Origin of the sequence: Paenibacillus sp. M2, assembly GCF_046713495.1 — a bacterium.
GTDB lineage: Bacteria > Bacillota > Bacilli > Paenibacillales > Paenibacillaceae > Paenibacillus > Paenibacillus amylolyticus_B.
Genome location: NZ_CP169648.1, coordinates 4,151,775 through 4,613,147 on the forward strand (window position 1 = coordinate 4,151,775; position 461,373 = coordinate 4,613,147).

General features: G+C 45.0%; 459 protein-coding genes, 3 pseudogenes and 3 other annotated features (2 of these 465 running past the window's edge). Of the genes and pseudogenes, 81 read left to right on the plus strand and 381 right to left on the minus strand.

Annotation, left to right across the window (positions count from 1 at the left end; genetic code table 11):
* Positions 1 to 27 carry the 3' portion of a hypothetical protein gene (locus tag ACETMN_RS18640; RefSeq protein WP_411734895.1) on the plus strand. Its footprint begins 705 nt before the window's first position, so the window shows 27 of its 732 coding nt (coding positions 706-732); its start codon lies off the left edge, out of view; the stop codon is at positions 25 to 27.
* Positions 28 to 94: 67 nt separating this feature from the next.
* Here ACETMN_RS18640 and ACETMN_RS18645 read toward each other — a convergent pair whose 3' ends face one another.
* The 16 genes from ACETMN_RS18645 to ACETMN_RS18720 form a co-directional block, all read right to left on the minus strand.
* Positions 95 to 922 (minus strand): phage minor head protein, encoded by an 828-nt coding sequence (locus ACETMN_RS18645; protein ID WP_411734896.1) that lies wholly within the window; start codon positions 920 to 922, stop codon positions 95 to 97.
* Entirely contained in the window at positions 915 to 2,396 is a 1,482-nt protein-coding gene (locus tag ACETMN_RS18650; RefSeq protein WP_411734897.1) for a phage portal protein, read from the minus strand. Before ACETMN_RS18650 ends, ACETMN_RS18645 begins: the two co-directional genes overlap by 8 nt.
* Positions 2,397 to 4,088: a DNA packaging protein gene (locus tag ACETMN_RS18655; protein WP_411734898.1), complete on the minus strand. Its 1,692-nt coding sequence runs from the start codon at positions 4,086 to 4,088 to the stop codon at positions 2,397 to 2,399.
* The gene (locus tag ACETMN_RS18660; protein ID WP_411734899.1) at positions 4,082 to 4,975 is read right to left on the minus strand and encodes a phage terminase small subunit-related protein; all 894 of its coding nucleotides are present in this window, start codon (positions 4,973 to 4,975) and stop codon (positions 4,082 to 4,084) included. The genes ACETMN_RS18655 and ACETMN_RS18660 overlap by 7 nt, the downstream gene beginning before the upstream one ends.
* Before the next feature lie 257 nt (positions 4,976 to 5,232).
* The gene (locus ACETMN_RS18665; protein ID WP_411734900.1) at positions 5,233 to 5,442 is read right to left on the minus strand and encodes a hypothetical protein; all 210 of its coding nucleotides are present in this window, start codon (positions 5,440 to 5,442) and stop codon (positions 5,233 to 5,235) included.
* 136 nt (positions 5,443 to 5,578) lie between these two features.
* A complete protein-coding gene (locus tag ACETMN_RS18670) occupies positions 5,579 to 6,883 on the minus strand; it encodes a site-specific DNA-methyltransferase (protein ID WP_411734901.1) in 1,305 nt (434 codons plus the stop codon).
* A gap of 32 nt (positions 6,884 to 6,915) precedes the next feature.
* On the minus strand, positions 6,916 to 7,758 hold the full coding sequence (locus tag ACETMN_RS18675) for a hypothetical protein (RefSeq protein WP_411734902.1): 843 nt from the start codon (positions 7,756 to 7,758) through the stop codon (positions 6,916 to 6,918).
* Between the two features lie 612 nt (positions 7,759 to 8,370).
* On the minus strand, positions 8,371 to 8,610 hold the full coding sequence (locus ACETMN_RS18680) for a hypothetical protein (protein ID WP_411734903.1): 240 nt from the start codon (positions 8,608 to 8,610) through the stop codon (positions 8,371 to 8,373).
* 456 nt (positions 8,611 to 9,066) lie between these two features.
* The gene (locus ACETMN_RS18685; RefSeq protein ID WP_411734904.1) at positions 9,067 to 9,213 is read right to left on the minus strand and encodes a hypothetical protein; all 147 of its coding nucleotides are present in this window, start codon (positions 9,211 to 9,213) and stop codon (positions 9,067 to 9,069) included.
* 237 nt (positions 9,214 to 9,450) lie between these two features.
* Positions 9,451 to 10,098: a hypothetical protein gene (locus ACETMN_RS18690; protein WP_411734905.1), complete on the minus strand. Its 648-nt coding sequence runs from the start codon at positions 10,096 to 10,098 to the stop codon at positions 9,451 to 9,453.
* A gap of 123 nt (positions 10,099 to 10,221) precedes the next feature.
* A complete protein-coding gene (locus ACETMN_RS18695) occupies positions 10,222 to 10,713 on the minus strand; it encodes a hypothetical protein (protein ID WP_411734906.1) in 492 nt (163 codons plus the stop codon).
* A 102-nt stretch (positions 10,714 to 10,815) separates the two neighbouring features.
* Complete coding sequence (locus ACETMN_RS18700; RefSeq protein WP_411734907.1) at positions 10,816 to 10,941, minus strand: hypothetical protein; 126 nt, start codon at positions 10,939 to 10,941, stop codon at positions 10,816 to 10,818.
* A 2-nt stretch (positions 10,942 to 10,943) separates the two neighbouring features.
* Positions 10,944 to 11,123, minus strand: a complete 180-nt coding sequence (locus tag ACETMN_RS18705; RefSeq protein ID WP_411734908.1) for a hypothetical protein — start codon at positions 11,121 to 11,123, stop codon at positions 10,944 to 10,946.
* The gene (locus tag ACETMN_RS18710) at positions 11,123 to 11,497 is read right to left on the minus strand and encodes a hypothetical protein (RefSeq protein WP_411734909.1); all 375 of its coding nucleotides are present in this window, start codon (positions 11,495 to 11,497) and stop codon (positions 11,123 to 11,125) included. Before ACETMN_RS18710 ends, ACETMN_RS18705 begins: the two co-directional genes overlap by 1 nt.
* On the minus strand, positions 11,439 to 11,759 hold the full coding sequence (locus ACETMN_RS18715; RefSeq protein WP_411734910.1) for a hypothetical protein: 321 nt from the start codon (positions 11,757 to 11,759) through the stop codon (positions 11,439 to 11,441). The genes ACETMN_RS18710 and ACETMN_RS18715 overlap by 59 nt, the downstream gene beginning before the upstream one ends.
* A 12-nt stretch (positions 11,760 to 11,771) precedes the next feature.
* The gene (locus ACETMN_RS18720) at positions 11,772 to 12,572 is read right to left on the minus strand and encodes a DNA adenine methylase (protein WP_411734911.1); all 801 of its coding nucleotides are present in this window, start codon (positions 12,570 to 12,572) and stop codon (positions 11,772 to 11,774) included.
* Positions 12,573 to 12,657: 85 nt separating this feature from the next.
* Between ACETMN_RS18720 and ACETMN_RS18725 the strand changes: the two genes are divergently transcribed.
* A complete protein-coding gene (locus tag ACETMN_RS18725; protein ID WP_411734912.1) occupies positions 12,658 to 13,557 on the plus strand; it encodes an HNH endonuclease in 900 nt (299 codons plus the stop codon).
* Positions 13,558 to 13,622: 65 nt separating this feature from the next.
* Here the strand turns inward: ACETMN_RS18725 and ACETMN_RS18730 are convergent, their stop codons facing one another.
* The 22 genes from ACETMN_RS18730 to ACETMN_RS18835 form a co-directional block, all read right to left on the minus strand.
* Complete coding sequence (locus tag ACETMN_RS18730) at positions 13,623 to 14,450, minus strand: hypothetical protein (protein ID WP_411734913.1); 828 nt, start codon at positions 14,448 to 14,450, stop codon at positions 13,623 to 13,625.
* A gap of 2 nt (positions 14,451 to 14,452) precedes the next feature.
* Positions 14,453 to 14,977, minus strand: coding sequence for a crossover junction endodeoxyribonuclease RuvC (locus ACETMN_RS18735; protein ID WP_411734914.1), 525 nt, complete (start codon positions 14,975 to 14,977; stop codon positions 14,453 to 14,455).
* A gap of 5 nt (positions 14,978 to 14,982) precedes the next feature.
* Positions 14,983 to 15,135, minus strand: coding sequence for a hypothetical protein (locus ACETMN_RS18740; protein ID WP_411734915.1), 153 nt, complete (start codon positions 15,133 to 15,135; stop codon positions 14,983 to 14,985).
* Positions 15,123 to 15,257: a hypothetical protein gene (locus tag ACETMN_RS18745; protein WP_411734916.1), complete on the minus strand. Its 135-nt coding sequence runs from the start codon at positions 15,255 to 15,257 to the stop codon at positions 15,123 to 15,125. The genes ACETMN_RS18740 and ACETMN_RS18745 overlap by 13 nt, the downstream gene beginning before the upstream one ends.
* Positions 15,258 to 15,310: 53 nt before the next feature.
* A complete protein-coding gene (locus tag ACETMN_RS18750) occupies positions 15,311 to 15,505 on the minus strand; it encodes a DUF6906 family protein (RefSeq protein ID WP_411734917.1) in 195 nt (64 codons plus the stop codon).
* Positions 15,506 to 15,517: 12 nt separating this feature from the next.
* Positions 15,518 to 16,888: a replicative DNA helicase gene (gene dnaB / locus ACETMN_RS18755; protein ID WP_411734918.1), complete on the minus strand. Its 1,371-nt coding sequence runs from the start codon at positions 16,886 to 16,888 to the stop codon at positions 15,518 to 15,520.
* Between the two features lie 13 nt (positions 16,889 to 16,901).
* Complete coding sequence (locus tag ACETMN_RS18760) at positions 16,902 to 17,240, minus strand: hypothetical protein (protein WP_411734919.1); 339 nt, start codon at positions 17,238 to 17,240, stop codon at positions 16,902 to 16,904.
* On the minus strand, positions 17,227 to 18,210 hold the full coding sequence (locus ACETMN_RS18765) for a DnaD domain protein (protein ID WP_411734920.1): 984 nt from the start codon (positions 18,208 to 18,210) through the stop codon (positions 17,227 to 17,229). Before ACETMN_RS18765 ends, ACETMN_RS18760 begins: the two co-directional genes overlap by 14 nt.
* 9 nt (positions 18,211 to 18,219) lie before the next feature.
* Entirely contained in the window at positions 18,220 to 18,450 is a 231-nt protein-coding gene (locus ACETMN_RS18770; protein ID WP_411734921.1) for a hypothetical protein, read from the minus strand.
* Positions 18,443 to 18,691 carry a hypothetical protein gene (locus tag ACETMN_RS18775; protein ID WP_411734922.1) on the minus strand — a complete coding sequence of 83 codons (249 nt, stop codon included), beginning with the start codon at positions 18,689 to 18,691 and terminating at the stop codon, positions 18,443 to 18,445. The genes ACETMN_RS18770 and ACETMN_RS18775 overlap by 8 nt, the downstream gene beginning before the upstream one ends.
* Positions 18,692 to 18,693: 2 nt before the next feature.
* Positions 18,694 to 18,882, minus strand: coding sequence for a hypothetical protein (locus ACETMN_RS18780; protein WP_411734923.1), 189 nt, complete (start codon positions 18,880 to 18,882; stop codon positions 18,694 to 18,696).
* Positions 18,883 to 18,887: 5 nt separating this feature from the next.
* Positions 18,888 to 19,595: an MBL fold metallo-hydrolase gene (locus ACETMN_RS18785; RefSeq protein ID WP_411734924.1), complete on the minus strand. Its 708-nt coding sequence runs from the start codon at positions 19,593 to 19,595 to the stop codon at positions 18,888 to 18,890.
* Positions 19,595 to 20,683, minus strand: a complete 1,089-nt coding sequence (locus ACETMN_RS18790; protein ID WP_411734925.1) for a hypothetical protein — start codon at positions 20,681 to 20,683, stop codon at positions 19,595 to 19,597. Before ACETMN_RS18790 ends, ACETMN_RS18785 begins: the two co-directional genes overlap by 1 nt.
* The gene (locus ACETMN_RS18795) at positions 20,684 to 22,762 is read right to left on the minus strand and encodes an AAA family ATPase (protein ID WP_411734926.1); all 2,079 of its coding nucleotides are present in this window, start codon (positions 22,760 to 22,762) and stop codon (positions 20,684 to 20,686) included.
* Positions 22,759 to 22,962 carry a hypothetical protein gene (locus tag ACETMN_RS18800; RefSeq protein WP_062319452.1) on the minus strand — a complete coding sequence of 68 codons (204 nt, stop codon included), beginning with the start codon at positions 22,960 to 22,962 and terminating at the stop codon, positions 22,759 to 22,761. The genes ACETMN_RS18795 and ACETMN_RS18800 overlap by 4 nt, the downstream gene beginning before the upstream one ends.
* 93 nt (positions 22,963 to 23,055) lie before the next feature.
* Entirely contained in the window at positions 23,056 to 23,298 is a 243-nt protein-coding gene (locus tag ACETMN_RS18805; RefSeq protein ID WP_411734927.1) for a hypothetical protein, read from the minus strand.
* 335 nt (positions 23,299 to 23,633) lie between these two features.
* On the minus strand, positions 23,634 to 23,870 hold the full coding sequence (locus tag ACETMN_RS18810; protein ID WP_411734928.1) for a hypothetical protein: 237 nt from the start codon (positions 23,868 to 23,870) through the stop codon (positions 23,634 to 23,636).
* Positions 23,867 to 24,139 carry a hypothetical protein gene (locus ACETMN_RS18815; RefSeq protein WP_411734929.1) on the minus strand — a complete coding sequence of 91 codons (273 nt, stop codon included), beginning with the start codon at positions 24,137 to 24,139 and terminating at the stop codon, positions 23,867 to 23,869. Before ACETMN_RS18815 ends, ACETMN_RS18810 begins: the two co-directional genes overlap by 4 nt.
* 10 nt (positions 24,140 to 24,149) lie before the next feature.
* On the minus strand, positions 24,150 to 24,665 hold the full coding sequence (locus ACETMN_RS18820; protein ID WP_411734930.1) for an XRE family transcriptional regulator: 516 nt from the start codon (positions 24,663 to 24,665) through the stop codon (positions 24,150 to 24,152).
* 91 nt (positions 24,666 to 24,756) lie between these two features.
* Positions 24,757 to 25,002 (minus strand): hypothetical protein, encoded by a 246-nt coding sequence (locus tag ACETMN_RS18825; protein ID WP_411734931.1) that lies wholly within the window; start codon positions 25,000 to 25,002, stop codon positions 24,757 to 24,759.
* On the minus strand, positions 25,002 to 25,319 hold the full coding sequence (locus ACETMN_RS18830) for a DNA-binding protein (protein WP_411734932.1): 318 nt from the start codon (positions 25,317 to 25,319) through the stop codon (positions 25,002 to 25,004). Before ACETMN_RS18830 ends, ACETMN_RS18825 begins: the two co-directional genes overlap by 1 nt.
* A 22-nt stretch (positions 25,320 to 25,341) precedes the next feature.
* Positions 25,342 to 25,569, minus strand: coding sequence for a helix-turn-helix domain-containing protein (locus ACETMN_RS18835; protein ID WP_411734933.1), 228 nt, complete (start codon positions 25,567 to 25,569; stop codon positions 25,342 to 25,344).
* Between the two features lie 170 nt (positions 25,570 to 25,739).
* Here ACETMN_RS18835 and ACETMN_RS18840 point away from each other — a divergent pair, with 170 nt between their 5' ends.
* The 4 genes from ACETMN_RS18840 to ACETMN_RS18855 all read left to right on the plus strand — a co-directional run bounded on the left by ACETMN_RS18840 (position 25,740) and on the right by ACETMN_RS18855 (position 28,749).
* On the plus strand, positions 25,740 to 26,078 hold the full coding sequence (locus tag ACETMN_RS18840) for a helix-turn-helix domain-containing protein (RefSeq protein ID WP_411734934.1): 339 nt from the start codon (positions 25,740 to 25,742) through the stop codon (positions 26,076 to 26,078).
* 34 nt (positions 26,079 to 26,112) lie between these two features.
* Complete coding sequence (locus ACETMN_RS18845) at positions 26,113 to 26,841, plus strand: hypothetical protein (protein ID WP_411734935.1); 729 nt, start codon at positions 26,113 to 26,115, stop codon at positions 26,839 to 26,841.
* Positions 26,842 to 26,919: 78 nt separating this feature from the next.
* Complete coding sequence (locus tag ACETMN_RS18850) at positions 26,920 to 27,534, plus strand: ImmA/IrrE family metallo-endopeptidase (protein WP_411734936.1); 615 nt, start codon at positions 26,920 to 26,922, stop codon at positions 27,532 to 27,534.
* 18 nt (positions 27,535 to 27,552) lie between these two features.
* Positions 27,553 to 28,749 carry a tyrosine-type recombinase/integrase gene (locus ACETMN_RS18855; RefSeq protein ID WP_339309768.1) on the plus strand — a complete coding sequence of 399 codons (1,197 nt, stop codon included), beginning with the start codon at positions 27,553 to 27,555 and terminating at the stop codon, positions 28,747 to 28,749.
* An 88-nt stretch (positions 28,750 to 28,837) separates the two neighbouring features.
* Here ACETMN_RS18855 and ACETMN_RS18860 read toward each other — a convergent pair whose 3' ends face one another.
* The 15 genes from ACETMN_RS18860 to metH form a co-directional block, all read right to left on the minus strand.
* A complete protein-coding gene (locus tag ACETMN_RS18860; protein WP_411734937.1) occupies positions 28,838 to 29,479 on the minus strand; it encodes a hypothetical protein in 642 nt (213 codons plus the stop codon).
* 7 nt (positions 29,480 to 29,486) lie between these two features.
* Positions 29,487 to 30,317, minus strand: a complete 831-nt coding sequence (locus ACETMN_RS18865; RefSeq protein WP_411734938.1) for a hypothetical protein — start codon at positions 30,315 to 30,317, stop codon at positions 29,487 to 29,489.
* Entirely contained in the window at positions 30,314 to 31,027 is a 714-nt protein-coding gene (locus ACETMN_RS18870; RefSeq protein WP_222215636.1) for a hypothetical protein, read from the minus strand. Before ACETMN_RS18870 ends, ACETMN_RS18865 begins: the two co-directional genes overlap by 4 nt.
* Positions 31,028 to 31,103: 76 nt before the next feature.
* Positions 31,104 to 32,123: an SAF domain-containing protein gene (locus tag ACETMN_RS18875; RefSeq protein WP_411734939.1), complete on the minus strand. Its 1,020-nt coding sequence runs from the start codon at positions 32,121 to 32,123 to the stop codon at positions 31,104 to 31,106.
* Between the two features lie 26 nt (positions 32,124 to 32,149).
* A complete protein-coding gene (locus ACETMN_RS18880) occupies positions 32,150 to 33,628 on the minus strand; it encodes a serine/threonine protein kinase (RefSeq protein ID WP_411734940.1) in 1,479 nt (492 codons plus the stop codon).
* A gap of 227 nt (positions 33,629 to 33,855) precedes the next feature.
* On the minus strand, positions 33,856 to 34,905 hold the full coding sequence (locus ACETMN_RS18885; protein WP_091020718.1) for an SAM-dependent methyltransferase: 1,050 nt from the start codon (positions 34,903 to 34,905) through the stop codon (positions 33,856 to 33,858).
* Positions 34,906 to 34,911: 6 nt separating this feature from the next.
* Positions 34,912 to 35,685: an ABC transporter ATP-binding protein gene (locus ACETMN_RS18890; protein ID WP_091020766.1), complete on the minus strand. Its 774-nt coding sequence runs from the start codon at positions 35,683 to 35,685 to the stop codon at positions 34,912 to 34,914.
* Between the two features lie 2 nt (positions 35,686 to 35,687).
* Positions 35,688 to 36,005 (minus strand): thioredoxin family protein, encoded by a 318-nt coding sequence (locus ACETMN_RS18895; RefSeq protein ID WP_091020717.1) that lies wholly within the window; start codon positions 36,003 to 36,005, stop codon positions 35,688 to 35,690.
* A complete protein-coding gene (locus tag ACETMN_RS18900; protein ID WP_017688046.1) occupies positions 36,005 to 36,343 on the minus strand; it encodes a cyclic-phosphate processing receiver domain-containing protein in 339 nt (112 codons plus the stop codon). Before ACETMN_RS18900 ends, ACETMN_RS18895 begins: the two co-directional genes overlap by 1 nt.
* 19 nt (positions 36,344 to 36,362) lie before the next feature.
* Positions 36,363 to 37,211 (minus strand): deoxyribonuclease IV, encoded by an 849-nt coding sequence (locus ACETMN_RS18905; protein WP_192131080.1) that lies wholly within the window; start codon positions 37,209 to 37,211, stop codon positions 36,363 to 36,365.
* Positions 37,201 to 38,022: an Fpg/Nei family DNA glycosylase gene (locus ACETMN_RS18910; RefSeq protein ID WP_091020715.1), complete on the minus strand. Its 822-nt coding sequence runs from the start codon at positions 38,020 to 38,022 to the stop codon at positions 37,201 to 37,203. Before ACETMN_RS18910 ends, ACETMN_RS18905 begins: the two co-directional genes overlap by 11 nt.
* A gap of 6 nt (positions 38,023 to 38,028) precedes the next feature.
* Entirely contained in the window at positions 38,029 to 38,838 is an 810-nt protein-coding gene (locus tag ACETMN_RS18915) for a TIGR01457 family HAD-type hydrolase (protein WP_091020714.1), read from the minus strand.
* 81 nt (positions 38,839 to 38,919) lie between these two features.
* Positions 38,920 to 39,066 carry a hypothetical protein gene (locus ACETMN_RS18920; protein WP_157116158.1) on the minus strand — a complete coding sequence of 49 codons (147 nt, stop codon included), beginning with the start codon at positions 39,064 to 39,066 and terminating at the stop codon, positions 38,920 to 38,922.
* A 128-nt stretch (positions 39,067 to 39,194) separates the two neighbouring features.
* Positions 39,195 to 40,133, minus strand: coding sequence for a ribonuclease Z (rnz, locus tag ACETMN_RS18925; protein ID WP_017688042.1), 939 nt, complete (start codon positions 40,131 to 40,133; stop codon positions 39,195 to 39,197).
* A gap of 77 nt (positions 40,134 to 40,210) precedes the next feature.
* A complete protein-coding gene (gene metH / locus ACETMN_RS18930) occupies positions 40,211 to 43,651 on the minus strand; it encodes a methionine synthase (protein WP_411734941.1) in 3,441 nt (1,146 codons plus the stop codon).
* A 179-nt stretch (positions 43,652 to 43,830) separates the two neighbouring features.
* On the opposite strand from metH, the gene ACETMN_RS18935 reads away from it, so the two are divergent.
* The gene (locus tag ACETMN_RS18935) at positions 43,831 to 44,376 is read left to right on the plus strand and encodes a cupin domain-containing protein (protein ID WP_047843398.1); all 546 of its coding nucleotides are present in this window, start codon (positions 43,831 to 43,833) and stop codon (positions 44,374 to 44,376) included.
* 96 nt (positions 44,377 to 44,472) lie between these two features.
* On the opposite strand, the gene ACETMN_RS18940 is transcribed toward ACETMN_RS18935, so the two are convergent.
* The 8 genes from ACETMN_RS18940 to ACETMN_RS18975 all read right to left on the minus strand — a co-directional run bounded on the left by ACETMN_RS18940 (position 44,473) and on the right by ACETMN_RS18975 (position 51,459).
* On the minus strand, positions 44,473 to 45,147 hold the full coding sequence (locus ACETMN_RS18940; RefSeq protein ID WP_091020712.1) for a GntR family transcriptional regulator: 675 nt from the start codon (positions 45,145 to 45,147) through the stop codon (positions 44,473 to 44,475).
* A gap of 102 nt (positions 45,148 to 45,249) precedes the next feature.
* Entirely contained in the window at positions 45,250 to 46,884 is a 1,635-nt protein-coding gene (locus ACETMN_RS18945) for an extracellular solute-binding protein (protein ID WP_091020711.1), read from the minus strand.
* A 35-nt stretch (positions 46,885 to 46,919) separates the two neighbouring features.
* A complete protein-coding gene (locus ACETMN_RS18950) occupies positions 46,920 to 47,792 on the minus strand; it encodes a carbohydrate ABC transporter permease (protein WP_091020710.1) in 873 nt (290 codons plus the stop codon).
* A gap of 12 nt (positions 47,793 to 47,804) precedes the next feature.
* A complete protein-coding gene (locus ACETMN_RS18955; RefSeq protein ID WP_411736425.1) occupies positions 47,805 to 48,734 on the minus strand; it encodes an ABC transporter permease in 930 nt (309 codons plus the stop codon).
* 587 nt (positions 48,735 to 49,321) lie between these two features.
* Positions 49,322 to 50,113 carry an HAD family hydrolase gene (locus ACETMN_RS18960; RefSeq protein WP_091020708.1) on the minus strand — a complete coding sequence of 264 codons (792 nt, stop codon included), beginning with the start codon at positions 50,111 to 50,113 and terminating at the stop codon, positions 49,322 to 49,324.
* 28 nt (positions 50,114 to 50,141) lie between these two features.
* A complete protein-coding gene (locus ACETMN_RS18965) occupies positions 50,142 to 50,651 on the minus strand; it encodes a hypothetical protein (protein WP_411734942.1) in 510 nt (169 codons plus the stop codon).
* Between the two features lie 125 nt (positions 50,652 to 50,776).
* Positions 50,777 to 50,986 (minus strand): DUF896 domain-containing protein, encoded by a 210-nt coding sequence (locus tag ACETMN_RS18970; RefSeq protein WP_017688036.1) that lies wholly within the window; start codon positions 50,984 to 50,986, stop codon positions 50,777 to 50,779.
* A 95-nt stretch (positions 50,987 to 51,081) separates the two neighbouring features.
* Complete coding sequence (locus ACETMN_RS18975; protein WP_091020706.1) at positions 51,082 to 51,459, minus strand: LysM peptidoglycan-binding domain-containing protein; 378 nt, start codon at positions 51,457 to 51,459, stop codon at positions 51,082 to 51,084.
* Between the two features lie 296 nt (positions 51,460 to 51,755).
* On the opposite strand from ACETMN_RS18975, the gene lexA reads away from it, so the two are divergent.
* The gene (gene lexA / locus ACETMN_RS18980) at positions 51,756 to 52,382 is read left to right on the plus strand and encodes a transcriptional repressor LexA (protein ID WP_017688034.1); all 627 of its coding nucleotides are present in this window, start codon (positions 51,756 to 51,758) and stop codon (positions 52,380 to 52,382) included.
* A 105-nt stretch (positions 52,383 to 52,487) separates the two neighbouring features.
* Here the strand turns inward: lexA and ACETMN_RS18985 are convergent, their stop codons facing one another.
* The 4 genes and pseudogenes from ACETMN_RS18985 to ACETMN_RS19000 form a co-directional block, all read right to left on the minus strand.
* The gene (locus tag ACETMN_RS18985) at positions 52,488 to 53,789 is read right to left on the minus strand and encodes an aldehyde dehydrogenase (protein WP_411734943.1); all 1,302 of its coding nucleotides are present in this window, start codon (positions 53,787 to 53,789) and stop codon (positions 52,488 to 52,490) included.
* A 48-nt stretch (positions 53,790 to 53,837) separates the two neighbouring features.
* Positions 53,838 to 53,978 (minus strand): annotated as a pseudogene (locus ACETMN_RS18990) (helix-turn-helix domain-containing protein); the annotation flags it as partial.
* Positions 53,979 to 54,197: 219 nt separating this feature from the next.
* Positions 54,198 to 54,344, minus strand: a pseudogene (locus ACETMN_RS18995) (peptidase G2 autoproteolytic cleavage domain-containing protein); the annotation flags it as partial.
* A gap of 782 nt (positions 54,345 to 55,126) precedes the next feature.
* Positions 55,127 to 56,146, minus strand: a complete 1,020-nt coding sequence (locus ACETMN_RS19000) for a phosphotransferase enzyme family protein (RefSeq protein WP_411734944.1) — start codon at positions 56,144 to 56,146, stop codon at positions 55,127 to 55,129.
* Positions 56,147 to 57,346: 1,200 nt separating this feature from the next.
* Here ACETMN_RS19000 and ACETMN_RS19005 point away from each other — a divergent pair.
* Both ACETMN_RS19005 and ACETMN_RS19010 read left to right on the plus strand, forming a co-directional pair.
* The gene (locus tag ACETMN_RS19005; RefSeq protein WP_411734945.1) at positions 57,347 to 57,655 is read left to right on the plus strand and encodes an Arm DNA-binding domain-containing protein; all 309 of its coding nucleotides are present in this window, start codon (positions 57,347 to 57,349) and stop codon (positions 57,653 to 57,655) included.
* A 239-nt stretch (positions 57,656 to 57,894) separates the two neighbouring features.
* Positions 57,895 to 58,452, plus strand: coding sequence for a site-specific integrase (locus ACETMN_RS19010; RefSeq protein ID WP_411734946.1), 558 nt, complete (start codon positions 57,895 to 57,897; stop codon positions 58,450 to 58,452).
* On the opposite strand, the gene ACETMN_RS19015 is transcribed toward ACETMN_RS19010, so the two are convergent.
* On the minus strand, positions 58,453 to 58,776 hold the full coding sequence (locus ACETMN_RS19015; RefSeq protein WP_411734947.1) for a YolD-like family protein: 324 nt from the start codon (positions 58,774 to 58,776) through the stop codon (positions 58,453 to 58,455).
* A gap of 709 nt (positions 58,777 to 59,485) precedes the next feature.
* Here ACETMN_RS19015 and ACETMN_RS19020 point away from each other — a divergent pair.
* Together ACETMN_RS19020 and ACETMN_RS19025 are read left to right on the plus strand one after the other, a co-directional pair.
* Entirely contained in the window at positions 59,486 to 59,800 is a 315-nt protein-coding gene (locus ACETMN_RS19020; RefSeq protein WP_091020702.1) for a hypothetical protein, read from the plus strand.
* Between the two features lie 865 nt (positions 59,801 to 60,665).
* Positions 60,666 to 61,133: a hypothetical protein gene (locus ACETMN_RS19025; RefSeq protein WP_091020699.1), complete on the plus strand. Its 468-nt coding sequence runs from the start codon at positions 60,666 to 60,668 to the stop codon at positions 61,131 to 61,133.
* Between the two features lie 261 nt (positions 61,134 to 61,394).
* Here the strand turns inward: ACETMN_RS19025 and ACETMN_RS19030 are convergent, their stop codons facing one another.
* Positions 61,395 to 62,153 carry a hypothetical protein gene (locus ACETMN_RS19030; RefSeq protein WP_411734948.1) on the minus strand — a complete coding sequence of 253 codons (759 nt, stop codon included), beginning with the start codon at positions 62,151 to 62,153 and terminating at the stop codon, positions 61,395 to 61,397.
* A gap of 206 nt (positions 62,154 to 62,359) precedes the next feature.
* Here ACETMN_RS19030 and ACETMN_RS19035 point away from each other — a divergent pair, with 206 nt between their 5' ends.
* Entirely contained in the window at positions 62,360 to 63,031 is a 672-nt protein-coding gene (locus ACETMN_RS19035; protein ID WP_411734949.1) for an SOS response-associated peptidase, read from the plus strand.
* Between the two features lie 166 nt (positions 63,032 to 63,197).
* On the opposite strand, the gene ACETMN_RS19040 is transcribed toward ACETMN_RS19035, so the two are convergent.
* From ACETMN_RS19040 to ACETMN_RS19055, 4 genes are all read right to left on the minus strand, one after another.
* Positions 63,198 to 63,539 (minus strand): hypothetical protein, encoded by a 342-nt coding sequence (locus tag ACETMN_RS19040; protein ID WP_091020693.1) that lies wholly within the window; start codon positions 63,537 to 63,539, stop codon positions 63,198 to 63,200.
* A 216-nt stretch (positions 63,540 to 63,755) separates the two neighbouring features.
* The gene (locus tag ACETMN_RS19045; RefSeq protein WP_411734950.1) at positions 63,756 to 64,160 is read right to left on the minus strand and encodes a hypothetical protein; all 405 of its coding nucleotides are present in this window, start codon (positions 64,158 to 64,160) and stop codon (positions 63,756 to 63,758) included.
* 409 nt (positions 64,161 to 64,569) lie between these two features.
* Positions 64,570 to 65,100, minus strand: coding sequence for a hypothetical protein (locus ACETMN_RS19050; protein WP_411734951.1), 531 nt, complete (start codon positions 65,098 to 65,100; stop codon positions 64,570 to 64,572).
* Between the two features lie 174 nt (positions 65,101 to 65,274).
* Positions 65,275 to 66,324, minus strand: coding sequence for a fibronectin type III domain-containing protein (locus ACETMN_RS19055; protein ID WP_411734952.1), 1,050 nt, complete (start codon positions 66,322 to 66,324; stop codon positions 65,275 to 65,277).
* A gap of 212 nt (positions 66,325 to 66,536) precedes the next feature.
* Here ACETMN_RS19055 and ACETMN_RS19060 point away from each other — a divergent pair, with 212 nt between their 5' ends.
* Positions 66,537 to 67,208, plus strand: coding sequence for an SOS response-associated peptidase (locus ACETMN_RS19060; protein ID WP_091011992.1), 672 nt, complete (start codon positions 66,537 to 66,539; stop codon positions 67,206 to 67,208).
* Positions 67,209 to 67,371: 163 nt separating this feature from the next.
* Here ACETMN_RS19060 and ACETMN_RS19065 read toward each other — a convergent pair whose 3' ends face one another.
* From ACETMN_RS19065 to ACETMN_RS19125, 13 genes and pseudogenes are all read right to left on the minus strand, one after another.
* Positions 67,372 to 68,121: a DUF5677 domain-containing protein gene (locus ACETMN_RS19065; RefSeq protein ID WP_411734953.1), complete on the minus strand. Its 750-nt coding sequence runs from the start codon at positions 68,119 to 68,121 to the stop codon at positions 67,372 to 67,374.
* Positions 68,122 to 68,184: 63 nt separating this feature from the next.
* A complete protein-coding gene (locus ACETMN_RS19070; protein ID WP_411734954.1) occupies positions 68,185 to 69,036 on the minus strand; it encodes an ImmA/IrrE family metallo-endopeptidase in 852 nt (283 codons plus the stop codon).
* A gap of 49 nt (positions 69,037 to 69,085) precedes the next feature.
* A pseudogene (locus ACETMN_RS19075) lies at positions 69,086 to 70,012 on the minus strand (DEAD/DEAH box helicase family protein); the annotation flags it as partial.
* A gap of 44 nt (positions 70,013 to 70,056) precedes the next feature.
* Positions 70,057 to 70,785 carry a phage terminase small subunit gene (terS, locus tag ACETMN_RS19080; RefSeq protein ID WP_411734955.1) on the minus strand — a complete coding sequence of 243 codons (729 nt, stop codon included), beginning with the start codon at positions 70,783 to 70,785 and terminating at the stop codon, positions 70,057 to 70,059.
* A gap of 262 nt (positions 70,786 to 71,047) precedes the next feature.
* Positions 71,048 to 71,398: a tyrosine-type recombinase/integrase gene (locus ACETMN_RS19085; protein ID WP_143786444.1), complete on the minus strand. Its 351-nt coding sequence runs from the start codon at positions 71,396 to 71,398 to the stop codon at positions 71,048 to 71,050.
* A gap of 816 nt (positions 71,399 to 72,214) precedes the next feature.
* Positions 72,215 to 72,589: a hypothetical protein gene (locus ACETMN_RS19090; RefSeq protein WP_091011983.1), complete on the minus strand. Its 375-nt coding sequence runs from the start codon at positions 72,587 to 72,589 to the stop codon at positions 72,215 to 72,217.
* A 470-nt stretch (positions 72,590 to 73,059) separates the two neighbouring features.
* A complete protein-coding gene (locus ACETMN_RS19095; protein WP_411734956.1) occupies positions 73,060 to 73,476 on the minus strand; it encodes a hypothetical protein in 417 nt (138 codons plus the stop codon).
* Positions 73,445 to 73,693 carry a hypothetical protein gene (locus ACETMN_RS19100; RefSeq protein ID WP_411734957.1) on the minus strand — a complete coding sequence of 83 codons (249 nt, stop codon included), beginning with the start codon at positions 73,691 to 73,693 and terminating at the stop codon, positions 73,445 to 73,447. Before ACETMN_RS19100 ends, ACETMN_RS19095 begins: the two co-directional genes overlap by 32 nt.
* 54 nt (positions 73,694 to 73,747) lie before the next feature.
* On the minus strand, positions 73,748 to 73,987 hold the full coding sequence (locus ACETMN_RS19105) for a hypothetical protein (protein WP_411734958.1): 240 nt from the start codon (positions 73,985 to 73,987) through the stop codon (positions 73,748 to 73,750).
* Positions 73,984 to 74,364: a YopX family protein gene (locus ACETMN_RS19110; protein WP_256974856.1), complete on the minus strand. Its 381-nt coding sequence runs from the start codon at positions 74,362 to 74,364 to the stop codon at positions 73,984 to 73,986. The genes ACETMN_RS19105 and ACETMN_RS19110 overlap by 4 nt, the downstream gene beginning before the upstream one ends.
* Positions 74,351 to 74,581: a hypothetical protein gene (locus ACETMN_RS19115; protein ID WP_143786442.1), complete on the minus strand. Its 231-nt coding sequence runs from the start codon at positions 74,579 to 74,581 to the stop codon at positions 74,351 to 74,353. The genes ACETMN_RS19110 and ACETMN_RS19115 overlap by 14 nt, the downstream gene beginning before the upstream one ends.
* Positions 74,582 to 74,592: 11 nt before the next feature.
* On the minus strand, positions 74,593 to 75,018 hold the full coding sequence (locus ACETMN_RS19120) for a YopX family protein (RefSeq protein ID WP_091011965.1): 426 nt from the start codon (positions 75,016 to 75,018) through the stop codon (positions 74,593 to 74,595).
* 88 nt (positions 75,019 to 75,106) lie between these two features.
* The gene (locus tag ACETMN_RS19125; RefSeq protein WP_091011963.1) at positions 75,107 to 75,337 is read right to left on the minus strand and encodes a hypothetical protein; all 231 of its coding nucleotides are present in this window, start codon (positions 75,335 to 75,337) and stop codon (positions 75,107 to 75,109) included.
* Between the two features lie 322 nt (positions 75,338 to 75,659).
* Between ACETMN_RS19125 and ACETMN_RS19130 the strand changes: the two genes are divergently transcribed.
* Complete coding sequence (locus ACETMN_RS19130; protein ID WP_411736426.1) at positions 75,660 to 76,796, plus strand: tyrosine-type recombinase/integrase; 1,137 nt, start codon at positions 75,660 to 75,662, stop codon at positions 76,794 to 76,796.
* A 100-nt stretch (positions 76,797 to 76,896) separates the two neighbouring features.
* Here the strand turns inward: ACETMN_RS19130 and glnA are convergent, their stop codons facing one another.
* The 19 genes from glnA to ACETMN_RS19225 form a co-directional block, all read right to left on the minus strand.
* On the minus strand, positions 76,897 to 78,225 hold the full coding sequence (glnA, locus tag ACETMN_RS19135) for a type I glutamate--ammonia ligase (protein ID WP_036613569.1): 1,329 nt from the start codon (positions 78,223 to 78,225) through the stop codon (positions 76,897 to 76,899).
* 129 nt (positions 78,226 to 78,354) lie between these two features.
* Positions 78,355 to 78,768, minus strand: a complete 414-nt coding sequence (locus ACETMN_RS19140) for a MerR family transcriptional regulator (RefSeq protein ID WP_017687924.1) — start codon at positions 78,766 to 78,768, stop codon at positions 78,355 to 78,357.
* Positions 78,769 to 78,850: 82 nt separating this feature from the next.
* Positions 78,851 to 80,104, minus strand: a complete 1,254-nt coding sequence (locus ACETMN_RS19145; RefSeq protein ID WP_091011960.1) for an aminotransferase class I/II-fold pyridoxal phosphate-dependent enzyme — start codon at positions 80,102 to 80,104, stop codon at positions 78,851 to 78,853.
* Positions 80,105 to 80,189: 85 nt separating this feature from the next.
* Entirely contained in the window at positions 80,190 to 81,476 is a 1,287-nt protein-coding gene (gene hflX / locus ACETMN_RS19150; protein ID WP_091011958.1) for a GTPase HflX, read from the minus strand.
* A gap of 119 nt (positions 81,477 to 81,595) precedes the next feature.
* Positions 81,596 to 82,567, minus strand: a complete 972-nt coding sequence (locus tag ACETMN_RS19155; RefSeq protein ID WP_062834999.1) for an AAA family ATPase — start codon at positions 82,565 to 82,567, stop codon at positions 81,596 to 81,598.
* Between the two features lie 110 nt (positions 82,568 to 82,677).
* Positions 82,678 to 83,241: a DUF402 domain-containing protein gene (locus ACETMN_RS19160; RefSeq protein ID WP_036672757.1), complete on the minus strand. Its 564-nt coding sequence runs from the start codon at positions 83,239 to 83,241 to the stop codon at positions 82,678 to 82,680.
* Between the two features lie 288 nt (positions 83,242 to 83,529).
* Entirely contained in the window at positions 83,530 to 86,202 is a 2,673-nt protein-coding gene (locus ACETMN_RS19165) for a PBP1A family penicillin-binding protein (protein WP_411734959.1), read from the minus strand.
* A 170-nt stretch (positions 86,203 to 86,372) separates the two neighbouring features.
* On the minus strand, positions 86,373 to 86,615 hold the full coding sequence (gene hfq, locus ACETMN_RS19170; protein WP_017687918.1) for an RNA chaperone Hfq: 243 nt from the start codon (positions 86,613 to 86,615) through the stop codon (positions 86,373 to 86,375).
* Between the two features lie 373 nt (positions 86,616 to 86,988).
* The gene (gene miaA / locus ACETMN_RS19175; protein ID WP_411734960.1) at positions 86,989 to 87,945 is read right to left on the minus strand and encodes a tRNA (adenosine(37)-N6)-dimethylallyltransferase MiaA; all 957 of its coding nucleotides are present in this window, start codon (positions 87,943 to 87,945) and stop codon (positions 86,989 to 86,991) included.
* Positions 87,926 to 88,711, minus strand: coding sequence for a class I SAM-dependent methyltransferase (locus ACETMN_RS19180; RefSeq protein ID WP_091011953.1), 786 nt, complete (start codon positions 88,709 to 88,711; stop codon positions 87,926 to 87,928). The genes miaA and ACETMN_RS19180 overlap by 20 nt, the downstream gene beginning before the upstream one ends.
* Positions 88,712 to 88,728: 17 nt before the next feature.
* Positions 88,729 to 90,957: a DNA mismatch repair endonuclease MutL gene (gene mutL / locus ACETMN_RS19185; protein WP_091011952.1), complete on the minus strand. Its 2,229-nt coding sequence runs from the start codon at positions 90,955 to 90,957 to the stop codon at positions 88,729 to 88,731.
* A 21-nt stretch (positions 90,958 to 90,978) separates the two neighbouring features.
* Complete coding sequence (gene mutS, locus ACETMN_RS19190; RefSeq protein WP_091011950.1) at positions 90,979 to 93,786, minus strand: DNA mismatch repair protein MutS; 2,808 nt, start codon at positions 93,784 to 93,786, stop codon at positions 90,979 to 90,981.
* 386 nt (positions 93,787 to 94,172) lie between these two features.
* The gene (locus ACETMN_RS19195) at positions 94,173 to 95,423 is read right to left on the minus strand and encodes a putative amidoligase domain-containing protein (protein WP_256974854.1); all 1,251 of its coding nucleotides are present in this window, start codon (positions 95,421 to 95,423) and stop codon (positions 94,173 to 94,175) included.
* A 202-nt stretch (positions 95,424 to 95,625) separates the two neighbouring features.
* Positions 95,626 to 96,186 (minus strand): outer spore coat protein CotE, encoded by a 561-nt coding sequence (locus tag ACETMN_RS19200; RefSeq protein ID WP_062835006.1) that lies wholly within the window; start codon positions 96,184 to 96,186, stop codon positions 95,626 to 95,628.
* Positions 96,187 to 96,261: 75 nt separating this feature from the next.
* Complete coding sequence (locus tag ACETMN_RS19205; RefSeq protein ID WP_091011949.1) at positions 96,262 to 97,239, minus strand: aromatic acid exporter family protein; 978 nt, start codon at positions 97,237 to 97,239, stop codon at positions 96,262 to 96,264.
* Between the two features lie 348 nt (positions 97,240 to 97,587).
* Positions 97,588 to 98,379, minus strand: coding sequence for an ABC transporter permease (locus tag ACETMN_RS19210; protein WP_373419790.1), 792 nt, complete (start codon positions 98,377 to 98,379; stop codon positions 97,588 to 97,590).
* A gap of 38 nt (positions 98,380 to 98,417) precedes the next feature.
* Positions 98,418 to 99,212: an ABC transporter ATP-binding protein gene (locus tag ACETMN_RS19215; protein ID WP_091011947.1), complete on the minus strand. Its 795-nt coding sequence runs from the start codon at positions 99,210 to 99,212 to the stop codon at positions 98,418 to 98,420.
* 28 nt (positions 99,213 to 99,240) lie between these two features.
* Positions 99,241 to 100,245 carry an ABC transporter substrate-binding protein gene (locus tag ACETMN_RS19220; RefSeq protein WP_091011946.1) on the minus strand — a complete coding sequence of 335 codons (1,005 nt, stop codon included), beginning with the start codon at positions 100,243 to 100,245 and terminating at the stop codon, positions 99,241 to 99,243.
* A 159-nt stretch (positions 100,246 to 100,404) separates the two neighbouring features.
* Positions 100,405 to 101,919 carry a carboxypeptidase M32 gene (locus ACETMN_RS19225; protein WP_091011944.1) on the minus strand — a complete coding sequence of 505 codons (1,515 nt, stop codon included), beginning with the start codon at positions 101,917 to 101,919 and terminating at the stop codon, positions 100,405 to 100,407.
* 349 nt (positions 101,920 to 102,268) lie between these two features.
* Here ACETMN_RS19225 and ACETMN_RS19230 point away from each other — a divergent pair, with 349 nt between their 5' ends.
* The 4 genes from ACETMN_RS19230 (at position 102,269) to ACETMN_RS19245 (ending at position 104,467) form a co-directional block, all read left to right on the plus strand.
* A complete protein-coding gene (locus ACETMN_RS19230) occupies positions 102,269 to 102,844 on the plus strand; it encodes a beta-class carbonic anhydrase (RefSeq protein ID WP_091011943.1) in 576 nt (191 codons plus the stop codon).
* Between the two features lie 173 nt (positions 102,845 to 103,017).
* A complete protein-coding gene (locus ACETMN_RS19235; protein ID WP_091011941.1) occupies positions 103,018 to 103,584 on the plus strand; it encodes a PadR family transcriptional regulator in 567 nt (188 codons plus the stop codon).
* Between the two features lie 98 nt (positions 103,585 to 103,682).
* Complete coding sequence (locus ACETMN_RS19240; RefSeq protein ID WP_091011940.1) at positions 103,683 to 104,183, plus strand: hypothetical protein; 501 nt, start codon at positions 103,683 to 103,685, stop codon at positions 104,181 to 104,183.
* Between the two features lie 5 nt (positions 104,184 to 104,188).
* Positions 104,189 to 104,467: a YxcD family protein gene (locus ACETMN_RS19245; RefSeq protein ID WP_017687903.1), complete on the plus strand. Its 279-nt coding sequence runs from the start codon at positions 104,189 to 104,191 to the stop codon at positions 104,465 to 104,467.
* A 156-nt stretch (positions 104,468 to 104,623) separates the two neighbouring features.
* Here ACETMN_RS19245 and tyrS read toward each other — a convergent pair whose 3' ends face one another.
* The 8 genes from tyrS to ACETMN_RS19285 all read right to left on the minus strand — a co-directional run bounded on the left by tyrS (position 104,624) and on the right by ACETMN_RS19285 (position 112,603).
* Positions 104,624 to 105,886: a tyrosine--tRNA ligase gene (tyrS, locus tag ACETMN_RS19250; protein WP_091011938.1), complete on the minus strand. Its 1,263-nt coding sequence runs from the start codon at positions 105,884 to 105,886 to the stop codon at positions 104,624 to 104,626.
* 116 nt (positions 105,887 to 106,002) lie between these two features.
* Positions 106,003 to 106,230 (minus strand) — a binding site (T-box leader).
* 99 nt (positions 106,231 to 106,329) lie between these two features.
* Positions 106,330 to 106,779, minus strand: a complete 450-nt coding sequence (locus ACETMN_RS19255) for a DUF4375 domain-containing protein (RefSeq protein ID WP_091011936.1) — start codon at positions 106,777 to 106,779, stop codon at positions 106,330 to 106,332.
* A gap of 20 nt (positions 106,780 to 106,799) precedes the next feature.
* On the minus strand, positions 106,800 to 107,243 hold the full coding sequence (locus tag ACETMN_RS19260; RefSeq protein WP_091011935.1) for an Imm63 family immunity protein: 444 nt from the start codon (positions 107,241 to 107,243) through the stop codon (positions 106,800 to 106,802).
* Positions 107,244 to 107,397: 154 nt separating this feature from the next.
* A complete protein-coding gene (locus ACETMN_RS19265; protein WP_091011933.1) occupies positions 107,398 to 108,867 on the minus strand; it encodes a protein adenylyltransferase SelO in 1,470 nt (489 codons plus the stop codon).
* A gap of 341 nt (positions 108,868 to 109,208) precedes the next feature.
* On the minus strand, positions 109,209 to 110,525 hold the full coding sequence (locus ACETMN_RS19270) for a nucleobase:cation symporter-2 family protein (RefSeq protein ID WP_091011932.1): 1,317 nt from the start codon (positions 110,523 to 110,525) through the stop codon (positions 109,209 to 109,211).
* Between the two features lie 324 nt (positions 110,526 to 110,849).
* Complete coding sequence (locus tag ACETMN_RS19275; RefSeq protein ID WP_091011930.1) at positions 110,850 to 111,620, minus strand: NRDE family protein; 771 nt, start codon at positions 111,618 to 111,620, stop codon at positions 110,850 to 110,852.
* A gap of 46 nt (positions 111,621 to 111,666) precedes the next feature.
* Complete coding sequence (locus ACETMN_RS19280) at positions 111,667 to 111,966, minus strand: Dabb family protein (protein WP_091011928.1); 300 nt, start codon at positions 111,964 to 111,966, stop codon at positions 111,667 to 111,669.
* Between the two features lie 55 nt (positions 111,967 to 112,021).
* Positions 112,022 to 112,603: a TetR/AcrR family transcriptional regulator gene (locus tag ACETMN_RS19285; protein WP_091011927.1), complete on the minus strand. Its 582-nt coding sequence runs from the start codon at positions 112,601 to 112,603 to the stop codon at positions 112,022 to 112,024.
* Positions 112,604 to 112,826: 223 nt separating this feature from the next.
* Between ACETMN_RS19285 and ACETMN_RS19290 the strand changes: the two genes are divergently transcribed.
* From ACETMN_RS19290 to ACETMN_RS19300, 3 genes are all read left to right on the plus strand, one after another.
* Complete coding sequence (locus ACETMN_RS19290) at positions 112,827 to 113,942, plus strand: NADH:flavin oxidoreductase (RefSeq protein ID WP_091011925.1); 1,116 nt, start codon at positions 112,827 to 112,829, stop codon at positions 113,940 to 113,942.
* Between the two features lie 226 nt (positions 113,943 to 114,168).
* Positions 114,169 to 115,020 (plus strand): AraC family ligand binding domain-containing protein, encoded by an 852-nt coding sequence (locus ACETMN_RS19295; RefSeq protein ID WP_091011924.1) that lies wholly within the window; start codon positions 114,169 to 114,171, stop codon positions 115,018 to 115,020.
* Complete coding sequence (locus tag ACETMN_RS19300; protein WP_091011922.1) at positions 115,017 to 115,946, plus strand: DMT family transporter; 930 nt, start codon at positions 115,017 to 115,019, stop codon at positions 115,944 to 115,946. Before ACETMN_RS19295 ends, ACETMN_RS19300 begins: the two co-directional genes overlap by 4 nt.
* Positions 115,947 to 116,011: 65 nt before the next feature.
* Here ACETMN_RS19300 and ACETMN_RS19305 read toward each other — a convergent pair whose 3' ends face one another.
* Positions 116,012 to 116,710: a pseudouridine synthase gene (locus tag ACETMN_RS19305; RefSeq protein ID WP_091011920.1), complete on the minus strand. Its 699-nt coding sequence runs from the start codon at positions 116,708 to 116,710 to the stop codon at positions 116,012 to 116,014.
* A gap of 204 nt (positions 116,711 to 116,914) precedes the next feature.
* On the opposite strand from ACETMN_RS19305, the gene ACETMN_RS19310 reads away from it, so the two are divergent.
* The 5 genes from ACETMN_RS19310 (at position 116,915) to ACETMN_RS19330 (ending at position 122,564) form a co-directional block, all read left to right on the plus strand.
* Positions 116,915 to 117,547: a DUF1963 domain-containing protein gene (locus ACETMN_RS19310; RefSeq protein ID WP_091011919.1), complete on the plus strand. Its 633-nt coding sequence runs from the start codon at positions 116,915 to 116,917 to the stop codon at positions 117,545 to 117,547.
* Between the two features lie 344 nt (positions 117,548 to 117,891).
* Positions 117,892 to 119,100 carry an MFS transporter gene (locus ACETMN_RS19315; RefSeq protein WP_091020557.1) on the plus strand — a complete coding sequence of 403 codons (1,209 nt, stop codon included), beginning with the start codon at positions 117,892 to 117,894 and terminating at the stop codon, positions 119,098 to 119,100.
* 90 nt (positions 119,101 to 119,190) lie between these two features.
* The gene (locus ACETMN_RS19320; protein ID WP_091020559.1) at positions 119,191 to 120,429 is read left to right on the plus strand and encodes an aspartate aminotransferase family protein; all 1,239 of its coding nucleotides are present in this window, start codon (positions 119,191 to 119,193) and stop codon (positions 120,427 to 120,429) included.
* A 278-nt stretch (positions 120,430 to 120,707) separates the two neighbouring features.
* Positions 120,708 to 121,757, plus strand: coding sequence for a zinc-dependent alcohol dehydrogenase (locus tag ACETMN_RS19325; RefSeq protein WP_091020561.1), 1,050 nt, complete (start codon positions 120,708 to 120,710; stop codon positions 121,755 to 121,757).
* A gap of 69 nt (positions 121,758 to 121,826) precedes the next feature.
* Positions 121,827 to 122,564 carry an HAD family hydrolase gene (locus ACETMN_RS19330; protein WP_091020563.1) on the plus strand — a complete coding sequence of 246 codons (738 nt, stop codon included), beginning with the start codon at positions 121,827 to 121,829 and terminating at the stop codon, positions 122,562 to 122,564.
* Positions 122,565 to 122,708: 144 nt separating this feature from the next.
* On the opposite strand, the gene ACETMN_RS19335 is transcribed toward ACETMN_RS19330, so the two are convergent.
* The 7 genes from ACETMN_RS19335 to ACETMN_RS19365 all read right to left on the minus strand — a co-directional run bounded on the left by ACETMN_RS19335 (position 122,709) and on the right by ACETMN_RS19365 (position 148,570).
* Entirely contained in the window at positions 122,709 to 122,891 is a 183-nt protein-coding gene (locus ACETMN_RS19335) for a YjfB family protein (RefSeq protein WP_091020566.1), read from the minus strand.
* A 193-nt stretch (positions 122,892 to 123,084) separates the two neighbouring features.
* On the minus strand, positions 123,085 to 132,906 hold the full coding sequence (locus ACETMN_RS19340; RefSeq protein WP_411734961.1) for an amino acid adenylation domain-containing protein: 9,822 nt from the start codon (positions 132,904 to 132,906) through the stop codon (positions 123,085 to 123,087).
* A 51-nt stretch (positions 132,907 to 132,957) separates the two neighbouring features.
* Positions 132,958 to 144,843, minus strand: a complete 11,886-nt coding sequence (locus ACETMN_RS19345; RefSeq protein ID WP_411734962.1) for an amino acid adenylation domain-containing protein — start codon at positions 144,841 to 144,843, stop codon at positions 132,958 to 132,960.
* Between the two features lie 271 nt (positions 144,844 to 145,114).
* A complete protein-coding gene (fabD, locus tag ACETMN_RS19350; RefSeq protein WP_091020571.1) occupies positions 145,115 to 146,320 on the minus strand; it encodes an ACP S-malonyltransferase in 1,206 nt (401 codons plus the stop codon).
* A 293-nt stretch (positions 146,321 to 146,613) separates the two neighbouring features.
* Positions 146,614 to 147,471, minus strand: a complete 858-nt coding sequence (locus ACETMN_RS19355) for a Cof-type HAD-IIB family hydrolase (protein ID WP_091020572.1) — start codon at positions 147,469 to 147,471, stop codon at positions 146,614 to 146,616.
* Positions 147,472 to 147,545: 74 nt separating this feature from the next.
* The gene (locus ACETMN_RS19360) at positions 147,546 to 148,004 is read right to left on the minus strand and encodes an SMI1/KNR4 family protein (RefSeq protein ID WP_091020573.1); all 459 of its coding nucleotides are present in this window, start codon (positions 148,002 to 148,004) and stop codon (positions 147,546 to 147,548) included.
* A 50-nt stretch (positions 148,005 to 148,054) separates the two neighbouring features.
* Entirely contained in the window at positions 148,055 to 148,570 is a 516-nt protein-coding gene (locus ACETMN_RS19365) for a GNAT family N-acetyltransferase (protein WP_091020617.1), read from the minus strand.
* 220 nt (positions 148,571 to 148,790) lie between these two features.
* Here ACETMN_RS19365 and ACETMN_RS19370 point away from each other — a divergent pair, with 220 nt between their 5' ends.
* Complete coding sequence (locus ACETMN_RS19370; RefSeq protein ID WP_091020575.1) at positions 148,791 to 149,951, plus strand: S8 family peptidase; 1,161 nt, start codon at positions 148,791 to 148,793, stop codon at positions 149,949 to 149,951.
* A gap of 121 nt (positions 149,952 to 150,072) precedes the next feature.
* Here the strand turns inward: ACETMN_RS19370 and ACETMN_RS19375 are convergent, their stop codons facing one another.
* The 11 genes from ACETMN_RS19375 to ACETMN_RS19425 form a co-directional block, all read right to left on the minus strand.
* Complete coding sequence (locus tag ACETMN_RS19375; RefSeq protein WP_091020576.1) at positions 150,073 to 150,471, minus strand: RidA family protein; 399 nt, start codon at positions 150,469 to 150,471, stop codon at positions 150,073 to 150,075.
* A 314-nt stretch (positions 150,472 to 150,785) separates the two neighbouring features.
* A complete protein-coding gene (locus ACETMN_RS19380) occupies positions 150,786 to 152,228 on the minus strand; it encodes a 6-phospho-beta-glucosidase (RefSeq protein ID WP_411734963.1) in 1,443 nt (480 codons plus the stop codon).
* Positions 152,229 to 152,262: 34 nt separating this feature from the next.
* Positions 152,263 to 154,176 (minus strand): beta-glucoside-specific PTS transporter subunit IIABC, encoded by a 1,914-nt coding sequence (locus ACETMN_RS19385; RefSeq protein WP_091020580.1) that lies wholly within the window; start codon positions 154,174 to 154,176, stop codon positions 152,263 to 152,265.
* Positions 154,177 to 154,621: 445 nt separating this feature from the next.
* On the minus strand, positions 154,622 to 156,559 hold the full coding sequence (locus tag ACETMN_RS19390; protein WP_091020581.1) for a beta-glucoside-specific PTS transporter subunit IIABC: 1,938 nt from the start codon (positions 156,557 to 156,559) through the stop codon (positions 154,622 to 154,624).
* 167 nt (positions 156,560 to 156,726) lie between these two features.
* Positions 156,727 to 157,569 carry a BglG family transcription antiterminator LicT gene (gene licT, locus ACETMN_RS19395; RefSeq protein WP_074095537.1) on the minus strand — a complete coding sequence of 281 codons (843 nt, stop codon included), beginning with the start codon at positions 157,567 to 157,569 and terminating at the stop codon, positions 156,727 to 156,729.
* Between the two features lie 224 nt (positions 157,570 to 157,793).
* Positions 157,794 to 158,099, minus strand: coding sequence for a hypothetical protein (locus tag ACETMN_RS19400; protein ID WP_091020583.1), 306 nt, complete (start codon positions 158,097 to 158,099; stop codon positions 157,794 to 157,796).
* Positions 158,100 to 158,157: 58 nt separating this feature from the next.
* Positions 158,158 to 158,718 carry an AAA family ATPase gene (locus ACETMN_RS19405; protein ID WP_091020584.1) on the minus strand — a complete coding sequence of 187 codons (561 nt, stop codon included), beginning with the start codon at positions 158,716 to 158,718 and terminating at the stop codon, positions 158,158 to 158,160.
* Between the two features lie 167 nt (positions 158,719 to 158,885).
* Entirely contained in the window at positions 158,886 to 160,043 is a 1,158-nt protein-coding gene (locus ACETMN_RS19410; RefSeq protein WP_411734964.1) for an acyltransferase, read from the minus strand.
* Positions 160,044 to 160,114: 71 nt separating this feature from the next.
* Positions 160,115 to 160,654, minus strand: coding sequence for a GNAT family N-acetyltransferase (locus ACETMN_RS19415; protein WP_091020587.1), 540 nt, complete (start codon positions 160,652 to 160,654; stop codon positions 160,115 to 160,117).
* Positions 160,629 to 161,102, minus strand: a complete 474-nt coding sequence (locus ACETMN_RS19420) for a putative immunity protein (RefSeq protein ID WP_091020589.1) — start codon at positions 161,100 to 161,102, stop codon at positions 160,629 to 160,631. The genes ACETMN_RS19415 and ACETMN_RS19420 overlap by 26 nt, the downstream gene beginning before the upstream one ends.
* Positions 161,103 to 161,256: 154 nt before the next feature.
* Positions 161,257 to 163,971, minus strand: a complete 2,715-nt coding sequence (locus tag ACETMN_RS19425; protein ID WP_411734965.1) for a family 78 glycoside hydrolase catalytic domain — start codon at positions 163,969 to 163,971, stop codon at positions 161,257 to 161,259.
* Positions 163,972 to 164,073: 102 nt separating this feature from the next.
* Here ACETMN_RS19425 and ACETMN_RS19430 point away from each other — a divergent pair, with 102 nt between their 5' ends.
* Complete coding sequence (locus ACETMN_RS19430) at positions 164,074 to 164,958, plus strand: AraC family transcriptional regulator (protein ID WP_091020592.1); 885 nt, start codon at positions 164,074 to 164,076, stop codon at positions 164,956 to 164,958.
* Between the two features lie 13 nt (positions 164,959 to 164,971).
* Here the strand turns inward: ACETMN_RS19430 and ACETMN_RS19435 are convergent, their stop codons facing one another.
* The 4 genes from ACETMN_RS19435 to licT (ACETMN_RS19450) form a co-directional block, all read right to left on the minus strand.
* Entirely contained in the window at positions 164,972 to 165,538 is a 567-nt protein-coding gene (locus tag ACETMN_RS19435; RefSeq protein WP_091020593.1) for a 5' nucleotidase, NT5C type, read from the minus strand.
* 168 nt (positions 165,539 to 165,706) lie between these two features.
* A complete protein-coding gene (locus ACETMN_RS19440) occupies positions 165,707 to 167,170 on the minus strand; it encodes a glycoside hydrolase family 1 protein (protein WP_091020595.1) in 1,464 nt (487 codons plus the stop codon).
* 49 nt (positions 167,171 to 167,219) lie between these two features.
* Positions 167,220 to 169,139 (minus strand): beta-glucoside-specific PTS transporter subunit IIABC, encoded by a 1,920-nt coding sequence (locus tag ACETMN_RS19445; RefSeq protein ID WP_091020596.1) that lies wholly within the window; start codon positions 169,137 to 169,139, stop codon positions 167,220 to 167,222.
* A 146-nt stretch (positions 169,140 to 169,285) separates the two neighbouring features.
* On the minus strand, positions 169,286 to 170,128 hold the full coding sequence (gene licT, locus ACETMN_RS19450; protein WP_091020598.1) for a BglG family transcription antiterminator LicT: 843 nt from the start codon (positions 170,126 to 170,128) through the stop codon (positions 169,286 to 169,288).
* A 356-nt stretch (positions 170,129 to 170,484) separates the two neighbouring features.
* Between licT (ACETMN_RS19450) and ACETMN_RS19455 the strand changes: the two genes are divergently transcribed.
* Complete coding sequence (locus tag ACETMN_RS19455; RefSeq protein WP_091020600.1) at positions 170,485 to 171,018, plus strand: stalk domain-containing protein; 534 nt, start codon at positions 170,485 to 170,487, stop codon at positions 171,016 to 171,018.
* A gap of 36 nt (positions 171,019 to 171,054) precedes the next feature.
* Here the strand turns inward: ACETMN_RS19455 and ACETMN_RS19460 are convergent, their stop codons facing one another.
* The 4 genes from ACETMN_RS19460 to zwf all read right to left on the minus strand — a co-directional run bounded on the left by ACETMN_RS19460 (position 171,055) and on the right by zwf (position 176,105).
* Positions 171,055 to 172,155, minus strand: coding sequence for a metallophosphoesterase (locus ACETMN_RS19460; protein WP_091020601.1), 1,101 nt, complete (start codon positions 172,153 to 172,155; stop codon positions 171,055 to 171,057).
* A 245-nt stretch (positions 172,156 to 172,400) separates the two neighbouring features.
* Positions 172,401 to 173,819 carry an NADP-dependent phosphogluconate dehydrogenase gene (gene gndA / locus ACETMN_RS19465; RefSeq protein WP_091020603.1) on the minus strand — a complete coding sequence of 473 codons (1,419 nt, stop codon included), beginning with the start codon at positions 173,817 to 173,819 and terminating at the stop codon, positions 172,401 to 172,403.
* A gap of 60 nt (positions 173,820 to 173,879) precedes the next feature.
* Complete coding sequence (gene fsa / locus ACETMN_RS19470; RefSeq protein ID WP_091020607.1) at positions 173,880 to 174,545, minus strand: fructose-6-phosphate aldolase; 666 nt, start codon at positions 174,543 to 174,545, stop codon at positions 173,880 to 173,882.
* Between the two features lie 36 nt (positions 174,546 to 174,581).
* Positions 174,582 to 176,105: a glucose-6-phosphate dehydrogenase gene (gene zwf, locus ACETMN_RS19475; RefSeq protein WP_411734966.1), complete on the minus strand. Its 1,524-nt coding sequence runs from the start codon at positions 176,103 to 176,105 to the stop codon at positions 174,582 to 174,584.
* A gap of 112 nt (positions 176,106 to 176,217) precedes the next feature.
* Here zwf and ACETMN_RS19480 point away from each other — a divergent pair, with 112 nt between their 5' ends.
* Positions 176,218 to 177,102 carry a LysR family transcriptional regulator gene (locus ACETMN_RS19480; protein WP_036672843.1) on the plus strand — a complete coding sequence of 295 codons (885 nt, stop codon included), beginning with the start codon at positions 176,218 to 176,220 and terminating at the stop codon, positions 177,100 to 177,102.
* Positions 177,103 to 177,199: 97 nt separating this feature from the next.
* Here ACETMN_RS19480 and ACETMN_RS19485 read toward each other — a convergent pair whose 3' ends face one another.
* From ACETMN_RS19485 to ACETMN_RS19515, 7 genes are all read right to left on the minus strand, one after another.
* The gene (locus ACETMN_RS19485) at positions 177,200 to 179,221 is read right to left on the minus strand and encodes a chemotaxis protein CheW (protein WP_411734967.1); all 2,022 of its coding nucleotides are present in this window, start codon (positions 179,219 to 179,221) and stop codon (positions 177,200 to 177,202) included.
* A gap of 14 nt (positions 179,222 to 179,235) precedes the next feature.
* Positions 179,236 to 179,661, minus strand: a complete 426-nt coding sequence (locus ACETMN_RS19490; protein ID WP_105599286.1) for a chemotaxis protein CheW — start codon at positions 179,659 to 179,661, stop codon at positions 179,236 to 179,238.
* Between the two features lie 24 nt (positions 179,662 to 179,685).
* Positions 179,686 to 181,275 carry a methyl-accepting chemotaxis protein gene (locus ACETMN_RS19495; protein ID WP_210108522.1) on the minus strand — a complete coding sequence of 530 codons (1,590 nt, stop codon included), beginning with the start codon at positions 181,273 to 181,275 and terminating at the stop codon, positions 179,686 to 179,688.
* A gap of 545 nt (positions 181,276 to 181,820) precedes the next feature.
* Entirely contained in the window at positions 181,821 to 182,501 is a 681-nt protein-coding gene (locus tag ACETMN_RS19500) for a hypothetical protein (RefSeq protein WP_105599288.1), read from the minus strand.
* A 207-nt stretch (positions 182,502 to 182,708) separates the two neighbouring features.
* Positions 182,709 to 183,305: a cupin domain-containing protein gene (locus ACETMN_RS19505; protein ID WP_091017791.1), complete on the minus strand. Its 597-nt coding sequence runs from the start codon at positions 183,303 to 183,305 to the stop codon at positions 182,709 to 182,711.
* 135 nt (positions 183,306 to 183,440) lie between these two features.
* Positions 183,441 to 184,397, minus strand: coding sequence for an aldo/keto reductase (locus ACETMN_RS19510; protein ID WP_411734968.1), 957 nt, complete (start codon positions 184,395 to 184,397; stop codon positions 183,441 to 183,443).
* Positions 184,398 to 184,537: 140 nt separating this feature from the next.
* Positions 184,538 to 185,353, minus strand: coding sequence for a helix-turn-helix transcriptional regulator (locus ACETMN_RS19515; RefSeq protein ID WP_411734969.1), 816 nt, complete (start codon positions 185,351 to 185,353; stop codon positions 184,538 to 184,540).
* Between the two features lie 153 nt (positions 185,354 to 185,506).
* On the opposite strand from ACETMN_RS19515, the gene ACETMN_RS19520 reads away from it, so the two are divergent.
* Positions 185,507 to 187,045, plus strand: coding sequence for a hypothetical protein (locus ACETMN_RS19520; RefSeq protein WP_411734970.1), 1,539 nt, complete (start codon positions 185,507 to 185,509; stop codon positions 187,043 to 187,045).
* 84 nt (positions 187,046 to 187,129) lie between these two features.
* On the opposite strand, the gene ACETMN_RS19525 is transcribed toward ACETMN_RS19520, so the two are convergent.
* The 5 genes from ACETMN_RS19525 to ACETMN_RS19545 are packed head-to-tail and all read right to left on the minus strand — an operon-like array spanning position 187,130 to position 191,757.
* Complete coding sequence (locus tag ACETMN_RS19525) at positions 187,130 to 187,852, minus strand: GntR family transcriptional regulator (RefSeq protein WP_105599293.1); 723 nt, start codon at positions 187,850 to 187,852, stop codon at positions 187,130 to 187,132.
* A 10-nt stretch (positions 187,853 to 187,862) separates the two neighbouring features.
* A complete protein-coding gene (locus tag ACETMN_RS19530) occupies positions 187,863 to 188,876 on the minus strand; it encodes a sugar kinase (RefSeq protein ID WP_411734971.1) in 1,014 nt (337 codons plus the stop codon).
* Positions 188,869 to 189,624, minus strand: coding sequence for a 2-dehydro-3-deoxy-phosphogluconate aldolase (gene dagF / locus ACETMN_RS19535; protein ID WP_411734972.1), 756 nt, complete (start codon positions 189,622 to 189,624; stop codon positions 188,869 to 188,871). The genes ACETMN_RS19530 and dagF overlap by 8 nt, the downstream gene beginning before the upstream one ends.
* Positions 189,621 to 190,730 (minus strand): DgaE family pyridoxal phosphate-dependent ammonia lyase, encoded by a 1,110-nt coding sequence (locus ACETMN_RS19540; protein ID WP_411734973.1) that lies wholly within the window; start codon positions 190,728 to 190,730, stop codon positions 189,621 to 189,623. Before ACETMN_RS19540 ends, dagF begins: the two co-directional genes overlap by 4 nt.
* Positions 190,708 to 191,757: an amidohydrolase/deacetylase family metallohydrolase gene (locus ACETMN_RS19545; RefSeq protein ID WP_411736427.1), complete on the minus strand. Its 1,050-nt coding sequence runs from the start codon at positions 191,755 to 191,757 to the stop codon at positions 190,708 to 190,710. Before ACETMN_RS19545 ends, ACETMN_RS19540 begins: the two co-directional genes overlap by 23 nt.
* A gap of 263 nt (positions 191,758 to 192,020) precedes the next feature.
* On the opposite strand from ACETMN_RS19545, the gene ACETMN_RS19550 reads away from it, so the two are divergent.
* Complete coding sequence (locus ACETMN_RS19550) at positions 192,021 to 194,351, plus strand: helix-turn-helix domain-containing protein (RefSeq protein ID WP_411734974.1); 2,331 nt, start codon at positions 192,021 to 192,023, stop codon at positions 194,349 to 194,351.
* 73 nt (positions 194,352 to 194,424) lie between these two features.
* On the opposite strand, the gene ACETMN_RS19555 is transcribed toward ACETMN_RS19550, so the two are convergent.
* The 4 genes from ACETMN_RS19555 to ACETMN_RS19570 all read right to left on the minus strand — a co-directional run bounded on the left by ACETMN_RS19555 (position 194,425) and on the right by ACETMN_RS19570 (position 199,093).
* Positions 194,425 to 195,441 carry a glycosidase gene (locus ACETMN_RS19555; protein ID WP_091017807.1) on the minus strand — a complete coding sequence of 339 codons (1,017 nt, stop codon included), beginning with the start codon at positions 195,439 to 195,441 and terminating at the stop codon, positions 194,425 to 194,427.
* A 97-nt stretch (positions 195,442 to 195,538) separates the two neighbouring features.
* Positions 195,539 to 197,149, minus strand: coding sequence for an extracellular solute-binding protein (locus ACETMN_RS19560; RefSeq protein ID WP_091017809.1), 1,611 nt, complete (start codon positions 197,147 to 197,149; stop codon positions 195,539 to 195,541).
* 38 nt (positions 197,150 to 197,187) lie between these two features.
* Positions 197,188 to 198,099 carry a carbohydrate ABC transporter permease gene (locus ACETMN_RS19565; protein WP_091017811.1) on the minus strand — a complete coding sequence of 304 codons (912 nt, stop codon included), beginning with the start codon at positions 198,097 to 198,099 and terminating at the stop codon, positions 197,188 to 197,190.
* Positions 198,100 to 198,115: 16 nt separating this feature from the next.
* Positions 198,116 to 199,093 (minus strand): ABC transporter permease, encoded by a 978-nt coding sequence (locus tag ACETMN_RS19570; RefSeq protein ID WP_091017812.1) that lies wholly within the window; start codon positions 199,091 to 199,093, stop codon positions 198,116 to 198,118.
* Between the two features lie 372 nt (positions 199,094 to 199,465).
* Between ACETMN_RS19570 and ACETMN_RS19575 the strand changes: the two genes are divergently transcribed.
* Both ACETMN_RS19575 and ACETMN_RS19580 read left to right on the plus strand, forming a co-directional pair.
* Positions 199,466 to 200,074 carry a CPBP family intramembrane glutamic endopeptidase gene (locus ACETMN_RS19575; RefSeq protein WP_091017814.1) on the plus strand — a complete coding sequence of 203 codons (609 nt, stop codon included), beginning with the start codon at positions 199,466 to 199,468 and terminating at the stop codon, positions 200,072 to 200,074.
* A 23-nt stretch (positions 200,075 to 200,097) separates the two neighbouring features.
* Positions 200,098 to 200,844 carry a MerR family transcriptional regulator gene (locus ACETMN_RS19580; protein ID WP_091017816.1) on the plus strand — a complete coding sequence of 249 codons (747 nt, stop codon included), beginning with the start codon at positions 200,098 to 200,100 and terminating at the stop codon, positions 200,842 to 200,844.
* 231 nt (positions 200,845 to 201,075) lie between these two features.
* On the opposite strand, the gene ACETMN_RS19585 is transcribed toward ACETMN_RS19580, so the two are convergent.
* From ACETMN_RS19585 to ACETMN_RS19615, 7 genes are all read right to left on the minus strand, one after another.
* Positions 201,076 to 202,428 carry a glucoamylase family protein gene (locus ACETMN_RS19585; RefSeq protein ID WP_091017818.1) on the minus strand — a complete coding sequence of 451 codons (1,353 nt, stop codon included), beginning with the start codon at positions 202,426 to 202,428 and terminating at the stop codon, positions 201,076 to 201,078.
* A 252-nt stretch (positions 202,429 to 202,680) separates the two neighbouring features.
* Positions 202,681 to 203,166, minus strand: coding sequence for a hypothetical protein (locus ACETMN_RS19590; protein ID WP_091017819.1), 486 nt, complete (start codon positions 203,164 to 203,166; stop codon positions 202,681 to 202,683).
* A gap of 91 nt (positions 203,167 to 203,257) precedes the next feature.
* On the minus strand, positions 203,258 to 203,629 hold the full coding sequence (locus ACETMN_RS19595) for a DUF3784 domain-containing protein (RefSeq protein ID WP_091017821.1): 372 nt from the start codon (positions 203,627 to 203,629) through the stop codon (positions 203,258 to 203,260).
* Between the two features lie 18 nt (positions 203,630 to 203,647).
* Positions 203,648 to 204,337: a hypothetical protein gene (locus ACETMN_RS19600; protein ID WP_143786542.1), complete on the minus strand. Its 690-nt coding sequence runs from the start codon at positions 204,335 to 204,337 to the stop codon at positions 203,648 to 203,650.
* Positions 204,338 to 204,390: 53 nt separating this feature from the next.
* Positions 204,391 to 205,698, minus strand: a complete 1,308-nt coding sequence (locus ACETMN_RS19605) for an SPFH domain-containing protein (RefSeq protein WP_091017825.1) — start codon at positions 205,696 to 205,698, stop codon at positions 204,391 to 204,393.
* Positions 205,699 to 205,981: 283 nt separating this feature from the next.
* Positions 205,982 to 207,049: an ankyrin repeat domain-containing protein gene (locus tag ACETMN_RS19610; protein WP_091017826.1), complete on the minus strand. Its 1,068-nt coding sequence runs from the start codon at positions 207,047 to 207,049 to the stop codon at positions 205,982 to 205,984.
* A 68-nt stretch (positions 207,050 to 207,117) separates the two neighbouring features.
* Positions 207,118 to 207,387: a DUF6809 family protein gene (locus ACETMN_RS19615; RefSeq protein ID WP_091017828.1), complete on the minus strand. Its 270-nt coding sequence runs from the start codon at positions 207,385 to 207,387 to the stop codon at positions 207,118 to 207,120.
* 253 nt (positions 207,388 to 207,640) lie between these two features.
* On the opposite strand from ACETMN_RS19615, the gene ACETMN_RS19620 reads away from it, so the two are divergent.
* Positions 207,641 to 208,621, plus strand: coding sequence for a serine hydrolase domain-containing protein (locus tag ACETMN_RS19620; protein ID WP_091017830.1), 981 nt, complete (start codon positions 207,641 to 207,643; stop codon positions 208,619 to 208,621).
* 96 nt (positions 208,622 to 208,717) lie between these two features.
* On the opposite strand, the gene ACETMN_RS19625 is transcribed toward ACETMN_RS19620, so the two are convergent.
* Both ACETMN_RS19625 and ACETMN_RS19630 read right to left on the minus strand, forming a co-directional pair.
* Positions 208,718 to 209,740, minus strand: a complete 1,023-nt coding sequence (locus ACETMN_RS19625; protein ID WP_091017831.1) for a serine hydrolase domain-containing protein — start codon at positions 209,738 to 209,740, stop codon at positions 208,718 to 208,720.
* A 143-nt stretch (positions 209,741 to 209,883) separates the two neighbouring features.
* Positions 209,884 to 210,477, minus strand: coding sequence for a TetR/AcrR family transcriptional regulator (locus tag ACETMN_RS19630; RefSeq protein ID WP_091017834.1), 594 nt, complete (start codon positions 210,475 to 210,477; stop codon positions 209,884 to 209,886).
* A 106-nt stretch (positions 210,478 to 210,583) separates the two neighbouring features.
* Here ACETMN_RS19630 and ACETMN_RS19635 point away from each other — a divergent pair, with 106 nt between their 5' ends.
* A complete protein-coding gene (locus ACETMN_RS19635) occupies positions 210,584 to 211,597 on the plus strand; it encodes an alpha/beta fold hydrolase (protein ID WP_179198570.1) in 1,014 nt (337 codons plus the stop codon).
* Positions 211,598 to 211,738: 141 nt separating this feature from the next.
* On the opposite strand, the gene ACETMN_RS19640 is transcribed toward ACETMN_RS19635, so the two are convergent.
* On the minus strand, positions 211,739 to 212,467 hold the full coding sequence (locus ACETMN_RS19640; RefSeq protein WP_091017836.1) for a DUF1361 domain-containing protein: 729 nt from the start codon (positions 212,465 to 212,467) through the stop codon (positions 211,739 to 211,741).
* A gap of 30 nt (positions 212,468 to 212,497) precedes the next feature.
* On the minus strand, positions 212,498 to 213,034 hold the full coding sequence (locus ACETMN_RS19645; RefSeq protein WP_091017837.1) for a hypothetical protein: 537 nt from the start codon (positions 213,032 to 213,034) through the stop codon (positions 212,498 to 212,500).
* Positions 213,035 to 213,173: 139 nt separating this feature from the next.
* Here ACETMN_RS19645 and ACETMN_RS19650 point away from each other — a divergent pair, with 139 nt between their 5' ends.
* Positions 213,174 to 213,815: a spore coat protein gene (locus tag ACETMN_RS19650; protein WP_373419867.1), complete on the plus strand. Its 642-nt coding sequence runs from the start codon at positions 213,174 to 213,176 to the stop codon at positions 213,813 to 213,815.
* 242 nt (positions 213,816 to 214,057) lie between these two features.
* Positions 214,058 to 215,011 (plus strand): hypothetical protein, encoded by a 954-nt coding sequence (locus ACETMN_RS19655; RefSeq protein ID WP_091017841.1) that lies wholly within the window; start codon positions 214,058 to 214,060, stop codon positions 215,009 to 215,011.
* 99 nt (positions 215,012 to 215,110) lie between these two features.
* On the opposite strand, the gene ACETMN_RS19660 is transcribed toward ACETMN_RS19655, so the two are convergent.
* Together ACETMN_RS19660 and ACETMN_RS19665 are read right to left on the minus strand one after the other, a co-directional pair.
* Positions 215,111 to 216,046 (minus strand): sigma-70 family RNA polymerase sigma factor, encoded by a 936-nt coding sequence (locus ACETMN_RS19660; protein WP_091017843.1) that lies wholly within the window; start codon positions 216,044 to 216,046, stop codon positions 215,111 to 215,113.
* Positions 216,047 to 216,079: 33 nt separating this feature from the next.
* Positions 216,080 to 216,526 carry a carboxymuconolactone decarboxylase family protein gene (locus ACETMN_RS19665; RefSeq protein ID WP_091017845.1) on the minus strand — a complete coding sequence of 149 codons (447 nt, stop codon included), beginning with the start codon at positions 216,524 to 216,526 and terminating at the stop codon, positions 216,080 to 216,082.
* Between the two features lie 405 nt (positions 216,527 to 216,931).
* Between ACETMN_RS19665 and ACETMN_RS19670 the strand changes: the two genes are divergently transcribed.
* Positions 216,932 to 217,975 carry an aromatic ring-hydroxylating oxygenase subunit alpha gene (locus ACETMN_RS19670; protein WP_091017847.1) on the plus strand — a complete coding sequence of 348 codons (1,044 nt, stop codon included), beginning with the start codon at positions 216,932 to 216,934 and terminating at the stop codon, positions 217,973 to 217,975.
* 411 nt (positions 217,976 to 218,386) lie between these two features.
* Here the strand turns inward: ACETMN_RS19670 and ACETMN_RS19675 are convergent, their stop codons facing one another.
* Together ACETMN_RS19675 and ACETMN_RS19680 are read right to left on the minus strand one after the other, a co-directional pair.
* Complete coding sequence (locus tag ACETMN_RS19675) at positions 218,387 to 219,208, minus strand: cupin domain-containing protein (protein ID WP_091017848.1); 822 nt, start codon at positions 219,206 to 219,208, stop codon at positions 218,387 to 218,389.
* Between the two features lie 152 nt (positions 219,209 to 219,360).
* Positions 219,361 to 220,410: a leucine-rich repeat domain-containing protein gene (locus tag ACETMN_RS19680; RefSeq protein ID WP_411734975.1), complete on the minus strand. Its 1,050-nt coding sequence runs from the start codon at positions 220,408 to 220,410 to the stop codon at positions 219,361 to 219,363.
* A gap of 108 nt (positions 220,411 to 220,518) precedes the next feature.
* Between ACETMN_RS19680 and ACETMN_RS19685 the strand changes: the two genes are divergently transcribed.
* Complete coding sequence (locus ACETMN_RS19685; protein ID WP_105599316.1) at positions 220,519 to 220,836, plus strand: hypothetical protein; 318 nt, start codon at positions 220,519 to 220,521, stop codon at positions 220,834 to 220,836.
* Between the two features lie 96 nt (positions 220,837 to 220,932).
* On the opposite strand, the gene ACETMN_RS19690 is transcribed toward ACETMN_RS19685, so the two are convergent.
* From ACETMN_RS19690 to ACETMN_RS19720, 7 genes are read right to left on the minus strand one after another with little or no spacing between them, the layout of a single operon-like run.
* Positions 220,933 to 221,544, minus strand: a complete 612-nt coding sequence (locus tag ACETMN_RS19690) for an SMI1/KNR4 family protein (RefSeq protein WP_411734976.1) — start codon at positions 221,542 to 221,544, stop codon at positions 220,933 to 220,935.
* Positions 221,544 to 221,987: a hypothetical protein gene (locus tag ACETMN_RS19695; protein ID WP_411734977.1), complete on the minus strand. Its 444-nt coding sequence runs from the start codon at positions 221,985 to 221,987 to the stop codon at positions 221,544 to 221,546. The genes ACETMN_RS19690 and ACETMN_RS19695 overlap by 1 nt, the downstream gene beginning before the upstream one ends.
* Before the next feature lie 32 nt (positions 221,988 to 222,019).
* Positions 222,020 to 223,321, minus strand: coding sequence for a hypothetical protein (locus ACETMN_RS19700; RefSeq protein ID WP_411734978.1), 1,302 nt, complete (start codon positions 223,319 to 223,321; stop codon positions 222,020 to 222,022).
* Positions 223,322 to 223,342: 21 nt separating this feature from the next.
* Entirely contained in the window at positions 223,343 to 224,077 is a 735-nt protein-coding gene (locus ACETMN_RS19705) for an SMI1/KNR4 family protein (RefSeq protein ID WP_091017860.1), read from the minus strand.
* Between the two features lie 43 nt (positions 224,078 to 224,120).
* Positions 224,121 to 224,678, minus strand: a complete 558-nt coding sequence (locus tag ACETMN_RS19710; protein ID WP_411734979.1) for a hypothetical protein — start codon at positions 224,676 to 224,678, stop codon at positions 224,121 to 224,123.
* A complete protein-coding gene (locus ACETMN_RS19715; protein ID WP_310336427.1) occupies positions 224,678 to 225,328 on the minus strand; it encodes a hypothetical protein in 651 nt (216 codons plus the stop codon). Before ACETMN_RS19715 ends, ACETMN_RS19710 begins: the two co-directional genes overlap by 1 nt.
* Before the next feature lie 47 nt (positions 225,329 to 225,375).
* Positions 225,376 to 225,984 (minus strand): hypothetical protein, encoded by a 609-nt coding sequence (locus tag ACETMN_RS19720; protein ID WP_411734980.1) that lies wholly within the window; start codon positions 225,982 to 225,984, stop codon positions 225,376 to 225,378.
* A 280-nt stretch (positions 225,985 to 226,264) separates the two neighbouring features.
* Between ACETMN_RS19720 and ACETMN_RS19725 the strand changes: the two genes are divergently transcribed.
* The 3 genes from ACETMN_RS19725 (at position 226,265) to ACETMN_RS19735 (ending at position 228,613) form a co-directional block, all read left to right on the plus strand.
* Entirely contained in the window at positions 226,265 to 227,254 is a 990-nt protein-coding gene (locus tag ACETMN_RS19725; RefSeq protein ID WP_105599321.1) for a multicopper oxidase domain-containing protein, read from the plus strand.
* Positions 227,255 to 227,310: 56 nt separating this feature from the next.
* A complete protein-coding gene (locus ACETMN_RS19730) occupies positions 227,311 to 227,997 on the plus strand; it encodes a Crp/Fnr family transcriptional regulator (protein WP_181155469.1) in 687 nt (228 codons plus the stop codon).
* Positions 227,998 to 228,187: 190 nt separating this feature from the next.
* Positions 228,188 to 228,613 carry a YlbF family regulator gene (locus tag ACETMN_RS19735; protein WP_091017871.1) on the plus strand — a complete coding sequence of 142 codons (426 nt, stop codon included), beginning with the start codon at positions 228,188 to 228,190 and terminating at the stop codon, positions 228,611 to 228,613.
* Between the two features lie 101 nt (positions 228,614 to 228,714).
* On the opposite strand, the gene ACETMN_RS19740 is transcribed toward ACETMN_RS19735, so the two are convergent.
* Together ACETMN_RS19740 and ACETMN_RS19745 are read right to left on the minus strand one after the other, a co-directional pair.
* Positions 228,715 to 229,437, minus strand: a complete 723-nt coding sequence (locus ACETMN_RS19740) for a ZIP family metal transporter (protein WP_091017873.1) — start codon at positions 229,435 to 229,437, stop codon at positions 228,715 to 228,717.
* A gap of 138 nt (positions 229,438 to 229,575) precedes the next feature.
* A complete protein-coding gene (locus ACETMN_RS19745; RefSeq protein ID WP_411734981.1) occupies positions 229,576 to 230,298 on the minus strand; it encodes a YwiC-like family protein in 723 nt (240 codons plus the stop codon).
* 71 nt (positions 230,299 to 230,369) lie between these two features.
* Between ACETMN_RS19745 and ACETMN_RS19750 the strand changes: the two genes are divergently transcribed.
* Entirely contained in the window at positions 230,370 to 231,071 is a 702-nt protein-coding gene (locus ACETMN_RS19750) for a Crp/Fnr family transcriptional regulator (RefSeq protein WP_091017875.1), read from the plus strand.
* 122 nt (positions 231,072 to 231,193) lie between these two features.
* On the opposite strand, the gene ACETMN_RS19755 is transcribed toward ACETMN_RS19750, so the two are convergent.
* The 6 genes from ACETMN_RS19755 to moaA are packed head-to-tail and all read right to left on the minus strand — an operon-like array spanning position 231,194 to position 240,376.
* A complete protein-coding gene (locus ACETMN_RS19755; RefSeq protein ID WP_105599323.1) occupies positions 231,194 to 232,705 on the minus strand; it encodes an MFS transporter in 1,512 nt (503 codons plus the stop codon).
* Positions 232,706 to 233,431, minus strand: coding sequence for a respiratory nitrate reductase subunit gamma (narI, locus tag ACETMN_RS19760; RefSeq protein WP_341073384.1), 726 nt, complete (start codon positions 233,429 to 233,431; stop codon positions 232,706 to 232,708).
* Complete coding sequence (narJ, locus tag ACETMN_RS19765; RefSeq protein WP_210108561.1) at positions 233,428 to 234,120, minus strand: nitrate reductase molybdenum cofactor assembly chaperone; 693 nt, start codon at positions 234,118 to 234,120, stop codon at positions 233,428 to 233,430. The genes narI and narJ overlap by 4 nt, the downstream gene beginning before the upstream one ends.
* A complete protein-coding gene (gene narH / locus ACETMN_RS19770) occupies positions 234,105 to 235,574 on the minus strand; it encodes a nitrate reductase subunit beta (RefSeq protein WP_411734982.1) in 1,470 nt (489 codons plus the stop codon). The genes narJ and narH overlap by 16 nt, the downstream gene beginning before the upstream one ends.
* Positions 235,564 to 239,316 (minus strand): nitrate reductase subunit alpha, encoded by a 3,753-nt coding sequence (locus ACETMN_RS19775; RefSeq protein ID WP_411734983.1) that lies wholly within the window; start codon positions 239,314 to 239,316, stop codon positions 235,564 to 235,566. The genes narH and ACETMN_RS19775 overlap by 11 nt, the downstream gene beginning before the upstream one ends.
* A gap of 58 nt (positions 239,317 to 239,374) precedes the next feature.
* Positions 239,375 to 240,376, minus strand: coding sequence for a GTP 3',8-cyclase MoaA (gene moaA, locus ACETMN_RS19780; RefSeq protein WP_411734984.1), 1,002 nt, complete (start codon positions 240,374 to 240,376; stop codon positions 239,375 to 239,377).
* A gap of 320 nt (positions 240,377 to 240,696) precedes the next feature.
* On the opposite strand from moaA, the gene ACETMN_RS19785 reads away from it, so the two are divergent.
* The 5 genes from ACETMN_RS19785 (at position 240,697) to ACETMN_RS19805 (ending at position 243,497) form a co-directional block, all read left to right on the plus strand.
* On the plus strand, positions 240,697 to 240,837 hold the full coding sequence (locus ACETMN_RS19785) for a DUF2249 domain-containing protein (RefSeq protein ID WP_411734985.1): 141 nt from the start codon (positions 240,697 to 240,699) through the stop codon (positions 240,835 to 240,837).
* Positions 240,838 to 240,947: 110 nt separating this feature from the next.
* Positions 240,948 to 241,322, plus strand: coding sequence for a hypothetical protein (locus ACETMN_RS19790; RefSeq protein WP_091017890.1), 375 nt, complete (start codon positions 240,948 to 240,950; stop codon positions 241,320 to 241,322).
* Positions 241,309 to 241,920, plus strand: a complete 612-nt coding sequence (locus tag ACETMN_RS19795; protein WP_091017892.1) for a DUF2249 domain-containing protein — start codon at positions 241,309 to 241,311, stop codon at positions 241,918 to 241,920. The genes ACETMN_RS19790 and ACETMN_RS19795 overlap by 14 nt, the downstream gene beginning before the upstream one ends.
* A 13-nt stretch (positions 241,921 to 241,933) precedes the next feature.
* Positions 241,934 to 243,166 (plus strand): hypothetical protein, encoded by a 1,233-nt coding sequence (locus ACETMN_RS19800; RefSeq protein ID WP_411734986.1) that lies wholly within the window; start codon positions 241,934 to 241,936, stop codon positions 243,164 to 243,166.
* 31 nt (positions 243,167 to 243,197) lie between these two features.
* Positions 243,198 to 243,497, plus strand: coding sequence for a metal-sulfur cluster assembly factor (locus ACETMN_RS19805; protein WP_036613395.1), 300 nt, complete (start codon positions 243,198 to 243,200; stop codon positions 243,495 to 243,497).
* A 261-nt stretch (positions 243,498 to 243,758) separates the two neighbouring features.
* On the opposite strand, the gene ACETMN_RS19810 is transcribed toward ACETMN_RS19805, so the two are convergent.
* From ACETMN_RS19810 to ACETMN_RS19850, 9 genes are all read right to left on the minus strand, one after another.
* The gene (locus ACETMN_RS19810; protein ID WP_091017896.1) at positions 243,759 to 244,100 is read right to left on the minus strand and encodes a cupin domain-containing protein; all 342 of its coding nucleotides are present in this window, start codon (positions 244,098 to 244,100) and stop codon (positions 243,759 to 243,761) included.
* A 143-nt stretch (positions 244,101 to 244,243) separates the two neighbouring features.
* Entirely contained in the window at positions 244,244 to 246,202 is a 1,959-nt protein-coding gene (locus ACETMN_RS19815) for an ABC transporter permease (protein ID WP_091017897.1), read from the minus strand.
* Positions 246,177 to 246,947, minus strand: coding sequence for an ABC transporter ATP-binding protein (locus ACETMN_RS19820; RefSeq protein WP_017687815.1), 771 nt, complete (start codon positions 246,945 to 246,947; stop codon positions 246,177 to 246,179). The genes ACETMN_RS19815 and ACETMN_RS19820 overlap by 26 nt, the downstream gene beginning before the upstream one ends.
* Before the next feature lie 192 nt (positions 246,948 to 247,139).
* Positions 247,140 to 248,111 (minus strand): sensor histidine kinase, encoded by a 972-nt coding sequence (locus ACETMN_RS19825; RefSeq protein WP_341073392.1) that lies wholly within the window; start codon positions 248,109 to 248,111, stop codon positions 247,140 to 247,142.
* 23 nt (positions 248,112 to 248,134) lie between these two features.
* Complete coding sequence (locus ACETMN_RS19830) at positions 248,135 to 248,848, minus strand: response regulator transcription factor (protein ID WP_411734987.1); 714 nt, start codon at positions 248,846 to 248,848, stop codon at positions 248,135 to 248,137.
* Between the two features lie 83 nt (positions 248,849 to 248,931).
* Complete coding sequence (locus ACETMN_RS19835) at positions 248,932 to 249,906, minus strand: sugar kinase (protein ID WP_411736428.1); 975 nt, start codon at positions 249,904 to 249,906, stop codon at positions 248,932 to 248,934.
* A 68-nt stretch (positions 249,907 to 249,974) separates the two neighbouring features.
* A complete protein-coding gene (locus ACETMN_RS19840) occupies positions 249,975 to 251,018 on the minus strand; it encodes an SPFH domain-containing protein (protein ID WP_091017902.1) in 1,044 nt (347 codons plus the stop codon).
* 198 nt (positions 251,019 to 251,216) lie between these two features.
* Positions 251,217 to 255,593 (minus strand): glycosyl hydrolase 53 family protein, encoded by a 4,377-nt coding sequence (locus ACETMN_RS19845; protein ID WP_411734988.1) that lies wholly within the window; start codon positions 255,591 to 255,593, stop codon positions 251,217 to 251,219.
* Positions 255,594 to 255,850: 257 nt separating this feature from the next.
* Positions 255,851 to 256,567 (minus strand): YceI family protein, encoded by a 717-nt coding sequence (locus ACETMN_RS19850; RefSeq protein ID WP_091017905.1) that lies wholly within the window; start codon positions 256,565 to 256,567, stop codon positions 255,851 to 255,853.
* Between the two features lie 192 nt (positions 256,568 to 256,759).
* On the opposite strand from ACETMN_RS19850, the gene ACETMN_RS19855 reads away from it, so the two are divergent.
* Both ACETMN_RS19855 and ACETMN_RS19860 read left to right on the plus strand, forming a co-directional pair.
* The gene (locus tag ACETMN_RS19855) at positions 256,760 to 257,446 is read left to right on the plus strand and encodes a response regulator transcription factor (protein WP_091017907.1); all 687 of its coding nucleotides are present in this window, start codon (positions 256,760 to 256,762) and stop codon (positions 257,444 to 257,446) included.
* On the plus strand, positions 257,431 to 258,897 hold the full coding sequence (locus tag ACETMN_RS19860) for a sensor histidine kinase (RefSeq protein ID WP_091017909.1): 1,467 nt from the start codon (positions 257,431 to 257,433) through the stop codon (positions 258,895 to 258,897). Before ACETMN_RS19855 ends, ACETMN_RS19860 begins: the two co-directional genes overlap by 16 nt.
* 66 nt (positions 258,898 to 258,963) lie before the next feature.
* Here the strand turns inward: ACETMN_RS19860 and ACETMN_RS19865 are convergent, their stop codons facing one another.
* On the minus strand, positions 258,964 to 259,776 hold the full coding sequence (locus ACETMN_RS19865) for an AAA family ATPase (protein ID WP_091017910.1): 813 nt from the start codon (positions 259,774 to 259,776) through the stop codon (positions 258,964 to 258,966).
* 561 nt (positions 259,777 to 260,337) lie between these two features.
* Here ACETMN_RS19865 and ACETMN_RS19870 point away from each other — a divergent pair.
* On the plus strand, positions 260,338 to 260,490 hold the full coding sequence (locus ACETMN_RS19870) for a DUF1540 domain-containing protein (RefSeq protein ID WP_074095586.1): 153 nt from the start codon (positions 260,338 to 260,340) through the stop codon (positions 260,488 to 260,490).
* A gap of 202 nt (positions 260,491 to 260,692) precedes the next feature.
* On the plus strand, positions 260,693 to 262,150 hold the full coding sequence (locus tag ACETMN_RS19875) for a 4-hydroxyphenylacetate 3-hydroxylase family protein (protein ID WP_091017912.1): 1,458 nt from the start codon (positions 260,693 to 260,695) through the stop codon (positions 262,148 to 262,150).
* A 20-nt stretch (positions 262,151 to 262,170) separates the two neighbouring features.
* On the opposite strand, the gene ACETMN_RS19880 is transcribed toward ACETMN_RS19875, so the two are convergent.
* From ACETMN_RS19880 to ACETMN_RS19890, 3 genes are read right to left on the minus strand one after another with little or no spacing between them, the layout of a single operon-like run.
* On the minus strand, positions 262,171 to 262,737 hold the full coding sequence (locus ACETMN_RS19880; protein ID WP_091017915.1) for a nitroreductase family protein: 567 nt from the start codon (positions 262,735 to 262,737) through the stop codon (positions 262,171 to 262,173).
* A 52-nt stretch (positions 262,738 to 262,789) separates the two neighbouring features.
* The gene (locus ACETMN_RS19885) at positions 262,790 to 263,596 is read right to left on the minus strand and encodes a hypothetical protein (RefSeq protein ID WP_091017917.1); all 807 of its coding nucleotides are present in this window, start codon (positions 263,594 to 263,596) and stop codon (positions 262,790 to 262,792) included.
* Positions 263,597 to 263,601: 5 nt separating this feature from the next.
* On the minus strand, positions 263,602 to 264,054 hold the full coding sequence (locus tag ACETMN_RS19890) for a flavodoxin (protein ID WP_091017919.1): 453 nt from the start codon (positions 264,052 to 264,054) through the stop codon (positions 263,602 to 263,604).
* Positions 264,055 to 264,349: 295 nt separating this feature from the next.
* Between ACETMN_RS19890 and ACETMN_RS19895 the strand changes: the two genes are divergently transcribed.
* The 3 genes from ACETMN_RS19895 (at position 264,350) to ACETMN_RS19905 (ending at position 266,485) form a co-directional block, all read left to right on the plus strand.
* Complete coding sequence (locus ACETMN_RS19895) at positions 264,350 to 265,213, plus strand: class I SAM-dependent methyltransferase (protein WP_017687801.1); 864 nt, start codon at positions 264,350 to 264,352, stop codon at positions 265,211 to 265,213.
* A gap of 2 nt (positions 265,214 to 265,215) precedes the next feature.
* A complete protein-coding gene (locus ACETMN_RS19900) occupies positions 265,216 to 265,947 on the plus strand; it encodes an RluA family pseudouridine synthase (RefSeq protein WP_091017921.1) in 732 nt (243 codons plus the stop codon).
* A 193-nt stretch (positions 265,948 to 266,140) separates the two neighbouring features.
* A complete protein-coding gene (locus tag ACETMN_RS19905; protein ID WP_091017922.1) occupies positions 266,141 to 266,485 on the plus strand; it encodes an MGMT family protein in 345 nt (114 codons plus the stop codon).
* 104 nt (positions 266,486 to 266,589) lie between these two features.
* Here the strand turns inward: ACETMN_RS19905 and ACETMN_RS19910 are convergent, their stop codons facing one another.
* From ACETMN_RS19910 to ACETMN_RS20020, 23 genes are all read right to left on the minus strand, one after another.
* Positions 266,590 to 268,101 carry a DHA2 family efflux MFS transporter permease subunit gene (locus ACETMN_RS19910; protein WP_091017924.1) on the minus strand — a complete coding sequence of 504 codons (1,512 nt, stop codon included), beginning with the start codon at positions 268,099 to 268,101 and terminating at the stop codon, positions 266,590 to 266,592.
* Positions 268,098 to 268,544 (minus strand): MarR family winged helix-turn-helix transcriptional regulator, encoded by a 447-nt coding sequence (locus ACETMN_RS19915; protein WP_036613308.1) that lies wholly within the window; start codon positions 268,542 to 268,544, stop codon positions 268,098 to 268,100. The genes ACETMN_RS19910 and ACETMN_RS19915 overlap by 4 nt, the downstream gene beginning before the upstream one ends.
* A gap of 276 nt (positions 268,545 to 268,820) precedes the next feature.
* Positions 268,821 to 269,261 (minus strand): MarR family winged helix-turn-helix transcriptional regulator, encoded by a 441-nt coding sequence (locus ACETMN_RS19920; RefSeq protein WP_036613306.1) that lies wholly within the window; start codon positions 269,259 to 269,261, stop codon positions 268,821 to 268,823.
* 228 nt (positions 269,262 to 269,489) lie between these two features.
* A complete protein-coding gene (gene gyrA, locus ACETMN_RS19925) occupies positions 269,490 to 271,952 on the minus strand; it encodes a DNA gyrase subunit A (RefSeq protein WP_411734989.1) in 2,463 nt (820 codons plus the stop codon).
* A gap of 12 nt (positions 271,953 to 271,964) precedes the next feature.
* Entirely contained in the window at positions 271,965 to 273,944 is a 1,980-nt protein-coding gene (parE, locus tag ACETMN_RS19930) for a DNA topoisomerase IV subunit B (protein WP_091017927.1), read from the minus strand.
* Between the two features lie 76 nt (positions 273,945 to 274,020).
* On the minus strand, positions 274,021 to 275,010 hold the full coding sequence (locus tag ACETMN_RS19935) for an ABC transporter permease (protein WP_036613298.1): 990 nt from the start codon (positions 275,008 to 275,010) through the stop codon (positions 274,021 to 274,023).
* On the minus strand, positions 275,003 to 275,968 hold the full coding sequence (locus ACETMN_RS19940) for an ABC transporter ATP-binding protein (protein ID WP_411734990.1): 966 nt from the start codon (positions 275,966 to 275,968) through the stop codon (positions 275,003 to 275,005). Before ACETMN_RS19940 ends, ACETMN_RS19935 begins: the two co-directional genes overlap by 8 nt.
* Positions 275,969 to 276,838 carry a GDSL-type esterase/lipase family protein gene (locus ACETMN_RS19945; RefSeq protein WP_192131026.1) on the minus strand — a complete coding sequence of 290 codons (870 nt, stop codon included), beginning with the start codon at positions 276,836 to 276,838 and terminating at the stop codon, positions 275,969 to 275,971.
* 293 nt (positions 276,839 to 277,131) lie between these two features.
* Positions 277,132 to 277,935: a CAP domain-containing protein gene (locus tag ACETMN_RS19950; protein ID WP_091017932.1), complete on the minus strand. Its 804-nt coding sequence runs from the start codon at positions 277,933 to 277,935 to the stop codon at positions 277,132 to 277,134.
* A gap of 259 nt (positions 277,936 to 278,194) precedes the next feature.
* Positions 278,195 to 278,653, minus strand: a complete 459-nt coding sequence (locus ACETMN_RS19955; RefSeq protein ID WP_017687788.1) for a GNAT family N-acetyltransferase — start codon at positions 278,651 to 278,653, stop codon at positions 278,195 to 278,197.
* Positions 278,643 to 279,830: a formate-dependent phosphoribosylglycinamide formyltransferase gene (gene purT, locus ACETMN_RS19960; RefSeq protein WP_091017934.1), complete on the minus strand. Its 1,188-nt coding sequence runs from the start codon at positions 279,828 to 279,830 to the stop codon at positions 278,643 to 278,645. The genes ACETMN_RS19955 and purT overlap by 11 nt, the downstream gene beginning before the upstream one ends.
* 252 nt (positions 279,831 to 280,082) lie before the next feature.
* Positions 280,083 to 281,105: an NAD(P)/FAD-dependent oxidoreductase gene (locus ACETMN_RS19965; protein WP_091017936.1), complete on the minus strand. Its 1,023-nt coding sequence runs from the start codon at positions 281,103 to 281,105 to the stop codon at positions 280,083 to 280,085.
* Between the two features lie 62 nt (positions 281,106 to 281,167).
* Positions 281,168 to 282,157 carry an ABC transporter substrate-binding protein gene (locus ACETMN_RS19970; protein ID WP_091017938.1) on the minus strand — a complete coding sequence of 330 codons (990 nt, stop codon included), beginning with the start codon at positions 282,155 to 282,157 and terminating at the stop codon, positions 281,168 to 281,170.
* A 131-nt stretch (positions 282,158 to 282,288) separates the two neighbouring features.
* A complete protein-coding gene (locus ACETMN_RS19975) occupies positions 282,289 to 283,929 on the minus strand; it encodes an AraC family transcriptional regulator (protein ID WP_091017939.1) in 1,641 nt (546 codons plus the stop codon).
* A 211-nt stretch (positions 283,930 to 284,140) separates the two neighbouring features.
* Entirely contained in the window at positions 284,141 to 285,991 is a 1,851-nt protein-coding gene (locus ACETMN_RS19980) for an ABC transporter ATP-binding protein (protein WP_091017941.1), read from the minus strand.
* Complete coding sequence (locus ACETMN_RS19985; RefSeq protein ID WP_091017943.1) at positions 285,988 to 287,760, minus strand: ABC transporter ATP-binding protein; 1,773 nt, start codon at positions 287,758 to 287,760, stop codon at positions 285,988 to 285,990. Before ACETMN_RS19985 ends, ACETMN_RS19980 begins: the two co-directional genes overlap by 4 nt.
* 324 nt (positions 287,761 to 288,084) lie before the next feature.
* Positions 288,085 to 291,771, minus strand: coding sequence for a dynamin family protein (locus ACETMN_RS19990; RefSeq protein ID WP_411734991.1), 3,687 nt, complete (start codon positions 291,769 to 291,771; stop codon positions 288,085 to 288,087).
* A 306-nt stretch (positions 291,772 to 292,077) separates the two neighbouring features.
* Positions 292,078 to 292,350: a hypothetical protein gene (locus ACETMN_RS19995; protein ID WP_017687779.1), complete on the minus strand. Its 273-nt coding sequence runs from the start codon at positions 292,348 to 292,350 to the stop codon at positions 292,078 to 292,080.
* Positions 292,351 to 292,373: 23 nt separating this feature from the next.
* The gene (gene nth / locus ACETMN_RS20000) at positions 292,374 to 293,069 is read right to left on the minus strand and encodes an endonuclease III (protein ID WP_036607558.1); all 696 of its coding nucleotides are present in this window, start codon (positions 293,067 to 293,069) and stop codon (positions 292,374 to 292,376) included.
* Between the two features lie 163 nt (positions 293,070 to 293,232).
* Positions 293,233 to 295,971 (minus strand): S-layer homology domain-containing protein, encoded by a 2,739-nt coding sequence (locus ACETMN_RS20005; RefSeq protein WP_091017946.1) that lies wholly within the window; start codon positions 295,969 to 295,971, stop codon positions 293,233 to 293,235.
* 72 nt (positions 295,972 to 296,043) lie between these two features.
* Positions 296,044 to 296,721, minus strand: coding sequence for a GerMN domain-containing protein (locus ACETMN_RS20010; RefSeq protein ID WP_091017948.1), 678 nt, complete (start codon positions 296,719 to 296,721; stop codon positions 296,044 to 296,046).
* 35 nt (positions 296,722 to 296,756) lie between these two features.
* Complete coding sequence (locus tag ACETMN_RS20015; RefSeq protein WP_091017949.1) at positions 296,757 to 298,166, minus strand: N-acetylmuramoyl-L-alanine amidase family protein; 1,410 nt, start codon at positions 298,164 to 298,166, stop codon at positions 296,757 to 296,759.
* A 258-nt stretch (positions 298,167 to 298,424) separates the two neighbouring features.
* Entirely contained in the window at positions 298,425 to 299,831 is a 1,407-nt protein-coding gene (locus ACETMN_RS20020; protein ID WP_091017951.1) for an N-acetylmuramoyl-L-alanine amidase family protein, read from the minus strand.
* Between the two features lie 275 nt (positions 299,832 to 300,106).
* Here ACETMN_RS20020 and ACETMN_RS20025 point away from each other — a divergent pair, with 275 nt between their 5' ends.
* From ACETMN_RS20025 to ACETMN_RS20035, 3 genes are read left to right on the plus strand one after another with little or no spacing between them, the layout of a single operon-like run.
* Positions 300,107 to 300,781 carry a response regulator transcription factor gene (locus tag ACETMN_RS20025; protein ID WP_091017953.1) on the plus strand — a complete coding sequence of 225 codons (675 nt, stop codon included), beginning with the start codon at positions 300,107 to 300,109 and terminating at the stop codon, positions 300,779 to 300,781.
* Complete coding sequence (locus ACETMN_RS20030) at positions 300,766 to 301,863, plus strand: ATP-binding protein (protein ID WP_091017954.1); 1,098 nt, start codon at positions 300,766 to 300,768, stop codon at positions 301,861 to 301,863. The genes ACETMN_RS20025 and ACETMN_RS20030 overlap by 16 nt, the downstream gene beginning before the upstream one ends.
* A 51-nt stretch (positions 301,864 to 301,914) precedes the next feature.
* Positions 301,915 to 303,387, plus strand: a complete 1,473-nt coding sequence (locus tag ACETMN_RS20035) for a serine hydrolase domain-containing protein (protein WP_091017956.1) — start codon at positions 301,915 to 301,917, stop codon at positions 303,385 to 303,387.
* Between the two features lie 200 nt (positions 303,388 to 303,587).
* On the opposite strand, the gene leuD is transcribed toward ACETMN_RS20035, so the two are convergent.
* The 4 genes from leuD to ACETMN_RS20055 all read right to left on the minus strand — a co-directional run bounded on the left by leuD (position 303,588) and on the right by ACETMN_RS20055 (position 307,167).
* A complete protein-coding gene (leuD, locus tag ACETMN_RS20040; protein WP_036607574.1) occupies positions 303,588 to 304,190 on the minus strand; it encodes a 3-isopropylmalate dehydratase small subunit in 603 nt (200 codons plus the stop codon).
* A 31-nt stretch (positions 304,191 to 304,221) separates the two neighbouring features.
* Positions 304,222 to 305,643: a 3-isopropylmalate dehydratase large subunit gene (gene leuC / locus ACETMN_RS20045; protein WP_036607575.1), complete on the minus strand. Its 1,422-nt coding sequence runs from the start codon at positions 305,641 to 305,643 to the stop codon at positions 304,222 to 304,224.
* 361 nt (positions 305,644 to 306,004) lie between these two features.
* Positions 306,005 to 306,742 carry a hypothetical protein gene (locus ACETMN_RS20050; RefSeq protein WP_411734992.1) on the minus strand — a complete coding sequence of 246 codons (738 nt, stop codon included), beginning with the start codon at positions 306,740 to 306,742 and terminating at the stop codon, positions 306,005 to 306,007.
* 71 nt (positions 306,743 to 306,813) lie between these two features.
* Positions 306,814 to 307,167: a helix-turn-helix domain-containing protein gene (locus ACETMN_RS20055; RefSeq protein WP_411734993.1), complete on the minus strand. Its 354-nt coding sequence runs from the start codon at positions 307,165 to 307,167 to the stop codon at positions 306,814 to 306,816.
* A 311-nt stretch (positions 307,168 to 307,478) separates the two neighbouring features.
* Here ACETMN_RS20055 and ACETMN_RS20060 point away from each other — a divergent pair, with 311 nt between their 5' ends.
* Genes ACETMN_RS20060 through ACETMN_RS20070 form a run of 3 tightly spaced genes read left to right on the plus strand, consistent with a single transcriptional unit; the run spans position 307,479 to position 308,461 of the window.
* Positions 307,479 to 307,982 (plus strand): Ltp family lipoprotein, encoded by a 504-nt coding sequence (locus ACETMN_RS20060; RefSeq protein ID WP_411734994.1) that lies wholly within the window; start codon positions 307,479 to 307,481, stop codon positions 307,980 to 307,982.
* A 12-nt stretch (positions 307,983 to 307,994) separates the two neighbouring features.
* Positions 307,995 to 308,198 (plus strand): hypothetical protein, encoded by a 204-nt coding sequence (locus tag ACETMN_RS20065; protein WP_411734995.1) that lies wholly within the window; start codon positions 307,995 to 307,997, stop codon positions 308,196 to 308,198.
* Positions 308,199 to 308,215: 17 nt separating this feature from the next.
* The gene (locus ACETMN_RS20070) at positions 308,216 to 308,461 is read left to right on the plus strand and encodes a hypothetical protein (RefSeq protein WP_411734996.1); all 246 of its coding nucleotides are present in this window, start codon (positions 308,216 to 308,218) and stop codon (positions 308,459 to 308,461) included.
* Between the two features lie 65 nt (positions 308,462 to 308,526).
* Here ACETMN_RS20070 and ACETMN_RS20075 read toward each other — a convergent pair whose 3' ends face one another.
* From ACETMN_RS20075 to ACETMN_RS20105, 7 genes are all read right to left on the minus strand, one after another.
* Positions 308,527 to 309,255, minus strand: coding sequence for an N-acetylmuramoyl-L-alanine amidase (locus ACETMN_RS20075; protein ID WP_411734997.1), 729 nt, complete (start codon positions 309,253 to 309,255; stop codon positions 308,527 to 308,529).
* A complete protein-coding gene (locus ACETMN_RS20080; RefSeq protein WP_411734998.1) occupies positions 309,248 to 309,520 on the minus strand; it encodes a phage holin family protein in 273 nt (90 codons plus the stop codon). The genes ACETMN_RS20075 and ACETMN_RS20080 overlap by 8 nt, the downstream gene beginning before the upstream one ends.
* A gap of 1 nt (position 309,521) precedes the next feature.
* A complete protein-coding gene (locus tag ACETMN_RS20085) occupies positions 309,522 to 309,917 on the minus strand; it encodes a hypothetical protein (protein ID WP_411734999.1) in 396 nt (131 codons plus the stop codon).
* Positions 309,918 to 310,008: 91 nt separating this feature from the next.
* Positions 310,009 to 310,140 (minus strand): hypothetical protein, encoded by a 132-nt coding sequence (locus ACETMN_RS20090; RefSeq protein ID WP_336759451.1) that lies wholly within the window; start codon positions 310,138 to 310,140, stop codon positions 310,009 to 310,011.
* A gap of 47 nt (positions 310,141 to 310,187) precedes the next feature.
* Positions 310,188 to 310,592, minus strand: a complete 405-nt coding sequence (locus tag ACETMN_RS20095; protein ID WP_411735000.1) for a hypothetical protein — start codon at positions 310,590 to 310,592, stop codon at positions 310,188 to 310,190.
* Between the two features lie 3 nt (positions 310,593 to 310,595).
* Positions 310,596 to 312,314: a pyocin knob domain-containing protein gene (locus tag ACETMN_RS20100; protein WP_411735001.1), complete on the minus strand. Its 1,719-nt coding sequence runs from the start codon at positions 312,312 to 312,314 to the stop codon at positions 310,596 to 310,598.
* Positions 312,268 to 312,486, minus strand: a complete 219-nt coding sequence (locus ACETMN_RS20105) for a hypothetical protein (RefSeq protein WP_411735002.1) — start codon at positions 312,484 to 312,486, stop codon at positions 312,268 to 312,270. The genes ACETMN_RS20100 and ACETMN_RS20105 overlap by 47 nt, the downstream gene beginning before the upstream one ends.
* An 87-nt stretch (positions 312,487 to 312,573) precedes the next feature.
* Here ACETMN_RS20105 and ACETMN_RS20110 point away from each other — a divergent pair, with 87 nt between their 5' ends.
* Complete coding sequence (locus ACETMN_RS20110; protein ID WP_411735003.1) at positions 312,574 to 312,738, plus strand: hypothetical protein; 165 nt, start codon at positions 312,574 to 312,576, stop codon at positions 312,736 to 312,738.
* On the opposite strand, the gene ACETMN_RS20115 is transcribed toward ACETMN_RS20110, so the two are convergent.
* From ACETMN_RS20115 to ACETMN_RS20215, 21 genes are all read right to left on the minus strand, one after another.
* Positions 312,716 to 312,979: a hypothetical protein gene (locus ACETMN_RS20115; RefSeq protein WP_411735004.1), complete on the minus strand. Its 264-nt coding sequence runs from the start codon at positions 312,977 to 312,979 to the stop codon at positions 312,716 to 312,718. The genes ACETMN_RS20110 and ACETMN_RS20115 overlap by 23 nt on opposite strands.
* Positions 312,980 to 313,007: 28 nt before the next feature.
* Positions 313,008 to 313,166, minus strand: coding sequence for a hypothetical protein (locus ACETMN_RS20120; RefSeq protein WP_411735005.1), 159 nt, complete (start codon positions 313,164 to 313,166; stop codon positions 313,008 to 313,010).
* 64 nt (positions 313,167 to 313,230) lie between these two features.
* On the minus strand, positions 313,231 to 313,794 hold the full coding sequence (locus ACETMN_RS20125) for a stalk domain-containing protein (RefSeq protein WP_411735006.1): 564 nt from the start codon (positions 313,792 to 313,794) through the stop codon (positions 313,231 to 313,233).
* A gap of 42 nt (positions 313,795 to 313,836) precedes the next feature.
* The gene (locus tag ACETMN_RS20130; protein ID WP_411735007.1) at positions 313,837 to 315,891 is read right to left on the minus strand and encodes a hypothetical protein; all 2,055 of its coding nucleotides are present in this window, start codon (positions 315,889 to 315,891) and stop codon (positions 313,837 to 313,839) included.
* Positions 315,892 to 315,895: 4 nt separating this feature from the next.
* A complete protein-coding gene (locus ACETMN_RS20135; protein ID WP_285074761.1) occupies positions 315,896 to 316,255 on the minus strand; it encodes a DUF6711 family protein in 360 nt (119 codons plus the stop codon).
* A 12-nt stretch (positions 316,256 to 316,267) separates the two neighbouring features.
* Complete coding sequence (locus ACETMN_RS20140) at positions 316,268 to 319,285, minus strand: hypothetical protein (protein ID WP_411735008.1); 3,018 nt, start codon at positions 319,283 to 319,285, stop codon at positions 316,268 to 316,270.
* Entirely contained in the window at positions 319,286 to 319,651 is a 366-nt protein-coding gene (locus ACETMN_RS20145; RefSeq protein ID WP_411735009.1) for a Gp15 family bacteriophage protein, read from the minus strand. It abuts the gene before it with no gap.
* Positions 319,620 to 319,931, minus strand: coding sequence for a hypothetical protein (locus tag ACETMN_RS20150; protein WP_105597973.1), 312 nt, complete (start codon positions 319,929 to 319,931; stop codon positions 319,620 to 319,622). Before ACETMN_RS20150 ends, ACETMN_RS20145 begins: the two co-directional genes overlap by 32 nt.
* A gap of 24 nt (positions 319,932 to 319,955) precedes the next feature.
* Positions 319,956 to 320,408 (minus strand): phage tail tube protein, encoded by a 453-nt coding sequence (locus tag ACETMN_RS20155; protein ID WP_105597972.1) that lies wholly within the window; start codon positions 320,406 to 320,408, stop codon positions 319,956 to 319,958.
* Between the two features lie 9 nt (positions 320,409 to 320,417).
* Positions 320,418 to 320,807 (minus strand): minor capsid protein, encoded by a 390-nt coding sequence (locus ACETMN_RS20160; RefSeq protein WP_340388492.1) that lies wholly within the window; start codon positions 320,805 to 320,807, stop codon positions 320,418 to 320,420.
* Positions 320,804 to 321,193 (minus strand): hypothetical protein, encoded by a 390-nt coding sequence (locus ACETMN_RS20165; protein ID WP_340388490.1) that lies wholly within the window; start codon positions 321,191 to 321,193, stop codon positions 320,804 to 320,806. The genes ACETMN_RS20160 and ACETMN_RS20165 overlap by 4 nt, the downstream gene beginning before the upstream one ends.
* A complete protein-coding gene (locus tag ACETMN_RS20170; protein ID WP_411735010.1) occupies positions 321,193 to 321,519 on the minus strand; it encodes a hypothetical protein in 327 nt (108 codons plus the stop codon). Before ACETMN_RS20170 ends, ACETMN_RS20165 begins: the two co-directional genes overlap by 1 nt.
* Positions 321,519 to 321,920 (minus strand): hypothetical protein, encoded by a 402-nt coding sequence (locus ACETMN_RS20175; protein ID WP_411735011.1) that lies wholly within the window; start codon positions 321,918 to 321,920, stop codon positions 321,519 to 321,521. The genes ACETMN_RS20170 and ACETMN_RS20175 overlap by 1 nt, the downstream gene beginning before the upstream one ends.
* Positions 321,889 to 322,203: a hypothetical protein gene (locus tag ACETMN_RS20180; protein WP_411735012.1), complete on the minus strand. Its 315-nt coding sequence runs from the start codon at positions 322,201 to 322,203 to the stop codon at positions 321,889 to 321,891. The genes ACETMN_RS20175 and ACETMN_RS20180 overlap by 32 nt, the downstream gene beginning before the upstream one ends.
* A gap of 12 nt (positions 322,204 to 322,215) precedes the next feature.
* On the minus strand, positions 322,216 to 323,169 hold the full coding sequence (locus ACETMN_RS20185; protein ID WP_124113862.1) for a major capsid protein: 954 nt from the start codon (positions 323,167 to 323,169) through the stop codon (positions 322,216 to 322,218).
* Positions 323,170 to 323,186: 17 nt separating this feature from the next.
* Positions 323,187 to 323,777: a phage scaffolding protein gene (locus ACETMN_RS20190; protein WP_411735013.1), complete on the minus strand. Its 591-nt coding sequence runs from the start codon at positions 323,775 to 323,777 to the stop codon at positions 323,187 to 323,189.
* A 106-nt stretch (positions 323,778 to 323,883) separates the two neighbouring features.
* Positions 323,884 to 324,999: a phage minor capsid protein gene (locus ACETMN_RS20195; RefSeq protein WP_411735014.1), complete on the minus strand. Its 1,116-nt coding sequence runs from the start codon at positions 324,997 to 324,999 to the stop codon at positions 323,884 to 323,886.
* The gene (locus tag ACETMN_RS20200) at positions 324,996 to 326,498 is read right to left on the minus strand and encodes a capsid protein (protein ID WP_411735015.1); all 1,503 of its coding nucleotides are present in this window, start codon (positions 326,496 to 326,498) and stop codon (positions 324,996 to 324,998) included. Before ACETMN_RS20200 ends, ACETMN_RS20195 begins: the two co-directional genes overlap by 4 nt.
* A 2-nt stretch (positions 326,499 to 326,500) precedes the next feature.
* Positions 326,501 to 327,835, minus strand: a complete 1,335-nt coding sequence (locus ACETMN_RS20205) for a terminase large subunit domain-containing protein (protein WP_411735016.1) — start codon at positions 327,833 to 327,835, stop codon at positions 326,501 to 326,503.
* Positions 327,828 to 328,625, minus strand: coding sequence for a phage terminase small subunit (gene terS, locus ACETMN_RS20210; protein ID WP_340388469.1), 798 nt, complete (start codon positions 328,623 to 328,625; stop codon positions 327,828 to 327,830). The genes ACETMN_RS20205 and terS (ACETMN_RS20210) overlap by 8 nt, the downstream gene beginning before the upstream one ends.
* Positions 328,626 to 329,114: 489 nt before the next feature.
* Positions 329,115 to 329,714, minus strand: a complete 600-nt coding sequence (locus ACETMN_RS20215) for a tyrosine-type recombinase/integrase (protein ID WP_091014800.1) — start codon at positions 329,712 to 329,714, stop codon at positions 329,115 to 329,117.
* 198 nt (positions 329,715 to 329,912) lie between these two features.
* Between ACETMN_RS20215 and ACETMN_RS20220 the strand changes: the two genes are divergently transcribed.
* Positions 329,913 to 330,476: a hypothetical protein gene (locus ACETMN_RS20220; protein WP_091014802.1), complete on the plus strand. Its 564-nt coding sequence runs from the start codon at positions 329,913 to 329,915 to the stop codon at positions 330,474 to 330,476.
* A 64-nt stretch (positions 330,477 to 330,540) separates the two neighbouring features.
* On the opposite strand, the gene ACETMN_RS20225 is transcribed toward ACETMN_RS20220, so the two are convergent.
* The 3 genes from ACETMN_RS20225 to ACETMN_RS20235 form a co-directional block, all read right to left on the minus strand.
* The gene (locus ACETMN_RS20225) at positions 330,541 to 330,831 is read right to left on the minus strand and encodes a hypothetical protein (protein WP_091014804.1); all 291 of its coding nucleotides are present in this window, start codon (positions 330,829 to 330,831) and stop codon (positions 330,541 to 330,543) included.
* Entirely contained in the window at positions 330,818 to 330,997 is a 180-nt protein-coding gene (locus tag ACETMN_RS20230; protein WP_091014805.1) for a DUF3797 domain-containing protein, read from the minus strand. The genes ACETMN_RS20225 and ACETMN_RS20230 overlap by 14 nt, the downstream gene beginning before the upstream one ends.
* A 69-nt stretch (positions 330,998 to 331,066) precedes the next feature.
* The gene (locus tag ACETMN_RS20235; RefSeq protein ID WP_091014807.1) at positions 331,067 to 331,288 is read right to left on the minus strand and encodes a hypothetical protein; all 222 of its coding nucleotides are present in this window, start codon (positions 331,286 to 331,288) and stop codon (positions 331,067 to 331,069) included.
* Positions 331,289 to 331,487: 199 nt separating this feature from the next.
* Between ACETMN_RS20235 and ACETMN_RS20240 the strand changes: the two genes are divergently transcribed.
* On the plus strand, positions 331,488 to 331,826 hold the full coding sequence (locus tag ACETMN_RS20240; RefSeq protein WP_091014809.1) for a hypothetical protein: 339 nt from the start codon (positions 331,488 to 331,490) through the stop codon (positions 331,824 to 331,826).
* 319 nt (positions 331,827 to 332,145) lie between these two features.
* Here the strand turns inward: ACETMN_RS20240 and ACETMN_RS20245 are convergent, their stop codons facing one another.
* The 17 genes from ACETMN_RS20245 to ACETMN_RS20325 form a co-directional block, all read right to left on the minus strand.
* Positions 332,146 to 332,526: a hypothetical protein gene (locus ACETMN_RS20245; RefSeq protein WP_411735017.1), complete on the minus strand. Its 381-nt coding sequence runs from the start codon at positions 332,524 to 332,526 to the stop codon at positions 332,146 to 332,148.
* A gap of 22 nt (positions 332,527 to 332,548) precedes the next feature.
* Positions 332,549 to 332,755 carry a hypothetical protein gene (locus tag ACETMN_RS20250; RefSeq protein WP_411735018.1) on the minus strand — a complete coding sequence of 69 codons (207 nt, stop codon included), beginning with the start codon at positions 332,753 to 332,755 and terminating at the stop codon, positions 332,549 to 332,551.
* Entirely contained in the window at positions 332,748 to 333,038 is a 291-nt protein-coding gene (locus tag ACETMN_RS20255; RefSeq protein WP_411735019.1) for a hypothetical protein, read from the minus strand. The genes ACETMN_RS20250 and ACETMN_RS20255 overlap by 8 nt, the downstream gene beginning before the upstream one ends.
* Positions 333,039 to 333,156: 118 nt before the next feature.
* Positions 333,157 to 333,573 (minus strand): hypothetical protein, encoded by a 417-nt coding sequence (locus ACETMN_RS20260; RefSeq protein ID WP_411735020.1) that lies wholly within the window; start codon positions 333,571 to 333,573, stop codon positions 333,157 to 333,159.
* Positions 333,563 to 333,943 (minus strand): hypothetical protein, encoded by a 381-nt coding sequence (locus ACETMN_RS20265; RefSeq protein WP_411735021.1) that lies wholly within the window; start codon positions 333,941 to 333,943, stop codon positions 333,563 to 333,565. The genes ACETMN_RS20260 and ACETMN_RS20265 overlap by 11 nt, the downstream gene beginning before the upstream one ends.
* Positions 333,944 to 333,962: 19 nt before the next feature.
* Positions 333,963 to 335,261: a replicative DNA helicase gene (gene dnaB, locus ACETMN_RS20270; protein WP_411735022.1), complete on the minus strand. Its 1,299-nt coding sequence runs from the start codon at positions 335,259 to 335,261 to the stop codon at positions 333,963 to 333,965.
* 10 nt (positions 335,262 to 335,271) lie between these two features.
* On the minus strand, positions 335,272 to 335,583 hold the full coding sequence (locus ACETMN_RS20275; protein WP_411735023.1) for a replicative helicase loader/inhibitor: 312 nt from the start codon (positions 335,581 to 335,583) through the stop codon (positions 335,272 to 335,274).
* The gene (locus ACETMN_RS20280) at positions 335,513 to 336,595 is read right to left on the minus strand and encodes a replication protein (protein ID WP_411735024.1); all 1,083 of its coding nucleotides are present in this window, start codon (positions 336,593 to 336,595) and stop codon (positions 335,513 to 335,515) included. The genes ACETMN_RS20275 and ACETMN_RS20280 overlap by 71 nt, the downstream gene beginning before the upstream one ends.
* The gene (locus tag ACETMN_RS20285) at positions 336,596 to 336,925 is read right to left on the minus strand and encodes a hypothetical protein (protein WP_411735025.1); all 330 of its coding nucleotides are present in this window, start codon (positions 336,923 to 336,925) and stop codon (positions 336,596 to 336,598) included.
* Complete coding sequence (locus ACETMN_RS20290; RefSeq protein ID WP_411735026.1) at positions 336,915 to 337,301, minus strand: hypothetical protein; 387 nt, start codon at positions 337,299 to 337,301, stop codon at positions 336,915 to 336,917. The genes ACETMN_RS20285 and ACETMN_RS20290 overlap by 11 nt, the downstream gene beginning before the upstream one ends.
* Positions 337,302 to 337,441: 140 nt before the next feature.
* Positions 337,442 to 337,657, minus strand: coding sequence for a hypothetical protein (locus ACETMN_RS20295; RefSeq protein ID WP_411735027.1), 216 nt, complete (start codon positions 337,655 to 337,657; stop codon positions 337,442 to 337,444).
* Positions 337,654 to 338,124, minus strand: a complete 471-nt coding sequence (locus tag ACETMN_RS20300; protein ID WP_411735028.1) for a helix-turn-helix domain-containing protein — start codon at positions 338,122 to 338,124, stop codon at positions 337,654 to 337,656. Before ACETMN_RS20300 ends, ACETMN_RS20295 begins: the two co-directional genes overlap by 4 nt.
* Positions 338,121 to 338,402, minus strand: a complete 282-nt coding sequence (locus ACETMN_RS20305) for a hypothetical protein (RefSeq protein ID WP_411735029.1) — start codon at positions 338,400 to 338,402, stop codon at positions 338,121 to 338,123. The genes ACETMN_RS20300 and ACETMN_RS20305 overlap by 4 nt, the downstream gene beginning before the upstream one ends.
* Positions 338,403 to 338,505: 103 nt before the next feature.
* Entirely contained in the window at positions 338,506 to 339,045 is a 540-nt protein-coding gene (locus ACETMN_RS20310; RefSeq protein WP_411735030.1) for a hypothetical protein, read from the minus strand.
* A gap of 55 nt (positions 339,046 to 339,100) precedes the next feature.
* Complete coding sequence (locus ACETMN_RS20315) at positions 339,101 to 339,871, minus strand: ORF6C domain-containing protein (protein WP_411735031.1); 771 nt, start codon at positions 339,869 to 339,871, stop codon at positions 339,101 to 339,103.
* Positions 339,868 to 340,101, minus strand: coding sequence for a helix-turn-helix domain-containing protein (locus ACETMN_RS20320; protein ID WP_411735032.1), 234 nt, complete (start codon positions 340,099 to 340,101; stop codon positions 339,868 to 339,870). The genes ACETMN_RS20315 and ACETMN_RS20320 overlap by 4 nt, the downstream gene beginning before the upstream one ends.
* Positions 340,102 to 340,141: 40 nt before the next feature.
* Positions 340,142 to 340,384: a helix-turn-helix domain-containing protein gene (locus ACETMN_RS20325; protein WP_411735033.1), complete on the minus strand. Its 243-nt coding sequence runs from the start codon at positions 340,382 to 340,384 to the stop codon at positions 340,142 to 340,144.
* 174 nt (positions 340,385 to 340,558) lie between these two features.
* On the opposite strand from ACETMN_RS20325, the gene ACETMN_RS20330 reads away from it, so the two are divergent.
* Genes ACETMN_RS20330 through xerC form a run of 3 tightly spaced genes read left to right on the plus strand, consistent with a single transcriptional unit; the run spans position 340,559 to position 343,321 of the window.
* Positions 340,559 to 340,960, plus strand: coding sequence for a helix-turn-helix domain-containing protein (locus ACETMN_RS20330; RefSeq protein ID WP_411735034.1), 402 nt, complete (start codon positions 340,559 to 340,561; stop codon positions 340,958 to 340,960).
* A complete protein-coding gene (locus ACETMN_RS20335) occupies positions 340,944 to 342,083 on the plus strand; it encodes an ImmA/IrrE family metallo-endopeptidase (RefSeq protein ID WP_411735035.1) in 1,140 nt (379 codons plus the stop codon). The genes ACETMN_RS20330 and ACETMN_RS20335 overlap by 17 nt, the downstream gene beginning before the upstream one ends.
* Before the next feature lie 35 nt (positions 342,084 to 342,118).
* Positions 342,119 to 343,321: a tyrosine recombinase XerC gene (gene xerC, locus ACETMN_RS20340; RefSeq protein WP_411735036.1), complete on the plus strand. Its 1,203-nt coding sequence runs from the start codon at positions 342,119 to 342,121 to the stop codon at positions 343,319 to 343,321.
* 322 nt (positions 343,322 to 343,643) lie between these two features.
* Here xerC and ACETMN_RS20345 read toward each other — a convergent pair whose 3' ends face one another.
* The 3 genes from ACETMN_RS20345 to ACETMN_RS20355 are packed head-to-tail and all read right to left on the minus strand — an operon-like array spanning position 343,644 to position 347,921.
* Positions 343,644 to 345,101 (minus strand): glycoside hydrolase family 1 protein, encoded by a 1,458-nt coding sequence (locus tag ACETMN_RS20345; protein WP_411735037.1) that lies wholly within the window; start codon positions 345,099 to 345,101, stop codon positions 343,644 to 343,646.
* A 45-nt stretch (positions 345,102 to 345,146) separates the two neighbouring features.
* Positions 345,147 to 346,007 carry a BglG family transcription antiterminator LicT gene (gene licT, locus ACETMN_RS20350; protein WP_411735038.1) on the minus strand — a complete coding sequence of 287 codons (861 nt, stop codon included), beginning with the start codon at positions 346,005 to 346,007 and terminating at the stop codon, positions 345,147 to 345,149.
* 15 nt (positions 346,008 to 346,022) lie between these two features.
* Entirely contained in the window at positions 346,023 to 347,921 is a 1,899-nt protein-coding gene (locus tag ACETMN_RS20355) for a beta-glucoside-specific PTS transporter subunit IIABC (protein ID WP_091017962.1), read from the minus strand.
* 361 nt (positions 347,922 to 348,282) lie between these two features.
* On the opposite strand from ACETMN_RS20355, the gene ACETMN_RS20360 reads away from it, so the two are divergent.
* A complete protein-coding gene (locus ACETMN_RS20360; protein WP_411735039.1) occupies positions 348,283 to 349,203 on the plus strand; it encodes a LysR family transcriptional regulator in 921 nt (306 codons plus the stop codon).
* Positions 349,204 to 349,449: 246 nt separating this feature from the next.
* On the opposite strand, the gene ACETMN_RS20365 is transcribed toward ACETMN_RS20360, so the two are convergent.
* From ACETMN_RS20365 to ACETMN_RS20380, 4 genes are all read right to left on the minus strand, one after another.
* Positions 349,450 to 349,635 carry a hypothetical protein gene (locus ACETMN_RS20365; protein ID WP_017687767.1) on the minus strand — a complete coding sequence of 62 codons (186 nt, stop codon included), beginning with the start codon at positions 349,633 to 349,635 and terminating at the stop codon, positions 349,450 to 349,452.
* A gap of 90 nt (positions 349,636 to 349,725) precedes the next feature.
* A complete protein-coding gene (locus tag ACETMN_RS20370; RefSeq protein WP_411735040.1) occupies positions 349,726 to 350,547 on the minus strand; it encodes a carbon-nitrogen family hydrolase in 822 nt (273 codons plus the stop codon).
* A gap of 73 nt (positions 350,548 to 350,620) precedes the next feature.
* On the minus strand, positions 350,621 to 352,243 hold the full coding sequence (locus tag ACETMN_RS20375; RefSeq protein WP_411735041.1) for an ABC transporter substrate-binding protein: 1,623 nt from the start codon (positions 352,241 to 352,243) through the stop codon (positions 350,621 to 350,623).
* Between the two features lie 201 nt (positions 352,244 to 352,444).
* Positions 352,445 to 353,440: an ABC transporter substrate-binding protein gene (locus ACETMN_RS20380; protein WP_411735042.1), complete on the minus strand. Its 996-nt coding sequence runs from the start codon at positions 353,438 to 353,440 to the stop codon at positions 352,445 to 352,447.
* A gap of 260 nt (positions 353,441 to 353,700) precedes the next feature.
* Between ACETMN_RS20380 and ACETMN_RS20385 the strand changes: the two genes are divergently transcribed.
* From ACETMN_RS20385 to ACETMN_RS20415, 7 genes are all read left to right on the plus strand, one after another.
* Positions 353,701 to 354,909: a pyridoxal phosphate-dependent aminotransferase gene (locus tag ACETMN_RS20385; RefSeq protein ID WP_411735043.1), complete on the plus strand. Its 1,209-nt coding sequence runs from the start codon at positions 353,701 to 353,703 to the stop codon at positions 354,907 to 354,909.
* Positions 354,910 to 354,973: 64 nt separating this feature from the next.
* Positions 354,974 to 355,188, plus strand: a binding site (T-box leader).
* An 81-nt stretch (positions 355,189 to 355,269) separates the two neighbouring features.
* Positions 355,270 to 356,373: a glutamate 5-kinase gene (gene proB, locus ACETMN_RS20390; RefSeq protein ID WP_091017971.1), complete on the plus strand. Its 1,104-nt coding sequence runs from the start codon at positions 355,270 to 355,272 to the stop codon at positions 356,371 to 356,373.
* A 58-nt stretch (positions 356,374 to 356,431) separates the two neighbouring features.
* The gene (locus tag ACETMN_RS20395; protein WP_091017973.1) at positions 356,432 to 357,679 is read left to right on the plus strand and encodes a glutamate-5-semialdehyde dehydrogenase; all 1,248 of its coding nucleotides are present in this window, start codon (positions 356,432 to 356,434) and stop codon (positions 357,677 to 357,679) included.
* Positions 357,680 to 357,715: 36 nt separating this feature from the next.
* On the plus strand, positions 357,716 to 358,576 hold the full coding sequence (gene proC / locus ACETMN_RS20400) for a pyrroline-5-carboxylate reductase (RefSeq protein WP_036671976.1): 861 nt from the start codon (positions 357,716 to 357,718) through the stop codon (positions 358,574 to 358,576).
* Positions 358,573 to 359,796: a 2,3-diketo-5-methylthiopentyl-1-phosphate enolase gene (locus ACETMN_RS20405; protein ID WP_411735044.1), complete on the plus strand. Its 1,224-nt coding sequence runs from the start codon at positions 358,573 to 358,575 to the stop codon at positions 359,794 to 359,796. The genes proC and ACETMN_RS20405 overlap by 4 nt, the downstream gene beginning before the upstream one ends.
* Positions 359,793 to 360,470 (plus strand): 2-hydroxy-3-keto-5-methylthiopentenyl-1-phosphate phosphatase, encoded by a 678-nt coding sequence (locus tag ACETMN_RS20410; RefSeq protein WP_105599371.1) that lies wholly within the window; start codon positions 359,793 to 359,795, stop codon positions 360,468 to 360,470. The genes ACETMN_RS20405 and ACETMN_RS20410 overlap by 4 nt, the downstream gene beginning before the upstream one ends.
* A 3-nt stretch (positions 360,471 to 360,473) precedes the next feature.
* Complete coding sequence (locus ACETMN_RS20415; RefSeq protein ID WP_091017978.1) at positions 360,474 to 361,127, plus strand: methylthioribulose 1-phosphate dehydratase; 654 nt, start codon at positions 360,474 to 360,476, stop codon at positions 361,125 to 361,127.
* Positions 361,128 to 361,288: 161 nt separating this feature from the next.
* On the opposite strand, the gene ACETMN_RS20420 is transcribed toward ACETMN_RS20415, so the two are convergent.
* From ACETMN_RS20420 to ACETMN_RS20540, 25 genes are all read right to left on the minus strand, one after another.
* Complete coding sequence (locus ACETMN_RS20420) at positions 361,289 to 362,587, minus strand: multi-tm2 domain protein (protein ID WP_411735045.1); 1,299 nt, start codon at positions 362,585 to 362,587, stop codon at positions 361,289 to 361,291.
* Between the two features lie 28 nt (positions 362,588 to 362,615).
* Positions 362,616 to 363,068 carry a hypothetical protein gene (locus ACETMN_RS20425; RefSeq protein ID WP_411735046.1) on the minus strand — a complete coding sequence of 151 codons (453 nt, stop codon included), beginning with the start codon at positions 363,066 to 363,068 and terminating at the stop codon, positions 362,616 to 362,618.
* Positions 363,061 to 363,678 carry an RNA polymerase sigma factor gene (locus ACETMN_RS20430; RefSeq protein ID WP_197997653.1) on the minus strand — a complete coding sequence of 206 codons (618 nt, stop codon included), beginning with the start codon at positions 363,676 to 363,678 and terminating at the stop codon, positions 363,061 to 363,063. The genes ACETMN_RS20425 and ACETMN_RS20430 overlap by 8 nt, the downstream gene beginning before the upstream one ends.
* Before the next feature lie 131 nt (positions 363,679 to 363,809).
* A complete protein-coding gene (locus ACETMN_RS20435) occupies positions 363,810 to 364,514 on the minus strand; it encodes a DnaD domain protein (RefSeq protein ID WP_411735047.1) in 705 nt (234 codons plus the stop codon).
* 20 nt (positions 364,515 to 364,534) lie between these two features.
* Entirely contained in the window at positions 364,535 to 365,830 is a 1,296-nt protein-coding gene (gene asnS, locus ACETMN_RS20440; RefSeq protein WP_091017987.1) for an asparagine--tRNA ligase, read from the minus strand.
* A gap of 101 nt (positions 365,831 to 365,931) precedes the next feature.
* Positions 365,932 to 367,137 carry an acetate/propionate family kinase gene (locus ACETMN_RS20445; protein ID WP_091017989.1) on the minus strand — a complete coding sequence of 402 codons (1,206 nt, stop codon included), beginning with the start codon at positions 367,135 to 367,137 and terminating at the stop codon, positions 365,932 to 365,934.
* On the minus strand, positions 367,134 to 368,006 hold the full coding sequence (locus tag ACETMN_RS20450; protein WP_017687750.1) for a 3-hydroxyacyl-CoA dehydrogenase family protein: 873 nt from the start codon (positions 368,004 to 368,006) through the stop codon (positions 367,134 to 367,136). The genes ACETMN_RS20445 and ACETMN_RS20450 overlap by 4 nt, the downstream gene beginning before the upstream one ends.
* 132 nt (positions 368,007 to 368,138) lie before the next feature.
* Complete coding sequence (locus tag ACETMN_RS20455; RefSeq protein WP_091017991.1) at positions 368,139 to 369,641, minus strand: AAA family ATPase; 1,503 nt, start codon at positions 369,639 to 369,641, stop codon at positions 368,139 to 368,141.
* Complete coding sequence (locus ACETMN_RS20460) at positions 369,634 to 370,161, minus strand: hypothetical protein (protein ID WP_091017992.1); 528 nt, start codon at positions 370,159 to 370,161, stop codon at positions 369,634 to 369,636. The genes ACETMN_RS20455 and ACETMN_RS20460 overlap by 8 nt, the downstream gene beginning before the upstream one ends.
* A gap of 422 nt (positions 370,162 to 370,583) precedes the next feature.
* A complete protein-coding gene (locus ACETMN_RS20465) occupies positions 370,584 to 371,114 on the minus strand; it encodes a DUF5590 domain-containing protein (protein ID WP_036607612.1) in 531 nt (176 codons plus the stop codon).
* Positions 371,115 to 371,153: 39 nt separating this feature from the next.
* The gene (locus ACETMN_RS20470; RefSeq protein WP_091017994.1) at positions 371,154 to 372,461 is read right to left on the minus strand and encodes an amidohydrolase; all 1,308 of its coding nucleotides are present in this window, start codon (positions 372,459 to 372,461) and stop codon (positions 371,154 to 371,156) included.
* Positions 372,448 to 373,101 (minus strand): redox-sensing transcriptional repressor Rex, encoded by a 654-nt coding sequence (locus ACETMN_RS20475; protein WP_411735048.1) that lies wholly within the window; start codon positions 373,099 to 373,101, stop codon positions 372,448 to 372,450. The genes ACETMN_RS20470 and ACETMN_RS20475 overlap by 14 nt, the downstream gene beginning before the upstream one ends.
* A gap of 218 nt (positions 373,102 to 373,319) precedes the next feature.
* Complete coding sequence (gene dinG / locus ACETMN_RS20480) at positions 373,320 to 376,181, minus strand: ATP-dependent DNA helicase DinG (RefSeq protein WP_411735049.1); 2,862 nt, start codon at positions 376,179 to 376,181, stop codon at positions 373,320 to 373,322.
* Positions 376,182 to 376,322: 141 nt separating this feature from the next.
* Complete coding sequence (locus ACETMN_RS20485; RefSeq protein ID WP_307534868.1) at positions 376,323 to 376,946, minus strand: tetratricopeptide repeat protein; 624 nt, start codon at positions 376,944 to 376,946, stop codon at positions 376,323 to 376,325.
* Between the two features lie 117 nt (positions 376,947 to 377,063).
* Positions 377,064 to 377,447, minus strand: coding sequence for an aspartate 1-decarboxylase (gene panD / locus ACETMN_RS20490; protein WP_017687742.1), 384 nt, complete (start codon positions 377,445 to 377,447; stop codon positions 377,064 to 377,066).
* Positions 377,440 to 378,336, minus strand: a complete 897-nt coding sequence (gene panC / locus ACETMN_RS20495; protein WP_091018001.1) for a pantoate--beta-alanine ligase — start codon at positions 378,334 to 378,336, stop codon at positions 377,440 to 377,442. Before panC ends, panD begins: the two co-directional genes overlap by 8 nt.
* Positions 378,333 to 379,211, minus strand: a complete 879-nt coding sequence (gene panB / locus ACETMN_RS20500; protein WP_105599385.1) for a 3-methyl-2-oxobutanoate hydroxymethyltransferase — start codon at positions 379,209 to 379,211, stop codon at positions 378,333 to 378,335. The genes panC and panB overlap by 4 nt, the downstream gene beginning before the upstream one ends.
* A gap of 344 nt (positions 379,212 to 379,555) precedes the next feature.
* Positions 379,556 to 380,533: a biotin--[acetyl-CoA-carboxylase] ligase gene (locus tag ACETMN_RS20505; protein WP_105599387.1), complete on the minus strand. Its 978-nt coding sequence runs from the start codon at positions 380,531 to 380,533 to the stop codon at positions 379,556 to 379,558.
* Positions 380,520 to 381,818 (minus strand): CCA tRNA nucleotidyltransferase, encoded by a 1,299-nt coding sequence (locus ACETMN_RS20510; protein ID WP_223199728.1) that lies wholly within the window; start codon positions 381,816 to 381,818, stop codon positions 380,520 to 380,522. The genes ACETMN_RS20505 and ACETMN_RS20510 overlap by 14 nt, the downstream gene beginning before the upstream one ends.
* A 62-nt stretch (positions 381,819 to 381,880) precedes the next feature.
* Entirely contained in the window at positions 381,881 to 383,041 is a 1,161-nt protein-coding gene (bshA, locus tag ACETMN_RS20515) for an N-acetyl-alpha-D-glucosaminyl L-malate synthase BshA (protein ID WP_091018005.1), read from the minus strand.
* A 99-nt stretch (positions 383,042 to 383,140) separates the two neighbouring features.
* The gene (gene bshB1, locus ACETMN_RS20520) at positions 383,141 to 383,839 is read right to left on the minus strand and encodes a bacillithiol biosynthesis deacetylase BshB1 (protein WP_105599388.1); all 699 of its coding nucleotides are present in this window, start codon (positions 383,837 to 383,839) and stop codon (positions 383,141 to 383,143) included.
* Positions 383,836 to 384,276 carry a methylglyoxal synthase gene (gene mgsA, locus ACETMN_RS20525; RefSeq protein WP_017687735.1) on the minus strand — a complete coding sequence of 147 codons (441 nt, stop codon included), beginning with the start codon at positions 384,274 to 384,276 and terminating at the stop codon, positions 383,836 to 383,838. The genes bshB1 and mgsA overlap by 4 nt, the downstream gene beginning before the upstream one ends.
* A gap of 11 nt (positions 384,277 to 384,287) precedes the next feature.
* Entirely contained in the window at positions 384,288 to 385,091 is an 804-nt protein-coding gene (dapB, locus tag ACETMN_RS20530; protein ID WP_036607633.1) for a 4-hydroxy-tetrahydrodipicolinate reductase, read from the minus strand.
* A gap of 80 nt (positions 385,092 to 385,171) precedes the next feature.
* The gene (locus tag ACETMN_RS20535; RefSeq protein WP_105599390.1) at positions 385,172 to 385,696 is read right to left on the minus strand and encodes a tetratricopeptide repeat protein; all 525 of its coding nucleotides are present in this window, start codon (positions 385,694 to 385,696) and stop codon (positions 385,172 to 385,174) included.
* Between the two features lie 50 nt (positions 385,697 to 385,746).
* The gene (locus ACETMN_RS20540; RefSeq protein WP_017687732.1) at positions 385,747 to 386,076 is read right to left on the minus strand and encodes a nucleotide pyrophosphohydrolase; all 330 of its coding nucleotides are present in this window, start codon (positions 386,074 to 386,076) and stop codon (positions 385,747 to 385,749) included.
* Positions 386,077 to 386,248: 172 nt separating this feature from the next.
* Here ACETMN_RS20540 and ACETMN_RS20545 point away from each other — a divergent pair, with 172 nt between their 5' ends.
* The gene (locus ACETMN_RS20545; protein WP_036607636.1) at positions 386,249 to 387,118 is read left to right on the plus strand and encodes a YitT family protein; all 870 of its coding nucleotides are present in this window, start codon (positions 386,249 to 386,251) and stop codon (positions 387,116 to 387,118) included.
* A gap of 120 nt (positions 387,119 to 387,238) precedes the next feature.
* Here ACETMN_RS20545 and ACETMN_RS20550 read toward each other — a convergent pair whose 3' ends face one another.
* The 32 genes from ACETMN_RS20550 to mtrB form a co-directional block, all read right to left on the minus strand.
* Entirely contained in the window at positions 387,239 to 388,108 is an 870-nt protein-coding gene (locus ACETMN_RS20550) for a sporulation protein YpjB (RefSeq protein WP_411735050.1), read from the minus strand.
* A gap of 66 nt (positions 388,109 to 388,174) precedes the next feature.
* The gene (locus ACETMN_RS20555) at positions 388,175 to 388,801 is read right to left on the minus strand and encodes a DUF1405 domain-containing protein (RefSeq protein WP_210108601.1); all 627 of its coding nucleotides are present in this window, start codon (positions 388,799 to 388,801) and stop codon (positions 388,175 to 388,177) included.
* 113 nt (positions 388,802 to 388,914) lie between these two features.
* Complete coding sequence (locus tag ACETMN_RS20560; RefSeq protein WP_091018012.1) at positions 388,915 to 389,799, minus strand: menaquinol-cytochrome c reductase cytochrome b/c subunit; 885 nt, start codon at positions 389,797 to 389,799, stop codon at positions 388,915 to 388,917.
* 21 nt (positions 389,800 to 389,820) lie between these two features.
* A complete protein-coding gene (qcrB, locus tag ACETMN_RS20565; RefSeq protein WP_017687726.1) occupies positions 389,821 to 390,492 on the minus strand; it encodes a menaquinol-cytochrome c reductase cytochrome b subunit in 672 nt (223 codons plus the stop codon).
* 15 nt (positions 390,493 to 390,507) lie between these two features.
* The gene (locus ACETMN_RS20570) at positions 390,508 to 391,047 is read right to left on the minus strand and encodes a ubiquinol-cytochrome c reductase iron-sulfur subunit (protein WP_036607648.1); all 540 of its coding nucleotides are present in this window, start codon (positions 391,045 to 391,047) and stop codon (positions 390,508 to 390,510) included.
* Positions 391,048 to 391,239: 192 nt separating this feature from the next.
* Positions 391,240 to 391,662 carry a DUF2487 family protein gene (locus ACETMN_RS20575; protein ID WP_411735051.1) on the minus strand — a complete coding sequence of 141 codons (423 nt, stop codon included), beginning with the start codon at positions 391,660 to 391,662 and terminating at the stop codon, positions 391,240 to 391,242.
* Positions 391,663 to 391,815: 153 nt separating this feature from the next.
* The gene (locus ACETMN_RS20580) at positions 391,816 to 391,995 is read right to left on the minus strand and encodes an IDEAL domain-containing protein (protein ID WP_017687723.1); all 180 of its coding nucleotides are present in this window, start codon (positions 391,993 to 391,995) and stop codon (positions 391,816 to 391,818) included.
* Between the two features lie 23 nt (positions 391,996 to 392,018).
* On the minus strand, positions 392,019 to 392,525 hold the full coding sequence (locus ACETMN_RS20585; protein WP_210108602.1) for a gamma carbonic anhydrase family protein: 507 nt from the start codon (positions 392,523 to 392,525) through the stop codon (positions 392,019 to 392,021).
* 44 nt (positions 392,526 to 392,569) lie between these two features.
* Positions 392,570 to 393,688 (minus strand): hypothetical protein, encoded by a 1,119-nt coding sequence (locus ACETMN_RS20590; protein WP_091018018.1) that lies wholly within the window; start codon positions 393,686 to 393,688, stop codon positions 392,570 to 392,572.
* Positions 393,689 to 393,921: 233 nt separating this feature from the next.
* Positions 393,922 to 394,521, minus strand: coding sequence for a histidine phosphatase family protein (locus ACETMN_RS20595; protein WP_105599398.1), 600 nt, complete (start codon positions 394,519 to 394,521; stop codon positions 393,922 to 393,924).
* A 43-nt stretch (positions 394,522 to 394,564) separates the two neighbouring features.
* Positions 394,565 to 395,200 (minus strand): anti-sigma factor family protein, encoded by a 636-nt coding sequence (locus ACETMN_RS20600; RefSeq protein WP_036607660.1) that lies wholly within the window; start codon positions 395,198 to 395,200, stop codon positions 394,565 to 394,567.
* Positions 395,197 to 395,790, minus strand: coding sequence for an RNA polymerase sigma factor (locus tag ACETMN_RS20605; protein WP_036607662.1), 594 nt, complete (start codon positions 395,788 to 395,790; stop codon positions 395,197 to 395,199). The genes ACETMN_RS20600 and ACETMN_RS20605 overlap by 4 nt, the downstream gene beginning before the upstream one ends.
* Before the next feature lie 726 nt (positions 395,791 to 396,516).
* Positions 396,517 to 397,611, minus strand: coding sequence for a prephenate dehydrogenase (locus ACETMN_RS20610; protein ID WP_074095636.1), 1,095 nt, complete (start codon positions 397,609 to 397,611; stop codon positions 396,517 to 396,519).
* Positions 397,612 to 397,637: 26 nt separating this feature from the next.
* Positions 397,638 to 398,738 (minus strand): histidinol-phosphate transaminase, encoded by a 1,101-nt coding sequence (gene hisC / locus ACETMN_RS20615; RefSeq protein ID WP_411735052.1) that lies wholly within the window; start codon positions 398,736 to 398,738, stop codon positions 397,638 to 397,640.
* Between the two features lie 86 nt (positions 398,739 to 398,824).
* Positions 398,825 to 399,631: a tryptophan synthase subunit alpha gene (trpA, locus tag ACETMN_RS20620; RefSeq protein ID WP_105599403.1), complete on the minus strand. Its 807-nt coding sequence runs from the start codon at positions 399,629 to 399,631 to the stop codon at positions 398,825 to 398,827.
* Positions 399,628 to 400,827 carry a tryptophan synthase subunit beta gene (gene trpB, locus ACETMN_RS20625; protein WP_091018026.1) on the minus strand — a complete coding sequence of 400 codons (1,200 nt, stop codon included), beginning with the start codon at positions 400,825 to 400,827 and terminating at the stop codon, positions 399,628 to 399,630. The genes trpA and trpB overlap by 4 nt, the downstream gene beginning before the upstream one ends.
* Positions 400,824 to 401,525 carry a phosphoribosylanthranilate isomerase gene (locus ACETMN_RS20630; RefSeq protein ID WP_411736429.1) on the minus strand — a complete coding sequence of 234 codons (702 nt, stop codon included), beginning with the start codon at positions 401,523 to 401,525 and terminating at the stop codon, positions 400,824 to 400,826. The genes trpB and ACETMN_RS20630 overlap by 4 nt, the downstream gene beginning before the upstream one ends.
* Before the next feature lie 35 nt (positions 401,526 to 401,560).
* The gene (gene trpC / locus ACETMN_RS20635) at positions 401,561 to 402,349 is read right to left on the minus strand and encodes an indole-3-glycerol phosphate synthase TrpC (RefSeq protein ID WP_124116213.1); all 789 of its coding nucleotides are present in this window, start codon (positions 402,347 to 402,349) and stop codon (positions 401,561 to 401,563) included.
* A complete protein-coding gene (gene trpD, locus ACETMN_RS20640; protein ID WP_091034830.1) occupies positions 402,339 to 403,379 on the minus strand; it encodes an anthranilate phosphoribosyltransferase in 1,041 nt (346 codons plus the stop codon). Before trpD ends, trpC begins: the two co-directional genes overlap by 11 nt.
* A 68-nt stretch (positions 403,380 to 403,447) precedes the next feature.
* Positions 403,448 to 405,016, minus strand: a complete 1,569-nt coding sequence (trpE, locus tag ACETMN_RS20645; protein ID WP_411735053.1) for an anthranilate synthase component I — start codon at positions 405,014 to 405,016, stop codon at positions 403,448 to 403,450.
* A gap of 728 nt (positions 405,017 to 405,744) precedes the next feature.
* Entirely contained in the window at positions 405,745 to 406,122 is a 378-nt protein-coding gene (gene aroH, locus ACETMN_RS20650; RefSeq protein ID WP_036607677.1) for a chorismate mutase, read from the minus strand.
* Between the two features lie 5 nt (positions 406,123 to 406,127).
* On the minus strand, positions 406,128 to 407,222 hold the full coding sequence (gene aroB, locus ACETMN_RS20655) for a 3-dehydroquinate synthase (protein ID WP_091018031.1): 1,095 nt from the start codon (positions 407,220 to 407,222) through the stop codon (positions 406,128 to 406,130).
* A 1-nt stretch (position 407,223) separates the two neighbouring features.
* Positions 407,224 to 408,393, minus strand: a complete 1,170-nt coding sequence (aroC, locus tag ACETMN_RS20660) for a chorismate synthase (RefSeq protein WP_091018033.1) — start codon at positions 408,391 to 408,393, stop codon at positions 407,224 to 407,226.
* A gap of 178 nt (positions 408,394 to 408,571) precedes the next feature.
* The gene (locus ACETMN_RS20665; RefSeq protein WP_091018035.1) at positions 408,572 to 409,366 is read right to left on the minus strand and encodes a CheR family methyltransferase; all 795 of its coding nucleotides are present in this window, start codon (positions 409,364 to 409,366) and stop codon (positions 408,572 to 408,574) included.
* A gap of 25 nt (positions 409,367 to 409,391) precedes the next feature.
* On the minus strand, positions 409,392 to 409,835 hold the full coding sequence (gene ndk / locus ACETMN_RS20670; protein WP_017687704.1) for a nucleoside-diphosphate kinase: 444 nt from the start codon (positions 409,833 to 409,835) through the stop codon (positions 409,392 to 409,394).
* A gap of 154 nt (positions 409,836 to 409,989) precedes the next feature.
* Complete coding sequence (locus ACETMN_RS20675) at positions 409,990 to 410,964, minus strand: polyprenyl synthetase family protein (RefSeq protein WP_091018036.1); 975 nt, start codon at positions 410,962 to 410,964, stop codon at positions 409,990 to 409,992.
* A 343-nt stretch (positions 410,965 to 411,307) separates the two neighbouring features.
* A complete protein-coding gene (locus ACETMN_RS20680; RefSeq protein WP_017687702.1) occupies positions 411,308 to 411,928 on the minus strand; it encodes a UbiX family flavin prenyltransferase in 621 nt (206 codons plus the stop codon).
* The gene (locus tag ACETMN_RS20685) at positions 411,929 to 412,795 is read right to left on the minus strand and encodes a UbiA-like polyprenyltransferase (protein WP_091018039.1); all 867 of its coding nucleotides are present in this window, start codon (positions 412,793 to 412,795) and stop codon (positions 411,929 to 411,931) included.
* Complete coding sequence (locus ACETMN_RS20690) at positions 412,788 to 413,516, minus strand: demethylmenaquinone methyltransferase (protein WP_036607690.1); 729 nt, start codon at positions 413,514 to 413,516, stop codon at positions 412,788 to 412,790. The genes ACETMN_RS20685 and ACETMN_RS20690 overlap by 8 nt, the downstream gene beginning before the upstream one ends.
* 15 nt (positions 413,517 to 413,531) lie before the next feature.
* A complete protein-coding gene (locus ACETMN_RS20695; RefSeq protein ID WP_091018040.1) occupies positions 413,532 to 414,395 on the minus strand; it encodes a heptaprenyl diphosphate synthase component 1 in 864 nt (287 codons plus the stop codon).
* 101 nt (positions 414,396 to 414,496) lie between these two features.
* Entirely contained in the window at positions 414,497 to 415,048 is a 552-nt protein-coding gene (locus ACETMN_RS20700; RefSeq protein ID WP_091018042.1) for a hypothetical protein, read from the minus strand.
* A gap of 120 nt (positions 415,049 to 415,168) precedes the next feature.
* Complete coding sequence (mtrB, locus tag ACETMN_RS20705; protein WP_017687697.1) at positions 415,169 to 415,390, minus strand: trp RNA-binding attenuation protein MtrB; 222 nt, start codon at positions 415,388 to 415,390, stop codon at positions 415,169 to 415,171.
* Between the two features lie 146 nt (positions 415,391 to 415,536).
* Here mtrB and ACETMN_RS20710 point away from each other — a divergent pair, with 146 nt between their 5' ends.
* Complete coding sequence (locus ACETMN_RS20710) at positions 415,537 to 415,698, plus strand: hypothetical protein (protein ID WP_179198574.1); 162 nt, start codon at positions 415,537 to 415,539, stop codon at positions 415,696 to 415,698.
* 66 nt (positions 415,699 to 415,764) lie between these two features.
* Here the strand turns inward: ACETMN_RS20710 and ACETMN_RS20715 are convergent, their stop codons facing one another.
* From ACETMN_RS20715 to ACETMN_RS20825, 23 genes are all read right to left on the minus strand, one after another.
* Positions 415,765 to 416,037: an HU family DNA-binding protein gene (locus ACETMN_RS20715; RefSeq protein WP_024630670.1), complete on the minus strand. Its 273-nt coding sequence runs from the start codon at positions 416,035 to 416,037 to the stop codon at positions 415,765 to 415,767.
* Between the two features lie 217 nt (positions 416,038 to 416,254).
* Entirely contained in the window at positions 416,255 to 417,241 is a 987-nt protein-coding gene (locus tag ACETMN_RS20720) for an ABC transporter permease (protein WP_017687695.1), read from the minus strand.
* Positions 417,238 to 418,755: a sugar ABC transporter ATP-binding protein gene (locus ACETMN_RS20725; protein ID WP_411735054.1), complete on the minus strand. Its 1,518-nt coding sequence runs from the start codon at positions 418,753 to 418,755 to the stop codon at positions 417,238 to 417,240. Before ACETMN_RS20725 ends, ACETMN_RS20720 begins: the two co-directional genes overlap by 4 nt.
* A 113-nt stretch (positions 418,756 to 418,868) precedes the next feature.
* Positions 418,869 to 419,966 (minus strand): sugar ABC transporter substrate-binding protein, encoded by a 1,098-nt coding sequence (locus ACETMN_RS20730; RefSeq protein ID WP_411735055.1) that lies wholly within the window; start codon positions 419,964 to 419,966, stop codon positions 418,869 to 418,871.
* 217 nt (positions 419,967 to 420,183) lie between these two features.
* Positions 420,184 to 421,662 carry a stage IV sporulation protein A gene (gene spoIVA / locus ACETMN_RS20735; protein ID WP_091018048.1) on the minus strand — a complete coding sequence of 493 codons (1,479 nt, stop codon included), beginning with the start codon at positions 421,660 to 421,662 and terminating at the stop codon, positions 420,184 to 420,186.
* 453 nt (positions 421,663 to 422,115) lie between these two features.
* Positions 422,116 to 422,895 (minus strand): hypothetical protein, encoded by a 780-nt coding sequence (locus ACETMN_RS20740; protein WP_091018049.1) that lies wholly within the window; start codon positions 422,893 to 422,895, stop codon positions 422,116 to 422,118.
* Between the two features lie 46 nt (positions 422,896 to 422,941).
* The gene (locus tag ACETMN_RS20745; protein WP_074095650.1) at positions 422,942 to 423,292 is read right to left on the minus strand and encodes a 2Fe-2S iron-sulfur cluster-binding protein; all 351 of its coding nucleotides are present in this window, start codon (positions 423,290 to 423,292) and stop codon (positions 422,942 to 422,944) included.
* A gap of 11 nt (positions 423,293 to 423,303) precedes the next feature.
* Positions 423,304 to 423,921: a hypothetical protein gene (locus tag ACETMN_RS20750; protein ID WP_091018051.1), complete on the minus strand. Its 618-nt coding sequence runs from the start codon at positions 423,919 to 423,921 to the stop codon at positions 423,304 to 423,306.
* Between the two features lie 83 nt (positions 423,922 to 424,004).
* The gene (locus ACETMN_RS20755; RefSeq protein ID WP_017687688.1) at positions 424,005 to 424,184 is read right to left on the minus strand and encodes a DUF2768 family protein; all 180 of its coding nucleotides are present in this window, start codon (positions 424,182 to 424,184) and stop codon (positions 424,005 to 424,007) included.
* A gap of 173 nt (positions 424,185 to 424,357) precedes the next feature.
* Positions 424,358 to 424,633, minus strand: a complete 276-nt coding sequence (locus ACETMN_RS20760) for a stage VI sporulation protein F (protein WP_017687687.1) — start codon at positions 424,631 to 424,633, stop codon at positions 424,358 to 424,360.
* Between the two features lie 103 nt (positions 424,634 to 424,736).
* Positions 424,737 to 425,777 carry an NAD(P)H-dependent glycerol-3-phosphate dehydrogenase gene (locus ACETMN_RS20765; RefSeq protein WP_091018053.1) on the minus strand — a complete coding sequence of 347 codons (1,041 nt, stop codon included), beginning with the start codon at positions 425,775 to 425,777 and terminating at the stop codon, positions 424,737 to 424,739.
* A complete protein-coding gene (plsY, locus tag ACETMN_RS20770) occupies positions 425,770 to 426,393 on the minus strand; it encodes a glycerol-3-phosphate 1-O-acyltransferase PlsY (RefSeq protein ID WP_091018054.1) in 624 nt (207 codons plus the stop codon). The genes ACETMN_RS20765 and plsY overlap by 8 nt, the downstream gene beginning before the upstream one ends.
* Positions 426,394 to 426,404: 11 nt before the next feature.
* Positions 426,405 to 427,727: a ribosome biogenesis GTPase Der gene (gene der / locus ACETMN_RS20775; protein ID WP_076209907.1), complete on the minus strand. Its 1,323-nt coding sequence runs from the start codon at positions 427,725 to 427,727 to the stop codon at positions 426,405 to 426,407.
* Positions 427,728 to 427,912: 185 nt separating this feature from the next.
* A complete protein-coding gene (gene rpsA, locus ACETMN_RS20780) occupies positions 427,913 to 429,127 on the minus strand; it encodes a 30S ribosomal protein S1 (protein ID WP_036607712.1) in 1,215 nt (404 codons plus the stop codon).
* A gap of 142 nt (positions 429,128 to 429,269) precedes the next feature.
* Positions 429,270 to 429,857 (minus strand): lysophospholipid acyltransferase family protein, encoded by a 588-nt coding sequence (locus ACETMN_RS20785; protein WP_091018056.1) that lies wholly within the window; start codon positions 429,855 to 429,857, stop codon positions 429,270 to 429,272.
* Entirely contained in the window at positions 429,854 to 430,558 is a 705-nt protein-coding gene (gene cmk / locus ACETMN_RS20790) for a (d)CMP kinase (RefSeq protein WP_076209905.1), read from the minus strand. Before cmk ends, ACETMN_RS20785 begins: the two co-directional genes overlap by 4 nt.
* 103 nt (positions 430,559 to 430,661) lie before the next feature.
* Positions 430,662 to 430,886 (minus strand): hypothetical protein, encoded by a 225-nt coding sequence (locus ACETMN_RS20795; protein ID WP_091018057.1) that lies wholly within the window; start codon positions 430,884 to 430,886, stop codon positions 430,662 to 430,664.
* Between the two features lie 62 nt (positions 430,887 to 430,948).
* Positions 430,949 to 431,602, minus strand: coding sequence for a flagellar brake protein (locus tag ACETMN_RS20800; protein ID WP_017687679.1), 654 nt, complete (start codon positions 431,600 to 431,602; stop codon positions 430,949 to 430,951).
* A gap of 147 nt (positions 431,603 to 431,749) precedes the next feature.
* On the minus strand, positions 431,750 to 433,096 hold the full coding sequence (gene ypeB / locus ACETMN_RS20805; protein ID WP_091018059.1) for a germination protein YpeB: 1,347 nt from the start codon (positions 433,094 to 433,096) through the stop codon (positions 431,750 to 431,752).
* A 121-nt stretch (positions 433,097 to 433,217) separates the two neighbouring features.
* Positions 433,218 to 433,388, minus strand: coding sequence for a hypothetical protein (locus ACETMN_RS20810; RefSeq protein WP_165980215.1), 171 nt, complete (start codon positions 433,386 to 433,388; stop codon positions 433,218 to 433,220).
* Positions 433,389 to 433,502: 114 nt separating this feature from the next.
* Complete coding sequence (gene prsW, locus ACETMN_RS20815) at positions 433,503 to 434,198, minus strand: glutamic-type intramembrane protease PrsW (protein ID WP_017687676.1); 696 nt, start codon at positions 434,196 to 434,198, stop codon at positions 433,503 to 433,505.
* A 43-nt stretch (positions 434,199 to 434,241) separates the two neighbouring features.
* Entirely contained in the window at positions 434,242 to 434,856 is a 615-nt protein-coding gene (locus ACETMN_RS20820) for a genetic competence negative regulator (protein ID WP_076209900.1), read from the minus strand.
* A 187-nt stretch (positions 434,857 to 435,043) separates the two neighbouring features.
* Positions 435,044 to 435,397, minus strand: coding sequence for a hypothetical protein (locus ACETMN_RS20825; RefSeq protein ID WP_047843572.1), 354 nt, complete (start codon positions 435,395 to 435,397; stop codon positions 435,044 to 435,046).
* 94 nt (positions 435,398 to 435,491) lie between these two features.
* On the opposite strand from ACETMN_RS20825, the gene ACETMN_RS20830 reads away from it, so the two are divergent.
* The gene (locus ACETMN_RS20830; protein ID WP_091018060.1) at positions 435,492 to 436,388 is read left to right on the plus strand and encodes a polysaccharide deacetylase family protein; all 897 of its coding nucleotides are present in this window, start codon (positions 435,492 to 435,494) and stop codon (positions 436,386 to 436,388) included.
* Between the two features lie 45 nt (positions 436,389 to 436,433).
* On the opposite strand, the gene ACETMN_RS20835 is transcribed toward ACETMN_RS20830, so the two are convergent.
* From ACETMN_RS20835 to ACETMN_RS20845, 3 genes are all read right to left on the minus strand, one after another.
* Positions 436,434 to 437,180, minus strand: coding sequence for a metallophosphoesterase (locus ACETMN_RS20835; protein ID WP_179198575.1), 747 nt, complete (start codon positions 437,178 to 437,180; stop codon positions 436,434 to 436,436).
* 80 nt (positions 437,181 to 437,260) lie between these two features.
* Positions 437,261 to 437,713, minus strand: coding sequence for a hypothetical protein (locus ACETMN_RS20840; protein WP_091018064.1), 453 nt, complete (start codon positions 437,711 to 437,713; stop codon positions 437,261 to 437,263).
* Complete coding sequence (locus tag ACETMN_RS20845; RefSeq protein ID WP_036607728.1) at positions 437,710 to 438,303, minus strand: CPBP family intramembrane glutamic endopeptidase; 594 nt, start codon at positions 438,301 to 438,303, stop codon at positions 437,710 to 437,712. The genes ACETMN_RS20840 and ACETMN_RS20845 overlap by 4 nt, the downstream gene beginning before the upstream one ends.
* Positions 438,304 to 438,638: 335 nt before the next feature.
* Positions 438,639 to 438,869 (plus strand) — a binding site (T-box leader).
* A 200-nt stretch (positions 438,870 to 439,069) separates the two neighbouring features.
* Between ACETMN_RS20845 and serA the strand changes: the two genes are divergently transcribed.
* Positions 439,070 to 440,665 carry a phosphoglycerate dehydrogenase gene (serA, locus tag ACETMN_RS20850; protein WP_017687669.1) on the plus strand — a complete coding sequence of 532 codons (1,596 nt, stop codon included), beginning with the start codon at positions 439,070 to 439,072 and terminating at the stop codon, positions 440,663 to 440,665.
* Positions 440,666 to 440,863: 198 nt separating this feature from the next.
* Here the strand turns inward: serA and ACETMN_RS20855 are convergent, their stop codons facing one another.
* The 19 genes from ACETMN_RS20855 to ribD all read right to left on the minus strand — a co-directional run.
* On the minus strand, positions 440,864 to 444,985 hold the full coding sequence (locus ACETMN_RS20855) for a BclA C-terminal domain-containing protein (protein ID WP_411735056.1): 4,122 nt from the start codon (positions 444,983 to 444,985) through the stop codon (positions 440,864 to 440,866).
* Between the two features lie 194 nt (positions 444,986 to 445,179).
* Positions 445,180 to 446,577 carry an ATP-binding protein gene (locus tag ACETMN_RS20860; RefSeq protein ID WP_411735057.1) on the minus strand — a complete coding sequence of 466 codons (1,398 nt, stop codon included), beginning with the start codon at positions 446,575 to 446,577 and terminating at the stop codon, positions 445,180 to 445,182.
* A gap of 55 nt (positions 446,578 to 446,632) precedes the next feature.
* A complete protein-coding gene (locus ACETMN_RS20865; protein ID WP_017687664.1) occupies positions 446,633 to 447,349 on the minus strand; it encodes a response regulator transcription factor in 717 nt (238 codons plus the stop codon).
* 139 nt (positions 447,350 to 447,488) lie between these two features.
* On the minus strand, positions 447,489 to 448,751 hold the full coding sequence (gene ccsA / locus ACETMN_RS20870; RefSeq protein ID WP_091018068.1) for a cytochrome c biogenesis protein CcsA: 1,263 nt from the start codon (positions 448,749 to 448,751) through the stop codon (positions 447,489 to 447,491).
* On the minus strand, positions 448,748 to 450,421 hold the full coding sequence (locus ACETMN_RS20875; RefSeq protein WP_091018070.1) for a cytochrome c biogenesis protein ResB: 1,674 nt from the start codon (positions 450,419 to 450,421) through the stop codon (positions 448,748 to 448,750). Before ACETMN_RS20875 ends, ccsA begins: the two co-directional genes overlap by 4 nt.
* 14 nt (positions 450,422 to 450,435) lie before the next feature.
* The gene (locus tag ACETMN_RS20880) at positions 450,436 to 450,963 is read right to left on the minus strand and encodes a redoxin family protein (protein ID WP_017687661.1); all 528 of its coding nucleotides are present in this window, start codon (positions 450,961 to 450,963) and stop codon (positions 450,436 to 450,438) included.
* A 134-nt stretch (positions 450,964 to 451,097) separates the two neighbouring features.
* On the minus strand, positions 451,098 to 451,847 hold the full coding sequence (locus tag ACETMN_RS20885; protein WP_036607741.1) for a pseudouridine synthase: 750 nt from the start codon (positions 451,845 to 451,847) through the stop codon (positions 451,098 to 451,100).
* Positions 451,848 to 452,043: 196 nt separating this feature from the next.
* Complete coding sequence (locus ACETMN_RS20890; RefSeq protein ID WP_091018072.1) at positions 452,044 to 452,862, minus strand: serine protease; 819 nt, start codon at positions 452,860 to 452,862, stop codon at positions 452,044 to 452,046.
* 63 nt (positions 452,863 to 452,925) lie between these two features.
* Positions 452,926 to 453,459 (minus strand): spore maturation protein, encoded by a 534-nt coding sequence (locus ACETMN_RS20895; RefSeq protein WP_091018074.1) that lies wholly within the window; start codon positions 453,457 to 453,459, stop codon positions 452,926 to 452,928.
* Positions 453,460 to 453,465: 6 nt separating this feature from the next.
* Positions 453,466 to 454,092 (minus strand): nucleoside recognition domain-containing protein, encoded by a 627-nt coding sequence (locus ACETMN_RS20900; RefSeq protein WP_062835225.1) that lies wholly within the window; start codon positions 454,090 to 454,092, stop codon positions 453,466 to 453,468.
* Between the two features lie 31 nt (positions 454,093 to 454,123).
* A complete protein-coding gene (locus ACETMN_RS20905) occupies positions 454,124 to 455,311 on the minus strand; it encodes a D-alanyl-D-alanine carboxypeptidase family protein (protein ID WP_091018076.1) in 1,188 nt (395 codons plus the stop codon).
* Positions 455,312 to 455,441: 130 nt separating this feature from the next.
* On the minus strand, positions 455,442 to 455,924 hold the full coding sequence (gene ytfJ, locus ACETMN_RS20910; RefSeq protein WP_091018077.1) for a GerW family sporulation protein: 483 nt from the start codon (positions 455,922 to 455,924) through the stop codon (positions 455,442 to 455,444).
* 145 nt (positions 455,925 to 456,069) lie between these two features.
* Positions 456,070 to 456,801 (minus strand): DUF2953 domain-containing protein, encoded by a 732-nt coding sequence (locus ACETMN_RS20915; protein ID WP_091018079.1) that lies wholly within the window; start codon positions 456,799 to 456,801, stop codon positions 456,070 to 456,072.
* A gap of 187 nt (positions 456,802 to 456,988) precedes the next feature.
* Entirely contained in the window at positions 456,989 to 457,645 is a 657-nt protein-coding gene (scpB, locus tag ACETMN_RS20920; RefSeq protein WP_036672307.1) for an SMC-Scp complex subunit ScpB, read from the minus strand.
* Positions 457,614 to 458,414 (minus strand): segregation and condensation protein A, encoded by an 801-nt coding sequence (locus ACETMN_RS20925; protein WP_076328266.1) that lies wholly within the window; start codon positions 458,412 to 458,414, stop codon positions 457,614 to 457,616. The genes scpB and ACETMN_RS20925 overlap by 32 nt, the downstream gene beginning before the upstream one ends.
* A gap of 104 nt (positions 458,415 to 458,518) precedes the next feature.
* The gene (gene ribE / locus ACETMN_RS20930) at positions 458,519 to 458,986 is read right to left on the minus strand and encodes a 6,7-dimethyl-8-ribityllumazine synthase (protein ID WP_017687651.1); all 468 of its coding nucleotides are present in this window, start codon (positions 458,984 to 458,986) and stop codon (positions 458,519 to 458,521) included.
* A 102-nt stretch (positions 458,987 to 459,088) separates the two neighbouring features.
* The gene (locus ACETMN_RS20935; RefSeq protein ID WP_076318983.1) at positions 459,089 to 460,321 is read right to left on the minus strand and encodes a bifunctional 3,4-dihydroxy-2-butanone-4-phosphate synthase/GTP cyclohydrolase II; all 1,233 of its coding nucleotides are present in this window, start codon (positions 460,319 to 460,321) and stop codon (positions 459,089 to 459,091) included.
* Positions 460,322 to 460,353: 32 nt separating this feature from the next.
* The gene (gene ribE / locus ACETMN_RS20940) at positions 460,354 to 461,022 is read right to left on the minus strand and encodes a riboflavin synthase (RefSeq protein WP_091018080.1); all 669 of its coding nucleotides are present in this window, start codon (positions 461,020 to 461,022) and stop codon (positions 460,354 to 460,356) included.
* Between the two features lie 22 nt (positions 461,023 to 461,044).
* Positions 461,045 to 461,373, minus strand: the 3' portion of a protein-coding gene (gene ribD, locus ACETMN_RS20945; RefSeq protein ID WP_167483687.1) for a bifunctional diaminohydroxyphosphoribosylaminopyrimidine deaminase/5-amino-6-(5-phosphoribosylamino)uracil reductase RibD. It continues 775 nt past the right edge of the window; the window shows 329 of its 1,104 coding nt (coding positions 776-1,104); its start codon lies off the right edge, out of view — the gene reads right to left on this strand; the stop codon is at positions 461,045 to 461,047.

The window sequence follows — 461,373 nt, forward strand, 5'->3', positions numbered from 1 at the left end:
CTTTCTGTTGAACCAGAGTATCTATAAGTATTAATTCTGTAGGGAAAATTTCTTTGAGTTCAAATAGTACATTCTTGTTCTTTAGTAGTTCTCATCAAATTATTAAATGCATCGTGCAGCGACAATTGACGATTTCTTTTGGCTCTCCTGCAGGATCACCCGGATACATAAGCTTGCTCGATCCCACCGTAAAGGGTTTGTCCAGTTCAACGATCTGGCCATTCGCTTTACGGTGGGTTTTTCGGGTTCTTGTACCGGCAGCCGAACGCCATTTCTTACCCTTGGCAATCTCGGACTGCCTCCAACCTTCAAGCTTACCGCCATTGACCGCGGCCGTACTCATCGTTCGTGATACTCGTTGCGCTCGCTCCATGCTGAAAGGTCCATCTTCACCCGTAGCAGCAAGAGCGCTGATCTCCTGAACAAGCAAAGCCCGCTCTGAAGGAGTGTTCCCTTCATCAATCGCCTTTTCGAAACTTCGCATGAGTGTATCCGTTGAAGACTGGTTCATATCGGGTACCAGGCTGCGGATCTCCTTAACGAATTTCTTGGCCGCCTTATTCTTAGTGCTCCACACCTTTTCATAATCAAGCTCAAGCAGTTCAGACTCTCCCGCCAGATTGAACAAAGGTTCGAATGCATCTTGTAAAGCCTGTTCAAACAGATCCCCGAAGACTTCGGATGTGTGTAAAGCAATCATGACCTTTCCCAACTCGCCGATATCACCAAGTGATTCCTCGCTCAGTTCAGCGATAGCATCCTGAAGGGCTTCTCCCTGAAGCTCAAGGATCTCCATGATCCGGTCTTCACCCTGCTTGTACAACTCTTCAAGCAACTTGCGCTCCACATATGTCAGCTCAAGACTATCAAGAAACTCATCGTCATCAGCTTTGACAATCAGTTCCCAGCAAGCTTCACACATGAGCACCCACCTCTGCTGATCCTTTTCGCAGTAAACGCTTAGCGATGATCGAAACACGCTCCTGCAGGTCGTCAGCATCACCGTTTCCTTCCGGATCAAGAATAGCCGGTTGGCTTCCTGCTAGTTGCGCAATCGGAGTATCGAGGTACTCCGGACTGAACTTACTTTCATCAATTGTCGTACCCAGAACATCCTCAGCAATCGGGATCAGGTCACGGACCAACATAATGCCGCGGTCAGCAATAAAGTCCAACATTGCCTTGCGATCTTCCGGATCAATGATGCTCGGTGCTCGAAGAACTGCCTTCACTCGAAAGATTCCCATGGCTGGGAACAACCGCTTGTTGAAAATCTCGTTCATGATCCACTTGCGGTAAGGTTCAAATACTTGTTCTTCAGCGAATGCCAACGCTGCCTGGGCTGTCGCCCGGTTATAGTCTGAACTTTGGCCAACAAGAATCGGCGGTAAGCGAAAGGATGACAAAATATCAGCTTTCTTTTCCTTTCCATAATCAAGGAAGAGCGCGTCTTGTTGCAGAAGGTCATTGAGCTTGTCCATTTGGATTGATACTTTCTCGACCTTCTCGTCCAGGGGGCCGCCTGTTTCCTGCCCTTTGGCTTCAAGGTAAAGAATACCCCCTTGGGATTGAGATCCTTTGACCTTACTCAATAGCTCCATGGATTGTTGAGTGAGTCGTCCATTCGTCACAGTCAGGATCATTGAAAGCATCCGACCATTCGAGAAATAAGATACGTTCAATTCCTCAGCTTCACGAGAGCCGACTACACCAGGCGCGTTCCCAAACCAGCGGGGTTCACCATAGGCGCCGTCATTGCCGACCTTCAACGGAATGACCTGGTTCTCGGTACCATCAGTACCGAACAATCGAAACCAAACTACCGATGTCCCACGCTTCATTGCATATCGACGTGCATAGATTTGTTGAGTGAACTCCTCAACCTCTTTGGTAGAGCTGATCCGTCGTTTGCGTTTAATTGTCGCAAGTTTGCTTTCCTTGGTGTATCGTACATACTTCGGGTCCATCCGGAAGATCGTCGGGAACTCGCTCCCGCTCGGCCAAGCAACTTCCATATTGGCCATCCCCGTGCTTTCCAAATCCTCAATAAGCTGGCCTATGATCTCTTCAGGATTATCTTCAAGGTTACAAGTCTCCAAAAAGCGTTCTGCACGGTTCCATTCTTCCTTGGCCGAGTTGTCATCTTCACCAGACACATATTCCAAAGCAATACCGTGGCCAGCAATGTTCCGCTTATATGCCTCGATGCACTGAGGAATGATATTGCTGTTTTTGACAAGCAACCTGCAGGAAGTAGGATCGTTGCCTGATTCAAATGGTAACAGCCCGTGATGATCGTATAAGCTGTCGAATACATCGGGTAGTTGGGCACTGGATGGAATGTGCTTACCTTCTTCTTTCGCAAATGGAACCCATGATGCATTGCCTTCACTCAATTAAATCCACCCCGCTCCCCCATTGTTTTCTTCATGCTTCGATTCCTCCCGTTGCTGTTGTTTTTTCTTAAACCATTCGAACCACTTATCGGCTACCTGACGCACCTGCAAGGCGATTGAATAAGCCATGATCCGGTCATCATGACAACCGCTGTCTGCTTCCGCTTTGCCTTTATTGTCGATGAAAGTCATACACTCACCGAACAGTTCTGGACAGTAAATATCGTACAGCTCATCACGAATGGCTTCTTTGAAATCACTGATCATCACTGGACGGGTTGCCTTATTGGTTTCCCATCCAAGCTTGCCCTTCTTATGAAGGAACAGCAGCGGGTAATGACACGTGTTGAACAACGTGTTAAGTACTGATTCTCCAGTGTTGTTGTTTTCCACTGCCAGCAAAGCTGTGTTGTAATACAGGCCCAAAGTGTTCAGCTTTTTCCCGAACAAGTCAGTGTCCCACTTGCCATGCAGAGCGGCGCACATTTCGCCTGTACGCGCATCAATCACATAAGCTGCGTCATAGTCGCCATCTTCGGTACCCTTTGCTGTATCTGCAGATAAAATATATCGCTTCTCTTGCTCTGGAAGGTGATAAATGACCAGTTCCCCCGCATGAGCCGGGATAACCTGTTCTTTAACAAAATCAATTTCATGAATAGCGCCTTTCAGTCTAATTGCTTCCTTCAGCCGCTTAATGAATTTGTTATCAAAGATACTTTCACCTGATAACAAGAACGCTTCGTCAGGTTCAGAAGGGTATTCCTGCTCAAACTGTCGTGAATCACCGCCGCAATCGTTCCGGATGGTGTACCGCCGCCATTGCAACTGTTCATCGTCCAACCCGTATTTTGCTTTCAGTTCCAGTTCATCTTCCGTCAGTTCAAAGCCTGGGGGAATGGACTTGCGGTAGTCTGGCATTTCGAACCATGCAAAAAAGAGCGGAGAAAAATCATTCTCGCCCTTCACGGCTGCATCCCATATTTGTTTGAACTCTTCCATGCCGTTCGCTGTGGATTCGATAATTCCAATGCTTCCTGGCTCTTTTGACAAAGCAGCAAGAAGGGAAAGCAAATGTCGCTTCTTCTTTTTCGCAGGCCAGAACGCCACTTCGGAAGCATGGAGATAATGAATCGTATCCGAACGGGCAAGTACCCGGCTTTCGGCTGTCTGAACGGTGATCTTCGACTTTAACCCCGGATTTCTTCGACGGTCTGCCGTCCGGATCGCGGGGTTCTCAAAAGTTAGCTTTTTGGCGTTATTCTTGCGAGTCATCGGCTGAATAACTGATGGCACGCGTTCATAATAAAGCTGGAACATATCGAACAAGTTACTTGAAGCATCGGAAGACTGAGCAACGATAAAGGCATTCTTTGCTTCCTGTAATGAGGTGAAATAGTAAATCAATGCTTCCGTCACCGTTGAAAAGCCCATTTGCCGAGCTTTTAGAATGATGATCCGAACGGGCTTCCCTGCTTCCAGATCCTCAAATACCTTTGCAGCATAACGCCGCTGGGCATCATTGAGGATCAACCTTACCATAGCACCTGACTTGTCCTTGATCTTGAGCATCCGGTAACAAAACTGTTCGAAGTCTAACAAGATCGCTTTTAACTCAGTGAGCTTGTCCGGTCGTTGTTGCAGCCTACCCTTGATTCGACGACGGTGTTCCTTAGCCAGTGCAATTACCAATCTAAATCATCCCCATCGTCATCTTCATCGTCTACATCATTTCCGCCCCCGCTTTCATCCCCATGGCCCAACGCCTTGTATTTATCCAGCTCAAGACGTTCACGGGCGATTCTTAATTTCTCTTCTTCTTGCTGCAAGCTGGCGATCAAATTGATGACCCGAAGCTTCTTATCCCGTGTTTTGACCAAGGCTTCCTCTTGTTTGAGGATCTTGTCCAGCTTGGACGTGACTACGGTCGTAATCTCGGTGACCTTCATCCCTTCAGTGGTAAGTGGTACCGTGATTGCCTTTCCCGTCTTAGGGCTCAACATAGAAACCTTGTCCTGACGTTTCATCAGTTCTTGTTTGGTTCTACGTTCCTCGTCCGTCAGACCGGCTTCAAGCAACTTGACCCGTTTCATGTGTCGCCGCTCCTGCAGGGATAACATGATTAACTGTTCATTGAGCTGAGCAAGGGGGTCCGTATCGATCTGATCAAACATATCCTGTTCGTCAGGTTCCAACGCATCAAGGAAGATCGTTTCATACATGCCTGTCTTCAATGCCTTTTTATTCCGGTATGGACCACCAGGGCCGCCGCTGTTCCCCACAGCATTTTTATTTCCAGGTGGAGCACCGCCACGATTGCCAGCAGCATTCTTGTTACCCTTGGGCGCTCCCCTTGATTTCGGAGCGTTCCCATTCGTTCCATATGGAACGCTCCCTTTGGATGATCCCTCAGCGCTCCCATTCAATTCGTCTTCCCAACGATCCATGGACTTCCATTTGCGTACCCTGGACTCAGGAATGGAAAGAGCGGCGGCGATGTCCTTTAACTTCATCAACCCGCCGCTCTCTATCCACAACAGCTTAGCCTTGTCCCGTTCAGGACTTCTCTCTCTGGCCATCTACATTCATCACCACCCCCAACAAAAAAAATAATTTGATTTTCGACATGATGAAATCGCAAAAAAAACGATATTACTTATTAAGCAAACAAAAAAGGAGATGTTAAGTATGATCATAAACATGTGTATTCACTGTCTTAAGGAAAGGAGTCTTGTAACCGAGTCTGTATATTGTTTTGAATCAAAGCCTGAAGATAAGCTGGTAAATTTCCGTTGTACGAATTGCCATAAACCTATATCAATTATTTTTTACAACATCACAACTCATCCTGCTGAAGTTTGATATCCAATTCAATGAGTCGTTCCAGATCCTGAACGGTCTGCATCTTTATATGTCCAGCCTGCAGATCTTTAACCCACTGGGCTATGGATGCCTTAACGATCTTCCTGTATTGCTCTTTACTCTCAAGGATACCTTCCATTACAGCGAGTTCATGTTGCAATAAATCTTCATCTGGTGTTCTCATGTGTACCCCTCGGCTTTCCTGTATTATGGAATGCGAGATAGCGGATGTTGTCGATAATGCCACGCGTGGCGGGCCGCTATCTCAGCCGGGGGATACCCTGGGTGATCAGGAGGACGTTACAGCGTTCTCCTTTTTGTTATGTCATGGAAACTACACGATGAATGAGTACAGGCTCAATGCCGGTGGATTCCTGGTACCGCTGCTTGATTACATCGCAGAACTTCGGATCAATCTCCATCGTTCTACAGATTCGGTCAAGCTGATCGCAGGTCATAAGCGTGGACCCGCTGCCTCCAAAGAGATCCACCACTGTATTTCCTGGTCGACTGCTGTTCTTAATTGGGATGGCCAATAGCTCCAGCGGCTTCTGTGTAGGATGAACGTATTTGCCAACATCCCCGCGGGATACTTCCCAAACTGTAGATGACTCTGGCTCATCTATCATCAACCCCGAACGCCAAACTGTGCTTTGCCGACGATCCCCATACCAAAAAGGAGACTTCTTCTTTAAGTGGGCGTAGAAAACAGGCTCGTGCTGCCAACGGTACTGTGACCAGCCGAATGATGCAGCGTTCTTAACCCACACGCACTGACTCCGAACAACAATGCCTGCAGCATTCATGGCGTCTTCAAATTCTCGTTGATATGAAGATGGGTGGAATACGTATATACCAGCTGTTGATGCCATTAAATCCGAATACCTTTCAAAAACCGCATGCAAAAAGCCCGCAAATTCCTCTGCGGGCATATCGTCGTTCTGTATGCTGCTTCGTCCATCTGCAGCCAGGCGGGCTGAGTCGCTTTCAATAGCAACGTTATAAGGTGGGTCCGTCACTACCAAGTCAGCCTGCTCCCCATCCATCAAGCAGCCGACATTCTCCTCACTGGTTGAATCCCCGCACATTAAAACGTGTGGACCCAGCTGCCAAATGTCGCCCCGCTGTGTTTCAGGAACCCGAATATTATCCAACGCACCTTGAACATCGAAATCATCCTCAACTACGGGTTCCTCGATCTCTGTATCAGAAACCTTGCCGAAATCAGCAATCAACTCATTAAGCTCCTCAGTGTCAAAACCGGACAATTCCAGATCTGCCCCTTCAGCCTGCAATTCGTCCAACAACCTGCCCAAAGCTTCATCATCCCAACGTCCCGAAACCTTATTCAAGGCGATGTTCAGAAGCCGTTCCTGCTGATCGTCCAGATCCACAACAGAAACCTGCAGCTCAGTGTGGTCCAGCTCGTTGACCATAATCTTATACCGCTGATGTCCGCCAACCATGTTCCCGGTGCGTGCGTTCCAGACAATTGGCTCAACATAGCCAAATTCCTCGATGCTGCGGCGAAGCTTTTCATATTCAACGTCGCCAGGCTGAAGGTCAACACGGGGGTTGTAGGCTGCTGCATTAATCTGATCGATTGGAACGATTCTGATGTTCATACTAACTCCTCCATAAGAAAAAGCTCAATCCTTTAAGAGGATGAGCTTTTCGCTTCACTTATTTTTTCGTGACGGGAAAAAAAATCTCCAGAATTATATAATTGCCCTAACCTATGTTGATTTTCTACCGCCTGATATATGAGTGTAAGCTCAATGTCTGTCGTGTTCATATTCAATAAGTTAAATAAAGTTTGCTTTTGATCATCTTGTAGATCATAACTTTGTATAAGATTAAGGATAAAAAAGAATGTGTTGAGATAACTTTGTAAGTATAATTCGTCTTCGTGTATTCTGAAGTGACCATAATACCCGTGATTATCAAGAAGTTTTGCAATTGGACCAGACCCTTTTATTTTTTCATTGGGTAGCGACTTCTCAATCTCTTCAAGCCTCTTATTTTTCACTTGAATCAAATCATTTACTACGCTCATTGCAGTTTGAAGGTTTAGCAAATTCTTCTGCCCTTCCAATTGATCCGCGGAACGAGCAGTCTCTTCTCTTTGCATCTTAATTTCTTCGGTCTGCATTTCAATAGCTTTTCTTTGGAGTCCCAGCTCTTCTGTTTGCATTTGTATAGCTTCTCTCTGAAGGGAGAGTTCCTCTGTCTGCATTTTGATGGCTGATACTTGTATTTTCATTTCATCTGTTTGCATATCTATGGACTTACTTTGTGTCTGCAGTTCTTGCCTTTGAACGGCAATGGTATATATTAATCCGGCAAATGCAAAACCTGAGAACAACGCATTGACCGCTCCAAACATATCCCCAAATGTTCCGCGGTCATCATGACCTACCCATTTATAAATTGCTACCGCTGAACCAGCCCATATCAAAAAAATCCCTAAAGCAATTAACGCAATATACTTCTTCTTCATCTAACCACTCCCAATCTATTTCTGACACAATATCTTCCAGTATCAGACAATAATTGACGGCGGTCAAGAGCTATAGTTCAGATTCGTCAATGTATAATAGCACAAAAAAAGCCACCTCGTTAGCGAGATGACCTAATGCTTTTGGATGCTGTCCCTAGGTTTTAGCTATAACCAAGCAACCATTCTCTCCCGCAAGCAACCAGGGACAGCGTTAATACGATATATCTCATCAGCAACATTCCTTTCACTTTCATGGAATTGAACCAGTCACACATTGCAGCACCTATTAAACCTGAAATCAAGCTTGCAAGGTACCAGTTTGATGTGAGATGAGTTAGAAGTACGGAGAGGCAAGGAATCGAACCTACGCTGGTGGCATACGCCTTTAGACCCTTATATTAACACATACTCACTTATAGTTTCCAATAGCGTTTGTGTTGAGTTGGTTTCAACGTTTGGGTGACCATCATAGGCATGCGTAGGATTACTCAGTTGCTGTTCTCCGCTCTTTAATGGACTAATCCCTGCAAACGGACGTTCTCATATTAACAAGCTTAGAATGGCTCACATTCTGTCATATGAAATCAAAAGAAAAAGCACCACGAAGGGTGCCTACTCGATCAATTGGAATGTTATTTCCCATTTAGGTTCAGCGTCAAACAGAGAGAAATGTTTCTCAATAAGTTTGGTTTTCACTGAAGTGGTATAACCATTACCGCCATCTTCCGGATAAGTTACGATATCGGAATTGAGTAATGCTGTTACCTGAGCCTCATTCAGATAAATTTTTTTACCGCTTGAGACTTTAATAATACCGTCTCTATCTTGCAATGTTGTTTCTACAGTAATCATGCTTTCTTCACCTCCCCTTATATCAAAATTCGACATTTAGGAAGATTTTCCCTTTCTTACGCAACAATCAGGAGGTTTAGGGCAAAACTGTTTCACTCCATCCCATATACCCCATATACAACCTTTGCATTTCTCAGGCTGCTTATTGGGGCGAGTGCGTATCTTCTTCCGTCTTCTGCTGATCACTTCAATTCCTCCAATGAAAATAAGCCGATCCATGAAGGAACGACTTAAATGTGATATGTATGAAGTTGGTGTTACGTCCTAAAAGAGCATGCGCCCGAAACGGTCGCCGCAAAAACGCTCCGCTCTTTGCTTTAAATGCATACGTACTATGTAACTATAGAGGAAGAACAAGACCATTTTACTGAGATTACATTATTGAGTCAAAAACACTTTGCTTAATTATAGTAGTATAGCTTTTCGTTAGCTCCTGATCTCGCCTATTTTCTCACTTTATTGATTAAGAATCCAAAACATGAATGTACCAAACACGCCAACAAGCGACACAGGATACAGTATCCATTTGCTTACCCGATCTTTATACGCGATAACCCAGCAGATGATACCAATCCACACAATTAATAGTTGCCAGAAATCCAATAATCGACACCTCCCCTATAACTAATTCGGTATCTGAATTGAATCACCTTCATAAGTTAACAGAAAAAGCGAGAAGAGGAACGCCCCGGTCATATGCCGCATTGTGCAGCCGTGCGTTTCATTCGCGCCTTTTTCTATGCTCCTAATGTATCACGGAAAAATGGTCATATGGGGTCCAACATTGTCTCAAAATAAGGTCAGGTTAGGTTCATGTTTGGGTCAAATATTTAAGTAACCTTATTCAGTGGGTAAGGCATCATTGAAACTTTCCACTTTGCTGGTAAAGTCATAAAACGCCAAGCGAGCTCTTATTTTCGAATCATTGCTCCTTAAAGTCTGAGTAATAATATTTGATCTGCTATTGTCTCCGTTCAATTCAATTGGTTCCGAAATATCCTCAATTATTGCAATGAGACATAAATTCAAATCCTCAGATGCACCATTAAGATATTGAAATGTATTTGAGTAAACTTCCGATTGACTCCATTCTTTAGACATCCCTGATAACTCTTTTTTTATCTGTTCCAACTCAGGAAGTAATGACTCAGCTTCGGAAACAGATATGTTTGAGGCATCTTCATTTATTCCCTCTGTTAAAGTGATTAGTTTCTCATATATGGGAACTGTAACTTCAATAAACCTCTTTTTTTCCGACTCATTATTTTCCCTCAGAAGCGCTTCTTCAGCCATTGTTTTTAAGGCCGCCGCATCTTTGCTATTAGGTTCTTCTATTAAAGCATTCTGTATGTACTCCAATGTTTCTTCATATTCGCCTTCCTTCATAGAATCTTTGGCTTTTCTCATGTACCCTTCGTATTCATTGAACATTGTACAAGCTGAACAAACAAGCACTATAACCATTAAAGACAATATATTCTTTCGCATCGCTGATCCCCTTTATTAACAATAGAATAAGTGCGGTATTCAAATTATTATACCATCTACCAAATTAACTAAAATAGGAAAATGACCGGACACAAAGTAAAAAAGGGCGAAACTATGTCGCCCCTAAAACTCTGCATCATCCTGTTCAAAAAATCCGATAAGCTTCAAGGTATTTGCGACACTCTCCAGTCCCTCATCGATTTTGCGCTTGATCGTGCTGTCACTGAGTGCGCGCCGGAAGAAGAGTATCGTTTCCTTGCGTGAATAACCTTGAATGTATTTGTAATCAACGGCTTTACGGGCTTCTTCGTCTTTGATTAGCCGTTGCGCCCTTTCCAACTGGTGTGTATAGAAGTTATATCGTTTGTACACCCAGCGTTGTTTCTCAATCAGAATCGTAGCGTTTGCCGTCTTGTCCGCATGCAGATCTGTCTGATCGATGCGGCGAGCTGCTTCGCCATCGATGCCTACTTGTTGCATATCCTGCTCGAATTGCTCAAAGTCTCTCATCAAGGAGACCATATCTGTATATTTATCGAGCAGGAACTTTGTCCGCTGGATTTCCTGTTTAGATGCTTTTGCAAAGAGTTCCCCTTGTCCCCATGCCATCGCCATTCCCCTCATTCTCCTTTATCCTGTGATATACTAATAAGAGGAATGAGGAAATAACATCCACTATATCCCCCGCCTGGCCGCCAAGCTCGCGGGGGATATTTATTATACTGGAATAACTTCGTTGCAGAACTCGTCCCACTCCGCTTCACACTCTTCAGCACTCCATCCACTTACCAAGTCTTCCGGATATCCGTATTCTAAAAGCAATGCTCTATGATCTCTTTGCAAACCTACCATTCACCTCCACGTTTGCAGTACCTACTGTTGCCGTTATGCTGTTGTGGAGCAGTAACCGCCTTTTGCAACTTGTCGGGCCGTTTAGGTGGATGCTCAGCCCCAATTGCCTTCAAGTGATTTGCTATCTGTTCCTTCGTCCACACTACTGTATTAACTTTGCCATAATCGACCATCAGCAGATCCTCCCCGATTGAATGCCTTCCTGCAGATCTGACAACAGCTTATAGACTTTGGCATCATGTGTTTTCTCAATGCCTTGATCTTGAATCCATCTCATGATACCCGCTTGAGTTACGACCTTTGGCCGTTTGCCCTTCTTGGTCAACGCCAAGGTGCGAACTCCTCCTGCTGTATGTGTAAGGTATCCCTTTCGAATGAGTGTGTTAATGTGTGAATGAATAGTAGAAGATGACGACAACATGAGCGCTTCAGCAGTCTCCCTGAACGTAGGAGCATAACCGTTGTCTTCAATGAATAGTCGAATATAGTCATAGACTTCCTTCTGCCGACGGCTGAGAATCTTCTCTAATGTTGCTTTCGTTGCCACTGTGCTTCCTCTCCTTGTCTTTTGAATTTCGTACCCATGTGAATCCTCGGTACCGTTCTTCGATAAGATATGACCTACCCTGTGGCACAAAATTACTCGGCTCTACCCGCAACTTGCCAAAACCCGTCTGGACTGATCCTTGTTCCACCAGTTCCGTACCTGCAGCACACACCATTTTGATTTGATCGATGCGGCAGCCGTTATCGATCAACGGGGCCAGCTTATGATCGATCAACTTAATTACCTTTGGTGAGATGGCCATGTCATCAGCTCCTTAGAATAATTGCATCTGTCCGACTTGTCCGGCAGCGACAGGATTGATCCAGAGGACTTCCTCCCTGATTGCCCCGCCCTCAGCCTTTGCACGGCGTGTCTCACGCTGCCAGTACTTTAAACGTTCGTCGTATAATGGATGAGCGTAACCACTGAGTAAAACCGGACCTGGATGATCGTCCAATACATCCAAAAGTTCTCCATGTTCTAGGTCTGTCATTTCGTACCGATAACTAGTTGTTGTCCGTGTGCTATGCATGTAAGGCGGATCAGCGTAAATCAATACGTCTGGACGTTGATATCTCAGTAGCAACTCTGCTGCAGGTTGGCACTCAATTTGCACCCCCTGTAGACGTTTAGCAATTGAGCTGATTTTGTTTGGGAACTCAATCCACTCTTTAGCTGGCATAGGACCATTCGGTTCAATCATGCTACGCCAGCCTGTCCGGTGTGCGGTTTTACCTCCCCTACCTTGCCAGAGTCTGACTACCAAACGGCGCGCACGTTCAAGGTCGTTTTCAGAGTCGTGATAACTCTCGTAATATTCCTGCCTCGAGTGTGGGGTCCATCGGATTGCATGTGCCAGGTCTTTCGGACGCTCTCGAATGATGCGGAACAAATTGACCACTTCACCGTCCAAATCATTCACCGTTTCTATTAAACTGCGATCCTTGCTGAACAAAACCGCACCAGAACCAAAGAATGGCTCCAAATATGTTGTATGCGGCGGCATTTGACTGATGATCCAATCTGCCATGCTCCACTTGCTGCCGGGATAGTGCAGGATGCGAGGTACCTTCATAGTTATCTCCTTTCAAATGCTCATTGCCTATAAGGCAAAACCATGTAAAAATATATTAATTAAACGAATAGTAGGTGTTAGTTACATGACAGAATCAATAAGTATAGAATTAGCTAGAAGAGATTCCATGTGGAATCGTTTATTAAGCGAGAACGACCCCAACAATGTAGAACCCAGAATACTTCGCCAGTTTCGCTTCTTCTCAGGACAAGCAGGCATATATAGGGATGCGACAACCACTCAGAGTTACACAGAAGATAAAGCGGGATTAGCAGTTTCAATATTACATACAGGTAGGCACTATCCTGATGAAGTCTCTGAAAACGAAATAATATATCATTATCCAGTAACAGATAGACATAGCTCGTTTGATAAGAATGAGATTCAATCTGCTAAAAATGCCGCTATCTCCAACCTACCAATTTTCGTAATTTCTGAAGTAGGAAAGATGAGAAAAGTACAGCTGGGTAAAGTAGTTTCTTGGGATGATCTAGCTAAAAATTTCCTTATAGAATTGGACCCTTTAGACTTTTCGACTCAACCAAATGAGATAGATCACCTAGACGATGTTCCTTTTATTCCAACTGTTCCTCGTGCACCTTCCAGGACCATTACAGTGAGTAACAGAACTGGTCAGCCAAGATTCAAATTTAATGTCATCAAACGTTATGGTCCATGTTGTGCGGTATGTGCTATGCAAGCATTGCCATTGCTTCAAGCCGCTCATATTATTCCAAAAAAATCAAATGGCTCTGATGATCCTCGTAACGGTCTTGTATTGTGTGGAAATCACCATTTGGCATATGATTCAGGAATGTTCTCTATCGACCCTGATACCACAATGATTCATATCTCAACTAAAACGACAATCCGGGACATACAAATTACTCATTCGGATTTGACTCATCTTCAGAAACTACCTCATGCTGAAGCTCTTCAATGGCACTGGAAGCAATGGCAAGCCGTACAAAAGAAGCTTGAATAAGATGAAAGATTAGTAGTTTCCCCCAGTCAACGATCGACCGGGGGATGCTGCTGTATGAATAATGCTTAGACTGCTACGCCATCCTGCATCATTTTAGTAACACGCTTTTTGTACAAGCCATATTTTGTACTGATCTGACCACTTGGGACATTGATCTCTTTGGAGATCTCCATCCACGTTTTGCCGGAGTTACGCTGTTGCAACAAGGCAGGGAAATCGGCAGGAGCGTCAGCAAGTTTGATATCATCAAATATTGGCCGTTGATTGAGAATGAACAGCTCAAGTTCTTCCTTGCCGATCTCAGCAGGCGGATTGGCTTTATCACCTGCAGGCGGATCTTCTTGTGTTACGTGTTGGGGATCTACTGCCGACTTCGGTTCACCCTCCCCGCCTTCAGAAGTAAAGTCCATTTCCTTCGATCCTGACTGATCTTCACTACCTTCGCTTAACCAATCAGGAGTGCCGTCACCGTCGCTGCCTGTCGGAGGAACAGTTGACTGACCGTTACCTTCAATCGTTTCCTTACCGTCTGCAATTGGATTTTCTTTATCAATCGGTGCTTCAACTGGACCAAATAACTGAGCTTGATTCTCGTCCTGCTCAGGTTCTGATCCCGGCTTCACGATCTGTGTTACCACACCGGATGAATCAGTTGTTACGCGGCGTCCACCGTTCCAAGTGTTGTACATTGGGTCACTCTCTTGGTCCTCAAAGTCGAAAGCAGCCTGCGGATCTCCCAGATGAACCATAACGTCTTGCCCTTGGCTGTTGCTCAAGAATTCCAGGAATGGAACAGCCGATTTTAAAGGAATAAGCAATTTCACCTCAACGTCAGAACCGATTTTAATACCCTTTGCTACCTCTGCTGTAAATTTCGCGAATTCAATTGTCATGATTATGCAACTCCTTTGATATGTTTTTGGTCGTACGCCCAGCACAAGGCTAAAGCGTCGGATGGATCGTACAAACGAGTTTGAAAGTCCCCAACTTTGTACTGCCCCTTTGGATCATTCTTCTTGTAGTAAACGGGTATAGCAATTTCGTCTAAATCAAGGTCGAATAACATTTGCATCTCAACCGCAACCGTTTCTTTATCTGCATTTCCTTTGCCTGTGAACATCTTCAGTTCGGAAGGACGTATCTCAGCAATTCGAACGCGATTATGGAGTGCAGCCAATGTAACCATTGAATATGCACCAACCAAAGCAATTACGCTATTCGCATTTTTGAAATGTACGGGACGTTCCAAAATTACGACATCAGGTTTGTGAGATTGAATCATGTCGTAGTTGTCCTGGTAAATGGCATTCAAGACCTTGGGCATCAGTATTTTAGAATAGTCCTTTAAACCGAAATCAATTGGTTTGCCCTTCGTCATCGTTGCCCATCCCGCATAATTGGTCCCGTGATCAATGCCCATAATCTTCATCGTGTGGCACGCTTCCTTTCCTTACGCCGCTGACTTGCAGGCAACATGTCTCGCTTAATGACAAACACCTCAGCCAGTTTACGCCCATCATCCCCGCGAACAACGTAACTGAGATGTGTCTGATGGTGCGGATCAATCAGCTTTCGCACACTGCACCTCCAGTTCCGACAATTGCATCAAACTCAGCGATCCCTTCGTGGAGCTCAGTTTGATCAATTCCCGCAAATTCCGTCTGCAGCTCGTCCCAATCAGGAACCTGTCCCGTGTTCATGAATCGATGTCTCATGTACTCTGACACCGCCCATCTGGTATAAGGACTGCCCATCAAGTACGTACCTTGTATGGCCGCAACATGCCATCGATCTTGTCCAGCAACCAGCGTCTCCCCGAATGCTTATTCAGCAGTACAACACCTTCAGACGTTTCCCTTTCAGACAACCAGTTTTCCAACGTTACGCCCGGTCTGGCCTTGAGCAGATCGATCTTTTGTTTCTTGGTAAGCCGTTTCCCTTGCTTCATGTGCGTTCCTCCTTACGCCCACTGGCGTTGTTCAATGTTTTGGGGCTGTTGTGGCGGTTTTGGTCCGAATGAATCGTTATGAGTGCGTTGGTAATTGACGAATTTATTGAACTGTTTCAGGAAGACCAGTTCAACCGTGCCTACCGGACCATTCCGCTGCTTACCGATGATGATCTCGATGATGTTCTTCTTCTCCGACTCCTGGTTGTAGTAGTCGTCCCGGTACAAGAACGCTACAATGTCGGCATCTTGCTCGATGGAGCCTGATTCTCTCAAGTCGGACATCATTGGGCGTTTGTCCTGGCGTTGTTCAACCGCTCGGCTGAGCTGGGAAAGTGCAACAACCGGAACATCCAATTCACGAGCCAATTGTTTCAAGGTCCTTGAAATCTCGGAAACCTCTTGCTGTCGATTCTCAGAACCTTTTCCCTGACGACCTGCGATGAGCTGAAGATAGTCGATGACGATCATCCCCAGTCCTTCTTGCTTTTTCAGGCGGCGACACTTCGCGCGGATCTCGTGAACAGTAATACCCGGCGAATCGTCAATACGGATATTTGTTGAACCCAGGATTCCAACTGCTTCAGCAAACTTTGTCCAATCGTCTGAAGCAAAATCGCCCATCCTCATGTTGCTCGCGTCGATGTTCCCTTCGGCACACACCATCCGCTGAACAAGCTGAGATGCTGACATTTCTAAACTGAATATGGCTACCGTTTCGGTATTTCGAATGGCCACGTTTTGGGCAATGTTTAGAGCGAAAGCCGTTTTACCTACTGATGGTCGAGCAGCAACAATAATCAAATCACTCTTTTGCAATCCGGCTGTGATACTATCCAAGTCTTTGAATCCGGTCTGAATACCTGTGACTGTGCCATTCTTAAAGTTGTCAGAACGAATCTCGGCAGATTCCACAACATCAATCAACACATTTTCAATTCGCTTAAAATCCTGTTTTGGTGCTGCTCGATCAGTTAACTTGTTCTGTGCTTGTTGAGCGCTGGCCATTAACTGCGATATTTCCGTTCCTGCAGCTGCTTGTTGTATCAGAAGCATATTCGTCCGAATCAGGTCCCTGCGAATTGCCATGTCCTGAAGCTGTTCGAAGTAGTAACCGGCATTCGCGGCAGTTGGTACTCCTCCCGCCAACTTAGCGAGGTAACTTACTCCACCGATGTCTTCTAGTTCACCTTTCTCCTTCAGGCCGCCCGTCACTGTTACAAGGTCGATCGGCTGTTGTCCTTCAGCCAATTCCGCAATCGTTTTGTAAATCAAGCCATGAGCCTTATCGTAAAAAGCATCAACTGTGAGCATTTCGGCGTTTTCCAATGCTTCATCTGGTTTTAGCAACAATGCACCCAATGCTGCCTGTTCAAACTCCATGCTGTATGGCAAGTTATTTTCTATGTCGAAGCCGTTCAATTAAACCATCCTTCCATCCAGGCGGCGGTAACGTAGCTTTAGCCCGGTTTGCTTCTCGTTGATTTAGGTAAGCCCTGGTTGCTTCCAGCTCACGTTCACGTGCTGATTGATCGGCCGCGAACCCCCGTATCTCAGAGATCTTGGGGTAAAAACTGCTTATCTTGATGTGACGCTCAACATTTTGGACAGCCGTTTCAAAAGGGAAATCTTTCAGCTCCTTGAGATGACGGTCTATGTTTTCGTCGCTGGTTATAAAATTTGGGTACTCATCGCTGATTAGCATGAACAACCGAAGAATATCAGCCCTTTCCACGCGTCTCCTCCTCTCTCAACATTTGTTGCAGTCGGATCTGATTCTGTTGTTGCCTAGACGGTTGTTGTCTCCGACCACTCGGTACCGAACCTGTTGTAACTGAAGAACCTTTCCTTGCTTCGAAAGCCTCGTCCAACGCTTTGGCTGCTTCAATCGTTTTGGCCCCAGACCTCAGATAGTCTCCAAGGATCTTGGTAATAAGGGTGAACCTGTACCCTGAAGCAGCCAATGCCGCACGTTCCATCGCTCGTATAACCACAGCCTCGTCCATGTTGTCCTCATCGATGTAAACGATAAGTTGCTGTGCTTGGAATGGATTGCACTCGAATCCAAACACTCGCTTGTGAGCAGAGTAAAATGATTCATACTCCGGATCAGGTTGTCGATCAATTTGATTCTCGTCTGCAGTAGCAGATGATGAAGCAGAAGAAGAATGAAGAAGATCTTTTAATACAGGGTCTAAAATTTGTTCCACTTTTCGTTCTACTTGCGGAAAGTGGTTTAATTTTTGTTCCACTTTCTCACCTCCCCCGTTAAAGTGGTCTATATTTTGTTCTACTTCCTGTCCTACTTCGCCAGAGTAGCTATCCAAGTGGTTCAAATTTTGTTCCACTCCGACACCCAACAAGTCGAATTCGACGCTGTAATCTCCTTTGGATTGTCCTCTTGGCGGTTGAATGTAAGCAATCAATCCTGCATCAACGAGCTTTTTTCGATGAGCATTTAGCGTACCTTTGTTCGTAATTCCTGTTTGAACCATGAGATCCTTATTGGTCATTTTCCACGCCTTACGCCACCCAAGCTTTGCACTGCGTCGCCATAAGGCAATCATTATTGCTATCCCTTCAGGACCAAATTCCTCCGGCCCGCCAATGGCTTCAAATTGTTCCAGAAGCCCGGAAAGGGTCGGTCTGGCTGTCTCGGTCACTTGCGTCTCCCCCTCCCGTAGCAGCCGTGATTTCAGTTCCATAAACCAATATTATTTCTGTTGAACAGCGTAAACAGCTACATCGAACTTGCTTTCATTGCCCGTTATCTCTTGAATAATGGTTTGAATTCCACGACCGAAATGAGTAACTAAATCATTAATCGCTTGTGGCATATGAGCAGGATCTGACGACGCTGCAGCCTGTGCCCCCAACGAGAAAGCAACGTCTCTTAAATGGGACTGGAGAACCTCCGGCCCTTCCATCGAAGCGTCTTCAAACATTTGTTGCAACTGGTTGAAGACTGCCTTTCTGCTCTGTTTGGTGTTGTTCACTTTGATTGCTCCTTCCTAATCCAATTCGGACTTGCTCTTGGACCTTCTCCCATGCGTCAGCGTAAACTGCTTTGTATTCATCGCCTTCATTCAAATCCATCACTACGCTTGCTTCCACCTTGAGACTTTGGTAATTGCCCAGGTTTTTCGTGTAAGTCGCACCAACAGATATTTGCTTAACACTTGCCATGTTTAATGCTCCCTTCTGTCTTTTAGGAATACATGCGGATACTTGGCCCGCTTTACTTCCCAATCAGGGTACCCGCGTTCAAAATACGCAATGGTTTCACGTTGAAAGGCTGCCTTGTCAGTATCGAACAACTTCCAAATCCGCTCCCCCATCATGCTCTTCAGGAGCGGTTTGCCTGACAGATCGTTCATATCGATCACCTACCCGCTACATATACCTGTTTGCCTGTGAGGGCTGCTATTTCTCGTTTGAACAACGCTTCATCGCTGTTGTTGTCTGACAAGTGGAGCAGGTGAATCTCTTGCACACGCCGCATGTCATTTGCTCTAATGAATTCCTTCACGTTCTCGAGTGAAAAGTGAGAACGCAACAATCTATGTTTCATAACCGCCGGCACATGGCCAGCGGCGATATTTTGATTAAGGATCTGGATGGAATAATTGCACTCGATCATGATGTGAGTAAGTGCGGTAAAACGATGCTTGATGTAATAGGTATCTGTTGCAAACAGAAGCTTGTCCCCTGCTGTATTAGCCAAGAGGAACCCCAAGGGCTCCGCTGCGTCATGCTGAACATCAAAGGGTCGAATTGACCAGGTACCAATGGTGAATGGCTCAAGTGCCGATACACGCCGCACACGATGACTGTCTATCCCTAAAGCATCAGCAGTGCCGGAACTGGTGTATATGTCCACTCCTGCCTTGATCAGATCTTTGACAGCGATGCTATGGTCTCCATGTTCATGAGTTACGAGACATCCGGACAATGATGACACCTGAAATGCAAGACCACGCTGAATATCCTTATAGCGCAGCCCTGCATCCAGCAGCAGGGACGTGTGGCCGTCCGTGATTCGGTAGGCGTTACCCGCGCTACTGGAGCCGAGGGAAGTAATCTCGACCATCAGAATCCAGGTCCATTACCATCAGGTGAACCTTCATCACCAAAATTCATTTCTCGTTGTTCATCGTGTTGTTCAGGCTCCTGTTGAAGATCGTTCTCTTCATTCGCTTGCCCTGGCGGTGGTGAAATATCAATCGGCTCTGTATTGGCATGTTCAGCGATTTCGCGTTGAACTTCGTTGTATGACTCATCCGTTGCTTCGGTGTACGACAGCTCTACAAGCGCATTACCAAAGTCCTTTGGAATCTTCTTCACTACGTTGTTCCGCATCTTACGGATTAGCATAGATTCCCTACTTTGTGGTTCGCTCCAGGCTGTACTGATGTATTGCTGAAGTTCGGAATCATCCAACGCTGCCATGCCTGCAGCCTTAGCTTTGTTGAGGATTTCAGATTTCTTAGCAGCTATTTGCTTACGTTGGTCGGCAGTAGCCTTGTATCGATCAGCGCAAATACCGAATGTTTCATTCATCATGTTGTTGTTCATATGTGCAAGGAGATTACGGATAACGTCATCCTTTTCAGCAATATGAAATTCAATGGTTCCGTCTTTTTTCATGATGGGGTACACAACTCTCACCACGTCACCTTTGCCCTTTGGTCGCCACGTCGGGGGAACAACGTCGAATCCGGTGTATTCCGGATAAGTGAAGTCATCACCCTCGCGTACAAGCCAGAACTGCCCGACCTTCTTCACATCACGTCCATAGCGAGCGAGGATGGCATCATTGCCATCACCTTCAATCCCCATTTCAATAGACTTCTTCCAAATGGTAACGTCCTTGCCATCAACCTTCTTTTTGACCGAAACGTTCCGAGTTTGAAAATAAACCTCCCGGGGACTAGCTGCGGCATTAAGTTTGAGAGAAGCGACCTGAAGCAAAATTTGAGTAATATTGCTCTTATCTAAATCACTGTCATTCCAGCTGATGCCCTTTGAATCCAACGCATTGTTAATTGCTGAAATTGCATTTAACACACATGACTTTGCATATTCGTCCATCTTCACGCCATTCCCGATGAGTTGACGCTCGATCATCGGGAAATAGTTGTCATTTACTTTTGAAAGTGTTGTTGAAAAGTCGCTCAATTAAATCGCCTCCTGGATGTCGTTATGCTCTAAGCGGAGTTTCTTGTTTCTGTCTTTCCAAGCAGCTTCAGCTTCTTCATAACTGCCATGTTGTTTGCTGAGTTCTTCCTGTACTTCTTCTGGCAAACTACTGAATGCCGGTGGAACAACCAAACGAATCATTTGGGCATCTGTATCGATGAGCTGCGTCACGGCTTCGGCATTGTCTACGAAGATAGGGGCCGAGAATCCGTAATATTGTCCCAACGTGTTGATGATGTCCAAGCCGACGTTGATCCGAGCTGCGTTATTCAGACCGCCCTCATACGGAACGCCGTTATACAGCGTCTTGCAAACATCCTTCAGACCACCATTGATCTGTTCCTCAAAGAGTCTGAACCGGGCATATCTGAATTTGCTATTGATCTTGGATTCAAGAAGCGACACTTTCGTTCGTGTGAACTCTTCTGTGAGGTAGAGCTCGTGTTCCAGCTTCTCAAACTCGCCTGCAAGCTTACGCTCCTGTTCAGCCAGCTCAGCGATGCGCTCCTCAGTTGCCTTTACTGTCGCCAGCTTCGCTTTGTCCGTTTCCAAGTCATCAACTTGCGATCGGATCAACCGGATCTCGGATTGCACTTTGCCAATGGCATCAGCTGAAGAAGAACGAAGTTGCTCGATCTCAGCACGGACTTGTTCTCCTTCGCGCTGTTTGGACTGGTACTTGGTATCGTCAGCCGGATCAGCAACATTCGTTTGCAAGCTCTGTAGGGTTGCTTCAGCCGCCGTAACTTCTGCCGCCTTCGATGCAATTTCCTCCTTCAGCTTGGCCAACTCGCCATCAAGTGTCTTCAATGCCTTTTCAAGGTCGTTCTTCTCTGCTGCTGCAAGTTTACCGTCAGCACTTATTGCTTCAAGACGTTTGGACTTGTCCAAGTTAAATGCTTCAAGTGCTTTGTCCTTTGCCGACTGGACTTGGTCATCCGGAAGTGCTTGTCCGCATGTAGGGCAGTTGGCATCATGTTCGTGTTCGTGCACCGGATACTGGAGACTGTCAAGTGACGTCCATTCTGCCCGTAGCCTTTTAACCTGACTATCTACACGAACTATCTGTCCTTTATAGCGTTCTTCCTCACGTTGCCCTGCAGTTAATCGGGACTGTAGTTCAGAAGCTTCACCACGTAATTGCGAAAGGATTGCTTGTTGTCCGCTTACTGCTTGTAAGCCGTCTGCCTGAATCACTTGCTTAATTTCAGACAATTCCGCGTTGATCTCACGCAAGCGGATCTCCTTGGCCGACAACTCACCACCGGATTGAATCCGCTGAAGCTCAGCGGTTTTGGCATCTACCCTGCCGCGCATCGTTTCGATGTCTTCTTGCAGAAGTTCAGCGTCCAAGTCGGAAACGTCCGGCATACTGCGACGAGCTTCATCGATGCGGACCGGAATCTTTTCAAGTTCCTTGTTGATCTCAGTCCGACGAGCTGCGATCACCTTGCGGTGATCCTCAAGGCTTCGATCTCCAAGAATGTCAGCCAATGGCGCGAGTTGCTTCCTGCTTGAAATGATTTCGGCATCCGTCATCTCACCGCATACGTCCAACAGAACTTTGCGGCGGGCATCCGGTTTAAGAATCTCGTTAAAGTAAGAAGGACTTGTCAGGAGTTTGAATATGTCCTCACTGATTAGCCCATCGACTTCGGCCTTGTACTGCCCTTGCTTAACTGGAATACCGTCCACATAATATTCTGTTGTATGACCACCAAATTCTGCTGCCGCTTGTCCCCGCTTACGCGTCCATTTCTCAGCAAACACTTTTTTGAAGGAGCGGCGGCGACGATCAACCATCAAGACTGCTTCAACCTCATGTTGTAAGCCGTGTTCAGCAACTTTCCCGGCTTCATCCAGACCTTTGATTTCAAAGTCAGTGCGATTTTGGCTGTCTTTACCGAACAGCGTCCATACGAACCCATCGAACAACGTTGTTTTGCCTGTGGCATTGTCACCGTAAGCAGAAACACTGCGACCGTCAGCTTCCAATACAAAATCCCGTAATCCTTTGAAATTGCGAAGGGTCAGGGAAGTCAAAGTAATTTGTCTCATGCGCTCTTCTCCTTTGATTTGAAGTGCTGGCTGATTGCATCCGCTACAGCCGCAAGTTGATCGTCATCGGCCATCAGTTCAACGGAACCAAATGTACCCGAGACGGAAAGTATTGCTGGCGTGTAGTGCATCGCTGGTTTAACAGCAGCGTCAATGGTTTGAGCCGATAAGTCGACAGTAATAGCAGTCGTTTTACTCATAACGTCCTCCTTGTTTGGAACGGTCACCCATGGTAAGATGACCGTGTATCCATATTTAATTTTCAATGTTCTGAGATAGCCCGTAGCCGCGGGCTATTTTTCGTTGTCAGCGATTTTCTGATCCTCGGTTTCCTTTAACCCGTTCAACTCAACTTCCATTTCCTCAACCTTGTCACGAACTCTTTCGAGGTTAGAAATTAAGTCACCAATTTCTCCATCCGTAAATTCAGATAATCTACGAAGGATGTAAGGCGTATTGTTTAAAGCGTCATTCGTGTCATCCTTCAAACTGTTCAAGAGATTCAGCATGTTATCAAACGATTCTTGAATGTCCATTTCCCTGTGCCCTCCTTTCATATGTACTTTCAAGATGGGCCGGGACTTGAACCCGGCATCGGTTTGCGTCGTAGTTTATGGTCGCCATGTTTCGGACGAACTTCACCGGAAAGCATGAGTGGGCATTTTTCTGTACAGTCATGCCGTACAAACTCCTATAAGCGCCGGAGACTTCCACTCCTATTTCGCTCTGTTTAAGGCGCTGCATGCTCGTTCTGCCACCACCTTGGATGCGTCAGCCGCATCTCACCGCCAACGGAACGGGAGTTGGTTATGAAACCCGTCCCGCAAGCAGTGAGACAAGGCCGACAATGGCCTGTCCATAACTTGTATTGTTAAATCTTTTCAATCTCCGCCACGGCCTGTGCCATGTATTCTGACGGCAGCTCACGCAAACTTAAAGCAGCGTTCTGCCAGCGGTGAAAGATCATTTCCCGTTCTTGCCAAATGGATTCGAAGTCCGTTCCTTGAACCGATCCATTGAATGCTGTAACAGCTGCCGTGTTCTGGCGGAGGGCCTTAGCACATTCCGTATAATTTATGATGATTTGGATGGCCATCTGATTGTTCATACAGACTCCCCCTTGCGCTTTTGCTCGGGAGACTGTACAATTTGCAGCAGAAGAGACTTTAACCGAGTTCTCAGACCAAGTGTCCGCCCTGCCAGGCGGGCATTTTTCATTTCTACTTCCGCGAACCGGATCATCTGATTAAGATACTGCTCCGCTTCATTCATCTTCCCAGGCAACAATTTCTCAGGCTGTTTTCGAATCAGTTCCAAGTTGTGCTTCGAGTTTCTTCCAGCCTGCAATGCTTCATATGCCAACTGTTCACGAGACATTCAATCAACCTCATTTCATATATTTTTTAGCCTTTAGCTCGGCCCGATGCTCTTTCCAGATCCCGAACCAAGAGAACGAATACTCTTTGCACAGCACGGCTGCAAAGTGCGTGAGCGCCGTTATCGCTTCGACCGTCTCCATCAGAAGCCGCTTCATTATCTGCCGATCAGCTTCGGTGAGCTGGTCGCCCGTCTTATTGATCGGCACCTCGGATGACAGGTCCAAAACTTCCTTCATTTCCTCGACCGTTTTAAAAAGCACCGATGCCCTATGTAAGTCCACATTGTCCAGCCAGGGAGCAAAAGCGCCGCCTGTGACTTCCCCAGCTGCAGCAATGTATAACTGACCATCATCGTAATGTTCAGCCGCACTACGCATTAGTTCTTTCGATGGATTACGCGTCCCTTTGATCACCTTTCCAATCTGCGAACCATCCATGTGAACTGCTTCTCCAGCCTTTGCCAGAGTATCACCGGTGCGTTTGATAACTTCACCCAATGCACCAGGAAAATGTCCAATTGTCATATCTACAAGATCTCCTTTGTCCGTTTTAGTCGGATGAATTTGGACAGAGGGTTGATGTAATATTGTGATGTAAGGTCTTCCCCTGATCCCTTCATCGTCCGCCGGCAGCCGGTACAGCTCCGGCGGATTTTCTTATTTGCTCAAGGTGAGCTTGGGTTGTTTCCTTCAATGAATTTAGTTCATCAAACGTAATCTCTTCCGGATTGTCAGTATGACGACCGTTATATAACGTTTGCTGGAGAGCTTCATCAGGCTCAATGCCTTGAAGTAAAACTCTTATGGTGGCTCCTGCGACGCATGCGGCTGGAGAGGATTCGCGATACCAGTGTAGTGGCATTAAGCAGTGCCTCCTCGCTGCTCCCAATAGCCTTTGGCATTGGATTTCACCCAATCTGTGTGTTCGTCAATCCAAACCATTAATGAATGAAAAGGTACTCTTGGGTGACCAAACTCTCTAATCACTGGGAAATCCTCTCTGTTCAAAAGCTCTGCCGCTTTCGTAGCGCCGATCTGTAGCAACTCCATTAATTGCTTCTTATCCATCAAGGTTGGATGTGCTTGTGAAGAAGCAAATGCTGATTGTTCAATTGCTTTGTGAACGGCCGACATGATCATTTGTTCCAGTTCACTGGGATTGACTTCGATTTTGAACATGTTAAGTCTCCTTTCAGAAGTATCACTTTGCTGTTTTAGCAAAGTTTTCAGCAAAAAAATTACTAAGCTTGCATTCAAGTTGTTTTGCCAAAACTGGCAAGTGTACTGCTTTAAAAGAATACTCACCATTTTCATATTTCATATAAGTCGAAGCATTCTTCATGTCTAGTGAATCAGCCATGTCTTGAAGTGTTTTACCTAATTTCTTGCGTCTTTCTTTTATAAAGTGAAGATTGAATTCCCTAAGCATTTCTCCACTCCCTCTCTTTGCTGATTTAGCAATCTTCTTGTTCCATATATTACATTGCTAAATTAGCAAAGTCAAACTAATTTTTGCCACTTTAGCAAAATTGTTTTTTCTAAAATAGAAAAATGATATCATTAAATTGCTGTTTTAGAAAGAAAGGGAGTGTTATTCCTTTGTCCGTAACAGGAAAACGTATTAAGAACTTGCGTGAGGAAAGAGGTTTAAGTCAGCTTGAATTTTCAGAACGTATCGGTATGAGTAATAGTGTTCTATCGAGAATTGAATCTGGAAAACGTCCAATAGAAGATAACGAAATCAATATCTTTGCTGATTTTTTTGAAGTATCAGGTGATTATATTTTAGGTCGCTCAATTTCAAAAACTCCTTCAGGTGGTAGTGCTTACTTGGATGGCGGAAAGAGTTGGACTGAAGAGGAAAAGCAGGTCGCAGATGCAGCAATTCAGGCTTGGAGAGAAATGAAGAAAAAGCAGCAGGAGCAGCAGGATAAATAAGTGCTAGATAGTAGGATAATCACGAGGTGAGATTTTGCAAGATGTATTCACAATACTATTCTTAATTGGTTTCTTTGCATTTTTCATATTTATTGTTCTTGCTGTCAAATCCGTAAAAAGACAAAACGGAAAAGCTAAAAGACATTGGGTTTTAACTGGGATATTTCTTACAATATGTTGTGTTGGTCTTTTTGGCATTCGGGCCCTGGCTGATAATTCTATCAACGCAGTGTCGGATCAGACTGAAGACACACCTAGTGCATCTACTGTTGTTGATAATCAAAAAGATCTTAACCAGAATGGTCTGTCACTTTTTAACATGACAACAGATGAATTCAAGAATGCGTTCAATTCAATCGTGGGTAAGTACCGCTTAAATGGTTTAGGTATAACCAAACTCGATTTAACTAAGTCTCAAGAAAGCGATACAAGAACTTTCCAATATACTTTCAATGATGACTTAAGTATGGTTGGTGCATTAAACTCCAATGAGGAAATACAGGAAGTTATGCTAATAGGAACTGATGGTTTCAGTGAACAAAACGGCGGAACGCTAATGACGGCCATCGCTACACTTATCATGACAACTAATAGTGAGTACACATACAACGATGCGCAAGATGTTATAAAAGATATAGGTTTACTTGATAGCGATGTAAACTTGAATGCTTTTGATGGAGCGACTGTCAGGAATGGTTTTAAATATCGATTCAAAATCCAAGACAATAACATCTCTACTTTTGGTATCACAGCAGCAAAGTAATTCGACCAAGCCCTTTTGGGCTTTTCTTTCAAACTAAAAACCGAACATATGTACTATTTTACAAGGGGAAATGGCATAATGCTTCCATATTATGAACCAACGGATACAGAACTGTTGATCTGCGATTTGTATCAAGTGTTTGGAATTAATCATCCGCATGAACTAGATATCGACCTAATTTCCTCCATATGGGGCGCAGACATCATTTACTACAATGGAAAACCGAAATCTCATTGGGAAGATTGGGGGAGTGTTATTTTTTTGAACAAAGACGCTTCTGTCATACAGCAAAGAGCTGACTTTTTCCATGAGCTTGCACACATTGTTCGGCACGAAGGGCACCAGGATGATATGCCAGAGCTCTTTGTAGATCTTCAAGAGATCCAGGCAACTAACTTTAGATTGATGGCTTCTATGCCCTACTATCTGCTTCCTACGCCGTTAGATATGACCTGGGGAGAATATATCGGACTTCTAGCGGAAGAGTTCAAAGTGCCTATTGAGCTGGCTGCAGATCGTGCTGAACAGATTGCTTCTAGATTACACGAAGAATACCACAGCTACCGTGAAGATGTTGAACTTATGAAAGGTAAAATTCAAATGGCAGTCACCCTATTTCGGTCAACAAAACCAAGACAGCCTTCAAGTGAATCAAGACGTCTTCTCCAACAATTAAAAAATCAAACTAGTTAATTTGAGGAGCTGATCATCATGGCATATTTCTACAAAGTGGCATCAAACAATAAACAAGGATATAAGTGGGTTTGTGTTGGGGATGCTCCGCCTGATCCTGCCACAGGAAAGAGAAAACAGATTTCTCGAAGAGGGGATACAAAGAAGGAAGCTGAAAAGCGAGTCAATAAGGTCATTTCTGATCTAAATTCATACGGGATTGACGCTCAGAAAAATAAGAAGCTCACTTTTGAGATGGTTGCATATGAGTGGCTAGCTACATATTCAAAAGGTAAAATAAAGCAACGCACAATTGATCAAAGATTAACTACTATAAGGTCAATTGGTAAGTACCTGGCACAAATGAAAATTGATAATATTACCCATCGACAGTATCAAAATGTGCTTAATAGTTACGATGAAAAAGGATATTCTACCAGTGCAATTATTACAATGAATAGTGTAGCTAATATGATCTTTAAGTATGCGATAAAAAATAAAATTAGGTACGATAATCCCTGTTTCGGAGCGGTTATTCCCAGAAAAACTCGAACTGTTGAAGAAATAGAGAATGATGTAATAGCTGAGAAGTATTTCGAAAAAAAAGAACTGATAGAATTTTTGGACTCAACAAGAGAATACGGACAATATCAAGATATCGAAATGTTCTATTTATTAATCTTCTCAGGTATGAGATCTGGTGAAATGTGTGCCCTTAAGTGGACAGATATAAATTTCGAAACAAATGAAATACGAATTACAAAAACTATATACAGCAAAAATGATAACCGTGGTGTTTATATATTAACTCCACCAAAAACAGAAGGTTCGATAAGAACTATTGACATTGACATTAGTATCATGAAATTATTAGAAGTGCATAAAGAAAATCAAAAAAAGGCGCCTCGAACTACAAATTATCAAGATATGAATTTTGTTTTTTGTAGAAAAAACGGATATCCTTTTTTCCCAAAGATTATATTAGGCCGTATGAAAAAGATTCTTGTGAATACAACTATTATAAAACCTGCAACTCCACATATTTTCCGACATACTCACATTAGTATGCTTGCAGAAGCTGGAGCAGACCTGAGATCAACAATGAGCAGAGTTGGGCATACTAATGCTAAGACAACTTTACAGGTATATACTCATGTTACTGATAAAATGAAAAAAGATACATCTAACAAGATAAAATTACATTACGCAGATATACTTGATTCACCACCAAAATAGCAAGAAAAGTGATTTTTCTGTGATTTTTCGAATTTATTAAACTAGTTAATCCCTTGTATCCCTTGCGATATAAGGGATTTCTATTTATTTAACCTTTATAATGTTGGTAGATACGTTGCACGATGATATCCGTCTTTTCTCTGAATCCAAGCTCTCGATATTCGCACTCGAACACATACTGAATATCCTCCTCAGAGATATAATAACTTCCTCCATCGTCTGTACCTTCCTCCATTCTCAGTCTGCCAAGATCGTAGGTATCAATCATTCGGGAGAGTGCATCCACACCGAATTGCTGTCGGTACAGATAAAACACAATTTCGAATCGGTCCTGGATCGTCAACAAATCTGGTTCTGCAAACAAAATAACTTCATCTACATTGGATTTGTTCAGCCCTATGCTTCGGGTCAGGAGATCCGCTATCAGATTTTTGACATACGTTTTGTCGCTGATACTGCCTGAGACACAGCCCTTCAGTGCTTTTCTCATCTCGGCACGTTGATTAATTCTTCGACGATATTCTTCTTCATGCAGACCCGCATCCGCGAGCTGACTATGACTAAGCTCATGAAGTGAGTTCTTCACCTTCTCAATCAACATGTCAATCGTGAAAGATTCCTGTTCAGGAACACGAGCATTCTTTTCACGAAGAAACGTTCTATACTTGAACCAGATATAAGTCAGGCACAGAATCAAAATCAAACTTATCCATATGGTATTCCAGAGCATCGGAGGTTCAGGCTCCCCTTTCCAGCCTCTTCAGAACTGTGCGCATACCTGCACCGTCCATAATCAGGCGAGCGAGTTCGCTCATGCTTGCAGCAAAACTCCCTTTACGAATATCCTTATCCTCAGTCAAACTTTCCAACTGCAAATATCTAGCAACATCTCGCCGATTCATTGCATCCAGGTATCCGGTTGTGTACGGTATCGCAGATATCGTGCCTTTGTATCTGAACTGGCGCCGAATATTGGAAAGCGTTGCACGGGAATGCAAATCGTATTTGTTAATTACAACATGTATATTCATATTGTTCATTCGTTCTGGCAGGATCTCTTCAAAGAACAACTCCAGATTTCGCATATTTTGATCGAGATTAATGACAACATAGTCCGCCTGTTGCAGCTTGAGCTGTGAATCGACACCAGCATGATGCGCATCCAGAAGAACCAGATCATAATACTCGTTAGCTACTTTCAGCAGCTTTTTCACAGTCTCATCATGTTCCTGCGGGGAACGTTCCATCTCATCAGTTCTTCCGGTTAGGAAATCAAGTCTTTCCTTCAGAAGTGGCTTGGTATAATCCCTGAGATTGTGCTTATTCAGACTTCCGCTCGAATGCAGCCGTTCAATCGCATCCCAGCCCCCCTCTTCGAAGGAGAACATAAAATCCGCTGAATCCGTATCTTTGGACGGTAGAGCAGCTTCTGTGCCAGTTCCGGCGAGGCCTGCATTAATAAGTAACACTCTTGTCCTGTAGTGAAGCGCCATCGCATAAGCACTAATTAATGTGCTCGAAGTGCAACCTGTTCCTGCAAAAGGGCTCCAAAAGGTAATGGTGCTCATGCTCTCATCCTCTCTGCTTCTTTCATCGCACGGCGACTGCGAACACTTTCCCAACCTGTTAACTGCTCGACCACACGACACAACGATTTTTTGTAATTTCGTGACAAAGGTCCAAGATGAACTCGACGATGATGCTCATTCTCAAGCTTAACCGCAGCTGTTAACTCATCCCACGGAAGCACTAAGGATTCTCCTGTCCATACAAACGGACTGCCCTCCAGATACGCCCACAGATAACGAGCTTCAAGCTTGCAGTCAACCCCGTTAATTAAGATCCGCTGAAATGACAGCTCACCAGGCAACGACTGTTCTTCAAGCAACCGCTTCAACCAGCCCTTGCCACGTTCCAGATTGTAACGCTCATAATCACTCACCCAGACTCTTACATCAGCATTCAGCCAGAGATTACGGGAAGCAAAGTGTGAGGTCTCCATGTCATATAACACATAGTCATAACTGTCTAATCGCTCTCCATTTACTTCAAGATGATTCTCTACAGCTGCTGAAGTGACAAAATGACAAGCGATATCAAATCCTTCAAATTCCGTAATTCGCAAAGACTGCTTACTGTCACCTACACCGTACCCATACTTCTGTTGTAAGGTTCCATCTACGAGCAAGACCTTGTTGCCTGTCGAAGCCAATATCTTGCATAGATATAACATCAGATCATTTTTCTCACATAAACCCGCAAAGATCCATGTATGCATAGATGTTACAACTCCTTTCTTATTCTAAAACTCCTTGTTATCTGAATTATTCTAAAGTAAACCTCACTTTTTCGCTCTATTCTCCACCCGTTAGCAAGCGCTGCTGTTCTGTTTGTAAAGCTTCAGCAGGATCATTTACGCTTCCAGAATTAGCTCCTGCTCCGTTTCCTGAACCATCATTCCACATCACTCCATCCGACGTTGCCGGATTATTTGATGATGGACGACTGTTATATGTAACTGAGGATTGTGCCACATCCTGTTCAACCCCTTTTGATGGTGCTGTCATGGAGGCGGCCAGTGAACTTTCAAGCGAACTTCGCACCTGTCTGGATAACTCCTGCTCGGCTCGTCGAACAATATTCGGATCACTCTCCAGCAGTTTTAATACTTCTGAATTGGCAGGATACGTCGCGATTGCAGGTGTCTGAAACTGTGGTTCTACATAGGTTAAGGCATAGATTGAAGCTTTATGTAAATAGGCATCTACAATTGCACTTGAGAGTGACAGAATCTCTTCCTCCGTCATCGTAATCCATAAGGTAGCTGCATTGAGTCGTTCCACTTTTTTCTTCGATAAGAGAACATAGTCCTGTCCGGTAGGGAATTGGATACGAACATCAATAATATCTCCCTTAACGAGTGAGGACGGCAGTAATACAACTTGCAGCTCTCGATTTCTTAAATCGGGCGGAGCCGGTGTACCCTCATACACCATCTCAGTGGTAATGGCTGTTCCTTTTTTCAACTCTATTTTGGCCACTTGGCCTTCCATCCGCTTGGTACTGGACCAGAGATTTCGCGGTGCTTGTGCATCCGGAACAGCAATGAGCTTCAGATCCTCCGGTAATATCGGTTCACCTGCTTCAATATCCCGAATCGTAATCCATCCTTGTGCTCCCGAATCCCATTGTTGCTTTAATTCAGCTTCCTTTTCCTCATATGCCGATAAATAACGGGCTTCTACGGCTGACTTGACATCACTCATCGTTTTGACATTGTAGATAACATATCCTCCGAACACCAACCCTACAGCTCCTGCTCCGATAAGTCCGGCATAGATCAGTTGACGGCTTTGTTTTCTTAATTTAGACAAAAGAGGCTCTCCTTTCGTAATCTCTTCTAATCATGTACTTTCCTTCGTGAAAAGAACGAACGTTTCTTGGGCTGCCGTGCCATCATATGCGTTAAAATATGAGAAAACACTTTATCCATCTGTGTGTCCTTGTCAAAAGGGTCAATCTGTAACGGCAGACCATATACACTTGCTGTATCCAGCGCTTTCCGAATGCGCTGGACAGCTTCATTTGCTGCCAGGGGCAGACAATATATCCATTTCTCTCGTGGATACCGATGATGTGTTCGAACAAAAGCGCCAATCTCCGCCTGTCTCCATTCGGCACCTGAGCCTATAACAATAGGTAGATCTGCACGAAGGAATTCTTCCAGCCGGTTCTGGTCCTGACCACTACCAAGATCCATCACGATGAATTGATAACTCCCCCCAAGCAAAGACAAAATATCCGCTCGCCCGGATTGTTTCCAATAATGCACACCATCCACTGCAAACTGTCTGCCTGCTGGCACCGGTTTACCCGCTTGAGCGATTTGTTGAATCCTTGCAAAGGATTGAGAGCGAGGTGACATTTCTATCACAGCTACTTTGAAGTTTTGCCTTTCGAGATAATGACTGATAGCTATAGCCGTGTGGGTAACCCCTACACCAGATGAAGCACCAGTCAGGGCAATAACTCTTGTTCCCCCATTCAATGTCATCGTTGCATCTCCACCGGGCATTGTTCCGCCGGGTATTCGGAGCAGTTCCTTCCTTACCTCATCGGCAGATTGGAATCGCTCCTCGGCATTATACCTTAACAGTCTTCTCGCCACAGGGATGTATGTCCTCGGAACATCACTCCGGATAGAGCTTTCTACACCCTGAATCCATTCCGTATACGCACCACTTGTCATAAGATACAGTAGCAATGCTCCGAGTCCATATAGATCTGAACGCGCATCGGTCTGACCCGAGCCATATTGTTCTGGAGCGGCAAAACCAGCTGTTCCCAACTTAACGGTATCTTCAGCATTGTGGGGTTTGTAACTTCTGGCGATGCCAAAATCAATTAATCTTACTTCATGTTCCGGGGTGATCATGATATTTGATGGTTTCAGATCCCTATAGATCACAGGTGGATTCAGATTATGCAAATAACTCAACACATCCAGCAATTGAAGTACAAGCTCAGTCAATTGCTCCATCGGGATCTTCCCACGACACTGCTTGAAATACTCACTGAGCGTTAACCCGTCGATGTATTCCATCACCAAGTATGTGTACCCGTCTTCATCCGGGACAAAAAAATCAACAATTTGCGGCAATCTTGGATGGCGAAGTGATGTCAGAAGAGCGGCTTCCGTCTCCATACTGCCTTCATATGGCATAATCGTTACGCTTTCTTTAATTGCCCATATCTTGCCCGGTAACTTCAGATCCTCCGCCTCGTATACATGGCTCATTCCGCCTGTTCCCAGAATGGATACGATACGATATCTACCTCCCAGCAGGCTTCCGCGTTCCAGCCTGGCCGGATGTCTCATACCAATTCCTCCTTCAATACACAACAAAAAAGGGAAAGCTTCACCGAAGAAGAACAGACCGGATATCCGGTTTCGTTCACTTCGGGATGCTTTCCCTCAGGTTTGTTATGGTTAATATTGGTATCATTATAGTACAGGCAGGAATAGATTGTAAAGCACAAAATTTAATGTGCTTTATCGAATCAATTTCATAATACCTTTAACTGCTTTAATCAAGGCTAGATCTCTTAATATTTGACCATATAAAGTGTTATCTCTTCCCGGTTATGGAACAACTGCTTGGAACGTTGAATCTGCATCCGCGAACGCTCAAACGTATCGATAACATCCTTAATGAGTGCGAGCGGTTTTTTATGCAATAACTTCACGGTAACAATCGCTGTTCCCCCAGGCTGAAGGCTATATAGAAGATCCGACACAAGTCGGCTCATCAGCTTCGGACTCCAACTCATATCACATACGAGCAGATCGAACTCTCCTTCGCGGAAGCGCACATCCCCTGCATTTTTCTTCAAAAAAGTTAGTTTTGGTGATGCCAGCAGCGTTGCGTCCATCTTCGCCGGATCTACCGCCGTTACTTCAAGCCCACGTTCAAGCAGGAAGGAGGTCCATCCACCTGGTGCTGCACCGATATCAAGTGCCTTATGAAATGAAGTAAAGTCAATGCCAAACGTTTGCTCGGCTTCAAGCAATTTGAACTTAGCACGCGAGATCTGCCCATCTTCTTTTTGAAAACGTACGGCTCCCCCGCTCCAGTCTGACAGGTTCTGTTCAGGTCTGGATATGCCAGCATACAACATATCATTCGCAGCAAATACAGAAATGACATATTCAGCATCACGTACAACCCACTCACAGCCTAGCTCATCCAGCTTTTCAGTTAGCAGTTGCTTCAATGAGGCTGCATTTTCTTGCCAAAAGGACCCTTCTGTCTTCCGCACCTGCAGCACGACAGGGGTACCGGTCAGTTCCTTATGATTCAACACAAATGCAATCAATTTCTCAATAGACTTCTCCGAATCTTCTGTATTCTCCTGAAACTGAACAGGTTGAATATGACGTAAAAACGTTGGATACTCTGCCCACAGCTTATCTGCAACTTCTTCCTCCGATACAGGCAGACCCGCAAGCAGTATTTCTCCTGGTACGAGTACCGTGCTCTTCACCGCTCCAAACGTACGGCGCAACTCTTCCTGAGCATAAGGGGCAAAGCCATGATTGGCCGTGCAGATAAAACGGGAGAAGTTGCCTTCTTCCCAAGACGATTGTGTACTCAAATTGTGTTACCCTCCAGAACGTACGCGTATCCACGGACGACCATTATCCCACTGGATATCGACCGGAACATCGTACGTATGCTTAATTGTATCTTGTGTCAAAACTTCATACTTGGGGCCAGCTGCCGCGATACGTCCATCGCGGATCAAGGCCACATGCGTAAATAAAGGTACGATCTCTTCAACATGATGTGTTACATACACAACTGTAATGTTACGCTGGCGCAGACGATCAATCTCAGCCAGCATTTTCTCACGTTCATATAAGTCTAGTCCGGCACAAGGCTCGTCCATAATCAGCAATTTGGGCTCAGCCATTAATGAACGAGCAAGCATGACTTTTTTGCGCTCCCCTTGGGATAACGTTCCAAGCGGGTTGTTGGCCAAGTTGGCAAAGCCCATGTCATCTAACAAACTCATTGCCTTTGCTTTTACTTCATCAGGAATGGTCTGATAAAAACGCAAAAAAGCATAAGCTCCTGTAGCGACGACTTCCCATACCGGATCTCTGGGTGTGAGTTTCTCAATCAACGTTTGGCTGATATAACCGATTTCCTTACGTACTTCCCTGACGTCACATTGCCCATACAGATTACCGAGTACTTCAATACGTCCCTGGCTTGGAAACATATATCCGTTCATCATCTCCAACAACGTTGTTTTGCCAGAACCATTCCGACCCAGAATAACCCAATGTTCGCCTTGTTCAATGTGCAAATGTACGTTATCCAAAATCTGATTCTCTTCTCGTCTAAGTGAGACATGTTCCATCGAGATTATACTCATTTCAGCACCACCTTCCGGATCTCCGAGAGCAAATGCTCCACAGAGCTCATCCGATAAACCATTTTTGGAACATCTTGTTGGCCATCAAAAAGCATCACTGCTGGAACGCTTGAAATTTGAAATTGTTGTACAAGTTCAGGAATATCATGAATGTTCATTTCAGATAAAATACCTTCTGGCAGCATGTGCTCAACGACCTCTAACATACGCCGTGCTGCCGCACATGTCCCACATAAAGGGGTATATATAAATACAGCCTGTGGCATGCCTTCCCATACACTACGCATTAACATTTTGGATGTAATTGGCTTCATTAACTTTCTTCTCCCGCAGCAACACGCAGCATGACCTCACCCGTCATTGGTCCATTATGAATGGTTACCGAATCCGGTTTATTGCTATATAACATCTCGTACATCTGGCGTTTCCCAAACATACTGGACGTATGCAAATAGATCTCGCGCGGAAATAAACCTTCTCGTACAATAGATGCTGCGACCTCACCGCCATTGGGCGAATCTGGACCAAGCTCATAATCCAGAGACAAAATGTCCACGTCACCTTCTCTTAGCAGCATCAGGCACTCTTCTGCATTCGTTGCCAGAACAAAACCTTTCGGACATGCCCGATAGTCATCCAAAAAAACATGCATACAATCGCTCCTCTCCCCATTATAGCCAGGAACGCATGAGCGCTATATCATCACGGTGCGTTCCATCTTCGCCCGTTTCTGTCTCGAGCACAACAACCGCATTTTGGAACTCAGGCGCCTTTAACAATGCTTTCATTGATTCATTTCCTATATATCCCTGTCCGATCCTTGCATGTCTATCCTTAGACAAACCAGATGCATATTTGGAATCATTAAAATGTATAGCAGCAACATTATCCCAGTATCCGAGCACCCTGCCTTGATCGAGCATCTCCGATTCGTTACCTGACGACCACATACCTGAAGCAAAAGCATGGCATGTGTCAAAACAAAATGCAATATGCTCCGGATATCGGCTTAATTGGCGAATCTGTATCATTTCTTCCATTGTCGTGCCCATCGGGCCATGATCACCTGCCTGATTCTCAAGCAGCACCTTCGAATGACCATTCCAATTCTCCAAGGCGGTATCCAGACAATGAATGAGGTTCTGATAACCCTCCAGCGGATCGTTTGTTTTGATATGTCCAAAATGGACCACCGTCCCAACAGAACCGCAAGCATTCGAAATTTCAAGATCATTGCGAATAGAAGCTATTGTGGCATGAAACCCCGCCTCTCCACGGGTCATGCCCAACGCCGGATTCGTAGGATAGGGTGAATGGGCAATCGAAGCAAGTCCCTGCTGTTCACACCAATCCCTGCACTGCTCAGCATCCTTGAGGTCCAGACTTTTCAGGCTGAGACTACGCGGGTTCTTCGGAAAATACTGAAACGCCGTAGCCCCCATCGCATGTGCTCTTTTGGCTGCCTGAAGAAATCCGCCTCTGGTGCTGACATGTGCCCCGATTCCGGTTTTAGGCTTCATGCTGGCATTTCGGACAGAAGAATGCCTTCTTGCCCGTAATTTCCACTCGTTCAATTGTTCCCCCGCAGCGCGGACAAGTCTCGCCTTCCCGATCGTATACGCGACATTGCTCGTCAAAACTTCCTGTCTTCGTATCCCCTTGCATCAGTGGCATTTCCATATAGCCACCCTCAGAAGCTGCTTCACGCAACACGGACTGCATCGAATGGAACAAGCGCTCCGTCAACTCTGGTGAAGTCGCGATGTTCTGCGTTTTGGAGCTTGGTCTCAGACCGGCAGCAAAAGCAATCTCATCCGAATAACAATTGCCGATCCCCGCAATAATATGTTGGTTTACCAATGTTGTCTTAAGTGTACCCCGACGACCTTTCAACAGAGAAGCAAAACGTTCCACGTTCATCCGTCGATCCAAAGGTTCAGGTCCAAGATCAGACATCGCCTCTTCGGTTTCTTTCGAAGTAAGCAGATGTAAATAACCCAAGCGCAGTCCAATAAAGAACAAAATGTGATCGCCAAACTGGATTTCCACTTGTGTGGAACGATCAGGGCGTTCCTCTTCCGTGCCCCAGAAAATCATACCGCCCAACATGAGATGCAGCACCAAACGTTTGCCATTAGCCAAGTGGAAAATCAGATGCTTCGCGCGGCGCTCAACAAATATGATGCGATTACCTGTAAGTTCATTGATAAACAGATCAGGCTCCGTATTTATCGTTTTATCGCGGTTAATTACAACACCTGTAATCAGTAGATCAAGTATTTCCTCGGACAGCAAGGTCCGGTAATTTTCCATTTCCGGCAGTTCCGGCATCGTACATTACCCCTTTTTGGAAGCTTGGTCTGCCTCTTGCGACAGCCACTCCATCAATTTATGCAAATCTTCAAACACATGATCAGGTCGAGCCTTCGCTGCTTGAATGTGTCCATCCATATTATCCCGGGTTGTCACACCGGTAAGTACCAACAGCGTCTCACACCCTGCTGCCACTCCAGCTGCAATATCGGTTCGCATATTATCTCCGATCACTGCCACTTCATGAGACGCCAGGTTTAGCCGGCTAATGGCCGACTTCATTATAACACTCGATGGCTTGCCTATGACTGTAGGATGAACTCCGGTCGCAGCTTCAATTGCTGCTCCAATAGTCCCCGCTCCAGGTGTCAGTCCATCATCGGAAGGAAGCTGCAGATCCGGGTTGGTCATGATGAATTTTGATCCCGCATTAATCCACCTTAGCGCCTTGGTCAGTTTATGATAGGAAAATTCACGATCAATCCCCTGTATCACGTAATCTGGTGCATCTTCCGTCAGCTGAAGTCCTGCTTCTTCTATGGCTTCCAGCAGTCCTGCTTCTCCAATACATGCCACTTTTGCACCCGGGGACTCTTCAGCAACATATTCAGCCGCCGCCACAGCAGAAGTACATACTTGAGACGCGTCGGCAGGTATGCCCATCCCGTTCAAATGATCTGCCACACCTTGTGGTGTACGGGAAGAATTATTTGTTACGAATAAATACGGCTTTCCTAGCTCTTGCAGTGTTCGAATAAGCTGATCGGCTCCTTCGATACGATGTCTGCCATGATAGAGCGTACCATCCAAGTCAATCAGATAGGCCTTAATCACACACAGCACTTCCTTTCTTCATTCCATTAACGTTTCATGTCCTTAATCATTTACCTCGAACTTGAACGCGAACCTATGTATTCAGGCAAAAAATAATGGCTTGCTGGCATATGCACGCAACAAGTCGAACCGGATCGAACACCGACGGTTTAACTCGCGCGTCTTCTGTACAAGCTTGTCATTTCCTGCGCTTTCCCGGAAAATAATTTGAATCATTTCCCTCTTCATATTGCCCATCCTACACGCTTTCTGGCCAGATTGCAAAAGGGACCGCGGGAGTTCCTCTCCCTCAGTCCCGTGCAATTACCCGGATCTTTATATGACATGTTTAACCGTGAACTGGTTCGCAATCAGGGTTAAGATTCTTGCTTGCGATGCACGACAGGAATAAGCTGGTGTTCGTTTGCAAGTCTGGTATTCGGGAATACGGACTGCGCCTCTTCCAAAAGTGGCTGAAGTTGATCCTCATCCTTATAGCGTGAACTGAAGTGAGTCATGATTAGTTGCCCTACATTTGCTGCTCTAGCCGCTTCTGCCGCTTGTTTAGATGTACTATGATAGTACTCATGCGCTGTATCAGCCAAGTCATGCATGAATGTAGCTTCATGCACAAGTACATCTGCATTGATGGAAAGTGGCTGTACGTTGTCACATGGACGTGTATCACCCAATATGGTGATAACCATGCCTCGTTTTGGCGCTCCCAATACATCTTCTGGACGAAGCGAATCACCGTTATCCAGCGTAATGGTTTCTCCACGTTTCAGCCGGCCGAACAATGGGCCTGGTTTCAAACCGTATTCCGCCAGTTTGGCTGGGTCCAGGCTTCCTGGACGATCTTTTTCCGTAATCCGGTATCCATAGCTGTCAATCCGATGCTCAAGCAAAGCAGCTTCCACGATAAAACTGTCATCCTCGAACAGGACGCCGCCCGTATGTTCCACGATATTCAAATCATAGTTAACCCGGGATTGGCTAAGCTCCATTGTTGTACTGATCATTCGTTCCGTACCTGGCGGACCATATACGGTTAATGGTGTGGTGCCACCTTGATAGGCTCTGCTTGAAAGCAGTCCTGGAAGTCCAAATACATGATCACCATGCAGGTGAGTAATGAATATTTTCTCCAATTTACTTAGTTTAAGCGGAGAACTTAATATCTGGTGCTGCGTTCCTTCCCCGCAGTCAAACAACCACAAAGCTCTGCGCTCATCCAACATGCGTAGCCCAATGGAAGTTACATTCCGTTGAAGCGTAGGTACACCAGCATTAGTTCCCAGGAAATATAGTTCCATTCTGGATCGCACCTCTTTCTGTTGCCAGCAAAAAACCTCCGACAATGCGGAGGGCTTTGCCTGACACTCTACTGAATTTATGCCTTCTCTACATTAAAATACTTAGCTTGCGGATGGCTGAATACCATCGCTGATACGGAAGCTTCAGGTTCCATCATGAAACCTTCCGTCAATTCCACACCGATATCCTCAGGCTGCAGCAACTTGAACAGCGGTCCTTGGTCTTCCAGATCCGGACAAGCTGGATATCCAAAAGATACCCTGATCCCTTGATAACGTGCACCGTGACGTTGCTTCATGGTCATCTGGGCAGAATCCGGGAATCCCCAGATATCTCTCATCATATGATGCACACGTTCAGCTAATCCCTCTGCTACTTCAAGCGCTACGGATTGCAGAGCATGCGAGCGAAGATAATCCCCTTGATCTTTCCACGCCGTGGATAGTTCACGTACACCGTGTCCGGCCGTAACAACCATGAAACCAACGTAATCCATCTGACCAGATTCAACAGGTTTCAGGAAGTCGGACAGGCACAGGAACGGCTCGACTTTTTGACGTGGGAACGTAAAAGTATGCAAAATATTGCTGGTGTCCTTTGGATCATAGATGATGACGCTATTACCACTGGACTGAGCCGGGAAGAAACGATACATGGCATGTGCCTGAATAATCCCGTCACGAACAGCCTCTTGCATGATATCATCCACGACTGCTTTCAGGTTAGTAGCCTTCTTATCACCTGAAGCAAGCAGTTGTTCTACTGAACCGCGCAACCCCAGATGATGTCCAAGCAACATCTGCATGTTCACATATGGCAAGATATGTGATAATGGGTAGTTACGCATCGTATGCCGCTCCAGATCAGGCGGGACAAGAACCGGGTTATCTACAGCGATATCCGAACGTTCCACTCGCGTAAGGGCTGGAAGAGTCTGAACAGCTACAGCACTTGAAGCATCAGCTTCTTTTTCTGCTTCCATCTCCAGTTGCATCGCTTCACGTGAAACGGGGTTCATCAATTTGTTCGCCAGATCCAGACCGTCCATCGCGTCTTTAGCGTATACAACCATTCCGTTATATTCAGGACGAATGCGATTTTTGGTGAATTTACGTGTTAGCGCCGCTCCACCAACCATAATAGGCACATCAATACCTGCTGTTCGCAAATCCTGAGCGGTAAGAATCATCTGTTGCGCTGATTTTACCAATAGCCCCGAGAGGCCGATAGCATCGACTTTTTCTTCTCGGTACGCCTCAATGATACGTTCTGGTGGTACTTTTATACCCAAATTAATGATCTGGTAACCGTTATTGGACAGGATGATCTCAACCAGGTTTTTACCGATGTCATGCACATCGCCCTTGACAGTGGCCAGAATGATCTTGCCTTTAACCGAAGTCTCGTTCTTCTCCATGAATTGCTCCAGATATGCTACAGAAGCCTTCATAACCTCCGCACTCTGCAACACCTCAGCTACAATTAACTCATTGTTGTTAAAGAGACGACCTACTTCCTCCATCCCCCGCATCAGTGGACCGTTAATCACTTGAAGTGCTGTGTATTTGGCAAGTGCTTGTTCGAGATCTGGCAACAATCCTTCTTTACTTCCTTCTACTACATATGAAGCGAGACGCTCTTCTAATGAAAGGTTCGAGATTTTTTCCTTCTTCTCAACCTTCTTGTTACGGAACGCCGCTACGAACGCCGCCAAAGTTTCATCATTTGTGTTATATAAAAGCTCTTCCGAGAGCCTGCGTTCTTCTTCTGGAATGGACGCATAACGCTCCAGTTTCTCTGTGTTCACGATGGCATAGTCGAGACCTGCTTTGGTACATTCATACAAGAATACAGAGTTCAGCACTTCACGACCTGCTTCAGGCAGTCCGAATGAAATGTTACTGATCCCGAGTATCGTATGACATTCAGGCATCGCTTCCTTAATCACTCTTATACCTTCAATAGTTTCTTTGGCTGAGCCGATGTACTGTTCATCTCCCGTACCTACCGGGAACACCAACGTATCAAAAATGAGGTCTTCTGGTTTGAGACCATATTTATTCACCAGCAAATCGTAAGAGCGCTTGGCTACGTCAAGCTTGTCTTCTCGACTAATCGCCTGACCCCGTTCGTCAATCGTTCCGACAACTACCGCACCACCATATTTATGAAGCAACGGCGTAATCAGCTCAAATTTCTCTTCGCCATCCTCAAGGTTAATGGAGTTAATTATCGCTTTACCTTGTGAGTACTGAAGGGCCAGATCAATTACTGAAGCATCTGTCGTATCAATCATGAGAGGAACCTTCACTTTTTTTACAACCAATTCAAGGAACTTCACCATGTCTTCAGACTCTTCGCGGTCCGGATCTTGTACACACACGTCAACAATGTGCGCTCCATTTTTCACTTGAGCACGTGCAATTTCCGAAGCTTCTTCATATTTACCTTCTACAATGAGTCGTTTGAATTTCCGTGATCCCAGCACGTTCGTACGCTCACCAACCATGTATGGACGATTGTCCTGTTCAATGTAGATTGGTTCTATACCAGACAATGCCGGTGGATGTGTTCCGTTCATTTCTCTTGGGGGGTACTGGGCAAGTGTATCGCGCATCGCCCGAATATGTGCAGGGGTTGTCCCGCAACATCCACCAGCAATATTCAACCAGCCCTGTTCGGCAAAAGCACCAATCTTCTGTGCAAGCGAGTCTGGTGACTCATGGTAATTACCGTTCTCATCCGGAAGACCCGCGTTCGGGTAACAACTAACGGCAACCGATGCCATTCCGGAAAGCGAGCGAATGTGATCACGCATGAACTCAGGACCCGTAGCACAGTTTAGTCCTACCGAAATTGGGTTAAGGTGTTCTAAGGATATATAAAAGGATTCGATGTTCTGACCCGCAAGAGTCGTTCCCATCGGTTCTATCGTTCCTGATATCATCAGGGGCAGTGTAACACCACTCTGTTTGAAGGCCTGCTGAATTCCAATGCTGCCTGCTTTTACATTGAGGGTATCCTGTGAGGTTTCGAGTAGTAGCGCATCAACGCCTCCCTCTATTAAAGCAAGCGCTTGCTCCAAATAACTGTCGATAAGTTCCTGGAAGGTTACTCCCCCAGTTACAGACAGTGTTTTGGTTGTTGGTCCCATCGCACCTACCACATAACGTGGAGATTCCGGTGTAGAGAAACGATCAACCGCAGCTTTCGCAATTCTGGCTGCTTCCAGGTTGATCTCACGTGCCCGATCCTGAATATCGTATTCAGCAAGCACAACGGATGTGGCACCAAATGTATTGGTTTCAATTAAGTCGGCGCCAGCCTCCAGATATTCTTCATGAATGCGCTGGATGAGCTCTGGACGAGTAAGCACCAACATTTCATTACATCCATCCAAATCATCGCCGCCAAAATCTTCGCCAGTCAGATCAACTTGTTGAATCATGGTCCCCATTGCACCGTCGAGGATTAATATTCGTTGTTTTAATGCATCGTGTAGACTAATCTTATCCAATATCTTCACCCCCGCAAAACGTTAAATCTTAGTTTAACAGAAACTAACTTAATGTGAAAGATCGGGTTTGGTCCCGAAAGATGGCGGGTTTGCACGAATATGAACGGAATTTGAGAATCGACAAAAACAAAGCAATCCGATATAATTCAATTAAACCAAGTGGAAAAGAGGGAAAGAACATGGCTGAAATTGTTATCCGAAATACGAACGAACGCATCACTGGTGACGAAAATGTTCGAAATTTCTTGAACAAATACGAAGTATTATATGAGAAGTGGGACGCATCCAAACTGAACACTGATCTGCAAAATAACTTTGGATTAACTGATGAACAGAAAACCGAGGTTTTGGAAACTTACGATTATGAAATCAGAGATTTGGCTGCACGTCGCGGATACCAGATATGGGATGTCATCACGCTGTCCGAACAAACACCAGATATCGAAGAAAAGCTGGCCAAGTTCGAAGAGATCCACACCCACGCTGAAGATGAGATCCGTGCAATTGTCGCTGGTAAAGGAATCTTTGTTATCAAAGCTACAGATGATGTGGGCTACTTTAATGTAGAACTGTCTCCTGGAGACGTTATCTCTGTACCTGAGAATACACCGCACTTCTTCACTTTAATGGAGAACAAACAAATAATTGCTGTACGTCTGTTCATCGAAAAAGATGGCTGGATTGCAGATCCATACCCTGATCCTACTTTTATCAAACAAGCCTAACACTCTCGTGTTACAACTTGCTTAACCAAAACCCCTGTTCAATTGAACAGGGGTTTTCGCTTATTCATATGGAGAGTAGTATACAACATCGGTGCATTATATAAAATAATGCGGGTATTTCGCCTTAATCGATTCCTGTTCAATAACAACTAGTCTAAGGTGAGCTTCCATCACCTGAACAGCTTGCTCGGTCTGACGTTCTGTGATAAGACGATAAATCTCTTTGTGCTGGGAGATAATGACCTCCAGGTTGGAGTCTTCCGCTAGACGTAATAAACGCAACCGATTAAACGGAATATTCAGTTGTTGCAACATTTTCCATGTTCTCAGCTTACCCGTGCCCTGGAACAAAATCTGATGAAACTCTTCATCCAGTTCAAAAAGCCGATAGAAATTGTTTTTCCCTATACAGACTTCCTGCATTGCAATGTTGGTTTCAAGTCGAAATCTGAACTCTTCAGGAAAAGAAACACAAGCCAAAGTCACGATTTCCTTCTCCATCTTCTCCCGCATAAACCTGCCTTCTTCCACATGCTCCAGATTAATATGAGAGACGATCGTCCCACTCTGGGGAATAATGTCCAGCAGTTCTTCTTCAGCAAGCTTCATAAATGCTTCTCTCACGGGTGTTCTGCTCACCTGCAGTTCATCTGCAATCTCTTTCTCCGAAATCTTCGTACCCGGCTTAAGTTCCAGATGAAGAATCCGTTCTTTTAACAGGTTATATGAATATGCCCGGGTCGAGCCTCTAATTTTTTGATTAAGTGACATGCCTAGACCTCTTTCTATCAGCCGTATTCATTCATCTTAGCACAAATTACCGTTCCACTTATATATCGGTGTGAAACGGTAATCTGGCCAGCATCAACTATATTATTGCTTGTTTTCTTTGTAGGCTTTGTACGTATCATTTGCCAGTTTCAGATAATTAGATAACCCTTGACTATCCAGCTCTTTGGCAAACATATCGAATTCAGACAAGTCCCGCTCACCCAAGATAAATTTAAGTGTATTTTGATCCGAATAATCTTTCAGTGGTGTACTCAGAAGCGTCACCCGTTCACGGTCCTCAGAAGAGTAAGGAATCGGTGGTTCTGCCGGGATCACTTCCTTGGTATCCTTCATGTCTTGTTGGAATTTCAACTCTTCTTCACTAAACATCGATTGCAGCAGATCTGTGGTACCACCATAGGCAAATACTCCACCAGAGAAACCAAAGTCAATACGCAGATCTTTCGTTCCTTTCGGATTCAAGCCATTGTAGTTCACGTCTTCTACCAATTTACGTGTTCCGCCCTCTTTGGTAAATGTTTCGCCTTCAACGCCCCATTTGGCGAACTCTTGACCCTCATCGCTGTAGTATAACCAATCAATAAATTGCATAATAGCTTTGAAGTTTTCGCTTTTTTGAATTTTTCCGGATATCATGACACCGTTTTCAAGTCTGGAGCCAGACATTAATTGCCCTTTTGGACCACCAGGTACTGTAATCTTTGCAACTGAGTATTTACCTTCTCCCAGCGTTTTGTTCATATCATTTCGGTGCAGCACCACCGTTTGGGAATTACCATTAATCATGAATGATTTGCCGGATACAAATTTCTGTACAGCCTGATCATCATCCTGTGTGAAACTTTCTTTGTCCAGCAATCCTTCGGATACCAACTTGTTAAAGTACGTTAGCATCTCTTTGTATTCTGGTGTTGTAGCCGTGTACACAAATTGATCCTGATCTTCCTTATACGTCAATCCGTTACCAAAACCCCATCCAGCCTTGGTACCAAAGCCGGTAGCTGCAATACCTAATGTGCTATTAAATTTGAAACGGTCCGAGAACGGAACGGAATCCGGGTACAGCTCTTTGAGTTTCTTTGCTGCGTCATACAGTTCATCCCATGTGGTTGGGATAGCAATGTTATTTTCTTCAAAAACATCTGTTCTTACGATTAATGTATAATCTGGCCATACTTCTTCATGCAGACCCGGGAGTACATAATACTTGCCATCTTCCTGTCGAAGTCCTTCGATTTCTTCTTCCAATCCCCATTTTTCCACTTTATCCTTGAAGTTGGGCATCAAATCAATATAATCACTAACGGGCAGAATCGCACCGGAGGATACAAAAGCAGATTCTTCACCAGGATAGGTCTTTGGAATAACCAGCGGTGCATCACCAGAACTGATTAGAAGAGATCTCTTCTGAGAATAGTCACTCATAGGAACAATCGTTGGCTCAAGTGTAACACCAGTCATTTCAGTCAACTTTTTGAAAAGCAACCAGTCTTTTTTGTACGGATAGGTAGGTTGATCACTATACAGTATCGATAGATTAAACGGCTCAGTCGCCTTGAATGTATCCCCTACATTGTACGTCTCCATCGCTGCCTTGGTTTGAACTTCTGTGACGTCACCTCCAGCTCCAGTACCGCTACTACATGCTGCCAGAACAACGGTCATCATTGATGCCAACACCATTTTACCAACAAACTTACGTGGTTTTTGATTCATTTAGGTTATCCCCCTGAATTTGGTTTAGGTTGACCTTACTGCTTAACAGACCCTAACATGATACCGGTTACAAAGTATCTTTGGACAAATGGATAGATGGTGAGTATCGGCAAGATGGTGAGTACCATCGTTACTGACTTAATATTGGCAGCAATCTGTGTCAGGTTATCGGCTGAGGTTGCACCGGCAGTCGCTCCGCTAGTCGCTCCTGCAATCATATTGCGCAAATAAATGGTGACCGGGAACAGTTCTTTTTTGTCCAAATACAGAAAGGCTGGGAACCATGAATTCCAATGACCTACTGCGTAGAACAGCACCATGGTTGCCATAACGGCTTTACTTAGCGGCAATATAATGCGTAGCAAGATCCCGTAGGTGTTCAAACCGTCAATGGAGGCAGCTTCCTCCAATTCTTCAGGCATATTTTCAAAAAATGACTTCATGATCAGCATGTTGTATATGCTAATTGCGCCAGGAACAACAAGTGCCCACATGGTGTTGTTGAACCCAAGGGAATTAATCAACACATAGTTTGGAATCAATCCACCACTGAAGAACATCGTGAACACGGCGAACATCGTCAAAAACTTGCGACCCATCAACCTCTTTTTGGACAGGGCATAGGCGAAAATAGTCGTCATGAACATGGAGATTAACGTACCTACTACAGTGTAGATAATTGTATTTTTATAATTAGTCCAGAACATGCTGTCACGCGAGATGGTCTTATACGTCTCCACATTGAATCCTCTTGGGAACAAACTAACCTTACCCGAATTAATATACGACTCACTACTGAAGGATTGTGCCACGACATTTAAGAATGGATAGAGCGTTATAAATACCACGAACAGCAGAAAGATGACATTGAATACTTTAAATACCTTATAAGATCTGGATTCCTGCATGATGCTCCTCCTTTACCATAAGCTTCTTTGTGTCAGTCTGCGTGAGATGGCATTTACGGAGAACACCAGAATCAGACCGATCAGCGATTCGAACAAGCCAATTGCGGTAGCATAACTGAAGTTACTGGATTCCAGTCCGACCCGATACAGGTAAGTGGAGATCACATCAGATGTCTCGTAGATCAGTGGGTTGTACAAGAGCAAGATTTTTTCAAATCCAACAGCCAGGAAATTACCCATGTTCAAAATCAATAACGTCACAATCGTTGGCAAGATCCCTGGTAACGTTACATGAATCGTCTGCTTCCACCGGTTGGCACCATCGATACGTGCAGCTTCATACAAAGAATCATCAATGGTTGTCAGTGCAGCCAGATACAGAATCGCTCCCCAACCCATACCCTGCCATACCTCAGAAGTGATATAGATTGTTCTGAACCACTCAGCCCGCTGCATAAAAGGAATATTGTCTCCGGTGAAGAAAGCCACCAGTCCATTAATGGAACCATTCACTGCTGTCAGCTGCAGGATCATACCTGCAACGATAACGATAGACAGAAAATGAGGCAGATAAGACGCGGTCTGTACAAACTTTTTAAATCGTTTACTCTTTACTTCGTTAAGCATCAAAGCAAAAATAATTGGAACCGGGAATGTAAAGAGTAACGCAAGTCCGCCTAACATCAGCGTATTACCGAATACTCTCCAGAAGGTAGGGTCCTCAATGAACATTCTGAAGTACCTTAATCCAACCCACGTTTCTCCAAATATACTTCCCCCGGGAACAAAACGTCTGAACGCAATCACATTACCAATCATCGGTCCATATTTGAAAATAAGGAGATAAATGATGGGAAGGATTAATAGTGAATACAGCTGCCAGTCTTTGCGGAACAAAGTTGCTGCCGTTCGTAATCTGCTCTCTTTACGTAAAGATGTCATGGTTAACGTTGTTTTAGCGGTTTCCGACTCCATGTGTTTTCACTCCGATCCAGGACTTGATAAGTAAGAGTAATTCATGTACATTTCCCATCGTTTCTCCTCTTGTAGAAGACAACAGCTCCTTTAACTTCACCCCCACTACGAAATAGATGTTCGCCAAATGTAAGCGATATCAATTTGATGTATTATGTAGAATCACACAATCCAAGGTGCTTCACATCATTCATTAGCACTTAATAAGTGGTGTGATCTCCAAATCGAAAGAAGCTATTCTAAAATATTAAGCGCTTACAATTAATCGAAAATAATAAGCAATAACTCCCTGCTTCCATTTAATGAAGTAGGTCAAAAAGAAATTGCTTAGGACAATCTAAATACTAGTCATACTAGTATGTTAGTTATATTTTAATCCAGCTCCCCCCTAATTTCAATAACTTTTAGCAAAATAAATGAAAATCTCATTTAACAAGGCAACTTAGTCGATAAAATCAAATTAAAAAACATTGGTAACTTCAAGAACGATATCATCGTTCATTGAAGCTTCCAATGTTTCAGGGTGCTGAGGTAAGATGTTATAGCTGATCTGCTCAGAACTTAGCAATAAGTTGATCTAATTCGGATAAATGCGTGATTTCATGGTCGGGCGCATACGTTTCATTGTTGGTCTTATGCTCACGGTTAATCCATACGGCTTGGATGCCTGCTGATAGAGCACCACGAATATCCGTCGTCAACTTGTCCCCAACCATCATGCTCTCTTCGGGTTTAACACCCAGTTTACTCAAAGCATGCTCAAATATGGACGGATCTGGTTTTCCTTTTCCAAAGTTACCCGAGATAATAATCTCATCAAAGAAAGGAGTCAATTCAGGTACACCATCCAACTTCTCTTGTTGCAAAGCAGGACAACCGTTCGTTAACAGCAACAGTTTGTATTTCCCTTGTAATTGACGCAAAGTATCCATCGTTTCTTCGTACACATGAGGTCTGGATCTACGTTCTACTCCAAACTGTGCGGCCAGTTGTTCAGCAAGATCTTCCCGATCTATACCCAACTTCAACAAGCCACGACGCCAGGATTCTTTACGGTAAACTGGAGCAAGTTGTTCCAACTGACGGAACTCAGCTTGATCCCCACCTGTAAAGTTGGCCCAAAGGCCTTCAAACGGATTGATTCCAATCATTTTGGTAAAAGGAAAGGTCTCATAAGATTCATACAGTGCACGTGCCTCGTTACGAACAGCTTCTTCAAGTTCCTCCGGTTTGACCCCAGTCTCTTGTGCTGCAATTAGACAAGTCTCATGAAAAGCTTCTCGAACACTACGCTCATCCCATAATAAAGTATCATCCAGGTCGAACAAAATCGCTTTTAACGCCATTCCGATCATCTACCCCTTTATGCAATAATTACTTTTTGACGGTTTCCACGGTGATCTGGTGTGCTTTTGCAAATTTCAGCAAACGTTCTGCAATCGCATCTGTATCGTAACGGTTCAATAACTTGGTGAACACCCATCTTTTCCCGCGACTGTTATGTTCGATAACAACTGTACCCGGTTCAATTCTGAATTTGACGATATCTTCAACCCCGATTGAACGTTCACGATTACCCTTCGTCGTTATAATCCGATTACTGCTAATCTTGATGTATGGACGGCGAAGCATGAAGATGACTGCCAAAAATACGTAAAGCAGCATGGTCACCCAGTCCCAAGTTGTCATTGGAGCTTGCACAAGGAATGTGCTCATAAACAGATACAAAAAGGCGAGACCGATCAAAAATATTGGGAACAACAAGCTGCGTCCCTTAAAGACTTCTTCACCTGGTGTACCAGTGATTGGTTGACCACTTTTTTTGCGCTGCTGATTTAACTGCTTGGAATTTTTCTTAACCGTTCTCTCGAACGAACGCGACATGTGAATCCCCCTTATGTGTCTTTGTATCGGCTTACATAATTGCAAACCAACATTTCCCCCTATAAATTGCACACTCAAAATAACAGGAAGAAACCTAAATATCATAATGATATCATTAGGTTTCGTTAGTGTTTGAGTTTGCCTTGGTGGCCTTTGTCATTCTCATCATCAACAATCTCAATGGTATCCAGTTGTTGTCTGAAATTGCTGCGAATATTGCTCAAATAAATCTCTCTTAGCTCGGCACGTTCAGCAAGTTCTTCCTCTGACAATCCCGTGGACTTTTGCTTACGAGCCAATTCGTTAATGCGTGCTACCAGACTATCTATATCCAAGCTTGTCCCCTCCAAAAATACAAAGTCATATTAACTTTGCCATTATAAAGGCTGCTTGTCAAGCTGACACGCGCTAACACTCATTGACGTGCATTTTATTCTGCAAATTGCGGTAGAGCTAGTACTTGTCCCACTTGGATGGAAGTTGTATGAAGTTGATTCACTTTCTTAATTGCTTCTATATAAATACGCGTATCCATATTCGTCGGTTTATGTTCCAAAGAAATACTCCATAATGTTTCCCCTTGTGAAACAGCTATCTTTCCTCCAGGCAGAACATCATTCTCATTGCCAGCAAATACAGTTAAAACAGTGCTGCATCCAATAAATATAATCAAAGAAGTAATGGCTACCTTTAACATCCATGAAGAAATCTTGAAACGCGCTAAAACCTTCTTGTAGTTCCCTATGTTAGACTTAACCAGTTCCGAATTCATTGGTTCATAAATGCTTTGATAAGTAGAATATCTCATTAAATACCCGCCCCCAAACGTTTGTTCCTATCTGTTGGAATCAATATAACACGAACACTTGTTTTGTTCAATAGATTTTTAGAACAATTGTTCGCTTCTTTTTTGAAGGAGAAATATCTTAATTCAAACCCTTCTGCAAAGCATTTGCAGTATTACGCTCTGACTTTTGGACAAATTCGGTTCTATAAGTTAAAACACACTGATTATATACCATTTTATTTAGAACTTATGTTTGTACGAACGGAGGTTCTATGTTATAATTTTCCCAAACGTTACTAAAATGGGGTTGATACGGTATGTCGAAGATATCCAGCAGGCAGCAGGCTATTCTGGAGTTTATACGAAATGAAGTCCGGTTGAAGGGGTATCCTCCTTCCGTACGGGAAATTGGTGAAGCGGTTGGACTGGCTTCCAGCTCAACAGTACATGGACATTTGGATCGTTTGGAGAAAAAAGGTTTGATCCGACGCGACCCTACCAAACCAAGAGCCATTGAGCTTCTGAGCCAGGAAGAATCTGAGCATTCTCATCAATTTGCTCATAGCGTTGCACGTATTCCTGTCGTTGGTAAGGTTACAGCCGGGGTTCCAATTACTGCAACCGAGAACATTGAAGACTACTTCCCTCTTCCTACACATTATGTAGGTGAACAGAAAGTGTTTATGCTTTCAGTAGTCGGGGATAGTATGGTGGAAGCAGGAATCGTTAACGGAGATTATGTAATTGTCCGTCAACAACAGACTGCTGATAACGGCGATATCGTCGTTGCAATGACTGAAGACGATGAAGCTACAGTGAAAACGTTCTATAAAGAGAAAGATCATATTCGCCTTCAACCGGAGAATGCGACCTTCGAACCTTTACGTTTGAAACATGTTAGTATTCTGGGTAAAGTCATTGGCCTTTTCCGAGATATTCATTAATATTTAACTTGAGTAACAAAACTAGATGTAATGAAATACGAAAGAGGTTGCCCTGATGAACAGGACAACCTCTTTTTTTCATGTTTATGTTATTTATGCGGCTAATTATTCACTGCGTTTCAGAACACTCTTGTGATGCGAGAACACATCAAAGCTCTGTTGTCCGTGATATGAGCCCATACCGCTCTCTCCGACACCACCAAACGGGAGATAGTGTGAAGTCATATGAGAAAGTGTGTCATTAATACATCCCCCACCGAAGGATACTTGATTCAGAACCTGATCCTGCAGTTGCTCATCCTGTGTGAAGAGATATAGCGCCAATGGTTTTGGCCGGCGAACAATCTCATCCAGCATAGGATTCAGGTCACTGTACGTAAACACAGGAAGAATCGGACCGAAGATCTCTTCTTGCATCACAGCTGATTCCCATTTCACATCTCCAAGTACAGTCGGCTCAATGAGCAACTGCTCACGTACAGAACGCCCACCAATTAGCGTTTTGCCATCTGTGAGGAATTTCGACAGCCGATTAAAGTTACGTTCGATGACAATATGCGGGAAATCAGCGTTTTGTAACACATCATCCCCAAATTTATCTTTGATCTCTGCGCCAATCAGATTGATCAATTCATCATGAACTTGTTCATGCACAAGCAAATAATCCGGAGCAACGCAAGTTTGGCCTGCATTCAGGAACTTACCACGAACAATTCGCTGGGCCACCAGCTTCAGATCTGCATCACTATACACAATAGCCGGACTCTTACCACCCAACTCAAGAGTTACAGGAGTCAAGTGCTCCGCAGCTGCCTTCATCACAATGCGACCAACACCTGTGCTGCCTGTGAAGAAAATATAATCAAACTTCTCTTTCAACAATGCTGTACTGGCCTCAACTTCTCCTTCCATAACCGCAATATACTCCTGAGGGAAGATCTCCTGAATCAGATCATACGTCAGACGAGATACGGCTGGTGTTAATTCAGAAGGCTTGATAACTGCACAGTTACCGGCCGCAATTGCTCCAATCAGTGGGCCAAAGGCCAGTTGGAACGGATAATTCCAAGGTGCAATAATAAGCGCCACTCCGTATGGTTCCGGGTAAATGATACTCACCCCATCCGGCATAGCCGAATTGGTTGGGACTTGTTTTGGTGCAGCCCATTCCTGCAGGTGTTCTAATGCAAAATCCAGTTCACCCAGAACAATGCGAATCTCGGAACCGTATGCTTCCGCCTCAGATTTGTTCAAATCTGCCCGAAGTGCATCTTGAATCCGTTGTTGATACTTTTCAATTCCCTTTCTAAGCTGTTGCAGCGCATTAATCCGATACTCGATATTTTTAGTTTGTCCTGTATAAAAAAATGTACGTTGTTCTGTCACTAGTTGTTTTGCCTGATCCATAATAACATCTCCAATTAATTATTTAAAATTTAATTGTTCAAAATTTAATTAAAGTATACCTCTTCTATATGAAACTTTCAACATACAAATGAAACATCCATGCTCCGCCTGATAGGATCCAGTTGAAGCTGCACGCTCTAATTCACGGCAAATGGTCGAAGGATGTCTGTCCAGTTCCTTTGCGATTGCTCGTCAGCTTTTGCCTTGCTGGTGTAGGATTTCTAGCTTGCTCCGTTCAATTATACTAAAATGTCTGTAGCTCATGGCTGGATTCTCCTTGTGTGAATGTGGTGTAGGAACCTTCATTCTACATGAATCCAGCCATAGGCCTTTTTTATTTATTTCCAGTAGGTGTCGCACTTCATATTACAATCCGTCTACACAAAAAAAGATATAACGTTCTATACACTACCCGTTCTCTCGACATGTGCCATCATCTCTTATCAGAAGTTTTCCCATCATTCCTACAGCTACCCATTCTGGACGCCCCAACCGAGAAACGTAAGTCTGTAAAGGATCATACTGAGGATTGATTAATGCTGTTTTCAACGTGTGTGATGGGACTGTAACCTCCCCGTTTCCATATTTTCATCGACGCTCTCCTCATTTCATTTAGTGTATCTGAGGTGGCTTCGAGTGACCAATTGGATTAGGAGGTTTTAAAGATATAAAAGGGGTTCTTAATAATTACATTAAGCTAATTCTGCAGAATATGAAGTTTAAAGCTTCACATAATCGATGGTTTGATGCATCTCTGCCTTCTCCATCTTCCAAGAACATTAAAATCTCTAAGGAACTCATCGAACTTATCCCTCAAATCGATGACCAAGGAGCACTTCGAAGCTCCCCCTCCAGCTTCGTTGTTAACTTTACCGCATACTACTCTCCGTATAGGACGGATGCTTTCCATATAAAAGCTCGATCTTCCATAATGCCTCAACCGTATTTGGCATCTCGCTGTCCTGAACATCCGGCGCAAACCATCAAGCCCCTAGAAAAGAAAAAAGACAACCCACCAAGTCGAGTCGCCTTCATTCCAATTCAATGCCAGTTTAAAAAATCACGAAACGACCCAAACAGCTCCGTCAAAATATACCCCAAAATGAAGGGGAACTAGAGAAGCTGAAGAACAACTGGATCGGACAACCTTCATGAATAAGCAGAAATCTTCATAATAAACAGAAAAGTTCCAGCGCTAAGTACACAAGTAGATCTTATATAAACTCGAAGTCATAGCTCACGTTTTTAAAACTTGAAATGAACAAACACTCTAAACAGCGACCTATTGTAAATCATCACCATAAGATATCATTATTTTAGCCCGGTATCGGTTAGTATTAATCCACATTTACAGGCTCGATCACTTCGAATAAAAATGGATTACCATTTAAATATTCTCTTATGTATGCTTGGGCATACTTTTGTTCATCGATTAAACTGGTTGTTTCTCTTGGATCAGAGGCGTGATGACAGCAGTTCTCGATCATGAACATGACAAAAAAACATTCCAGATCCCGAATATAGTCCGTTTCCAACTTCCTAATACTCTCATAACCTTGGATAAGCATCCATCGATGCTTTGGCCAAAGCTCCAATATGTTGCCTGCCATATCGTAGAGATAATATCCGTACCCACATCTTCCAAAATCAATCGCATAGGGTTGATTATCCTCAAAAACCATATTACCGGTATGTAAATCAGCATGAATGAGCCCATAGTTATGTTCACTTGGATGCATCGTGGTAAGTTGGGATACAACCTTCTCAGCTGCATCTTGATACAGCTTCCATCCCTCTTCGGATAAAAAACGCTCATAGTAACATTCCAACTTAGCCATTTCACGTTTAAAACTTTCTACTCCCCAAGTAGGTCTTACAAAATCAGAAGGTGGATTGAAATCCTTTGCTGCTGCATGGAGCCTGCTCATCAATACACCCATATTATATGCTTGACTATCTGTAAATTCACCTGCTGCTTTTTCACCCTCTATCCATCGCATCATCGTTATATAAGGGCGCCTATATCCTGTCTCTGTTTCGATGTCCAATACATAAATACCATCACAATTTGCCATCCCTTCTGGTACATTTAGGTCTTTCGATTTGTTCAGTGCTTGTAACAGTAGGAGTTCCGAACGAATTTCCTCTCTGCTTAATCGGTCCGAATGAATGCGAAGTAAATAATTGTTATCTGTACTGGTTTCAATTTTATACGTGATCGTATCGGATAGTTGAATAAACTGGATGTTATCCCATTCTAAATCATACTTTTGAATAGCAGATAAAGCGACTTTCCTTGCTCTGATTAATAACGCCCGCCGTTCTTCATCAGTATCAAATCTAAAAAAATCATTCATTTGTTATCCCCCTACAGTTTTTATGAAGTACATAACTACTTCTCTTATATGTTATTATAACGATAGTAAAAGCTTGAAAATATGTAGTAAACAATTTAAACTATACTATACACAAAAAAGTCACATTAGAATTTCTTCCAATGCGACTTTTGTTAAACTATTATTTTATATAAACGATCTCTTTAATAGTATCGTTTGATAAGGCAAAATCGATCTGAAAGTTTCTCGATAGTGTCACCATCGAGAAACGTAAACCAATCCAACGTTCATATACTTTTGTATTTCATTTAGAAATTCTTCTGGAAAGATGATGTCGACATTTACATATCTCATGATAGCCGCTCCTTAAAATAGTTGAATTTTAAGGTAGCAAAGTCTACACTATAATAATTATCACTATCCGGATTTAAGCGGTTACTTATATTATTAGCTCTATACAAACAACCGCCGTTGTTCATAAATAGACTTTGCATAGAACATATCTCGAACCTTTTCATAGTGTCTCTCCTTCCTAAATAACATTCAAACTACAATATGTCTTCATCGGAAATAGAATGCTATATCAATAGTTACATATTGCTCCAAGTGGGCGAAGTGTTAACACTATACAAATAAGTTGTTTGAGCGAAACTGTCACATCTCATCTATTCCTTACGGACTATCAATATAAGACACTCCACATGTATCGAGTACGTGAATACTTTAAGCTCCTTCCTGCAAACTCAGCGTTCCCGATGCAATATCCAGTTCAATTCTCTGCTTTATCACTAGCGATGATATGGTTCACCGCAGTTAATCTTAAACTAAACTGCCCACCAGCTTAATGAATTAGAGCAGTGACAAGTAGTTAAATACTTATTTAATCGGTAATCAGATCATTTCCTTGTCCTTTTCGGCAATCGGTACAAGTTCTGGTCTTGAACTTTTCCGCAAGAAACCTCTGCACTAATCCAAAAATAGTTATTGGAGCCAAATATGACTCCTGCACAAACGAGCCTTAGTTACCGAAGGCTCGTTTTTTGATGATTTTTTTAAAATATCTTTTCCGACTCTAATTCCAAGCTCTTTCTCCTTTTTCATCTTTAACCCAGAATATTTCACTACTCTGCTCAAAATTGATTAACTTACGCTTACACCGCTGTGAGGCGGTTTTACATACAAAAAAAAAAAAAAACTAACGCCCTAGTAGGAGGAATGAAATTGGCAAGTTTCAAGAAATTGAAAAGTGGCTGGAGGTATCGGTTAAAGTACACCGATCCGTTCACTCAACAACAAAAAGAGAAATCCAAGGCTGGTTTTCGAACTAAACCAGAGGCTGAACTAGATGCTGCTGAATTTTTAAGGCAGCTAAAGCAAGGGTTTGAACAGACAGACATTCCTTTGGTAGATTACATTCGTAATTGGATTGATAATTACAAAAAAGGTGTTGTCAGAAAGAACACCATCAAACTACATGATAACAATCTTAACACCCATATCAAACCTTATTTTAAGCGTCTGATGCTCTAGGATTTAAAACCAGATATGTATCAAGTCTTTTTGGACTCTCTATTTAAAAAGGGACTCAGTAAACGAACGGTCGAGATCATTAACTCAACAGTATACTCAGCCATAGAGCATGCATTGATTCAAGGGAAAATATCGCAATCCATGTAAAGGTTCAATTATTAAAGGAGAGCACAAAAAGAAGACGATCCAATTCATTGATTCAGAGGACATTCCCAAATTTCTTCATACTTCTCGAGGAGATGGGTACATTTATTGGATTTTCTTTAAAGTGCTACGAAAAGGGTGAGGCTGCCGCTCTAAAGTGGTCGGATATTAATTTCAAAGAAAAGATGATCCGCGTGGATGAAACACTCGATTTTCAAGCTGAAGATAAGAACGAACTTTTCGGAGATACAAAAACCGAAAATTCTACCCGCACCATTAGTGTAAGTAACGGAATTATAAATGATTTAAGGTATCATGCTTCATGGCAGAATCAAAATAAGATCAATTTAGGGGAGTCAATGTACAGACACTATTTAAACCTAGTCTTGTGCAAAAACGACGGTAGTCCGATGCCTAAATCTAGTCTCATTAATGCTTCGAAGAGGATTTTGAGAAAGGCTGGTTTGAGTGAGGAATTAACAATTCACTCCTTGAGACATACCTATGCCGTGGTCATGCTTGAAGCTGGGGCTGACATCAAATTTGTACAAGAGCAACTTGGACATGGCAGTGTGCAAATTACATCAGATGTGTATGCTTATACAGATATTATAAAGTATAAGCTCTCAATTCCAAAGCGACAATCTCATTAATTAACAGAGACAATTTCGGCTAAAGAAACCCAGGAACTCATCCTCTAACATCAACTTTATTTCACACCTTGCAGAGTTTAATCCCACAACTACTCCTGATATCGGCTCTTCGAAGAAAGGGCTAAATAATATCAAATCAACCGCACTACTTCTATTATAAGAGTCAACAAGTACTTCACTGATCCGTTGCATTTCCTGATCGTCCAGTTCCGGCTTACCGCGTCTTTTTTGTTGTTCACACTGAGCCAACCATGCCTCTCTGTGTTCAGGCATAATCATCCTGGATGTCTCATACAACCCGTTATCCTTCAGTCTGCTACGCACGACAAGCCCCCCTTAATATTGAGTCCAATAGTCAATGTTTCCAGACGGTGGCGCGTGGTCTACCTTAAGCCGTTCTCCCTCACGTTCCCAGCCTTCCAAGATCACTATGTTGGCCGTGTCAGACCTATCTTCCCAATGGATGTATTCCGCGAATATAAGAGCGTCCAAAGCAGCCATGACATCTGGCTTATTCTTCCCTGTTTTAATCGTTAGCTCGTGAATAGTGGGAAACCTACGCCGCCCACCTTTGTAGTTGTACAAGATCCGTAGGACCTTCCTTTGGAAATCCGTTAGCATGGTATCACCTCGTTTATATTATATGCGAACATACGTTCTTTTAAGAATAACAAAAATACCCAGTCCGTAGACTAGGCACATTTATAGTACCACTTATGGGAGAGAGTAATAATATCTTACACCATTTTATGTAATTTTATTCTTCTTCCATATATGTTTAGTTCCCCTAGTGTTGCTCCCAAGCGCTTGCATAGATTAAGCTGCAGAAGTAGTAGCTATTTTAAAGCTGTTTATTTTGGTCATGTGTCATTAGCCACAGTACTCGTATATTGCCACCGACATCCCACTAGTGAAACTTGTTCCTCCGCCATAAGAATACATTTTTCATTTTGTATAGAAAAATTTGACATATAAATAATGTAAATATATACTATTAAATAGAAATATATTCTAAATTAGAAGGGTGATACAAATGAAGAAAAAGCTTATGATTGGTCTTTTAACCGTCGTTACATGCTTTACTCTTGGCTCTACATCTTTTGCAGCTAGTGATATGACCAAAACTTCAAACAATACCACAACGGAAAATGTGAAAGTAGCCCCTTATGCTTCGAAGGATATTTATAGAGGAATATTCTACTCTAAACAGGATTACCCTGATGGTAACGACATACCAAATAAAATTTATTATTCTGAAGGAGCCTTATCTGGTTGGTTAACGCTAGTTGAGGCCAGAAGCGCTTCATTTAATTCTTGGATTGCCTATTATGAAGGAACCATTAATTAGTTGTAAAAATGAATTCTGGTTTGGAAAAAGAATATGATCTTCCAATGGATGATGTAAATGCATTCTTGAATGTTCGAGATACTCGCATCGGCCCATCAAAATTTGCAATTAAAAAATACAGCAACAACAAAGGTCCATTCAACAAGCGTAAAGATTACGTAATCTTTGATAAAAATTTTAACGTTTGAAGTAAGTGAATATACGACCAAATAAATAAAGAGCAGTGAGGTTATCCCTCCTGCTCTTTATTTATTGCTATTTTTTTAGGTGTTAGTTACAGGTAGTAACGAATTTTAAGTTTGGCTCCAACATAGACTTGACCAGCATTTCTATTCTCTTGAAAAACTTTATGTAATTCTTCCTCAATCAACGGCTTTAATTCTTTCACAAGAACATCTCACCTTTCAGCTCTAAACTCAAACGTATCACGAAAGTATCTCTTCCCCATGATCTTAATGGATACTGGGCTATACTCCACCACCGGGCCGCCATAGTCAATGATGTGCTCGAGATCGCCCAAAACATGCCAGACTGATACGCGGACCTGGGTTAAGGCTGCTGCGAGGAAGTCTATATCTGTGGATAATATCATACATGTATAATTCATCTCATCACCAAACTATCATTTCGACAAAAGGCATGTATTTCCTGAAAATAATGACTTATAAACAACAAATTCCATAATAATATATCCCCATCCAACATTTAACAACAATATCATTTACAAATATAACTTACATATGGTATATTTATCCATGGTTGGCCAACCTAATTATGTGAGATCTCTTCGATATCTTTAATTTCAAATAACAACTTAAAACAGAATCTTACTTTATTGGTTCTAGTATATTTGGGAGGTTTGAATATGAAAAGATTAAGAAAATTCTCTATTTCTGTTATGGCAGCGGCATGTTTGATGGCTTTCGGGTCAAGTTCTGCTTTTGCAGCAACGGGTTGGGCAGATACTCCTGAAACCGCGGAAGTAATGTATACAAGTATTAGTCCAAATTCTGGATTCAGCGCTACACAGTATTTAGACAGCATGAGTGATAATGATTATTATCTTGTAGACAATACAAATGGATCTTCTGTAATCACATTTGGCGTTATTGCTACCCCTCCACCTAATTTCGATATTGTTATGATTGTTTATAAAATGAATGCAAGCGGTGGAATAGAGTTCATTAAAACGGATAACTGGAATGGGCCTGGATACGCCGAGGCAATTGGTATGAGTGCTAAACCTGGGGAGAAGGTTTACTTTAGAATCATGGATAACGGCATTAACAACTACAACCAACCATATAATATTCAATTTACAGTATACAACTAATCAATATTATAGTCTAAATTCAAAGAAAAGGCTCTCCAGCTTCATGCAGGGAGTCTTTTTCATTTTAATCTTTTAAAATAATTCATCGCTTCATCATACCATGCATTTTTCATAGCAAAAACTACCTAGTCCTGATAGACTATTCATGTTGTTAATTATTACTATATCAGGATAAAGGAAAATGAAAAGGTATTTCAGTGTATTATAAAAGAACGAACAAAGGCTACCGCAATACAATCGCGGTAGCCTTGTAACAAATTATTAGTATTCGCTCACTTCAAACGTCATAACTCGATCAAATAGGATGTAGTCCTTACGGCTCTTGAACGGGCCTTTATTGTTATCATGCTTGTCGATTGCATAAGATGCTCTTCCACTTCCCGCTTGCTTCGCTTCATACCAGTCAATAAAACTGTTAACTTCTTGCATGCTCAAGTCAAATTCTTTTTCCAAGCCAGGTGTCATGGTTACAACAAGGATTGCGCGATTATCAGACGGGTCTGGGTTTGGTTCTTCTACTACCGGTGTTTCCGATTCTAACTTATCTCCTATAGTTATTTCATATATGCCAATCCATGACGTAGGAGACACAGCACTTATCCTTATTGCCTTATAGCTACCTTCAGTTATCACAATTGGTTCTAAAATTGTTGATTCTTTTACATCATGAGCTATCGGATTACTAATTACCTTCCACTCATCATTTTGCAATCCATAAATTGTATATGTAACATTTGATGCCGGAGTTGAAACAGCTGCTATTTGGACAAATTTCAAATAAATCGGTTCTGGAAAAGTCATATCAAGGCTTGCTGATTTTTTATCAGATGTCCACCCAGTAGATAAATCTTTGTCAATTACTAGTTCAGGAACTAAATTGTTATATGTATCTGTGCCCGTGACTGTTGTGGCTTGAGGCGGTGTGAAACCTTGCATTCTATCAACATCCGAAGCAAAAGTCATCTGCGCTGTTAGTAAAAAGAACATGCATGTCATCAAAAAAGTTTTTATTAATTTCATCAATTTCTTCCCCCTTAATTAGTTACTACTGTAATTTATCTCTTTTTAATTTAGTTGTCTAAACATAAACTTGCTGATCTATAAATTTCATCTAATTTATTGCATTTTTATTTTATATTGGATGTTTATCTCCACAAATTACCCGTTTCTATTTTTTAAGAATTGAGTAAGATTACATAGTATAGAGTCTCAAAGGAGGCATTATCATGTGCGGAAGATTTACAATTACTGATCCCATTGAGGCTATTATGGGCAGGTACTATGCATCTATAGCTGATGGCTTTGACTATAAGCCTAATTACAATACAGCGCCCATGCAGTACATTCCTACAATTATCGGCAGCAAAGAAGGTAATCGATTGGGTGCGCTCCGATGGGGACTGGTACCCGTTTGGTTTAAGGATGATAAGATTGGAAATAAAATGATTAATGCCCGGGCCGAGACACTGGCAGAGAAGCCAGCTTTTAAACGTCTGATCAGCTCCAAGCGCTGTATTATTCCGACAAACGGATTCTATGAATGGAAGAAAGAAGGAACTGCCAAGCAACCTATGCGGATTTTGATGAAAGACGACAGTATCTTTTCATTGGCAGGATTGTACGATACCTGGACAGATCCGGATGGAAACAAATTGAGCACGTGCACCATTATTACAACGGCACCAAATAGTCTCATGGAGGATATCCATAATCGTATGCCGGTCATCTTGCGATCTGAGGATGAGGCTGAGTGGCTTGGAAGAGATAATGAAGATCTTGAGTCATTGCTCAGTCTGCTCAAACCATATCAAGCATCAGAGATGAGAGCTTACGAGGTGCCGAAGGAAGTCGGTAATGTGAGGAATAATAATGTGGATTTGATTAAAGAAGTAAGTTGAAAAACAAAGAGCAGTGAGGTTATCCCTCCTGCTCTATTTTTGTACCCTGAACTCAAAACGTGCCACGAAAGTATTTCTTCACTTTTATTGTGATAGAAGCAAAACACCCTACTATGTTCAGCGGGGTGTTTCCTCAAAAGTTGCTATGTAAAGCGGTTATTTCATATTAGTATTGAATTTGTACTGTTACTTCTTCAATGAGATTACCAAATCTATCTATTACATATACATACCCTGCCACTCCAAAGCTAAGCGGAAAAGAAGTTGCTTTCAATAAGCCACTGGAGGACACTGCAATATCGGGAGTCCCATCCCAACTTGTACTTGTGATTACTTGGTATTTATATCCTGATCCGTACCCCAGTTGATAAGTTCCATTGGGCTGCAAAGTAACTGTGTATACCAATTCTTTGGCTTCAACTTTTGTAGCAAAATACGAATTGTCTGATACTGACAACCCAGTTGCAATGAGTACACCTAATGATAATGAGACAAGTAATTTCTTCATATTAGTAAACCTCCTTTTATTATGTATTAATACAATATAATCCTTAATAGATAATTTTGTCAATCAATTAAATATAAACACATATATGTAAGTATATTTTGGATGTATGTTTTATTTGATCACATTTAGTTGAACGTTCAAAAAATCAAGTGGTAATATCTATATCTAAAAAGAAAAGAACCCTGACTATTTGTCCAGAATTCTTTTTTTGTACTATTATTTATAGTGTGATGTAGGAAGTACAACAAGAGCAGTATCCTTGCTATAATTTTCAGCTTCCATGGACAACATAATACCTTTTCCACTTATATTGGTAACATTAACTTCTACTTGTTCTATTTTTCCCTCCTCTAAAAAGAGAGTTTGAACTTGGTTACCTGTTTCTAAATCTTTCAAAATGATCTTTCCTGATCCATCAAACAGTTTAAGATCAAGTATCATTGTTTGATATTTTCCCTCTGGAAAGTATTGGATATAACTTAAATTATTTATCAATGATACTTCTTTGTTCTTACCTTCGGTATATTTAGAATCCCTTGTTAGTGCAGCATAATTCCCAGTATGATATATCATTTTTTCCTTATTCAATGGTGTTTTCGCAAGCTTTTCTCCAAAACTCATTTTTCCCGATTTTGAATCGACAGTGATATTAGTCTTTGTCGCTTCTTTTGCTAGACTAACTGGTATGTACGTTTGTCCATTAATTACTACTGGTTGTGTTTTCGACTGAGGGGTCCAGTTGCTACCATTTAGAGCATACTTGAAATTACTAACTGTAGCTTGGATGGTTTACTCTTGGTAGCTGCATATGCCCCTGTTCCTCCAACCATTAGGAATGCCAATAATAGTAATCCAGTTTTCTTAAATCTCATTTTTTCCTCCTTAGTACTATTTTAGTTTCGTACTAAAACATTATCTCAAAAATTCCCTATATAGTAAATAAGTATTAGAGATAAATAGACCTATGAGTAAACTGCTTAAAAACTTAGACTTTGAAGAAAAAAAGGAGGAATGAAGAGTTTTTTACTCTTCATCCCTCTAGTTTATGCGTACTATCGAAATGCGGGAATATGCTTGCCACTGAAGCATCATTAATCTTCAGAATTTTTGTTAAGAATTCACTAATCATAGCAGTTCCTAACTCCTCATATTGTACCTTGTTCAACGGTTGTAAACTATAGTAAGTATTAAAAAGTTTCCTCATTGAATCAATAAATGCTTTCTCATCTTCATTATCACTTTCTAAATATCTTGATTCAGCATCAGATACATCTGCATGTGCTGCCCTAGTCGCAATGGCATAATTCAGGTGATAGAGTGATACGATAGGAGGAGAAATGCCTTCCCCCCTGGTTAACTGATTAGTAATATTCATTTTTGCTGTAGATACTTTTATCTGCACATGTGTATTATATGTATTAAATCGCTCCGAAATTCTCCTACATGCTGAGTATTCACCTAGTATTATCCACGCAAAATTTGTTATTTTATCTTCTCTAATTGATTTATATTCTTCGTTTCCATATTTCGAATGAATATCTATACTATCTTTGGCAGACAAATTAATTCCTCCTTTTGTAGATAATACGAATCACTTCTTAGTTAGTGCCACTCTAAATCAAACTTATCTCTAAAATATCTACAGGATAATGGAAAATGAAAAGTTATTTCAGTGTAATATAAGAATGAACAAAGGCTACCGTAATACAATCGCGGTAGCCTTTGTAACAAATTTTTAATATTCGCTTACTTCAAACGTCAAGACACGATCAAATAGGATGTAATCCTTGCGACTTTTGAATGGTCCCTTGTTATTATCGTGCTTGTTAATTGCATAAGATGCCTTTCCACTTCCCGATTGTTTTAATTCGTACCAGTCGATGAAGGCATTAACTTCTTTCATACTCAGATCGAACTCTTTTTCCAAGCCAGTTGTCATTGTTACAACTAAGATCGCGCGATTTCCCGCTGGTTCTTCTGGTTCAACTACCTTCGCTTGAGGAGTTGCTGAAGCTTCATTGGAATATTCAGACTCAACTCCATTTACAATAGAATTCACTACAAAATAGTATTTCGTCCCATTAATAAGTCCTGGTACGATAAAATTCCCATATACATCTTTTGTAGCTGTAACAGTTTCAGTGTATTTACCTGGGTCAGTGCCATATCTAATAGTGTATTTATCTGCACCTTCAACTTGCATCCATGATAGAGCAACCTGACTGTCCTCTGGAACAGCTTTCAGGTACAAAGGTTCATTCTCTCCTACTAATCTTCCGTTATCATCAATATCTATGGCATCAAGCGAAAATGTATTACTTGTACTCGTCGTAGTTAACTTCACTTCATGAATACCAAGGGGTAAATTTAGAGATTCAAAAACCAGAGCTTGATATAAATTTACTGAATTATTTGGATTGTATGTAGAAATCTTCCCATCTATTTCAATAGTTACGTTGTTCACTCTGTTGTTCCAGTAGACATCAATAATTCGCAACTTAGTTCCATAAAATTTAAACTTAATAGCGTTTGATGTTGCGCCAGATAATTTATTGAAATGACCTGATCCCGCGTAAGTATTTACATCATCGGTCACATGACTCCATCCAATACCTTCATATTTAATGAACGGGGCCATATCATCATATCTTTTCCAGCCTTCGTCTGGAGATGTTAAACTTTCACCAATTGATGCTGCATTCACATTAGGATTTAAAACTATACCAGTTATAAAAAATAAAACTGCAAACAAAAAACTTATCTTTTTCAAAAACGTTACCTTCATGAATATTCCCCCTGAAATAGTTATCTGAACAGATTAAAAGATACAACGCGCTTCTATATCATGTCTAAACATAAACTTGCTGATCTATAAATATCATCTAATTTATTGCATTTTTATTTTATATTGGATGTTTATCTCCACAAATTACCCGTTTCTATTTTTTAAAAATTGAGTAAGATTACATAGGATAGAGTCTCAAAGGAGGCATTATTATGTGCGGAAGATTTACAATAACTGATCCAATAGACGCGATTATGGATAGGTACTATGCTTCCATAGCTGATGGATTTGAGTACAAGCCTAATTACAATGCAGCGCCTATGCAACACATCCCAACGATCATCGGTAGCAAGGACGGAAATAGATTGGGTTCGCTCCGGTGGGGCCTCGTACCCGTTTGGGCAAAGGACGACAAGATCGGTAATAAGATGATCAATGCCCGGGCTGAGACATTGAATGAAAAGACATCTTTTAAACGGTTGATCAGCTCTAAGCGTTGCATCATTCCGACAAATGGATTTTACGAGTGGAAGAAAGAAGGATCTGCTAAGCAGCCGATGCGTATCTTGATGAAGGATGATAGCATTTTTTCTCTAGCAGGATTGTACGACACCTGGACAGATCCAGACGGGAATAAGCTAAGTGCATGCACTATCATTACAACTGAGCCCAATAGTCTAATGGAAGACATTCATAACCGTATGCCAGCGATCCTTCGCCCCGATGATGAAGCCGAATGGTTAAGCAGAGATAATGATGATGTTCAGTCCTTGCTCAGCCTGCTACAACCATATCAAGCATCTGAAATGAGAGCGTATGAGGTGCCGAAGGACGTTGGTAATGTAAGGAATAACAACGAAGAATTGATCAAAGAGGTAAGTTGAAGCAAAAAGAGCAGTGAGGTCGTCCCTACTGCTCTTTTCTTGTACCTTAACATGCATACTGAGATTTAAGGATAATGCGAAACGATTAAGTTGTATATATAATTTATCTAAACAATTTCAGTTGAATTTCATCTGATAGGGTTTTCCTTAGAGACCCCCTCTTTTAAGTTCCTTTTACTTTTTCCCATTCTTTCGCTAGAGTAATAAATTCTTTTTTTTCGAACTCGTCTAACTTAAATATATTTATTATTGACTGAATCAGCAGTAACATTATCATAATTAAATGTTTTCTAGTTGCTTTATCAAGATGTTCATCGTATGTCATTTTGTTGAACACGAATGATCCATTTAATGTGCTTCCATAATTGGATAGTGTAGTGGGATCATAGTGGATATAACTGCTTAGGACAGAATAAATTTCAATATAGAAGTCATATCTTCCAACAGCCTGGGCTAACTTATAAAATTTTAATAGGTTATCAGGAACCGCTGGTTTTTGCTTTCTTGAATAATGCTCTTGTACATAACGTTCATAGTCAGGATGCAAACCACCCAGTCTATCATCTCCCCATTTTTTAAGGTAGTATCCCATCTTCCACCTGTTTAATTTACCTAAGTTTTCATACTCATTATAGATTGATTCACTCTTTATATTTTTTTCTATGTATGCAATGTGTAGATAGGTCTCGCATAAAATCCGAATTAAAGGCATGGCTTCTAAATAGTTACATACCATTGGCGATTTTAATATAAAATGGAAAGTCATAAACAATCTTCTAGCCTTAGAGTATAGATGGAACACTAAACTATCCACTTTACCATTTTCGGGTTTCTTAAACTTTTCGTTTTCCTCTAATAAATCAAAAAGTAACGTCATTTTATTTTGAAATTCATCTAATTGTTCTTGTTTCATCGGATATCCCCTAACTACATTGAAAACAAGGTCAGCAGAGAGACCTTGTTTTCAATGTACAAATTATTTTATAAGCCTAATTCGTGGAGCTTCAACTGGATATAATTCTTCAAATTCAGATTGACTTAGGAAAGTAGCTGAACTCAGATCTTTTGGAGTATAGCGTAGATCATTCTGATGTACTTGAATAATCTCTTCCAGCATAGATGGCTTTTCGTAAGGCAAATCGAGTTCAGCAGGCTCTTTTACACGGTACCCTGATTTCCCCATTTGAGTCCATAAATAACGTGATTGTCTTTCCGTTATTTTATTTAAGTCAACCGCTCTTTTTAAAAGAGCGTTCATTGATACCTTCCAGTAGGGTTTAAGTGCAGCTAATTTTTGGATATTAACTCCGCTTAAATAATGCGATATTTCCTTTTTAGGCATAAGAAACTCCGAAGAAAAACGGTCAGCTTGTTCTTCGATATCTACATCTTCTGTAGGAGGTTTCCTGTGCATAATGATGTGACCTAATTCATGACAAAGAGTGAATCTAATCCTATCCATTGGACGATCGAAATTTGTGAAAATTAGAGGAGGAACGCCAGGATTAGATAAACAAATGGCATCTATATTGGCACCACCGTAATCAAAAGGAATTACCACAGCTCCTGCATCCTCTAAGATATCCACCACATTGTGAATAGGACCGTTCGGAACTTTTAAAGCCGCTCGAACCGTTTGTGCTATCATCTCAATATCACCGTCATATTTCTCAGGGTCCATATGAAAAAATGCCGGATCATCCGTATCCACCGATTTGAGCAGAGTTTGAATTTCCATTCTGCGTAATTCCAATTTTGCATAAATTGTACTTAAAACTTTTTGGGGAACAGCTTGTTTTTTTCTGTGAAAAAACTCACTCAATCCCACGCCATATACCTTTTCTTCTCTTTGAAAAAAGTTATTAGGATAGCTGTGGCAACAATTCTCTTATCAAATTCAACACCCAGCCAGCAGTAACCATCGTATCTTTTTTGAAATGATGATGCTGCCCAACTGTTACTGGCCCTATGCCTACATATATGGATGTTTCATCATCACCGAAACGGGCAACGTCACATCCGATAGTTAATATGTCACCAACAGGGGCAAGTTTAACTTCTTTTGCGGCGAATTCAGCTACTTCCAGTGCGATAAATGTTTCTGATTCTCCGCGCGGGAACTCACCTTCAACCCGAACACGCCATACATCAGATCCTTTTCCATACTTACGTTCAAGCATGGCTATATTTTCTTTGCTTGTTCGTGGACTGTTCAGACAGGAAACTTTGTGCGTGTTGTAATCTGCCCGGTCCCTGTTGTGAGAATCATAAAAGACACCGCTGGTCCGAGTCAGGTTCCCACACATGAGCAACTTGTTGAATTCGCCTGAGAGTGTACCCAAGATCGCTTCCATGATCCGATCCTCTACCCCGGAAGCTTCATCCACAATAAAGAGCATATAATCCTCGTGGAAACCCTGCATGTTCTCGGGCTTGGTAGCTGTCCGGGCGGAAGCAAACCACCGTTCCTCATAATTTCTCATGTAAATCTTAGTTTTGGTCCATTTGGGAATACGTTTGAGTAAGGGGCTTTTCTCTTGCCACTTACTAATCTCTGCCCAAAGGACATCATGAAGCTGCTGACGTGTCGGGGCTGTGCATATAACTTTCGGAAATGGGAAGCAAGAAAGGAACCATAGTGCTGTTGCTGCCTCCAAGCCTGTTTTACCAACTCCCTGACCTGATCGCACTGAGACACGAGGATTACCGGCAATGTCCATCAGAACTTCTGATTGCCATTCGTCAGGAGTGAATTTCAGCAACTCCACGCAAAAAAGAACCGGGTTTTTCCGGTACTCGGGAATACGTTTTTTGAATGCAGCGAATCTGCGTTTAGTTTGCGGAGACTCTACTCACCAGACTCCACCGCCTTTACCCAATCTTCAATCAGATCATCCTCTGTATCTCCATCACCGTTCTTCAATTTTTCAATATCAAGGCGGGTTTTCTCGACTTTGGCCTGCATCTGATCCAGTTTTAATCGGCGTTCATCTTCCTGCGGTGCAATATCAAGGAATTGTTTAATGGCTCCTCTGATCTCACGCATGACCGTAGCTTCTGCTTTGATGAAACTAGCATACTTATCCCAAGCAAACTGTATCTCCCATTCGTATTCATCTCCATACTCACCTGGTTTCTTCCTTTTCAACTCTTTGGTCATATCCTCTTTGTCTTTGATGAAGAAGATACGTTGCGCCCAAATGATTTTACGGAATCCCTGGGTGATGTTATGCCAGATCATGTCTATAGGTTCCATTTGCTGAACGATATCTATGAGTTCTAGATACTCAGGATCTTGCGGCTCGAACTTACGGAACAATCCATGTGTTACAGCTTTCTGATTGCCCAGCGGACCCCCTTTTCCACCTCGATTACCTTTAGCTTTCTGGTTGCCACCAGGAGCACCGGGCATAGCGCTCGCCATCTTCCCTTCCCATTGATCAAGTGACTTCCACTTCCGGACTGACTCAGATGTGATGCCCAACTTTTCCGCAATCTCTTTCGGCTTCATCGCTCCGCCGCTATCTTTCCATATTTTGAACGCTTTCTTGCGATTCGGATTCTGTTTCCTGCTCACAAAATTATCACCACTTTCATGTAATTGAGTTGGAATTCCTATTTAAGGCCAGTAATAGTCAAACGTTACGAATCAAAATAAGCCTCCGTCTGAATCGCAGGCTGTTGTTCTGTGCTCATATCCACTAAATAATGTAAGTTGACTGAAACATAAAGGTAATTCTGTTGCACTCATTTCAGGCATGAAAAAACATGTTTCTTCATCTAATGTCTTCCTAATTGATAAATGAGTGCAATATAAACCGTATTGTGTTGCACTAATTTCACCTTAAATTTAAGATTGCCTTGTCCATCATGTCCTGAGTCAGCCCGATATAGTCCAAAGTCTCCCTTGGATCGCTGTGTCCAAACAAGTCCATTAGTAACGCTAGGTTCTCAGGATTGTCCATGTAGAGCCTGTATGCCCATGTCTTCCGCAATGAATGGACCCCGATATCCTTTAACCTGAATTCCTGAGCTGCTTCGTGTAGAAAACGATAGGCTGTTGTCCGATCAATCGGTTTATTTCGCATTCGGCTGATCGTTTTAATCTGACGACTAGCAAACAGATAATCAGTTGGTCGCATGTCAGCAGTGAATTCGTCCAGATCCTCTCTTATACTCGGATGGATAATAAAAGTCTTCGCATGCTTATTTTTTGCTCAACCATACTGATATGGGTCCCTTTAGTTTGCCACGATCGAGCAAGTCAGATACTCGAAGTCCGCTGTATATGCCCATACAAAAAAATAAGTAATTCCGCATGCTTCGTATATAGAAGTATTCCTTCATCCCATCTATAACCCGTTCATCGCGGATCGGCTGTACCTTTCTCATTTAGTCACCTTCTCTTGACCATGATTCAACTTCCAGCAGCGCGGCATAATACACATCTGAACAACCCCTGTCCAGGTTCCCAATCAACAGCCCCGACATTTCTCTGGTTGCTTGTCCGAAACCCTTGGGATAGCCGGTTCATTTCTGCTGTAAAAATGACCATCCATACTCTTCCCTCCAATACAAAAAGGCCGCTCACATGAGCGACCTTCTTATTTACGTTATTATATGGATTTAAGATAACATGATATAGTTTCGTATTTGCTTCATATTTTCAAGATTTGTTAATTCCACTATTGCTCCAATCACAATTTATTCAACTGATAGCAGGAGTTCTTTCGTCTTTCTAAGTATGCGGAGTGCAGGACTTATAACCACATATTAACCCCCTTTTGGTTTGGTGAGCTGGCATACAGCCAGAATTACGCCAAATTCAATCACGGGATCTGCTATGGCTATAAAAGGTTATATCTATGTTTAGGCATCAAGGATTTCTCAACAGTGGTGAGCAAGGCGCAGGCCATTTCGACAATCACTATGGCAGCAGATACCGCGATCCATCAGTCCAAACAAAAAAGCACCCCGAAGGATGCCGTAGAAGTAATTTTGATGAATTAAGGGATATAGTTAGCGAGTTGTCCCATTCCATAACCTCTAGACTGCACGTTTATTGTATACTGTTTACCGCCTTCTAAGTAATAATGAGTGCTTACATGGCGATTATTAGGACTGGCAGTCAATTGATGTAAGGGTCTAAATGATCCATTGGGTAGTACTTCAAACAAGGTTACGGTAACTGTATTTCGCTCATTCTCTAAAATTCTTGCCTCTAGAAATCCATAGGCATGTTGCCCTGTTACCGAACCCACAGCCGGTCTAGTATCATTGTCTGCAATCATAAAAACATGATCATTTTGTGCAAACACTTGTGTTCCCAAAGTAAACATTAAAACAAAAATCATCAAAAAAGAAATCCCAGCTCTCTTCATTTCAAAAATCCCCTCTCTAGATATAATGATATTAATTATGTAAAACTAAATATAATATAGCATTTAATTCTATAATTTTACAATTAAATAATTTACATCTATTTTAAATAGAATATGAGATACTCTTATGTTCAACATCAAAAATAGATCCTCAACAGAGAACTTTCCATTAAGGATGATGTAGGTTGCTTGTAATTTCGAAGCAGGCGGTGGCACAGTGTTTTTTTTCAATCTCCCCCACTCAAGAAATCTTCATCCCTCCCACTGATAAGATGGACTTTTCCGTTTTAAAGCTTGGAGTATTTTATTTTCGTTATGCTATCCCTTGCCTTCCGGACAGTTCCTTCGAATCAGGAGCATCTGGACACTAAGACATCAACAGGAGACTTTAATTTACAATATATTGACTAATTCTTCACCGAAAGCAATAGCCCCATCAACATCAATTGCTGGCAGGGCTTTTCCCATCTTCATCCTGGGATAAGTAAACCTATTTCACCCTCGTCATTCCGTCCGCGTCCATAGTCAATTGTTACAAAATCTAATGTCCGATTGAATTTCAAACTGTTCGCAATGTTAGCTATGGCTCTCCGCCGCTTATCGGCAAATGTGGTTGCAGCTATACCAGGAACATCCTTGCGATATCCTTTTTCCATATACTCTTGGGCTTTCAAATACTTCTTCCCTTCCAAAAACAACAATCTTGCCGCTACCCCTTCGTTTGGATCTCTTAGATTATTTATTGCAAATCGGACATTGTTTGATATTGCTACGTAAAGTTTATAGTTGGCGTGCCGTTTATCCTTCATAATTACCGCGTTCGCTGTGACATCAGCAGTTAATTCATGCCCAGATTCACGTTTTGCAACCGATCCCTCCGCAGACAACAACTCGTATGCTGACATCCATCCCGTTCTCGATCTGCTGAAGCGAAAATTCGTAGTTTTTTATAATATCGATCATGTCTACGTATTTCCCTAGTAGCCACTTTGTCTTACGGATATCTAATTTATCCACGTCCGAAAAAAAATTGAGTTGGATGATCTTATTTGTATCTTCGATGTCTTCCTTACTGACTACTACCACAAATTCAGCTTCACTCATGCTGTACCTCCTCTGGTTTAGGAAAATTTTTCCTGAACGTATTTGCAACTTGAATCATTCCACTACCAATTTTCCTAATTCCCGAATCTCTGATTTGCTTCTAGCCTTTGTGAAGTTGTTCAGATATGCTATTTTCTTCATGGCACGCTTGGATTTAATTTTCACAACAATCTTTTCTGAGTTTGACATATGACTTCTGTTCGCATCGTAAAATTTACGTTGTAATTTAAGTCCTGTCGTCATGATTTTTTGAATATCTACTGCATCGTCATAAGTTAGTCCGAATTGTCTCATTCTGTATCCGCTCCTTCCCCACCCAAAAGTTCAGAGTTTTCGTAGATGTTTCCGATCACTTCTCCGTCTTCTATATATCCCAAGTGCAGTCCCATTAAAGGTTCATTGCCCCTGAATAACTGGAACATGCCTCCGTATAACCTCACAACCAGATTTTCAGGCAACTGACCACTGCTTTCAAAATTCAGCTTGTTCACTTTAACAATGTCGCCATCGTAGTAATCCTTACCTTTGCTGTCTTTCACCCCGGATTTAAGCATCAACACCACATACGGAGATAGAACGCATACCTTTAACCAACTACGGTCCAAGAAGTCGTATGACATCTCTTTGGTTTCTGTATCCCATGCTCTTGCTCCGAATTCATACAGCGTCACGCTTATCCGCTCCTTCCTCAACCAATTCGAAACAATCATCCAGTTCAAGTGTCCCGTTCATATCCAAGCATCCTACGTATACTTCTCTACCCTTACTGTCTGTCGAATAGTACTCTTCTGACTCTTCGTGTATCTCCGCAAGCAGTTCTTCACCGTCATAGACTGCACACAACATTTCACCTGCACACCACCGTTGGGATCTCTCCGTACATCTCACCTTTATATGTCTCATTGTTCCGCTCCTTCCTTGGGAGCCAGCAACTCAGGGTTGTCGTAAATGTTGCCCACAACGTCCCATAAATCCGTGTAGTCCGCATGCATGTCATCTGATCGGAACGCAATCCCTTTAAAGGCGAAACTTTCTTCTTCTTGATCCCATATCACAATGTTCAATGTGGGGTCATGTTTGCATGTTGCATATTCTCCGGGGTCGCAATCGCAATCAACTGCTACAATATCGCCTTGGTAAACTTTCCTGTCATCTCGATCCTGAAAACCGATGTACTGCCCAACTGTCTCTGGATCAACAGGAACCCATTTCGATTCGGTTGCATTTCCACAATTTATCCATGTTCCGTCATATTGAACAGACAAGTTACCAAACACCATCATGCCGTTGATTAAAGATTTGCCGCGAAACTTTATCTCACGCATCTTGTATATCCTCCTATTTGGGGAGACCAGACCTGATCCGGCCTCGCTTCGCTTAGTATTTCGGTCGATATCGATGGCCTATCGGCCGTTAACCAACATTCTCCGGCACTACAATTGGCATCCAATGTGTATGGTAATTCGGCCAATCTAAATCTAAAGGCGTGCCACAATAAGGTGGTGCTTCGGTCAATTGTTGCAACCTGTTCATTGAGTTAGCTTGTTGTTCAATGAGTATCACGCACGCTTCAAGCTCCTTGTGTAGCCGTTCGTTATTGATGATGTGTTTTCCATCATTGTTCGTATAAGTCCATTTACTCATGACTGTTCTTCCTCTCAAATGGTTTAGTCTTGAATCCACTCATACTCCATGAAAAACTGCTGTGATAGCATCCGTTCCAGCTCTCCACGCCCGTCTATGGGGTCTTTAATGCAGGAAAATACGAAAGACAGGCAAATCAGTTTGCAATTAAGTTACTGACAGCAACAATTGAACCAGAACTTGGGGAAAAGAAGGAACAGTTACTAAGACGCTGCTCTATTCCACCTGAACTACATAGCTTTATGTAATCTTGCGCTTCCACCGTTGCAAGACGGTTTAACATATACAAAAACAGAACATACGTTCTTTATGGGAGGTTTTTATTTGGCTAGTTATAAAAAAACATGGGACTGGATGGGAGTACCGACTAAGGTACAAGGACCCTTTCACACAGAAATTTCGAGAGAAGGCACAAAGAGGATTCAATTCAAAAAAAGAAGCGCAGTTGGCAGTTAGAGAATTTGAAAGAAAACTTGCTGCTGGCTATGAACAATCTGATTTATCATTACAAGATTATCTGGATTTTTGGATCAACGAATATAAGAAAGGAAGTGTTCGTAAGAATACACTATTACTTCATCAGAACAACATTAAAAATCATATTATCCCATTTTTTAAAAATATGCTTATACGAGACGTGAAGCCAATTATGTACCAAAATTTTATAAACCATATTAGTGAGAAAGGATACAGCCGACGTACGGTTGAATTGATTCATTCCACAATGCATAACGCCTTACAAAAAGCTGTTATAATCGGAAAATTAGAAAAAAATCCATGTCTAGGTGTCGAAATTAAAATTAAGCGCAAAAAGAAGGAAGTTCACTTTATTGATTCCGATGATATACCATTGTTTATGCAAAACTCTCGTCATTATGGTTATGTATACTGGATATTTTTCCGAGTGTTAATTGAAACTGGTATGCGAAAAGGCGAAGCAGCTGCTCTAAAATGGATCGATATTGATTTGGATAATCATTTCATTACAATTGATGAAACTCTAGATTTTATAGCAAAAAACAAAGAAGAATTATTCGGTGACACTAAGACAGATAAATCAGACAGAAAAATAAAAATTACTACAAATCTAGTAAATGACATTAAATTTCACAGAGAGTGGCAGGAGCATAACAAAGGGATACTTGGGGATAGATACCACCATGACCTTGATCTGGTTCTATGTAGGGAAGATGGAAACTTCATGCCTAAATCATCATTGTTCAATGCCTTTTCCCGCATCTTACAACGTTGTGATCTCCCATCCCTCCCCATTCACTCTCTCCGACATACCTGCGCGGTTCTTTTACTTGAGTCAGGGGCAGATATGAAATTCGTTCAAGAACAATTAGGTCACGGAAGCATTCAGATCACATCAGATGTATATGCCCACATCTCAGGCAAGATCCAGAAAAGCAATATAGATAGATTTGAGAAATTCACTGAAGAAATTTTCGAATAGAAAAATATTTTGTGGGCACTTTGATTTTTCTTTAAATATATAGGTACTTGCCCACAAAAAGAAAAACCCCTCAGCGCTAGAGCGCCAAGGGATTGAGCTATTAGTACAACGTGATATATTGATCGCGTTCCCATTGGTGGACTTGTGTACGGTACATATCCCACTCAATTTCTTTCAGCTCATAGAAGTGAGCCAAGGCGTGGTCGCCGAGAGCATCACAGATTACTTCGCTGCGGATCAATTCATTCAATGCTTCTTTCAGGTCAGCTGGCAAGCTTGGAATGCCTTCTTCCACACGCTCTTCTTCTGACATGATGTAGATGTTACGGTCAATCGGAGTTGGTAAGGAAAGCTCACGTTTGATTCCGTCCAGACCTGCTTTCAACAGAACAGACAAAGCCAGGTAAGGGTTAGCAGCCGGATCCGGGTTACGAACCTCAACACGTGTACTCAGACCACGGGAAGCTGGAATACGAATCATTGGGCTACGGTTACTAGCAGACCATGCTACATAACAAGGTGCTTCATAACCTGGTACAAGACGTTTGTATGAGTTCACAGTTGGGTTAGTAATTGCTGCAAACGCACGTGCGTGCTTCAGAGTTCCAGCCATGAAGTGACGAGCAGTTTTGCTCAGACCCAACTCGTCCGACTCATCAACGAATGCGTTCTCATTGCCTTTGAACAAGGATTGGTTACAGTGCATACCGGATCCGTTCATACCAAACAGTGGTTTCGGCATGAATGTAGCATGTAAACCATGCTGACGTGCAATCGTTTTAACAACGAGTTTGAACGTTTGGATCTGGTCAGCTGCTTTCAGAGCATCAGCATATTTGAAGTCGATCTCATGCTGACCTGGAGCTACCTCATGGTGGGAAGCTTCGATCTCAAAGCCCATTTCTTCAAGTGTGATAACGATGTCACGACGACAGTTTTCGCCAAGATCCGTAGGCGCAAGGTCGAAATAACCACCTTGGTCATTCAGTTCGTTAGTTGGATTTCCTTTTTCGTCTGTTTTGAACAAGAAGAACTCGGGTTCAGGACCAACGTTAAAGGAAGTGAATCCCATATCTTGGGCTTCCTTCAGGTTTCGTTTCAAGATGCCACGTGGATCTCCTGGGAACGGATTACCATCCGGAAGATATACGTCGCAAATCAGACGTGCAACACGGTTCTCTGCAACCCATGGGAAAATAAGCCAAGAATCTAGATCTGGATAGAGGTACATGTCGGACTCTTCAATACGTACATAACCTTCAATGGAAGATCCATCGAACATCATTTTGTTATCCAGAGCCTTAGTCAACTGACTCACAGGAATCTCAACGTTTTTGATAGCTCCAAGCAAATCAGTAAATTGCAATCGAATGAATCGTACGTTTTCTTCTTTCGAAATGCGGAGAATGTCTTCTTTTGTATAACTCACTATAACCTCTCCCTTTCTTATCTGCGTATTTGGCTTGCCTGTTATATTTGTACATTAGAAAGTTCCACGGGTCAAGGAGTCTCACACCAAAAGTGCATGTTTTCCCCTCACTCGCCAAGTTATGCGAATTTAATTTTTATTAAAGAATCGGGAAAGCTCTCCCTGAATGAGAGATACTTGTCCTGGTCTCTTACCTGATACAAGCTGCTGCTTCAGCAAGCGGTGCAACTGCGTATCGGACAGCTCTCTGCGTTTAACTTCAGTATCTGGCGTGATCACTGTAGCTTCCTCGGATTCTTTTGAAACAGGATTCATCACTTGTTTGATGCCCGCGATGTTAACTCCTTTTTCAATCAAAGCCTTGATCTCTAGCAATCTCTCTACGTCATTAAAAGAGAATAACCGTTGATTACCTGACGTTCTCGCAGGAACGATCAAGCTGTGCTGCTCATAGTAACGAATCTGACGTGCAGACAGATCCGTAAGTTTCATTACAATACCAATTGGGAATAAGGCCATATTTCTGCGGATTTCATCACCCATGTTCATCAACCTTCCAGTCATCTATTCTTCACCCTATTGTACATTTAGTTATTACCAAGTGTCAATGACGTGTTAGATAAACTCACAATAATTTACGATCTTTCATCGTCTGTAACGCCATTAAAACGCCATATTTGACATGAGAGTACGTTAATCCGCCTTGCATATACCCGATATACGGCTCCCGAATAGGCGCATCGGCTGATAATTCCAGACTTCCACCCTGAATGAACGTACCTGCCGCCATAATGACAGGGTGCTCATAGCCCGGCATATCCCACGGTTCAGGAACCACATGACTATCCACAGCTGCTGCACGCTGAATCCCCTGCACGAAGGCGATCAGATGCTCAGCAGAACTAAACTTAACAGCCTGGATCAGATCTGTGCGAGCTTCATTCCAGGCGGGTTTGGTTACAAATCCGGATTCAGCAAACATCGCAGCAGCAAACGTACTTCCTTTGATAGCTTGTCCTACAATTGTTGGTGCCATGTAAAGTCCTTGGTAGATGCCACGTGTTGTCCCCAGCATTGCTCCCACCTCTCCCCCAATTCCAGGGGCTGTCAGACGATAAGCTGCCAACTGTACGTATTGTTCCTTCCCACATATGTATCCACCAGTTTCCGCAATGCCTCCACCAGGGTTCTTGATCAGTGACCCGGCCATCAGATCAACTCCGACTTCTGTCGGTTCACGTTCCTCCGTGAATTCACCGTAACAATTATCTACGAATACGATAACATCTTCCTTCATCGCTTTAACACGCGTAACCATCTCAGCGATCTCAGCAACGCAGAAAGAGGAGCGCCAGTCATAACCCCGTGAACGTTGAATCCCAATGACTTTTGTAGCTGGTGTAATGCTTTTTTCAACTGCTGCCCAGTCCACTCCACCTTCATCAGTTAAGGCCGTCTCACGGTAACCGATGCCAAAATCGCATAATGAACCTGTGCCATCACCGGGTTTGCCAATAACTTTATGCAATGTGTCATAAGGCTTACCCGTGATGTACAATAATTCGTCACCTGGACGCAAAACGCCAAAGAGAGCTGTACTAATCGTATGAGTACCTGAAGCAAAATGAGGACGCACCAACGCGGCCTCCGCGCCGAAAACATCAGCATATACTTCATCAAGCACTTCACGCCCACGATCGTTATAGGCATAACCTGTTGAACCTGCAAAGTGAAAATCACTTACTTTTCGCTGTTGAAAAGCATTAATCACCTTCCATTGATTGTGATCTGTGATCCGATCAATCTGTTGCAGTTGTCCTTCAATCTGACGCTCCACTTGACGTTGAAGTTCAGATATTTCTGAATCAAAGCTTACCATCTTACTTCATTCCCCTTCATAGCACGAATCTGACGTTGAATTATCTATTATCGTGTCAACTTATCACACCAATATGTCATGAATATTACAATTCAATGAATTCTTCAAGCATATAACCAAATTTCTCATATTCACCTTTTTGCAATTCAACTTCATAAATGACATCATTCTCTTCAAAGCTGGTATCCACCACATCACCAATTTTGTAGAGTATGGACGTTAGATCACCACGTTCTGCTGGAATACGGAAGCGTTTCGTATCACCTGTCAGCTCTGTCTGAATTAATTCACGGATTTTAAGCAGATCCTCAGAGTCTAATGCGCTTACTTTAATATGGCCTTTATCCAATGGAAGCATCTCAAGCTGCTCTGGTGTACATGCATCTTTTTTGTTATACAGTACTAACTGCGGCTTGTCCCCTGAACCAAGTTCTTGCAAAATTGTGTTAACCGTCCGCATTTGATCTTCGCGCATAGCTGATGAGGCGTCCACAACATGCAGGATGAGATCAGCTTCATTCACTTCCTCCAGCGTTGCCCGGAAAGCTGCAATCAGATCATGTGGCAGATTTTGAATAAAACCAACCGTATCGGTAAGGACGATTTCTTTACCACTTGGAAGTTCCATGGTACGTGATGTTGGATCCAGAGTAGCGAATAGCTGATCTTGAATATACACATCTGCAGCCGTCAACTGCTTGAGCAAGGTCGATTTGCCAGCATTGGTATAACCAACAAGTGCCACCTGTACAATACCTGTTTTTTTGCGGCGTTCACGATGCAATTTACGATGACGAGTCAATTCTTCCAAATGACGCTTCAGATCATCGATACGACCACGAATGTGACGGCGGTCTGTCTCCAGCTTGCTTTCACCCGGGCCTCTTGTTCCAATTCCGCCCCCGAGTCTGGACAGGTTCTTGCCATGACCAGACAACCGTGGCAGCAAGTAACTATGTTGAGCCAATTCCACTTGAATAATACCTTCTCTAGTGTTGGCCCGTTGTGCAAAGATATCCAAAATCAGTTGGGTACGGTCAATAATTTTGAGATCAAGGGTTTCTTCCAGATTACGAACCTGCGCACCTGACAATTCCTGATCAAAAATAGCCGTAGTTGCTCCGAGTTCCTCCGCGATTGCACGGAGCTCTTCCACCTTACCTTTACCAATGAACCATTTGGTATCACGTTTTTCCCTGTTCTGAGAAAGTACACTTAGCACTTCCACTCCAGCTGTCTCGGCAAGTTTCACCAGTTCCTCTAAAGAGTACTCAGGGTTGATACCTGTACGTTTTACATCATCCGTAACAAGACTCACCAAGACGGCGCGATCTTTTTTGACCATATCTGTATCATGTGTGCCATTTGTCATGTATATGTTCACTCCCTCTAATTACTATTCCGTTGATATTCATTACCACGAATATGCCATGGCATGCCTTAAGCCGAACCGGTTGGCCCGGCCGGCTGGTGTAAAAACTATATTATCGCTTACTTTCGCTCAAAGTTCAAATCCTCTGTACGGATTGTCATCAGCTCCAGCTTTCCTGGACTGCCTTCAGAGTATTGTTCCAACAAACGAACCGCCTGATGCCTGATCGAACGCTCAATGGCATTACGAACGTATCTGGCGTTACTGAACGCATGCAGCGAATCATTTTTTTCCTGAAGCAAATGTTGCTTTAGCTTGAGTATGGTCTGAGGCATTAGAATATAATCACGCTCTTTGGCCATAATCTCAGAGATTTGAATCAACTGATCAATGCTATAGTCTGGAAACTCCACTTGAATGGGGAAACGGGAAGGTAATCCAGGGTTCGTCTGGAGAAAAAAATCAATTTCTTCCGAATACCCGGCAAGAATCAGTATAAACTGATTTTTGTTATCTTCCATGGACTTTACAAGCGTATCAATAGCTTCCTTGCCAAAATCCTTCTCTCCCCCGCGGGCCAAACTGTAAGCTTCATCAATGAACAATATCCCACCGAGTGCCTTCTTGACCAAATCTCTTGTTTTCTGCGCCGTGTGACCGATATATTCCCCAACCAGATCCGCACGCTCTACTTCAATAAGATGCCCTTTACTCAACACACCCATCTTCTGAAAGAGTTTGGCAACGATCCTCGCCACGGTGGTCTTACCGGTCCCCGGATTGCCTTTGAAGATCATATGATACACGTGCGCACCACTAAGTAAACCTGCTTCAGTACGCATCTGAGCAATCTGTAGAAAAGCATAGATCTCAAATACCAAGTCTTTGATATTTTCAAGTCCAACCAATTGCTCCAATTCACCCTGTATCTCCTGGAAGTGCGCATGTTTGGTTATACTCTTGGCTGCCTGTACTGCCGCTGCTTCATCTTTGACCAACATCTGAGGTTCCTGGTTACGCAACACAATATTAATTTGTCTGGATGGTCTGCCTCCTGGTTGCTCTCCTGCAGCCATGACCCGTCCGTTCATTCGCCATCACCTCTATTTTATCGGGCTGAACTCTCCTGATTATTAATGTATTCTATCAGGTGCTCCAATATTAGAAGGATCATGAAGAATTCTACGGATAAGTAGATGTCTCAAATCTGAATGTTTTTTCGAAACTCTCCGTTCTCAAACAAACTCGGCCTATGCTTCAGTGATAACTGAAAGTATGGGAATACATGTGCATCAATGGCATGCAGCAGTTCCTTAGCCGTCTTGTTCGCCAGGTCATAATCACCCGTAGTAATATGTTTCCGTGACAGTGCATCTTCAAGCTCATCTTCATCCAGCAAAAATACTTCTCCATCTTTCAGTACAACGACATCCAGATACAGGTCATCAAACCAAGGAACGCCCTGATCGGTTATCCCCTGACTACGACATGTATCAATGTACCACTCTACAATCCGTTCCTGATCGTCAAACATCGCCGTAACAACAAAGTGCTCTCCCTTCGGATAGTATTGCAGCCAGGAATAACCTTTATCTGCGATACAGAAGGTACTGCCTCCATAAGTTTTCCACAAAGGTTCTTTTAAATCCTGTATGGTGTACAACGTAATATAACCTGTGAAAATTTTGGATTGAACGAACCGGCATGTGAATTGTCGGTTCGTAATCCGGCGCCAGTTCGCGCGGTCCCCGAATTTCCGTTTCATACGAACCCCTCTTTGCCGACTACAGGTCCGTGACCTGCTCTGATGTTATTGGTGAACAATGTAATAACGTCCGCCTGATGGATTCCAGCGCTCTGGGCCCGCCCTTGCACAACGTATTACGAATAGTTACAGCTTACCATATTTAAGGTTTACACTCAAAATCAAGCTTTGTCCCACCTATTCATCAAATCAGCTTCCATTGAGAGTTGTTCCGTATAACAAAAAAACTGCTTCACCGGTTTTCCGGGAAGCAGTTTTTTCAATGTAGTTATTTAGTGATTTAATGGCTTAGCCGCCGGTACCAGCTTGAGAATCTACAGGTGCATCTGTTCCTCCAGTATCCCCACTTGTTCCGCTGTCCGGAGTTACAACCTCGCCCGGCGTTGTTACGCCCCCATCATCGGAGCCTTCATCGGTACCGCCTGGCTCTGTTGTGCCCTGACCAGGTGGGGTCGTGTTTCCTCCCCCAGGTTGACCGTTTCCTTGGCCGGGTCCACCGTTATTGCCACCGTTGCCATTGTTTCCGTTATTACCATTACCATTTCCGTTGTTGCCATTTTCATTTCCATTACTGTTATTACCGTTCGAGTTGCCATTATCCGGTGAACCATTGTCCGGATTCTCCGTACCTGGCTGCTCAGGATCTATCTCTGTTCCAGGGTCTATACCAGGATCAGGTTCCTCCGGCGGCATTTCCTGTGCTTCAATCATCAAGGAAATGGTGTTGGAAGGATCCGTCTCAAGTCCTGATGCCAGGTCGTAAGCTGTCACATAGTACTCATAGGTTAGACCAGGCAACGCACTTAAATCTTGTGCATTGGTCGCTCCAATTGAATCAATGAGATGAGTGAACTGGGCTTCCGATGTTTCTTTCCGATAAATCCGATATTGCGTACTCGCGTCACCCGTTCCAGTCCAACTCAGAGAGACGGTTTGTGCATTTGGATCGTATGATCCACTCAGCCCACTAACGGACAGAGCCGGCTTTTCTGGTTCTTCTACTGGCGGAGGTGCCTGCCCTCCAGCTGGTGCTTTGAATTGCTTCACTGGAACGCCTTTTAAAGCATCTCCCATGACTTTGGCAAAGAAAGCTGCCGACAGCTTACTGCTGTTCTTAAGCATATGATTGGCATCCGGATTGTCATAACCCATCCAGACTGCGGCAGTCCATTCCGGCGTGTATCCAACAAACCATACATCACGGTTGGCACTGTTGCCAGAGATGCCACTTTGAACAGTTCCTGTTTTACCCGCTACCGGACGATCCAGACGCGCTGAACGCCCTGTACCGTCATTAACAACGTTCTGCAGCATCTGTGTAAGCTGATACGCATTTTGCTCACTCATGACACGCGTTGTGTCCGAATTATCGTGTTTGTACGTGGTTTTGCCTGCGCTATCCTTAATTTCCTTAATCGAATAGGCTTGACGGTATTCTCCGAGGTTGGCAAATGCACTATAGGCTTGCGCCATTTCAAGTGTATTTGTACCTTTACTTAGACCACCGAGGGCAATCGCCAAGTTTTTGTCTTCATCTGTCAGCTGTATACCTACACTCTTGGCAAAATTAATGCCTGTGTTAACGCCTATTTTATCAAGCAGCCAGACCGCAGGAATATTTTCCGACTTCGTAATTGCTTCCGTCATACTGATCGTTGAAGAATATCCATGCAAGTTACCAGGACAGTAGTTACCAAAACATTGCTTCGCATTACTCAGCGAGGAGTTGGCACTGTAATTGCCTGATTCAAGCGCCGGTGCATAAGACACAATCGGTTTAAAAGCTGAACCTGGTTGTCTTCGACTCTGCGTTACACGGCTATAACCTTTAGTCTGATAATCCCGTCCACCCAAGAGGGCAACGAGGCTACCATTCTCATGGTTCATGATAACCATGGAGCCTTGGACCTGTTGATCGTCTTTACTTGCCTCGAACAGATTATCATCTGTAAAAGCAGTTTCCATGGCTGTTTGAGCCTGAGCATCCATAGTTGTATAGATTTTGTATCCGCCGATATTCAAATCATCTTCCGTTTTGCCTGTTACACGTTCAGCTTCACGGAGCACATAATCGATAAAGGCTTGATATTTCTGATCTTTTTCTGGTCGCTTGTAGTTATAATCTACTGCTTTAGCTTTATCCATCTCTTCCTTCGTGATGTAGCCTTGTTCATACATTAGCTGGAGTACAACACCACGCCGTGCCTTGGAATCGTTTGGATTGCTCACCGGATTGTAGGCAGAAGGCCCCTTGGGCATCGCGGCGAGTGTGGCAATTTCCCACAATTCAAGCTTATTCAAATCTTTTTCTCCAAAATAAAATTCAGATGCTGCTTTAATCCCGTAACGCTGATGACCGAAGAAAATCCGGTTCAGATACATCGTCAGGATTTCGTCTTTTGTGTACTTGCGCTCCAATGCCATGGCAATCGATACTTCCGTTGCTTTACGGAAGAACGTTTTGTCACGGGACAAGAACATGTTCTTGGCAAGCTGTTGGGTTAATGTACTACCACCTTCCACCATGGAACGAGCCATGACGTCCTTAACCGCCGCCCGCCCAATGGACCAGATATCCACGCCCTGATGATCGTAGAATCGCTTATCCTCTGTTGCAACAAAGGCTTGCTTCACCAGCTCAGGAATATCATCTTCTTTGACGGGGTCAAGCTTCTGAATGGATAGCTCCCCCATTAATTGGCCATTGCGATCATATACTTTTGAAGTTTCATTAATTGTAGTTTTGTCCTTGTTGGCTTTGAGCAGATTTTCACCACTCACCATAATAAATAAATATCCGCCTAGTGCACAGAATATGGCGATTGCCATTGTGAAAAACAGTGTCCATCCAACGCGTTTACCCGTAATTTTTTTCTTTTTAGAGGTCTTTGGCTTCGCTTTTTTGGGTGACTTGTTATTGTTGTTGCGATTGTTAGACCTCGACAACGGATCGTTTGGCATGTTACCTCCTGACTCCCTTTCGGTTGCATAATTTCTAATCGTCTGTAGGCTCAGGCATATATTAAACATATTTTGCCCGGAATGAAAAGAACAACCCTTTATTCAGGTTGCTCTGTTTCAATACCTATACTTGTAGACGAAATGGTTGGTGAAAAGGTTTCGTAATTTTTTTAAGCTTCGCCACTGTTATCTTGCTGCATCAGCGATACGCTGCGTTGCGGCGTGAACGTGGAGATGGCATGCTTGTAGACCATTTGCTGGCGTCCGTCGCTGTCAATGACGATCGTAAAATTGTCAAATGCCTTGATCGTCCCGCGGATTTGGAAGCCGTTGGTCAGATAGACCGTAGCAGGAATATTTTCTTTCCGCAGTTGGTTCAAGAACGTATCTTGGATGTTGATGGACTTGTTCATTAGCCGTACCCCCATTGGTTCATTTGAATTCGTGTTCAAGTAATATTCAATATCGCTGAGTAGCTTTCGTGCTATTATATCATGAACAGTTTCATATAATCCACAAAAACCCCTTGTCTGCTATTTTACACCCATTCTTGGCGAGGCGAACAAATAGAAGACTTATCCATTATACACCGCTTGCCAGTTTTGCAAAAGAGGGACAAACTCTTCATTTCAAAGCTCATTTATTCATTGTTTAGCGAATCCTTAATCTCAACAACCTATTCTAGTGATAAATAAAAACCTCTATCCTTTTGACAACCAAAAGGTAGAGGTTTACATATCTTGATCTATTCGATGCCTGTCAGAAGAATACTAATCATCGCTCAAATCAATCAAATTTCCGTGTAATCAATTCACTTATCTGCTTGTATTTTCCTTCAAAATCCTTGGTATCCGTCATGTCCACCCATTTAATATCCTTCATATGGCGGAACCAGGAAAGCTGCCGTTTGGCAAACCGGCGCGTATCCCTCTTCAACCACTCCACCGCAGCTTCCCAACTCACTTCCCCTTGCAGGAACGCTGCAATCTCCTTATATCCCAGTCCTTGCATGGAAATATGACCTCTGGCCACTCCTCGTTCCAACAAGGATTTCACCTCATCTACCAGACCTTGTTCGATCATCAGATCAATCCGTTCTTCTACCCGGGCATACAACTTCTGGCGATCCATTGTCAAACCAACAATAAGAAGGTCATAAGGTGACTCTTTCTTCTGTACTGCCAGCTGATCAGACCACTTCTCGCCTGTGAGGTGATGGATCTCAAGCGCACGTACAATTCGCCTTTGGTCATTCGGATGCAGACGATCTGCACTGACCGGATCAACTTCCCTCAATCGATCATGAAGGGCCTGAGCTCCATTTAGCTCAGCGTAGCTGAATTGTTCCTCCCTGAACGCTTCATCCGAACCACTATCGGAAAATTGGAAGCCGTAACATACCGATTCCACATACAGACCGGTGCCACCTACAATAAAAGGCATTTTACCACGTTCATGGATTTCACTAATTAATCGTGTGCAACTCTCCTGAAACTCGGCTACAGAATACGGGTACTCCGGTTCATGAATATCTATGAGATGATGAGGTACACCCTTCATTTCTTCAGAGGTAATCTTGGCTGTTCCGATATCCATTTCACGATATACCTGCATTGAATCCCCTGAGATAATTTCACAATTGAAAGCTTGGGCAAGCTCGATGCTCATTCTTGTTTTGCCTACTGCTGTTGGTCCAACCAACACAAGCAGTTTGGGTTTTGGTTTAACTTCCACGTTCAACATTAATCACTCCGTACAGGGTTTTTGCATTCGCCCGATCAAGTATTTCAAATCCGAGCCTGTCAAACTCCGCGCTGCCGCGCTTTTCTTTCATCACTACCCGTTTACGGGCAACCCGTTTCGCTTCCATAATGCTCTGTTCATCCAGCGCGTGAGCATTAGCATAATCTCGCAAGGGCTGTATAGCACTTGAATCCATCATCGGTTCACGGAACATGGGGTCAAAATATACGGTGTCACAGCTTCGATCCGGCATGGACCGGAGTAACTCAAGATGATCCACATGCCGCAGATCTATGCGCCGGAAAGCCTCATCCACCAAGGGCTGATTGCTCTTATAATGAGACATGCCCTCCAGCAACAGGGTATAGAGCGGTTGAGAACTTTCACAGGCGATGACTTGTCCACTCTTCCCAGCCGCAACCGAAAATACCAGCGCATCTGAACCGAGTCCAGCGGTACAATCAACAATGGTGTCTCCTTCGAGTACTGCACCAGCTTCCAGCATAGGATCGGCTTCACCTCTCAGAACACGTTTAGCGCGAACAAATCCCATACTGGGGTGAAACTCAAGCTCCGTCGCATCTTTGCGAAACAAACGCGCTCTGCCATTGAGCACGACCAGGATTTCGTTGATACCGTAATGTTCAATCAGTCTGGGTAAAGACGTTCTATTGCGCGGTACGTAGATACCTCCCGTCGTTTCGGCGAGCTTACGTGCACGCCCCACCTGAGAGGCTATCTCCTTGTCACCGGTTGTAATGTACATAATGTCCCCCTAAATAGCTACATCACTCGTTTAAATAATTTTTCCAGATCATACGTTGAAAATGAAACCACAATCGGCCGCCCATGCGGACAAGTGTACGGCTGCCGACAAGAACCCAGACGCTGAATCAGCACTTCTGCTTCCTGATCCGTCAGCTTCTGGTTGGCTTTGATAGACGCCTTGCAGGAACACATGATGGATGCAGCTTCTCGCATTTTGGCTACATCTATGCTGCGTTCGCTTAGAACCCATTCGGACATCTCTTCGATAATGTCTTTCTCATCCCCTTTGGGGAACCAAAACGGATGGGAGCGCACACGGAACGTCTGTCCACCAAAATGCTCCAAATATACACCCGCCTGTTCGAACCAAGCCAGTCTTGTTTTCAGCTTTTCCGTCTCCGAAGGTGTAAACTCCAACGTAATAGGCAGCAGTAACTCTTGTGAGGCCTGGGCAGGGTTACCGAATTTCTCGTAATAGTATTCATAATTCACACGTTCATGAGCGGCATGCTGATCAATCAAATATAAACCCTGGTCATTTTGCGCGATCAAATACGTACCATGATGCTGTCCAATGAGACTCAGCTCAGGAAATTCGGGCATGGATGCATCCGATTTAATGGCTGCAGCAAGTTTAGTGGCATCAGGTAGACCTGAGGTTTTCCACGTCCGTTCGCCTCTTGCAATCGAAGACGGGTTGTAGGTTGACCGAGCTTCCCTAACCGGTGAATTTACAGATTCGGAGCGATACGTAGCTGGTTTACCTTCAGCCAACGGTTTTTCTGTTGCTCCACGATCCCCACCATCTTGAGAAGAGAGGTCAGATTTGGGAACAGTTTCGGTAGAACTTGTACTTGAACTTGTACTTACATCCTTAGTACCTTCCTGCACTTTAGAGATTGTCTGCCCCCCATCATTACTCGCCCCCTTCTGCAAAATATCCTCGTTCCAACTTTCTAACTGCTCAGGGGGGTGTGTAACCTCAGGTGGAGCTTCGGGCAAAGGCACGGTTTGTTTCTGTTCAGATACCGGCTGTACTGCGGACACATCCGCCGGAGCATCCAAATCCAGATCATCATCTTCCGTAGTCAACTTTAACAATGCATTAGAAGGTTTCCCGAGTGGACCTTCTTGCCCATACCCTTCTGCATCAGACTGGTCTTTCAGCGGACCACGTGGAAAGAGAAATTGTTCCTGAATAAAGGAACTATCGTCTCCACGTCGAATCTGCTGTTTTTTGACCTGTGGAATTAATACCTCCTGCCGGAGTATACCCCGCAACGTCGTCTCTATAAATTCATACAGTTCTGGTTCCTTGCTGAAGCGAACCTCCAACTTGGCTGGATGCACGTTCACATCCACAAGAGAGGGGTGCATCTCCAACTGCACCACGACAAGTGGAAAGCGATTAATGGGCAGCAAGGTATGGTAGGCTTTGAGAATCGCCTGATTGAGACCGTAATTGCGAACAAATCGCCCATTAACAATCGTTGACATACCATTACGATTCGCTCGTGTCCATTCTGGCAGGCTGATCAGCCCGCTCACCCGGTAATCCAGACTTTCACCCCGGATGGGAAGCATCGCTTTGGCAGCACTTGTCCCATAGATCGCTGCAACCACTTGCAGCAGATCGCCATTACCCAATGTCTGAAGCAACACATTCTCATTATGGCGCAGTCGGAACGAAATGTTTGGGTGAGACATCGCCATTCGGTAAAGGACATCTGATATATGTCCCAGTTCCGTCTGGATCGTTTTCATATATTTGAGTCTGGCAGGTGTATTGTAAAATAGTTCTCTCACTGCAAAATCTGTACCTTGGGGTGAGGTTGCATCTTCATGAGAGACAAGGTTCCCGCCTTCAATCACGATGCGGCGTCCTCGCCCGTCATTGTCACTTGCCGACAATACCTCTACCTTGGATACTGCCGCGATACTCGCCAAGGCTTCTCCACGGAATCCAAGACTTGTGATCTGGAACAGATCTCGGCCATGAGCTATTTTGCTGGTCGCGTGACGATAAAAGGCGGTTTCCATATCCTCTGGCTCGATACCTGAACCATTGTCTTTGACACGAATACTGAGGAGTCCGCCCTCTTCCACCGTCACTTCAATCTTGGTGGCGCCTGCATCCACCGAGTTTTCGAGCAACTCTTTGACAACTGAAGCAGGCCGTTCGACCACTTCACCCGCCGCGATCTGGTTGGCAATATGTTCATCAAGCACATGTATTTTCGCCACAGGTTTTCCCCTCCCTTATACTCAGGATAATTGCTGTGCCTTCAATTTGAGTTCATTCAATATCTGCATCGCCTGAAGAGGCGTCATATTCATGACATCGATATCTTTCATCGTACGGATGAATTCTCGCGCTGGTTTATCCACCGCAACTACATCCGGTTTCGTTGCCACATTCGGCTCATCATCCCCAAAGATGGACAGTTGAACCACATCCGAATGGTTTGCGCTGGACTGTGCTTTGCTGTTTGATTTCTTGGCATGCTGCTTCCCAGCCCCGGTCGAATCTTCAATAGGAGATGTGTAATCTGCACTTTCCGCAGTATCATGCTCCCGGAGCATAGACGCTGAATCCGTGTGTTGGAGCTCTCCATCTTTTAATTTCAAGCCTTCTTCCTGCTTCTCGTTTCCGATATATTCACTGCTCACCGCAACCTGAGCTGCCGCATGTTCAAACCCATGCAAAAGTCCATTCGCCCGCTCAATAATACTATCAGGCAGACCTGCAAGGCGCGCACAATAGATACCATAACTGCTGCTGGCTGCCCCGGCAATCAATTTGCGTAGGAAATTAACTTTGTCACCACTCTCCTGTACCGCCATGGAGTAGTTGGCCAGCTTGTCCAGACTCTCCTCCAGATGAGCAAGTTCATGGAAATGAGTTGATACAAGGGCTTTACAGCCGATGATATCATGTACATATTCAATAACAGACTGAGCAATAGCCATGCCTTCGCTGGTTGACGTTCCCCGTCCCAATTCATCGATTATAATCAGACTGCGTGGTGTGGCTTTGTCCGTCATGACCTGAATGTCGGCCATCTCCACCATGAATGTGCTTTGTCCACCAATGAGATCATCCGCGGCACCGATCCGTGTGAAAATACGATCCATGATCGGCACTTCCGCCTGAGCTGCAGGTACAAAACAACCCACTTGTGCCAAAATGGAGATTAAAGCGACCTGTCGCATATACGTACTCTTACCAGCCATATTTGGTCCAGTAATCAGCAGAATACGTGCCTCTTCCTTGGTCATTGCCGTGTGATTGGCAATAAATGCACCATCTCGCATGACCGCCTCAACGACCGGATGGCGTCCTTCTTCCACAACCAGATCATAACCGTCGGTCAACGTGGGCCGTACAAAGTTGCGCTCAGCACTGATCACCGCAAAAGATTGATACACATCAATTTCCGCTACCTGTTCAGCCAGCTTCTGCAATCTTGCAATCTCTTTGTTCAGCCGCTCGCGCAGCTCTGCGAATAGTCCATACTCAATATCAACCATTTTGTCCTGAGCTTCGAGAATCAGCGTCTCTTTTTCCTTCAACTCCGGCGTAATATATCGTTCTGCATTGGCAAGTGTCTGTTTACGTTCATAACGTCCCTCTGGCAGCGCGGACAGATTGGACTTGGTGATCTCGATATAATAACCAAACACTTTGTTATATCCAATCTTCAGCGATCGAATGCCCGTCGCCTCACGCTCTCGCGCTTCCAGCTCTGCAATCCACTGTTTCCCGTTGACCGAAGCCTCACGCAATTCATCCAGACGTTCATGATACCCTTCACGAATCAGGCCTCCGTCCCTTACCGATACAGGCGGCTCGTCCACAATGGCTTGCCCGATCGCTTCACGCAGATCATTGCAATCATCCATCGTTTCGGCAATATGCTGCAGTGTTGCGGAAGATGATCCTGCGCAATGCTGACGGAGTCCTGGAATTTTCTCCAGCGATGATTTGAGCGCATTCAGGTCACGACCATTGGCATTACCAAACGCAATTCGGCCTACCAAGCGCTCCAAATCATAGATGTCTTTGAGTTCTGCACGCAGGTCCTCACGCAATATAAACTGGTTGTACAACGTATCCACTGCTTCAAGACGCTCATTAATCTTCCCTTTTTGCAATAATGGCTTATCGACCCAGCGACGCAGCATTCTTGCACCCATGGACGTCTCGGTCCGATCAAGCAACCAGAGCAATGAACCTTTTTTGGAGCGTTCACGCACGGTTTCAACCAATTCCAGGTTCCGGCGGGTAAACGGGTCCAAGATCATATAATGATCCGGCTCATACGTTGAGATTTGGGTTAATTGTCCCAGAGAACGTTTCTGTGTCTCACTCAGATAGGAGAAAAGACGTGCAATGCACGCTTGACGTTCAGGCTCTAATCTTGCCCATACAGCCTCACCAAACTGCTGACGGACCAGTTCTTCCTTGTTCTTTGTCCACGCCGTGTAGACCACAGGGCGACCGATTGGAGATGCCTCGGCTTCTACCGTTTCGAGCAGCGCTGCATCCCCCACCAGCTCCGATGGTTCATAGATGCCGATTTCATCCTTAAGCCATTCCTTGGAATAGGGTACCGAAGTCACATACAACTCACCCGTTGACAGATCACAGGCCGCGAGCGCCAGCGTATTTTGATTACCTGTAAGACACACCATGTAGTTATTGGACTTGTCCCCTAGTGTTTTGCCTTCCATTACCGTTCCGGGTGTAACCACACGAACAATTTCACGTCGTACCATGCCTTTGGTTACACTGGCATCTTCCATCTGTTCACATATCGCAACTTTATATCCTTTTTCAATCAGACGCTGTATGTAATTGTCAGCCGAATGATAAGGTACACCGCACATCGGGATTTTGTCATCCGTGCCCCCGTTACGTGCAGTCAGCGTGATCTCAAGTTCACGAGCAGCATTAATCGCATCCTCGAAGAACATTTCATAGAAGTCACCCAGTCTAAAAAATAAAAAAGCATCTTGTGCTTCGGCCTTCACTTGCAAATATTGTTGAATCATTGGCGTATACTGAGCCATGATGAATATCCTCCATCCCGTTCCTATAATGTCAGGAAGAAACGCGTCCTGGAAGGACAATAAGACGGTCAGGCACTGTGTTTGCGCCTCCGCCTTATGTGTTGGCTAATCGCCACTTCCTTCAAAGGTTGCTGCTCCATATCTTCCGTAGCTCTCACTTATAAAGGTTGTTCAAAAAGTCCGCTTTTGATTACGAAGGATCCCTAGTGGCATCATCAGCGTCGAATATGGCATTCAGCCCAAATGTCCGTTGCTCACGTAGTTTTCCTACGCTCCGCTACTCCATCTCTAGCTTCATCCCATCTTCTCGGTACTAAAAACCGTTCTTTTTGAACTCGCACTTATAAAAGACTTGTTTCTTATTATATCAAAAAAACGTCCATACTTCATGAACCTGCCCGAATATTCCAGAGTTTGCGAATATCGCGGCTCTCATCCCAAGTTCTTCCCAGTTTTAATTGAAGGAGTAACGGAGACGCATACCGTTCATAACGTGCATATCCATCCAATCTCTTCAGATCATCTACCAGAGTTGGAATGTGTTCCTGAATCACTTCGCGCTTTCCCTCATAAAAAGCGGCATGAACCTCAGCTTTCGCCAACGGACGCTGCCGTAATTGAGTATACCCGCTCGCGATCAGACCTGCCAAGGCCACAACACCTTTCGCAACAAGGGGCGACACAAGAAAGCTGGGTAACGTACGGTACTCAAACCCACCATAGGATTTCAGGCGAAAATCACCAAGCGCTCCATAACGGGGTCGTCTTCCCGATCCACGTGGATCTTGCAGAAATGCCAGTGGCAATGCCAGATAATTGTCCAGTGCACGAAGCAGTTCCCCGGTAAGATTCACCCCGCTAAAATGAATATGACCACCCAGAGGTAACCCCCGTTGTGGCATCCCTCCTGCCTGCCAGATGAGCGAGTGATCACTGATGCTGCGGGAAGCGGCTGCGAATGCCCTCATCAGATGAGCCAGCAGTTCTCGTGGTTCGGAGCTGGGAGCAGGCCGCAATTCGGCAACCGGATATATGCGCCGTCCACCAATCGTCACGGAATCACAGCCTGCCATTCCTGTACGTTCAAGAAATCTGGAGGCGGGGACGATTTTGGATTCCGGCATCTGCACCAGAAGAAACTCTGGGTCCATGCCGAGTATCGGAGTGGGTCTGTGACTCTGCTCCTCATCCAGCAGTTCCTGATGCTGCTTCCAGCTTTCCCTATAGGTAGCAGCAAGGTTGGTCACCCCTTTCCAGGGACACGGGTCAATCGAAATCACTGCACAGCCGCCATTCCCTGAGGATTCCATTCGAACAGCTCCATGATCCAGTCCTAACGTATACAACGTTTTGATCGCAAGTCGTTCTACGCGCTTGAACAAGGTTGAACTCGCTTCACGCTCCAACAGAGTTTCCTGTGCCCCTCCCATGCCACTCGTATCCTTGCGTTTGATCCGGATCGCCTGCAGACAACTTATCTCTACGTCATAGCGTACACGCAAGCCTGGTTCACGTTTGCGCCGATCGTGCAGTGACAATACTTCAATGCCTGCCTGTTTCAACCGTTCTGCACGTTCTCCAGATGTCATCCTTTCATATCGTCGCAGCGCTTCCTCCGCTTGTTCCATCACATTCATTACGTCCCCCCTCCCGGATCATGCAACCAAAAATAAAAATAACCCCGCAATGCGGAGCCTTCCCGTGAAAGGTATTCCAGGCACATTGCGAGGCTCGTTACCACCCATTTTTCAATATTTAAGAAGAAAGAGGGCTTACGCCCTCTTCACCGCGCCTTCTGGCGCATATGATACCTTAGGTTATCCATTACAGGCGTCAAACTCACAGTTCATCGTCGAGCAGATCGGGATCGAGATCGTCATAATCTCCATCGCCACTGCCAAAGTCATAGTCCTTGTCTTCGTAATCACCGCAACCATCTGTGCAGACCTTCACACAAACTTTGGTTTCGGCAACGAGTTCCACAGCGAATTCCCGTTCAACCCGGATAATTACACTGCTTCCACCTGCTGATACTGTGGCTTCCACACAGCTGGGTTCCTGCGTTGCATCCGCAGATACCTCCACTGTGGAAGTCCGGTGTTTCGGGTCCAGATAGGACAAAGGCACATGTTCTACATACGAGACCGTTTCTTTGGCTACATCCGTCTGCGAATTCTTGTCGTAGGAATACCAAATGTTGATATCGTAAGTACCAATAACTTCAATTCCGTCACCCGCTGATACGGCTTCATATTGGTGGTTGATAATCCAAGCCCCCAAAATACTTGTCGGACCATTTGGCGGAGTCACGGTATGTGTTACGGTAGAGAACTTACGACCTTTGCCGCAGATCGCCTTCGTGATAATCTCTCTACATTGATGTTTATGACTCAATGACATCTTTAAACCTCCTCCATACAATCATTCACTACAAGTGTATGCAGGGCATTCGTCTAGGGTGACAACTATTTTCTATTATTCGTTTGTAGATTGGGACCGGTCCGAGATTGGGGACGGTGCTTTGTCCTTCTTCGCGACTTTCAGATACAGCGCGAGTTCACGGCACAACTGGAGAATTGCGGAACGAATCTCGAATTCTTCCCTTGTATCCGGCAGCTCCATACGTTTGAATTCTTCTTGCACATTCGCAAGAAGTTTTTCAGTTCGTCCGGTGTAGGATTCAGTAAGTACATCCTGACTAAGCTGATCGAACAGTTCCGATACCATTTCCGCATGTGGCATCTTCTGATAGATCTGGGACACCAGATGCATCATGTGCTGGATGGAGTCCAGCTGCGTTTTGCGCATATAGAAGTAGACACTCCATTCCTCATTCGGATGAATCACCTGATTCTCCAGAGAACGCTTGGCAGCATCAATACCGCCAAGGATCGCTTGATCTGCTTCAATCAGCTCTCTCCCCGCCCATGCTTCATTGGGATTACGCAGCGTGGCCGCAAATTCCTTGAAAATCTTCGAGAAGAGTTCATCGATTCGTTTGCGAATGCGTAGCATCTGTGGATCCGCTGCCGGCATATAGGCTAGGTTAACCACCATTGCGGAACCAAGACCAATTAACAACAAAGCAATTTGTACGAGGACGACATGCACGTCCATCTCCCCGCCGCCGAACACCCGAAACACAACAACAGAACCTGTAACAATACCTTCTTTGAAGCCTACCCGGACAATAGCCGGGAATGCGATCAATATGTATACCGCCAGCACCCAATAATGGAAGCCTAGAAAGTGAAAAAGTACACTTGCAAATAAAAGTCCAACTACGGAAGCAAAGAACCGCGCCGATATGGTGCGAATACTTCGTTTTCTCGTTACATCCACGCCAAGAATGGCAAGCAATCCCGCTGATGTTGGTCCCGGCAAGCGACACCAGTCTGCAATCAATACAGCCATTAATGCGGCGATTGCAGTTTTAATTACCCTAAAACCCATTTAACATTCCATCTCCTCTAAGCTGCAAAAAAATTCTTAGCCAGCTCGTCGCCTCATTCATTTATGATGACTAGTATGTCTCATCCAAATGTAAACTAGACGACATCAACCGACATGCGCATGCATGCCGGTCACAGCAACACGCCCCGAATGAGGGACGCTGGCAAGTTAGATCGTTGCGACAGAACCTCAAGGCCCTCTTCTCCAATCATCGCATTCATTCCGGATCTGCGCGGAATAATCATACTAAATATGGTACTTGATTTTACAGTATCGGGCAACGTGACACCCCTTGTGAAATTGTATACATACCATACCCGGTCACATTACGAGTAAAACATTTCCGAATCACCTGCGGCCAGCCAGCATTTTGCGTTCTGCATAGACAACAAGTTGGTACATGGCTGTTGCAACTGCAGCAATAATTAACAGACTCGATAATACAAGTGTGAAGTTGAATACCTGAAATCCGTAGATAATGAGATAACCGAGCCCTTGTTTGGCGACCAGAAACTCACCCACAATTACACCCACCCAAGCCATGCCAACATTCACTTTCAAGGTGGATACAATCGCCGGAAAAGAAGCAGGTAATACAACTTTTGTAAAAATCTCGGAACGGTCCCCACCAAACGTACGAATGACTTTAATATAATTGGGATCGACTTCATTGAAGCTGTTATACACCACCAGTGTCGTGATAATGACCGTGATGGACAATGTGGTCATGACAATCGCTGTAAAACCCGCGCCGAACATCACAATAAAGATCGGGCCAAGTGCTACCTTTGGCATACTGTTGAACACAACCATATAGGGGTCCAACACTTTGGACAAAAAAGGAGACCACCAAATTAAAACCGCAAGCAAGGTTCCAACGAGTGTTCCCAATAAAAAACCAACTGCCGTTTCCCCTACGGTTACCCCAACATGTGCCCACAACTCGCCACTAGCGATGTCCTTGCCAATCTGGACAAAAACTTTACTCGGATAACTGAACAACAACACATCAATCCAGCGAAGTCTGCCTGCCACTTCCCATAGCAAAAACATACATACTAGCATAGATAACTGTACGGCAAGCACTTGATGTCGCCATCTGGCCACCTGCTGAATATGATTCCGATGCAGCTGTCCCATCCATTCGTCACGCTTTTCCTGCTTCGGATTCATTGGATTCACGCGTCTTCTTCACCTCCCCCGGACTGATCCAGTTCACTCCACAATGCCTGAAACAACGCATTGAATCCTTCTTGCTCCCTGGCATGAAACGGCTGAGATTTACGAATTCCATCGGGAATGATAAATTCACGACGGATGCGGCCCGGATTGCGATCCAGTACAATGACGCGGTCACTGACCGCAATGGCTTCAGACAAATCATGGGTGACGAGAACAGAAGTTTTGCCAAACTGTTTTAACGTGTCCGAGACCAGATCCTCCAATTGCAGCTTGGTTTGATAATCAAGTGCCGAGAATGGTTCATCCAACAATAAAATTCCCGGATCGGTTGCCAGCGTGCGCACCAGAGCCACTCGCTGTCTCATGCCTCCTGAAAGCTCTGAAGGGTACTGATTCTCTGTTCCGGCCAAGCCCATACTTATCAGCAGTTCCCGTACACGTTCACGACTCCGTTCATCCAATCTGCCTGTCAGTTCAAGACCGATCAATGCGTTATCGAGAATGGTCCGCCATGGAAACAGATAGTCCTGTTGAAGCATATAACCAATCTGTGATGAGGGACCGCCAACGAGTTTCCCTTTAACCTTAACCTCTCCTCGGGTGGGTGTGAGCAGCCCGGCGATGATCGACAACAATGTCGTTTTACCGCATCCACTCGGTCCAACCAGACTGACGAACTCTCCTTTTTGGATCTCCAGACTCAAGTCCTCAATCACCAAGGAAGCTTCCCGCTCACTGACGTATACTTGAGAGATCCCCTCCAGTCGGATCACACTTTCGGATTCAGGCATTCTGCTCACTTCCTTTCCTGAATACCCATTACTTTGATTTCGTGGCTTCTTCCGCATAGGCATTATCCACAATGGCATTCAAATCCACGCGTTCTTTCAACTCTCCCGCAGCACTCATGACATCCAGCAGATTGTTCCACTCTTCCTCATCAATGATCGGGTCCGTTGCATAGCTGCCCTGTTCCTTATAACGGTTTACACTACTGATCAAAATGGCTGAATCGATGTCTTTGAAAAAAGGAGAAATGACCTCCGCAATCTCTTCAGCACTGTGGGAATCTACCCATGCCTGCGCTTTGTGCAGACCATTCGTAAATTTCTGTACGATATCCTTATTGTCATTCAGATAACTCTGTTTCGTCATGAAGACGGTATAAGGCAGACGACCACTTTCTGTTCCAAACGATGCAACAACCTTGCCCCGATCTTCTTGTTCAAAGATGGATGCCTGGGGCTCAAACAGTTGAACATAATCTCCCGTACCTGAGGCGAAAGCAGACGCAATGTTGGCAAAGTCCACATTTTGAATCAGCTCTAGATCACTTTGCGGATCAATGCCATGTTTGTTCAGTGCGAACTCCCCTGCCATTTGCGGCATACCGCCTTTGCGCTGACCGAGAAATGTCGAATCCCTCAGTTGCTCCCAATCGAAGCTACCTTCTGTGTTACGAGCGAACAGAAATGTACCATCCGTCTGGGTGAGCTGGGCAAAGTTAATGACCGGATCTTCCGCTCCCTGCTGATAGACATATATGGACGTCTCCGCTCCTACCAGTGCGATATCCACTGAACCTGCGAGTAATGCCGCCATCGTTTTGTCACCGCCAGCAGTCGTCTGAATATCCACCTCAAGTCCCTGCTCTTCAAAAAAACCTTGAGCCACAGCCACATATTCCGGTGCGTAAAATACCGAACGAGTCACTTCGCCAATCGTAATCTTGGCTTCATTCTCTTCCTTATTACAGCTGGTGAGCGCCACAATGATAATCAGCAGAATAACGATGCCCCGGACGAACCATGGCGTGTATTTCATGTTGTTTCCCTCCTTCACTGGTTTCAGCAGTTTCTCTCTATTATGGATATGCCGATGCCCAACAAAAGGTTAAGAACTTAAATGCAAAAAAGAGCCGGGCAATGATGCCCGACTCTTCAGCTCTTCGAAATGTTATTCAATATGTTATATATGGGTTACCTACAGCTTGTAAATCTCGGCGTATTTGGCTTCCAGATAATCGGCCAGATAATCCGGGTTCAACTCTTCACCCGTTACGGCAACAATCAATTCGGAAGGTGTGCGACTTTTGCCATACCGATAGATCTTGTCTGTAAGCCATTCCTTAATTGGAATCAGATTACCTTCGGCAATAAGAGTATCAAACTCCGGCATTTCCTTGCGCAATGTATGTAGAATTTGAGCTGCATACATATTACCCAGAGAATACGAAGCAAAGTAACCAAAGTCACCACCAGACCAGTGAACATCCTGAAGAACGCCGTCTCCATCATTCGTTGGCATAATACCGAGGTATTCCTTGTATTTTGCATTCCAGGTCTCCGGGAGGTCTTTCACTTCCAGACCATCGTTGAATAACATTTTCTCGATCTCATACCGGATAATAATATGCAGGTTATAGGTCAGTTCATCCGCTTCAATCCGAATGAGTGAACTCTCCACCCGATTGATTGCACGATAGAAATCTTCCAGTTCAACCTCGCTCAGTTGCGGGAAATGCTGCTGCAAATCTTTATAATAACGTGTCCAGAATGGCAGGCTGCGACCAATCATGTTTTCCCAAAGACGGGACTGTGACTCATGAATCCCCATGGACGTTCCTTCGGCAAGAAGGGTACCCGCCAGACTGTCATCAATATTTTGCTCGTACAGGGCATGTCCGCCCTCATGCAGTGAACTGAAGACTGCGCTTGCTACATCATCTTGCAGATAATGTGTTGTGATCCGCACATCACCCGGGTTAAGACCCGTTGCAAAAGGATGAACACTCTCGTCCAATCGTCCAGCTTCAAAGTCATAGCCCATTTGTTCCAAGATGAACAGACTGAATTTTTCCTGCTGTTCGGTGTCAAACAACTGATTCAGGAACTCTGTATTTGGCTTGTTTTCTGAAGCATTGATCTTCTCTTGCAAAGGTACCAAACGTGCTTTGAGGCGAGCGAACACAGCGTCCACTTTCTCAACCGTCAGATCTGGTTCATACATATCAAGCAACGTATCATAACGTGTATCCTTCACACCCCAATAATCAATAAACTCCTGTTTGAGCTTAACGATATCTGTCAGATATGGGGAGAACCCGGCAAAATCACTGTTATGCTTGGCATCTTCCCATGCCGTTTCTGACTTGGCCGTGAGCACGGTATATGCTTGCACTTTCTCAGGTGGTACAGACTGACTGCGATCATATTCTTTCTTGCAATCTTCAACCTGACGACGATCTATATCTTCGAGCTGTTCCAATACCGCTGGAGTCGTTAATGCATCCAGGTAAGTCTTCATGTCAGCCGAGGTTTGCAGCTTGAATGCTTCGGTGGACAACATACCCAGCGTCTCCGAACGTGTCGGAACGCCTTTTTTCGGCGCACCTGTGCGCAGATCCCAGTGAAGCAAACCAATGGCTTCATGATAGCTCTTAATTTTACGAGCCAGATTACGGAAGGATTCCAAATGTTCCTGTGTTTGTTTATCCATTGTTATCGTTCACCTCTTCAAAAAAAATGTTATACCCTATTGATGATACTTTTTGCATTGCGTATAATCAACTTTTAACAGATGAAAATTGCATTGTTCTCCTAAAGATACGTGTTCCAAAAGTCTGGTTTTCATTACCGAGAAGATAGTAATTGAATTTAACTTCGATGCTGATGATGCCCTTAGGCATGATTTGTAATCAAAAGTGGACTTTTTGAACAACCTCTAAAGGGTTCGAGTAATGCCATCTGCTGACCGTGAAATACTATTAAAGCAAAGGCGCGTAGGACAAGCTGCATCATATGCAAGTGGCCGTGCTCGTCGTATTGGATAACAGGAGGCAATGGACATGAACAACATTCAAGAGATTTTGGCTTACAACAAATCATTTGTCGAGACCAAAGAATACGAAAAGTATACGGCTGGCAAGTTTCCAACCAAAAAGATGGTTATCATCACTTGTATGGATACACGTCTGGTGGAATTGCTGCCCAAGGCTATGAACCTGAAAAACGGTGATGTGAAAATCATCAAAAACGCAGGCGCAATTATCTCTCAGCCTTTCGGGAGTGTAATGCGTAGTGTACTTGTCGCCATCTATGAACTGGGTGCAGATGAAGTCCTGGTAGTGGGGCATACGGAATGTGGTATGGCTTCCCTTCACGCAGAAACCATGATTGGACATATGGTAGAGCGTGGTGTATCGGAAGAAGTCATGACTACTCTGGAGAATTCGGGCATTCGTTTGCAAAAATGGTTGCGCGGGTTTGACAGCGTCGAAGAAGGGGTAAAGCATACTGTGGAAGTGATCAAGAAGCATCCTTTACTTCCTCCCAATGTACCCGTCCACGGCATGGTTATCGATTCTGCCACAGGTGAGCTTGATCTTGTCGCTGAGGGGTATGGACAACAGGCATCTCTCTAAATGGTTTGGAGTGCGGACCTTATGGTTCGCACTTTTTTTGTCTAAATTAAGGCAGTTGTTCTGTCAGGTTGTCAAACCATACAGTTTCAGTGTACACTTTTTATGAAAGCGGTCAAAGAAAGTAAAAACGATTGTTCTCTCTGACCTAGCCCTAATATTAAGGAGACATGTGCATGAACATACTTTCCTACGGATTACTCGGGCTGCTTACCCGCGAGGAGTCATCGGGCTATGATCTGATGCTGAAAATCCAGCCTCATTGGCAGGCGAAACACAGCCAGATCTATCCCCTCCTGTCCAAGATGGAAAACGATGAGTTATTGGCCTCCCGCTGGGTACAACAGTCTGACAAACCGGACAAGAAAATGTACGCAGTTACGGAAAAAGGCATTGAAAAGCTCTTGGAATGGATGATTACTCCTGTTACCGCACCGGTTACACGCGATGAATTTAATTTGCGTATTTTGTGTGTTGGCATAGCGGAAGACGGAAGCATGAGACGCATTCTGAATGAGCGTAAAAGCTGGTTCATGGAACGCATACGTTATTTCGAGGATCTGAAGTCACGTATACCTCAGGATAATCTTCGTGTAGGCAACCGAGATTTTGGAAGCTACATCCTGGTACAAAAAGGGTTAATGCACGCACAAACAGGCCTGGAATGGTGTCATTGGGTTACCCAATTGCTTGATGGCCAAGCTGCAATTCAAGACCCAAGTCCAAGCGTTTCGGAAGTTTAATAAAATTTGAAACGTTCCTGCAAGTTGACCGTATTACATGAGTAAGGCCCATTTTTGGGCGATTCAAACAAATTAATCGGGGGGTTACGATCTTTACAATGAAGAAAAAATTTGGATTTAAACATCTAATGATGGTATTTATGGCCTTTACATTATTGTTCGCAACAGTGGGAGTAACGAATCCGGATTCTGCGGATGCAAGACGTGGTGGCGGATTCAAATCCGGTACAAAAAGTTATAGCAATACACCTAAGAAATCCGACTCCAACAGTAACGTGAATAAATCCAATTCCGGTAATAATTCCGGTACTGGTGCAGCTGCAACTCGTGGTGGATTCTTCGGCGGTGGCGGAGGATTCATGAAAGGCATGATGCTTGGTGGTCTTGCTGGTATGATGTTCGGCGGATTGTTCGGTGGCATGGGCGCTCTGGGTAACATCCTTGGATTGCTCGTGAACGTTGCAGCAATTATGTTGATTGTTATGCTGGCTATGGCACTCTTCAGAGCCATCTCCAATCGTCGCAAACCTGCAGCGGATGGTCGTTATGACCGTCGCAATGATCGTGATGACGACCGTAACAGAAACGGACGGTACTAATCTCTATGGTTCTGAGCATGGATGAAATTGTGAATGCAATCTGTATTCATATGGCAGAACGTAAGGGTGTACGTCCAACCGATGTGAATGTAGAACTGAGCTGGGAAGAAGATACAGGTTATTCCGCTGAAGTTTGGATCCAAGGCCGTAGTCAATATCTGGTGGAGTCCAATATGATTGAAGCAATTCTTCGTTACCTGCACAGTGAATACAACATCCGGGCGTACCGTGAGAACGTACGACTTGATCTGGATGAAGAGATCACAGCGATTGTTAATCAATAAGATAGGTCAGTCACTGGCCTGATATACGAAAGACCGCCTCCCCTCTGTCGCCTGACAGAGATGGAAGGCGGTCTTTTTGTTTCTTTATTTGTAGCTTTATTTGTATCTCTATTGCAGTCTCTATAAGTGTCTGTGTTACATTCTACTTCTTGGAAACTACGATTGAAGTTTAACCAGGCTGTAGTTCTTCTTACCTTTGCGGATAATGATGAATTTACCGCCAATGGCATGCTCTGCAGACACCGTGAATTCAAGCTCCGTGATTTTCTCACCATTCATGGAAATTGCACCTTTGGTGACATCCTCCCGCGCCTGGCGCTTGGATGGCTCCAGCCCCAGATCTACAAGCCAGTCGACGATATTTTTCGCTTCGCCGTCCGTTTCGAATGTTGGCATTTCCTTGAAGCCCTGCTCGATTTCGTCTGCCGTCAGAGAACGGATATCACCACTGAACAGCGCCGCTGTAATACGCTTAGCCTGTTCGAGCATTTCTTCGCCGTGTACGAATTTTGTCATTTCTTCCGCAAGTGCTTTCTGTGCTTCACGTCTGTGCGGCTCTGTCTCTACCTTTTCAGCCAAAGCTTCAATTTCTTCTTTGCTCAGGAAGGTAAAGTATTTCAAGTATTTGATCACATCACGGTCATCTGTGTTCGCCCAGAACTGGTAGAATTCAAATGGTGTCGTTTTGTTCGGATCAAGCCAGATTGCGCCGCCAGCTGTTTTACCGAATTTGGTTCCATCGGATTTAAGCATAAGTGGAATGGTCAGACCGTACGCCTTCGCTTCAGATCCTTCTTTTTTACGAATCAGATCAAGACCACTCGTGATATTCCCCCATTGATCGGAACCGCCAATTTGAAGCTGTACATCTTCGTTCTGGAACAGGTGCAGGTAGTCGAGTGATTGAAGAATCTGGTAGGAGAACTCAGTAAACGAGATTCCGCCTTCCAGTCTGCTCGCAACTACATCCTTAGCAAGCATTGTGTTGAGGTTAAAGTTTTTGCCGTAGTCACGCAAGAATTCAATGACATTGATTTTGTGTGTCCAATCGTAGTTGTTCACCATGCGTACCTGATTATCCCCGTCTGTTACAAACAACTTCTTCATCTGCGCGGTCAGTGCATCCACGTTCTCCTGCACTTGCTCCATCGTTTGCAAAGAACGCTCTGCCTGACGACCACTTGGATCACCAATCGTGCCTGTAGCTCCACCAATCAAAATAACCGGACGGTGTCCTGCCAGTTGAAAACGTTTCAGCATCATGAAGGGAATTAAATGTCCGATATGCATGCTATCCCCCGTAGGGTCAACACCGCAGTACAAAGAAACGGACTTCGTTTCAGTCAACTCACGTAATCCCTCTGCATCCGTTTGCTGGTTAATGGCGTCACGCCACTGTAGTTCATCAATAATATTCATTTGTATAACCCCTTTTCTATCCTCAAGATTCAGTCATGATCAACGTTAATTTACGAAAAAACACACTGGAACGGCTTTTTTGGACACAAAAAAATCGCCTCCTTGTCTTCATTAGACACAGGGACGATTATCATAACCGTGGTACCACCCAAATTGCATGGATAACACATAACCTTAACACGCTATCCATACCACTTTTGGCAATATATCGTTTGCCCATCCGCTTGGCATTACCCAAGTACTCCAGAGTGTAATTCGCAGCCCTTGTATGTATCAGGTTCCATCAACCCCTGACTTTCTGTAACAGGGACAAAGCCGCTACTGCGCTCTATCAACGTGATTCATGTATTCAATTTATAGCAAGTATAGCCGAACGTTTCAGTCATTGCAAGACCAAGTATGCAATCCTTAAACAGAACAACGGATGCTTAGTTGAAACCAGATTATATAATCATCATGTTCAATTTTCCGTGATAATAACCATAGGCTTTCTCCGCGATCTGATCCTCATTATTCCAAAACTGCTGATCCAGCGCATCTAACTGCTGCTCTTGTTCCTCTGTCAAGAATTTAGGAATATCCCACAGATCAGTAAGCCTCTCATCCTCTGTCAGATGCTCAATGCATCCGTATGCTGACGTTATAATCTCCACGACTTGAGTCGCACCAATGATATGTAATGCCCGCAACGCGTAACGGTATGCCTCTTCCCCCCAGTTACAGAAAAACTGTATAAAACCACCATTAAAGACATCCGCCTCTAACAGCCATAAAGCAGCAACGTCCTGCTCGTTCGAAGTTAACGATGCCCAGCCCTGTTCAGATTCATTCTTTTTTTCGACAAATAACACAGCATAGTCATACCATTCATCATTAATATCTTGCTCACTCACGTTACACACCTCACTTTTCTTTATGCCATGCTCTCTAACTCCTGACGTTTACCCGTCTGATGCCAATGTAAATACGGATTACCGATCTGTTGGAAGGCTTCCAGAACACCCCTGTTCAGGTCCTTCATCACATCATTTGTATAGTTCAAATGCGTCTCTTTATTATCCACGCCATGTCGTTCCAACAATCCTACATGCGTCGCGGTGAAAATAATATCTTCCAGCAGCCAATAGATGACTTCCTCTGGCTGTTTTACTCGTTTCTCTAACGAGACGAGACCACGTTCGTATATTCGAACAATATACGTATCTTTTCCACACTCTACATAGGGTACACCATCCCATTTAAAGGTCTCAAACAAGCGGTTAACATAGTTCTGCATCTGTTCTCTAGGGAAAGTTGTAAGCTTTAAAAGCTGTATAAGGATGTCTGCCAATTGTTGTTTGCTTAACATGTTGGACATGAATGCACCTGCCTCTATAAAAGTAAATCTCTATTTCTCTAATTATTGCATGATAATCTCCGAATTCAATTCCCATGATGGATTTTAACATCGATGACAGAATGAAAAAATGAAAAGACTGCCCAAGGCAGCCTCCTCATTCCATACTGTTCAATCAGGTCCCACAAAAAGTCTGATACGAAGTATTGCATTGTGCAGGTAGTTCGGCATATTCAGCCTGCTCAGGTGAGTGTGCGAACGGGTCTGAAAGAACCGCCAAAAGCTTCTGCATCACGCTAAGATCTCCGTGGTTCTCCGCTCGCTCAAGGGCTTCCTCGACCCGATGATTGCGGGGAATGACGGCTGGATTGCTTGTTCTCATCAACTGCCGATAGGCTTCCTTCCCCTCATGCTGTGTTTCCAATCTTGCTTGCCAACGTTTATGCCATTCCGAAAATTCTGTCGATGCATACATTGTTATCCCTTCCAATGTGTCAAAGGTCAACGCCAGGAACGTATTGGTGTAATCCGCACTATGCTTCTCCATGAGTTCGAGGAGATCCTTGATCAGCGCTTCATCTTCGGCTTCTTCATCCAACAAGCCTAGTTTGGCACGCATCCCCTTAAGCCAGTGCTGATGGTACAATTCAGAAAATTGTGCGATAACATCCTGCGCAAGTTGCACTGCCTGCTCTTCATCTTCATGCAACAACGGCAGAAGTGTCTCGGCAAATCGAGCCAAATTCCACCCGGCAATATAAGGTTGATTGCCATATGCATAGCGACCTTGTCTGTCAATGGAGCTAAATACGGTCCCAGGATTGTAAGCATCCATAAAGGCACATGGACCGTAATCAATGGTCTCACCACTAATGGCCATGTTATCCGTGTTCATCACACCATGAATGAAACCAATACGCTGCCATTGGGCAATGAGAGCCGCCTGCCGTTTAATCACTTCCTGAAGGAGCAAAAGATAACGATTTTCGGCTTGAGCAACCTCGGGGAAATGTCGATGCAACGTGTAATCAGCCAACGCCCGAAGATCTTCAATAGACCCCCATCTTGCTGCGTACTGAAAGGTTGCCACCCGGATGTGACTAGAAGCAACACGGGTCAAGATAGCCCCTGGCCGCTCTGTTTCGCGGATAATGTTTTCACCTGTTGATACCACAGCCAGACTGCGTGTCGTTGGGATCCCCAGTGCATACATCGCTTCACTAATAATATACTCTCGCAACATGGGCCCTACAGCAGCACGTCCATCTCCTCCACGAGAGTACGGTGTTCTGCCTGAACCTTTCAGCTGGATATCCACTCGCTCGCCCTGTGGCGTTATCTGTTCACCCAGCAGCAAAGCACGACCATCTCCAAGCATGTTAAAATTGCCAAATTGATGTCCTGCATAGGCCTGAGCCAAAGGCTCGGCTCCTTCCGGAATCGAATTACCTGCAAAAATTTGCGCCCCTTCATCACTGTCAAGAGACTCCACATCCAGTCCCAAGCCGGATGCAAGCAGTCTATTGAAAATGATCAGCTTTGGTGATTCAACAGGCACCGCGCCCTGACTTGTAAAAAAGGGTTGCGGTAACTGCGCATAACTATTCTCCAAGTTCCACCCTTTGTTCAACGTTTCTTGTTGCATGTGATCACAACTCCTTTTCTGTACCAGAGATATCCCTTGGTTATATTGTAGCCTTGTGAACCAATGCTCATTTATGTAGTCGCATGGAAATTCAATTCAAGAGGATGTTGACTTAAACGAACATCTAAAATGTTCTTGATGAAACTTTAGCATATTTGCATTCCTTTTGCATTCCTCATGAATAGTCACTTTGATAAGGGAACCACCACATTGTTGGTTTCGCGCAAAAAAATCCAAGAAGTTTTTTGGCCAAGTGGAGTCATTTCCTTTCATTCCACTTCCCAGAGAAACCTTCTTGGATCTGTTCCGTTTACCCGATGACATGTATGTTATTACAAGAATTACGTATGTGCTTCCTGAACCTGTACGGGATGTACAGGCAAGCTTTCTTTTTTGAAACCGAGGTTAAAGAAGACATTAAGCAGGATTGCTGACAGGCTTCCCGTAATAATACCATCGCTAACAATAATCCGAATACTTTGAGGAAGCTGGGCAAACAGGTCGGGTACAGCAGTAACACCGAGCCCAAGTGAAACGGAGCAAGCCACGATCAACAGATTGGATTGTTTGCCAAAGTCGACGTTTTGCAGCATTTTGACCCCGGACGAAACAACCATTCCGAACAGGACAACAGTCGCTCCTCCGAGGACAGCACTTGGAATAATGGTTGCAAAAGCAGCTACCTTCGGAATGAGCCCCAGAAAGACCAGAATACCTCCAGCTGCAACAACAACATTGGTCGTTTTCACTTTGGAGAGCTGAACCAAACCAACATTCTGTGCAAATGTATTGTATGGAAAAGCATTGAATATGCCGCCAAGGACAAACGCGAGACCTTCTGCACGATATCCCCGTGCCAGATCGTTTTCGTTGATCGGTTGATCACAGATTTTGCTCAAAGCCATAAATACACCTGTTGATTCGATGATAACCACCGTACCTACAATAATCATTGTAATGATTGGGCCGATTTCGAAGGTAGGCCATCCAAAGTAAAAGGGTTGAGGTAAATGGAACCAGGAGGCTTCCTGTACAGAGGCAAAATTCACTTTTCCCATGATGGCTGCGATGAGGGTTCCCACGATAATTCCAAGGAGAACAGCCAGGGATTTAACAAACCCGCGAGCATATCGATTCAGGATTAGAATAAAAAGTAATACACCAAATGAAAGCGCCAAATTATCCAAACTTCCGAAATTCTCACTGTTTGCTCCACCCGCCATGTTTTTAATGCCGGTTGGGATTAGCGCAAGACCGATAATGGTTACCACTGTACCGATCACGACTGGCGGAAACAATTTGACGATTTTGCTAAAAAATACGGCAAAGATGACGATAAATAACCCCGCTGCGATGATCGACCCATATATGGTAGGAATTCCGTATTGCGATCCAATCGCAATCATCGGTGTCACCGCTACAAAAGAACTTCCGAGCACCGCTGGCAAACCAATCCCCAAGTACTTCCCTTTTCGTGCCTGAAGCCATGTGGCAATTCCACACGTTAACAGGTCAATGGATACCAGATACGCCAACTGCTCTGCAGTCAGATTTAGTGCTCTGCCCACAAGCAAAGGCACCAGAATCGCTCCCGCATACATCGCGAGTACGTGCTGAATCCCCAGTGAAAAAACTCTCATCTTTTTGGTTTCTTTCATCCCACGTTGCCCCCCTGAAATTAGAATCAACAGAACCACTGCAAAATCATGTTATGTTGATTCACATTATATAAATTATTCAGGGAAGTTCCATGATTCATAACATAGAATTGTGATCAGAGATAAAGAGCCCAACTAAAATTGGGCGTGTTATACAAAAGGTACTCTCATACCGATTATTTCAGGTTATATTAGTTGACACATAAGGTTGGATAGCCCTCTTTGACTCTCCGAAGAAAAGAAACATGAACGTGAGATTTAACTTCAGTACTTCAATGTTTAATACATATTTCTGAACATCACTTGTTTCATCTTCTCAGCTTGTCAGTTGAGAAGATTGATGTTAAATCGTTGCTCCATTACTTCTCCGTTCTGGTGAACCATCTCCGTAAAAAACACTTCTTCTCTATTCATCAGAACAACGGATGAAGCTCTGGTCCCATAGTCGAATTTTTCACTTTTAACGAAGATGGGAGAAAGCAAACGCTCCCATTCCATTGGAACACCTGTATGGGGGAGAAGCTCATCCACTGAAGGGTCAGCCATTTGCAGCAAAACTAATATTTGTTCTGTCAGGGTAGCTTCGTCCTCCCCTTGGATGATTTTCTCCAGCCCTTCTTTTCCACGTTTTACCTTGGGCCAATCTGTATTGATCAAGTGATTACTAATCCCGTATATTCCCGGTTTCAACTTCATCACAACATTGCCCACATTAGAATAATAATAGAGGTCGTCAGGATCACCCACTAACAAATTGTAGCCAGGAAAATCATTGCGACTTTGCTCCGCACGGTGCATATATTGCTCAGGTGTGGACGTTCCCTTCAAAAAATCAGCAACCAGATCTCCTCTTGAGCCCTTGGCATGTACCTCTTCATTCGGATCACGATAATTCGTAACAGCAGCCAGACGCCCACCTTTGGTTACGCCCATCCAGGTTCCCATTTTCGACAAATCCCGGCCAGCCAATATATGAGGATGGTCTTCCCAATAGTGTGCTTGAGCCGTAGGTCTGTTATAGAATTCATCCCTATTTGATCCCAGTATAAGCGGATACGTTCGATGCATGTTGTAAGCAAATAAAATTAAACACATAGAAATCTTCAACTCCTATATTGGTTAAACCTCTATAATTTCCACTTTATATCGCATAATCAACGACAATTACATCTTCCACCCAGCCATCTAGGGAAGCCACAAATGCCTGATGAGCAGGATGCGGGCCATAAGCGCGCAATGCCTCCTGATCTTCAAACGTCACTCGCAAGCCAATTGTGTAACCTTGAATACGGTCCGTTTCTTCCGTGACATTGATCCCTGCGGTCAGCCCGACAATCCCCGGGATTTGTTCCTGTAACGCGAGTAATTGATCCACCAATTCCTGCTGTTTGGCTAATGTGGTTTTATCGTTAAATTTAAAAACAACCAAATGTTCAAACATCTTGTTATTCCTCCTATGTCCATTCGAATAGTAAATGTAATTTCGTTAAATGAAGTCAATTCAACAATTCCAATCCGCCCATCATATAGGGGACCACTCTGTTGGCTAATTCAACCGGAGATTCCTGCCCGCCTTCAATATTCCATCGATACGTCATTCCATAGATCGACCAGCTTAGCATCGTTGCAGTAATTTTCAGCGTTTTGTGATCTACATCCCCCGCTACTTTACTCATTAATTCAAGAAGGAATTGCTCCAGCTGTGTCTTGATGTTTTCTTCAATAATTGGTGCAACTGTCTCATATTTTTTGATGCATCCATTACTTGAGACGTGATAATCACATAATGAAAATATAAGCTGCTCTATGGTTTCGGCTGATAACCGGGCATCCGGGTCCACCCTTTTGGTTACATATTCCATAAAAGCATCCGATAACAAGGCTTCAAGCAGTGCATATTTATCCTGAAAATGGGCGTAAAATGTAGCCCTGTTAATTGTGGCTTGTTCTGTAATGTTTTGAATCGTAATGCTGTTGAAATTTTTAAGATTCAATTGGTTTAAAAACGCATCCAGAATTAATTGACGCGTGCGAATTACACGCGGATCATTCGAGTTTGGAGACAATACACCAGACATGTCCCAATCCTCCTTTGTACACAAAATATTTGATTAGACTCCTTCATTATAGATAAGTGTTATTTGTTCAACAAGTGAAAGTGGGTGCACAGACATCATACAATAATCAGTGTCTTTCGCTTAAGCAACAAAATGCTCCGATTGTTGGTTGAGCACGCCTATACACCTTGTTAAGATTGCACTCGTACCCGCTTGAAGGTGCATAATAATGGAGGTGCTTAGTTTGAGTAATCAACAACATAACGTTATTTCTACGGAGTTTCTGTTCCAACCATACACTGTTCAAAAATTAACCCTGTCCTCACGCATCGTCATGTCCCCCATGGCTCGTGCCTTCTCCCCGGATGGTGTCCCTGGCCCCGATGTAGCCGCATATTATCGTCGGCGTGCCAAGCATGGTGTTGGACTCATTATTACCGAAGGTGCGACCATTGAGCATCCATCAGCATCAAGTGAGCCTAGAATCCCTCATATGTATGGAGAAGCAGCTCTTCAAGGCTGGGCTGAAGTGGTCGAACAAGTCCATGAAGCCGGCGGCAAGATTTTTCCGCAGATTTTACACATGGGAATCGTTCGTCCTTCAGGATCTAACCCACACCCGGAAGCTGCATCACTGAGTCCATCGGGAGTTGATATGGAAGGTACGCAAGTAGGTGCGCCTATGACGGAGACAGAGATCGCAACGGTGATTCAAGCTTATGCTGATGCAGCAGTTAATGCGCAACGCATCGGTTTTGACGGAATTGAGCTTCACGGTGCACACGGGTTTCTGATCGATCAGTTTTTCTGGAAAACAACGAATAGGAGAACGGACCGCTATGGCGGTGACCTTCAAAAACGAACTCAATTCGCGGTTGAACTTGTCATGGCAGTTCGTGCTGCGGTAGGTCCTGATTTCCCTATTGCGATGCGGATTTCCCAATGGAAGATGAATGATTATCAAGCCAGACTGTTCGAAACCCCCGAACAATTGGAACAATTCCTTCGTTTGTTGGTTGACGCAGGTGTAGATATCTTTCACTGCTCGACACGACGCTTCTGGGAGCCCGAGTTTGAAGGATCTGATCTTGGATTTGCAGGTTGGGTAAGAAAACTGAGTGGCCGAACCACAATTACCGTTGGTTCTGTGGGTATGCCAGATGAGCCTGAAGCAGGAGCAGATAAAACAACACATCCAGGTATGGGCGAACTCATGAAGCGATATGAGCAGCAGGAATTTGATCTGGTAGCTGTGGGACGTGCACTTCTTGGCGATCCGGCATGGGCTGCCAAAATACGTGAAGGACGCGTATCCGAGATACAGGCTTTTACACCTGAAGGACTCGCTACGTTACACTAAGAACAATTACTTATTGTTCCATAGATTATTATCTCTCCCATAATATAGGCTTGAACTCATGAATCAACTATACTAAGCAAAGGGCTCGCTTTCCTCCGGGATTGCGGGTATTTTGTTTTTAGAGATATCTGTCCGTTTAAACACTTCGAGCAATAGCAATATCGTTCAAGAAAATTCCTTCTTTGCAACCTATAATGACCTTAACATACCAGAAAGAAGGTGCATCATGACTCGGGAAGTCCGGACTGTCGTTTTTGATACCGACTTACAGCTAGAAGCTTATCAATTTGAAGGCATTATGCAGAAATTTCCCAATCATTTTCATGACTATTATGTCATTGGATTCATTGAACAAGGCAAGCGACACCTCGTCTGCAACAACAAAGAATATATTCTGAATAGCGGAGATATGATTGTTTTTAATCCACATGATCCACATGCCTGCGAACAGGTCGATGGCAGAACCCTCGATTATCGCTGTATCAACGTCCAGCCTGAGGTTATGCGAGAGTATGCGAGAGAGATTACTGGACAAGCTTACTTGCCACGGTTTACATCCCCCGTTCTCTACCAAAGTGAACTTGTGGGTTCCTTGCACGAGCTGCATCAGATGATTCTGGAAGAGCAATCGGATTTCTGCAAAGAAGAATTATTACTCTTACTACTGGATCAATTGCTGCGAGATTATTCGGATGCTGAACCACCTGTTTCCACACAGGATGTTACCTTGGAGATCAGACGCATATGTGATTACATAGAAGATCATTACATGGAGAGCATCTCGCTGAACGAGTTAGCCGATTTGACGGAGATGAGCAAGTACCACCTGCTGCGTTTATTCACTGGCCAGAAAGGGATATCACCTTACCGCTACCTGGAAACGATTCGCATTAATCAAGCCAAACGTCTGCTGGAACAAGGTCTGCTTCCAATTGAAGTGGCCGCACAGACAGGATTCAGTGACCAGAGCCATTTCACGAATTTTTTCAAAAAACTGATCGGCCTGACACCCAAGCAATATAGACGTATCTTCAATCATGATACCGAGCCGAAACGAAACACCGATCACATCATATGACGAGTCATCATAATACCAAGGTATCTACCGGACATTTGCTCGCTTTGTTTACCATCTTAGTCTGGGGGACTACGTTTGTCTCGACGAAGGTTCTGCTGATTGACTTTAAACCAGTGGAGATTTTATTTTTCCGTTTCCTGATCGGGTATTTGGTACTGTTATTGATCTATCCACGTTCACTGCGGATCGCCTCATTCAGAGAAGAATGGTTATTTATTGGAGCAGGACTATGTGGGGTGACGTTATATTTTCTTATTGAAAATATTGCTCTGGTGTACACAACAGCTTCCAACGTGGGGGTTATTGTCTCCAATGCCCCGTTCTTCACTGCCGTGCTCGCACATTTCTTCTTAGATGGTGAGAAGTTAACTCGCCGCTTCATTATCGGATTCGGGATTGCCTTGAGCGGCATCCTACTTATCGCACTGAACGGCAGTTTCATTCTGCAATTGAATCCGATAGGTGATCTGCTTGCTTTCATCGCACCTGCGGTATGGGCGATCTACTCTGTGCTAATGCGGAAAATTGGCGAGCTTTGTTATCACACCATTGGTGCGACTCGCAAAGTGTTCTTCTATGGCCTGATCTTCATGCTGCCAGCTCTATTCCTGTTTGAATTCCATTGGGAACTCGGACGCTTCACGAACATGACCAATCTCTCCAATATTCTCTACCTCGGTCTGGGTGCCTCCGCGTTGTGTTTCGTGACCTGGAACCGGGCCGTGAATCTTCTCGGAGCTATCAAAACGAGCGTATATATCTATCTGGTGCCTGTCATTACTGTTGTGTCATCTGCACTGATTCTTCAAGAGCAGATAACCTGGGTGATTGTGCTCGGAGCTTTCTTAACCCTATTTGGCTCTTACATTTCAGAACAAAAAGGACAAAAACTTAACAACAAAAACACTAATCCGCATAGGAATTAGTGTTTGCTTCATTTTTCACTGATATATCGTGGTTGACCACCGTTGACATGCGCAGAATTCATTCATTATATCTCATGTAATTGAGACAGCAGAATCTCCAGTTCTTCTTGCTCCAGATGACGCCATTGCCCCCGCTCCAGTTGATCCAGCGTAATATTCATAATTCGCACGCGCTCCAGCTTCAGGACTCGGTACCCCAAGGCTTTGCACATTCTGCGGATCTGCAGATTGAGACCCTGTGTCAGAATAATACGAAATACATTGTCACTTTGCCTATACACTTCGCAGGGCTTGGTCACCACGTCCAGAATTTCAATGCCTTCAGACATGGACTTTACAAATTCGTCAGTTACGGGTTTGTCTACAGTCACTACATATTCTTTATCATGATTATGCTCCGAACGCATCATCTTGTTCACAATGCCTCCGTCATTCGTAAGCAAAATCAACCCCTCAGATGCCTTATCCAGCCTGCCTATCGCAAATATGCGAGAAGGATAATTCATATATTGAATGATGTTCCCCTTCACATGTTCTGCTGCTGTGCAGACAATACCGATGGGTTTATTCAGAGCAATGTAGACAGGTTCGCTGTCATTACGAGGAATCTGCTTGCCATCAATGAGTACCACATCGTTAGGTTCAACTTCCGCCCCTTTTTCACATACCCTGCCATTGATCGTTATGCGTCCGGCTGCAATTAAACGGTTCGTTTCCCTGCGGGAGCAGAATCCCGTTTCACTTATATATTTGTTAATTAACATGTGTCACCACTTCTCATCTATAGTATTGCCACTGGTGCTTAGAGTGCTGGTACGTTCATTCGCTTCGTGCAATGAGTTAGTACCTTGTACTGATTTTCATTCCACATCATCTCATTTATACTGAAACGAAGCAATGAATGGTTATATAAAAACACATACAACGTTACCTAGGAAAGCCAAAATACACACTGGAAGGAGTTTCTCATGTACAAAGTTACTCGATTTATAGTTGACCCCGATGATCCAATCCAAAACTCTGGCATGTGGATTGGTGGAGAAATGGCATACGTTGCAGACTGGCCTCTCAACCCTGAGGGGCAGCCTTTATTACATCTGTTCTCCATCAATTGCAATACACTTTCACAGCAGGTCCATATCCCTTCTTTACCACAAGATAAATATATCTCGGTCTTCTCAACCTACTCCGCCTCCGAATACTTTCTGGATCAGGTAACCTATACGGGAGATGAGCTGGAATGGAACGAGAATATTCTCGCCGGATGCACTTATGTCTCGGTAACTTCGCATCCACTCACTTCCGTATGTCCCGTTCCACCCATTCCGTTAAGCCGCGTACGTTTGATTGAAATGGAGTTAGACGATCAGGAATTCCCTGCATTCTCATTTTTCTCTCCCAATTTACCAAACGGTGTGAAAGGAATTGACCATCTGCTAGAGGAACATCAACTGGTGTGTCAAATATATTCCGGAGATTTTCCTGAGCCTTATCGGGATATATTGGGTCTTCCCGATGCAAACGGTTATTTATTTTTGCGAAGTGGTCCGGCGTCTGTTCACGCACCATTCGATGGAATTTTCTTTGTACAGACTGCTTAATAGCGATATGTGGAAGTCAGGTATCATCATATAAAACGGCTAATCAGAACGTTTCCCGTCTACTCAGACAGGGAACGTTTTTTTATATATGCACGTTTTACTATTCTCGATCAATACAGATGCCAAACCCTGTTAAAAGGTCATATGGATTGGATCATATGTATCCTTTCGACACGAAATCGTTTTAGAAAAAAATATACCACAAAAAATATTTCCAACCTTTAAAACTTAACATTATTTTACAATAAAAAGCATGTACATTTGGGCATTTATGGTATAAGTTATATATGAAATAAACATTAATTACATAATATAAAATTTTTATCCATCTAGGAGGTAGGCTTTTGAAAAGAATATTCGCTCTAAGTTGCGGTTTTTATCTGTTAATCGGCATAACCAGCGTTGTGCTCGGTGCACTTCTCCCTGTTTTATTGTCACATTATGAACGCGGTTACAGTGATGGCGGATTTTTGTTGTTCCTGCAGTTTCTTGGATTTCTTGTCGGTGTAATTGTAGCTCCTGCCCTGACAGCCCGTATCGGAAGGAAAGCTATGCTGACCCTTGCCCTGATCTGTATTGTAGCCGCTTATACATTACTCGGTTTTTTACCATCCTGGTCTGTAGTTCTTCTTCTCACGATTATTGTAGGTTTCGGTTCAGGTATCATCGAACCCTCTGTAGGTGCATTCACAATCGAATTCACTGAGAATCAAAAGGCGGTCGCCATGTCCAAGCTGGATGTCTTCTTTGCTCTTGGAGCACTTCTCATCCCGGCTGTTGCTGCTTTATTCATCTGGATGGATCTGTGGCATCTTACTTTTTATACGGTGGCCGTGTTGTCACTGGTTCTCATGCTGCTGTGGATCACCATGCCCCGGCCAGCCGCACTTTATCTGGAACAGGCTGGCGAGAATACAGTGACACATGCAGCAGGTAAAGCCCAATATTCAAGAAAACATCTGGGTCTGCTGACGATCTTTGTCATCTTCTTTTTCATCTACATGGGATTGGAATTGGGATTGATGAACTTCCTGCCCTCCATACTCGTAGAACGACTGCAACTTCAGGAATCTGTCGCATCGCTAAGTGTCTCCATCCTGTGGATTGCGATGATCATCGGTCGTCTTTTCTCCGGAAAAATAGCCGAATCGGTCAACTATATGCCTTTCCTGATCTGGAGTACGGTTGGCACGCTTTTGTTTACGGTCGCTATGGTATTTGTAACTGGACAGTGGGCAACGTATGTGCTCATCTTCGGAACCGGTCTGTTCATGTCAGGGCTGTTCTGTATCGCACTGGTCTACGCAAATGTTCTGATTCCCGGTATGACCGAGCGGACAACCAGTATCCTGATCGCATCGGGTGGTATTGGAGGTGCCATCTTGCAGTATGTGACTGGATGGAGTATGAGTACAGGACCTGTCGTGAATACAATCTGGATTTTGGCCGGATTCTGTCTGATCCTGCTGCTCACATTGATGGTCTCTCATCTATGGACTGTAAAAAATAATGCAGTACGTGCTGCTCTCGCACAACATAGCAAGGAAATGTAAACATCCTTTCTTAAGGGAGGTGATGCCCGCATCATCCGGGATTGTTGAGCTTCGTTCGAGCTAGTACACCATTATATTGGAGGAAATCGTATGCAAACTTTAACCAACAACCGCTTCATAGCCGGAAAAGGGATTAAGTTGATTGACGATTCAGGTGTTGAATACCTGGATGGCGTGTCGGGCACGTTCAATCTGTCACTGGGCTATAATCACCCACATGTTGTCAGCAAAATTCAGGAACAAGTCGGCAATCTGACGCATATGTCTTCCTCCTTCACCGAACCGTACGTAAATGAAGTACTTGATCACTTAATCGAATATGCTCCAAACGACATTAATGCCGGATGGATGCGGGATATCACTGGTTCAACTGCCAACGAATGTGCAACCAAAATTGCACAGAAGTATACCGAATCGACAGACATCATCAGCCTGTATCTGTCCCATCATGGGCAGACCCAATTTGCCACCGGGATTTCGGGGAATGCCTTCCGGCGGAAACGCTTCCCCAATTCGGCTGTGGCTAACGCTGTCCATGTACCTGCCCCATACTGTTATCGTTGCCCATTCAAATCCTCAAATGGAGACTGCGGCTATCAATGTGTTGAAGCTATATCTGATGCGATAGAATATGCAAGTTCCGGCTCAGTCGCCTGTATGATTATTGAACCCATTCTCGGGAATGGCGGCAATATCATCCCTCCCGCCGGATATTTCAAACGACTGCGTAAACTGTGTGATGAGTACAATATTATTCTCATTGCTGACGAAGTACAGACAGGAATCGGTCGTACCGGAACCATGTTTGCCAGCGAACTGTTTGATATCCAGCCTGATATGATTACCCTTGCCAAAGGTCTTGGCGGAATTGGCGTACCTGTTGCTGCTGTATTAATGCAATCCCGATTGAATGTGCTCGAAAAGCATGAACACTCCTTCACCTCAGGAAGCAATCTGATCTCTGTAACCGCTGCCAAATCTACCCTGGAGGTGGTATCTGAACCTGGATTTCTGGATGCCGTGAAACGCAAAGGTGAAATTCTGGGTGAATTGCTGCATGAATTGGCTATGAAATACCCAAGTATCGGGGAAGCTCGTGGTGTCGGGTTAATGTGGGGGTTGGAGATTGTAGGTGACGGTAATGAGCCGGATATGCTAAAAACCAATGCCATTGTTGACCGCGCTTTTACAGATGAGCATCTAATCTTGAGAAGTTCAAGATATGGATTTGGCAACGTTGTTAAGGTCCGGCCTTCCCTTACCACAACCGAAGACGAACTGGTTGAGATTGTGGAGCGGCTGGATTCTGTGCTTGCCAGCGTGCATTAAAACATTTCAATCCAACTGTTCGAAGTGGCGCGTTCCGGTTACGAATCGTTCTGATGATCGCTGTTATCCATGGATTTTCTTGAATTCCCTTTTACGAGGGAAAAATCCTTTGATAGCGTATGCTTCCGAAGCAGCTTTCTTTCAGAAAGCTTTGAGGCGAACGCTCTGCTTCTTCAGAATCGATTTCGTCCCCTTCACTACTTTCGTATCTTGTCAGAAACAGTTTTAAGATGAATCGCTATATTTATATTTTTATATAATTATAAGGAGGTTATATCATGCTTGCTTTGGTATACAAATCGGCTTGGGATGTGGCGCTTGAGGAACGGCCTGTTCCGGAAATCACGAGAGATAACCAGGTGTTGGTTCGTATTCGGGCGACAGGTGTATGTGGTACCGATCTCGGTATTGTCAGCGGCAAATATCATGCGGTCCCTTCCGTCATTCTCGGTCATGAGTCTGCCGGGGAAGTCATTGATGTTGGCTCTGCGGTAACGACATTACAACCGGGTGACCGTGTTGTGATCGATCCTACCTACTATTGCGGACAATGTGACATGTGCAGAACAGGTAGACAAAATCATTGCACACACAAGTCTGTTACCGAGACAGGTGTGAGTGCTGACGGAACATTTACAGATTATTATGTGACCGAGGATCGCTTTTTGTACAAATTGAAGGATCATGTGAGCTATGAGGAAGCGACTTTGACGGAACCACTCAGCTGTATGCTGACGGGGATTAATCAGATACATTTACTGCCGAATTTCAGAACGATCATCCTCGGCGCAGGCCCGATTGGCATTCTGTACAGCTACGCGCTCGCTTCCAAAGGGGTCACTGGCTGTCTGGTCGACATCTCCGAAGAACGCTTAGCCATTGCCGGTTCTATTGCACCTGATCGTTGGGAAGTTCATTCATCCTTCGAAAATGCAATAGAATCACTGTCACCCGCAACCCATCAGGTCGATATGATCGTGGATACAACAGGTGTTGTGGGCACACAAGTGCTTTCCCAGCTCGCCAGTGGCGGTTATCTGATGCTGGTTGGACTGAGAGATGGAAACACATCTTTCAATCCCAAGGAAGTTGTGGACCGCAGTCTGAAAATTATTGGTTCCATCGACTCTCTGGGGACATTCGCTACCGCACATTATATGATTGAACAAGGGATTATTCCGGCAAAAAAAATCATCACCCACTCCTTCCCGTTGGAGGATTACGAAGAGGCATTCCGCACACTTGGCTGCGATATTCAGGGACGCACACTTCAAGCTTCTTCACATGCCATTAAAGTTGTACTGCAATCCAGCGGTTCCAGTTTCTAAAGTGGAAGGTTAACCATGAATGGATTACATTAGACATATGTTTACACAATCCTGGAGGAGGAATACAACATGGCAGCAAACAAAGAATCTAACGGACTGGGAGCGCCCAATGATGACATCATTCAAGCGGTCATTTTTGACATGGATGGTGTACTGATTGACAGTGAACCGATTTATTTCGAGATTGAGCGCAGCTCTTTTGCCCATTTTGGAGCAAGGGTGACTGATGAAGAACATCATACCTATGTTGGAGTTACGCTGGAATCCATGTGGCAGCAAGTATTGGACAAACATCAGCTGACAGCTACGCTGGAAGAAATATTTGCTTATCATCAGCATAATGTGATGCAAACCATGCTTGCCCACCCGAATCTGACGGCCATGCCTTCCGTGGAACGCTGGTTAAGCTGGCTGCATGATCAACACGTATCAATAGCCGTTGCTTCTTCCTCTCCACGTGCACTGATTGATCTGATCATGGACAAAACCGGACTTGGACAATACTTTGAGGTGCGAATGACAGGTGAGGAAGTTACGAATGGCAAGCCGGCACCAGATATTTTCCTGACCACAGCTGAAATGATTGGTGCATCCCCTTCGAATTGTCTGGTGATCGAGGACTCACGCAATGGTGTTCAGGCCGCCAAAAGTGCAGGCATGCGCTGTATCGGATATCGCAATCCGGGATCAGGCAACCAGGACTTGTCCAAAGCCGATCTTCAGATTTCCAGTTACGATGAGTTATGGACCTTGAAGGACACACTACCCTTTGAAGGCAGATTGCCAAGTTTGTCAAAGTTTCGCTGAGAAGATCGTAATACAAAGATCGTAATTTCGGAATGAGTATTTAAAATAAAACAACCCAAACGGCTTCAATTCATTTGAATTGGAGCTGTTTGGGTTTTGCTTGCTGCAATGGGTGTTACATAAGAACACATGCTGTAATTTCAACTAAACCGAAAGATCGAGACTTCTACCCAGATTGGGATGAGGAGCAGGCACAGACTTCAACATTTCCGTCATCTGCTGGCCTTGCTGCTGTGCCATGTCTTTCGTAATCGACATCACTTGCAAGCTTGCCGACTGTACGACCGAAGCTTGGCTCATTGCCATTGATAATGCTGCAATATCCATGTTTTTCACTCCTTTCACTTTCTGATTACATAGATGTACTTATTATATATCGGTTAGAAGGGAGGAATTGTTAAAAGGTCGATCAAAATGTATACGGAAATCCATTCCATTCAATCACACCACCCCAGGTCTGTGGTGTAACGAATCACAGAGACGTTATTTTGTCGATTGGATCGTTTTTTTTACTTGTGCATTAATAAGTGTTCGACGTAATCAATCCAAGTTCGTTTATTTTAACTTCCGGGTTCCTTACCACCTGTTGAATCATGGAAATAAAGTGTTTTTGAATCTGTTCAACGGTAGAAAGGTCATACACATTGGCATTGTACATCAAAATGATCTTCATATTTTCATGGGGTTTGACAATCAAGGTAAAATCAAAACTATTGTGTTCTGTACCCCCAACATTCATAATCTCAAGCGGTATTTCACCTTTCTGACCCAGACTCTCCATTCGGTTCTCTACCGGGAAGTTCTGATACACAACAACATGGTTAATCAGAGATTGTTTTTGCTTGGTCAGATTTTGAATATCGTATAACGAATACGTATCATACGCATGTGAATCCACAGCTTGTGCCTGATTCCTTTTCATCAAAGATATAAATGACTCATCGGCCTGAGCATGGATCCGAACAGGAATCGCATTAATAAATAATCCAATCATACTTTCGATCCCCGGAATGACAGGTGGTCTGCCCGATACAACACTTCCGAATACAACATCATTGCTTTCATTGTATTGCTGCAACAATATACCCCAAGCAGTCTGCACTAACGTATGGAGCGTTACATGCTGCTGTTCCACAATCTGTTTCATTTGCTCGATTAGTACATCATCCAAATAACAGTTCAGTGTTCTGGAATCCTGTCTTTCATGTTTCGGTTTGATTTTTTCTCCAGGCAGTTTCGTTTGCCCCTCATAACCATCCAAGTAATGACTCCAATAGGTTATTGCACCTTGATGATTTTGCTGTTCCAACCATTCTATGAATTGACTATAAGGTGTTAATAGAGTCACTTGAGGCTTTCTATTCTCCCGAATCGCAAAGTAATTCTCAAATATTTCTTTGCTTACGAGAGACATACACCAACCGTCCATCAAAATATGGTGAAAACTCCATATGACGCGGTATTCCTCATGCTTTGTTCGTAAAACAGACATACGTATTAGCGAATCTCGTTGTAAGTCAAATCCTCTGGCCTTGTCCTGCTCGATATACTCGTCAACATACGTTTTACGTTGCAGCTCACTTGTGCCAGCTACATCTTCATAGTGAAATTCAAATTTCTTCTCTTGATACACGATTTGAAGAGGGATATCCACGAAATCACTGTAAAAATTAGTTCTTAATATCGCATGCCTTTGCATTAATTGATCCAAACTTTGCGCAAAAGAGGTAACATCCAAATCTCCACGCATGTCAAACATGATTTGTACAAAGTAAGCGCCCGAAATTGGATTCCGTTCACTTTCGTACAACATTTCCTTCTGTAATGGTGTAAGTGGGTACACATTTTCGATTCGACCGATGTGCCCAGTTTGTTCCACGATTTGATCCAATTGATCAATGGTTAATGACTTGCATGAAATATCACTTGGCGTAAGCTCGGTTTGTTCCTTCGTTACACAATGTTCAACAACTCTATTAAGACCTTCCTTATAGAGACAAGCCAATTGCTCCATCGTTTCCCGGCGATATTGTTTTGAACTATAATTAATGGACAGCGACAACCGACCCTCTGTAACGATGCCATTGATATTAAGCACAAATGGTCTCTTGTTGTTTTCACTTACGGATGGCCCGCTGGAATAAGGCGAGAATTTAATACCATCCTGGCCCGAATCCTGATTCACCTGTCCCATATAGTTGAAACTAATTTCGGGATTTTTCTCTAACTCGAATCCTTCATTTCCATGTGACAAATACCTCGAAATTCCGTAACCAATGCCTTTGGTTGGGATCTGGCGCAGTCCTTCCTTGACGGTCTTAATCTTCCTTGATAAGTCAGCCCCGGACTCCATCCTAATCATAACGGGGTACATACTCGTAAACCATCCCACTGTACGCGTAATATCCAGCTCTGACAGGATGTCTTCTCTACCATGCCCTTCCAGATTTACGAGGATTTCTCCCATACCTATCCAATCATGAACAGCCATTCCCAATGCCGTTAGCAATATATCATTAATTTCCGTATGGTACGCATGATGTGTCTGCTTTAATAATTGCTCGGTTTCCGCTGCGGTCCAATGAATGGTGATCGTTTCACTATCCTTGCCAGTCGTCTCATCACAATCCATATCTTTAGGCAGCGGGCTTAGCTGGGCCTGCTCCACACGACTCCAGTATGGATTCTCTTGCTTCATCGCCGGGCTGTCTGCAAACGTAGACAATTGTTCTGCCCATTGTTTAAACGAGGTCGTTTTTTGAGGAAGCCGGATTTCTTCACCTCTTAAGAACTGGTCTTGCCCTGTCTGAATATCTTCATATAAAATACGCCATGAAACCCCGTCTACCAACAAATGATGAATGGCTATAAGCAGGTGATCCCCTTCAGTACATTGGAACAACCCAAGTTTGATCAAAGGTCCGTGAGACAGATCCATACCACTCTGAATTTCTTTTGCTTTATTTTCAATGAACGATGCAGGATCAACCTCATTCTTCAGGTCAATGATCTCCAGACTGTATAATCCTTCTTCGTCTGCCCCTCGATTCCACGCTTCATATCCGACTTCAGGCGATTGACGATAAAGGATGCGGAGAGCATCATGCTGTTTTACGATCTGATTCATGATGCTGTGAATAAAACGGACATCAAACCCTTTTTCACGAAAGAACATCATTTCCTGATTGTAATGATGGGCGTCCACCATATTTTGATCAAAGAACCAGCGCTGAACCGGTGTCAGCATCACTTGTCCCGTAACTTCCCCTTGGTCAGAGATAGTGCTCACGGATGTAACATGTTCACTCAACTCTGCTACTGTCGGATAGGTGAAGAAATGCTTCATTTCCACTTTATACCCTGCTTGAAGCAGTCGTGAGGAAACTTGAATACATTTAATCGAATCACCCCCGAGTTCAAAGAAATGATCTGAAGTGCTAACCTTTTGAATACCAAGCACAGCTTCCCAGGCAGCGACGATCGCTTGTTCTACAGCGTTTTGTGGCGCCATATACTCGGTACCTTTTTGCATACGTTCCTGTGGAGATGGCAATGACTTTCGGTCAACCTTTCCATTGGAAGTTAACAGTATATGCTCTAAGTGAATAAAATAAGATGGGATCATATAATCCGGAATTTCATGAGATAATGCCATTCTGATTTTCTTCGCTGTCAGTGAGCTGTCGCCTTTCCAATATGCACACAACTGCTTCGAACCATCCTCATGCTCACGGGCAATAACGACCGCTTCCTGAATGGAATCTATTTGCAAAAGTGCAGTCTCCACTTCGCCAAGCTCAATTCGGTAACCGCGAATTTTCACTTGATGATCGATTCGTCCCAGATATTCAATATTTCCATCCGGCAGCCATCTTGCGGCATCTCCAGTGCGATACATTTTCCCTTCTGTAATCCAGGGATGATCAACAAATTTCTCTGCGGTTAAATCAGGTCGGTTCAGATATCCTCTGGCAAGCCCTTCACCTGCTACAACTAATTCTCCCTGAACACCGATCGGTTGAATCCGTTGATGTTGATCCAAAATATAGGTTTGCAACGTCGGGATTGGTTTTCCAATATTGCTCTTTCCAGCATGTATTTCAATGTCGGTTATTTCCTTATACGTTACATGAACCGTTGTTTCGGTTATCCCATACATATTAATTAACTGGATAAATGGATATTTCAGCTTCCAGTCCTTCAATAACATTGGATTGAGGGCTTCTCCTCCAAAAATCACTTTTCTTAATTTCAGATCTGCTGTATGACTTGCCAGTTCTTCCTGAAGAAGATGATAGAAGTACGTTGGCGTTTGATTCAAGATCGTCACTTGCTCGTCTTTTAACAATTGTAGAAATTGTTCCGGACTTTTTGCCGTCATTTGAGGTACGATAACCAGTTTTCCGCCATAGAGCAATGCCCCATACATTTCCCATACCGAAAAATCAAAACAAAAAGAATGGAATAATGTCCATGTATCTGATGCGTTAAAATCAAATAAATTCTTACTATTGAACAACAATCGCACCACATTTTTATGTTCAATACATGTCCCTTTTGGTTTACCTGTCGTTCCTGAAGTATAGATCACGTAGGCCAAGCCTGTTGGTGTAGCAGTAACTCCCAAGTTCGAATGATCTTCATGATAGGACTTAGGTTGATCCAGGTAAACGACCTCTCCTGCAAAAGAGATGCGTTCTTGCAAATGACTTTGCATTAATAATACATGTACACCCGAATCCTCAAGCATGTAGTTTATACGATCCTCCGGATATTCGGGATCAATCGGCACGTATGCGCCACCCGCTTTCAAAATAGCAAGGATTCCTACAACCATGTCTAGCGAACGATCAGCGATGATCCCGATTAACTGATCATTTTGAATGCCTTTAGCCTTCAACGTTCTTGCCAATTGGTTGGCTTTCTCGTTCAGCCCTTGATAGGTCAAATGTTGATCCTCGAAAACAACCGCAACGTGTTCAGGAGTTCTTGCAGCTTGTTCCTCAAACAGTCCATGAATTGTCTTGTCCATTGGGTATTCAGCCATAGAATCATTAAACTGCTCCAAAATTTGTTTTTTCTCCTGTGTTGTAGTCAAGTCAATGTCATGGATAGGGATAAGCGGATTGTTGACCACTTGCTCCAACATCTGAATCAAGTGACCTTGAATGCGTTCTACGCTTGCCCGATCATAGACGTTAGCATTGTAATAGAACATGAATTTCATGGATTGGCCTGGTTTAATAATCAGGTTAAAATCATAGTTCGTTTGTTCATCTGCTTCTACATTCGTAATCCGAAGAGCTGTCTCTTCCTGATCCCCAAACTGTTCCATAATGCCCTGTACAGGATAATTCTCAAATATCAGGATATGATCAATCAAATTTTGCTTTTGCGATGTTTCCGCTTGAATCTCGTATAGCGGATACGTGTCATGTGGATGCGAAGCGACAGCATGTTCCTGATTCCGCTTCATAATCGCTGCAAATGTCTCGTTACCTTGAGTCTGAATACGTACAGGAATGGTATTGATGAATAAACCAATGATTCGCTCCACTCCAACAATCGCCGCAGGTCTGCCCGACACCACGCTTCCGAATACAACATCCTCACTGCCGTTATATATCTGTAGTAACATTCCCCAGGCTGTCTGCATGAACGTATTCAGCGTCACCTGATTCTGACTGGCCACTTGTGCGATCTGTCCGGTTAATTCCTGACTAAGTGTACAAATCATATGCTCTGAATGATATTCATCACTCTTCGTAATTGAATGTTCTTTTGGCAAAGTGGTCTGCTCATCATAACCTTGCAAATAGTCACGCCAGTATTTCAGGGACTCTTCATGATCTTGATTGTCCAGCCATTCAATATAGTGTTTGTATGGAATCGTACTCTTTGCCTCCAGTTTTCGTTGTTCCTGAATAGCAAAGTATCCATCAAACAACTCCTGGATTACAAGAGACAGGCACCAGCCATCCATCAAAATATGATGATAATTCCAAATGAAACGATAGGTTTGGTCCTGCGTTTGCAAGATCGAAATACGCATTAACACATCCTGAGACAGGTCGAATCCTTTTATTTTATCTGCTCTTGTATATTCTGCCACGTATGCTTTACGATCTTCTTCATTCATCTCACGCAAATCTTCGTATACTAGCCCATTCCGTTTATGACGGTATACCACTTGCAGGGGGCCATTCTTCCATTTGCTATGAAAATTTGTTCTGAGAATCGAATTACGCTGCATCAACTGATCCAGACTCTTCGTAAAAGCCTCCACGTCTAACGAGCCATGAAGATCGAGCGTCGTTTGAAGGAAATACGCTTCAGATTTTGAATGAAGCAAATGATGAAAGAACATCCCATTTTGCATCGGTGACAAAGCATATATATCTTCGATTTCACCAATATGTTCAGATTCTTGAACAAATCCTTCTAATTCTTCAATCGTAATTCCTTTTAACGTTAGATCACTTGGTGTACATTCCGGCCTCTCTTTTGTCACACAATGTTTCACGATTTCTTGCAGATGATCTCTAAAATATGTTGCCACTCGCTCCATCGTTTCTTTTTGATATTGTGTGCGACTATACCGAAGGGACAACGTCAATTTGCCTTCCACAATTAAAGCATTCATATCGATAAGAACATTTCTTCTGTGATTGTCGCTTGCTGTTATTCCGCCTGGATAGGGAGAGATTTGCATCCCACTGTTCTGAAGATCCTGATCAAATTGTCCCAGATAGTTAAAACTAATTTCAGGATTCAAGGTATATGGAGTTTCTTGCTGATGTGCACTTAAATATCGTAAAATACCATAACCTATCCCTTTTTTAGGGATTTGACGAATCATTTCTTTGTTTGTTTTGATGAGAAAAGACATATTAGAACTTGCTTCCATATCAAGTACAACCGGATACTGGCTCGTAAACCATCCAATCGTTCGTGTAATATCGAGATCCGGTAAAATTTGCTCTCTTCCATGTCCCTCCAGATTGACCAGCACTTTATCCATGCCCGTCCATTGGTGAATAGACATGCCTAATGCATGGAGCAGCAAATCGCTAATCTCCGTTTTATAAGCACGATTCGCTTGTTTTAATAATTGTTCCGTTTCTGCCGCTGACCATTCCATCGTGATCTCTTCACTGTCTTTTTCCAGTGCATGATCCGCTTCGAAATCTGTAGGTAACGGCTTATAGGTTGATTTTTCAATTTCGTTCCAATATGCAATTTCTTGCGTTATCGCATCACTGTTCGCATACAACTGGAGCTGTTCTGCCCATAATTGGAATGAAGCCGTTTTTTGCGGTAGTTGAATGGGTTGTCCATCACTTAATTGTTCATAGCCCCTCGATAGGTCTTCGATCAAAATTCTCCATGAAACCCCGTCGATGACTAGATGGTGAATAACGATGAGTAAATGGTCTCCGTCTGCACATTGAAATACGCCCAGCTTCATCAAAGGTCCACGTTCCAAAGTGAACATGCTTTGCATTTCATTTGCCTTCTTCTCGATTTCTTGAGACGGATCTTCCAATGACTGGAAGTCCATCACTTCAAGTGTATATAAGGGGTCCTTTTCCTGCCCTTCATTCCACGCCTCATAACCCTGTTCTGTAAGGCGATATGCCGTACGAAGTGCATCATGATGCTCACTCAGTTTATCGAATACACGGCGAAGTGTGGCTTCGTGAAAACCTTCTTTCCGATACAGCATCACGGACTGATTATAATGATGGGCGTCCACCTTGTATTGCTCAAAAAACCAATGCTGGATTGGAGTCAGCATTACTTTACCAGTGATGATTCCCTGTTCTGACAGGGTACTTATGGGTTGAACATAGGGAATCAAGCTTGCTATGGTTGGATTTTTAAACAGATGATCCATCTGCACCTGGTAACCTGCTTGATATAATCTTGAAGAAACCTGAATGGATTTAATCGAATCTCCTCCAAGCTCGAAGAAATTATCCAAAATCCCAATGTTCTCTACCCCAAGCACCTCTTTCCAGATCGATACAAGTTGTTGTTCCACCATCGTTCGGGGTGCTTCGTACTCCATGCCCTTCAACATATGTTCTTTGGGAGCAGGCAAAGCTTTGCGATCGATTTTCCCGTTAGACGTGAGCGGCATCTGATTCAGCTGTACAAAATAGGACGGAATCATGTAGTTTGGCAGCTGCTGGGACAGCGCCTCCCGCAGTTCCCCGATCGTGATTGCATCCTCTCCTACCAGGTACGCACATAATTGTTTGGTTCCCGTTTCATCTTCTCTGGCTATGACGATGGCCTCTTTTATCTGGGTACTATTTAGAAGAGCCGTCTCAACTTCACCAAGTTCAATCCGGTGTCCACGAATTTTCTCTTGATGATCAACCCTCCCTATATACTCTAAGTTCCCATCGGGCAGCCATCTTGCGAAGTCACCTGTCTTGTACATTTTCGCTCCCGCAACAAATGGATCATCCACGAATTTCTCCGCAGTCAGATCTGGACGGTTCAAGTAACCTCTGGAGAGCCCTGCTCCTGCTACACATAACTCTCCCTGAACTCCAATAGGCTGCAATTCATTCCGTTCTCCTAAAATGTAGACTCTATTGTTCGCAATAGGCTTCCCTATTGAGATATTTTGATCTGCCGACTTGATCGACAGAACTGTGGATACAACACTATTTTCAGTTGGACCGTATTCATTACACACTTCGATGCGTGGATTGATGCGCTGCAATTTGTGTATTAAGGCAGGAACAATCTTCTCTCCCGCAGCCACCACATTTTTCATGGATGTCCACTCTTCCGCGCTTACTTGTTCCAACAGTGTCATCAAGAAACTGGGTGGACTTTGGATATGCGTGATTTGCTGTTTTTTGATCATCGTATTGATGGCTATAGCATCTTTACACTGTTGCTGGTTTAACAAATACACGGTCGAGCCAGATATCATCGGACCAAAGAAATGAGTAATAAATGAATCAAAAACGAAAGGATTCAGCATTAATACCCGATCATCTCCGGTAAAATGATAAAAATCCGATTTCCATTGCAGGGAGTTCACAATGCTGGCATGTTCAATCATCACGCCTTTGGGATGACCTGTTGTTCCAGACGTGTAGATCATGTATGCCAAATCACTGGAGATCGCTCCATCTACCAAATTTAAATGATGATCATGGTGATTTATTTCAGAATCCAGAATGACACATGTCCCTGCAAAATGTTCAGGTTTCTGTATATGACTTTGATGCAGCAACCAAGCCACTTTTGAATCCTCAAGGATATAGTGAATACGATCTGCCGGATATTCCGGATCGATTGGGACATATGCCCCGCCAGCTTTTAGAATACCGAATAAACCTATGATCATCTCAAGTGAGCGCTCTGCCATAATGCCAACGAACTGACCCGCCTGCACCCCCTTAGCTTGAAGCAATCGGGCCAATTGGTTGGATTTTTGATTTAACTCTCTGTACGTTAACTGTCTATTCTCAAATACGACTGCCGGATGGTCCGGTGTTCGTTCCACCTGTTCTTCAAATAATTGATGAATTGTCTTGTTCTGTGGATACTCAACCCTTGTATCGTTAAAGTCATATAACAGCTTGTTTCGATGAAACTCTGATAACATATCAACTTGACATAGCTCCAGATCAGGTTGGTTTAGAACTACGGAAAATAATTGGTCAAGATGTTCAACAATTTGTACCATATAATCCCGATCATAACGATCATTATCATAAACTAATCTTAACTGAATGGAGTCGTTCTCCAGATCAAAGTGGAACATTGTCGTCGCTTTTACGTGATTTTGATCAAGGGCAGGATGAATTTCATTCAACGAAACCAAGGTATGAATTAGAGGTACATGGTTCGAATCATACTGAACATTTAAACGTTCAACCATTTTTCTGAAAGGGATTCGTTGATGCTGAATGGCTTCGGTTAAACTGATCTTCACTTGATTAAATAAGGATTTGAATGACATTACATGATTGATATTATTTTTTAAGACAAGAACCTTATTCGAGAGCGATAGATCATTGTTCTTTTCTTCCATCGTTGGTATGCCAATAATCATCTTGGTTTTATTCGTGTATTTATATAACAGACACTGAACTCCCGTTAATAAGATCGTATATATCGCCATAGGAGCATTTCGCGACATGGACTTGATTTTATGTGAAACATCGGCTGACAAAGACTTATATATATCATTCTGGTGCTGCGTATCGTCTGGATGTTTGGAGGTTGTCTTGCAATAAGGCAAATGAACAAGATGATCCTCATCTTCAAATCGGCTTGCCCAATACGATTCCTGTTTCTTAAAAATAGACATACGGCACCCCGATCACATTTATATTTTTAGGTTATATCCGTGCACTATAGTTTAGAAATCTACTTCAATTAGATCAGCCAGCGTATCCTCATCTATTAATTCTTCAACCAATTGAATCTTCTTGATTTCAATATGAGGGTCGTTGGCAATGGTTGTTAATATGACCAACAGATTTTGTGACATCGCTTCAATCGTTGTTTTCTCAAATAAAATCGTACTGTATTCAAAGGCCACTTCTAACTTGTGTTGCAATTCGGTAACATACAACGTTAAATCGAATTTGGATACTCTCGTATTAGGAGCATAAGGCTTACAGGTTACCCCATCCATCTGAATCTCTGAAGCATCTGTATTCTGCAATACAAACATGGTGTCAAACAACGGATTCCGCCGAGCATCTTTGGTTACATTCACTTTCTCAATCAATTCTTCAAACGGATAATCCTGATTCTCATATGCGTTCAACATATTTTCTTTGACTTCCAGCAGATACTCCGTAAAAGTTTTATCCGCGGCAGGATAATTTCGAATAGCCAGTGTATTCACAAACATGCCCATGACCGGCTCCAGCTCAGCATGTGTCCTGCCTGCAATCGGCGTACCCACGATGATATCTTCTTGCCCGCTGTATTTAGATAATAGAATGGTATAGGCGGCTAATAGAATCATATATAACGTTGTTCCTGTCCGTGCTTCCACGTTCCTTAAGCCTGGAAGGATGTCTTCTTGCAAAACAATGTCCAATACATCTCCCGCATAACTTAGGGTTTCAGGTCTTTCATAGTCTGTTGGCAGATCCAATAGCGGGATACTCTCATCAAACACAGTAAGCCAATACTTCTCCTGCTTTTTCATCCGCTCACTATGAAGCTGTATTTGCTGCCATTCAGCATAGTCCTTATATTGAATTCGAAGAGGAGATAGCTCCTCTCCCTTATAGAACTGGCTAAGTTCAGTCATCAGAAGATGCACGGATAGTCCGTCTGCAATGATATGGTGGAGATCTACCAGCAATACATGACGCTCCTGCTGAAGTTCAATAAGTCCCACCCTCAGAAGAGGTGCTTGCCCGAGATCAAATGTGTGAACAAACTGTTCAATGCGATCTTCGATCTCTTCTTCCGTTGACTCGATCAATTCAATTCCAAAGTTCACTTTAGGGTATACGATCTGTTTCGGTTCTCCGTGTATGACTTTGAATGCGGTCCGAAGCGATTCATGACGATGAATCAATTGTTGGAATGCTTCTTCCAATCGGATCCGATCAAGCGATCCTTCCAGCATAAACATACCTGACATGTTGTACATGAGTTCCTTGCCAGCTTTGATGCTCATAATGTACATTCTCATTTGGGCCGAAGAAATAGGATAATACTCTTTTTCCTCTACTTGAGGAATGGACACTACTACATCCTGTTCCATTTGTTCAATAGATTGAGCCATCTGTTCAATGGTCTGCCATTCAAAGACGTTTCTAACCGATATACGGATATTCAGCTTTTGATTGATTTTGGCGGCCAGCTTGGTCGCACGTAAAGAGTTGCCTCCTACATCAAAAAAACTGTCTTTTACACTGATTTTTTTCACGGCAAGCACAGCCTGCCAAATAGGCAGCAACTGTTTTTCCACCCCAGTTTGGGGTTCTATATATTCACTTCCCGTTTGTATGTTTTCTTCTGGACTCGGAAGCGATTTGCGATCGATTTTCCCGTTCGATGTCAGAGGCATGTGATCCAAGTGTATAAAGTAGGCTGGAACCATGTAATTCGGCAACACCTTAGAGAGGCTTTGTTTTAGCTCTCCCACCGTCAGCGTGGAATCCGCTGTAAAGTATGCACATAACGATTTGTCCCCGTGATCATCCTCATGTGCAATGACGATAACTTCTTTCACACACTCTAGATCTAACAGCGCCGCTTCGACTTCTCCTACTTCGATCCGGTATCCGCGAATCTTAATTTGGTGATCCATTCTTCCCAAATACTCGATATGGCCACCGGGAAGCCATCTCACCAAATCTCCCGTTTTGTACATTGTCGCTCCCTGGACAAACGGATCACGTACAAATTTTTCTGCTGTCAGCTCAGGTAAATTCAAGTATCCTCTCCCCACCCCATCGCCAGAGATACATAATTCCCCTATGACGCCTACAGGCTGAACTTTGCCATGTTTGTTCAATACATACAGGCGATTATTTCCTAATGTTCGACCAATCGGTAGGTGAGCTCGTTGATTCGCTGTATCCAGGTGTTCTGGAAGTACACGGTATGTCGCAACATCCACACAACATTCTGTTGGACCGTACACATTAATTATGGTTGGAGGCGTTTTATGATTGAGAGCAAATAAGGATGTGATTTCATTTACATTTTGCTGAGAAAGAGCTTCACCGCCAATGAGCATATATTTTAGCGATATGCCTTGAACGTTTTTTGCCTTCGAAAGTAATTTCAGGTGCGCAGGCGTACCGTCTGTCAAATCAATTTGGTGGTGCTGATAATAATTCATTAAATCTTGTCCATCCAGTACTGTGTCCTTGTCTACAATAAACAAGGCATGTCCTGACAGCAGTGCGCCAAAAATCTGCTTCACAGATGCATCGAAATAATAAGGCGCAAGTAAAGCGACATGCAAACCACTATGCTGATCATCTATAACTTGACTGTACAACGCTTTAACCAAGTGATGAACCTGACGATGTTCGATCATCACACCTTTTGGCATGCCTGTTGTGCCTGAAGTATAGATCACATAAGCCAACTGCTCGGAATTCCCCGCTGGTTCCAGATTCGACAGATTAGCTGCATAGGTTTCTTTATCGTCCAAATCAATCATTTTTCCATTAAACGATACCAACTGCTTCAAATGCTTTTGCGTGACTAACAACGTGGCCCCCGAATCATGCAGGATATAGCGGATACGCTCGTCAGGAGAATCCGGATCAATCGGTACATACGCCCCGCCTGCTTTTAGAATGCCAAAGATGCCAACGATCATATCAATCGAACGATCTGTCAGAATACCTACAAATTGATCCTGCTGCACTCCCTCAACTCTAAGCGTATATGCCAATTGATTCGCCCGTTCGTTCAGTTGACGATACGTCCATTGCTCATCTCCAAAAGCAACGGCTAATTGATCGGGTGTCCGCTCCACCTGTGCTTCAAATAATTCCTGGATGGTCTGATCACGGGAATATTCTATGTTGGGTTCATTAAAGTCATATAAAAGAACGTTCTGCTCATGTTCAGACAGCATTTGAATATCGGACAAGACAATATCCGGTTCGATCACAATGTCTCTGAGGATGTTGAACAGATGTGTCTTCATTCTGTCGATGGTATCCCGTTCAAACAGCTCCGTCTTGTAATTAAAGTGCATTTCCAGACACTCGTTATCATCCTCAACGATGAACATCAGGTCATATAACGATACACCGACATTTAATTCTCTAACTTTAAAGCTGCAATCCTGTTCTTGCCGTTGATTCAACGCGGTATTTAAGAAGATATACATCGTATTGAAAAGTGCTGTCCCGGTTGTATCCCGATGTGTGTTTAAATTCTCTACAAGGTTGTCAAAAAGATAGTCCTGGTTATCCAATGCATCCAGGGATTGTTTTTTTATTTCCTCGAGATAGGATCGAAACGACTTATTCCCCACCGGCTGTGATCGAATCGCTACCGTCTGGATAAAGACACCTATCATATTCTCGACATCCGGATGGTTCCTTCCTGATGTTGGCGTGCCTACAATCATGTCTTCTTGTGCTGTGTATTGATGAAGCAGCACATTATACGCTGCCAATAACACCATAAACATCGTAGTTCCCGTTTGTTTCGCAAGCTTCTCCAGCGACTGCTTCAAGTGTGCGTCCAACACAAATGACAATCTTGAACCTGCCGAAGTTAAATGAGCTGTCCGAACAAAATCAGTAGGCAGATTAAGGTTCGGGAGTTCTCCTTTGAATTGATCCAGCCAATATTTTTCTTGTTGCTTATAAGACTCTCCTGCCAGAAATTCTTTCTGCCAAGCTGCAAAGTCTTTGTATTCAACCTCAATGTCCGACATGTTTCTTCCGTCATACACATCAATCAGTTCATTCGCAAGAATGCCAACGGAATATCCGTCCGATATAATATGATGCATCTCAATGAGGATCTCTGCATGATCATCGTCTATACGAATGAATTCGGCACGTATTAACGGCGCTTTGGAGCAATCAAATGGTTTGGCAAACGTCATAACATGTTGTTCGAATGAAGCAGAGCTTTCCTGAGATCGTTGTACTTCAAAATCAATCGTTGGAGCAATACGCTGGTAAAGCTCTCCATCCATCAGATGGAAACTGGTGCGAAAAGCTTCGTGACGGTGCACGATTTGTTCCAATGACGAAATTAGTTTAGCTTCATCGATATTTCCTGTGACCGTGATATGGCCGCACATGTTCTGAAACACACTATTTGGCTCAAATTGATCCAAAAAGTAGATCCGTTGTTGTGCAGATGACGTCTCATAGAATTCCTTGACGTCCAATGCCTTAATCGGAATGAATGTTTCCTTATTCTCGCCTGTAATCAGACTCGCTAGCTCCTTCAGACGTTGATTATTGAAAAATTGAACGATTGAAATTTTATGATTAAGCTGCTCATGTACCTTGGAAAGCATTACTGTTGCCTTGAGCGAGTTTCCTCCGAGATCAAAAAAGTGATCATGTCTCCCCACTTGATCAAGCGATAATACGTCCTCCCAGATTAATGCCAGCTTATTCTCCACGTCATTGACTGGAGGCTCGAATATGGCTGCATGATTAACGTGAGGAAGACGCTCCGTAACAAACCGATTATACATTCCCTGTAATTGGTCCTGTTGCTCGGATGAAAACAACATCAAAGACGAAATTTCAGCCTCTGGATGACTCACCATATGTTGCAGCAAACCTTTAAATCCTTCAGACCAGAGTTTCATCATCTCAGGTCCAATGAGATCGGTATTGTAATCAAAATCCAGGTACAATTCATGGCTAACATCCGTAATATTAAGAAATAAATCGTAAGAAATATGTTTGATCGGATACGACATGAATTCAGTCTTGATATTTTCAAATTGAAGATGATGAATCGTTCTGTCCATATTGAATAAAATCCGGGTATCCGGTGCAGTCATAGGAGCAAGCTGTTCGGATACGAGGGTCAATGGAACATGCTGATGCTTCATGACAAGAGCCAGCGTTTCCTTGAGCTGAAGAACATGGTCTACAATGGACTGCTTCGTTAACAAGGCATGATGAACAGGTACAATGTTGACACAGTTGCCAATCAGCGCATTTTTTTGCATATGAGACTGACCCGCTGTAGGCACCCCGATGACAAGGTGTGATTGCCCTGTTAGTTGATGCAAATATAAATGAAACGCTGCAAACATCGTTACAAACAAACTGCTCTTATTATTGATACTTAACGCTCGCAAAGACTCTGTTAATTGATTATCCAACTTGATGGAATATCGTTCACCGGCAAATCCCTTGGGCACATCATCAGACGGTGCCGATGGAAGTGTAAAATTGGGATAGGATAAGGAAAATTGCTCCCTCCAGAACTGAATTCCTTGGGTAAATGCCCCTTTTTCATGCTCAAGTCGTTGCCACGTTAGGTATTCACGAAATGGAGTCGTTTCAGGCAATCGAACGGGAACCCCTCGGACCAGAGCAGAATAGGTATGTTCCAACTCTTGAATAAATAAAGCAATCGACCAGCCATCAGCAATAATATGATGAAATGTCAGTACCATAAAATGTTGATTTGCTGCCAGCTTAAGCAAAGTGATTCTAAAAAGCGGTTCCCCAGACTGTAAATCGAAGGCTTCATTTGCATCGGCAGATAACCAATTGGAAATTTCATGTTCTTGGTCCTCACCATCGTGTGCTGAGAAATCCAGCCATGTGCACTGAAACTCCATTACAGGCTGAATTTGTTGTGTTTCACGATCGGCATGAATGACTGTTCTCAGAGCTTCATGACGCTGTGTAATCTGATTTACGGCCTTATCCAACGCAGAAGGTTTCAGTTCGCCTGTCATTTTTAAAATAACACTTTGATTTAATGCAGCATTTGCATCTTCCCCATGTAATGAAGTTAATAACAATTGTTTTTGCTCTAAAGAGAGAGAGTATTCCGAAATAGGCGTGCTACCAGGGATAAATTCCCACTCACGGAGTTCATGGATCGTCTCTTTTACGATCTTGATGATGGTATCCATGTCTTCCATTGAATGCGCAGTCGATATAAAACAGTTACGGCCTTCCCAAATATATAAACCTTTATACATTAAATGGTAGAAGAATAATTCCATATCTCCAAATGATATAAATCGAAATAATGATCCATAGTTCACCATTTGCATCGGTACATTCGCTGTTTTGAAAAACGCATTTAATTCTTTAACAAGATAATCTGTTTTTTCATTTAGTTTCTTATATAAAGTTCCTGCTTCGGATTGAAGATACTGTAGTACCTTTAACATCACTCTCATCGTAAGAGGGTGTGTACAGAAGGTTCCACCGACAAACGTTTTCTTATCTGCATCGGAAGGGTATGAATCATCACCAAAGTTCCAGGTTCCACCGTCTACCGGATTCATAAATTCAGCCTTACCGGCGACTATACCAATAGGCAGCCCGCCACCAACCACTTTCCCATACGTAACCAAATCTGCTTGAACGCCAAACCAATCCTGCGCTCCACCCAGACCAATTCTAAATCCAGTGATGACCTCATCGAAAATAAGTGCAATCCCAAATTGATTTGTTATTTCTCTAAGTTCCCGTAAGAATTGTGTTGGCTGCATATCAGGTCTTCGACTTTGCACCGGCTCTACAAGCACAGCAGCCAATTCATCACCCAGGTTCTGAATTATATCCAGGGACTGCGGATGGTTATAATTAAGAATAATCAAATCTTCCATAGCGCTATTTACAATCCCAGGAGCCATAGGCAGCGCAGACGATAAAGCATCCCCAGGATTCGCTACACCCAACACCCCATCATGTGTACCATGATATGATCCGGAAAATAATACAACTTTGGAACGCTCTGTTGCCGCCCGCGCTAAACGAAGTGCAACCATGACAGCTTCTGTTCCTGAATTATAAAATGCGACACGCTCTACACCTGTCAACTCGGAAATTTTAGCTGCGACATCTCCTGCCAAGTCTGACATAGGGCCCAATGGAGGCAATTGTTCCTGGAGGCTGTCTGCTATTACATTTTGAATAAACGCTGGATTATGGCCAAATAGATTTACACCAAATCCCATCGTCAGATCCAAATACTCATTCCCATCCATATCCCATAACTTAGATCCCTCTGCACGTGTTGAAATAATGGGATACACCATTTCCTTCCAATACGAGCGAAATCCAGACACATTGCGATTATTCGCATGAACCAAACGTGTTTGGCCTGTTTTTAATTTTGAGCCTTTGGTTCTTGCGGTATACTTGGCTATAAATTGTTCAACATACTGGTTCTGAAGCGGTGATAATCCGCTCTCTTCATGAATCTTCAACGATTGATACGGTATAAAAGGTTTGGCTTCCTTCGATTCCGAATTGGGTTGGATTTCTTTGGTTGGTTTGGTCTCATGATGTTTCATTTCCAAAAGAGGCGATTGAACAGCATTCACTTGCTCGCCTAACAACACATTCAAACTTTTTAATTGGGACTCCATAAGCTGAATGGCAGACATCACAATTTGTTCCGACACATTCCCTGATGATTTTGCCGTGTTTATATTGTTCACAGATGCCAGATTTCGTTGTTCAGTATGCTCCTGAACTGTTTGATTGTTTATATTTTCAGATACATCATGATACTTTATATTCTCTGACACATATTTAACTAAGGAATTAATATTTGTAAGGGTTTCAAAAAACATTTCCATCGGGATATCCAAACGGAACAGCTCTGAGATCTCCTTCTGAATTTGCACAAGAATAATGGAATCCAATCCCATTTGGAGAAAATGAGCTTGATGATCCAGCTCTTCCAACTTCAAACCAGATGCACGACTGATACTTGTTTTAATCTTTAATTCAATATCGTTTGTATTCATCTCCATTTGAACCTCATTCCTCTCTGACCTATGTCCCGCTGGTATCTGATGTTTGACTTCAATCCAACACCGCTTCTGTTCAAAGGGGTATAAAGGTAATGGAATTTTCCGAATGACTTCATGATTATAAAACCTTTCCCAATCAATCACTGCCCCCAGTGTAAATAACTGGCCGAGTTCATTTAAAGATTCTACCTTGCCCTGAGCATACAGATGATCGGTAACAAGCGTCTTGTCTTTTTTGGCATAACCAAAATAAACATTGGGCAGTTTACCCTCTCCGTTTGCAATTCGTTGCAATTTTTCATGTAATTCTTGTGTACTCGTGACTACGATGGCAAGCCGATAATCCAGATTAGCCCTTCCCGTACTGGCTGTATAACAGATTTGTTGAATGGAAACATCCGTGTGATCGGTTAGATATTCTTGATACGTTCTGACCAGTTCATCCAGCGCCCGTTCGGTGGCAGCAGACAGAACAAATAGATTAGGCTCTTGGGACATGCTTTTATCTACTGTTTTGGAAGGAACATATTCTTCGAGAACAACATGTGCATTCGTACCACTGAAACCAAAAGAACTAATCCCGCATCGTAATGGACCCTCTTCTTCACCAATAGCCATTAATTCCTGATTCACATAAAAAGGGGAGGCTTCAAACTTAAGCAACGGATTAGGCTTGTCAAAGTGAACCAATGGTGGAATCTTTCTCTGTTGAAACATAAGAATAGATTTAATTAATCCAGTGATCCCCGCCGCTTCAAAGCCATGTCCAATATTAGCTTTGGCAGATCCGATTGCACAAAATTGTTTCCGATCCGTATATTTCTCAAAAGCTTTACGCAAAGCATTGAACTCAACCGGATCACCTAATTTTGTCCCTGTTCCATGTGCTTCAATAAAGTTAAGCGTATCAGGAGAAATGCCGGCTTCTTTCCATGCCTTTTCGATCACATGGGTCTGTGACTCCGGGCTAGGTGCTGTGATTCCTACCGTCTTGCCATCCTGATTAATCGCACTTCCCTTAATCACACCATAGATATGATCTCCGTCCTTAATCGCTTGCTGCATTGGCTTCAACATGATCGATCCAACACCTTCGCCAAATCCCGTGCCGTTGGCATCTTCGCTAAATGTTCTGGTCAATGCATCTGGAGATTCCATATCCAGTCCGATACTTATTGGTAATAATGCCGTTCGAATGCCTCCTGCGATTGCCATTTCACAATCTCCAGCGAGCAATCCTTTACATGCCATGTGGACAGCAACAAGTGAGGAGGAGCAAGCGGTATCAATCGTTAAGGCCGGGCCCTTTAAATTCAAGAAATATGCAATCCTGCTCGCCAGTACAGATGGTAAATTTCCAATGATATAATTTTTGAGTTCTGCGGGGTAACTCGCCGTCACCAGCCGTTCGTAATCATATCCAACTTTGGAATACCCCACGTACACGCCCACATTTCTTCCATTGATTCCTTCCCCTGCATACCCGGCGTCTTCAATCGTATGCCATGCCGTTTGCAAGAACATCCTTTGATTCGGGTCCATAAATTGAGCGGTTTTTGGGGTTATGCCAAAGAAAGAGTAGTCGAATTGATCAATTTGATCCAAGTAACCACCCTTGATCCATTGAATTTCGCTCATTTCACTTCGCATGGATTGTATATAATCCGCTGCGTATATTATCCTACTTTCAGGGTAGTCCCGAATGTTATGTGTTCCATTTTCCAAAACACGCCAAAACTCGCTTGCATTTGATGCACCAGGGAGATTCAAAGACATACCGATAATAGCAATATCTTTGGATGACGTATGATCCTCTTGAGTTTGGTTGACTTTCACGGTCTCGCTGTAGCCTCTGGACAGATATGCTGCCAATTCAGTTATCGAGGGATAGGTAAAGAGGTCCGTAACAGCAAGTTCTTCTCCGTATTTTTGTTCTATACGTTCAGCGATTTGGGCCAGCTGTAATGAAGTTGCACCCATATCAAAATAGCTATCCTCAAGGTCAACCTTTTTCCCAACCAGCACTTCAGAAAATAGTGAAGTTAATTCACGTTCTATGACTCGAACCGAAACAGCAGCCTTTCCTTTTGCCTTGTCATTGTCATTCTTGATCCAGTCATGGATGAAAGCAGATTCTGTTGAGAATTTGCCTGCTTCATACTGCTTGGCTAACTGATACCGCTGGATTTTCCCACTTGTTGTTTTGGGTAATTTTTTGATGGGCAGTACCTCTTTGACACTCCATCCCCCATGTTTGTATAGGTGTCTTTTGATTTCTTTAATATGAGGCAGGAAGTGTTCGATCTTTTTTTTGTACACGACAAACAAAACAATTTCTTCACTTTGACTATTCGAATCATACACACCACAAGCAGCAACTCTTCCGAGTTCAATATCATCTAATTGGATAGCGACACGTTCAATGTCATGGGGATATACATTTTTACCATTGATAAAGATAATGTCTTTTTCCCGCCCTGTTACAACCAGTTTTCCGTTCATGATGAAACCCAGATCTCCTGTATTCACCCATCCGTCGTGCGTTAATAACTTCTCCGTTGCTAGTGAATTATTATAATAACCTTGGGTGACGTTATCCCCCTTGATTTGAATTTTTCCAATAACCAAATCGGGAACACTGTTCATTTCCTCATCGCAAATTCTAAGATGGCAATAATCAATTGCTTCGCCAACGGCAACAAATGATGCCACATGTTGAGCATGTTTCTCGACTTCGATGACACGCTCCCCTAAGTTCAGATGATCCCGGTGAACGTACACCGCAGTAAATTCTTCTTCTACCTTGGGAAAGGAGACGGCAACAGAGGCCTCTGCTAATCCATATACGGTAAACATGGCTGTTTTCTTTAAGTGATATGCTGACAATACATTTAGGAATTCATCACACACTTCGGGTAATATAGGTTCCGCCCCATTATAGATGACTCTGACAGATGACAGATCCCATCCCTCCGCTTTGTCTTCGCGAAAGAAATTCAGGAAGTATTTATAACCAAAGTTAGGGGAAGACAGTATGGTTGCTTTGTGTTCATTTACTTTTTTCATCCATAGAATCGGTTTGCGAATAAATAATTCCGTTGGGAGCAAGTACTGATGAATTCCTGCCACGAGGGGTACGAGATGAAATCCAATCAAACCCATATCATGGGTAAGGGGCATCCAGGAGAGAAAACTATCGTTTGAACTAATTTGTGTGCCATTAATAGCAGCACAAGTATTATAAATCAGGTTTCTATGGGTGAGCATAACGCCTTTCGGATCCCCGGTTGATCCAGAAGAGAATTGAATAAATGCCAAGTCATCAGACTGAGGTTCAACTATATTATTAATAGATTCATAATGATATATGGTGTCTTGGATCAGATCCGTTCTGACTTCTAATTGATGATGGAAATCAAACATGTCATGTTCCAAAACAAATCTCTTCATTTTATCCAGCACCTTCTCAGATGCAATCATGAAAGGGTTATTTAGCAAATTCCAAATACGGCATACTTTCAAGTTTTGTTCTTCATCTTCACCAATACTTACAGGGATAGGGATCATTCCACCGAGTATACAAGCCCAGAATGCGACTAAAAACCGTTTGTTTTCTTGAATCTGAAAAATAATCTCTTGTTTAGGTTTAATTCCGATGGCTTGTAGATAACCTAAATACCCTTGTGCCTCAGTAAATAATTGATGATAAGATATAAAAGTTTCACGTTTGTCCGCATCGATAAAACGAATACCTCGGTCCGTTATTTTACCTCTGTCGCGGATAATATCCACTAATGTTTGAAACTGATTAGTATACATATCTCTCCTCCAAATGAATCATCTCTAACATGCTTATCTAATTATTTACACATATTTCAAGCAAAATTTTACCATAGAAATATATGTAAAATCAATCAATTTATTGTTACTATATGGTAAAAAATAGAGATTGATTTTTGGGTTATTGACATATTTATTACCAATATCTGAAGCTTCAACAAGTTCAGATGCATTAAAAGACAAAAAGACTACCTTATAAAAAGGCAGTCTGTCGCTGTAATATAGAACTTGCAAAAGAACAGAACGAGTACTAGATTGCATCAATCAACGCGGTTCCATCCAATGGAATTTTTTTTGCTATAATAATGGAATGACATACCTGTAGAGCATCATTTATCTCTTCTTCACTAAGTTCATATTCATTGTTGTTTACTTGTTCCTTTGCCCGTTGTAATTGGTGAAATAATGGCTCAACCGTTTGGGTGTATGATATGGAATCTGGGTTATAATTCCGTGAAATCAGTGCGGTTACTATTAGTTCTGATAACAACTTTTTACGAATCGTTATTCGTTTATTTTTCCTTTCTTGTGTATTGGTAAGCATTAGTAAATCGGAAGGCTGGCTTAGCGAGTAAGGTACAATACGCTTCGTTATTTTGCTCATAAGACTAACTAACACATGTTTAGAACCCAACTCTATAACTTCAGTAACCCCATTTGCAACCAGATAGAGCATAGACTCTGACCATCTTACAGGCATCGTCATCTGCATGTTTAAATAATCAACGACAGATCGATCAGACTCATAGGGTGCTGCTGTAACATTGGAAATAATCGGGTATATTGCATGGGCATATTGATATTGATCCAATTCAACTTTGAATTGTTCTGCTGCGGTTTGCATCATGGGAGAATGATAGGGACCACTTACATTGATATAAGAATGTTTCGCTCTCAAAACTTCTGTCCTTTTAATAATTTCTTGTATAGAGTGCCGATGTCCCGAAATGACAAACTGCTGGCCAGCGTTCATACAAGCCACACAAGCAGGACGCTCGATCGTGGAAACTTGTTCGCATATGTTTTGAAGTGTATCTAAATGAATACCTGAAATGGCGGCCATGGTACCTTTCTGATCCGAGTCTGCATTGTGCATAATACTCCCTCGTTGTCTTACCAGTTTAATGGCGTCACGAAAAGATAGAACACCAGCGCATACCAAAGCCGAATATTCTCCCAAACTATGCCCAGCCAAATAAGCGGGTTCCATCCCTATTTCTTGCATATAAACTTGATAAGCAATGACACTAACAGTCAAAAGTGCAGGCTGAGCATTCATTGTCATTGTCAAATCAGCCATGCTACCTTCAAAACATAACTTTCTCAAATCGAAAGAAATGGCATCACTGGCTTCTTCAAATAACTTCTTAGCCACATCGAAGTTATTCCAAAAGTCTCTACCCATCCCAACCATCTGAGAACCTTGTCCAGGAAACAACAGAGCTACATTACTCATCCAGCATCCTCCATGTATCAACTTTATATTTCATGCACTTCGCCAATCGAAAACCAATAAATTCCTTGTTTTCAAAATTTATAATAAACTTTCATTAGGATTTATGCAATAATAAAGTCAAAAGGAGGGTCATCTATTTCTATGAACGGAAACTCACGATTCTCCTTACCTGGAATCCTATACTGCAACGGACGTGAAAAAAAGACCCTGCAATAATATATGCAGGATCTAAAATAAGTTTTGGGACAAAGGGTGTACGTATTACCCGTTTTCCAGATTGTCTCATTACTTTATCAAGTGATCAATCCATACTTCACAAAACTATGATACAATCCATCTTCCTCTACTGTTCCAGTAATATCATCTGCAATGGCTTTCAGACCTGGCTTCGCATTTCCCATGGCAATGCCGATGTTACAAAATTCCAACATCTCGGCATCATTCATGCCATCACCGATGGCAAATGTATCTTCTTGGGACATACCCAGATGCTTCAGCAGATCAGCGATCGCAATGGCTTTGTGAATGCCAGGAATCATCAGTTCACCACTTCCTTCACCAAAGATTGGCACGGTGCACTGAATGACTTCGAATTTCCCTTCAAACTCTTGCTTGATCCGCTCAAACGGGATGACTGAGCTCTCCAAGAAACATACTTTGTTCACATCATCCTTGTACAGGTCGGCCTCTCCATACGTTAATCCGGCAATAAACGGATGCGGCTTCAGCTCTTTCTTCTCTCTGGCTACAGGGTCATTCTCCACATCACCATAGATACGGCGTTCCAGGTGAGGTTGAAGATTGCTACTCGCATACAATGCCGAATTGGATTCAAGGTAGAAGTCAATGCCGTTTTCATTGAAAAAATCGACCATATGTCGAACATCTTCCGCTGTTACCCTTTTGTGATATAACACGTCCTTGCCAAACTCCACATAACCCCCACCTGCACCAATCAGACCATCGAATCCGACATCCCAGATGGAATCATAAATTTCTGCTTTGGATCGGCCTGTACATAAATAGAGCAGATGTCCGTTCTCTCTGGCCTGTTTACAAGCCTTCTGTGCTGACAACGGAATGTTTCCATCATCGTCGACCAATGTGCCATCAATATCAATAAAAACAATTTTTCGCTTCGTTTTGTTCATCTGCCTAGCCCCCATCATGTATGTTGTTTATGTCTAACCGTGCGAGTGCCGACAGGCATTTTCCTTTTACAAAATTACCTATTCCGTGGTGTTCGCTGATCGATCAACTTCTCCAAAAATTCGGCAAAAGAATCCGCGTATACTTCAGGTTCCCCATTAAAATAATCCAAACGCATCACTTTGTACTCTCCAAGGTGATCTGCCGTCCGCGTATCAAAATAGTAATATTCATCTTCGTCCGGTACAAACAGTTCCAGCTTCCCTTCCTTCTTCGTGTCTTCGTCGGCAAGTCGGTATCTATACAAAATATCAGTGTCCGCATACTCTCGGTGTTCTGGAGGCGATATGGTCAGAATTCCGGTTCCACTTAACATCGCTATGCCATAATTCAGAAGCCACCAGCGATAGGACGGAGGTAACGGAAAGCCCAACTCCTGTTCAATTTCGGTAATCCAGCTCTCTTGAACTTGATGATTCGGGAACCAGCGTATAACCTCGGTATGCTCCAGTTTCTCAATCAGACTTGAATACATGGATAGATCTCCTCCAATACCATTGTAATGTCATTTGGTTATGATTACCTTCATCCCAACTTGTCCATATGTACAGTTTGCCAGTCATCATTTTCCTCAGCAATAACCGTATACCCTTGACGTTTCCAGAAATCTACGGCTCCTGGCAAGAAGCGATGTGTATGCAAGTAGAGTGTCGTATAGTGCATATCCTTCACCACATTCTCCAGTTCTTTTACCAGCAGGGAACCAATGCCGTATCTGCGATACGCAGGATCTACATAACATTTCACAATTTCGGCTGCGGACTGGGCTGCATATCGGCCGTCCACGGCCTGAATACGTCCATCATATGGTAATATCCCAATCGTTCCGACGATGCCCGCATCCCCTGTCATTGCAACAAGAAAAATCGATTCATTGGATTCCAGATAATGTTCTGTGAACTGCTCGAAATCCACAGGTAACCTCGTGTGATCCATCATGGGAAACACTTCTCTGCGTACACGCATGGCAAAATCAATGGCATCATGAATCTGGTGTGCCTGAACTGGTGTGACTGTCGGTATACTCTGAAGTTGTGTCAATAAATCCACATTCCTTATCCTCTGTATTAGGAGGTACCTCTCGGCCCTGCCTTAAATCTCGTTCATGCCAAAGCGGCTCACTTCATATCATCTTACCGAATTTATCCCTTCCTATCAATCTATCTACACTACTAACCAAATTAAAAACATGCCCTCACAGTCTGATAGAGTTCGCATACGATAAGGCGTGTCACAATCCATGTTGGAGGGAGAAACGCAAATGTGGTTATGGTTAGGTGTTTTTGGTTTCATTTCGCTAGCAATAATCGTGTTCGTGTATCGTTTTCTGGACCAACGTGCCGAGAGCAAGTTTCACCCACATGCCCCCAAGCAGCTCTTAGTCAAATTCAAGGAAGGTACAACACCAGATGAGATGCACACCCTTCACAAAAAAGGGAGATGTAAAGTCGCGGAAACATACGAGGATTTGGGTTGGTACCGTGTGGAATCCCGCAAAAAAATGCACCGGATCCTGAAACATTACAAAGATCATGAGTTGATTGAACATGCAGAGCCAAATTACCTTGTTGAGGCTTCCTTCACCCCTAACGACCCTTTCTTCCCTTACCAGTATAACCTGTCCAAAATCAATGCACCTGCTGCATGGGATATCACTCAAAGTAACAGCTCTGTTAAAATCGCCATTATCGACACTGGTGTACAGCTAAACCACCCAGAATTGGCTTCCAAGCTCATCCCCGGTTACGATTATGTTGATTATGATAATATCCCTGAAGACGGGAACGGACATGGTACACATGTAGCAGGGATCGCTGCTTCTGTTACCAACAATGGTGTGGGCATCGCAGGCGCTGCACCACTTGCATCCATCGTTCCGCTCCGGGTCCTGGATAACAACGGGCAAGGAACGGTCGGTAATGTGGGTAACGGTCTTGTCTATGCTGCCAATAACGGTGTACAGGTGGTTAACCTGAGCCTTGGTGGTCCGATGGGAGACGCATTCCTCCAAGCTGCTGTGCAGTATGCCTGGGATCGTGGAGCCGTAATTATTGCTGCAGCCGGCAACGACAACACTACATTCCCGATCGTACCCGCATCGTATCCCAACGTCATAGCTGTCGCTTCAACCAATCCTTCCGATCTCAAATCCAATTTCTCCAACTATGGTTCGTGGGTCGATATGGCTGCACCAGGAGATACCATCCTATCCACCTATCTGGGTGGTTCCTATGCCTACCTAAGTGGAACATCCATGGCAGCACCACATGTGGCTGGAGTAGCTGCACTTCTCGCTGCACAAGGTAAAACCAATGCCCAGATTCGGGATGCACTATGCTTTGCTTCTGATCCAGTATCCGGCTCCGGAGTCTACTGGACGTATGGACGATTGAATGCCTATCGGAGCTTACAGGTGCCATAATACACCTACTATCGCTCATGATTGCACACAGAGCATATCCTTTCCATTTTTACACAAATTAAAAAACGAAGGGGCATCTGTAAGTAAGATGCTCCTTCGTTTGGTTAAAAAGTATTCGATGTTAAACTTTTGCTGCCCAAAGCTCTATTTCAATTTTAATCTCTGGTAAACCTAACGCCGTAATATATCCAATCGTCATTGCAGGATAATCCGTACTAAATAATTGTCCCCACTCGGCATATAAGAAATCCCAATCGATTTCCTCGGTTGCCCATACGTTCACTTTGATAATATGTTCAGCATCTAAACGCTCAGATTCGAGCACTGTTTTAATATTATTAAATGTATTAGTGACTTGCTCATTCAGACTCTCTGGAAAAAGTCCATTATGATCTGCTCCAATTTGACCCGAAGTCACAAATAACTCTGCATTCCTCGGGATTCTTGTAATATGCGTGTACTGCCCTACAGGAGCTGGCATTTTTTCTGGATTTGTTCTAGTAATTTTGTCCATATTCATCTGGATTACCTCATCATTCTTAAGATTTTTCTGCGTTATTTCCTAGTTCCCTTCCGATTTTGGGCAGACTTCACCCCTGGAATAGATTCTAGAAAAAGACAGCAGTGGAGTATCCATATCCCGAAGATATAAACGCAAGTGATGTTTTCTTCATGAGTGGATGCTCCTCCCTTCTTAAGTGACAAGATTCTCTTCATTTCTTTATTATATCGGAAAGCCACATCAAGGGTCAAATTCATCCCCTCATAAACAAAGAGCAATCCCGTTATAACGAGACTGCTCTTTGTTTATTCTATAGCATCGAACACCTTGTATCAGAAATATTGTGCGCCATTACTTGCAATGACATCTTTGTACCAGTGAAAACTCTTCTTTTTCACTCTGCGAAGTGTGCCCGTACCATCATTATTTCGGTCTACATAGATATAGCCATAACGTTTCTTCATCTCTCCGGTACCCGCACTGACCAGGTCAATCGGTCCCCAGCTTGTGTAACCTATCAGCTCGACACCATCTTGAATCGCTTCAGCCATCTCGGCAAAATGACTATTCAAATATTCGATGCGATAGTCATCTTCAACGGAGTCATTGTCTAACAACACATCGGTTGCGCCAAGTCCATTTTCTACGATAAACAACGGTTTGCCATAGCGGTCATGAAGCTGATTACATGTAATACGGAGTCCTTTGGGATCAATAGTCCATCCCCACTCGGAAGCTTGCAGATAAGGGTTCTTCACCGAACCAAATACATTGCCTTCTGTCGAATCTTTCAAAATCTCAGGGTCTGTACTGGTACAACGGCTTGCATAGTAGCTAAAACCAATATAATCGACTGTATTCTGCATCAAGATATCTTGGTCTTCTGGTTGCATCTCAATCTGAATATCATTTTCTCTGAAAAATCTTTTGGTATAACCCGGATATGCTCCCTTCGACTGCACGTCAATGAAGAAGAACGATTCACGGTCTTTCTCCATGGCCTTCCACACGTCATCCGGATTAGAGCTGTACGGATAGACCATGCCAGCGGCTAACATACACCCGATCTGTGCACCAGGAATGATCTCATGGCAAGCCTTAACAGCAAGTGCACTCGCTACCAATTCATGATGTGCTGCCTGATACAGAACCTGATCTTTGTTTTCACCATCCTGCAGAACAATACCCGCTCCAATGTACGGAAGATGCAACAACATGTTGATCTCATTAAACGTCATCCAGTATTTCACTTTATTCTTGTATCGATTGAATAGCGTCGTCGCATATTTCTCAAAGAAACCGATCATATTACGATTCTTCCAACCGCCGTAAGTCTCGACCAGATGCACAGGTACATCGAAATGACAGATCGTCACAACAGGTTCAATGTTGTATTTCAATAACTCATCAAAGACATCATCATAAAATTGTAAGCCTGCTTCATTTGGTTCCGCTTCATTCCCATTAGGGAAAATCCGTGCCCAGGCTATTGAAAGCCTGAGGCACTTGAATCCCATTTCTGCAAATAACGCAATATCTTCCTTATATCGATGATAGAAGTCAATGGCTTCATGTGAAGGATAGAATTCCCCTGTTTTTGGCTCATATGAATCCAGATTACCCAGAGCAATATTCCATCGATTGGCACCAATCGGAATCAGATCTACAGTTGTTAAACCTTTGCCACCTTCCAGATAGGCACCTTCCAATTGATTCGCTGCGGTTGCTCCTCCCCAGAGAAAATTCTCCGGGAAGGCTGTAAATTTTTCATTCATTGAGGAGTACCTCCTAAACCATCTGTAATTTCAATTAGCTTAATACCGTGATCAATTTATCTTTCTCATGAACAGATGCATTTTTCGTTCCTACAACGTCCAGATAATTGGAAGTATTCGTGACAATGATCGGTGTAACCGTCTCATATCCTGCATCCTTAATCGCTTGCAGGTCAAACTCAACAATCAAATCACCTGCGTTAACACGGTCTCCGTCCTTCACATGGGTTGTAAAATGTTCACCTTTCAGCTTCACCGTATCCTGACCAATATGGATCAGCATCTCTACACCATCATCGCTTACAAGACCAATGGCATGTTTCGTGCGATATACCGTTTGAACAATACCCGTAATTGGAGATACCACTCTACCGCTGGTTGGACGAATTGCAATCCCTTTACCCATGTGCTCTCCTGCAAACGTTACGTCATTAATATCTTTCAGTGCAACGACTTCACCAGCCATTGGACTTACAATTTCGTATCTGCTGTTCGGATTTGGATCAAGTACAGGTACTGGAGCTGGTTTAGCTTCTACTTTGTCTTGGAATCCAACCACATACGTCAGAATAAAACCAAGGATGAATGCAATGCCACATGCCACCAGAGCCATATAGAATCCGGAATCAACACCTGTAGCTTTATTAATGAAGCTTGGGAACCCGAATACTCCCAGTCCACCAAAGATGTATAATTTCGAACCAGCTAATCCCAAAATACCGCCACCGATACCACCTGCAATACAGCTCATGATAAACGGTTTTTTCAGTGGAAGTGTCAGACCGTAGATGGCTGGCTCAGTTACACCGAAGATACCCGATATGAATGCAGGAATACCTAAAGATTTTAATTTCGTATTCTTTGTTTTGAACATCACTGCAAGCACAGCACCAATCTGTGCAAAGGAAGCTGCGAATGACATTGCAATTATTGGGTCAGCACCAGATGTACTCAAGTTAAGAAGCATGACAGGAACAAGTCCCCAGTGAAGACCAAACAATACAAACACTTGCCACAATCCACCAATAACCAAACCAGTAATAACTGGGCTTAATTCGTAGATACCTGTTGCTCCCGCCCCAATCAACTGACCCGCCCATGTGGATACTGGACCAATAAGAATGAACGTTGCTGGAACGATAACGAGTAAAGTAAAGAATGGAACAAGGAACGTGCTTACGACTTTAGGAATGATATTTTTGAAGAATCTTTCAATTTTAACAGCGAAGAAAGTAGCAATAATGATTGGAATAACCGATGTTGAATAACTCATCAGAATGACCGGAATCCCCAGGAACGTGATGTGAATCGGTGATTCAAACAATGAACCTGCAAACAGAGTGTACAATGGATCCCCGGCAGTCAACCCAGACAACGTAGGATAAACTAACGAGGCGCCTATCGCCATACCCAGGAACGGTGAACCGCCAAACTTCTTGATTGCCGTGTAACCAAGGAAGATCGGGAAGAAGTAGAACAGACAGTCACCCGTTGCATTCAACAGTTGATACGTTCCGGAAGTATCCGTAAGCCATCCGAATGATAAAAACATCGCTGTAAAACCTTTAATCATACCTGTTGCAGCCAGCAAACCGAGTAATGGTGTGAACACACCGGAGATCATGTCGATAAATCGACTGAACAATCCAACTTTCTTGCCTGAGTTGTCTGCTTCCTCTTCAAACTGACCTTCGGTTGGGAAATTCCCCGCCTTAACAACTGCTTTATATACATCCGGCACTTCGTTGCCGATAACGACCTGATATTGTCCACCACTTTGCATGACAGTAATAACACCTGGCAGATTTTTAAGTTCTTCCGTTTTGGCTACGCTTTCATTTTTCAGTTTAAACCGCAGTCTTGTTACACAATGGAATACGCTGTTCACATTCTCGCGACCACCTACACCTGACAGAATGTCCTTAGCTAATTGATCGTAGTTGCTCATTGTAATTCTCCCTCTCTAAGTAGACTCCCCATGACTTTTGAAACAAATAAAACCTGAACCACTGAACATACACAACATACCGGATCGTCCGGAAATCAGTCGTGTTATTCAGCAATTCAGGTTTTGCCCTTAACGGTTGCAACCCTGTAAGGCTGTACACATTGGTATTTAATTATTTGGATAACGAAAGTAAGTTACATTCCATACCCTATGAACTAAGGATGGTCGGCATTGCCTGATTGAACAGTTACAATCCGATTGTTGTATGCGCTTACTTCTTGAACTCATCATAGTACATCTGAACTACGTTTGCAACACTTATTTTTATTAATTCCACAAATACATTGGAGTGACCAAAAATGAAAAAAGAGACCCCTTCGAAAGTATCGAAATGGTCCCTTTTTTTTCATGATGTTCACATTTATAAATACGCACTAAAGCAGAATTAACCAATAACCGTAACCAATTTATCCTTTTCTTGCACTTCACGATTTGTTGTAGCAACCACGTCCAAATAATCAGCCGTATTAGTTACAATAATCGGTGTTACGGTCTCATAACCCGCCTCAATAATGGCTTGCAGATCGAATTCAACGATCAGATCGCCAACACTCACACGATCTCCATCTTTCACATGGGCAGTGAAAAGTTGACCTTTGAGCTGTACCGTATCCTGACCAATATGGATCAGAATCTCTACACCTTGATCATCTACAAGTCCAATCGCATGTTTGGTACGGTAAATCGTCTGTACCACACCATTAATCGGAGATACAACTCTCCCACTGGTTGGACGAATAGCAATCCCTTTACCCATATGTTCACCAGCAAATGTAGCATCGTTAATTTCTTGCAAAGGAACCACCTCACCCGTCATTGGGCTGGCAATTTCGTAACGATTGTTCGGATTAGGCTCAAGTGCTGCCTTCTCTTCTTTTACTGGCTCTGGAGCCTGTTTGGCAGCCTCTGGATTAGCAGGATCTTTGAATCCTACAAAATAAACGAGAACAAAACCTAGTACAAAAGCAATGATAGTGGCAATCATGGCCATCCAGAATTCATAGTTGATCCCTTCTATGGGACTAATCAGCGCTGGAACACCAAAGACTCCTGAAGCAAATACAAACATTTTGGAACCTGCAAAGCCAATAATACCACCAGCGGTTGCAGAAGCAATACAACTCATAATAAATGGTTTTTTCAGTGGCAAAGTAAGACCATAGATAGCAGGCTCAGTTACACCAAAAATCCCGGACACAAAGGCAGGAACACCCAGTGATTTGAGTTTGGTATTTTTCGTTTTAAGCATAACCCCAAGAACGGCACCAATCTGAGCAAAAGAAGCAGCAAACATCATCGCCAGAATCGGATCTGCTTTCAGAGTGGACAGATTGAGCAACATGATTGGTACGATACCCCAGTGTAACCCGAAGATAACCAATACTTGCCACAATCCACCAACAACAATACCAGTTACCAACGGACTCAAGTCATAGATGCCCGATACCCCGGCACCAATCAGCTGACTTGCCCATGTTGCGATTGGACCAATCAAGAGGAATGTTACAGGTACAACAATCAGAATGGTAAAAAATGGCGTGAGGAACGTTCTCACAACAGATGGAATGACCTTTTTGAAGAATGCTTCTACCTTTGCTCCAAAATAAGCAGCAATAATAATCGGGATTACGGATGAGGAATAACTCATCAAGATAACGGGAATACCCAGGAACGTGATATGAATCGGTGATTCAAACAATGTGCCTGCAAACAGCGTATAGAGCGGTTCCCCACCACTAAGACCGGATAAGGTCGGATATACAAGTGATGCTCCGATGGCCATCCCGAGGAATGGAGATCCACCGAATTTTTTCATAGCTGTGTAACCCAGGAAGATTGGGAAGAAGTAGAATAGACAGTCTCCTGCAGCGTTCAACAATTGATATGTTCCTGAAGCCGGGTCCAGCCATTCGAGAGAAGTAAACATGGACAGGAAACCTTTGATCATCCCAGTTGCAGCAAGCAATCCGAGAATTGGTGTAAATACACCCGAGATCAAGTCGATAAACTGACCCAAGAGACTCTCTTTTTTACCGGAAGATTCTGACTCATCAGTTGAGACCGGTTCATCCGCATTCATATTACCCACATGTAACAAGGCTTTATACACATCAGACACTTCGTTACCCACAACTACCTGGTATTGCCCCCCGCTTTGCATTACCGTTATGACTCCAGGTAGATTTTTGAGTTCGTCTGTTTTGGCATTATTGTCATTTTTTAATTTGAAACGAAGTCTGGTAGCGCAGTGCACTACGCTGTTAATGTTCTGTTTACCACCAACGCCAGACAGAATGTCCTTGGCTAATTGCTCGTGTTTCATGAAGTCTTTTCTTCCTTTCTGGCTAGACACGGATTCGAAGCATATTGGAGAGAATAAAAAAACCTGAACATCTGAATGTATGGAACATCCGGTTAACGGTATGTTCTGTCATTCAAGCGTTCAGGTTTTGCCCTAGTGGTTGCAACCCTGCAAGCTGATCTATGGGATTATTCAGAAGTTGCATTCACAACTCTCTCAATATGGATCGTTAAGTACATCAATTCTTCGTCAGTTAGTTGATACGTGTAGTTGCTTTCAATGAATTTCTTGATTTTCTCCGAGCACTTGTGCGCTGCCGGATACTTTTTCTGAATCATCAGGAACAGTTCATCATCGTTGTTGCTCTTGTAATGTTTTCCCTTCACCAAACGTTGGGCGAAAAACTTCAAATGCGTCACAAAGCGATAAAATGTCAGTGAGTTCTCATCAAAATCAATCTTGAAATGATACTTGATGATTGTCAAGATTTCTTGCATGACCTGGGTCATACTCTTGATGTTGGGCATTTCCTCATTCAACGCTGCATTGACAAAGTGAAGTGCCATAAAACCGGCTTCGTCCTCGGGCAAGATCACACCAAACTGATCACAGATCATATTGAGCGCTTCCATTCCGACTTCATATTCCTCTTTGTATAACTGCTTTGTCTCCCAGATCAAACCGTTGCGTATGGGCAGATTCTTACGATACCGCTCAATGGCAAAGTGAATATGGTCTGTGAGATGTAAGTAGATGCTCTCATTTAATTTCTTGCCAAGTTTTAGCTTGGCGTAAGCGATGATTTCCTCGGATACTTTCATGTATTCCAAAGGAATGCTTGAGATTAATGCCTTGAAGTTTTCCTGAATATCTTCATTCTGTAAAGTAAATATCTTATCGATATGCTGCTCGGAAACCATATCACCCGCCCGCTTCTGATAAGCAATCCCCCGGCCAATGATAATAACTTCCTGTTGTTCGTCATTCATCGCAACTACAGCATTATTGTTCAGCACCTTCTCGATTTTCACTTTATCACTCCAATATACAGAAAAAGACAAACCAATCCCTTTTCTCAAGGTATACGGCTTTGCCTGATTCAACAGTTACAACCCGATATGTTGTACGCGCTTCCCTCATAATATTACAAATTTCTACACAGTGCAACATAAAGTTAATATCGTATTAGCATGACTCCCGATCTAGGTATATATACTCACAGGAGTGAGCAAATCAAGAATTATTTTACAGGGATTCACGGTTTATTGTTTTTGCTTTCTTTCTCCAGATCCGCTTCAATTCTTCGATTAATCATGTCCATCTGTTCTGAATCCAAACGATCAACTTGCGTGTATTCTTTATCCAACTCGTACTCTTGCGCTTCGCCTTTGTTCATTAGTCCCAGATGATTCTTGATGTCTCGGATATCTTCACGCATATGCATCGTCTGGCGGTATTGGTCCACAACGAGTGCAAAAATAATACCCCCAGCCAAAATCGGACCGAATGGGATCAGATAACATAAAACAAGTCCTATGAGCAAAAATAAAACAAAGTACATGATGTAATGCCCCTCTCATATAACATATCTACCCTGCTAAGATAAACGTTTCATCAGGTTATAAATTAAATCGTTCCTGAATTAACTTTGACACCTCATCCGGGCTCTTGTGTGTGTTATCAATCCGTATGTAGTGCTCATGCTTGATTTCTCCCGGTTCCGAGTTCAGTCGATATAGCTTCATCGTATCAAGTAAATCTCGCTCAGACCAAGCTATGTCACGTTTTGTTGGCTTGTGTAGCAGGCGATGCGGACTTTTATTGCGCTCTAGTCTTTCCGATGCGTCGGCCTCCAATTCCACATAACAGACCTGACCCCCTTGGGATGTAAACAACTCACTGATCTTACGGATGTATTCACCATCTGACTCCGCGTCCAAAGCCCACACAAATGTGAAAATCAAACCCGGCAGGTCACTCTTCGCCACTTCCTCGAAAATCTCCTGACGGAACAGACTCACCAGTCTTTTGCCTTGTGGTGTACCATAGCTGAAGAAAGGAGACACCATTTCAATCGTCATGTGGTTATGAAACAATTTTAGCTTTGTTATTTTCTCCAGCTCTTGCCCCACCGTCATCTTGCCCACAGCCTGTGGGCCAAAAATAATCACTAATTTCATTTTCGATCACTCCTGACAAGGTAGCGTTCATTCCATTAATTCAATTTTATGGACATTAAACTCTATGATACCTCCTTTAGTGCAAATAAAAAAGAGGTTTCAAGTGAATCCCTCAATGCGTGAGGGCTTGAAATCTCTTATCTTAAATTACATATGTTTACTTATACTTACCGTCCGATCAGGACCCATCCCCACTTCATCCGGCGCAATCCCATTGCGCAGATCCATGAGATCAGGAGAGCACCAACATAAGATAGGATGATACCCACGCTGAAGTGTCGAGCCAGGTCATCTGTAAATTCACGTCTCCAGAAGAGCAGTACGAGGGGATGCATTAAAAACACACCAAACGCAACTGTACCCAAGGAATCCAGAACATGCGTAGCTTTACGAACTTCCGTATGTTTTCCTGCGCCCAATCGTTCACTAAAGATCAGCAGGAGCAAGCAGGCTGACAACGTAAACAGATTTCGGAACAGGAACAGCACGGTATAGGTTACCACCGGATATGCAGCAAAAGCGGTTTTGATATAAGCATTACCATATATAAAAATGGCACCTCCGCTCAATAACGCAGCTATAAGTACATAACGGTGAGTATACAGTTTCTTTAATGCCCACTCAAAGTTCAGCCCAACCCATGCGCCAAATCCAATCACGATCAGATAACTGGGTAACAAACTTCCTGTCCGTTCGAAGTGAAACTGCAAATGTAGTGCATAAAAGATCGCTTGACCCGCAATAAAGAATAATGGCAAATAACGATTAAACAAACGATGGCGTGTAAGGGACAGAAGCCACGGAAAAACGATATAGAATTGAAGAATAATCAGAAAAAAGTACAAGTGCGTATGAGCGGTTCCCATCACTAATTGTTTGGCAAATTGAACACCATGGGTCAAAGGTTCTTTGCCCGCAAGCAACTGTTTAATGGCAAAATAGATAAGGGACCACACCACATAGGGTACAAATACATAGAATAAACGCTTTTTATAAAAAGCGAGCATCCACCCCTTCTCATTCACCTTGGAGCTGTAGTTGTAGAACAAGACCAGGGATGACAGGAACAGGAACGCTGGAACGGCAAATTGCAAAAACGTGTTCCAGAAATAATACACATCATGATCTAATGTATTCTTGGGGTAATGCGCAACTGCTGTTGAAGTCGCATGGATCGCTACCACTGCCATAATGGCAAAAGCACGATAGAGATCCAGATACTCAATTCGCCGGGGCCGATTAACCGGTTGATTCATAAAGATAACCTCACTTGTGCCTGATATGGGATGATAGTTTCCGGCCGCAATCCAGATTCTATGCTTCATTTTAATCAGCACACGAGGGTAATACAATCATAATCCATATTATTTTCGTTATATTACACCATTATTCTGCATTATTCGACATTTTCTATCCAGAATCGTTCAACAACGTTGCCATTGGATTCTATATAGTCTACATCCTTGATGCCACCATTTCGAAGGATAACCCTTCTGGATGGCTCATTAACCGCATCGCATACAACCAATACTTTGGAGATTCCTAGCTCTCTCGTTTTCTCCAAAGACAGCCTGAGAATTTCGAAACCATAGCCACTTTGCCGCTCTCCAGGACGAATACCATATCCAACATGCCCTCCACTGTTGAACAATTTGTCGTTAAGCTCATGCCTTATATTGACGGCACCCACAATTTGTTGACTCTCCGTGATCAGCCAGTATGTACTGTCTTTGACCCAGCCTTCCGGGATGTCGATCCCTTGTTCATTGCGCTGCAAAAACGCCAACATCTCATCAAACGCAGAAGGATCTTTGGAAATGACCCACGGTACCATCAACTCTCCACTTCTGACCCAGTCTTCATAAAATGCCAAATATGCTTCCTTATAAGCTCGTGATGGTTTAATTAATCTAACTTGTTCTTTCCCCATGATCATTACATCCTCCCAACAGATATTGATATTGCCACGTTCTCTCTTCCAGGACACGACGTTCTTGCTCTTCCATCAAACAGTCATAAAAGATAGCTTTCACTGCATACGTTGCGGCATGCACCGCATGGTCTTTCACATGGGCCGTTGCAGCTGCATGCCCCGCCGCACGAGATGCAGAAGAGGCAGCGACATTATCCAATTCTCGTGCAGCAGCATGAGCTGCAAAAGCCGCCTTTCGAGCATCAACCATGGCAATTTCTCCACGGATCCAACCTCTTCCTGCATCAATGGCATCACGGGCGCGGAGATCCTCCGTCTTTTTCTCAAATATATACAAAGCACGTGCCGCACACTCCGCAGCCCAATAGGCCAATGTATGGTGATCCTGTTTCTTAGCCAAATCCTCTATTTCACTACGTAAAGGCGCATCTTTGAATGCAGGTTTTGCCATGGTCATGCTCCTTTCATTGTTCAAAAACTACAAATTCACTCTCAGACAAGTTCGAAAAAGGACCTGCGTGTGTGCAGATCCTCTTCAACTGTACAGCTTACCACTTATTCTATCATTATACGGACTCTGTCAATGCAGACTGTTGAATATCTCGTTACTTTTTCGCATCCGTGACTTTGTACGTGAATCGGTAACTCCCAGATCCAAGTGTGACTTCAACATCGTCTCCAATGTTTTGAATATCCTGAACTCCACTCATCTGATCCAACGGTTTCCCTTGCTCCAAAACGATCTGTGCACCTGCTCCAGGAAGACGAACAGTACCTCTCGTATTGGCGGGAATATGCACCCGAATCTCCATTTCACCCTCCGCCAGCCGGTGCCAGCTTGAAGCAACTTGACCATACATCGTCTCCAGACTCGCTTCCACCCAATCCAGTCCAGGTCCGGGTTGCGGCTCGATATGCACCATTCGGAATCCTGGCTGATGTTCATCGGACCGGATGCCAGCAACATAACGATACAACCATTCTCCAATCGCACCGTACGCATAGTGGTTAAATGAGTTCATATCAGCACTCCAGAGACTTCCATCCTCTTTGATCCCATCCCAATGTTCCCAGACCGTCGTTGCGCCTTGAGTCACCTGATATAACCAGGACGGATAATCCTCTTGAAAAAGTAATGTATAAGCCAGGTCGTGAAGACCCGCATCACTCAATACCGGATTCAGATAAGGTGTACCCACAAAGCCTGTAGTAAGATGATTGCCCGCCTCTTTCACGAGTTTTGCCAATTGTTCGCCAGCACGAGTTCGGGCAGTGGTGTCCAACAGATCAAATTGGAGGGCAAGAACATGTGCTGTTTGCGTGGGAACAGCAATTTTGCCGGCTGGAGTGACGAATTCATTATTAAACGCAAGAACAATGTTTGTATGCAACTTTTTGTAATATTCAGCATCATCTGTCTTTCCAAGTACCTCAGCCGCTTTTTGAGTTAACGAAACCGAATAGGCATAGAATGCAGTTGCCACATAGTCCTTGTCCGTTGCGCCAACATAACTATCAGGCTTGGAATCCAGTGCCAGCCAATCGCCAAAGTGGAACCCCGTGTTCCACAGATATGGGTTGTCACCCTGCACCTGAATGTACCCGATCCACCGCTTCATACTCTCATATTGTTCAGCCAGTAATCTCGTATCCCCATACATCTCATAGATAGTCCAAGGACAGATGACTGCTGCATCACCCCAAGCGGCGGAGGAATGACTGGTGTCACCCCATCCTTCCGACGTGGAACTTCTCAGATCCGGAACGAAGAATGGAATACCTCCATCTTCTCCCTGATCCGCTTCCAGATCCCGCAACCACTTGGTGAAGAAAGGCGCCGTATTCATGAGGTAGGAGGACGTGCGGACAAACATCTGTGCATCACCAGTCCACCCGAGCCGTTCATCCCTCTGTGGGCAGTCTGTCGGCACATCAAGGAAATTCCCCTTTTGCCCCCACAATATATTGTGATGCAGTTGGTTCACCAGGGGACTGGAGCATGAGAACTGACCTGTTTGCTCCATATTCGAGTGCAGCACTATTCCGGTGAATTCATCCAGACTAACGTGTTCCGGGAAGCCAACCAGTTTAACATAACGGAATCCTTGGAACGTAAAATGCGGCTCAAATGTTTCCACTTCATCCCCCTTGCAAGTGTAGCGAATACACTGCTTGGCGGCGCGAAGATTATCGGTGTAGAAGTTGCCTTCATGATCCAATATCTCAGCATGGTGCAACTCAACCGTCTGACCAACCTCACCTTGAATGCTAAATCTAACCCATCCCACCATATTCTGTCCCATGTCTATTACACGATCTCCCTGTGGGGTTGTTAACAAAGCGATTGGCTGTAGCTGTTCTACTTGGGTGACGGGTACGTTCTCCTGCGCAACGATGATATCTTTGGGATGATCCAGAACGTTCACAGGTGCCCAATTCGTCTGAGATGAATCCGACCAATCAGACTCCATTCGTGCATCATACGTCTCACCCATATAGATGTCCGACATACGAATGGCACTTGAAGCAGCCGTCCACTCCCCATTGGAGAGAATACATTCCTCTGATCCATCTGCGTATTTCATATGCAGTTCCAGCAGCAATGCGGACGTTGAACCAAATATCTCCCGTTCTTTGTTCCAGCCAAGATATCCTCGGTACCAGCCATCACCTAGATAAGCGCCTAATATGTTCTGCCCATCCTGAAGTAGATGAGTTACATCATAGGTTTGATATTGTAATCGCTTACGATAAGAGGTCCAGCCAGGTGTGAAATAATCTTCTCCTACTCTTGTGTTGTTCATATGCAACTCGTATAATCCAAGTGCTGTTACGTATATTCTGGCAGACGTAACAGGTTGTTTTACATTAAACTGCTTGCGCATACGTGGGCATGACGTTCCCGTATCGTCCGTTGGTTGAGCTGTAATCCATTCCGCTTGCCAGCGGTTGTTGCTGTCCATATGTCCCATCTCGAAATAAGCCGTTTCGGACCAACCCGAATCATTTCCTGCATCATCCCATGCCCGAATCCGGTAATAGTATCGCGTTCGCGGAGAAGGCTGAAACGGGTTTAATTCCACATGTATGGATTGATCCGTAGTTATCTCGCCAGAATCCCATGCAATTCCATCAAAATCTTCCGTCAATGACAGCTGAATCTGGTATGCGGATTGCATGCAGTTCCGACGATCGGATTGCAGCTGCCAGCTTAAACGCGGTGATTTGACATCAAGGCCTATCGGATTGTTCCTATACTCACAGCGAAGGTGACTCACGTTGAACATTAGCAGATCGTCCTTTCCATCTTGGCTTCCCATTCGGGGTTACGATATAATTATATCGATCCTGTTGCCTTAAATACCCGGTTATCAGGACTATTTCATCCGGTAATTCAGCCATCTGTGCGAGGAGGTTGCATTGTGAATTCATCTGTACAACTCATGAAAAGCGAATACTTTCTACATAATCATCTGCAACTTTTTGTCAATCGTTGCTCTGAAGATTTTGTGCTTCCTTTTCACGCACATGAATTTATTGAGTATAGCTATGTTGCCGAAGGAAAGGGCTTTCATCATATCGGTGAAGATATCATTCCCGTGACAAAAGGCATGCTGTTTGTCATTCCTGTTGGCGTTCCTCATGTCTTTCGTCCTGTAAGCACAAACGTAACCGAGCATCCATTAATTATATATAATTGTCTGTTTAATGCTGATTTGATCAACACGCTGACAGCCATCATTCAGGAAAAAGAAATCATTCAACATCTGATGAATCTGGGACAAAATCAAGTTCCTTATATATCCGTTGTGGATCACAACGACCGGATTGAAGAACTAATGGTGAAGCTGTACCGTGAATCCTCCGTTCCGGGAATCGGTTCCTCTACCATGTTATACACCCTGGTGAGCCAGCTGGTATTGATGACCTACAGACAACTTTATCAAAAGGAACATGATGTAGAGAATTATTCCACCGGTTTTGATTACATTCTTCATTATCTCAAACAACACGTAAGCAATCGTATTCGGATGTCTGATCTGGTCCGTGTATCGGGCTGGAGCGAGAAGCAAATTGGACGAATGTTTCTTCGGCATACCGGAAAGACCTTTAGCGGCCACCTGCAACATCTGCGCATACAAAAAAGCTGCGAAATTCTAAAGAATTCACAGCACAAAGTCAGCCTGATTGCAGAGCTGGTCGGATATCGGGATATGGATTCATTCTATGCCGCATTCAAAAAAATAACAGGTGAAACACCTCTCGCCTATCGCAAAAAATCCAGAGCACTGCACTCTGGACAATAAGGTTAACTAACTTTCAGACACTAACAACCTGTAACACTTCATCTATGTATGCCTTGGCTTCTTTCCATGAAGACATCAACGGAAAGTTGTATCGCTCACGCTCCTGTATATTCCACGGATGCGGGATACAGATAACCTTTTTGCCATCCTCATGCGCGGGAATCAGATTATGTGCTCCATCATCAATGAGCAGATCGAAACCGAGCAAGTTTTTTCTTTTGCATGTAATAAACTGTTCAGCGGTTATAAAAGGCATGTGCTGCTGAAGCCAGTTCCACTTCTCAACGACTGTTTTTGGTTCTGCTGCCGTCACGACAATGACATCATAAGCATCGTTCAGCTTTCGCATCTCATCTACAACATACTCGTCATATAATTCCAATTCCTCGAACAGACCCGGCCGACCATAAAATACATCGTGCGTGCTCTCTGGATGACGCAAATGAGATGTATCCCAATGAATCATATCCTCATACCGCAACGGATGGGTCGGGAAGTTGAGATTGTTGTGATATATGGCCCGCTTGACCAGATGACATATCGTGTCATCCATATCTACAGCAATAATAGGCTTCTTCATGGTTATCCCTCCCCCAATACGATCACAGTATACCATCCAGTATGTTATGAAGTCATCCTTTTTACTTTGAAGTGCCATTAGCGCTGATGAGAATCCTGCGAGATGATATTAAAAAGGCACCCCGATGACGTAACACTAGCTACGCCTGGGGTGCCTCTTTAGATTAATTTATTCCAAGTTTCCACCATTAGAGGCGATGACTTTTTGGTACCAACCAAAGCTCTTTTTCTTATATCGATTCAATGTGCCTTGTCCGTTGTCGTCCTGATCCACGTAAATCACGCCATAACGCTTGGACATTTCCGAAGTGGATGCACTGATAATATCAATCGCTCCCCAGTTGGTATATCCCATCAGCTCCACACCATCCATAACGGCTTCTTTCATTTGTGTAATATGTTTTCTCAGATAATCAATACGATAATCATCGTTGATGGAACCGTCTGCTTCAACCGTATCTTTCGCGCCAAGGCCATTCTCCACCACAAACAGTGGCAATTGATAACGATCATACAGCTCTTTCAGTGCAACACGCAGACCGATCGGATCAAGCTGCCAGCCCCACTCCGTACGCTCCAGATTCGGGTTCTTAATTGTACTGTACAGGTTACCACCCGTCACTCCATATTCCTCTGGATTTACTGCGGACACCAAGGATGTGTAATAACTGAACGAGATGAAATCAACCGTGTGCTCGCGCAGGATCTGCTCATCCCCTGGTTCCATGGCAATCGTAATCCCGTTCTCTGCCCAATACCGAGCCATGAACGTTGGATAACTACCACGAACTTGTACATCCGTATGCAGCAGGTTCAGCTGGTTATCGATCTGTGCTTGCAGCACATCCTCTGGCTTCGATGTCGCCGGGTAGTGAATCATGCGTGCAAGCATACATCCGATCTGGAAGTTCGGGTTAATCTGACGTGCTTTTTCTGTTACCAGGCTGCTGGCTACAAATTGATGGTGAAGTGCCTGATAGGAAGCCTGCATCGTATTCTCCACCCGGTCTTCAATAATACCTCCGCCTGTGAACGGTTCAATAATGGTCGTGTTAATCTCATTAAACGTCAACCAGTATTTTACTTTGTCTTTGTACCGGGTCATTACGGTTTCCGCATATCTCACAAAATGTCCAATCACTTCACGGCCAGCCCAGCCGTTATATTTCAGTACAAGTGCCATAGGCATCTCATAATGCGAAAGTGTTACCAGTGGTTCGATATCGTATTTCCGGAGTTCATCGAACACTTCGTCATAGAAACGCAATCCCTCTTCATTTGGCTCGGCATCATAACCATTCGGGAAAATACGCGGCCAGTTGATGGACAGTCGGAATGTCTTGAAGCCCAGCTCGGCGAACAGCGCAATATCCTCTTTGAAACGGTGGTAAAAATCAATCCCGTAACGCTTCGGATAACCTTCCGCGCTATGATGTGCCATTGCTTTCTCAACCGTTGCACTGGTAACATGCATCAGTTCTCTAAGGTTGGTGTAGTCCTTTTTCTCAAAATAAGGAACCATGTCGGCCGTCGACCATCCTTTGCCGCCAGCATCGAATCCACCTTCAGCCTGATTGGCGGCAATAGCGCCGCCCCACAGAAAACCTTCCGGAAACCCTTGTCGATTCATCATCCGTATCTCTCCTTCTTTTTTTGAATTTGTCTATTAGTCCTAAGATGGTTTAGATTTCAGCTTTCAAGACGTCTTCACCCATCGTGATTTCGCCCAATTTCACAGGTAGAACCTGCTTGTAATCTGCCGTATTGGTAACAACCATAGCGGTTGTAATATCGTATTCTTTGGCAATCTCGGCCAGTTCAAATGTGAGCAACTTGTCTCCAGCTTGTACACGTGCTCCTGTAGCAACATGTGCATCAAAGTACTGTCCACGCAGCTTCACCGTGTTAATTCCAACATGAATCAACAATTCCATTCCGTTATCACTACGGACAACGATCGCATGTTTTGTTTTGAACACATTCATGATGGTACCTGTCACTGGAGATACCAATTCCCCCAACGTTGGAACAAATGCCACACCTTTACCCATCAATTCATCACCAAATGTTGGGTCATTGACTTCTTTGAGTGGGATGGATTTACCTGTCATCGGTGCAACAGCTACTGCATCACTCGTTGGTGTTGGATCGCCCATGTCTTCCAGGTTCACGGTTGCGGCGTCATTGGAAGCTACTTTCGCTGGTGCAGAAGAAGCACCTGGTGAGAATTGAGCCAACGCCTCAGCGTCTCCTTCTTCTTCTTTGATACCAAATATTGTAGACATAATCGTACCGACGACAAAGGCCAAAATCATACCTCCAAAGGAATACCAGAACGTTTGACCGATCAGGGAAGGAAGTCCCGGGAGACCACCGTTACCCGCAAGCACATACGCTTTCGCTCCAAAAGCTAGAGCGAATCCACCACCTACTGCGCTACCAATCATCGCTGCAGCAAATGGTTTTTTGTATTTCATGTTTACGCCGTACATAGCCGGCTCCGTTACACCCATGAGTGCTGTGAAGCTCGTTGATAATGCCACGGTTTTGAGTTTTTTATCTTTTGCCCGGAAGAATACGCCGAGTGTCGCACCAGCCTGACCCATATTGGAGATAAAGGTCAGTGGCAAGAATTTATCAAAGCCCAGTGTAGCGATATTACTCAGGATGATCGGCACAAGTGCATAGTGCATTCCTGTCATAATAATGAGCGCCATCGCGCCGCCCAGAACAATACCTGCAATCAATCCGCCTTCATTCAGCAGCCAGTTGATGCCGCCGGACAATCCGCTACCTACAAATGTACCCAATGGACCGATCGCAATCAGCGTTACCGGAACCATGACAAGCAAGGTAATCAGTGGCACAAGCAATAGCTTGAGTGCAGCAGGGATAACGCGATCAACCCATTTCTCAACGTAGGACATCAACCATACTGCAAGAAGAATCGGGATAACCGATGAAGCATAACTTACAGCCGTAACCGGGATTCCCAGGAACCCAACCGATTCACCGCTAGATAACAATGCTGTCATGTCTGGATACATGAGTGCTGTACCTAGTGCAATCGCAACAAACGGGTTACTGCCAAATTTACGAGCCGCGCTGACTGCAATCAGTAAAGGCAAGTAGTGGAATACGCCGTCACCGATGGCTGAAAGAATACGATACGTATCCGTTCCAGCAGACATCCAACCCAATGACACGAACAGGGCAAGTAATCCTTTGAGCATACCTGCCGCGGTAATCGCTGGGAGCATCGGAGCAAAGACACCTGCGATTGTTTCAAAAATTTTCAGTACTACATTTTGTTTTTTATCCGACTTTGGCTCTTTATTTTCTGTACTTTGCTGGATTGCTGGATTTTCCTTCACCATAGCATCGAATACTTTTGCCACATCATTACCGATAATGACCTGGAATTGATCCCCCGAAATGTTCGTACCCATGACTTTGTCCAGTTTATTGAGTGAACCGTTATCGACTTTATCGTTGTCTTTCAGATCAAAACGTAAACGTGTAACACAGTGATACACTGAATTGATATTTTTAGTTCCCCCAACGGCTTTGATGATTTCCTGTGCCGCTTCTTGATGTTTCATGATGTTTTCCTCCTCATTTTTCCAATAAAAAATACCCGAATGAATACAGCGCAAAAATGTGGCGCCATCTCATTCGGGTATTGCCTGATTGAACAGTAACAAGCCCATAGGGTATACAGTTGTAATTTCATTCTATTGCGTGGACTTTAAGCATCCCGCTTGGTTTTCATCAGACGTTCCAGATGGAGCGTTAGATATAACTGCTCAGAGTGAGTCATGTCATACTGATAGTTTTTATGGATAAAAGTCTCGACCTTGCCAATACATTTGAATGTCTCCGGATAGTTTTTCCGAACCACTTCATACAAATACTCCTCGGCATCATCATGTGAAGAATGCGTAATGACACGCTGACAAAAATATTTCAAATGGGTGATGAAGCGGAAATAATTGACGCTATCTTCATCCAATTCGATATTGAAGTGATATTTGATGATATTCATAATCTCCTGCAGCAGCTGCATTAGATGGGTGACATCGTTCATGGAATCATTGACTTCCGCATTGATGAAATGTAAGGCAATATTACAGATTTCATCTTTGGGAAACTCAATATCCAATCTTTCCTTCAGCAAGGTCAGTGCTTCTCTGGCCACATCATACTCCGCCTTATAGAAGTGCTGAACTTCCCAAGAAAGTGGATTACGAGTAATCATTCCTTTTTCCAAGCGCTGAACAGCAAAGTGAATGTGATCAGACAGCGAGACGTAGATCCCGTCACTGATGGTTTTGTTCAATTGCGTTCGTGCCAGTGTCACAATATCATCTGTTGCCTGCAGAATCTCAATCGGCACTTCAGCTACGATGGATTTGAATTTCTCATAAATCGATGCATCCTGAAGACGAAATACCTTCTCAATCCGCTCTTCATCAATCTCATCGCCTGCTTTGAACTTAAATCCGATACCCCGGCCGAGGATCAGCAGTTCCTGATTTTTGTCATCCACGGTACTGACAATATTGTTATTAAATATCTGTTTAATAATCATTATGGACCCACCTGGTTTTTTTTGAGGAATAAAAAAGGGCAAAACCAAAACAGAAATAATAAAATCATTTCCATAGTGGTTTTGCCCGCATTACCGGTAACAAGCCTCGGATATAATTTATCATAACCTGAAAACGGTGTCAACCCAAAAATACTACTATTGCTATTACACTTCATTCCCTTACATGAGTCTTCTCCCTAAGCTTCCACGTTTAAGGGTGCATATGCTTTAGTATTCACATTTTGGAGCAGATTCAAACGAAATATTCCCAACGACTCATCGCTTGAATTGAATGAGATTATAACTAAAGTAAATGTTTTGAAGGATTTTTCACCTTAAATAGAGAAATGATTTAATTGAAGGAAGTAATTTTAGATAAAGGGGATTTATTCGTGAGGGACAAAGTAAAAGGATTACTCATTGGTATCACAATTGGATCAATGCTTACAGGAGTTACAGCTTATGCAGCATCAGGAACGCCCATAAAAGCTTTACTACAGAAAGTAAATATTTATGTAGATGGAACAAAGAAGTCGACAGCTAATGCAATAACTTATAACAATACTACATATGTACCAGTTAGAAGCATAAGTACTGCACTTGGTGAGAACGTAGCTTTAAAGTCTAACAATCTGTACATTGGCAAACAACCATTAGTTAAACTAACAGGGAATGAAGCGTTTGAACTGTTATATAAAAAAATTAAGAAAGAAATCGAAATGTATAGCCTAACTGTTGGAGAGGAATCCAAAGACGGAGATTTTTATGTAATGCGTTCATTCTCAGACAGAGAAACGTATGAAGTGACTTATGGCCTTTACTACATCCACATGTACACAGGGGAAGTCTACGAATGGAACTTCAAATCCAAGAAAATGGTTAAACTATAGTTATTAAAAGGCCCTTCTCTCGAAGGGCCTTCATCATTACTGGAACGTCACATTAATCTGCACAATCTCCGAACGACTGCTTGTACGAATTGGAGGTCCCCAGAATCCAAATCCGGAGGTTACGATGGAATGCATGGAACCCTTTTGCAGATAGCCCCAATCATTCTCGTAAATAGCCTGTGTGATGAACTGAGCAGGTGCAATCTGACCGCGGTGAGTATGACCGGATACCACCAAATCTACATTGTTCTGTTCCGCAATATCCAGATCATATGGCTGGTGATCCATCATAAGTACCGGTTGGCTCAAGTCCGTATTTTGCATTAAAGTAGCCACTTCTGCACGATCCTTCTCTGTCCGGTCTTTCCGTCCAATGAGAGTGATCTTGTCATCCAGGACAATCTTGTCATCGTACAGAACTTGCATGTTGCTCTTCTCCAGCGCAGCGATCAGATCTTCAATCGGACCATCAAACTTGTCGTGATTCCCGAGAGAAGCATAAACACCGTATGGGGCCTGAATTTCACTGATAATGTCGGCAATTCCGCTATTAAGGTACATATCCAGATTGTCATCAATAATATCTCCAGGATACAGTACCAGATCCGGCTTCAAAGCATTAATCTCCTCCACCATGCGTTTGGCATGTGCGGGACCAGATAGAAGTCCGAAGTGCATATCGGCAGCCATGACAATGTTAAGCTTGTCTACACCTTCTACTTTTTTATCAATCTGGATATTATATGTTCTCACTACCGGGCTGTAAGCATTGAAAATTCCATACCCCATTGTGGACACTAACAGCACCAGCGTAACGACACCCGCCCATTTCTGTGTGTGATGTCTAGGAATACGAGTTAATCTCAGCAACCACATCGTCAGGTGGACGACGGGCAGGATCAACAATAACAACGAGAAAATCGCCAGCCAGTAAGAACCGATGATTCCGAGGAACGAAATGCTTCCAAATACCCGTGCCAAAATGAAGGAAACGGCAAGGAATACAAGCGCTATAATATAAAACCATCGAAATCTGGCGGACACGATAGGCTTCATCCAACTCCAACCGCTCCAGCCTATGTAGAACACTAATAAACCGTATATCACTAAAAACAATATACCCACTAATACAAACATGCCCGGTCTAACCTCCACGTCAATAAGTTGTATGCTGAATTTTTATCACGGATGTAATTCCGTCTGAACAAGTATAACGTAGTTGAAGGGTCAGATCATCTGTTTGCCAAACCCAGATTCGTACATTTTATTACAATTTGATGATATTCAAATTCGAACCATTAACGAGAAAAGCATCCCTGCCGCTGCCCTGAATAGCTAAATTCAAGGACAACTGCAGGAATGCTATATTTTCGGAATTAAAATTACTCGTTTGTGTCCATCCACTGGAAGTGGAATGAACCTTCTTTGTCCACACGTTTGAATGTGTGAGCACCGAAGTAGTCACGTTGAGCTTGCAGCAAGTTTGCTGGCAAACGCTCTGTACGGTAGCTGTCGTAGTAAGAAAGAGCGCTGGAGAAGCCAGGTACCGGAATCCCTTGTTTTACAGCAGCCGCTATAACTTCACGCCATGCACCTTGATAAGATTCAACGATGTTTTGGAAGTAAGGATCCAAGAGCAGGTTTTTGAGTTCTGCATCTTTGTCATATGCTTCTTTAATGTTTTGCAAGAACTGCGAACGGATGATGCAGCCGCCACGGAAGATCATGGCAATGTTGCCGTATTTCAGATCCCAGCCGTATTCATCGGAAGCTGCACGCATTTGTGCAAATCCTTGTGCATAGGATACGATTTTACTTGCAAACAATGCTTTACGCACGTTCTCAATGAACGCTTTTTTGTCGCCAGAGAATGCTTCAGTTGCTGGTCCACTCAGGATTTTGCTAGCTGCTACACGCTCGTCCTTCATGGCAGACAGGAAACGGGAGAATACGGATTCCGTAATCATGGACAATGGAACGCCGAGATCCAGCGCACTTTGGCTTGTCCATTTACCTGTTCCTTTTTGTCCAGCCGCATCCAGAATAACGTCAACCATTGGTTTACCTGTTTCTGGATCGTATTTGGAGAAGATATCTGCCGTGATTTCGATCAGGTAGCTGTCCAGCTCCCCTTGATTCCACTCAGTAAAGATCTCATGTAACTCTTCAACGGAAACGTTCAATACGGATTTGAGCAAGTGATAAGCTTCACCAATCAACTGCATGTCCCCGTACTCGATACCGTTATGCACCATTTTCACATAGTGTCCAGCACCGTCTGGTCCGATGTATGTGCTGCAAGCGTCATCGCCCACTTTGGCGGAGATCGCTGTCAGGATCGGTTCTACCAACTGATAAGCACTTTCCTGTCCACCTGGCATGATTGCCGGGCCTTTCAGTGCGCCTTCTTCACCACCGGATACACCTGCTCCGATGAAGCGGAAACCTTTTTCTTCCAGTTCTTTACTGCGACGTTGTGTGTCAGGGAAGTAAGCATTACCTCCGTCGATAATAATATCGCCTTGATCCAGATGAGGAAGCAGTTGTTCGATCGTTGCATCTGTTGCTTTACCTGCTTGTACCATGATCAGAATTTTGCGCGGAGACTCCAGGGATTCCACGAATTCTTCAATTGTGAACGCACCTGTCAGGTTTTTACCTTCTGCTTCTTTAAGAAGATCATGGGTTTTCTCTGGGGAACGATTAAATACCGATACCGAGAACCCTTTACTTTCAATATTCAAAGCCAGGTTTTTACCCATTACTGCCAATCCAATAACACCAATCTGTTGTTTACTCATTATGTCCTCCCAATACTCCATTATTTATATAGTAAGTTGAAACGAATGAATGGTTATAGATTATTGTACTGTTTTTTTCCAGTCCGCTGCAAATTTGTCCATACCTTGATCTGTCAGCGGGTGTTTGGAGATCTGTTCAATAACGGAGAATGGAACAGTAGCAATATGTGCTCCAGCCATCGCTACACGTGTAACGTGATCCGGATGTCTTACGGAAGCCGCAATAATCTGTGCATCCAGGTTATGTGTACGGAACAATTCAGCAATTTTGGTAACCAATTGTACGCCATCCTCAGAGATATCATCAAGACGTCCCAGGAATGGAGATACATATGTCGCACCAGCACGAGCAGCCAGAAGCGCCTGGTTCACAGTGAAGATCAACGTTACGTTGGTTTTCACACCTTTTTTGGTCAAGTAACGGCAAGCTTCAAGTCCTGCAAGTGTCATTGGCAATTTGATCGTAATGTTTTTGTCGCTGTTGTTAATTTTGATCAATTCGTTCGCTTGTGCAATCATATCTTCAGCAGTAAGGGCATCTGGTGTCACTTCCGCAGAAACGGACTCCACTTCAGGTACCAAACGCAAGATTTCTTCAATACGATCTTCGAATTTCACGCCTTCTTTGGCTACCAAAGATGGGTTTGTTGTTACACCAGACAATACGCCGATTTTGTATGCTTTTTGAATATCTTCCACGTTAGCTGTATCGATAAAAAATTTCATGATTTAATTACCTCCAGATATAATTTTTTTTATGGTTTAAAGATTTGCATTAACCGCCAAGGGTATGCTATTTGTAACTACACACTCCTGATGCGCCGGCTCATCAAACCACCAATGGTGACCATCTTCTTCAAGCATAACATCTGATTCAGCCGGACCATAGCTACCTGCAGGATACAGGTGAAGTGGCAACAGATTTTCCTGGAATGCATCCAGAATGGGTTGCACCCATGCCCATGACAATTCTACTTCATCCCAGTGGGCAAAGAATGTTGGATCACCCAGCAAAGCATCACGAATCAGATTCTCGTAAGCTTCCGCAAGGTCACCTTTATCCGGAGAAAGATCGATATGAACCGGTTTGAATTCACCTTTATTCTCAGGATCACTTGCATTCAGTTGCAATGTCATGCTCTGATCCGGACTCATCTCAATGACGAGCAGGTTTGGCTTGGAACCTTTGTTTTTCAGCACATTTGTCTGTCCTGAAGGTTCTTTGAATTCAATCACGATACGTGTTGATTTCTCCTTCATTCTTTTACCCGTGCGAATGTAAAACGGAACACCACGCCAGAAGAAATCATCAATTTGCAATTTGGCAGCAATGAATGTGTCATTCATCGTCTTCTCGGCTACACCCGGTTCAGCAGCGTAAGCATTGACCGGTTTACCTTGAATGCTGCCTTCTGCATACTGTCCACGGATGATGTTTGCGCCCACAGTTTGTTTTTGTAACGGCTGGATCGATTCCATGATGTGCTTTTTCTTCAATCCAACTTTTTCGGAAGTACTGTTGTATGGAAGCTGAATCGCCATCATCATGAGCAATTGCAACATATGATTCTGGAACATGTCTCGCACTGCACCAACATGATCATAATAGGATGCACGTTCTTCGACACCTACAGTCTCATTCGCCGTAATTTGCACATTGGAGATGTAACGGTTATTCCATAACGCCTTCATGATTGGGTTACTCTGGTGCAACGTCTCCAGACGCTGTACCATCGGTTTGCCCAAATAATGGTCAATCCGATAAATCTCTTCCTCCGTGAACGATTCGCTTAATTTGCGATTAAGGTCTCTGGCGGACTGTAGGTCGTGACCAAATGGCTTCTCGATGACGAGGCGTTTCCAGCCCTCTGTGGAACCCAGTCCACTTTCTTGAATGTTCTCGGCAATCGGTTCGAAAAATTCCGGACCAACCGAGAGATAAAACAAGCGATTGGACGGAATGCCAAGCTCAGCTTCTCTTTGTTCAACTAATCCCAACAGCTTTATATAATCTTCCTTATGGCTTATATTCAATACACTGTAGCGGAAAGCTTTCACAAATGACTTCACAACTTCAGGATCCGCTTGGCGTCTGGAAAATTCATTTAATGATTTTTCCACTTGTGCCTGAAAGAATTCATCAGACCACTCTCTACGCCCCAGACCAATCAATGAGAAGGTTTCAGGAAGCTTCTGCTCAAGATATAAGTTATATAAGGCAGGATATATTTTTCTTTTGGCTAAATCGCCAGTAGCACCAAATAAAACAATGGTAGTTGGTTCCATCTCACCGTTCTCCTTCCAAGTAACTCTGGTTTCTTTGTTGTAGTTACACTATAATACGTTTTATAGCTATACAAGTAATTAATATATTTCACAGGAGCTATAGACCACATCTATGACTACAAATTACGAACTATATAAAGTCTTTTATTGGGCCGCCAAAACGGGAAGTTTGACACAGGCTGCGAAAGCATTGTATATCACTCAACCCAGCGTCAGTCATGCCATTAAGCAATTGGAAGAGAGCTTTGGTCTCACCTTGTTTTATCGAAATTCCAAGGGTGTAGCGTTGACACAGGAAGGTGCCAGTCTATACTCCTATATTGAACAATCCCAGATTCTAATCTCACTTGCGGAAGAAAAAATGGCCGCACTGAAGAATCTCGACAATGGTGAATTGAGAATTGGTGGCAGTGACTCCCTGTTCAAGCATTACATGCTGGCGTATCTGGAGGAATTCCACACCTTGTACCCTAATATCAAGCTACATCTGAGTCATGGAACCACGCCGGAAGTCATTACGTTTTTGAAAGAAGGCAAGATTGATCTCGGTGTTGTTCGGATGCCCATTGTTGATCCACAGCTTGAAGTCAGGGAAAGCATTCAGTTAAAAGACTGTTTTGTAGCTGGAGAGCGTTATGCTCAGTTAAAAGGCAAAGTCATGACACTTGAGATGCTTCTGGAGCATCAACTGATCCTCTTCTCCCGGAACAGTCGGGTTCGGATGGCTATAACTGAGTTGTTTAACAGCTATAATTACACGTTGAAGCCTGAGATTGAGGTTGGTAGCGTTGATCTGTTGATTGAGTTTGCGCGTCGAGGACTGGGTATTTCCTATGTCACACGTGAGTTTATCTCCAAGGAGTTGGAGGAAGGTTCTCTCTTTGAAATTCAACTTGATGTCCCGCTCCCCCCTTCCCATGTGGGGATTATGACCAAACGCAATATGCCGATCTCTCTGGCTGCCAACAGGTTTATGGATCTCATTTTCAAATCCTGAGTGGTCACCATGTCAAAAGGTACAACAAAGAGCCCCACCATCCAGTCATGGATAATGAGGCTCTTTGGCTTGCATAATGTATGTGTTTATCTAACGATTAAAGACTCACCAGATAGGACGCGTCCAATATAAGGGCAACCTTACCATTACCGAGGATTGTTGCTCCAGATAGATGGTTCATCGCTCCCAGATACGTACCAAGCGTCTTAATAACGACTTCCTGATTGCCTATAATCTCATCTACAGCGTATGCTGCAATTTTATCAACGGAACGCACAATCACCAGTGGAATGGTCTTAGATTTGCGGTCTGTTCGTGGATAGTTAAGCCTGTCGCACAGTCGGTGAAAAGGTACAATTCGTCCATGATTCAGAATCGCTTGTTGCCCCTGAATCATCTGAATATCTTCAGGTGAAATTCGAACAATCTCAGCAACATTATACATCGGCAAGATTAGCACACGACCTGATACTTTAACTAACAAACCTTTAATAATCGCCAATGTGAGTGGTAGACGAATCGTAAACGTGGTGCCAACACCAACCTCCGTATCAATATCAATGATACCGTTGAGGCGCCCGATCTGGCTGCGCACAATGTCCATTCCAACACCGCGACCTGATACTTCACTTACAGAAGAAGCTGTGGAGAAGCCGGGCTCAAATATGAGATGTACAGCCTCCTGTGTTGATAGACGTGCAGCCTGTTCCTCACTAATGATGCCTTTGCCCAAGGCGGAAGTCTTGATCTTCTCCCCATCGATACCTTTGCCATCATCCGAATACCGAATAACGACATGATTCTCTTCATGGAACGAAGTTAAGGTAATACGTCCCTTGGACGGCTTGCCTAACTCTCCACGAACCACTGCGCTTTCAATGCCATGATCAGCACTGTTGCGGATGAGATGAATTATCGGGTCACTCAATTCTTCAATAATCATCCGGTCAAGTTCAGTCTTTCCACCTTGAATAACCAGTTCCAGATCTTTACCCAGCTTCTGCGAAAGATCACGAACCAATCTCGGGAAGCGACTGAATAGTTGATCAATGGGTAACATCCGTGTCTTCATTACACCTTCTTGCAGTTCCTTGATAACCCTGCCCATATGATCAGATACTCCACCAATACTCTGGATGAGTGAGGAAGACTCCTTACGCGCGCCCGATCCACTCAGATCTGCTAGGGATGTCTGATCAATTAACAGTTCACCGACCAAATTCATCAAATGGTCCAGACGTTCAACACTCACACGAACTGTAGGTTGAGCAGCTTTCACTTTCTCATCCGAGCCCGAGCCTGATGTAGTCACGGTAGGCAAACTTGGTTTTGTCTGCTCTGGTACAGAAATTAATTCAACTGGTGCAGAAGTCGCTGCAATCTCATTGGATTCCAGCAGATATGGATCAATCTCCAGCATATGAATATCCGAGTCTGAAGACAGTTCTGCCTTAAGCTGCTGGGGATCCTTCGACGTTGCTACGATGATTATGAACTGACCATAATGATCATCTTCATTCTGCGCGCCCGGTTGACTCTCCATGAGCGAAGTAGCGACAACCGTACCACAGATGTCCTCAATACGTTGGCGCAGAATATGATATCTGGCCGCTTTCATCATGCATTTCTGCTCCAGCACGATATGAATGGACAATAACTGCTTACCTGACACTATAGCCACCTGTGCCACAATCGATTCTGCTGATTGCAATTGAGGTACTTTAAGTTGCCCGACTACTGCCTGGGTCTGAATTAAATCCTTTATTTCTCGTACTACTGCTCGAAAATCTCCATAGGCTTCCCCACGTATGTACTGATCACGAAGTACCTTCATGGCGTCCAAAGAGCGAAACAATGTATCAATTAACTCCGAAGTCATCTCCGGTTTTTTCTCCCGGACCCATTCAAGAGCATACTCCACTTCATGCGTGAGATCGCTTAATTCTCGGAAATCCATTGTGGATGCCGATCCCTTGATGGTATGAGCTGCCCGAAACAGCGTTTGAACCAGTTCTACAGAAGGCGAAAGCTCCAATGCCAATAAAGACTGATCCATACGTTCCAGTTGGTCATTCAGTTCTTCGATAAAGATGTCACGGTAGGCAGACAAATCCATCATTCGTATATACCCCCCTAACCGCCCAATATTTCGTCCAGTTTCAAAATGCCCACAAGCTTGTCTTCCTGTTGACCCACACCATGGAATAAACCTTCACGGTTACGACCATATCCGCCGGTTGGCGGATGTATTTCCGAATATGTGGTTACCTTGTTCACGCGATCCACGATCAAGCCAATATATTCATCTTGATACCGAACTACGATAATTCGAGTTGCTCTGGTATCCGGTTCATCCGGTATACCCAGCAGGTTGCGCAGGCTCATCACACATACAACCTTGCCACGCAGATTAACTACCCCTTTGATCTCTGGACGGCTGAATGGGATATCTGTAATGCTGAGCATTTTAATAATTTCGTGAATTTCTTCGATTCGAATGGCGCAAGTCTCTGCACCTACCGACAGCTCAATATATTGTTCCTTCTGAAGTGAAGACATCGATTCACCCTCAATTCAATTTTATTAATTTGTTTTGAAGGCAGCTGCCGAATTCGCCAGTTCTTCCGCCAGATGTGCCAGAGACTGGCATGTTGCTGCCGTCTCTTCAGACGCTGCTGCGGATTCCTCACTGGAAGCCGAGATGGATTCAACAGAGCTCATCACCTCTGCGGCTTGGGCTGCTTCTTCTTCACATGCAGCAGCAATTTCGTTTACTTTCTGTGAAGAGTTATTGACCATATCAATAATCTGATCAAACGCCTGTCCAGTCATGGAAGACTGCTCAACACTGGCTGCTACGGCTTGCACACTTTGTCTCGTATTTTCCTGCATCGCTTTGATGATGGCTGTAATTTCTTTGGTCGCCTCGCTGCTTCGTTCTGCAAGCTTGCGGACCTCATCTGCCACTACGGCAAATCCTCGCCCTTGTTCTCCCGCTCGTGCCGCTTCAATTGCTGCATTCAGCGCAAGCAGATTGGTCTGCTCAGCGATATCGTCAATCACCTCAATGATGTCACCGATTTTACGAGAATCATCTTCAAGTTTGGTCATTTTCGTATTAACAGCTTGCATACCTTCCAATGAAGTCTGTACTACAAGTCCACCTTCACGTGCAGTCTTCACAGTGTCATTGGACAATTCAGCCGCTTCTTCGGCACTTGCAGCGACGGAGTTAATGGCAAGTGAAAGCTCCTTGAACAATTCGGAGATGTTTCCTGCTTCGCTGGATTGGCTTGTGCTGGTACTTGCGATTTCCTGTGTACTGGCCGAGATCTGTTCCGAAGAAGCAGCAACACTTTGGGAGTTCATCACGATATTGTTGATTAACTCTTTCAGGTTGTCGACCATACGATTCAGTGCTACGGCCAGTTGACCCACTTCATCTTTGCTGGAGATGTCTGATTTGAGGGTAAGATTACCATTAGCCACTTCCGTTGCCAGACCCAACATGGACATGAGTGGTTTCGAAATCGAGCGAGAGATGATATATCCAATGAGGATACTAAAGAGTACAGATGCGACCACCATAACAATCGTTACCGCAAATGCTGTGTTGTAAGCTTCTTCAGACTTGATGTTAGCTTGTTCTGCGAGGGTTACATTGAGGTTCACCAGGTCTGCGAGTGTTTGTACCACCTCATCGCCAGGAGGTTTCAATGTCGCTTTCAGAAAAGCGATAAAAGCGGCATCATCCTCTGATATCGCCATAGTCACGCCCTGATCATACAGTTTCATATAACTGTCGTACTGGGTATCTAATTTACGAAGCAGTTCCATTTCTTCCGGAGTAGTAGCAAGAGGACGGTACGTAGCAAGTCGCTCCTCCATGGATTGACGAATTGTAGCGATATTTTCAGTAATTCGGGTCTGTTCAGCTGCCACAGTTTCGTAGTTCAAATCACGCACGTTTACCCGCATCCTCTGATAATCAACCTGGGCCGAGGATAGTTCTCTGACCGAAATCAAATTGTTGTTATACATTTCTTGCATTCGTTCATTCGTACTTCTCAATGTTACTACGGAGTAGACCCCAAGCGCCGCAAGGATTATCGACACAATTAAAAATGCTGAGATAATCTTTGTTGCTGTTTTCAAGTTTCCAAACCACTTCATGTAATCTCCTCCTAGGCATCTTAGTGTCCAGTTATGTATATAACGCTATGTAAACCCTTCTCTTGGTCGCGCTCCAGACAACTTACGATCTATTTCGACATAAATATATTAAAACTGAATAGAAGATTTTTATTTATACAAATTTGCACTATTGTGAATTTTTATTTTGGATATAAAGAATCTACTTTTTAATTTTTTTTATACTTATTTCCTATCAAATCGTTATTACAACTTACACATATACGTATAATGAACAATTTTCATTGACATACACATACATCTCCATACAAACCTTCATGTAATATGGTATTCTTATATTTACATAAGAAACTGTATAGTTCATACGTCTAACACATATCATATTCCATCAAAAAAAATTTTTTTTTTGATGTTTTCACACCCATTTCATGACTTTAGTCTAATAAATGCACACTTATACTGAGTCCAATTTCCCATTAAAAAAAACCAAACCTGAATCAACAAAGTTTGGTTTTGAAGCGAAAAACACACTCTTCAAATAACATAAAACCCATTTAAAACTAATTTTATGTGTTATATAACTGATCCAATTCCATTAAGCGTTCCTTAATCCTGTGCGGAATAATATCAAACAGGTTATCCCATGTCATGAACATCTCCGGCTTTAATAGATATTCTTCGAACTCCATGGTAGGTACGAACGCTTTGGTCTTTAGATAACGTTCCACCTGAGCATCAATCTGTTCATTCGTTTCAAAATAACCTTGGAATAACTCATTCACAAGTAGCCCATCACATCCAGCTTCGGCACCTGCTGCACTATACAGGTTTGGCAATAACTCAAATACAACCGGAAGTGGTGAGAAAGCATGTTTGCCAGGCTGCGAGTACAGACATACATGATGTCCAACCACATTGACCCGTTCCTTCAACAATCCACGCAGAACCTTCCCATGAAAGCTCGCTTCACAGTCTACTACCTCTCCGTTATGACCCACATATATCCATACATGCTCCATTTCGTACAGATGTCCAATCTCATAATCCCACCAAATTGCATATTCAATTACATATTGTACTACCTCGGTCGGAAACTTAATGTCCCTTCTGAACGATGGTGAAGGCCCAGATTGATGTAACACAGAAATGCCAACAAAATCCGGATAAAAGGGTTCGTTTCTATCAAACATCAAGATAGGTGCATAACTCATTGCAGTTTCAAGTGTTTTCATTTCTGACATGTTCATTCATGAGTCCTCCGTTTTTGTTGGATGTTCATACTATACTAACAGAGAACGTAACACACTGACTCAGGCATTATGAATTTTTTTCTAATATAATGCCAACCCCTCTATGAACTTCATACAATAATCACATCGACACGTCAAAAAACCTGCAACTGTTATTCTCCAGTTACAGGCTCTGTACTTATATAATGAATAAGGAATTTTGAATTATGATTTCAGCTTATCGGATGGTGACACGGACGTCTTGGAAGGCGAAGTCGATTGATCAGAAACCTGCGTATCACATCCTATTGGAGGGCCCAGAATGGCATCATTTTTAATGGACGCAACGGCTTTGGCATACGCCTCTTCATCCAAACAGTAGGCGCGGTGAGCCACTTCCGGCGGTGTAGCTGCCAAGAAATCCGCTCCAAACACAATATCAGGAGTTGGTTGATCAAAGATAGTTAATACATATACATCATCTGTCTCAGCAACAAACCAGTGAAACCAGCCTTTCGGAAATACCACAACCTGACCTGGTTTCAGACGATATGTCAATCGTTCACGCGTAAACGGATTGAAGACTGACGCTGTAACTTCACCGCGGATAACCACGATCATCTCCGTGACATTGGTGTGCCAGTGCGGCTGCACAATGATTCCTTTGCTTAAGTACACGTTGAAGAAACCATTCGCAATGGTCGGCAGCTGTTCTCCAAACAACTGGGTTACATAGTTGCGTGAATCCCTCTGATAATTGACCACCGCATTGGAATCGGCAGCTAGCGGAACATTTGGAGCTTGCAAAATCGGATTCATCATACGATCATTTCTCCTCCTTGAGCATACATCTCATTGTTGTACTGTATGCCGGAGAGTAGAAAGATAATACCGATGACCTGTTATACATTCTTTTTCATCCGAAACTGCTGGTTTCTTGTATCTTGTCTTAAGGAGCTAGACTTGGCCAGGGAATCTGCCTCCAGCTGCAATGCCTTGGGGTGATATGCGATCAATCTGCTTCATTTCATCATCCGTAAGCGAAACTTCTAACGCGCCTAAGTTCTCGTAAACTCTATCCAAATTACGGGTCCCCGGAATCGGAACGATATGTTCTCCCTTTCCAAGTAACCAGGCCAGAGCAAGTTGAGAAACCGTGCATCCTTTTTCCTTAGCCATCTCTTGGATCAATCCAACAACCTCCAGATTTTTCTGAAAATTCTCACCTTGAAAACGCGGATAGTGACGACGATAATCGTCTTCCGGCAAATCATCTATAGATCGGATCTGACCAGTCAGGAAGCCACGTCCCAATGGGCTGTATGGAACCAAGCCAATGTTCAATTCATGCAGGACAGGCATAATCTCATCCTCAAGTTCTCGACTCCACAAGGAATATTCCGTCTGCAACGCTGTAATCGGATGAACAGCATGTGCACGACGAATGATCTCTACCGGCGCTTCGGACAAACCAATATATCGAATCTTCCCCTGTTGAACCAGATCGGCAAGCGTACCTACCGTCTCTTCAATGGGGGTATTCGGATCAGGACGATGTTGATAATACAGATCGATATAATCCATTCCCAGGTTGTAGAGACTCGCATCTACTGATTTTTTGATGTAGGCTGGATCTCCCTTGGGACCCTGTGTGTGCGTAATACCGAATTTGGTGGCAACAACAACGTCAGATCTTCGGGCCTGAAGCGCACGCCCAAGCAGTTTTTCATTCCCTCCAAATCGCTGTTTTTCATACTCTCCGTACAGATCCGCCGTATCAAACATAGTGACTCCTGCATCCAATGCACCCTGAATGGTATGTACCGATTCGTCATTATCCGGCATCATCATCACACCCAGGCCGAGCCCAGATATACGTAATTTGTCATTGCCTAACGTTCTTGTCTTGAGCATGATGCTCCCTCTTTTCATATTAAAATAGAAACGATAAATAGCTACGTTTGAGCTTAAGTTCATTCTATTTCAATCCCGAGAACCCAACCACACTCCGTGTATGCTAGTAAAGAAATTACTAGTCTAGTCTAATTAACCTACTACATGACAACAGGAACATAAATACAGCAATGAATGCCTGATTGGCTGTTCAGATTATTCATGGAATAGATATCGTACGCATGTACAACTCCATCTGCCCGATCCGTCGGTTCAAGCAGCACACGATTGACTTGTTTTAATTCGACTTGGTGCAGGTTCCAGATCGTTCGGAAGTCCACACTTTCTTCACTCAATTGTTTCACGATTCTGGTGAATTCGGGGTCACTCGGATACTTATCATAATACGTACGGAAAACAGCTACCGAGTGCCGCGCGAATTCATCCCAATTGTGCATACGCTCCCTAAGCGTTTCATCTAAAAATAAAATCCGCATCATTAGACGCTCATTCATATTCATCGACGAGAAGTTAAAGAGGTTCGTATCAACTGCTTCATTCCAGGCAAGTATCTCAGAACGTTCATTGGTAATAAAAGAAGGATGCGTCAACTGGCCAATAATACTCTGCCAACCTGGCTCCAGCTGTGAATACGAAGCAAGGAATTCATGTTCCGTATTCGGGTCCCATAAGTCAAACAGATGACTCTTCTCTTCCGGCGTTAACCGGAGGGCGTTCGCTATACTTTGCATTACTTCTCGTGAAGCTGCCAACTCCCTTCCTTGTTCAAGCCATGTGTAGTACGTTGCGCTGACACCAGCCAATACCGCTACTTCTTCCCGCCTTAATCCCGGTGTTCTTCGCTGTCCATAAGATTCTGACAATCCAACTTGTTCCGGTTGAATGCGGCTTCTCCGTGATTTCAAAAACTCACCCAGTTTTTTGTTACGGCTCATACCTGTATCCATTGACATCATTCCTTTTTATAAAAGTATTCAAGCCTATTCGACTCTATCCCAAAATGGTAGTCTCTGAATGACTTTGATATAATTCATCTATTATTAGTTCTGTAGAATCCTTGGTTTACAAGTAGCTTAGCATCGAATGGTGCAGAACGAAAGGAGCATAACATGATCCCCAATGTTGGAGATGTGTACTGCGTGTACGCCGAAAAATTACAACAATATACCGCCTGCCAGGTAATCGGGCTGAAAGAAATGGAAGGTAAACCTTCCGACACGCTTGCCTCTGTTCTTCAGTTGGATTGGACAGGTGATCAACTGCCTAATGAAATGCAGCTTCATCAGATGAAACCACTGATCTGTAATTTCTATTTCTGGAATGATCGACTTGCCCATAGTTTCGTGAGTGCTAATGTTCCTTCACAGTATGTGCTTGCAGGCAACATCCCTCCTCTCTACACCGAGGAAACGAATACGTATGGTGGAGGCTGGCCAATCGGAGAAAGTCTCTATCTCCAGCGCGAATGGGAACGTATAGATGCGCACCGAAGAGCACAGTTCAAACAAGCCGCGGATGATGACACACAAATCATGGTTGGCGATCGTGTAATGCGGAGCAGTACGAGTACACTTCGCGATTTCAGCCCTAAATCTTCTGAAGATGTAGTCGAACTCACAAAACTACCTTGTCTGACACATATTGAAATGGACGGGTACTCAGAATCAATCTTTCCATTTATAGAGGAAAACCCGTTCATTAATGAACTTCATCTCTCTAATCATGTTCAAACAAAACTGGATATCAGCAGGAGTCACCTGACCAACCTTATTGTGGATGTCAGCGGGTTGAAGGAGTTAATTTTGAACTCAAAGATGAAGAGTCTGAATTTCACAGGAGAGGTGTCTCCTGATCTGCATATTGTGGCGCATGAAGACGGTAAATGCATCACTCTCAATGTTCCATCAGGCCTGCCACAGGTTACGGGTATCTCACGACTTGAAGGTCTGTATATCAGAGAGATCACGGAACTCAATCTGGAGCCACTTGTGCAGTATTATCCTGAACTTTCAGAGTTGCGATTGTGGGGTAAACCCGGCAAGGTATCCCGTATAGAATCGATTCAGCACTTGGCGAATTTGCAAACATTTACTACATATGACCTGTTCGGCTTCAATGGTGAACAATTCCCTGATCCAGAGCAACTTCCAAAATTGGCTATGCTGTGGCTAACCAGCCTGCCTGCCGATGCAGCCAAACGGATCAAAACAAGATATAAAAAATCCGCTGCTGCCGGACTTGATATGGAGATAACCAAAGCTCGCAAACCGGAGTGGCTTGCGGAGAACCTGAACAATCCGTTTCGGGATTGGGATGGGCGTGACCACATCAAGGCAGCTCACGCAAAAAAAGCAGCTCAATTGTACAAGCAGTGCTTAAAGGAAATCCGTCAATTAAGTCAAGTCTCCATCGATCAGGAGTCTCTACACAAACAGCTCGTCTCCATGGTTGAGAACTACACACAGACCTTCAACAAGATGGATGCCAAGGCCGGCTTTATTGAAACTATTGAGCGGGAAGAGATTTATGTTGTTCTAACAACGTTGCTAGAGCAGTTACAGCAGAATTTGGAACTGCGTCAAGATAATTCGGTAGAATTTAATCACGAGGAATTATATGAGGTATTTGATCGTTTGAGGGACTTCTAGTTTACGCATAAAGGGTCCTGTTATGAATATTGCAGGACCCTTTTTTGTATGAATACAATTTCTTTCACGATATGTCCGCCAGCCTCAAGTGTCATAACTAACCAGATAATGATGAAGTTCCGTGTTATAACAGCCGATACTGTGCTCAATTAATCTGCCTTCTTCGTCGAAGGAGTTACGAAGGCGCTTGAGCAGATGCGTTCCCGGGGGGATTTTCAGTAGTTGGCATACCTCAGGAGCTGCCGGCTCTACAAAGAAACGGTCTTTGAAGCTCTCCAGCAAAATGTCGTTCTCCTCCAGTGAATCATACAGCGATTGGATGTCTGCATTCATTGCTTCCTTGCCTCCGCCGGGCAATGCAGCTGCTGCCAAGAAGTGTATCAGATGAATATAAGGTTGTCCGTTAAGAATATAGAGCCTTTCAATCCGCTGGCAGTACGGCCCGTAGAGACCATATTGCTCCGTTCCGGCATCATTGGTCAGTAACCGGGAATTCAGAACTTTCTTTTCAAGCTTATGGCCCTCTTCTACGAGCAGTTCCGTAAACCGTTTGCCCTTTGAGAGCTTCTGATGAGAGGTATTGCGCATCACTATCGTTCCAACACCGCTTTTCTTCTGCACGTAGCCTTCCTGGGACAGCTCTTGGACCGCACCGCGGACTGTCATTTTACTGACCCCGAATTCCTTTTCCAGCTGTGGTTCGGAGGGAATGATGCTTCCGAGAGGATATACGCCATGTAGAATCCGATCTTTGAGAATTTTTTGGATTTGCTGATATAAAGGACCTTGCTTGCGCTTTAGGGACACTCACTGTTCACTACCTTTCAACATCTGAGGTATGGTCCGACAGCGCCCGGAGCACCTCATTCTCGGTAAAAAGCGCTGTATCACCTTGTGTGGTATGGGCCAGCATCGCTGCCGCCACTGCTATATTAACCGTATGTTCCTGTGGATATTGCTGCAATTCCCCATGGATGATGGCGCTGGCAAACACATCGCCGGCACCAATCCGGTCGTACACCGGGAATGTTAGCTTGCGGGAAAATACGAACGTACCTTGATGATAGATATATCCTGTCAAGGAATGCGTATGGTCCGCGTTAATCTCACGGTGGGTTCCTGCTACCGTTCCGATTCCGAAGCGCTGTGCAACTTCAGGAATCGCTTGCTTCATCTGTGTTATTCTATCATATTCTCCGGTTCCGATGCCAAGAATACCCATCGCATCCTTCTCATTCATTAGCACCAGATCTGCCAGCCCCAGCAGTTCCTCATAATGCGGGCGGGCCTTGACATAGCCATCCGTCCCCCATAACGCAGGACGGTAATTACAATCAAATACAACCTTGCCCCCAGCACTCTTCATTTCCTCAGCAAGCCGTTTCATCTGCTTGCGCACGCCATCATTCATAGCCAGCGTAATGCCACACAAATGAAGAACGTCGATCCGGGAGGCAAGATCTTTCATATCATAATTGGCCGCATCCGCCGTATTGAAACTGCTGCCCAGCCGGTCTGTGTAAGTGACTCTGCCTGGACGTGCTCCAAAGCCATTCTCCAGAAAATACATCCCAAGGTGTCTACCGCCGTGTCTAATAAGAGAGGTATCCACCCCAAGCTTGCGCAGATAAGCGATAGCCGCTTCGCCCACCGGAGTTTCCGGCAAGGTCGTAATAAGAGCGCCATTATGGCCGTATCTGGCTAATGCTGCCGTTACATTCACCCCGCTGCCGGAAAAAGAATACTCCAGCCTGCTGCTCTGGACCAGCGTTTCGTAGCCCGGAACCTGCAGCCGCATCATCACTTCGCCAAAAGCAGCAACCCTAGGCATACCGATCCACCAACGATTTCATTGTTTCCAGCAGTCTGCGGACATCCTGTACGTTCGTACTCCCGGTCTGTGAATCAATAATTGAAGAATAGACATGTGGTATAACCTGAGGTACACCTGCCTGTAGTGCAATCTCTAGAATGGGTCCAAAGTTATCCAGATCAATTCCGCCAGTGGGCTCCAGAGCAAAATTCGCTTCCCCACAAGCCTTGGCAACCGCACGGTACTCCTCCTCCAACTTCAATCCCTGCATCGGATAATATTTGAGCGCGTTCCCTCCCATGTCACGAACCAGTGCAATGGCGGCATGAACCGGAACAATGGCCTGCGGAGTGGTTACTGAACTAACAGGGCCAGTCGATATATTTACATAGCCTGGCTGCCCGCACGGAGATACCAGGCAGTTAATCCAACTATCTTTAGGTCCCAGATTGGCACGGGTTGCCCCCACTGCCGGGAATACCTGATTGATATGGCTTCCCGGGTAGCTCGCGGCAATCTCGGCCACAACTGCAGCCTGACGGCTGTCTCCAGCCCCAAGTCCGATGGATACGGCTTCTTGAATAGCCTGACCATATTCAGTCATGGCAACTACGGCTTCCTCCGACGTAGCATAATTTTTGGAGAGCACACCCACAATTACATAACCTTCCGCAGCCTCGAATACATCTCTTGCGTTCCCGATACTTCCTGCCAGTACATTAATTGCCGCCCTATTCTTATACAGACACTGCTGCATATGACTCATTCTGGTTTGCCTCCCACGATTTCATGTATTCTTCTGACGATGACCTGCATATCATCCCCTTGCAGCGACCTTGGATCAATATCGAAATACCCCTGATTGACGCCATAGTCTCGGGTATATACCGCAATTACACCTTCACGAAGCTGGTCATTCACTTTCTTCGCATCCACCCCAGCAACAGAGGAATCAATCTGTACACGTCCTCGGAAAATCGATCTGCCGGCTTCATCCTGCACGATGCGGACTGAAACACCAGGAAGTCCACCAAGTGGCTGAAGAGCCTCCAGCGTTTGCTTCTCTCGTTCGCTATTGTCCGCTTTGTCCTGGTATTCCTCCAGAGCTTGAAGTAACCCAAAAATGGTCTCTTTGCCAACCTTCATGCTGCGGCCAATCCCGTGCAGCTGTACCTGTAACCACTCCACATATTTCTTTTTGCCGGCGACAATGCCGGAAGTAGGGCCTTCAATAGCTTTTGATCCGCTGTAAATGGCCAGATCCGAAAATTGGATATATTTGCGCAGATCCTCTTCCGCTGCCGCATCCACAATCAGCGGCACCCCTCTGCGCTGTGCAACCTCCCAAGCCTCTTCCACCGAAATCATGTTTTTCTGAACAGTATGATGGGATTTAACATAAAGAATGGCTGCAGTGTGTTCACCGATCGCCTGATCGATATGCTCCTTGCGGCCTTCATTCGCATATCCGACTTCCACTACCCGGCCGCCACCAAGGAATATCATGGTTTCAACTGGCGCTCCATATTGCACATTATGTCCCTTGAGCATAATAATTTCATTTTTCAATATCGGCTCCTGGTGCAGACGAAGGCTTAGACGCGGATCTCCGGCGGTCACAATGGCTGCAACCGACAACGCAATACCGCTGGATGCAGAGTTCACCACAACTGCGCTTTCCGAACCAAGTAACTGTATAATATATTCTCCGGATTTGTTCACAAGTTCCGCAATTTCCACGTACCGCTGTCCGCCCTGTTTCATCGCATCCATGACTGAATCCGTCGGTGCAGAAACGCCAAGGATGCTCATTCTTCCACTGGCATTAATAACACGCTTCAATCCATATTTAGCCTGTAATGAGTGACCCATTAGCAAAGACTCCTTTAACCTCAATATAGTGTTGCGTGACCCGGACATCTCCTTCCGAGTCCTCAAGTTGCTTTTCTCCTGCTTCCAGGGAAAACAAAGTCAGGTTTGCTGGCTGTCCCACCCTGATCTTCCCGAGCTCCGGCTTACCGAGCCACTCCGCTGGACTTCTTGTAACCGCGCGAATGACCTCTTCCAGACTGTAGCCCAGGTACAGAAATTTCGTCAGCACATTCGCCATACTGTATACCGGACCATTCATACGGTTGCCTCGGTAAATGTCCGTACTGATTGTATTCAACGCAATGCCTGCAGCCTTGGCCTGTTCTGCAATCCGGAAGGAGAAGCTCGCTGTGCCATGCCCCACATCCAGATGAACTCCCCGAGCAGCTGCATCCAGTAGTTCTTGCAGCGGTGTGCCGTCCGTATGAAACAGATTGTTGGACTTGCCATTAAGATAATGGGTGATTACATCGCCAGACTGTAGTAGCTCCAGCACATCAGAGATCGCGGGCGGAGCAGAACCGATGTGAACCATGAGTGGAAGCTTCGTTTCTTCCGAGAGTGTGCGTGCCAACTTGAGTGGCTGTATGCCGCTGTCCTTGACAACACTTTCGCTGATGCGGGCCTTCAGACCAACAATGAAATCAGGATAAGCCGCTACCGCCTCCAGGACCTTGGCCCGGTCAATCCATTCCAGCTGCGACAGTTCATCCGTCCGTTCTAGCCCGATCCTTGAAATATTCAACAGAGCAAATACTTGTGTAGCAGCCTGTAATCTTGCGGTATAGAAAGCTCCAATTCGATCTGCACCGCAGCTTCCGGCATCTACAAGCGTTGTTACGCCCTGCTTCACACCAATTTCGTCGATATCATCGCCATAGGGGTTAAGGTCCTGGACGGCATGCACATGCAGATCAATCCATCCACTGGATGCATATAATCCTGAGCAATCCAACTCAATTTCTCCTTCAGCCTGGCCTGGCGGTGACATGGCGGTGATGATCCCGTCCTGAATGGCGATATCCATGATCCGCCCGTCAACAAGCTGCAAATTGCGCAGCACATTCTCTGTGCCCACTCATCCCATCTCCTTTTTCAACCCCGGTATACAGGCAAATTTCAAAAATGATTCATGACATGAGATCTGTATTTCCAAATCGTTAAAATAAGCCTGATGAGCTACTTCATTTTAAACATTATAATGTTATAATATTTATACTAGCACAAGTGTAATCCAGAAGAGAACAGCGATTTTCAATTCAAATATCTTAACATTGGAGGGACTGCTTCATGGCAAATTCGGCACTCAAGCCATCCTTGCTCGACAGATTCAAGCTCAGCTGGAATCATTTCAAATCAAGGCTTCTGCTGAAATATGCCTTTTCTTACATTCTCATATTTCTTATCCCTCTGACAGGTGTAACTATTTTTATATATGAAAACGCTGTCAAGGGATTGCGTGTTGAGATTGAACAAGCAAATCTCAATCAACTTAACCAGGTGAAGAGCACGATAGATAACCGTATGAATGAACTTCAGGAAATAGCGGGGAGAATCGCCTATGACAAACACTTGACCCCTTATATGGTACAACATCCCTATTACAGCTTGGAGGCGATTCAGGCGCTGGCCAATTACAAAGCTAGCAGCAGCATTGCAGAGGATCTGCTTCTCTATTTCCATAACGATTCCCACATCTATTCGCACCGCGGTTTGGCTAATCTGGATGTCACCTTTGCTAGCCTCTATCAGTTCGAGCATTGGAGTCTGGAAGAATTGCGGCAGGATTTGAATGAAACCAGGCAGCCCCTGGTCCGTCCCGCTGAGAACGTGAAGGTTAATTCCCGAATGGAGCCGATGCTCGTCATGCTTGTGCCCGTTAAACCTAATGACCCGTTTCCATATGGTACCGTTGTATATTTAATGAAAGAATCCAATCTAACCGGGGTTATGGATTCGATTTTGAGTGATTTTTCGGGAAGTAGCTATATATTCAGTCCCTCCGGAGAGGTGTTGACCGCGAACAGCCATGGCATCAGCCTTCCACAGGACGAAATTGAGAACTTAGCTACACTTGCGCCTGGTATCCATAATTTGAAGATGGACGGAGAACAATACTCCGTTGTTTCTGTTCAATCGGAAGAAAATGGCTGGACCTATGTAACCACCATGCCAAGCTTCCAGTTCTTCAGCCGTGTCGCCCATGTCCAGACACTGATCCTGATTGTCTTCTGCATTACTGTCATTACCGGTATAGCTGCTGCGCTGCTGCTAGCCAAACGGCAGTACCATCCAATCAGAGATTTGATGGACAAGATGAAAGGCAGCGGCGATGATGCTTCCAAGCTCCACAATGAATGGGAATGGATACGACAGACCCTACACAATTACAGTGCGAAAATTGATTTTCAGGAGCCCTTCGTCCGTAATCAGTGCATGCTGCTGTTACTCAAGCAAGGCAAGCCGGATGATCCGGAGATCGAACAAATGATTCTGAACGCCGGATTCCGGCATCCTCAAGGACAAGGCCTCTATTTCTCGGCTATATTGTCTTGGGATGATACGTTGCCTGGCGACAAGTGCTGGCAGGAACGTCTTCTGTTGCAGGATATACTTAGCAATGTATGTCTTCCAGGTACCGGTGCTCAGATCTTCGGCGTAGAATTCTCGGTCAAAGACCAGTTTGCTCTGATAATTTCACTTCCCGGTGATGTGGAGAAGCCGATTCAAAACCAATTGGAAGAGGTAATTGAAGCCATTCAATTGGTAATCCGCGAGCATTCGCAGCTATCTCTGAGTATCGGTGTCGGCACGGCATACGGGGACTTGGCCCGTCTTAACCAATCCTTCATTGAAGCTGCTACAGCTCTGGAGCATCGGATCATCCAACACAGCGGTCAGGTAACTTATTTCGAGCAGCTTGCAGAGCTGAACCCTTCTACTTCCGAGAGCTTCTGGATTCCACGCAAATCCATGCTGAAACTGGAGCAGAGCCTTAAGCAGGGCAACGAATCGGTAACCGTGCAACTGATTACCGAAACCATTCATACGATCAAAAATGAGCCATTACAGGTTCATCTACTGCGCTGCATCTGTTTCGATCTGCTGAACGCTTTTCTACGCACCGCCTCCGAGCTTGGTATGAACGAGGTGTTCGCCAATATGTCAGAACTGACTGCCTTTGAAACACTTGAAGATCTGGAGAGTCGTTTGCTCTGTCTTGCTGCTGACATTTGCGCGCAGGTGGAGCTGAATACGAAGACAAGCGAGTCTACATTAATGGATGATATTCTGGTTTACGTGGATCAACAGTTTGCAGACTACACACTCAGCCTAGAGCATGTGGCACTTAAGTTTGCCATTTCAACTTCTTATTTAAGCCGGAGCTTCAAAGAGAAGACCGGCCGCAATTTCTCACAATATATCTGGCAGCGGCGTGTGGATGAAGTCATGCGGCTGCTGGAGAATACTAGCGCACCGCTCAAAGAAATTATCGAACAGGTCGGTTACATGGATGCGCCAAATTTCATCCGCAAATTCAAAAAAGAAATCGGTTTAACACCAGGGCAGTATCGCAAGGAACATGCCTTGAGAGCAGCCACTATTAAAGGACCTGTTTAAGCTACCGGAGCTTCCGCCCTTTCTGCACTACATTTTTATATTCAAAGATACCGCTTCATTTATGGTTTATTTGCTACTGCTCTTCCTGGAGGATGTGCTCTACCAGCTCGTCTAGCGGAACTGTTGCAAGGGCAATCGCCGTATCTGTTACCCCATAATAGATATAGAGCAGTCCATCTTTGACCACATTTCCAGTCGGAAAGATGACATTTGGGATCTGGAACCCAAATTTCTCATAATACATCTCTGGCTCCATAATAAAATGATGCGTCCGGGCAATGATGTTCTCGGGCTGCTCCAAATCCAGCAGCATGGCCCCCACACGGTAGACAATGTCTTCATCGACGCCATGATAGAGTACCAGCCAACCCTTGTCCGTACGGATCGGGGGCGTAGAGCCCCCAATCTTACGCGATTCCCAGGAGAGGTTCTGGGCGGTAGCAAGCAGCTTGGGCTCTTCCCAGTTCACGAGATCCTCGGAGTAAGTAATCCACATGGCCGCCTTATCCGTACCGTAGGCTTCTCCTACATATTCCTCAGGGCGGCGCAACAGTACGAATTTGCCACCTATTTTCTCAGGGAACAGAATGTTGTCCCGGTCATTAATCTCAAGAGGTGTCGTGTCCGCCACATACTCCCAATCCAGCAGATTATCTGATTTCAAAATGGAGGACCGGGTTAGCCAATGTCCCGCCTCGTCCCCCCACCCATCCGGATATTCCGGAATAGAGCGAAGGGGGACGCCTGCCCCGGTAGGGTAATAACTCATGGCACAGGGACGAAGGGCGTAGTTCAGATAGAAGGTTCCGTCAATTTTGACAATCCGCGGGTCCTGCACACTACCATAAGGGAATCCCAGCATGTCTGGCGTCACAATGGGTTCATCCTTCACGTGGGTAAAGTTCACCCCGTCTTCACTCTCTAGCAGACCCAAATAATTTTTGCATGGAGTTAGGGAACCAGCAGTGCGCTCAATCATATAAAATTTACCGTTATCGATGATGACCGCAGGGTTGAAAACCGTAACCTTACGCCATTCATAGTCGCCCGGGACAACAATGGGATTATTCGGATGTCTCGTGATTTGCATGTCTATTCCTCCTGCATCTGCATGAATGTTCAGGGATGCGTTGTAACCTTATATCTCACCTTTTATTTTTACAGCAACTTTCTTCGCATGGACCTGATTAGTTGGATTTCCAACGATCATAGGCAGCCTGATTGATTTCAACCATACGCTCTCCGCCCATTTTCTTGACCGTCGCCACATAATTGTCCCAACCCGTAAGCGGCTCGGCTCCAGTGATGAATTTCGCCTCCATCTGATTCACATATGTCTTCAAATCTGAATTCAGGCTGCTGATTTCGGTCTGCTCTTCCACGGTAAGGAACAGAGTCGGAAACGGAATCCGTGCGCCTTTATCAAGAAGCTTCTGCTTGGTCTCCTGCTCTACCCAGAGGTCAAAGTCTGTCTTCAGCCCCTTATTAATATCATCCATGGACAGGGTAGGAGCGGGAATGCCGTAGTTAGGTGTCAGCGTTGCCCGATAATCTTCCATTTCCTTACCGTCTGGTACCGGCAAGTAACGTTTGACCCGGTTCTCTTTGTCAGTGTACTCCCAGAGAGTGCCCTCTGGACCTTTATTGAAGAACATGGCACCTTCATAGGAATAGAGATAATCCACCCAGCGCATAGAGGCTTCCGGCGCAGGATTACTCTGCGTGATAGCAAAGGCGCCGCTTGTAATCCCCCTGTTCTTTGCAATCGCTGGAGCAGCAACTGATTCACTGTGAACAGGTGCAAACATCGGATCTGCCGTCGAAGGCTCTCCACCTTTGCTCATGTAGGCATGCCAGTCCGAAAAGAGGGCGATTTGATTGTTCTGTGCTTTGGCCTTTTTTTGCTCCGCTGTTTGTGAGAAGCTCTCATGATCCAGCAGGTCTTCAGACCACAGGCGGTTCATATAGGTCAAATATTCCTTGTAGCCTTCTTCAAGCGGTGTGTAATGTACCTTGTCCGCATCGTCGACATAAATTTCTTCTTCATAAATGCCGAAGGCACCCAGCAGCCATGTACGGATATCGCGGAGGTTCGCAGCGGGTGTTGTCACCGAGGAAATCGGAATTTCATCGGCTATGCCATTGCCGTTTGGATCTTCCTCTTTCACACGCTTCAGATAGGTATACAGCTCCTCTGTCGTTTCCGGAAGTTTATCGATATTCAGCGCCTTGAGGAAGTCCCCGTTATACCACATCGGATTGCGGTACCAGTGCTGGCTAAGTTCTACTACTGGCAAGGAATAGATATGCCCGTCCGGTGCAGTTATCGATTTGCGGACATCCGGATTCTCCTCCAACAGCGCCTTGAAATTCGGAGCATACTTTTCAATCAGACCCTCCAGTGGAATGAGGATACCCTGCTCTCCGTAATTCATCTGCTCTGCAGTTGTCAAACCGGCAGCATAGAGGATATCCGGGTAATCTCCACTGGCGAGCACCAGATTTTTCTTCGTTTCGAAGCTATCCTTCGGTGCGTTCTTGTATTCCAGCTTAATACCGGTCTTCTCTTGCATCTGCTGAAGCACAGCCATGTTCTCCCAGTTCTGAATCCCTACATCTGGCGCCATAAGCGACAAAGTAACGGGTTCGTTAACAATCGGGAAACCTTCATTGTTCACAGCGACTTTTCCGAGATTGTTGTTCGCTTCACCTTCGTTTGAACTGCTGCAGCCTGCCAGTAATGTAATAACTAGAGCCGAAGATAACAGAAGCTTCCATGACTTGCGTGTGGTTGGCATTTATAATTCCTCCCTTGATTTCATCACATTTTAGCTGTTTAACCTTTAACAGAGCCTATCATGACCCCTTGGACAAAATAACGCTGCAGGAACGGATAAATTGCCACGATAGGCAGTGTGGAGACAACAATGACTCCATATTTAATCAGGGATGCCGTTTCTGCCTTATTATTCATGGCGGTGGCCACCTCGCCGTTGATGGAAGAGCCCGTCGTTTCCGCTGTCATTTCCTGAAGAACAAGGATCTGACGCAGAACCATCTGCAGCGGATACTTCGCTTCATCATTTAAATAGATCAGAGACGGGAAGTAGCTGTTCCAGTGGCTGACCCCATAGAACAGGGCCATAACGGCTACAATCGGTGCCGACAGCGGTAGAACAATGCGAATGAACAGCTTTAGATTCGTACAGCCGTCAATATGCGCTGCTTCCTGAAGTTCTTTCGGAATGGTCGTCTGAAAAAAAGTGCGGGCCACGACGATATTCCAGACCGAAGCGGCCACCGGCAGGACCAATGCCCACATGCTGTTCATGAGTCCAAGATTCTTGACCAGCAGATATGTCGGCACGATTCCGCCGCTGAAGAACATCGTGAACAGAATGAGGCCCATGAACAACTGGCGCCCGACAAAATCAGATCTGCTGAGCGCATACGAGGCCGGCAGAGTGACGGCGAGATTGAGCAGAGTGCCCACCACTGTGTAGATAATGGTGTTCCAGTAACCACTCCATATCTTTGGGTTCTCAAACACAAGCTTGTATCCGTCCAGTGTTACATTTTTCGGGAACAACCACATCGCTCCCGAATTGACGTCCTGCGGCGAACTGATTGAAGCGCTGAGAATATAGATGAGCGGATAGAGAACAACCAGCATTGCCAGACCCAGATAAATATAAGTGCTGATCAGAAAAAGCTTGTCCCCCCGAGATTCTTTCATCGCAGTAACCAAAGACTTCAACTCCTTTCTACCAGAGGCTGTTCTCGCTGGTGCGTTTGGCGATCTGGTTGACCGTAACAAGCAAAATAACGTTGACTACCGAGTTGAACAATCCGACAGCTGTTGAGAAGCTATACTGGGCGTTCACCAAACCGGCGCGGTATACATAGGTGGAAATTACATCGGATGCTTCCATATTGAGTGAATTCTGCAGCAGCAGAATCTTCTCGAAACCAAGACCCAGTATATTACCCATATTCAAGATCAGCATGATCGTAATCGTGGGTAATATCGTCGGCAGATTGATATGCAGCACCCGTTTAATTCGGCTTGCTCCATCCATAATGGCTGCTTCATGGAGCTGGGGATCTACGCCTGACAAGGCTGCGAGATAAATAATGGTTCCCCACCCGGTGCTCTGCCAGACGCCGGAAAATACATACACCGTCTTAAACCATGCGGGATCAGTCAGAAACTGTGCTGGTTCAAGACCAATGAATTCGATGAACCGGACAATCATTCCGCTTGAGGGTGATAAAAAGGTAATGATCATACCTGCCATGACAACTACAGAAATGAAATGGGGTGCATAGGTGACCGTCTGGACCGATTTCTTGAAAGGGCCGTTGCGGACTTCATTGAAGGCCAGCGCCAATATGATAGGCAACGGAAATCCGATGGCAAGTTCATAGAAGCTGATACTGAATGTGTTCCAGAGCAGATCCCAGAAAAAATAAGAATTGAAGAACCGTTCAAAATGGTCAAAACCAACCCACTCGCTGCCTGTAATTCCTTTTGAAGGTACGAAATTCTTAAAAGCAATCTGAATGCCGTACATCGGACCATAATGAAAAATAAGGAAATACAACAACGCGGGAAGCATGAACAGATAAAGCTCCCAGTTTTTCCAAATTCTCTTGCCAAGGGAGTTCTTCTTCAATGAAGGATTTACGGATACTACTGTGTGACTCTCCTTCACTTTCTCACTCCTTTCTATGTCTTTCATTACCTACGGTTATGTTACTGCTTTGCATTCTTGCTGACTCCATTTTGGTAACGCTTACAATTCGAAGTATAGTGAAACGAAGATGACACGGTAAATATGTAGGTTCTGCATTGTCACGATAGGGTGTGTAAAACCGCGCTACTGCGGTACTTTTCGTTCAGCCCTGATGTGGATGGTTGCAGATGGAGCAAGGCTGTAAATATGTGAATTACGAACCTCCTCCACGTTGCAAAAGAAACATATTGTGATCACCGAGCAAGAATTCAAACGTTTGTTATGAGTAACTGATCAATACTTTGATAAAAAAAGCTGTTGCGGAGGACGTTACGTCACAATCTACAATGAAAAAAATGTGATAAAGGAGTTTTCATTATGTCTGAGACCCATACAAAGGAACATTACAAAATACTGCTGATCGCATTACTAACGCAATCAGCTTTTCTATTTATTGGATTTATTTTTATTGGTTTTTTTAAGTGGGGAGGAACGTTACCATTTATAGCTTCCCTATTCATACCAAACGAGATTAGTGTATTATCCGCAATCATCATCGGTCTTATTTTTAGTTTATTTATCACTACGATTGTTCTAATTACATTTATCAAAACAAGAACAGAACTCCCTAAAACCGAGGGGTCAGATATGATTAAAAAAATAATGATTCAACCAAGTGGTATAGCTTTAACGGCGATAGGTGGTATATTTGAAGAATTCTTTTTTAGAGGGGTCCTGATCGGATTATTTATTGGATATTCTTTGTTCCTGGATTGGCTCGTCATTCTAATAAGCACTTTTCTATTTTGGATAATACATGTTCCTCAATATAGAGGAGCTACAGGTGTCCTTATCGTTGTGTTTGTGAATGGTTTGATTTTTGCACTGCTCTTTTATTTTACCGGGTCGTTAATTCCCCCAATCCTTGTGCATGTCATTTATAATATTTCTATTGGAATTATTCTGGCACGAAAATACAAGAACTGATTATTTGAAAAGAGGGACGTTAGATGCAATTAACAGTGAGTAAATTTGCAAAGCTGGCGGGCACAACAGTTCGTACGTTAAGACATTATCAACAACTTGGCATATTGGTTCCCTCACAAAAGAACGAAAATGATCATCATGTATATATAAATGAGGATTTTAAAAGGCTGCATGAAATTCAATTGTTGCAAAGTCTAGGACTTTCATTAAACGAGATTAAAGCCGGTTTGGATAATCCGCAATATTCTTTTGATGAAATAATTAAAGTTCAAGAACAATCGCTTAAACATAGGAGAAAAGCTATTGATTGTTCTTTGGCATTAATAAAACGAATAAAATGGTTAAAGGAAAAAGATCAATTCAATGAATTAAACTCAGAATTACTCATGTTACTTATGAACTCGATGCGTGTTGAGGAGGACCAAAAGAAGCTGCTTCAAAAGTATGTTTCTACGGATATTATTGAAAAGGTGTTCCCAGAGGATATCTCTAAGCAAACTTACTTGGATGAACAATTATTCAATTTGGTATTGCTTGTCCATCGAGCTACCCTACACGATCTTAAACCAGATCATCCTTCCATACAGCAACAGTTGAAGGATATCATTACAAATACCCAATTAAATCACCTGATTCTCCATGACGAAGAAAAGAACGAAGAACTTTATAAAAACGTAAAACCCTATGAGTCGTTGATCCCTAAGCATACCATGGATTTTTTGACAGAAGCATTCGAGGTATTAAATACGAAGAAGAAATCTTCTCTATAGGATCTTGATAACTACTAATACAACTCTGGAAGTCATTGCATCATTCATGAGAAAAACCACTCCTTTCACCCAGCCTAAACATCTCAAGTTTACCGGAAGGCTCTTGGCGGTTCTCGCTACGGATAGGAGGTTTAAACCTAAGAGACGGTTCGACAAACGCAAATGGAACGAAGCAGAAAACACTCTGCTTCGTTCCGTTTAAACTATCGGTATGGCAAGTTTTCCTCCCCTTCATTGAATAGAAAAAACTTCTTTTTTCAACAATTCTTCTGGCGTCTGCCCTATCACATCACTGTGAAAATAATCGCGTATAACACCGTCTTGAAGATAGTTAGCGATCGACACCATAATCATTCCTTGATCCAGTGCCAGATAAGCTTTTGCGAGTTCTCCCGTTTCAACATTGACTGAGTCATAGAACCCATACTTGCCAAACATTTTGAATTTCTTTAAAGCTTTAATATTCTTTCGAACAGCTTCAGGGGCATAATCCAGGGCAAGGAATGTTGCGTGTGCTGTAACCGTTGCTCCATCTTTATAACCTGAGGTCCCTAACGGCGTTGCTGCAAACTCACTGTAACCTGTCGGAGTTGCAGAAGGTGAAAAGCCCCATGCGGCATACCCTTTTTCTTTGGCATATTCGATCTGCAATTCAACATGACGCTGGTTGTTCAATCCCAAAGCTTGAGTACCCAGGTCTTTTTCCTTTATAACCATACCGGGCATAAGAGCTTCAAACATACTGCCTCCCCAACTTGGCACGAACTTTTTATCCTTGTATACATAACTTCCTTCAAACACATCCACTCCATCGTACTTAACGGATTTGCCTTGAGGAATCTGAGCTTGCCAATCCCATTCTTGAGGTAATGTGCGATACATCTTCCACCAATGCTCTTGCGGAACATCACCTTTCCCAATGGCAATATAGCTGCCTACACGTGGTTCCGTGTAAAACATTCCATAATGGTGATCCGTCAGTGCGCCTTTAGCCACATCATAGCCTCCGCGGAATTGACCGACTTCAGGATCATATAACGGAGTATAATTCATATTTTCGACCAACTCGCTTGTTGCCCCATGAAGTTCTTCATAGGCTTGCCCAACAACAATTAAACCAGCGGATAACCAGCCATTATCGACTTGGGATATAAATTGTCCCCAATCTTTCTTCACTGTACCGTCATCTGTGTTATACCAGTTAAAAAATAAGCCGTTCCACTTTTCTAACTTTTCTAGGGAATTGATAGTCGTTTGCAGTCGATGTACTGCTTCTTTCTTCGAAATGATACCCAATTGTTGCGCTGAAACGGTGCTCATCATATACATGGCGATGTTCGTGGGCGAGGTACGTTTAGCTTCTTCTGTCCCTTTTTCAGTGAGCCGAACTTCATCGTAAGTCAAGCCAGTGTTCTGATCCGTATAGTCCTCAAAAAATGTATAGGTCTTATATGCAATCGCTTTCAATTCTGCTCGAAATCCAATTAAATTGCTTGAGTCACCTGCTGAAGCCATAGGAGTTAGGGCTAGATTAGCTAACAGACAAAAAGTTAAAATGAAGCTGAATTGTTTTACTTTTTTCATGATTTTCTCCCCTTCAAATGGATTCGAAACGTTTCGTGTACATGTTATCATAAATTTCACATTTACGTAAACAAGAAAAATAGAACGCTTACAAATGATGATTATCGTAAAGAGAATTTATAAATATTAATTCGAAACGTTTCATTATCGAGACCATATTAAGACAGAGTTTTAGATTCTAAATTGAGGAGATAAAAGCCTGACTCCACAGGAATCAGGCTTAATCCTTTCTCGTATCCATTCTAAACCGTTCTAAGTTGCTACAACTGTTGTTCCACAATACTCGCAGTCCGTTGATTGCTTAGGAAGTACTTTTGCCTTAGCCCCACATCCGGGGCAACTCACTGAAACAGGCCTTTGTGGCTCTTCAACTTTTTGTTCGGCTTTCTCTTCAGCGTTTTCCTTATCCGAGAAATTGATCTCTGTATAGTTAATTGTATTATGACTACTGTAACTCACGGTGTTGCTATTGTAACTTGAATAAGTATGCGGATTCGCATCTTCGCGATCAAGATGACCTCCATAATCTCCCCCATAAAACTTTCGTTCCGGGCCACGCTTTTTCTTAACACGTTTTTTCCTAAGCAATTTAATGCCAAAAAACAAAAATAAAAACTCAACGATCATAACTCCTATTATGCCAAATAGATCTCCACTTTTGTGATTGTCTGCATTGAAAAAAGCAATGGGTATGCCAATTGCATACACCATAAAAATGAGCCCGAAAAACTTCCTCAATCTGATTCCTCCCAAAAACAACACTCTATACCTAGCGGTAAACACTACAGGTATCTGTAAAAGCAGTTAAGTGTATTGGTATTAGCTACAACTACGAAATTCTCATTGTCGTTCCGCAATACTCACAATCCGCAGACGAAGTAGGATATACCCTTACCTTGGCTCCACACCCTGAACAATTCACGGCTACAGTTTCTTGAGGGGCCTCGTCATATTTCACATGATGCTGATCTTCCTGATCTTGCCTATTATTAGAATCGTAATGCTGGTATGGATTAGTCTTAGACTGAGATTTAGGTCGACCACACATTTTAATGCCCGTAACAAGTACGATAACCCCAGGGATAAAAAGAATAATCGTACTGATAATAGCCGTTTCTGTTCCCTCGGATATTAATATTAAAGATAACAGGATCGTCACGGACGAAAGGATAATGAATAAAATGCCAAAAAATTTCTTCACCGCGTTTCCTCCTGCAATTTATGATTTACTTATCAAGATCTGTTGATTGCGCTCTTTCAAACGGAACTTTATCTGGGATAGTTGCGAAGCAAAACGTTCACTATTTACCAATTCCCCTGCTTCGTACTGATTTGCAAGTTCACTGTTCATCAATTCAATGTCCATCAAGATCTGGCGGTCATTTTTCTCAAGGGAATCCGGTGTGATCGGGTCACTATACTTCACCAGTTCAATTAATGATTGAACGGTTTTCCGCTCCTCTTCCACAGTTAGAACGGGATGTTGCACCATGGTATGAAGCAATTGCTGTAAAGCTTTTTCGATTAATTGTAAGTTTGCGATTTTTGTCTGTTCATCTGTTTCATGACGGCGCACACTCTGAATATAGATCATAATGATTCCGCACAAAATAATTGCGATCGCAATCGTTACCGTGTGTAACAATACGAACCAACGAAGCGCATGATCTGCTGAACCTGTTAACAACGTGTAGATCATCACACAAATTAGATAAATAACCAATACTACACCTAACGCTGTGTAACCTGGAACAAACCGTTTAAACCGATCCATATTTTGCATGATGAACCGTGCGTAGATCCAAATAGCCGTAATCGCTACATAAGAAGCAACGAGATTCATCCAAAAAGAAAACGATAGAAGCGCATGATTAAACAGCGTAAAAGAAACGATTGACGATACTATCATGCATATTAAATAGACGACATCCAAAATCAGGAGATTGCTGCGTTTTACCACCACTATGCCTGTCCCCCTTCTTGCAGATTGTTTCCGCAATCAAGACAGAACTTCTGACCGGGTTTTACTTCATGTTGGCACCGACTGCACTTCAAGCTTAAACTTGTGCCACAGTTGCCACAGAATTTTGTATGACCGGAATTCATATGGTTACAGTTAGGGCATGGGCTAGGCATCGGTTGATGACATTGAATACATTCCAATGCGTTCTCTACATTATCCGCTCCACAGGATGGACACGCATGGTATTTGTCACCACAGTTAGGACAGAATTTGGTTCCCTTTGGCAAAGCATGTCCACAATTGTTGCAATCTGTTGTTACTGCGGACTTTTCGGCTAGTGAATTGCCACATTTGCTGCAAAAAGAGCTGTTCTCCTGGTTCGGATGATTACACTGCTTACATATACTTACTGCAGGCGTTTCCTTAGTCGACATCACTTTAGACATCTGGGACATCTCGCTACTGAAAGAACCACCCAGACCAACCCCCATACCCATACCAAGTCCTGCGCCCATGATATCCGATTGCATGCTTCCTTCATTTTTGGCTGCACCTTCAAGCGTATCAAACGAACGTTCTTGCTGATATGTGTACCCAATAATATCCATCTCAGCTTTGCGCGCCAACGCTTCTCTTAATCGAATGACGGATGGATCTTCTTCGGGCAGATTGACGTTGTGAATATAGAGGTTGATCAACTCAATACCAAATTCTTCAAAAGTAGAAGCTATTGTGTCTGCGAAATGCCTTGAAATCTCGGCGATATAGGCATTGATCTCCAAAACACTAACTTTTCTATGTATTAGATAGGATGACAACATGGAGTTAATATTCATGATAATTAGCCCGCGGAAGTAATTAATCATATTAGCTTGGTTAAACTCAGGCAGTGTGCCCACAAGCTTGACCAAAAACTTTCGTGAATCCGATATCTTAATTCCCATTTGTCCAAATGTTCTTACGGGAACTATAATATTATACTTGGGATCCTGGATCTGAATCGGATTCGCTGTTCCCCATTTAACATCTAATGCGCTAACTTGATTGACATACCAGACTTCTGCTGCAAAAGGTGACTTTCCTCCAAACGGAAGGTTAACGAGTCGGTTCAAGATCGGGATATTCGCAGTACTCAGCGTATGCCTTCCTGGTCCAAACGTGTCAAGCGCTCTTCCATCCTTAAAGAGAATTGCTTGTTGAGATTGATTCACAATCAACTGGGTCCATGTTCCCAACTCAGTCTCGGGATGTTTCCAAGCAAACACATCAGGTGAGCCATCATACTTAATTACGTCAATAATCGCCATGTTCAATTCCTCAATTCAGTATTAGATTACTATAATTTGATAGAAACACTCTTGCTAAAACACTGATTCTACACTATTTCCTATATTAAAAAGCTATAATGATCTTTCATAAACTTGTTTCCATGTTTAGGCATTGATATTTTACCATTTCTAACCTTATTACGCACTAGCATAGTTCATTTTTCATACGAAAATTTTCCTATATTAACATGTTCATAATAGTAAAGAACCTCTTCCATATGATCATAGGAAGGAGGTTCTGGAATTCTCGTGTATACTCCATCTAATTCAGGATATCCTCTATAGCTGTAGCTGGATTTAACATGAACTCTTCAAAGGTAGCTATCGTTCCATGTTCTTGATGTTCAATATCCGCATATCCCATCATTTTTTTGCTCGGATTCCAGACAATCAGGATATGTGAGTATTGATCGATGTCCGAGGAAATACGCAGTAGTTTCTGTCTGCCCATTTTCATCTCCACGGTATCGATCAGATGAAAGAATTCTATATATCGGATGCCTGATTCACTATCTGGCAAGTCTATTCTTCGGGGTCCACTAGTTAGAAAATCAATAAGTTGCTGCGGAAGTTTATAAGACTTTAATACATGCAATTTGTTGCTTAAATCATGAAATTCTTGAGGTTCATGCCCCTTTAGATATTCAGCCATTTCTTCATTTTTCTGACTCACTGCAATTGTGTACGCTCGCTCTCCATCCTTCTCCTGAATGGTCACATCTGCTCCCTGGTCCACCAGATATCGAACCATCTTCATGTTATTAAATCTTGCAGCTACCGTGAGAGGTGTCGCCTTATACGGGTATACCATATCCGGTTCATTATAATTGACATCCACTCCTTGATCCAGCAAGTACTGGACTGTCTTCATATCGTGATCAGCTACCGCTTTCCGTAACGTTTTGCCTCCATATATACGAATATCCAACCCCAGTTCATTCAAGACTCTTATATTCTTTTTGTTGCCATAGTAGGCTTCATCATATGCACTGGATTTGACCCGATTAAGTCCATTTAACTTGGCGCCTTGCTGGTACAGGTAGCGTACCATTTCTTCTCCACAGTATCTAACCGCCTTAAGGATTGCCGGATTATTTTTGACATTCAGATTAACTCCATGCTCGACTAATAATTTAATTACTTCCAGTTGATTGCAGATTAAGGCAAGGTCTAGCGGCGTTAATGCTATGTATTTACTGAGTGTGATCTCTTCTTCGAGATCCATGCCCTGCCTAATGAACTGTTCTACAGCACCGGTGTCTCCCTCATATATTGCCCTGGCATGATCAGGTAGCGTTTCGAACGATCCTTGATTTCCGATTTTGAACAAGCAAGATTCCCCCTATCACTTTTACTAACCTCTTCTATATAATCACATGTTGTGAAAAATCAAAAATATTAGCTTGAGCATCCACACTCAATCATAATTAACGTCCCAATCTTGAAACCACTCGCAAATGCTTCTTTTGAATGCATAGAGTGAACTTGATCCATCATATCAAACAATATCTCCAACTGTTTAAAGTCATCCTCCGAAAGCTTTCTCTGGAATTTTTCGATATAAGTTGTAATTTCCTTATTAATAGATCGATACTCCGAATCTTTAGGAACAATATTCTCTTCTGGTCTCAGGTTACCGTAATACAATTCTTCTATTATATTTCCCACATCACAGCCCCCTTTCTCTTATAAATGTCTTGTGCGCTTCTCATGACAATTATATAAGATTGAAAGACAATACTGGGGCTTTATGCGATATTCGCATGTGATTCTTATCGCCTTCATCGAAAATCGTATTTTACATACTTGCTTTGAAATACTAATGGAGTGCTTGTTGAGCCCTACCTCGGGAATATGCTAAGATAATGGTCACCTATTTCTACAAAATTCTATTACAAATCAACCGTACAGAAAGGACACTATGAATCCTTCATTACTGTCATCCAAGTTACAACAGATCATTCCACCGCTGGATCTGCGAAGCTGCCTCGTCAGCGTACGCGGTGAGATTATGTACGAACACTACCGCAACCAAGAGGCTGCGTCCGATATTGCAAAAATCAATTCATGTACCAAGAGTGTGCTGTCTGCACTCATCTGTATAGCGATGGATAAAGGCTTGTTGCCAGAGGCATCAGCCCCAATCTCCACCTTTTTCCCACAGTTAACATCCGATCCTGACCCGCGTAAGCCAGCAATCACTCTGGAACAACTGCTCACCATGACAGCCGGATTCAACTGGGATGAGTTCGGTGGGCAAAATTCATTCCCTCGAATGACCCGCACCGATCATTGGGTGGATTTTGCGTTGGAACAACGGTTAAGTCATGTACCGGGTACACATATGGAGTACAACTCAGGAGTATCACAGATCCTATCCGCCATTCTGATGCAAAATGCAGGTATGAATGTAGCCGAGTTCGCAGAACGTTATCTCTTTGACCCGCTAGGAATTAAGGATTATGAATGGGAAAGCGACCCCCAAGGTGTACACACCGGCGGATTCGGCCTTAAGATGTTACCCGTAGATCTGCTAAAATTCGGTCAGCTATTTCTACAGCAAGGGATGTGGGAGGGTAAGTCTCTCATTTCAAGTGATCTCGTATCCCGTTCGACTCAGCCATTCATTACAGTCAGCCCACCTAATTACGGCAGTTATGCTTGGCATTGGTGGGTCGATGTCTATCCGAATGAAAGGTCTGACGCGGAAGATATTGCTACTGAAGACACGCAATCCAATCTCCATTACTATTACGCGCGAGGGTTTGGTGGTCAGTATGTATATATTGTCCCTGAGCTGGAACTTGTTACGGTGTTAACCAATGACAAACGAAAGAAAGAGAAACCTCCACTGGATGTTTTCCCTCGATTAATCGCTCCTGAGTTGTGTAAAATGTTATAAATGCAGGCCGCTCTTTTATGTTGTTCGACCATGGTTAGACCAATGAACCCCCAACCTGATGTAGGATAACCAATCCATAGGCTGAGGGTCTATTCGTTATGCCAATGCTTCTTCGATGGCAACCGTGATTGGATACGGACCAGACTCTTGATTAGAGAGCACAACCAGTTGTAGATCAAAGTCTGGATACACGGAAGACATGAACGACACCCCTGGATCAAACCCCATGACATGAAATTTAAAAATCTCCTCCCCCTTGCGGTCAATCCAGATCCCCTGCCCATAATACTCTTCATCTTCTTGATGAGCATGTGGAGTTAATAACTGCCGTGTTGTCTCAGCATTCAACAATTGGTGACCCAGTAAAGCATCCCAGAATCGAATCATATCCGGCGCGGTAACATAGGCCCCACCATCTGATCCACCTTTGACAGGAATGGAGAACATATTGGTGTTCCAGGAGCCATCTTCATGATCGATATACCCTAAAGCTGTGTTGCGCGGGAGCTGATCTGTTACGAAATAACCGGAGTCCTTCATGCCACAACTTTTGAAAATGTGCTCTTCCACATAATCTGTAAACGACAGTCCTGAATGTTGTTCCACAATAAGCCCCAGCACAATGAAACCCGCATTGTTGTAGTGAAAACGTTCACCCGGAGCAGACTTCATCGGCAGATGCTGAAACATGGGCAGAAAGTCACTTAAACGCCGCATCGCGTAGACGGGTCTGTCTTTCCATAATTCTGAAAAGTCATCCATCACTTCTTCATCGAAATAATCCGGAATGCCTGACGTATGTGTTAACAACTGCTGAATGGTAATTCCTTCGTCCCATAATGGAAACTCCACATCCAACACATCGTCCAGCTTGGAATCGGCATACAACTTACCCGCTTCAATGAGTTGGCATATACTCACTGCCGTGAAGATCTTACATCCTGATGCAATGCCGAACCGTGTGTCCACCTGATTGGCAAGCTCTTCACTGCGATTCGCATAACCACGTTTCATATTCAAAAGGGTTTTCCCGCCTTGTAGGAGTAATACAACACCCGAAAAATTCACGCGTTCCATGAATTCTTCTACTTTTGTTGTCAGCTCTAATACATTCAACATTTTGTTGTTCACCTACTTGTCTATGTATTCATTACATTCTCATTCTTAATTCTTCGTCATATCCTGCATACCTGCCATATTTTCATAAAAAGAAGGATTACTCCCTTATAAAAGGAAATACCCCTTCTTCATACAAGGTAAGACTAAGTTGAACAAAGTATGCTCAAATGCTGTTCAATCACTTGTTCTACTCGTTTTACTGTAAGTCTATCTGGCTGCATTAACATATGAATGGCGAGTCCATCCACAAGAGCATATAACTTCTCTATCTCCATCTCGGCATCCAGTTCAGGATGTGTCATCCCCTGCTTTTGCAACTCCTGAACCACCCATTGAACCGATCGATACATCCCCTGATGCATCTCATCACTTAACTTTTTTAATTCGGGGTACACCAATAATTTGGCTGTAAACGAAAACCATACCTCCATTTCCATCATTCTATCTTCATCCAACGGGAGAAATTGCAAGAGCAGATTCTTCATATCCTGCATTACAGATCCACTCATCTGTAATGCCTCCACCCTTTTCTGTACCCTTTCTGCAAAAAGATTCATGCAAAAGGTGAACAATTCGGCCTGTGTGGCAAAATAATGACGCATGGAACCTACAGATAGTCCCGCTTCCTTTGCTATATTGCGAACTGTAGCATGCTCCAGTCCATGCTCTTGAATGACCCGGATTGCTGCATCAGCAACGATTTTCCTCTGAGCTTCATGATCTACGATTTTTGGCATGACAACATTATACACCAGACTTCTATTTTAGTAATACACTGTGCTATAATATATTTTAATACATTGTACTAAATAAAAAAACTGTAGGAGAGGAATTCATAAGATCATGCTTACAACTATTCCAACCAAAAAACGAAAGAGATTCAGAATTTTCATTATCATGGTGAAGCTGCTCTGCATAGTGCTACTACTAATTGGTGCAGCATTCCTCTATGAGTGGTTTGCTTCTTCGCAGGCCAAAAAGGATTTTCCACCTCCGGGTACGTTAGTTCAAATCGGCGGTTACCAACTGCACATTCACAAACAAGGCAATGGCTCGCCGACCATACTTATGGAGGCTGGAAGTGGTGAGACGAGTTTGTCGTGGAGAGACATTCCTGCGGCACTCGCCCAACATGCAACGGTGGTCACATATGATCGTGCAGGATATGCCTGGAGTGAATCTGCCCCTACAGAACGTACAGGTTCGAATATCGTCAAAGAGCTACATGCAGCTCTGGAGAAGGAGAATATTCAGGGACCTTACGTTATGGTAGGTCATTCCCTTGGTGGTATGTATGCCAGACTCTTTGCACAGACCTATACAAGTGAGGTTCAGAGCCTTGTCCTCATTGACGCGAGACCTGAAAATGATGAACAGAATACAAAGGCTTTGTTGGAACAGGCTCAGTTTCAGGGAAACCCGTCTGCCTCCTTCCTATCCTTACTGAAGTTATCCGGCGCTTTCAGATTATTTCCAGACTTTTTGCTGGATGGTCTGGTTGCCAAGCAAGATCGAGATACTTTTGTTAATGTGATTGCCACGCCCTCCTTTTTTCATGCCAAAGAAGAAGAAGCCTTACTCGCCCATTTAACAGAAGATGCCATTCGTGGCCAAAATCTTGGATCAATACCTGTACGTATCATTGCACGCGGACGTCCTCAAGACTATGCTCAAGCAGGGATTTCGGTTGAAATGGGGCAGAAGCTCGAATCCATATGGCAATCGGGGCAGCATAACATGTTGAATATATCGAAGGATAGTCAGCTCATCGTGGCCACCCGCAGTGGTCATATGGTTATCCACGATGAACCCGAACTGGTTGTGAAAACAATCCTTGCGTTAATCTCTGATAAGTAGAGGTGTGTTTTTTCAGCAGATCCAGGGCTCGTTATAATGTTAAAGGGCTGTTCCAATAGCCATGTGTATGACTTGGAACAGCCCTTTAAGCAATATATTAAGATTAGTTCTATTTGGCTGCATGCCTCAAGGCAACAAAATTTAGCGCAACGCTTGCAGGTCAACCTCAGGACTTCCTGCACTTTTCTGCGTTTCACGAGGAGACCTCGTGTTAACCAGGTAATACAGTGTGGCGTAGATTGTCATGATAAACGTGCCAAAGAACAGACAAAACGCAAGTGACGGGCGGCTTACACTTTCGTGCATCAGCTCAACCAGCGTCTCGCGATTCGTCAGTGCATCCCAGCTATTCAGTCGATATACACGTCCAAGCAATACCCCGTAACTTCCCAAAGCACTACCTGCGAGTACAAAGATCCAGGATGCCCAGCGTCCAATTCGGTGATAGATCACTTCCTGAAGCTGATACATGGACAAGAAGCCAAGCAGGAGCCCCGTCCAGACAAACATTAAAACAACACTCAAGTCGTACCAATAGGTGTAGTCCACTCCATTTCCACCATAATACCGGGAACTTCTCGCTGTCAGATGAACCAAATCCGTAACAATGTAAGAAGAGTTCGGGAAAAATAACAACCACAGCAGACCACTTGCTATTGCAAGCCATGCGGCACCTTTCCATTTCGCATCACTTAGAAGATAGGCTGCATAAGAGAACACAAAGGGAATCCAGCCCAAAAACAGATTCCAGATCAGGAAGCGGAAATAACGCTGATCCAGCCAATCTGCGGCTACATAGTACAAGCCAAGCGTTACTGCTGTGACCACACAAAGGAAAATAAATATGCGAATATAATTCAGTTTTCTCAATGATTCTGACCTCACTTGATAAAATTCAAATTAATTTCGAAAATATCGGATGATTTCTTCCTTGTTCTTTTCAACACGCAAATTCAATCCACGTTTATCCTTTAATCCATACTGCTGTAATTCATGGCCTGGATCAAGCACCAACGGTTTAGTCGCCACATCGACAAGCAAGTCCATCGTCAATTGATAGGTTTCCCGTATCTTGTCCATTGGCAGAGAGGATTCATACCGTTTAATCAGCTCAATCAGACGTTCAGCATACATGAGACGAACCATACTGTCCGCACTCTTCATTTGTCTTGAAGCAAATGCTGTAATTGCCGTAATAATACTGGGTTCTGTCCGATGTTTGGCAATCAACGCAAGCTCATCCACCGCATCCCAATTCATGATAGACAGCTCGGAACTTAATTGTTGAATTCGCTCCCCTATCCATTGTTCCTCTAACGCTTGGGGTACGTTCCATCGCTTATAGTCCGCATACACACCTTCTCGATGCATCTTTACAGCGCTCCCGTAATATTTGACAAACACATCCTTGGCTATACTCCAATCGGTCTCTTCCATCTTTAACCACCACCATGCCTATTCCTATTTGTGCGTACGCTTTTATCCATACACAATACATAAATTTACTACTCTCCAAGCATACTAGAATCATACCATTTACCAAAGGAGAATCAAATTACCAATGAATCCGAATTCGATGAACCCACAGAATGTAGTACAACCTACTTTAAACGCAAATCCCAATGTTACGCCTAACATGAATCATGGCGGTCATGAGATGTTCGATGTGCATGAGATCCTGTCCTCCACCATTAATGTGCTGGATCAATATATGATCTTCCGTACATTCGTGCAGAGCCAGGAACTGATTGGCATTCTGGACCGGCAGTATAACTTCATTTTATCCCAGTACAATCTGACAGCAGAGTGTTTTGCATCCGGACAGAAGCCTCATCAAGAGACAGCTACCTATATGATCCCCAACATGGTACCACCGGTATATGGCCTTAAGCCATCAGCACCGAAGAAACCAAACCAGAGCCTTGCTGACGTAAAGGATGCCGGAATTAGCGGTCATATGCTGGGACTGATCAAATCACATGCGAGTTTGCTCGGCATGTCCTGTAGCGAGATCACAAATGGAACGGTTCGCCGAGTCATCGCTTCGCAGATCCAGCATTTTATCGAGATGGCCTATGAAATTTTCATGTTCCAGAATAAAAACGCCTATTACCAAGTACCTCAACTCACCCCAAGTGATACACAACAGATGCTTCAGGCATACATTCCAGCAACCGGAGCACCTCAGATGCCTAACAGCAATAAACCACTTCATTAAGTTAGAAAATAAAGTCTGAACACCTAGAACAGTCTCTTCAACCCATTTGGGTTTTAGGGGCTGTTTTTTGGTTATTTACAATCATTTTCCTACTGAAGACTCTTGATTCGGTTACCAGAAACTGGTTTAATCAATGACAAACCCGTACTTAGTCCACATACGGATCATACATATAAAATACGGTAAAATGCCGTTAAACGAGAATTCAAATGGCTTTTTCTTCATTATGGGGAGGTATACGAATGAGATGGAAGCAACCTGCTAAACTTGGTTTACTGGCTATGGCTCTCGGCTGTACTGCCATCGGCTCAACACTTACGACTTCAACAACGCTGGCTGCACCTGTTCCCGCTTCCAAAGCGGTGTATCATCAATTCCAAACGTATCGAACGGAAGCAGTGAAATCCACAGCGAGTGTGGCTAAAGCACGTAAATACCTGATGAATCATATCGATAAAGTCGGTCCTTGGCAGGCAACATTAATGACCCTGCAATTGGAGAATATGCAGAATATGAAGCTGGCGGATATGGATAACCAAATGTATACGGAACAGTTTCAACAAGCCCTATCTCAGGCCCATGAACAACTTGGTTACGAACAGAAGCTTACATACAGTCGTCTGCTGAAAGAAATTAAAGATCCGTCAGTGAGGAAAGTTCTGCAGGAAGCATCTGATCTCGGGTTCAAACTGGAAACCAGTGAGGGCTTGTATTACCCTATCATCAATTATGAGATCTACCAAAAGTTCAAACCTTTTGTTAAGGCTGATATTGCTGCATATATCGACATTATGGCTACGGAGTCCAATCAGATGACCACTTCGGATGGTGGCATTATCATTTCCTGGAACGAATTAATTCAGCGTACATTGGAGAAAGAAGCCTTTTTGAATAACTTCCCGAATTCCAATCGCACATCAACAGTGAAGCAGTGGTTATTTGTAGAATATGTGTTTTACGGAAGTGACAACACGCCTGCATATGATTGGTACACGGATGAAGAAATTCGCACCATGGACCCTGAGGTGAAACAGGCTTACGAGAAAGCTTTGGCTTACCGGGAGCCTGATACGCAGAGTGTTCTTCTGGACACTATGGAAAAGATTTTACTGGTTCTGAATCAGAATAATGATGAGCTCACACCTGAAGTCAGAGCCATCATTGAACCTGTTCAACAACAATTTTCCTGGGAATAATCGGAAGCTTAGTCGCAAAATGTGAATGCCAAAAAAGCGGCAGTCCTCGAGACAGAGGTTGCCGCTTTTAAGTTTACCTTTCAATTCCTTACGTTTGGATCAAAGAGTTGAAGTGTCTATTGATGTAAGTTTGTTCGGATTAACGACGAGATAAATGCCCTCAATCCGCTCTCCGGAAGGGTCCAACCCCAAACAGAGCACCTCGGACAACTGTCCTTCTTTCATCAACGCGAGTTGAAGCTCGCCATTGATCCACATCGGTACCCATTCTCTTTCACGCAATCGCGTAAGGACTCGCCGTGAGGTCAGGAGTGCAAGCACACCTTTGTGAACATGCATCGTTCTCATCACAGTATGCACAACGCCACCGCCATCTGCTGTAAATACAGGCTGATCTGCCAGTAACTCGAGCATCGCAGCGACATCATAACGAAGGAAAGCCGTTGTAAAACGGCTAAGCAATTCACCCTTGGCGATCATATCCGCATCACTCTGCTCGATCGGTGGAAGTTTTTCAGGCAAGTTCCGTCTGGCTCGGCTAAAGATTTGACGGCAGTTACTCTCCGTTTTGCCCAGCCAATCCGCTATTTCAGAATAGTCATACTGGAAAGCTTCACGAAGTACAAAAACAGCCCGTTCAACAGGCGAAAGCCGCTCCAACATGACCAGATAGGCATAAGAAATCAGCTCTTTCTTCTGCATCGTTTCCTCTGGTATGTTTCCCGCTTTACTGTCTGCTATCGGTTCCGGAAGCCACTCTCCAACATAATTTTCCCTCTGGTTGCGGGCAGAATTGAGCAGATTCAAACTTCGGTTCACCACCAGTCTGGCGATATAAGACTTCGGATTACGAATATCTTGAGTAGTATTGCTCTGAATCCCCGCAAAGCAATCCTGAACCATATCTTCAGCTTCTACCACACTGCCGAGCATGCGGTAAGCGATCGAAAATGCATAATTTTTATACCGAATATACAGCTCACCAACATCCAGAGAAGACACTTCTGGCTCATTGGCGTGGAGATTGGAATTCATAAGAATGGCCTCCTCTGGCATGGTGCATGTATTTTAGTTAAAGCAGCCCGGATACATTCCTGTTGTAATCGCAATCCGGTTCCAATTATTAATCGTGTTAATGGCCAGGATCAGATCCACCAGTTCGGATTCACTGAAATGTTCACGAACCTTATCGTACAACGCAAGGGGTACACCGTGTTCCGAGATACGGGTCACCGCCTCAGCCAGCTCCAGCATAACACGTTCTTGATCCGTGAAGAAAGACACTTCACGCCACACACTCAGCAATAGAATATGATCCGCATAATTACCCAGTTTCATCAGATCTTTGGCATGCATATCTAGACAAAAGGCACAGCCATTGATCTGGGACACACGGATTTTTAACAACTCATACAATACTTTATTTTCAAATTGCCCGGATATATACTGCTCCATCGCCATCATCGCTTTAAAAGCGCCTGGACTCACTGCTCTGTAGTTGGTTCTTAAATTCATTTCATTCGCCTCCATCATTTGGTTTACATACTGTAGACAAACGACGGCCGGGATCTGTGACATTTTTGCGAAAATCTTTTTATTCCCACAAGAATGGTTGCTCAACTAACAGATATTACACTGAAATTCTGATGGCAGGACAACCTCCATGGAGTTAATAATCAGTAATGGAAAAACATACTGAATGGTTGTTCTCTTTTCTACAATTAACATCTAACGTAAGAAAAATCCGCTTTTTTCCGTATCCATGTACGGTTTTTGCTGTACCGTTTGTGATTTCAACCAAAAGTAGGTTGGATATATTGATACTTTGACCAAAAGAGTAGTAACATACGGCTAATAAAGTTAACTTTTCTGACATAAGAAAGAGAAATGTTTATTCATATTGGCAAGGAGTGTTTTACTATGATAACTTCCAACGCAAACCGTAATACATCCGAATTGCCTAGAGGTTGTACGTTCACCGCTGAAGACTGGCATGTATTATCACAATATTGGTATCCGGTAGCACAAGCTACCGAAGTAACAGACAAACCACTTGCTGCTCAATTACTCGATGTGAAGCTGGTTCTTTATCGTAGCAATGATCAGGTTGTCGTAGCCAAGGATCTTTGTTTTCACCGCGGGGCCCCACTTAGCAAAGGCTGGGTAGAAAATGGTGAGATTGTCTGCCCTTATCACGGCTTCCGTTACAATTGTGAAGGTAAATGTACCGCAGTACCTGCACACCCAAGCTCCAAGATCTCGCCTAAGCTCAAACTTATCGTGTATCCGGCAGTTGAACGTTATGGTTTAATCTGGACCACTTTGGCGGGAACGGAAGAACAGATCCCCTCCTTCCCTGGATGGGATGATCCGGATTATATCAATATTTTGCCACCCAACTTTGATATTGCCGGTTCTTCTGGACGTCAAATGGAGGGATTCCTCGATGTATCCCATTTTGCCTATGTGCATACGGAAACGTTTGGTGACAAAAACAACACAGAAGTCCCTCAATACAAAGTGAAACGTGAAGGTAATGAGTTACTGGCCGAGTATTGGAGTACGGTGAGCAACTATGGCAAAGGGCAAGGTCTTGTTGCTCCAGAAGGTTTCCAATGGTTGCGTGAGTTTCGGGTATTCCCGCCTTTTGCGGCTTCTCTGACGGTATATTTCCCAGGAGACGACAAGCTGAATATTCTGAATTGTGCTTCGCCGATCTCTGCTCGTTATACGCGTCTATTCTGTCCAATCACACGAAACTTTGACAAAGACGCTCCTATTGAAGACACAATCAAGTTCAACTTGCAGGTATTCGAAGAGGACCGCGAGATGGTCGAGTCACAGAAACCGGAGGATCTGCCCCTGGATCTGCATGCCGAGGCCCATATTCCCGCTGACCGTACTTCAATTGCTTATCGTCAATTATTAACGGAAATTGGTTTGGGCCGAAATTACACATCGTAAGTAGATAGTATATAAGTTCAACTAATGAATATATTTACACTGGCATTCCGATGGAAGAATAACTTTCCGTTATCATGTAGATGTTTAGTTGAACATATATAGCCTCATTTAAAATTGTAAGGAACTCCAGACATGTTATTTCCCATAATCCCCGATATAAACACGTCAAACGGCTGTTTATTCTGATATAAGGTGTCTCAGATTCTTTAGATTTCTGGGCGCGCTTCAAATCCTTGATTAAGACGACTACGATTCGTTAGCGCCTCATGCTTAGCTCTAAACACGGCTTTCCGCAAGTATGAAGACATCCTTAATCAAAAAAAGAAGCGTTCCTTTGCGGAAGCCTCTTTTGCTTTACCTAATTCAACTAAAGTACCTATGTGTACTAGATAAACCTTGCCTAATAAACCGTCATCTTTCCTCTTGAATATTCGTATTCACAGGAAGCTCTATATAATACGGGCAACCCGGTTCGTGGATAATACGTGGATCGACCCAAGTCCCCCAGTACGGAAGACGGTTTACGTAAGGTTGCATATTGGGCTGAGTATTTGGTGGCATGTTGGGCTGTGCATTGGGTTGCATGTTTGGTTGTGTGTTTGGTTGCATGCTGGGTTGTGTGTTTGGTTGTACATTAGGCATTACGTACGGCTGATGATTCACATTCGGAGCACTGTTAGAGTTGGGGGCAGTGGAAGTCATACAATCTGCCGGCGGGCCAATAATCACTGTTTTTTGAATGGGAGCCAGCGCTTCTTGAACTTTTTTCTCATCTAGACAGTACGTATAAGCCAGAAGTTTTGCAGGTGTAAGTCGCAAGATGTCTGAGCCAAATATCGCTTCAGGCACGGGTGCATCGAAGATCGCCAATAAATGCGTTTGATCTGCAGTAGCCACTTCATAATGCCACCAGCCTTGAGGTACATTCGCCACTTGCCCCGGAGTAATTGGGAAATGAAGCAACTCATTGGTGAACGGATTGATGAGGGACACAACGGCAGAACCGCTGATGCAATATACCAGTTCGGTTGCATTCTGATGAATATGTGGTTCAACCACATTGCCTGTGTTGAGGAAAATATCCAGTAAAGAAGTATTGCCCAGTGTGTTTAACTGGTTGATGGAAAGAGAGTTTATATAGTTATCCTCATCCTTCTTGAATAACGGATTCTTGCTCAAATCGTAAGTAAATTGGGTGGTGGGTAAAGTATAATCCATGTATGAGGTTGCCAAAATAAAACGCCTGCCCTTCGCTCTCGGTTTAGGTCATAACCTATATGCCAGCTTATGCCCAGCGCCCAGATACGTGAGCCCATTTCCGCCAAGTTTTCATCGCATAACAAATATCCCTGACTCAGATACACGGGAGGAGGGATATTTGGCTATTATAATTCTGCTTCGTCGGAGATGTCCTCCCAACTGATCCCTAGTGGAGTACTGTTCAAATTTACACTCTGAAGCCAGGTCATTCGCTTGACTATGTCCGGCATTCCTTCAATTAAACTATTCGTTATACTCAGATAACGCAGTTTCTTCAACTGCTCCAGTTCGGGTGGGATTTCACGAATGCCAGAGTAACTTATATCCAGACTCACAAGTTCGCTCAATTCACCAATCTCGGCTGGAATATGTTTCAGACCAAGATCCGACTTCTCCTTTGGCTTCCACCCGGTAGGAACATGATAAGAACTACCGCAATAAATTCTAAGCTCTCGAAGTTGTTTCAATTTTCCAATGTCTCGGTGAATACCTTCCAAATCCGCTGTCATGATCTCCAATTCTTCCAATGATGTCAGTTCAAAAAGGGCTGGAGGAAGTGTATAAATATCCTGCTCAAAAATCGTCAAACGTTTCAAGTGCTTTAATTCCCGAATCCGTTCCGGAATCTCTTTTAAGTAATGTGAACTAATATTCAGCACATCGGTTTGATGCCTGATGGCATCATCCAACAGTCGATGAATATCTTTCTGACGATTTAAATCGAAAAACAAGCCTGGAATACGCTCCATTAGCTCATTCGCTTCTTCTTGTGTAATGTGCATGCCATACATATGCTCATGAGCAACCGTGTAGAAGTAATCACTCCCATCCTCTTTCAGAAAACAAAGATCGTCCGGCAATGACGGATATAACCAGTCATGAAAGCGATTGGCTTCCTCCTTAAGGACCTGCCCGGATTCAGGCGTGCAACGATATATGTAATAGATGCCTTCTGCATACATGGCGCCACTTTGCATCATCATTTCTTCCATCGTACTGTTTTCAACTAGATACGGCTCAAGTCTCTGTAACACTTTGGCAACCCTCTCAGGTGTATCTCCCTCAACATACTTTCGGTCAACCAGCATAAAACGATCTGTCTTCTGGATCAATTCGTCAATCAACAGTTCATAGGCAGTTCCTCTTGGATCGGTGTGAAAAGCTACGGCTACCATATGCTCCCCCTCATGACTCTATATTCATTATTCTTCAATCTGCTGTATCACCTGAAACCATTGTGGCATAGGCTGATATCATCAATCCAGTTATTGGAGGCTTGTTACATGGCATACGGCCCTGGTTCAGTATCATCCCCGCAACCTGCGGGTTATCCTTACCCTTATTATCCACCCACACCGTATCCCTACCCTTATCCGTATCCATATCCATACCCACCCATCGTTCCTTTTCCACTACCATATCCGATCGGTGGTCCTTGGTGGCACGGTGGCTATCCCGGCGGTGGTTACCCCGGTGGACACCCTGGTCATTTCCCAGGAGGTGGCTATCCCGGCGGACCTCACGGCGGTCCAGGTGGTCCAGGTGGACACGGAGGACCTCCAGGCGGAGGATTTCACGGACATCGTTTCTTTCAGTGGTAATCATGAGACTTATCCAAAGTTCAGGTTCAGATCAGATAAAGGAGCTGCTTCGGCAGCTTCTTTATTATCGAAACCTATTCTCTAATCATTCAGGACTTAATACGTAATCTCATCCATTATCTTCAGATTTCGGTTCGACATACTGAGGAGATCCGTGAAGGTAGGCGTTAAATAATAGATAAAGTCCGGATCGTGCACGTACATAATAATCTGCCCATATGTCCCTTCCTCCGTTGGATCAAAATCGAGCATCAGATACAGTGAACCTCCCGCGATCGTTGCAAATGGAATCCATGGTTTGTGGAACAGGTACGGCTTAATCTCAGGGTCCAACTGGCTGATCTCTTCCGCAGAATAATACTCTTCCAGCTTCTCATCCACTTCACAGAAGTATTGTTTGGTCTCTCGAATCTCTTCCAATGACATCATATAAAATGGCGTACAACGCCCAGCCTCAGCATCACCCGGGTACAGCACATGCAACCCATAGCCACTACCATCTTTGCCTTGGTAAAAGGTACGAAAATCGCCAGGTAGCCTAATTCCATACTCCTTTTCGAATACATCGAGACTTTCTTCGGATGCCCCTTCCCGATGTTGATACTCTTCAAACAATTGGCGAATCTCTTGATCCTGTATTTTCTCATCCAACAAGCGATTCAGCTCGTCAATAAGTACGTTTAATGTTACATTCGACTCCGGTTTCACTAGACCTCCCCTTTCTTAGCTCCGCCATTCTCTTCTTGCACATATTGATGATATTCCCAAAACGCTTCTTCCTCTCCGCCACCTTCGATCAGGATCATGACTGCGTAAGATAACAAATTAAGACATTGTTCCATCAACACTACCTGCTCGTCCGAGATGAGATTGTTTCTGCGGAGCATGCCCTCGGGTTCAACGGCCCAGGCACGTGCCATATGAGTAATTCCCCAAAGACATGCCATGACTCCCCGATCCAGTGAAGGCTGTGCAAGTTCTGGTGCCAGAACACGTAATATCTTCATCAATTCATGAAAATTCTCCTCAATCAAATGTCCGCGAAATGGGCGCAGACTGCCAATAAAACCGTTCTCCATCTTGGGATGACTCAGATCATCATAGGAAAAAGCATGACATTTTAATAACATTACAGCCTCTTCACGTTCCATGCCTTCACCCCTAAACAGGTCATCATGCTACCTCACCAGCGCAGAGGTTCTTCTCCACGCCACAATACATACCTCTCCAACTCACGAAGACTGCCTGTACCGATCCCGTACTCGTCCATCTCGTTGGAATGAAGATCGAGCACATGCAACATACCGCCATAGGTACCTACTGCTAGCTTGGACTGCTCAGGGGATACAGCCAGAGAATAGATCGTACTGCCCACAAAATGACGCCATACTTCCTCACCCTCGCCATTCACACAATACAGGTAACCATATGCATCTCCAAGCACCATGCCCGCGTCTATTTCCACTGCCGCATAAACACGTGCATTCTCATCCATGACTGGCCAGTCTTCCTTCGTTTCGTTACCTTGTATATCTTCCAGTGGAACCTGTATCGTGACCCCATTATAGAAATGACATGCGTTAAACCAGACGCTCTGCTTAGCACTCATGAATGCGGCATAATGAGGGTAACTCGATTCTGGATAGAGGGAGTAAGTCTTGTTCACCTGACGGTCCATCACCATATGATTGCTCCCTTGGCTGCCATAGGCAATCCATCGGCCATCCCGAGATACAGCAGCATGTCCCATATCTATCTGTGTATCCTCTAGTTCGTACTCTTCAATCTCTGCCAGATCGGGATGAAGCAAGGTCACCTCAGCTTGTGTGACCAGATATATCCCGTATCGTGAATGTATAAGTAGTGCCCTGCCTTCATCCATAGGTATAAGTCCCTCTAGTGTACGTTCGGGATGCTCACAATCAGCAAGTGATTCAATTCGAGGTGAGGACGACTGTATCCGGGATTGAATATCTACCCAACGATATGTCGCTATCTCTTGTCCTTCCAACTTGCGATCTGGCTGACGAATGACACGAATCCCATCCGGTCCTGCAAGCGCATAGTCCAATCCGTCTGATGAGCAACCTGCAAAAGTATACGAAGAAATCAACTGCCATCCGTGCTGATCCATCGTATAGATCTGACCATTCTCTGTGAAGATACCCGTGTTACATACACACGTTTCTTCGTTCAGATAACCTACAACTTTGACCGCCTGCATGGAAGCCTGAAACGCCTCATTCAGCGGCCACGTTGCTGCGGGCAGCTCACGTCGGAGCACCTCCAAGTCACCGTGGAGATTGGCTTGTCTCACCATATGGAATACTTCAGTACTCATTCCGCTTCTGGAGTCTCCCTCCAACTCGGATTCATCCGGTTGCTCTCCCTGCATACTTCTCTGGACAAATGAATTGACATCCTTTGCATAACGCTTGCCTTCATTGCGCCATTGTTCCGCAATGTCTTCCTTTAACCAACTCATAGGTGTCCCTCCACTCTGCCCCTATTCATATGCCGTACAATAATGTGCCTGCAAGAACAAACTGATTTCGTTATCCGTTGCCTCCTCCGCACCATTCTTTTCTTCATAGAACAGGGCAACTTCTCTCCCAGCAGCATAGTTAAATCGTAAATATCCTCCCATCGACACCATGAACATCTTGCACATGTACTCATTCTCCAACACAGCGTCCCACTTAAATTCTGTTTTGCATGTATCGGCGAGTTCCTTCATGGAGCTTCCCTGTTCCGTGCCTGAAAAATGGTAAAATGTATGTTTCCGCAACTCATTCCACGGCTCAAAGTAAAGTGGCGTTATTGGATTATCCTGATGGTAATACCCACAATAGATCCGATCAAGCGTTTCGCCAAATTCAGTCTCCGAGCATGTCCATAAGGTGATATTCTCATCATGACGCGGTAGCCACAACAGTCCCTCAACTTCCGGATGAACAGCAAGGAAATCTCCATCTACAGAACTGCCGATGGAGATGCACTGCTCAAGTTGATGTTGACTTATAGGCGAATCATCCGTATGTATCCAAAAATCATATTCCACAAAAGGCTTCAACACTTCTGGGTCTGGCCTCTGCACATTCATCCATCCCGTATATGTTCCTTCCCCGTAGTGTTCAATCCAGGTGCGGTATGACAAAGGTAGCGAGATGGCGTGCTGTTGTTCAAAGTGATCCAGTTCCTCCGCTGGAACCGGCTTAAGTACACGGGATACAATATACATTTGTCGACATCTCCCATCTCAATTTGGTTCATTCGCTACAGATCTAAGCCAGTTCTTCCTGTACAATGTCAGTCCATACCCCTTTACGATTCAGAATACGAATGGCAAAGGCATCATATCCATCACGTTTGACCTGATCAAAATGCATGCGCTCTCCCGTAATCAGTTCATATGCACCATTTTCATCTACATCTTCGCCGAACTCTTCATCCCATGGCACATTGTAGTAGGCCTTCAATTCCACCTCAAAGATGTCCTCTCCTTCAACATCCAGATAAGGGCGAAGAGGTCTGTCACGTAGTGATTCTTCCGAATAGGTCTCACACAACATGGCATCATATCCGTGCTTGGCGGCATCAATGAGCAGATAACGTTCACCTGTGACGGTATGCTCCGCATATACAAGAAGCGGTGTCGAATCATGCCAGGTAATCAGATCATCTTCCATCAAGTCACCATAATAAAAAATATGGAATTTATCATGACCATCACTCGTTTGAAGTTTGCCTTTCCACTCCACTTCCTCGGAATTAATGTCGTTGTCCTTTCTTGTCAAACCTTCCAGATAAGCAGGTCCGTGTTGCACACCATACTCATTCATCATCTCGCCTCCGATTTGTTCATTCGAATAGTAACTACTTTGTGCTCCTCATCCACCGTCAGTTTCACATCGATGTTTAGCTTGTCACGGAATAGCGCCGTAATATTGATATAAGGATCCCGGGCAGCTTCACTACTACCGCCACTGTTACGGCTCATTCCCTGATGAATTATGGACTTCACCAATTCGTTATCCGCTTTGCCAGTGTTATCGTAGGAGTAAATCACCTGCCCATCCTGATCATACAGATTCAAGACCGTTGAAAAATCATTGGCGTTCTCATACTGTTTCTCGGTCTGTACGTAGTTGTGGTCCGTATGTTGATAGTTTATAGTACCAGCCAGATATGGATTGTCCCCACCGGGCTTCACTTCATACTCCCGATAAGCCAGATTAAACAGGTATTGGATATGACTCATATCGATCCGGTAATAAAACTGACGGTTATCCTCTTGTTTATCCATCGCTGCAAAACTGTTAATCAGCGGCCAGGCTGCATAGGACTTGCCATTCACATCAACAGCGAGAGCATAGTCAGATAGGACTGTCTGTTTTTGAAATATGCCATAAGTCTGTAAAATAAAATAAGCAGGAATCATCAACATACCCAGAATGATTGCAAAAATAGTTAATTTAAATCGTAGTTTCATGTTCTACTCTCCCTTGCAGCTTTAACGCTTCATCTTCGCTTTCAGTCTCATCCATTCTTGTGCTGAAGCTTCGACAGTGTACGAACAACCACATCCCTGTTCTTCGCATCCTTAATATAAGCCGGGATACTATGTGAAGCCGTTCTTATAGGCATATTTGCATGTTTTACACGCAGATCTGCGGAAACATAAGCGATGAGATAACTCAGGTGCTCCCGATTCACAGCCCATATTATTTTTCCTCTGAAATCATCCATAAAGTATAATTCCAAACCGAACACTGGATCTTTCCCTGCACGAATCTCGGAAAAACACCTTCCGTATATCGGCTTGGCATGTAATTCAACCTGATTAACAGAACCACAATGCGGACATTCCACATGCGTTGATCGGTGAGACGTCTTCTTCTCGTCTGTGATTTCCATGTTGAACCAGCGTTCACATACAGCACAATTCCCCTTGGCTTTATATTGATACACTGATTCTTCAAGAGCTTGAGCGTAACATACAAAACACTTCCATCCCAGTTGATTGTTCCGTTTTTCTATAGATGCGTGCCCACCGCATTGGGGACATTTCACATCAACCTGCTCGCCCCGACGAAGTACCGAATAGAAACTGTACTTATACGCACCTTCATCTTCGAAACGTTTCATTCCGTATCCACCCTTCCTTCTGTAACTAAGATATACACAGCCTGAAAATACGTAACATTTACCAATCCATCTCTCTAAAATTATATGTAACTCCGTTCCTCAGCACAAGAATGGAAGCAAGATTGTTGGAAATACCTCTAATACGACATACCCAAGTGTGTGCCCCGTCACACCAGCTCCTGCCTCAATAACGTAATCTATAACTACATAACTACTGAAATGAAAGAAAACCTGCTTTTTGGATTGTGAAAAACATCACTTGAGTAAAGGTTGTGCAACTATGTTCTCCTTACTGAATGTATATAAATGGTCACTCGTATTCGCCATATTCACAGCAACTCTCTCTCACTGTAGTTCCGCCGATACAGTTAAACCTGTTCACAACGATGAAGTCTCCTACTCTGCGGCCAGTCAACCTCCGGTGGACCCAATCATTCGCAGAGAAGGAACTACGGTATATATTGAAATGACGTCCCAGGTTACAGATGTCGAAATCTCCGAAGGTGTGATCTATAACGCTTGGACATTTAATGGTACCGTTCCCGGACCCGTCCTGCGAGTGACCGAGGGAGACACCTTGGTGTTCACGTTGAAAAATAAAGATTCCAGCCTGCCTCACTCCATGGATTTCCACGCTGTACATGCTGCTCCCAGCAGCAAATTTATTGATGTTATGCCAGGCGAGGAAGGCACGTTCACCTATCCCACCTCCTCACCCGGTGTATTCATGTATCACTGTGGAACCAAACCGGTTCTTGCCCATATCGCAAACGGGATGTACGGCATGATTATTGTGGAGCCCAAAGCTGGATACCCTTCTGATCACTTGATTGATCGTGAGTATACCCTTGTTCAGAGTGAATGGTACAAAGAGCATGATTATGAAGCTTTTTTGAACGGAGAACCGGATTATGTCGTATTTAACGGCAATGATTATGGATTAGTTAAACATCCCCTGTTAGCCAAAGTAGGAGATACGGTGCGGATCTATGTCAGTAATGCCGGACCCAATGAAGTCTCATCCTTCCATATTGTCGGTACCATTATGGACCGTGTGTATACCGATGGGAATCCACGCAACATCCAGTATGGAATACAGACGGTTATGCTTCCCGCAAGTGGTGGAGCTGTCGTAGAGTTCACCGTGACCGAAGAAGGCGATTATGCGATTGTAACCCACCAGTTCAACCATGTAGCCAAAGGCGCTGCCGCTGTTCTGCGTGTGACCAAGGATGGTACTGATCATGGTGGGCCCGCGATGTCTCACTGAGACATGACAATAGATAATGGCTATACCTATCCTGAACAATTCGAGGTGATTAAATGATGATCTGTACACACGAAGCGAAGGATGCCTGTTTCTCCAAAGTATCTCTGTTCCAGCATCTTGATCCAGCCGAAGCTGCATTGCTGACCTCCCTTCTGCATACCCGCAAATATAACAAAGGCGAAGTTGTCGTTCAGGAGGGCGAACGCTCAGATACGCTTTACGTGGTTCATCAGGGATGTGTAAAGTTATCCAAATACAATGAAAATGGCAAGGAACATATTATCCGGTTTCTGTTTCCCGGAGATTTCTTCGGACAAGATTCCCTGTTACACCAAAAACCACATGCCGCGAACGCCGAAGTTCTGGAGCCTTCGGCCATCTGCTCCATCAGCAAGCATGACTTTGACCAGTTAATGGAACATGATCCAAAGCTTGCTTATCATTTCCTGCTTGCCATTTCCAATCTTCTCCGTGAAACCGATGAATGGAACAGCTCGCTCAGTGCGATGACAACGGAACAGAAGATTGCCAAGTTGCTTTTGTATTTTCATACCCGAAATCATGCAAGGCATGAGATCCGTTTGCCTGTTTTCAAAAAAGATATGGCACTGTTGCTTGGCATCACCCCCGAAACACTTAGTCGTAAACTCGCCACGATGCAGACCCAGGGACTGCTTCAGGTTACAGGGAACTGCATCCTTATTCTTCAACTGGAGCAGCTTAGGGAAATGGTTCCGTTCTGAACTAAAGATTATTTGCACTAACACCACGAGGGCAGAATGACCTTCCCATCAATGTTAACGTGTGAATGATTAGTTCAGCTTATATAGCTTTGGGACAAGTATTATATTTCACATTGGATGTGAGTATCGTCACAGTGAAGCTTAGCGTTACAGTATACAGTTAAGAAAAGATTTACAGGAGGTTTATACGATGAATACGGTTGTTAAATTGGACAAACAGATCATTATGCACAAAATGCAGGAGCTATGTTCACTGCTATTACAAGATGAAGGCTACAAAGAGATGCGGGACATGATTGATCAGTTTGCAGCAGATGAGCAAGCCACAGCCCAGTATGAGCGTTTTATGGAAAAACACCAGGCACTGGAGGAGAAAGAACGACAGAACATTGAATTGCTTGCATCTGAAATCCAGGTGTATGAAGAGGAAGAACGTGCACTCTATGATCATCCCCTCATTCGTCGGTTTATCTATGCTCAGCGGGAATTCAGCCAGCTGCACCAGCAGATCAGTCACTACTTCACGAAATCCGTGGAATTGAACCGCCTGCCCGAAGCCAATGAACTAGGTAAGGAAGCTTGCGGGTGCGGAGGAAGCTGTTCCGGCAACCATTAATATCATCCTTTTGGTTAAATAATCAAAAAGAGTATCCGATCAGAAATCACTCTGTTCAGATACTCTTTTTATATAAAGTGATTGGAAGCTTGTTCTGTCCTCTATAGATCCAACAACAGCGATACGAGCAATCCCATGGATGCAATCAAACCCACAACAGGTCCGCCCTCTTCGAAAGCCTCCGGCATCATGGTAGAGCAAATCATAGCAATGATTCCGCCACCTGCAAATGCACCAATTGCTGCCCCCATCTCCTCTGGAAGCTGTTCCAGAAACAGATATCCACCCAAAGCCGCAAGCGCGGAGATCAATAGTACACTCAGCCACATTAATATAATTTTGCCACGACTGTACTTGCCCTGCAGTCCAACCGTACTGGAAAGACCTTCAGGAATGTTGCTGACAAAGATCGATACCACCAGCACCACACTGACACCGTTGCCAGCCAGCAAGCTGGCTCCAAGCATGATGGATTCCGGGATAGCGTCCATTACCGTGCCTGCAAAGATACCCAGGCCGCTTTGATTCGAGTCTCCTGACCTTCCCGAGCGTTTGCGCCCTGCCCCTCCCTTTGCAGAAACGAGCAAGTCAAACAGCGTATATACGACGGCACCCGCCGTAAATCCAATGGCTGTAGGGATAATCCCTCCATCATTCAGCGCATCTCCGAGTAGTTCAAAGGTAGCTGCCCCGATTAATGTACCTGTCCCAAAAGCCATAATCCAGCCAATGACTCGTTTGGGAATCTTCAGAAACAATGCTGCGAGTGCGCCTATGACAACCGCTGAGGCAGAGATGCCGCCCCACATGAATGCAGTCCACATCTGGGCCGACCCCTCTCAAGTTCAATTATGTTCTATCATTCCATTAACCTTGGCTGACGAATCAAAAACATTCCTGCGACGTTGTGACCTATATCACCTGCTGTGTTCAATAATCACGCTATGATGAAATGATGCGGATTACAACAGAATGGACCAGAGCAAGAACTGCACGGCTCCAATAATTTCGATAATTCCCACCTTCATAGGGCGCAGTGTTTTGCCTGCATATATGAAGGTGCGCCCAGCGGAATAGACATACGCCAAAGACATCCATGGATACCCGATCACCATCGGTATAATGATTAGAAGGATATGTACCAGGCGAGTTAGCATCAGCCAACGCTTATTCGTTCGCTCTCGAAAGACCGATTTCACAAAGAACGTACTTCCTGTAAAATGTAAGAAAGAAAACAGAACTACGATCGCCATGCCATAGTCCCAGTGCCCGCCTCCAATGAGATAGGCAGCTGCGCCTCCAAGAGAGAACATTAGCATGGCACACAAGTCATTGGTAAGCGAGCGTTCTACTTTGTTTCTCACATGCCAGATGTTCACAAGCAACAGTCCGCCCAGTACAGGGCCGAAGAATAACAGCGTGGACTCACCAAGAATGGGTGGAATAAGACAGATTAGAGCCACTGTACCGTAGATTGCAGCCCATTTGTACAGACGATGTTGATTGGCATTTCTTTTCAGGGACTGCAACAAGGGATACGCGGTTAGATATAGTCCAAGCCAGGCTACAAATAAGGGCACATGCAGCCAATGCGGTCCACTTGCAATCACACCTACCAGAAAAGGCACACTAACCATGGCCCAACCGCCATGTTCATGGGGGATAACGATTGTATTGGTTTTCACTTCACAGTTAACCTCCTAGGATTGAATGATGTCAAAGTTCAGAAATATGAAAACAGAGAGGAAAGATTCTCATGAGCAGGGTAAACAAAGATTCAGCAGCGGAGTTTCTACAACAGTTCCCCATCTTCCAGGACCTTAGCCCTGAGGAATTAAAGCAGGTCGAAGATATCGCCATATCTAGAAGCATTCACAAGAAAACGGTCATTTTTAGCGAAGGTAGTGAAAAAGAAGCTGTTTTTTTCATCCGTACGGGCATTGTAAAAGCTTACAAAACGGATGAGAACGGGCATGAACAGATTGTCTCTTTCCTCAAAACAGGAGATATGTTCCCGCACACCGGCTTTTTTAACGCACACCCCTATCCGGCTACCGCTGAAGCGATTACCCCTACTGAACTACTGGCCATACCTGTCCGATTGTTCGAACGATTAATGCTGGGCACTCCATCGATTGCGATCAAAATCATGCGTGTACTCGGAGACAAAATACGAGAATTACAGGATAAATTGCAAGTACTCTCTGGTCAGGATGTGCGCAACCGTGTGCTTTCTTTCCTCTTAATGCTTGCAGAGCAACACGGACAGACGGTCGGAGACCAGATTATCATCAACCTGCCCATGACACATCAGGAGTTCGCCAACTCCATCGGAACAACAAGGGAGACAGCAAACCGACTTCTAAACCAGCTTACGAAAGAGCACTTGCTCGAAGTGGATCGCAGCCGAATTATCATTCTTGATTTACAAGCATTGAAACAACAAAAGGATGCATGATCATCAAGCTCCACTAGGGTTACCCCAATTCCTTACACCAATCTCTGTGTGCAAAAAGAGACCTTAACGCCTGCAATCGATGTTAAGGTCTCTTGCTGTATGCACAATTACCGATACATGTATCAGGCGATTGTGAGCTCTGGCTTGCCCATGTCACTGAACATGCCCGCATAATATTTGACTTCGCCTGCTTCATTACGGATTGCCGTAATACTTAGCCATTCCTGATAGATGTCTCCATTTTTCTTCCGATTCCAGATCTCTCCTTGCCAATATCCTTTTTCACGTAATTCCAGCCATAATTGGTCATAGAAACGTTTATCCTGCTTACCGGATTTCAGCAGACTTGGCTTCTGTCCAACCGCCTCTTCAGCACTATAACCAGTGACCGCAGTAAAGGCCGGGTTCACGGATGTAATAACACTGTTCGTATCTGTGATCAGAATGGCTTCAATGGTACTCTCCAGAATGCTGGCAGATAACTGAAGCTTCTCCTGGTAGAACATCCAGATCACAAGTACAAGACTGACCAACGCAATCTGAGACAAAGCCATGAAACCAATGGCATAATGACCCGTCATGCTGTACAACAAAGTCAACATCAACGGAGGGAAGAATCCACCCAGTCCCCCCATAGCGGAGATCATTCCATTCGCTACACCTGGTTGTTTGACGAAATACATTGGCACTAATTTGAAAATGGTTCCGTTACCTGTCCCTGCGCATAATGCCACAGTCAGACATCCAATCGTATAGATATAGAATGATGGCGCGAAGGATAATACAATCGCTGCAATCGTTAATCCGCCGAACACAAACATTAATATTTTGAACGGATTAAATCGATCTCCAAGCCAGCCTCCAATAGGTCGCATGATGGTAGCAACGAGAATAAATCCCGCTGTACGAATACCTGCATCGACTTTGTCCATCTGGAAATGACTGACTAAGAAATTTGGCAAATATACCGTAAATGCCACGAACGAACCAAATGTCAGAAAATAGAACAAACAGAGCAACCATAGTTTATTGTTGCGTGATATGGCCTTCAGCTGCTGCATAAGCGGAACATTAACACGTGTTTCCTTTTTGTCTCCCAGAGCAAAATTCAGCGCTGCCATTCCTAGTAGTAAAATACTGTAGAGTAGAACCGTCGTAGACCACCCCATACGATCAGCGATCAGTGGGGCTCCAAATGCAGACAGTGCTGTCCCCAGGTTACCAATTCCGTAGATCCCGTTAACAAACCCATGTCGCTCTTTCGGATAGTATTTGGGCAGTGAAGTTACACCGACGGAGAAGACAGCTCCCCCAATACCGAGGAACAGTCCACCAATCACCAGATCACTGAACGATGTCGCACGGCTAATCCACCATACAGGAGCCAGCAACAGAACAAAGCTAATCATGAAAATATTACGTGCTCCATATCGATTCGTCCAATAACCAATTGGAATGCGGGCAATCGATCCGATCAATACAGGAATTGCTGTTGCCCATGCAAGCTGGGAAGATGTAAGCGCAATATCCTCTTTAATAAATGGCATCAGAGATGACAGGATAACCCATACCATGAAACCAAGAACCAGACTTGCGGTTTGCAAGGGCAGTTGAACCTTTCCTTTATGTTGCATTTACATCGCCCTTTCCTTTTTTTGTTCCTGATTCGGATACACAGCTCCATCTCTTCTGCGATACAACACATAACTGCGTTTCAGATAACCCAGTGGCATACTTAACATGTGAACCAGACGAGTAAATGGAAACACGCAGTACAGTACAAAGGTAAGCAGAATGTGTACTTTGAAATTCAGCGGTACCGTCTGCATCAGAACCGGATCAGGCTGGAATACGATCAGACCGCGCAACCATGGATTAATGGTTGTTCGATAGTCGAAACCTGTGTGATTTACCGCATTGGCCGAGGTCGCTAGTATTCCGGTGACAATGACAATGATCAACATGACAAGGGCCAGCCAGTCCCCGATGCTGCTTGTTGCCCGCACCCGGCGAACAACATAACGGCGAACCAGTAGAATGACTGCACCTGCAAATGCAATGATCCCCGCAGGCAGTCCTCCTGCGATAGCCATCAAGTGATATCCTTCATCACTGAGGCCGATCCAGCGATAGAACTCTACCGGAACAAGCAAACCGGCAATATGTCCACAGATTACGGCGAATATTCCGATGTGAAAGAGTAAGCTGCCCCATTTTAACATGCGTTTCTCCAACATCTCACTGGACTTGGACGTCCAACTGAAGGGATTCGTCACATATCTCCAGATCGTTGCCGTAATACAGAAAACAATGACCATATAGGGAAGAGCGCCCCATAACAACAGTTCCAGTGTACTCACCGATTCCCCCTCCTCATCTGAGCCGCGATCTGCATAAGATCTTCAGGTTGTTGGTTAACTGCTTCTTCTTGTTTGGGTACATCAGGAGCTGGGGGCTCAGGAATGACCTGTAACATCAGACTGAGCAATGGTCCATATGGGCTGTTCTGTCCGGTAATGCTCTCGGTCATCGTGACCAGAGCTTTATAGCAGCTGGAGAGCACACCCAAGGCATCTTCCTCAGGAGCCTCAGCCACAAATTCAAGCACCATAGGCAGATAATCCGGCAACTCACTTACTTCCATATAAAATCCTGCAGCTTCATATCTGCGTTTCAATTCAATCAGAGCCGGGCCCCGATCCCGCTCATCGCCATGAAGAGCATACGTGAGATAGAGGTTACACTTTTTATCAAAATCGAATGTACGAACATAGGCATCCTGCCACTCAATCGAGCTTACTGCCTGTGCTTCATCTACAAATGTCAGCAAGATCTGGTTCACCGTCTCATCGGAAATGGACTGTATAGCTTCCTTCACTCCCTGCAGCCCTTCTCTCCACACTGTATCGGGATATTGCAACAGATAGGAGATCAGTTTACAGACCATTCTTCTTGTATTCGTATCGTAAACCAGAGCCTGACCTGTTCCTTCATTGAGTTCGATCGTCATCGTTGTCGTTGTCTCCTCTCCCATCAGAATACTCCGCAAGAACCTGGCCCCCCTGCAAAATCAAGTCCGCAGCTGCCCTGTTCGCTGAAGAGATCTTCCACTTCCTCACGGTGAGCTGGCGGGATGACAAAACGGTCATTGTATTTCGCAATAGCGAGCAGTCGGTACATGTCCTCCACTTCCTGAGCATCCATGCCTACTCTTTCCAGTAATTCCGATTCACTGGTCTTGCCCGTCTGCTGGTTACGCATGTGAATGCGCATAACTGCCATTTTTCGCAGTACTTCACGGATTCGATCCGTATCTCCTGCCGTAAGCAGATTGGCCAAATATTCCACTGGAATACGCATGTTATCAATCGCCGGGAAAATATCATTGGCCTCCAGCGAACTTCCCTGTCCCTCTACCCGATTGGTAATCGGGCTAAGCGGTGGAATGTACCATACCATTGGCATGGTGCGGTATTCTGGGCGAAGCGGGAGCGCAATTTTCCAGTCAATAACCATTTTATAAATAGGGGACTGTTGCGCTGCAATAATCCAATCCTCTGGAATTCCGGCCTCGCGCGCTTCGCGAATCACCTCAGGGTCATTCGGATCAAGGAAAATATCCATCTGGGATTCATAGAGATCCTGATCATTTTCAACCGAAGCAGCGGCTTCAACACGGTCTGCATCATACAGCATCAGGCCGATATAACGGATACGTCCCACACAGGTTTCGGAACAGATCGTTGGTAGACCCGCTTCAATCCGTGGGAAACAAAGAGTACATTTCTCGGCTTTGTTTGTCTGCCAGTTGAAATAGACTTTTTTGTAAGGACAGCTCGACACACAGAATCTCCATGCGCGGCATGCATTTTGGTCGACCAGTACAATGCCGTCTTCTTCCCGTTTGTACATCGCTCCGGAAGGACAGGAGGATACACAGGCCGGGTTGAGACAGTGTTCACAGATCCGTGGCAGGTACATCATAAATACCTGTTCAAAATCCATTTTGATTGAGGCTTCGACACCCTTCATATTGGGATCTTCCATCCCCGTTACATGGGCACCTGCCAGATCGTCTTCCCAGTTCGGACCCCACTCCAGATTCATATATTCACCCGTAATCTGGGATTTCGGTCTTGCTACAGGCTGATGTTTTTTCTCCGGACTGTTCGTCAGTTTCTCATACTCGTATGTCCATGGCTCGTAATAATCATCAATGGTAGGCTGATCCGGATTATGGAAAATGTTAAGCAAGCGTCTTGCCCTTGTGCCGGACTTCAATTCCAGTTTGCCATTCTTCATCTCCCAGCCACCGCGATAACGCTCCTGGTCCTCCCATTGTTTTGGATAACCGACCCCTGGCTTGGTCTCCACATTGTTCCAGTACATATATTCTGCACCTGGACGATTAGTCCAGGTGTTTTTGCACGTCACACTACATGTATGGCACCCTATGCATTTGTCCAGATTCATGACCATACTGACTTGTGCTTTAATCTTCAAGCCAATCCACCTCCTGCAGTTTTCTTATGATGACATTGAGGTCACGCTGGTTACCTGTCGGGCCATAGTAGTTGAAGCCATAACTTAACTGGGCATAACCACCGATCATATGTGTTGGCTTCACATGAATACGTGTCGGACTGTTATGTGTACCCCCACGTGTCTGTGATATTTTGGTACCCGGAACGTTAATGTGACGGTCCTGAGCATGATACATGAATGCCATGCCGCGAGGAATACGGTGTGTTACTACGGCTCTGGCAACGACTACCCCGTTACGGTTGAAACATTCGATCCAGTCGTTGTCGACCAGTCCGGCTTCTTCTGCATCTTCGTAGTTCATCCAGATTGTTGGGCCACCTCGGAACAACGTCAGCATCGGCAGCGCATCATAGTACATACTGTGGATTGACCACTTGTTATGCGGTGTCAGGTAATTCAGGACAATTTCTTTGCCACCTTCGATCGGACGTTTGCTGTTCGGATGGAACGGCGTATGCTTCAACACAGGTTTAAATGTCGCTAATGTCTCTCCGAACTCACGGAGCATCGCATGATCAATATAGAACTGCTGTCTGCCGGTCAATGTACGCCATGGAATCAGGCGCTCCACATTGGTGGTGAATGGCGAATATCGGCGTCCGCCTTTTTCAGATCCGCTGAATGCAGGCGAGGTAATGACCGTTTTCGGTTTGGAAGTGATCTCGTCAAATGTAAAACATTCCTCAGACCGTTCCTCAGCCAAATCTTTCAGATGTAATGCCGTTTTCTGTTCCAGCGCTTCCCACGCACGTACGGCCATCTTGCCATTCGTTGTACTGGACAAGGTCAGAATGGCCTCCGCAACATTGCGGTCGGTGCTCAGATCCGGACATCCTTGTCCAACGCCATCTTTACGGTGCACGCCCAGAATACCCTTGAGTTTTTCATACTCTTCACTAGCAGACCAGGATATGCCTTTGGTACCGATTGGTTTATCCTTCACCACAGGTCCTAGACTGATCATTTTGTTATATACGGCAGCATAGTCACGTTCCACGACCTGAATATGTGGCATCGTTTTACCCGGGATTGCTTCACATTCTCCCGCACTCCAGTCTTTGATCTCTCCGTACGGTTGAGCAAGCTCATCCGGTGAATCATGCAAGAGCGGTGTAGCAATGATCTCCTTCTGCGGCCCATCGAATTGCTGCGCAGCCATCTCGGAGAATACACGTGCGATTTCCTTGAAGGTATCCCAGTCGGAACGGGATTCCCACTGCGCGGCTACCGCCGGATTGAATGGATGAACGAACGGATGCATATCCGTACTGCTCAGATCGCTTTTCTCATACCAGGTCGCTGCTGGCAGCACAATATCGGAATACATCGCTGTTCCTGCCATACGGAAATCCATATTGATCATCAGATCAAGCTTGCCTTCCGGTGCCTCATCCACCCACTCCACATGTTCTGGGCGCAATCCATGATCGTCATCGTTCAACAATCCGTTCGTAGCACCGAGTAGATGCTTGAGGAAATACTCATGTCCTTTGCCAGAACTTGAGATCAGATTTGCTCTCCAGACAAATAGCACACGTGGGAAGTTCGCCGGATCATCCGGTTGCTCGATCGAGAACTTCAGATTTTTGTTCTGTAACTCGGAAGCAACATAAGCACCAATCTCTTCCTTCGTCGTTGCTCCGGCCTGCAATGCATCCTGATGCAGATCAATCGAGTTGCGATTGAATTGTGGATAGGATGGAAGCCAGCCCATACGAGCAGCCATCACATTATAATCGGCTACATGCTGGAACCGGGGTTCACCTTCAAGCGCCGAAGTCAACTCTTCGACTTGGGTCTCCTCGTATCTCCATTGATCTGTTGCAAAGTAGAAGAAGGATGTTCCGTTCTGCAGACGTGCAGGTCCGGTCCAGTCACGAGCAAAGGCAATCGTTTGCCAGCCTTCAGCCGGACGCAATTTTTCTTGACCGACATAATGGGCCCAGCCTCCACCATTCACACCCTGACAGCCAGTCATCAGAATTAGGTTAATTATTGCGCGATAGATAACGTCGGAGTTGTACCAGTGATTAATACCTGCTCCCATGATGATCATGGACCGACCTTGGGTATCGATGGCATTCTGTGCAAACTCACGGGCAATCTGCGTAACCGTTTCTTGATCTACACCGGTAATTTTCTCTTGCCATGCAGGGGTAAACGGTTTTTCCTGCGGTTCATGCAAGATGTCGTCTCCACGGTTAATACGTACACTCAACTGTTCTCCATTAGTGACAACTTCTGTTGAATCCGCAGAGCGGGTCATTTCTCGTTCGACTCCGTACTTCGCAAGCACAAGATCATATACGGCTGTGACCATGATCCATCGATCCTCAAGCCATATTCGACGTACAGGAATCTGACGTTGCATGATATGTTTACCTTCGTCATCAAAGTAGGGCAGTTGAATGGTGACGAGGTCGTGGTGAACACCGAGCAAGGATAATCTTGGATTAATCGGCTCACCGTTCTCTACGTGTTCCATTTTGAGATTCCATGTGCCTTCTTCGCCCCAACGGAAGCCCAAACTTCCTTTTGGCATGGCATAGGTTCCACTGTTTTCATCATATACAAGCGTTTTCCAAGCCATATTATTGCCTGTGATGCCCAGATCTTCCCCAACGAGAAATCTGCCTGCTGTGTGTACGCCATCTTTTTCTTCTACAATCAGCAGATTTGGAAAATCAGTATACTGTTTGGCATATTGCATGAAATAGTCCGTAGGTTTTTCAATGTAAAACTCTTTTAGAATGACATGGCCCATAGCCATCGCCAGAGCGCCGTCCGTCCCTTGTTTTACCGACATCCACGTATCTGCGAATTTCACATACTCCGCATAGTCCGGGCTGATGGATACCACTTTTGTTCCCCGATAACGTGCTTCAGCCAGGAAGTGGGCATCCGGTGTCCGCGTCATTGGCAGATTCGAGCCCCATACCAGAATGTATCCCGAGTTGTACCAGTCACTGCTCTCCGGTACGTCCGTTTGATCACCCCAGATCTGAGGTGAAGCCGGTGGCAGATCCGCATACCAGTCGTAGAAACTGAGCAATGGTGATCCCATCAAGGATAAGAACCGTGATCCTGCTGCATAACTGACCATCGACATGGCAGGAATCGGTGAGAAACCAATAATTCGGTCGGGTCCGTATTCTTTGATCGTATGAATCAAAGAAGCTGCAATAATCTGTGTAACTTCTCCCCAAGACGCACGAACCAATCCACCTTTACCACGTACGGATTTATATCTTTTTACTTTTGCAGGATCATCCGCAATGCTGGACCACGCTTGGACCGGGTCACCATGTGTCTGAAGTGCATCACGCCACATATCCAGCAGCGCACCACGTACGTAGGGATGTTTGACACGCAGTGGACTGTACAAATACCATGAAAAGCTCGCTCCACGCGGGCATCCCCGTGGTTCAAATTCCGGCATATCCGGTCCAGTTGAAGGATAATCGGTTGCCTGCGTTTCCCAGGTCACAATGCCATCCTTTACATAGATCTGCCAGCTGCATGATCCGGTACAATTGACTCCGTGTGTGGAACGTACCACTTTGTCATGCTGCCAGCGGCGGCGATAGACATCTTCCCAGTCCCGATTAACCGGGGACATTTCACTCCAGCCCTCCGCACTTTTTTCACGTTTGGCAAAATATTTGAGTTTGCCCATCCAGGGCATGCTTTTGTTACTCATTGTTGTCCTCCCACAAATGTGACCTGTTAATGCAAGTCTGAATCTTGAACTGCGGTTGCTAACCTCCGATTTGCGACATATTTCGCAACGTTGGCGTGCCGTCGATCTGTTGCCCGTTTAAGGCTTTTACCATGTCATGGGTTTCGGGTTTGGCTCCGAGTGCCTTGTAAAATAAGCCCTGAACCGCCTTGTCATCACCTACGAGTGGACGAACATTGAACTCATCCGACCAGTAGAGACAAGGTTTGATATTTCCGTCTGCCGTCAGCCTGAGTCGATTGCAATTTCCGCAGAAATGACTGCTGACCGGATGGATCAGACCAAAGGTTCCAGCAGCTCCCTTTATGCGGTAACTATCTGCGGGACCATTGCCGTAAACTTCACCACAGCTTTCGTAGTTCCATGATGCTCCGCATGTTTCCAGCACATGTTCGAGTGGTAGATATCCTGATCTCCAGCCATCACCACTGTCACCTATAGGCATGTACTCGATAAAACGAATATGAATGGGTTCATCCAGGGTCATCCTCAGAAAGTCTTCCACTTCATCGTCGTTCACGCCTTTCATCAGCACCACGTTCAGCTTGATCGGATGAAATCCAGCCTTTTGACTGGCTTTAATGCCATCCAGCACACGCTGCACCTTGCCGCCCCGGGTAATGCTTGCGAATCGTTCTGGCTTCAAAGAATCCAGGCTTATGTTCACCCGTGTTAGCCCCGCAGCCTTCAGCAGATCCGCATAGGCTGCCAAATAGATGCCATTGGTTGTCAATGCGATATCTTCAATTCCTGGAATGGCGGACAACATGGCAATCAGTTGATCCAGACCCTTGCGAACAAGAGGCTCCCCTCCAGTTAAACGCAATTTCCTAATGCCTAATGGAGCAAGCGCCTTAACGATGGACGTGATTTCTTCATAGGACAGGATTCGTTCTGTCGGTTCAAACTGCATTCCTTCCTCCGGCATACAATACACACAGCGGAGATTACAGCGATCCGTAACCGAAATTCTTAAGTAATCATGTATTCTTCCAAATGGGTCCATTAATTTCGATTCCATACACGTACCTCCCTTCTCTAGGGTGCTGTCTTCACATCAGCCGAAGGAGGGAACATACTTCCTCTCATCGAGTGTCATCTTGACGCTAAATATAAGGATGTCTCGTTCGCTCAACTGTGCAAAATATCACAAGAAGTGAAACATAGCGCACAAGTGCACATCTATATATGCTCCGTAACCCTTTTCCAAACAGGATTGTGGTCCAAATAAGGCAAAATTATGGCAAAAGGAAATGTGTGAGCAGGCTCACAAAGACCCCTCTTCACATTTTCTATAATCAAATTGCAACACCACACTATCCCTATTTGGAGGAATGACACATGAACACATATGCAGCAACTATTAATGCCACGGAGTATCCACCGCATTTGAAACATAAAGTTATTTTCGAAACGTTTGATCAGCTGCAACCGCAGGAATCCATGCTGCTTATTAATGATCACGATCCAAAACCGCTATGATTCCAGTTCCAATCCACACATCCTGACGGCTTCAACTGGGAGTACATTGAACAGGGGCCTACAACGTTCCAGGTCAAAATCAGCAAATTATAGATTGGAGCTGAAGCGCTATGGCGCACGTTGATATTATTGATGACACTACACTTCGCATCACGCTGCGGCTGGAAGATGCCACAACCATGATTCAAATGGCACAGCGTGAGCAAGTGGAATATGCACAAGAGATCATTACCATTTATGAAAAAATGCCTGTGTTCGAATATACTCATTTCTGTTTTTACGCCTATGATAGTGCGAGACTTTTTGAGCGTGTGCTCGGAATGGATCCCAAAGCATATCTGTCCTTCTCCCTCGATGCGCCGGAGTCATTCTTCTATGCTCTGTATGGTGGTATGGTCGCCCTGTATGAATCATCTCTACAGTTGGTACAGCAGGCGGATGTAGCTGGTGCAGGATTGGATGTGAACGCACATGTCTCCATCTGAAGTCCATATTGTTGAATTGGATGTGCGTTCTCATCTGAGTAAAAAGCTGGAGCCGTTTCAGTTGATCATGGACACGGTCAAAGGCCTTCAACATGAAGATGTATTTGTACTACACGCTCCATTCAAACCAACGCCTCTGCTCGGTATTCTCAAAATGAAAGGGTACTCCAATTCATCAGAACGCAAGAGTTCAGATCACTGGGTCACCACATTTGTGCACAAAAAAAATAAAACCAGTGCAGATACCATATCTGCAGCGGTTTTATCCGGTACGCCCCCAAAGACTGAACTGGATTCGGTTTCAGGTGATACCTCATTTTCCTGCGAGGGCCGTCCAGAAGAAATTATTGTGGAAGCTGAGTTCAATCCATCTTCTCAGGCTCCAACCGTCGTACTTGATAACCGGGGATTAGAACCACCTCAGCCGATGATGCGAACGCTTGCGGCACTGAAGCGTTGCAAGCCCGGGGATGTCGTGTTGATTCATAATGACCGTGTGCCTGTATTCTTGATTGAGGAACTTAACAATCTGGGTTGTCTCTACACAGTTGCAGATCAGGCGGATGGTACAGCCAAAGTGAGAATTGAAAAAGGGTAAGGAGGCGAAAGCCATGTCCAGGTTGCCGTTTCTTTTTATCATCACGGGCATCTTTGGATTTGTAATGTATCACGCATTCTCCCTGCTCTCGCTGACAGGCTGGCTTGGTGATGAACTCAGAGGACCCGAAGGCTGGTTTCATGCCCATCTGTTTGTGCTCGGGTGGGCAACCATGCTGGCTATGGGTGCCGTTTATCAGTTGATACATGTTATTTTGCAATCCAATATCTACAGTCTGTTTCTCGGTTATTGTCATTATTTCTTGTTCAGTATTGGAATCGTGGGTATCTTATACGGCTTCATTCATGCAGATGTCATCTGGATTGCCGTTTCTGCTACACTCGCGCTTTCTGGCATTCTGTTGTTCGGATGGAATATGGCCGTTACCCTCTTCCGGGCCTCACAGTGGAATCCGGTAACGATCAGCGCAGCTTGTTCCTGTCTTTATCTGGTTCTTACCGGGCTGTCCGGTATGCTAATGGGTCTGAATTTTGCCTTTGGTGATTGGAATAGTCTGCATGAACGCTTATTCGGCGCACATATCTGGATGGGAACACTTGGCTGGTTTGGCATGTTAATTACCGGCTTCAGTTACAAAATGCTTCCCATGTTCTACTTATCCCACGATTATTCCATTCGACTGCAAAAAGTGGTCCTGGTTCTGTGGAATGCAGCTGTAGTTACAGGTGTTGTCGCATTTCTGACAGGTATTAAGGGAGGTCTGCTCTGGCTCGCGCTCCTACTTCTAACCGCAGCCCTTCTCTTCTATGTGTATCACTTGGAGCAAATTCAGGAGAAACGGCACAAAAGTAACCCAGGTCCGGGCATCCGCTGGTCTGTGTATGTAAGCCGTGCGTTGGCTGTATATGCTGTTGCCCTACTGATCTATTCCTCGCAAGGGACTGAACTACTGCTCCATCCACGTGTTGTTCTGCTGTCTGGATGGGTATATCTCGGGGGCTGGGTGTCTCTCACCATACTTGGTTATGCCTCCAAAATCGTGCCCTTTCTATGGTGGACCCACAAATATGACAAGCAGGCAGGCAGACCCGGAACACCGCTGATGGCAGGTATGCTAAGTGAACGGTATGTCAATTGGGGTATGCTCGCCATGGTCGCTGGAAGCCTTTTGCTTGTCAGTGGAATTCTGATTAATCTGGCAGAGGTCATGATGGTTGGAGGGACGATTTTGTCTCTTGTCTCCATCGTTTATATAACAAATATTGCTTTGGTATTCAGACGTTAATGTTAATAAAATGGACTGGAGAGTGAACATGATGGAACAAACCACGCATTTGCTGGAATGTCTCAAGGAAGTATATGACCCTGAATTAGGTGTCAATATCGTTGACTTGGGTCTGGTGTATGAAGTAAGGGAAGAGCCTGAACGGGTACATGTACGGATGACGCTGACTACACCAGGTTGCCCGCTGCACGATACAATTGTTGGTGCGGTGAAATGGGTTTTGCAGGAAAATACAAATAAGACTGATATTGATGTTCAAGTCGTGTGGGAGCCACAGTGGTCTCCACAGCTGATGTCGAATGAAGCCAAAGAAATGCTAGGGTACTTCTAGGCACAATGACTATAGACCGGATGCATGAACAAATTACTGCTGGAATACGAAAAAGCGTACTTAAATCTGATGTTCTCAGACACACGTATGCTTTTTGTTTTTCGAAGGATTGACTTACACTTGATCGTCTCCTACGAAATGGCTTGTCGGACACATACAGTGTTTTTTGAATAAAAAATAAATAAGGAAACTCCAGAATAGAGTTTCCCTTATATTAGTGCCGATCAGTGAATCATTCTATCAATTCCTAGATATTAGATCTTAGATGTCCTTTGCATACGATGCTGCTGGTACTTTATTTAACACCACGAACAAACGAACCTCCTGATCTCCTGTATTATGGAATGCGAACTCCACCTCACCGCCACAATGGATCACATCCTCTTGTTTCACCTCTTGTTCTTCACCATCCAAAATAAGTGTGCCTGTGCCTTCGACCACCAGCAAAATAACGTCTGTGCCCGGATGTTTATGAACGGGAAGCTGCTGACCTGGCAGAAAATGAAGTACAAAGGTCACTCCATCACCATGTTGGAATAAAATCCGTTTTGTGAAACGGTCCTCGCTGAATGTTTTGACTTCTTGCAATGACGTGATACTCATGATTAATCTTCCTCCTCGATAATATAATCTGTGAATACATTCATCTTATCGCAAGAAAACCCGCATTTCCTTGATCTGAATCAAGGAATGCAGGCAATGAACAGATCATCGTCGGTCCCTATGACCGTTTGTTTCTAAGATAGTTACACCATCATTTTGCGCAGAGAAGATACATATCTGGAACGAATAACAAAGAAATAAAACGTCTGTGCAAGTACAAAGGCACCAAATACAGTCAACAGCGGCATCGTATAATTGGTAATACCGAATTCAGTAAGAAATGGCTTAACCACGACCAAAGTTTCAATGATAGCTACTCCGATCGGTAAAAAGAACAGAATAGCAATCTGAACGGTGGATGATCGTTTCATCTCCTGGAAACTGAGACCCATTTTCGAAAGAGAATGCACCATCTTTCCATCCGCTTCAAGATCGGTATGCAGTCTGAAATACAGAAAGCTTGCGGAAGAGATCGAGAAGATTAATCCGATAAATATGCCCAAGAAGGTAAATAGTGCTGTCCCCTGTCTGAATCTTTCAAAATCACCGTACCGCGTACTCAGATATCCAGAGTGGTTATCCGTTGAAGCGTTGCTACTCCGAATGGAATCCGCGGAGAATAGAAGCTGATCGCTAACCATGGCTTCCGAGGAGTGGCGGTCAGGTACAGCATGACCCCATGCAGGAATCTGATACAGATATTTAGCAGATATCATATTCTCTTTGATCTGTTGGGCAATCTCTTCATACTTCTCATCCGGTAGGACAACTACACCTGTAGCATAGAGTAGGGTTCCAAACTGTGGATCGGTATCTGTATCCGTAACCCGAGCTTCCAGTGGGCTCGCATTCAGACTCAACGTCAACTTGTCTCCCTTCGCAAAATTACGAAATCTGTTGCGCTCGATCTGACCCTGATCCTTCTCATTGCGGGTATCCACAAATAAGGCAGATCCGGCATCCAATTGGAACATCTTTTTCCCTTGTGTCAGATTGTATTGGTTGTAGTGACTAAGCGGCATAACCGAGACAGCACTCTGATCTGCAGCGGACCAGAAATATTCCAGATATATCTGTTGATAATCCAAGCCTGCAGCTTCAAGCATCGAATCAATAGCGCTCATATCCAATTGCTCTGCTGGTCTGAAAACATTGTATTGAATTGGAAAATCATTGTTTGTAAACTGCTCCCGGTTCTCTTGATCCAGTGACAAAATCACAACTGCACTCATCGAAGCAATCGCAATCACTACCGTCACCATAAAGAGCATCCGAGCATTATCCTTCATTTTGTAACTCATCTCTGAGATCCATAACAGACGAGTACCATGCCATACCGTTTTACGATTACGCTTCAATACCCGTATAATGAGCACGGAAAGTTGTGAGTAGAAAAAATACGTCCCTGTGATGCCTGTCACTGCTGCGAGCAAGATCGTACCGCCACTCAATTTACTGCGGAGTGCTACAAATCCGATTGTAAGTAATGTCAGGCCCAGAAGTGAGAAGAACCACGAAGCTTTGGGTTCTTTTTTAGGTTTGCTGGTCCCCGTCAAAAGTTCTAACGTCCGTTTGTTTCCGATAAATACCAATGTGAAAAGTGAAATGCAGAAAAATAATAACAGAAAGGCCCCGATCGTAATCAGAATCGCTTTCACCGGAAAATAAAAGGACAGATCATCCATCCCGATAAAACGAGTGGTTAACATCAGGAACAGCTTGGACAACAACATGCCTCCGCCGATACCGGCAATAATGGACAGACAGCCGATCAACATATTTTCCAATATGACCAATTTCCGAATCTGTCCAGGCTCCGCACCAAGTATGGTCAGAATGCCAAACTCCTTGTTCCGTGATTTGAGAAAAGCACTGATGGAATACATAACAAAGAAAAATGCAAACACATACACGATAATCGAAGCGATCTGCATCCCCGTAGCGGTAGTGTCACCCATTGGCAACTCTGCCACATATGGATGATAGATAAATACTGCATAAGCGAAAAATATCATGACCATAAACACACTGCTAAGAAAAAAAGCAATATACGCTCGCCCATTGCGGCGAATGTTATTAAACGCGAACTGAGGAAAGCTCATGTGAATTCCCTCCCCAGAAGGATAAAGTATCAATGATCCGCTGGAAGAACGTCTGCCGATTATCTCCGCGGTGTACCTCCGCTGCCAGTTTCCCGTCCTTGATAAATACGATTCGATTGCAATAACTTGCAGCAAGGGGATCGTGTGTCACCAGCATAATGGTCGTTTTCTCCTGCTGATTAATCTGTTCAAGCGACTCCATGACAGCCTGAGATGAAGTGGAATCCAATGCACCAGTGGGTTCATCCGCCAATACAATCGAAGGCATATTGATCATGGATCTCGCAATGGCTGTGCGCTGTCGCTGTCCACCCGAGATTTCGTACACTCGTTTATCCAGAATATGATCAATCCCAAGCTTGGCTGTAATACGATGTAGTCTACTCTCCATCTCCTTCAGTTTGACCTTGTCCAGCGTCAATGGAAGTACAATATTCTCGGCAACCGTCAGCGTGTCCAACAGATTGAAATCCTGAAAGACAAACCCGAGTTCCCGACGCCGGAACATGGCAAGTTCTTTCTTTTTCATATCAAACGGGTTCATGCCATTAATTAGCACCTTGCCTGAGCTGGGTTCATCAATGGTAGAGACCATGTTTAACAATGTGGTTTTGCCACTGCCGGACGGGCCCATAATACCCACAAACTCACCTTGTTTGATTGTCAGATGAATATCACTAAGGGCTTGAGTCTGCACTTTGCCCTGATATACTTTGTTCAGTCCCGATACTTGTAACATTTCCATACATAATTCCCTCCTGATCCATCATTCTTTATACGTTAATTCTATTCTTATCCTAACTGACCTCCCCTAACGGTGCTATCGAATTACCTTAAACTTCCCTTACAGTACGTTTAAGGTTCTGTTCCCCTGCCTCCATAACTTGTTGTATCTATAAAAAAAACACCTCACCCATGGCTGTGGGCAAAGCGCTCTTTATTGCGGATATTTCGAATGAAGCCAGCTAAATCTGACCAACGTTCCCTTATTCAGCTCCGAAAACAACTCTACCCGGTTATCCAGACGTGCACTGATCTCACGAACCAGATATAACCCCATCCCTGTGGATTCGTGGTATTGCCTGCCACGTTCACCTGTAAAATAGGGATTGAACACACGATGAATATCCTCGGACGAGATGCCGATTCCCTCATCCTGAATGTCCAGGATTGTACGCTCTTCCTGTTTATAGCCGGTAATGATCACTTTTTTGCCTGATTTGCTATCGGAATAGTTCACGGCATTGGTCAAAATCTGGGTGAACATGAACCGTAGCCACTTGGAATCACTGTATATCTGAAGGTCGCCCTCCATCCGGATATCCGGCGTAATGCCTCTGCGAATAAACAAACGTCGGTTCTCTGCAATGCTACTCCGAAGCACCTCATGCAGAGACAGCAGCTCTACACGAAAATCCCCTTCGAACTGTTCAAGCCGTGATGAATGCAAGACCATCTCAAGTCCTTTGCGCATTTTATCCAGCTCATCCTGAATACTGCCAGCCGTCTCATCTTCCACATCTTCCAAGGTCAGTTGGATGATGGACAAGGGCGTCTTCATCTGATGAACCCAGCGATTCATGAATACCACCTGCTGATCCTTGCTAGTACGCAATTGACCCATCTCGTTCTGCCGATTACGCTCCAGTTCATGTAACAATTCCTGGATGGCTTCCGCCACGACCGAATTTCCAAGCGTTTGGAAAGGCTCGTTTACCAGTTTACGTGGTTGTTCAAGCAGACGATAATACGCTCGCAGCTGGAGGTAACGTATGATCAGATAGACCAACAGTACAACAGTACTGATCAGCATGCCATAAAGGACAATCTTCATCGGACGGCCCTCACCAGAGAGCCAGTAGACACACGGAACCAGCAGCATCTGTAACACATAAAATCCAACTAACATCTGGTGGTCTTTCAGGAAAAGTCTCATTTCCCTTTTCCCTGTGCAGATGAAAGCAGATCCAACACACGATAACCAGCTCCGCGAACCGTCTCCAAAATCTCTTCTGCACCCAGCTCCTTCAACTTCCGGCGAACACGGGTAATATAGACATTCAACGTATTATCATCGATAAAATGCTGATCTTCCCACATTTGTTCTAACAATTTTTCTCGGCTGACAACTCGGCCTGCCTTTGCCATTAGTGCTTCCACCAGTATCGCTTCCTTCTGTGTCAGCTCTATTGAACGTTGATCATATTCCAGTACAAATCGCTCAGGATAGAGGATCATGGGACCATTCGTAACTGTTACTTCCTGCTGAACAGCAGCGTAAGAACCATAGGCTCTGCGTAGCTGACTGCGGACTTTGGCAAGCACAACTTCATATTGAAAAGGTTTTGTAATATAATCATCCGCTCCATGTTCCAATGCCATAATCTGATCCATGCCACTATCCCGAGCGGATATGAATAGAATGGGACATATGGAATGTGTACGTATCTGCCTGCACCAATAATAACCATCATATTGAGGCAAGTTCACATCCATCAGCACAAGATCCGGTTCCATCTTCACGAATTCATCCAATACATGACGAAAATCATCTGTGACCTGTATCTGGAATCCATTTCGGGTCAGATAAGCCGCCAGCAATCCTGCTAGCTTGGCATCATCTTCAACCAACAATATCGACTGCATCGTTAACCCTCTTTCCGTTTCCTGACGTCAGTGTATCACATCTAGTTACCCATTCTAGTCGGAAACGGCTTGAAAATAAAGCTTTAGACCACGAGACGCCCTCTCTTCTCTGCCAAACCAATGATAGCTTCCACCCCTGAATTAAACTCAAGAAAGTCCTGCTCGACCCCATCGCTGAAAATAACACCATCCTCTGGCATCTGGGATACAATGTGCAGTGGTTGCTTCGAATGGATCTGTCCAAACACCAGATTGGCAGCAGTCGTTCGACTCGGAAAAGGTTCACGTACTGAAAAATATAAGTAAGGCGCATCCCAGTTAAAATGATTCAGCTCCTGCCTGCTTCCATGAATGGATGAGGATGCAACAGCAACCTCATCTTCAGATTTCATGTTCTGCCAAGCAGCAGACCCTACAATTCCGGTGGCTCCGGCCAGCACACTTTTGAACCAGCCTGTCGATCCCATGCCTGTGGATACAATGATGCCACTGGAAGATTGTTGTTCTGCGGATGAACCCAAACGCACTTCATAACGTGCCGATACATGCGTCTTCCGACCAATGAACAGATCATTCACACCATATAAATACTGTCCATCATTCAGTTCCACTTTGGCGAGAGTGACTTCTTTCAATGTTCGTTGCTTTCGAATGACATCAGGAACAATGAAGCTCAGATCTTCCACGGTGAAAGGTAATAACACCCCATCCCAACGCATCGGGTCCGGGTTCACCCCGATGAGCGGCTGCTCGGTTACGTATTTGAGGGTGTTGGCTACAAGCCCATCCTGTCCAACCACAACCACGATATCCTGCTCTCCAAAAATAAAGTTCGGCACATGTTCCCGATCAATGGTCTGTACACGGCCCAATTGCCCCAGTTGCTGCTGCGCCTGCTGCACAGATAACCGATAACGACGGTCTTCCTCTATATAATCACTGAAGTCTGCGCCCAAACGTTCAATATAAAACTGAGCATGCTGCACCGTGTTATATCGAACCACCAACTCTTCCAATCGGGTCCGACGCTTAACGAGAATAAGCTTGTGTTCGCTCATTCGATCGTCCGGCGTAGCCTGATGACGTACTGATTTCCCTGCTTGCTCTGCCTCTCTTCTTCCTAATCTCATCGCCCTCTACCTCCCTGATCTCTGCCCGGCGCGGGAGACATCAATCCCTGCAACAGATCCGGCGATATATTAAGCTGTCCGATCTTGCCTGCATTTTCGGCCAGTTCCTGGAATGCTAGTGCGATCAGCTTATCAGAATTCATGCCCATATTCGCCATTGCTTGCAGTACATTTGGTTGTACATTTTGCAATGAGTTCATCACGGCAGCAATCTCATACGCTTTGGCATCTGCCTCGGCATTGTGATTGGCAATGGTCAATTCAATCAGTTGCTGCTTGCGTTCCTCCATCGCTGTATTGAACTGAAGCTGCTCCTGCTCCATCTCGTTTTGTTTCTGTTTCACCGAGCGTTCTGCCTGCAATTGGGTCTCACGAATTTGCTGTTTCTTTGTCTCCACGGCAATTTCGGTGTTCAGTTCGTTCTCCTTCACTCGTCTCTCCTGTTCAATCGATGCATTTCGACGCACATACAGCGCTTCATCTGCTTGACGTAAAATCTCTTCCCTCGCTTGTGCTTCCAATGCACGCATCGTCTCTTTATTGGGCAGAATGGCCAGGATGGATAGACTCATCAGCTCAACGCCCAGTTTCTCCAACTCTTCACTTTGCACAACTTCGCGTTTCATGCTGCTTGCCAGCCGTTCACTGGATTGAATGGCCTCCTTCAACGGCATTTTCTCCAGATATTTCTTGGTTAGTACTTTCGCTGTGGTGATTACCCGTTGGTCCAGTTTGCCGGGGTCGTCTGAAATATACCGATTCTTGCGCAAATTGTATGTGTAATTCAGGCTCTGTGTTATTTTCAAATAATCTACAATGCGATAACTTAGCTGTCCCTGCACAGTAACGGTCTGATAGTCCGCCGTAATCTCTTCAAACATAAAAGGTACATCCACCGAGGACACGGGTAGCACCACTACCGATGTGGTGGGCTCATAATAATAGAAGGACAATCCAACACCCTGACGTTTTACCTCTCCATTTTTCACTTTCATTACATATTCACTGGGTTGAAACTTTGCAAATCGAAATCCAAACATGGCTCATTCCCCATTTCTTAATATTGTCGTTTTGATATTATCGAAATGATAACAAATGAATTCGATATTGTCAATACGACATTAACAAATGATTCATATGCCTATGTAGAGAAAGGGATGAATTCTGAACCCCATTTTTTCGAAAAAATAAAGAGATCGAATCAGTTGATTCGATCTCCTTCCCTGCATTGTTATTTTCTAATACAGTTGTTCCATCAGCCTGGCGACTGCAACAGCTCCCTGTGCACGGTTCGCTGTTTCTTTCGGAGCAAACGTACCATCAGGCATGCCATTCAGCAGTCCAAGTTGTTGCATCGAGGCTACAGCCTCTTTGGCGTATGGCGCGATCTCATCGTTGTCTACAAACACCATATTTTCTGGTACAGAATGGGTTGCATCCTCACGTTGCACAACTTGAAGAGCTCTATTCAGCATAACGGCCATATCTTCTCGTGAAATCCGTTCGTTGGCCCCGAAGCTTCTATCCGCTCGGCCTTGAATAATGTTCATCTCAATTCCAAGTCTTACTGAATCGGCATACCACTGCCCTTCCTTCACATCCGTTGGTGTTGAAATAGATGGATCCGGCTGGCGTGTATCACCAATACCTTTAATTATCATTTGCAAAAATTGTGCTCTGGTCAGTTCACCTTGTGGGGCGAAACGAGTTGCGCTCATCCCCGCAATAATTCCCTTACCGTAGAGGTTCTGCACTTCTTGGAGAGCCCAGTTGTGATTTTGCAGATCATGTAATGGCACCTCAACTTCTGTAATGACATAACTGCCGGATTCCAGCGGTTTGAACGCCATCGTTTTGGTCTTGTCATCGTACTTGGAGTACGTAACAGGTTTCATTTCCCCAGTTGGAGATATGGAATGCACAACCATCACTACATCATTCTTTTTAGGTTGCTCCACATTGGATAGAGCAATCTCAACCGCTCTGTTTGTCCATTGCAATGGCTTATTGTTCATTAACAAATTCACATCAACAATTGCATGATCACCAATCGCTGCTTTTTGTGATGTGGTCAGTGCATCTGTCGATCCTGTTGCCACTACGATGTCGAACGTTCCCTTAGTCTCCGCAATGGTTAGCGGGAGTGATCTCAGAGGAACACGAACGGTAGTCTGTCCTACAACCACATCCAGGGATTTCACTTCCTCGGAACGAATCCATGCCCCCAGTTGACTTGCAGCCAATTGGAATGTGACTTTCTTGGCTGTGTCAGGCACATCTGCAATCAGCTTCAAGATACGATTTCCTGCATCCATGGATTGCATTGCCTGGGTTAATTGGGATGCATCCGGACGAATAGAATACTTGTCCTCCCCGGATGTCGTTCCTTTTACCGTGATCGAACCCTTCTCTGGTACAGTACCTGATCCAACCGGTGGTGTTACAGCCGGATTCCCCGTTGAAGGAGCTGTTCCCGGGTTTGAAGGCTGTGATGGTACACTTGGTTCTGATGGCTGGCCAGGGCTAGGTGTACCATCTTGACGTACAAGCTTACTCACAGCATCTTGTAACGCACGATCTGCATTGCTTACATCTTGCGTTGAAGATTCAACATCCAGAATGAATGCCTTCGCTTCAGAAAGTGCCTTACTGAATACATTCCAGGTTGATGTCGTGTATTCGGTTTGTTTTAATTTCTCAGCGGTATCTACAGTAGTTTGCAGTGCAGTTTTGTCCGCCGGGAACGTACCGTATGCTTCAAATTCCATGAATCCTACCCATGTGGGACCTGTTTTAATCGTTACGCGAATGTAACGTCCCTCCGTGCCTTCTGGAAGTACATGGCTAGGTGCGGTCGATACAACAACATCACTTGTGGTGTCCACTACTTTCACAAAATTTTGGTTATCATTGGACACTTCGATCGTATATTTGATGCCACCACTCCACATGGACATCTCGATCTTGCGCAGGTTCGCGACTTGCCCCAAATCCACTTGCCACCAGCTATCCTTACTCTGGTCTGTTCCCCATGAAGTGTTCGGATTGTTGTCAATTGCACCTTCAGGAGAGTTGGCTTGATTACCTCCTGTCCCTGCACTACTTGAAGCCTTTGCCGTTTTGCCCGTTGTTAAAGCCTCCAGAGAGATCAGATCAGTAAAGGCTTGTTTCAACGTACTCAGTGCTGAATTCACTTCAGACTGGACAACAGCTTGGTTATCTCGGACCTGAATCGCTACCTTCAAAGATTGTTGCAATACAGACCAGCTCCGGCGTGTATAGGAAGATTCATTCTGCTGCTGCATTTGTTGAATGTACTGGTGCAGTTGTGTTTTGTCCACATTGGATAGGCCTTCAATGGCATCATGCAAACGTTTGACTGCTGTATTCGCATCCGTCTGTGTTGCTCTTGGATCATCCAAGACCTGCTCAGCGCCTTCCAGCGCTTTGGTCAACACCGCCCAAGTGGCCGCAGACCAGTCAGCCTGCTGATACGTACGCGCATCCATTAATTTGGCTCGAAGCTCGTCAAGCTGCGGAGGGATAACCTGCATCTGCTGCATTACACGTTCCAGCGCTGTTGTCGCTGCATCTGTATCCGCTTGAGTCACCCCGCCCGGCGTGTATGCCTGTTGGTATACATCATTCGCTGCCGAGATCGCCGGAGCCAGAGTCACCCAGCTTTCCGGAGTAAAATCAGTCTGTACCAATGATTTGGCTCGTGTAAGTGCCGCATCCAGTTGCTGGCGGTCTGCGGGCAGAAGACTCAATCCACGTTTGTACACATCCAGTGATGGCAAGGCACGTCCTTCGTAGGAGTATCCACCATTCTCAGGAAATTCATCATAGTCGAACATGGCATGATTTTCCCATGCATCTCCCTCGGAATCAATCCAGCCTACATTGGCGGCAATCCATGCGGGCTCCCAATAGAAGAAGCCTGCTCCGCGGTTTTCCGGCACGTCAGCAATCATATCCATAATGCCAGCAATAGCATCATATTGCCCCTGTACCGTTGCAGGGAATGTTGCTCCCCCAACATGAAGCGCTTCATCCGATCCAATGATATTACCGTGTGCATCCCCGTTTTTATATGAAAATGGATACGAAGTCTCGGCAATAATCACGTCTTTTTTGAATTTGTCAGATACTTTATTCATGGTGTTCTGCACATCGGCAAATGTTCCATGCCAGAACGGATAATAGGAAAGTCCGATGATATCGTACTTCAGTTCGCCTTTCTCCAGCTCACTGAAATACCAGTCGAACGTATCCGCCTTGCCGCCTTCTGCGAGATGAATCATGATTTGAACCTTATCAGCGTTATTGGTGATCTCTCCTTCTACTGCACGTACAGCATCAATTCCGCTTTTCAGCAATGCAACATTTTGCTTAAAATCCACGTCGCTGCTCAAGCCGTTCAGAACACCACTGTTGATCTCATTACCGATCTGCACCATATCAGGCATGGCGTCCTCTGCTTTCATGTCTCTCACAACTTCAAATGTATAGTCGTATACGGCCTGTTTCAACTCATCAAATGACAGACCTTCCCATGCCTTTGGACGAAGCTGCTGTCCTGGATGAGCCCATTCGTCAGAATAATGGAAATCAAGCAGCACTTTCATGCCTTTTGCTTTCACCCGTGCGGCTAACTCAATTACATCTTTCTTATCGTTGTAGCCCCCTGATTTCTGTGGATCATTCCATAGACGAAGACGTACATAATTGACACCGCGATCCTTCAGTATATCGAGCAATTCCCTTTCTGTGCCATTACTATCCAGATACTTCCCTCCATTAGCCTCAATGGCAGTTAATGTGGAAATATCCACTCCTCTTACGTAATCCGTCCGGTATCCTCCAACTGATACAGTCGCCTCCGGTTGAAGAGGGGCTCCATATACTGCACCCGTCACGGTAAAGCTGCCCGCATGTGCGTACTCTGAAGGGTCGATACTTTCCCATTCCACTGGAACCGAACCAGATTTGGCGTTCAGATACTTCGCTGTCACTTTTGTTGGCAGAACAGGTGCAACCCCAGCTACTGTATTGACCTGAACAGCATCGTATCCGGTAATGGTTGCTGGATCAATTTTTTCCTCTTTTCCCCAGACTTTAAGCTCGGATATCCCCGGCCACCAAGTTGCTCCCGCATAGTACGGAATCGTAACCTTCACATACTGGACAGATGTACGGGTCTGGAATTCTTCACTGGCGACAGTCTGTTTTATATCGTTAGTCGTTTGGTCCACAACAGTCGACCAGTTGTTACCATCATCAGATACTTCAATCAAATATTTTACAACTTGGTCTTTGTCCTTCCAAGTCAACTCCGCTCCGGAAAGCTCATATGGCGCACCTAGGTCTATGGTCAACCAATGAGGATTGCTTTCAGTAGAAGGTGAGCTCGCACTCCAGTGAGTATTCACATCACCATCCACCGCCTTTTCTTTTTGTCCCTCATACAATAGATCTTGCTCACTTACCGTAACCGCCTTGTTAAGTGCCACGTTCACTTTTGCATCTTCTGCAGCCGCTGGACGAACCATCAGCCCCAGATCACAGAACAGCATCAGTAATACCAGACACCCGCTTATGTACCTTTTGGTCACTCTTGATCTCCCCCTTTTTGTGTTTGATTGTGCATGGATCAATGAATGTTATGAACCCTCCTCATTGTAAGCGCTTAATAGTGATGGGTAACACGGCATAATCCAAAGGAAACAGCAGTTATTTTAACAATATGATCCTGTGACAGTTACAATTGAACAATATCAATCACACTATTTTGCAAAAGAAAGCAAAAAATCTGTCCGTCCACCCTAAGGCAGAACAGAACAGATTTTCAGGTATATGATCATTGTTACACTTATTTAGTAAGTTTCAATTCAAGTTGTACCTGGATATCATTTTCAGTCGAGAGCACCACCGAATGCGGATTTTCCATTCCGAAATCTTCGAACGTTACCATGGATGTTGCCGACAACAATACTACATTATTCTCATAAGCAGCTTTTGCGTCAAAAGTTACTTCTTTTTCAATACCTTTAACCGTAATGGTACCATTCATTTTGATATCAACCGTTTGACCGACAGGCCATTCCGCAGGTACCCCTTCAAATGAAGTCGCTGTAAATGTAGCTTGTGGATATGTAGCAACGTCGAAGAAATCGGCTTGCTTCACGTGACCATCACGCTGTCCATTCCCGGAATCAATTCCATCCATCTTGATCTGTCCTTCTGCCTTCATCTGAGCAGCATCGTCTACATTAATTGTCCAATTGCCTGTTACCTGCTCGTCCACAAAGTTAACGGTCTCCTGTGATGTGGTTACGGAGAAATATACTTTGGAACCTTCGCTGATGCTCCAGTCTCCGTTCAGTTGCTCTGCTCCTGCAGTTTCATTGGCTACAGGCGTTCCTGTGCTATCTACAGCTGTTGTGGATGTCGCTGTGCTCGCAGGAAGCACCTGCTCAATCTCCACGTTGTTCCCCAAGTAGCTATTTGCGATATAGTAACCACCGCCACCAATTACGGCAACCGCCGCTACACCTGTAATAAGCCATGCTTTTGCTTTCTTGTTCATCTCTATGTTTCCTCCAGTACATGATTGTTTAGGTTGCTTCTTGGAGTGAATCATATCAATTGAATGTGTCAGGAAGAAGTCAAGATAAGACAAGTCCCATATTTTTTTGAAATCCGTAATACAGGATTGGCTTTACGCTCTAGCTCATGTAAAATCAGTACAAGTTTACAAAGCGAAAGGAGAACGCTTTTCTTGAAATCCATACTTATCGTCGAGGATGAGCAAGCTATTGCACGAGTATTGGCTGCTTATCTGAGAAAAGCAGAATTTGAAGTTCATCATGCAGCAGATGGACCGACTGCACTTACCCTTTTTGATACCGTAACGCCTTCCCTTGTATTACTTGATGTGATGCTGCCAGGAATGGACGGATGGGATCTGCTGCGGATTATTCGTGAAAAAAGTGCTTGTCCCGTGATCATGCTAACCGCACTGGATGACATTTCAGACCGTCTCAACGGACTGAATGCTGGTGCTGACGATTATATGAGCAAACCTTTTGTACCGGAAGAAGTGGTCGCCAGAGTTAATGCGGTGTTGCGTCGTAATCCACATTGGACCTCAGGTGGCAAAGAGAAGCGTTCCTTTGGAAATCTCGTCGTTGATCTTGCTGCCAAGCAGGTGTTGCTGAACGGAGCAGAGGTTGCACTCACACCTCGTGACCTGTCGTTACTGTTCTTCCTGTCCGATTATCCGAATCGGACATTTACCAGAGATCATCTTATTGAACAGGTATGGGGGATGGACTATGATGGCAGTGACCGTGCTGTAGATCTATCGATTAAACGACTACGTCAAGCCCTCTCCCACTGGTCGCCAGATACGGGAGAAATTCGGACGTTGCGAGGAATGGGGTATCAATTTTGGATCGCCAACTGAAACAGAAGAAACCCAAACGAACGATATCCATTCTGTCACACTGGACACTGCGATATTTTCTCATTTTGTGCATTGGTTTCACGATTATTGCGGCAGGGGCACTCTACTGGATTCGAACAACTTCCATTGAGAAAAGCCTCAAAACCGCAGAACTGCTTGGTCTCGAGATTGCCGATCATGTGACCAGTGAAAATAATATGCTTCGGGTTCCACCCGATCTGGACAGACTGGTAACCAAGCGAGAGAAACTATTTAATACAGATCATTATTTTTGTGTCATGATCTTGGACAAAAACAATCAATTGATCTTTTCCCAGCCTAAAATGGAGCAAAAAGATGTGCATTATCGACTGTCAGACGACTATCTTGAACCTCGAAACAACAAATATGCAGGTGTAACGGTCAACATATCCGAGGGCGATCAAACCTTGGGTAAAGTGTGGGTCATGCAGTCCAAACAATCCATTACATTTGGTCCAGAGACGATAGGGCTCGTGGCTCTAATCCTCGGAGGACTAATCCTCTGTGGATGGTTTACAATCTATCTCCTGTCCAAAAAGTTATCCAGACCGATTCGTCAGGTCGCCTATGCCGCTGAACAGATTCGAGGTGGCAATTATGATGTGAGTCTTGACTTGGATACACGAGAACGTGAGATCAATGAACTTGTAAATTCATTTCGCGATATGGCTACTCGTCTCCAACAACTCGAAGAATGGCGTACACTTTCGCTGGCAGGGGTAAGTCATGAACTCAAGACACCGGTAACTTCCATCAAGGGGCTCGTTATGGCAGTACGTGACGATGTCGTGAGTCCACAGGAAGGTAAAGAATTTTTGGATATCGCTTTGAAAGAATCTGAACGCATGGAGCGAATGGTCGCAGATTTGCTTGACTATAACGCCATGGCTGCAGGAAGTGTTGCCGTTCGCAAGGAACGGACGGATCTGAAATTGTTGGTCGGTGAGATCATCTATCAGTGGAAGATTGCGTATGAGGACAAAATGCCAGAGGTTCAGCTGCACGCCCCTCCGATTAACTTCTTTACCATGGGGGATGCTCTCCGCATTCAGCAGATCATTGTCAATTTGCTCAATAACGCACTTCATGCCACAGCTCCTGAACAAAAGGCTGTCTTCGATATTTATCTAAGTACAGAAGAACAGATGCTGTACGTTGATGTTAAGGACCACGGCACAGGCATCGCAGCCGAAGAACAACCCAAAATCTTCGAACGGTTCTATCGTGGAGAAATCAAGAAACGTCGTAACCGCGGTCTGGGTCTAGGATTAACATATAGCCGGCTACTCGCTCAGGAACAGGGCGGTGAACTGACACTTGTCTCCAGCAGCCCGGAAGGCAGCATGTTCAGATTAAGCCTGCCACGCTGGACTGCAACACAAGAAGCTATGAATACAGAAAAAGCATACGGTGCAGCCGTTAAAGTGTAACGTCGCAGCATGCTAACATGACAAATAGCCCAGGATTCCATTCAGGAGCTTGGGCTATTTCAACACTCAACACTCTAATACACGTGGCCTATATTCATCGTAAGCATCCGAAATCAGTTGCTTACGAAGTGTACTGCTGGCAATGATCGCTTTCCGTTTTGCTTTCAGAACGATCTGCTCTATATCCGCATAACTGCACCCTGCCAAGCGTTCACATATGTAATCTTCCAGCCGGGTCTCCTGTTCAAATGCCCCCACCAACTTGCTGATATACAATCTACGACTTGAATCATCAGGCATACCGTAGGTCATCTTCGTATCAAACCGCCGCCAGATGGCGTGATCCAGTTGGGTTTCCAGGTTCGTTGCAGCCACCAGAATGCTGTCCCCATCGAATTCGTCCAGACATTGCAATAACGTATTGACGACACGAGCCATCTCTTTCACTTCATCATTGCTCTCACGTGTCCGGCCTATGGCATCAAATTCATCCAGAAATAACACACAGGGATTCATTCGTGCATATTCGAATAACTTGCGTACATTACTGCCCGTCTCCCCAAGATGGCTATGAATGATCGCATCTAATCTCACAAGAACCAATGGCAGATCAAGGCGCTCCGCCAGATGTGATGCCGTTAATGTTTTTCCCGTACCGGGTGGCCCGAACATGACCATTTTGTTGGGGATTGATACATCATGCTCTCTGAACTTCTCTTTCATGCCCAGAATGGTGACAAATTCATTAATGATGCGTTCATTTTCAGCGGAAAATACAATATGCTGGGCTTTAAGTCTACACTCTTTCGGCGTGTAAAAAGCAGCCATATCGATCCCTTTCGCGCGGGGAATCCGGTTCATATGGTTTATTTTGCTCATCTATACACATGCTCCTTCATTTATAGTTTCAGTCCGTGATTCAAGTTATATAAGTTGAACTAATAAATATTTACACTGACCACTTCGATGACAGAACAACCTTCCGATCGCTGTTATCCCCAGATTTTTTGATTATTTCCCTAGAGGGGAAATCCGGGGATAAAGGCGAAGTATATGCTTCCGATGTAGCTTTTTTCAAAAAGCTTTTAGCTCCGCTTCTTCAGGTTCTTTCTGTCCTCTCCGTTTTCATGTAAATGCTTAGTTCAAGTTATATAGAATCATTCAGACTATTAATCGTAATAATTACTATTAAATAATAACATACTACTGCCTTTTTGCATATATAACCACAACACGTCCACTATTTTGCCACAGATGGGGGCATTTGGTTGCAAGCTTCAATAAAATTTGCTATTCTAAGTGTGCATCGTTGTGTATAACGCAAAAAAGCCCTCCTAATTTCGTGAGAGCAAAAATTTTCCAGATTCGCAAGCGGCAACTTGTTATATCCGGATCTTTTATACCAACGACTGTAATCCAATTAAAGTGAGGTTAACAATCATGGCAAAAGACGTATTGTGTGAAGTTAATTCCTGTCGTCACTGGGCTCAAGAGAACAAATGTAACGCTTCTTCGATCTACATCGTGAGTCACAGTTCCAAAGAAGCAAGTCAGTCTGCTGAAACAGACTGTAAGACTTTTGAAGTAAAATAAGTAATCTCATGTGATTCACTTAAAGGAGCCCTTACCGGTTCCTTTTTTCTTTGTCTATTGTAACAAGAATGATAATTATTATCAAGCCCTAATCTGTAAAAATCCTTCTCACCTCTTAAATGCACATTGGACAGATGACCTACGTACACTACGTAAGAAGTCAGTATGCCCATGAACGATTAGAACCAAGAGGTGAATAACAATGCCTGTTAAAAGTGGCACACAGTATCGCGAACGAATTGATGCCCAGTCCGTCCCTTGCTGGTACAAAGGTAACCTTATTACTGGAAAACGCTCTGAACATGTAGCATTTGCTGGTTTAATGGAGACTCAGATGTACATGTATGATCTGCAATCTGATCCTAAATTTGAAGAAACGATGACGTATGCCTCCCCGGCAGACGGCAAACCTGTGGGCATATCCTTCCTGCCTCCAACCAGTGCAGACGACCTCCGTAAACGCCGGGAAGGGATGAATATCTGGGCAAATGTGCATCATGGCTTTCTTGGTCGCTCACCCGATTACATGAATACAGCCATCATGTCCTTTTACACAGGTGCCGATCTTCTGAACGAATTGTCTCCCCAATATGCAGAAAATCTCAAGAATTATTATGCCTACTGCCGTGATCATGATATTACGCTATCTCACGCCTTCATTCAGCCTTATGCCAGCAAAATGTCAGGGCAATTGGATGCTACTGAAGATGCTATTGCCGCAAAGGTCGTAGATCGTACCGAGGAAGGTCTCATTATTAGCGGAGCATTCATGATGGCTACACAAGCTGCCACTTCGGATGAGATTTTTGTCTATCCGTCCCCTTCTCCTGCCCCATTTGATGACGAAAATCCATTTGCATTCTCCTTTGCTGTCCCCAATGATCTTCCGGGTATCAGTTTGGTATGCAGGGATACCTACGCAGCTGAATCTCACACCAACTATCCCCTGAGCTCCAGATATGAAGAAATGGACAATATCGTCATCTTTGACCGGGTGCTCGTTCCGCATGAACGAATATTTTTTGCAGGAAGTGAGGAAATGTCCTCGCGTCTCTTCAGTGGCAGTAACTTTCATATTCACGCAGGTCATCAGGTATTGTGCCGTTATATTGCCAAGACGGAATTTGTTCTCGGTACAATTCAGCTTCTCACGGATACTCTCGATCTGAATACAGAAGCACATGTTATTGAGAAAACTGCACGTCTGTTCGCAGGTCTTGAATCGTTAAAAGCATTGGCTTTGGCCGCAGAGGCAGGTGCCATACCAGACGGAAGAGGATTTGTATTACCTGCACCCAAACCATTGATGGCAGCCAATCTGCTTTTTCCGAAACTTTATCCTGAGATGATTGAAATTCTGCAACTTTTGGGATCGAGCGGGGTAATTATGATCCCTCAGGAAGAAGAGTTTCAATCCGATATCGCTCCTTCACTGAATATATATCTGAAAGGGAACGATATGGCTTCTTATGAACGCAATGCTCTGTTCCGCCTGATCTGGGAGCTTGGGGCTGGATCATTCGGGGGCAGACAGACCCAATTCGAACGATTCTTTTTTGGCAATGTCCTTACAGTATCCAATCGATTATACTCCGTATATAACAAAGATCAGACGAATCGTCAGCTCGTTCGTGATTTTCTATTCAACACCAGCAAATAAGAGAACTAATGAACATTTTTTTATACCAGATGGTCATAGACCGTCATCAGTTCAGAGGCTGGTCTGCTTGCATCCATATCCCGCAATGCAGGCTGGTCTCCGTAACCGATATGGAATACCCCCAGAACCTTCTCTTCACTTGTCAAACCCATCAAATTCATAAACACAGGATGTTGTTGATAATCATTAATCTTCCAGACCGCATTCAAACCCTGTTCCGCAGCCAGAATACTAAAGCGTTTGCTCCAGGCTTTGGCCGGCAGAAGATGATCCTCACGGGCATTTTTAGGCGCCACGACAACCAGATGGGTAGGGATTGCTTCCGTGTATTGATATGTAGCCCAGTCGCCGTAGCGATCAGCCAGATGCGGTGGATAGCTCTGTCTGACCGCTTCCAGATAAAGCTGTCGTCCTTCGCCTGCAAACAACATAAACCTCCAAGGTTCTGAACTCATTACATATAATGAAGGATCTGCTTCATCAAGCAACTTTCGTATAACCGACTGGGGTACTGGCAACGGACTGAATTCGCATGTTCCTGCACGTCTCTTGCCGCTGCTTATATCTTGACTTAGACCGGTAGACATGGTAACTTTCCCTCCTCTATCTACATGATATATCGTTATCCTTCAATCGCCTTCACATCAACCATGTTTTCTTCGGTTCAACGGCTTCCGTTTTCCAGCGATCTACCTCTTCGTGGATGCGCGCTTTATCACGCGTCGTAAACTGTTCTGACTCCACCACTTCTGCTTGCGGCATGCTGTCACGTATCAAGCGAATGTAGTCCATGGAACGTATCAGAGACTGGCGTCCAGGGATGTACCTAATTTTGCGTCCTTCCAACAAACAGTATATCTCGATCATACCCGGTAATTTTCCGAAGGCTTCCCAGCAGAATGCACTGACCATATGTTGAAACGCCTCAACTACGTTTGGATCATGGACAACCATATATTTTTGAATAAGCAGCGAATCCCAGCCTTCTGGTTGCCAGGCCGCCTGAAATATCATCGACAAATGCATGGATAATGAAGGTAACTCCGTTCTCCACTGTTCAAAAAGAATGGCTGGATGCTTCAGATCATCATTCATTGCAATAGCGAGTGACAATTCATCCGTAATCTTGTTCTTCACATCCCAGTAATGGAGAACAGATTCGAAACCATCCGTCTTTCTGGGCCACCACTTCTCAAGTAAATACTGCACGGGTACTTCTTTGCGAACATCGGGGTCGAGACTGTAGAAGGCATTGACCGCATGGCTCACCGCATATTGTACACGGTGCCTCCATTGCAGTGGAAGACGCTGCTCAGACACTGGTTCAGGGCGGATGAATCGGTGTGGGCTGCGCAGCATTTCTTCCAATCTGTAATCTTCAAGCAGACGTTCAGGAAGGTCATTCCTTCCGACTGGCATCGCTGCCTGAACATTATGTCTTAACATGATCTTTAGGATACCTGTAATCCGGCAGCAGCGAAGCGTTTGCCAAAGTCACGGCATGTTTCTTTCTCCTGCTCAAGCGGACTATATTCAATTTTCAACATCTCTGGAGATACCTCCGCCCCACGCTCTTGCAGCTTGGCAGCCGCGAGATCAACTGCACCGCAGAACTGCTCATATGAGGTGTCACCACTACCAAACACCGCAGCTCTCTTACCACTTAGGTCAAGCTCATCCAGCTCCTCATAGAAATCAAGGAATTCATCTGGCAACTCCCCATCTCCCCAGGTGTACACACCGATCATGAATCCGTCATAGTCCAATACATCAGATGCATTACAATCCGTTACGGATTTCAGATCTGCCTCGTGGCCTCCCTTTGTAATTCCCTCCACAATCAGTTCTGCAATTTCTTCTGTATTTCCTGTCATGCTTGCATAAGCCACTAACAATTTAGCCATCTATTTTTCCCTCACTTTAATTTGATCATGTAATATTCTCTCTATGAAGAAAGAATGAATTTTGGATTAACAAAATCATATGTGATAATGATTATCATTGTCAAATTAAATTTTAGATATCTTCGCTTTTCAGTATATGGCGCACATTGGATTTCAACACAGCTAAAACAACCTTCACCCTTTTAAGGTCAGTTGTAATACCTTCCTCCAATGATCCCGTCCCCCAACTGGCGTACAAGCCCTTTTTTGTTGTACAATAGTATCCAAATGACTTTTGAAGGATGGATAAATCATTATGTACGTAGCTAAGAATTGGAAGGACTATGAAGTAATCGATACAGGAGGCGGCGAGAAACTGGAGCGTTGGGGAGATGTGATTTTACGCAGACCCGATCCACAGATTATCTGGCCCCTCGAGCAAGAAACCAATGAATGGCGTCAGGTGCATGGTCACTATCATCGCAGCTCTTCCGGTGGCGGTAACTGGGATATGAAAAAGCCTATTCCCGAGCGATGGACGATCGGATACGAAAACTTGAAATTCCACATTAAACCTACCAGCTTTAAGCACACTGGCCTGTTCCCTGAACAAGCTGCTAACTGGAGCTGGATGATGGATAAAATCTCCAATGCAGGACGTCCTATTTCTGTCTTGAACCTGTTTGCCTATACAGGCGGAGCAACGGTAGCCGCAGCTTACGCAGGCGCTTCTGTTGTGCATGTGGATGCAGCTAAAGGCATGGTTCAATGGGCCAAGGAAAATGTTCAATTATCCGGACTGGCTGATCGCCCTGTTCGTTTTATTACAGATGATGTATTCAAATTCGTACAACGGGAACAACGTCGCGGAAATCGTTACGACGCCATTATTATGGACCCTCCTTCATATGGCCGAGGCCCTAATGGAGAGACATGGAAACTGGAAGAGAACCTATATCCTTTCTTGAAGTCATGTATGACGATTTTGTCGGATAATCCATTATTCATGCTGGTTAACTCCTACACTACGGGCATTTCCTCTACGGTTCTGCGCAACATGTTGACCATGACGATGTCTGCTCAGTACGGTGGTGACATTACTGCAGGTGAAATTGGTCTGCCGATCACACGCAGTGGTCTGGATCTGCCTTGTGGTATTCTGGGCCGTTGGGAGTCTTAATCATGTCAGAACATCGGCATGACCACGATGCAATTCCGATTCTGTTTGAGGACAACCATCTGTTAGGCATTACGAAGCCGGTCAATGTACCTACACAGGAAGATTCATCAGGTGATCCGGATTTGCTTACATTACTGAAGCAGGATCTGAAAGAACGATACAACAAACCTGGTAATGTTTATCTCGGGTTAGTACACCGACTTGATCGTCCTGTTGGAGGGGCAATGATTTTTGCCAAGACTTCTAAAGCAGCTTCGAGATTGTCCGAGACTGTGCGGGGACGTCATTTCCGTAAAATATATGCGGCTGTTGTACATGGCAAGTTGCCTGCACAGCAGGGAACATTAAAACACACGCTCCTGAAAGATGCACGTACAAATACCGTTACTGTTGTACCTAAAGGTACGACTGGTGGTAAGGATGCCGTTCTGGATTACCGTGTTATCGGCGAGACAGACCGTTACAGCCTCGTCCATATCGAACTGCACACCGGCAGATCTCATCAGATTCGGGTGCAAATGAAAGAAATCGGCTGCCCTCTGTACGGGGATCAGAAGTACGGCGCAAGCGTGAATAAACCCGGGCAACAGATTGCTCTATGGTCTGCGATTGCAGCTTTTCCTCATCCAGTTACCAAGGAAGAAGTTATTCTGCAATCTTTACCTGCAAGAGAATTCCCCTGGGCAGAATGGCCCGCTGCCGTGTACCAAAAAGCTTTTGGACAATCTCAATAAGTACATGTTCAGCAAGACTGGTTTTCAGTACCGAGAAGATGGGATCAAAAGCGGTTTTATCGAACAACCTCTATAAGTGCACAGGATCAGGTTAGATCTGTCCATACAACGTGTCGTTCAGATTCTGTATCTGAACGACACGTTTTTTCATATTTTCAGTTATATACCTAAGATACAGAGAGGAGACATCCTGATGACCCCGTTTACCAAACAAGTCATTGCGATCATCGCGGCGATTCCCGAAGGTAAAGTGATGACGTACGGTCAGATTGCAGCCCATGCTGGAAGTCCGAGAGCGGCGAGACAAGTCGTCCGTATTCTGCACTCGATGAGCCGCAAGGAACGTCTGCCCTGGCACCGTGTTGTCAACGCAAAAGGCGAAATCTCCATACCGGACGAACACTCGCGCATAATGCAGGAAACAGAACTGATTAGCGAAGGTGTGGAGTTTCAACTGAACGGAACCATTAACCTAAAACAGTTCGGTCATGAGCCCGATCCTGTATTTCTTATCGATCCAACGATCCAGCCCGAATAATAAGAGTACTCTCTTCCTATCGCGCACACCAAAAAAAGAGAACTCCAGCAGTTATGGTTACCCCATTTCAACTGCTAGAGTTCTCTTTTTTTTTCTGATATTCGTTATGCTGTAGCCGTCGCTTTTTCATGTTCTACAGTAACAGGTTCAACAGCCGGTTTCGTTTTACGAATAAAGAACGCCATAATTAAAGCAACCAAAGTCATTCCGGTAGCCACGATGAATGCATAGTTAACACCATAAATCGTTGCATCTGCTGTAGCAGCTATCATCGCTGTCTTATTATTAGGATCAACCTGACCCGCAGCCACTGCATCCGCCAGATGTGTTTTGAGCTTGCTGCTCATGATGGTAACGAGAATGGCTGTACCAATCGCTCCGGCAACAGTACGCAAAGTGTTGGACATCGCTGTACCATGTGCGTTCAGACGTTGAGGCAGTTGATTCAGACCTGCTGTCTGGATTGGCATCATCAGCATCGACATACCGAACATACGAGCCGTGTAGATAAACATCATGTAGCCGTAGGTAGTATCGATTGCCAGACGACTCAGTCCAAACGTTGTAATCGCCGTAATGGCAAGACCTGCAACCGAAAGCCAGCGTGCGCCCACTTTATCAAATATGCGACCTGTAATTGGAGACATAATCCCCATCAATATCGCACCGGGCATCATCAGAAGTCCTGATTCAATCGGTGAAAATCCACGAATGTTTTGCAGGAAAATAGGGAGCAGGATCATACCTGCAAACATCGCCATTGTCACGAGCATGTTGATAATCGTTGTTAATGTATACATGTTGTATTTAAAAATACGGAACTCAAGGAGCGGATGATCTGTTGTCAGTTGACGAATAACGAACAGAATCAGGGATATCGCACCTACGACGAGACATCCAATGACAATTGCACTGCCCCATCCATCGGTACCCGCATCACTGAATCCGTAGAGCAAACTACCAAAACCTAGTGTAGATAAAATAACGCCTGGATAATCCAGTTTAGGTCTGGATTGACGTGTTACGTTTTTAACAAAAGCAATACCAATTGCCGTTGCAATAATAGAGAATGGCAAGATGATGTAGAACAACAATCTCCAGGAATAATGCTCAACCACATAACCTGAAAGTGTAGGCCCAATCGCAGGGGCCAGAATCATCGCGATCCCCATGGTTCCCATGGCCTGACCGCGTTTCTCAATCGGGAAGATGGTCAGGAATACAACGGTCATCAGAGGCATCAGGATACCTGCACCTGCCGCTTGAATGACACGACCTACCATCAGAATGGTGAAGGTTGGACTAAGACCACAGACTAATGTACCTATGGTAAATAGAGTCATGGCTGTAATGAAAATTTGACGTGTTGAAAACTTGGCAATCAGATATGCCGTAACCGGAATCAGAACACCGTTGACCAGCATATAACCCGTGGTTAACCATTGGGCTTTGTTTGCATTGATCGCGAGGTCTTCCATGATTTTAGGAAGAGCTACGTTCATCAGGGTTTGGTTCAGGAATGCCACAAAGGCACCAATTAACAATGCCGCTACAATCGGGCCTTTCTTGATGTTGTCCATCGCGGAGGATGGAGCTGCAGCAGTAGTCGTACTCATATGTTGTTCATCTCTCTTCCTTCTAACTTTTCAATCATTTGACTATGAATTCTAAGTAGGTGCTCTAGGTCTTCCTTCGATATGTCCAGAATGGGTGACACTCTTTCCATCCACAAATGGTGCGTTTCCTGTTGGGCCTGTTCCCCTTTATCCGTAATCTGAAGTTTAACGGATCGGCGGTCAGCATCCGAACGTGTCCGAACGATATACTCGCCTTTGACGAGCCGCTCCACAACAGCGCTCATGGAACTGCTGCCCATATGACATAGCTCAGCCACTTCGTTGATGCCAATGGAAGGGCGCTCCCTCAGGATCGATAACACCATAAACTGAATCGAAGTTAGCTCGATCTCCTTGTTTTCATTCCAAAATGCTCGAAAGAGCATTTGATTCACCTGGCGGAACGAATTAATAATATAGAATACTTCATACGTATCAGTCATTGATTCACCCTTTTACTTTTGGAATATAATATTTCGTACACGAAATATCAGGGGAACAATTATTTATTATAACAAAAATATTTACATAGTCAACTCTTTACATATGAATTCACAAAAATAATATTAGGTCATACTAACTGTGTTACATCTCATGCTTTTACTCAACTAACCTGGACACAGTGTGTAGCATATGTAATTTGTAAATAAAATAACCATAGGGCTCCTGCATGAAACGAGCAGGCACTCCTATGGTTATTCAGAAGAATCAGCATGGTATTATACCGAAGTAGATAAGGCAGGCTCTTTGGTTTTGGGTGTTGTCATTTTGCCTAACAGATATACCAGCAATTGTTGATTGTGCATCGAAATGTTACTGAGAACAGAGTTCATGAATTCATTACGGATGGTGATTCCCCGCTCTGTCTCCATTCTTCCTTTCTCTGACAGAGATACCCACACAATGCGTCGATCCTGATTATCCCGATTCCTGCGAATCAGATCATTCTTCTCCATCCGATCGAGCAGCATGGTTACAGCAGCTGGTGTAGTCGACAGATAAGGAATCAGATCCGAAGGTTTCATCTTCTGATGATCTTCGAGTACCTCCAGAACAGCCAGCTGAGCCTCCGTTAATGAGGGTGCCAGCTCCTGATCCATATGCAATTTATAATCTTTGGTCAACCTGGACCAGCACTTGGCAAAATCGGAATTATACATCTTCCATCGCTCCTCTCTGCAACCGGTTATCACTTCACCTGCTTAAGTTTTCGCGCTCCAAAGCCGCATTCCTGCTGCTTTTTTTCAATTTCCTAGCGATCGACCGTAATCGACGAAGGTTGTTAAACTTCGCACGAATGCCCTCTTCTAATCCGCCTTTGAACAACAAAAAAAGACTCCTCGCATGACAGGATTAGCTGTTCTGCGAAAAGTCTCGTTTGTTTGTTTTTATGAAGATGATGCTGGTTGATTCTCATTGAAGTCCCTTAGAAGTTCAACGATCTCGTCCTGTTTGTCCACATGAACGATCAGCTTGCCAATATGTTTGCGCTCTGTAATCGGAACACCTTCCGAAGAGATCGGGAACACTTGGCCTTCTTTGGTCATTACAGTGATCTTACGTTGCTCTTTGCAATAAAACGCTCCAACAATACGGCTACCATTCGGTTTCACACGTTTGCCTTCTTTGAACTCGAATGTGGCAAGCCCCTTGCCTCCACGGCTCTGTATAGCGTAATCCAGAAGTAATGATCGTTTACCATATCCCAGATCGGACAACACGGCAACTTCGCCTTCATCTCCTTCTACCCATAGAGCCGATACAACTTCATCTGTTTCTCTTAACTGAATACCACGAACACCACCGGATACACGTCCCATTGGATTGACTTCATCCTCTCGGAAACGAATGGCCATGGCTTCTTTTGTAATCAACATAATATCTTGACCACCTGTACTCAGATGTACAGATAACACTTCATCGTCCTTGCCCACTTTACAAGCCGCAACTGCACCGGACCGTTTGGTAACATAATCCTTGAGCTCCGTTCGTTTCACCTGTCCTCTTCGCGTAACGAAGACCAGACTGTGGTTTGGCTCTTCAAAGGATTTCACAGCAAGCACACTTGCAATACGGTCATCTTTCGCAAGTGGAATCACGTTCACAATGGCTGTGCCCGGATCTTTCCACTTGAATTCAGGTACCTGGTGAACAGGTAACAGGAAGTACTGACCTTTCCTCGTAAAGACAAGCAAGTTCTCAAGCGTATTTACTTCCAGAACCTGAGCGATATAATCGCCATCTTTTACTCCACTTCCGCTCCGTTCACCACCAGAACGTGTAAAGGACTGCATGCCTGTACGTTTCACATATCCCTCTTTGGATAACGTAACAAATACATCTTCCGCATTCACAAGTACTTCGAGATTAACCTTAAGTTCTTCCACTTCACCCTGGATCGCAGAACGACGGTCTATGCCGTATTTCTCACGAATCTCCATCAATTCCTTGCGGATGACTCCGATGAGCTTGCGGTCACTATCCAGAATGGATTGTAATTGTGCAATCTTTTTCATCAGTTCACCGAGTTCCTTCTCCAGAGAATTGATCTCCAGATTCGTCAAACGGTACAATTGCAACGTAAGGATGGAATCCGCTTGGCGTTCCGTGAATCCAAACATCCACATCAGGTTGTTTTGGGCATCTTGACGGTTCTTCGATGCTTTGATGGCCGCAATGACCTCATCAAGGATGTTAAGTGCTTTTACCAAGCCCTCGAGCACATGCGCACGGTCTTGCGCCTTCTCCAGCTCAAACCGGGTACGGAAGGTTACAACCTCCCGCTGATGGGCAATGTAAGCCTCGAGGATCGATTTCAATCCTAATTGGTGAGGTGCTTTATTCACAATCGCCACCATATTGAAATTATAGGTGACCTGTAGGTCGGTTTTCTTCAGCAAATAAGCCAAAATACCTTGTGCGTCCGCTTCTTTTTTCAACTCAACCACGATTCGCAGACCTTCACGTCCGCTCTCATCACGCACTTCAGCAATACCTTCAACCTTCTTCTCAAGTCGAATGTTCTCCATCGCTGTAACCAGACGAGATTTCACGACCTGATAAGGAATTTCGGTAATGACGATCTGCTGTTTGCCACCGCGCATGTTTTCAATCTCGGTTTTGGACCGGATATAGATCCGTCCCTTACCTGTGCGATAGGCATCCAGAATGCCGTCACCGCCCATAATCAATCCGCCTGTTGGAAAGTCAGGACCCTTCATAAACATCATGATTTCGTCCAGCTCAATCGACGGTTTTTCCATCACAGCGATCGAGGCATCAATGACTTCACGCAAATTGTGTGTAGGAATCTCCGTTGCAAATCCGGAGGAAATACCGCTGACACCATTAACCAGCAAGTTCGGATAACGGGATGGCAATACAACCGGTTCTTTGGCCGTATTATCAAAATTATCCTTAAACAGAACCGTCCGTTTCTCGATATCGCGAAGCATCTCCATCGCGATGGGCGACAAACGGGCCTCCGTATACCGCATCGCCGCTGCCGGGTCATCATCCTGTGATCCCCAGTTACCATGACCGTCCACGAGCATATGGCCCATTTTCCATGGCTGAGCCATCCGCACCATGCCCTCATAGATGGATGAGTCACCATGTGGATGATAATTACCCATTACGTCCCCAACGGTTTTGGCAGACTTGCGGTAAGTCTTGTCAGGCGTATTACCTGAATCGTACATGGCGTATAGAATACGCCGTTGTACTGGCTTCAACCCATCCCGGACATCCGGAATGGCTCGATCCTGAATAATATATTTGGAGTAGCGACCGAAACGGTCCCCAACGACCTCTTCGAGAAAGGCCGGCATAAATTGTTCTGATGGACTCATTCCAAGCACCTTCTATTCTTCGTACTCTGTAAAGTCGACGTTCTCTACAATCCAGCGTTTCCGCGGATCAACCTTATCACCCATGAGCGTAGATACACGACGTTCTGCTTTTGCTGCATCAACAATCTGTACCTTCAGCATCGCACGAGTTTCCGGATTCATTGTTGTCTCCCACAGTTGATCCGGATTCATCTCACCAAGACCTTTATAACGTTGAAGCTCAACATTATTACCGAATTCCTTCATATAATTCGCCAGTTCTTCATCCGTCCATGCATATCGAACACTCGCAAGCTTACCAGACTTACGAGTAAGTTTGTACAATGGCGGCTGAGCAATATATATTTTGCCTGCATCAATTAAAGGCTTCATATAACGATAAAAGAAGGTCAACAGCAGCACCTGAATATGTGCGCCGTCCGTATCCGCATCGGTCATAATGATAATTTTGGAATAATTGCTGTCTTCAACTGCAAACTCGGTTCCTATGCCCGCCCCGATCGCCGCTGTAATGGCACGGTATTCTTCATTTTTGAGAATGTCGGCCAGCTTTGATTTTTCCGGATTGAGCGGTTTTCCCTTGAGCGGCAGAATAGCCTGAATCTTCGAGTCACGTCCCTGTTTGGCAGAACCACCTGCGGAATCACCTTCAACAATAAACAACTCATTTCGGGTAAAATCCTTTGATTGCGCCGGCGTTAGTTTGCCGTTCAGGTTGGAACTCTCACTGCGTTTCTTGCCTGTACGCATATCATCACGTGCTTTGCGTGCTGCTTCTCTAGCTCTGGAGGCTTGAACCGCTTTGCGAATTAACGTTTGAGCTACCTGCGGGTTTTCTTCCAGAAACCTTTGAATATTTTCGGAAACGACCGAATCCACAGCACTTCGAGCGGAAGCGCTGCCGAGCTGATCCTTCGTCTGACCTACGAACTCAACATCTGACATTTTGACACTGATGACGGCCATCATACCTTCACGCAGGTCATTACCTTCGAGGTTTTTGTCTTTTTCCTTAATCATGCTGGTACGCCGTGCGTAATCATTCATTACACGGGTATATGCAGCCCTGAATCCGGTCTCATGAGTACCGCCGCCCCGAGTAGGGATCGAGTTCACGAATGAAGCCAGTGTTTCCGTATAACCCGCGTTATACTGGATTGCCACTTCGACTTCAATGTCATCCTTCTCCGCATAGAAGTGAATAACATCATGCAGCACATCTTTATTTTCGTTAAGAAAAGCAACAAACTGGCTTGCTCCGCCTTCATACATGTATTCATCCTGATTGCCCGAACGTTCGTCCTTGAGCACAATTCTCAGACCTGAATTCAGAAAAGCAATCTCCTGAAGACGTTCTGCCAATGTATCATAATTAAATTGAATACCGCTCTGGAACACCCGAATATCCGGTTTAAATGTAACTTTTGTACCTGTCCGATTGGTATTGCCCAACACTTCGAGACCGGAGACCGGTTCACCGACATGTTCAATCCCTTTTTTGTCCTTCCAATACTCGAATCGCTGACGATGAATCTTGCCATCACGGAAAATCTCGACTTCAAGCCACTCGGACAATGCGTTTGTAACTGACGCACCTACACCGTGCAAACCGCCTGATTTTTTGTATCCTGATCCACCGAACTTTCCGCCTGCGTGCAAAATCGTAAACACGACCTGGGGAGTAGGAATCCCTGTTTTATGTATACCTGTCGGAATTCCCCTTCCGTTATCCTGAACCGTAATAGAACCGTCCTTATGCAGCGTGATATCGATTTTGGAGCAGAATTTGGCGAGATGTTCGTCGACAGCGTTGTCGACAATTTCCCATACCAAATGATGTAAACCTGAAGTGCTGGTGCTGCCGATGTACATCCCCGGCCGTTTCCGTACCGCCACCAACCCTTCAAGTACTTGAATGTCGTCCGCGTCGTAGCCTGAAGACCCCTGTCCTCCGCCTGTCGAACCTGCCGACATATCGATTTGCTCGACCATTCATGCTCCCCCTTCTTAACTTGCAACTAAAAAAATGCCTAAAATGCAAACAGATGTTTTCTTATCCTTGTCCATTTTAATTCAAGATATCCCGTTTCGTAAAGACAAGGAATGACACAATGAGTGAAGCAATGCCCCAAACACTAAGCACAATAAGGGAAAAACCTAAATTCATACCCTCGATTGGAGGTAACCCGCCAGACAAATAATTCGGAAGTTCGAGGTTAACCATGAACAGATACTTCGCTGTCTGCCAAGATGCTGCCATACTGGTCAAGATTGTTCCTGCAATCAGCGCTGCCATCATGATAACGATACTTGCAGCAGTACTGCGCACAAGCACGGATACCATAAATGCAAGCATAGCCACAATTACACTCACAAACCAGATCAGTCCTGCCTGCATAAGCATATACAACCACTGGTCTACAGCATGCACTGCCGACATATCGACATCTGTTCCCACAACTTTGAATCCTGTGAAGATTGGCATGTTGAAGCCTTTATAACCAAAGACCGCACCCGATATGACATAACATATAATGTAGGCGGATACCACGATGATCGAAACAAACATAATCAGCGTAATTAATTTGCTCAGAAGCACTTTCCAGCGTCTAACCGGACGCGTTAAAAGCATTTTAATCGTCCCTGTCGTACGTTCACCAGAAACAAGATCTGAAGCAATAGCCATGATTAACAGTGGAATAAACAATCCAACCGCGTTGTTCATGAACTCCCGCGTAAAGGTAACACCACCCGGTTCTTTGGGATTGATGTCATTCTCAAGATAATACTGCATCTGCTGGATATATACTGTTCTATATTTTTTGTACTCTTCAGGTACGCGATCGCTACCGAGCGAATTTTGGTTGTCTGTGATGGCCTGTTGCAGTTCAAGACGCCAATCGCCGCCAAACTTGTCGCGATTATTCTCCGCAGATTTCATCTGGGCATACGTAAACATCGGTACGAGGACCGCAAGTACAATAAATATAATATAAAGCCGTTTTTTCTTCACCATCTTAATCGTTTCATTGCGGATCAGCGGCATGATATTACTCAATGGATTCACCTTCTGTCATTTTTAAGAATAGTTGTTCAAGCGTAGGCTGGATCCGCTGTACCCCTTCAACCTGAATACCTGCTTGAACCATCTGCTGCACCAGATCAGGAATTCGATCTTCATGCATCTCGGCAACCACAGCGTTAGGACCAAGGCCCGCAACAATGGTATCATCCATCACATCCGCAGGCCGACCTACCAAAGCAATTCCTGCATCCTGTAACATTTTTTTGCCTTGCTCCAGTGGTGAAACATGCCATATGGCCAACTTGGAATGATCTTCAATCAGTTCGCTTACACCTCCAACGGCAAGCACACGCCCAGCACTGATAATGGCTACTCTGTCACAGAGAAGCTGAATCTCACTTAACAAGTGACTGCTGACAAATACAGCCATACCTTCGCTGGCAAGTTGCTTAATAAAGATACGAAGTTCCTTAATGCCTTTTGGATCAAGGCCATTTGTCGGTTCATCCAGAATGAGCAGACGCGGTCGCCCAAGCAGTGCTTGTGCAATACCGAGCCGTTGACGCATACCCAATGAGTAAGTTCTGACTTTATCGTGAATCCGCTGATCCAGACGCACAATATCCACAACTTCCTGAATTCGTTCATTGTCCACACCTGGTTGCATGCGGGCAAAATGCTCCAGGTTCTCCCACCCTGTCAGATATGTATATACCTCCGGATTTTCAACAATGGAGCCTACATACTTCAAAGCACGCTCAGGGTCTCGATTCACATCATAACCACAGACTTTAATTTTTCCTTCTGTCGGTTTGATCAGATCGACCAGCATCCGTATCGTAGTTGTTTTTCCGGCACCGTTGGGACCGAGAAATCCGAAGATTTCACCAGGTTTTACGTCAAATGTAACGTCTTTAATAATCCACTTGCGTCCGATCCGCTTTTTCAGATTCTGTACCGATAGGACGGAATCATACTGCTGCTCTGCCATTTAATTTCCGCTCCCTTCTGCCGGTGTATCTGTCTGGAATTCCTGTGCAATCCGAACTGCAATTTGCTCATAACCTTGTCCGTTGGGATGGAAATGATCTGACGAGAGATACTCCCCCAGATGATTTTCAAACAAATCAAATGTAGGGACCAGTGTCATCTTGTCCTCGTTGTTCAAAATAGCCAGTGCAGCGTCGTTCCATGCAGCAACCACTGCATTACCCGGCTTCTCCAGTTCCTTCACATCGCCAAATGGATTGTACAACCCTATGTACGCAATCTGTGCATCGGGATTGATTTCTTTTACTTTCTTCAATATCTCTTGAAGGCGTTTGGACGTTTCCGGTAAAGCCGCTGCCAGCTGCTCTGCTGTTGGCGGATCTTCCCCCTGTAGAACTTGCCCTCCCTGGAACAGATCATTTGCGCCAATCGAGAGCAAAATAAAATTGGACTTCTGTAGGACATAACGTACGCCTTGCTCATCGAGTTTTTCCAATAAAGCATCCGTTCTCAAACCGTTCACACCCAGATTGTTAAGAACCTGAACATCATATCCTTTATCTTTAAGCAGGTTCCCTGCACGTCTCACAAAACCGAGTCCCTCATCATCCCCCGTACCTCTTGCCAGGGAATCGCCAATGACGGCCATCCGAATCTTGCCATTTTCCACTACAGCGGGTTCTCCTTCCTTATCCTTGGATGGAGCAGTTGCCTCCTGGCCTGTAGTTAACGCTGAATCTCCCTCGGGGAAAATCACGTCTTTTATAGCGTATCCAAATCCAAATAACAACAACAAGGTTGCCAAGATGGATACTGTACTGACGGTTCTCCAGATCCATGGTGCTGAATCAAGGCTTTTTTTCTTTTTCATCATCACATCTCCGCTCATGTACACCAATCCGGGTGCTTAATAATTTATAATGACTTTACATTAAGGCGTGTCTAAAAATCCGCTTCCTTCGGAGTTTTCAGACACGCCCTGATGATGCTATTCCTAAATAACATAAATGTTCTGTCGTTAATTTGCAAATTTTGCCGCTACATTCGCAGAATTCATTTTCTATATGTCATTTAACGGAAAAAAGGTTATGCCATACACAGATTTCAACTGTGCTGGCATAACCTTGTGGAAAAGAAAGTTCATACTTTCTTCATTATAATTGCTTATTTACCGATAAACTCTTGAGCCCAGTATCCGTTGTAGAACCCTACACCGATATGCGTAAAGTTTTTGCTCAGGATATTGGCACGGTGTCCTGCACTATTCATCCAGGCTGTTACAACTTCCTGAGGTGTTTTTTGTCCTTTGGCAATGTTCTCACCTGCATAGCTGTAAGTTACTCCGAACTGTTTCATCATATCAAACGGAGAACCATACGTAGGTGACTGGTGATCAAAATAGTTATTGTTGCTCATATCTTTTACTTTGGCTACAGCTACTTTGTCCAGAAGAGCATCTGAAGTCAGAGCGTTCAGACCTGCTTTGGCACGCTCAGCGTTCACAAGTTTTACAACTTGCGTAGCAAAGTCGGATTGTGTGCTTTCGCTACCATTATTACTTGTATTGTTACCTGTATTTCCCGTATTTGAAGGATCTTTAGCCGGTGTAGTTTCCGGTTTTTCTTGAACTGGTTGTGTCGGTTTAGTCGGTTGCTCAGGCTTAGTTGTAGGCTCAGCAGGTTTTGTTGTTGGTTGAGTTGGTTTTGTTGTCGGCTCAGCAGGTTTCGTCGTTTGATCAGGCTGCGTAGCAGGCTTATCTACAATTTGCCCCTCGGATACGTTATATCCATTTTCTTTGAGCCATTTCTCAATATAAGCTTTCAAGCTGTCTGTACTTGTAATTTTGTACGTTGTGATAGTCTTATATGTTGAATCTGCAGCAGACGCGGAAGCAGGAAGCATTACCCCTACGGCCAGTACGGCTGTCAGACTACTCGTTACGACAGTTTTCATCCATTTCTTTTTCAAATTCATTCATCTCCTTAAAAATAGTTATTACAACTTTGTAATTAATACTCTAGCAGTATATCAATTCGACAGGAGATTGTGAACCTATAAAATATGGAAAAGTAACTTTTTTGTCATTTTTTAGCCATAAAAAAAAGACATTCTGACTAACAAAGTTAGTCGAATGTCGCTTCACCATCTATTTATCATTCACCACACCAGAATGTGCAGATCAGGATATCATGAGAATTTCCATGCAATAGAAGAAACTTTATTTATACTATAGAAGAACTTTACTGAACCGATAGCCTCTCTTCTGAAAACCAATGTGCTCATAAAAAGAGTACGTTGTCGAAGTCACTTCACGGTTTGCACCCGTGACAAACAGTTGTTTACCACCTTGCTGTCTGCCCCAATCTTCGGCACGAGCCATCAAACGACGGCCAATCCCACCACCACGATGTTCTTGACCTACAATCAGGGAAGTAATTTGTGCGGCAGGTTCTGGATAGGCATGACTTTGCACACATTGCAAGCCAATCACACCAATAATTTGTTCATCCACTTCGGCAACAAGCATGCATGCGTTTGGATTGGTTTCCAAACATTCAATACGTTCTTTCATGACATTGGTTGTTGTCGGATAGCTGACCTCTCGCATCAGTCCCGTTACCGCTTCAGCATCTCGTAGTTCACACTCTCGGATCATCAGTACAGGGGCCTCAACATTATTGGACATGATTTACCTCCACTTTCAGCATATTAGCGGCTTGCACCGCTGTTTTACGAGCTTCTTCCACATCTTGACCAGCACTTAAGGCTACAGCCATTCGGCGTCCTACTTTGGTCTCAGGTTTGCCAAATACACGAATCTGAGTACGAGGAAGAGCCAGTGCTTCTTCAATCCCGCCTACAGTAAAGTCAGATGTTTCATCATTAGCCTTCAGCGTTGCTGAAGCTCCCGGTGTCAACAGATGTACACCTGTGACCGGAAAACCAAGAATTGCACGTACATGCAGCGCAAACTCGGAACTGTCTTGCGTCACCATTGTAACCATACCTGTGTCATGTGGACGAGGAGATACCTCGCTGAACACAACACCATCCGAGGTCAGGAACAACTCCACTCCGAACAGTCCATAACCGCCAAGTTCATCTGTGACGGATTTGGCGATATGACAGGCCTGCTCCCATTGCTCAGGAGTCATTGCATGAGGCTGCCAGGATTCGACATAATCCCCATCCTTCTGAATATGACCAATCGGAGGACAAAATACGGTGCCTGATACAGACCTGACGGTGAGTAGTGTAATCTCACTGTCAAATTGCACAAAGCTCTCCACAATGACACGAACGGATTTGCCGCGAGCCCCCGAAAGAGCAATGTTCCAGCAATCCTCCACGTCGCCCGGTGTTCGGCATACACTCTGCCCTTTGCCGGAAGAACTCATTAATGGTTTAATGACACAAGGTGTGCCAAGCTCACGTACGGCTTCCTGAAGTTGTTCCAGGTTGTCCGCAAAAAGGTAATCAGCTGTCGGAAGTTTCAATTGTTCGGCTGCAAGCCGACGGATGCCTTCGCGATCCATCGTTAGACGTGCAGCTCGGGCAGTAGGCACTACACAAAATCCCTCTTCCTCAAGCTCCAGTAAAGCTTCTGTTGCAATAGCTTCAATCTCAGGTACGATGTAATGAGGTTTTTCTTTACGGATCAATTGTTTCAAAGCTTCGGCATCCAGCATGTCGATGCAGTAAGACCGGTGCGCGACCTGCATTGCAGGTGCGTTCTCATAACGATCAACAGCGATCGTCTCTACTCCCAGTCGTTGGGCCTCAATAACGACCTCTTTTCCCAATTCTCCACTGCCTAGTAGCAGCATTTTTTTGGCTTGAGCCGTAAAAGGAGCACCCCACATGTTCTTTCCAATCCTCCCAAAGAGAAATCTTCTATATCTGTCTCTCTATTTTCGGGGTTTTGGTTAAAGATTGCAAGAGTGCTCCCTATTTTTCTTGTGAATTTTACAAGATTTTTTGTGTTTTTTCGATCAAATTTTACAATTATCGCTTACAGATTCGTCAACCTTTCCATTCTTCCCAGAAATAAGGATATGTTGAAACAGCAGATTATAATATTCCAGTGAACATGAATAAGCAAACAAACCCCAAGTTTAGAACCTTGGGATTTGTTTGTTTTTTTCTCTGAAAATTTCATTATGGGAGGAGACGTACGCCATCATGGGAGCATCTGGAATCAAGTATTTTTTCGCACTATTTACAGCTAAAATCGCATCATTGAAGGCTCCGGCAATAAGTCTGACTTTGCTATCGTGAGTTGCACAATCCCCTGCAGCAAAAATACCCGGGAGGTTCGTCAGTGCATGGTGACTCATTAGAACCATTCCGTCATCCATTTCTAAGCCACAACTGGCAAGATCACTTAAATTGCTTTTATATCCATGACTAACTACGACTTCATCCACATCTAACAATACATTTTCCTGACTCTCCATATGCGTAATTACAACCTGATGGATACGTTCACCATGATTATGAAGCCGTGTGATGCTATATGGTGTTCTGACATCCGTTACATTGTTCATCTCGCTAACATTGCGTTCCATTGCACGAAACTCATTTTTTCGGTGGACGACCACTACGCTCCGTGCAAGTTGAGCAAGTTCAATTGCCCAATCTACTGCACTATTGCCTCCTCCTGAAATGAGCACACGCTTCCCGGAAAAATGTTCTGGATTTTGCACGGTGTAATGAAGATTCTCATGCTCATATTGAATCGGCTCCTGAAGCTCCAATTTCTGAATTTCTGCGATACCTCGGCCTACTGCGACAATGATTGTACGCGTATAGTGTATGTCGCCTTCAGCAGTATACAGAGCCAAAATCTCGTTGTCCAGCCTGGCGAACCGATCTACTTTGCAATTCAATTCAACCGTTGGATTAAAGGTATTCGCCTGCTGAACCAGATACTCAATCAACTTTGAACACTTCATTGGTGGCAGGCCGCCCACATCCCAAATAGTTTTTTCGGAATAGGTATGCAGAAAACCACCAAGTTGGTCTTTGCCGTCAATGATCTTAACTCTCATATCACGCATCCCGGCATAAAAGGCCGCATATAATCCTGCCGGTCCGCCTCCGACGATGGTCAAGTCATAGATATCTTCCTTATTCATTTTGGACACATCCTGTTATTTAGTAGTGAATTTAGAGATATGTGTAACATGAACCGTTTGCCTTATTTATTTTTCTCTTCAAAAACAGCTACAATGTCATCAATAACATACTCGTCAGCCAGTGGAGACATCCCCAGATTGAGCCATTCTTTACCACCAACCATGTACACATGATCATTTTTGACTGCTTTCAGATTTTTCCATAGTGAAGTTGCCAACATCTCTTCAAATTTCTTCTTAATTTCAGGATTCTTATCGTCATCCAGTTGAACGATCAAGTGATCTGCATCGTATTCAGGCAACACTTCCATGGATACGGACATGGCAACTTGATCTTTCGGGAAATTCGGGAGCGGATTCATACCCAGACGCTTGTGCACGAAGTTTCCACGGTCAAGGTTCTCCCCGTGAAGGACGATTTCTTTTTCCATGACTCGAATATAGAGAACTGTTTCTTCTCCGATCATCTCGTTTAATTTGTCGGCTGCAACTTTTTCCTTCGCTACCAAATCTTCAATAACCTTTTCTGCCTGTTCTTCTTTGTCCAGAATTTTGGCAATATCACGCAATTCGTCCCGCCAATCATCACGTTGTGGAAGAAGTACAGTCGGTGCAATCAGAGAAAGCTGATCATAATCCTTTTCGGACCACCAGTCAGGAGCTATAATCAAATCAGGCATTGTCTCCATAACCGCTTCAAAATTCGGCGTTCGTGCGATGCCCATTTTCATGGTATTCGCGAATGGCTCTTCCAAATAAGAAGGATGATCCTCGTGATAGTTCTGCACAGCAACAGGTACGATGCCAAGTGCATACAAAAACTCAGGATATACAAGGGACAGACCCACTACTCTTTGTGGTTCAACCGGGATTTCAATTTCTCCCATCTTTGTAGTCACTTTTTTTACCTGACTTGTTTCTGTTGGGGATGTATTGGCAGAACCAGTCTTCTGGCCTTCGCTCGTAGCCTCACCTTGCCCCGTTGCACCGCAAGCCGAAATAATGAGCACCAACATCATGGTGCATAGGACCGTTAACCATCTGAATCTCATTCTTTATGTACCCCCTATATGGCATTTAGTTATGACAACGTCTAATTAATAATAATTATCATTATCATTTGATATAGGAGTAAGTATATTAAAATATGTTCAGGTATGATATTGACTATTCAGACTTTTTGCTATGGACGATCTTGCCATAACTTTAATATTTCATCCAACATAAGCTCATGGGTAAACGCAGTGTAGTCCAGCAGGACGCTCGACAAAAGGATATCCACTCTGCCATTCTGTACCGCTAACAACGCAAGCCATTCTTCAGACTTACGCACAGCAGACCATGTCTGCCTGGATGTCTCGTCATCACCCACAATCAGTAATATTCTTTCCACGTTGAGAACAGATAGCTCCTTAATGGTCACTGTGCCCCGTTCCCAATAAGTCTCAACTCCTTCGGGACCCTCCATTTGCATATCAACGTAAAAAACGGAAGCAATGCTCCTTGGGCCTAACATCTGCAACGCTTCACCATGAACTTTGAGTACAACCAGCCTGTCTTTTCGTATGAAATCTGTAAGTTGATTCTTAATGATCTTTGCCTTCTCTTCATATCTTTGAAGCCACACCTCTGCAATATCCGACCTGTCCAAAAAGCTTGCAACATATCTCAAATGTTCTCTCCAATCGCTTTTTCCCCACGAAAGGTCACACACAGGAGCAATGGATTGAAGCTGACTTTGCGGAGTCTCAGACTCTGTCCCAATCGTAATAATATAATCAGGTTTAACTAATCGAAGCTGTTCCAGCCAGGTGGTCTCACTCTGTGCGAGTGGCATAACTTTGTCCGTTTCATATTTACGTCTATAATAGTATGTCCACGGATGACTCGCCGGCGCGGCACAGGGAATGATCTGCAATGCAAGCAGTATACCAATGCTCACAGAATGAACTGCAGCAATTTTTTGTTTGCTATTACGTATAAACGCTGCTGGTGGAATGCCAGAGATTTGCTTGAATTTACGCCGGAAATACGTCTCATCCTGATAGCCCACGTACGATGCCACATCCTTGAGTCGATAACTGTGATCATTTCTCATTAAGATCTGGGCTTGTTTAATTCGATATAGCGTTAAATAGTCCACTGGACTGTAACCATACCTTTTCTTGAATAAACGCATGAAATGTCGAGGGCTCATTCGTGCCACATTTGCTAATTCCTCAATGGTTAATCTCTTTGAATAATTCTGCTCCATGTAGCCTTTAACATGTTCAATTGGTGAAGCCAGATCCGTCTTTTCGGCACTGGCCACGTCGTAAAACATGGTATACAATAGTTCCTGAAAACGAATCTGACCATAGTACCTTTGCAAACCATCCTTCTTCAATGTGTGATGGTAAATCATCTGACAAATCACGCCAACAGCAACGGGTGAAGATGAGCTGACCTCGCCATTCACTTCATTACGTAAAAGTTGCTTCATCATCTCAAGGGCTGTTCCACCCTCCTGCTCCAGTGCGTACATGACATCAAAACTCATGTGATACACACCTCGTTCGTCCAACGAATGCACATTTGCCTCAACCAGTTGCCCCGGGAAGCCTACATAAAGTCCGCCCGCCTTCAATTCAATGAAACTGCCATCTATCTTTAACCACCCTTGTCCACTGGCTACAAATAATAACATGTATGTTTCAATGAAGTGTTTCCTCAGAAGCCACTCCGTCGCAGGATCACTCGTATAATTCACGTGAAGGAGCCTAAAATTCATATGATCCAGATGATCCAAATGCTTTGAATTTATTTCGTTGTTGTCCATCTGCATTGATCTCCCTCCATACCATGAACGATTGTATTGATTTCATTCTTCAAAAATATAACATACCACACTAACGAATAAAAAAAACACACCGGCTATCCTCTAACCTGTCTTCAATGAATAAGATGCACTTATTATTGAAGGATCAGGCTATAGAACGCCAGAGTGTTATAAGTTCATATGTGTTCAGACGCTTCACAGGCGTCCGAAGGTTTCATTACAAAAATCTGTATTGAGCTTCTATTAATCCATTATAAACGCCTTGTTTTTGGATCAGCTGCTCATGGTTGCCCTCTTCTTTAATTTCACCATGATCCAGGACGATAATGTTATCTGCATTCCGGATGGTTGAGAGACGGTGAGCGACCATAAAGGACGTTCTTCCCTGCAACAGCACCTTCAACGCTTCCTGGATTTTAAGCTCTGTCTCCGTATCAATACTGGCTGTAGCTTCATCCAGGATCAGTATGCGTGGATCAGCAAGCAGCGCACGGGCAAAGGATAACAGTTGTCGCTGTCCCATGGATAATACGTTCCCACGTTCCTCTACTTCGGTATCATATCCGCCAGGCAGCTTCATGATGAACTCATGTGCATTGACTGCTTTGGCTGCGTCCTCCACCTCTTCATTCGTTGCATCCAGTCGTCCAAATCGAATATTGTCACGAATCGTCCCCGAGAAGATGAAGGTATCCTGTAATACAATGCTGATCTGGCTGCGTAAACTCTCTACCGTTACATCCCGCACATCCTGTCCGTCAATGGTGAGACGTCCGCCAGATATATCATAGAAACGGCTGATCAGATTGATGATCGTACTTTTACCTGAGCCCGTATGACCAACAAGTGCAATCGATTGGCCCGCAGCCGCCGAGAAGCTGATCCCTTTCAGTGCCTGTCTGCCCTTCTCGTATTCGAAAACAACATTTTCAAATGCGATATCTCCTTTAATAGAAGGAAGTGGCTTGGCACCTGGTTTATCCGCAATACTTGGTTTTTCATCCATGAATTCGAAGATACGCTCCGATGATGCCATCGCAACCAACAACTGATTGTACATCTGTCCCAGACGGTTGATCGGGTCCCAGAAGTTGCCGACATAGTTGGCAAACGCGACAAGTAATCCCACGGTCAACTGACCTTCCTGAATCAGATACGCACCAAACCAGAAAAGGATTAATGTACCGAATCCTCCGGTAATCTCAATCAGCGGTCCGAAGCCCTGGTTCATCGCTGATGCTCTATCCCATGACTTTTTGCTGGACAGATTCATGTTGTCAAAATATTTCATGTTCTCTTTTTCCTGTGTGTAAGCCTGAGTCACTCGAATCCCCTGAATGGATTCATTCAAGTGGGAGTTAATCCGAGAGTTCTTCATACGCACATCCTGCCAAGCCCGACGGATCAGCACCCGCAGTTTGGTCGAGATGATAAACATGATTGGCACCGTAATGATAACGGCAAGACCCAGTTTCCAGTTAATCAACAGCAAGATCACAATGATCCCGAGCAACTGTACGCAGTCGATCATGACGTTAACTGCACCATTGGTGAACAGATCCTGAAGTGAGTTAATATCATTTGTAACACGCACCAGTACGGAACCTGCCGGTCTTTTGTCAAAAAAGTTAAAGGATAGCTTCTGGATATGCTTGAACAGATCCGAGCGAAGATCATAAATAACGCGCTGTCCGATAATGTTCGTCAGTTTGATCCGGTACGTATTCGCAGCCCATTGAATCAGATACAAAACAAATATGGAGCCTGCGATAAGATAAAGCATAGTCATGCTTGGCAACCCCGTTGCCGGTGCGATGGCCCGGTCAATTGCCAGACTGATCAGAAACGGTACAGACAATTTCGTAATGGTACCCAAGATCATCATTAGAATAACAAGTGGTAACAGTTGTTTCGCATAGGGTTTCATGTATGCAAACAAACGTCCGAACTCTTTCCAGTTAAACGGTTTTTCAATAATTTCATCGTCCTGATACACAAAGCGTTCATTCAGTTTCTTCTCAGAGGCCCCTTTGGCCTCGCGCCTGTCTGCTATCGTTTCGGCACTCATGAATTCACCTGCTCCCCAGCCTCCCGCTTACCGCGGGCAATATAATCTGCATATTGAATTTTATAAACATCCTGATATGGTCCAGGCACTTCAATGAGTTCGGTATGTTTGCCACGTTGTACCACGCGACCTTCATCGAGCACCAGAATCTCATCTGCATGTCGTAGTGAAGAAATACGGTGTGCAATAATAAATGTCGTTCTGCCGCGCATAACTTCCTGGAAACCGGATTGAATCTCGTGTTCTGTCTCCATGTCCACGGCGCTTGTTGCGTCATCAAGTACCAGAATTTTCGGATTTTTCAGCAAAGCCCTTGCGATCGCAATCCGCTGTTTCTGTCCACCCGATAAACCCATACCGCGCTCACCAACCACCGTGTCATATCCGTCCGGGAACTCCATAATGAAGTCATGTGCCTTGGCCAGCTTGGCTGCACGGATGATCTCATCCATGGTGACGTTCTTAAGCCCGTAGGAAATATTATTGCGAATGCTGGATGAGAACAGGAATGTTTCCTGGAAGACAGAAGCAATCTGACTCCGCAAACTGCGGATACCTATATCTTTGATGTTTTTACCATCCAGCTTGATCGTTCCCGAGTTCACGTTATATGCACGCATCAGAAGCTGAATGATAGTCGATTTACCTGACCCTGTTCCCCCGAGGAAACCGATTACAGAACCGGGTGCAGCGTCAAAATTAATATCGGTTACCGCTGGCATTTTGTTGCCGTAGGCAAAGGTAACGGATTCAAACGTTACATGGCCGTTGACCTGGTCTGCCTCCACAATGACCGGATCTTGCGTTTCTTCCACGTCCACTGGCGTATTGAGCAGTTCGAGCACCCGTTCACCTGAAGCTTTGGATTGCGTATAGTTGTTGATATGGAACCCAAGGTTCCACATTGGACCGATTATGTACCAGATCAAACTGAAAAAGGCAACGAGTTCACCAAGTGTCAGCGTCTTCTGTATAACCATTCTTCCACCAATCACCAGCAACAGCACGATACTCACCGAAGCAAGAATCTCCATGATCGGAAAATAACGACTCCACAATGTTGCCGCATGAATCTGATTTGTTTTGTAACGTTCATTACGTGTAGAGAATTTCTCCACTTCATAAGGCTCACGTGCAAAGGATTTTACCGTACGTACGCCAGTGATATTCTCCTGTACCGCTGTTGTCAGTGAACTGAGCGCCAGCCGCATCTCCTGAAACGCAGGGTGAATTTTGGATTCGAATCTCAGCGCAACGAAGGCAAGTAATGGGATGCATATGAGCGTGAACAGCGTCAGCTGCCAACTCATGGTCATCATCATGATTGCGCCGAATACGACCATCAAAACCATGTTGAGAATCTGGGCGAAACCAAATCCGATAAAGTTACGGATGGCTTCCAAATCTCCCGTGAGGCGGGACATCAGATCACCTGTCTTGGCCGTATCATAATAACGGAAGGATAAAAATTGAAGCTTTTCATAACATGCGTTACGAAGTCTGTACGCCAGGAAGTTACCCAAGCGTCCTCCAAAAAAGCCATGTAAAAACTGCATTCCCGCTTTCAAAATAACTACACCTAACACTGTCAAGGCAATCATGGGAACGTCTTCAAAAGTTCGCGGAACAATGATGTCATCAATCAGTATCCTCAGCATGTAAGGATACACCAACCCAAGTGCGGTCGCTAAGGCGAGGAACAAGATTGATACAAATAAATACGTTCGCTTTTCCCAAAAAAAGATTTGCAGTTGCCTAAGAACATCCATGTTTCTCCTCCTCTTATGTCGTTCAAAAATACTATGAACATTTATGAAGTTTATCACCGTACCCCATTCGCGGCAAAGCGAATAACAGACCATATTCTGCCTGCTTTCAGCTTATTGACGCATTAACGAAGGTAAATACCCACCTTTCAATCAAATGTTTGAATATTCTCTTTATTTCAGGTTGTTCGTACCAAAAAAAGGCTCCCTATATGCCTTTTCGGCAGGGGCCTTTTTGGGTTGATTTTCGCAACATTTTCAATGTGTTGCTGTATCATTCATTTTGTTTTACAAAGACTTCCAGAGAATACGTGTTATGCCGCGATTTTAACTGCGTTCAATCTGTTCCAGTTGGTTAGACAAGCTGGTCCATTGCTCCGCCGGAATTCCGCTCTCCAGTGTATCTTGAATTCCACTCACCGCCTCGTCCAGACGTTCTTCCAACTGACGGGATTGGTGTTGCAATGATTTACAAATCTGGTTGTCATAAAACTGAATCAGTTTGTCTTGCGCAGCAGGAAGAACTTCAATGATCATCTGTTTGAGGACAGGATCAAGTGCCTCTTGTAAACGCTGACGTCCATCTCCTTCGAAGAACTGTTTCGGATTGCGGAAATAATTCAAATAGCTTTTCCATCCAGACGGTTCTTCCAGACGAACTTCTTCAAGCACAGGTGTACTCCAGCGTTCGTTCAGTGGCAGTGACACATCCACGCCCCCTGATAACTGTCTCACCTCATCTATACAATCCGTAACTTGCTTCATCAGCCAGGTCTGACCTGCCTGTTCAAGTCTAAGGGTTGTGGCGAGCAATTCCTGCTCCAGTTCAATGGCGATCATGCGTAACAGTTCACGTCCACAGGCTGCAAAAGCCATCTTCAGATTGCCTCGATCCTCCCGAAGTACGGATGGATGGAATGCTTCTGCCATGAATAGACCAAGGCGATAGGCAAGTCGTTGCCGCACATGGAAGAGTAATTCTGCTGTTTCCTGTGACATTTCTTCCTTCATGGATCTTGCTGCAAGTTGCTGTATGCGCTGGCGTGACTGTCCCTGGATGGTCTCCAGTTCATCCCGCCGCTGCTGCAAAGCTTCCTCCCCTTGAGCCGCATCCTCCGCGCGTTTCTTCAGCCGTTGAATGACACGTGCCATCTCTTCGGAAGCTCCACCTACCGCAAGGTCGGCTAATTCTCTGCCTGCAAATTGGTTGAACTCTTCCTCAAAACGGATAAAACCGGATTGTTCAAGCAGCTTCGAATCACCTGCCATCTTGCCTTCCATCGCAAGTATACTGGATACCGGGAAAAGTCGTGGTGCCCGAATTCCATTACTGCGAAGTTGGGTGCTCACATGATCGAGCACCTGCTCCAGTTCTTCCTCAGAGGAAGACAGGTCACTGGCATTCACAACAAAGAACATCTGATCCATGGCAGAACTATCCTTAACGCGACCCAACTGATTCAGGAACTGGCGATCTCCTTGGGAGAAAGCATGGTTGTAATACGTTACAAAAATGAGTGCATCCGCATTCTTCATATAATTGAAGGTTACACCCGTATGACGAGCATTGACGGAGTCGGCTCCTGGTGTGTCGACCAGCACAATACCCTGTTCCGTTACATCGCAACTGTAGTAGAGATCGATACTGTCTACAAAGCAGGACTTCTTCTCGTTTGCGACAAAATTACGGTAACCCTCCAGATCCACCAGTACATCCTGACCTAACTGGTCCGCTGTTTCTTCCCAACCGGCTGCCGCTGCCTGCAAAAAGCTGTAATGAGGGCGCCCCGCCGGATGCACATCCTGAGGTGAGAGGGACCGTACTCGCTTCTGCCACTCCGCTCCAGGCTCACCCAATCCGAGCAATCGGAAGGAATAGCCGAGGTCTTCCTGGAAGGCGTCCCGGGTCTTCATGCGGACCCGGGCTGTTCCATGCTCCGCGCCCCCGGCAGGAGCCATGATCCGGTTAATCGCCGCTGTTGTTGGATGCGGCGAGACGGGTAGTACAGCTTCGCCCAGCAACGCGTTGGCGAAGGAGGATTTGCCAGCGCTGAATGCTCCGAACAGCGCCAGTGTGAACGTGCCGCCCGCAAGCGAAGCCGCGCGTGCACGCAGATCCCGTACCGCCGACCCCATGGCGGGGTACGGCTCCACCAGCGCAGCAGCGGCTTCAAGCCGTGCCGCTGCTGCGTCCAGGCGTCGGCGGCGTTCAGCGCCAGCCGCCGCCGTTGGCCCTGGCGCCGCCGCCGCGACTGCGCGCTGCTGCGGCGGTGCCTCTGACGTCTGTGGCTGCGCAGCCACAGACGTTGACGTGCCCGCATGCGAACCGGAAGCTTCGCCCGGTTCAGGCACCGCGGGCACGTGCGGGCCCTTCACCTCCGGCAATAGCCCGGAGGGGAGGGGGCCCGCATCGGGCAGCAGGCTGCGCAGCCCTGCTGCCTCAGCGGCGGCGCTGCGCTGGAGCGCCGTGTAGCGCGCCGCCGCCGCGGATTGCGCCAGCAGCGCTGCGCGGCTGGCGTCCAGCGCCTGGAGCGCGGCTTCGCCTCGCGCGCCCAGCGCTTCCAGCATGCGGTCGGCCAGCATCATGGCCGACCTGCGATAGCGGGCCTCAATCTCGCCCCGCACATCTTTGCTGAATTGAATCACATACTCTGGAGATACCTCTGCACTGGCACTTCGTTTCATCTCCAGCAATGCTTCATCTACAGCAGGCAGCTCCGAATTGAGCGCCTGCTCCCACTCCGCTCCCCATACCTGATGGGATTCACCCAGCTGCCTAAGCATCGTACGAATATGTACTTCCACTTGCCCGGAAGCCTGATCCTGTAATAACCGCACCAGTTCAGAAGCACGGCGTTGTTTCTCCTGCTCGGTTTTGCCGCCTGAGAACAATAAGCCTACCCTGAAACCCGGTTTACGGCTCTCCAAATAGGCAGCAGCCGACGCGCGAATATCCGCAGGAGTAAGATTTGCATTCGCCAGAAGAGGCTCAAGCTCTGCCCGGAATTTCTCACGCACTCGTGAAGGCCCGGTACGAATGTCTTCTGCTTGTTGATCGAGAAGCTCCAGCTCCCGTTCCAAGCGTTCAATTCCTTCCTTGCCACCAATCTCATCCAGCAGAGAATTTTCTTCATCCTCACGTTTCTCCGCTTCTCTCGTCAGGTGTTGCTCCGTTACATGACTGGCCGAACTTGCCAAACTGTGCGTAATTAACGCTTCCTTCTCTTGCATCATGTGTCCAATGAGTTCCGGTAGCATATCCCACTGGTTGTAGCGATGCTCCTTGTCGCGGAGGGAAGTAAACAACAGTCCGTCATATCTAACTTCCCAGGCTGCAAATATAGCTTCGACCCCTTCGGTATATTGCTCAAAAGAAAGCTCACGTTCCCGATGCTTGTCGATCTGGTTTACGATCAAAAACAAGGGTTTGCCCCAATCCGACAGACTCTTGGCAAATGAAAGGTTTGTCTCGGACTGGACATGATTATAGTCCATGACATAGAAGACCACATCCGCCAGATGGAGCGCGGAATGGGTCGCAAGACTGTGCCCCCGATCTGTAGAATCCACACCGGGTGTATCCAGCAGAACAGCATCATCCTTCAGCAGGGGAATATCATCCCATACCTCAATGGAACTGTACGCTCCCCCATTTTTGCAATACGCCTCCAATTCCTCTGGAGAAACTTCAAGTGTTCCTGCTCCATTGTCAGCGCTTACGTTTGGCGTAGTATAAATAAGTGCTCTCGGCTTACCATTACGTATAGATACCACATTCGCACTTGTTGGCACGGGACTTGAAGGCAGCACTCGCTTACCGCACAAACTGTTGATGAGACTCGATTTGCCTGCAGAGAAATGACCACAGAACGCAATCGTCAGATGTTTCATTTCCGCCTTGCTGATTAAATCCGTTATAGCCTGTACAGCTGTATGGTCCCCTGTCTGCTCCATCGCTTCACGCAGCGGAAGCAGAGGTTTGGCCATTTCTTTTGGGTAATCTGTTCTGGACATGACTGGCCTTCCCCCTGGCTCCTCTAATTTGACATCCGTTTCGACGTCTATCTCTTTTACAACATTTATTTTAACATTATCAAGTTTGAATTTGAACGGTTGGAATTGAATATACATAAATGAACGTATAAATCTATAAACTAAAAAAAATAAAACCGAACAAGTCGGTTTTATCTGTAATACTCTTTATACTCGGCATTTAGCAAAATGCTTAAGCCAAGTGTCTGTTGCATGAATGCGATGCGATCACTTTAACCACAACGATCCTCATGACATTAATACCAGACCCCACAGTGTAATCACTTCTTATGAAACTGCATTCTCCATGGAAGGCAGCAAGATTTCAAATACTTGTCCATGTTGCAGAATTGTAATGTCTCTGCCTTTGTCTCTCATAACCACAACTTCTGGTTTAACGGACATACGCTCCAGATAATGTTCAGGCACGTCGCCAGAATGGCTTACTGTGATACCTTCTACTTCTTTTTCTTCATTTTCAGCCATTTCCTGTTCAACGATTTGTTCAAAAATATCGGAGAAGGCCTCAAAATTGTCAGTGTACACGGAAATGCATTTCATGATTATTCATCCTTTTCTGCTCATTAATTTATTTTTCGTTTTCGGGTGGTGACACGTTCCTTATCTTTCCTGATTTGGGACGTTTTCATACGTTTTTTCCCTTCCCTGCATATGTCCAGCAATGGACAGATATGACACGCAGGGTTCTGTGCCTTGCAATGGTAGCGTCCAAAAAATATAAACCGGTGGTGAGTTAAAGTCCACTCATCCCGAGGTACGCGCTTCATTAGTTTCTTCTCGACTTCAAGTACGGAGTCATCCCAACCTGCAAGCGCCAGCCGCTTGGATACACGTTCAACATGAGTATCTACCGCAATTGCCGGTACACCAAACGCATTGGAAACAACTACATTCGCGGTTTTCCGCCCGACACCTGGTAGTGTCACAAGCTGATCATGTTCCTGCGGTACATCACCGCCATACTGCTCTATTAGAATTCGGCACATGTTCTGAATATGCTTGGCCTTGTTCCGGTACAAGCCGATTCGCCGAATATCCTGTTCCAACTCTTCGAGAGGAACCGCCAGATAATCTGCCGGGCTTCTGTACTTCTGGAACAAATCTGCGGTTACCTTGTTCACCGTTTCATCGGTGCACTGGGCAGACAAAAGGACAGCTACCGTCAATTCAAATGCATTGCTGTGATTTAATTCGCAATGTGCATCAGGAAACATTGCTTCCATAGTTTCGAGTATATGCCTAACCGTCGCTGCATTCATGAAGAGCTACCTCCCACAAAATGACTCCACTCTGCGGAGCCTTACTTCGAAGCTTCATCCGAGTACTTTGCGGGGACCTCAAAAAGCTTGCAAAAAAAACGTCTTGATGCGGGAAAGATCCCGTATCAAGACGGTCATTCTTTTGATCCTCGAAAAGAAACGATTACTGTTTTTGAATCTCCAGAATAACATTGTTCAGGAGATACAATACAATATTATCATTATCTCTGAGAGATTGCACGCTTAAAGTATTGTCACCCTGGTGAACAAAAACACTTGATCCGAGTGCAAAACGATAGTTTGTGTCTGCTGTCGTTTCCCGTTTAACCAAAATCTGGTTACCAACGCCATCATAAGACCAGAATTGTTTGCTCATGACAGTTAGTACTCTGAAGCGTGTGGAATTATCCGTATCTTTTGTCATTTCGACACGATCTCCAACCGTAAGACTCGTCAGTGAAGTTAATGTAGAGCCAGATTTAACGACTTTAACAGCACCGCTAACAGGCACGGTTTCAGTCTGACCGTTAAACTGCTTGAGCGTTACGGATGAAGCATCCACCGCTGTAACTTCAGCCAGCGTACGCTTCACGACTTGAACCGCCTTTGGCGTAGTTCCTTCAAACGTTACATTAATCAAGTTGCCTGCTGTCAGTTGTGAAGGCGTGATCGTCTGACCACTCTCTCCTGTCAGTATTGCTTGATCCACGTAGAACTGACTTGTCAACAGATCGGATTTTACTCGAATACGACTATTTGCTTCCAAGGCAACCACTTCGAATTGAGCCACAGTGTTCAGTGCAATCTTCTGCACTACATCCTGATTTGCTCCAAGCGTTACAGTCACTTTGTCACCAATCTTCAAATCTCCCAGACTTGCGCCCGATTTGTTATAGATCTCAACCGTAGGTAAGGTAGTATAAGGCACTGTAATCGTCTGATTACCAGACAACAAACTGATTTTTCTGCCCGATGTGTCAATGTTGTTGATCGTACCTTCGTACTTGTAAATCACTTTAACGGACAACGCACGTGTTCCCACATAGGTCAGATCCAACTTGCGACCATCATTTAAAATCGACTCCAGACCAGCCAGTGTAGGTTTGGTCGAATTGTAGTCCAGTTTGGTTTTTTCGTCCAATGTAAATACAAACGGTTTTTTGTTGTTGTCCAGTACGGTAAGTACCTTTGTTTTGCTGTTGTAAGATACAACCGTTACTCCGTTCATAGGTTCCATTTGACGTCCAATCACCTGAATACGCGTTACCTGATCGTCAGCGTTCAATGACAACTCCACCTGATCCCCGTTCGTTGCATCTGTGATGAGATCATTTAGCGTCGCATCCTGAATACCATTAATAATAACTTCCGGCTTTTCAGTCAGCAATTTCGCCTCAAGGGAACCCCCTTCACGTTTGAACGTTAACGTGGACTGGTTGCCACCGATCTCAACCAATGTTCCCCGCACAGATTGCTCCACACCTTGAGACAATGTAATAGTTTGCAAAATACTGTCCTTTACGGTGTATTTCACGGCACTGCCGGCTTTGAGATCGGCCACTGACATGATACGGTTTTGATATGTGATAAGCAGATTGTCATTGTATGCAAACTGCTCTGTTGCACCCGCTGCATTGACAAGTTTGATCGTTTTGCCAGAAGTGGATACTTCAGCAACTACGCCATTGTCACTCTTGTTCACAATGCCGGATTTCACACGAATAGCAACTGTTTTTTTGTCAGCCGAGAACGTCTCACGCTGTACTTCGATGATGCTATCTGCCGTAATATCGGACAGTTTGATTGCATTACCATTCTGATCGATGAATGCAGTTGCCTCATCATAACTGTACGTTTCGTAATTCTCGCCTACAAAGATACCAATTTTATTACCAGACAATGAACGTGCAAATGTACCTTCAACGCTTTCCACCTGCGGTGTAGCATCAACCACTTCCACATAGGAAGCCCCACCTGCCGAACCCACAACCATAACTTTTGTATATAGTTTCACATCTGTGGATGAAGCACGCGTCTCACTGTCTTTCGTAAAGTAAGGCGTACTGCTGTTCACTGCGAAGTTAACGGCTTTGCCGTCCACAACCAGCGTGATCTGCCCATCTTTCAATCCAGTCACATAACCCGTGGAAGTGTTCGGATACTTTGTATCTGTTAACGATTCACCACGACTGAAGAAGGTAGCCAGTTGAGCACGGGTTACGGAACCAGTTGGATTGAATTTGTTGCCTTCCACACCTTTGGCCAGATCCAGGCTAACTGCCAGATTGACATAACCTTTACCACTTTCGGAAATACTTGCATTATCAGCAAATCCGGTAGATTGATTGTTTTGTGCCTTCGCTTCAGCATCCTTGTCCAATGAACGGATTAACAATTTCGTAATCCATTCCCGTGAAGCAGGTTTTTGACCCCAGGAGGTCTTGGATACATCCACCGTTGATTCTTCCGTTTTGTCAATCAGTCCCAGTTGAAGTGCCAGCGCGACATATGGCTTGAAATAATTTCCCACTTCCATGTTTGTCGGTAATGCCGCAGCCGTGTCGGTATTCAACTGGCCCTCTTGATTCATAAAACGGATTGCCATCGTTACAGCTTCTTGCTGTGTTACCGCGTCTCCTGGACGGAACAGGCCGTTGTTACCGAGAAGAATGCCTTGATATGCCAGTTTGTACACATGTTTTTCAGCCCAGTATCCGACCTTGATGTCACTGAACAAACCAGTTGGTGCAGCCGTATTTGTTATTGCAGCAGTCTGACCCTGCCCCGTTTCTGTTGATTCTGCTGCCATGGCAGCTCCGCCGGCGCTAAGGGCCATCATGCCTGCAAGCACGGCTGATACTACTTTTTTAGAGTGTGATGTATGGTTATATTTGAAAGTCACCTATGATTCCCCTCTCTCATGTAAAACGACCCATATTCCGTGGATTCACGGTACAACAGCCTGTTGCACAGCCTATTCGGATCTTGTCATTGGATGTTCAAGATCCACATGGCCCATCAGACTCTCCGTCTGCTGACCATCCACCAGTAAATCAAGTGATTTTACTTCATCAAACTGGAAGAACGTTTGTTTTAGAGCATCCAGCGCATAAGATTCTCCACCTGCTCCAAGACGTGCCGTATCTGGCATATGAATATCCAGCGTAAGAGCTCCATCCTTGAACTGAACAGACTTCAATTCAATTTCTTTAGACCACAGCGGAACAAGTTTAGCGTCTTTGCTCTGTTGCAGTGATTCAAAGGCAGCTTTATATTTGGCATCATCCGATGCGTATGAAATCTCTGCCGAAGCTTTGTGCAACTCCAGTTCTTCTTCATCCGTATAGAATACAGTGATCGTTTTCTTTTCATTACTTTCGGAAGTTGTTGGCGTGTCCGTAGACGTTTCGCTTGGCGGAGTAGTTGTAGTCGTTTCCTCCGAACTGCCTTCCGTGGATTCTGTTGGTGTTGTGTTCTCTTCTGGTTCAGCAGTTACCGGTTCGGTAATTGTTTCGCCTTCAACCTCGGTCACATTGTTTTCAGTTCCTGCGCCTTGCGTCTGATTCGGAGCCGCTGTTGGCTTGCTTCCACATCCAGCAGCTACTGCCATAACCGTTACCAGCAAGGCTGCAATCCATATTTTCTTGTTCATTCTAACTCCGCCTCCTCAACATAAGGGCTTGTCCCTTATTTAATTCCCAGATACTCCTTGATTCCTGCAACAATACCTTTGGCAACACTGTTCTGGAAACTCTCCGTGAACAGGGCTGCTTCGTCGCTCTTATTGCTAAGGAATCCACCTTCCAGCAGAACTGCTGGCATTGTCGTTTCACGGGTCACATGGAGACTTGCCGTTTTCACTCCACGATCTTTCAGTCCGGATGACTGCAAAAGATACTTGTGCATCACTGTAGCAAGTGCTTTACTGTTGGAGCGTGTATAGAATGTCTCTACACCGTTCGCAGCAGTAGGGCCACTGTTAGCATGAATGGAGATGAAGATATCCGCTTTTATGTCTTGTGCAATCTTCACACGTTCTTTTAATGCCAAAAATGTATCATCGCTGCGCGTTAACACAACGTCAATTTTGGATTCTTTTTTCAACAAGGCTTCCACTTTCAGAGCCATTGCCAGATTGAAGTCTTTTTCACGTTTACCAGTTACACCGATTGCCCCAGGATCCTGATCTCCGTGACCTGCATCGATAACGACAACTTTTTTGCCATTATTACCAACTGGAAGAGCAGGTGTACCACTTTGATTGTCGAGGTTAATCATAACCAGCCCGGAATCATTTTGCACACTGTACCCTTTTGAACTGGACAGATCGATTACAAAACGAATTGTAGATGGACTGTTGCTGTATAACGAGTAACGAATCTTCGACACATCCGGATAGCCGCTAACGACGAGTTGTCCATTCTGGTTGCTGTCTAGAGCCTGTCCTTCACTGAACGAATCAGCAAATGCGGTATTCGGCAAGTCTATAACGATTCGATCTGGTCCTGTCATCGTGAAGACGTTCGGCTTCGTACTTCCGCTTGTTGCAATCATGAAGCGGTTGTCGCTGAAGCTGATGCCGTTCACCAGTACAAGACCTTCTTGATCCGATCCTCCGCCTTCATTGCCAGAGTTCGGAGGTGTGGTTGTCCCGTTTCCGGAACCTGAATTCTGGGTAACTAATGTTACCGTCTTCGTGGTATTGTTCCAACCCACCTTAAGACCCATTTCCTCACCAATAAATCGGAGAGGTACGAGCGTAGTACCATTTTTCACGAGTGGCGGGGCATCCAAGTTTACGTTACTGCCGTTCACCGTTGCCGTCTTCTGTCCAACAATCATCTGCATGGCAGTGTTGTCTTTGCTAATAGTCACTGTTTGCGTTTGCTGCTTCCACTCCACGCTATATCCAAGATTTTCGGACACAACCCGGATCGGAACCATCACCTTGCTGTTGATAATTTCCGCTTTTGTATCCGATGGCTGTACGATTTCTTTTCCGTCTAGGATAATTTTCGTGTCTGTTGCTGCGTGACTATAGCCCGGGAATACGAGCCCAAAGACAAATAACAGTACCAAAAAACCGAACTTCTTCATCCTTCACCCCTACCATTCTCATATTTTTTTGCCGCATGTTGTCATTTTCCAACTCCGACTGACCGCTTGGGCATTACCAGACACCTATTAGACGCCCCTCGCTCTCAAAAGTTGCGAATATATTCCAACATAACAGAAAAAAAACGTTGTCAGATCAAGCTTTTTTTACATTTTAATGTCTTCTTTTTTCCTTATTTATCAAGTATACATCTCCAAACAACGTAATACCCTAACCTTCATATTTGCGCAAAATCCACTTTACAGTCCCAAAAATTCAACAATACCGTCCACAATCGCCTGTGCACATTTGTCCTGGTATTCTTCTGTGAGCATGACTGCTTCATCTGTAGGATTACTTAAAAAACCAAGTTCAAGTAACACTGCAGGCATGGTTGTTTCACGCGTCACATGCAGACTAGCCGTTTTAACCCCACGATCCTTGAGTCCTGTTACTGGCAACACATATTTGTGAAGAGTGTCAGCCAAAGTCTTGCTTTCTTTACGACTGTAGAGCGTTTCAATGCCGTTTGGTACCGGTGTAGTAAATTTGTTTCCATGAATGGACACAAAAACATCTGCCTGATTCAATTCAGCAATATCCACACGCTGTTTGAGCGAAAGTTCTGTATCATCCTGGCGTGTAATGACCGTTTGAATATTTGGGTATTGTTGAAGGATTGCCTGTACCTTCAGTCCTACAGCCAGATTGAAATCCTTCTCATAAGCTCCTGACAAACTCACAGCACCCGATTGACGACCACCATGTCCTGGATCAATGACCACAATCGTTTTACCATCATTGCTAGGTACTGCCGGTTGGCTTGTCGGTTCTCCATTCGTGGCTGTCAGGTCAACGAGCAAGACATTGTTATCTCCAACAGACCATTTGGCTGTAGCCGTCTGATTCAGATCCAGAACGACACGCACGGTAGAAGGCGATTTACTGAACATGGCATAACGGACTTTGGAAACTATTGATGAATCCGTAACAATAATCTGTCCACTGCCATCCGGGTTAGAGGCTTGTCCCTGAATGAATTCCTGAGAAAATGTCGCTGAAGGCAGATCAACAATAATTCGGTCTGGCCCACCAATACTGGATACTTTGGGGCTAATATTACCGTTTGTTGCTACAATCAACCGATCTCCGCTGAAGCTGATGCCTTGAAGTTCTGTCAAACCATCCGGGACAGGTGCATCGACGGGGTCACTGTCACCTTCCGTTTCAACTACAGGAGGAATACTAAATAGGCTTACTGTCTTGGTTCCATTGTCCCAGCCAACACGTAGACCCATGCCTTCCCCAACAAAGCGTAACGGAACAAGCGTAGTTCCCTGTTTGATCAGTGGGGGCGAATCCAAGTTCACCACGTTTCCATTCACTGTAGCTGCATCTTTGCCAGCCGTCATTTGGATCATGCTGTTTCCTTTTTGAACCTGGACTGACTGAGTTTCCTTCTCCCACTTCACCTTATAACCCAGGTTCTCGGATACAATTCGAATTGGAACCATGACCGTTTTCCCGATATTCTCTGCAGGTGCACCCGTCTGCTGGTTAATGGTTACACCGTCGAGTACAATCGAGGGAGTGGTGTCTGCATGGGCCATGATTGGGAATAAACATAGGAACAGAAGAAAAACGACTGCTGCCGACCATTTTTTCATACCTCATCCACCATTCTTTTTGTCTTTTGAACATCCGACCTGATTCTCTGCAGCGTAACATCAGTGACAATATGTAACCTTCCATAATCTACTAATCAGTTTATCAGATATTGTCTGATCATCCGGTTACAACGTTGTCATATTTAGTCGGAAACAGAGTGGCAAAAAGGTTACTTTCTCCATCGTCTAGTTCCCGAAATCATATGAAAATTACATTCCTCATCCATTTTTGCTATGCTGAGTTCAAATACTTGATTACAGGAGATTGAGACTTGATGCCTAAAATACTGATCGTGGATGATGAAGCAGATCTTCGAAAGCTACTGACTGATTATTTTGAAATTAACGGATATTCCGTGATGACGGCCAAGGACAGCCGGGAAGCGCTGCGGAAAGTGGAAAAACAACCCGATATCGTTTTGTTAGATATCAACATGCCTGAACAGAACGGCCTTCAATTATGTGAGAAAATTCGGGACTTCGTCTCTTGCCCCATCTTATTCTTAACGGCCCGAATCGAAGATGCTGATAAAATAGCAGGTTTTCGTGCCGGAGGCGATGACTATATCCTGAAACCTTTCAGCATTCGCGAGTTGGGCGCCAGGGTCGAAGCACATATACGCAGGGAACAACGAATCCAAACTAAATCTTCGGTAAGGTTTAACAATGAATTGGTCATTAATTATACGGCCAGGGAGCTCTACTACCTGGATAAGCGAATTTCACTGCCCAAAAAAGAGTTTGATATTGTCGAATTGCTGTCCACGCATCCTGATATGGTGTTTGGAAAGGAACGCATATACGAAAAGATTTGGGGCATGGACGAGCAAGGCGACAGTAATGTGATTGCAGAGCATATCCGGCGAATTCGCTACAAATTAAAGGAATATGGCTGTGATAATCAAATCGAGACCGTTTGGGGAGTAGGCTACAAATGGCCAAGTTCATGACTAGACTCCTGTTTTTAAAGCGATTGTCCTTACTGCACTCTTTTATGCTGTTGTGTGTGGTCACACTCGTTGCCGTGCTGGCCGTTATAACTATGGAGTTTGCTTGGGCGGAGAAGCTGCGGCTACGTTTCGGAGAAACGGATTGGGTCATGCCCTCCCTCGTCACGGCGGTTCTGCTCACCGTAGCGACTGGAATTGTCACCATGGCCGTTCTATTTTACAGATGGAAGCTAAAACGTCCGCTGGAGCTATTAAAACGAGCATCCGAGAACATTTCAGCCAACGATCTAGATTTCCGCATTTCCTATGACAGCCAGGATGAGATGGGCGAGCTGATCGCGCTATTTGAAATCATGCGCTCACAATTGGAAAAAAACCTCAAGACACTTTGGCGTTCGGTTGAAGAGCGCAAGCAAATCAATGCTATTTTTGCCCATGATCTGAGAACCCCCCTGTCCGTGTTAAAAGGAAACGCCGAGCTTCTCGCCACCTATCTTCCCGAGAATAAGTTGTCGGAAGAAAAGGTGCTCGACCTGATCCATACTATGAACCTTCACATCTTGCGTCTGGAGAGTTATGCAGAGGCCATGAACTCCATTCAGAGGCTGGAGGATGTGCCGTTGAACATCCAATCGATGGATACGATCTCATTGACGGCTTTGCTGGACGGCAGCGCTGAGCAAATCGCGAAAAAGTACGGTATACGTTTCGTCTCTTCCGTGGAATATGATAATGCCTCAGTGCATGTAGATCCCTATCTCGTCATGCAGATTTTTGAGAATATAGTGGCTAATGGGGCAAGTTACGCAGCCAGTCAATTAAACGTTCACTATGACGTGCAGGGGGGCATTATGAAGATTACCGTCTCCGAGGACGGTCCTGGTTTCTCTGACGAGGCCCTGAGTAAGGCTATACTCCCTTTTTACCGAGGCGAAGTATGGGATGCGAGCGAACATCGCGGGCTGGGCCTTTACGTTTGCAAGGTGTTTTGCGAAAAACATGAAGGTAGTCTTCAGATTGCAAACGGTCCTAACGGAGGTGGAAGCGTGACGGCAAGTATTGGGACGCAAATTGATAAATAGTTGAAAATGATCTGATAACATCTCCTTATCTTGAATTCGAGGAGTGTTATCATGCTAAAACTAAAAAAAATGATGTATATCACAATTAGCTGCTTGTTGTTATATATCGCGTGGGCGAACACCTTATCCGCCAATGAAGCCAGAGACAGGACAGAAGTTCTGCAGGAGATCGATGAATATATGAATCGGAGCATGAAGGCCAATCACATTAAGGCTGCTTCACTGGCGATTGCCAATAACGATGAGGTCTTTTACGCAAAAGGCTACGGGACATTTGCAGATGGCCAGAAGGTTACGGGCAATACCCCTTTTCCCATTGCTTCACTCAGCAAGTCCTTTACTGCATTGGCCGTTCTGCAGCTGGTGGACAAGGGTCGGATCAACTTGGATGCTGCTTACGCTTCCTATTTTCCAGAGCTTTCTCCACAGGATCCCCGCGTTCTTGACATCACGGTCCGTCATTTACTGAATCAGACGAGTGGTCTCAATGACAAGATAAATCCCGATATGACAAAGACTCCGCAATTCCAATCACTGTCGGAAGCGAACCAATTATTAAACACGGTTCAACTTGCCCATATCCCCGGAACGGCCTACAGCTATCATAATCCTAATTACGTGCTGCTGGCGAACCTCGTGGAAAGTGTTAGCGGAGAGCGCTTTTCGGATTACCTGAAAAAACATATTTTTGAACCGCTAGGAATGAATCATACCTTCAGTGTCAGTACAACGCAGCAGTTCTATGAGAATAATACTATCCCGCTAGGACATTACCTGAGTTTGGGACGCTCTATAAGTCAATCCGAACCGCTTTGGTTCATTGAGGGCCCCGCCGGCATCGTTTCAACTGCAGAGGACATGTCCCTTTGGATGCTTTCCCAATATCACGGCCACCTCGTTTCCCCTGTGCTGATGAAACAATATCATTCCGCAGGAGATATCAGTCCATACGGCATGGGCTGGCTTGCAAACCAAGATGCTTCTAGCGGCCAAACGATCTCCCACAGCGGCATTTTCTGGACCTACAAGTCAGAAGAACTGGTTTATTTGAACGAGCAAATGGGCATTGCCGTAATGTTTAATTCTGGTATAAACGCTTATGTGAATTACTCGGCATTTATTGATGGAATAGCGGATATTATGAGGGGGCAGGAACCCCAAACCTCTTTTGTAAACGGTCGGAATATGGAAACGATTATGATTGCGCTGATCATCGCTACGCTTACATGGGGCATCTACGCCTATTTTCGCATACTTCGGAGCAACCAACGCCTAACGATTAGCAAATTGATTCTGATCACAGTCGGTAGACTGATCCCGGTTCTAATTCTCTTGTCTCTGTTCCCATTGGTTACATTTATCGGCGGAGGACGTGTGCTGCCATGGTTTGGTATCTGGACTACCCTATCAACTCCAATCATATGGCTTATGGTTTGGTCACTTGTGAATTTCGTGCATTTGGCTTGTTATATCTATGTCTATTTTGAGAATACAAAAAACGACCCTTTGGATTTACCTCAGTAATCTATTTTTAGGTTTATCTAATTAGTCGGCAGTTGATTGTATCTGTTGAAGTATTCGACCAAAAAAAATGAGAAGTTCTATATATAGCTGACTTATTAAGCTAATTTAGCTTCTGAAATTACAAAAAGCTTCTGCCTCACCGATGGGAACAAGGTCCCTTTGGCGAGGCAGAAGCTTTCTACTATACGATACTTTAACGATTAACCGAACAGTTTTGCCGCATGGCGTTGTTCGTAAGCAGCGATCTCATCATCATGTTGAAGAGTCAAACCGATATCGTCCAATCCTTGCAACAGGAATTGACGACGATGCTCATCCAGATCAAAATCGATATGCAGTCCGTATGCATCAGTAATCGTTTTGTTTTCCAGATTTACATTCATCTCATAGCCTTCATGTGTCGCTGTACGTTGGAACAAGTCTTCAACTTGCTCTTCTGATAGCTTGATTGGCAAGATTCCGTTCTTAAAGCAGTTATTATAGAAAATGTCTGCATAAGATGGAGCGATCACACAACGGAATCCATAGTCCAAAATCGCCCATGGCGCATGCTCACGGGATGATCCACAGCCAAAATTGGCACGTGAGATCAGGATGGATGCCCCTTCATAACGAGGTTTATTCATTTCGAAGGAAGCATTATTGTTGCCCTCTTCATCAAAACGCCATTCATAGAACAAAAATTGTCCAAATCCGGTACGTTCAATCCGTTTCAGGAACTGTTTCGGAATGATTGCGTCTGTATCTACATTGACCCGGTCTACCGGTGCAACGATGCCTTGTAATGTTTTAAATTCTTCCATATTAAACGTTCTCCCTTCTGTCTGTTATAGATTAGATCGCTGCTTCTGTTTTGAAATTCCAATCCCGTACGTCCACAAAGTGACCCTTAACCGCTGCTGCTGCTGCCATTGCCGGAGATACCAGATGCGTACGTCCTCCGCGTCCTTGGCGTCCTTCAAAGTTACGGTTGGACGTCGAAGCACAACGTTGACCTGGCTTCAATACATCCGGGTTCATCGCTAGACACATGCTGCATCCCGCATCACGCCATTCAAATCCGGCTTCCGTAAAGATTTTATCCAAACCTTCTTGTTCAGCCTGAATTTTAACACGTCCTGAGCCTGGTACAACAATTGCTGTAACCTGACTGGATACCGTGTGACCTTTAGCCACTTGTGCTGCTGCACGCAGATCTTCGATCCGACCATTGGTGCAAGAACCGATAAATACATAGTCAATTGGAATCTCGGCGATTGGTGTTCCCGGTTCAAGTCCCATATATTCAAGCGCTTTTTCAGCCGCTTTGCGTTCGTTTTCTGTAGGCAATTCAGCCGGAACAGGAACTTTCGAAGAAATGTCGGTTCCCATGCCAGGGCTTGTTCCCCAAGTTACTTGCGGAATCAATGTCTCCACATCGATTTCAACCACATGGTCGAACTCGGCACCTTCATCGGTTACAAGCTGTTTCCAACCTTCAACAGCTTCATCGAATTTGGCATCCGCTGGTACGTATTCACGTCCACGCAGATATTCAAATGTTGTTTCATCCGGAGCGATCAATCCTGCTCTTGCTCCACCTTCGATGGACATGTTGCAGACCGTCATACGCTCTTCCATGCTCAACTCACGGATGGACTCACCTGTGTACTCAATAACATAACCTGTTGCAAAGTCTGTACCGTATTTGGCAATGACTGCGAGGATCATATCCTTCGCGGTTACACCCGGGTTACGTTTGCCGACAAAACGAACTTCCATTGTTTTGGCTTTTGCTTGTTGCAAACATTGAGTTGCCATAACGTGCTCAACTTCACTTGTTCCGATTCCGAATGCCAGTGCGCCAAACGCACCGTGTGTGGACGTATGACTGTCACCACATACAATCGTTTTACCCGGGTGAGTCAGACCCAGTTCAGGTCCCATAACGTGTACAACGCCTTGATCAATCGTGTCCAGATCATACAATTTCACGCCGAAATCACGACAGTTTTGCGAAAGTGTATCAATTTGTTGTTTGGAGATAGGATCTGTGATGTTGAAACGGTCTTTCGTTGGAACGTTGTGGTCCATTGTTGCAAATGTCAGTTCCGGGCGACGAACTTTACGTCCGCTCAGACGAAGACCTTCAAATGCCTGTGGAGAAGTTACTTCGTGCACCAGATGCAGATCGATATACAGAATGCTTGGTTTGCCTTCTTCTTGATGAATTACGTGATTTTCCCAAATTTTCTCAAACATCGTTTTTTTACTCATCATTTTCACCTCATTATAAGTTCGGTCCTTGGAAGAGCCTCTGTTTTCTTTAAAAAGTGAAGCTCTTGAATGACATAAATATATCATCCTGTCCTTCATTGTTCCAAGATATAATATCTATAGATGTAATAGCTTTATCCTATAGGGTGGTTTGGGGCAAATATGTACAAATATTGGTCTATAGGGGTTTAATACCTTAGGAATTGCGGAGGTGTAAGGTGAAAACTTGTACTTTAATGTACAATTGGTCCCCAATCCGTCCCCAAATATGTTCCCTGTAGTAGGGACAGAACTGCATAAGAAAAAATCCCATATCTAATACAATGGGATTTTTTCTTATGCGATTGGTTGTGTCATCAAATCAATATTTAGTTAAATCATCAATTTGTCTTTGCTCTTCATCTATATATTTTTGTAGAACTTCCACGCCTCTGCTTTTCAGTTTATTTACTAACTCTTCCTCTCTTTCACGTGAAGTCCACCATAATTCCCCGTATTCATCAATGAAAGCTTTAAAAAGGAGTTTATCGTCTTGCGTTTCTTCTATCTCTAAGATTTCCGAAATGATTTTTTTATCTCCTATCATAGTGAAGAATTTATGATACAGTTCATTCATCCTTTTCGCACGATAATCATTGATCAAACCTGTTGTGTACGGTCTACTAGGCATGATTGAACGACTTATAAATAGTTTCTTCTTCATACCATTCTTCGCAATTTGGTTCTCTGGCTCATTTTCTAATATCAGTATCTTAATGTTATTTGTGAATTCTAACTGTTCACCTTGAATCGTGGACATATGAAAATCAATCTTATTCTTAATTAAGACGCTTTCAAGTTCTTTCAATTGAAAACCTAATACATCATATTTTTTTTCCTTCTCATAGTCCCTATTCTTTATGTTAATTTTGATTTCTGGAGGAGGTAATTTGAACTCCATAAAGCTCGATAAATTCTCGTTTGAATCTACGTGGAAACTTACAGTGAAGTTATAATACTTATCATCCTCGAAGAGCCCTAGATCGTCCTTAATCATATCATAAAACTTATCAGCGAGAGTTGGATCGAATATATCAGTTTCACGTAGCGTATATTCCATTACGCATAATCCTCCTAGTTTATTATGTTTTTTTGTTATTTAATTTTGTGCGAATCGTGAATGTTAGATTCTTATAACGACTCTGCTTTCAACTTCTCTATCCAATTTATAAAATCTATTTTAACTACCCGTCTAGTTGCTCCTATCGAGAAATTTGGGATTCCCCCACTAGAATTCTTTATTTGAAACAACTCATAAACCCTAGGACGTGAAATACTTAGATAATCCGCAATGTTCTGAGCACTCAGGATTTCTGGTAATTCATTGAGAATTGTCCCTTTACTCGATTTCTTTTCCTTCCTTTCATCTTCATTATTTTTATCAGTCTGCAATATCTTCTCTCTGAATCTTATATCTACTTTCTCGTCAATGTATCTATTTATCAATTCCATTAGCTCGCTTAAAAATTGATCTGTATCTTCCATGTATCCTACATCCTTTATTGTTCAGTTCAGTTATCATTTTAACCCTTTAGAAATAATTTATACTAAAAAAGGGCACTGCCAGCCCAATGCTAGCAGTACCCCTTTCACCGATGCTTTCGGTTTACAGTTGTGTAGTAACCTGTTTCGACAGTTTTGTAAATTGTTTGAAATAAATCTAGAAACATTTTCCTAGGTCTGATAGACTAACTTTATCTTAATACATAGGAGGAAAGACCCTGGAAAAGAAACCGATTTATAAGAAGTGGTGGTTTTGGCTTGGAATCATAGTCGTTATCGGATTAATTGGTAATATGGGCGATAAGGAAGCCAAACCTAATGCGACAGCATCCGAAGTAGCAGCGCAGCCTAAAGTAGAAACAGAATCTACAGAACAAACCGAGGCTGAAAAAAAGAAAGCTGAAACCGACAAAAAAGCTGCTGAGGATCAGAAAGCAAAAGATGAAGCTGCGGCTGCGGAATTAGCTAAAAAGGAAGCTGAAGCAAATAGTGTTCCTAGGGAACATAAAGCAGCCTTGAAATCGGCACAAACATATGCTGAGATTATGCACATGTCAAAGAAGGGAATTTATGAACAATTAACATCTGAGTACGGAGAGAAGTTCGATAAAGAAGCTGCTCAATATGCTATTGATAACATTCAGGTTGACTGGAAAGAGAACGCACTTAAATCAGCGCAAAATTATGCAGAAAGCATGAATATGTCAGATTCAGGTATCTACGATCAGTTGACCTCTGAATACGGCGAGAAATTCACGAAGGAAGAAGCACAATACGCAATTGATAATTTGAAATAACGGAGGTTCATTATGAAATTCGGATTCCGGAAGCCATCGCTTAAGAAGCGCCTGTCAGCCAGGACCAGTATCAAGCGTCAAATCATACATCGGTCCGGACTAAAAATGCCACGTGGTTATGGATGGCTCCGAAATCCGAAACGAGCTATCTATAATAAGGTCTACCGAAAAACAACGTTTGATATATTCAGCGTGATAAAAAAACTATTCAAATAACTGAGGTGCTACTTACATTGAAAAAAACAATTTTGAAAGAACACGAGGGGAAGTTACTAGTTCGCTGTGACTCTGATCTAGCCTCTGAGGTAAAGGCACATGCCCATGAGTTTTGGAACAGTAAAGAAGAATTTGAATTAAGTCAGGATGAAGAAACAGAAGGCGCGGATCAAGAAGGCGAACCTAAGTGTCAGGTTTTTGTTGGTATGTCGGACGAAGATGCTTTCCATATTTTTTCTTTATTCATAAAGGAAAAGCAATAATTTGTAACTTTAAGGCCCAACGAATAAATACACGTTGGGCCTTTTGTATTCCCAATCGCTTGGGATTATTTTTGAGCAATGTTGTTAAGAAGCCGGTTCAGGACTATCGCCATTTCCTCACGTGTAATTGGCGCTCCTGGTCTGCTGCCATCGAAGTATCCTTTGGATGTTAAATCATTCCATGCCGACTCAGCCCACTTGCTTGGAACGTTAATGTCTCGATTTTGTGTCACTGGCTTGTCCTCCTTCGTCTTTTTATTCAATCCCAAATAATTCGCAATTCCTTGAACGTGCCCATCAATAATTGCATTGATCACACTGGACTGCTTAAGACGATCCGCATCCGCCGCAACATCAACAAACAGATTTTCCGTCAATACGGCAGGCATCTTGGATTCACGGACCATGTGGAGGTTTTTGGTTTTCTGCCCCCGATCTATACCGCCGATCTTGCCCATGATTGCCTTGTGCAAAGCGTCCTGCAACTTGATGCTATCCTGGGAAGCAGAAGTATAACGGAAGGACTCAAACCCGCCCTTGCCGCCACCAGCGTTGCAATGGATGGATACCAGGATGTCAGCACCAGCAGAATTGGCTTTACTTGTCCGCTCCTTCAGTTCCAAGAATACGTCCGTGGATCTGGTCAACAGCACCTGTACATTCTCGTAATCAGCTTCCAGGCGTTCCTTGATGCCGAGTGACACCTTTAGAGCAATATCTTTTTCCAACACACTGTTTCCCGAACCGCCTGGGTCCTTACCTCCGTGACCCGCGTCGACCTCTACTTTAAACATCTGTACCAGCTCCCTTTTTCGTCTGCTTTACCAACTGATTCCCGTAAACCGCCACAGCGCCCACTAGAACGCCCTGTACCACGCTCTCCACACTCAGACCAAGCATCAGGATAGAAAATACAATAGCTACACCAGAAACGATATAAATGATAGTCCAATCCTGTACCTTCGGCGTTGACTTCAATACATACCCGATCACCCAGCAGGCTGCCAATACGATCAGCAGCCGGCCATCAATCAACCCTTGAATAATGTCCCATTCCACACTACATTCCCCCTAACTTAATTCCGGCCCATACAGCCGCTACAATCAGCCCTGTTATGCCAGTTAATGCCGCACCATACACGGTACGCTTTAGCCACTTTTGATCCTCGTCATGCTTATTTAAACGTGTCAGAGCATCGGCCGCATTGCGCTTGGCTTCATGGGCTACATCGGTTGTCTTCTTCAATTCTGCTTCAAGTTCAACGAGTCTCAAAGCCGTTTGCTGTGCTGTCTGCAAGGCTTCTTTGGAAATCTCTCTAACCTCTGCTACACCTGGAGCCAAAGCCGCCAAAGGTTTTAAGGCTTCTTCAATCCGGGCCAGTTGAACCTTCAAATCCACAATCGTATTTACATCCTGCACCTGCATGTCATTCACACCTCCTGGTATGGCTTCCATACGCCAATCCCCCGTCTCTATCTGAATATATGGAAAAGCCCCCTGACCACTCCAGAGGGCACAAAAATAGCGCTCCACATGGGAACGCCTGTTACTCAGTAATCAGAAACTCCAAACCGCTATCGGTCAGGATCTCTTTCACGTCAGGTTGCAGTGTCGTGGGTACCGCTTTGTACTCAGTTTTACCCAGGATTACACGTTGAGCAAAAAACATAGCCATCATAGTTGTGTCACCCCCTTTCCAGAAAAGCCATATAAGTAATCTCCAGATCACTGGTAGACCTGAGCTGCCATTTCGGCAATGACATCCTCAATGAAGTCAGCTCGTTCAGTCAAAGCGGCGTTCTGAGCTTTCAGCAAAATGTTTTCCTGCTTCAACTTCTCCAAATCAGACGGTTCTTCTGGCTGCGGTTTGGTCAGCTCATCAATTTCGACATCTGTAAAGTTTTCGTCCCACAAATGCACACACTCAGAAGCTTCGGGATTGTCCATAGTCAAGTAAGCATCTACGTCAAATCTAAAAGCTTTTTTATCCGTAACGAACTTTCTGAATCCATCTGGAAACGGCACACAAATTACGTAACCCTCGTCATTCTTGACGACAAAAGAATCACCTTCAGGCGCTGCAATAAAACGCAGGAATACCCCCTGTGCGTCTACCTGTACGGCTGTCATATGTTATATTACCTCCCTCTCGTTATAGACAATAACAAATTGCAGAGCACCATTTTGCGCAGGTTGACCAATCCCAAAACGGATATCCCCATTTGCAAACAGCTCAAGCACTCCACTAGCATGGATAGTGCTGTCACTGTTCCGACTGTAATAGTTTCCTATAACTACCTTTTTCGGCAACAACGCTACCCCGCCGATGTTCCCCAGGATTCCTGAGTTAATCCCGTTTTTAACGGTGCCCGAGATAATGGTCAATCCGTCTGCATATCTCATTACGCCTACACGATAAGTTGACGTGTCATATGGCACCCAATTGTTTAGCAAAGGTAAGTCTACCCAAGTATTATTGAACGGTTGGGTTAATAATCGCTCCCACGATGACCAATCCGTCCCCTTCTTTCTCCGGATTGTATAAGGAAGTCTTTCCACATTCCAAGTCTGCGCTATCTGGAAATCTCGCCCTGTGATCGCTCCCCCGACATTTAGCATAGTGGCCCAGTCTCCATCTGGAGAATTAGTAGAGTCAGCTCTTAAAAAATGAAATCCAGGATCAACATTATTTGCATCGGAAGCATATCCGTTTTCTTTCGATACAGTCTTTGCGAGAATTTCAGTAAAGTCATCCATATTGAGCATACGCTTGAGTGTCGGCGTAAAGGCTGCCCCTGCTGTCGTAGCAATCGCGCCCATATCAAACATCCAAGCCCCTTGTAGTCCTGCTCCCAGCCGAAACACAATACCCCGAGCGCCCATCGTTGCATGGGTACTGCGGTAACGGTATACCACACCAGTAGCATCCAGATAACAGTTATGACCATACAGCACATAACCGCCTGTGCTGGCGCTGATCTCGCCCCAACTGCTGATACGAAGTGGTCCAGTCAAAGCACCGCCTGTACGCGGCAAACTTGCATCTATTGCAGTCTGCTTGGCTGTGTCCGCCTTTGCCTGTGCGCCTACCTTTGTCTCTCCATCCTGACGGACAAACTTAGCATCCACGCCGCTCATTAGGCCACTGGCTCCGTCTGTCACGGCATCAGGAATCACGTCAGACCCACCAGTAACGTGGGATGATGCATGGGCACCAGGAGTGGCGGTTCCTGTGGATGTCACAATTACCCGTTTAGTGGCCGGATCAGTTGTAACAGTGATCCCGGTACCGCCTGTCAATTGCAGAGTATCGGACTTGCTGGAAGCTTCCACATCATTCACCTTGCTGAATACATTTTGATTAACCTCTGCACCTTCAGCAATACCATCCAACTTGGCATGGTCATCAGCAGTAACGTGAATATCCGTATCCGCTGCATGGCTTTCCAGATTGGTTTGTACGGCGTCCGTCTCTGCCTTCCGGGCAATGTCATCTGCCGCTACCGGAGCCGTCACCTTGGCGCGGCCTGCTGCGTCCCGTTGCATGAGAGTGTCAGGTGTTACCGCACTGGTGCTGGCATCAGATTTGAGCTTGTCAGCCGCACTCATGAACCCCGCTGCATTCCCTTTTGCTGTGGGATGCTCATCGGCTCCACGTTGTTTATGGGATGTCAGGGCAGCGGCAGCCGCATCTATGGCAGCCTGTTTGGCGGCATCGGCTTTTGTCTGTGCATCCTGCGGTGTACCTTTGGTATCCATCTCAGCCTGAACACGGTCAAAACCAATGTTGATGTTATTAAAATCCTCACTGATCTTTCTCGATCCGATTAGGTTCGTGTACCTGTTGGCCATCCGTAACAACTCCTTTCAGTAATGTATCAACGTCCGCTTGAATCGTCCGAAGGAATGCCACCTGAGAATCCAGCGTGGGTAACGTCTCCAACATGGCCCGAATCACCAATGGACACTCACGGAAAATGTCAGTCACGTCCACGGACAGTTCTAATACTTTTTTCACTTTCAAAAATTACACCTCCAAAGGAAAAACCTCCCTTTTTGTCGAATGATTAGGACGGTACGCCTAACAACTTAGAAGGGAGGTTTAAAATAAATGTTTCCATCAAAAGAGTTCCAAGAACGTATAGATCGCTTAGCTTTGTTTTATATCGAAAAGAAACATGACGTTTCTACTCTGACGGAAGCTCAGTTTTTAGAGCTATTTAACAAAACCTGTAACAAACTTATCGATGCCGTTAACGGTAAACATCAGGATTAAACCCATTTTGAAGGGCTTCCTGTAAAGCTTTCTCGTCAAGTGGCTTCCATGTACGCAAGGTTTCCCTTGGACTAATTACTTCCGGTTCACCTTTTAGCCGTTCCTCGTGAGCGGCTAATTCCTCACGAATCACCTTCCTAATCAGCTCCGTGAAAGGCAACTCTGATCCCTCCACAAACTCAATCTTGAGAGGAACGATAACCTCTCCTGCAAGTACCTTTGTTCCTTCTGTTGATCTCATGTAAATCCCTCATTTCATTTATTTTGGATTAAAGTTTTAATTGTTGATGATTCATATTTTTGAGAACCTCAAGCATGGTTGCTTTCATCTGATCATTGACCCGGATCGTGATAACCTCAGCTTTGGTCCGTTCGTCATGGGCAATCAATTCCTCGCGGATCATCTCACGCAATCGCTGTTCTTCCATGCCGTTTACTCCTTTTTGGGCAACAAAAAAGAGCCCATGCATATGGACTCTCGTTTGGAATATTTTATTTAGCAGCAGCAAGAGCTGCGTCAATTAACGCAAGTTCTTTTTGACCGTCAGTAACCATAGTGTCATACTCAGCAAGCCTTTTTTCTGCCAATGCTATTGCGTTTTTGTCTCCAGTGTTTTTCAATTCCTCAAGAGTTGCAGCCACTTTTGCACGTTCTGAAACTGCTGTATCAAGAACTTTTTCTTGAATGGTTTTTCTTGACTCTTCAAGACTTGATTTTGATTGCCCCATGTATTTGTTATTAGCATCAACTACTGTCGATACTTCTGAGTTAGATGTTTCCGTATTAGAAGTTATTGTTATCGTTTTTCCACTCACTGTTACGTCAGCTCCTAGAGCGTCAGACAAGGCACGCGCCGGAACATTTGCCCGAGAGTCAATAACTGCTCCCTTGTCCGACAATTTTTCCCCATCCACAATGACTGTGTATTCTCCAGTCACCTTTTTTCCCACCATGCTCTTAACTGTATCCGCAAATGCCCCTGCTGATGTCGAAAAAACCACGCCGATAATGATACCACCAGCAATATACGCAACTTTATGTGCAAACTTTTTCATGACTCTACCTCCGTATTGGTGCTATTTTCCTATTATGATACATTACGGAGTTGAAGTTGTGAAGGTTCCCCCCCAATTTGCAGCATTAGCAAGCCCGTGGTTGTGAGTTGGCAAAGTAACGGAGTGTGTATGATTATTAGAAGCTTTTCCTGCAAGTGCTGTCCAGATGGATTGAATTTCTGCTTGTAAGCCTGTAATATCCGCCATTCCAATCCCGTATACAAATCCAGGTCTGAATGTAGCCGTTCCTCCAAAAGTAACAGCGCCCTGTAAGCGAATTGGATTCCCGTTACTGTTGGAACCAAGCCATAGATTATTGCTGAATACTGTGAGTTGCCCGCTAGATTCATAAGAGTTGATTTCCCCCACAGACGACCCGTTGGTATCTCTCCATACTACTGCAGCAACCGTAGAATCAGTTGAAGTGGCAATCTGTACACGATTGCGCCCATTGGAATCATAAGACCGGAAACCAGACGAATCAATCTCAATGCGCCTGCCACTGTTCGCTGTTTTCAGTACCGATCCGATGATGGTCGAACCGTTGATGGTACCCCCGTTTATCGTGGCTGCTTGAAGTGTACCTGAGAATGTCCCGTCCGCCCCGACCAGCGTTCCGGTAAAGGTCCCACCTGCTGCTTGCAGATTACCCGTAAATGTCCCACTGGCTGCTTGAAGCCTTCCCGTGAACGTTCCGTCAACACCTTGAAGTGTTCCGGTAAAGACCCCATCCGTAGCTTCTAGCGTCCCGTTAAACTTATAACGCCTGCTTGGGATATCAAAATAGATTGCATCTTGACCATCAGCCTGGAACGACATCTTATCACTGTTCAGAATCACCTTACTGGCATGGTCCTCACGTTCTATGGTCAGGCCATCAGTCCTGGTAATAGTTGCCCCGTAATAGGACTTACCTTCCTTCACAGCTTCCTTGTTCAGCTTATTGACAGCGGTTGTTAACGTACCATCCACCACAAATTCACTCTGTTGCTCTGACACAGAAGGTGCTTCCAGCGTCATCCGTAGACCACCAGCAAAGTTGAACACTTGATGGAGAATGACCGTCTTGTATCGCATGATGCCGTCCCACGGAATGTGTGTATCCTGCCATGTCGATACCGTCTCGTCCCAAGTTGTGCCTTCCTGTTGTTCAAACCCGATGACGTCACCCTGTTCTAGCTGCGGGAAGCCCCTCGCGTCCATTGTGAGTGGCAGATAGGAGAACCCATTCAACGATGCTAGAAGGCCGTTTGTGACCGCCTGTGTAGCAAAGGGATTTTCCACAAACAGCGTATGGTTATCATCACCCGCCCCGGCTTCGTACTGCAATTCATCTTCCGTGTTGTAGGTGACCACAACCCTGGTGTATGTCTTCACTGGATTGGTTTGCTTCACCTGTACGTAATCAGCCGTGGTCATATCAAACACCGGAGTATCAGCAGCCGTGAACCGTTTGAATTTCACGGTACCCGCCTTGTCGATGTAGATACTGGCGCTATTTGCAGAAGCGATATAGGACAGCACCTGACGCATACTGTACCCCGCTGGCCCTGCCTGTATCTGATACGCTGGATTGATCGCCACACTGCTGTCATACGTCCATCCCAGCCGGTTGCAAATCTCATTGAACACAGCACGTTGCGTAGTCGGATACGTCAAGGATGATATGTAAGCGACATCCGCAAAAACCAGCTTGTCATAACAGGTAAATGTCCAGACATCATTCACTTTCTCCCTGCCATCAACGAAGAACTCTCCCAGCGGTAGCCAGTCTGTCCCGTCACCTGTCCAAGACACGTGCATATCCTGCCATGGGTACTGCGCTTGTAGCCAAGTCATACCCGCCATAGATAAGGAAAGGTACGGCACGATTCGCGCATTTGCCGGGATGACTTCATTCGTTCGCAACCTGATCGTAAGTTTGCTTGGAATGGCCGTCCCGATCTCAAAGCCATCGTTCAGGCTCAAGCTATTTTCAATACTAAAGTCCACAATTTTGCTGCTATCATATTCCTCTGACTGTACCAGGGCTTTAACGATAAATTCCCTGTCCGGTCGTCTTAAATAATCCGTGTAGAGCGGCGATATAGGAAACATCTGATCACCTCTCTGTCAACGTCAATTTGAGTCCATTCCAGTACATAACGCCGCCACTCATCACACTGAACGGTGCAGGCCGATTACCGACATACATCCGTTTGGTTTCATGCTTCCCTGTCATGGGATCTGGATAAGTGCAGTCAAAAAACACATTGGACATGGATTGAAGGATGGAGGACATTTCTGCCCAGGTCAGCATCCCCCAAGTCATGTCTATCTGCCGTTTGACCGCTATCCTGTCCCGGTTCAAGGTTCCGTTTGCAGTACGCACGGATGAATTAGCATCATCCAAGTCAAGTACCGTCACCTGGTACGTGGAGGGATAAGCGGCAATCTCTTGACCATTAATTTTGATTTCCAATCTGCATCCCTCCTATGTCGTTAATGGTGAACGGCCTTGACGCCTTGTGATGTCATTTATAGCGGCTACGGTAGCCCGCCCCAGCTCCGTACCGCTGAGCTGTATGACAGTCTGTTTGTCATTGTTCCGCAGGGCATCCAAGATCAGCAAAAGCACTTCCACCATAGGCTGATTATTTCCGCTGATCATGTCTTGAAGCTTGGACAACGGGGATACGACTTCGGGGTCAACGGAAGCGCCACGGTTATCCCCGACCATGGCAAGCGTTGGACCATAGGCCAAACCGCCTTTCGCCAGCTTTGGTATTTTCGGAAGCTTCGGAAGGCCAACACTGCCGCCTCCTACTTTATTTCCGAAAATCTCGAATTCTGGAATGCTTACGCTCAAGCTGTTAAATCCTTCAATGACTTTGTTGATACCGTCAATGATCATATTCAGCGGTGCTTTGACCAAGCTGTACAAGGAATCAAATATGCCGCCAAAGATGTCCTTAACTCCGGTCCATGCCTTCTTCCAGTCACCCGTAAATACGCCTGCAACAAAATCAATGACGCCGCCAAGTGTTTTCAGCAGCCCTTTGATGATCCCGCCTACACTCTCGATGACCGTTGTGACAATGTTCAATACGATATTGAACCCCTTGGTAAAGCTCGGAGCCAGCTTGTCTATAATGTAGCTGATTAATGGCACAATGAACTTGTTATAGATATCCAGCGCTGCCGCTACCAGCTTCATGACAACCTCGCCCACTTGCTTAATGATCCCCTTCAACGTACCGTCCCAGATTTCATTCAGCTTCTTCAAGAAAGGCTCTATGATCGGTTTCAGTACATCGTCCCATAGCTTTTGGAACAGCTTTCGCGTGTTCTCCATCATCTCAGATATCTTGTCAAGGATATCCTTCCCATACTTATTCCATAGGTCCTTAACGATCTGGAGCGTGTCCAAGACAATTTTCTTGATCAAATCAAACACGGGTTTCAACACAGTGTTGTAAATGTCATTGATCATTTTGACAGCAAATTCAAACGTGTTAGCTGCTTCTTTGAAAGCCCAAACCAACGTGTCTGTAAACACGGGTACCAGTGTATCAACGATCTTCGCGGCAATCGGGATAATGAAGTCATTCAAGGCATAATCCACAAACGGCTTTAACGTACCATTCAGCAAGTCAGAAAATGATTTCCCGATCTGCGGAATGATGTCCAAGAACAAATCCCTGAACTTCTCCATCGCCGGATTCAGCGTGCTGTCCCATAGATCGTTGATATGGTTGACTGCATTCGTGAACGTTTTGGTGAATGTGTCAATTGCCCAGACCAGTGTATCTGTGAAAATGGGTACCAGCGTCTCAGCAAGCACCGTAGATACCGGGATAGCAAAGTCATTCATCATGAAATCCGTGAACGGGTTCAATGTGCCATCCAGTAGGCTTTGCAGGGCTGCCGCGATTAACGGCATATTGGTAACAAAGGCGTTCTTCACCTTCTCCAGACTCGGTAACCAAACGTTTTCCCACAGCTTAATGGCTTGATCCGTAGAATTCCGGAATGTCCGGTCAAGGAAATCAAATGTCCATACGATCTGCTTCGCAATGACAGGAGCAAACGATTTAACAAAGCCTGTGACGATGGCCGGAATGAAGTCACCCAAAATGTACTTCGCCACCGGAACAAGTACCTTGTCTTTCAGGTCCAAAAACGTCTTGCCCATATTGGATACCGATTGACGAATAGGCACCATCATATCAATGAACGGTTGCAGTGCCGGCCGCATTTCGCCCCAGCCCGAAGAGACATACGCCCAGGCTTGAGAGAACCGCGATTTGATGTCTTCCAAGAACGCTGCCACTTGCTGCTTGATCGGATCGATCTCAATCGAAGGTGTGCCCAAGTCCAGGTCGCCAAACCCAGCCATTGCACCCAGACCGCCTATTCCAGCGCCTGCGCCCTTAGCCTTTGATCCAGCATCATCCAGAGCGGACGATGCGGATTGTGCCAGTGTATTGAGCTGATCGAATCCGGCCAAACTGCCCTTCATGTCTTTTCCGGCCTTCTTGGCCTTCTTACCTGCCTTCTCAGCCGCTTTCCCTGTATCCTCCACGGCAGGAGCTGCGGCCGCTGCTGCATCACCCATGCCGCCCATCGCATCCGTAGCCACCGTCATTCCGGCACCACCAGCGTTCACGGCGTCACCAAAGACCAGTTCCGTAAATGCCTTGAAATAGGCTGCTGCAACTTGCAGCTTGGCTATGATCCAGTTGAGCCCTTTCAGGATTGGCGTCAGAATGTTAATGAACCCCGCACCCATTGTGCCCTTGAAGATGTTCCACTGTTCCGACATCATGCGGACTTGGTTTGCCCAGCTCTGACCGTTACGGGCAAAGTCACCCTGAGCATCGGCCGTTACTTGTAACAAATAGCCATACCGAAGCATGGCCTGTTCAGATTGGGTCATGGACAACCAGGACTTTGTGATGCCCTGTGACATGGCGTAGGCTTCCATATTGACCACGGACATGTTTACGCCCAATTGCTTCAGCGGCTCAGTCTCACCGACCATACCGGAGAACACTTTGTAATACGCTTCGTCATTCGTGATGTTATAAAAAGAAGCCATGTCAGCAGACAATTCCGTCAACTTGACAGACATCTGTTTCATGGCTTCTCCTGTAATACCTGAAGACTTGAGCATGGCACCCATAGTGGATGCATATCTTTTACCGGACAACTCGGACAGACCGAACGATTCGATCAGGTTCGATGACCAGTTGTTAATTTGATTGGTCATTGATCCGAACGTGACGTTAACCACGTTCTGGACCTCGGCCAAGTCGGATGCCAGGTTAATGGCTTCCTTACCAAACTCTTTTAAGCTATTGACAGCAAAGGCTGCGGCAACGATCCCGCCCAGTTTCTTGAAGGCCCCGCCCACCAGGTTGGTAGCGGTACTGGAGATACCGTTGAGCTGCTGTTGAAAGGCTCCGTAGTTCAAGCCCAAGTCTAAATCTACGTGGCCTGCACTTGACATCTACTCACCCCCAAAGGCCCGAGCCATTGCGGCTTCCAGATTCTTCATCTGCTGATCCAACTCAACAGGGTCGTCCAACTGTTTGACTGCCTGCCGTTTTCGCCACTCGTTATAGATACGGCGCTGATCTGTGTTGAATCCCTTAATGGTCTTGGGGTCTTGCTCTGCACGGATCGATACAATGCTTCCCAGCGGTGTATCTGGCATAAGGCCCCCGACCAATGTACAAAACTCTTCCCACGGCATATCTCCTTGCTGCCGAATACGGATGCCGTACTGCTTGGCAAAACTGGATTCAATCAGTTCCCAATCTTCGTACAGGTCATACCAGCCGTCAGGACTGGACTTCCCGCTGAAATCGCGCATTCGCTTCCTCATAGGTAATGTTCATCATTGCCGCAAGAACCGCCGATGCCAAAACCATGATATTTCCCATGCTCATGCCCTCGACATCCATTTCCTTATATGCCTTTTTGCCAAATGCGCCTTCCAAGGCTTTCAAAATACCAGTCAAGCCGCCTGTTGCCGCTTCTTCAAACGCCATCATGGCTGAAATACCGTTGTTGACCGGATACAGCTTTTCACCGATCTGAATGGACGGCAGTTCTGTAGAAAACTTGTCTGTGATATTAATAACTTTTGACATGGATAAATCCCCCTTGGTTTATGATTATGGTGTGGTTGGTGCAGGTTCAAATTCTGGCTTACCGTCAGATAGTAGCTCGAACTCCAGACCGTCAATGTTCGTCGAATCACCACCTGCTGGTGTGGTCAAGTTAATGACACAATCCATGGTCAGCTTCGCGCCGGATGGCATGGTCCATTCGAAGATGGTTTCGACCTGTTGACCTGTACCAAGCATCAGACCCGCAACGTAGTCATTACCTGGATCGCCATAGTTCCGCTTCCCGCTGAAACTAAAGGACAACGACTTGCCTGTTACCGCCCGTCTTGTCCAGCCCCCTTGGTCCATCGAACTCCACTCTTCCGTATTACCATCAATGGCTGGCGCGAAATTCTCCAGATCCTTGATCGTTTTCATGTCTGAATCTGTGGAAACGCGGCCCTTAATACCTACTTTGAAAATATTGTTATGAACCGGAAATACGCCTGTTGTCGGCATTCCATTCCCCTACCTCTCGTAATAAATCGTTGTCTCAATCACATACTCGTAAATCCCTGCATCATCCGTGCCCACATCAATAGGCCACGGTGTCCGCATCTCAAAGGCAATGACACGGTGCCCTGCTATCTCGCCATCAGAACGACCAAATAGCGCAGCATAGACCTCATGGGCCTTACGCTCCGCTGTATCTGCGTTTTTACTCCAATGAACCAGGATGGATATGGACTTGCTGGCATAGCTGGTGTTATCCAACCCTCCGATGGCAATGTAAGGTTGTCCAGTGTTCAGGTTGTAAATCCCAATGGACTGTTCCTTTTTCCCATCAATCTTGCTAATGTACCAATTTGGGGAATCGATCTGCGTTTTCATCCAGTCGCGGATTTCGGAAAGCATCATTTGATGAATCCACCCCCAAACTTCTTGACCAGCTTTTCAAACGTCTTACGTATCCAGCCCTTCTGTTCCTGTTGCCAAGCTTCCAGCCACAACCCTTGGGCGTTAGCGTTCTTATCCCTACGGAAGTTGTATTCTGGGTGCCAGTAAAGGCGGCGTGCATATGGCGTGTCATACACAATCTTGACCTTGCCCTTTTTGAGCCCTGTAGTATCTACCCATGCACTGCGTTCCAGCTCACCTGTTTGCTTTGGCACGACCTGAGCATTGGCAATCTCGGTCAGAATACTCTCTGCTTTCCCGTTGGCGACTTGCTCCAGTGCTTTCAATGGTGCATTTGCGATGTCACGCATTGCCCTGGGATCCATCGTCACTTTCACTTTAACCATCAGCTCAGCTCCAATTCCGTAGAAAAGACGCTGCCGTCTGGATGCTGCGGCCGTGAAGCGCTGAATATAATCCGATCAGTACCGCCAACCCGGACAAAACCCTCAATCAGTTCTCCAGGCAATATATCGCCACGAAGAATCACCTTGCCGGACAACGTAACCAAACGGCGCTCCTTATCCAACTTCTGGCGCATCTTCTCGTCATAGCAAACGAGCCCGTCAAAGATTAATTCCTCGACAGGCTCCCCATCTTCTGACAGTTTGGTACGAAACACCTGAACAGGTGTCTTCAATATCCAATGTGGAAACGGAAACTTACCCCGCATCAACATAGCCCCCTATTCATCAACCCTGTGGCTCTCAGCAGGTTTGTAACACCTTCGGTAGTCTTAACTCCACCAGCACCTTCAACGGCCTTAAATGATACGCTGACGCTGCCCGCGGAGTATCCAGAGAGTGGGAAGTCCAAGTAATCCCCATATTGGAACTGGAAATCAGCTTGTTGGCATACTGCCTTAACCACGTTCCCACGCTGAAAGGCTGTCAGGCCGTCCAGGCTACGTTGCACGATGCGATTATAAGTCAGGCTGTCTATTTGGTCGGATGCCCGACTAAGAGCCTTATTCAAGTCCTCAGCCGGAATCATGCCGTCTCCATACAGTTCATACTCATCAGCTGTGGCATAAGCCATAGGATCACTTCCCTGCAGCTTCGATCTCGGCTTCAAGTGTTTCAGCGTCTTTCTCTGCTGCACCCTCGATCCCGATATCCGTTGCTTTCTTACGCAGAGCCTTCAACCGTTTCTCTGCCTCTCTCTTCTCAAGCTCAGCAGCCTTTGCAATCTCATCTGTCTGCGGATCCGTATCCGGTTCCGATCGATCCACCGTGTATCCCTTCCCCTCAAACCACTGCAGCAAATGCTCGTTGTCCGTCTCACCTACGCCATTTGCAAAGGGGATACCTGCGGACAGCCCTGTGTATTCCTTATTTGGTGCAATTACTTTAGCCATGAAATATCCCTCCTAGGAAACTTTAATATTACGCATAACGCCAGCCGCTTTGGTCGCTTTTAACGCCACAGCTGCCACCATCTCGACTTCACCTGTCTTAACTGCACCTGACGTGCTGTAATCAGGCAGCCACGTTTGTACAGGTGCTACGCCTGCCATGGAAACGCCGTGGAAGCCATCCAAACCTAAACGCGGGATGTAGATGCTGGTTTCACCATTGGCATCCGTACCAACCACGTCCTCGTTAGATCCAGACTTCGCCCCAAGATCGATTAATGGAATCTCATTGTACTTCTCAACTTGACGGCCAAATTCATCGCGGGTTGTCGTATATGATCCGGATCGACGGGCTACAGCTCTAATCCGAGCAATCATTTTGAGATTGCCCATAATTGCGGAAGGCGGTCCATCTAAGCCCATCAGGAATTCGTCCAGTTGATCCAAAAACACCTTGTAGTTGGCATCAACAGCAGCAGAGGTGGACAGATCAATAGGCGTAGACGGTAGATACTCAGTGCTGGAGCCTGCCAGTGCTTTGTCTAGACCATCAAACGCCAATGCCTCTACTGCAGAATCACCGTTAATCACGGTATCATTAAACAGTGCCTGAGCAGCTTTGACCTTCTGCGCCATTTGCAACGTAACCTCGCTTACGATACCACCCATGTTAGCGATAACTCGGTCAATCTGGAACGTACCACCGAACACCTTCAGGTCAACGGTGTGCCGTTGTTTGGATACCTCATGTGGAGTGTACTCTTTATTAATTTCACGGAACTGCGCGGTAGGCTGTGTGATCAAACGTGTATAACCGTATGTCAGTGTAGCGCCGCCACCTGTTGGGGAAACTGCATCGTCAAAGGTGAGGTTTTCCAGCAGGAAGTTATTCTTCCGGAATTCGTCAATCACCCCAAGTGTAATTGCATCCTGTACGTTTTTCTTTGCTTCTGCCAATGTTACTGCCATTCAAATCAGCTCCTGTTCTATTTTGTAAAGTGTGCGGCAATAGCATCTCCCAGGGAGAGCTGTCCGCCTGCAGGTGGTTCGGTTTTGCCGGCTCCTACTTTAATGCCTGGTTGCTGCTGTTGTTGCTGGCCCTGCCCTTCTTCAGGCTTGAACAAATAAGCATCGGATGTCTTCAAGCCTGTCAGCTGCTCATCCAAACCAACAATCTTGCCATCGTCTCCAAGAACCAGCTTCGTCTTATCGATCAGCCCTGTTACAACTTTCTCGTTATGAACCTTACCGGTTAATGCAGCCGTAATGGCGTTGCTGATCTTGACTTCCTTCAGATCGGATTCATATTGTGTCTTGGCTGTCTGATTCTCGGTTTTCAGCGTCTCGATCTGTTGTTTCAGATCCTCAGACAGTCCTGCAGTTTTGCCCAGGTCATCAATCTGCTTGTCGCGATCTGCAACGTCCTTCTCTAGTTTCTTCCTAGTCTCGGATAACTCGTTGTACTGCGATTTAGGTACAAAGTGCTTCGGTAATTCCTTATTTACGTCCCCAATAAATGCATCAATCTTCGCATCTTCCCAACCTGCTTGTTTCAACAGTTCTCTAAGCCAATCCATTTGTCGTCAGCCTCCATAGATTTGTATAGCTGCTCTCCAGCTAAGGGAGCGGACCGTGATGCTCCGGTCAACGAGCAATAGGCCCCAGCAGTCTCAGCTAGGGCCTTCAAACTCTTACCTTCTCCCGTTTGGGATCTCTGCGTAAGTAATCATGTTCCTTCAGGTGAATCCGCAATTGGGCTTGCCATTGTCTAACCTTGGCCTTATAATTCGCCTGGTTTCCTTCATCCACACTGCCCGCTTCCAGGCGCTTGTACTTGCGTATCTGGCGTTCCATGTATCGCTGTTTCTGTTCTGCCTGGTAGTTGGCCAAAGCTTTCTCATCATCAGCAGGCTTAGGCAGTGAGCTGGTCCCCACAATGAACGTAGTCATGTTATGACGACAGTTCGGATGGAACAATCCAGCAGCAATGGCGGTACTCAGAAGCGGATACTTGCCATCAGCTACGGTCCCGCCTGAATAAACGTCATCAATGAACACCTTGCCCTGATATGGCAGGCACAGCTTCGAACAGTTGCCGTGTGATGATATCACCACAGTTCGGATGCCGAGCTGATCCCGTTTGGCACCCTCTCCAGCAAACACCGCACGCTGTGAAGCTGTACGCAAGGCCATTTCCGCATAACTGGCCACATTCACCCTTCGACCATTGGCATATGTGATGGAGTCGAAGCCTTTTTCAAGAAAATCCTTAGTGGCTCGGTCGATAGCCTGATTCAGCGAAGCAGCCCCGCTGTTCAGGTATACCTGGGACTTGTAAATGGTCTGTCTATACACATCATCCGCTTGTCTCAGCATGGCATGACGGGCTAATTGCAGATTGTTCTCTGCTGCATCTGCGAGAGCATTAACCCGCATCTCATTGATCCTGAAGAAGCTACGATCTGAACCATCCTCAGGCTCAACATCCGGCTTTTTGCCCGTGATCTTGTTCCACAAGCCCTTCACCGTGTTAACAACACGATCGGCCCCACGCCGCCAGGAGCCTTTGACCTCTTCCTCGGCCGCCTTCTTCACTTCTGGTTCATACTTCTTGGATATCTGGCGTGTCTCCTTACGGTAACGTTGAATATCCTCCAGCTTACGTTGCTGCCACTGCTCCCACTCCTTGCCCTCTCGTTCCTCGTCATCCTTGTGACGCTGAAGGTTACGCTGCATGGACTTGATCAGATCCATTTCCATGTCGCTGAAGATCTGGCGAATGTCATATTTCTTCTTCATGTCTCATCATCTTCGTTGTCATCGTCTTCAGGATCAGGCGGGTCGTCCCGTTTCAGAGACGGTTCATCAAAGGTGATGTTTTGCTCATCCTTCAGGCGTTTAACCTCAGCTGCCTTTTCCTCATCAGTCCAGGTGTCGCCATACATTTCTTCCACCGCACGTTCAACGCTCATCACACCAAACGTCCGGGCCTTGCCCACCGTCTCAACAACAGCGTCGAAGGAAGGGCTGGCATACTCCCCAAACTTGACGGATGCTTCATAATCCCCTGGAGTCCGTTGCTGGTTGTTGTCATGCACCTTCAGAACGATAGACACCAATTCCGGAATGACTTCGTTCAGGCGTTCAATGATCTTGCCACGGGTGTACAGTGTGGCCTTCTCCTTTTCGCGCTGAGCCTCTGCATTGTCCAGCTTCTTCAGATCGATGCCAAGCGTTGACGGCGATACAATCCCCTGCAAGCACATGTCCAATGCAGACGCATAAGACGATACAAACGCCTCATAAAGAATAGCCGGTTGCACAAGGGATATTTGATCCTTGGTATCCTCGGCCATTGTCCTACCAGCCGCGATAAAGTCCATATCAAATGGATTCGGCTTGATGGGCATTCCGTTGTTCGGATCCCGAGGAAGCAGGTCTTCCGGAATGTACTTCTGCACTCGTCCGGATCGAATGGCATCCCACCACTGACTGATAACCTCGTCTAAAGCGTCAAAGCTATCTGCTTTACTCTCATAGATGGACTTGCCGCGATCTGGCCACTTCGATGATTTGAACACAGAAAGCGGTACTCCCCAAATGAAGTCACCCGTAAATGTCGTTTCATCCAAGCCAGCCAATTCCGGCACCATAGCCAGGGGAACCTCTTTCCCATCCGCACTCAGCAGCTTATAAGTGATCTTCCCTTTGCCAAATGTCTCTTCGAGCTGGTAATCCTTATCGTTATGGCGGTACTCCGTGTAATAGATGATCTCCTGGAGCCTGCCACGTTCTCGTCTATATCGAACCTTATCGCCTGCGTAGAACTCAATAATCGGGTACGGGGTAATGTCGGTATCCAGCGTTACCTTGAACGCCCCATCCCCCTCGACCAGTGCTTCAATCAGGCTACTACCCAGCAGCTCATCAAAGTTGTTATCCTTGGCGATTTCCTCCCACAGCTTCGTCTGTTCCTGTGTCTCCAGCTCGATCTGGTCCATATCCGAAACCACGATATCAGACAGGCGCTCCACGATCATAGCCGGTAACCCTGAGTGGATCTTCCGGATATGTCGGTTCTCACTCGGTACCGCTGCCCAGAATCGGGAACGGCTCACGTTATCTGTGACCGACTGCTTGTAGAACTGTTCCAGCTCGGACGGATCTCCGCGATACCAGAGCCGGTTACGCAGGACACTGGTCCGATAGCTGAATGGCTCACGGATGATGAATGACTTGTTCTCCGGTGCTGGTTGAATCCTCAATATCTTCATGACCATATTCTTGATCCACCCCATTTCTATACCTCCAGTCTCTTCTTGAACGGCTGAACGGCGTATTCGCTACTATCCAAGCAGTCCACCGGGTAACTTCCGTCATCCGTCCGCACCCATTCACCTTTCTGGCGCTCTGTCTCGTCCCATGTGGCGTTCTCTATGGCTTCAATCCAATGTTTAAGATGTACCATGATTTTGTACCGCCCTTGGTTAATCAGAACGTTCGTCAATCTGATCCGGTCAACGATGCCCTCTTTCTTATAAGCAGGAACCACAGGAATGTGTATCCCCCGGCGTTTAAGCTCATTATTCAACGCCTGCCGGAACAGTTTGTCAGCAGATTCAGCAAAGATATGAGCGCATGACAAAAAGGCCGGATAGGTTTCCGACCATTCGACGATCTTATTCACGACTTCCTTGGCGTACCGGTCATGTGTATATCCAGACTCCTTGCCCTGCTTATGGTAATAGCCATCCAGCAGCATAACCGCTCCATATCGCGGCGTAAATCCAGTGAGCGTGGCAACCGTGGCGTCAGTACCCCCAACGTCTATGCCAATCGAAAACTCAATGAACCGTTCGGCCCGTATCTGCTCCCGAGTGATAATGACATCCTTGACGCTGTAACCCGTGTATATCCGTCCTGTAGCTGCCGTCCGTTCACCCTTAATCTCTGACTTGTACCACAGACTGGATTTGTCATAAGTGATCAGCATCGCCTTGAGTCGGTCGTCTGGGATACTCAGGTTATCGAACACGGTAAAATGTGCGTAATTGTAACCCTGATTCTCCCCTTGCTTCAACAACTCATCCTGAAAGTCCAAGATATCTGCATAGAACCAATGGGCTGGGGGTTTCGGGTTAAGGTCAAAGAACAGTTGCCGCTTAGTGGACGCCAACGTCCGGTCAATCACCTCTTTAACAAATGATGGATGACACTCGTTGACCTCCGTCACATAGGCCGTCCCGTAGGAGTTACCCTTGATCAGCGCGGCATTGTTTGCCTTACCACCGCCTGCAATAATGACGATCTTCTCGCCTGTCTTGGTCTGAATGAAGAGTGCTGCACGGTCCTTGTATTCACCTTCCCGGTAACGCCCTTTGAACAGCCATTGCAACCCGAACCCGTTCGAGTCAATGGCGTTCATCTTCGCGGCTGCCATGCTCACCCCAGCGACCAAATGAAGCTTGTCCGGGTGAACCTCCAAGCACATGGCATAGGCAATCAGGTTAATGATGTTCTTGCCTGCACGCTTGCCGCCCTCAGCTACATTCAGCCACGAGTCCTGGCAACGCCGGATATATTCCGACTGCTTCGTATTAAATGGAGCATATGGAATCAGGGTTGTGTCAGTCATCGTCTATCACCCGTTCCGGCACAGGGTTGTTGATCAAGTCAGCCAATGCGGTAATTTGCTGGTTCAGGTCAAGCTTACTGTTATCTGGCACCTTACCACGCATCACGGCAATACTGGCCTTGATCTGCTCCAAACGCTGCTTCTGGACTTCGTTCACTTCATCGGGGGAAGCCAACCGCGCGACATCTTCATACTTCTTAATGGAACCACCCAGCGCCGTCCATGCAGCAGCCATGGCTTTCAGGCTGGTTGCTGATCGATCCCAAGCAAACTGGAATTCATATTCCTGTTCAGTTATGATCTGTTCAAGCTTCGGTTCCTTCTTGGTACCCGTGTTATGGATCTCAAATTTCTGCTTTTTGACTTCCTTAATCATCTCATCCTTGCCCGTTACATGCTGAGTCTTCAAAGCACGTATAATGTTCGTGAGCTGGATTCGAATGCCTTCCCACAAGATATCCAACGTCGAAAGCTCGGCCGTTGTGTCGTAAATCTCCCGTGTTTCTTCATCATCTGGCAGGAACTTACGGAACAGACCATGCTTAACGGCTTTATCATTTCCGTATGGCCCACCGTGCCCACCTCTATTGCCCACAGCGTTCTGATTGCCCTTCGGCGCTCCTGGTCGCGGCTCAGGCTGCTTCTCCCATTCATCAAGGCTTTTCCATTTGCGAACAAGTCCGGCACTGATTCCAAGCTTTTCGGCAATCTCTCCTGGCTTCATTTCCTTGCCACTGGCGAACCACATCGCTAATGCTTTCTTGCGGTCCGGGCTTCTCTCTCTCGCCATTACATAATACACCTCACCCCTGACATCGTTTATGCAATATTTATGCAAAGACATGTGTTCAAAACCCTGTGTTTTGTACATATGTACTTTCCCACAACCACGCCGAAAACCCTGATTTGACGGGCTTTTTGATAGCTAACTGAATTGTGCGAATATACATAGTTTATGCATAAACCCGAAAACCCGCGTCATTACTGGATTTTTCGATTTTGCCGATTTTGATTATTTCCCGGCTTATTGCCCTCAAATGGGGCGTTTATTCATCGGTTATACAGCCATAATTGAGTCGGTTTTCTTAGAATCAGTCTAAATAGACAAACTTCTAATTCTTTTTCTTCAAATCCAACCCGAAATAAAAACCATTTTTGATCCATTTTGAACCAAATTAAGTAAGTAGAGTGAAACATAACTCTATTTCTGTTGCACTGGAGAAAGTTCAAGAATCTGATTAAATCAAGCTTTGTCCCATTCCCACGTTTGAGTGCAACATTAGCCGGATTGTGTAAAACTCAAACGGCGTATAGCATCGTCCATGGCATCCTGGGTGATGCCCAAATACATCAGCGTGGTTGCTATATCCTCATGCCCGAACATCTCCATTAGTAACGCCAGATTGCGTGGATCGTCGTTATAAAGGTGATAACCCCACGTCTTTCTGAGTGAATGGACTCCAATGTCTGTAAGCCCAAATCGCTTGGCTATGCCACTAATCATTTTATAAGCTGTTATCCTATGGATCGGCTCTCCCACGGCTCCTGTTAGCGTCTTCCGTTGCCTGCTGGGGAACAAATAATCATCATCGTCCATATCTTCAATGTAAATCATTAAATCATCGTAGACATCCGGGTGAATGATGAATTTTTTCCGCTTCCGCTTCTTACGTTTCCGATTTTTCGTTTTCTGAGCCACATAGTTGATATGTTCCTGATCCCGAACGGAAACGACTTTGAGCTGCAGTAAGTCAGAAACACGCAATCCACTATGAACGCCCATACTAAAGAAGATGTAATTACGGAAACTGGTTACCTTCAGGTAATTTTTGATTTGTTCAACAACTGCCTTATCTCGAATCGGCTGTACCTCGTTCATACCACCACCTCATATAATTCAGGATGACAAAAAAATACTTTTCAATGACCGGATAGTTAAAGTTGAAAGAAACCATCTACTTTTCATTCCTAAATTGCTAAATATTGATATTTATAATATATCATGGTATCTTTGAAAGCGTGTTCTCAACTCTTATTTTCCAGCAGAAACTATTAAAAAATTTGGAGGAGATTAAAAATGAAATCGTTAAAGGTTATATTAGGAGTTTCTCTTGCTTCGTTATCTGTATTTTCGTACTCATCTGACTCTTTTGCAGAATCAGCATCTACTTTCGCACCGTCTGAAGTAACTTCCGTATCAAATATCGAAGTCAAAAATCCAATTAACTCTATTCCTAATGAAGAAATTTACGAAGTAACTGTTGAGCCGCAAAGTATAACACTTCAAGCTACCTCCGCTAGTTTCGAGTGGAAAAATTTTGGTAAAGGATCGGGCGAAAAGGCATCAAATAACTCCATATCTTGGAGCGGAAATAATAAAACAGTTACTCTGACTGTTCGTCAATATGAGCATATAAGTAGTACTGGCAATACTGAAACGACTGGCGACGCACACATCATCTATGATCTGGAAAGTTCTTCTGGTAATAGAGCTGGTGCAAAGCAATTAGATGGTTTATTTAATGGCTCAAATACAGGTACAGTTACTTGGTCAAATGTAAAACCAGGTACATATAATTTAATTATAAAAAATAATGGCACTCGATACGCTACTGCTAGTGGTACATTCGCTGCCCAATAGATTCATTGTTGAGAACACACCCAGCCTGATTAATCTAATCAGGCTCTTTATAGTTAGTCCCCCATTAACAACGGCTGCGTGCAACCGCAAGGACTGGCTTACGATTGATTACTTGATGCTTGAGCGGAAGACTGGCCGGGATTCTTGGCATCTTCAGAGGTTTGATCCTCTTCACACTATGTTCGTTCAGCTCCTGGGACTCCTGAACCTCTTCCCAACGGTTTATCATTTCACGTAATGCTGTTCCAAGCCGCTTCATAGCATCCCTTAAAGCATCTGCCGCGGCAGTAAGTGTAATTTTTAATGATTGCTTCAATTCATTACTCACCGCTTCGAACGTTTCATTCTCCTTCAACCTGAACACCGTCCTTTATGTTCACTTTCCAGCCGCATTTACAACTTCGATGGAACAGGTTTTCATCAATTTTGATTGTTCCTTCTCCATTTCCTACGTAGGTGTTACCACAATCAGGACAAGCCGTGTACTTATGGGCCAGTTCAAGGGCTGTTGCTGCGTCCATTTTGCTTTGTCCTCCTTTTTAGACACAAAAAAAGCCGCCATTAAAGGCGACTCTCTTCCGCATCAATATCTATTGAAACTTCTTGTACTCCGTTATGAAATGTTCCCAACGATCATTATCAACTTTCTTCCCTGTCTCACCATTTTCTTTATCCGGGAAGAACACTACCCGATTTAACGTATCGATCCGGGTCACCTTGCGAACGTTCACAACTGTCTCATCAGAGATAATTACAAATCCGGGTGTATTAAGAATACGTTCCATTTGTGCTTGTGCAAATTTTTCATTCATGCTGTCATCCTCCTAAGTGCAATTGGAATACCCGCCAATCATAACCACTGGAGGACATCGTAGGCAATGGAAGATTATCCAATCCATGCGTCTTATTCCACATACCTTATTAATGAATTTTTTTCAAAGGTAGTTTGCGGGCGAACACCATAATGTTAAGATGGAATTCACAACAAGTAAATTTTAGGAGATGATTTTAATGCAAAATATTGGTGCTAGTTTCATAATGGACATCTACAGTTGCAGATGGGGACACAAGGACCCATACACACTAACTAAGACTGAGAACGGCTGGAACATTTCTTCTAACAAGTTTGATTCTCTTGAGAGCGACAAACACGGTAATCCTGGTATTGGTAAAGTCCTTGATACTGAATCTATAGCCTATCCTCACGATATTGGATACTTTCTTTCAGATCTCTGGGATGCTTCACAACTCAAAACGAAAGAAGAAACCCAGAAGCTTTTCAACCAACTCGCTGAATGGATTTCAACTTCAGAAGAAACCAAGCCAAATTTCGGCCCATTGCACGTTTAATCAAAACGAAAGCCGCTCTATAATCAGAGTGGCTTTTTTTGTCATGAAAACCTCTATTGTACGGCCTTAGTAGGAATCGAACCTACACAATCCAATAGACCATAATATAAAGTAGCGGTGATCATAACCGCTTTCCCCCGCACACCGCACCCCTGACGATTCACGTCTAAGGATATACAATCCCACAGCACGGTCGAGTCCTGCTGGGATAAGGGGTAGCAGGGACACCCGGGCAAAAGCCCTATGTCCCTACTTTAATTTGCATTAACCGTCATATGATTGTCATGATACAGTCAAGTTACCGTCAATATTTTAAGGTTTATATGATTCCGCAATCTTTCAGCGTGTTGGCAACACACCTGATCCCTTCTGTGATGCGCCGATCTACTGTTCTTTCACTCATCACACTTCGAAAGTTAATTACAGTGTGCTTCCATTTCCCGCCTTTGATGAACCGATGTTCAATAATTCGTCGGGCTTCATCGTCCTTGATCGTGCGAATTGCCATGTCTACCACGCTGATTTTCTCATTGTAGGCATCATATTTGCCTTTTTGCTCTGGCGTCAATACCCTCATTGCTTCAAACACACTTTTGCTTGCCTTCCATTGGGGGTAATCTTCGCGGAGCAACTTTATTGTGGCTTCGGCATCCTTATCAGTGGCGCTCGGAAACAGTTCTAATTGTTCTACAGCGTCCATATGATCCCCCTTTTGCACTATATTACATAAAATCATCAAGACTCGCTTGGCCTTCTATGACCACTTCTGAAGCATCTTGAATCAATCCTCGGTCCAACCAATCTTTTGGAGCGTTTTTCTGATACTGCGGCCAGATTGGTTCCCCGGCTCGAGAGCGTGTAGGGTTCTCGCTCTCGGCTTTCTCCGTCCATGCCCATTGGGTAGGTGCTGTTACCATATCGTTACTCATGAGTTGCTTCACCTTCTTGCTCAACTGGCTTATTTTCATGCAACCATCTGTATATCTCCTTTAATGCCGCGTCAGCCCTGTCTGGTGTTCTTCCCATGCTCAAAATATCCGTCACTTGCATTAACAACCGTATTGAGCTGGTGCGCTTGTTCTTCTCCTCTTCAAGTTCCTTACGAAGTTGATCGTTCTCAATGAACGAATCTTCCAGCTCATCCATCAGCATGGTTGGATAGGGTGTTCTGGCTTTTGCCAGCTTCCGTTTTACATCAATTATGCTTTTCATAGCTAATCTCTCCCCTTTAATTTCTTCGCAGGCCGATTCTGAGGTACCGCCACGGCATTTATAGATGGGGGTTGGTGTTTTTATACCCCAAAACGCTCTATGCACACTTTACGTCCGTCTACGAGTCTGTTCCTGTATTAACCGTGTGTCTTAACTTTGCTCTATCGAAATGGTTTTGAAGATCCTCACGACTTCTCACAGTGTAGTGCCGTGCAGCTTGAGTTTTTATTACTGACCGAATTTCACGTTTGCCCTGGCTGAATTCATGAAGCAGCCCCAGCCGGACAACGATTTCATGTAGCACACGCCATTGTTCGTTGGCTTCCTTGGCACGGCGGCGCGTTCTTCTGTTCGCCTGATACTGACGCATCAGTTCTTCCGGCTCCACCTCTTCTGGACCAAGAAACTCGAATGCATGTGATAAATCCGTTGCTTCACCATCGCAGAACCCAACACAGGTTACCGTATTATCAAATTGAGCCTTGATATGCTTGACCAATTCATGAAGCTGGCTTGCTGCATCTTTAGGCGTCATTACCGTTGTGTCGTCCATACTCCCTGTCCTCGCTTTCCTTGAGCCGTTTACATAGCTCATCGTATTTTTCCATAGCGGGTATCCGGCGTGGATCATCAGGGGCAAGGGCATCAATAAATGCCGCACCCTTTATCATCCGTTCCCGCAAACGTTCCTGATAATAGCTGACCAATTCACGAAATATCCGGTCGAAGTGATCCAATATTTCATCCGGAGTCTGAGCTATACAACCCTGACTTTTCAGGCGGGTGAATGTGTGTTCGTCAATGTCGCCGTTTTTCAACGCATTTTCCAAATGGCTGATTAAAATGATCTGATACCGCATGATGAGTCTTACGTTGTTTTCAATCTCCAAATGATCTGCTGTCACATTCACACCGCCTTTCTGATCAGTCGTAATTCATCCGTGCTATATCTGAAAACTTGCTGAAATTCTTCATGTACACCATTTCCGCGACCCCTGTTCCTGTATTCCGGCCCTTGGCAACGATGATTTCCACAATGTTTTTCTTCTCTGTCTCGGCGTTGTAATAATCGTCCCGGTACAAGAAGTCGATTTCGTCCGCATCCTGTTCAATGGAACCGGACTCCCGTAGATCAGACATCATCGGACGTTTGTCCTGCCGCTGTTCAACGCCCCTACTGAGCTGGGACAGCACTTCTACCGGACAATCGTTATCCCGTGCAATCTGCTTCAAGGAACGGCTGATATAGGCGATTTCCTGTTCACGACTTGAGAACTTTTTGCCTGCGCTAATCAACTGCAGGTAATCGATTTGAATAAAAATGTCACCGTATTCCTTCTTGAGCTGCTTCACCTTCGCCGCAATCTGTTGAATGGTGATCCCCGGCGTGTCGTCAATCACAATTGGCAAACCGTTCAAGACGGCCCGCGCATCTGTGTAGTCCTCCCAGCTCTTGGGGTCTAATAGTCCAGTGCGTAACATGGTACCGTCCAGGTTCGCTATATTTGCAATCAATCGTTCGCCTAATTTCTTACCTGGCATTTCAAGGCTGAATATCCCGGTAGTCACGCCATGCTTAGCAGCAGCCTTTGAGTTATTCAGCATAAAAGCCGTTTTACCAACCGATGGCCTTGCAGCCACTATGATTAAATCTTGCTTCTGTCGTCCACCTGTGAGTCTGTTCAGATCTGCACCGCAAGTGGGCACGCCTGTTATGCCTTTGGATTTGCTCCGCTCGTCCAAATCGTCATCGTGGCCGTCCATGACTTCACTGATTTTCACCATGCCACGTCCAGAAGGGGAACGTTCGGACAACTCTTCTGCTCCCGCTTTGATTCCTGCAATCACTTCTAGCGGATCGGAAGACGCTTCAAGCAGTTGCCGCTGTTCATCCAACATCCGCAATCCCTGCCGTTTTATTCCGGCTTCTTGAACCAGTGCGATATACTCCCGTACATTCGCCGTGGTCGGCACAGCTTCAGCGAGTTCTCCAAGATACGTCAACCCGATCACATCACCCGTTATCCCTTTGGCGTTCAAATGGGTGTACAATGTGATTAAGTCAACGGCCTTCTGTCCTTCATGAAGGTCCACTATCGATTCAAAGATGGGTTGATGCTTTGCTGAAAAGTCGTCAATCGTTAGAATTGTGACTGTAAGTGCCACGGTTTCCTGTGTCTGATCCAGTAGGATGCAACCAAGAACCGCTTGTTCGGCTTGCAAGTTGAAAAGGTTATCCATTCGGCTCACCTTCTTTCAGGAGCGGAACGGCGCTTTTCTCCCAAGACTCCATGAGTGCCAAACGTTCCTGTGTCTCTGAACGGAGTTGGTCTATATTTGATGCCGTGGGGTTCCCTCGTATCTGTGAAATCATCGGCGGAAAATGTGATGTCTTGATGTGGTGCGACAAGTTTTGTTCAGCCTGTGAAAAAGGAACATCTTCAAGCATTCGTTCCCAAAGCGTGACCATTTCGTCACTCAGTTCCACTATGGGGTAGGCTGTAACCACTACCGCCAAAATGCTTAGAACCTGTTGATTGTTCATTCCGTGTACCCTCCATACGTCTTTGTAAAAGAGTCTTATTCCGACTTGACCGGGTGTTGCTTTGATTATTCGGTAACGGAACAACTGTTGTAATTTTTGGTGCTTCTGTGAAATCGGCATATCTTTCGTTCTTCGGGTTTAAAAAAGTGGAGCCATGCATGATGAAGTTGCTTTCCGTTCCATGCATAGAACAATGCTCCGCGTAATGCTGAGAACATCGGATTAAAAGTTCAGGTTTAACCTTCGCTTTGATTGCTCTGTCCCACATATTTTCAGCACCCTTTTTTGAAACCTTTCTTGGGTATGCATTCCAGAACAATTCGAAATCCGAAATGACCATATCTTTAATGTCTTTATCTTTTAATGTCTTTATATTGTCTTTAGGAGCCCCGGAAGCCGCGTCCTGTATAGGCTCAAGGGGTGTCACGGTTACTGTTTCAGTAACTGGCGGTTCCTGTTTCAGTAACTGATTTCCGTTTTCGGTTACCGTTTCAGTAACTGGTACATCTTGAATCGGTTCCTGTTTTGGTAACTCTTCCGCATCCGGCGAGTCCCCGTTTTGGTAACTTGCAGCAGCCGGATTTCCTTCAATTTCCTCATCCTGTACGGTTACCGTTTCAGTAACCTGTTTCCTCATCTTTTTAGCATTTATTAGGTTGGTATAAATCAACTCATCGAACCGATTACCGTCCCAGCCTTTTACTGGTGATATCTGCCAATAGTCATAGTTTTCATTGAAGCGATATTCACTGTTGTTCCGTGTTATTACTTTGCAATTTTCAAGATGTTTAAGTTCAGCGCCTATATGCCCTTTACCAACACCACACAAGGCAAAGTCTTTTAACATGGGAATGATTGCAATCTCTTGATTGCAGCCATAAGACAAGCGCCAGATAAATAGCAAAATATCCTTCTGGCGCTTGGTGAAATCCCGACGAATGACCTCATCCCATATCTGGTTGGCAATCCCTACAAATCCGTTCTTCTTGCGAGAGTCGGTCACACGTCTCACCTACTCTTCCTTTATTTCAAATTGATCTTGCGTGCCGAATGCAGCAGCCAGTAAATCCCGAATAGCATCACCTTTAGGCCGTTCCTTATCACACATCCGACGAATGAACTGAGAGACAAATTCATATAATTCATCACGATCTACGTACTCTAAATACGTCATCATAGATGCTTGAAATCCACTGCTCCAAATGTCATAAGTCCACCACTGGAAACGCATGTGATGGTACTTTCCTGCAAACTCTGAATCCGGTTTAAATGGGCGCGTAAGGGAACGAATAAGTTCATGACTGACCGATTCAACGTCAACAATGGTTTTCTTAGATCCCAAGACTCTCACCCTCCCAATCGTATTGAGCTGAAATGACTTCGAATCCCTCAATACGAACCGGCTTGCTATACCAGGTATGGGTAGCTTCTGAATCGCTGGGCCAAGCCATGATGGAAGCAGTCTCATTGGCCGAATCGTACATAGGCGCAACTTTAATGTTGGTCCCTTCTACCTGTGGCAACCCACGGATAGCATCACAAATCAAGCCCAATACATATGTCCATACATCCACTTTATTTTTTAACGCTCCACGTTCGCTGATATATACATGGAAGTTGTTCAGCACCGGATAAAGGCCCTTTGTTTGAATGCTTGCAGCCAATTCTTGAACCTTTGTTTCGCGGCTTAATTTTGCAAAAGGAACAGCCGTTTTCATATTGTCCACCCCTCAAATTTGGGGGCAGCCCTTGCGCTTTTCAAAAATATGATGTTATAATGTGCGCGAAGGGATGCCCCTTTGATTTTGGTTACCTTGATATCCCCGCCAAGAGATAGATCAAGGCGAACCGTGAATGATTATCTAAGATGACTTACAGAAGCTGTGTACGCCGTTGTAATGGCTGACATGGCTTCTTTTTCGCGCACATCAACAATTGCAAGTACATTTGTAATATCTTTGTTCATTTGGTCCTTTGGATAATTTTCATCGGTACTAACAAGATAGATGATGTCTAAAAGCTGCTTCTTCATTTCCCAATACGCCATCAGTTCAGTGTGTTGTCCCTCTGTCATACCGCCCTACCTCCCACAAATATATTGTCGTTACCTTTCAAAAACGGGCTGAGATTAATTGCTTCATACTCATGCAGATCGCGGAACAATCCTTTAATTTCCTTAGAAATATCCTCCCGGCTGAATAAGTCATCAGCTTCTACATTTTGAATCAATTCAGCTATTCTTAACTTAATTTGAATGAGTTGGGATAAGTCATTAAAATCAACTGTTTTGATATTCAACCGGGCACGGTATACATCACTAGCCAATCCAGAATAGACGTGATTGTAGTTCGTATCATAGCACTTGCAAAGTCTTACAAATTCATCTATAGCCGCATGAGTAGAATCAACCTCAAGTTCAGAAACCCGCTTCACTGATATACCTGACTTTTTAGCGGCTTCCTCCAGCGAATATCCGAAGTTCACCCGTGCTTCCTTCAATGTCAACTTTTGAGCGATAGAGATTCCGTCAGCTCCCTTCATTCCTGCACCTCGCCTTTTGCTTCAAGTGGCGGGTCAATCATATTGCGGTAATCCTCATTCGCCATCCCAAGCAGTTCCTGCAGCTTGTCCAAATTCAGCGAACGTTCAATCCAGCCCGCAGCACTTACGGGATTTGTTTCAAGATAAGCTTGTTCAAGTCCGTTACGGCGTGCTTCCTTACTCTCTTTACTAATCGCTTCACAAGCATCCATCATGTCATCAAAATTAAGCGTGCGTAAGAATTGGATAAATACGATTTCTTGTTCAGATAGATTCATTGTTTGTTATCCCCTTTGGGTTGTTTTTGGATATTGCGCACTATGATGGCGTGTTGAAGCGGATTTCCAAACCATAGACGGGCCAGTTCCGGAAGTGTCATGTTCATTCGCCTTTGTTCGTATAGCCCACAGTCAGAATCTGGTTTCCGTCTTCAAGCACCTTGACGTTTTTTATGACACGCCCTTCACGGATACGATCAGTCAACCAAATCAATGCGGCTTCAAAATCATCAGAATGAACGTCAACAGCCATTACCTCATCCTCAAATTCGATATCTTCGATGTAGTTATGAGCGTCCGCAATCGCTTCTGGCGACATTTCCCCAGTACTAAACCATGCTGCATACGTTTCATTAGCAATGCACAATGAAATCTGTGATTCGGTAATTTCCTTTCCGTATGATTCAGATACGCTGAACAAAAGACTGGTTTCTCCCAAATCTATTTGCATTGCATCTCCACCATCATCAGCCGTTCTTTCAACAAATTCGGTCTTAACAGGCTGGGTTACAATACTCATGAATGGATCTGCATCCTCACGCAACTTGAGTTCCAATGAGCAAGGCACTGAATGTTTTTCCATGACCTCGAATAAATGAAGGATTTCCCCGAATTCAGCATTTTTCAGTTTTGTAGTTGTCATTTGTATATTCTCCTTTGGTGCGGATCAATGCCGCAAACATTTAGTTTGAATTAACTTAAAACAATGTTTGTCCATTTACTTCCTCAATACGTCTTAATAAATTTGTCGGCGGTGTCCAGTGTGGAACATATTGCAACCCGCGCTCGAGATCCTTCGTATACGTATTGCAATAGGAAGTTATGTTGAAATACTCTTGATAATCATTCCAAAGGGCCGAATAGACGCTACTCCGAATGCTGTTATCGCTGTACGCTGCACTCTTTTTCCCACCAAGAACGCCAACGACTTTGGAATTACCAGCCTTCCGCAACAAACGCTGCTGGGCATAATCAATGGTCGTGTGATTTTCCAAATGTTCCAATCTGGAATCCAGTTGTTGCATTTTCTTATCCACTGCAAAGATTGCTTTCAATTCTGGACTGAGGTCATCATAATTGAATCCGTTATGGATGAATGCAGCAGCCAGGACATCCTTTGCCTTGAGTTGGTATTTCACAAGCTTGTCCGCAACTTCTGGTTGGTGAGCCTGCATACTTGGAGTGATTGAAATTTTCGCAAGCCACAGTGGAAGGAAGTCTAATTCGATCACTAAAGCTTCTTGCCTCCCACCATTTGTAGGGAGCGTTAAATTTGACGCACCTTGACCCAAAACTACATCCGTTTGAATTTTCTTAACTTGTGCGTCAGAATGGTTTTTGTCAAAACCAATACCTTGGCAAACCCATTTAACCCCCACATATACTTTTCCGTCATTCGCTCTCACACCGAGAAGCTCAGCACCGTTAAACGGTACCAACTTCTGTTCTACTGAATAAATTTCGCTCATACTTTTTCTCCTTCCCAACCAACGCAATTTTCTTTTTCCTGTTGATCCATCCATTTGTCCAAGGTTTCTACTCTAAATAAAATTTTAGCTTTGGTAGAAGTTGATCCCCCAGCTCTGTAATGAGGGAGTTTTTTTTCTCTACAAAGTACACGAACAGTGTCTTCTGACATCCCTAAGTATCTTGCCGCTTCAGGAACAGTAAGACGTGTTTGATCAATAGTAACTGTCATGATGCAAACTCCCTTTCTTACTAAAATCAATTCAAAACAATCACAGTTTCTTATTAGAAACCTCTGGACGTAAAAAATAATCATCAGCACTAATTTTGAAATTCTCACAAAGAACTCTCAACTCAGCGATCGAAAAATCTCCGCCTGTACCATTAAGATTTTGGTTAAACGCAGACGGTGATTTGCCTAGCATTTCAGCAACATGCTTCTGTTGGACACCACATTCATCTAAATATGCTTTGAACTTGGTGTATGGGATATGTCTACGCTTTGTCTGCTTCAATTTCTTCACTCCTTTCCGGTTTCTGTTTTGAAACCTTGTGAGATGAGTATATCCACCTCCGGTTTCAATGTCAATAACTTTATTGTTGATTATCTAAACAAAAGTTGCTTTTTCGAAACCTATACTTTATTATGAGTTTAGACAGTTCTAAATTGAATAATTAGGAGAATTGAGATGAGTCAACCAATCGGAAAAATTATCAAAAGTTTACGTAACAAACACAAACTTTCACAAGATGAACTGGCGGAAAAACTTAATCAAAAGTTCAATACAACTATAAATAAAGGCATGATCTCAAAATGGGAAAACGATCTCGGAGATCCTCGCCTGGATACGGTGAGGCATCTCTCAGTCTTCTTCAATGTATCTTTAGACTATTTGTTAGGGAGAACTGATGAACCGAAAGATACTATATCTGATGAAAAAGATGCCCCTTTAGACGAGAATTATCGAAAAATCGAAAGATTCGCAAGAAAGGTTTCTCCAGATGTTTTAAAAAAAGCAGTAAAACTTTTAGATGCGGCCTTCGAAGATGCCTTCAATGAAGAGGATTATGAGGATGATGATGATATTTAAACCAAATTTTAAAAAAGCAGAAATGTCAGCATACAGATTGTTGAGAGAAATTCCAACCGACAGATTCCCCATAAAAGTAAAGGATATGGCTAAGGAATTTGAAAATCTAAAGATTCGAACTTACACCTGGTTTGCAGAAAAAAGAAAAATGACATTCGAAGAGGTTTGTACATTTGCTGAAAGCGAAGAAGGCTGTTGTTATTATCAAAAAAAAAATCACCAATATTTAATACTCTACAACGAAAAAATTTCTACACCCGGTAGAAGACGTTGGACAATTGCCCATGAGATCGGTCATTACGTTCTTAGGCACAATGAAATTTCTAATAAGACAATAATCTCAAGAAGTTCTCTTACAAAAGATCAATACAAATCATTTGAACAAGAAGCAGATTGCTTCGCTCGATCTTTATTAGTTCCGTCAAGTGTTCTTTATGCCCTCAGAAAATTCAATGCTAAGGATTTGAGCAGTTGGTTTGATATTTCATTTCTTGCTGCTAAAAACACTCTAAGTTTTTTTAGCAAAGGTACTACACTAGGTAAGACACATAATCCTAAAGACTTCTTAGTAAAAAAATATTCAGACTTCATTTTTACTATAAACAACGAACATCATTGTAATAATTGTAAACACAACTTCATAAAGACTAACCCCAATTATTGTCCAGTATGTGCATCTAAAAAAATCTCTAATAAAAGGATTGAATTTGATATGAAATATGACAAAGTGAAACTTGATGAATCAAGTCGTGCCATAACATGCCCAAAATGTAGTAATGAAGAAATAAACGGTAATGATTATTGCAAAATTTGCGGCGTTTATGTGGTAAACCGTTGTAATAACAAAGAACATTGGAATGGAAAACCTGAAATTATTTGTGATGAATTAGCTGATGGTGACGCAAGATTCTGTACTAAATGTGGTCACGCAACAACCTTTTACGATAGTGATTTACTTCCCTATTGGGAATTAGAATATAAACATGGGAAAAAGCAAGAGCACAAAAGTTACCTTGAGCATCTTGATGAAGAAGCTGAAATGGAAGCGGAGATGGAATATGAAGAAGAAAAAAGAGAACGTACAACACCACAATTTAAAATTTTAGATGAAATACCATTCTAGATTCAACTGTTACTTTACTGAGAGGAGTAAGGAAAATGGCATCTATTGAAGCTCGTGGGACCAATTCTTGGAGATTAACCGTTGAAGCTGGTTACGATTCTAATGGGAAACGGTTACGTGAAAAGAAAACGATTCGCATCGATGAAAAATTATCACCAAAGAAATTGGATGAGAGGCTCAATGAAGAATTAGTTAAATTCAAAATGGAAGTAGAATCTGGACAGTATATTGCACCAGAAAAAATGACGTTTGCCGCATTCGTAGATGAATGGAGAGAGAAGTTTGCTAAAGGGAAAAAGTATGCTCCTAAAACAACTGAACTAAACGAGTACATGTTTACTCTCCTACTTCCCCACTTAGGGAACAAAAAAATGAGTGATATTAAAACAATGCATATTGTACAGTATTTCAGTGATATAGAAGATTTCGAAAAAAGGCTTTTCAGTTACAAAGGGGAACTGTCCTCTTCTACTCTTATATCCCTTCACAGAATATTGCGGAATATATTTGGTGTAGCCGTAACCTGGAAGGTTATAAAGGACTCACCCATGGAAGGATTGAAGTATCCAAAGAAAATTAAAGTTAAGGCTGAATGCTACGATGAGGAAGAGAGCAAGGAACTTTTAGAAATCTTAGAGTCGCAACCCTTAGTTTGGAAGGCAATTGTTACTTTAGCAATAACAACCGGTATGCGTCGAGGTGAAATTTGTGGTCTCGAATGGAGACATATTAACTTAGATAAAGGAATTATCGAAATTGAGCAGCAAATGGTATACACAAAAGAAACCCAAAAGGCTATAACACCACCGAAAACGGCGGATGCAAACCGGAAAGTATCGATCCCTAGAGTAGTGGTAGATCTTCTAAAAACTTTGCGTAAGCAGACAGTTGTCAATATTGATAAAATGGGTTCAGAGTGGAAGGGTAGTTTAGAGCGTCAATTTGTCTTCACCACTTCGTCTGGTTCTCCATTTGGACCAGAATATGTTTCAAGCAAATGGCACAACTTTGTTCGTAAACATGGATTACGTCCCATTAAATTTCACGCTTTAAGACATACGTCAGCGTCTTTGTTAATTAATCAAGGTGTACATTCAAAAGTCATTTCAGAACGCTTGGGTCATTCAGACATAGCGATAACAATGAATGTTTATGGCCATGTTTTCCGTAAAGCTGACCATGATGCAGCCAACAAGTTTGACGACATGTTTAGCACAAAAAATAAAGAAATTAAGTAATCGTCCCCAATCCGTCCCCATTTACTATAGTACCACCCTAGGAATGCTTATACAGCAGTGTTTTACACTGCTTGATATCTATAGATGTAATAGGTTTAACCTATAATGAGAGAAAGACAAATAGACCACTGCTCGTCGCAGAGGTTTCAATTGATAACAATTATCATTATCAGATAAGTCTTATACTACGTTTCCGCTGCTTCGCTGTCAATCCTTTTTATCTAGAACATAAAAAAACAGCCCTGAATCCAGAGCTGCTTTGCTAGTTTCTGTTATGAAATGAAAAGACGCCTTCTATGAGACTGCTTGCCCGACTACTGTATTACAAACCGTTTTTTGCAATCACATCTTTGTACCAATAGAAACTCTTCTTTCGTTTTCTCTCCAGTGTTCCATTGCCGTCATTATCCTGATCTACATAAATAAAGCCATATCGTTTCTCCATCTCTGAAGAAGAATAACTAATCAGATCAATTACTCCCCAACTGGTATAGCCGAGCAGTTCAACACCGTCCAGAATCGCCTCATGCATCTGTTCAATGTGAGAGCGGAAGTAATCAATACGATAATCATCCTGAATGCTACCATCAGCTTCAATCGTGTCTACCGCCCCAATTCCATTTTCAACGATAAACAAAGGCACCTCGTAACGACTATACAGTTCATTCAGTGAGATGCGCAGACCTACCGGGTCAATCTGCCAGCCCCAATCATTCGTTTGCAGATACGGGTTCTTCACCCCTCCAGTTGTATTGCCACTCACCTGCTCCAATCGGTCGCCATCCACACTTGATACCAGGGACATATAATAACTGAATGAGATAAAGTCCACAGTGTGTACTTTCAGAATCTCTTCATCCCCCTCAAGCATATCCAGGTTAATCCCTTTTTCGGCAAAAAATCTCTTCGTAAAGTATGGATACGCTCCACGCACCTGTACGTCCGTAAACATAAGATTGAATTGATTATCCCGGGAAGCAACAAGTACGTCTTCGGGATTACATGTATGAGCGTACGTTGTCAGTTTGGTAAGCATACATCCGATCTGGGAACCGGGAATGATCTCATGACAGTATTTCACTGCGAGCGCACTCGCTACAAATTGATGGTGCAACCCCTGATATACAGCCTGCTCCACATTTTCGTAACGCTCCGGCACAATACCACCACTCGTAAACGGATGGCGAACAATGCTGTCAATTTCATTAAATGTAATCCAATACTTCACTTTGTCCTTATAACGGGTGAACACGGTTTTGCAAAAGTGAACAAAATACTCTACGACTTTCCGATCCGTCCATCCACCGTGGTGATTCACCAGATACATCGGCATCTCATAATGCGACAACGTAATTAATGGTTCAATCCCTTGTTTCAGCATGCCATCAATAACGCGGTCATAGAACTGCAAACCGGCTTCATTCGGCTCTGTTTCGTTGCCATTCGGGAAAATTCGGGTCCAAGCAATAGATAAGCGCAACGTTTTGAGACCCATCTCCCCAAACAGGGCTAGATCCTCCTCGTAACGGTGGTAAAAATCAATGCCTCTGCGTTTCGGATATTCTCTGTCCGAGGTAGACTCCATCGCAGTTTTGATCTGTTCTTCATTGATCGCATTATGCTTTTTATACTCACTCTTGGCTACACCTTTTCGATAGATAGCAATGTCGGCTGTAGACAGACCTTTGCCATCCACATTCCACGCTCCTTCTGCCTGATTGGCAGCAATCGCTCCTCCCCATCGAAAATCTTCTGGAAACGTTCTTGTTGTATTGGTCATTGTGTATTCCTCCTTGGATTATCTCTGTAACTCTTTGATTCTTGCTCAATTGCGACTCATGACCCGATTGATATGAATAATCAAATACATCATCTCTTCATTGGAGATCGTATGTTCAAACCGTGCTTCAATATAATCCTTGATTAGCAATACGCAGGCTTCCTCCTGCGGATATTTATTCGCGATCTGCTCAAAGAGCTCATGATCCTGCGTGTTTAACGTTTTATGTTCAAAAAGCCGTTGAATGAAAAATTGCAAATGGGTCAAAAAGCGTGAATAGTTGATGCTGTGTGTATCCAGCTCCACTTGGTAGTGAATTTTGATAATATTGAGTACATCCTTGACGGTATTGGTCATCATCATGACCTGATTCATATTGTCATCATTCTGCTGCGCATTCACGAGATGAAAGGCAATATTCGCCGCTTCCTCTTCAGGCAGGGAGAGTCCAAGCTGTTTTTGAATGAGAGACAGACCATGCAACCCGATGTTGAACTCCTGTGGATAGAACTTTTTAACTTCCCACAACATTCGGTTCTGGATCGTCATATTGTCCTTGAATCGCTTCATGGCCATATACAGATGATCCGTTAATGCGACATAGAGATGATCACTCAGATGGCGGGACAATGTATGTTTGGCATGGGAGATGATTTCGTCAGCCAGAATCAGATATTCTTTTGGCGTTTCCTTCATCAGAGCGGTGAGATCCGAAGAGATCATTTCATTTTCAAGGACATAGATCTTCTCGATCTCTTCCTCGCCCACGACATCTCCCGGTTTGCTCCTGTAGCCGATGCCCTTTCCCATCACAATAATTTCCTTGTCATCCTCACCACGTCTGGCAAGAACAATGCTCGAATTCAATATTTTTATGACTTCCATATCAGGCTGCCTGCCTTTCATTCATATTTCAGCGAGTTATAACACCGTAATTAATGGTTTCCCCGGTCCTGTTGTCGCCGCAGATTCATTGCCCAGCACCTCCAGATAATCCGAGGAATTGGTCACAATTACAGGGGTCGTGGTGTCATAACCTGCGGCTTGTATAGCTTCAAGATCAAATTCAATCAGGAGCTGACCATGAGAGATCTGTTCTCCTTCGTTCACTTTTACATCAAAATGCTGGCCTTTCAGTTTCACCGTATCCAATCCGACATGAATCAGAATTTCTACACCTTCTACCGATCTCAGACCGATGGAATGTTTAGTGCGGAACACCGTCTCAACGGTACCATCAAACGGGGCAAACACCTTGCCAACACTTGGCTGAATGGCCATCCCTTGTCCCATGGCTTCTTGCGAGAAGGCCTCGTCCTTCACCTCTCTTAATGGCAGAACTTTACCTTCCAGTGGAGCAAAAACGATCTTTTTCGATTTGATCCCTTTGGATGGCTGGATTTCAGATTCGCCTCTCGCTTTGTTTGTAGGACTGCCTGCTATCGACACTGCTGTTGGAACAACATCCTGAAATCCAATGACATATACAGCGACAAACGCGACAAGAGCAGAGATCAGCATGGTAATGATCGCATAGATAATATTCATATGATCTTCACTGATAAACATAGGCATAGATGCAATCCCCGGACCCACGGCAGCATATGCCTTGAGATTCACAATACCTGCGAACAACCCAGCGACTCCGGCGCCGATCATGCAGGCAAACAGCGTTTTCTTGAGCCTTAAATGTACACCGTAGAGAGCAGGTTCCGTGATACCGAATACACCTGAAATTCCTGCAGACAAAGCGACTTGTTTCAACTTGATGTCTTTGGTTTTGAATGACACCGCCAGTGCGCCTGCTCCCTGCGCCATATTGGATGCCAGCATCGCGACCAGCACCAGTGTTTCATATCCAGGTGAAGCCAAGGCTGCGAAAATAATGGGATAAAATACTTTATGCATACCGAACATGACAATCAGAGGCATCAGTATAGCCATAATGACAACGGTCAACCATCCAATCTTATCCTGAATCCAATAGATCAGGTTGGACATTCCCGTTCCGAGATACATCCCTAAAGGTCCAAGTACAATCAGGGCAACTGGAGCAACAATGAGAATAACAATCAAAGGTTTAAGGAAAATTTTTACTGGTCCTGGTGAGATCTTGTCCGCGAACTTTTCAATGTAAGACATGAACCAGACCGTTAAAATAATCGGTACCACGGATGTCGCATATTGAACGGATGCAACAGGTATGCCAATAAAGGACACCGGATCTTCACCGCCAAGCAGACCAATCATATTCGGGTGTAACATGATTCCACCAAACAGAACGGCAACAAAGGGGTTCGTTTTAAATCTATTTGCACTGGAATAGGCCAGTAGAATCGGAAGAAAGTAAAAGGCAGCATCAGACATGACACTCAAAACGGTATATGTCTGGCTCTCTTTAGACATCAGGCCGGTCACGGTCGCCAGTAGCAAAAGTGCTTTAAGCATGCCCGAGGCAGCAATGGCTGGGATAATAGGTTGGAAAATGCCTGCAATGACACTGGCAAAAGTATTAAACAGTCCTTTGGGGCTATAATCCGCTTTTTGTTTCTCCTGAATTTCGTTTGATTGCCGAGTATCCATCATCTTGGCAAGTTCATTGTAGACGTACGCGACGTCATTACCGATAATAACCTGATATTGTCCGCCGCTATTCACTGCGCCAATAACACCATCAAGGCTCTTAATTTCTTGGGTCTTCGCCATATCCGGATTCTTCAGGGTAAGTCTGAGCCTGGTAGAGCAATGAATTAACGTGTTGATATTATCATTGCCACCGACCAGCTCCATAATCGATTGGGCTAATTGTTTGTGATTCATGGTGCACCTCCGTTTCTTGATGGGAACAAAAAAAGACCTAAAAGGGGCAGGAAAAGAGAAACTCTTCCCACCCAATCTAGGTCTTGCCTGCCGAACAGTAACACGCCATCGTTGGATGAATGTTATTCAATTATATGAACGAAAAAGAATATGAACATTTGAAATGGTTCTGTGCTAACACTTGAAACTGGTACACATGAAAACGTTGATTTTGTTTTACCCGGGTAAGTGGTTCTTATTAAGCGTTTTCAAAATTAGTATAGCAACTCTTCTGATGGAGTGCAAGCGGTTAAGCGAAATTAATGATTTCTTTATCTGTAGTGATATAATGGTGGCATAACGAAAGGAATGACCAATGACGATGGAATTCAGACAACTTCAATATACGTTGCAAATTGCGGCCGAACGCAATTTCTCCCGGGCAGCAGAGAAACTGCATATTGCTCAACCTTCATTAAGCCAGCAATTATCCAAATTGGAAAAAGAATTGGGTGTGCTGTTGTTTCAGCGTAATACAAGTACCGTGGAGTTAACCCATGCGGGTGTTACGTTTGTCGAGCAAGCCCAGAAGATCGTAGATGCCGTGGAGCTATTGCGTCAGGAAATGTCAGACATCTCCCAGCTTCGCAAAGGTAAAGTCGTTGTGGGCAGCATGCCGATCACGGGTTCACACTTGCTCCCACACGTGCTTCCAGCTTTCCAACAAGCTTATCCCGAGATTGAGGTTACCTTATTGGAAGACTCCGGGCTTGCGCTTGAGAAATTGACAGCAAGCGGCAAAGCAGATCTCAGTCTGTTATCTCTTCCTTTACAAGAGCCAAGTCTCGCCTACGTTGCCATTGGAGAGGAAAAGATTGATCTGGCAGTTCCCCCGAATCACCCTTTGGCACGCAGGGCAGATCCGGAGCATCCGATTCCTGTGCGAATTGAAGAGCTTCGTGATGAACCCTTTGTTGTATTGAAAAAAGGACAGGGTTTCCGCAAACTTACATTTGATCTCTGTGAGCAGGCTGGTTTTGATCCCCAAGTTGTGTTTGAGAGCACAAATATTGAAACCGTTCAGTCGCTGGTCGCCACAGGCATGGGTATTACACTGGTTCCACGCTTTATTGCCCGTGCGCCGCGCAGTGAATTCGTACCTGTGTACGTGCCGCTTGCTGAGCCAACTCCCAGCAGAACACTTGTTGTGGCTTATCGTCAAGGAAGAGTACTGTCAAAGGCAGCCGAAGCATTCATCCATACGTTTCAACAAACGGTGGCCGAACTGTCAAAGGGAAACTAAGAAATTGCTCTATGTTAAAGGTACATTTCTTTAGGTACAATTCATACTGAACCAAAACAAAGGCTTGACCCTTATGGGCCAAGCCTTTGTCATATACTCGTTTCCCGCATCCGCAGGATAGAGTTCTTACATTGCAATCACAGTAACTGGTTACAGTACAATGTTGCTTGTTAAGTTGTTTAGCTACAATGCTAATTTATAATGTTAACGTAGAAACGTACATAAGAAAACTTCATGTCTGGCGGTTTATTTACGCAAATTACGATCGCTTGTCAGCCTGTTTTGCTGATTCATTACACGGCCTTCGTCCTGAACAGTTGAATCAGGGGGTGATAGCCCTCCTGCTCCATTCTCTAAGAATGCCCTTAAGTGATCTTCCCTTGTGTTATCCTGTTCCAGTCTCCTGAGCGTATCTTTCACATGGTTGTCCATTGATTGATCATCTCCTTGGTAACGGGATAGTTATCATTACCCGCGCCCTGGAAGAATAAACACTTTATCTAAAGAATTTTATTCCAATTTTTATTTTTCGCCAAAATAAACGCCAGGTCGACGGTCTTCAAACACGGGAATACGCCCGCGAACCTCATCTACCAGGGAAGGGCGAATGATTCCAGTCACGATCTCTTCCCCTTCGCCACCTTCAGCCACAATCTCACCCCACGGATCAATGATGAGAGAATGTCCGAAAAACTCGGTGTCTCCCCCTTTTCCCACACGGTTACAGGCGATCACATACATCTGATTCTCAATCGCTCGTGCTGTAAGCAACGTACGCCAATGGTGGAGACGAGGGTTCGGCCATTCAGCAGGAACAATCAATGCCTTGGCCCCGTTGAGAGCAAGGGTGCGAGCAAGTTCCGGAAACCGGATGTCATAACAGATCGAAGCACCCGCTGTAAGACCGTTCTGCAATTCAAAAATTTCAGGTTCCGCACCTGGCTGTAAATATTTCTCCTCGTCCATTAGACGGAACAAATGTAATTTATCATATCGTGTTACCTGTTTTCCTTCACGATCATACGCGTACATTGTATTGTATATTTGACCATTCCGTTTCTCGGCAATGGAACCGCCAACGATGGAAATTTGATGTTTTTGAGCAAAAGCAGACAGCCATTCCCGAGATTTCTGGCCTTCCGGGTCAGCGAGTTCATGAATTTGAGTCAAAGCGTATCCGGTATTCCACATCTCAGGTAACACAGCCAGCCCCAGATCCGGATATTGTTCTACCGCACGCTCAAGCAATTTCTGCATATGTTTATGATTAGCCTCAGGGTCTCCGAGTTGAATATCGCCCTGAATCAGGGCTACACGCATTTCTCCCTGTTGTTTTTCTGTCATGACAAGCACTCCTCTGAACCGTAATACCTGCTATCATAGCTTGATCCTCTTGAGGACTGCAAGCCTGTTTTTATTATGAACTTGCACACAACACCTCAGGCAGCAGGGTCAACAATCGATCACTCGTGAGTGCATCACCCACATTCCATGTTGACTCCTCCACAGGGTATACCCGTCCATTCTGCACAGCCGGAAGGGCCTTCCAGCTGGGACTTTTCATCAGCATCTCTGTAGCCTGTCTCGCCACGACTTCCTCAGGCAGCATAACAAATACATGATCTCCCGCATACTGACGTACCGCTTCAGCCGAAATTTCCTTATAGGCTCTGCCCGCTGCAAGTGCTTCCTTCACTTTGGTAACTGGCCTGAATCCCATCGGATGATATAACAATGGCGCCAGACCGATATTGCCCATAACAAATAATCGTGCACCCCGATGGTATGTAAATACGGAAGCCGTTTCCCCCTCTTCAATCACAGTATGGATCTTCGCCCACATCTGCTCAGTACGCTCCTCATAGGAGGTTAGCCATTGTTCAGCCTGAGGTTGTCTGCCAAACCAGCTGCCCAATCTGCGCATTCGTTCTTCCAACGTGGCATGTGAATTGTAAGCAAGCGTCGGTGCAATCTGGTAAAGTTGTTCATACTGCTTTTCATTGCTGCTATCAAAAATAATCAAATTCGGCTTCATTTGAACAGCTGCTTCCACATTAACCGGAGCAACCGCGTCATAGGTCTGATCTCCCAATATCTGAATACCCAGCATCAGCAGATCCCCAGCCGAATCTCCGTAATACATAATTCGCTCCGGGTTTACTGGAATATTCACATCATGACCCAACCAATCTTGTACCAACGTCTGCTGCTGAATCGATCTGTCATATTGACGAGGAGATAATCCGGTCATTTGGCGAAAACGCCTGCTGAAATAATACTCATCCTTAAACCCTACGCGACTCGCTATATCCCGAAGTGGTTCATCTGATTTGCGAAGCCAGTCCTTGGCATGTTTGATGCGTACATGATTTACATAATCGAGCGGCTTGTGACCCGTGAGTTGTCTGAAAAGAGTCGTAAATTGTACAGGTCTGATCTCCGCAAGACGTGCCAGTTTCTGTACAGTGATTTCTTCAGCATAATGGTCGTCCACATACTGAATCGTACTGTGTAGTCTTGCTTCCATACTCTGTTCCGTCTTTGGAGAAGTGTACCGGGTAATGATCATCTCCATCCATTTTTGGAACTGTGCATTCAAATGACTGTATTCGGCATCTGTTTTATAGTTCCGAATGACATACATTTGCTCAAGCAGACCACTTAAAGGAGCATAGGGATAACCATTCAATTGGTTTCTGTGCTCAAATACAGGGCGGGTAAAGAGCTCGGGATCACCCGTCAACACATGAATAACATCAAAAGCCATTACGAAATATTTCAATTCCAAGTTATTACGATGTTCAATCTGGTGCCCCTCTCCCGGAGAAAGCGGATAAACACATCCCGTAGTAAACGGAAACTGTTCATGTCCAATATATAAACGCCCATCCCCTTCTTCGCAGATCAGGAAGGCATGTTTCTCGCAAGCAACTTCCAGCATCACCTGTTCAGGTGGTTCAATTCGTCGTACCAGATGATCCAGCCGAAACATGAATGCTGAGAAGAACAACGCTCCCCCATCGGCATCCAAAGCCTGCATGTCGGTTCACCTCGTTTTTCTAAAATGAGAATAATTATCAATCATTCTGTATGGTCTGATTATAAGCGAGCGATGGTCAATAATCCAGATATGAGTTTATTCAGCAAAAAAGAGCCTTCAACGAAAGGTTGAAGGCTCCTTTTACTTATTAAATCCGCATTACTCAAAGGTGTTACCAGTGCCTTACTAGCTCATCACTAATTATTGGATCATCTGTTTTGGCAGCTCTTGTAACAACCACTCCCTGGAAAGGGCATCACTCGAAGCTTTGACGATATCAAAGCGGTATACTTTTCCTTCTTTCACCGCAGGCAGGTTCTTCCAGATTGAACTATCTAGCAATTCTTTGGTGGATTGTTTCGCATCGTCGGTCACAGGATCCAGAATAAATATCCGATCACCGGCAAATTCAGATAATTTTTCAGTCGAAATCTCTACAAATCCCATGTCTTCATCCAATACTTTCTGGATTTCCGCGGTTGGCTTCAGCCCGTCTTTTCCGTATAACAACTGTGGCAATCCTGCACCCGCCATGACAAACAGACGGTTCCCGGGATACATGGTGAATACCGAAGCGGTCTCCCCTTTTTTCAATCCGTTCTCATGAAGTTGCGTCCACATCTCTTCAGTCGCTTTTTGATGAGCCGTAATCCAGTCCTCCGCTTCTTGCTTCTTATTCAACAAATCGCCAAGGATACGCATGCGATCTTCTATTAAACCAAACGAATCAAATGTAACCGTGGGTGCAACCTTCGCGATCTGATCATATTGACCCTCGTCACTGTTGGAGAAAATGATCAGATCGGGATTCAGGTCTAACGCCTTTTCCACACTGATCGGAAATCCTACATCTTCTGCCTGAGCAACCTGATCATCGAATACGGTTCCCTCTTGACGAAGTATGCCGACAGGGACAACACCAAGCGCGAGCAGATCCCCTGTAACTTCTCCGTGATAGATAACTCTCTTCGGATTTACAGGAACCTCTACTTCATGGCCTGTCCAGTCTTTGAATATCCGGGTCTCGCCTTCATTCGTTACTTCCATTGCAGTCGTGGTCTCTGTCGTTTCTGTGGCTGCTTTGGATTCATCTGTGCCGGCAGCAGGTGTTGCAGCCTGATTTCCACAAGCTAGTAGCAAAATGGATAACCACGTTACTGTAAATAATACTGCCGTATTTCGAATGCCCTTTTTCATTTCTATTTCTCCCCCTATATCACGTGCGTTGTGGAATGAATTAATGATATTGATTATCATTATCGGATATTATCATAAAACATGGCTTCTCTTAGCTCAATGGACAAAACTAAATGAGTACTTTCAGTTTTGTACAATACTCTGCTCTTTGCTCCTATGTACTGTCTATTCAAATCGATTTCCCTCTATACAGCTCGGGATTGGCGTGATAAATTAATGAGAACTATTTGCCATTTTTAATAACCGGAGTGATGAATATAATGACCCATCCAGACCATATAACTGCTCGTTCAGCTTTTAAGATACCAACTTCTGATGTGATGACACACCTGCCAACGCAATTTTTTGCCACCCTTGTTCAAAATGTAAATCGTGAAATCGCAAGTGGACATGACGTGATCAATCTGGGGCAGGGCAACCCGGATACACCTACACCACCTCATATTGTGAAAACATTGCAAGAGTCGGCTGAAAATCCCCTCTACCACAAATACTCCCCTTTTAGAGGGTACTCTTTCCTGAAGGAAGCTGTCGCCAAACGTTATAAGGAAGATTACAACGTTGATCTGGATCCCGAGACTGAAGTAGCCATTCTGTTCGGAGGCAAAACCGGATTGGTTCAGTTACCTCAAGTCCTGCTTAACCCCGGTGACACCGTTCTCGTTCCCGATCCAGGCTACCCGGATTACTGGTCTGGTGTTGCACTCGCCAAAGCAAACATGTCATTTATGCCTTTGCTGGAGTCCAATGCATTTCTGCCGGATTACGAAGCAGTTACAGCCGAAGATCGGGAGAAGGCCAAGCTGATGTTCCTCAACTATCCCAACAACCCAACGTCTGCAACGGCTCCACTTTCGTTCTACGAAGATACGGTTGAATTTGCCATCCAAAATCAAATCGTCATTGCCAGCGACTTTGCTTACGGGGCGATTGGATTCGACGGACATCGTCCAGTAAGTTTCTTACAAGCCCCTGGTGCCAAAGAAGTGGGCATTGAGTTTTATACGTTATCCAAAACATATAATATGGCTGGATGGCGCGTTGGATTCGCGCTGGGTAATGCAGAGATTGTCTCTAAAATCAATCTGCTTCAGGATCATATCTATGTCAGTCTTTTCGGTGGGATACAAGCTGCGGCAACGGAAGCACTTACTGGCTCCCAGGAATGTGTCACTTCGCTGGTTTCACGTTACGAATTCCGTCGCAATGCATTTTATGACGCTCTATCATCCATTGGCTGGCAAGCTTCGAAACCCGCAGGTTCATTCTTCAGCTGGTTGCCTGTACCTGCAGGTTATACCTCAGCTTCATTTGCAGACTTGTTACTACGAGAAGCGAAGGTGGCCGTAGCCCCAGGTATTGGTTTTGGTTCGCATGGCGAAGGTTATGTGCGCGCAGGACTGCTAAGTGATGAAAACCGATTACGCGAAGCTGTCGAGCGGATTGGCAAGCTGAATTTATTCAAGTAATTTACAGGACCATAACCCCTTTGCATATGCCAAGTTTCCATGGTATGTTATAAGAAATATTGAACGAAACGTGATGACGGGACCAGTAAGAGAATATCAGTCGCGCCCAGAGAGTAAATTCCACCCTGCTGAAAGAATTTACCGCGACTCTTCTCTGAAACCTACCCCTGAGCGGCCTGTTACGTGCAGGACAGTGCCTTCTGTTACAGGGCATGAAGCCGGATGATCTAATCATCAATAAAGGTGGTACCGCGGAAGTAACGAACTTTCGTCCTTTTTAACTAAAGGGCGGGAGTTTTTTTTGTACCGCAAAAGCCAGCTCCAGAAGCACTAATTAATCATGTTTAAGGAAGTGAAACCATGACTTCACGTATTGTAGTTAAGATTGGAAGCAGCTCGCTTACAACGGAAGAAGGCGGTCTGGATCGCAGTTCGATCACTTTTTTTGCCGGAGAAATTGCAGCATTGGCTGATCAGGGCCATGAAGTACTTCTGGTCACCTCAGGAGCGGTAGCGGCCGGGTTCCGGGAGATCGGTTACCCTCAGCGCCCCAAACTGCTACATGAGAAACAAGCCGCAGCGGCCGTTGGGCAGGCATTACTGATGCAGGCATATCAACAGGCTTTTGCAGCGCACCGCGTTACTACGGCGCAAATTCTGTTAACTCGTACAGACTTTCACAGTCGTAAACGCATGGGTAATGCAGGCATGACCGTAGAAGAGCTGCTTAAACAGCGAGTGATTCCGATTTTTAATGAGAACGATACGGTGTCGGTTGACGAATTGAAATTTGGTGATAACGATCTGTTGTCCGCATTGGTTGCAAACCTGGTGAAGGCACAGCATCTGATCATTCTTACCGATACCAACGGGCTGTACACCGCAGATCCGCGTAAAGATCCTTCTGCCGTACGTTACGACCGTATCCCCGAAATAACGGCTGAGATCTACGCTTTTGCCGGTGGCTCAGGATCATCGGTTGGTACAGGCGGCATGCGATCCAAAGTCGATGCAGCCAAGGTAGCAACCCGTGGAGGCGTACCTGTATTCGTGGGAAGTGTGAAAGAACCTGGTGATATGCAGAACGCAGTTGATGGTACTGGCAAAGGAACTTACTTTGAGACACGCCTCGCTTCGTTATCCCGTAAAAAGCAGTGGCTGGGCTTCATGTCCACTCCGCTGGGAACCGTCGTTGTGGACGATGGCGCTGAAGAGGCCCTTGTCCATGGAGGGCATAGCCTTCTGCCTGTAGGCGTCAAGCGGGTACTGGGAACGTTCCACGCCGGAGATGTCGTAGAAGTCATTGGATTGGATGAAACCTTGCTCGGTCGCGGTATTGTCAATTATGATGATGACCAGCTTCGACTCATTGCCGGACTTCCCAGTGGCGAAGTGATGAAACAACTCGCTAGCATCCACAGGCTTGAGGTTATTCATAGAGACGAATGGATTACGTTAAAATAAAACATGAGGCTATATAATGGTTAAAAGTTTAACTTTATATATATGAGGAGGAATTACGATGAGTGAAGTGAGAGAAAAAGCCAGCAAAGCTCAAGCTACGGTTCCACAGCTGAACCGATTGAATACAGAACAGAAAAATGCGGCCCTGCGTGTCATGGCCGATGCTTTGATTAAGGAAACGGATTCCATCATTACGGCAAACGCCGAAGATCTGGCACGCGGCAGAGAACAAGGCACGCCGGAATCCATGCTGGATCGGCTCGCACTTAATAAGGAGCGCATTGCTGGCATTGCTGAAGGGTTACGTCAGATTGCAGATCTGCCTGATCCAGTCGGCGAAGTGTTAGAGACATTTACCCGTCCAAACGGATTACATGTTGAAAAATTAAGAGTGCCGATTGGCCTAATTGGCATCATCTACGAAGCTCGTCCGAATGTAACTGTAGACGCAGCTGGATTATGTCTCAAAACAGGTAATGCAGTGCTTCTGCGCGGTGGCTCCTCTGCCCTGTCCTCCAATCGTAAAATTGTGGAGGTGCTGCATCAGGCACTCACAACGACAGACATGCCTGCTGATGCTTTGCAATTGGTTGAAGATGCAGATCGCGCTTCCGTAGATGAGATGCTCAAGTTAAACGGACTGTTGGATGTTATCATTCCACGCGGAGGGGCTTCCCTCATTCGTAATGTGGTTGCCAATGCAACCGTACCTGTTATTGAAACTGGGGCAGGCATCTGCCATACCTATGTGGATGAATCAGCTGATCCAGTTATGGCAGCGGAAATTGCCATCAATGCCAAGGCACAACGGCCATCCGTATGTAACTCCATGGAAACGTTGCTGCTGCACGCCGCATATGCAGAAGAGCATCTGCCTGCTCTTGCCGAGCAATTCCGTGAGGCCAATGTAATCTTGAAAGGTTGTGACACGGTTCGCCGTCTTGTTCCTTCTGTCCTTGAGGCAACCGAGGAAGACTATGCTACCGAGTACAACGACTACATTTTAAATATCCGGGTGGTTGAGAACCTGGACGAAGCGATGCAGCACATCGCATATTACGGAACCAAACATTCCGAGTGCATCGTAACCCGGGATACAGACCATGCAGAACGCTTCATGCATGATGTGGATGCAGCAGCAGTCTATCACAATGCTTCCACGCGTTTCACGGACGGGTTCGAATTTGGTTATGGAGCCGAGATTGGCATCAGTACCCAAAAACTGCATGCACGTGGACCAATGGGGTTGCCAGCACTGACATCAACCAAATATCGTATTACAGGCAATGGACAGATTCGTCAATAATATCCCAGCACCAGTTATATAGGAGGAACGATTAATATGAGTCAAGAGCAACAGACGTTATTACAACAGAAGATTACTTTCCACGGAGCAGGCGCGATGGCCGAAGCCATCGTGCGCGGACTCATCTCCCGCCTAGTCGTTCGTCCTCAGGATATTACGATGCTGAACCGCAGCAACCAGAAACGTCAGGAGGAGCTCAGCACCCGTTATGCTGTACATACCGGAACTGCCTCACAATCTCTGGATCACCTTGCCTCCACTCCGGTCATTGTACTCTGTATGAAACCCAAAGATGCTGCCGCAGCGCTGCGCGAGCTTGGTCCGTTGTTATCACCTGATCAACTGATCGTGTCTGTCATTGCCGGATTATCGATCCGCACGATGCAGTCCTTGCTTGGTCGTAAACAGCCAATCGCCAGAACCATGCCGAACACATCCAGTACCATTGGACTTGGTGCAACCGGGCTTGCCTTCTCTGCGGAGATTACGGATGAACAGCGCAGTACGGTAATGACCATGTTTGAAGCGGTTGGTATCGTGACCATCGTGCCTGAAGATAAACTCGAAGTGCTCACAGGGATTTCCGGAAGCGGCCCTGCTTATGTATACTATTTAATGGAGGCCATGATTGCCGCAGGTATTCGTGGTGGCTTATCCAGCCAGCAATCTCGTGATCTCACTGTTCAAACGGTGCTGGGCGCGTCACGAATGGTACAACAAACCGGTTTGGAACCGATGAAGCTTCGTAGTGATGTGACATCCCCAGGAGGGGCAACGCAAGCAGCACTGAAGACGCTGGACGAAGGAGATTTCTTTGAAAATGTAATCGCAGCCGTCAACCGCTGTGCAGAGCGCTCACGGGAGATGGGAGCTGCTTTGGAAGGGGATTTAAAATGAATAACATGTGCACAGCCACATATCGTCTGCACGATGATCATGCAGACTTTCGCAAGAAAGCTCAGTCCATCGCGATTGGCATGACCGTGGGTAGCTGGACGGAGTTGCCACAAGCTCAGCGTGAAGTGATGCAGAAGCATCTGGGTGAAGTAATCAGCGTAGAAGTCCATGAAGCTGATGGAATGGCTGCGGGTGAGCGTTACGCTGACATTACCATCGGATATCCTGATATCAACTTTAGCCGTGATATTCCTGCCCTGCTCGTGACGGTCTTTGGCAAAATCTCAATGGATGGCCGGATCAAATTAACAAAGCTTGGTTTCTCGAATGGTTTCCTCAGTGCATTCCCGGGACCCAAGTTTGGACTGAATGGCGTTCGTGATCTGCTTGGTGTGCATGATCGTCCACTATTAATGAGTATCTTCAAATCAGTTATTGGGCTGGATGCAGATGAACTTCGTGAACAATTTATTCGTCAGGCACTTGGGGGCGTTGATCTGATCAAAGACGATGAGATCCTGTTCGAGAATAAATTGACACCTATCGAAAAAAGAGTCGAGGTCTGCATGAAAGCTGCCGAACAGGCACGCCAGGAGACTGGCAAGAAACTTCTATATGCAACTAATCTCACTGGGCCTACATCTCGTCTGAAAGAGCAAGCTGAACGCGCCATAGGTGCAGGAGCCAATGCCCTGCTATTCAACGTATTGTCTTACGGATATGATGTGCTGCATGAACTCAGCAGTGATCCTGACATCAATGTGCCAATTATGGCTCATCCTGCTCTTGCAGGCGCACTGTATCCTTCACCACATTACGGCATGTCGGCTTCGGTTGTACTTGGTCAGTTGATGCGTCTTGCAGGTGCCGATCTGGTGCTCTTCCCTTCTCCTTATGGATCAGTAACGATGCCGAAGGAAGAAAATATGGCGATCACGGAGCAATTACTGACAGCTGATCTGCCAGTACGAACCAGTATGCCAGTGCCTTCAGCCGGCATCCATCCAGGCCTTGTACCGCTCATTTTGCGCGACTTTGGTACAGATGTCATCGTTAATGCTGGTGGCGGTATTCATGGACATCCTATGGGCACTGAGGCAGGCGGACGTGCATTCCTGCAAGCGATTGAGGCAGCTCAGCGTTCCATTCCACTCGCGCAATATGCAGCCGAGCATCCGGAGCTAAAAAGCGCATTGGACCTGTGGGGTGGCGAGCGATGAGAAGTGATAAGAAAACAGTCATTTTCTGTGACTTTGACGGTACGATTACCCTCTCGGACAATATCGTAGCGATCATGAAACATTTCAAGCCTGAGGGCATTGAAGCGATCATGAAAGATACGATCGAGCAAAAAATCTCGCTGCGTGAAGGTGTTGGAGCCATGTTTGCTCTTCTGCCTGCATCGCAGAAAGATGAAATTGTGGAGTTTGTGCTTGGACAAGCGGGGATCCGTGAAGGATTCAGCGAGTTTCTTGACTACGTTCGCAGCGAAGGGATCGAATTCAATGTGACCAGCGGCGGCATGGACTTTTTCATTGAACCGTTACTCGCACCATTTCATATCCCGCAGGATCACGTCTATTGCAACGGCGCTGACTTCTCTGGTGAAACCATCCGGATTGAATGGCCGCATCCCTGCCAGCTTCCTTGTGAGAACGGCTGCGGCATGTGCAAAACGACCGTGATTCGTACCTTCCCGGAAGATCAATATAATCGAATTCTTATTGGAGACAGTCTGACTGATTTTGAGGGTGCAAAGATTGCCGATCTAGTATACTCCCGCTCCATTTTGACGGACAAATGTATTGAGCTGGGTGTAGACCATGTGCCATTCGCTACCTTTTACGATATCATCGAAGATATGAAACAGAAGCAAACACAAGGAGTGCTGTAAACGATGGGCTTTGAAAAGATTACATTGGAACACAAACGTCAGGTCCTTGAAGAACTGGCTGATATTAAAGCGTTGTTCGCCAGTCGTAACTGGTTCCCCGGAACAAGTGGCAATCTGTCGATGCGTGTAGGAGACTTTGACCCGGAGCAATTTTATTTTGCGGTTACCGCCTCAGGCAAAGACAAATCCCTTCGCACACCGGAAGACTTCCTTTTTGTGGACAAGCACGGCAAAGCGATTGAGACAACAACGTTAAAACCAAGTGCCGAAACGTTGATTCACTGTGAAATCTATCGTTTGACCGGCTGCGGTGCTGTATTTCACGTGCATACCGTGTTTAACAACCTGATAAGTGAATTCTTTGGAGCAGATGGACACATACCGATTCAAGGAATCGAATTGATTAAGGCTTTCAACATTTGGGAAGAAAATGCGGAGATTCGTGTCCCCGTCCTGCCTAACTTTGCAGATATTCCATCTATCGCTGAATTGGTGCCAGGTGTACTTGATACCAACGTACCAGGGATCTTGCTTCGGAACCACGGTATTTATGCCTGGGGTAAAGATGCTTTTGAAGCGAAACGTCATCTGGAAGCGTTCGAGTTCCTGTTCGAAGTGATGTACCGTCAACTTCTGCTGAAGGGCGCTACGAAATAGCAATCATTTATTCTAAATCAAAGCTGCAAAATCAAAAACACGCCAGAGGCTGGTATACATAGCCCTTGGCGTGTTTTTATGTTGTGGGATGACATGCAATGAAAGGTTTCTTTGTCATCCCAGCGTCAGTAAAATCATCCTTAATCCACTTCGATTACAACTTACAGTCGATCATCTCGATCCTTGAATAAAAAGAGGCTATCCACTTCTTCGTCATTCCGATGAATCGCATGATTGGTGCCTATACCCCGTTGCTTACCGAACAGCAGCTTCAAGCCGCCAAAAATGAGCAGCAAGGATACAATGACGGTGTTCAAATAGGAACGGATCTCATACGTCATGAATGCATTAGGGAAGAGCTCATTCAGCTGTGGAATGACAAGACGGATCGTCAGGTAATATAGACCCAGCGCGGCAATTCCGAATCCAATCAGGCGCTGATGGCGGGCCCAATCCTTAAAGATCGGCTGATCGATCAATGGCTCGCGTCCATAGCGACTGGAGCACTGTAGCCCATCAAAGAAACTGTAGAACCAGATCAACGGTATCATGAACAGGAACACTGATAAGTGAAGCAGGTCCAGAACATAGATGCTGCCCAGGAACAGGAACATCAATTGCATGCCTCTTTTTTGCAAACCCAGATATAGATGACCCGCACCTGGAAAAGCAGATAGCAGCGTCGCAAGCACTTTACTGCGTCGTCCGGCTACTCTGCCCATCTCCAATTCCTCGAATAACGTCCGATCCTGCAGTACCTCTCCAGCCTGCTTACGGTGGACATGCTGCACCGCATCAAACATGCAGTATACCCATATTACAGGCAGAATGAGCAGGAACATTAGAAACACCGATTCATTGGTGATTGAAGCTACAAAAACCATCATGGCAAAGGAACCAAAAAACGCCATCAGAAACGACAACCCGCGATGCAACAATCCCAGATGAAGATGTCCCAATCCAGGAACAAATGAAAGCAAAATGGTAAAGAATCGTTCTCCCTCACTGCCTTTTCGGTACATGGGTTGACCATAGGGCCCCTCGGGCACACCATACACTCCACCATGATCCTGATGTGGCTCCTCCTGATCCATCTGTCCGAGAGGCTCTTCCTGGCCAGCATATGCTTTCTGGTAAGCGGCGCCTTGATGGAGACCACCGTAATGTGTCCCACAACCTTGGTAATGAACTTCGTGCAATGAAGGGGCACGGAGTAGAACGATAATCATATCCAGCATGCTGATACACCAGAAGAATATGGCTCCAAGGAACCCGACAATCATCAATTCCTTTTCATCAGTCAACAACGCCAACATGATGAAGCCAATGCCTGTTCCAAAAAAGAGTAATGGATAGACCACAGCTCTGGTAGGCCGTCCCCAATACATAAAACCGAGACCTGGTATCAGGTTTAATAGAAATGCGAGTAGTTTGTTACGATCTGAGTGCACAGTCGTCATCCTTTCTTTTCAGGCAATGCAAAACTATTTATGGTTTAGGCTTGAAGTTATCCAGCCATGTAGTGGCTGCCTCCGTCCATTTCTCGGAAAAAGACCCTCTGTGGTCGCCATCCTGGAACTTGTGATATGGTGCTACCTTGTCAAAAAGTCCAGACGAGAGGAAGATCAATGTCAAACAGGCTGCTACCGCGTAATGGAACACTTTATGATCAAGCCAGCGCCGGTTTCGTCCAGCACGGGATTTGCGTTGTACCTTGGGTGAATGAATGCCCTCAATCCGATGCATGACTGAATCCGCAAACCCTGTTGGGTCATGTAGCGGAGGCAGTTCTCCGTGGATACCAAGCGCTTCCAGATAGATGTCCATCGCATCCGGATCTTCCATCAGAAGCTGTTCCATTTGGTTCGCTTGAGTTTCACTCATATGGCCTTCAATATAATCAGTCCATTGCGCAGCGGTATACTTCTCCTGTTTACTCACGCCATTCATCCTCCTTCCAATGTTTTCGAATCCACTGCCGTGCACGATACAAGCGGGATTCCACGGTCTTCACAGCCACCTGTGCATCACTGGCAATCTGCTCATAATTTTTTTCGCTTAGATAATACGCAGTGATAATGTCACGATGCTGAGCAGGCAACTGATTAATTCGTTCGCGAAGTTTATCCTGACGTTCTTCACGAACGAGACGGGTAAGAACGTCTTCATCCCGTCCGGGCAAATTGATTATTTTTTCTTCTCCACCCAGATCCTCAGCAGTTCGTCTGCCCAGCTTGCGTTTGGCATCAATCGCTTTGTGAAAGGCAATTCGGGTTAACCACGTTTTGAAACCTTCAGAACGGTAGTCGGGGAGAGACTTATACATCTGTATGAACGCCTCCTGAGCTGCATCCTGTGCTTCCTGATCGTTCCTGAGTACGGAATAGGCCACATGGTATACATGCTGGCTATACTTATCAATCAGAGTACGCATCTGGGATGTATCTCCTTGACGGATTTGTTCGATTACGCGCGCTTCATCAATAACTCTCCCCTCCTCTCCAATACAATAGACGACAGCTTGTGTGTTAACCCCTGCGTGATCTATCAAATTTTTGTAAAACAAAGTGAAAGCATTGCCTGAAAGGTTGATGTTACTGATCACTCATCTATTCTATAATCCAAAAAAAACAGGCACAGAATGACTTCTGGCCTGTTTCTTGTGTCTTGCCTACACTTGAATCAACGTCCACCATTACGAAACCGCTGCGTGTATGCCTTCGCGTCTTGAACGGTCTTGACACGATTACGGCTCCACTCAAGCAGTATTCGATCGATATACCGGAAATGTACTTTGCCTGCAAAAACCGCTTCCTTCAGAGCCATTAGAATCAATTCCTCTTGGTAACGGTCCTGATCCAACCAGCCGGATATCGTCTCACACTCCATTGGAGAGAGCGGACGTCCGAATTCTTTTTCAAAGATGGAGAACATGTTCCGTTCTTCCTCTTCTTTTTGAACACTGTTCGAATCTTGACGTGCTGTACTGATGCTCAGCTGCTCCGCACGGAATGCGGCTACTTCTTCCGCAGTGCACGCTGCAAGCTTGGCATATAATCCATGTAAGTCATATCGCTCGTACTGGATGTCACGTTCCTCGTCACGATGCTCGTCAATAGCGATATATCCATCCCTCATCAGACGTTGCAACATTCTGGCAATACCTTCAGGTGCAAGTCCCATACGCCCAGCAAGCTCTTCAAGCGTCGGAAACTCATTGAACTCCGCCTGACGGAACCCTAGCAATTGAATCAGAAGAAGCACTTCTGCATCTGATAGGCCAAGCTGGTGATAATAACGTAACAAGGCATAAGGCAGTTGGGCTGTACCCGAAGTCATGCCATAAGCTGCTCCATCCAACCAAGCTTTCGATGTGGTGTCTTCCATAGACGCTCCTCGGTTAAGCATTAAGGGTACAGACGATAGAGCATACGTGGGAATGCGATTGTTTCACGCACATGATCCAATCCACAGATCCATGCTACCGTCCGCTCCAATCCCAGACCGAAACCGGAGTGAGGAACCGATCCGTATTTACGCAAATCCAGATACCATTGGTAAGCTTCATCCGAGAGATTGTGCTCCTCAAAACGTTGTTGCATCAATTCCGGATCATCGATACGCTGCGAACCGCCAATAATCTCTCCGTAACCTTCTGGTGCAATCATATCAGCACAGAGAACAACTTCAGGACGATTTGGATCTGGTTTCATGTAGAAAGCCTTGATTCCAGCAGGATAATGTGTGATAAAGACAGGTGTATTGTACTTCTCAGCAATAGCTGTTTCGTGCGGTGCACCAAAGTCTTCTCCCCAAGGAATATCAAAACCTTGTCCATGCAGGAATTCAATCGCTTCATCATACGTAATACGCGGGAATGGAGCTACGATGCCTTCGAGTTTGGATACGTCACGACCGATAGATTCCAGTTCTGCACGGCAGTTTTTCACCACGGATTGAACGACATGAGCGATAAATTTCTCTTGTACGCGCAGACTTTCCTCGTGATCTACAAATGCCATTTCCGGCTCTATCATCCAGAACTCAATCAAGTGGCGACGTGTTTTGGACTTCTCTGCGCGGAATGTTGGACCAAATGAATATACCTTACCCAGCGCCATGGCTGCGGCTTCCATATACAATTGACCACTTTGTGTCAGATAAGCATCTTCATCAAAGTATTTGATGTGGAACAGGTTCGTTGTTCCTTCCGCAGACGATGGTGTCAAAATCGGAGGATCAACTTGTGTGAATCCGTTACCATCAAAGAACTGCTGAACAGCGCGAATAATCTCTGCCCGAATCACCATAACAGCACGTTGCTTCGTAGAACGAAGCCACAGGTGACGATGGTCCATCAAGAAATCAACACCATGCTCTTTAGGCGTGATTGGATAGTTTTCAGTCAGATGAATGATTTCGACCCCAGTAACAGTCATTTCGTAACCGGACGCACTGCGAGGTTCTTCACGAATAATCCCTGTAACATACAAAGAACTTTCTTGTGTCAAGCTCTTGGCATTGTTCCAGATCTCTTCGCTAACTTCACTTTTTACAACAACCCCTTGAATATATCCGGTTCCATCACGCAACTGCAAAAACTGAATTTTGCCGCTGGAACGTTTGTTGTTAATCCAGGCACCGATCGTTACGGTTTCGCCCACATGCTCGTTCACATTACGAATTACACAATTCGTATCCATGCCATATCTCCCCTTGATTCCTGAAATTTGAAAATGCAGCGGACAGGCTGTTGCCTGTCCTCTGCACTTCCTTGCCATTCTATATTTACTTTACAGTTAGATTACTGAGAATTCAATACGATTCGATGCGTATCGCGAGCAATGACCAATTCTTCATTCGTTGGAACAACGAGAACATCAACTTTCGAGTTCGCAGTTGTGATGCGACGCGGCTCACCAGAACGGACTGCGTTCAGGGCTTCGTCCAGCTCAACGCCAAGATACGTAAGCTGTTCACATACTTTTTGGCGAAGTACAACGGAGTTCTCCCCTACACCAGCTGTGAAGACGATCACGTCTACACCGTTCATTGCAGCTGCATATGATCCGATGTATTTACGCAGACGGTATTCGTACATTTCAAAAGCAAGCGTGGAGTTGGCATCGCCATTCTCCATACCTTCCGTAATCTCACGCATGTCACTACTGATTCCGGAGATCGCAAGCAATCCACTGTGTTTGTTCAACATGGAGTTCACTTCGCTTACACTCAGTTCTTCCTTGTTCATTACATAAGGTACGATGGCTGGGTCAAGGTCACCCGAACGCGTTCCCATCATCAGTCCCTCTAGTGGAGTCATACCCATCGAAGTATCAACGGATACGCCACCTTTAACTGCTGTTACACTACCACCGTTACCGACGTGACAAGTGATGATTTTCAGATCTTCCACTGGACGATCCAGATATTCAGCAGCTGCCTTGCTTACGAAATCATGGGAAGTACCATGTGCGCCGTAGCGACGTACTTTATATTTTTTGTAAAGTACACGCGGAATAGCATACAGATATGCTTTTTCCGGCATCGTTTGATGGAACGCCGTATCGAAGACCATTACCTGAGGCACACCTGGCATATTTAATTCAGCCGCACGAATCCCCATCATTGCTGCAGGGTTATGAAGTGGAGCCAAGTCGAACAAACGACGAATTTCAGCTTTGGCAGCATCATCTACCAATGCAGATTCTTTAAATGCTTCACCACCGTGAACAACACGGTGTCCAACAGCTTGAATTTCACTTACAGAATCCAGTACACCATTTTCTTTATGAGTCAAAATATCAATGACTTTACGGATCGCTGTTGTATGCTCCAGAATCTCGCTAACTTCTGTAACATCCTCGCGGCCTGTCGGTTTGTGTGTCAGAATGGAGGAATCCATTCCGATCCGTTCCACCAAACCTTTGGCCAGTACAGACTCGTCAGTCATATTATACAGTTGATATTTGAGCGAGGAACTCCCCGCATTAATTACGAGTACTTTCACAGTCGGTCACCATCCTTGTCGTACTTGAAGAATCCTTCGCCTGTTTTGGCACCCAGGTGTCCTGCACGCACCATTTTCTTCAGGACTGTAGAAGGACGATATTTCAATTCTCCGAATTCACGGAACATTCTTTCGAGTGCAGCTTCAACAGAATCCAATCCAAAACGGTCAGCCATTTCGAGTGGTCCATGTTGGAAGTTGTATCCGATACGCATTGCATCATCGATATCTTCAGCAGATGCAACACCTTCTTGCAATACATGCAACGCTTCGTTAATCAGCAGGCAGATCAGACGGGAAGTTACGAAGCCAGGGGATTCATAGATCATGACTCCTTTTTTGTCTGCTACTTCTTCAACAAAACGTCTGGTCTCTTCGAATGTTGTATCCGAAGTTTTCAGTCCACGAATAATCTCTACAAGATCAACCCGGGATACCGGGTGAATAAAGTGCATACCAATAACACGCTCTGGGTATTTGGTCGAGCTTGCAAGCTCGGTCAAACTCAGCGTGGATGTATTACTTGCCAGAATGACATTGCTTGGACAAACTTGGTCCAGTTGGCTGAATACTGCTTTTTTCGCATCCAGATCCTCTGAAATTGTCTCAATGACCATGTCGCAAGTTCCAAGTTCAGCTAAATGAGCTACCTTGGTAATACGGGAAAGAATCAATTTCTTCTCCGCTTTTGTAATCGCCCATTTCTCCAGTTGTTTATCCAGATTGGTTTCGATCATGTCATAGGCATGATCCAGCTTTTGTGTTGTGTGCTCCACGAGAAGCACATCAAGTCCTTTGGCTGCGAGCATCTGGGAAATACCTTGTCCCATCGTACCGCCGCCGACAACTCCTATTTTTTTGAAAAACATGGTTCTGCTCCATCCTTTCGGTTCTCTATTCTCTATTGTACCCTGTTCGCCGAAAATTACAAATTTCGACCCAACATATAATAATATCTTAGCACGAGTGAAATGTAAAAAAAAATAACCAGCATAAATAAATTATGCTGGTAGAAGGGCACTGTCACGAAATTGACAACGAAATTGCTCGCCAGACAAAACTTCCTCACGAATCAAGATGTCGAGTGAATTGTCGAAAATTGTCCGTTGTTCTTCAAGCAACCGCTTTGTCTGTTCCATCAGATCTTGCAGAATCAATTTATTCTCCCGCATGAGTTCTTCGGTTGTAACCATATCCATGTTCACAATACCAAGTGAAGTCAATCCCGAAGCCATCATGGTCTGTACGACATTCGTTGCCTGATCAAAGTCATTACGTGACCCAGTGGAACGTCCACCGTAGTACATTTCCTCCGCAGCGGCTCCTCCGAGTGCAATCATGATCTGCTCTTCCAGGAAACGCTTCGTATAGAGGAACTGTTCCTGTTGCGGGTTGTGACGTACATATCCCAGCGCCTGACCACGCGGACTAAGTGCCACCTGACTAACACTGCCTGGACGAACGAGTTCAGCCATAATGGCATGTCCCAATTCATGAATGGCAACCCTTTTCTTCTCTTCCACACTGGACTCACGGTCCGTCTTCTCACCCATCATGACTTTATCAATAGCAAGGGACAAGTGCCGTTGTTCAATGTGTAACAGCCCGTCCCGCATGGCGTATATTGCTGCTTCGTTCATAACACTTTCAAGCTGCGCACCGGAAAACCCATATGATTCCTCGGCTGTCTTCTCCAGATTAACTTCCTCCATCAGAGGTTTGTTCACCGCATGCAGTTCAAGAATGTGCTTTCTGCCCTTTTTGTCGGGCAAGTCCACTTGAATGTGACGGTCAAAACGTCCCGGACGTGTCAGGGCACTATCCAGCATTTCTTTGCGGTTCGTTGCAGCTATAACCAGAATTCGAGGTGTCTCAGAAGAATAAATTCCATCCATCTCCGTCAAGAGCTGATTCAGAGTCTGATCATACTCGCGCTGTTGACCACCTTCACGTTTACCCCCGATGACATCAATCTCATCGATAAATATAATGGCATTTTCCTTATTTTCCTTGGTGGCACGGGTTCTCGCATCCTTGAACAAATCCCGAATTCTGCTGGCACCCACACCCACATACATTTCCACGAACTCACTACCCGAAGCTGCTACAAAAACAGAATCTGTGTAATGGGCAGCAGCCTTGGCCATCAACGTTTTCCCTGTCCCTGGAGGGCCCGTCAGCAAGATCCCTTTTAACGGACGAATTCCGAACTTCCGAATTTCTTCATGTTTGATGAGAAAGTCAAGTGCTTCACGTAATTCCTGCTTGGCACTGTCCTGACCTCCAATTTCTTCAAAAGTAAGCTTCGAAGGTCCTTTCTTCTTCCGTTTACGTTCCTGTGCAGCGCCTACTGTAATCCCGCCGCGCATTTGCATCATGAACAGCAGACCACCGACAACCGCCGCCGCAATAAGAATCGGAACAATATTAACACCAGTAAACGCAAGGAAAATAATCAACACAGGAAAAAATCCGATGGCAACTTCTTTTGTCCATTTAGGCATTAGGCCACACTCCTATCTGACCGGGCACACGCGGCAGAATAATAAACTTGCTGGCATCTCCGTCACTGAGACTGACATATACATTGTTGTCATCCATAGCTGTATTCACTTTAATCCCGTTTGTCGCCATCTTCGACAACGTTGGTGTAATCTCGGTGTACTGCTTGTTCTCCATCGCCTGGGCTACGGTAAACATGGCATCACCCCACCAGTTCTCAAGCGCCTCGTTGGAATGATCCACAACATCCAGCTTTAACGAGCGTGAACCAATCACCGTCTGTCCTTCTTTGTGAATATATTGTACCAGTCTGCCCAAATCAACATCCGGTTGCAGATCCAGTTTCAATTGTACGTCATTGCGGTTAATAGTTAATTGAACGTCATTGACTCCATCGTACTGGGTAACCATCTTTTCAATCGGATTCTGCACGGCCACCTGACGATATACAAACCAACCTCCAAACAACACAACGGCTGAAATGACGGCAGTTAAAGCAATAGGCAATACTTTTAGCTTCAAGTGAATTACCCCTCCCAGATTTTGGCCCAACCTACTGGCTTATTGGTATATACGAATATGTGCACATTGACTCCTTCGATAATTTCGACAGGATTATTTGTTTTGAATGTAACTTTGAGTACATAACTGAGTATATCACATCGTATATACATTTTCGAAGGCGAAAATATGAATAAATTATTAATTTTAACTATTTAAATCATTTTCATAACTCACTAAAAATAGATTTTTGTAACTAGATATAGACAAATTGAATCGTTATGATCTATATCTACCCTTGATTGAAGCAGCTAAAGGTATTATGAAATTGATTTATTTAAATCAAAAATATTTACAGGCAACACAAAGAACCGGTTCAGTCGGATATCCGTCTGCCGGTTCTTTCATTTCTCTAATTCTCTAGTTATGTCACTCTATTTGTACTAGCTGTTCGGTAGTGTGTAGACCAGGTCCACCTGTTCTCCATTGCTAAAACGATAAAAGCGATAGTGGTTATGCGTACCGTCTTTATAATACACTTGCCACACATATATTCCATTCACAACTCCGGGCATGATTCGTTTAATCTCGCCGGCAGGAACTTCAGAACTGAAGCGATTGCGGATCTGCGCTTCGGACATGCCATTCTGCAGCAGCTCACTGTGTACAGCGTTTGCACCCTTAGCCGGTTGATTGTTTGCATCGAATTTAACCCAGACCATAACATCCTGGTTATCCTTATTTTTGCCGATCAGGGTCCAGTAGATGTTGTCAGAGCCTTCTTTGTCTCCCCAGATGTACTTGCGCAATTCATCATAGGATGTAATGCCCAGTTGCTTCTGTGCTGCCTGTATAGCGAGAGCTTCTTCCTTACGCTGGTCCTGCGTGACATAGACGTAATAACGCTGAAGTCCAAACAGAATCAGAACCAGTGCAAGCAGCGAAATCCATATCCACTTCTTTTTTTTCTTCAAAAGCCGAACTTCCTTTCCCTATGATGCTCTGTCCTGCAATTAACGAGCAAGCAGACCATCAAATGCCAATTGAGACTCACGCAAAATGCGTTCTTCATCCAGCGTCAGACATTCGCCGTGTTTGACCACTTGTTTTCCATCCACCCATACGTGCTCAACATCTTTGGCAGAAGCCGAGTAGATTGTATGTGAGATCAGGTCTGTATGTGGATAGAAATGTGCCTGTTCAATGTCAAGAGCGATAAAATCAGCCTTCATGCCGACCTCAAGTGCTCCGGTATTGTTCATGAAAATGGACTTGGCACCGTATGACGTTCCGAGGAGTAACGCTTCGCCTGCTGGCACAGCCGTCGGGTCACCAGATACACCTTTGTGGATCAATGCAGCCAGTCTCATTTCCTCGAACATATCCAGGTTGTTGTTGCTTGCCGGTCCGTCTGTTCCGAGTGAAACGGTAACTCCTGCTTTCAGTAATGCTGGTACCCGCGCAACACCGGAAGCAAGTTTCAGGTTACTTCCCGGGTTATGGGATACAGCCACATCATGACGGGCCAGAATCTCAATCTCTTCGTCATTCAGATGCACCGCATGTGCAACCAGGGATGGACGTGAGAAAAAGCCCAGTTTCTCCAGATGTGCCACAGGACGCAGTCCATAATCAGCCACGTTCTGCTCCACTTCACGAAGCGTTTCAGACATATGTGTATGGAGAGGAAGGTTCAGGTCGTTCGCGACCTGCACAAGCTTCTCTATGTAGTCAGGAGGGCATGTATATGGGGCGTGTGGCGAGATTACAGTTGTAATGCGACCATCTGCCTGTCCATTCCACTCACGTGCAAACGCTGCCGACTCCTCCAGTTTCCGCAGTTGCTCTTCTTCCGAGCACAGCCCGATTACACCACGTGCCAGTGCTGCTCTAACACCGGATTGCTCCACAACTTTGGCAACTTGATCCATGTGATCGTACATGTCCAGGAAAGCTGTAGTTCCGCCTTTCAACATTTCAAGCACCGATAGCGAAGTTCCCCAATATACGTCTTGTGAAGTCATTTTCGCTTCCATCGGCCACATTTTTTCCTGCAACCATACTTGCAACGCAAGATCATCTCCGTGCCCTCTGAGCAACGACATTGCTGCATGACCATGCGTATTGATCAGACCCGGCAGGAAGAACAGTCCTTTTCCATCCACTTTGGTACAATTTTTGTCTCCATCCGGCAATGTCTCACCAATATGCACAATCTTGTCATCCTCGACAACCATGTATCCTTGAACCACGTTCCATGTTGTGCCGCCTTCATTAACGGCAAATTTGCCGTTGTGAATTACCCATCTATTTGTTGTCATCTTCCTCGTCGTCCTTTCCAGTCTCCAAGTAATAGGCCAAACTAAGCAGATCCGTTGTAAAGTCAGCATGGTGAATGCGGATATGCGGCGGTGTTTTTAGAATGGTTGGTGCAAAATTAAGAATCGCTTCGATTCCGGATTCAATAAGCTGATCGGCTACATTTTGGGCTTCCGTATCCGGAACCGTGATAATTCCGATGCGGATGTTTTCTGTTTTAACCGCTTCCGTCAATTCATTCATTGGTTTTACCGTCAAACTGTTAATCTGACTACCAATCTTCGGTCCATATGCATCAAATACAGCAACAATCTTCATGTTGTCTTTCAGATATGTGTTGTAGTTGGACAAGGCTTGACCGAGATTACCCGCTCCTACCAGAGCTACATTAATTTGCTGATCGATTTTGAGAATGTGACGAATTTTCTCGATCAAATAGGATACATCATACCCGATCCCTTTACGACCAAAATCACCGAAGTAAGCCAGGTCTTTACGAATTTGGGCCGGATTCAGATCCAGCCTCTGTCCAAGCTCTTGAGAAGAAACAGTAGCCACCTCACGCTGATGCAACTCGTTCAAATAACGCAAGTATACAGGCAGACGTCGTACCACCGCTTCCGAAATTTTATCCGATTTCATTCTTGCTCCCCCTTACCAAGGCCACGATAAAATAATAGATGAAAAGATGAGCATTCTGTATAAACTCAAAGATAAACATGACATTTTATACAGAATGCTCCTTGTAATTTAGGTTATAAGTTCTTACGTGCAACTGCTTTAATCGGATACGGAAATATCTAATAAAGTTTAACGCCAAACGATAGTCTCATGCAATGATATAACGAACAAAACAACCATTATTCTTGTTCATTAACAGGTTTTTCCAACCACTCGGTAATTCGTGGAACCATTTGCTCCGTGAGCATATGCTCCATTTTGGGACCAGGTAATGAATATAAAAAGAATTTACCATAGTACGCTTCAATCACCCGTGTATCATAAACAATGACAATTCCTCTGTCCTTCGCTGTACGCACCAACCGGCCAAATCCCTGCTTGAAACGAATGACCGCTTGCGGCACGGACAGTTTCATGAACGGATTTTTCTTCTGTTCCTGAAGCAACTCACTCTTGGCTTCCACCAACGGATGATTCGGTGGCTGGAAAGGCAGTCGCACAATAGCGAGACAGGTTAGCGCCTCTCCCGGGATATCTACACCCTCCCAGAAGCTGCTTGTACCCAGAAGTACCGTAGCTTTGGCATCTTGGAACCTGCGAGTCAGCTTAGAGCGGCTTCCACTGTCAACGCCTTGCCCAAGCAACGAGATGTCGTTACCAGATAGCGCCTCCTTCAGCGGATCATAGACCTGTCGCAACATCTTGTATGAAGTAAACAGAACCATCATGCGTCCACGCGTGGCAATTGCCGTCTCTGCAAGTGATTGCACCAGCATATTGACAAAGTGCGCATCACCCACACTGCCCTTCACACTCGGGAAATCACGCGGAATCACCAGAAGTGCCTGATCGCGATAGTTGAAAGGTGATGGCAGCATCGACGTTAACAACCGATTATTCTCGGAAGCTTCCTGCAAGCCAAGCTGTTCAATCATGAACTGGAATGACTTATCTACCGAAAGCGTAGCCGATGTAAGCACAACACTTTTCTTTTTATCAAAAAATAAATCCTTAAGTTGTGCACTGACATCTACAGGTACAGCATACAGCTGGAGAGATTTGCTGCGGAATTGACCGCTGGCTTCCATCCAGTACACCGTTTTGGCATCATCCATACGCATGAAGAAACGCAGATTCTCCTTCAATGTGGTCAGATCTTTCAGCAATCCTGTAATGTCCGTAATCAGACTATCCGATTGATAATCATCCTGATCCTCTTTCACTTCAAGCAGCAATTTGTCCCCTTTGCGAACCAAATCGCCCAGAGTCACATAGATCTGGTTCTCCAGACCCTGCAACTCCTGCCATTTTGCAGGTTTCTGAGAAGCTTTCAGACGCAGGGAAAATTGCCCCGTCTCTCCCGGTGAAGCATCACTTCGTTCAGGCAACAGACCGAACAAGGCATCACTCATACGATCCCACAGATCCTTAACTTCAAGAGCGAGCGGGAACATCTGATCCACCATGGAGCCCCATTGCACCGAATTTTCATGCCCGGATAACTGCGAACGAAGCATAGGCAGCTGTCCATTACGACTGTCTTTAAACAGGCGGGTCAGTGTATGAACCAAGGTGAAATATTTCATATGCATTCCAAGATGTTTACCAGCTACATCCTCCAGATGATGTGCTTCATCGATCACAAGACTCTCATAGGCTGGCAGCAGCTGATGCGCGGCTTTCACATCCGTAAATAATTTGGAGTGATTGGTGATTACAATATCAGACAACCCGGCCTCATGTTTGGCACGATGGTAGAAACATTTGCGGAACCATGGACATGATCTTCCCAGACAAGACTCAGATTCGCTCTGTACCGTCTCCCAGAAGTCCCCTCCGCGTCCGCTAAGGTTAAGTTCCTCATCATCTCCGGTTTCGGTCTGCGTAAGCCAGACAATCATCTGAGCAGCTGTGAAATAATCCTCTTTAGGTGTGGCGAATTCACGTTTATTGATTTTGTGTTCAAATTTGCGCAGGCACAGGTAATGTCCACGTCCTTTGAATACAGCAGCCTTAAACGGGAACGGAACCACTTGAGTCAGCATCGGAATGTCCCGCTCTCTCAATTGCTCCTGCAGGTTGATTGTATGCGTGCTGACCATAACTTTCTGTTCTTGCTTCACACTTTCGTAAATAGCAGGCAAGAGATAACCCAGAGATTTACCAGTGCCTGTTCCTGCTTCGATCAAGAGATGTTTCTCTTCATCCAGGGCTTGCCTTACACTGCTGAACATCTGAGTCTGCGCTTCACGCTCTTCATAATGATCCAGCGTATCCTTCAGGTTCTCCCGAACCTGGTCCATAAACTGTTCGAAGCTTACACCATCGAGGGGGTTAGCCTCCCGCTCATCGCGTGGTGCACCTATATCAGTCCAATCACTTACATTAAGAGCAAGCTGACGATAATAGGTATGTCCGTCCAGATCCTGAATCGGCTCTGCTTCCTTCTCACTGCGCATTCCGTCCAAAAACCAACCCAAGTCACTGTCTTCTGGTGCAAACAGATCACTGAGGCGCTGAATCGTTATGAGCGGTAATTCCTTTAACTCATCCAGACATTTGAGCAGCACATAGGCTGTCGCCAGTGCATCACTGTCTGCCTGGTGAGGGCGATCATGTTGAAATCCAAATTCGGAAGACACATAACCAAGTTGATAAGAACCCAGTGATGGGAATGTAATCTTCAGAAAATCAATCGTGTCCAGAATGCGGCCAGTGAACGGCAAATACCCGCAACGGTCAAGAGCATTCTGCAAAAAGTGAAAATCAAAAGCGACGTTGTGTCCAACAAGCACCACATCATTAAGCAGCGGAACCATCTCCATCATCATCTCTTCGAGTGAAGGAGCGTCCGCCACATCTTCATCGGTAATACCCGTCAACCCCGAAATAAACGGGGGAATCGGTACACCAGGGTTCACATAAGAACTATATATTTGAGTTATGCTGTAGTCATGATCTATGATGGCAAGTCCGGCCTGTATAATCTCACCGTCGGACTGCGTGCCGGTTGTTTCGAAATCCAATACGGCAAATTTCATTGCAATGTACGGTCCCTTCCATTCCAGTCTATGTTACAGCATAGCAAAAAAAAGGGGATTTGAAAATTAACTGACAAAAAAGCGGTGTCCCCGCCGCTATGCCAAAGGAGGGAACACCGTTTTTTGTCGCCGAATTCCCGCTTAATGAAGGGTCGTCAGCTGATTAGCATATTGCAATTTTCCCCTGTTCAACCTGCAAGCTTCCATGTTGTACAGTGGTTCGGTCAATGTCGGGTCATACTGAAGGGCCTGTGCAAAGAGTGAGCATGCAGCTTCGGGATTCGCAAGCTTGGCTTGAATACAGCCCAGGGCGTTACATACAAGCCCTTTTAATCGAGGAGAACCCTTAAGGTACATGATCTGCTGCAAATGTGTCCCGGCTTCCGCCATTTGTTCCAGATTCAGATACGCGAGCGCCAGGTAAAAACGTGTCAATGCACTCTCCGGATGGTCGGTCACAACCCGGGAGAACTGCATGATCGCCTGCGGATACATCTGTAATTTGAAATAGCCCTGACCTCGACTGAAACATTCCAGATGGAGTTCAGGCAGAGCAGTAACAGCTTCCTGTTCCGGTTCAAGGGAAGTAGGCTTATCCATCTCCCGCTCCCTCACCTGGCTCATCTTTTCTTCAAACATCAGCCATTCATCCAGCATTCCGTCACTCATCCGCTTAAGCAAATTCCACTTTTGCAGCAATTCCTGTTTGTTTAGGCCTTCAGCGGAAGGATAGCTCTTGATAATTTCATCTAACATGTCGTTCATTTCTGCGAAAACATGCTGGAACATCGATGCATCCCCACCCTTGAAAAAATGGATTAGTGCAGTGACCTGTACTCATTTTTTGCTTCAAGGGCCGATTTCATTCTCCTTACCAGTCGATTACATAATTGTTGCGTGGACTTCCTGTTTCATTGTTTGTACAGGTTTATTCTGTCCATCTACAAACACAACGGTGGGTTTGTGAGTATTTGCCTCTTCTTGCGACATCATGGCGTAAGAAATGATAATGACGTTATCTCCAGGCTGCACCAGACGTGCAGCTGCGCCGTTAAGACATATGACCCCGCTTCCGCGTGGTCCTGGAATCACATAAGTTTCCAGACGTGCACCATTGTTGTTGTTCACGATTTGCACTTTTTCGTTTTCCATCAAGTCGGATGTTTCCATCAAATCTTCATCTATGGTAATGCTACCCACATAGTTCAAGTTGGCTTCCGTTACCGTAGCCCGGTGAATTTTGGATTTCATCAGTGTTCTAAACATGGGACAGTACCTCCGATTTTTGCAACCTTATATTGTCAATCAATCTTGTTTTTCCGAATTTCACCGCAAGTGCAATGAGCAGATCATCACGTCCTTGAACTTCTTCCTGATCTGCGAGCGGCTCCAGGCTTGGAAAAGCCTGAATCTCGGCGTAGTCGATAACCGCAAGTGGTGAGGTTGCAATCTGCTCGTGCAGAATACGACGGATATCTGCGGCGTTTATAGCTGCACCTGTATCTGCGGCTTCCTGAGCTGCACGCAGTGCCTTCGACAGAACCAACGCCTGTGTACGCTGTTCAGCGCTAAGATAGACATTTCGTGAGCTGAGGGCAAGCCCATCCTCTTCGCGAACAATTGGACAGGGTACAATTTCTACAGACATATTCAAATCATTCACCATCTGTTGAATGACCGCAACCTGCTGAGCGTCTTTCATACCAAAAAATGCACGCTGTGGCTGTACGATGTTGAAGAGCTTGGAGACTACAGTTGTTACCCCATCAAAATGACCCGGACGGGAAGCACCACATAAGCGATCCGTCAGTTTTGAGACAGATACCGTCGTTTGCGTTGCCTGTGGATACATCTCTTCCACAGAGGGAATAAATACGATATCCACTCCTTGTGAGCGTGCTGTTTCCACATCTCTGGCTTCATCCCGCGGATAGCTGTCAAAATCTTCATTAGGGCCAAATTGAATCGGATTAACAAATATGCTTAATACCACGATATCGCTCTGTTGTCTGGCTGCCTGCATCAAGCTTGCATGACCTTGATGAAGATAACCCATTGTTGGTACCAGACCTACAACGGATGTATTGGACCTAATCGCTTGACGCTTCAAGCTTAGTTCCTGTCTTAACTCTGCGATTGTCCGTAATACTTTCATGAGTTACTCCCCACCTTTTCCTTGCGTTGTCCGCCGTACAGTTGATCCAAAACACCATCCGCAACATTGAATACATGCTCTTCGGCCGGGAACGAACGATCTTTCACTTCTTTCACGTAAGCTTCGATGCTGGTTCTGATTAATGTACCCACATCTCCATAGGTTTTGACAAAACGTTTGGGCGTATACGGAGAAGCGTATTGAACCACATCATGGAATACCAGTACCTGACCATCACAGCCTCGTCCTGCTCCAATTCCTATGGTAGGGATGGATAGTTCCTCCGAGATCGCCCGTGCAACTTCTTCCGTAACCAGTTCAAGCACAATACCGAACGCACCAGCAGCTTCCAAGGCCTTGGCTTCGTCCATCAGACGTTTCGCATCCGCTGCATCCTTGCCCTGAATGCGGTAACCACCAATCTGATTAACCGATTGAGGTGTCAGTCCGATATGTCCAAGAACCGGCACGCCTGCTTGCACGACTGCTCTGACGGTGTCCGCTATCTCAACTCCGCCTTCCATTTTAACCGCATGGGCATGCCCCTCTTGCATCAGTCGACGTACACCCTTAAGCGTCTCATCCACGCTGCCATGATACGTCATAAAAGGCATATCAGCCACAATAAATGTCTTCTCAGCACCGCGCACAACGGAACGTGTGTGGTACACCATGTCGTCGATGGTCACCGGAAGCGTCGAATTATAACCCAGTACTACATTGCCAAGTGAATCGCCGACCAGGATCAGATCGATACCTGCTTCCTCTGCTAGGAGTGCTGTTGGATAATCGTAAGCCGTGATCATGGTAAGCGGCACGCCATCCTGCTTATATTTTTTCATTTTCACAATATTCAATGCTTGTTTGTTCGCCATTTTCTCTCATGGCTCCTTTCTTCTTTTCAAATAAACGCAACAAAAAAACCTTTTAGTTTTCCACTAAAAAGTCCCGAAAAGTCAAAAAAGAGTCACTTGCGATCGTCCCTTCTGTCTCGGTCCTCTTCGGCTCAGAGCAGAATCCAACAACTCACTTAAACGTATTTCATTCTTGCACTGCGGTCTGCTTATATAAAACACATCAAAGCAGAGCAAAGGTTACTGTAACGGGAGTGCAATTCGGTCTGCATTAGCCGATATCGCCTCACGAACACAGTATACCAAAGTTCTGCTCAAACTTCACGTCTTATGTTCATTTTACCAGTGAAAATTCGACAAATTGTTTATGATTTCCAGGAAATCTCACCAGAGATGATTAGTGTATGTTCTCCATCGTGCTTCTCCACGATAAGTGCTCCAGAAGGGTCAAGACCGATTGCCTTCCCTTCAATGACACCATGAGGATTCGTCACTGTAATCTCTCGATTCATCGATACGGACAGGGCCTCCCATAGGGCTGAGATTACGCCAAATCCTTCTTTTTGATACAAAAAATATAACTGTTCAAGCTCCGTCAGAATGGCAGCCGTTAGTTTGGTGCGATCTACGGATTGCCCCGTCTCCATCTTGAGTGAAGTAGCTATAGTTGTCAGATCTCCCGGATAATCCTCGGGATCAAAATTCACGTCAACACCTATACCTGCAATACAGTATCTGACTTCATGATCTTCCACCGTGGATTCAAGCAATATGCCACATACCTTGCGTCCATCAATCAACAGATCATTTGGCCATTTGATGCCTGCATCAGCTCCTGAACAAGCTCGAACGGCACGACATACAGCCACACCTGTTAATAAAGTTAGCTGCGGCGTGTGCTGAAGTGGTAGATCAGGGCGTAACAGAACACTCATCCAGACTCCTTTACCCGGAGGAGAGAACCACTGTCGACCGAAACGTCCTCTTCCTCCTGTTTGTTCTTCCGCAATGACCACAGCACCTTCTGCCTGCCCTTGCTCAGCTAGCTTGAGAACATCCCCTTGCGTAGACAGGGTCGAGGCCAACAAAACAGCCTTACGGCCAAATACGGTTGTATCCAGTGCCAATTGGAGGCCAGTAGCATCAATGCTATCCGGCTTCGTTACCAGACGGTATCCTTTGCGGGATACAGCTTCAAACTCATACCCCATGTCTCGCAACTTGTTCACATGTTTCCACACAGCGGTCCGACTGATGGACAGATTACGGCTAATCTCTTCACCCGATACGAATCGTCCTTCTGCATTTAATAACATATGTAACAGATCTTCATGTTTGGTCATCTTGAACCACCCGCTTCACTTCTGCACTTAGTGCTTCATGCTGATTCGCTATCGTTCCAATCGCTGTTTCTCGTAACAAATGTTTCATCAGTTGCCCCAGCCAAGGCCCGCCTTTGCGCTGCACCATTTGTAACACTTGTTCCCCTGTGATATCCAGCTCTTTCAAGTCATGCACAGAAATCGATTGACTCCATTCGGCTGCAAGCTCTTGAACCAAAACAACCTGCATTTCTGCCTGTTCGGATTGATTCCGCCATCCTGCTGGCAGTGTAGACTGTATTCTAAGCCAATCATCCGCCGCCTGAACACCACAAGCCAGAACAGTAACAATCCAATCGGAACGGAGACTGACCGTATCCTTCTGCTCCTGAACGGAAGTATGAATCAACTGCTCCACCTGAAGGACCCCTGTTATTCGAGAACGATGTTCATTGGAGAATGTCCACTGACGTAATAATACATCTGCTTCATCCTTGCTATAACCGCCAGCAATCAGGATGAGTGACCAACGGAGCAACACATGCTGACCTGACAATTGTTCCAGATTGGATAACAACATCTTGTTGAATCGGGCCGAGCTTATCGGCGCTTTGATATGCGCAAGCGCATTACTTCTGTATAACAGTTCCAACCCTCTTAATGGATGCGGTCCCGACATCATTTTTACCATCTCGGTCCGTACCCGTTCCATCGCTATATGTTGAAGCAGGTCCTTCTGCCTTACAAGACCCTTCCACGTATTATGAGCAATTTTGAAATCGAATACCGATGCAAACCGGACACAGCGGAGCATCCGCAGTGCATCTTCACCAAATCGTTCCATCGCAGAACCTACACATCTGACTCGCTCTTCCTTGATATCTGTCTGTCCACCGAACGGGTCAACGATTGTCCCAGTGACGTCCATGGCAAGAGCGTTCATCGTGAAGTCACGCCGCTGTAAATCTTCCTTGATATCCTGAACAAATTGAACTGCAGCAGGTCTGCGGTTATCCTGATATTCGGACTCTGTTCGAAATGTGGTCACTTCAAAGTAATAACCGCCTGAACGAACGGTAACCGTACCGTGCTGCAAACCTGTAGGAATACAATCGTCAAACCGTTCCATGACTTGCTGAGGAGAAGCAGATGTCGTGATATCCATATCGTCTACAACTCGTTCCAGCAATTCGTCACGAACGCAACCACCTACCCAATATGCCTTGTAGCCATGTTTGTTTAATGTTGTGAGTACATTCTCACTTTGCCTTGCCATTTCACGATCAACCTGTGTCCATTGAACCACCACATATCACCTCTTCTCTTGCCTGTTGTGGTATCCACAGTATGATTTCGTCTAAGAAATGATTAACCGCAAATCGGCTTCAGATTCGGAACTTCCCTTCCCAACACCCGGTAATATATCTGTTCATATTCATGCCGAATAGCATCATTGCAAAAGTCGTGATGCGCGCGCTGAAGACATGCTTCCCTGAACTCAGCAGCCAAACGATCGTCCGTCAATAAACGGATGGTGTTCTCGGCCATGGATTGTGTATCCCCAATCGCGGATAAGAATCCCGTCTTACCATGTAAGACCAGTTCCGGAATTCCTCCGGCCTGTGAACCGATCGTGGGTACGCCACAAGCCATTGCTTCGAGCGCCACAAGTCCGAAACTTTCCTTCTCCGATGGAAGCATCAACACGTCAGCCATGGAAATGACCTGAGCAATGTCATCCTGTTTGCCAAGGAAATGAACTTTATCATTCAAGCCGAGATCATTAATCTTCCATTGCATCTTCGGCAAATCAGGTCCTTCACCAACAAATAACAGTTTGGCAGGAACCTGCTCCTGCACCTGACGGAAGACCTCTACCACATCCTGAGTTCTCTTCACCGGTCGGAAATTGGAGATGTGCATTAATATTTTTTCGTCGGGCGCAGCAAAGTCTCTTCGCAGACTCGCAGCATCCCGCGGATAATATATTCGTTTGTCAATAAAATTATAGGTTAGATCGATTGGGCGCTGAATATCCAGCAATTCGACCGTTTCCCGAATCAAATCTTGTGATACGGCAGTAACCGCGTCACTTTCATTAATGGCCAGACGGATCAGATCCTTCAGAGATTCATCCTGAGCCAGAACCGTAATATCCGTTCCATGTAACGTGGTAACCACTTTAAGGCCGTCCCCTACCATTTGTTTCGCAAGAAAGGCACATACTGCGTGTGGAACGGCGTAATGAACATGCAGCAGATCCAGCTGCTGTGACTTAGCCACCTGAGCCATCTTTGTTGCCAGTGAAAGGTCATACGGAGGGTAACGGAAAACATAATAATCATTTACTTCAACTTCGTGATAAAAAATATTTTTCTGGAACGTACCCAGTCTGAACGGGATACTGTTGGCAATAAAATGAACCTGATGCCCCTGTTCGGCAAGTAATTTGCCCAGCTCCGTTGCGACAACGCCAGACCCGCCGAGGGACGGATAACAGGTGATGCCGATTTTTAGCTTTTTATCCATCCTGTGGACGCTCCTTTGATCTCCCGCTTCATGCAGGTTGATATCTTGCAATGGAATAATGAAACCCTTCGTTTCATTAAACGTAAAATGTAAAATCGTTTATTGGGCACCCGAGCCAAATTGATGAACCACGTAAGGTGTAATTGTAGCAAAACCTTCTGCAAACGGGATGAGACTACGCTGTCCGAGCAAGGAATCACGGGCTCTTACACGTTCAATATACCCTTGATTCAATGGCGTTGAGACCGCTCCGTCTCCCAGTTCGAATTGGGAACGATAAGAGAGCAATGAAGCTTCTTTATGCTCATAGTGTTCCGTAATATCGACAATCAAATCCGTAGGCCCGATGTCATTAATAAAGTAAAAATAAAGTTCCTTCACCTGCACGGCAGGCATGTCCGGCATGTAGTTGCGAAGCTTGGCGTTAAATACAGCCTCCTGCACAAGCTTACTGCAATTGACATGATCCGGATGACGATCTTCCCAATACGGAGCAAACACCATCCGAGGGGCATGACGTCGTATCTCAGCCGTCACCGCCTGTACATGTTCAGGCGTAAGATATAAGCCACGATCAGGAAGCCCCAGATTCGTTCGACACGAAAGACCGAGGACGCGGGAGGCTTGCTCCGCTTCCTCGGTTCTGCGCTCTACTGTTCCGTTGGAAGACATCTCAGCACGAGTCAGATCACACACGCCTACTTTCAAGCCGGCAGCGGTATGTTTGGCAATCGTTCCACCCATACCAATCTCCGCATCGTCTGCATGTGCTCCAAAGATGAGAATATCCAGACTCATTCGGAATCACCTGAATTCAATCCAGCCTCCGGCTTGTACTTATGTACCAGCTCTCTCCAGGCAAAATCACCACGATCCAGAGCCTTAACCAGAATCTCAGCGGTTGCGATATTCGTGGCAAGGGGAATTCCCTGCACATCACAAAGACGTAACAACGCATTGATATCCGGCTCGTGAGGTTGTGCCATCAGTGGATCTCGCAGGAAAATAATCAGATCCATCTCATTTTGCGCAACCAAAGCTCCAATCTGCTGATCTCCGCCCAGTGGGCCTGATTCGAATCGATGAATCTTCAGAGATGTTCCTTCCATAATACGAAGGCCTGTTGTTCCTGTAGAATATAATTGATGGTCCGTAAAAACAGGCTCATATGCCGTCACGAAGTTAACCATCTCTTCTTTTTTACGATCATGGGCGATAAATGCTATTTTCAACATGACAATCTCCTTTAGTCGATAAAGTGGTCAAATCCGTAGATCATTCCTGTATACTCCATAACCTTTTGCACACCAATCTTAACACCAGGCATATAACCTGCGCGCTCGTAGGAGTCATGCCGAATTTTGAGTGACTGTCCATAGTCTCCGAAAACAACTTCCTGCTGCGCGAATACGCCAGGCAATCGTACACTGTGAATTCGGAAGCCATTGTAATACCCGCCCCGTGATCCTTCAATCGTTTCTTCCTCATTTGGATTACCTTGACGAAGTTCTTCCCGATTGGCAGCAATCAGTTCCGCTGTTTTGATCGCAGTTCCGGAAGGAGCATCCAGCTTCTGATCCCCGTGATATTCGATAATCTCCACATTTGGCATATGTTTGGCAGCCTGTGCTGCGAATCGCATCATCAAAATGGCACCAATCGAGAAGTTAGGGGCAATAAGCCCTCCAATTCCTTTGTCCTGGCACTGCTTGTCCAACTGTTCGATCTGCTCCGGCGTGAAGCCGGTAACACCCATGACAGGTCTGACTCCATGACGGATCGCGATCTCAGTATGTGCAAACGCAAATTGTGGTACTGTAAAATCAACCATAACCTGCGGTTTTGTTTCGGCAAAAGCCATTTCGATATCATCAGTCACCAGCACCCCACACTCTGGCAAACCAACAAGGGTTCCTGCATCCGTGCCTGCTCCGGAGCGGTTGACAGCCGCTGCAAGCTCCAATTCCGGGTCCTGAAGTACCAATTTCACAACTTCACGGCCCATACGGCCAGCCGCTCCGATCACGGCAACTCTGATTACTTCACTCATATTGACTGCATCTCCTCGCTATGTTGGATCATATCGTTGAATCCATTTCTACTCAAAAGAAATCTTTGCAAAATGAATTCTTATTGAATGGATTTCATACGTTGCTTGATTTCCTGTAACATCTGATGCAGTTGCCCATTCTGCGGATCCATCAAAATCGCCTCACGCAGCGCCTGAATTGCATATTCAAATTCATTCAAATCACTGTAAGCCAGCGCAAGCATAACATGAGCTTCCACTGAGAGCGGATCAAGTTGGACCGCTTCTTGCAGAAGCGTAGACGCTTCCACATAGCGCTCCTGTGTTGCAGTACCCGCCTGCTCCAACAGCAACTTCGCTCTGGAGGTCAATTGTTTTGCTTCCAACGTCTGCAGATGCAAAATATACTCTTCTGTTCCTGGCGACAATTCAACCGACTTGCGTGCATATTCAAGCGCCGGAACCAGATGTTTGCTGCGGGCGTGTGTAATGGAACAGCGATAATATAACTCCGCATGTTTTGGATAAGCGTGAATGGCTGACTCGAACCAACGAATCGCCTGCTCAAAATCATTTTGTAATATACAGCGATAAGCCTGCTGCATATATTCTTCCGGTTTCATCATTAAGCTGACCCTCCCCGATCGGGTGATGGTACAGCATATGTAATCTACGCCTAATCGGTGTTTTTGGGAGTCCACCGATTGGCATCGCGGGTGTTAAATTTATGCATGACTTTATCGTGCGCCTCAGCCAGATCAATTCCCAGTGAGTTCGCAAAACAAATCGTGATAAATAAAATATCTCCAAGCTCAAGTTCAATGGAATTGGCTGCTTCGGAAGATTTCTTCGGCTTCTCGCCAAACTCATGATTCACTTCTCTGGCGAGCTCCCCAACCTCTTCAGACATCCGGGCCAACATGGCCAGAGGACTGAAATACCCCTCCTTGAACTGGGAGATATACTGATCAACCTCACGCTGCATTTCTGCAATGCTTTTCTCCATGAGAACGGATTCTCCTTTTGAAATGATGTCGTATTTGTTCCTAATAATATCAGTTATTTAGATTCACTTCCACCATCATCATCTACAAATCATTTTTAAAGAATCAATAAACAGGTATACTAGATGGGAATGATTGCTTCTTCATTCTAATTTATCTACAGCGAGGGATCTTATGAGCACTGCCAAAACCTGGATTCAAGTTAAACTTGTTCTTCCCATCGTGCTGGGTACAGCCTTATATGCCTTTGGGCTCCTCTATTTTATTATCCCCAATCAGCTTATGGAAGGCGGCCTTACCGGGGTTACGGTGCTGATCAATTACGCTTTTGGCATCTCACCTTCACTTACAACCCTGATTTTGAATGTTCCCCTCTTTCTGATCGGGCTTAAAATTTTGGGCGGCAGACAGATGATCTATACGGGTATCGGAATCGGGGCACTGACCGTTTTTCTATGGTTGTTTGAGAAGTTGATTCATCTGGGCTGGATTGAACCATTACATACCGAGAATGACCTCCTGCTCGCAGCCCTATATGCAGGTGTCACCCTCGGAGCTGGTCTTGGCATTGTATTCCGTTGGGGCGGAACGACGGGGGGGTCAGACATCATTGCCCGTATTCTCAACCGCAAGTATGGATGGAGTATGGGCCGAGTATTACTGGGCATCGACTTCGTCATTATCGGGCTCTCTCTCATCTACATCCCCAAAGAAAAAATTTTGTATACGCTTGTAGCTGTATTCATTGCCTCTAAAGTCATCGACTTTATTCAGGAAGGTGCATATTCTGCCCGGGCATTTATGATCATTAGTGACCATGCACCCGAGATTGCGGACCAGATCACACGGGATATGGATCGTGGCGTCACCCTCATTCCAGCCATTGGTGCATACTCTAAACAGGCCAAACACATGGCCTACTGTGTAATCTCCAGGCAAGAGTTCAGGCGTCTGCAGACCATTGTACGTTCCATTGACCCCAGAGCTTTTGTCATCATCAGCGATGTTCACGATGTACATGGCGAAGGATTCAAAGAAAGCTGATATAACACAGAAACTACAAGAAAACCTCTTTTTACATGAAGAGCCGTTAGCGTGGCTGTTCATGTAAAAAGAGGTCTTTTTTATATACCACTTATAGACCAGGATCAAGTTCATATCTGATTAGCGCCGAAAAGGAAAAATCCCCTGCTGCTGCGCACGATATTTTCGATATCCGGCGTAACTTAACGTCGCCACAATGACCGAACTAATGAGCAGCCCGGCTGCCCTGCGATCAGGGCCTTGTACAAAAGGTACAAACGCGCTCTCGTCCTTCTCGCGACCAAACAACTGGTTCACCAGTTCCTCCCCATGGCCAACCATGCTCTTTAATTGAGCCAGATCAGGTTGCTTGGCAGCGATAAGCCCTTTGGTATGAGATAACCAGGCGTCCATCTGAGCAATCTCATACGGTTCACGGCGAATCAGTGCGGCAGGACGAATCGTCTCATAATGCTCCTCCAGAACGGTGTAACGGTTTGCCAGTACGGCCGCAGTTTGCCCTTGATTTGTAGCAGCGGATAAAGCGTCCAGATCGTTTTTCACGATTTTATAATACTGAAGCCATAAAGGCTTGGTTGGATTCGCGAGACTATCTGCTGCAAGTCTGAGTTTGGCAGAGGACTGCTGAAGAGAAGCATCGTCATTTTTCACCTTCACAACGGCTTGTTTCACTTCAACAATGGTTTCGGACAAGGCGTGAATGCCCTCAACTGTTGTTTGTCCCTCAAAAGAGATATGCTCCAGACTTTTACTGATACGCAGAATGCTGCCTCGCACTTCTTCAATATTATTCTCAAGCGCCTGTCGATACAATATGGCTGCTTCCTCATTCAGTTGTGCAATTGAATTGCTTGTGGACACTTGCTGATCTGAATTCAAATTCAATGCTTCACTTTGCGCGGATACACGATATGCTAAGTTCGTCCAAAGCAACAGAGCCATGAACGATACCACCAGTAAGCCAGTTTTGATCCCAAACGTTCTCTTCATGGACATCCCTCCCACCACCAATGTATGGCGGGGGACAGTTCATTAGAACAAGCTCAAGATCGGATATTAGGTTCGTTTCGCTTGTCTTAAAGCCAGCCACGCGCACAGAATGCTCACCAGTGTCAGTCCGAATGTGAAATTACGTACACCATCTACATGATCATAGAGGGAACCGGGTAACCAAGGGTAAATATCATATGTATAATCCATCGTATCATTCAATAGTGTCCAGAGACCTGCAACGACAAGGGAAGCCCAGCGGAAGCCGAAAAAGCGTACATATATCAGAGCTTCAATCGCCATTGCACTATGCGAAGCAATCAACATCCAGTCTTGCCAGTGCTGTGTGCCGCCTTGCATCCAGCCAGCGAAAATAATGGATACGGCCCACACGCCATATTTCACAGATGTGACCACAGCAAGCGCCTGAATCACATGTCCGATCCGTTTGATAACAATGGACCGTGGTGGGTACAATATCCATAGCAACGCTAAAGTAAAAAACAAACTCGCTGTTGGACTATCTGGCACAAATACGATCTGCCACACCGGCTGCTCAGCCAGCGTCAATTTCATTTGCTCTCCGTACCAGATGTATCCGTATACCGTTCCTACCGCATTACACCAAAATAATAGCCACAGGAAATAACGATTGGTCAGAAATTCCCTACTCCAGAAATACGATAAAGCCACATTCCCTGCCCCTTCCTTGATCATATATTGCGCACGATACAGTGCTGTCCAAAAAAACACTTCAAAAAAAACCTGACCGCATAAACGATCAGGTTTCATTGGTTATTTCGATTTTACTGTTCTGCTTTCTGTTTCGCAAGCCATTCGGTCAGATGAGTAATCTCTTCATCCGTTACACCTTGAGCAATCGCTTGATCGTACATCGCAGGCATCTCGTTATAACCTTCTTTGATAATAGTCAGAATCTCTTCCTGACTGTGCTTGTCACCCACACCCCGAAGTGAAGGTCCACTTGCGCCCTTCATATCAGCCGCATGGCAGCCAATACAACCGGCCTTCTTGTACGTTTCCATTGCAGGATCATCCTGCTCCACGATCGCAACTTCCTCTTGCTGTCCGGGTGCGTTGGAAACTGGTGGGAGCCCCTGTTCACGCCTCTCCAGTGCTTCTTCTTCACGTTGAATATGCTCAGGCTTCTGTCCACTTGCTTCCAACTCATGCTCGTAATGTGTCCACGCTACATTCGTCAGATAGAATACAGAAATGACCGACAAAATCATCAGTGATGAAGCAATGGGGCGTTTATAGAAACGCCTCTCCTTACCTGTGTCCAGGAATGGTGCCAGCAGCAAAGCTCCAAAAGCGACTCCGCTGACTCCCAGTACCCCGAGCAGAACGTAATCGCCCGATGCGTATGGATACTTCAAGTACTGATACAGAAAAAGGAAGTACCAGTCCGGCATGGGTATAACGGATGCGCTTGGATTGGCCGGATACCCCAAAGGTGCAGGTTCTGAGATCGTTAGTACCAGAATCCCCACCAATACAACGACACCAACCATCCATTCTTTCAGCAGGAAGTTGGGAATAAAGGCTTCTGATTTGCCGGGATACGCCGTGTAATCAGGCGGGGTAATAAATCCCGCCCCTTTACGGACCCGTGAATCACCGACAAAGATAACCTTTTCCTCATCATCCTTCTTATGTCCGTGAGCCATTGCGATTCCTCCCTTCTCAGTTTATAGTGGTCCCGAAATGCCCTGTCTGCGGATCATGATAAAGTGTCCGACCAGAAGCACCAGAAGCACAGCGGGGAGGAAGAATACGTGCAGGGCAAAGAATCGGGTTAGTGTCTGTGCACCAACAATCGTACCGCCTTGCAGGAATTCTTTAATAATCGGTCCCAGCCAAGGAACCGTATTGGCAATCTCCAGTGTTACTTTTGTTGCAAAATAGGCTTTGTTATCCCATGGCAACAAGTACCCTGTCAGCCCCAGGCCCAACATGACGAAAAAGATCAGCATGCCGACAACCCAGTTCATTTCACGCGGTGCCTTGTAAGAGCCTGTAAAGAACACACGCATCGTATGTAAGAACATCATTACGATAACCAGACTGGCTCCCCAGTGGTGCATGCCGCGAACAATTTGGCCGAAGGCTACTTTGGTCTGCAGATACTCCACACTTGCGTAGGCATTGATAATATCAGGTACGTAATACATGGTCAGGAACATGCCTGACAAAATCTGAATAACAGTAATAAAGAACGTCAATCCACCAAAGCAGTACACGAATGCGGAAAAGTGATGAGCCGGATTTACATGCTCTGGAACTTCATGATCCGCAACGTCCCGCCAGATTGGCGTGATGTCGAGACGCTCGTCAATCCAGTCATAGACATTTTTAAACATCTGCGTTCACGCCTCCTAATTCACTCGGGTGTTCGGAACAATGTCGCCCAGATATACCCAACCCTGCTCTTCCTTGACTACGTACTCATCCAGCGGTTTGGGGGCTACGGCAAGATTCTTCCCTTCCTTGTCATAGTGCGCGCCATGGCAGGGGCAATGATACTCGTCAGGGTACTGCTTGTCACTATTCCAGCCTACTGTACATCCCAGATGTTTACAGATAGGTGAGAGTGCATAAATTTTACCCTGCTCGTCTTTGCGAATCCACGCCACTAACGATGCATTACTCAGATACCAACCATCCTGTTGTTTAAGTTCAAAGGTGAATTCTTGAGGCTCATTCGTAATTTTGCTGATTTCAGCTACTTTGACAGAGGTGCCTTCTCCCTTATGTTGCAAAATCGGGTCCACCGCAAAACGGACCATAGGAAGGATTGCACCGGCGGCCATGTAGGCTGTAGCTCCACCAAGCGTGTACGTCAAGAACTGCCTGCGTGACATCTCCATGCGGCTTGGCAATTTCAATGAAGCTTCGTGGTCATGCTCACTGCTCATACTGTCTCCAACCCCCTTTTTCAGCCAACTCTCTCAAACGTTTTCATTTTCATAAATTCCACGACTTACTAGAACATACATAATCATATAGTAGCCCTAGAACACCGTCAAGAATTTGTCACACATTTTTAAGGTTCAATTGTAAGCGTTATTAAAAAATTGTTGTAAAATTGTCACATTTGTCGCTAAAAACTATTTTTTCCACAACTCTCGTATCTTTTCCCCTACAAATCTCGCAATCCCTTCTTCTCCAACCTCATGAGTTAAGACGGACCGACTCAAAACCAGATCAGCAGCTGGAATGTCCATGCCATCCAAATGACCATCTGATGTCATAATAACCACATATTTGAATCCTGAAGATTTAAGCTGTGCGGACAAGGAATTTAATGTCATTGACAATTCCGAATTGGCATAATGAAAGGCTGGATAAGTTATGATTCTCCCTTTGAAAGGAATTTCGACCATGTCCAGAAAATCTCTCAGCCGCTCCAATGCCTCGGTAGCTTCAACTGGCGACTGCTCACCGCTAAGAGCTGTGTATGGAATAAGGCATGTATCCAGATAGAGTTGCAGTTCAGCCCAGCTGTCTTGAGTCATCTCACTGAATTTCAATTCCCTATATCCCCTCTCTATCCATTTTATTCCCATATTATATATGACCATATCTTATAAATCCAGACATTCATTTCAGAGTTACACATATCAAAAAAGGAAATACGCCTCTGCGCATTCCCTTTTATCTCAGAAAGGAACTATTTTTGGCTATCAGTTTATGGTCCTCAGTTCATCCGTCAGACTCCGGAAAGCTACTTCGTCTCCGGTAGCTAACGCTTTATCGATTTCCAAATAGAGCTTCTCGCTGCGCTGTTTGCGAAGCGCTTCGTCCCAAACCATCTCAGCTGCCAGCCCCAACATGACTTCATACGTAACTTTCATTTTATCCAATAGGATGCACCTCCAAAACGGATTTAAGAGCTCCTATATTCTTTTCCTTTGGTAACATAACCCAGTGAAGTTCTGGACATCCGCTCCAGATCGGCATCAGTCAGCTCACGTATCACTTTGGCAGGTGTCCCCAAAGCAAGAGTATAGGGCGGAATTTTACTATTCTCAGTAACAACAGAACCGGCTCCAATCAGCGTATATTCGCCAATATCGGCTCCATTCAGCAGAATGGCGCCCATGCCGATTAATGATCCTGTTCCAATAGAACAACCATGAATGATCGCTGTATGTCCTACTGAGACATCATCTCCCACAATCAAAGGTTGATCAGTATTGACATGCCCGACAACGTTATCTTGAATATTACAGCGCTTTCCAATGATAATAGGAGCCAAATCAGCCCGCAGGACTGCATTGAACCAGACGGAAGACTCTTCTCCCATTCTCAAATCACCGATCAGTTTTGCACCTTCAGCCATATATACTGAAGGGTGTAACTGAGGTTGTAGACCTTTGTATGGAATTATCATTATTATCACTCCTTAATTTGGGAGTGATTTTAGCAACTTGTCCTTCACTTGTCAAACATAATAGGCGTAATGTCTCCTGAGATGGAGCGACAGGATGCAGCAAGACGTGTGCCCCAGGCTGTCATTTGTATCGTCCGGCCTTCCTCATGTTCCCCAATACGGACCATGCCAAGATGCAACATCATTTTAACAATTCTGTTATCATAAATGGCCTCGGCCGTATCATAGTAAAACGGCTGAATGAACGGACCGATCTGACGAAACAGTGACTCGGCGGTTGACCATTCCTGGGCACATTCGCCTGTCCAATACACAATAGAGGACAGATTGGGAATAGCACCTTTATACAATCTTAACCAAAACCTAAATAGCTGTATCATTTCGGCTGTTTTCTCAGCTGCCAGCTTGTCTTCTCCAGCTGGTGATAACTTCAGCGTGCCTTGCTCCTCACGAACCAGCCGATGGTGAAATGCATAGTCGTAGAGAAGTGCGAAACGGTCCGGGTAATCCTTGAAGGAACGGCCATATCCGAATCTCCATCCACCTTTGCCCACCAATTCCTCACTAATGTGAAGATGCTCCATAATCTGCTGTTGAGAGCGACGGTACATCATGCCTTCGGCGTTAAGGGCAATTTCGTGCTGCTGGACATACTGCAGGAACAACTTGAGATCATCCGCTAAGAGATGATATTCATCCCGATACATGGGTGGTTCCGTTGTTTTGGTAATCCCTGCTCGCAGATGTGTGGATAACACATCCCTGAATCTTAATTTCAGATCCTGGGGTACCTGATACAAATACCTGGTCTGCTGCGTTGTCCCATTGAACAACCATCCACTCTTATTAAAGCGAACGATGAGATCACGTGGACTCGCGCCAGCCTCACTCTCCTTTTTGTCCATCGATTGACGGGCTATGGCAATGAGTTCTTCCATACCATAATACTGGCGAGGATCAAACAACAAGTTGTTCAAAAAGCGCTGATCTGCTTGATTCAGTTGACGTACCTGCTGCTCAAAAAAGGGTCTGCTGCCCAATGTAGTGAGAATACTCTGGATGAGTTCATGTTTGGAATTGGGCTTGCATTCACATTGGTAATAGTCTGCTATTCGATTAAGCTGGCCAATATCGGCAAAAGTAAGCATATCCGCTAGATTCATGGGTCCATCGCCTCGCCCGTTAACTACTTCGACTGTTAATTCGGAGCCTGAAATAGTTTGGTTTTGTAAACATCGTTGACGGAATTCCCATAATCTAAACCTCTTTTTGGAAATCTTTTATGTTTTAAACCATACTATGCCCCGAGTTGGTCAATCAGAAGAAAAATGAGAGGTTTGAAATCATATAAAGTCTTTATTTCCCCATAAAACGCAAAAAAACAACCCAAGTTGGATTACTTAGGTTGTTTCGCTGTGTCCAAAGACAGATGTCGTGTGCAATTATACAACAGCGGACTCCAGTCATCACGTTCCTTTTCCAGGATCGTCAGTGACAGGTTTCCAATCCGTTCTGTATACCGATCTTTAAACAAGGCTGTTAACAGGTTGGCTAAGAAAGCTCCGTGAGTGACAATGAGTACGTTTTGGTCCGGATAGGCAGACCATAGATCTTCCAGAAACGCCAGTGCACGAATCTGGATATCCGCTATCTGCTCCTGTCCCAAGTCCAATGTCTCCCAGGCTTGGCCCCAACGGGCAACCCGTTCTTCTGAAGTCAGACCTTCAATCTGACCAAAAGCCCTTTCTTTCAACCGTGCGTCCGGCTCAAGCAAAGGTACATTCAACAGCTTGGAGATAATCTCCCCTGTTTCCTGTGCCCGCGATAATCCACTTGTGATGATATAGTCCCATTGGTATTCTTCCTTCAGCAGACGTCTTCCCAGGCGCTCTGCCTGTTCACGACCTTCTCCATTCAGAGGAATATCCGTCTGACCCTGTATACGGCCCGCCGCATTCCAGTCTGTAAGACCGTGACGAATAAGCCCGATTCGCACTTACATCCCTCATTTCTCCACACGGCGAATGAAAGGTTATTACCTATGCACTCGCACCTTGTTTGCGTTTATTCGTTGTTCGATGCATACGTCCAAGAGAAAATAACGCCATTCCTATTGCAAGTAAAGAGAGTGCCATCCAATACTGCGGATAAGCGGGTCCCATGCTCACAACAAAAGGTTCTATGATACTTCCTCTGTCCGCTCCAGTCATGTTGTACTGATACATTCCAGAGGACGATGGTCCGCTTCCGGCAACCCCTGTCTCCAGGATACCCGTAGTAACAACTTTGGTTTGCTCAGCTTCTGATACGTCTGGCTTAAACATTGCCATATACAGAAAGCTGCATAAAAAAATAGCCAGGAACGCGGCAATCCACAAAGACATATGCTTGCGGATCACAGCAGAGAAACGATTAACCTTCACCTCTTCCGGCAGTAACCATGGAGACTCCGCGTAGATCCGGTCCATCACGTTACGGTTCACTCTCTCTGCTTGTTGTTCTGTCACTGGAACCGGAATGCTGTGCAGCAAGATCTGAGCTTCTTCCCAGACCTCAAACTGCTCGGAGCACTCTTCACAACCAGCGAGATGAGCATGAAATGCAATCCGCTGAGGATGAGTTTCCGGCAAGTCCCAGACCAGTGCAAACAGTTCCTGGGCTTCATTGCAATTCATCGGTTCTTCATCCCTTCATATGGCTCGTACACCGGTTCGAAGAAATAAGGTTCCAATTGAGTTTTTACGCTTGATCTTGCTCTGAATAATAGCGATTTCACAGAACTGACGCTCTGCCCAAGAATATTCGCAATCTCTTGGTAGTCTAGTTGATCATACTCACGGAGTATAATCGCAGAACGCTGCTTCTCCGGTAAATTGTTAATCGCATCCCTAACCAGCATCACCCGCTCGCTGCGTAGTACAGCATACTCCGGTGTATTCTCCGAAGGAGCAACGGGAACAATCCCGCTCTCTTCAAGTGGGACATTTCCGCTGCGCTGTTTGCGAAGCTCACTCAGTACCGTATTTCTCGCAATGGTATATAACCAGGTCGAGAATGAGGCATCCACCTCACGGAAAGAGTGCAGACTGCGGAACGCCTTATAGAAAGTCTCAGAACAGAGATCTTCCGCAAGCAGCTCCATATTGGAACTTTTCAACATATGATATACGAAAGCCAGTATTTTACGCTGATAACGACTCATCAGCTCGGAATATAACTCCAGGTTACCTTCCTTGATCTCTCGAATCAACTGGGAATCCGTCATTTGAGTGCGACCCCTCCTCGCCCATCCATGTGCTTCTCCCCGTTCGACTCTATCCATGTATTACCGAACAGGCACAAAAAAGTTGCGGTTCTCACCGCATATAAAAAGCGTTCAGCGCCATAACTGGCCTTCCCGCCAAATTCCCCTATGTAATGGCAATTTCCCCAACGTTTCTACATTAACAGTATTTATTGTACAACGGTCTGCATCATCCTGGCAAATCCATTGGTATTCACAAAACCCGACCTGTCATTCATATGCGGTCATTTTCACGTTCATGACTTCATTTTGAGCCTTTTTGGTAAGCCTTGCTTATATAGACGGACAACATACCGAAAAGGTTACAAAAATGTGATATTTATTTGATCTAAGGTATCCTAACAGATTAAGGAGGGAGATGTAAATAGAGGATGTAAGTTTAAGTGTAATTTTTAACATATCAATACCTTTCCCATAACTTTTTAAGACAAAAAAAAGACCGCTTACATAAGCGGCCATTGCTCACGTGGAGCAATACAGTTATTGGATAGGAGTGGAGAGAAACCATACTGTACCCTTATTATATGTATACGTTTTCATTTTGTCAACACTTTCAGTAAAATTGTTTGAATTAATTATATCTTTCGGTAATTCAGGATAATACATCCTTTTTTTCTGTGACTGAAAATCAAATAAGAACTCCTATATAACCTTACAAAAAAGAGGGCTTTCGCCCTCTTTCTCGTCTTATATCCACACTTGATAGCCTAAGGAATCCAATAACGTCTTGGCTCGTTCCATATCTTCTTCCTGACGGAAAGACAGACGCATAATGCCTGGCACATCCACCCGGTTTTCGATAATCTCCAAGTTGCTCAAGTTGATATCATTTGCTCCAAGCTCAGTTGCGATCTTACCGATCATACCCGGTGCATCCTGAACATCAGTATACAGATCAAATAACGGCGATATCATGCCTTTGCGTCGTTCTGGTAATATACTGCGGAACTCGCGGGCCTGACGGAATGCCTCCTCTATACCTTCACCGTTCTTATGCTCCAGCATATCCGTAAAGGCCGTCATCTGGCTATTCCAGTCCTTAAGCAAGCCCAGCAGTACATCACGGTTGCTAAGCAAGATATCTCTCCACACAATCGCATCACTGGACGCAATCCGGGTGATATCCCGGAAACCACCTGCAGCCAGCATTTTATACAGTGGATTCGACTCATTATATTCACGCACCTGATTCACCAGCGCAACAGCAATAACATGTGGCAGATGACTAATCGCCCCCACGATGTCATCGTGCAGCAGAGGCTCCACACGCACGATCTGTGCCCGCGTATACGCAAGCAACTCAGACAACCTGCTATAGGCTTCCTCAGGTACATGTTCTGAAGGAGTCAAGACATAGTATGCATTCTCAAATAACACGGCTGAGGCCGCATCTACGCCTGCGCGCTCCGACCCCGCCATAGGGTGACCACCAATGAAGTAAGCGTCAGTCAACCTCACATGCTCGGCACAAGCGGCAATGGAAGCTTTAGTGCTTCCTACGTCCGTGATGATACATCCTTTTTTCAATGGCAGCTTGGAGAGCTTTTCGAAATAGGATTCAAGCAAACCTACGGGAACGCACAAAAAAATAAAGTCGGCATCCTCTACCGCTTCTTCCAGAGAGAGCGTAGCATCATCCACTACACCGCTCGCTATGTACTTGTCCTTCAGTTCATCCAAGTGGGCGTAGCCCATCACGGTTACACCTGGCTTGCCTTTGAAGCAGAGCGCCAGTGAACCGCCGATGAGTCCTACACCAATCATTGCAATTTTTAGTTTCATGGGTCCTCACTCTTTCATCGCCAGTATTAAGGGCGTGTTACCGCCTTCTCAGCCAGCGTGTTCTCCAGTGCCGTGACAAATGCACGGTTCTGTTCTGATGTTCCGACGGACACACGAATGTAAGTTGGATATACGTGGAATCCTGAGCGAACGATAATGCCTTGTTTGAGCAAAGATTGGAACGCAATTGCCGAAGGCATATTCAGATCAACCATAATGAAATTACCCTGTGAAGGGAAATACGACAATCCGAGCCGTGTAAATTCATTTTGCAGGTAATCCCGATCCGTTGCATTCCGCTTCGAGCACTCTTGAACAAAATCCTGATCCAGTAGTGCAGCGGTTGCAGCAACCTGTCCAAAACGTGAGGTGTTAAACGGTTCACGTACACGGTTAATCAAATCAATAATTTCGGGACGTGCAATACCATATCCGATCCGAAGCGAAGCCAAACCGTAAATTTTGGAGAATGTCCGCAGGATGACCAAGTTCGGATACCGTTCGATCAATGGTATACTTTGCGGGTATGCTTCATCGGTTACGAATTCATAATAAGCTTCGTCCAGTATGACCATCACATGAGCAGGCACACGGTCCATAAAGGCTGTAAGTTCCTGCTCGGAGATAATCGTACCTGTTGGATTATTTGGATTACACACCCATACTGCTTTGGTTTTGTCGTTAATTTGCGCGAGCATCGCGCTCAGATCATGCGTGCCATCTTTCAGAGGTACTTCGATGGACACGGCACCCTCAATATCTGCATTGCTTTTATATACAGAAAATGTCTGATTTGCCATGATGGTCTCGTCACCCGGCAAGAAGAAAGCTCTCGTGATCAAAGCAATAATCTCATCGGAACCACAACCAAATATTAAGTTGTTCCGTTCAACGCCAAGATGCTTCGCAAGAACTCCCGTCAGCTCAACTGAGCTACCGTCTGGGTATATGCTTATATTAGTCATTTCTTTCGTAATGGCTTCCAGGGCGGCAGGAGAACTGCCGTACGGGTTTTCGTTGGAGGCCAGCTTGATGACTTGTTCAAGCCCCAGTTCACGTTTCACTTCTTCAATCGGTTTGCCCGGCTGGTACACAGGCAGATTGACAATCTGGGATTTCGGTTTCAACCCGACCGCCTCCTGTTATTGAAATAATGTTAGACACGAATCAGCGTGCACCTTACGTGTCCAAAAGATGTCCTTTCAGGACATCTCTATCCCTTTAATTGTGCCACAAAGTTGCGAATTTGCAACAGTCCCGCTGCACGCGTATCCGGATTTTCAAGCAGAGGAATCGCATCTTCCACTTGACGAACAATGGCACTACCTACAACAACGCCATCGCAGATGCGGGAGAAATGTGCCACCTGCTCATGACTGGAGATACCAAAACCTACCGCTACAGGGAGGTCTGTCAGACTTTTCACCGTCTCAATGAAGCTTTCAACGCCATCAAAGAAAGAAGCTCTCTCTCCGGTTACGCCAAGAGAAGATACACAATAGATAAAGCCACTCGCTCCCGTTACAATCCGCTCAATCCGGGCATTAGATGTTGGTGCAACAAGCGGCACCAGATGCACACCAGCACGATTTGCGCGCTCTCGCATCTCTTCCGCTTCCTCAATCGGCAGGTCCGGAATGATCATGCCACTAATATCGTGTTTGACCAATTCATCAAAGAATACATCCAGTCCTGTCTGCAATACCGGATTATAATAGGTGAACAGTACAAACGGCAGTTTCACACCTGCCTTACGAGCCTTTGCAGCGGTTTCCATAACAGTACGAATGGTAATCTGGCTTTTCAGCGCACGTTCGGAAGCACGCTGAATGACTGGGCCATCCGCAAGCGGATCGGAATAGGGAACACCCAATTCCAAAATATCCGCTCCTGCCTGTTCAAGCTCCTTGATGATATCAATCGTTGTGTCCACATCCGGGTCTCCCACGGTTAAGAATGGAATAAGTGCCGTACGCTTCTGTTCCTTCAATTGCTGGAAGGTCTGGTCCATCAGATTCATCCCAAGTCACCTCCCGTGTATTTCATGATGGATTCAACATCCTTGTCTCCACGTCCCGACAGACAAATGACTACAATATCATCTGCTGTTAGTTCAGGCGCCAGTTTGACAACTTGGGCTACCGCATGTGCAGACTCCAGAGCAGGAATGATTCCCTCCGTCCGACATAGGAGTTGCAGGGCATCCAGTGCTTCCTGATCCGTGATCGGTACATATTTTGCCCGTTCAATATCCTTGAGATAGGAATGCTCCGGACCAACACCCGGATAATCAAGTCCGGCCGAGATGGAATGCGCTGGCTGAACCTGTCCATACTCATCCTGCAACAGGTAACTCATAGATCCCTGGAATACACCATGCGTACCTTTGGTCATCGTCGCCGCATGATACTCGGTTTCGACCCCTTTGCCTGCGGCTTCAACACCAACAAGTTTCACATCCTCGTCACCGATAAATGGATAGAACATACCGATCGCATTACTTCCGCCACCGACAGCGGCTACAATCACATCCGGCAAACGTCCTTCGATCTCCTGAATCTGACGACGGGTCTCATCACCAATCACACGCTGGAAATTCCGCACCATCATCGGATATGGATGAGGACCAACCACTGATCCGAGCACATAGAACGTATCCTCCACATTGCTGACCCAGTAACGAAGTGCTTCATTACCAGCATCCTTCAGTGTTCGTGTTCCGGACGTCACCGGAATCACTTCTGCTCCGAGCAGTTTCATCCGAAATACGTTTAACTGCTGACGCTCTGTATCTTCTTCGCCCATAAATACTTTGCATTCCAGTCCAAGCAATGCGGCTACGGTTGCCGTTGCAACGCCATGTTGACCTGCACCTGTTTCGGCAATAACTTTCTTTTTGCCCATCCGTTTGGCTAACAAACCTTGTCCAATGGCGTTATTAATTTTGTGCGCGCCTGTATGATTGAGATCTTCACGTTTCAGATAAATTTTCGGTCCGCCCAATCGGCGTGACAATTGCTCTGCATGATACAATGGTGTTTCACGTCCAGAATACTCGCTTAGCAGATAGTTCAGTTCCTTGTTGAATTCCTCATCTTCAGAGAAGTGGCTATATGCCTCCTCCAACTCTATGAGTGCGTTCATTAGTGTCTCAGGTACAAAGCGGCCTCCGAAGTGACCGAAACGCCCGTGTTGATCCGGCAATTGATGTGTCATGCCTGCTTCACCCTTTCTACGAATGCTGTAATTTTGGCAATATCCTTCACACCTTCAGTCTCCACGCCGCTGGATACATCGACGCCGAAAGGTGCATATGTCTGTATTAGTTGTTGTACATTGTCCGGCTGCAAACCTCCTGCAACGAACAGAGCAATTTCGCGACTTTTTGCCCATTCAGCATAGGCAGGGATTCGCTCCCAGGCAAACGTCTTCCCGGAGCCCCCTCCATATAGAGGATCATGGGTATCAAGCAATATCGCATCCACGAATTCATCATAAGTATCAAGAGCCCTTATGGCTGCATCATCAGCTTCCGGACCTGTTTCATCTTTGGGAAAAGAAAAAACCTTGAATATTTCGGCATTCCACCGCTGCTTCACCTGATGGCAGAATTCCGCAGACTCCTGTCCATGCAGTTGAATAACATCCAGGTGAGAAATCTCCATGATGTATTCCAACTCTTCGAGCGTAGGATTCACAAATACACCTGCAAGCTTCGGCCGATCATAGGTAGACCATTCGAACAACACCGTTCTTAATGCAGCAGCCTGCTCAGGTTCGATTCGACGGCGTGATTTGGCAAAAACAACACCAATGTAATCCACAGGCAAGTTTATCATCGATTTTAGCACTTCAACGTCCTGAAGTCCACATATTTTTACGACCGCTGGCAGCGGGTTTCTCCGTTCTGACATACTGTCACCTGTGCCATCGTGTATGGAAGTATTCATCATTTGGGTCCCATCAGATCATATACAGCCGCCTCGACATCATCCTTGCGCATGAGATGCTCACCTACGAGAATACCATGAACACCGGCCTGGATCAGAGGTACTGTTGATTCTGGTCCGTCAATACCACTTTCGCTAATCAAGGTAACGCCACTTGGAATCAATTCCATCAAATCCAGTGTCGTGTTCAGACTGGTTTCGAATGTTTTCAAATTCCGATTGTTGATGCCCACTAGTGTTGCCTGCGGAATCTCCAATACCTGCTCCAATTCTGTTCGATCATGGACTTCAATCAAAGCGTCCAGCCCCAAACTTTTGGCAAACCCCAGATATTGACGAATCTGTTCAGGTGTCAGAATACTGGCAATCAGCAGTATCGCATCCGCACCCAGTAATCTTGCCTCGGCAATCTGTCGTTCATCTATAATAAAATCCTTGCGTAATAGCGGAATATTCACCGCTTGATGGATCGCCTTTAAGTACTCGTTGCTCCCTTGAAAATACGACACATCCGTTAATACGGAGATGCAGTCTGCACCTGCTCGCTCATAAGCAGCAGCAATCTCTACCGGATGAAAATCCGGGCGAATTAACCCTTTGGATGGCGAAGCTTTCTTCACTTCAGCTATAAGGCCGAGTTTGCGATTGCGTCCGCTTGATAGTGCTTGTTCAAACCCCCGGGTTGCGGGGAGTTGTTCGATTTTTTGGATAGCCTCATCCATGTGAAATGTCTTTGCCAATACTTCTACTTCTTTATGTTTGGTTGCAACGATTCGATCAAGATACATGACTGTACGCCTCCGTTGTATGAATTAACTGTTCAAGCTTCCCGGCAGCTTTGCCCGAATCTACCGCTTCTGCGGCAAGTGTCACCCCTTCAGCGATGCTATCTGCAAGACCGGATACATAGATGCACGCTCCGGCGTTCAACAGAACGACATCGCGATAGGCACTCTGCTCACCCTGGAAGATCCTCTTAATAATTTCGGCATTCTGTGCCGCATCTCCTCCAAGTACCGCTTCAAGCGGATGCAGAGACAAGCCCATATCACGTGGATCAATATCATAGGTGTGCACTTCACCATTGCGAAGTTCAGATACCTGAGTCGGTGCCGAGATACTGATTTCATCCAGACCATCATGGCTGGCCACGACCAACGCTCTTTTGAGACCAAGACGATTCAGTACTTCAGCAATCATCGGCGTCCGGGAACGATCATACAGGCCAAGCAATTGACGATCTGCTCCCGCAGGATTGGTTAACGGTCCGAGCATATTGAAAATGGTACGAACACCGAGCTCTTTTCTCGGTCCTGCCGCATGTCGCATGGAAGGGTGATATACCTGGGCAAAACAGAAACAGATTCCGATATCATCCAGACATTGTCTGGCCTGTTCCCCGTTCAGATGGATATTTACACCGAGTGCCTCTAATACATCTGCACTACCCGCTTTGCCTGAAGCTGAACGGTTGCCATGTTTGGCGACCCGAACCGAGACGGCCGAAGCAATAATGGCGGATGCTGTGGAAATATTGAATTTGTGAATACCCGATCCACCTGTTCCACACGTATCCAGCAAGCCGCTACCATCCGTTAGAATTCGTCCGCCCTGACCACGCATGGCTTCAGCAAAACCGGTGATCTCATCCACCGTTTCCCCCTTCATCCGCAGTGCCATCAGCAAACCTCCGATTTGAGCCGGCGTTGCTTCACCTCTCATAATCGAGTACATCAAATCTCTTGCTTCGGCTTGCTCCAGATGGCTGCCCTCTAGAATCTTCGCCAGGCCATTCTTCATGCCTTCCTCACGAGTGATCTCAGCAATGGGGGTTACAGGGTTCTCATTCATTATTGGGTTTATGTTCATCTCCGGTCTCTCCTCTCTCAGTTCTTAGTGGCCGCTGGTGTGACAAAGTAGTCTGCATTGGCCAGTCTCAACGTGCTGTCCTTTTCTTTGGCAGGAAACATTGCTTCTGCTGTTCGAATCGCTTTGAGCAATGCTTTAGCTTTGTTAACCGTTTCCTCATATTCATTCTCAGGCACAGAATCCCATACGATTCCTGCTCCGGCCTGTACATAAGCTTTTCCTTTTTTGAAAATAATCGTACGAATCGTAATACAGGAGTCCATGTTACCCGAGAAACCAAGGTATCCGATTGCTCCTGCATAAGCACCCCGTGCCTCTTTCTCCAGTTCATCGATAATCTCCATTGCTCGCAGCTTCGGTGCACCGGATACGGTACCCGCTGGCAAGCAAGAGAGGAATGCATCGAAGAAATCCTTATCTTCTCTAAGCTCGCCCGTAACGTTGGATACCATGTGCATCACGTGAGAATACCGTTCAATCTCCATGAACATGTCACACTTCACACTGCCAAAGCTGGATACCCGGCCCAGATCGTTACGCCCCAGATCAACCAGCATCAGATGCTCCGCGCGTTCCTTCTCATCCTGGAGCAGATCAGCAGCGAGTGCACGATCTTCCGCTTCGGTTGCCCCCCTTGGACGTGTGCCTGCAATCGGTCGTGTCTCCACACGATTCCCGTCCACCTTGACCAGCGCTTCAGGCGAAGTACCCACGATAATCTCATCATCCATTTTGAGGTAGTACATATAAGGTGATGGATTCAGGGTCCGAAGCACACGATACACGTGAAGCGGAGAAACTTCCGTATCAATGTGGAAACGCTGGGATAATACCACTTGAAAAATATCACCTGCGCGAATGTAATCTTTGGCTTGCTCCACATTACCGATAAACTGCTCTTTCGTGAGGTTCGAGCGGATGTCACCCAGTTCAATGTCTCCCGGAATGGAACGCGGATTCAGGTTCTCCCCTGGTCCTTGCTGCTGCAAACGTTCTGCGGCCTGCTCCAGCTTCTCCGAAGTCACTGCATACGCTTGACGTATCTCGTCATCCGTTGCACCGTCCTTGACGTGTACATTACCAACGAGCAACATCTGCTGCTTCACATGGTCAAACACGATAATCTGGTCACAGAACATAAAACGGATGTCATCCATATTCAGATCATCCAGCGCGTGGGCTGGAAGCTTCTCATAATAGGACAGCAGATCATATCCGAAGAAACCAATTGCCCCACCTGTGAATGGTGGCAGTTCATCATCTTTTGGACTGCGGTACTTACGCAGCAGTGCTTTCAGTTCTTCGATCGGTTTGCCTGGCAATTCACGAGTCTTCCCTGCTTCTTCTACAACAATCCGGCCCTTCTTGGCCGAAATCATCAGGAACGGATCTGTACCGATGAACGAGTATCTCGCCCATTGAATACCACCCTCTACACTTTCCAGCAGGAATGCCCGGTCGTTGTCAGCATAACGGCGGAATATACGAATCGGAGTCTCCATATCTGCCAGAATCCGTTTGACTACCGGAATCAGATTATACTCATTCGACATTTTCAGTACTTGATTAACGTTTGGCGTTATCATCAAATCACGTCCTTTCAGATTTATATAAGTTCAACTAGAGAGGTTTACACTGAACACTCCGATGACAGAACAACCTTCCGATCGCTGTTATCCCCAGATTTTTTTGACTCCCTTTCTAAAGGGAAAATCCGGTGATAGCGTATGCTTCCGATGTAGCTTTCTTTCAGAAAGCTTTTAGGCGAACGCTCCGCTTCAACAGGTTATTTCTGTCCTCTCCGTTTGTGTAAAAAGTTTAGTTGAACCTATAAGGGTAGAAGAAAAGGTTATATGTACAAAAAAACCTCTACCATCAGGTAGAGGTTTGGTTATAAGCTGTATTCAACAGGGTGATGCTTCATAAATAACAAGTCGCTATACTTCGCCGTCGGATTATTCACAGGTCGCTGAATTAATGCATCTCACATCATCCAATTCGGGAAAATATATCAGTTATAACACTTCAACTACTCATTCCAATATTTCGTAAAATATAGGAAAGTGCATTGATTGTGTTTATACCAAAATATATCAAAATAAAGATGTCCAATGACACGTATATTTTCCCTGTTCCTGTTACCTATTCCGTAGCACGACGTACCGTGAATCAGTTGACCGGTTTCTGTTGCCCCGGTTACCACCCACTGGACTCTGCTATATACTCCACTAGCTCAGCTGCTCTCAGCTCAATCTCTACTCTACTCAACTGGTTCTCACTATACATCATTATGATCGGTTTGACAACCCACTACTTAAGAGCCAGAAGGTGTTGCCAAATCCGGACGTAATGCCTGTGCACCGTTCAGATACACATGGTTGATTTCATTCTGAGCTTTGTTTGTATTGACATGCACCATGAAACGAATGCACTGCGCCAAGGCACCTTTAACAGGAACCTCCAGTGCACACATTAGTGGTACGAGTTCCCAGCCATCCAGTTGGCGAATAGCTTTTGCCGGGAATGCAGCATCCAGATCCCCAGTTAACGTAATCCACACACTGCAGATATCTTCCGGTTGGATCTCATTGCGATCCACGATCTCCTGCAACAATACAGCCGTTTCCTTCAAAATCTGTTCTTCGTTGTTCTGCGTGACCGTTGTAGCCCCGCGAATTCCCCGTGTGACCATTGCTGTCATTCTCCCTTCCTGAGCATTTCAATGACGTCCCGAACTGCCGACACAGGTACGTCCTTCACAATTCTTGCAGCCCCAATCCGATCAGGAATGATAAACACCATATGACCTTCACGGAACTTTTTGTCATGCATCATCGCTTCCATTAGTGCATCCGTGTCGAGATGTGCAGGCATCGTTGTTGGAAGGCGAAGTGAACGCAACATGCGGACCGTATCTTCATAGAGCCCTGCTGGCGCACCAAGCTTCTCACCAAGCAATGCTGATCCAGCCATACCGATCGAGATCGCTTCTCCGTGCAGGAATTCTCCATAACCGGCAATCGCTTCAATGGCATGACCAATCGTATGTCCCAGGTTCAACAACGCACGTTCACCATTTTCCCGTTCGTCTCTGGATACAATCTCTGCCTTAATGCCACATCCACGCTCCAAGCCGTATCCAAGTGCTTCCGGATTAAGCGCAAGCAGTTCTTCCGCATGTTCCTCACACCAATGTGCAAAAGCCTCATCACGGATCAGTCCGTGCTTCAACATCTCTGACAACCCCGCCGATACATCTCGCGGCGGCAAGGATTGAAGTGTGTCCACATCATAGAGTACAAGCTCGGGCTGGTGAAATGCACCGATCATATTTTTGGCCAGCGGATGATTGACAGCCACCTTGCCGCCTACACTGCTGTCATGCGCCAAAATCGTTGTAGGTACTTGAACAAACTTGATTCCACGCATATATGTAGCGGCAACAAAGCCAGCCAGATCACCTACGACACCACCACCTAAGGCCAGAATCGCAGAACTCCGATCCAGTTTGCCTTCGATCGCAACGGTCATCATATCCTGAAACACCGAAAGGGATTTCGATGTTTCACCAGCGGGCACAACCGCCGATACGACTGTATAACCAGCCGTACGCAGCGTTTGCTCCAAACCTGACAAGTATTTGGGAGCCACATTTTCATCTGTAATGATCAGTAGCGGACTTTTTTTGGTCAAGCCATATTGCTCAAAATATTGAGGGGCTTGTGCCAATAGGCCGCTACCAATCAGAATCGGATATGAGCGTTCCTCCAACTGTACCGTCAGCTGACGCATATTAGTAATTCTCCAGTTGAACGTTATAATTAGCAACATTGGCACGGATCTCTTCCATGGAATCCCCGCCGAATTTCTCCAGGAATGCTTTGGCAATTTCCCACGCTACAACATGCTCCATAACCACACTCGCTGCTGGTACAGCACAAGCATCCGAGCGCTCAACCTGAGCCGTAAATGCTTCTTTTGTATCAATATCGACACTTTGCAGTGGCTTATACAACGTTGGAATCGGCTTCATCACACCACGTACAACGACTGGCATACCGTTTGTCATACCACCTTCGAATCCACCCAGACGGTTGGTTGCCCGGTGGTAGCCGCGCTCGTCCGTATGCATGATTTCATCATGCACCTGTGATCCCCGAATGACTCCAGCTTCGAATCCGATACCAATCTCTACACCTTTGAATGCATTAATGGACATTACGCCTTGAGCGATTCGTGCATCCAGCTTGCGATCGTATTGAACATAACTACCAAGACCAATAGGTACACCTTCAACGATACATTCCACTATTCCTCCGATGGAATCGCCTTCTTGTTTAATCTGGTCGATGTAGGCTTCCATCTTCTTCTCTGTCTCAGCATCCGTAACACGTACAGAGGAAGCTTCTGTCACTGCGATCAGTTCATCAATCGGAAGGTCCTGATATGGAGCTTCGATCTCTCCAATACGAAGTACACGTCCAGCTACCTTGATTCCGAATTCTGCCAGGAATTGACGTGCAATGGCACCACATGCCACACGTACCGTTGTCTCACGTGCACTGGAGCGCTCCAGTACGTTACGCAAGTCTTTGAGATTATACTTGAGTCCACCGTTCAGATCAGCGTGTCCTGGACGCGGACGATGAACGCGACGTTTTTCTTCGTCACTGCCTTCAATCGGCTCAATATTCATAATATTCTGCCAATGTTTCCAGTCGTTATTTTGAACAACCAGCGCTACCGGAGCACCTGTTGTATATCCGTGACGGATACCACCAACGAAATTCGCCTGATCCTTCTCGATCTGCATCCGGCGTCCACGGCCATATCCCTTTTGGCGGCGGTGAAGCTGGAAATTCAGTTCTTCAAAATCAATCGTCAAATTACTTGGCAATCCTTCAATAATAGCGGTCAATTGGGGTCCGTGCGTCTCCCCTGCGGTTAAATAGCGTAAACTCATAATACGTTCCCCCTTTAAACTGTTAAACTTCACATTGCTAAAATCCCATAATTTCTTTGCTTATTATAGTATAGCTGACCGGCTTTGACAAGAAAGTCGGCTCTTTCTTGTACTTGGTATACAAATAACCGCCTGAACACATGTACATGTGCTTCAGACGGCTAAACAACCATTATCATTATTTTTTCCGATAGAAGAATGTCTCTGCTGTCTCCAGACCATATTGTCCCGGGGAGAAGATCTGCTCCGTACTACCCACAAACAAAATACCGCCTGGACGCAAACTTGCTGCAAATTTGTGATACAACAGATTTTTGGCTTCCTCGGTAAAATAGATCATGACATTTCGGCACACAATCAGATCGTACCCATCGTCAAAACGGTCCACCAGCAAATTTTGTTTCATGAACTTGATCGAATTTTTGAGGTGCTCATCAATACGGTATACCAAGCCATCCTGCTTGAAGTAACGGTTCGCCGTTTCCTTTGGCACATCCTTAAGTGAGCGTTCCATATAACGCCCTTCCTTGGCTTTGGCCAATGCACCTTCATCCAGATCACTTGCCGTAATGGAACTGTCCTTCAAAATGCCCATCGTGTCCAGAATCATGGCGAGTGTATAAGGTTCTTCACCTGTTGAACAGGCTGCACTCCAAACTTTAGCACGACGCTTGGACCCCAGCAGCTCAGGCAGAATTTCGTCCCGCAGCACTTCCCAACGATTGGGATTACGCCAGAATTCCGACACGTTAATCGTCATACGATCAAGGAACTCGTAGAACAATGATTTATCTTTCTGCATAGCTTCAAAAAAGTTAGAAAATGTATGAAACCCGTTTTTGTTGCGAAGTGTGGTCAGCCTTCTTTTCATCTGGCCTTCCTTGTATTGAGCAAGATCAATGCCTGTGCTCTCTTTGATTTTACGAATGAATCCGGTGTAATCCGGGTCTAGTAGTTGTTCTTGCTCCAGCATCGTGTATCACCCTTTTGGCTAATAATTACAACCAGGCTGCGATGCTCTTGTCGTATACCACCAGTTCATCTGAAGCAAAGAAATTTGCTGCTTCACGGGAAGCACTTTCCGGTGAATCTGCCCCATGAATCAGATTATGTGGTGTGTGGCTGGCGAAGTCTCCACGAATGGTACCCGGAGCTGCTTCCTTCACATTGGTTTTTCCGATGACGATGCGTGCAAGCGCCACAATATCGTCGCCTTCCCACACCATGGCAAATACAGGCCCAGATGTGATAAAACGAACCAAATCATCGAAAAACGGTTTACCCTCATGTTCAGCATAATGGCGTTTTGCCTGATCCTCAGACATCTGCACCAATTTGCCTGCCACCAACTTAAATCCTTTGTCTTCCAGACGGCTAATAATTCGACCGATCAATCCACGCTGCACACCATCCGGCTTCACCATCAAAAATGTACGATCCATCAGCTCACTCCTCACTCACGGTTCAAAGTTAATCACTATGTAAACGCAATCCCTCTGATTGTAACATACATGTCCAAATCCTCCCAATGAGGAATCTCACAGTTCTGTTCATCTTTGGGTATGAGTAATCCGAGAGTTGAAGGTCATACATTGTTTAATGCGTACGTTTAACCACAAAATGAGCGATATCACGCAAGTTTTTGGTCGTCTTGATGTTAGGTAGCTGATCGAGAGCATCGAGCGCTTTCTTCATATATCGGTCAGCAAGGGCTTCTGCTTTAGCAATTCCTTGACTTTGGCGAATCATTCCAATTGCATCCGATGCACTTGCCCGTCCTTCTTCATGCTGGACACGGGAAATCTCCTTAAGCAAAGGTTCCCGCAGATCGGATTCTTCTAGGGCATAAAGTACAGGAAGAGTGATATTTCCTTGCTTCATGTCACTGCCAGGTGGCTTGCCGAGTTGTTTCTCAGTACCTACCAGATCAAGTACATCATCTTGAATCTGGAAAGCCATCCCCACATTGTATCCGTACGTATACAGCAGGGAAGAAACATGCTCAGGCGCACGTGTAGTCAATGCCCCTAACTGACAGCTAACGGCAATCAGAAGTGCTGTTTTACGGCGAATCCGCAGCAGATAGTTACGAACACTTTGTCCCGTATTGAAAAAATCGCGAATTTGCTCCATCTCACCAATGGACATCTGTACCATAGCTTTGGCAAGGATACGATGAATAGCTGGATCGGATAATCCGGCAGTCATTTCAAGTGCCTTACCGTAGATATAGTCTCCTGTGTACATGGCAATCCGATTATCCCATTTCGACTTCACCGTGGGTTTGCCACGGCGTGTCTCCGCATTATCAATGACATCATCGTGAACGAGGGATGCCGAATGAATGAGTTCCAGCGGAACCGCAACCAGCTTCAGACGTTCAATGTCGTATGTACCAAATTTCCCACCAAGTAACACAAAAACAGGCCGTAACCGTTTTCCTCCTGCTTTGAGCAAATGAAGTGACGTTTCACTCAGCAGCTTCTGTTCTCCTCGAACACTGCGATACAACTCTTTCTCAATGTAATCCATGTCCTTTTTTAACAACCCGAAAATATCCAATAGTTTCATTCGTTCACCCGTATCAGCGTATTGTCAGTCCATAAATTCATGCTTACCTTCCCCTCCAGCAAGTCGGGCCTGCAGGCATTACGAAAAACCCGGCTTACCGTTCTTGCTTGTGTTGTTCTATAAGGTAATCTAACGTGTTTTTCTTCTCCGAATGTCATAGCCGACACCCGAAAATTAAACTCTGCGACTTGTTCTGAAACAAAATACAGAAGTTGCCGGAGCATGGGTCAAGACTGTGGTTCATGAAGACTCACCATCAGTGCTCACCAATACCCCGGGATTCGGGGGACAAATAAACCGAGCAACACTTTGGCAAAAAACAGCCTTGTATCGAACTCAGTCGTTATCCCCGTTCATCCGGTTCTCCCCATCTTGTAAACAGTTGATGTGGGATGCGCAAGCTATCCAGCACTTTCCCCACCAAAAACAGAATCAACTCATCCATAGTCTGAGGTTTGTAATAAAAAGCAGGCATAGCCGGTATCATTCGTACACCAAGACGAGAAAGCTTCAGCATGTTCTCCAGATGGATTGCATGAAGAGGCGTCTCACGTGGTACGAGGATCAATGTTCTTCCCTCTTTCATCATAACATCGGCTGCGCGAGACATCAGATTATCCGACGATCCCTGCGCGATGGACGAAAGAGTTCCCATCGAACATGGCATGATAATCATGCCATCGGCCAGATAAGAACCACTTGCAATGGAGGCCCCTATATCACTCACAGGATGATAGATCAGAGAACCGGCACGGTTGCCGAATTTTTCTTCCAGCACCGCGTCCCGATTCGTCACATCCCAATCCAATTCTTCTTTCAGTACACGCCACCCTGCATTGGATATGACCAGATGAACGTTATATTCCAAATCAAGCAGCGTTTCAATTAATCGAATGCCATATATGCTGCCACTCGCTCCGGTGATTCCGACAACCAGTCGTTTATTGTCCGGCTGCTGTACCATTTATTTCACCGCCAGATCAATCAGAGTGAACGTAAATACGATTAAACTAAGCAAACTGTTCATGGTAAAAAACGCCGTTTGAACACGGCTCATATCATTAGGCGATACAATATAGTGTTGATAGAACAGAATTCCATACGTCACTAACATGCCTGCGCCATACCACCAGCTCAGATCTGTCATCAACAATAACGCAAGAAAACCAATTGCAGTAATCACATGGAAGAACTTGGCGATCTGCAAGGATTTAACCAGGCCAAAACGCGAAGGTATGGAGTGAAGACCCTCTCCCTGATCGAATTCCAGATCCTGACATGCATAGATAATATCAAAGCCCGCTGTCCAGAACACAATCGTAACGTACAGCACAATCGCTGTCCAATCCATCGTTCCTGTTACAGCTACCCAGCCACCAAGTGGTGCCAAACCAATCGTCATTCCGAGAACGACGTGGCATAACCATGTGAATCGTTTGGTGTACGAATACAATACCAACATAAACACAGCAATAGGCAACAGCTGCATGGATAATACATTAAGATTGGATGAGGCCCAGAATAACAATACAAATGAGATAATGACAAATATAACAACTTCCCCATTTTTCAACAGTCCTGCCGGGATGGCTCTCATCGCGGTACGCGGGTTTTTACCATCAATCGCTTGGTCAATAATTCGGTTCAAACCAAAAGCCGCACTACGTGCGCCGACCATCGCAAGCAATACCCACATGATCTGCATCCAGCTTGGGAAGGTATCATTCACTACCATGGAGCCGAGAATGGCCCCCATAAATGCAAAAGGTAAAGCAAAAAGCGTGTGTTCAATCTTGATCATTTCTAAAAAGATGCGAATTTTCCTAAACATGCTGATTCTCCTTGGTTCCAATATGCAGTGCCGCGATACCTCCGGTCAGAGGGTAGGCCTGCACTTGTTGTAATCCAGTTTCTGCAAAAATGTCTGCCAGTTCCTGCCTTCCTGGGAAAATGGCCAGTGAGTCCGGCAGCCATTTGTACTGCTCAAAACTTTTAGCAAACACTTTGGCAAGATTCGGTAAAACCTTCTCAAAATAAAAATAATAAATGCCTTTAAACGGCTGCCATGTTGGCTTGGACAATTCCAGGCACACAACCATACCGCCCGGTTTGACCACACGTTTCATTTCAGACAACACTTGTCTGAGATCAGGTACATTGCGCAGCCCGAATCCAATCGTCACATAATCAAATGAATTGTCTTCGAAAGGAAGTGACATGGCATTTCCCTGTGTCAGGGTAATCTGCTTCTGACGTTGCACTGCATTGATCTTTGTCTGGCCGACCTCCAGCATGTTGCTGCTAAAATCAAGTCCGTGCATGTGCCCCGTTTCACTTGCCTCTGCCATAGCAAGCGTCCAGTCACATGTGCCGCAGCACAAATCAAGACCGGTATCGCCTTTGGACATATTCATCTTTTTCATGGTGAATTTACGCCAAGCCTTATGCCTGCGGAAACTCAGAATATCATTCATGACATCATATTTTCCGGCTATACTCTGAAAAACCGAATGGACATATTCTTCTTTCGGTTTGGTCTCTCCGCTCCCCATTCGTCTGTCTCCCCCTCAATCTTCCCTTACTGCCGCATGTGAAGGCTGCAAATATGCCAAGTAAGGCTCTAGAATTGCATGTATCTCATGCAAGCCCATCCGCCCTTCCTCGTCTTGCAACAACAGTTGAATGCGGTGTGTACACTCGCGAAGCTTGTCCAGCAAAACCTCGCCAACCCTATGCTTCAGCACCATAGCGTTCCATGCACGTACATCCGGTTCAGAGTGACGCAACACATTGCGCTCATCGTCATTACCATGCTCGTATATGTGCCAATATGCATAGCTATGAAGATATTGTTTTGCGTCATTCATCCGCTTCAGTTCTTCCACGATCGTTTCGCAGGAGCTGAATTCGGTCAACAGGCTGTTCCATAATGACTCTTCGTTATGTTGAATCATGCCTGTAAATGAAAGAAACAGCTGCATCCTCAGCTGTACCGTTTCACGCAAGTATTCATCAGCCGAAACGAGAAGCTTCTTCATCCGTTCATACAGCGTCATCTTGCGTGCGTTCACTCCGGATACAGCACCACTGAGTTTGCCAATCATTTCAATTCTGCCCGCTTGGGCAAGCAATTGATAAAAACGGCTACTTAAATAATCCCCGGCGAGTACATTCAACTGACGTGAACGCATCTCCTGCTCTTTCCGCTCACCGGAAATGGTATCGATTCGATCATGCGTATCCATGGCCAACTGAACGAGCGAAGTTGCAAGAGCATATAACTCTTGATGCACCTTTTCGTCTGTGCGGCCCACAAATACCTGCAACAGACGTGCCCGGCTATCCGGAAATGATGGGATTTCCGTATGTTGTCGAATCATGTCGTAATCCGTATATTTCTTTGCTAGTTGGGGTACGCGATATGAATTCATTCTCAGCCTCCGAGCCTTAACATTGTTAAACCATTTCTGCACTACAATCTTATATATTATAGCATATGTTGAACGGGCACGCACTGAATCCTGCTATTCTATTACCCCTGACTTGTCATTTCGAATTGCTTCTTCCAGAGTTCGGTCTCCATCAAATGAAACCAGTCCTTTAATTCATCTGAAAAGGCCGCACTTTTCCAGTTCCGTAATGTTTCAATCGCATACAGAGGCCACTCTCCACGCCGAATATCAGCAGCAAGCAACAGATGTCGTTTATGCATCCATTCATCTTCTGCCATCACACGCAGCAGCACCTGATCCACGTTATCCAGACTCCGAAAGCCCAGATCCGCCACAGCTGCCATGTTCTCATAGATTTCAGTGTAACTTGTACCCGTTCCTTTAACTTTGAGGTCCAGTGTCAAAATGGACTGTTTCCATTCCACTCTTGCAATGGGAGTTGATAGCTGCATGGAGCTTAGCACATCAACCAGATTGTCATTCGTTAGCTGAACTGGATGATGTGATGCAGAGGCAGGCTGTACGTTGTCCCCGCCCCATGTACGCATATGTAAGGTTTGTATCGCAACAAGCAGAAAGACCGCCGCAACCGTTGCCAGTATTGAAGCAGTAACAATCATCCGCGGTTTCATATACGCCTCCCTGCCTTTACCTGTTAGTGTAGTCTGTCCGGTAAAGGCTCATACCTCATTGTACAATGAAAAAAAGCAGGCTATGCCTGCAATCTTCATTTGAATGTATTCAATCTGTCATTACTCCGATTCAATCTGTCCATGCTTGGTAATCAGCGTGGCTTTGCCCCGGATTTTAATAGCTGAAGTATGGGTGGTAAATTGGGCAAACATCACTTCACCCTTGTCCAATTTCTCGGTGTGGTGAAAACGTGTATCCTGACCTCGGGTTAATCCGATCACCTGGACACCATTTTCCTCTGCCTTAATTACAATATAATCATTGCCGGTTGGATGATCCATCACGCATGTCCCCTTCTTTAGTTCGATAGCGTTAATGATGATTAAGATTGTTTCATTTGTCAACCTGCGCCTTATACGAATGACCGTAAGAATCGGCTACCCTCGGGTCATACTACAGTTGTACAGCCACAGAAAGGAGAATCTGTATGAAGTACACCCCTGCCGCACTTACAGACGAGCATATTCATCAGTTAAAAGAAATCGAACAGCATCTGTCTGCAGCTGCTGGCGAAGAACTCATTCTGGTTGCTTATACCGGGCAACCGGAGGATCCTGAGCACTCGGATAACCGCAAGAATCATCGTTAAAGGGCAAAAGAAAAGGCCGTGAACAAGTCACGGTCTTTTTGTCGACATATGGAATATGTAGAAATCTTATTTAATTCCGTCTTTGAGCGCTTTACCTGGTTTGAATGCAGGAATTTTGCTCGCAGGAATTTCGATTTCTTCACCTGTTTGCGGGTTGCGTCCTTTACGTGCAGAGCGCTCGCGAACTTCGAAGTTCCCAAAACCAACCAATTGTACTTTATCTCCGCTTTGAAGAGCCTCAGAGATTGCTTCGAATACGGCATCAACCGCTTTCGTTACATCTTTCTTGGACAATTCAGTCGCTTCAGATACGTGTGTAATCAAGTCTGATTTGTTCATTTGTTTTTCACCTCCTGTATCAATGTCCTGAATGTTATACTGTGTTTCCGTTTTATAGCGAAATATACGTTCATACGCAAAAAATCTACGTACATCTTGAGCGCTGAACACAAATCTCCGCCTGCGGTCAACAGTCATTTTCGGCAGAATGTCGCCTGAAACCACAGGGATTTCAGACGCCGAACAAATTTCATACTAATACAGACAGCCCACAATTTCAAGTCCGGTTGCGGTTTAAGACGTAAAATGTAACCGCCAGGGCAAGTACGAGAACCCCACCTTTTACAATATCATGTGTGAAATACTGTACGTTCATCATCGTTAACCCGTTCACAAGAACACCAATCAGAACCGACCCAATGAAGGTTCCGATGACATTTGGTTTACCCGCACCAAACACAGAGAAACCGACAAATACTGCAGCTACGGATTCCATTAACAACGGAGATCCCGCATCAATTTGCCCAGATCCTACTTTGGAAGCATAGATGATACCCCCGATTGCTGCAAACACTCCAGCGGCTACATAAGCGAGTGTACGCACCTTTTTCACCTTGATTCCAGACAACCGTGCAGCTTCCTCATTACCACCTGTAATGTACATCTGGCGACCATATTTCGTATACGTTAAAAAGATATGCACACCTATTACCGCAATAAGTAGCATGATAACCGATATCGGCATACCAAGCCATTTACCCTGCCCTATGAGCAGGAATGTCGGGTCCATCTCTCCCGCAGCTTTGCTCCCGTCAGGGAACTGCATGTGATTGTAAATGGTATATCCTTGTGCATACGTTTTGTGAATACCTCCGATGATGTACATCGTGGCAAGGGTGGCGAGCAAATCCGGAATACGCAATTTTACAATCAGCAAAGCGTTCAGTAAACCAATAACAGCGCCAATGATTAGAGGCACAATAATTACAATTGCCAGTGGTTGTTGATACCAAATCATTAACGAAGCAGTAACGACGGTCGTCAATGAGACAGTCGCCCCTACCGAGAGATCGAATCCATCAACAATGAGAGATAACGTAACACCGATCGCTACAAACGTAACGATAGAGATCGAGCCCAAAATATCGGTCAAGTTACTGTACGTAAAGAAATAAGGCAATTTAATGCCGAAAAATGCAATAACACCTATGATGACTATAATCGCCCCGTAACGGAACGCAAAATCCAGTGATTTATCCTTCATGATTGCACCTCTTGTCCACCGCTTGCATAGTATAGCAGCTGTTCTTGGTTAGTCTCGCCTCGTTTGAACTCTTTTACGATAACACCTTCGCACATGACAGCGATTCGGTCACCAATTCCCATGCCTTCATCCAGTTCACAGGTGAAATAGATTACCCCCTTACCCGCCAAAGCCAGTTCATTAATGATGCGAAAAATGTCACTTTTTGCCCCAATATCTACGCCTTTGGTTGGCTCATCAAATATAAATACATCCGCATCCGCATTAAGCCATTTACCAATCGCTACCTTCTGCTGATTACCACCGCTTAGATATTTCACTTCCTGTTTCACGGACGATGTTTTAATTCCAAGCTGTTTCACCAATGACTCTGCATTCAGACGTTCCCGCTTGCGGCTTACGAAACCTAATGTACTAAGACGACTAAGCAAAGGCAGGCTTAAATTCCGTTCCACGTTCTCCTGAATCAAGATTCCTTGTTTACGTCGCTCCTCCGGTACAGAAACAATCCCCAGAGCCGCCGCATCCGCAGGCTGAGACAGGCGGAGATTACGGTTGTTAAGCCGGATCTCGCCTCCCTCCAGCCGATCTGCACCAATCAGCAAACGAGAGCTTTCCGTTTTACCCGCGCCTACCAGACCCACCACAGCGAGGACTTCACCTCGGCTTACAGAGAGGTTAACACCTTTAACCTTCACTCCACGACGAAGCCCACGCGCCTCCAACAGCAGTTCCCCCACGGGCACTTCCGTCTTCGGAAACTCTTCTTCGAATGGTTTGCCCAGCATCTGTGTAACCAAATCGTTTATCGTCAGTCCCTTTGCTTCACCGGTAAATACGTGTTGCCCATCTCTCATAACCGTAACGCGATCACAGTGACCCGTCACTTCAGCAAGACGATGGGTAATGAAAATGCAGGCTACGCCCCGATCCTTCAGGAAATGAACAATTCGGAAAAATGCATCCGTTTCTTCCTGGCTCAGCGGTGCAGTCGGTTCATCAAAAATGATGACTTTGGCATCCTGGATCAAAATCCGTGCCAGCAGTATCATCTGTTTCTCTGCAAGTGTCAGATCGGCCACTTTTTGGTGAACGGATATGTCCGTCCCTAATTGCTTCAACGCCTCAACCGCGCGCTGTTGCAGCTTCCGTGGACTTTTCCACCAACCTCCAGCAGATGAGGCCAACTGATCCAGCATAATGTTCTCCGCAGCCGTCAGCTGTGGTACCAGTGCCGCATCCACTTCCTGATAGACACAGTGAATCCCACTTGCCTTAGCGTCTCCCGGAGAACTTAAATGAAGCGCTTGTCCACTCAATTGAATCGTCCCCTGATCCAATGGATAGGCACCCGACAAAATCTTCATTAACGTGCTCTTCCCGGCACCATTGGCACCCAGCAGCGCATGAATCTCCCCGCCTTTTACAGAGAAATCCACATCCTTCAGTGCAGGTATACCTGAAAACTGCTTGTGGATGTGTTCCATTTGAAGCAGAATCGGTGCAGTGCTCATGATGTTAACCTCCAATCGTTCCCTTCCGGGAGCATCCCTTTTTTCATCCAGACCATACATATCTTTATTTGTTTGAAAAAAGCGCGCCTTGCGGCGCGCTTCCCATACGCTGCTTATTTAGCAGTAATTCCGTATTCGCTCATCCAGTCCTTGATTCCTTGTGTGCTGCCACCCCATCCTTCAACGAACTCTGACAGCTCCGAAGTGGAGATTTGTTTATCTGGCAGAGCTTCACGTTGAACATAGACCGGGTTAAGCACAACTGCATCTTCCGTCTCGTCCCCGTTCAGTTTTTGATAAGCATAACGTACCTGGACGCGACCAATATCCGTTGGATCAACAGCCGCAGAAGCAACCCAAGGATTTTTCGGGTCCTGAATCATTTGCAGATCCTCGTCACTCATATCAATACCATACACTTTGATCTCGTCACGTCCAGCTTGTTGAACCGCACGCGCTGCACCTTTGGCGAACTCATCCCATGCAGTCCATACAGCTTTAATCTCACCTTTTGGATATTGCTTGAGAATAGCTTCCATTTTGGCTTGAGTATCCAGCGCCGGGTTCTGTGCAGAACCGAATGTAGCTATTTCCTTGATGTCCGGATTTGCTTTCATGAATTCACCGTATGCTATCTGACGGCGTTCCATCGGTGCAAAACCAGCTACCCATACTTTGACAATATTGCCTTGTCCATTGATATCTTTTTTCATTTGCTCCAGCGTCAGCTCAGCCATCTTCTGGTCATCCTGCGACAGGACTGTAGCTCCTGGAACACTGATAGCTGCGTCAAACACGACCACTGGTATTTTCTGTTCTACTGCCTTCTTCACGCCTGGCTCTAATAGGGAATCCCCATGATCCGTGAGAATGGCATCGAATTTTTGGTTAACAGCGCTATCAAGCAAGGATACCATCTTTGCTTTGTCATTATCGGCAACAAACGTTGTCAGTTCTCCACCGAATTTTTCGATTTCTTCTTTTACACCCTGCACATATTGCTGCGAGAAAGTACCTGTATTGAATTCCATAATAAGTGCGATCCGTTTTCCGCTTAGTGGGCCTGTGACTGCTTCTGTTTTTGGTGTATCATCTGATGCACCCGAAGCCGGAGTGGCTGCCGGTTCTTTTTTGATTCCGCAAGCGGACAGCGCCAATGTAAATACTAATAACACACTCAACCATAGCCATTTTGTCTCTTTTCTTTTCATCTCTGTATCCCCCTGTCCACTCTCTGTGATCTCAATCACAATAGTTGAATATTAATATAACGGCTAATCCCTAGTATGTAAATGGGTTTTAGCAATTTAAAGCTAAAACTCGCTAAGTTTTTTCAAAAGCACTATTCTTCCTATCCATTTCATCCAAAATAAAGAAATCACATAAAAAAGACCGCGAGGGGATGCCCCCTTACGGTCTTTTGATGTTTTACAGAATGATAGCGATCAAGCCGCCCGAACCTTCGTTAATGATTCTTCCCAGCGTCTCTTGCAATTTGTATCTTGCATTATCCGGCATCATGGCAATCTTGCCCTGGATACCTTCTCGCACAATGGAGTGCAGCGAACGACCAAACATGTCTGAATCCCATACCTTGATCGGGTCGTTCTCGAAATCCTGCATCAGGTATCTCACCAGTTCCTCACTTTGTTTCTCCGTACCGATGATTGGAGCGAACTCCGATTCCACATCAACCCGGATCATGTGAATGGACGGTGCCGTTGCTTTCAGACGTACGCCAAATTTGGTGCCCTGACGTATGAGCTCAGGTTCATCCAGAGCCATCTCTGCAAGAGATGGAGCAGCAATGCCGTATCCGGTCGTTTTGACCATCTCCAGCGCTTCTGCGAAGCGGTCGTATTCTCTCTTCGCATGCGAGAATTCCTGCATTAATTGCAGCAGATGATCCTTGCCGCGAATCTCGATGCCAACCACTTCCACGAGAATCTGATCATACAGTTCATCCGGCGCGTACAGGTCAATTTCGGCTACACCCTGCCCCATATTCATGCCACTCAGGCCTGCGCGATCAATGAATTCATATTCCATGAACTGAGCGACAACCCGATCCACATCACGAAGTCTTCGAATATCCTTAACGGTATCCCGTACGGAGTTTTCGTAGTTGCTACGCAGCCAGTGAGTCTCATTGAGTACCATAACCCAGCTCGGCAAGTTTACATTCACTTCATGCACAGGGAACTCATAGAGCACTTCACGAAGTACACCCGTCACATCATCTTCCGTCATGGTCGCTGCACTGAGTGTCATCACCGGAATGTCGTACTTGGCAGCAAGCTCACTACGCAATTGCAGGGCTTCTTCACTGCGAGGACGAGTGGAGTTGATGACCAGGACAAACGGTTTACCCACTTCTTTTAATTCCGCAATGACCCGTTCTTCAGATTCCACATAGGAACTGCGGGCAATTTCGGCGATTGTGCCGTCTGTTGTTACCACAACACCCAGTGTAGAATGCTCCTGAATAACTTTGCGAGTACCAATCTCGGCAGCTTCCTGGAACGGAATTGGTTCCTCGAACCAAGGCGTGGAGATCATGCGTGGACCATTCTCATCCTCGTATCCCTTGGCTCCTTCCACTGCGTAACCCACACAATCCACCAAACGTACATTGACATCGAGTCCTTCGGCCACCTTGATCTGGACTGCGTTATTCGGTACAAATTTTGGCTCGGTTGTCATGATGGTTTTGCCTGCCGCACTTTGTGGAAGTTCATCCACTGCACGGGCACGATCAGCCTCGCTTGTGATGTTAGGCAATACGATCGTTTCCATGAATCGTTTAATAAATGTTGATTTTCCCGTCCGGACTGCGCCGACAACCCCGAGATAAATATCCCCTCCGGTCCGCTCAGCTATGTCCTTAAAAATGTCCACTTTCTCCAATGAAATCCCCTCCCTAAATTACTCCGAAGGAAAAATGCTAAAGAGCATCCGCTTCGTTTTTTCAATCAGAAGACTGAAATCCCTGCAACGGTAGAGCCGCCTTTGTGAGTGCCCGGAAGTCGTCCGCCGCCGAACGTTGCATTCTGATGAAACCGGCGAGAGCGGCGTTAACTCGTACATGCAATTGGACTAGTATCATCTTATGTATCCGTATGCGGCAATATGACGCGTATTTTTGTTTTTTTATCTTATGGTGATGACATTAGGAGAATCCCCCGATCTCGGACTGCGCGTCTTTATTTCAATCTACTTTATGAGATCCATGAAGCTTTTATGACGGTTATTGCTCATACGGACAAAAGAAAAAGAGATATCCCTTATTTGGAATATCTCTTTTTGAACCATTGGAGTCATGGTGGTTTTACAGCTAAATCATTTGAATTGCAACCATGCTTATTTTATTGGCTGGGCAACCGGCGCATTATTTTTCCAAGCGTAGAAAACGGATTTTACAGGTACGAAGTAGGAGTGTTCCACCAGCAAATCCCGAACATCTTCAGTCTCTGCTGGAGACACGTCAGACTTTTCCACTGCCTGCATAATATCAAAAGCATAATCTACATAGACCTTGCCTTTGTCATCCATCATAAAAGGTAACGCCTGACCTGAATATACACTATTCAGCGTAATGGAAGGTGTGCCCGCCTGTGCAGCCTGCTCCATATCCACAGCATATAACCCCGGATACAGTTCTTCCCCGCTTGGTAGCTTATTGTTATGTACGGACTTATATTGATTAACCATTCGTTGCACATCGTTTACTTTCTGTACGGTCAGAAGATCCATCACTTTAACGGTCGGATTCACTTCTTCGTCCTGAATAAGGAAGTAAGCGCTCCCACCACTTTCAAAAGCAGTCCCAGGTATTTCATCCAGATACCCCAATTGTTTCAACTTGGGCAGATCTACTCTGAACTTTTCATATTTTGGCGTTTCCATATCTGCATTGATGATTGGCAAAATTCCTTCATCTTGCTGGAATGCCTCGACCGCACTCTGAATACGGCTCACGCTTTCCCGATAGGCTATCTTAGGGTCCGAATTACTCTGGGATGGATACATACAACCACTTGCTGTAAAAGCAAACAACAGGAATAACAGCAGACCGCCCGTCTGATGTTTCAGACGCTGCCGTCTGCTTCCTTCCACACATTTTGCCTTGTTCCTAATCATTCGTGTCCTCCTTGAATAACTCATTAGAGAATCAATGTCATAACGCTCAGAACCAGTCGTCTTCCTGTTGTTGACGTTCCAGTTGTTTCCGAATGGCTGCCTTCAGCGGATCCTCTGGAACATGAACCGATAGAGATCCACACACCTTGGCCTGACAGGACAGTCGTGTACCTGCTTCCAACAGTGAACCCAGCTTGCGCTTTTCTGCATCTGTCGGTGGATACAGTTCCGCCCGATGTTCTTCATCCACATTCACTTTGCACATCAGGCAAGCCGCTTTACCATCACATCGGGTCGTAATTTTGACTCCAGCACGTCGTGCTGCATGCAGAAGTGTTGCCCCTGGTTTGAGCGCTATCGATTTGTTCATAGGTAAAAAAGTAACTTTATAGTCCATTATGTTCCTCCCTACTGTGACCATGCAAAGCCAACAAGTTCTTCCACTTCGGCTCTGAAGCGGCTTGTCCATACATTTTGTTGACTTAAAAGCATCATTATAGGTTGATGGGCATATGGTTGCTGTCGCATCTGTGTCGCAATGGGGACATAACGATCTTCACGACCTCGTAGCAGATTAAACAACAGCTCATGCGCAAGCGGCATCAGGCGCAGGGTATATGAACCCACTTGTGCTACTGGTGCATGCGGAGCAAGTACATGTTCAATCTCGATGCGGTACCAACTTTTGCGAGCCCATATTTCGAAACCACCAACCAGTTCCAGCGCACATTCACCCACCTGATAGTGGCTCAGCAGAGAAGCATACGGTCCCGTCTTGTCCACTGTAGGCTCGTCAAGCATTTCCCCTGGAGCGCTACGGTGGAGTTCTTTAGCAGCAGCGACATCCGCATAGATATCAATATCTCTCGGAGCCTGTTGCAACTCCACCCCTTGAAGCAGCAACCCACAACTTCCTCCAAGTAACCATGTCTGTGGCTGTGTGTTCCAGGCTTTGGCCGTTTCCAGCAAAGCCGCGTGTAATTCCGGATAACGCTCTGTCCGACCCTCCGTATCATGCGGCCCCATAGGCTCACACTCCCCTCATCCGTGTTCATTGTGTCAGTTCTTATGATGCGCTTATGCGGATGTTATCTTTCAGGCATGGGAAATCAGGTCAGAGAAGCGATTCCACCGAAAAAGCCAATCAGCATAATCAAAAATGCAATCAGAGAAAGAATCCCCCGTACAATACCTTTTGTTTTGGCACGAGCAAACGTAATCAGGAATACAGATAGTCCCATAATGAGGATGGCCACCAATGACAGCCACATCTTGTCCATTGCGCTCATAATCCAGCAGTCTCCCCTTCAGTCCGATATTCATCACTGACACTGTGACAATTGCAACCATTATAACACGAAATTCAGCTCAACTTTCCAAAAAAAAGACAAAAAAGCAAGCCGGCAGAAGCCGACTCGTCTTTTTGTCTTACTGGATCACCTGTACATGCAGGTGTGATCTATTATTTTTTCATCATCATTTTCATTAACGATTCCATACTGCTCGGATTCAATCCGCTTTTCTTGACCGCACTCACAATATCCTTAACCGTATCCTCAGATACCGGAACTTTCGCCATGGCGGATACTTGTTTGATCAACTGGCGCAACTGAGCTTCATTCTGAATCGTCGTTGGTTTCACCGTGCTTGCCAATTTCTTAACGGCACCTTCAGTTATCGTTTTACCCGTTTTCTTGTTGATTGCATTCAGTGCATCTTTCGAAATGTTGTTACCCATTCGTCTCCCCTCCTCCGGCAATACTCATGTGTATAGTATGAGTCTGCTACAGAAAAGGTGAATAAGCTTCTTATTTCACAAGGTACGTTTAGGCTGATTATAATCAGGAATGCCATTGCTCCCAGGTTTCAAGCTTCATGACTTCCATTTCAGTCTTCGGGTCACGTCCCATCAAGGCTTCAACCGCATCACGCGGCTGTCTCTCCTGGAATAAAACGTGATATAACTGGTCCGCAATTGGCATTTGCACACCGTATTTTTGGGAGATGAAATAGGCAGCTTGTGTAGTTCGAATGCCTTCTACAACCATGCCCATGGACTTCAGAACATCATCCAGCTTCTGTCCCTGGCCCAACATGGAACCTGCTCTCCAGTTCCGACTGTGCTGACTTGTAGCCGTTACAACCAGATCCCCGATTCCAGCAAGTCCCGAAAACGTTAGCGGATTTGCTCCCATCTCAACACCAATACGTGTGATCTCTGCTAAACCGCGTGTTAGCAAAGCGGCTTTGGCATTATCACCAAATTGAAGACCATCCGACATACCTGCACCAAGAGCAATGATATTTTTGAATGCACCCGCCAGCTCAACACCAATCATGTCCCGATTCGTGTAAACCCGGAAATAGGCATTCATAAACAAAGCTTGGGCGGACTCGGCAGATGACTTATCCAGTGAAGCTACAACCACTGTCGTTGGACAACGCTTCACCACTTCTTCCGCATGGCTTGGGCCAGAAAGAACAACAACACGTCCTTCTTCACATTCAAGCTCTTCTGAAATGACTGTGGACATCCGTTTGAGGCTTTCTGTCTCGAAACCTTTGGTTGCATGAATGACTAACATCTCAGGCTTGTAATAAGCCTTAAGCTGGTTCGTAACTGCACGCATGGCTGATGAAGGCGCAACAATTAACACAGCTATAGCGCCTTCCACCGCAGCTTCCATATCAGTTGTTGCTTGAATCCGTGGTGAAAGCTCCGCATCCGGAAGATAGCGTGTATTGGTGTGCTTGTTATTGATTTCGTTAGCCTGGTCTTCACCACGTGTCCACATCATCACATCCAACTGATTGGCAGCGAGTACACTGGCCAGAGCCGTTCCCCAGCTTCCAGCGACCAGAACAGCAACTTTTTTAGACAACTCGTTTACCCCCTCCAGGGTTTTTCGATCCCAATTTATTTTCCTGTCCTTTGGCGAGCTTCGCAATATTGGTACGATGTCTCCAGAACGCAAACAGACAAATAATCAGACTCCCCCAGAAGATATTCATTGAATATCCGGGTAATACCAGAATAAAGATGGGTGTAAATGCTACAAAAATCAGAGACCCCAATGAAACATAGCGTGTCAATATAATAGACAGAATGGCGATCACCCCAGCACATAACGCAGGTAGGAAAGCAAGACTCACCAGAACACCAATGGCTGTGGCAATGCCTTTTCCTCCACGAAAATGGAAGTAAAGCGGCCAGTTATGTCCTGCAATGGCTGCTATACCACTGAGTGCAGGAATCCAGGCAGAACCGTCGCTCAGCCAGATTCCTATCCATACAGCTGCAACACCCTTAAGTACATCAAGTAACAGAACAGCAATTGCCGGTCCTTTACCCAAAATACGCAATGTATTGGTAGCTCCCGCATTTCCGCTTCCGTGCTGACGAATATCGATCCCCCGTATCGCTTTGGCAAGGAGGACACTAAAGCTGATCGAACCGAGCAAATAGCTCAGTACAATCGCTGCGATTTGTAAAATCACACACTTCTCCCCTAACTTTCGTCGGACTTCTTCCGAGTAAATATGCGAATTGGTGTTCCTTCGAAATCAAACGCTGCACGGATTTTATTCTCCAGATAGCGCTCATATGAGAAGTGCATCAACTCAGGGTCGTTCACGAAAATAACCATGGTCGGCGGTTTAACTGCAACCTGAGTCACATAGTTAATTCTCATTCTCCGTCCTTTATCCGTTGGCGGAGGATTAATCGCAACCGCATCAGACACCACATCGTTAAGCAGATGTGTCTGCACACGTAACGAGTGTTGCTCTGCTACACGTTGCACAACCGGCAACAGTTTTTGTAAGCGTTGTTTTGTGAGGGCTGACAAGAATACGACCGGAGCATAAGTCATAAACAGGAAGTGATCCCGAATTTTTCTCTCAAACTCTTTCATCGTTTTGTCATGCTTCTCTACTACGTCCCATTTGTTCACAACAAACAATGACGCTTTACCAGCTTCGAATGCATATCCTGCAATATGCTTGTCCTGTTCAATAATGCCTTCTTCACCATTAATGACAATCAGAACAACATCTGCACGCTCAATCGCACGCATAGCCCGCATTACACTGTATTTCTCAGTTGTTTCATATACTTTACCACGCTTACGCATACCTGCTGTATCAATCAGCACGTAACGTTGGCCGTCTTTTTCAAAAGGTGTATCAATTGCATCCCGAGTCGTTCCAGCCACGTCACTTACAATGACACGCTCTTCACCCAGAATAGCGTTAACCAGTGAAGATTTACCCACATTAGGACGTCCGATCAGAGCTACACGAATGACATCTTCATCGTAAGTCTCTTCCTCAAGTTCTGGCAGCTTCTCCACAATTGCATCAAGCAAATCACCTACACCTGTACCGTGACTTCCGGATACGCCGATGGGATCACCGAAACCAAATCCATAAAACTCATAAATGAGCTCACTTCGTCCGATATTATCCACTTTGTTAACGGCTACAACAATAGGCTTGCCTGAGCGGTAGAGCATCTCTGCTACCTCTTCATCCGATTGCGTAATACCTGCTTTTGCATCACACATGAATACAATAACATCCGCTTCTTCAATAGCGAGCTCTGCTTGCATCCGAATCGATTTTAAAATTACATCTTCACCATCAATTTCGATACCACCTGTATCAATGATACTAAATGGTTTACCGTTCCATTCACCGATTCCATATATGCGGTCACGGGTAATGCCCGGCTTGTCTTCCACAATGGCCAGTCTGTCGCCGATGATCCGATTGAAAATGGTGGATTTACCCACGTTCGGTCGTCCGACAATTGCCACAACGGGTCTTGCCATACATTCCACTCCTCCTGTCCATACTTACGATACTCATCATAGCAAAAAAGAAATGTCTTGGCTAACGTTTCATGCCAAATTACTCGCAATAAAAACAATCGGCGAACCCGCCTGGGGCTCGCCGATCTTGCTTTTGTTATTCAGCAAAATATGCAGTATATAACTTAGAACCATGCATTGTTAACTTATTTGAATTTGCTGAGTTTGTCTCCAAACAGTTCGCCAAGCGTAGTGCTCATACCTTGATTGTTCAAGGAAACGTTTGGATTGTTGATTTCTTCACGCGGAGCGTTGTTTCTTGAAGGTCTTTCTGATTTTTGTGGTTGAGCTGGAGCTTCTTCTGTTTCTTTGATGCTCAAGCTTACACGTTGCTCAGAAGGGTTCATGTCCAAGATTTTAACTTGAACTTCCTGTCCTTCTTTCAGCACTTCATGAGGAGTGCCGATGTGTTTGTGGGAGATTTGCGAGATATGCACAAGTCCCTCAACACCAGGAGCGATTTCAACAAATGCACCGAAGTCTACCAGACGTTTTACAACACCTGTTACGATATCGCTTGAATTGAATTTTTCGCTTGCTGTTTCCCAAGGACCTGGTTGAACAGCTTTCATGCTCAGGCTGATTTTTCCTTTTTCAGGGTCAACTTTCAGCACTTTCACACTAACTTTATCACCTTCAGACAGTACGTCGGATGGTTTTTCAACGTGTGTCCAAGCCAGCTCGGATACGTGAACCAAACCGTCAACTCCGCCCACATCAACGAATGCACCGAATTGAGTCAAACGTTGTACTGTACCTTCGATCACTTGACCTTCTTGCAAACCAGCCATTACTGTAGCTTTGTTTGCTTCGAATTCTTGCTCCAGTACGTCTTTTTGGGAAAGGATCACTTTGTTGTTCTCACGGTCGATCTCTTTCACTTTAACACGCAGTGTGCGTCCTTTGTAGTCGCTGAAGTCTTCAACGAAATGGCGTTCAACCATGGAAGCCGGGATAAATCCACGTACGCCCACGTCTGCTACCAGACCACCTTTAACAACATCACCTACAACAACTTCGAATACGTCTTGGTCTTCAAAATGCTTTTGCAATTGATCCCATGCGTTTTCGCTGTCGATTGCACGTTTGGACAGAACGAGTTTTTCTTTCTCGTCGTCGATGCTAAGAACTTTAGCTTCAACTTCTTGTCCAACTTCTACTGCGTCAGACGCGCTGTCAACATGTAATGAAGACAGTTCACGAATTGGAATGACACCGTCATATTTATATCCAATGCTCACATAGGCTTGGTTATCTTCCAATTTGACGATGGTTCCTTTTACGGTATCTCCTTTTTTCAAGGAAACGAATTGATCCAACTCATCTTGGGTTGCTTCTTGATTTTTCATTTCTTCCGACATGTCAAATACCCTCCTCAATTCAAAAACCCCATTATATTCAAACCTGCCTGTAGCAGAGTTCAAAACACTTTCATCACTGAGTGCTCAAACTTTAGTCTCCCTCAAAAATATGGAAACATGCACTCAGCTACCGACGAAGCCATTACTTGCTTGGCACGCCCGTTTGCACCATTTCGTTAATCTTGGACATAATCTTTTCAGTCGCCTTCTCCAGAGCTTCTCCAGATGGGTCTTCCTTGAACTCGTCCAAACTTACTGGTGCTCCATATACAACTTTCATCTTACGAAAAACTTTGTAGTTACCGATAATAGCAGTAGGAATAACTGTAGCGCCACTGCGGAGAGCAAAACTCGCTGCCCCTTTTTTGCCGATACCTCCATCATTGTGACGGCTTCCCGAGGGGAAGATTCCAAGCACTTGACCATCACGCAAAATATTGAGTGAGGTTTTGATGGATTCCTTGCTGACACCTCCACGTTTAACGGGGAAAGCGCCCACGGCTTTAATAATTCGGCCGAGTACCGGAATTTCAAACAATTCGCTTTTGGCCATGAAACGCACCTGACGGCGAATTTTGATACCAACGGTTGGAGGATCGAAGTTACTAATATGATTGGAACATAAAAGTACGCCGCCTTCTTTCGGAATATTCTCCCGTCCAACGGCCTCCAAGCGGAAAAGAATGGTATAAATGATCCGCAGTAATGTGCTGCAAAATGTGTAAATCATAGACCGATCTCTCCTCTGACCATTGTGCAATAAGATACGATTTTGTCAACCACTTCATGAATGTTCATCTCCGTTGTATCAAGGACGATAGCATCCTCAGCACAACGCAATGGGGAAATCTCCCGATTCTCATCCAATCTGTCACGGGTGGCAATGTCTCGCTCCAGCTGTTGCAACGTCAGTCCTTCAGAGGGGTCCAGTTCTTTGAAGCGGCGAAGTGCACGCTCTTCGACACTGGCAGTCATGAAGATTTTCACTTCCGCATCGGGCAGTACTGTCGTTCCGATATCGCGTCCATCCATGACGACGCCCTTGCGCAAAGCCATTTGCCGCTGAGTATCCACTAATTGCGTACGCAGCCCCTCGATTTGCGCATATCGGGACACGATTCCCGTCACTTCACGGGAGCGGATTTCCGAGGTTACTTCTTCCCCATTACAGAACACTTTCTGTCCGTCGGGATCCGGTTGTAAATCAATGACCAGCTTTTGGGCTTCCTGAAGTACCTGTGCCACTTCTTCCGGCGCAATATCTTTCCGAAGCATGTGCAAGGTTACCGCACGGTACATTGCGCCTGTATCGACGTATACATACGCGAGCGCCTCTGCAACCAATCGGGCCACCGTGCTTTTCCCGGCACCGGCAGGTCCGTCAATTGCAACGTTCATTTTCCCGTTCTCTGATGTGTTCTGGCTTGCCAACGGGGCATTCCTCCTCAAACGATAAACCTCAATAAAAAAACAGGCATTGCCTGCATCGTGAAAATTATACCACACTCTACACATGGATGCAAAAACAGACAAATCAACGATGTTCGTAATCATTCATCGTTTGCACTTCAATTGGCGTTCCTTCCAGGCGGTCAATGGTGGTCAAATTCTTTTTGAAGCCTGGTACCAACAGCAGCAATTGATATACCACAAGCAGGATTAGAAGTACTGTAATCAGAATCGTAACCTTTCGTTCCATTCGCCTGGAGAAAACATAATAAAGTCGTTCATATCTGCGGGTTGCATGACGATGATTCATGGCAATGCCTCCGTTTTTTCATTACGGTACCCGCAGTCCCTTCTTCTTATGCCACAACATTCCTATTTCGTACGGTAGTCCAATTGTCGTTCGAAACAAAACTTGATAATTTTCTGGCGCTCCGAATCTGAAATCTGCACAAATTTCAGCATGCATAGCTGTCTACCGGTTTCCAGGGTTTTGATCCGCACAACTTCAGCTTCAAAATTCACATGTTCAATGGTTGAATTCCGGTAGGGGACCAGCAACCAGCATTTCAGTTTTTGACCTTCAGCTATTGAAAACCCCGTTTCGCCGTAGATGGACAATCCACCGCCACCAATATCTTCAGTCAATCCGACGGCACGGGTCAGATCTTCACTCTGGATGGCCAATTCGAGGTTTGCATGAACACGAAGAAAGCTGCGCCGTTGTATTTTGGATATATCGCTCGGAAGCGGTTTGCGGATACGGACAAGACGGACCACATCTTCCTCAAATCCCGTGACATAGGTATTAAAATAATGCCGGACCCCATCCTCCGTAATATATGAAATGGACAATTCCTCTCCGAAAAAGAGCCTTTTCAGACGGCTGCTTCCTTGTTGCATCGGGACCTCAATCAGAAAACTGCTGTCATCCATATCTGCAATGCGTGATTTGTATTCTTTGTGTTCCTCTTTTTCATCTGCAGAAGCAATCTGGATGTATAAAATTTCATTTATTTTCGGAAACAAGCTGTTCACCGCCACTTTATGTATTTATCTTCGTATGTACAAGGACTATTATACCATGACCTTTCTCACATTGAACAAGAAAAAACAGACCACATTGTGGTCTGCCGCAGTTATTCGCACAGCTTAAAATTCAGATTATCCATCTTTTTATGAGGTTGCATTGACCGGTTTGATCTCTTCAACCGCTTCTTCCATTCCTGTATTCGCATTAATGTATATCCGGTAACGAGAACCGTTAATTTTCCCTCCGAATTCATAACACAACACTTCTTTGCTGTAATCATTCTCAATCAGGGATTTGCGAACATAATTTTCTTCGAACTCCGAATTAAGCTTTTTCCGCGCCTGTTGCTCCGTAAGAGTTGCTTTCGGAATTTTGCGCTTGTCATTATGTTCGTAAACAAAGTCACTCGCCTGGAAGCCGGTTACTTCGCCTGTATCCAGTCCTACACGAACTGACATTTTCTCAGGATAAATCAAAGTGTCCCCTTGCTTACGCACATAAGTAAGGTTACCCAAATTACCAAATTCATCATAATTTACAGCTTTCATATCTTTGTAACCTTTGTTCATTAGAAATTGATCTGCTTTAGCCATGGCATTCTGACGAGACACTTTTTTGGTTCCGATTGGACGCGTATCACTGTAAGAGATCAGCATTCCGCCATTACGAGTGAAATCCATCATCAGTTTGCCATTGTTGGCATGATCAATCGTGGCAGTGTAGGACTCCCAGTCCGTTCCTTTACCGTTCTCCTGCACTTGGATTTTGCTACGATCCGCATCAGAGAATTTTGCAGCCTTGCTCTGAATCTGTTCTTTGGTCACCGGTAAGCCGCCCAGTTTCTTGACTGATCGTTTTGCATAGATATTGGATACGGAAGGACCCCAATCAAGCTCCGGGTATTCCTGTACCTTTTTGTTCACTGTACGAAAACCATCAACAATCGTGTTGTCCATGGTTTGCTCTTGTGTTGCCATGGCAGTCTCTGCATCCATCCAGCGCAATCGGTCCGTCAGCACTTTTTGCTGCACATCCTGCAGATTCTTGGTAATCTCGGATGAATTCTGATACAGCTTTTTCAGGTTGCCCATTTCCTTCTCACTTAGTGGTTCGTTCGTCAAGTCACGCATCGACGCCCGATAGGCAAAGTTGGAAATACGCGAGAGAAACTCCTCTGTCTCGTTAAATGGCAGCATGGTGAGTGGCAGTTGGTTGATCTCATTCTGCGCTTCACTGGTGAGTCGCCATACATTCATCAAACCTTTGCGATGCATCCCCTGTGATGTAGAGTGAACCGCCAAGGTGTTGCCAATCTCCGAATGCAATTTGTCCATATGAAAAGATAAATCGTGAAAGGCACGCTGATATTGATTCTCTGCCTTGATCAGAATTGCATTCTTCTCCTGATTCTCCTGATAGCCCCACACGAGCGCACCGACCAGCAGAACCGCAAATATCGGAAACATAACTGAACTTAATCGTTTATACATCGGTAGAGTCTCCTTTCTTCTAAACCACTACCTCTATTGTGGATCGAAGAAAGATCTCTTATGCATCCGATTTCCAGTCCTTACACAAGCAGGCTGCTAAAGTACCGTTTGGGTCCTCCTTTTAATTCAGCTGAATCCCAGTTGCCATGCCCTCTTCTTCAATTTCGAACTGGTCTCTGTTATCACAGAGGCACTGCTTGAATCCCGTCTCAATTCGGCCTCGTTCTTTCTTGCCTCGTAATGTAAATCGCTCACCGCATTGTTTGCATCTGATTTTAATTTTAATTCTCATCACAACGATCTCCGTTTCTGTTGGTCATTCCCCGGGAGTTTATCTGTAAAAATAAAAACACACCGGAGCCATAGGCGCAATATGCGCTTTATGTCCACCAGTGTGTCCGTATTTTTATAATTTAACCTCTTCCTCCCGCTTCACAAAACGAAATGGAGAACGGTTATTAGCTCGTGTGATTTTACCCATTGCCCCATACCACAGGCCCGCCATTAGCGGCGCTATAAACCACAACCAATGATTCACCATGGTGTTCATGATGACGTCGTACAATGCATGCCAGAAAAAAGGTAACACCAGAGAAAGAACCAGATACCACCGCTTTTTCTTACCACCGATAAACTTGGCTTTACCCATATAATAACCCATGATTACCGCAAACATAGCGTGCCCTGAAACAGGGAGCAGTGCCCGAAGGAACATGGCTGAGACGGATGCATTCCCCGCAAAGGCATACAACACATTCTCAACAGTGGCAAATCCAAGTGAAACAGCGACTGCATATAAGATGCCGTCATACGGCTCATCAAATTCGGTGTGATTATAGATGATATGATAAAGTACGAACCATTTAACAAATTCCTCCACACCACCTGAGATCATAATGGCCTCAAGATAAGGATTATCCCCGAGCCACATCATCATGCCACGCTGAATAATCATCACAGGCAGTACCATCAGTATCCCCATGAGGAAAACCCGCAATACCATATGAAGTGGCTCATAATCATAACGGTCTTTCAGGTAAAAGTATGTTAACAAGGCGAGACCCGGAGCAACTGCTGCCGCTAAGACCGAAAACAAAAGCACCGAAATTCCCTCCTCTGACTAAAGACGCGATTACAACTAGAGATTAATCCTGGCGTTTGAAGTGGGTGCAGATAACATCAATCGCTTGTGCAGGAATAACAACCTTACCATACTCTTCCATAACTGCCGGAGTAACTGAGGAGCCTTCGCCAAATTCAGCAAGCAAGGCAATCAATGCCGCATGTTTGGTGGAATCTACCTCATCTGGTTCCAAATGCAAGAACCACTTGTCTTTATAAGAATAAAGTCTCCCAGCATCCGTAACATGCTGACGCAACATATGTGCAGCTTCAATGAGCACTTCAAAGTCCTTGAATGCATAAACGATGGAATCGCTTTGCTCGAGTGTAACTTCCATTTCATATACTTCTTCAGGAAGATCATCTTCATGACCTGAACCATATTGTTGCGGATCATATTTTCCACGTGTGACAATGACAACCATCCCTTGAGCGGGAAGTGCGAATACTTCGACAGCGAGTGGACCTGTGGCATCAAATCCAAGTTCGGAATAGGCCTGATCCATCATTTCAGTGAACAGTTCATGAACCTTAGGTATTTCCTGCCACATATCTTCTTTTTGTATTCCGCGCTCGCTCAGATCGTCAAAGGTCAGGAAAATCCGTATCTTATCGTGACTTAGTCGTTCTATTTTCATACAGGATCTCCCCTTTATAAGCAAGTCTTATAACAGATTATGAAGCACAAAACAATATGTGCTGAAAATAAATCTATGTAGTTATGTTATCATTTTATACCTCTAAATGCACGAAGTAAAATCGACAAAAAAAGAATCATTCCACAGCCAATCCAGACTGTGGATGATTCTAATTGGAGGTTTTGGTTTATAAACCCGGTACTGTTGTGTTTGTTTGACTTAAAATTTGCTCAACTTCATGCTTCACATCCGGATTGGTGCGAATAAAATCTTTGAGCATGCTCATATTCGCTTCTTTTTCCTGCGGTGTGATTGCTCTTGCAGTCTTTGCTGCCGGATTTTTGTGGGATTCACCATGTTGATTTTGCTTGCTTGTGAACCCGTCCATACCCGGGAAAGTCATCTCCATCATCTTATGTTTTGCCTGATCCATCATATTTCGTGATGAACCCGATGACATCATGGGCAATTTGCCTTTGGACAGCCATGAACTGGCTGCAACACCAATGACAATGCCCCAAAAAAAGGATGACGTCTTCATTACACCAACCTCCTTCAAGTGTTAAAATCATATTTAGTGTTTGCGGTAGTGAGCAATCTCATTCCGTATAAATACAGGAAAGCGAGTTGAAATCATGTTTAGACATACCGCCGCATTGATCATTGCTGCAAGTTTGCTGCTGTCAGCTTGTGGGACAACGGAAGAAAAAACATCTGATAATCCCACACCAGCGGGCGAATCAACTACCACGGTTCAAGAAGAGCAAGGTAACTCTAACCCAACTAAAACAGGAGAACCTGGAACTGGTGTGCCCGAGCCTTCAACGGAAGATTCAACTGGGACAGAAGAAGAACCTGAATCTTCGGAGAAGGTTTCAACAGAAAAGAAAGTGGAAAAGACGTATCATATGAATGAAAATTATTATATTAAACCAAACGTTGAAGCGAGCCCAAACAAAGTGGTCTTGTTAACTTTTGATGATGGACCCAAAGAAGAAAAAATGATTACTTCACTGATCGACACTTTAGATAAACATAACGCTAAAGCGATATTTTTCGTCAATGGATATCGGGTGAAAAGCCATCCGGAATTGCTCAAACTCATACATGAACGGGGTCAGATTGTAGGCAATCATGCCTGGGATCATGAGGATCTCAAAAAAATGTCCAACGCTGAGGCGGCAAAACAGGTTACAGATGTCCAAAAAATAGTAAAGGATACCATTGGTGAGGAACCGCAATTCTTCCGTCCACCTTTTGGGTCGGGAAATGATGCACTGAAGGCTGCTGTGAAGAAAAATGGTATGTTATATATGACTTGGTCTAATGGTTCGCTCGATTGGGATAAAAGCACCAAAGACAAACCTGAAAAAGTCATCCAAAATGTACTGGACCAGTTAAATCCCGGAAGCAATATTTTGATGCATGAGTTGCCATGGACGGTTGAAGCATTGGATGAGTTGCTGACCAAGCTAGAAAAAAAAGGCTATTCCTTTGTTGATCCGCGTGCAATTGAATTGGAAGCTCGTTAAATTGTAATTTTGCGCATTAAAATAAAACAGCCTTGATCCAGTGGATCAGGGCTGTTTCTCTGTGAGTGCTGTTTCTGCGGGCACTCTTAACGTGATGATATGCATCTCCGCAGGACAACCTAGTCGGAGTGGAAGATGATTTGTACCGTATCCTCTGCTAACAAGCATTTTGCCTTTTTGGTTAACGTCCTCCGGACTGCGCTTCAGGGAGTACCACCCGTTCGATACGGGATGATACGCTTTGCTCAGGAACACAGGTCCGAAAAATGGGATTACCAATTGTCCCCCATGTGTATGACCGCTTAAAATAAGATCTGCATTTTCTTCCAAACGAAGGGCCTGCAAAGGATCATGAACGATAGCAATTCTGCATAAACGGTTACCGATCTGCTGTAGTAATACATCGCCCTGTTTGGAACGATAGTCTATGCCGATCAGGCTCAATCTGTCGTTGCCCCTTTGTAGATATTCCACATCATCCTGAAGGAGCTTAACGTCCGATTCCCGAAGGACTCGCGCAAGTTGAGCGGTACCAGCCCTCTTGTCATGGTTGCCATACACCGTAAATGAAGGAGCAATGTTCGATAAAATTTTCATGTTATGTCTAACTATAGACCATGAGATTCCTTTTTCCGCAACATCCCCGCCGATGAGAACCCAGTCCACCTTGTTTTTTACGTATTCCAGATCCTTCTGCTTCAGCTTGCGCTTGTGAGTATCGGATACATACAAAATCATAGCCCCGTCAAAGGATGTTGGCAGATGAGGCACTTCAACCTCTTCTTCAATCATTTGATGAATATGGGCTTCTCGCCACATATGAAAAAGTAGTAAAACTCCCATCAAAATGATTAAACCTGCGAGTAAAAGCATTACCACGGCAAGGGAAGGAACGTATTCAGAGCGGGTGCCCCTTCAACCCCCCACCAAACCAGACTAATCGTTAACATGACAAAAATAAAAATGAGTGAATTAACAAACCTCTTGCTCAATTTTAACCGACGTGAAGGATGTAATTCTGTCCGTGTAGGAAGCGAACCCGCTTCGGGGATCGATTCTTCCGTTGAATTTGGCGTTTTTTTGGAGCGTGATGGTGCCCTTTGAGGAAGTACTGGACTTTCCAGTTTTTCTGTATAAGGCTTGCGCTGTGATCTAGGTAAAGAAACGGAAGTAATTGGTGTGATTTCGCCAATCTCAGCAGCTGCTGCCGTTTCAGCAACGATGCTTACTTGAGAAGCCACCAGACGCTCGGATTTCTCTTTTTTATCCGATTGACGATGGCGCTGACTGCCATATGTCTTCATTCTACTTAATGGCTGATTCATGATCCCCTCCGAAAACGTATCGCTAATCCGGACACCAAATCAATAATAAAGTGACATAATATAGGCGCCCATAATGTGCCGGACTGCAAGTAAATCCAACCCAATCCATAACTTGAGACAAACACCCAGCCTGTTGGAATCCAGTGGCGCAAATAACGAATATGGATAACTGCAAATAAAATACTTGTCCAGTAAGGACCGATGGCATGTTGGATGGCTCCACGGAATAATAATTCCTCACACACAGCAACAATGGCTGCTATACATACAATGTGCCAGATCGGACGCCCACGGAACAGCATCTCGTTAATTCCACCGTCATCCATGCTTTCCTGAGGTATAACATACGACAGTACCAAGTCCATAACAAGCATTATTCCTGCAAGACCAAGACCCCACCATATAAATTGGTAATTGTCAGGCCATGCGAGTACATCTAACAAGTTTCGTTTCTGCAATAAGATCCACACAACTCCGATAATCAGTGTCAGACCTTGTGTAAAGTATAGATTGATTAAAAGCAAACGCTCGGTAAGCTGCTGTGGCTCAGCCTTCTGAATCTTGAACTTGGGAAACTTGAATTTTTTCATCGGATGCGTCTGTCCTCTTGAGTTAAATTTGATGGATAACAATTACGTTGTCCAATCGGATAGTATACTAAATGATAGCCAAAAAACCAATTAGGTTCAAGACCTGCCCCAAGTCCTGGTTAGATGTCATTGCCATTACTTCATTAAAGCAGTAAAATTCAGTTCACCAAACAGCTTACTTTCCATCTTCTTGTGGTAGGTATATTAACTATTGCATTACTTATGGTGACTCTGTTTATGTGTGAATCTAAAGACATCTGCAAAACATTTTAAAACATTTAAGCCTATTGACATGCTCATGTCAGCCATGATACATTATGAAAAAATTAGTCACGTTAAACACGATGATGGAAAAAAGACGTTGCTTCGTCTTACAGAGAGCCGATGGTAGGTGTGAATCGGTGGCAGGCAAATGGTCTTGAGCGCTCCTGAGTTATTGCATTGAAATTGGAGTAGGTGCAATCGGTTTAGACCCGTTATCCTCTTCGGTCTTCATTGACCGCTAAGACTGTCGTTGCGAAACGGCGGTGAATTAGGGTGGTACCACGACAACTCTCGTCCCTTATTGCGCAAGCAGTATGTGGATTGAGAGTTTTTTGATTTATTTTAAAGGATATCTGTGGGATCACTCTATTTGCTTCACCTTCCCCCTCTGTTGCGACACCGCGTTGTTGGGCGGAAGAATCAACCTGGTTTTAAGGAATACCTCTTCGCTGAGGTCAGTTCCTTGACGATATAGATACACATACCTAAGGAGGAAGAAACCATGTACAAAGTGTTAGTGTCGGACCCAATCAGTGATCTGGGGATCCAGCAACTGGTGGATGCAAATGATGTTGTTGTTGAGAAGAAAACCGGTCTTAGTGAAGATGAACTTGTTGCCATTATTGGTGAATATGATGCCCTCTTGGTTCGCAGCCAGACTCGTGTTACAGATCGTATTATGACGGCTGGTACCAACCTCAAGGTGATCGGACGTGCAGGTGTTGGTGTAGATAACATTGATCTGGAAGCTGCTACACAGCGCGGTATCATCGTTATTAATGCACCTGATGGCAATACCATCACAACCTGTGAGCACACGTTTGCCATGATGATGGCATTGGCACGACACATTCCTCAGGCATACGCCAAGACAATTCAGGGTACGTGGGATCGCAAAACCTTCCTGGGTGTGGAATTAAGAAACAAAACGCTCGGTGTACTGGGTATGGGACGGATCGGTAGTGAAGTTGCCAAGCGCGCCAAAGCATTTGGAATGGACATTCTTGCTTACGACCCGTTCCTCACGGAGGAGCGTGCCGAGAAGCTGCAAGTGAAGCTGGCTAGTGTAGATGATATCATTCGCAATGCGGACTTCATGACCGTTCACACGCCATTAACACCGGAAACACGGCATATGATTTCACGTCCACAATTCGAAGTGATGAAAAAAGGCATGCGTATCATTAACTGTGCTCGTGGTGGTGTAGTTGACGAGATGGCACTTGTCGAAGCCATTGATCAGGGTATTGTTGCTGGTGCAGCATTTGACGTATTCGAAAGCGAGCCGCCAGCCGCTGATCACCCGTTCCTGAATCACCCAAGCATTATCGTTACGCCTCACCTTGGTGCGTCCACAGTAGAAGCACAAGAGAACGTGGCTATCGATGTATCGGAACAAGTTCTTCATATTCTGCGCAACGAACCGTTCAAGAACGCAGTTAACATGCCTGCTGTTGCACCAACCGTGATGAACAAATTGCAGCCGTATTTCAAACTGGGTGAAACGTTGGGTAGTTTTGCAGCACAGATTACACAAAATGCAGTGCAGGAGATTCGTATCGACTATGCTGGTGAACTTTCTGAAGTAGATACTTCTCCTCTCACACGTTACATTGTGAAAGGGATTCTCGCCAGACATTTGGGTGGGGAAGCCAACATCGTTAACTCCATGCATCTGGCCAAAATCCGTGATCTGAATGTGGTTGTAAGCCAAACCTCAACAACTAAAGGATTTACTAACCTGATTACCGTAACATTGGTTACAACTCAGGATGCTGAGGAACGCCGTGTAGCGGGTACACTCCTTGCAGGTTATGGAGAGCGTATCGTTCGTCTGGATAAATTCCCGGTAGATATCGCTCCGGAAAGTCATCAAATCTTGATCTCACATAACGATAAACCAGGTATTATCGGTCGTGTAGGCACACTGCTTGGACAAAACGATGTCAACATCGCATCCATGCAGGTTGGACGTAAAATTATTGGTGGTGCAGCGATCATGATTCTGACCGTAGATAAAGCTGTTCCAAAAGATGTGCTTGTGCAGCTTGCTGCGCTGCCTGAAATTAATACTGCTGTTGAAATTGTTCTGGAATAATCAAATATATTTCTATATGTAAAAGGAAAGACGGGGCCCTCGTGGTTCCCGTCTTTTTTGTCGTGTACCCGCTGAAATATCGGTGATGAAGCTTGCAAACAAAATATTAGTGGAATTGTAAAAGGGGTGCCCATCACTCCCATATCAACTCCGCTTCTTTTGGTCAATGGGGAAAAGTCTTAATACGTAATCGAACTATTAACTTAACTGAATAATGTTTAGTGTAGACCCCGGAGGAGAAAGAACAGCTGTGCCAACAAGCCCGAATAATTGTAACTGTATTGTTGAACCAGCGGTAACGGTAACCATAAAGTCAGACTGCAGCTGACTGAGTGAAAGTACTGGAGATACTACACTCGCTGGAATTGCTGCACCGTTAAGTAAAACCCGAGATTGGATAGCAAGTGCAGCTGTCAGATTTATTTTGTATGAGATATAGTAACGACCTGCATTGGCCAGTGTGAAGGTGTCATTTGTCCCATTGACGGTTATACCTGTGCCAATATTTTGGTTATTCGGTAATGGAACGAGTGTACCACCCAATATTACAACAATCGTACCATTAGTGTTCTCAGCAAAAGCCGAGTTAGATGTTACAGATGTTCCGGTTGCACCTGTTGCTCCGGTAACTCCTGCACTTCCGGTTACGCCGACTCCCGTGGCTCCGGTTTCACCAGTCGCACCAGTAACTCCAGTACTTCCCGTTACACCAACTCCCGTTGCTCCGGTTATACCTGTCGCACCCGTTGCTCCGGTTATACCTGTCGCACCCGTTGCTCCGGTACTTCCTGTTATGCCGACTCCCGTTGCTCCGGTTGCACCAGTAGCTCCTGTTTCCCCAGTTGCACCCGTTGCTCCGGTTATGCCTGTCGCTCCGGTTTCCCCCGTCGCACCAGTAACTCCAGTACTTCCCGTTACGCCGACTCCCGTAGCTCCGGTTATCCCTGTCGCTCCTGTTTCTCCAGTTGCACCCGTTGACCCGGTACTTCCTGTTATACCAACTCCTGTGGCTCCGGTTATCCCTGTCGTACCTGTTTCACCAGTGACACCCGTTGTCCCGGTTGTACCTGTAGCTCCTGTAACCCCAGTCGTCCCGGTCGCCCCTGCAAGACCCGTTACTCCCGTTTCACCAGTCGCACCCGTTGCTCCGGTACTTCCTGTTATGCCGACTCCCGTGACTCCGGTTATGCCTGTCGCTCCTGTTTCCCCAGTTGTACCCGTTGGTCCGGTACTTCCCGTTATGCCGACTCCCGTGGCTCCAGTTATCCCTGTCGCTCCTGTTTCCCCAGTTGCACCCGTTGGTCCGGTACTTCCCGTTATGCCGACTCCCGTGGCTCCAGTTATCCCTGTCGCTCCGGTTTCACCAGTCGCACCAGTTCCCCCGGTACTTCCCGTTACGCCGACTCCCGTGGCTCCGGTTATCCCTGTCGTACCTGTTTCACCAGTGACACCCGTTGTCCCGGTTGTACCTGTAGCTCCTGTAACCCCAGTCGTTCCGGTCGACCCTGCAAGACCCGTTACTCCCGTTTCGCCAGTAGCACCCGTTACACCGGTACTTCCTGTTATGCCGACTCCTGTTGCTCCAGTTATCCCTGTCGCTCCGGTTTCACCAGTGGCACCTGTTACTCCCGTACTTCCTGTTATACCAACTCCCGTGGCTCCGGTTATCCCTGTCGTACCTGTTTCACCAATGACACCCGTTGTCCCGGTTGTACCTGTAGCTCCTGTAACCCCAGTCGTTCCGGTCGACCCCGCAAGACCCGTTACTCCCGTTTCGCCAGTAGCACCCGTTACACCGGTACTTCCTGTTATGCCGACTCCTGTTGCTCCAGTTATCCCTGTCGCTCCTGTTTCACCAGTGACACCCGTTATCCCGGTACTTCCCGTTACGCCGACTCCCGTTGCTCCGGTTATCCCTGTGGCTCCGGTTTCCCCCGTCGCACCCGTTATCCCGGTACTTCCCGTTACGCCGACTCCCGTAGATCCAGTTATCCCTGTCGCTCCGGTTTCACCAGTGGCACCTGTTACTCCCGTACTTCCCGTTACGCCGACTCCCGTGGCTCCGGTTATCCCTGTCGTACCTGTTTCACCAGTGACACCCGTGGCTCCGATTATCCCTGTCGCTCCTGTTTCGCCAGCCGCACCTGTTAATCCCGTACTGCCGATTACGCCAACTCCAGTTGCACCCGTCACACCTGTTGCTCCTGCGCCCGCAAGCAACGTGTAATCCGGCGATGTGCCCGGCGTTCCGGTTGGCGATGCCACATTCGCAATATACGTACTGCCGTTGAACGTTACAACCTGGCCCGCTGGATACGTTGGGGCTACGGCTGGATCGAATGGTACAATGCCATTTAAACCTACGCCTGTCGCTCCTGTTACGCCCGATGCTCCCGTGACTCCGGTACTTCCCGTTACTCCAAAGCCGGTTGCTCCTGTAACACCTGTTGCTCCCACGCCCGCAAGCAATGTGTAATCCGGTGAAGTCCCCGGTGTTCCGGTTGGCGATGCTACATTCGCAATATAGGTACTGCCGTTGAACGTTACAACCTGACCCGCTGGATACGTCGGGGCTACGGCTGGATCGAATGGTACAATGCCACTCAAACCTACGCCTGTCGCTCCTGTTACGCCGGATGCTCCGGTACTTCCTGTCACTCCAACGCCAGTTGCACCCGTCACACCTGTTGCTCCAGCGCCAGCAAGCAACGTGTAATCTGGCGATGTGCCCGGCGTTCCGGTTGGTGCTGCCACATTCGCAATATACGTACTGTCGTTAAACGTTACAACCTGACCCGCTGGATACGTTGGGGCTGCGGCTGGATTGAATGGCAAGATACCACTTAAACCTACGCCTGTCGCTCCCGTCACTCCTGATGCTCCTGTGACTCCGGTACTTCCTGTTACTCCAACTCCAGTTGCACCTGTTACACCCGTTGCTCCAGCGCCAGCAAGCAATGTGTAATCTGGCGATGTATCCGGCGTTCCGGTTGGCGATGCGACATTCACAATATACGTACTGCCGTTAAACGTTACAACCTGACCCGCTGGATACGTTGGGGCTACGGCTGGATCAAATGGCACAAGGCCTGACAATCCCGCCCCGGTTGCTCCCGTTACACCTGTGGCTCCTGTAGGCCCTGCACCTGCAAGCAATGTATAGTCTGGAGAACTTCCTGGCGTACCCGTTGGCGAAGCGACATTTGTAATATAAGTACTGCCACCAAACGTGACGATTTGTCCAGCTGCATATGTTGATGCTAATGCGGGATCGAATGGCACGATGCCGCTTAATCCTGCACCTGTGGCTCCAGTTGCACCAGTCGCCCCCGCAGCAGTGATTAATGTGTAATCCGATGAAGATCCTGGTGTTCCTAGAGGACCATCTACACTCGTAATGTAAGTACTACCGTTATACGTAATGACTTGACCTGCTGGATAACCCGGGGCGAGCGCTGGATTAAATGCCACGGCTCCTGTCAAACCAGCTCCGGTTGCTCCCGTTGCTCCATTCGTTCCACCCGACAGCAAAAGAGTGTAGTCTGGAGAACTTCCGGGTGTACCCAAGGGACCGTTTACATTGGCAACATAAAGACTACCCTCGTAGCTTACTACTTGACCTTGAGCATAAGTTGGTCCCAGTGCAGGATCATATGCAGTAATATTGTTCAAACCCACACCAGGTGCTCCTGCCGGACCCTGTGCTCCCTGTGGACCAACTGGGCCAACCGGTCCTACTGGTCCAATTCCTCCCGGTGTTCCAGTAGCCCCTTTCACCCCAGGGACTCCTGGAACACCGGGTACCCCCGGAACTCCTGGCACTCCCTGTGGTCCAGCTGGTCCGGTAATCCCTCCAGTTCCAAGAGTTGTCGTCGCCCGACTTAGCGATATGGAGATCGATCGAATTAATCCCACAAGTTTATCTTTTTCTGCAGGAGGTACTTCCAGAAGCAGCGTCACACTTAACAAGTCATCCAGTAAGTTTTGCAAGTTACCTGCGAGATTAATAAGAGGAACAGGGACAACCTCTGAACCAGCAATCGTTAATTCCAATACGGCTTGTAATTCTGCCTTTACTCCGGCACGAAATCCGGATTGATTTACAAAAGTAAGTAACTGACGTAATCCATTCTGCAATGACAGTATATTGGCTGAAATCGGCTGACTAATTGCAGCAGGAATAGCCACAGCCAAAGAACGCAGTATGGATTCAAACTGCTCCAGTTCGCTTGTGGTTATTGGAATAAACGGAGAGCCTGCTCTAAAAGATCCGCCTTCCAGGAAAGCTTTAATATTGACCCTTTTTCGATCATCGGACATGCTTAACTCAATCCTCCTCTATCTTGCTTGCTTTTCAAGCTTATGTCATATAGGAAGGAAAATTATCTTGGACACTCTTTTTAGTCAAAAAAAGACCATTCTTGTTCCACGTTGAACAATATTAAACGGTAGTCTTCAACAAAAAAACACCCTCCATAAGAGGGTGTTTCCGCACTTTTTGTATGAAATTCAGGCTATTTCGATGAATCCAAAGGAAATTGCAAAATAAACTCTGTCCCTTCGCCAAGCACACTATTGACGGTAATCATGCCTTGATGCGCATCAACAATATTTTTCACAATCGCTAAACCAAGCCCCGTACCTACACTTTCTCCCCGAACACGAGCCTTGTCTGCTTTGTAGAATCGTTCGAAAATAAATGGCAAGTCAGATGAAGGGATACCTACACCCTGATCCTTCACAGAAACTCTGACAAATGGAGCACGAAGATAAGTGACCCGCTCAACTGAGATCATAACATTTTTTCCAGTAGGTGTATGTCTGAACGCATTATCCAGCAAATTCGTAAATACTTGCTCAAGTCGATCCTCATCTGCCTGTTGAAGTTCAATGGTTGGCTGTTCGAACTCAAAGTGCAGTTGAATTCCCTGTTCTTTTGAACGCACCGAGAACTTCCGATATACACGTTCAAGTAATTCTCCAAGGTCAACTTCCTTCATCACCATGTCCGTGTGTCCAGCTTCCATCCGGGCAAGATCAAGCAAGTCTTTAACCAATCTGCCCATCCGGAGGGACTCATCATGAATGACCTGGATCAGTTCTTCGCTCTCTTCCGGTGAGGTTGCCATGCCGTCCAAAAGGGCTTCACTGTAGCCTTGCATCATGGATAGCGGTGTTCGTATCTCATGAGATACGTTAGCCACGAAATCACGCCGCATTTTCTCCAGACGCACTTCTTCGGTTACATCTCTCAAGACAGCCACAGCCCCTCTGATAACACTGTCAGCATACAACGGTGCCATCTGAACAGACCAGACACCTTGCTGTACGTGAACATTGGAGTTCTGGTCTCCACCTTGCTCCATCACCATTCTGAACAAAGGGAGAAGGGGCTCAGGTACATCACGCAAAGTCTTGTCAGACTGCTCGGATTCTTGTCCTTCGTCCATTCTCTCCCAATCGAGATCATACCATGCCTGCATGATCTTCTCTCCAGGCGGATTCGTCAGAATAACTTTGCCTTCACCATCAAATGTAACTACCGCATCGGTCATGCTGCGAAGCACACTTGCCAAATGTTCCTTCTCATGGTTAAGGTTTCGAATATTATCTTCCAGTTGGGCAGCCATATGATTAAATGTGTTGGCAAGTTCACCAATCTCATCACTCGTTACCAGGGAGAGACGTGTTCCGTAATTCCCTTTGCGAATCGCATTGGCTGCCTGAATCAATTGCTGCATGGGCTGCGTTATTTTGGTGAATAGAAACAATGCAAAAAACGTGGTTAAACTGAATCCGATTATACAGATATAGGTGAACAACCGCTTAATATCTCTGGATTCGGATTCTGCAAAGTTCGTATCAATGTAGGGCAGCAAAAAAAGACCCAGCGCAATAAGTACACAACCCACAAGGCAGATAATAGTGATCCATAACTTCCCGACCAGTGATCTCCAGAAACTAAAACTACTTCGGTACTTCCAGTTTATAACCCACACCCCACACCGTCGTAATCATGGCCGCCGATTCAGGCGATACCTTGTTAAGTTTCTCGCGAAGACGCTTCACATGCGTATCCACGGTACGAAGATCGCCAAAGAATTCGTAATTCCATACATCCTTGAGCAATTCTTCTCTGGAGAAAACTTTGTCGGGAGATGTTGCCAGGTAGTGCAGTAATTCATATTCTTTTGGTGTAAGACTAATCTCTTCGCCACCAGCGGTTACCCGGTGGGCATCATGCTCAATAACCAGATGCGGGAACACGATGTTGTTACTCGAATTGCTCTCCTTGGAGAGATAAGCTGTCGCGGAAGATCGACGCAAAATCGCTTTGACACGATAAATCACTTCACGCGGGCTGAATGGTTTTACAACATAGTCATCAGCGCCAACTTCGAAGCCTTGAACCCGGTTAATCTCTTCACCTTTTGCAGTGAGCATCAAAACCGGCGTTGATTTCACCTGACGAAGACGGGTACACACTTCAACTCCATCCATACCTGGTAACATCACATCAAGCAAAATCAGCCCGTAGTCCCCTGCTGTTGCTTTACGCAGCGCAGTTTCCCCATCCTCGGCTTCATCGATTTCATAACCTTCTTTTTCAAGATACATTTTTAAAAGCCTGCGGATTCTCTCTTCGTCATCCACGACCAGTATTCGATTCTCATGTTCAGCCATGCCTCTCCAGCCCCTTTGCAATAACTCCTCATCACTTCTATTATGTTCGATCTGGCGAACAATATTTGAATACCCTTCAATAAAAAGGTACATTTGTGTTTCCCGCTTCTAAACTCAACCTTTGCAATACGAGTCTGTCCTAGTCCGCACCAGCGTAAGAATGTAATCCAGCAATGATCAGATTCACCCCAACTAGCGTAAACATGACGACTAGGAAGCCAAGAACTGCAAGCCATGCAGACTTCTGACCTTGCCAACCTCTGGATAAACGCAAATGCAGATACACACTATAATATAGCCATGTGATCAATGCCCACACCTCTTTGGGGTCCCAGCCCCAAAAACGACTCCAGGCAATCTGAGCCCAGATCATGGCAAAGATTAATGCTCCCAGCGTAAATATCGGAAAACCGATGGCAATCGCACGATAACTTATCTCATCCAGATCATCGGCATCAATTCCATCCATCATTGGCTGTAACGCTTGTCCAAGTGGTCTGCGTACAAGAAGTCGTACAATTCCATATAGGATCAAACCTACAATAAGTGACCAAACCACCGTATTCAGCTTGCGCCCGGCATTTACGCCGTTCATCCAGGAAGGCGTCTCAAGTAAAGGTTTTTTCATGCCAAGAAACGGTGTCATGCTCTCCACTTCGCTATTATATGGTGCAAAAATCGGAGGCATGCGATAATTCACTTTCTCTATTGTACTATTTTCCTGTACCTCTGTGTCAATGCTGACCGTTTTCTGTACAAAAACTGCCTCGTAACCAGCTGCACGAAAGGCAAATACCGTCCCGATAAATCCGATAACGACGACGATCGTAACCAGGGTGAATTCAACCCATCCTCTTTGCCGTCTTGAAGACTTGTCTTTACCACTGAAATCAACCGTACGGAGCAAATACATGAACCCTGCGGCAAAACCCACGGCGAAGAATGCTTCACCAAGTGCAGCCAACGTCACGTGAATTTTCAGCCAGATGGACTGAAGTGCCGGGATTAACGGCTGTACCTCCTGAGGAAATACAGCAGCGTAAGCCATTATAATGATGGTAAGTGGTAAGGCAAACAAACCCAGTAGTGACTTCCGATATATGGCGTATACAACGATAAATGCAACCATGATCATCATGGACAGAAAAGACATAAACTCGTACATGTTACTAACCGGGATATGCCCTGCCCCAGCCCATCGTGTTGCAAAAAATACAAGATGTGCTGCCAAAGCGACAGTCGAGGCAATGAAAGCTCGTTTACCCCAGCGATTCATATGGTCCAGAGGATCACGATTGCTCCATTTTTTGCCCATTACCGCAACACCATATAAAAAGAATGCGGCACAATAGAGAAAGAAAGCTACGATAAATGCGTCGCTGCTGAAATCCAATAAATTCATGCTTGGTTCCCCCCGTTATCCAACGACTTCTCTTCCACTTCCAAATTCATTTGTTTCAAAACAGCCGCGACTTCACGCCTGAAGCCAAACCAGTTTTTGTTGGTATGTCCACCCAAGGTAAGCTGTTGATCATCAAAACGAATCCAGATGCGACGATGATGCCAATAAAAACCCATGACCAGACCCAACATGACAATGCCGGCTCCTACCCACACAAAAGGCATTGCTTTATCCACGCGTATATTGAGATAACTTACGGATTGAATAATATCAACCTTGTCCATGCTGTCTACTTCCAACTGTAAAGGAATCTCTGCTCCGATCAGCTGTTGGTTAATTGCATCCTGCTGAAACCGTTGCTTATCAATCTGCTTCGCAAAATAAAGATATTGTATCCCCTCTTCCGGCAGATTCGGTCCCTTAATGAGAAAGAGAAAAGCAGGTGCATTAGGTGAAGGCGATTTTGATTTGGGCTGACCATTCTCATCCAATCCAAAGTCCATGAACTTTTCCTTTACGGTCAGTTCATAAGGACCCGCTTCAAATGTTTTTTGGGTATCGACCATATCAATCTTAATCGCCCCATATACTTCACCAGTCTTTGTATTGACCAGATCCGGCGTTACGGACCGAATGGTAGGTGTTAGATCATAATCAAACTGATATGCTTTCAGACCGTTATAATTTAATGGATGATTCACACGAACATCATGTCTGGCCACCTCAGCCAATTGAGGTTTTTTCGAAAGATCCGAACAATCTGCTGTACATTCATATAAAACAACTTTTGTTTCGAACAGTTTTGGAACGGTCTTATTCAGGTTACGGAATTGCTCAGGTACTTCTTCCTCACTGTAAAATTCAACATTAAACTGTTCATTTTTCAGATACATCGACGTATTCGGGATCTTTTTGATCTCACCTTCTGGAAAAGCAACATGCTCATCCAGATTCAGGCCAGGTAGCCCTCGTGCGAGCACCGCCAGCAGAAATATAATGAGTCCAATATGGATGACATATGGGCCCCATCGACTGAATCGCTGTTTCTCGGCGAGCAAAGCATCACCTTGGGTGTGCACTCGGTAGCCTTTCTTTTTAAGCGGCGTAACCGCTTTCTTAATCCAGTCTTCTGGTGCCTCTTCGATAGATCCTTGGTACACCAGACGCTGTCTCGTCAGAAATTGCGTATGTTTACGTATTTTCTGTTTATTCAGTGCTTTGTAGAGCGGTAGGACGCGATCCAGACTGCATATCACCAATGATGCACCAATCAGCACCAACAGCAAGATAAACCACCAGGATTCGTATGTATGGGATAAACCCAACAGATAATAGATATGACCCAACTGACCGTATGTTTCTTTGTAATAAACGGAAGGATCAATATTTAAAAATGTACTTTCTTGCGGATAGATCGTACCAAGCATAGAACCTACAAGCGTGAAAACAATCATATAGACGGCAATTTTGACGGATGAAAAAAAGTTCCATATGCGGTCAATGATGTTGGGATTACTGCGCTGTGAACGGCGCGCCATGCCATCATAACGCATTTCCAGCACTTCATTCGATTTAGCTTCAGACTCCAGTATCGGTTTCCCACATGCTTCACATAGTACAGTGCCAACCGGATTCTGGTGTCCGCACTCACATTTGGTATTTTGGAACACGAATAGACCTCCTATCAGGGCTGCTTCGCCAGTTGCGAAATTTGAGCGTCAAGTGTGTCCAAATCAAGTTGCCCGATATGAATGGTAGAGATTTTGCCCGTGTCGGATACAAAAAATGTCGTTGGCATCGGAGAGATCCCAAAATCACGAACCGAGTTTTTCTCACGGTCTAACATGATTGGAAACGTAACCCCAACCTGCCGTACAAAATTATCCACGGTCATCTGGTCTTCTCCAACATTAATTCCGACAAATTGTACTCCCTGGTCCTTCCATTTGTCAGCTTGCGCCTGAAGTGCAGGCATTTCTTTAACACAAGGTTCACACCAAGTGCCCCAGAAATTGATCACCATTGCTTTTCCTTTGTACTCATCAGACGTATGAACTTGACCATCCAGGCCCAGCAGTTCAAAAGAAGGAGACTTATCCCCTTCCTTTGGCTTGCCATTCGAGCCGGATACCGATGTGGTAATCGCATATCCGCCCAACACCAGGATCAATAACAAAATGACGATTTGCACCGTTCTTCTTGATTTGCCCATGTGCTGCTCCCCTTTTAAGTGACTGTAGCATTCGCATCTTATTGGTCTAAGACAACTGTGAACATCCTATGAACAATTATAGCGAATTTCGTCACAAAACTGCGGCGGTTTTATGAAAATTATGTGTCCTCACATTACCTTTTTTTCATTTTTTTGGCTGGTTCTGATTGTGCGAGGGTAATCAGGTTGTTGACTTCCTCTTTGGTCAGATGACGTGTCAGACCACGTTTCAGGTTTTGTAGCAAAATACCACCAAACGAAATCCGTTTCAGACGGGTTACCGGATGGTTGATTGCCTCGAACATACGTCTAACCTGACGGTTACGTCCTTCATAGATCGTAATGGAAATGACCGACTCATTAGCCGCTGTATCCACATCTTTGTACTCTACCTCTGCAGGAGCCGTCATGCCGTCATCCAGCATAATGCCTGTCTTTAATTTCTCCAGAGCTGTACCATGTGGCACACCTTTGACCGTTGCGTGATACGTTTTGGGTACATGATGCTTCGGATGCGTTAGCAAATGTGCAAACTCACCATCATTGGTAAGGATCAATAAGCCCTCTGTGTCATAATCCAGACGACCTACAGGATATACGCGTTCCTTGACACCTTTCAGGTAGTCGGATACAATTTTCCGACCTTCCGGGTCAGATGCACTTGTGATTACGCCTTTTGGCTTGTTCAACATCAAATACACTTTTTTCTCACTGCGGATCGGTTTTCCATTAACCGTAATCATATCCTCTTCGGGGTTCGCTTTTGTACCCAGTTCGGTTACGACCTCCCCGTTAACTTCTACTTTGCCGGACAGGATTAGTTCCTCGCTTTTGCGGCGGGATGCAATGCCTGCCTGTGCGATAATTTTTTGTAATCTTTCCATGTTTGTCATGTCACCTCACACTAATGATACCCATCAAACAGGGAAATCACAAGGATAATCCAAGGATTTTGTTAACTGGCGACACGAATATGTATTTTAGGCTACCTCCCCCTTTGAGATTGACGCAAAAAAAGCCTGCCTTTACACGACCTGTTGAACACAGATGGCGTAAAGATAAGCCTTTTCCTCAAATCATTTAATTGGAAACTTTGCCGGCAACTGCAACTTGTTTTTTGGCAGGTTTAGTACTCTCTTTAATGAAAGTCTCCAATGTTTTGGATGTAATATAATAGGTACGTCCACCGTACACAAATGTCATCATACCAATGACCCGGTTGTTCTGATCCAGAACAGGGCCACCTGAATTACCTTGGGCCATGGATTTCACAATACTGCCGATTCCCTTTTTACCTGGAACATCCGAAGCTTGAGAACTAAACACTCTGCTTTTGGCTATCGTATTGAAGGTTGAAGGAAAATCTTCATCCAGGATGACCAGATCACCAGCAGGATTTTTGGGGAATCCAATCGTATAGACAACCTGGTTATCCCTCGCGTTTGCAAATGTGACCGGTTGGGCGTCTATTTCCTTGTCCAGCTTCAGCAGCGCCATGTCTGTCACCGGATCTGTCTTAATAATCTTTGCCTTTACAGGCTTTCCTAAGGAACCTGGACTCGCAACAGTCAGTGTGCCTTCATCACCATCAGACAGTTCAGCAAAACTCTGAACGACATGGTAATTCGTGAGCACTTCATCCTTTGAGATCAGTATCGAGGTTCCAACATCATAATATACCATATCGGGTTCATCCTGCTTGACCAAACGTACATTCACGACTGGGAAAGAATCTGCCGTAACTGCCATTTGTGCACGCAGCTGTTTATCAAAGTAACCTGTAAAATGTATCGTCTGAACGGCTTGAGCTGCCGCCAGCCCCGTTGACCCTGCGAGCATTGCAATAGCAAGCACGCCTGTCATTCCGACACGGAGCATTCGCTTCCAACTCTTCTGCATGTCTCACTCTCCTCCGCTATTATTCTAGCATATCTAATATATCGGAAGGAAAGGAGATATCTTTTAACCAAAAACGAGCAAACAAATGGCGAGGGCAGCAATAAAACCAACGACATCGGAAAACAACCCTACTTTGAGTGCATATCGACCGTTCCGTATCCCTACAGCCCCAAAATAGACAGTCAACACATATAACGTGGTGTCTGTACTCCCCTGAATTGTAGATGCCATACGTCCAATCAAGGAGTCGGGACCATGGGTTTTGATCAGATCGGTTGTAAACGCCAGAGAGCCTGTCCCCGTTAAAGGACGCAGTATTCCGAGTGGCAACACTTCGCCCGGAACACCCATCCAGGACACCAGCGGAGCGAACAGACTAATCACAAAATCCAGTGCACCCGAGGCACGAAATACACTGATTGCGACCATCATGCCCACGAGATGCGGAATAATACTGATTGCAGTGGAGAAACCATCCTTGGCCCCATCAACAAAGGATTCGTAAACCGGGACCTTTTTGGTAAACGCATATAATGGAACAAACGCGATAATAACCGGGATGGCCCAGACGGAGATCCAGTTGATGAAGGTTAACAAAGGTGCTCATCCTTTCATGCCGGGATTGCCACTTTTCTGTATGCGCGGCGGTTTGTGTAAAGCCCTGTTCCGATACCAGCGATCGGCGATTATAGCAGCAAGTGTAGCGATAATGGTAGCCATCAATGTTGTTCCCACAATCTCTGTAGCATTGGCGGAATGATAGTTTAAGCGGATGGCGATCAGCGTTGTCGGAATAATGGTAATACTAGCCGTATTCAGAGCCAGTAAGGTGCACATGGCAGGAGAAGCGGTTTGTTTGTCCGGATTAAGCTCCTGCAGCTGTTGCATGGCTTTGATTCCCATTGGAGTAGCCGCATTTCCTAGCCCCAGCAGATTCGCACTCATATTGGAGAGAATATAACCCATCGCCGGATGATTTTTGGGCACATCGGGGAACAGGAAACCCACAACCGGACCGAGCAGCTTGGCAATCCGGGCCAAGAGGCCAGCATCCTCAGCCATTTTCATCATACCCATCCAGAACACAAGCACACTGATCAGTCCAAAACAGACCGTGACTCCCGTTGCCGCGCCATCAAAAGCGGCTTGCGTGACCACTTCAATATTGCCGTTGATGGCTGCAAAAGCAAATCCGATTAAGATCATAAGCAGCCAAATTAAATTGATCAATGGTTATACCCTCCCTTCAACGATGGTTCAACTAAGGAGACAACAGGTGACTTAATACGGCACGCCACGCAGCTGCCCAGGAAGAGACTTCTCCGATGCCACCCAGCGTTGACTCGGCTGTCTTCGGTTCCGGAGGAATAAAACTACCTTTGCGATACACCGGAATCGAGCCAACAAGTTTGCCGTCAAGTTGCATATCAATGCGACCTGCCAATCCGAACGAAGGATCTGTCGATTGTTCCTTGCCATCCGTTTCCGACTGTCCTCGATTTTCGTGTAGTATCAATTTCTTGGTCAATGAGCCTTGTTCACTTTTAGCCATTGGGTACCAGAATCCCCGGCCCGTAACAACATCTGTATTTTGCACAGGCTGTTCTTGCTTCGCGATCTCTACCAACGGGAAGTATTCAAACCCGAAATCTAGCATCCGAGCATGATCGTTCCAATCGTTTCCGTCGTTCAGCGTTACTGCGGCGAGCTGCTGTCCATTACGTGTAGCGGAGCTGACCAAACATCTGAAAGCTTTCTTTGTGTAGCCGGTTTTAACGCCATCTGCACCTTCATACATCCGCAGCATTTTATTTTTGTTATGCCAGGAGTATTCCCAGCTTTCATTGGGGTTCGGTGCGGATTTGTCCTCCGTGGCTACGATGCGTTTGAACACCGGATTGTGCAACGCATATGCCGTTAATCGGGCCAAGTCATTAGCTGTAGAATAGTGACCTTCTGCATCCAGTCCATGAGGGTTCATAAAATGGGAATGCGCCAGGCCGATTTGCTCCGCTTTTTTGTTCATTAACAGGACAAAGCCTTCTTCCGATCCACCGACATGTTCTGCGATCGCAGAGGCAGCGTCATTGCCTGAACGGAGCATTAGCCCGTACAACATGTTTTCAAGCGTCATCTCTTCACCTAACTTCAGATAGAGAGACGATCCTTCTTTGGCAAAAGCCGTGGGAGTCACTTTCACTTTCTCATCCAGCTTGCTGTGTTCGATCGCTACAATCGCCGTCATGATTTTGGTCAAGCTGGCAATTCGCAATTCCTTATCCCCATCCTTACTGTATAAGATCCGGCCTGATGTGACATCAATGAGAGCAGCGCTTTGCGCATGTGTAGACGGACCTTGAATTGTTGCCTGGGCTTGAGTAACCCCTAATGAAGACAGCAAGAAGACAGGGATAAGCATGCATGCAAGAACTTTCGTTATTTTTCGCATCAATTCATTCCTCCGGGTCACTTGGAATCTTGTACTATCTTATGTCCGGGCAACTTGGAGTATGTCCCATCGGGCAAAAACAGCAAAAATCCCTCACGCTTGGATGCGGGAGGGATCATGACCAACTGATTCAGCTATAGGTTGATGGATCTGGTGTTACTGGTACATCTGTTGTATTCGTTGTTTTTGTATTACGTTGGAACATGCCTTGAATTCGATCAAGAACATAAGGCGTAGAGTCAATGAGTTTCTCAAACAGATGTGTGGAGTTATCGAGTGGCACAATGTGTACCCCCTGTTTACCTACCACCAGGAACGCAATAGGACGTATGGATACACCGCCGCCACTACCGCCACCAAATGGAGAAGCAACTTTAGCTGAACTCGCATGTTCTGCAGAGGTACCCGTAGCACCACCTTTGCCATTACTTTCTCCATTGACGTGAAAATCACTACCACCGGCAGCAAATCCGAATCCCACCTTACTGATTGGCAGTATCACGGTACCATCCGGTGTTTCGACTGCATCGCCAACAATTGTATTGACATCCACCATGGCCTTGATATTTTCCATAGCGGTTTCCATTAAGCCTTGAATTGGATGATCTGACATTTTAATTCCCTCCAGTTTCAATGTAAGCTAGGTTTGATCTAACCATATCATCCCCAAACTTGAAGGGACTTATGTAAATAAGCATTTTAAGTACACGCACCGCACCCCAACCTCATATTTCCAAACAGTTCGGTATAATGGGTTTTTACAGAGTTGTCCCACTAAGTTTCTTCTTTTGCTTCTCCTTATGCCTGCGGCGCTGTTCCTGAAGAAGTTTGAACCACATCCGCCATCCGCCTTCGACTTGAAGCACACGGGTGAGTAGTGTAACTCCAGCGATCAGAACGGCTGTAATCCGAATTTTCGCTCTGAAATCCAGATCGGTTCTAAATTCCATTTCATCGGACCATACCGGCATAACCTGAAGCACGGGTGTTTCATCAAAGCGGATCTGATAGGTGAGAAAACCAATAATAATGGATTTGATACTCCACACCCAGCCCGTCAGCACCGCTGTATATGCTGCATCACCAACGCCGATGTGGGTAGCCCAGGACAGTTGGGTCATATGTACGCGTGTGAGTGTTTGCTTAAGCCACAGCTTGAGCGCGTCTGTTGCCCTAAGCATAATTTTCACATCTTTAGCCCACTTCTTGACTTTGCGTTTGTTGACCCGCTCACTTCCCTGGGCCTCGCCTCTCGAATGATTCATGGATTTTTCGGTCTTGACCAGAAAACCTTCCTTCATATTGCGAAAAACAATACTCGGGATCTCATAGTTAATCCGCACAATTCCATAGAGAAGACGAACATTAATATTGGCGTAATCATCACTTTTATGTTTACTGAATGTAAAATGTACATGAACATTTGAGATGAGGACTGCGGCAATCAGCAATGCGAACAACAAACCGATTCCTCCAAGCCAAATCCACACAGGCCTTACCTCCAAGCCCTCAATTCTTTTCTCGTCTAGTATGGCACTCTGAATAGGAAAAAATTCACGTCTCACCTAAAAATCCCATTACATATTTATTTTTAAACTGTTCTATTCACCATTTATCTAAACAATGCACAAAAAAACCGACTCCACTGATGGGTGTCGGTTAGTATGAGCTAGCAAATTAGAGTGAAGAATCCGTATTATCATCTTCGTTGTCGATATGACTTAGGTCATCCGCCGGATCAGCACTTTCCGGTTCCAGTTGTTGCAAATCCAGTTTGTTGAATAACAGTTGTGTCTCTTCTTCCAGGTTTTCCGAATCTTCGAACAAGCCTGGTTCCGGGAGGTCTTTAATTGAAGCCAGTCCGAAATAATCCAGGAATGACTTGGTCGTTCCATACAGAATTGGTCGTCCGATGGCCTCGGCTCGTCCTACTTCAATAATCAGATCCTTATTCACAAGCGTATGGATGGCCCGCTCCGATTTTACACCGCGGATTTCCTCAATCTCTACCCGTGTAATCGGCTGACGATACGCCACAATGGCCAGCGTCTCCAGAGCCGCCTGGGATAAGGACGTGCGTGCGGGAGAGTATGCCAGTTTCTCGAAATATACAGCGTGGTCAGGCAAGGTGCCCAACTGAACTACACCAGCGATCTTGAGAATCTGTACACCTCGTCCCTGCTGTGAAAATTCATGAATCATCTCCTCAATCGCGTCCGTTACAAGCTCCACTCGCTGGTCGACGATCTCGGCGATTTGTTTGATACTCAGACCTTCTTCTCCGGACAAAAACAGCAGGCCTTCAATAATCGATTTCAATTTCGGAAAATCCATGATTCTTTGTTTCCCCTCTCCACTCCATAACGATATCCTCAAACATCCGTTCCTGATAACAGACAATCTGCTTCATCTTCATCAGTTCCAGCACCGCCAGAAAAGTGACAACAATCTCATGGCGATAGATATGCTCATCCATCAATTTGGAGAATAACAGTCTGCCTCCCGGCCCCATACTTTCCAAAGCGCCGATGACATCCCGTATCCGGTCCTTAACCGAAATCTCATCCCGTTTGATTCGGGTTACAGTTGTGCGCTTCTCAGCCTTGCGTAGCGCCTTCTGAAAGGCTGCAATCAGGTCAGAGGTGTGTAAACCCTCAACCGGGTTCGATTGGGCTTCTACGGGCATATAGGGGCGCAGATCCTCGGGCTCTTTGGAAAATATAAGGCTGCGTTCCCACTCCCGTTCATGAAGATGACGCGCAATTCCCTTGTACTTGCGATATTCTATCAGACGTGCAATCAGCTCTGCACGTGGATCATAATCTTCTTCTTCCATAAAATCATAATCCTCAAAGTCCTCAATTACCGGTGGTTTGGGCAGCAAAAGTTTGCTCTTGATCGACAGCAATGTTGCTGCCATAACCAGAAACTCACTCGTAATATCCAGTTCCAGTTCCTGCATCGAATGCAGATACGCCATGTATTGATCGGTAATATCGCTGATGGGAATATCCTGGATATGAATTTCAGCCTTATCAATCAGATGAAGCAGCAGATCCAAAGGCCCTTCAAAAGTCTCCAGTTTGTATGTAACTACCGTCACTAGACGAATCCTCCCGCCAGAAAAATACAAAACCCTGCTAAGCCGTCCGAATCCGGTTTCCCGTGTTCGTCTGCGCAAAGCAGGGCACTACTATTAAATAAGCACTATTTTAGCTGTTTCGTCAAGTTTGCCATCTCAATTGCCGCCGTAGCTGCATCCCAACCTTTGTTACCCGCCTTGGTTCCGGCACGTTCAATCGCTTGTTCAATATTTTCTGTTGTAACCAGTCCAAAGATCGTAGGCACGCCCGTTTTCAGGTTAATTGCTGCTACCCCTTTAGCCATCTCGTTGCATACATAATCGTAATGTGTAGTTGATCCACGAATGACGGTTCCCAGCGTAATCACCGCATCATACTTGCCACTCTCCGCCATTTTCTGCGCAATCAAAGGGATTTCGAACGCACCTGGAACCCAGGCTACATCCACTTCATCATCCTGCACGCCGTGACGTTTGAATGCATCAAGAGCTGCGCTAAGCAATTTACTGGTAATGAATTCGTTGAAACGTCCAACGACAACTCCATATCTGGATCCTTCTGATACTAAATGTCCTTCGAAAAATTGTGGCATTCAAGTCATCTCCCTAACGGTATAATGTAATGTAAGTAACGGAAATCCCTAAGTAATCTCTTCCATAAATTACATGGTGAACGTTGTTCATCTAAAATATATTTACTGTTCGTTCTGCTCGATATCATCAAACTTGAGCATATGCCCCAACTTGGCTTGCTTGGTATGAAGATACACCGTATTGTCCTCGTTCTCTTCCATCTGGATCGCAACACGCTCTACGACTTCAAGTCCATATCCTTCAAGACCTTTAATTTTACGAGGATTGTTAGTTAGCAGTCTGATCTGACGAACCCCAAGGTCTTTCAGTATTTGAGCGCCAATTCCGTAATCACGCAAGTCAGCAGCAAAACCCAAACTCAGGTTTGCATCAACAGTATCCATACCTTCCTCTTGCAGCTTATAGGCTTTGAGTTTGTTGATCAGGCCAATACCCCGACCTTCCTGTCTCATATAAAGCAGTACACCGTTGCCTTCCTCATGAATCTGTTTGAGTGCCGCATCAAACTGCGGACCACAGTCACAACGATGCGAATGGAATACATCACCTGTCAAACATTCAGAGTGTACACGTACAAGTACAGGTTTGGAACCATCAATCTCACCTTTAACCAGAGCCACATGTTCCTTATTGTCCACAGCGTTTGTATAAGCCACCGCTTGAAACTCACCAAAGTCCGTTGGCATACGCACAGCCACTTCACGTTGAACCAGCTGCTCTTTTTCGTTACGGTAACGAATCATGTCCTGAATACTGATCAGCTTCAGATCATGTTTGCGGGCAATCTCCTGCAGATCCGGAAGTCTGGCCATTGTGCCATCTTCCTTAATTACTTCACAGATAACGCCAGCGGGATATGAACCACACATAATAGCCAAATCTACTGCTGCTTCTGTGTGCCCGGCACGACGAAGTACACCGCCGTCTTTTGCAATAAGCGGGAACATGTGACCAGGCTTACGGAAGTCCCCGGCTTTCGCCTCAGGATCAATCAGACCTTTCACGGTAATAGAGCGTTCATGTGCCGAGATGCCTGTTGTCGTATCTTTGTGATCCACAGAGACGGTGAAGGCTGTTCCATGGAAATCCGTATTTTGTTGAACCATCGGTTTCAGGTTAAGTTCGTCCGCACGTTGTTGTGTAATCGGAACACAGACCAGACCTCTACCTTCAGTAATCATGAAATTAATGACTTCAGGTGTCGCCTTTTCAGCCAAAGCGATAAAATCGCCTTCATTCTCCCGATCTTCATCATCCACAACAATGACGGGTTTGCCACGCATGAGGTCATATATGGCTTCTTCTATTGTGTCCAGAATGGATTGTTCTGACATTGGTCCACCTCCAGTTAATTTCTGTTCTCTATTTATGCAAATCCGTGATTGGCGAGAAAATCTTCACTGATACTGCGCGGCTTGCCAGTACCCGTCTCCCGATGCCCTCTCCCATACTGGAGCAGATGATCCACATATTTGCCCAAAATATCGCATTCGATATTAATGGTATCCCCTGTCTTTTTCACATTTAGTACAGTTTCACCAATGGTATGCGGGATAATGGAAACCGTGAATGCGGTATCCGATGTATGGACAACGGTCAAACTAATGCCATCCAGTGTAACCGATCCTTTGGGGATCAGATATTTGAACAACTGGTGATCATCAGGCTTGATCTCAAACACAATCGCATTCTGATCACGTGTTATACTGCCAATCACTCCAGTACCATCGACATGGCCCTGAACGATATGTCCGCCAAAACGACCGCCGGATTGCATGGCCCGCTCCAGATTAACTTTACTGCCAGATTGCAGCTGACTGAGAGTGGTATGGCGATACGTTTCAGGCATTACATCGGCGGTAAAACCTCCACCTTCGAGTGTTGTCGCAGTTAAGCACACGCCGTTCACTGCTACACTATCACCAATCTTCAGATCGTCCATGATGGCGGAAGCTCCGATATTCAGGACCATCGCTTCGCCTTTCCGACCAATACGCCGGATCTGACCGACTTCTTCCACCAAACCGGTAAACATGCTGCCGCCTCCCCTGTTTTATTTATTCAGGCCACACCGGAATACCGCCAATGCTGATATTATCTCCAACTTGTTCGATCTCCAACTGATTCAATTGAATCGCCTGATTCATACGTTCCACACCCTCGAAGCGGAAGCTTCCAGGTGTATCATAACCGCCTACAATCTTCGGAGCGATAAACATGAGCAGTCGATCGACCAACCGTGCCTCCAGCATGGCTCCATTCAAGGTGCCTCCACCTTCAAGCAAAATCGAACCAATCTCACGCTCACCCAACTTGCTAAGTCCGTTTAACAGATCCACACGTGGTCCAGGACCACAGCGTATAATTTCGACGCCGTAGGCTTCCA

Coding starts and splice junctions, on each gene's coding strand:
- ACETMN_RS18645 (WP_411734896.1), bottom strand. CDS start 922: ATGTGTGAAGCTTGCTGGGAACTGATTGTCAAAGCTGATGACGATGAG.
- ACETMN_RS18660 (WP_411734899.1), bottom strand. CDS start 4,975: ATGGCCAGAGAGAGAAGTCCTGAACGGGACAAGGCTAAGCTGTTGTGG.
- ACETMN_RS18665 (WP_411734900.1), bottom strand. CDS start 5,442: ATGAGAACACCAGATGAAGATTTATTGCAACATGAACTCGCTGTAATG.
- ACETMN_RS18670 (WP_411734901.1), bottom strand. CDS start 6,883: ATGAACATCAGAATCGTTCCAATCGATCAGATTAATGCAGCAGCCTAC.
- ACETMN_RS18675 (WP_411734902.1), bottom strand. CDS start 7,758: ATGAAGAAGAAGTATATTGCGTTAATTGCTTTAGGGATTTTTTTGATA.
- ACETMN_RS18680 (WP_411734903.1), bottom strand. CDS start 8,610: ATGATTACTGTAGAAACAACATTGCAAGATAGAGACGGTATTATTAAA.
- ACETMN_RS18690 (WP_411734905.1), bottom strand. CDS start 10,098: ATGCGAAAGAATATATTGTCTTTAATGGTTATAGTGCTTGTTTGTTCA.
- ACETMN_RS18695 (WP_411734906.1), bottom strand. CDS start 10,713: ATGGCGATGGCATGGGGACAAGGGGAACTCTTTGCAAAAGCATCTAAA.
- ACETMN_RS18705 (WP_411734908.1), bottom strand. CDS start 11,123: ATGGTCGATTATGGCAAAGTTAATACAGTAGTGTGGACGAAGGAACAG.
- ACETMN_RS18715 (WP_411734910.1), bottom strand. CDS start 11,759: ATGGCCATCTCACCAAAGGTAATTAAGTTGATCGATCATAAGCTGGCC.
- ACETMN_RS18720 (WP_411734911.1), bottom strand. CDS start 12,572: ATGAAGGTACCTCGCATCCTGCACTATCCCGGCAGCAAGTGGAGCATG.
- ACETMN_RS18725 (WP_411734912.1), top strand. CDS start 12,658: ATGACAGAATCAATAAGTATAGAATTAGCTAGAAGAGATTCCATGTGG.
- ACETMN_RS18730 (WP_411734913.1), bottom strand. CDS start 14,450: ATGACAATTGAATTCGCGAAATTTACAGCAGAGGTAGCAAAGGGTATT.
- ACETMN_RS18735 (WP_411734914.1), bottom strand. CDS start 14,977: ATGGGCATTGATCACGGGACCAATTATGCGGGATGGGCAACGATGACG.
- ACETMN_RS18745 (WP_411734916.1), bottom strand. CDS start 15,257: ATGAACACGGGACAGGTTCCTGATTGGGACGAGCTGCAGACGGAATTT.
- ACETMN_RS18750 (WP_411734917.1), bottom strand. CDS start 15,505: ATGAAGCAAGGGAAACGGCTTACCAAGAAACAAAAGATCGATCTGCTC.
- dnaB (WP_411734918.1), bottom strand. CDS start 16,888: ATGGAGTTTGAACAGGCAGCATTGGGTGCATTGTTGCTAAAACCAGAT.
- ACETMN_RS18765 (WP_411734920.1), bottom strand. CDS start 18,210: ATGGAACTGAAATCACGGCTGCTACGGGAGGGGGAGACGCAAGTGACC.
- ACETMN_RS18770 (WP_411734921.1), bottom strand. CDS start 18,450: ATGTTTGAAGACGCTTCGATGGAAGGGCCGGAGGTTCTCCAGTCCCAT.
- ACETMN_RS18775 (WP_411734922.1), bottom strand. CDS start 18,691: ATGGCAAGTGTTAAGCAAATATCTGTTGGTGCGACTTACACGAAAAAC.
- ACETMN_RS18780 (WP_411734923.1), bottom strand. CDS start 18,882: ATGAACGATCTGTCAGGCAAACCGCTCCTGAAGAGCATGATGGGGGAG.
- ACETMN_RS18785 (WP_411734924.1), bottom strand. CDS start 19,595: ATGGTCGAGATTACTTCCCTCGGCTCCAGTAGCGCGGGTAACGCCTAC.
- ACETMN_RS18795 (WP_411734926.1), bottom strand. CDS start 22,762: ATGAGACAAATTACTTTGACTTCCCTGACCCTTCGCAATTTCAAAGGA.
- ACETMN_RS18800 (WP_062319452.1), bottom strand. CDS start 22,962: ATGAGTAAAACGACTGCTATTACTGTCGACTTATCGGCTCAAACCATT.
- ACETMN_RS18805 (WP_411734927.1), bottom strand. CDS start 23,298: ATGGACATTCAAGAATCGTTTGATAACATGCTGAATCTCTTGAACAGT.
- ACETMN_RS18810 (WP_411734928.1), bottom strand. CDS start 23,870: ATGAACAATCAGATGGCCATCCAAATCATCATAAATTATACGGAATGT.
- ACETMN_RS18815 (WP_411734929.1), bottom strand. CDS start 24,139: ATGTCTCGTGAACAGTTGGCATATGAAGCATTGCAGGCTGGAAGAAAC.
- ACETMN_RS18820 (WP_411734930.1), bottom strand. CDS start 24,665: ATGACAATTGGACATTTTCCTGGTGCATTGGGTGAAGTTATCAAACGC.
- ACETMN_RS18825 (WP_411734931.1), bottom strand. CDS start 25,002: ATGCCACTACACTGGTATCGCGAATCCTCTCCAGCCGCATGCGTCGCA.
- ACETMN_RS18830 (WP_411734932.1), bottom strand. CDS start 25,319: ATGTTCAAAATCGAAGTCAATCCCAGTGAACTGGAACAAATGATCATG.
- ACETMN_RS18835 (WP_411734933.1), bottom strand. CDS start 25,569: ATGCTTAGGGAATTCAATCTTCACTTTATAAAAGAAAGACGCAAGAAA.
- ACETMN_RS18850 (WP_411734936.1), top strand. CDS start 26,920: ATGCTTCCATATTATGAACCAACGGATACAGAACTGTTGATCTGCGAT.
- ACETMN_RS18855 (WP_339309768.1), top strand. CDS start 27,553: ATGGCATATTTCTACAAAGTGGCATCAAACAATAAACAAGGATATAAG.
- ACETMN_RS18860 (WP_411734937.1), bottom strand. CDS start 29,479: ATGCTCTGGAATACCATATGGATAAGTTTGATTTTGATTCTGTGCCTG.
- ACETMN_RS18865 (WP_411734938.1), bottom strand. CDS start 30,317: ATGAGCACCATTACCTTTTGGAGCCCTTTTGCAGGAACAGGTTGCACT.
- ACETMN_RS18870 (WP_222215636.1), bottom strand. CDS start 31,027: ATGCATACATGGATCTTTGCGGGTTTATGTGAGAAAAATGATCTGATG.
- ACETMN_RS18880 (WP_411734940.1), bottom strand. CDS start 33,628: ATGAGACATCCGGCCAGGCTGGAACGCGGAAGCCTGCTGGGAGGTAGA.
- ACETMN_RS18895 (WP_091020717.1), bottom strand. CDS start 36,005: ATGAAGCCAATTACATCCAAAATGTTAATGCGTAGTGTATGGGAAGGC.
- ACETMN_RS18900 (WP_017688046.1), bottom strand. CDS start 36,343: ATGCATGTTTTTTTGGATGACTATCGGGCATGTCCGAAAGGTTTTGTT.
- ACETMN_RS18905 (WP_192131080.1), bottom strand. CDS start 37,211: ATGAAGCCTAAAACCGGAATCGGGGCACATGTCAGCACCAGAGGCGGA.
- ACETMN_RS18910 (WP_091020715.1), bottom strand. CDS start 38,022: ATGCCGGAACTGCCGGAAATGGAAAATTACCGGACCTTGCTGTCCGAG.
- ACETMN_RS18920 (WP_157116158.1), bottom strand. CDS start 39,066: ATGAAGAGGGAAATGATTCAAATTATTTTCCGGGAAAGCGCAGGAAAT.
- rnz (WP_017688042.1), bottom strand. CDS start 40,133: ATGGAACTATATTTCCTGGGAACTAATGCTGGTGTACCTACGCTTCAA.
- ACETMN_RS18935 (WP_047843398.1), top strand. CDS start 43,831: ATGGCTGAAATTGTTATCCGAAATACGAACGAACGCATCACTGGTGAC.
- ACETMN_RS18940 (WP_091020712.1), bottom strand. CDS start 45,147: ATGTCACTTAATCAAAAAATTAGAGGCTCGACCCGGGCATATTCATAT.
- ACETMN_RS18945 (WP_091020711.1), bottom strand. CDS start 46,884: ATGAATCAAAAACCACGTAAGTTTGTTGGTAAAATGGTGTTGGCATCA.
- ACETMN_RS18950 (WP_091020710.1), bottom strand. CDS start 47,792: ATGCAGGAATCCAGATCTTATAAGGTATTTAAAGTATTCAATGTCATC.
- ACETMN_RS18955 (WP_411736425.1), bottom strand. CDS start 48,734: ATGACATCTTTACGTAAAGAGAGCAGATTACGAACGGCAGCAACTTTG.
- ACETMN_RS18960 (WP_091020708.1), bottom strand. CDS start 50,113: ATGGCGTTAAAAGCGATTTTGTTCGACCTGGATGATACTTTATTATGG.
- ACETMN_RS18965 (WP_411734942.1), bottom strand. CDS start 50,651: ATGTCGCGTTCGTTCGAGAGAACGGTTAAGAAAAATTCCAAGCAGTTA.
- ACETMN_RS18975 (WP_091020706.1), bottom strand. CDS start 51,459: ATGAGATATTCTACTTATCAAAGCATTTATGAACCAATGAATTCGGAA.
- lexA (WP_017688034.1), top strand. CDS start 51,756: ATGTCGAAGATATCCAGCAGGCAGCAGGCTATTCTGGAGTTTATACGA.
- ACETMN_RS18985 (WP_411734943.1), bottom strand. CDS start 53,789: ATGGATCAGGCAAAACAACTAGTGACAGAACAACGTACATTTTTTTAT.
- ACETMN_RS19000 (WP_411734944.1), bottom strand. CDS start 56,146: ATGAATGATTTTTTTAGATTTGATACTGATGAAGAACGGCGGGCGTTA.
- ACETMN_RS19010 (WP_411734946.1), top strand. CDS start 57,895: ATGGGTACATTTATTGGATTTTCTTTAAAGTGCTACGAAAAGGGTGAG.
- ACETMN_RS19020 (WP_091020702.1), top strand. CDS start 59,486: ATGAAGAAAAAGCTTATGATTGGTCTTTTAACCGTCGTTACATGCTTT.
- ACETMN_RS19025 (WP_091020699.1), top strand. CDS start 60,666: ATGAAAAGATTAAGAAAATTCTCTATTTCTGTTATGGCAGCGGCATGT.
- ACETMN_RS19030 (WP_411734948.1), bottom strand. CDS start 62,153: ATGAAATTAATAAAAACTTTTTTGATGACATGCATGTTCTTTTTACTA.
- ACETMN_RS19035 (WP_411734949.1), top strand. CDS start 62,360: ATGTGCGGAAGATTTACAATTACTGATCCCATTGAGGCTATTATGGGC.
- ACETMN_RS19040 (WP_091020693.1), bottom strand. CDS start 63,539: ATGAAGAAATTACTTGTCTCATTATCATTAGGTGTACTCATTGCAACT.
- ACETMN_RS19045 (WP_411734950.1), bottom strand. CDS start 64,160: ATGAGTTTTGGAGAAAAGCTTGCGAAAACACCATTGAATAAGGAAAAA.
- ACETMN_RS19055 (WP_411734952.1), bottom strand. CDS start 66,324: ATGAAGGTAACGTTTTTGAAAAAGATAAGTTTTTTGTTTGCAGTTTTA.
- ACETMN_RS19060 (WP_091011992.1), top strand. CDS start 66,537: ATGTGCGGAAGATTTACAATAACTGATCCAATAGACGCGATTATGGAT.
- ACETMN_RS19065 (WP_411734953.1), bottom strand. CDS start 68,121: ATGAAACAAGAACAATTAGATGAATTTCAAAATAAAATGACGTTACTT.
- ACETMN_RS19090 (WP_091011983.1), bottom strand. CDS start 72,589: ATGAAGAGAGCTGGGATTTCTTTTTTGATGATTTTTGTTTTAATGTTT.
- ACETMN_RS19100 (WP_411734957.1), bottom strand. CDS start 73,693: ATGAGTGAAGCTGAATTTGTGGTAGTAGTCAGTAAGGAAGACATCGAA.
- ACETMN_RS19105 (WP_411734958.1), bottom strand. CDS start 73,987: ATGAGACAATTCGGACTAACTTATGACGATGCAGTAGATATTCAAAAA.
- ACETMN_RS19120 (WP_091011965.1), bottom strand. CDS start 75,018: ATGCGTGAGATAAAGTTTCGCGGCAAATCTTTAATCAACGGCATGATG.
- ACETMN_RS19125 (WP_091011963.1), bottom strand. CDS start 75,337: ATGAGTAAATGGACTTATACGAACAATGATGGAAAACACATCATCAAT.
- ACETMN_RS19140 (WP_017687924.1), bottom strand. CDS start 78,768: ATGGGTGATGAAATCCGCAGAAATATGGCCTTATTCCCAATTGGTATT.
- ACETMN_RS19145 (WP_091011960.1), bottom strand. CDS start 80,104: ATGGTAAGCTTTGATTCAGAAATATCTGAACTTCAACGTCAAGTGGAG.
- hflX (WP_091011958.1), bottom strand. CDS start 81,476: ATGACAAATGGCACACATGATACAGATATGGTCAAAAAAGATCGCGCC.
- ACETMN_RS19155 (WP_062834999.1), bottom strand. CDS start 82,567: ATGAACGGACGGGTCATGGCTGCAGGAGAGCAACCAGGAGGCAGACCA.
- ACETMN_RS19160 (WP_036672757.1), bottom strand. CDS start 83,241: ATGAAACGGAAATTCGGGGACCGCGCGAACTGGCGCCGGATTACGAAC.
- ACETMN_RS19165 (WP_411734959.1), bottom strand. CDS start 86,202: ATGCCAAACGATCCGTTGTCGAGGTCTAACAATCGCAACAACAATAAC.
- hfq (WP_017687918.1), bottom strand. CDS start 86,615: ATGAACAAGTCCATCAACATCCAAGATACGTTCTTGAACCAACTGCGG.
- miaA (WP_411734960.1), bottom strand. CDS start 87,945: ATGTTGAACGTGGAAGTTAAACCAAAACCCAAACTGCTTGTGTTGGTT.
- ACETMN_RS19180 (WP_091011953.1), bottom strand. CDS start 88,711: ATGTACATTACAACCGGTGACAAGGAGATAGCCTCTCAGGTGGGGCGT.
- mutS (WP_091011950.1), bottom strand. CDS start 93,786: ATGGCTCAGTATACGCCAATGATTCAACAATATTTGCAAGTGAAGGCC.
- ACETMN_RS19195 (WP_256974854.1), bottom strand. CDS start 95,423: ATGAATGTGATGGAACAAGCGGAGGAAGCGCTGCGACGATATGAAAGG.
- ACETMN_RS19200 (WP_062835006.1), bottom strand. CDS start 96,186: ATGTCATTGAGTCATAAACATCAATGTAGAGAGATTATCACGAAGGCG.
- ACETMN_RS19205 (WP_091011949.1), bottom strand. CDS start 97,239: ATGGGTTTTAGGGTAATTAAAACTGCAATCGCCGCATTAATGGCTGTA.
- ACETMN_RS19210 (WP_373419790.1), bottom strand. CDS start 98,379: ATGGGACAGCTGCATCGGAATCATATTCAGCAGGTGGCCAGATGGCGA.
- ACETMN_RS19215 (WP_091011947.1), bottom strand. CDS start 99,212: ATGCCTGAATCCGAAAGTGTGATCCGACTGGAGGGGATCTCTCAAGTA.
- ACETMN_RS19220 (WP_091011946.1), bottom strand. CDS start 100,245: ATGAAATACACGCCATGGTTCGTCCGGGGCATCGTTATTCTGCTGATT.
- ACETMN_RS19225 (WP_091011944.1), bottom strand. CDS start 101,919: ATGGATAAACAAACACAGGAACATTTGGAATCCTTCCGTAATCTGGCT.
- ACETMN_RS19230 (WP_091011943.1), top strand. CDS start 102,269: ATGAACAACATTCAAGAGATTTTGGCTTACAACAAATCATTTGTCGAG.
- ACETMN_RS19235 (WP_091011941.1), top strand. CDS start 103,018: ATGAACATACTTTCCTACGGATTACTCGGGCTGCTTACCCGCGAGGAG.
- ACETMN_RS19240 (WP_091011940.1), top strand. CDS start 103,683: ATGAAGAAAAAATTTGGATTTAAACATCTAATGATGGTATTTATGGCC.
- ACETMN_RS19245 (WP_017687903.1), top strand. CDS start 104,189: ATGGTTCTGAGCATGGATGAAATTGTGAATGCAATCTGTATTCATATG.
- tyrS (WP_091011938.1), bottom strand. CDS start 105,886: ATGAATATTATTGATGAACTACAGTGGCGTGACGCCATTAACCAGCAA.
- ACETMN_RS19260 (WP_091011935.1), bottom strand. CDS start 107,243: ATGTCCAACATGTTAAGCAAACAACAATTGGCAGACATCCTTATACAG.
- ACETMN_RS19265 (WP_091011933.1), bottom strand. CDS start 108,867: ATGCAACAAGAAACGTTGAACAAAGGGTGGAACTTGGAGAATAGTTAT.
- ACETMN_RS19270 (WP_091011932.1), bottom strand. CDS start 110,525: ATGAAAGAAACCAAAAAGATGAGAGTTTTTTCACTGGGGATTCAGCAC.
- ACETMN_RS19275 (WP_091011930.1), bottom strand. CDS start 111,620: ATGTGTTTAATTTTATTTGCTTACAACATGCATCGAACGTATCCGCTT.
- ACETMN_RS19280 (WP_091011928.1), bottom strand. CDS start 111,966: ATGTTTGAACATTTGGTTGTTTTTAAATTTAACGATAAAACCACATTA.
- ACETMN_RS19285 (WP_091011927.1), bottom strand. CDS start 112,603: ATGTCTGGTGTATTGTCTCCAAACTCGAATGATCCGCGTGTAATTCGC.
- ACETMN_RS19295 (WP_091011924.1), top strand. CDS start 114,169: ATGACTCGGGAAGTCCGGACTGTCGTTTTTGATACCGACTTACAGCTA.
- ACETMN_RS19300 (WP_091011922.1), top strand. CDS start 115,017: ATGACGAGTCATCATAATACCAAGGTATCTACCGGACATTTGCTCGCT.
- ACETMN_RS19305 (WP_091011920.1), bottom strand. CDS start 116,710: ATGTTAATTAACAAATATATAAGTGAAACGGGATTCTGCTCCCGCAGG.
- ACETMN_RS19310 (WP_091011919.1), top strand. CDS start 116,915: ATGTACAAAGTTACTCGATTTATAGTTGACCCCGATGATCCAATCCAA.
- ACETMN_RS19320 (WP_091020559.1), top strand. CDS start 119,191: ATGCAAACTTTAACCAACAACCGCTTCATAGCCGGAAAAGGGATTAAG.
- ACETMN_RS19325 (WP_091020561.1), top strand. CDS start 120,708: ATGCTTGCTTTGGTATACAAATCGGCTTGGGATGTGGCGCTTGAGGAA.
- ACETMN_RS19330 (WP_091020563.1), top strand. CDS start 121,827: ATGGCAGCAAACAAAGAATCTAACGGACTGGGAGCGCCCAATGATGAC.
- ACETMN_RS19335 (WP_091020566.1), bottom strand. CDS start 122,891: ATGGATATTGCAGCATTATCAATGGCAATGAGCCAAGCTTCGGTCGTA.
- ACETMN_RS19340 (WP_411734961.1), bottom strand. CDS start 132,906: ATGTCTATTTTTAAGAAACAGGAATCGTATTGGGCAAGCCGATTTGAA.
- ACETMN_RS19345 (WP_411734962.1), bottom strand. CDS start 144,843: ATGTATACTAATCAGTTTCAAACATTAGTGGATATTATCCGCGACAGA.
- fabD (WP_091020571.1), bottom strand. CDS start 146,320: ATGAGTAATGTAGCTCTGTTGTTTCCTGGACAAGGTTCTCAGATGGTT.
- ACETMN_RS19355 (WP_091020572.1), bottom strand. CDS start 147,471: ATGAACAAAACGAAGCGAAAAATTGTTTTTATTGATATTGATGGCACA.
- ACETMN_RS19360 (WP_091020573.1), bottom strand. CDS start 148,004: ATGTATTCAAGTCTGATTGAGAAACTGGAGCATACCGAGGTTATACGC.
- ACETMN_RS19370 (WP_091020575.1), top strand. CDS start 148,791: ATGTGGTTATGGTTAGGTGTTTTTGGTTTCATTTCGCTAGCAATAATC.
- ACETMN_RS19375 (WP_091020576.1), bottom strand. CDS start 150,471: ATGAATATGGACAAAATTACTAGAACAAATCCAGAAAAAATGCCAGCT.
- ACETMN_RS19380 (WP_411734963.1), bottom strand. CDS start 152,228: ATGAATGAAAAATTTACAGCCTTCCCGGAGAATTTTCTCTGGGGAGGA.
- ACETMN_RS19385 (WP_091020580.1), bottom strand. CDS start 154,176: ATGAGCAACTACGATCAATTAGCTAAGGACATTCTGTCAGGTGTAGGT.
- ACETMN_RS19390 (WP_091020581.1), bottom strand. CDS start 156,559: ATGAAACACGAGCAATTAGCCAAGGACATTCTGTCTGGCGTTGGTGGT.
- ACETMN_RS19400 (WP_091020583.1), bottom strand. CDS start 158,099: ATGTACTTTGTTTTATTTTTGCTCATAGGACTTGTTTTATGTTATCTG.
- ACETMN_RS19405 (WP_091020584.1), bottom strand. CDS start 158,718: ATGAAATTAGTGATTATTTTTGGCCCACAGGCTGTGGGCAAGATGACG.
- ACETMN_RS19410 (WP_411734964.1), bottom strand. CDS start 160,043: ATGAAGCATAGAATCTGGATTGCGGCCGGAAACTATCATCCCATATCA.
- ACETMN_RS19415 (WP_091020587.1), bottom strand. CDS start 160,654: ATGATCATGGGGAAAGAACAAGTTAGATTAATTAAACCATCACGAGCT.
- ACETMN_RS19420 (WP_091020589.1), bottom strand. CDS start 161,102: ATGGCAAAACCTGCATTCAAAGATGCGCCTTTACGTAGTGAAATAGAG.
- ACETMN_RS19425 (WP_411734965.1), bottom strand. CDS start 163,971: ATGGGAAGCCAAGATGGAAAGGACGATCTGCTAATGTTCAACGTGAGT.
- ACETMN_RS19435 (WP_091020593.1), bottom strand. CDS start 165,538: ATGAAGAAGCCTATTATTGCTGTAGATATGGATGACACGATATGTCAT.
- ACETMN_RS19440 (WP_091020595.1), bottom strand. CDS start 167,170: ATGATGAATCGACAAGGGTTTCCGGAAGGTTTTCTGTGGGGCGGCGCT.
- ACETMN_RS19445 (WP_091020596.1), bottom strand. CDS start 169,139: ATGAAACATCAAGAAGCGGCACAGGAAATCATCAAAGCCGTTGGGGGA.
- licT (WP_091020598.1), bottom strand. CDS start 170,128: ATGATTATTAAACAGATATTTAATAACAATATTGTCAGTACCGTGGAT.
- ACETMN_RS19460 (WP_091020601.1), bottom strand. CDS start 172,155: ATGTTTGTATTAGTGGGTATATTGTTTTTAGTGATATACGGTTTATTA.
- gndA (WP_091020603.1), bottom strand. CDS start 173,819: ATGAGTAAACAACAGATTGGTGTTATTGGATTGGCAGTAATGGGTAAA.
- fsa (WP_091020607.1), bottom strand. CDS start 174,545: ATGAAATTTTTTATCGATACAGCTAACGTGGAAGATATTCAAAAAGCA.
- zwf (WP_411734966.1), bottom strand. CDS start 176,105: ATGGAACCAACTACCATTGTTTTATTTGGTGCTACTGGCGATTTAGCC.
- ACETMN_RS19480 (WP_036672843.1), top strand. CDS start 176,218: ATGACTACAAATTACGAACTATATAAAGTCTTTTATTGGGCCGCCAAA.
- ACETMN_RS19485 (WP_411734967.1), bottom strand. CDS start 179,221: ATGATGGATTTGTCTGCCTACCGTGACATCTTTATCGAAGAACTGAAT.
- ACETMN_RS19490 (WP_105599286.1), bottom strand. CDS start 179,661: ATGTCTTCACTTCAGAAGGAACAATATATTGAGCTGTCGGTAGGTGCA.
- ACETMN_RS19495 (WP_210108522.1), bottom strand. CDS start 181,275: ATGAAGTGGTTTGGAAACTTGAAAACAGCAACAAAGATTATCTCAGCA.
- ACETMN_RS19500 (WP_105599288.1), bottom strand. CDS start 182,501: ATGAACATGTCAGAAATGAAAACACTTGAAACTGCAATGAGTTATGCA.
- ACETMN_RS19505 (WP_091017791.1), bottom strand. CDS start 183,305: ATGATGAATCCGATTTTGCAAGCTCCAAATGTTCCGCTAGCTGCCGAT.
- ACETMN_RS19510 (WP_411734968.1), bottom strand. CDS start 184,397: ATGCTCAAGACAAGAACGTTAGGCAATGACAAATTACGTATATCTGGG.
- ACETMN_RS19515 (WP_411734969.1), bottom strand. CDS start 185,353: ATGATGTCAATGGATACAGGTATGAGCCGTAACAAAAAACTGGGTGAG.
- ACETMN_RS19520 (WP_411734970.1), top strand. CDS start 185,507: ATGATCCCCAATGTTGGAGATGTGTACTGCGTGTACGCCGAAAAATTA.
- ACETMN_RS19530 (WP_411734971.1), bottom strand. CDS start 188,876: ATGCCTAGGGTTGCTGCTTTTGGCGAAGTGATGATGCGGCTGCAGGTT.
- dagF (WP_411734972.1), bottom strand. CDS start 189,624: ATGAGTCATATGCAGCAGTGTCTGTATAAGAATAGGGCGGCAATTAAT.
- ACETMN_RS19540 (WP_411734973.1), bottom strand. CDS start 190,730: ATGGGTCACTCATTACAGGCTAAATATGGATTGAAGCGTGTTATTAAT.
- ACETMN_RS19545 (WP_411736427.1), bottom strand. CDS start 191,757: ATGGATATCGCCATTCAGGACGGGATCATCACCGCCATGTCACCGCCA.
- ACETMN_RS19550 (WP_411734974.1), top strand. CDS start 192,021: ATGGCAAATTCGGCACTCAAGCCATCCTTGCTCGACAGATTCAAGCTC.
- ACETMN_RS19555 (WP_091017807.1), bottom strand. CDS start 195,441: ATGCAAATCACGAGACATCCGAATAATCCCATTGTTGTCCCGGGCGAC.
- ACETMN_RS19560 (WP_091017809.1), bottom strand. CDS start 197,149: ATGCCAACCACACGCAAGTCATGGAAGCTTCTGTTATCTTCGGCTCTA.
- ACETMN_RS19570 (WP_091017812.1), bottom strand. CDS start 199,093: ATGAAAGACATAGAAAGGAGTGAGAAAGTGAAGGAGAGTCACACAGTA.
- ACETMN_RS19575 (WP_091017814.1), top strand. CDS start 199,466: ATGTCTGAGACCCATACAAAGGAACATTACAAAATACTGCTGATCGCA.
- ACETMN_RS19580 (WP_091017816.1), top strand. CDS start 200,098: ATGCAATTAACAGTGAGTAAATTTGCAAAGCTGGCGGGCACAACAGTT.
- ACETMN_RS19585 (WP_091017818.1), bottom strand. CDS start 202,428: ATGAAAAAAGTAAAACAATTCAGCTTCATTTTAACTTTTTGTCTGTTA.
- ACETMN_RS19600 (WP_143786542.1), bottom strand. CDS start 204,337: ATGATAGTATCGTCAATCGTTTCTTTTACGCTGTTTAATCATGCGCTT.
- ACETMN_RS19605 (WP_091017825.1), bottom strand. CDS start 205,698: ATGGCGATTATTGACGTAATTAAGTATGATGGCTCACCTGATGTGTTT.
- ACETMN_RS19620 (WP_091017830.1), top strand. CDS start 207,641: ATGAATCCTTCATTACTGTCATCCAAGTTACAACAGATCATTCCACCG.
- ACETMN_RS19625 (WP_091017831.1), bottom strand. CDS start 209,740: ATGTTGAATGTATTAGAGCTGACAACAAAAGTAGAAGAATTCATGGAA.
- ACETMN_RS19630 (WP_091017834.1), bottom strand. CDS start 210,477: ATGCCAAAAATCGTAGATCATGAAGCTCAGAGGAAAATCGTTGCTGAT.
- ACETMN_RS19635 (WP_179198570.1), top strand. CDS start 210,584: ATGCTTACAACTATTCCAACCAAAAAACGAAAGAGATTCAGAATTTTC.
- ACETMN_RS19645 (WP_091017837.1), bottom strand. CDS start 213,034: ATGGAAGAGACCGATTGGAGTATAGCCAAGGATGTGTTTGTCAAATAT.
- ACETMN_RS19650 (WP_373419867.1), top strand. CDS start 213,174: ATGAACCCACAGAATGTAGTACAACCTACTTTAAACGCAAATCCCAAT.
- ACETMN_RS19655 (WP_091017841.1), top strand. CDS start 214,058: ATGAGATGGAAGCAACCTGCTAAACTTGGTTTACTGGCTATGGCTCTC.
- ACETMN_RS19660 (WP_091017843.1), bottom strand. CDS start 216,046: ATGAATTCCAATCTCCACGCCAATGAGCCAGAAGTGTCTTCTCTGGAT.
- ACETMN_RS19665 (WP_091017845.1), bottom strand. CDS start 216,526: ATGAATTTAAGAACCAACTACAGAGCAGTGAGTCCAGGCGCTTTTAAA.
- ACETMN_RS19670 (WP_091017847.1), top strand. CDS start 216,932: ATGATAACTTCCAACGCAAACCGTAATACATCCGAATTGCCTAGAGGT.
- ACETMN_RS19680 (WP_411734975.1), bottom strand. CDS start 220,410: ATGGTAGCCGTAGCTTTTCACACCGATCCAAGAGGAACTGCCTATGAA.
- ACETMN_RS19685 (WP_105599316.1), top strand. CDS start 220,519: ATGGCATACGGCCCTGGTTCAGTATCATCCCCGCAACCTGCGGGTTAT.
- ACETMN_RS19695 (WP_411734977.1), bottom strand. CDS start 221,987: ATGGAACGTGAAGAGGCTGTAATGTTATTAAAATGTCATGCTTTTTCC.
- ACETMN_RS19700 (WP_411734978.1), bottom strand. CDS start 223,321: ATGAGTTGGTTAAAGGAAGACATTGCGGAACAATGGCGCAATGAAGGC.
- ACETMN_RS19705 (WP_091017860.1), bottom strand. CDS start 224,077: ATGTATATTGTATCCCGTGTACTTAAGCCGGTTCCAGCGGAGGAACTG.
- ACETMN_RS19710 (WP_411734979.1), bottom strand. CDS start 224,678: ATGAATGAGTATGGTGTGCAACACGGACCTGCTTATCTGGAAGGTTTG.
- ACETMN_RS19715 (WP_310336427.1), bottom strand. CDS start 225,328: ATGAAACTACGATTTAAATTAACTATTTTTGCAATCATTCTGGGTATG.
- ACETMN_RS19720 (WP_411734980.1), bottom strand. CDS start 225,984: ATGAAACGTTTCGAAGATGAAGGTGCGTATAAGTACAGTTTCTATTCG.
- ACETMN_RS19725 (WP_105599321.1), top strand. CDS start 226,265: ATGTTCTCCTTACTGAATGTATATAAATGGTCACTCGTATTCGCCATA.
- ACETMN_RS19730 (WP_181155469.1), top strand. CDS start 227,311: ATGATCTGTACACACGAAGCGAAGGATGCCTGTTTCTCCAAAGTATCT.
- ACETMN_RS19735 (WP_091017871.1), top strand. CDS start 228,188: ATGAATACGGTTGTTAAATTGGACAAACAGATCATTATGCACAAAATG.
- ACETMN_RS19740 (WP_091017873.1), bottom strand. CDS start 229,437: ATGTGGACTGCATTCATGTGGGGCGGCATCTCTGCCTCAGCGGTTGTC.
- ACETMN_RS19750 (WP_091017875.1), top strand. CDS start 230,370: ATGAGCAGGGTAAACAAAGATTCAGCAGCGGAGTTTCTACAACAGTTC.
- ACETMN_RS19755 (WP_105599323.1), bottom strand. CDS start 232,705: ATGCAACATAAAGGAAAGGTTCAACTGCCCTTGCAAACCGCAAGTCTG.
- ACETMN_RS19775 (WP_411734983.1), bottom strand. CDS start 239,316: ATGAGTAACAAAAGCATGCCCTGGATGGGCAAACTCAAATATTTTGCC.
- moaA (WP_411734984.1), bottom strand. CDS start 240,376: ATGGAATCGAAATTAATGGACCCATTTGGAAGAATACATGATTACTTA.
- ACETMN_RS19785 (WP_411734985.1), top strand. CDS start 240,697: ATGAACACATATGCAGCAACTATTAATGCCACGGAGTATCCACCGCAT.
- ACETMN_RS19790 (WP_091017890.1), top strand. CDS start 240,948: ATGGCGCACGTTGATATTATTGATGACACTACACTTCGCATCACGCTG.
- ACETMN_RS19795 (WP_091017892.1), top strand. CDS start 241,309: ATGTCTCCATCTGAAGTCCATATTGTTGAATTGGATGTGCGTTCTCAT.
- ACETMN_RS19800 (WP_411734986.1), top strand. CDS start 241,934: ATGTCCAGGTTGCCGTTTCTTTTTATCATCACGGGCATCTTTGGATTT.
- ACETMN_RS19805 (WP_036613395.1), top strand. CDS start 243,198: ATGGAACAAACCACGCATTTGCTGGAATGTCTCAAGGAAGTATATGAC.
- ACETMN_RS19810 (WP_091017896.1), bottom strand. CDS start 244,100: ATGAGTATCACGTCATTGCAAGAAGTCAAAACATTCAGCGAGGACCGT.
- ACETMN_RS19815 (WP_091017897.1), bottom strand. CDS start 246,202: ATGAGCTTTCCTCAGTTCGCGTTTAATAACATTCGCCGCAATGGGCGA.
- ACETMN_RS19820 (WP_017687815.1), bottom strand. CDS start 246,947: ATGGAAATGTTACAAGTATCGGGACTGAACAAAGTATATCAGGGCAAA.
- ACETMN_RS19825 (WP_341073392.1), bottom strand. CDS start 248,111: ATGTTAGTTGGATTTTATGTGTTACAGATGCTGCTGGTTCCGTGTGTC.
- ACETMN_RS19830 (WP_411734987.1), bottom strand. CDS start 248,848: ATGCAGTCGATATTGTTGGTTGAAGATGATGCCAAGCTAGCAGGATTG.
- ACETMN_RS19835 (WP_411736428.1), bottom strand. CDS start 249,906: ATGAGCGAACACAAGCTTATTCTCGTTAAGCGTCGGACCCGATTGGAA.
- ACETMN_RS19840 (WP_091017902.1), bottom strand. CDS start 251,018: ATGTTTGGATTTCGATTTGCAAAGTTTCAACCCAGTGAATATGTAATG.
- ACETMN_RS19850 (WP_091017905.1), bottom strand. CDS start 256,567: ATGAACAAGAAAGCAAAAGCATGGCTTATTACAGGTGTAGCGGCGGTT.
- ACETMN_RS19865 (WP_091017910.1), bottom strand. CDS start 259,776: ATGAGCAAAATAAACCATATGAACCGGATTCCCCGCGCGAAAGGGATC.
- ACETMN_RS19870 (WP_074095586.1), top strand. CDS start 260,338: ATGGCAAAAGACGTATTGTGTGAAGTTAATTCCTGTCGTCACTGGGCT.
- ACETMN_RS19875 (WP_091017912.1), top strand. CDS start 260,693: ATGCCTGTTAAAAGTGGCACACAGTATCGCGAACGAATTGATGCCCAG.
- ACETMN_RS19880 (WP_091017915.1), bottom strand. CDS start 262,737: ATGTCTACCGGTCTAAGTCAAGATATAAGCAGCGGCAAGAGACGTGCA.
- ACETMN_RS19885 (WP_091017917.1), bottom strand. CDS start 263,596: ATGTTAAGACATAATGTTCAGGCAGCGATGCCAGTCGGAAGGAATGAC.
- ACETMN_RS19890 (WP_091017919.1), bottom strand. CDS start 264,054: ATGGCTAAATTGTTAGTGGCTTATGCAAGCATGACAGGAAATACAGAA.
- ACETMN_RS19895 (WP_017687801.1), top strand. CDS start 264,350: ATGTACGTAGCTAAGAATTGGAAGGACTATGAAGTAATCGATACAGGA.
- ACETMN_RS19900 (WP_091017921.1), top strand. CDS start 265,216: ATGTCAGAACATCGGCATGACCACGATGCAATTCCGATTCTGTTTGAG.
- ACETMN_RS19905 (WP_091017922.1), top strand. CDS start 266,141: ATGACCCCGTTTACCAAACAAGTCATTGCGATCATCGCGGCGATTCCC.
- ACETMN_RS19910 (WP_091017924.1), bottom strand. CDS start 268,101: ATGAGTACGACTACTGCTGCAGCTCCATCCTCCGCGATGGACAACATC.
- ACETMN_RS19915 (WP_036613308.1), bottom strand. CDS start 268,544: ATGACTGATACGTATGAAGTATTCTATATTATTAATTCGTTCCGCCAG.
- ACETMN_RS19920 (WP_036613306.1), bottom strand. CDS start 269,261: ATGTATAATTCCGATTTTGCCAAGTGCTGGTCCAGGTTGACCAAAGAT.
- gyrA (WP_411734989.1), bottom strand. CDS start 271,952: ATGAGTCCATCAGAACAATTTATGCCGGCCTTTCTCGAAGAGGTCGTT.
- parE (WP_091017927.1), bottom strand. CDS start 273,944: ATGGTCGAGCAAATCGATATGTCGGCAGGTTCGACAGGCGGAGGACAG.
- ACETMN_RS19940 (WP_411734990.1), bottom strand. CDS start 275,968: ATGGCAGAGCAGCAGTATGATTCCGTCCTATCGGTACAGAATCTGAAA.
- ACETMN_RS19945 (WP_192131026.1), bottom strand. CDS start 276,838: ATGAAAAAGAAAAAAAGCCTTGATTCAGCACCATGGATCTGGAGAACC.
- ACETMN_RS19955 (WP_017687788.1), bottom strand. CDS start 278,653: ATGTCCAATAATGTTGAGGCCCCTGTACTGATGATCCGAGAGTGTGAA.
- purT (WP_091017934.1), bottom strand. CDS start 279,830: ATGTGGGGTGCTCCTTTTACGGCTCAAGCCAAAAAAATGCTGCTACTA.
- ACETMN_RS19965 (WP_091017936.1), bottom strand. CDS start 281,105: ATGAATAAGGAAGATATCTATGACTTGACCATCGTCGGAGGCGGACCG.
- ACETMN_RS19970 (WP_091017938.1), bottom strand. CDS start 282,157: ATGAGATTCAGATGGTTAACGGTCCTATGCACCATGATGTTGGTGCTC.
- ACETMN_RS19975 (WP_091017939.1), bottom strand. CDS start 283,929: ATGCAGATGGACAACAACGAAATAAATTCAAAGCATTTGGATCATCTG.
- ACETMN_RS19980 (WP_091017941.1), bottom strand. CDS start 285,991: ATGAGTGCCGAAACGATAGCAGACAGGCGCGAGGCCAAAGGGGCCTCT.
- ACETMN_RS19985 (WP_091017943.1), bottom strand. CDS start 287,760: ATGGATGTTCTTAGGCAACTGCAAATCTTTTTTTGGGAAAAGCGAACG.
- ACETMN_RS19990 (WP_411734991.1), bottom strand. CDS start 291,771: ATGTCCAGAACAGATTACCCAAAAGAAATGGCCAAACCTCTGCTTCCG.
- ACETMN_RS19995 (WP_017687779.1), bottom strand. CDS start 292,350: ATGAAATGCATTTCCGTGTACACTGACAATTTTGAGGCCTTCTCCGAT.
- nth (WP_036607558.1), bottom strand. CDS start 293,069: ATGAATGCAGCGACGGTTAGGCATATACTCGAAACTATGGAAGCAATG.
- ACETMN_RS20010 (WP_091017948.1), bottom strand. CDS start 296,721: ATGAACAAGAAAATATGGATTGCAGCCTTGCTGGTAACGGTTATGGCA.
- ACETMN_RS20015 (WP_091017949.1), bottom strand. CDS start 298,166: ATGAAGAAGTTCGGTTTTTTGGTACTGTTATTTGTCTTTGGGCTCGTA.
- ACETMN_RS20020 (WP_091017951.1), bottom strand. CDS start 299,831: ATGAAAAAATGGTCGGCAGCAGTCGTTTTTCTTCTGTTCCTATGTTTA.
- ACETMN_RS20025 (WP_091017953.1), top strand. CDS start 300,107: ATGCCTAAAATACTGATCGTGGATGATGAAGCAGATCTTCGAAAGCTA.
- ACETMN_RS20030 (WP_091017954.1), top strand. CDS start 300,766: ATGGCCAAGTTCATGACTAGACTCCTGTTTTTAAAGCGATTGTCCTTA.
- ACETMN_RS20035 (WP_091017956.1), top strand. CDS start 301,915: ATGCTAAAACTAAAAAAAATGATGTATATCACAATTAGCTGCTTGTTG.
- leuD (WP_036607574.1), bottom strand. CDS start 304,190: ATGGAAGAATTTAAAACATTACAAGGCATCGTTGCACCGGTAGACCGG.
- leuC (WP_036607575.1), bottom strand. CDS start 305,643: ATGAGTAAAAAAACGATGTTTGAGAAAATTTGGGAAAATCACGTAATT.
- ACETMN_RS20050 (WP_411734992.1), bottom strand. CDS start 306,742: ATGGAATATACGCTACGTGAAACTGATATATTCGATCCAACTCTCGCT.
- ACETMN_RS20055 (WP_411734993.1), bottom strand. CDS start 307,167: ATGGAAGATACAGATCAATTTTTAAGCGAGCTAATGGAATTGATAAAT.
- ACETMN_RS20060 (WP_411734994.1), top strand. CDS start 307,479: ATGGGCGATAAGGAAGCCAAACCTAATGCGACAGCATCCGAAGTAGCA.
- ACETMN_RS20065 (WP_411734995.1), top strand. CDS start 307,995: ATGAAATTCGGATTCCGGAAGCCATCGCTTAAGAAGCGCCTGTCAGCC.
- ACETMN_RS20075 (WP_411734997.1), bottom strand. CDS start 309,255: ATGTTTAAAGTAGAGGTCGACGCGGGTCACGGAGGTAAGGACCCAGGC.
- ACETMN_RS20085 (WP_411734999.1), bottom strand. CDS start 309,917: ATGGAAGCCATACCAGGAGGTGTGAATGACATGCAGGTGCAGGATGTA.
- ACETMN_RS20090 (WP_336759451.1), bottom strand. CDS start 310,140: ATGATGGCTATGTTTTTTGCTCAACGTGTAATCCTGGGTAAAACTGAG.
- ACETMN_RS20095 (WP_411735000.1), bottom strand. CDS start 310,592: ATGACAGCCGTACAGGTAGACGCACAGGGGGTATTCCTGCGTTTTATT.
- ACETMN_RS20100 (WP_411735001.1), bottom strand. CDS start 312,314: ATGGCCAACAGGTACACGAACCTAATCGGATCGAGAAAGATCAGTGAG.
- ACETMN_RS20110 (WP_411735003.1), top strand. CDS start 312,574: ATGTTTCCATCAAAAGAGTTCCAAGAACGTATAGATCGCTTAGCTTTG.
- ACETMN_RS20115 (WP_411735004.1), bottom strand. CDS start 312,979: ATGAGATCAACAGAAGGAACAAAGGTACTTGCAGGAGAGGTTATCGTT.
- ACETMN_RS20120 (WP_411735005.1), bottom strand. CDS start 313,166: ATGGAAGAACAGCGATTGCGTGAGATGATCCGCGAGGAATTGATTGCC.
- ACETMN_RS20125 (WP_411735006.1), bottom strand. CDS start 313,794: ATGAAAAAGTTTGCACATAAAGTTGCGTATATTGCTGGTGGTATCATT.
- ACETMN_RS20130 (WP_411735007.1), bottom strand. CDS start 315,891: ATGTTTCCTATATCGCCGCTCTACACGGATTATTTAAGACGACCGGAC.
- ACETMN_RS20140 (WP_411735008.1), bottom strand. CDS start 319,285: ATGTCAAGTGCAGGCCACGTAGATTTAGACTTGGGCTTGAACTACGGA.
- ACETMN_RS20145 (WP_411735009.1), bottom strand. CDS start 319,651: ATGCGCGATTTCAGCGGGAAGTCCAGTCCTGACGGCTGGTATGACCTG.
- ACETMN_RS20150 (WP_105597973.1), bottom strand. CDS start 319,931: ATGTCAAAAGTTATTAATATCACAGACAAGTTTTCTACAGAACTGCCG.
- ACETMN_RS20155 (WP_105597972.1), bottom strand. CDS start 320,408: ATGCCGACAACAGGCGTATTTCCGGTTCATAACAATATTTTCAAAGTA.
- ACETMN_RS20160 (WP_340388492.1), bottom strand. CDS start 320,807: ATGATGCTTTCCGAAATCCGCGACTGGATGAAAACGCAGATCGATTCC.
- ACETMN_RS20165 (WP_340388490.1), bottom strand. CDS start 321,193: ATGGTTAAAGTGAAAGTGACGATGGATCCCAGGGCAATGCGTGACATC.
- ACETMN_RS20170 (WP_411735010.1), bottom strand. CDS start 321,519: ATGCGGGGTAAGTTTCCGTTTCCACATTGGATATTGAAGACACCTGTT.
- ACETMN_RS20180 (WP_411735012.1), bottom strand. CDS start 322,203: ATGGCTAAAGTAATTGCACCAAATAAGGAATACACAGGGCTGTCCGCA.
- ACETMN_RS20185 (WP_124113862.1), bottom strand. CDS start 323,169: ATGGCAGTAACATTGGCAGAAGCAAAGAAAAACGTACAGGATGCAATT.
- ACETMN_RS20190 (WP_411735013.1), bottom strand. CDS start 323,777: ATGGATTGGCTTAGAGAACTGTTGAAACAAGCAGGTTGGGAAGATGCG.
- ACETMN_RS20195 (WP_411735014.1), bottom strand. CDS start 324,999: ATGAAGAAGAAATATGACATTCGCCAGATCTTCAGCGACATGGAAATG.
- ACETMN_RS20200 (WP_411735015.1), bottom strand. CDS start 326,498: ATGGGGTGGATCAAGAATATGGTCATGAAGATATTGAGGATTCAACCA.
- ACETMN_RS20205 (WP_411735016.1), bottom strand. CDS start 327,835: ATGACTGACACAACCCTGATTCCATATGCTCCATTTAATACGAAGCAG.
- terS (WP_340388469.1), bottom strand. CDS start 328,625: ATGGCGAGAGAGAGAAGCCCGGACCGCAAGAAAGCATTAGCGATGTGG.
- ACETMN_RS20215 (WP_091014800.1), bottom strand. CDS start 329,714: ATGAACGAGGTACAGCCGATTCGAGATAAGGCAGTTGTTGAACAAATC.
- ACETMN_RS20220 (WP_091014802.1), top strand. CDS start 329,913: ATGAAATCGTTAAAGGTTATATTAGGAGTTTCTCTTGCTTCGTTATCT.
- ACETMN_RS20230 (WP_091014805.1), bottom strand. CDS start 330,997: ATGGACGCAGCAACAGCCCTTGAACTGGCCCATAAGTACACGGCTTGT.
- ACETMN_RS20235 (WP_091014807.1), bottom strand. CDS start 331,288: ATGAATGAAAAATTTGCACAAGCACAAATGGAACGTATTCTTAATACA.
- ACETMN_RS20240 (WP_091014809.1), top strand. CDS start 331,488: ATGCAAAATATTGGTGCTAGTTTCATAATGGACATCTACAGTTGCAGA.
- ACETMN_RS20245 (WP_411735017.1), bottom strand. CDS start 332,526: ATGGACGCTGTAGAACAATTAGAACTGTTTCCGAGCGCCACTGATAAG.
- ACETMN_RS20250 (WP_411735018.1), bottom strand. CDS start 332,755: ATGAGTAACGATATGGTAACAGCACCTACCCAATGGGCATGGACGGAG.
- ACETMN_RS20255 (WP_411735019.1), bottom strand. CDS start 333,038: ATGAAAAGCATAATTGATGTAAAACGGAAGCTGGCAAAAGCCAGAACA.
- ACETMN_RS20260 (WP_411735020.1), bottom strand. CDS start 333,573: ATGACGCCTAAAGATGCAGCAAGCCAGCTTCATGAATTGGTCAAGCAT.
- ACETMN_RS20275 (WP_411735023.1), bottom strand. CDS start 335,583: ATGAACAATCAACAGGTTCTAAGCATTTTGGCGGTAGTGGTTACAGCC.
- ACETMN_RS20290 (WP_411735026.1), bottom strand. CDS start 337,301: ATGAAAACGGCTGTTCCTTTTGCAAAATTAAGCCGCGAAACAAAGGTT.
- ACETMN_RS20295 (WP_411735027.1), bottom strand. CDS start 337,657: ATGACAGAGGGACAACACACTGAACTGATGGCGTATTGGGAAATGAAG.
- ACETMN_RS20300 (WP_411735028.1), bottom strand. CDS start 338,124: ATGAAGGGAGCTGACGGAATCTCTATCGCTCAAAAGTTGACATTGAAG.
- ACETMN_RS20305 (WP_411735029.1), bottom strand. CDS start 338,402: ATGAATCTATCTGAACAAGAAATCGTATTTATCCAATTCTTACGCACG.
- ACETMN_RS20310 (WP_411735030.1), bottom strand. CDS start 339,045: ATGACAACTACAAAACTGAAAAATGCTGAATTCGGGGAAATCCTTCAT.
- ACETMN_RS20315 (WP_411735031.1), bottom strand. CDS start 339,871: ATGAGCGAAATTTATTCAGTAGAACAGAAGTTGGTACCGTTTAACGGT.
- ACETMN_RS20320 (WP_411735032.1), bottom strand. CDS start 340,101: ATGACAGTTACTATTGATCAAACACGTCTTACTGTTCCTGAAGCGGCA.
- ACETMN_RS20330 (WP_411735034.1), top strand. CDS start 340,559: ATGAGTCAACCAATCGGAAAAATTATCAAAAGTTTACGTAACAAACAC.
- ACETMN_RS20335 (WP_411735035.1), top strand. CDS start 340,944: ATGATGATGATATTTAAACCAAATTTTAAAAAAGCAGAAATGTCAGCA.
- xerC (WP_411735036.1), top strand. CDS start 342,119: ATGGCATCTATTGAAGCTCGTGGGACCAATTCTTGGAGATTAACCGTT.
- ACETMN_RS20345 (WP_411735037.1), bottom strand. CDS start 345,101: ATGACCAATACAACAAGAACGTTTCCAGAAGATTTTCGATGGGGAGGA.
- licT (WP_411735038.1), bottom strand. CDS start 346,007: ATGAAAGGCAGGCAGCCTGATATGGAAGTCATAAAAATATTGAATTCG.
- ACETMN_RS20355 (WP_091017962.1), bottom strand. CDS start 347,921: ATGAATCACAAACAATTAGCCCAATCGATTATGGAGCTGGTCGGTGGC.
- ACETMN_RS20360 (WP_411735039.1), top strand. CDS start 348,283: ATGGAATTCAGACAACTTCAATATACGTTGCAAATTGCGGCCGAACGC.
- ACETMN_RS20365 (WP_017687767.1), bottom strand. CDS start 349,635: ATGGACAACCATGTGAAAGATACGCTCAGGAGACTGGAACAGGATAAC.
- ACETMN_RS20370 (WP_411735040.1), bottom strand. CDS start 350,547: ATGACAGAAAAACAACAGGGAGAAATGCGTGTAGCCCTGATTCAGGGC.
- ACETMN_RS20375 (WP_411735041.1), bottom strand. CDS start 352,243: ATGCAGGCTTTGGATGCCGATGGGGGAGCGTTGTTCTTCTCAGCATTC.
- ACETMN_RS20380 (WP_411735042.1), bottom strand. CDS start 353,440: ATGAAAAAGGGCATTCGAAATACGGCAGTATTATTTACAGTAACGTGG.
- ACETMN_RS20385 (WP_411735043.1), top strand. CDS start 353,701: ATGACCCATCCAGACCATATAACTGCTCGTTCAGCTTTTAAGATACCA.
- proB (WP_091017971.1), top strand. CDS start 355,270: ATGACTTCACGTATTGTAGTTAAGATTGGAAGCAGCTCGCTTACAACG.
- ACETMN_RS20395 (WP_091017973.1), top strand. CDS start 356,432: ATGAGTGAAGTGAGAGAAAAAGCCAGCAAAGCTCAAGCTACGGTTCCA.
- proC (WP_036671976.1), top strand. CDS start 357,716: ATGAGTCAAGAGCAACAGACGTTATTACAACAGAAGATTACTTTCCAC.
- ACETMN_RS20405 (WP_411735044.1), top strand. CDS start 358,573: ATGAATAACATGTGCACAGCCACATATCGTCTGCACGATGATCATGCA.
- ACETMN_RS20410 (WP_105599371.1), top strand. CDS start 359,793: ATGAGAAGTGATAAGAAAACAGTCATTTTCTGTGACTTTGACGGTACG.
- ACETMN_RS20415 (WP_091017978.1), top strand. CDS start 360,474: ATGGGCTTTGAAAAGATTACATTGGAACACAAACGTCAGGTCCTTGAA.
- ACETMN_RS20420 (WP_411735045.1), bottom strand. CDS start 362,587: ATGACGACTGTGCACTCAGATCGTAACAAACTACTCGCATTTCTATTA.
- ACETMN_RS20435 (WP_411735047.1), bottom strand. CDS start 364,514: ATGGAAGACACCACATCGAAAGCTTGGTTGGATGGAGCAGCTTATGGC.
- asnS (WP_091017987.1), bottom strand. CDS start 365,830: ATGGATACGAATTGTGTAATTCGTAATGTGAACGAGCATGTGGGCGAA.
- ACETMN_RS20450 (WP_017687750.1), bottom strand. CDS start 368,006: ATGTTTTTCAAAAAAATAGGAGTTGTCGGCGGCGGTACGATGGGACAA.
- ACETMN_RS20455 (WP_091017991.1), bottom strand. CDS start 369,641: ATGCCTAAATGGACAAAAGAAGTTGCCATCGGATTTTTTCCTGTGTTG.
- ACETMN_RS20470 (WP_091017994.1), bottom strand. CDS start 372,461: ATGACAACAAATAGATGGGTAATTCACAACGGCAAATTTGCCGTTAAT.
- ACETMN_RS20475 (WP_411735048.1), bottom strand. CDS start 373,101: ATGAAATCGGATAAAATTTCGGAAGCGGTGGTACGACGTCTGCCTGTA.
- dinG (WP_411735049.1), bottom strand. CDS start 376,181: ATGAAATTTGCCGTATTGGATTTCGAAACAACCGGCACGCAGTCCGAC.
- ACETMN_RS20485 (WP_307534868.1), bottom strand. CDS start 376,946: ATGAACGACATGTTAGATGAAATTATCAAGAGCTATCCTTCCGCTGAA.
- panD (WP_017687742.1), bottom strand. CDS start 377,447: ATGTTTAGAACACTGATGAAATCCAAAATTCACCGGGCTACGGTAACG.
- panC (WP_091018001.1), bottom strand. CDS start 378,336: ATGAAAGTATTACGGACAATCGCAGAGTTAAGACAGGAACTAAGCTTG.
- panB (WP_105599385.1), bottom strand. CDS start 379,211: ATGGCGAACAAACAAGCATTGAATATTGTGAAAATGAAAAAATATAAG.
- ACETMN_RS20505 (WP_105599387.1), bottom strand. CDS start 380,533: ATGACCAAACATGAAGATCTGTTACATATGTTATTAAATGCAGAAGGA.
- bshA (WP_091018005.1), bottom strand. CDS start 383,041: ATGGATAAAAAGCTAAAAATCGGCATCACCTGTTATCCGTCCCTCGGC.
- bshB1 (WP_105599388.1), bottom strand. CDS start 383,839: ATGAGTCTGGATATTCTCATCTTTGGAGCACATGCAGACGATGCGGAG.
- mgsA (WP_017687735.1), bottom strand. CDS start 384,276: ATGTTGAAAATAGCATTTATCGCCCATGATCGTAAAAAAGAAGAGATG.
- dapB (WP_036607633.1), bottom strand. CDS start 385,091: ATGAGTGAAGTAATCAGAGTTGCCGTGATCGGAGCGGCTGGCCGTATG.
- ACETMN_RS20535 (WP_105599390.1), bottom strand. CDS start 385,696: ATGATGAAACCGGAAGAATATATGCAGCAGGCTTATCGCTGTATATTA.
- ACETMN_RS20540 (WP_017687732.1), bottom strand. CDS start 386,076: ATGGAGAAAAGCATTGCAGAAATGCAGCGTGAGGTTGATCAGTATATC.
- ACETMN_RS20545 (WP_036607636.1), top strand. CDS start 386,249: ATGAGCACTGCCAAAACCTGGATTCAAGTTAAACTTGTTCTTCCCATC.
- ACETMN_RS20550 (WP_411735050.1), bottom strand. CDS start 388,108: ATGAAGAGAACGTTTGGGATCAAAACTGGCTTACTGGTGGTATCGTTC.
- ACETMN_RS20560 (WP_091018012.1), bottom strand. CDS start 389,799: ATGGCTCACGGACATAAGAAGGATGATGAGGAAAAGGTTATCTTTGTC.
- qcrB (WP_017687726.1), bottom strand. CDS start 390,492: ATGTTTAAAAATGTCTATGACTGGATTGACGAGCGTCTCGACATCACG.
- ACETMN_RS20570 (WP_036607648.1), bottom strand. CDS start 391,047: ATGAGCAGTGAGCATGACCACGAAGCTTCATTGAAATTGCCAAGCCGC.
- ACETMN_RS20585 (WP_210108602.1), bottom strand. CDS start 392,525: ATGATAATTCCATACAAAGGTCTACAACCTCAGTTACACCCTTCAGTA.
- ACETMN_RS20590 (WP_091018018.1), bottom strand. CDS start 393,688: ATGAATCTAGCGGATATGCTTACTTTTGCCGATATTGGCCAGCTTAAT.
- ACETMN_RS20600 (WP_036607660.1), bottom strand. CDS start 395,200: ATGAATTGCAATGAAGCCCAGGAACTGTTTGCACTGGTCTGGGACTTG.
- ACETMN_RS20605 (WP_036607662.1), bottom strand. CDS start 395,790: ATGACGGATTCCCAGTTGATTCGAGAGATCAAGGAAGGTAACCTGGAG.
- ACETMN_RS20610 (WP_074095636.1), bottom strand. CDS start 397,611: ATGAAACTAAAAATTGCAATGATTGGTGTAGGACTCATCGGCGGTTCA.
- trpA (WP_105599403.1), bottom strand. CDS start 399,631: ATGAATCTGATGGACCAGACCTTCCAGCAATTGAAGGAACAGAAGCGT.
- trpB (WP_091018026.1), bottom strand. CDS start 400,827: ATGACACATCAATTGCCGGATCAACACGGGCGTTTCGGTCACTTCGGA.
- ACETMN_RS20630 (WP_411736429.1), bottom strand. CDS start 401,525: ATGTCAGAACGGAGAAACCCGCTGCCAGCGGTCGTAAAAATATGTGGA.
- trpC (WP_124116213.1), bottom strand. CDS start 402,349: ATGTATCTTGATCGAATCGTTGCAACCAAACATAAAGAAGTAGAAGTA.
- trpE (WP_411735053.1), bottom strand. CDS start 405,016: ATGATAACGCCAAACGTTAATCAAGTACTGAAAATGTCGAATGAGTAT.
- aroH (WP_036607677.1), bottom strand. CDS start 406,122: ATGGTCACACGGGGAATTCGCGGGGCTACAACGGTCACGCAGAACAAC.
- aroB (WP_091018031.1), bottom strand. CDS start 407,222: ATGCGTCAGCTGACGGTACAGTTGGAGGAACGCTCATATCCGATTCTG.
- aroC (WP_091018033.1), bottom strand. CDS start 408,393: ATGAGTTTACGCTATTTAACCGCAGGGGAGACGCACGGACCCCAATTG.
- ACETMN_RS20665 (WP_091018035.1), bottom strand. CDS start 409,366: ATGCTGGAGCAAGAACAACTACTAGACCCGGATTACACCGGATTCATT.
- ndk (WP_017687704.1), bottom strand. CDS start 409,835: ATGGATCGTACATTTTTGATGGTGAAGCCGGATGGTGTGCAGCGTGGA.
- ACETMN_RS20675 (WP_091018036.1), bottom strand. CDS start 410,964: ATGAAACTATTGGATATTTTCGGGTTGTTAAAAAAGGACATGGATTAC.
- ACETMN_RS20680 (WP_017687702.1), bottom strand. CDS start 411,928: ATGGTACAGCAGCCGGACAATAAACGACTGGTTGTCGGAATCACCGGA.
- ACETMN_RS20685 (WP_091018039.1), bottom strand. CDS start 412,795: ATGTTTAGGAAAATTCGCATCTTTTTAGAAATGATCAAGATTGAACAC.
- ACETMN_RS20690 (WP_036607690.1), bottom strand. CDS start 413,516: ATGGGGAGCGGAGAGACCAAACCGAAAGAAGAATATGTCCATTCGGTT.
- ACETMN_RS20695 (WP_091018040.1), bottom strand. CDS start 414,395: ATGAATTCATATCGCGTACCCCAACTAGCAAAGAAATATACGGATTAC.
- ACETMN_RS20700 (WP_091018042.1), bottom strand. CDS start 415,048: ATGAAACCGCGGATGATTGTTACTGCTTCAATACTGGCAACGGTTGCG.
- mtrB (WP_017687697.1), bottom strand. CDS start 415,390: ATGGATCATCCAACCGGCAATGATTATATTGTAATTAAGGCAGAGGAA.
- ACETMN_RS20710 (WP_179198574.1), top strand. CDS start 415,537: ATGAAGTACACCCCTGCCGCACTTACAGACGAGCATATTCATCAGTTA.
- ACETMN_RS20715 (WP_024630670.1), bottom strand. CDS start 416,037: ATGAACAAATCAGACTTGATTACACACGTATCTGAAGCGACTGAATTG.
- ACETMN_RS20720 (WP_017687695.1), bottom strand. CDS start 417,241: ATGAAGGATAAATCACTGGATTTTGCGTTCCGTTACGGGGCGATTATA.
- ACETMN_RS20725 (WP_411735054.1), bottom strand. CDS start 418,755: ATGAGCACTGCACCGATTCTGCTTCAAATGGAACACATCCACAAGCAG.
- ACETMN_RS20730 (WP_411735055.1), bottom strand. CDS start 419,966: ATGAAAAGAAAAGAGACAAAATGGCTATGGTTGAGTGTGTTATTAGTA.
- ACETMN_RS20740 (WP_091018049.1), bottom strand. CDS start 422,895: ATGATTAGGAACAAGGCAAAATGTGTGGAAGGAAGCAGACGGCAGCGT.
- ACETMN_RS20745 (WP_074095650.1), bottom strand. CDS start 423,292: ATGGACTATAAAGTTACTTTTTTACCTATGAACAAATCGATAGCGCTC.
- ACETMN_RS20750 (WP_091018051.1), bottom strand. CDS start 423,921: ATGGGGCCGCATGATACGGAGGGTCGGACAGAGCGTTATCCGGAATTA.
- ACETMN_RS20755 (WP_017687688.1), bottom strand. CDS start 424,184: ATGAGCGCAATGGACAAGATGTGGCTGTCATTGGTGGCCATCCTCATT.
- ACETMN_RS20760 (WP_017687687.1), bottom strand. CDS start 424,633: ATGGGTAACAACATTTCGAAAGATGCACTGAATGCAATCAACAAGAAA.
- der (WP_076209907.1), bottom strand. CDS start 427,727: ATGGCAAGACCCGTTGTGGCAATTGTCGGACGACCGAACGTGGGTAAA.
- rpsA (WP_036607712.1), bottom strand. CDS start 429,127: ATGTCGGAAGAAATGAAAAATCAAGAAGCAACCCAAGATGAGTTGGAT.
- ACETMN_RS20785 (WP_091018056.1), bottom strand. CDS start 429,857: ATGATTTACACATTTTGCAGCACATTACTGCGGATCATTTATACCATT.
- ACETMN_RS20795 (WP_091018057.1), bottom strand. CDS start 430,886: ATGAATCATCGTCATGCAACCCGCAGATATGAACGACTTTATTATGTT.
- ypeB (WP_091018059.1), bottom strand. CDS start 433,096: ATGTATAAACGATTAAGTTCAGTTATGTTTCCGATATTTGCGGTTCTG.
- ACETMN_RS20810 (WP_165980215.1), bottom strand. CDS start 433,388: ATGAGAATTAAAATTAAAATCAGATGCAAACAATGCGGTGAGCGATTT.
- ACETMN_RS20820 (WP_076209900.1), bottom strand. CDS start 434,856: ATGAAAATAGAACGACTAAGTCACGATAAGATACGGATTTTCCTGACC.
- ACETMN_RS20825 (WP_047843572.1), bottom strand. CDS start 435,397: ATGAAGACGTCATCCTTTTTTTGGGGCATTGTCATTGGTGTTGCAGCC.
- ACETMN_RS20830 (WP_091018060.1), top strand. CDS start 435,492: ATGTTTAGACATACCGCCGCATTGATCATTGCTGCAAGTTTGCTGCTG.
- ACETMN_RS20835 (WP_179198575.1), bottom strand. CDS start 437,180: ATGATTGAAGAAGAGGTTGAAGTGCCTCATCTGCCAACATCCTTTGAC.
- ACETMN_RS20840 (WP_091018064.1), bottom strand. CDS start 437,713: ATGAATCAGCCATTAAGTAGAATGAAGACATATGGCAGTCAGCGCCAT.
- ACETMN_RS20845 (WP_036607728.1), bottom strand. CDS start 438,303: ATGAAAAAATTCAAGTTTCCCAAGTTCAAGATTCAGAAGGCTGAGCCA.
- serA (WP_017687669.1), top strand. CDS start 439,070: ATGTACAAAGTGTTAGTGTCGGACCCAATCAGTGATCTGGGGATCCAG.
- ACETMN_RS20855 (WP_411735056.1), bottom strand. CDS start 444,985: ATGTCCGATGATCGAAAAAGGGTCAATATTAAAGCTTTCCTGGAAGGC.
- ACETMN_RS20865 (WP_017687664.1), bottom strand. CDS start 447,349: ATGGCTGAACATGAGAATCGAATACTGGTCGTGGATGACGAAGAGAGA.
- ccsA (WP_091018068.1), bottom strand. CDS start 448,751: ATGAATTTATTGGATTTCAGCAGCGACGCATTTATCGTAGCTTTCTTT.
- ACETMN_RS20880 (WP_017687661.1), bottom strand. CDS start 450,963: ATGGGCAAATCAAGAAGAACGGTGCAAATCGTCATTTTGTTATTGATC.
- ACETMN_RS20885 (WP_036607741.1), bottom strand. CDS start 451,847: ATGGAAAGATTACAAAAAATTATCGCACAGGCAGGCATTGCATCCCGC.
- ACETMN_RS20890 (WP_091018072.1), bottom strand. CDS start 452,862: ATGCAGAAGAGTTGGAAGCGAATGCTCCGTGTCGGAATGACAGGCGTG.
- ACETMN_RS20905 (WP_091018076.1), bottom strand. CDS start 455,311: ATGCGAAAAATAACGAAAGTTCTTGCATGCATGCTTATCCCTGTCTTC.
- ytfJ (WP_091018077.1), bottom strand. CDS start 455,924: ATGTCAGATCATCCAATTCAAGGCTTAATGGAAACCGCTATGGAAAAT.
- scpB (WP_036672307.1), bottom strand. CDS start 457,645: ATGGATTTTCCGAAATTGAAATCGATTATTGAAGGCCTGCTGTTTTTG.
- ribE (WP_017687651.1), bottom strand. CDS start 458,986: ATGCCACAATTTTTCGAAGGACATTTAGTATCAGAAGGATCCAGATAT.
- ACETMN_RS20935 (WP_076318983.1), bottom strand. CDS start 460,321: ATGTCAGAACAATCCATTCTGGACACAATAGAAGAAGCCATATATGAC.
- ribE (WP_091018080.1), bottom strand. CDS start 461,022: ATGTTTACCGGTTTGGTGGAAGAAGTCGGTCAGATCCGGCGTATTGGT.